The organism is Pelagibius sp. 7325, from assembly GCF_037652055.1.
GTDB lineage: Bacteria > Pseudomonadota > Alphaproteobacteria > Kiloniellales > Kiloniellaceae > Pelagibius.
Genome location: NZ_JBBKAH010000002.1, coordinates 790,237 through 1,239,489 on the forward strand (window position 1 = coordinate 790,237; position 449,253 = coordinate 1,239,489).

Here is a 449,253-nt window from a genome sequence, read left to right on the forward strand (position 1 = left end):
GCCGCCGCGTGCTGGTGACCGGCGCCGGCGGGTCCATCGGCGCCGAACTGACGCGCCAGATCGCAGCCTTCTCACCGTCGCAGCTCACCCTCTGCGACAACTCGGAATTCAACCTCTACAGCATCGACATGGAGCTGGCAGAGCACTTCCCCGAGATGGCACGCCAGGCGCTGATCGGCGACGTGCGCGACCGCGCCCGCGTCGAGCGACTGTTCGCCGAGGCGAGGCCCGACCTAGTGTTCCACGCCGCCGCGCTGAAGCATGTGCCGATGGTCGAGTTCAATCCCCTGGAAGGCCTGCACACCAACGTGCTGGGCACCCGCAACATCGCCGACGCCTGCCGACGCGCCGGTGTCGCCGCCATGGTGCTGGTGTCGACAGACAAGGCGGTCAACCCGCCCAACGTGATGGGCGCCTCCAAGCGCCTCGCCGAGAACTACTGCCAGGCGCTCGACCTACTGCGCCAATCGGACGGGGCCAGGGACGGCGGGGCCAAGGCCGGGGGCACCCGCTTCATCACCGTCCGCTTCGGCAACGTGCTGGGGTCGACCGGCTCGGTCGTGCCACTGTTCCAGCACCAGCTTGCCGCCGGCGGCCCGCTGACCGTCACCCACCCGGAGATGACGCGCTATTTCATGACCATCCGCGAGGCGGTGGAGCTGGTCCTGCAGGCCTCAGCACTGGGCACCGAGAGCCCGCCGCTGGAGGCTGGGTGCATCTACGTGCTGGAAATGGGTGACCCGGTGAAGATCGTCGACCTGGCGCGCCAGATGATCCGCCTGGCGGGCCTGCGGCCGGACCATGACGTGGCGATCCGCTTCACCGGCCTGCGCCCCGGCGAGAAGCTGCACGAGGAGCTGTTCCACGGCGGCGAGGCGCTGATGCCCACCAGCCATCCGGGATTGCGCCTTGCCGCGCCGCGCACCGCCGATGCCGAGTTGCTGGGCCGCAGCCTGGACGAACTGGCCGCCCTCGTGCAGCAGGGTGAACGCGACAAGGCGCTGAACCTGCTGCGGCGCCTGGTCCCGGAATTCCGCAGCGATCGCGCGGCCGACCGGCGCAGCGCCGCAGCGGGCTCTTGATCCTCCGACGCTTGACGGGCCCGGTCTCGCCTCTTACTAACCGCGCATCCACTGAATCCTTCCGCCAACCGCCTGCCTGAGTGGAGCTGCCCGCATGCCCGTCGATACCCCCATGCCGATCAAGCGCGCCCTGATCTCGGTCTCCGACAAGACGGGCCTGGCCGAGTTCGGCCGGTTCCTCGCCGGCCAGGGGGTCGAGATCCTCTCCACCGGCGGCTCGGCCAAGGCGCTGGCCGCCGCCGGCGTGCCGGTGATCGAGGTGGCCGCGCACACCGGCTTTCCGGAGATCATGGGGGGACGGGTGAAAACCCTGCACCCGAAGATCCACGGCGGCATCCTGGCGCGGCGTGACGACCCGGATCACGTCTCGGCGATGCAGACCCACGGTATCGGCGGCATCGACATGGTGGTGTCCAATCTCTACCCCTTCGAGGCGACACTGGCCTCCGGCGCCGACTACGACACCTGCGTCGAGAACATCGATATCGGCGGTCCGGCGATGGTGCGCGCCTCGGCAAAGAACCACGACTTCGTCACCATCGTCACCGATCCCGCCGACTACGTCGCGGTGGAGGCTGAGATGACCGCCAACAAAGGTGCGGTCGGCGGCGCCCTGCGCCGACGTCTGGCGATGACCGCGTTCAGCCACACCGCCGCCTACGACGCCATGATCGCCGGCTGGCTGGCAAAGCAGCAGGGCGAGAGCTTCCCGCGGCAGCTGACCGTCGCCGGCAGGCTGAAGCAGACGCTGCGCTATGGGGAAAATCCACACCAGCAGGCCGCGGCCTACAGCTCCGGCACGCCGCGCCCCGGCGTGATCACCGCCGAGCAGCTGCAGGGCAAGGAGCTGAGCTACAACAATCTCAACGACACCAACGCGGCCTTCGAGCTGGTCGCCGAATTCGATGCGCCGACCGTCGCCATAATCAAGCACGCCAACCCCTGTGGCGTGGCGAGCCGGGAGAGCCTCGCCGCCGCTTACGCCGAAGCGCTGGCCTGTGACCCGGTCAGCGCTTTCGGCGGCATCATCGCGGTGAACCGCAGCCTCGACGCCGCCACCGCCGAGGAAGTCGCCAAGCTGTTCGCCGAGGTTGTCATCGCGCCGGCCGTCGACGACGACGCCAAGGCGCTGCTGGCATCGAAGAAGAACCTGCGCGTGCTGGTGACCGGCGGGCTGCCCGATCCGGCGGCGCCGGGCATCGTGACGACGCCGCTGGCCGGCGGCTTCCTGGCGCAGAGCCGCGACAACGGGCGCCTCGATCCCAGGGCGCTGAAGGTGGTGACCCGCCGCGCGCCAAGCGACCGGGAACTTGCCGACATGATCTTTGCCTTCCGTGTCGCCAAGCACGTGAAGTCGAACGCCATCGTCTATGCGCGCGACGGGGCCACGGTCGGCGTCGGCGCCGGCCAGATGAGCCGCGTCGACTCGTCGCGTATCGCGGCCTGGAAAGCACGCGAGGCGGCAGGCGAGGGCCAGATACCGAAGACCGAGGGCTCCGTCGTCGCCTCCGATGCCTTCTTCCCCTTCGCCGACGGCCTGATCACTGCCGTCGAGGCGGGTGCCACCGCGGTGATTCAGCCCGGCGGCTCGATGCGCGATGAGGAAGTCATCGCCGCAGCGGACGACGCCGGCCTGGCGATGGTGTTCACCGGGATGCGCCACTTCCGCCACTGAGGCAGCAGCGCCGCATCGTGGCGGCGCGGATTTCATACCAATCTCGTCTAATGACGGCGATCATGGCGACAGCGCAGCGTCATAGGCGGATGCGTCAGTTTGCTCGGCACAAACAGCTATAAATTGTAGCCAATTTTTCATACATTCGAACTAACTTCGCCTGACGATGGCGAAAGATCGCAGCCGTTCAAAGCGCCGCGATCCAAAACCAAAACACTCCTCGCTATACTCCCGGAAGCTTGATGCTGAAGTTGAAGTGGGACAACATTGCGCTCCTGGTGGTCGACGACAACGCCTTCATGCGCAATCTCATCGTCTCCACCGTGCGCGCCCTCGGCATGACCAACGTGGTCGCCAAGTCGAGCGCAACGGAAGCGATCGAGGCGCTGAAGGAAAGCCGGCGCAACCCAGTCGGCGCCGGTTTCGGCACCATCGACATCATCCTCTCGGATTTCGTGATGGAAGAGGTCGACGGCGCGCTGTTCCTGCGCTGGATCCGCACCAGCAAGCAAGCGCCCGACCGCTTCGTTCCCTTCCTCATGGTCTCCGGTGCCGCCGACCAGCAGATCGTCGAGGCGGCACGCGACGCCGGCGTCTCAGAGTTCCTCGCCAAGCCGTTCTCCGCCAAGAGCATGGGTGACCGCATTCTGGAACTCATCAAGAACCCGCGGCAGTACGTGCTGGCGCCGGGCTACTTCGGGCCCGATCGCCGCCGACTGGAGCGCCCGGCCTCGTGGCGCCTGGGCGAGGACTATTCCTCGCCGGAGCGCAACCGCCGTGTCACCGGGGCCGAGCAGATCCAGGTGATCCACGCGCGCTCCAACATCCGCACCCTGCGCGAGGACGTGCGGGCGATCTATTTCCGCCCGGCCAACCGGCTGCGCGACAAGCTGGGCCCCAACGCGCTGCGCGGGCAGATCGACTTCGATCCGCTGGTGATCCAGGCCGCCGAAGAGCGCATCCACGACATGGTCGGCGACTACGCGGTGTGGGTGAAGAACTACCTCGACACCATGGGGCGCTCTTACAAGGCGCTGGAGCGCCGCGACGAGGATCCCAAGCCGCACATCCTGACCATCAACCAGATCTCCCACGAACTGCGCGGTCAGGGCGGCATTTTCGACTATCCGCTGCTGACCTCGTTCGGCAAGTCGCTGTACCAGGCCACGCTGGAGACGCGCGGCGAGATCACCGACAACCGTCTGAAGCTGATCGAGGCGCACATCGACGCGCTGCGCGTCGTCTTCAACAAGCGCGTGCGCGGTGACGGTGGCAAGGTCGGCGCCGAACTGCTGAAAGACATCGAGCGTGCGGTGGCGAAGTACAGCGAACCGCCGTCTGCCGGCGCCGCGTCCTGATCCGGCGGCACCGGCCTTCGCCTATTCGGCGAACTGCTCGACCAGAAAATCGACGAAGCTGCGCACCCGCGCAGAGAGATAGCGCCCCGGCGGATAGACAGCCTGGATCGCGCTGTCCGGCCAGTGGTAGTCCGGCAGCACGCACTGCAGGCGTCCGGCCTTGATGTCAGGACCGATAAGCCACAACGGCGACAGCACGATGCCGAGGCCGTCCAGCGCCGCCCCGTGGAGCATCATCGGATTGTTGGTCTCCAGGTTGCCGCCCACGGTAATGGTGTGCTCCTGCCCCTCTTCATCCACTAGGTGCCAGTCGTAGCGCTGAGCGCGGTAGGTGTAGACGAGGCAGTTGTGGTGCTTGAGATCCTCCGGCCGTTTCGGTTCGGGGTGGGCGGCGAGATAAGCCGGCGCCGCCGCCATGACCCGCCGATTGGCCGCCAGCCGCCGGCCGATGAGGCTGGAGTCCTCCAGGTCGCCGACGCGCAGCGCGAGGTCGAAGCCCTCTTCGATCATGTTCACGAAGCGGTCGTTCAGATCGATCTCCACGGTCAGTTCGGGATGGCGGGCGAGAAACTGCGGCAACACCGGCAGCAGGTGGAGAATGCCGAAGGCGGTCGGCAGGGTGACGCGCAGGCGCCCGCGCACGACGCTGCGGTGGCTGGAAACCGCCGCCGCGGCGTCTTCGAGATCGGCGAGGATGCGGCTGGCGCGCTCGAAGAAGGCGGCGCCCTCCTCGGTCAGACTGAGGCGCCGGGTGGTGCGGTTGAAGAGGCGCACCGAGAGCTGGTCTTCCAGCCGGCCGATCTGCTTGCTGACCGCCGAGGGGGTCAGCCCCAATGCCCGTGCCGCGCCCGAAAAGCTGCCCTCGCGCGCTGCCCGCACAAAGACCGGGAGACCCTCCAGACCGTCCATGTCGCGCCCCGTTTTGCCGTTTCGGAACAGATCATATGCCAAATAGGCGGATTATCAATCCTGCGGCACGGCGTAGATTGGGACCATCACCCCCGCGATATGAACCTGAAGAGGGCAGTCTCATGAGCAGCTTGAGCCGTAGAGGCAGCGAGAACCCCGGAACCGTTCTGCACTTTCCCTTACCCCTGCGCCAAGGGCCGGTCACCCGGGCCGAGGTCGAGCAAGCCGTCGCGCGTGGCCGCGGCCTGCAAGGCCAGGCCCTGCGCAACGGCATCCGGCGCGCCTTCAGCCTGCTGGCCGGCGCTTTCCTGGCCGGCGGCTGCCTGCGCGGACTGCGCCTGACCGCCGGCACCGCCGGCCGGCGTCAGCCCTGCTGCTGAGCGGGTGAGCCGCGGCGCTGCGGATCCTTCAGCGGCGCCATGAGAACGAGGCCGGCGAGGAAGAACAGCAGGATGGTGGCCATGCCGACACGCTGGCTGTCGGCCCACAGCGTCACCCAGCCCACCAGCGCCGGACCGAGAAAGGCGGTGACCTTGCCGGAAAGCGCGTAGAGGCCGAAGAACTCGGTGGAAAGTTCCGGCGGCACGATGCGCGCGAGGAAAGACCGGCTGGCGGTCTGCGCCGGTCCGATGAAAATCCCGATGCCGCAGCCCAGAACGTAGAACCAAGTCTGGCTCTCGACCAGAAGGATAGCGGTGCCGAGCACCACCAGGGCGGCGACCGAAGCCATAATGGTGAACTTGGCGCCGACCAGGTCGTCGACCCAGGCAAAGGCGAAGGCGCCGAGACCCGCGGTGACGTTCAGCAGGATGCCGAAGATCAGGATCTCCTGGAAGGACATGCCGAAGCTGCCGGCGGCGTAGATGCCCCCGAAGGCGAAAAGCGTGTTGAGGCCGTCGGTATAGAGCATGCGCGCCAGCAGGAAGCGTCCGACCTGGCCGTGGCCCGGCAGCCGCTTCAGCGTCTGCCACAGGGTGGCAAGGCCGTCGCGCACGGCACGGCGCGGCCGGAACGGCTGTGGCGATTCATGCACCAGGAAGAACAGCGGCAGGGCAAAGACCGCGAACCACAGCCCGACGAAGGGGCCGGTGGCGCGGACATCTTCCGCCCGCCCCCTGTCGAGGCCGAAGAACGGCACTTCCGGCATGACGAAAAGAGCGAGGCAGAGCGCCAGGCAGACGAGGCCGCCGGCGTAGCCGAGGCCGCCGGCCCAGCCGGAGAGGCGTCCCAGGTGGCTGGGCGGCGCGACCTGCGGCAGCATGGCGTTGACGAAGACCTGGCCGAATTCGAAGGCGGTGTTGCCGACGGCGACCAGCAGCAGCGCCATCAGGACGTAGTCCGACTGCGGCCGCACCCACCACAGGCTCAGCGCGCAGGCAACGGCGACCACCGTGAAGATGCCGACCCAGGGCTTGCGTCCGCCGCCCTGGTCGGCGATGGCGCCGAGAATCGGCGCCAGTCCGGCGAGCACCAGCCCGGAGAGGCTGAGCATCAGGCCCCACTGGGCGGTGCCGGCCTCCGGTGTCTCCGCCACGCCGCGGGTGAAGTAGGCCGCGAAGACGAATGTGACGATGACCGTGGGATAGGAGGAGTTGGCCCAGTCGAATAGGCACCAGGCGAAGGCGGCGCCGCGGCGGCCCTTCCACTGGTCCCTAGGCATGCTCGGATCGGAAATGATGGGGGAGCCCTCCTTGGCGCGGCGGATCGCCCGTTCCGCTAGCAGCTTTCAGGCAACCGCTCAAGCGGTGTAGGCTGCGAGCCCCTTAGGGCACTGCGAGAGAACCCCATGCTGATCGTCACCACTGATGGCATCGAAGGCCGCCGGATCGTCGAGTACCTGGGCATCGTCTCCGGCGACGCCATCGTCGGCGCCAACGTGTTCCGCGACGCCTTCGCCCGCGTGCGCGACGTGGTGGGCGGGCGCGCCGGCGGTTACGAGAAGGCGCTGCGCGGCGCCAAGCAGCACGCCCTCGAGGACCTGGCGGAAGAGGCCCGGGCGCTGGGCGCCGATGCGGTGGTCGCCGTCGACCTGGACTACGAGGTGATCGGCGATTCCATGCTCATGGTCTCGGCCAACGGGACGGCGGTGAAGCTGGGCTGATCCCTAGCCGGACACCATCGACTTCAGCTGTCGGTTGGCGACCGCCAGCATGGCGAAGTCCGGCGTACCGGAGGCCTTCAGTTCCTCGATCAATTGCTCGGTGCGCGCGACCAGCGGCTCGCGCCCGGCCGACCAGTTGTCGATCACCCTGTCACTGCTCTGCGGGCCGCTGCCGCCGGCCGGCGCCTTTCCCTGCGGCCCGCCACCGTTCAGCACTCGCGTGGTCAGATCGCTCTGGTGGCCATAGAAGTCGTCGATGATGGCCGAGACCGCCAGCTTGTCCCAGGCGGTGTCGGTCGGCAGCGAGCCCGCCGAGCGGCGCAGCCAGTTGAAGCCGAAGCGCTCGCCGATCTTGAAGTAGGCCTCGGCGACCTTCTCCACCGGCAGCTTCAGCGTGGCGGCGATGCGCGCGATGTCGCAGACCGGCGCCAGCAGAGGCAGGCTGGCGAGGCGCCGGGCCAGCGCGGCGGGCGCGCCCTCCGCCGTCAGCTCTGCCGCACGCTGATCGAACAGCTGGCGTTCGCCCGGCGACAACAGCGATTCGATCCGCGCGGTCAGCGTGGCGACGCCGGCACCGAAGCGGCCGATCTCGCCGGCAATGTCGAGCGGCATGCCGACCTCGCGCAGGAACCACACGGTCTCCCGCTCTATGAGGCGGCCGCATTCCACCAGCATGCGCGCCTGCAGGCTGGCCGGCACCTTGTTGTCGAGCGCCTCGATCTCCGCCCAGGTATCGCGCATGGCGAAGATCTCGCGGGTGATGATGTAGGCCTTCACCACCTCCTCAGGCGGCAGGCCGGTCTTCTCGCGCACCTCGTGGACGAAGTTGATGCCGACGCGGTTGATCAGGTCGTTGCTCACCACGGTGACGACGATCTCGCGCTTCAGGCGATGGCGGGCGATCTCGGCGGCGTAGGCCTCGCGCAGCGGCCTGGGGAAGTAGGCGCCGAGGTCGGCGGCGAAGTAAGTGTCGTCAGGCAGATTGGACACCAGCAGCTGGTCGTAAAGCACCAGCTTGGAATAGGACAGCAGCACCGCAATCTCCGGGCGCGTCAGGCCCTCGCGGCGTTTCATGCGCTCCAGCACCTCCTCGTCGTCGGGCAGGTACTCGATGCGGCGGTTGAGCTGGCCTTCCTTCTCCAGCGCGCGCATGAACCGCGCGAAGCGATCCAGCAGGTGGCCGCCCAGCATGTGGGTGACGGTGATCGCCTGGCCCTGCAGGTAATTGTCACGCAGGCATTGGCGGGCAACGTCGTCGGTCATCTTCTCCAGCAGCTTGTCGCGTTCCTTGCGGGTCAGCTTGCCGGTCTGCTCGGCATCGCCCAGCAGGATCTTGATGTTGACCTCGTGGTCCGAGCAGTCGACGCCGGCGGAGTTGTCGATGAAGTCTGTGTTGCCGCGCCCGCCGGCCATGCCGTACTCGATGCGCCCCCGCTGGGTCATGCCCAGGTTGGCGCCTTCGCCGACCACCTTGGCCTTCAGGTCCTCGCCGTTCACGCGCAGGGCATCGTTGGCGCGGTCGCCGACGTCGAGATGACTCTCGTCGGCGGCCTTCACATAGGTGCCGATGCCGCCGAACCACAGGAGTTCGACCTCGGTCAGCAGCATGGCCTGAATCAGTTCGTTGGGTGTCACGCTGTCCTTGGAGATGCCGAATGCCCGCTTCATCTCTGGGCTCACCTTGATGGACTTGGCGCTGCGCTCGAAGATGCCGCCGCCCTTGGAGATCAGCTTGGCGTCGTAGTCGGTCCAGGCCGAGCGCGGCAGGTCGAAGAGCCGCTTGCGCTCGGACCAGGACTTCGCCGGATCGGGGTTGGGATCGACGAAGATGTGCATGTGGTTGAAGGCACCGACCAGCAGGATGTGCTGCGACAGGAGCATGCCATTGCCGAAGACGTCGCCCGACATGTCGCCGCAGCCGATGCAGGTGAAGTCCTGGCTCTGGATGTCCTTGCCCAGTTCGCGGAAGTGGCGCTTCACGCACTCCCAGGCGCCCCGCGCGGTGATGCCCATCTTCTTGTGGTCGTAGCCCGCCGAGCCGCCGGAGGCGAAGGCGTCGTCGAGCCAGAAACCGTATTCGGCGGAAACGCCATTGGCGATGTCCGAGAAAGTCGCCGTGCCCTTGTCGGCGGCGACCACCAGGTAGGGGTCGTCGGCGTCGTAGCGCAGCACGCTGCCGGGCGGCACGATCTTGCCGCGCTTCAGGTTGTCGGTGATGTCGAGCAGCCCGCGCACGAAGGTCTTGTAGCATTCGATGCCGGCGGCAAGGAAAGCGTCGCGGCCGGCCTCCGGCGGCGGCGGCTGCTTCATGACGAAACCGCCTTTGGAGCCGACCGGCACAATCACGGTGTTCTTCACCTGCTGCGCCTTGACGAGGCCCAGCACCTCGGTGCGGAAGTCTTCCGGTCGGTCCGACCACCGGAGGCCGCCGCGCGCCACCATGCCGAAACGCAGATGAACGCCCTCGAACGCGGGGCTGTAGACGAAGATCTCGCGCAACGGCTGCGGCTGCGGCAGTTCCTCGATCGCGCGTGAATCGAACTTGAAGGAGCAGTAGGTCTTTTCGCCACCCCTTTCGGCCGGCTGGAAGAAGTTGGTGCGCAGGGTCGCGAGGATGAGGTTCAGATAGCGGCGGATGATGCGATCTTCATCCAGGTTGGCGACCTGGTCGAGTTGCTCCTGAATCGCCGCCACCAGCTTCTTGCAGGCCTTTTCCGACTCCTTTTGGCGCTTGGGATCGAAGCGGGCGAGGAAGAGATCCACGAGATTGCGGGTGATCGCCGGATTCTTTGCCAGCGTCGCTTCCATGTACGCCTGGCTGAAGGGAATGCGCGCCTGGCGCAGGTACTTGCAGTAGGCCCGCAGCATGATGACCTCGCGCGCGGTCAGGCCGGCGTGCAGCACCAACTTGTTGAAGCCGTCATCCTCCATGCTTCCGTGCCAGACGCGGGCGAAGGCCTCGTGGAAGGCATCACGCACGCGCACCAGATCGATCGCCGCCGCACCCTCGGCGACGATGTCAAAGTCATGAATCCACACCGGCGCCTCGCGGTCCGGCATCTCGATGTCGTAGGGCACCTCGCCGATCACCTTGAGGCCCATGTGCTCCAGCATCGGCAGGATGTCGGACAGCGGCACCGGCTTGTCGAGCACGTAGATCTTGAAGTTCAGATCATGCGGCGCCGCGCCGGGCCGGCGGTAAAGATTCATCGAAAGGTCGTTCTCGGCAATCGCCTCCTCGATGTTGTGGATGTCTTCCACCGCGATCTGCGCGTCAAAATGGCGCTGGAAGCTGGGCGGGAAGGCGCGCTCGAAGCGCCGGAGCGCGCGGATGCCGTCCTGCTCGCCGACGGCGGCGATCAGCGCGTCCTCCAGCAGATCGGCCCACGACCGCGCGGCCTCGGCGAGACGCGCCTCCAGCTTCTGCACGTCGACCTTCGGGATCTTGCCTTGCTTTGTCGTGATGGTGACGTGCAGGCGCGCCAGCACCTCATCGCTCATTTGGGTCGAGAAGCTGGAACAGGTGCCTTGGTAGGCCTCCGCCAGGATGTTCTGCAAACGGAGGCGTAATGTGGTGTCATAGCGGTCACGCGGCACGAACACCATGCAGGAGACAAAGCGCTCGAATGGATCGCGGCGCACGAAGAGGGCAGTGCGCTGGCGTTCTTGCAGGTGCAGCACGCCGATGGCAATGTCGCGGAGCTCTTCGACCGGAATCTGGAAGAGTTCGTCGCGCGGATAGTTCTCCAGGATATGCAACAGCGCCTTGCCATCGTGGCTGCGCGGCGAGAAGCCGGAGAGCTTAACCACGGCATCGACTTTCTGCCGCAGCAACGGAATCTCGCTGGGCGAGCGTGAATAGGCCATCGAGGTGAAGAGGCCGACGAACAGCCGCTCGCCGGTCACCTTGCCCTTGGCGTCGAAGTTCTTCACCGCGATGGTATCGAGGCTCACGGCGCGGTGCACCGTTGCGCGGCGGTTGCCCTTGGTGATGCGCAGTAGTTGAGGTTGGTGCATGAAGTCGCGTACGTCAGGCGGCAGCTTGCCCAGGTTGCGCAAGCCATCGAAGACGCGCACCTCCGCGTCGCGCAGAATGCCGAGGCCGCGCGACTTGGACACCTTGGAGACCGCGTTGGGGCCACTGCCCTGGAAGGCGATCTCGCGGTAGCCGAGGTAGGTGAAGTGGTCGTCATCGAGCCACTTGAGAAACTCCAGGCCTTCGGCGATCTCCGCCACCGGCAGCATCGGCGGGCGTGTTTCCAGTTCCGCGATGACCTCGCGGCAGCGCTCGCGCATCGTCGGCCAGTCCTCCACCGAGGCGCGGACGTCGTTCAGCACGGCCGCAATGCCGGCGGCAATCTCCGCCAGGCGTTTGGGCGGCTGCTCGCTGATCTGGATCTGCATCACCGACTCGCCGGCGAAGCCGGCGGACGCCGCCCGCGAGCGCGCCGCGGCACCTTGTTTCGGGGCCGGTTTCACCTCAGCCAGTTCCAGCAGCTTGCCCTTGGGATCGCGGCGCAGGCTGACGATGGGGTGGATGACCAGATGCACCTCGGCGTCGTTGCGGTTGATCTCAGCGGTCACCGAGTCGACCAGGAACGGCATGTCGTCGTTGATGATCTCGATGACGCTGTGCGGCGACTCCCAGCCGTCCCTGGTGCCATCGGGGTTGTAGGCGCGCACGCTGGCCTTGCCGGGGGCGCGCTGCTGCAGGTTCTCCCACAGCGCCAGCACACCGCCGGCCAGGTTTTCCACCGTTTCACCGCGCAGATCGCTGGGCGGCACGTTGGCGAAAAACTGGCGCACGAAAGCCTCGGCTCGCTTGGCCTTGGTCGCGCTGAGGCGCTTGTGCACCGCCTGGATGATCTGGCCGATGAGGCGGGACCGCGCTTGCGCGCTTTTTTCTGCCATGGCGAATTCCCCTTGCCGCAGATTCTTGGACTGCCTGCTGTGCCGTGACGATCCGGGCCGACTCCGCGGCTCTGATCACGCTGACTACACGCTAAACCATTCCGGGGCATAAGGTTAAGGACGGAAAAATGACGAAGCGGGGGAAACCATTCCCTGATTCGGCTCGGCCCCAACTGACTTCCGCCCTCGCGCCGCCGATGGAGCGCAGGCCTGATGCAGGCTTGCCAGCGGACGGGCCTCGGAGGATGATTTGTGTTAGCGCTAGCAATTTGGCTTTTCACAGCGGAAGATGGTGCAATGCGCGCCGTCCCGGCCCACAAAGGGGCCGGGGAGCGCCAAGAGGGAACGCATGACGAGACGCAAGAAGGGCCGGACAACCATCGCCGACGTGGCAGCACGGGCGGAGGTGAGCCCGATCACCGTATCGCGGGCGCTGCGCGAGCCGGCCCGGGTGTCGGAGCCGCTGCGCCAGCGCATCGACGACGCCGTGCGGGCGCTCAACTACGTGCCGGACCTGCACGCCCGTGCGCTGGCCTCCGCGCGGACCAGCGTGGTGGGCGTCCTGATCCCCTCGATCACCAACGTGGTCTTCACCGACGTGCTGCGCGGTATCCACGACCGTGCCGAGCAGACCGATCTGCAGGTGCAGTTCTCCAACACGCGCTACTCCCCGGTCGAGGAAGAACGGCTGATCGAGCTCTACCTCAGCCAGTCGCCGGCGGCGATGATCGTCGTCGGCATCGACCAGACCCCTGCGGCGGCGCAGATGCTGCGCGCGGCCGACTTGCCAATCGTGCAGATCATGGAGCTGGGCCCGGATCCCTTTGACATGATGGTGGGCCTATCCCAGGTCGACGCCGGGCGTGCCATGGGCGAGCACCTGATCAGCGCCGGCTATCGCCGCATCGCATACCTCGCCGCCCGTCTCGACCCGCGCAGCAATCGCCGCATGGCCGGCTTCCGCGCAGTCCTGGCCGAAGCGGGTCTCGACGACGACAGCCTGATCGTGCAGACCAAGGAGCCCTCCTCCGTCGCCATGGGCTGCGAGCTGCTGCGCCAACTGATGCGTCAGCGTCCCGACGTCGACGCGGTATTCTGCAATAACGACGACATCGCGCTCGGCGCCCTCTTCGAGTGCCAGCGCATGGGCATCAGGGTACCCGAGCAACTGGGTCTCGCCGGCTTCAACGACTTCGAGATGATGGCGGCCGCCGAGCCGCCGATCACCAGCGTCGCCACCGAGCGCTATGAGATGGGCGTCACCGCCATGGACATGGTCGCACGGACCATCGCCGGCGACCCGCCGGCGGAAAAGATCGTCGACCTGGGCTTCCACCTCTGTCCGCGCGCCAGCACCCGCCCGGTCGACCCGGAGGGCAAGAAGGCGCCGGTAATTTCCCGGAAGGCACGCGGCAAGAGCCCAAGCAAGACCGGTGCTGCGGCGAAATAGCAGTCGCCAGATTCGCTCCCCTAATTCGCGCTAGAAGTTCTCGACCCAGGGGCGCAGCGCGACCTCCCAGGTCCAGGCCGAGCGGTGCTGGCGGGCGACCTGGAAGTAGGTCTCGGCGATGGCGTCGGGATCGAGCAAGGCATCGGAGCCGTCGTCGGGGCGGCTTTCCGAGCGGATGCCGCCGTCGATGACAAAGTGGGCGACATGGATGCCCTCCGGCTGCAGCTCGCGCGCCAGCGACTGGGCCAGGCCGCGCAGGCCGAACTTGCCCATGGCGAAGGAAGCCGAGCGGGCATAGCCCTTCACGCTGGCCGAGGCGCCGGTCAGCAGGATGGTGCCGCTGCCGCGTTCCAGCATCTGCGGCACCACGGCATTGCAGAGCAGGTAGCCGCCGTAGCAGGACACCAGCAGCGCCTGCTTCACCGCCTCCGGGTCCAGTTCCGTGAAAGCCCCGCGCACGCGCCCGGACGCATTGAACATCACCACGTCCGGTGTGCCGAGATCGGCCGTCACCTGCGCCAGCAGGAAGTCGACCGAGCTGCGATCGGCGACATCGCAGCCATAGCTCCTGGCGCCCAGCTCGGCGGCAAGGTCCTGCAGCTTCTCGGGATGGCGCGCGGCCAGCGCGACCTGCGCGCCTTCTTTGGCAAAGCGCCGCGCGACCGAGGCGCTGAGGCCCGGTCCCGCGCCGACGATGAGTACGGTTTCCGCCATGTCCTTGTCCTTTTCGCTCAATCGTTCCGGCATTCTGCATGTAGGACCGGCGGCGCGAAAAAAAAGCGGCGGTCCGATCAGACCGGCGGCGGATTCAGCCGGGCAAAGCCCTCCTGCCGGCGGTAGGGGAAGTAGGGATAGGGCGCCTCCACCGCACTGACGGCATCCAGGCGGGCGACCTGTTCGGCGCTGAGGTTCCACCCGACAGCGCCGAGGTTGTCACGCAGCTGCTGCTCGTTGCGCGCTCCGATAATGACGGAAGACACCGTCGGCCGCTGCAGCAGCCAGTTGAGCGCGATCTGAGGTAGCGTTCTGCCGGTTTCGGCGGCGATGTCGTCCAGCACGTCGACGATCGCGAAGAGGCGTTCCTCGTCGACCGGCGGGCCGAACGCGGCAGTGTCGTGCAGGCGGCTACGGTCCGGCAGCGGCGTGCCGCGGCGCAGCTTCCCGGTGAGGCGGCCCCAGCCGAGCGGGCTCCACACCAGCGCGCCGACACCCTGGTCGAGCCCCAGTGGCATCAGCTCCCACTCGTAGTCGCGGCCGACCAGTGAGTAGTAGACCTGATGGGCGACGTAGCGCGGATAGCCGTAGCGCTCCGCCACGGCCAGCGATTTCATCACCTGCCAGCCGGCGAAGTTGGAGACGCCGACGTAGCGCAGCTTTCCCGCGCGCACGAGATCGTCGAGGGTCGAGAGCACCTCTTCCACCGGCGTCGCCGCGTCGAAGGCATGCAGTTGCAGAAGGTCGATATAGTCCGTGCCCAGCCGCCGCAGCGCGGTATCGCAGGCGCGGATGAGCCGCGCGCGCGAGGTGCCGGCTTCGGTCGGCCCCTCGCCCATCGGCAGCGCAGTCTTGGTGGAGATCAGGACATCGCCGCGCCGGCCCTTCACCGCCGCGCCCAGGATCTCTTCCGAAGCACCAGAGGAGTAAACGTCGGCGGTATCGAAGAGTGTCACGCCGGCCTCGAGGCAGATGTCGACGAGGCGTCGGGCCTCCGCCACGTCGGTGTTGCCCCAGGCGCTGAAGAAGGGGCCTTCGCCGCCGAAGGTCGCGGCGCCGAAACTCAAGGCGGGGACTTTCAGGCCCGAGCGGCCCAGCTGTCTGTATTCCATGGTCAGTCTCCTGCAGTTGCACAGCCTGCCGCCGCGGCCTGGGCTGGGGGTGAGGAAGGCGCGTCGCGCCGGTCGAGGGAGAGACTCCACAGCGCGACAGCCAGGCCGCCGGCGGTCACCGCGGCGGCGATCAGGGGAAGGCTGCCGAGGCCGAGTCCCGCGGAAATGGCCATACCCCCCAGCCAGGCGCCGAAGGCGTTGCCCAGGTTGAAGGCGGCGATGTTAAGGCTGGATGCGAGGTTCTGACCGCTCTCCCCCGCCTTCTCCAGCACCCGGAGCTGCAGCGGCGGCACCGTCGCGAAGGCGGCAACGCCGAACAGGCCGACGAAGGCGACGGCGGCGAGCCGACCCTGCAAGGCAAAGGTCATCGCCACCAGAACAGCGGCCAGCAGGCCGAGGGTGACGATGACCGAGCGGCCGAGACCGCGGTCGGCCAAACGTCCCCCCAGCAGGTTCCCGGCGGCGAGGCCGGCGCCAAAGAGCAGCAGGATGGGGGACACGGCCGCGTCTTCGAAGCCCGCAACACGGGTCAGGATCGGCTGGATGTAGGTGAAGACCGCGAAGACGCCGCCAAATCCCAGCACGGTCATCATGAGACCGAGCAGTACCTGCGGCATGCGCAGCACGGCGAGTTCCTGGCGCAGGGGCGCGATCTCCTCCGGCGCGCGCTGTGCAGGCACCAGCAGCGCCAGCACCGCCAGCGCCACCGCCCCGATGGCGGTGACCGCCCAGAATGTGGTGCGCCAGCCGTGGCTGTGGCCGAGCCAGGCGCCGAAGGGCACCCCTAGCAGGGTGGCCACGGTGAGACCGGTGAACATCACGGCGATCGCGGAAGCGCGACGCTCCACCGGCACCAGGCGGGTCGCGACCACCGAGCCGACACCGAAGAAGGTGCCGTGCGCCAGCGACGTGATCACCCTTGCCGCCATGAGAGACGCATAGTCCGGCGCCAGGGCACAGGCAGCGTTGCCGAGGGTGAAGATGGCCATGAGGGCGATCAGCACCGACTTGCGCGGCAGCCGGCGGGTGCCGAGGGTCAGCAGCGGCGCGCCGACGACCACGCCCAGGGCATAGGCGGAAATCAGCAGCCCCGCCGCCGGCACGGACACACCCAGGTCGCCCGCGACCTGCAGCAGCAGCCCCATGATGACGAATTCGGTGGTGCCGATGCCGAAGGCACCGGCGGTCAAGGCGTAGACGGCGACAGGCATGGTTGTCCTCCGGAAGCGGAACGCCATTGCGGAAGGACGGATGTGGGTCCGGTTTTCTTGTGAATTAGACAGCGTCTAGGATAGTTAACTGTGATATGAATTCACCAATGAGCCGCAGCGACATCAACCGATCCGGCGAAATGGCCGTCTTTGTCCAGGTTGTCGAGCTGGGAGGGTTCTCGCCTGCCGCCAAGGCCCAGGGCCTGACCCCCTCGGCGGTCAGCAAGCTGGTGAGCCGGCTCGAAGCCCGGCTCGGCACGCGGCTGATCCACCGCTCCACGCGCCGGCTGCAGCTGACGCCGGAAGGCGAGGTCTTCCATGGGCGCTGCATCGCCATCCTTGCCGACATCGAAGAGGCGGAACGCGAGGTGGCGGCCGGCGCTGCGCCACGCGGCCGCGTGAGGGTGAACACCAACATCCCCATCGGCAGGCACCACCTGCTGCCGCTGGTCCCCGAATTCCTGGATGCCTTTCCCGACGTCACCCTGGACATCTCGCTCAGCGACCAGGTCGTCGACCTGATGCAGGAACGCGCCGACGTTGCCATCCGGACCGGGCCGATGCGCGCCTCCAGCCTAACGGCGCGCAAGCTGGGCGCGAGTCGGGTCGTGGTGGTCGGCGCCCCCGCCTACCTGGAGCGCCGGGGCAGGCCGGCAACGCCGGCTGACCTCGTCCGGCACAACCGGATCGGCTTCAACTTCGCACGCGCCGAAAAGGGCTGGCCGTTTCTCGACCCGGAGGGCGACGGGGAACTGCTGATTCCCGCCACGGGAAACCTGCAGCTCAGCGACGGCGAATCGGTGCGGGAACTGGCGCTGGCCGGCATCGGCCTTGCGCGCCTGGCGCTGTTTCACGTCCGTCCGGACATCGAGGCGGGCCGGCTGGTGCCGCTGCTGGAAGATTTCAACACCGGGACCCTGCAGGAGACCCACGCCGTCTTCCTGGGCCAGGGCGGCCCGCTGCCGCCAAGGGTGCGGGCCTTCATCGACTTCATTGCCGCGCGGCTGGACCTGTCCTGACGTCACCCCGGCTTGGAGCGGCCCGGAACCCGGCGCGCCCTCGTTCGAGCGACGCCGGGCTCCGGCGGGCGGTCAGTTCAGCTTCAGACGGACGTCGAGTCCGTTGCGGGTGGCGTGGGAGTACGGGCAGACGATGTGCGCCTGGTCGACAATGGCCTGGGCGACATCGCGCTCGAGGCCCGGCAGGGTGATCGCCAGCTCGACGTCGAGGCCGAAGCCCTGGCCATCGTCGCGCGGGCCGATGCCCACCGTCGCGGTCACTGTACTGTCGTCGGCGACCTTCACCTTCTTCTGGCCGGCGACGAACTTAATGGCGCCGAGGAAGCAGGCCGAGTAGCCGGCGGCAAAGAGTTGTTCGGGATTGTTGCCCTCGCCACCCGGGCCGCCGAGTTCCTTCGGCGTGGTCAAGGTGACGGCAAAGGCGCCGTCGGCGGTCTTGGCGGAGCCGGTGCGGCCCCCGGTGGCAGTCGCCTGCGTGGTATAGAGCGTCTTCATGGTAGCGGTTCCTTTAGCTGCCGTTTTGGCGGGACCAATCCGCCTTGGATGAAAGATATATGTCGTGCGCGATCTAATCGTGCAAGAGGCAAATTATAATTTTCTGCAATCCCTTGAAAAACAAGGTAGCTTTTTCGCGCGATTCACTTGCGCGCGATATAATCGCGCATATATCTTACGGACATTCGAGGATGGAGTGAGATCATGTCCGCAAGGGACTCCGACTATCTGGGGCTGGACGACCAGTTCTGCTTCGCCGTCTACTCAACGGCCCACGCCCTGAACCGCGCCTACAAGCCGCTGCTCGACCGGCTGGGCGTCACCTATCCGCAGTACCTGGTGCTGCTGGCGCTGTGGGGCGCGGACGGCCGCAGCGTCGGCAGCCTGGGTGAGCAGCTGATGCTCGAATCCAGCACGCTCACGCCGCTGTTGAAGCGCATGGAGGCGGCGGGGCTGCTGAAACGCGAACGTAACCCGCAGGACGAGCGCCAAGTCACCGTGCGCCTGACGGCCAAAGGCCGCAAGCTGCGAGACAAGGCCAAGGCGGTACCGAAGTCGATCCTGGGCGCCACCGGCTGCGACGCCCGCACGCTGGGCGAACTGCGTGACCACGTGACGGCGGTGCGCGATGCCATTCTGGAATCCGTCGAGACGGCTTAAGCCGGCGATACGTCAGGTCTTGAGGCGGATCCGCTGCAGCAGATCCCACACGGGTATGGCGCTCAGTCCGCCGATGAGGCCGGCGATATAAGGCGGCAGCGCGAAGCCGAGAACGGCCAGCCAGATGAGACCGGCAACGTAGCTGGCCGCCAGCATCACCAGCACTGTCAGCAGGAGTCGCTGCCATAGCGGCAGGTGGCGGGGCGGTGGTGCTTCGGTCATGGCAGGCTTCCCTCGATTACGCGGCGCCGGCATGGGATTGGTCGCACCGACAGCATAGCCTGAGACTAACCGTTGCGCAGCAGGAAGGGTTCCACGAGGTCGAGCAGCGCCTCCGGCACCTCGAAAGGCGCGCAGTGACCGCTTTCCAGTTCGGTGTACACGGCGCCGGGAATGGCGGCAGCCAGGGCGCGCGCATGGATGTCCGGCGGCACGATCTGGTCGTGGCGGCAGCCGAGCACCAGGGCCGGCACCGCGACGCGCGCGGCCTCCGACGTCACATCGAGGCTGAGGTCGAGTTCGACCTGGCGCGCCAGCCCCTCCCAGTTGGTGCCGATGAGATCCTCCGCCACCATCCGCTCGAGCGCTGCTGTGTCGAATCGCGCGAGGTAGTCCGGACTGAAGCAGGTCAGCAGGCCGTGGCGCACCATGGCCTCGCGGTCTTTGGCGATGAGGTGGCTCCACAGCCGCAACAGCAGTTGCACGCGCGGCTCGGCAGTGCTCAGCATGCCGCCCAGCGGCACGACGCTCAGCACCTTGTCGGGATGGTCGGCCGCGATCTTCACCGCGACCACGGCGCCGAGCGAAAAGCCGAGAACGTGAAAAGATGCCAGCCCCGCGTGCTGTGCCGCGGCAACCACCTGGGCGGCCAGGGCATCGAGGCGGAGGGGGCCGCCGCCGTCGACGGTACCGCCGGAGCCGGCATAGTCCGGCCGCACCACCGTCCAGCGCGCGGCCAGGCGGTTGATCATCCCGGTCCAGCTGGTCGCGGCACTGCCGCCGGTGCCGTGAACCAGCACCAGGCCGGGCCCGTTACCGTCGATGCGATAGGCGACGCGGGCGCCGGCAATCTCGACATGGGGCATGGGGAAATCCTCGTAACACCGTGGCGGCGCCGAAGACTTAGGGCGTGCCTGCGGTTTCGGTCAAGGACACCGGTCACCAAGAGCACCGATCAGGAAGCTGCGGCCGAACATTCCCCGCCCAACAGACTTTACTCATAGTCTGCTGCCAGGACGGCGACAGGAGCCCACGTTGATCGTCGCTGCGAAGCCGGTATGCTGCCCTCCGCAAGTCACCCCGCCCTTATGGCTCCACCTGAATGTCACAGCGCCCTTCCCTTCATGGCGACAACGTTGCGCGCGCCGTTGGCACCATCGTGCTCACGGTCATGGCGCTGTCGCTGGGCGACGCCCTCATCAAGCTGTTCAGCGCGGACTTCGTCCTGTGGCAGGTTTTCGTGCTGCGTTCGCTGGTCGCCCTGCCGGTGCTGGCGCTGATCATCGGCGTCAGACAGCGCGCCGGACGCCCCGGCCTCAGCCGCTTCCTGCCGCGCCATCCCGGGTGGGTCGCCCTGCGCAGCCTGATGCTGACTTTCATGTGGGTCGCCTACTATGCGGCCCTGCCTCACCTCGCCCTGTCCGCTGCGGCAGCCGCCTACTACACCCTGCCGATCTTCATCACGCTTTTCGCCGCGCTTTTCCTCGGCGACCGGATCGGCCCCCTCGGCTGGATGGCGATCCTGCTCGGTTTTCTCGGCGTCCTACTGGTCCTCCGCCCGGACGCCGGGGCCTTCAACCTCCACGCCCTCCTGCCGCTGGCGGCCGCCGTCCTCTATGCTCTGGCGATGATTTTGACCCGGAGCCGGTGCCGGCAGGAAGACCCCCTGGTTCTGTCGCTGTCGCTGAACGTCAGCTTCATTGCCGTCGGCGCGCTCGCGACGCTTGCCGGTCTGGCCGGCCTCACCTCGGACGGCGGCTTTCTCGGCGGCACCTGGGCCCCGATTGGCGTGTCGGAGGCCGGCGCCCTGGCCGTGTTGGCGGCGGCCATCATCATCGGCAGCGTCGGCGCGGCGATCGCCTACCAGATCGGGCCGCCGGCCACGGTCGCGAGCTTCGACTTCGCCTATGTCGCCTTCGCCGGCCTCTGGGGCCTGCTGTTCTTCAGCGAGTTCCCGGACGCCATCAGCGTTCTCGGGATGGCGATGATCGTCGCCGGCGGCCTCCTGGCGGTGCGGCGCTAGCAGATCCTGCCAGACCGAAGACCGGACGGATGACGTTGCGCGGGCGGCACCCTATATGAAAGGCACACCCCCTTTGCCGACGCCGCGAGAATTCCCATGCCGCCTGACCCCGAGACCGCGCGCCTGCCCAGCTTCTTCCTGCCGCACGGCGCCGGCCCGTGCTTCTTCATGGACTGGGATCCGCCGGAGGCCTGGGACCGGATGGCCGCCTATCTGAAAGGGCTGACCGCCACGCTGCCCGCACCGCCGAAGGCGATCATCGCGGTCTCCGCCCATTGGATCGAGCCGGCCTTCACCGTCGCAGCCGCGGCGCGGCCGGAGCTGATCTTCGACTACTACGGTTTTCCGCCCCACACCTATCAATTGACCTATCCGGCGCCGGGCGACCCGGCGCTTGCGGCGCGGGTTGTCGAGCTGCTGCAGGCGGCCGGCCTGCCCGCCAAGGAAGATCCCGACCGCGGCTTCGACCACGGCGTCTTCATTCCGCTGAAGCTGGTCTTCCCGGAGGCCGAGATCCCCGTGGTGCCGCTTTCGCTCGCCGCCGGCCTCGACCCCGCGCGCCACCTCGCCGCCGGGCGGGCGCTGGGCCCGTTGCGCGAGGAGGGCGTGCTGATCCTCGGCACCGGCATGAGCTTCCACAACATGCGGGGTTACGGCGACCCGCGCTACGCCGCCCCCTCCGACGCCTTCGATGCCTGGCTGGCCGAGGCTGTCGCCGATCCCGCCGGCCGCGACGCGAGACTGGCCGCCTGGACCGAGGCGCCCGGCGGCCTGCAGTCCCACCCCCGAGGCCAGGAAGAGCACCTGATCCCCCTGATGGTGGCGGCCGGCGCCGGCGGCCCCGGCCGCTGCGACTTTACCGATCGGGTGCTGGAGGTGAGCCTCTCCGCCTTCCGTTTCGATTGAGCCCCGAAATCCCGCTGGCTGCATAGCCGCCCTGCGCCAAGCAAACGGTGCAAAGGAGGCCACAGTCGTGCTATCGAACCGCCGCCATCACGAAAGCGGCGGCCCCGGCAGGGTATCCCGCGGGCCGCGTTCAGGGAGTTCCACCGTGACCGACACCGTCTGCCTTTCCCCCGTCGACAACAGCGAATACGCCCGCCGCCCCGTCGCCGGCGACGCCCAGATCGAGGCCGCCTTTGCCGGCGCCCGCCGAGCCCAGCGCGACTGGGCCCGCCTGCCGATTTCCGAGCGCGCGCGCTACTGCACGGCGCTGACCGACGCCATGCTGGCCATGGGCGAGGCGATCATCCCGGAGCTGGCCTGGCAGATGGGCCGCCCGGTGAAGTTCGGCGCCGGCGAGCTGCGCGGCTTCGAGGAACGCGCGCGGGCAATGATCGCCCTGGCCGAGACGGCCCTGGCGCCGGTGGTACCGGCGGCCAAGGACGGCTTCAAGCGCTACATCCGCCGCGATCCCCTGGGCGTGGTGCTGACCATCGCACCGTGGAACTACCCCTACCTGACGGCGGTGAACTCCATCGTGCCGGCGCTGATGGCCGGCAACGCGGTGGTGCTGAAGCACGCCGCGCAGACCCTGCTGGTCGGTGAACGCTTCCAGCAGGCTTGCGACAAGGCCGGCCTGCCCAAGGGGCTTTTCACCAACCTCTGCATGAGCCACGGCCAGGTCGGCAAGGTCATCTCCTCCAGGCTGGCCGACCAGGTGAACTTCACCGGCTCGGTCGAGGCCGGCAAGGTGATCGAACAGGCCGCCGCCGGCCAGTTCATCGGCGTCGGGCTGGAACTGGGCGGCAAGGACCCGGCCTACGTGCGCGCCGACGCGAACCTGGACTACGCGGTGGAGAACACCGTCGACGGCGCCTTCTTCAATTCCGGCCAGTCGTGCTGCGGCATCGAGCGCATCTACGTGCACGAGAGCCTCTATGCGCCCTTCGTCGAGAAGTTCGTCGAGCTCACCCGCGGCTACGTGCTGGGCGATCCGCTGGACGCCGGCACCACGCTGGGGCCGATGGTGAAGACCGCGGCCGCCGATTTCGTGCGCGGCCAGATCGCCGCCGCCCTGCAGGCCGGCGCCACCGCGCACATCGATCCCAAGGACTTCGCCGCCGACAAGCCGGGCACGCCCTACATGGCCCCGCAGGTGCTGACCGACGTCACCCACGACATGTCGGTGATGACCGAGGAAAGCTTCGGCCCGGTGGTCGGTATCATGAAGGTCGCCAGCGACGAAGAGGCGGTGCGCCTGATGAACGATTCCGCCTATGGCCTGACCGCCTCGATCTGGACGGCGGACCTCGCCGCGGCCGAGGCGATCGGCGGCGAGATCGAGACGGGCACGGTGTTCATGAACCGCGCCGACTACCTGGACCCCATGCTGGCCTGGACCGGCGTGAAGGACACCGGGCGCGGCGCCACCCTGTCCGAGGTCGGCTACGAGATGCTGACCCGGCCCAAGTCCTTCCACCTGCGTCATACCATCTAAGACGCGCGAGATCCGGAACCGAAAAAGGCGGCCTCAGGCATACAAGCGGGGCCGCCTTCATCGGGTGTCAGCCGTTCGCGGGGTTCTTGGCCGCTTATTCGGCGGCCTTTTCTACGTTGAAGCCGTCGAAGTTGTCGAAGACACCCATAAAACCAGGCACGGTCGCTTCGCGCGCCCAGTCGCGCTGGAGTTCGCAGTACATCTGGACGCGGCTGATGAGCTTCGCGCCGGCCTGCTCGATGCGGCGCAGCGCCGCCTCGTGCGCTGCCAGCGACGTGCCGCCGACCGCATCGACCGGAACATAGACTTCATAGCCTTCCTGGATCGCATCCAGTGCCGGGAAGGTCAGGCACGCTTCCGTCCAAAGCGCGGTCATGATCAGCTTCTTGCGCCCGATCGACTTGACCGCCTCCTTGAACTCCGTGTCCTCCCAGCTGTTGATCGAGGTGCGGTCGTAGGTCGGCAGATGGCCGAGCACGTCCTGCAATTCCTGGATCGGCGGCTTGTTGCGGCCGGTCGCGACGTTGACCGTCGAGTGGACGATCGGGAGCCCGTAGTTCACAGCCGCCTTGGCGACGCTGGTGATGTTGAACACAAGCTCGTCACGAGGCATCGAGCGGATCGAGGAGACCTGGATCGGCTGATAGTCGATGACGATGAGGGCCGAGTTCTCCGGCGACAGAAGATGGTCGGTCTGGGGGTTACGGATCTTCTCGCTTGCCATTGGCAGGTCCTTTTCGATGGGAAATTTTGCGCAGCAGGCGGGCCGAAGCCCTCGGTCAAGCGGACGGGCGCGCACGGACCCGCCCACAGGAAAGAGCGGCCGGCTCCGCGTATTCGGATCCGGCCTCTCGTTCATGCTGTGGCGGTGACGAAACGCCCGTTGTTGAAATCCTCGGCGGCCTGGTGGATTTCCGCCTCGCTGTTCATCACGAACGGCCCGTAGCCTACGATCGGTTCGTCAATCGGCTCGCCCGTCAGGATCAGCAGCTTGGCTTCCCCATCGGTATGGACCTTGACGTCGCTTCCCTCGCGATCAAGCAACACCATTTCAGCCTCTCCGGCCTCGAGACTGCCTTCGATCGTCACGTGTCCGGTCAACACCACGATCATGGCGGTATGACCCGCCGGCAGGTCGAGAGTCAGGTCCCTATCGGCCTTCAGGCTGAGATCCCACACGTTGATCGGTGTGAAGGTCTTCGCCGGTCCTTTCGCGCCGCGATGCTCACCGGCAATGACGCGCGCCTTGCCCGCACCGCCGGGCAGCGAGACGACGGGGATGTCGGCCTTGGAGATGGCCTGATAACCGCCGGGCGCCATCTTGTCCTTCGCCGGCAGATTCACCCAGAGCTGCACCATGCGGAAGGGTCCGCCCGTCTTGGCAAAACCGGGCGAGTGGTATTCCTCATGAATGATGCCGCCCGCGGCCGTCATCCACTGGACGTCGCCGGGACCGATCACTCCGCCGTTGCCGGCGGAATCCCGATGCTCGACCTCGCCGTCATAGACGATGGTGACGGTCTCGAATCCACGGTGCGGATGCTCGCCGACGCCGCGCCGCCGCTTCGTGGGTTCGAAGCTGTACGGCCCTGCATAGTCGAGCAGCAGGAAGGGGCTGATGTGTGCACCCAGCGTGTTGTACGAGAAGAGCGAGCGGACCGGGAAGCCGTCGCCCACCCAATGCTGCCGGTCGTTGCCGTACCGGCCGTAGATTCTCTTCGTCATGTGTTTTCTCCAGTGCCTATAAGCCCCCGCCAAGCGGGCTGCTTGCCTGGACTAGAGGTAACGCGGCAACGATGATCCAGAAAGATTGCTTAAAGTGACGCTTCGTCCTATTTTTAGGACAATGCAGAATCTCAACGACCTCTATTATTTCGCGGCCGTCGTCGATCATGGCGGCTTCTCATCGGCGGGACGTGCGATCGGTGTGCAGAAATCGAAGCTGAGCCGCCGCGTCCTTCTGCTTGAGGAGCGGTTGGGCGTCCGCCTCCTCAACCGCTCTTCGCGTCGCTTCGCGGTGACCGAAATCGGCCGCGAGTTCTACGAGCGTTGCGCGGCGATGCTCATCGAAGCAGAGGCAGCAGAACAGGTTATCGCCGAGGTGCGGGCAGAGCCGCGCGGCGTGGTGCGCATGAGTTGCCCCACGGCACTCCTCTCCTTCCAGTTCGGTGAACTGGTTGCGCGCTTCATGATGCAGTACCCGGGCGTTGAAGTGCATCTGGAGAGCACCAACCGCCGTGTCGACGTGATCGCAGAAGGATTGGACCTGGCTATCCGCGTGCGATTTCCGCCGCTGGAGCCTAGCGATCTGGTCATGAGACAACTCGACGAGAGCACCCAGTGCCTTGTTGCTGCACCTGCGCTGGTTGATGGCGTTATGAAATCGCCCGGAGATCTGCACGACCTGCCCAGCCTGGATCAGGGGCCTCCGCATCGGGATCACGCCTGGCAACTGCATCACCCCGACGGCCAGGTCGCCACCGTTCCGCATTCACCCCGCTTGGTTACAGACGACATGGCGGTCCTGCGCGAGGCAGCCCTTGCGGGTGCGGGTGCCGTGCAGTTGCCGACCATTTACATATGGGACGACGTCCGGGCTGGCCGACTCGTGCACGTTCTTCCCGACTGGAGACCAAAGGCGGCTATCGTTCACGCCGTCTTTCCCTCGCGCCGCGGGCTCCTTCCTTCAGTTCGGGCGCTGGTCGATTTCCTCGCCCACGAGTGCGCTGTCCAGCGCGCCCGGGCCAACCAGGTATTGCCGCCGGCCGATGATCCGAGGGGAAGCTGAGCGATCCGGACGGCGGATCTGGCCGCGGCCGACCCCATGCCGGCCGGAACCGGCGTCAAGGACAGCGGGCGCGGCGCCCCCTGTGGGAGGTTGTCACAGCAGGCCGCCCTTCACGCCAAGGGCGGGCGGCCCAATATCTGGACAAGCACACCGGATCGGACAACGCGAGCGAGGATCGGATGGAAGACCTGAATACACAGGGCATCGCCCTGCCGCGCCTGGGCCTCGGCACCTACCGCATGGATGACCGCAGCGCACCTGCTGCTGTGGAGAATGCCCTGAGGCTGGGATACCGTCACGTCGACACGGCGGCGATGTACGGCAACGAAACCGGCGTCGGCGCCGGCATCGCCGCGGCCGGCCTGCCGCGCGACAGCCTCCATGTCACTACGAAGGTCTGGTACGACAGCCTGACGCCCGCCCGGATCCGCAAGTCCCTCGACGAAAGCCTGAAGAAGCTGAAGCTGGATTTCGTCGACCTCTATCTCGTCCACTGGCCGGCGCCGCGCATGGATCTGCCGGCAATCTTCGAGACCCTGGTGCACCTGCGCGAGGAAGGCCTGACCCGCGCCATCGGCGTATGCAACTTCACGGTCCCGCTGCTGCGCCGGGCTGTCGATGAGATCGGCGCCCCCGTCGCCTGCAATCAGGTCGAATACCACGTGATGCTCGACCAAACACCGCTGCGCCGCTACATGGTCGCGCGGTCGATGCCGCTGATCGCCTACTGCCCGCTGGCGCAGGGCAACCTCGCTGACAGCGAGGAACTGACGGCCATCGGCAGAAAGCACGGCGCCAGCGCGGCGCAGGTCGCCTTGAAGTGGCTGCTGGAACAGGAGGGCGTCGCCGCCATCCCCAAGGCCCAGCGCCCGGCGAGCCAGCAGGCGAATCTCGATGCCTTGAAGATCGTCCTGGATGCGGATGACCGCCGCCTCATCGCCGGCCTGCCCAAGGACAGGCGCTGCGTCGATCCCTCCTTCGCACCCGAGTGGGACAAGCCCGAAGCGGCCTGATGCGCCGGCGTGATCCGCAAGCCCCCTCCGCGTCAGGCGCCGGCGAGCGCCTGCCTCACCCGCTCCATGCCGACCAGAATGACCTGTTCCATCGCCTGGCGTGCAGCCTCGGCGTCGTGGCGGGCGATGGCCTGGACAATGGCGAGATGGGAGCCGGCGACCTCGGCGATCTTCTCCGGGTCCGCCGCCGGCGAGGAGAGCTTGAAGATACCGACCAGCGCCGCCTCGATGAGGCTGCTGACCGAGCGCATGAAGGGGTTCTTTGAAACCTCCGCCAACGCCAGGTGAAAGCGCAGATCGGCCAGCGCCAGACTCTCGGCCGAGTGGGTCGGACGGCCGATGTCCTCGGCCAGGCGCCGCAGCAGTTGGACGTCCTGCGGGGTCGCGCGCCGGGCCGCCAGCGCGGCAGCAAAGGGTTCGAAGGCCTGGCGGATCTCACAGACGTGGACCAGGAACTCCTCGCTGATGCCGGCATCGAAATGCCAGGTCAGCACGTCCGAGTCGAAGAGGTTCCAGCCGGCCCGCTCCGTCACCCGGGTGCCGATGCGGGCGCGGGCCACAATGAGGCCTTTGGCCGAGAGCGTTTTCATCGCCTCGCGCAATACGGTGCGGGAGACCTGGAAGCGCGCCTCCAGCTCGGCGTCGCTGGGCAGCAGGTCGCCCTCGGCGAATTCGCCGCCGACAATGGCGCGGCCGAGCTGGTCGACCACGTGGGCGTGGCTGGTGCGCGGCGTGCGCCCGCTTATGGTGTTCTCGAGCAGGCCCATCAGGGAACGGCTTTTCCGGTGGCGAAACGGCGCAGGATGCCCGGCCGTTCGGCGGCAGAGGCCCACACCAGGACTTTCTGTAGCAGGATGAAGGCAAACAGCAAGAGGCCGATGACGATCTTGGTCCACCAGCTGGACAGCGTGCCGTCGAAGATAATGTAGGTCTGAATGAGACCCATGATGAAGATGCCGATGAGGGTGCCGGCAACAAAGCCGGCGCCGCCGGTCAGCAGCGTTCCGCCGATCACCACCGCGGCGATGGCGTCGAGCTCCACACCGACCGCCGCCAGGGAGTAGCCGGCAGAGGTATAGAGCGAGAAGACGATGCCCGAAAGGCCCGCAAGGAAGCCGGAGAGCGCGTAGATCGCGATGGTGGTGCGCGCGACCGGCACACCCATGAGGCGCGCGGTCTGCACGCCGCCGCCCAGGGCATAGACGTTCGTACCGAAGCGGGTGCGGTGTGCCAGCACCATGCCGACCAGGAAGACCAGCACCATGAGGCCGCCGATCAGCGTCAGCCGCCCGCCGCCCGGCATGCGGTAATAGAGGCCCTGCAGCAGATCGTAGAATTCGTGCGTGACCGGCACGGATTCCACCGACAGCACATAGGCCATGCCGCGCGCCAGGAACATGCCGGCCAGCGTCACGATGAAGGCCGGCATCTGCAGGTAATGGATGATCGCCCCCATTGCCGCCCCGAAGGTCGTCGTGATCGCCAGCGCCAACACAAAGGCGACAAGCGGATGCAGCGCCGTCGACTCCAACACGACCGCGAGGAACACGCCCGTGAAGGCGATCACCGAGCCGATGGAGAGATCGATGCCGCCGGAGAGAATGACAAAGGTCATGCCGACCGCGGCGATGCCGAGGAAGGCGTTGTCGGTCAGCAGGTTTCCCACCACCCGCGTCGACAGCATGTTCGGGTACTGCAACACGCAGGCCGCATAGGCGATGAGGAAGATGAGAAGCGTCGCCGCGAGCGGCAGGAAGCGCGCCTTCATGATGCATCCCTCACGGCATTGCCCGCCGCCGACTCTTCGCGCGGCAGCGGAGGGGTCTCCGCCTCCGGCAGCGGCCGCAGGTAGCTCCACAGCGACTGCAGCGCCGGCGACTGCAGCACCAGGATGACGACGATGATCGCCGCCTTAATGATGAGGTTGAATTCCGGCGGGAAGCCCGACAGCAGAATGCCGGTATTCACCGACTGGATGATCATCGCGCCGATCAGCGAGGCGACGATCGAAAAGCGCCCGCCGAGCAGAGAAGTGCCGCCGATGACCACCGCGAGGATGGCATCGAGTTCCAGCCACAGGCCGGCGTTGTTGGCGTCCGCACCTTTGATGTCGGCGGCAATGATGACCCCGGCAATGGCGGCACAGAGGCCGGAGACCGCATAGACCGCGAGCAGCAGCACCCGGCTGTTGATGCCGGAGAGCGTGGCCGCGCGGCGGTTGATGCCGGTCGCCTCGATCAGCAGACCGAGGGCCGAGCGGCGCACGGCGACAGTGACCGCAGCACCCAGCGCCAGCCATATGAGAACCGGCATGGGCAAGCCGGCGAAGGCGCCGCTGCCGATGAAGATGAGGCCCGGATGATTGAAGGTGAGGATGGCACCCTCGGTGACGAGTTGGGCGATCCCGCGTCCGGCGACCATGAGAATCAGCGTTGCCACGATCGGCTGGATGCCCAGCACGGCGACGAGAAAGCCGTTCCACAGGCCGCAGGCGACTCCGGCCGCGAGCGCGAAGAACACCGTGACGATCAGGCCCTCGCCGCTGGTGATGGACGCGGCGGCGACCGCGCCGGCGATCGCCATGACCGCACCGACCGAAAGGTCGATGCCCTTGGTGGCGATCACTAGGGTCATGCCGACGGCGAGCAGCGCCACCGGCGCGCCACGGTTCAACACGTCTATGAGGCTGCCGTAGAGCCGGCCGTTCTGAAAGTCGAGGTCGAAGAAGCCCGGAAACACCAGCGCGTTGAGCGCCAGCACCGCCGTCAGCACGACGACCTGCGGCGCCAGCCGCCGCAGCGCGCTGCGCAGGAGCGCACTCATGACGCGCCGGCTCCCTCTGCATCGGCAGCGATGGCGTGGACGATGCTGTCGGGCGTGAGACCGGCGCCGGTCAGTTCGGCGACATGGACGCGGTCGCGCAGCACCAGCACGCGGCTGCTGTAGGCGACCAGCTCTTCCAGCTCGGAAGAGATTACCAGCAGGGACATGCCCTCAGCGCAGAGTGTCTCTATAAGGCGGATGATCTCGGCGTGGGCGCCGACGTCGATGCCGCGCGTCGGTTCGTCGAGGATGAGGAAGCGTGGGTTGAGCGCCAGCCAGCGTGCGAGGATCACCTTCTGCTGGTTGCCGCCGGACAGCAGGCCGACGGGTTTCTCGCGGTCGGAGGTGCGAATGTCCAGCATGCCGATATAGCGGTCGGCCAGCGCGACCTGCTCACGTCGAGCCAGCGGACGCGCCCAGCCGCGGCGCGCCTGCAGCGCCAGCGCTATGTTCTCCCGCACCGAGAGATCCGCGACGATGCCCGCGGTCTTGCGATCCTCCGGACAGAATCCAAAGCCTTGGGCGACCGCGGCACGCGGCGAGCCCAGCGCCACCGGCTTGCCGTCGATGACGGCACTGCCGCTGTCGGGGCGCTCGACGCCGAACAGCAGTTCCGCCGTCTCCGTGCGCCCGGAACCGAGCAGGCCGGCGACACCGATGACCTCGCCCGGGTGGACGGCCAGGTCGAAGGGAGCGACGTGGCCGGCCTTACCGTAGCCCTTGAAGGTGATCGGCGCGTCGGCGGTGGTCGCGTGCTGCGGCGCCGGATGGCGCGTCTCCGCCTCCAGCGCGCGGCCCAGCATCATCGTGACCAGGTCTACCCGGCTGGTGTCCGCCGCCGGTTTGCTGCCGACCAGGCGGCCGTTGCGCAACACGGTGATGCGGTCGGCGATGGCGAAGACCTGGTCGAGGAAATGGGTGATGAAGACGATGCCGAGGCCGCGGCCACGCAGGTCGCGCACCACCGAGAACAGCATCTCCACCTCGTGGGCGTCGAGGCTGGCAGTCGGCTCGTCGAGGATCAGCACCTTGCCGGAGAGATCGACCGCGCGGGCGATGGCGACGATCTGCTGCACGGCGACGGAGTAGCTGCCGAGATCGGCCGCGACGTCGATGTCCAGGCCGTAGGCGGCAAGAATCTCTCGCGCCGCATGGCGCATGGCCTTGGTCTGCACCATGCCGAAGCGGCGCGGCTGGCGGCCGAGGAAGAGGTTGTCTGCCACGCTGAGGTTCGGCAGCAGATTGATCTCCTGATAGACCGTGCCAATGCCCAGCGCCTGCGCCTCTGCGGTGCTGTGCGGATCAATGCCGATGCCGTCGAGCGACAGCGTGCCGCCGTCGCGCCGGTAGGCGCCGGTCAGGCACTTGATGAGGGTCGACTTGCCGGCGCCATTCTCGCCCAACAGGGCATGTACCTCGCCACGCTGCAGCGTGAAGTCGACGCTGTCGAGCACCAGCGCGCCCGGGAAACGCTTGCTGATGCCTTCGGCACGGTAGAGCACGTCGGTGGTCGGAGCATCCAAGGCTGGCTCTGCCTCCCTGAGGTGAAAGGAGGTGCCGGCCCTCCTCTGTCAAAGAACAGGAGGAAGAGCCGGCGTGAGGTGAGCGATAGGGAGAACGCTCAGTAGCCGAGGTTCTTCTTTTCCTCGTAGATCTTCAGCGGATCGTCGTCCTGGGTGTAGAGCTTCGATTCCGTCTGAATCCACTTCGGCGGCACCGTGCCGTTCTTGAAGTAGGCATCCAGCGCGTCGAAGGCCGGACCGGCCATGTTCGGCGTCAGCTCGACGGTCGCGTTGGCCTCGCCGGCGGCCATGGCCTGGAAGATGTCGGGCACCGCGTCGATGGAGACGACCAGGATGTCCTTGCCGGGCTCGAGGCCGGCCTCCTTGATCGCCTGAATGGCGCCAACCGCCATGTCGTCGTTGTGGGCGTAGAGGGCGCAGATGTTCCCGCCGCCGCCCTCGGCCTTGATGAAGCTCTCCATCACTTCCTTGCCCTTGGCGCGGGTGAAGTCGCCGGTCTGACTGCGGATGATCTTCAGGTTGCCGTGGTCGGCAATGGCCTGTTCGAAGCCGTTCTTGCGGTCGATCGCCGGCGAGGAGCCGGTGGTGCCCTGCAGTTCGACCACGTTGCAGTCCTTGCCGTCGACGGCATCGACCAGCCATTGCCCGGCGACGCGGCCCTCATGGACGAGGTCGGAGGTCACCGCCGTCATGTAGAGATCCTTCGGCGCGTCGACGGTACGGTCCAGCAGCACGACGGGAATGCCCGCATCCTTGGCTTCCTCGAGCACCGAGTCCCAGCCGGTGGCGACGACGGGGGCCAGCAGGATGGCATCGACGCCCTGCGCGATGAAGGATCGCACGGCCTTGATCTGGTTTTCCTGTTTCTGCTGGGCGTCGGCGAACTTCAGGTCGATGCCGCGTTCCTCGGCCTGCAGCTTGGTCAGCGTCGTCTCGGCGGCGCGCCAGCCGGATTCGGATCCGATCTGCGAAAAGCCGATAGTCAGATCCTGAGCAAGAGCCGGGGCGGCCGTCAGGGGCGCCACGGCTGCAGCAAGCAGGCCGGCGGCAAGGTAAAGCTTTCTCACTTCCATGGTCATTCCTCCCAAATCCGCTGTCTTAAACGCAGCTCGACATAAAAAATCATATAGTATGACTTTTGTAAACGATAGAACGAGTGGAGAGGAAGGGGCGCACCCAGGACGGGTGAATGGCCAGGGGATTCGTCAGTCGCCGGTGATGCTGTGGCGATTGAAGGGCAGATCGCCCAGTTCGCGCTGCGACATCGTCCGCAAGGCCGGGTGCGCCAGGGGATCGCGCCGCCAGACGGCGTCGGCACCCAGGCGACCTGCCCGACTCGGGGTTCGGAAGGCCTCGCGGAAAGCGCGCCAGCGCAGCGAGAAAATCTGCAGGGGCCATGTCATGGCTATAAGAATGAAATAGAGAACGCCATAATTCACTGCTGTTTGTCGCAAGCATCCTTTAGAATTTCTATATGAGTGAGCTGTCCCGCCTGCACCTTAATGCCTTGCGGGCGGTGGAGGCCGCCGGTCGTCTGGGCAGCTTGACCGCCGCCGCCGAGGAAATGGGCGTGTCCCTGGGCGCGGTGAGCCAGCAGGTGCTGAAAGCCGAGGCCGAGCTGGGCCATCCCGTCTTCGTCCGCAGCCCCAAGGGCCTGCAGCCGACGCCTTTCGGCCGCCTGGTGCTGGCCCATCTGCATGAGGGCTTCCGTCATCTTGCGGCGGCGGCGGCGCTCGGCCGGCGCGAGTCCGCCGGCACGCTGACGGTATCGGTGCCGCCTATCCTGGCCGCGAAGTGGCTTGTGCCACGCCTCAGCCGCTTCAGTGCCGCCGCCCCGGAACTGAAGCTGCGCATCGACGCCTCCACCGAACTGGTCGATCTCGATCATTCCGATATCGACCTGGCTGTGCGCATCGGCCGGGGCGACTGGCCCGCGGTTACTGCCGCGCACCTGCTGGACCAAGTGGTCTTCCCGGTTTGCAGCCCAGGGCTCGCCGCGACGCTGAAGGCGCCTGCGGACCTCGCCCGGCTGCCCGTGCTGCGCGATCGCGGCGCCATGTTCACCTGGGAAGCCTGGCTGGGCCCCGAGGGCCTGAGCGGCCTGCCGCTGACCGACGGCTCGGTCTATTCCGATGCCGCGCTCTGCCTGCAGGCGGCTATCGCCGGGCAGGGCGTGTTCCTGGCCTGGCCGACTCTGGCCGCTTATGCCATCGCCGATGGCCAGCTGGTGGCGCCCTTTCCCGGCCGGCACAGGACCGGCGATGCCTACTGGCTGGTGACCTCCGCGCAACGCCCGAAATCCGCTAAGGTGCGCAAGTTCGAAGCCTGGCTGCGCGAAGAGTTCGCGGCCTTCGCCGAGGGCGGCGAAGCGACCTCAGGTGCCTAGTGCGAACGCGTCGGCGATCCGGCTTCCCCCATCGCGTCGGCGATGTGGGTGAGCTTGTCCGGGTTGCGGGTGACATAGATGGCGGCGATGCGCCCCTCCACGATCTCCAGAGCCGTGGTCTGCAGCACGTCGCCCCGCGCGCGGCTGAGGAAGCCGGGCAGGCCGTCGATCCACAGCGGCCGCACAAAGGTGGTCGGCAGCTGCGCGTGCTTGCGGTAGAGCCCGGCGAAGAGCCTCAGGACCCTTTGCATCCCCAGGATTGGGTTGCGGAAGGCGATTACCTTGCCCCCACCGTCAGAGATCAGCACCACGTCTTCCGCCAGCAGGCCGCTGAGGGCGGCGGTGTCACCGCTGGTGGAAGCGGCGAAGAAGGCGCGGGCGATGCGCTCGCCCTCTTCGCGGGCGACCGGATAGCGCGGGCGCGCCGCCCGGACATGCTTGCGGGCCCGCGCGGCGAGTTGTCGTACCGCGGCGGCGTCGCGCTCCAGTGTCTCGGCGACCTCGCCCGAGGGCAGCCCGAAGACGTCGTGCAGCAGAAAGGCGGCGCGCTCCAAAGGCGACAGGCGTTCCAGCGCCAGCATCAGGGTATAGGTGAGTTCATCGAGGCGCATCGTCTCGTCCTCCGGCACGGCGGCAGCATCGGCAAGAGGATCGGGCAGCCAGGCACCGACATAGGTCTCGCGCCGGGCGCGCGCGGACTTCATGGCGTCGAGGCAGAGCCGCGTCACCGTGCGGCTGAGATAGGCCGCCGGCGCCGCGACCGCGCCGCGATCGGCCCGCTGCCAGCGCAGCCAGGACTCCTGCACGATGTCCTCCGCCTCGGCCAGCGAGCCGAGCATGCGATAGGCGAGGCGCAGCAGCCGCGGCCGCTGCGCCTGAAAGACGTCCGTGGCGGCGTCAGGCCGCGTCACGGGCATCGACCGGATGCGCCGCGCGGAAGCCGACCTGCAGCCGGTTCCACACGTTGATGGCGCCAATCAGCAGGGTGAGGTTCACCTGCTCCGCCTCGCTGAACTGGGCCTTCACCAGCGCATAGTCGGCATCGGGCGCGCCGGTTTCGGCAAGGCGGGTCAGCGACTCGGTCCAGGCCAGGGCGGCCCGCTCGCGCTCGCTGTAGAGGGAGGACTCGCGCCAGGCGTTCAGCATGTAGAGGCGCATCTCGCTCTCGCCGGCCTCGCGCAGGTGCGTCGAATGCATGTGGATGCAGAAAGCGCAGCCGTTGATCTGGGAGGCACGCAGCTTCACCAGGTCGATGAGGCTGTGCTCCAGTCCACTCTTCTGCAGGGCCGCCTCCAGCGCCATCATCGCCTTGATGGCTTCGGGGGCGGCTTTGTGCGGGGTCTCAAGGCGCGGGATCATGGTCGTCTCCATTGTCTTCAAGAGGGTGGATACTCTCAAGACGAGACGGCGGGACAGCATGTGACATGCCCGGGCGAATTTTTCCCGACGAGAGGTCCCGAAAACGCAAAAGGCGGCCGAAAGGCCGCCTTTTCGCATTTTACCCCTCCCAGAGGAGGGAATTGGAGCGGGCGATGAGATTCGAACTCACGACCCCAACCTTGGCAAGGTTGTGCTCTACCCCTGAGCTACGCCCGCACCGGAGAGCGGGTGGATACCCGCTTTCGCTGGACATTGCAAGTCCCTCTTTGCCCCGCAAAGCGGCGTTACCGGGGCGGCTGTCCAGGTACCAGCCCAGGCACCGGCGCCGAGGTTAACCGGCTTTTGCTACGCAAGCCTTAAAGGGCCGTGCCTCATTGCAAATTTCGCCCCACGGCCCGCCCGCAGGGTGACAAAGGGCCGCCAGTCTGCTACGGCCCCTTGCTGTACACGACGGTGCCAGAAACGAGGCCAGTTGCGATGTCCGAGACCTCCTCCAAAGAAGCCCCAGCCGGCCAAGCTCTGGCCGACGAAGCTGACGCAGCCGGACTGCCGACCAGCCCCGAGGCGCTGCACGCCCGGCTGGACGCCCTGGGCATCGCCTACAAGGCGGTCAGCCACCCGGCGGTCTTTACGGTGGAGGAGGCCAAGGCGCTGCGCGGCGAGCTGCCCGGCAGCCACATCAAGAACCTTTTCCTGCGCAACAAGAAGGGCCGCATGTGGCTGGTCACTTGTCTGGAGGACCGCCAGGTGGATCTGAAGGCGCTGGGCGACAAGCTGGATGCCGGGCGCCTGTCCTTCGGCAGCGCCGAGCGCCTGATGACCTATCTGGGCGTGCGGCCCGGCGCCGTCACTCCCTTCGCCGTCATCAACGACAAGGGCGGCGACGTGACCATGGTACTGGACAGCGGCGTCCTGGAGCAGGACCCGGTGAACTGCCACCCGCTGGTCAACACCATGACCACCGCGCTGGGGCCAGGCGACCTGGTCCGCTTCCTGGAAGCCGAGGGCCACACCCCCCAGATGCTGGACATGGACTAGGCCGCAAGGCACGGCGCGGTAATCAAGGAGGTGGACTTGCCCTCCGGGCCGAAAGCCGCCATTTATGGTGTAGATTAAGCGCCAGAGGCCGCCCGTCGGCGGCTCCTGGCGGTCACCCTGAACCGGTCACAGCGAACCAGTTACACCGTCAATCAGCAGACGAACGGAACGATTTCTATGGAACCCATCATCGGCGGCCCTGGCGGCATGAGCGGCGGCCCGCAGCAGGCCGGCGCAGACGTCATCAAGGAGAGCAGCCAGCAGACTTTCATGCAGGATGTCATCGAGGCTTCGATGACGGTGCCGGTGATCGTCGATTTCTGGGCGCCCTGGTGCGGCCCCTGCAAGCAGCTGGGGCCCCAGCTGGAAAGCGCCGTCAAGGCCGCCGGCGGCGCCGTACGCATGGTCAAGATCAATGTCGACGAGAACCAGCAGCTGGCCGGCCAGCTGCGCATCCAGTCGATCCCGACGGTTTACGCCTTCTTCCAGGGTCAGCCGGTCGACGGCTTTCAGGGCGCGCAGCCGGAAAGCGAACTGAAGGCCTTCGTCGAGCGCCTGCGCAAGGCCGGCGCCGCCGGCGCTGGACCGAGCCCCGTCGAGCAGGCCATCGAACAGGCGAAAGCGGCGCTGGAGGCCGGCGATGCCGAGACTGCCTCTGCCCTCTTCGCGCAGGTGCTGCAGCACGAGGAAGAGAATGCCGAGGCGCTGGCCGGCCTGATCGCCTGCAACCTGGCGGTCGGCGACGTCGCCGCCGCGCGGGAGATGTACGACGCCCTGGACGACAAGATGCGCGCCAATCCCGCCTTTGCCTCGGTCGCCGCGCAGATCGCCCTGCAGGAGCAGGCGGCCGATGCCGGCGAGATCCCACAGCTGATGGAGAAGGTCGCCGCCGACCACAACGACTTCCAGGCGCGCTTCGACCTCGCCATGGCGCTGCACGGTGCGGGCAAACGTCAGGCCGCCGCCGACGAGTTGCTGGAGATCATCCGGCGCAATCGCCAATGGAACGAGGAAGGCGCGCGCAGGCAGCTGGTCACCTTTTTCGAGGCCTGGGGTCCGACCGACCCGCTGACCATCGAGACGCGGCGCCGCCTGTCCTCGCTGCTGTTCGCTTGATCCGTTGGCGCCCATGAGCCGCACCGCGTTCGATCCGGCCTTCAAGGACCTGCCGCGGGTCCTGCCGATCTTCCCGCTGGAAGGCGTGCTGCTGCTGCCGGGCGGGCGCCTGCCGCTCAACATCTTCGAGCCGCGCTACCTCGCCATGTTCGACGATGCGCTGGGCAGCCATCGCCTGATTGGCATGATCCAGCCCTGCGAGGACGGCCGCGGCGAGGCGGCGCCCAAGGTCTACGAGACCGGCTGCGTCGGACGCATCACCTCGTTCACCGAGACCGATGACGGGCGCTACCTCGTTACGCTGTCCGGCCTCATCCGTTTCGACGTTGCGCGCGAACTGCCATCCGGCAGCTACCGCCAGGTCGAGCCGGACTACGCACGCTTCGAAAAGGACATGGAAGAGGACTGCAGCGCCATCGACCGCGACCACCTGATGAAAGTGCTGGGTGCCTATTTCGAAGCCAACGCCATCGAGGGCGACTGGGAAGCCATCGAGCAGACCGGCGACGAGCGCCTGGTCACCTCGCTGGCGATGATCTGTCCGCTGGGCGCGCCGGAAAAGCAGGCGCTGCTGGAATCGATGACCCTGACCGAGCGCGCCAAGGCGCTGACCGCCATCATGGAAATGGCGACTCACGACAGCGGCGGGCGCGACGGCGAAGGTGACGCCAAGCGCCATTGACCGCAGCGGAGAAAGCAACGAGATGAGCCACAACCCTGTCGATCCGAAGCTGCTGGAGATCCTGGTCTGCCCGTTGACCAAGGGGCCGTTGGACTATGACGCGAAGGCACAGGAACTGATCAGCCGCCAGGCGCGGCTGGCCTATCCGATCCGCGACGGCATCCCGATCATGCTGGTCGACGAGGCCCGCCAAATCGATGACTGAATCCAAGAGCCTCCGCGAAGACTCCGCGCAGGCCTTCGAGACCGAGCACTGGCCGACGGAGATCCGCTACCTCTCCGCCGAGAAGCGGCTGGTGGTGAGCTTCGACAGCGGCGAGACCTTCACCTACCCGGCTGAGCTGCTGCGCGTCGAGAGCCCCTCGGCCGAAGTCCAGGGCCACGGCCCCGGCCAGAAGCAGATCGTCGCCCGGCGCCGCCATGTCGGCATCATGGAAGTGGAGCCGGTCGGCAACTACGCGGTGCGCATCAAGTTCGACGACCTGCACGACAGCGGCATCTTCTCCTGGCAGTACCTCTACCGCCTGGGCCGCGACAAGGACGCCCTGTGGCAGGCCTATCTCGACGCCTTGGCGGCAAAGGGCCTGAGCCGCGACCCTTGAGCTTCTGAACCCCTGAACGCTGATCCAAATCCGCCACGGCCGAAGTCGCCGGGCGGCAAGACATGCCGTCCCTCTGTGCCAAGCTGAAGTCCCCACGACGAGAGGGAGACCGGCCCATGGCGCCCGACAGCGCGCTTCGCGCCCGCAGCGAAAAGAGCGTTGATCTCGAAGCCTTGCGCGCCTGGCGCCTGCGGCGTCTGCGTGACGAGTTGAAGACGCGCGACTACGCCGGCGTGCTGCTCTACGACCCGATCAACATCCGCTACGCCTGCGACGCCAGGAACATGCAGGTGTGGTGCCTGCACAACGCGGTGCGCTACGTCTTCGTGCCGACCGACGGGCCGGTGGTGCTGTTCGACTTCCACAACTGCGCGCATCTGTCGGCCGGCAACCGGGTCATCGCCGAAGTGCGCCCGGCGACCGGCTGGTTCTATTTCGCCGCCGGAGACCGCTGCGCCGAGTTCGCCCAGCGCTGGGCGGCGGAGATCGCCGAGCTGGTCGCGCTGCACGGCGGCGGCAACCGGCGCCTCGCCATCGACAAGTGCGAGCCGCTGGGCGTCGCGGCGCTGAATGCGCTGGGCATCGAACTGCACGACGGCCAGGAGGTGATGGAATTGGCGCGCCGCCTCAAGGGACCGGAGGAGATCGCCTGCCTGAAGGCCTCCGTCGCGGTCTGCGGCGAAGCCATGGCGGCGATGCGCGCGGCACTGGTCCCCGGCATGACGGAGAACCAGTTGTGGTCGATCCTCAACCAGGTGAACGCGGCTGAGGGCGGCGAGTGGATCGAGACGCGCCTGCTGGCCGCCGGTGCGCGCAGCAATCCCTGGTTCCACGAATGCGGCGACGGAGTCATCGAAGCAGGCGACCTGATAAGTTTCGATACCGACATGATCGGCCCCTACGGCTACTGCGCCGATGTCTCGCGCTGCTTCCTCGCCGGCGACGGCAAGCCCAGCGACGAGCAACGCCGGCTCTATCGCCTCGCCACCGAGCAGATCCAGTACAACATGGACCTGCTGAAGCCCGGCCTCAGCTTTCGCGAGCTGGCGGAGCGCGCCTGGCAACTGCCGCCGCGCTGCGCGGCCAACCGCTACTCCGTGGTCGTGCACGGCGTCGGGCTCTGCGATGAATATCCCGGCATCGTTTATCTGCAGGACTTCCAGGCCGCCGGCTACGACGGTGTCTTCGAGGCGGGGATGGCGGTCTGCGTCGAGAGCTACATCGGGGAGGAAGGCGGCCGCGAGGGCGTGAAACTGGAACAGCAGGTGCTGCTGACCGAGACCGGCGTCGAGCTGCTCTCGGACTTCCCCTACGAAGAAGCGCTGCTGGGCCGCGAGGTCTAAAGGGCCTCGCCCTTTACGAGGCGCGGCAGGTCGCCGACCAGCCCCATGGCGTGGCGCATGAAAAAGCGCTTCAGTGGCGGCATGCGGTTCACCGCGGCGAGGCCGAGGTCGCGCAGCAGGCGCACCGGCGGCAGGTCGTTGGAAAACAGGCGGTTCAAGGAATCGGTAGCGGCAATCAGCGCCATGGTGTCGAGCCGCCGCCAGCGCTGATAGCGTTCCAACACCGTCGCGCTGCCGATGTCGAGGCCGAGGCGCCGCGCATCGACGATGCACTCGGCGAGCGCGGCGACATCGCGCAGGCCGAGGTTGAGGCCTTGGCCGGCGATGGGATGGATGCCGTGCGCCGCGTCGCCGATCAAGGCGAGGCGCGTGTCGATGTAGCGTTCGGCGTGCAGCAGGGTCAGCGGATAGCTCCAGCGCCGTCCGCCCCACAGCGAAAGCTGCCCCAAGGAGTTGCCGAAGCGGCGCTGAAGTTCCAGCGCGAAGGCGTCCTCGTCCAGCGCCATCATCGCGGCGATCAGGCCGCGCTTTTCCGTCCACACCAGCGAGGAGCGGTGCACCACCTTGCCCGCGTCGTCCTTGGCGTCTGTCATCGGCAGCAGGGCGAAGGGTCCCGACGGCAGGAAGTGTTCGTGCGCCACGCCGTCGTGCGGCAGCTCGTGCGCCACGGTGGCGACGATGGCGGTCTGGCCGTAGTCGATTTCCATGATCCTGATGCCGGCGGCTTCGCGTGTCGCCGAGCGGCGCCCATCGGCGGCGACGACCAGGCGGGCGCGGATGGTGCTGCCGTCGGACAGCCGCGCGGTGACGCCGCCGGGCCGCCGCTGCAATTCGGCGATGTCGGCCGGCGCGCGCAAATCGAGCTTGGCGGGATCGATGGCCGTCACCGCGCGGGCGCGGTCGAGGCTGGCGCGCTTGATCGCCGTGTTCTCCACGATGTAGCCCAAAGGCCGATGGTGCGGCCGCGCGTCGTCTTCCTCCGCCACCTCCGCGGACGCGAAGTGCAGGTGCAGCGCCGAACTGCCGCCCGGGCGACGGGGCCGCAAACCGCTTGGATAGGGCAGCCCGTCGGAGATGCGAATGTCGATGATCGGCGCGGCCGCCGGCGCCATGCCGTCCCACAGACCGAGTACGGCCAGCGCCTGCTGAGAGCCGCGGGCGATCGCGGAGGAGCGGCCGTCGTTGGCTTCGTCGCGCTGCTGCGCCGGATCGAGGCGGTCGACCACCACCACCTCGACGCCGGCCTCGGCCAGGGCAATGGCGAAGGCGAGGCCTACCATGCCGCCGCCGGCGACCAGCACCTCTGCGTCCCGGTCCCGCCCAGCATCTCTTGCGGCCATGCCGTCCTCCTAAAGCCCTGAGAAGTCTCGCGTAGCGCCAGGATTAACACCGCCGGCCCGCTTGTCCAGCCGCGGCTTGTCGCAGACGCCATGCCGCCGCCACCCGTTCGACCAGACCGCGTGCCGCACTGCACAAATTTTGACCTTCTGTTAAGCTTTGCCCAAAAAATAGGCGCGTGCGAACGATCAGGTTTCGGGCAGGTGAAGCGGCGCGTCTACCCCCAAATGGCGGATTCCGGTCATTTTCATGCAAGCGATGCGGATTGGCACGCTTCTTGACTCTAGGAGGCCAGGAGCCGGCGTCCGCTGGGGCGGCGGCCGAGGTTCGGACTTCAGGTCCGGCAGGTGGTTCAACTGCACCGGGGGGCCGCTTCGCCAAGCGATACCGGTGCGATGAGGAAGAGGGGAAACCGGCGCATGAAGATGGTTATGGCCATCATCAAGCCGTTCAAGCTGGATGATGTGAGAGAAGCACTCACGGGTATTGGGATCGAGGGCCTGACGGTCAGCGAAGTGAAAGGGTATGGCCGGCAGAAGGGCCAGACCGAGATCTACCGCGGGGCGGAATACTCGGTGAACTTTCTTCCCAAGGTGAAAATCGAAGTCGCGGTGACCGACGATGCCGTCGGCCAGGTGGTCGAGACCATCCAGAATTCGGCCAACACCGGCCGGATCGGCGACGGGAAAATCTTTGTGCTCGATGTCGGTCACGCCGTGCGCATCCGCACCGGCGAGACCAACGCCGAGGCTCTGTGAGAGGGGATCTAGGGAAAATGAGAGTTATGGGCACTTCAATCGGTCACAAGCTGGGGCTGGGCAGCCTCGCGCTCGTGACCGTGGCTCTGGCCAGCGCGCCGGCCCGCGCGGAGGTTTCCGCCGAGACGGCCTTCGTCTTCAACACCTTTTCGTTCCTGGTGAGCGGCTTCCTCGTCATGTGGATGGCCGCCGGTTTCGCCATGCTGGAAGCCGGCCTGGTGCGCACCAAGAACACCGCGACGATCTGCCTGAAGAACATCGCGCTCTACGCCATCGCCGGCATCCTTTACTACATCATCGGCTACAACCTGATGTACGTCGACGTCGGCAGCTACTACGGCTCGTTCAGCTTCCTCTACAACACCAGCGACGCCGAACTCGCGCTGATCAACGCTGACGAGGCAACACCGGAGCTGATCGCCGCCGTGGTCGACAACGGCTACTCGGTGATGTCCGACTGGTTCTTCCAGATGGTCTTCGTGGCGACCGCCGCCTCGATCGTCTCGGGCACCCTGGCCGAGCGCATCAAGTTCTGGCCGTTCATGATCTTCGTGGTCATCCTCACCGGCTTCCTCTACCCGATCCAGGGTTCCTGGACCTGGGGCGGCGGCTGGCTGAGCGAGGCCGGCTTCTCCGACTTCGCCGGCTCGACCATCGTCCACTCCGTGGGCGGCTGGGCAGCGCTGACGGGTGCCATCATCCTGGGCCCGCGCAAAGGCAAGTTCGGCCCGGGCGGCGCGGTGCACCCGATGCCGGGCGCCAACCTGCCGCTGGCCACACTGGGCACGCTGATCCTGTGGCTCGGCTGGTTCGGCTTCAACGGCGGCTCGCAGCTGGCGTTGGGTTCGGCCCTCGACGCCGCGGCCATCGCCATCGTCTACGTGAACACCAACCTGGCGGCCTGCGCCGGCGTGGTGGTCGCCATGATCCTCACGCAGATCCTCTACAAGAAGATCGATCTGACCATGGCGCTGAACGGGGCGATCGCCGGCCTGGTGTCGATCACCGCCGGCCCGGACCTGCAGAACCACTTCCTGGCGCTGATCGTCGGCGGTATCGGCGGCGCGCTGGTCGTCTTCGCGGTGCCACTGATCGACAAGCTGAAGGTCGACGATGTCGTCGGTGCCATCTCCGCCCACCTGGTGGCCGGCATCTGGGGCACCCTGGCGGTCGGCATCTTCGGCGGCGGCAGCTTGGTCGCACAGATCACGGGCATCATAGCGATCGGCGTGTTCATGATCGTGACCAGCGCCATCGTCTGGCTGGTCATGAAGTACACCATCGGTCTTCGGGTTGATGAGGAAGCCGAGGAGATGGGTCTCGACAAGGCGGAACTGGGGATGGAAGCCTATCCCGAGTTCGGCCACGGCTCGCAGTCTCTCTGAGGAGCCTCTCTGATCGGGTTTCTCTGAAACCCGCCTGATAATCGAGCCCTTCCAGGACGCGATTATCCTCTGCCAAACTGGGCCTGGGAGCCTTCGCTCCCAGGCCCCTTTTTTTGCCTTAATTCAGGCCTAGGGTCGCTGACGCCTGAGCCTTATACAGACCTGGGGACGACCCTGGGCAAGGCTTGTCGCGCCCGGGGAGGGCGGGCTAGAATCCCCTGGATTCGTTTGCGCTTCGTACCGCCCCCTGCGACAACAGGCGCCCCCCGCCGATGCGGGGATGACCACGGACCACCAACGGAACCGACGCGCTTTGCCCAACCGCCGCAGCTTTCAGAGCTTCCATCCCTTTGCCCGGCTGGGCCGGCTGCTGGATGCCCATCCCCCCGGCGCCGAGCCGATCCTGCTGTCGATCGGCGAACCAAAGAACCAGCCGCCCGCCTTTGTCGCCGAGGAGATCGCCAAGGCCGCCGCGACCTGGTCGAGCTATCCGCCGCCGCGCGGAACCGAAGCCTACCGCGGCGCCTGCGCCGACTGGCTGACCGGGCGCTACGCGTTGCCGGCCGGGATGATCGATCAGGCCAAGCACATCCTCCCGCTGCCCGGTAGCCGCGAGGGCCTGTTCTTCGCCGTGGTCGCGGCGGTGCAAGACTACCAGCTGAAGCACGGCAACGCCGCGGAACCCCCAGTGGTATTGCTGCCCAACCCGTTCTATCACGTCTACGCCGGGTCGGCCCTGGCCGTCGGAGCCGAGCCGGTCTTCGTGCCGGCGACCGCGGCAAGCGGCTTCATGCCCGACTACGCCGCGCTCGATGCGGCGCTGCTGAAGCGCGCCGCCTTCTGCTTCCTCAATTCGCCGGCCAATCCGCAGGGCGCCGCTGCCGGGCGCGATTATCTGGCACGCCTCATTGATCTCGCCCGCCGTCATGACTTCGTCGTCGGCTTTGACGAGTGCTATTCGGAGATCTATGCCGAGACGCCGCCAGCGGGCGCCCTCGAGGCGGCCATCGACCTCGGCGGATCGCTCGATCACCTGCTGGTGTTCCACTCGCTGTCCAAGCGTTCCTCGGCGCCGGGTCTGCGCTGCGGCTTTGCCGCCGGCGACGCGGCGTTGATCGACAGCCTGGATGTCGCCCTGCGCGTCGGTGGCGCCGGCGTGTCGCATCCGATTCTCGCGGCCGGCGCGCGGCTGTGGCGCGACGAGGCGCACGTCGAGGCCAACCGTGACTACTACCGCCAGAACTTCGCGCTGGCCCAACGCATCCTTGGAAACCGCTTCGGCTTTCGCCAGCCCGCCGGCGGCTTTTTCCTGTGGCTCGATGTCGGCGACGGCGAGGCCGCGGCGCTGAAGCTGTGGCGCGAAGCCGGCGTGCGCGTGCTGCCCGGCGGCTACATGGCCGAGCCTGGCCCCGACGGCGTCAATCCCGGCGCGCGCTACATCCGCGTCGCGTTGGTCTACGATGCCGCCTCCACGGAAGAAGGCCTCAACCGCATCGTCCAGACGCTCGGCGACTGGGTCGGCGCGCGCGATGCCGAGCAGCCGCTCGCCGCGGCGGAAGGCTGAGCGATGGCGGTACGCGGCAACAGCTCGGCGAGCGACGGACGCACCACCCTGCTGCCCAGCGGCACGCACGAGTTCTTCAAGAAGCGGGGCATCGAACTGGCCGGCTTCGTGCTCGCCGTCGCCGCCTTCGCGCTGCTGATCGCCTGCCTCACCTATCATCCGCAGGATCCGTCGTGGAACGATTCCACCGGCGGGCCGGTGGGCAATCCGCTGGGACGCTTCGGCTCTTACAGCGCCGATGTGATGATGCAATCGCTCGGCATGGCCGCGCTTCTGGCGCCGCTGGTGATCTTCGCCTGGGGCTGGCGCCTGTTGCGCGAGCGCGAGATGCCGACCCGCTGGTGGTGGCGCCTCGCCGCGTTCCCCGCCGGCCTCATCCTGCTGGCCATGGCGCTGGAATCGCTGCCGCGCCCGTCGACCTGGCCGCTCGACAACAAGCTGGGCGGCTTCGTCGGCGACCTGGTGCTGTATAACCTGGGCGATTTCCTAGGCCTGCCGGCTTGGCTGCTGGCGCTGATCGCCTTTCCGCTGGGTCTTGCCGCGCTGTTCTTCGCGCTTGGTCTGACTGCCGACGAATGGCGCGTGCTGCGCGGCGGCGCCGCCTGGATGTTCGGCGGTGCGCGCCGTGGCATCGCCAGCGCCCTCGAGCGGCGCAACGCGGTGGAGCCCGGCGAGGCCCGCGCCGCCGCGCGCCGCGAGCGCCAGCGATTGGAGCCGGTGCTCGACATCGATGACGAAGACGAAGACGACCTGCCTGTTGCGGTGGGACCGCGCGCCGCCCGCGCGCCGGCCGATGACGAAGACGACGTCGACCTGGTGGCGACGCCGCGGCGGCCCAGCAAGCCGGGCAAGCGCGCCCGCGCCGCCCAGCAAGGGCGCTTCGACCTCGGCTCGACCGGTGCCTACGAGACGCCGGCGCTCACCCTGCTGAACCTGCCGAAGGACGCCGGGCGCAACGACGGCCTGAACCGCGATGCCCTGGAGAAGAACGCGCGCATCCTGGAGAGCGTGCTGGAAGACTTCGGCGTGCGGGGCGAGATCGTCAAGGTGCGCCCCGGTCCGGTGGTGACGCGCTATGATCTGGAGCCGGCGCCGGGCACCAAGACCAGCCGCGTCGTCGGCCTGGCCGACGACATCGCCCGCTCGATGAGCGCCGTTTCGGTGCGCGTCGCGGTGGTGCCAGGCGACAGTGTCATCGGCATCGAACTGCCCAACGCCAAGCGTGAGACGGTTTACCTGCGCGAGCTGCTGGCCTCGGAAGACTATGAGAAGAACGGCGGCAAGCTGCCGCTGGTGCTGGGCAAGGACATCGGCGGCAATCCGTCGCTGGTCGACCTGTCACGCATGCCGCACCTGCTGGTCGCTGGTACCACCGGTTCGGGCAAATCGGTGGCGATCAATGCGATGATCCTGTCGCTGCTGTTCCGCCTTGGCCCCGACCAGTGCAAGTTCATCATGGTCGACCCGAAGATGCTGGAGCTGTCCGTCTACGACGGCATTCCGCATCTGTTGGCGCCGGTGGTCACCGAGTCGAAAAAGGCGGTGGTCGCCCTGAAGTGGACGGTGCGCGAGATGGAGGAGCGCTATCGCGCCATGTCGCGTCTGGGCGTACGCAATCTGGAAGGCTACAACGCGCGCGTCGAAGAGGCGCGGCGCAAAGGCGAGGTGTTGACCCGCAAGGTGCAGACCGGCTTCGATCCGGAGACCGGTCAACCGATTCACGAGGAAGAGCCCTTCGACCTCGACCCGCTGCCGCTGATCGTCGTCGTGGTTGACGAACTGGCCGACCTGATGCTGGTCGCCGGCAAGGACGTCGAAGCGGCGATCCAGCGCCTGGCGCAGATGGCACGCGCCGCCGGAATTCACCTGATCGTCGCCACCCAGCGCCCCTCGGTCGACGTCATCACCGGTACCATCAAGGCGAACTTCCCGACGCGTATTTCGTTTCACGTCACCTCGAAGATCGACAGCCGAACCATCCTGGGCGAGCAGGGCGCCGAGCAGTTGCTGGGTCAGGGCGACATGCTCTACATGGCCCAGGGCGGGCGCATCCAGCGCGTGCACGGCCCGCTGGTCACCGACCAGGAAGTGGAAGACATCGTTGCCTTCTTGAAAAAGCAGGGTGACCCTTCCTACATCGATGCCATCACCGACGACGGCGAAATGGATTTTGACGGGGCCGGCGGCGGTGGCATGGGCGGCGAAGGCAGCGGCGACGAGCTCTACGACCGTGCGGTGGCTGTGGTTCTGCAGCACCGCAAGGCCTCCACCAGCTTCGTCCAGCGCCACCTGCAGATCGGCTATAACCGCGCCGCCAGGATCATCGAGCGCATGGAGGAAGAAGGATTGATCACGGCCGCGAACCACGTGGGCAAGCGCGAAGTGCTGCCGCCGGGCGGCGGCGACATATGAAGCGGCCGTACGATCAACTGCGGCGGCGCCTGCTGGGCACGCTGACCGGTATGTTCTGCATGATGGCGGCGCCGGCGCTGAGCGCGGAGCCGGTTCAGCTTGCCGCCCTGTCGCCCGACGAGGTGGCGACAGTCACGCGCGTCGAGCGCTACCTGAACGATATCAAGACCATGCAGGCGCGCTTCGTCCAGGTGTCGTCGAATGGTGCTTATGCGGAAGGCGAGCTGTACCTCGACCGGCCGGGACATCTGCGCTTCGACTACGACCCGCCGAGCCCGGTGCTGATCATCGCCAACGGACTGTCGCTGCTGTACTACGACGAGGAGTTGAAGGAAGCGACCTTCCTGCCGCTGTGGGAGACGCCGCTGTGGTTCCTGATCCGCGAGGAAGTGCGCCTGGACGACAATGTCGACATCGTCGGCATCGAAGAGGCGCTGGGCACCCTGCGCGTCACCCTGCGCGATCCTGAATCCCCGGACGGCGGCGAGGTGACGCTGATCTTCAGTGACGAGCCGCTGACCTTGAAAAAGTGGGAGCTGACCGATCCTCAGGGCATTGAGACCCAAGTGTCGCTGGTGAATCCGGTTTATGGCGTAGAGGTGGACGAGGACCTCTTCAAGTACGGTGACCTGGAGGTCTGGCGCGGCGGCAGCAACAACCCCGACCGCTGACCCGGCGCGGCGGCGCGGCTGCGGGACGGCGCAACCCAGCCCCGCTTCGCGGGCGCTTGTCAGCTTCGCGCGGCGGCGTTACCTAGAAGATCATGACGAAAAGCACACCCCTGCCGCTGGTCGGCGTCCCTGCCTGCGTACGCGATGTCGACGGCCAGCCGTTCCACACGGTCGGCGATAAGTATGTGCGGGCCCTGGCGATCTCCGCCGGCGTGGCGCCGCTGATGATCCCTTCGTTGGGCGAGGACCTGGTCGACCTGCGCCGCCTGGTGCGTGGCCTGGATGGCCTGATGATGACCGGCAGCCCCTCCAACGTGCACCCCAGCCACTATGGCCAGGTTGAAAGCGCAGAGGCCGAGCCTTTCGACCCCGCGCGCGACGCCACCAGCCTGGCATTGATCCGCCTGGCGCTGGAAGAAGGGGTGCCGCTGCTGGCAATCTGCCGCGGCTACCAGGAACTGAACGTCGCCCTGGGGGGCAGCCTTCACATCCGCGTCCACGAGTTGCCCGGGCGCATGGACCACCGACGCCCGCAGCATCCCGAGTTGGACGTCCAGTACGGACCGGCCCACCCGGTAAAGCTGCGTTCCGGCGGCCCCTTGGCCAGGCTGGCGGCGGCCGCGAAGATCGAGGGCGACCTCATGGTCAACTCGTTGCATTGGCAGGGCCTGGACCGTATCGCCAAGGGCCTGACCGTCGAAGCCGAAGCCGAGGACGGAACGCCGGAGGCGGTCAGTGTCACCGGCGCCAGAGCCTTTGCCCTCGGCGTCCAGTGGCACCCGGAGTACAAGGCTTGGGAAAGCCCCTTCTCACGCCAACTGTTCGAGGCCTTCGGCCAGGCCGCCCGCGCGCGTGCGGCCGGCCGCCCTGCCGATGACGTATTTCCTCTCGCGGCGCTGGGTCAGGCCTGATCGGGCCGGCGAATCCGGCGAAAAGCCACCACGAAGCCGGCGCTTTCCCGCGAAATCCCGCCCTACCGTTGGCGTTTGCCGGAATCCTCAAAATCGTCTCAAGCGGCCCTGTTCAACGATTGTAAAGCCGCCAAGAGATCCTAAATTAGGCATTAACAGCCGGCGCCGCAAAGACGCCGGCCCTAGCGGAAGGATGCATTCCCCTGCCTTCCTTTCGCTTCTCCGCGGAGAAAAGGAGCGCCCGGATCCCCCCCGACCGGGCGTTCCCCTTTTCTGGCCTCCGCTTGCCGCCGCCCCCTTCAAAGATCCCGCCGAAGCCGTTAATTTGCGGCCGGTCGGTTGTATCATTCCACAGCTGGAATGAATTAATCGGCTTTGTTCCGTTTGCGGAACATCTCGGATTTCGCCATTCGGAGCCTCCATGCCCCTCAAGATTGCCACGTGGAACGTGAACTCGGTGCGCCAGCGCCTGGATCACCTGGCCCGCTTCTGCGCCCGCTACGAGCCCGACGTCCTCTGCCTGCAGGAAATCAAGGTGCCGAGCGACGATTTTCCGGTCGCGGCGGTGGAGGCCATGGGCTACCCCCACGTCTTGGTGCATGGCCAGAAGGGCTACAACGGCGTCGCCATTCTGTCGCGCCGGCGCCTGACGGAGCCTCAAAAGCAGATTTGGTGCGAGCGTGACGACTGCCGCCATGTCGCGGCCCAGGTGGGCGGGGTGGAGGTGCACAATTTCTATGTGCCGGCGGGCGGTGATGTCCCGGATCCCGAGCAGAACCAAAAATTCGCCCACAAGCTGCAGTTTCTCTCGGAAATGGCGGCCTGGGCGACGACCGACAAACTGGCGACGCGCAAAGCCATCGTCGTCGGTGACTTGAACGTGGCGCCGCTGGAGCACGACGTGTGGAACCACAAGCGCCTTCAGCGCAGCGTCGGCCATACGCCGGTCGAAGCCGCGCACATGGCGCGGCTGTGGGCTGCCGGCGAGCTGATCGACGTGCCGCGTCACTTCGTTCCGGAGCCGGAAGAACTATACACCTGGTGGGGTTATCGCTTCCCGCAGTCCTTCGCCAAAAACTACGGCTGGCGCCTGGATCACGTTCTGGTCACGCCGCCTCTGCGCAAGCGACTGAAATCCTTGGAGATCGTACGGGAGACGCGGACCTGGGAGCGGCCCTCGGACCACGTCCCGGTCGTTCTGCACCTGAAATGATTTTGCCGAACGCCACCGTACGCCTTAGCCGAGACGGCGATAAAGGAAGTAGCGGCCGGGCTGTACGCCCGCTGGCGGAGGCAGCGCCTCGGCAGCAGGAAAAGATAGTTCCTGATCCGAAACGATTATGCCGCCGGGCGCCATCAGCGGCGGCAAGCCCGCGGAAATCGTAGCCGCGGTGCGGGCATCCACATCCGGACGGCCGCTGCCGAGGTCCGCGTGGGCCAGGGCGACGCGACCCGCAAAGCGGGCGCGCGCCGCCGCCAGGGTCTTGTCCACCGGCCCCTCGAACAAATGTTCCGCATCCGGAACGCAATCGGGATGGGCGCAGACCTTGCGCTCGAACACGAAGACCTCCCGATCAGGGCAGTTTTCACGCAGGTGATCGTACGTACGACCGTTGCCGAGGCCGAGTTCGAAAACCGGCCCCGGTAGACTGCCGATCAGCGCGACGGCGTGGTCGAGGCAATCGCGCTGTGCCTGCAAGCGGCGCAGGAAACTGTCGAGGCGGCTCAATGGGCGGCCTGCACCTGTCGCAGCTGGGCGGTGGTTTGCTCCAGTCGATGGGCCAGGACGCGCATGATCTCGACCCCCATCTCGGGGAAGTCCATGAGCATGCGGAAGAACAGATCGGCGGTGATTTTCAGGGTGGTCAGCTCGGTCTCCGCCTGCACCGTGGCGGTGCGCGGGATGTCGCAGAGGATGGCGATCTCGCCGATGATCTCGTTCTCCGACAGCGAGGCCACGCGTAGCGGCCCGTCGCTGCCGTCGATCAGCACGTCCGCCGTTCCCTTCAGCACGATGAAGGCGGCGTCGCCTCGCTCGCCCTGGCGGAACAGCATCTGGCCGGGCTTGTACGTTACCCGTTCGCTGGCGAAGGCCATGAGCTTCAGCTTGGCCGGCTCGATCTTGGCGAAGATCGGGATCCGCCGCAGGATTTCCACCTCCTGGTCAATGCTCATTGCCTTTTCCATGCGCCTTCCTTGTTTAACCCACGCCTGCTGCGGCTTTTGGGTTCGTTGTCCCCGGCCGCCTATTCCGCCGCCACAAGCCCCTTGAAGGCGGAATCCCGACCGGTCAGCTCGTCGTAGCTGCCCTGCTCGACCAGACGACCGTCGCGCATCACGAGAATGGTGTCAAAGAGCACCGCCATCTCGGGGCGCTGCAAGGTCCAGATCACCCCCTTGCCGCGGCGGAGGTCGAGAATGCGCTCGACCAGCCGGTTCTGGCCGCTGCCGTCCAGCACCGAAACCGCCTCGTTGACCACGAGGATGTCCGACCGTTTCAAGAGGGCACGGGCGAGCGCCAGCTTCTGCCGCTGCACGGAGTTGAGGCGGCCGCCACCGATGCCGACATTGTAATCCAGCCCGACCTCGATCACCGCCTCGCGCAAGCCGAGGTCGTCCAGCACCTCGGCCAAGGTATCGCCGATGATCTGCTCGGCGCCGGCCTGCCCGAAGGCAAGCCGTCCGAAGAGAATATTATCCTGCAGTGAGGCCGCGGCGTTGTAGGCGTCGTCGCGGTAGAACTCCACCGCCTCCGGCCAGTCCCGCTCCAGCCGCTCTGCCAGGTGGTGTCGGGCCTCAACCAGGCGCGCGGCCATCTCATCGTCGATCAGGCCGAGGCGGTGGCGCGCCTCGACGTAGTTGAACGGCAGGCCGAGCAGCAGCTCGCGGGCGGCCTTGTCCAGCGCCCCGGCCCCGGCGCTGTCGACGCGATTCACGATGGTGCGGAACTCCGGCAGATCGTCGTCGCTGATGAAGCTGAACTGCTCGAAGAAGGGATGCCCCGGCGGCAGGTCGGCGAAGATTTCCACCATCGTCTTGGCGATCGCCGCGCCCATGCCGATAAAGGCCTCGGTCAGCCCGTCCTCGCGCAGCACCTCAGCAACGGTCGGGTTCTTGGCCAGGGCAGCGGAAGCGAAAGCGGGCACGCGCGGGGTGCCGAACAACAGGTTCTCCGCCACGCTGGCGTTACGGTTGTAGCTGTCGGCGGCGAAGCGCACGACGAGGTCGTCATGGCCACTCTCCCTGAGGCGGGCGATCAGCGCTTCGCGCGCACGCAGCACACCCTCGGCGACATCGGGTCGCCTGGCGGGGTCGACCGTGCCGGTCAGTCCGAAGCGATAGACATCGCCTTTCAGCTCGACCAGCACCAGCATCTCGATAAGGCGATGGGTGATGTCGTCGGCACCGGTCGCGCCGGCCGCCTCGTAGTCGATCCAGTCGGCGTTGATGTCGAGATCGGGATTTCCGGCGCGGCGCGCCTCGGCCAGCTCGTGGTGGCCGGCGGCGTCGCCGTCCGCCGCCGCGCGCAACGGGCGGTGCTTCAGGCCGTACAGCAGGTTATCGCGCAACGAGCCGGCGAAGTGATAGGCATTGGCGCCGACATAGGCGATGCGCCGGCCGGTCACGGCTGTCGGCAGACGATCGATGTCGCGTCCGCCGATGCGCAGGGTTCCGGCACTCGGCGCCACCAGGCCGGCCAGCATGTAGGTGAGCATCTCCATGCCGCTGCCGCTCGGCCCGACGATGGCGACGTGGTCGCCGACGCCCACTGTGAAGTTGACCGAGCGCACCAGCGGCTGCTCGCCGTCGTCCAGCAGGGTGAGCGCCGAAGCGGTGATCTCGCCCTCCAGCGGAGGACCGGGATCGTTGTCCGGCGCCTGCAGCGCCGGGTCGATCAGCTGCGGCGGCTGGAACTGGTCTATTACCTGCTCGTACTTGATCTGCACGTCCAGGCGCTGCTGATCCCAGTCGATCAGCTCCTTGATCGGCGAGGGCAGGTCCTTATAGGCGGCGATGACCGCGACCAGGGCGCCGATGTCGAGGTGGCCGGAGATCGCCAGCAGGCCGCCGCCCGCGTAGAACACAAAGGGCGTCAACTGGGCCAGCAGGTTGTTGAGGAACTTCACGAAGAACTTGCGCTGATAGATCTCGTAGCGGATGTGGAAGATCCGCCCGAGGCGCGAAACCAGGTCGGCGCGTTCGTAGTTGGTCGCGTCGTTGGCCTGCACCTCTACCGCGCCGTCGATGATCTCGCCAATGCGCCCGGCGAGCTGACGCGCGGTGAGCTGGCGCTCGCGGCCCAGCACCAGGATTCGCCGGCGCAGCCGCGGGATGAGGTAAGACTGGAAGAGCACCACCCCCGCCGCCACCAGGCCGAGCCAGAACGACTGCACCATGATGAACAGCATTGCCGTCGCCGCTTGGCCGCCGAGGAACAGGGGCGTCGCGAAGGCATCGCCGATAAAGCCGCCGAGGGGCTCCACCTCGTCCTTTATCATGGTCGCCATTTCCGACGGCTTCACCCGCCTGAGATGCGGCAGCGGAAAGCGCAGGATGCGGTCAGCCAGCTCGAAGCGCAGGCGGCGCAGCAGGCGCTCACCCACGCGGCCCTTACGGGTGTTGATCACCAGCTTGAACATGCCGTTGACCAGGACCAGCGCGAGGAAGGTGAAGCTGAGCGCCAAAAGCATTTCCGGCTGCACCAAGTGCAAGCCGTCGAACAGCGTGACCGGGTGGCCGAAGAGATCCTCGGCGAAGGGCAAGTCGACCTTGAAGAAGGTCTGGGTCGAGCCCGGCTGTTCGAATCCCTGGCCCTGGATGCCCTGGTTGACGATCTGTTTTGGCAGATTCAGGGAGAGGTAATAGAACGGCAGCGAGGCCAGCACGAGCACCAGGATGATGATCTGCTCGGCCCGGCTGTGGCGCCAGACATACTTGAAAATGTTTGGTTCCATGGATCCTCTTCGCCCGGGGCCGGTCCCCGGGCCGCGGCGCAGGCACCCCCCGCCCCAACAAGCAGGCGGGTGTACCGTAACCGGTGCTTCGGTGGCAACTTAGAGCAAGAACTGCCTGAAATGAAACACTCTGAAGCGGAAGCCGGCGGCCGACACGACGCGCGGCGGGCCGGGCAAACGGGCCTTTCCGCGCCGCCCCGGCCTGTGCCATAGTCTGGCCGCAGTCCGCGGAGAGGGAGAAGGCGGTATGCGGGACAGCCGAAAAGGCAAGCGCGTCCTCATCTACAGCCATGACAGCTTCGGCCTGGGCCACCTGCGGCGTTGCCGCGAGATTGCCCATACCCTTGCCGACGCCCATAAATCGCTGTCGGTATTGATTCTCTCGGGATCTCCGATCATCGGTTCCTTCGATTTCCGGGCCCGCGTGGATTTCGTCCGCGTGCCCGGCGTTATCAAGCTGCGCAACGGCGACTACACCTCGCTGGCGCTGCACATCGATGTCGACCAGACCATGGCGATGCGCGCCTCCATCATGGAGCACACCGCCGAGGTCTTCGACCCCGACCTGTTCATCGTCGACAAGGAGCCGCTGGGCCTGCGCGGCGAGGCGGAAGGCACCTTGAAGCTGCTGCGCGAGCGCGGCACGCCCTGCGTGCTGGGCCTGCGCGACGTCATGGACGAACCCGGTCTGCTAGCCCCCGAATGGGAGCGCAAACAGGTGGTGCCGGCGCTGCAGCGCTACTTCGACGACATCTGGGTCTACGGCCTGCCGCAGATCTGCGATCCGCTGGAAGGCATCGATCTGCCGGATTCCGTACGCAAGCGCATGACCTACACCGGCTATCTGAAGCGCAGCCTGCCGAAGGTGAAGCCCCATGTCGCGCTGGAGAAGATCGCCGATCCCTTCCTGCTGGTGACCGTGGGCGGCGGCGGCGACGGCGAGGCCATCATCGACTGGGTGCTGCGCGCCTACGAGGCCGATCCCAAGCTGCCGTACCCGGCGCTGCTGGTGCTCGGCCCTTTCATGAACAGCGAGGCCCAGGGCGATTTCCAGGCGCGCGCCGCGCAGCTGGAGAACGTCGAGGCGGTGACCTTCGAGACCCACCTGGAAAGCCTGATGGACCGTGCCGTGGGCGTGGTCTGCATGGGCGGCTACAACACCTTTTGCGAGGTGCTGTCGTTCGACAAGCGGGCCCTGGTGATCCCGCGCACCGAGCCGCGCATGGAACAACACATCCGCGCCTCACGCGCGCAGGACCTGGGCCTGGTGCGCATGCTGCGCGACGACGGCCACCGCGACGCCCAGCTGATGGCAACCGCCCTGCGCAACCTGCCCCAGCAGCGCCGGCCCTCCGAGGTGGTGGTGCCGGGCCTGCTGGACGGACCAGAGAATGTCGTGCGCCTGTCCCACTATTGGCTGAAGCACGGCTCCAGCCGCCTGACCGTCGCCGACACCCTCAACAAGGGACGGCTGTGAGGCCGGCCTCTAGCCCCGCCGTGGCCGATACCCAAACTCCTTCCGCCGCCGGCACCGTCGCGGTGGTCCTCAAGGGCTATCCCCGGCTTTCGGAGACCTTCATCGCCCAGGAAATACTCGCGCTGGAGCGGCGTGGGTTCCGCCTCACCCTCATCTCGCTGCGCCACCCGACCGACAGGAAGCGGCATCCGGTGCATGACGAGATCAGCGCGCCGGTCGCTTACCTGCCGGAATATCTCTACCAGGAGCCCCTGCGGGTTCTGCGCGGCTGGGCGCAGGCGCGCCGCCTGCCCGGCTACGCCGCCGCCCGCCGCGCCTTCCTGCGCGATCTGCGGCGGGACCCGACACCCAACCGCGTTCGCCGCTTCGGCCAGGCCTGCGTGCTGGCCGCCGAACTGCCGGCCGGCGTCACCCGTTTCTATGCCCATTTCCTGCATACCCCCGCCTCGGTCACCCGCTACGCGTCACTGATGACCGGCCTGCCGTGGAGCGTCTCGGCGCACGCCAAGGACATCTGGACCATCCCCGAGTGGGAGAAACGCGAGAAGCTGGCCGAAGCCGACTGGCTCGTCACCTGCACCGCCGTCGGTGCCGAGCACCTGCGCGGGCTCACCGCCGACCCGGCGCGCGTGCGCCTGCTCTACCACGGTCTCGACCTGAACCGCTTCGCGGGTGCCCGGCACGGAGACTCCGCGCGAGACGGCAGCGACCCCGCCCAGCCGGTGCGCCTGCTGTCGGTCGGTCGCGCGGTGGAGAAAAAGGGCTACGACGTGCTACTGCAGGCCCTCTCCGCCCTGCCCGAGAGCCTCGCCTGGCGCCTCACCCACATCGGCGGCGGCCCGCTGCGCAGCGACCTGGAAAGCCAGGCCGCGACCCTTGGCATCGCCGGGCGCATCGACTGGCAAGGCGCCCAGGCCCAGGCCGAGGTGCTGGCGCAGTACCGGGCCGCCGACCTCTTCGTGCTGGCCAGCCGCGTCGCCGGCGACGGCGACCGCGACGGCCTGCCCAACGTACTGATGGAGGCGCAGAGCCAGGGCCTCGCCTGCCTGTCGACACGGGTGGCAGCGATTCCGGAGCTGATCGAGGACGGGACAACCGGCTTGCTGGTGCCGCCCGGTGACCCGGCGGCGCTGGCCGCGGCCCTGGCACGCCTGATTGCCAACCCGGGAGAGCGCCGGCACTACGGCGCGGCAGGGCAGCAGCGCGTCCGGGCGGATTTTGATATGAATGGCGGCATCGATATCCTGGCACGGCTGCTGAAGGGGGAGCCGGGCCCGCCGGGCTCGCTGTCCCGCGACGCGGCCGCCTGACCGATAGCCCGATCCACAGCCGACCTGAATCCCCAGCAGTTCAAACACGATGCGCATCGCGTTCTATGCCCCGCTGAAACCGCCGACCCATCCCAATCCCTCCGGGGATCGGCAGATGGCGCGGCTGCTCATGCAGGCGCTGGAACTGGCCGGCCACGAGGTGACGCTCGCCAGCCCCTTCCGCAGCCGCGAGGCCGCCGGCAACGCCACGCGCTTGGACCGCCTACAACGGCTGGGCGGCAAGCTGGCCGCGCGTCTTGTCCGCCGTTACCAGGCGCTGCCCGCCGGCGAGCGCCCCCAGCTGTGGTTCACCTATCACCTCTATTACAAGGCGCCGGACTGGATCGGACCCAAGGTCGCAGAGGCTCTGGGTATTCCCTACGTGGTGGCCGAAGCCTCGGTCGCGTACAAACGGGCGAACGGCCCCTGGGCGGCCAGCCACCAGGCGGTGCTGGAGGCGCTGGACCAGGCTGCCGCGGTGATCACCTTGAACCCCTTGGACGCGAAGCTGGTGCCGGACCAGTCCAGGGTGCGGCCGCTGAAGCCCTTCATCGACACCGCGCCCTACGACGCGGTGCGGCCGCTGCGCGACGACTACCGCGCCGTGCTGGCCAGCGAGCAGCAGCTGGACCCCGACCTTCCCTGGCTGCTGGCCGTCGCGATGATGCGCCCGGGCGACAAGCTGAAGTCCTATCAGATCCTGGCCCAGGCCTTGCGCGCCATTCCCGACATTCCCTGGCAGCTGGTGGTCGCCGGCGACGGCCAGGCCCACGACGCGGTGACCCAGGCCTTCACCTGGGCGATGCCCGGCCGGGTGCGCTTTCTGGGCCTGGTGCAGCCGGAGGTCATGCCGGCGCTCTACGCCGCCTGCGACCTGCTGGTCTGGCCGGCAGTGAACGAAGCCTTCGGCATGGCGCTGCTGGAGGCCCAGGCTGCCGGCCTGGCGGTGGTCGCCGGGCGCAGCCCGGGCGTTGAAAACGTCGTTGCAGAAGGCGTGACCGGCTACCTGAGCGATCCCGGCCTCGCCACCTTTGCCGCCAGCGTGCGCGAGATGCTGTCCCAAAAAGCGAGCCGCCTGGCGATGGGTGAGGCCGCGCCCCAGGTGATCGCCGAACACCACAGCCTGACCGCCGCCGCCCAGCGCCTCAGCACCATCCTGGAAGCGGCCCTTAAGACGGGCGGCAAGAAGGCGGGCCGGCCGTGAGCCGCCTGCTGCTGATCCGCCACGGCGCCACCGCGTGGAACGAGGCCGGGCGCCTGCAGGGCCGCAGCGATCCGCCGCTGTCGCCGGCCGGACGCGCCGCCGTCGAGGCCTGGGTCCTGCCGCCCGAGGCGCAGCGCGCGCGCTGGCTGAGCAGCCCGCTCCTCCGCGCGCGGCAGACGGCCGAGATTCTGGCCGCCAGGTTACCGCCGGGTGCGCCGGTGGCCGAGGAAGCGCGGCTGATCGAGACCGACTGGGGCGCCTGGGAAGGCAAAACGCTGGCCACGCTGCGCGCCGAGCTGGGCGAGGCGATGGCGGACAACGAAGCGCGCGGGCTGGATTTCCGCCCGGCCGGCGGCGAGAGCCCGCGCGAGGTGCAGCAGCGCCTGCACCCGCTGCTGGCGGACCTGGCCGCAGCGGGCGGGACCACCCTCGCGGTGACCCACAAGGGCGTCATCCGGGCCGTCTACGCCCTGGCCAGCGGCTGGGACATGCGCGCCAAGCCGCCGGTGAAGCTGCGCAATGGCTGCCTGCACGCCTTCACTCTGGGGACCGGCGGGCAACCGCACGTCGAGGCCCTGAATGTCACGCTACATGCGGCGGCGAAGGCTGCCGGCGTGGAGCCCGCGCCATGAACGCGCGCCATGCCGACCGCCGGGTCGACGTCCTGCTGTACGTGCAGCACCTGCTGGGCATCGGCCATATCCGCCGCGCCGCGGTGCTGGCGCGCGCCTTTCACCGGGCCGGGCTGAAAGTGGTCTTCGTCACAGGCGGCCTGCCGATAAAGGGGCTGGGCCTGGACGGTATCGACGCCGTGCAGCTGCCGCCGGCGCGCACCCAGGACGAAAGCTTCGCCGTCATCCTGGATGAACACGACAAGCCGATCGACGCGGCCTGGAAGGCACGCCGCCGCGAGATGCTGCTGGATCTCTACCGCCGTTGCCGCCCGCGCGTGGTCATGATCGAGCTCTATCCCTTTGGGCGCCGCAAGATGCGCTTCGAGCTCGACCCGCTGATCGAGACCGCCCGCGCCGACCACCCGCCGGCGCTGATCGCCTGCTCGCTGCGCGACATCATCAATCGGCCGGAGCATGCCGAGAAGACTGCCTGGATGGTCGACCACTTCACCCGCCAGTTCGACCTCCTGTACATGCACGGCGACGCGCGCTTCTTCCGCCTGGAGGATAGCTTCCCGGAAAGCGAGGCCGTAGCCGAGCGCCTGCATTACACCGGCTACGTTACCGAGGCGGGCGAAGCCGTGGCCGCCGCGCGGCAGAGCGGCGACACGACGGGCAAAGGCGAGGTCATCGTTTCCGCCGGCGGCGGCGCGGTGGGCACCGCATTGCTGCGCACGGCCCTGGCGGCGCGCCCGCTGTCGCCCCTCGCGACGGCGCCCTGGCGCCTGCTGGTCGGCCCCAACCTGCCGGAGGCGGACTTCCGTGAGATCGCCGGCAGCGCCCCGGCGGGCATCACCGTCGAGCGCGCGCGGCCCGACTTCGTCGCCCTGCTGAGCCGGGCGCGGCTGTCGATCAGCCAGGGGGGCTACAACACCCTGATGGAGGTGCTGGCCACCGGCGTGCCCGGCGTCGTCGTGCCCTTCGCCGGCGGCAGCGAGACCGAGCAGACCCAGCGGGCGCGGGTGCTGGCCGCGTGCGACCTGATCACCTTGGTCGATGAGGAAACTCTCAGCCCCGAAAGCCTCGCCGCCGGCATCGCCAAGGCGCTGGCCCAAGGCGGTGCGGCCGACCGGCGGGCGAAGAAGACCCCGTTCCGCCTGGATGGCGCCGCGGAGACGGCCCGCCACCTGATTGCCCAGCTGAAAGAGGCCGCGGCATGACCGGGGGCTGGGACGCCCTGGCCGCGGAACTCGACGCCTGGTCTGCGGCCGGGCAGACGGCGGAGGTCTGGTGGCGCGACGACGATGCCGGCATCCCCTGTCCGGCGCTCGACCGCCTGCTGGCTCTGGCGGCGGAAACCGCCACGCCGCTGAGCCTCGCGGTGATCCCGGCCAAGGCGGAGGCCGCGCTGGCGGCGACGCTGGACCGCCACCCCGCCGAAACGGCGGTGCTGCAGCACGGTGCCGCCCACCATAACTGCGCGCCCCCCGGGGCCAAGAAGTGCGAACTGGTCGACCCCGTCCTGCTGCCCGCTCTGCCGGAGGAACTGCACCGCTGCCGCGTGGGCCTGGAACAGCTGTTCGGGAAACGCTTTCGGCCGGTGATGGTGCCGCCGTGGAACCGCATCGCGGCAGGGCTGCGCGCCACCCTGCCAAGCCTCGGCTTTGAGGGACTCTCGACCTATAAGGCGCGCGAGGCCGTCGAGCCGCTGCCCGGCCTCAGGCAGACCAACTGCCATGTCGACATCCTGCAGTGGCGCCCGCAGCGGCGGTTTCTGGGCACAGACGCGGCCCTCGCCCTGCTGACCGGGCACCTCGCCGCCAAGCGCGCGGGCGTCGCCGATGCCGCGGAACCCAGCGGCATTCTCAGCCATCACCAGGTGCACGACGAAGCCGCCTGGGATTTCCTCACCGCGCTGTTCCGCCGCCTCGCCCGCCATCCCGCCGTGCGCCTGCTGCCGGCGGAAAGAGTCTTCGCCATGTCGGCGGCGGTGGCCGGAAGGGCGGTGCCATGAAGCCGTTCCGCTATCCGCCCCGGGCGCTGCTGGGTGATTACCTGCGCAGCGCGGCCGGGCTCTTCGTCGGTCTCGGGGTGCTGATCGTGGCCCCGACGGCGCCTGCGGTGATCGTCATCTTCGGCCCGATCGCCGTCCTCTTCGGTGTCTTCGGCCTGCGGACAGCGCACCGCCACGTCCTGCGCGTCGCGGTCAGCGACGAGGCCATCGCCTGCCGCGGGGCTACCACCAAGATTATTCCTTGGCGCGAGATTTCCGCCGTCAAGTTGCGTTATTTCGGCTCGCGCAAGAGCAAGTGGCGTCCGCTCGGCAGCGGCTTCATGCAACTGACCCTGAAGGGAAAAGGGACCGCCATGACCTTCGAATCGTCGATCGAGGGCTTCGAGTGGCTGGCCGCGCGGGCTGCCGCCGCCCTCACCGCCAACGGCCACAGCCTGGACCCGGCGAGTGCCAGCAACTTGATCGAACTGGGCATCGATCCGACCGTCCCATCGGACGGGTGCGATTCCCCGACAAACGTCCTATAAACGCTGCGCGACGGAAGAACAAAGACACTGGGAAGACCACGGGGGTTAGAGAAGGCAGGGTGCGGGATCTGTTGCGGATAAGGGATTTGCGGATCAGCTTCGATCTGCCGGAAGGCCGGCTCGAAGCGGTCCGCGGCGTGAGCTTTCGGGTTCCCGCCGGCAAGACCGTCGCGCTGGTGGGCGAGTCGGGCTCCGGCAAGTCCGTCGTCAGCCAGGCGATCATGGGTATCCTGCCACGCAGCGCCCGCATCGATTCCGGGCGCATCCTGTTCCACGACCCGGTGCTGGCTGCCGACCGTGCCGAGGAAATGGTCGACATCGCGAGCCTCCCCCCCGACAGCCCGCAGCTGCGCGCCATCCGCGGCGCCCGCATCTCGATCATCTTCCAGGAACCGATGACCTCGTTGTCGCCGGTGCACACCGTCGGCAACCAGATCTCCGAAGCGCTGCGGCTGCACCGCCAGGTGAGCAGCGCGGAGGGCGAGGCCCTGGTGCAGGAGATGCTCCACCTCGTCGGCTTCCCCGACCCAGCCAAGGCGATGAAGACCTATCCCTTCGAGCTGTCCGGCGGGCTGCGCCAGCGGGCGATGATCGCCATGGCACTGGTATGCCGCCCGGCGCTGCTGATCGCCGACGAGCCGACCACAGCGCTGGACGTCACCATCCAGGCGCAGATCCTGAAACTGATTCAGGATCTGCAGGCGGAGTTGGGCATGGCCGTGCTGATGATCACGCACGACCTGGGCGTCGTCGCCAACGTGGCCGACGAGGTGGTGGTGATGTACCACGGCGAGGTGATGGAAAGCGGCACCGTCGAGGACATCTTCCGCGCACCACAACACCCCTATCTCTCCGCCCTGCTGCGAGCCGTGCCGCGCTTCCACATGAAGCCCGGCGAGCGCCTGGTGCCGATCCGCGAGATCCAGCAGCAGAAGGGCGGCACCTTCCTGGGCCAGGCGGCGCCGACGTCCGATGAGGCCGCGCCGGAGCCTGCCGACGAAACCGACCGCCCCCTCCTGAAGGTCGAGCACGTCAGCAAGTCTTTCACCATCCGCAAGGCGGGCCTGTTCGGCGGCGATGACGGAGGCAGCCTGCTGGCGGTGGACGACGTCAGCTTCACCGTCCGGCGCGGCGAGTGCCTGGGGTTGGTGGGCGAGAGCGGCTGCGGCAAGACCACGCTGTCCAAGATGATCCTGCGCGCGCTGCAACCCGACAGCGGCAGCATTACCTTCTATGAAAGCGGCGGCGAGACCGACGTGCTGGCCCTGTCCGGCGACGCGCTGATGGTGTTCCGCAAGAAGATCCAGTTCGTCTTCCAGGACCCCTTCTCTTCGCTGAATCCGCGCATGACCGTGGGCGACATCCTGGCCGAGCCGCTGGTCATCCACGGCATCGGCAACAAGGAACAGCGGCGTCAGATCGTCGAGGAACTGATGGGAGTCGTCGGACTCAACCGCCAGCACATCCGCCGCTACCCGCACAGCTTTTCCGGTGGCCAGCGCCAGCGCATCGGCATCGCCCGGGCACTGGCGCTGAAACCCCAGCTGCTGATCTGTGACGAGCCAGTCTCCGCTCTTGACGTGTCGATCCAGGCCCAGGTTCTGAACCTGCTGAAGGACCTGCAGCGCCGCCTCGGCCTCACCTACATCTTCATCAGCCACAACCTGGCCGTGGTCGACTACATCGCCGACCGTATCGCCGTCATGTGCCGCGGCCGCCTGGTCGAGGTGGCGCCGCGCGAGTTGCTGTTCCGCGCGCCCCTGCATCCCTACACCCAGGCGCTGCTCGCGGCCGTGCCGGAACCCAGCTTGGACCAGCGCCTCGACCTCACCGCGCTGATGGAGGGCCGTGCCTCCGACCCCACTGCCTGGGAGGAACCGTTCCGCGTCGGCGCCGGCAAGCTGGCCATGATCGAGGTGGGCAGTGGCCACTACGTGCGCGCGGCGGAGACTGCCGCCGACGAACTCAAGCGCTGCTACGCGCCGCTGGCGGCAATGGAAGGGGCGCGAGGCTGATCCGATGCTGAGCTACTTTGCCCGCCGCCTGATGGTGATGATTCCGACCTTGCTGGTCATCAGCCTGGCTGTCTTCGTCATCATCCAGCTGCCGCCCGGTGACTACCTGGAGACCCACATCGCCGAGCTGGCAGCCCAGGGCGAGACGGTCGATTCCGCGCGCATCGCCTTTCTACGCGAGCAGTACGGCCTGGACAGGCCGATTATCGAACAGTACTGGCTGTGGCTCTTCGACATGCTGCGCGGCGATCTCGGCTATTCCTTCGAGTTCGAGCTGCCGGTGAGCGACGTCATCGGCGAGCGCTTCTGGTTCACCGCCGTGCTCGCCTTTGCGACGACGCTGTTCACCTACGTCGTCTCCTTCCCCATCGGCATTTACTCCGCCGTGCGGCAGTACTCCGTCGGCGACTACGCCGCGACATTCTTCGGCTACTTCGGCCTCGCCATGCCGAACTTCCTCTTCGCGCTCTTGCTGCTGTACTACGCCAACGTCTGGTTCGGCCTGTCGATCGGCGGGCTGATGGACCCGCAATACATCGACGCGCCCTGGAGTCTGGGTAAGACGCTGTCGATCATCAACCACCTGTGGATCCCGATGATCGTCATCGGTACGGCGGGAACCGCTGCGATGATCCGCCGCCTGCGCGCCAACATGTTGGACGAGCTGCAGAAGCAATACGTGGTGACAGCGCGCGCCAAGGGCCTGTCGCCGGTCAAGGCCATTCTGAAGTATCCGCTGCGCATGTCGCTGAATCACGCCATCGCCGATATCGGCATGATTCTGCCGGCGATGATCTCCGGCTCGGCGTTGGTTGCCGTGGTCATGGACCTGCCGACGAACGGGCCGCTGCTGCTGCGCTCCCTGCAGAGTCAGGATATGTACCTGGCCGGCGCCTTCCTGATGTTCGAGGCGACGCTGGTGGTCATCGGTGTCTTCATTTCCGATGTGCTGCTGGCGATGCTCGACCCGCGCATCCGACTCGGCGGAGGGGCGACGAAGTGAGCGACCGCGAACTGATGCCCGGCGAGCGCCTGCAGCACTACGTCAATGAGGCGCCCTTCGACCCCAATACGGTCGACACGCTGACGCCGCAACAGGAACGCTACTACCGCGCCTCGCAGTGGCGCATCATGTGGTGGCGCTTCCGCCGCCACCGCGTCGCGGTCTGGTCCGGCGCCTTCCTGCTGGCCATGTACGCGATGATCGTGATCTGCGAGTTCGTCGCGCCGTACAATCTGCACACCCGCGACACTCGGCACATCTATGCCCCGCCGCAGGCCCTTCATCTGTTCCATGAGGGCGAGTTCATCGGCCCCTTCGTCTACGGCTACGACTACAAGCTGAACATGGAGAACCTGTCGCGAGAGTATGTACCCAACATGAAGAAGGTGCAGCCGCTGCGCTTTTTCTGCCGCGGCGATGATTACGAGCTCTGGGGCCAGATCGCCGGCGACCTGCATCTCTTCTGCCCGGCCGAGCGCGGCACCGCCTTCCTGTTCGGCACCGACCGCCTGGGCCGCGACATGCTGAGCCGCGTGATCTACGGCGCCCGTATCTCGCTGACCATCGCGCTGATCGCGGTCGGCATTTCCTTCGTACTGGGGATCGTCATCGGCGGCGTCGCCGGCTACTTCGGCGGCTTCATCGATGCGCTGACCCTGCGCGCCATCGAGATCATCCGTTCCTTCCCGGAGATCCCGCTGTTCATGACGCTGTCGGCGCTGCTGCCGGTGACCTGGAGCCCGATCGGCGTCTTCGCCGGCATCTGCGTCATCATCGGCTTCCTGGAGTGGCCGGGCCTCGCCCGCGCGGTGCGCGCCAAGTTCCTGTCCCTGCGGGAGGAGGACTTCACCACCGCGGCACAACTGATGGGCGCCTCGCCGGCGCGCATCATAGGACGCCACCTGCTGCCCAGCTTCACCAGCCACCTGATCGCCTCGCTGACGGTGTCGATTCCGACGGCGATCCTGGGCGAGACGGCGCTGTCGTTCCTGGGCATTGGCCTGCGCCCGCCGATCACCTCTTGGGGCGTGGTGCTGAACGAAGCACAGAACATCAACGTGGTCGCGGTCTATCCGTGGCTGATGCTGCCGGTGCTGCCGCTGTTCCTGGTGGTGCTGGCCTTCAACTTTCTGGGCGACGGCATGCGTGACGCCGCCGACCCCTACAGCTGACCCCTACCGCTGAGCCACCGCCCGATCGCTACTCGGCAATGACGACCAGGTCGAGCGGCGCATCGAGGCCGGCGACCCTTGCCTCGCGCACGACGCGCTTGTCGCCCTGTGGGACGTAGCCCTGGGCCATCGCCAGGTCGAAGCTGGCACGGTCGGCGAGTGCGCGCACGCCGAGTTCCTTGTTGTGCTTTTCCAGCTTGGCCGCGAGGTTCACCGCCTCGCCGATGACGGTGTATTCCAAGCGCGTCTCGTCGCCGACCGCGCCGAACAGGATCGGCCCCGTCGCCACCGCCGCGTTGACGGGCGCCGAGGCGCGCCCCTGGCGCGCACAGTCGGTCTGCCAGGCGGCGGCTTCCGTCATAACCGCCTCCAGCGCACGCAGGGCATCGGCGGCCGCGACGTCGGACGCGCGCGCCGCGCCGAAGGTTGCCATGATGCCATCGCCGAGAAACTTGTCGATGCTGCCGCCGTGGCGCTGGATCACCGGAACCATGCGATGCTGGTATTCGCCGAGCAGCCGCATCACCTCGTCCGGGCTCGCCGTGCCGGCCAGACGCGTGAAGCCGCGCATATCCAGGTTGAGGATCGCCGCCTCGCGCATTTCGCCGCTGCCGGGGCGGATACCATCGTCAGCGCCCTTGATGCGCGCGGCGATTTCCGGCGCGAAGAAGCGCGACAGCTCGCGCGCCGCAGTCTGTTCGGAGACGGCACGCACCAGCAGCCCCTTGGCGCGGTACAGCGCGACGGCGATCAAGGCGGTGACGACGAGGATTGAGATGATCTTGTCGAACTCGGCACCCAGCAGGACCGAATTCGAGGTGAGATAGGCGACGTAGTCGCGCGTGATCATCGCGTCGCTTGGATTGGCGTAGACGACATAGGTGATCAGCGCACCCCAGCCGAGCGCGGCGAGCAGGCCGGCGAGCACGACGAAGCGCGCGTCGAAACGCAACGCCCTGAGCGCGATGAAGATGAAGACGTAGAGCAGCGTCGGCGCCTTCAGATAGAACGACGGCGGCTGCATGTACTGGATGTGGAAGCTCCAGATCAGCACCATCAGCAGGGTCACGTCGACGAAGACGGAAACGGCGAGCGCCCAGTCCGGCAGCCGACCGAGATGCGACCAGGCAAGTCGCGCGAGGGTGAGCGCGAGGTAGATGCCGAGTGCCCATGGTACCGGCGCGAAGTCGACCGCCTGCGGCTTGGGTGACAGAAAGTAGAGCGTCCCGAAGGTCAGCACGATGCCGAGCTGCGCCCACGAAATCACCCGCTCGGTGGCGTCCTCCTGCGCGCGCACGGCCTGGCGCACGCGTTCGGGCAGACCTGCTTCGGGATCCCTGCGCCACCACTTCAGCATGGCTGATTTCCGCTGTTTGGCCGGTCGATCTTCAGGGGGCCAGCGGCGCTTTGCCGCAAATCGCCCGTCGGAGGGATATGGCTGCGCCGGGCGCTCACCTGCTCGTCACTTCTGCGCGAGAGGCAGCGCGTCCACGGCGGATCTACATAAGATCGATGACAAGGCCTTCGCGCGCCACCACGGTGCCCGGCCGTGCGGCCTCGGCCTCCTTGGCAACCTCCTCCATGAAGGTGTCGTCGTGGCTGGGATCGTGGTGGAAGATCACCAGCTGCTCGGCGCCCGCCTTGTCGCAGAGACGCACGCCCTCCTGCCAGGTCGAGTGGCCCCAATTGCGGTACTTGGGGAACTCCTCGTCGGTGTAGGTGCTGTCGTAAATCACGACGTCGGCACCGTCGATGAGCTCCAGGATGTGACGGTCCAGTCGGCCTTCGATGTGTTCGGTATCGGTCACGTAGCACAGCGAATGGCCGGCATAGTCGATGCGGTAGCCGGTGGCGCCGTTGGGATGGTTAAGCGGCGCGGTAATGAGGCGCACGCCGGGTTTGGGCTCCAGCACGTCGCCCGCGGTGAAATCGTGGAAGGAGACGTTGGCCGCGAAGATCTTCGGGGGCACCGGAAACAGCGGCGCGTTCATGAACTGCACCAGCACGTCGTGCAGCGTCAGCTCCGGCACCAGGTGGCCGGCCCACAGGCGGATGCGGTTGCGCTTGTCGAACAGCGGCGCGAAGAACGGCAGGCCGACGATATGGTCGTGATGGGTGTGGGTCAGAAATATATCGGCTTCCAGCGCGCCGTTCTGGCAGAGCTGCTTGCCGAGCGGCCTGAGGCCGGTGCCGGCGTCGAAGATCAGCAGCTTGTCGCCGCAGTGGACCTCCAGACAGGATGTGTTGCCACCGTATCGCGAATAGCTGTCGCCAGGGCAGGATATCGAGCCACGGGTTCCCCAAAACCGGACGAAAAAATCAGAACCTTTGTGCAAGTTGCCAGTATCCCTTCCGTCCGACACTCTTTATGTAGGCCCCTTGTCGCCTGGGCCTATCGAGGTCCGCCGGCCTGTCAAATGCATTGCGATAAAGCGGTACTCTAACCTCTTGACCGAAAACGCCCCAATGAAATTTAGCCGAGTCTCGGGCGGCTGCCAGGGTGCCGAGCGGCACATCGCATGAGCGAGGGTCCGCACGCGCCCCAGCGCACGCGGGGCGCCCTGGTGGCGCTGGGCCTTGCCCTGGTCATCTATGCCGCCTTCAGCCAGTTCAAGCTGCCGGTGGTGCTGCCGGTGCTGATGGAAAACTACAGCTACGGGCGCGTTCTGGGCGGCGGCTTCATGTCGATCTTCGCGGTCTTCGGCATTCTGCTGTCAGTGCCGATCGGCCGCTTGGTGGCCCGCCGCGGCGCACTGGCTCTGGTCTTGGCCGCGCTGGCGATCATGGCGCTGGGCACCGCCCTTGGTCTGGCAGCGCCGCAATCCGGCATCGTCATGCTGTCCGGCCGCGGCCTGGAGGGAGCCGCCTTCGCCATTCTGGCGGTCGCCGGGCCGGCGCTGGCCACCGCAAATGCCGCACCGCAGCACCGCACCCTGGTTATCGGCCTGATGTCGACCTGGATTCCGGGCGGCCAGTTGCTTGCGGCGCTGGTCGGCAGCCTCGCCACGCAGAACGACGGCAGCTGGCGTGTGCTTTGGCTCGTCGGGCTGGCGCTCGCCCTCGCACTGGCCGGCGTCACCTTCGCCATGATGCGGCCCTCTCCTCACCTGGGGCCTCACGGCACCGCGGGCAGAACCCAGATGAGCGCAGCCGCCGCCGCGCCGTGGAGCCGGCCGCAGTGGATCGCCCTGCTTCTGACCGGCGCCATTTTCATGACCTGGAGCGCGCAGTACATCGCCTATATGACTTGGCTGCCACTCTACCTGGTCGAAGTGCAGGGCCTCTCCGTCGATGGCGCCATCGGCGGCTATCTGATCCCCGTGGTGCTGGTCGGCCTGTTCAACCTGATCACCGGCGTCCTGCTGCACCGCGGCCTGAAGCCACAGCGGATGCTGTTCGGCGCGCTGTTGGTGCAGGCGTCGGTGTGGTGGCTGCTGCCGGTGACCGGCGGCGGCCTCGGCGGGCTGGCCTCGCTGGCCGCCTACGGCATCACCGCCGGGATCGCGCCGACCTGCCTCTTTGCGCTCACCGCCCATCTCGTGACCACGCCGGGCGAGACCGCGCGCGCCTTCGGCGTTTCCATGACAGGACGCAACCTCGGCGTCCTCGGCGGTCCGCTGCTGCTGGCGCTTGCGATTGAACACGGTGCGGCGGACGCGATCGGCGGCTGGCTGGCCGGCAGCCTGCTGATCGGTGCGGTCACCACGCTGGGCGTGGGGGCTTGCGGTCTGCTGCTGGCAGTCGTGCCGCGCGTGGAAGCGCGGCAGCGCGGCAGCGCGGGTGCCGCTGGATAACGTCGCGCGAAGTGCGCTTTCAGGGAACCAGCCGGTAGCCGCCGGGTTCGGTGACAAGGATCTCAGCCGCCGAGGGGTCTTCCTCGATCTTCTGTCGCAGACGGTAGACGTGAGTCTCCAGCGTATGGGTCGTCACCCCGGCATTGTAGCCCCAGACCTCGCCCAACAGCTTATCGCGCCCCACGACGGCGTCGCCGCTGCGGTAGAGGTACTTGAGGATCGAGGTTTCCTTCTCCGTCAGCCGCACCTTCTTCTTGGACTCGCCATGGGTCAGCAGCTTGGCGCTGGGGCGGAAGGTGTAGGGGCCGATCGTGAAGACGGCATCCTCGCTCTGCTCATGCTGGCGCAACTGCGCACGCATGCGTGCCAGCAGCACGCCGAGGCGAAAGGGCTTGGTCACGTAGTCGTTGGCGCCGGCATCGAGCGCCAGGATGGTGTCGGCGTCGGATTCCGCCGCCGTCAGCATGATGATCGGCGACTTCACGCCGCCGCGGCGCATGAGGCGGCAGACCTCGCGCCCGTCCATGTCGGGCAGACCGACGTCGAGCAGGATGAGGTCGTAATACTCCGCCTTGGCCTTGTCGATGCCGTCGGCTCCGGTCGCAGCCTCGGCGGTGTCGAACTCCTCGTGCAGCCGCAGCTGCTCGCTCAGCGAGTGACGAAGCGCATCGTCGTCGTCGATGAGAAGGATCTTTTTGCCGCTCGCGCCGCTCATCCTGAGAGATCCAATTGTAAACCCGCCCCGAAAACTGTGGAAACCTCAGATAGCACCGCTGTCACAGCGGTTCAAGCGAACCCCAAAGCGGTTAACCGGCCTTGAGGAGTTGCTGCACCGCGGCATGGAGGGCGTGGTCCGGATCAGCCAGGGCATCGACGGCGGAGAAATGATTGAGGCCGGTCATGCCGACTTCGCGCACTGCCAGGCCGCGGCCTTGCCAGGCGCTGGCGTATTCCGCCTGCTGGCGCAGGAATTCGTCGGTCTCCTCGCTGCCGACCGCCACCACCAGCCGCGGCACTTCTTCCGACGGACCGCTCGGCAGGCTGTGCAGGGGGCTCCAGGGCGCCACCTCGCCCGCTGCGATGGCGAGCACTTTGTTGTGATAGCTGAGGCGGATCGGCTCCAGGTCGTAGACGCCGGAGATCGCAACGGCACCGGCCAACAGGTCCGGAGACAGGTCCGGCGCGACCGCCATCCAGTCGGTGGAGGCCGCCATGGCCGCGAGGTGGCCGCCGGCGGAGTGGCCGGCGACGACGATGCGCGCCGGATCGACGCCCAGCTCGCCGGCGTGACGGTAGAGCCAGGCGAGCGCGCGGCGCACCTGGTCGATCATGATGCCGATCTTGGTGGCCGGTGCGAGGCCGTAGTTGAGGCTGGCGAAGGCGATGCCGCGCTCGACGAAAGCAGGCGCCATGTAGCTGTAGTCGCCCTTGTCGAGGGCCTGCCAATAGCCGCCGTGAATGAAGACCAGCAGCGGCGCCGCCGGGACGCCTTCGGCCGGGAAGAGGTCGAGGGTCTCCATCGGCGTCGTGCCGTAAGCGAGATCGAGCCGGCCGCCGAGTCCGGCGCGTACCGCCGCGCTGTCCTCGGCCCAGCGCTGGAAGTATTGCGGATGCTCCGGCCAGCGGGCCCTGAGGTTCAGCTGGCGGTCGAGGTCCGCCTGATCGTAATCCCGGAATACCGTCTCTGCCGCTGCCGCCATACCGGGCACCGTCCCCCTCAAGCCGTCATCTCGAGCGCCGGGACCGTTCCGTTCCGCCTGCGAAACGCTGGCGTTTTCGGTCGGCGACGCCTATCTGTTGCGTAACCCGGCGCGGCCTCCGACAGGGACCCCGGGAGGCGCCACCGTGACACGGTGGCGGCCAGCCCGTAAAGTGCCGAAAAGAGAGCCGGATACACCCCTGAAGCACCAGATGCAGCAGCCCGCCAAACGCCAGAAATCCCCCGATGCCGCCGTTCTGCAGGCGGTGGAGCGGGCGTTCGCCGAATTACGGCGTGGCGCCAGCGTGGTGCTGCATGACTGGTCGGGCCAGGGCGCCCTGGTCCAGGCCGCCGAGCAGGCGACGCCTGAGGGCCTGGCGGCGCTGGCCGCGCTGACCGGGACCGAGCCTCTGCTGCTGCTGACGGCGCGGCGCGCCCAGGCGCTGGGACTGCCGGGCGCCGAGCCGCTGATCGCCAGCGGCGGCGTCATGGCGCTGGCCCTCAACCTGACGGGGGACAGGAACGACCGGCAGGCCGAGAGCATTCGTGCCTTGGCCGACCCCACCGCGCCGCAGAACGCGCCGCTGCGGGCGCGCCAGGTGGCTACCGCGCCGGCCGGCCTGGACATTGCCGCGGTTGAACTGACCAAGCTGGCCCGCCTGCTGCCCGCCGCCCTGCTGGCGCCGCTGCCTGGCCAGCCGGTGCAGAGCCCGGTCGCCTGGGCCGATGCCCACGACCTGATGGCCGTTTCCGCCGCCAATGTCGCCGAGTACCGCTTCGCCGCGGCCCGCGGCCTGACCAAGGTCGCCGAAGCGGCGGTGCCGCTGGCCGGCGCCGAGCAGGCACGCATCATCGCCTTCCGCCCCGATGACGGCGGCATGGAGCACCTGGCCATCGTGGTCGGCGAGCCGCAGCCGGACCAGCCGCTGCTGCTGCGCCTGCATTCGGAGTGCTTCACCGGTGACCTCCTGGGTTCACTGCGCTGCGACTGCGGCGACCAGCTGCGCGGCGCCATCCAGGCGATGGCGGAAGCCGGCGCCGGCATCGTGCTGTACCTGATGCAGGAAGGCCGCGGCATCGGCCTGGTCAACAAGCTGCGCGCCTATACCCTGCAGGACCGCGGCTCCGACACCCTGGACGCCAACGAGCAACTGGGCTTCGACGCCGACGAGCGGGTCTACTTGCCGGCTGCCCAGATGCTGCACCAGTTGGGCTTTCGCAAAGTGAGGCTGCTGACGAACAACCCGCAGAAGGTCGCCGCGCTCAGCCGCTTCGGCATCGCAGTCGAAGAGCGGGTCGGCCACAGCTTTCCCTCCAACGGCCACAACGAGTTCTACCTCGCCACCAAGGCGACCCGCTTCGGGCACCTGTTCTAGGTCCCCAGAAGCAGCGTTGCCTGCCGGACACCCGGCAAGATCGGCACCCGCCGGTCCTGCGCCGCGGGCAGAAGCTGCAGCACAGGCCGGCAGCGCCGCCGAGGTGCCTACCCTAAATCATTGATTTTCCGGTTATTGAGGCCCTGGCCCACTTCTTGCTGATTAGCGGTCGGAGGACTCTATGTACGACTTGGAAGTGACCGGCATTCACACTGGCCTGCCGCCTGGCGCGCAGGAGGGCGCGCGCTATGAGGGGCAGCCCCAGCTGGACTTCAGCTTCGGCGACTTCCTGGACATCATTAATCCGCTGCAGCACATCCCCCTGGTCGGCAACCTCTACCGCGAGGTCACCGGCGACGAGATCAGCCCCCACGCCCGGATCCTGGGTAACACCTTATTCGGCGGCCCCTCCGGCTTCCTCGCCTCCATCGCCAACGTTTTCTACGAGGCCGTCGCCGGCGAGGATGTCGGCGAGACGGTGATCGCCATGCTCAGCGGCGACGGCGGCGATGCCGAGCCGCAGTTAGCCCGAGACGAAGCCGGCAACGAGGTCGGAACCAGCGACGCCGTGATCCCTGCCGCGGCCGCCAGCGAGAGCGCGCTGCCGGCACCGTTGGAGACATCCGCCAGCGCCGTCGGCCACGCCGATGCCGTGCTGCCGCAAACTGACCCCAGCATGCTGACAGGCCAGGACGCGCTGAACGCCTTGTTCATGGACCTGAGGGGCGCCAGCCAGGCTCAGCCATCGATGCCGGTGGCTGCCGGCGAGCGGCAGGCGATGCCGTTGCCTGGACGCCAGGACACGGCGCCTGCGAAGTCCTATCCGCTGCCGCCGCGCCACATCCGCATCGCCCCACAGACAGCGCCGGCGGCGGTCTCGCCAAGGGACACAGCCGCGCCACCACCAGCCACGGCTGCAGCGGAAGAAGCCGTACATCCCCTGCTGTTCGCCCAGGAAGCCGGAGAGGGTGGCGTTGCCGACCGCATGATGCAGGCACTCGACAAGTATCAGGCGATGGCCCAGCAGCGCCACAAGCAGCCAGAAGACGAGGACAAGCCGGCCTGGGAAAGTGATCCCGTGCCGGCGCCGGCCGGCGGCTTGTGACCTCCGATCTGCTCTAGGGACCGCTCAATTCCCCTGGCCCGGCGCCGTCGGCGGGCGCTAGGCTGCCGGCCATGAGCAACTCCCCGCAAGATCTTCAGATATCCCTTGAGAACGGCAAGGCCACCGCCCGCTGGGGCGCGGCCGGCTGGCGCTGCGCGGTCGGCCGCGGCGGACTGGGCGAGAAGGGCGGCGAGGGCGACGGCATTACGCCGGTCGGGCGCTGGTCAATGCGCCGGGTGCTTTACCGCGCCGACCGGGTGAGCAAGCCGGCGACGGCGCTGCCCTGCCAAGCCATCGCTCCGGACGACGGCTGGTGCGACGATCCCGCCGATCCAGCCTACAACAAACCGGTGCGCCTGCCCTATCCCGCCAGCCATGAGACGATGACCCGCGGCGACCATCTCTACGATGTTGTGGTGGTCCTGGCGCACAACGACGATCCGGTGGTGCCCGGCGCCGGCAGCGCCATATTCCTGCACGTCGCCCGCGATGACTACGGCCCGACAGAAGGCTGTGTCGCCCTGGCCCTGCCCGACCTGCTGGAGGTGCTGAAGTCCGCCACGACGCAGAGCGCGGTCGCGGTCGTGGCACCCTGAGGTCAAGCGGCCGGGGAGGTCAGGCGGCCGGGGAGGTCAGGCAGCGGGTCGCAGCCGGAAATTTGCCCGGGCATGGCACCGCGGGCGGCCTCACTGCGTATGTATGGCTGTTGGGGGAGTTGATAAGGGGCGTTACCCATCAGGAGATACGCAAACATGAAACCTGCAGAAATTGACGCAAAGGGTGCCGGCAGAGAGAGCCCCGTTGGGGTTTGCGCCGTGGCGGCGGGCATCGCGACGACAATCCTGCTGAGCCTGGCCGCCTGCGCGGGCGGCGGATCTGGCGTCGTCTACAGCAGCGACTTCACCGCCGGCTACGATCCGCGCAGCCTGGGCGCGGCGATGTCGCGCGCGCCGCTGCTGGTCGAGACGTATGGCAACCCGGCGCCCGGCCAGGCCACCGAGAATGTCGCCCGCGCCTCGGCGCAGGCCTTGCGCCAGCATGGCCCGTCTTGGCTGCCGCGCAATTACACCGACAGCGCAGTGGACGCCGCCAACGGCCCCTACCGCCTGCGCATCGCCTACGGCCTGCCCAAGGCCTTCAACCGGCAAGAGATGTGCGGCGCGGAGATGGGCCCGGCGGCGATCGAGGCCGCGCGCCGCGACGGCGATGCGCCGACCGGCCGCACGCTGGCCAGCCTCTGCCGGGGCCAGACCATGATCGGCATCGCCGAGGGCGCACCGAACGTTACCGGAACCGACAGCACCGCCTTCGCCGAATTCGTCGGCCGCCTGGGCCGCTCGGCCATGCCGCGGCGCAATCCCGTGATGGATGACGATTGCATGTTCCGCCGCTGCGACGACTAGCGGTTAGGCCTCAGGGCTGCGGCGGCTGCGGGCGGGCGCCGAAAATGCCGGTGCCGACCCGCACCAGAGTAGCGCCGAAGCGCACCGCGATTTCGTAGTCGCCGCTCATGCCCATGGAAAGGCCGGCGAGTTCGTTGCGCCGGGCGATCTCGCGCAGCAGGGCGAAGTGCAGCGACGGCTCCTCGTCGAGCGGCGGGATGCACATGAGGCCCAGGATATCGAGGCCAAGGGCGCGGCAGTCGGCAATGAAGCCGTCGGCCTCCTTCGGCCCGACGCCGGCTTTCTGCGGTTCCTCGCCGGTGTTGACCTGAATGTAGCAGCCCGGCGCTACGCCCAGCTTGGCCGCCTCCTTGGCGATCGCCTGCGCCAACTTGGGACGGTCGACCGTCTCGATGACGTCGAACAGCTGCAGGGCGTCCTTCACCTTGTTGGTCTGCAGCGGCCCGATGAGGTGCAGGCGCAGCTGCGGGTGGGCCTGCTTGAGGGCCGGAAACTTGCCTTGTGCCTCCTGCACCCGGTTCTCGCCGAAAACCGTCTGGCCGGCGGCCAGCGCCGCCTCGACCGCCGCGGCGGGATGCGTCTTGCTGACCGCCACCAGGCCGACGGACGAGACATCGCGCCCCGCCTCCTTGGCAGCGGCGGCGATCTTCGCGCGCACCCCGTCCAGGTTGGCGCCGATCTCGGCTGCGGTCGTTTCAAACATGGGTCACCATCCTGCCTCCGGACATCATTACACGTAGCCGAAGCGTTTCATCTGGACCGCGTGGTCGCTTTCGATGCGCGCCACCTGGTCCGGCGTCAGCTTTTCGCGCCAGCCGCCGGAGCGCCCGGAGCGGAAAAACCGCTCGCTGTGCAACGAGCGTTCTACGAAACCCTGTTCGGCCTCCATCTTCTGCAACCGCTTGAAGGAGGAAAAGTCGATCGCCTTTTTCACCCGCGCCTTGTCGGTGGAGATGCCGAAGTGGCGGGCGACGCGGCCGAACTGGTCGAGGGGATCGGCCAGCAGATCCTCGTAGCGCACCGTGAAGATCCCGGGATGGTTCCACTTGGTCCAGGATTCCACGTGGTTGGACCAACTGCTCTGCAGCTCGTGGACGATGACGCCGGGCATCGCCGCACAGGTGGCCAGGGGATCGATCATTTTCTCCACCATCTCGTCGATCGAGATGCCGAAGTGGTCGGCGGCGGAGATCACCACATCGCGTGGGTCGCGGATGATGTAAACCGCGCCGAAGGTGGCCTTCATCGAAAAGATCGGTTGGCCACAGTCCTCCCCGAGATAGCTGTGGGTCTTCATCGGGATAACGTTCTTGTTGAGGCTGACCGCGCGCTCCTGCGCCCTGACGCGCAGCGCCGCGATCTCCTTCGGGGCGAGGTCGGAAACTTCGCCCTGCACGAACGGGCGGAACCATATCTCTGTCGGCTCGCTGGGACAGATCTCGCTGATTCGCTTCAGCGGCAGGGGGTCAGCCTCATCGAGGATGAGATTGGCGAGAAAGCTGCGCATCCAGGTGTTGCCCGACTTGGGGTAGGACGCGATCCAGAGGATGCCGGGCACGATTCAGAGGGCCTTTTCCTGGCGCGGCTGGGGGCCATTGCCGGCACCGGCCGCGGGCAGGTAGCCGAAGCGGCGCATCTGGACGGCATGGTCGCACTCGATCGCGGCGGCCTGCCCCGGCGTCAGCTTTTCGCGCCAACCGCCGGCGCGCCCTGAACGAAAGAATCGCTGACTGTGCTCCGACTTCTCGATGAAGCCGGTCTGCGCCTCTTGCGCCTGCAACTGCTTGAAGGACGAAAACGCCACCGCCTTCTCGATGCGCGCCGCATCCTGGGTGATGCCGACCTTGCGGGCGACCATGCCGAGCTGGCCGAGGGGATCGGCCAGCATGTCTTCGTAGCGCAGCACCATGAGCGGCGTGTGTTTCCAGCGCGTCCAGGATTTCACATGGTCGGACCAGCTGCCCATTAGCTCGTGCACCGTGTTGCCCGGCATGCCGCGCCCGCGCGTCTTGGGATCAGCCATCATTTCGACCGCCTGGTCGATGGTAAGGCCGTAATGGTCCGCCGCCGAGATCACCACGTCGCGCGGGTCACGGACGATATAGATGACACCGATGCTGGCCTTGGCGGAAATCGTCGGATAGCCGAAGTCCTTGCCGTTGAGGCTGTGGGTCTTCATCGGGATGATGTTCTGGTTGACGCTGACCGCGCGCTCCTGCGCCCGGGTCCTGAGGGCGGCGACCTGTTTTTTGCTGAGCGCGCTGACCGGCTTGTCGGTCAGGGGGGCGAACCACACCTCGTTGGGCTCGCTGGAACAGACCTCGTTGATCCGCTTCAGCACCAGCGGCTCCGGCGGATCGAGGATCAAGTTGGCGAGGAAGACCCGCATCCAGGTGTTGCCGGATTTCGGATAGGACGCGAGCCAGAGGATGCCGGGCATGGATGATCAGGACTCGTTGAATGGGACAGGGCTGCAGCGCGCAAGTCGATGGTGGAGGCTGTAGGCAAATGCGCCCGAAGATGCAAGGGCATGCAGAATGAAGGTTAATGAGACCTTTATGCCGGCGTACCTTTACAAGAAAGAATACCCAGATATTCGCCTTATGAGGGTTTCTTGCTCTTCTTTCGACACAGGAGACAGTTCCAGGAAGTCCTTGGCTTCGCGCCTAAAACCTGAACTGTTGCTCGGAAAGCACAGTGTGTCGGAAAAACAACTTAACACCCCTTCCAACCCTTGCGGTCGGGCGAAGAGCCTAGTACGAACATGACATCCCGTGGCTTGGGGTACCCACAATAGACACCGTATTTGGAGCTTTTCGGATGAAAAACGTATTGATGGCTAGCAGCGCCATTGTCGGGGCCGCGGTCCTGGTGGCCAGCCCGGCCGCTGCTCAGGAGCTTAAGCTCTCCGCTTTCCAGCAGTTCATGGTTTCCGGTGGTGATTCCGACGGCGATGATTCGGATCGTGGTTTCGGCTTCGCGACCAACACCGAAATTCACGTCAACGGCTCGATCATGGCCGACAACGGCATCACCTTCGGCTTCCGCGTGGAGCTCGAGGCTGACGCTGGTGCGACCAACAACGTCGACGAAAACAGCGTCTGGGCGTCGGGCGGCTTCGGTAAGCTCGAGTTCGGTAACAATGACGGTGTCGAAGACACCTTCATGGTGAACGGCTCGAACTCCGGCGTTGACTACGGCGGCGTCGGCAACCCGACCTCGAACTTCCTCGACGATGGCAACGCTTTCGTCGGTGCGGCCCGCACCTCGGTCGATCTGCGCGGCGGCGTTGAGTCTTCTGACGCCACGAAGATCAGCTACACCACGCCGAACTTCAGCGGCTTCAGCATGGGCCTCAGCTACACGCCGAATACCGCGCATGATGGCGAAGGCAACTCGTTCACCGGTTCCGATGACGGCGGCTTCCATGACCAGATCGGCGTCGGCCTGGGCTACGAAGGCGAGTTCAACGGGTTCGGCCTCGAGCTGGCCCTGGTTGGCGCCTACGCTTCCGCCGATGAAGAGCCGGAAGATGATGCCTACGGCATCGGCGGCGGTATCGCTGTCAGCTTCTCGGGCTTCACCATCGCAACCGGCGCGGTCTACGACGACTTCGACGACAATGGTGGCAAAGGCTGGGCGTGGGACGCCGGTATCGGCTACGCCGCTGGCCCGTGGAGCTTCTCGGTCAACGGCATCTACTCCGAGGACGACGACAGCGACGACGAGCTGCTCGCCGGTTCGGCCAACGTCGGGTACAACCTGGCGCCGGGCGTGAGCGTCTTCCTGACCGGCTATGTCGGCAACGAGGACCTCGGCGCGGGCGGCGACAACGACATCGTGGCGGTCACCAGCGGCCTGAAGCTCGCCTTCTAAGCCAGACCCTACGACTTCGGTCGTTTGAAGGGGCGGCACCTTTGGGTGCCGCCCCTTTCGTTTTGGCGCTGCCCCTCCGCATCCCTCCGCCTGACGCTAAAGTCTGAAAATTTGCGGTTTGCCGCGTGGTTTTGCGCCTCCGCTCGAGAGCCTCGCGGCACCCCATTTCTTTTTGCCCGCCTTTGGGCCCTGTGATATCTACACGGGCGATAGGATCTTGGCGGTGTCGACTGAACTCAGACGGCAGCCGCGCCGCATGCGGGGACGTGAAGACGATGACGAGAACGGCCTTTGGCAACAACAATGGCGCATGGCGCTGGCTGGCGCTGGCTTTGGCGCTGACCGTTGCCGCGTGCGGCGGCGAGGCCACGTACCGCGACGACACGGCTGAGAAGTACGAGGAAACCGGCGGATCGATTCTCGGCGGCAGTGGCGGCATCGGCATCGGCGGCGAAGAGCGCCCGGACGCCGGCGACGGCAGTGGCGGCGCCGGCATCGGCGTGAATTCCTATCTGTGGCGCGCGTCCCTCGATACTGTCTCCTTCATGCCCCTGGCTTCTGCAGATCCGTTCGGCGGCGTGATCATTACCGACTGGTATTCGCCGCCCCAGGCAACCAACGAGCGCTTCAAGCTCAACGTTTACATCCTGGGCCGTGACCTGCGCGCGGACGGCGTACGGGCTTCGGTGTTCCGCCAGATCCTCGATCCGCGCAGCGGAAACTGGGTTGACGCAGCGGTCGAGCCGCAGACCCAGACCGACGTCGAGAACGCCATCCTGACCAAGGCGCGCCAGCTGCGCATCGCCTCGCTTCAGTAAAATCTGCCCGCCCGAGGCGTGCGCCGGCGAGAGCGCCCGCGCCCCGCCGGCGGACACAGCTTCGGGCCGGGCCGGCCACAGTGTCCGCCTCGCCCCCTGCCCCAGGTTACCTCCGAGCTTACGACCGCCAAGATGAGCCGCTACAACGCCAAGGAAACCGAGGAGAAGTGGCAGAAGCGCTGGGCGGAAGCCGGCTGCTTCGCCGTGAAGGAAGATCCTTCGCGGGAAAAGTACTACGTCCTCGAGATGTTCCCCTATCCGTCGGGGAAGATCCACATGGGCCACGTGCGGAACTACACCATCGGCGACGTGGTCGCGCGCTATAAGCGCGCCAAGGGCTTCAATGTGCTGCATCCGATGGGTTGGGACGCCTTCGGCCTGCCGGCGGAGAATGCGGCGATGGAGCGCGGCGTTCACCCGGCAAGCTGGACCTACGACAACATCGCGACCATGCGCGGCCAGTTGAAGCTGATGGGCCTGTCGCTGGATTGGGACCGCGAGATCGCCACTTGCCATCCCGGCTACTACGCGCATCAACAGCGCCTGTTCGTCGAGATGATGGAAAAGGGCCTGGTGTACCGTAAGGAATCCTCGGTGAACTGGGACCCGGTGGACCACACCGTGCTGGCCAACGAACAGGTCATCGACGGCAAGGGCTGGCGCTCGGGCGCGCCGATCGAGCGGCGTAAGCTGTCTCAGTGGTTCTTCAGGATCACCGCCTTCTCCGACGAATTGCTGGGCGCGCTGGACGACCTCGACCGCTGGCCGGAGAAAGTGCGCCTGATGCAGCGCAACTGGATCGGCCGCTCCGAGGGCGCCACCATTCATTTCAAGTTGGTTGGCCGTGACGACCGCCTGACCGTGTTCACCACCCGGCCGGACACGCTCTATGGCGCATCGTTCTGCGCCATCGCCGCCAACCATCCCCTGGCCGCCGAGGTTGCCCAGAACAATGCGAAGGCGGCCGCCTTCATTGCCGAGTGCAACCGCCTGGGGACCAGCGAGGAAGCCATTGAAACCGCGGAGAAGCAGGGTTTCGACACCGGCCTGACGGTGCAGCATCCTTTTGTCGCCGAGCGCAGACTGCCGGTCTACATCGCCAACTTCGTGCTGATGGAGTACGGCACCGGCGCCATCTTCGGCTGCCCGGCGCACGATCAGCGCGACCTCGACTTCGCCCGCAAGTACGATCTGCCGGTGCTCCCGGTGGTGCTGCCGCCCGATGCGGATGCGGCGAGCTTCGCCGTCGGCGACGAGGCCTATACCGGCGACGGCACGGCGTTCAACTCCGGCTTCCTCGACGGGCTGGGTGTCGCCGAGGCAAAGCGCGCGGCGATCGACAGTCTGGCGGCACAAGGCGACGGCGAAGGCACCATTCAGTACCGGCTGCGCGATTGGGGCATCTCGCGCCAGCGCTATTGGGGCTGCCCCATCCCGGTGATCCACTGCGGAAAATGCGGGCCGCAGCCGGTCCCCGTTGCCGATCTGCCCGTGCGCTTGCCCGACGACGTCACCTTCGACCGCCCGGGCAACCCGCTGGTGCACCATGCGAGCTGGAAGCACACGACCTGCCCCAAGTGCGGCGGGACCGCCGAGCGCGACACCGACACCATGGACACCTTCGTCGATTCCTCCTGGTACTTCGCGCGCTTCTGCAGTCCGCGTGCGCAAAGCCCGATGGACCGCGCGGCGGTGGATTACTGGCTGCCGGTAGACCAGTACATCGGTGGCATCGAGCACGCCATTCTCCACCTGCTCTACGCCCGTTTCTTCACCCGGGCCTTGAAAGAGATCGGCTATGTCGGGCTTGGCGAACCCTTCGCCGGGCTGTTCACCCAGGGCATGGTGTGCCACGAGACCTATCGTGACGCCGACGGCAAGTGGCTGTTTCCCGAGCAGGTCGAGAAGTCCGCGGAAGGCACGGCGCGCCTGCTGGACGGAGGGGCACCGGTCACTGTCGGCCGCGCCGAGAAGATGAGCAAGTCGCGGCGCAACGTCGTCGATCCGGAAGCCATCATCAGCACCTACGGCGCCGACACGGCACGCTGGTTCATGCTGTCCGACTCTCCGCCGGAGCGCGACATGGAGTGGACCGATGCCGGCGTTGAGGGCGCCTGGCGCTTCAGTCAGCGGTTGTGGCGCTTGGTCGGCGAGAACCTGGCCTCGTTGCCGGCGAAGGACACGCCGCCGCCGGCAGATCTGTCGGACGTGACGGTCGAACTGCGCCGCGTCGTGCACAAGACGGTGGCTGCTTGCGGCGACGACCTGGACCAGTTCCGCTTCAACCGCGCGGTGGCACGCATCTACGAACTGGCCAACGCCCTGGGCGGCTTTACGGCCGAGGACGCCGGCGGCCGCTGGGCGCTGCGCGAGGGCCTCGAGCTGCTGGTGCGTCTGATCGGACCGATGATGCCGCATCTGGCCGAAGAGTTGTGGCGGCAGCTTGGCCATGACGACTATCTGGTCGACGAGCCCTGGCCGAGTGCCGACGATTCTCTTCTGAGCGACGAGAGGGCGACATTGGCGGTTCAGGTGAACGGCAAGAAACGTGCTACCATCTCTCTGCCCGTCGACGCCGGCGACGAGGAGGCCCGCGCGGTCGCTCTGGGCGAACCGGCCGTGCAGCGGGCGATGGACGGCAAGCCGGCGCGCAAGGTCATCGTGGTGAAGAACCGGATCGTCAATGTCGTGGTCTAGAAGAGAACTGACGCGCCTGATTGTTGGGGCGGCAAGCGCCATCGCCCTGGCCGGGTGCGGTTTCCAGCCGCTTTACGGGCCGGGCATCAACAACACCGAGGTGTCCACGAGCCTGGCTTCCGTGCGGGTCGAGCCGCTGACCGACCGGGCCGGTCAGCAGATGCACAACTTCCTGCGCGATCGGCTTAATCCGCGCGGTCAGCCGGCGGACGCCAGCTATAGCCTGCGGATTCAGCTCACCGAGCGCCTGCAGGAACTCGGCGTGCGCCGCGACGAGACGGCAACGCGCGCCAACCTGCGCATGGAAGCGGACTTCATCTTGCTGAGCGTGGACGGGCAGACGCAGCTGATGTCGGGCGAGTCAGCGTCGACCACGAGTTACGACATCCTGACCAATCCCTTTGCGACCACGGTGTCCGAGGAAACGGCGCGCGAGCGCGCGCTGCGCGAGGTCGCCGACGACATCCATACACGACTGGCGCTGTACTTCGCCAAGCAGTGACGGCGGGCGGAGGCAACCGTGAAACTCGCGGGTAAGCAGGCCGAGGCTTTTATCAAGACGCCGGACACCGCCGTACGGGCCGTACTGCTGTACGGCCCGGATGCTGGATTGCGCCGCGAACGCAGTGCTGCCTTGCTGGCGACCGTCGTTGCCGATCCCAATGATCCTTTCTGCATCAGCGAGGTTACTGCATCTCAGCTGAAAGACGATCCCGCACGGCTGGCCGATGAAGCGGCGGCGTTAACCTTTGGTGGCGGGCGGCGCTTTGTACGCGTACGTGATGCGAGCGACAAGCTGACCCCGGTCTTGAAGGATTTCCTGGCCGACTCGCCCGGCGAGGCCTTCGTTGTGGTGGAGGCGGATGATCTGCCGGCGCGCTCGACGTTGCGCAAGCTCTTCGAGGCCGAGAAGCGCGCGGCAGCCCTGGCGTGCTACCACGACGACGCGCGTGGGCTGGAAACGGTGGTAAAGGGCTTCTTCGCGGAGGCCGGCATCGGCATCAGCCGCGAGGCCGTCAGCTTCCTCTCCAGCCAGCTCGGCGGCGATCGCGCGTTGACAAAGCGGGAACTGGAAAAGGTTTTGCTGTTCAAGGGTAGCAACGGCGAGATCACGCTGGACGATGCCGAGGCTTGTGTGGGCGACTCCGCACTGCTCAGCCTCGACGACGTAGCGCTGGCGACAGCCAGCGGGAACCTCCCCGGGCTCGAGCGTGCCTTAGGCCGCAGTTTCAAGGAAGGCAACGCCCCCGTTACGGTACTGCGGGCGGTCGCGCGGCACTTTCAGCGGGTGCACGCCGTGGCGGGCGCACCCGGTTCGGTGGAGGACAGCATGCGGCGGCTGCGGCCACCGGTGTTCTGGAAGACACAGGCCGCCTTCAAGGCGCAGGCCGAAGCCTGGCGGCCTGCCGGTCTGGCGCGGGCGATGGAGCGCCTGCTGGACACCGAAGCCGCCTGCAAGCGCAGCGGTGCGCCGGCGGAACTCTTGGTGTCTCGGGTTCTGCTTGAGATCGCCGCCAACGCGCCTGGCCGGCGGCGGCGCGCCGGCTGACGGTCGCGGCGGATCGCTTCGGGATTCAGTGTCCCGGCGGCGGCATCTGGTTCAGCCGGTGCAGCACGTCGTCCAATTGTTCCAGGGTCTTATAGTGGATGGTCAGCGATCCGCCCGTGCCCTGAAACTTGATGCTGACCTTGAGACCGAGCAACGCCGTGAGATCGCGCTCCAGCGCGAGGGTATCGGTATCCTTGGGGTGATCGTCGTCGGCTGGGGCCGCCGACTTACGCGGTGCTGAGGCGCCGGCGGCCTTGGCGTTCTGCACCAGTTTTTCCGCCTGGCGCACGTTGAGGCCGCGGCTGATCATCTGGCTTGCCAGACCCTCGGCGTTGTCGCAGCCGATCAGGGTGCGGGCGTGGCCGGCCGTCAGCTTGCCTTCGTCCATCAACAGCTTCACCCCCTCCGGCAGGGATAGCAGCCTCAGGGTGTTGGCGATGTGGCTGCGACTCTTGCCCAGGGTCTTGGCGAGATCCTCCTGGGTGTGCTGGAAATCGTCGATGAGGCGGCGGTAGCCTTCCGCTTCTTCAAGTGGGGTCAGGTCTTGCCGCTGGACGTTCTCCACGATGGCCAGTTCCAGCGACTGGGCGTCGGTGAGGTCGCGGATGACCACCGGGACTTCGTACAGCTTGGCGATCTGCGCCGCCCGCCAGCGCCGTTCGCCGGCGACGATCTCGAACTCGTTGGGGCGGTCGGGGTCGCGGCGCACCAGGATCGGCTGCAGGATGCCCTGCGCCTTGATCGATTCGGCGAGGGCGTTCACCGCCGCTTCGTCAAAGTGGTGGCGCGGCTGGAACCGGCCCGGCCTCAGGTGCTCGATCGGCACCGTTTTGGTGGAGCGCACCTTATCGAGGGATGCGTAGTCCTCGTTCTCTTCGCCGAAGAGGGCCGCAAGGCCTCGGCCCAGGTTGGTCCGCTTGGTCGGATCCGATGATGGTCCGTCGGTCATTGCAGGCCCCGGCCAGCTCGGGGATCTTGGCAGATCTTGGTCATCGCACGTCGTTCCCTTGCCCGGCGTCGTTCACGTCCTTTGAGGAAATCGACCCGGGATACTGCAGCTCTCGGCACTGCGCCCAACCTGCGTGGCCGGCGGCGCCATCCCCCCTCTTCATTCCGTTACCGGAATGATAAAGATTTCCGGCCAAGCCTGCACATCAGGAGGCCAAGGCCGCCTGGCCGGGCAGGCTCTGCTCGCGCTGCAGGATCTCGCGCGCCAGGCGGATATAGGCCTGGGCGCCCGCACAGCGCACATCATAGAGCAGAACCGGCTTGCCGTGCGAGGGCGCTTCCGAGACCCGCACATTGCGCGGGATCATGGTCTTGTAGACCCTGTCGCCCAGGTACTCGCGCACGTCGGCCGCCACCATCTCACAGAGATTGTTGCGCCGGTCGAACATCGTCAGCACGACGCCCTGCAGCGACAGCCCCTCGTTGAGGCCGCGGCGCACCCTGTCGATGGTTCGCATCAGGTGGCTGAGGCCTTCCAAGGCGTAGAACTCCGCCTGCAACGGCACCAGCACAGCGTTGGCCGCCACCAGGGCATTGAGGGTCAGGAGGCCCAGCGCCGGCGGGCAGTCGATCAGCACGAAATCGTAGGTGCCGCGGATCGCCTCCATGGCATCGCGCAGGCGGTATTCGCGGCGGGCCACGTCGATCAGTTCCAGCTCGGCACCGGAAAGATCCACGCCGGAGGGAATAATGTCCATGCCCGGCACCAGCGTGCGGCTGACCGCCTCCTTCAGCGGCATGCCATCCAGCAGCACCTGGTAAATGCTATGGTCACGCGCCTTCGCGGCGACACCCAGTCCGGTGCTGGCATTGCCCTGCGGATCCATGTCGACGATGAGCACCTGCTTGCCGCAGGCGGCCAAAGCCGTCGCCAGATTCACCGTGGTGGTGGTCTTGCCGACGCCGCCCTTCTGATTGGCGACAGCGAGGACTCGGGTCACGATCGGAGCCGGCGGGATCGTCCCGCGCTCCGGCGCCACTTCAATATGTTGTAGATTCAAGACGCTCCATCCCCAAGAGATAGAAGTCTGAGACGCAAGATCGAGGCATGGGGGTCCGTCTCGCTCTCAAAGCGATCTAGCCGCAGTCTCCACTTTTTCCCCGCCTCGGTCAATTCTTCATCGACGCTGCGGCCCTTCAGAAACAGCCCAACGCTCTCTTTTTTCGTGTTTTGAGGCCGGAGGAAGCGTTCGGTGAGGTCGAGAATCTTGGTGAGGGAGGCAAAGGCCCGGCAGGTGACCACATCCGGCTGCGGCGGATCGAGACTTTCGAGGCGCTGAGCGTGCACGATGGCGGAGGCACCGGTGACCCGCACCGCCTCACGCAGGAACTCCGCCTTGCGCTGGTCGGACTCGACCAGATGCACCTGACCACAGCCCAACAATGCCAGCACCAGGCCGGGGAAGCCGGCCCCGGAGCCGATGTCGAGGATTACCCGCTCCGACGGATCCGACGTTTCAGGGAGATAGCCACGCAATTGCGCCGAGTCGAGAAAGTGACGGCGCCAAAGATCTTCCAGCGAGCTCGGGCTCACCAGGTTAATCGCCCGGTTCCACTTCGTCAGAAGCGCCGCATAAGTGCGAAACTTATCCAGTGTTTCACGTGAAACAGCCAGCCGAGCCTGAAAGCCTTCCGGCGACAGCGATGCCGGCGCCCCCGCCCCCGCTCCTCCTTTGGAAGACATGCCGGGCTCAGGCCGCGGAGCCGTGCGTGCCGGCCGCCTGGGGAGCCCTGTCCCGTTTGCGGACGTGGCGCAGAAGGGCCATGACCGCCGCGGGGGTTACCCCGGGAATGCGCGACGCGGCGCCGAGGGTGGCGGGGCGGCTTATGGTTAACAGCTCCCTGATCTCCGTAGAGAGCCCGCCGACCGCGGCGTAGTTCAGGTCCGTCGGCAGCGCAAGGGCCTCGTCCTTGCGGAAGGCGCGGATATCGGCCTCCTGCCGCTCCATGTAGCCCTGGTAGCGGCCCTCGATCTCCAGCTGCCGAGAGACCGCCGGATCTAGGCTTTTCAGTTGCGGCCAGATCGCCCCGAGCCGATCCAAAGTCAGCTCCGGATAGCGCAGCAGGGCAAAGGCGCTGCGCCTCACTCCATCCTGATTGATTGCCGCGCCCGCCCCCGCCAGTTCGTTTGGCGTCGCCGTCAACGAGTCCAACAAACGACGGCCGGCGTCCAGAGCCGCCATTTTCGTCTCGAACGTCCGGCGCCGGACGGCTCCGACGCAGCCCAGAGCGAGCCCGCGGCCCGTCAGGCGCTGGTCCGCGTTATCGGCCCGGAGGCGTAGCCGGTACTCCGCCCGGCTGGTGAACATGCGGTAGGGTTCGCTGACGCCCCGAGTCACCAGGTCGTCGATGAGCACACCGATATAGGCTTCGGAACGGTCTAGGGTGAAAGGGTCGGCGCCGCCGCCTGCCCTCAGGGCGGCATTCAGCCCGGCGATAAGGCCTTGGGCGGCCGCTTCTTCGTAGCCGGTCGTTCCGTTGATCTGTCCGGCGAGGAACAGGCCCGGCATGCGGCGCGTTTCCAGGCCCACAGTGAGCTCGCGCGGATCGACGTAATCGTACTCGATGGCGTAGCCCGGCTGCAGCATCCGCGCCTGTTCCAGGCCAGGAATGGTCTTCAGCAAGGCAGCCTGTACATCCTCTGGCAGCGAGGTGGAGATGCCGTTCGGATAGACGGTCGGATCGTCTAGGCCTTCGGGCTCCAGAAAAATCTGGTGCTGCCCGCGCTCGGCGAAGCGCACCACCTTGTCCTCGATCGAGGGGCAGTAACGCGGCCCCGTCGATTCGATCTGGCCGGAATAAAGCGGCGCCCGATGGAGGTTCTCTCGGATCAGCGCGTGGCCCGCCGCCGTCGTATGGGTGATGTGGCAGGCAATCTGCGGCTGGGTGATCGCCGTCAGGCTGGAGAAGGGCTCCGGCGGCATATCGCCGGGTTGCGCCTGCAATCCGCCATACTCGATGGTGCGGCCGTCCAGGCGCGGCGGCGTTCCGGTCTTCAGGCGCCCAAGCGCGAAGCCGGCGCGCTCCAAGGTCGCCGAGAGCCCGGTCGCGGGCGCCTCGCCGACCCGGCCGGCGGGAATGCGCTTTTCGCCGATATGAATGAGGCCGCGCAGAAAAGTACCGGTGGTGAGCACGACAGCACCGGCACGCAGCGCCGCCCCGTCGGCGGCGAGCACACCGCAGCAGCGACCCGCCGCGTCGATGATGAGATCTTCGACGGCCGCCTCAATGATGGTGAGGTTGTTCTGTTCAGCCAGCAGCGCCTGCACGGCCTGCCGGTAGAGCTTGCGATCCGCCTGGGCGCGGGGACCACGCACCGCCGGCCCCTTGCTGGCGTTCAGCACCCTGAACTGGATGCCGCCAGCATCGGCAGCCCGGCCCATCAGGCCATCGAGGGCATCGATCTCCCGCACCAAGTGACCTTTGCCGAGGCCGCCGATCGCAGGGTTGCACGACATGACGCCGATGCTGTCGCGGCGATGCGTGACCAATGCCGTGCGCGCGCCGAGGCGCGCTGCCGCCGCGGCGGCTTCGCAGCCGGCGTGACCGCCCCCTACAACAATGACATCGAAGCTGTTGGTCTCAGCCATTTTGGCACCTTTTGCGCCCAAGGCCGTGCAAACTGCGGCGGGTTATAGCAAGCCTTCTGCAGCAATCAAGACCGCAACGCGGGCCGCCGTCTCTGGATCGTTAAGCCCGGTTCACCATGTTTCACGTGAAACACGCCTCGATACCCATCATTTGCCAATACAGAACTCAGCGAACACAATATCTAGTAGATGCTCGACATCCACCTTTCCGGTGATCCGGCCCAGCGCCCTCACCGCCAGACGCAACTCCTCCGCGGCAAGCTCCGGCAACGGCGCGACCCGCGCCCGCTCCAACGCCTCGCGGCACGCCTCAAGGGCGCGGCGGTGGCGCAGCCTGGTGATCCCGGCGCCCTCCTCGGCGCCGCCGAAGCTGTGCTCCGCCCGCTCTACCAACCGCGCCAGCACCCGGTCCAGCCCCGTTCCTTCCCTGGCCGAAATAACCAGCGGGGCACAGTCCTGCAGTTCTTCGCAGAGGCGCGTCACCGCCGCACTGTCGCAACCATCGGCCTTGTTGAGGATCAAGAGGGAGCGATGATCGAACAGGGCCCGCACGGCGTCGAGCTGCGAGTCGTCCCTCAGCACCACCGTGAGGTCGGCCATCAGCACCTGCACGTCGGCACGCGCGGCGCGCTCTCGCGCCCTGGCGATACCCTCGCGCTCCACCGCCGCCTGCCCTTTCTCATCGTCGGCGATCTCCCGCAGGCCTGCGGTGTCCGCCAGGATGACCGGATAGCCGCCGAGATCGAGATGCACCTCGACCACATCGCGGGTGGTGCCGGCTGCCTCCGACACGATGGCCGCTTCGCGCCGCGCCAGAGCATTCAGCAGCGACGATTTGCCGACGTTGGGTGCCCCAAGGATGACCACCGACAGACCCTCGCGCAGCCGCTCGCCCCGATGGCCGTCCTGCAAGGCTCTGCCGATCTCCGCCGATATCTCAATCACCTCGGCAAGGGCCACGTCTTGCAGATCAGCAGGCAACTCCTCCTCGACGAAGTCAATGGCCGCCTCCGCGTGCGCCAGCACCCGGGTGAGACGCGCCGCCCAGCTGCCGGTGAGGCGCGCCAGCCCGCCTTCCATCTGACGCAGGGCCTGGCGCCGCTGCGCCTCGGTTTCGGCGTCGATGAGATCGGCCAGGCCCTCGACAGCGCTCAAGTCCAGCTTGCCATTGTCGAAGGCGCGCCGGGTGAACTCGCCGGCCTCAGCGGGGCGCAGGCCCGGCACCCTGGCAAGCGCGTCCAGCACCGCCCCGACCACAGCCCGTCCGCCATGCAGATGCAGCTCGCCAACATCCTCTCCGGTGAAGCTGGCCGGAGCGGGAAACCACAGCAAAAGGCCGCGGTCGATGGCACGCCCGTCAGCCGGATCGGCAATGACGCGCAGCGTCGCAACCCGCGCTGGGGGTATCCTGTTACCGCCAATCGCGGCGAGGGCGGCACCAGCGTCCGGCCCGGAAATGCGCACCACGGCAACGCCCGCGCGGCCGGGAGCCGTCGAGGGCGCAAAGATGGTGTCCTGGGTCATCGTCTCGGGTGCTGGGTCTCGGCTGCCGTCCGTCACCGCCCGCAGCGGCTCATTCGCCGGGCGGCGAGGTGTCGTCGGGATGCAGCATCAGGCGCTCGACCCGCTTTCCCTTCACCAGGTGGGTCTGCAGGATCTCCTCGGCATCCTCGATGCTGCGGTAATGGTACCAGATGCCTTCCGGGTAGATCACCATCACCGGCCCCAGCTCGCAGCGGTCGAGGCAGCCGGACTGGTTGATGCGCAGGCCCTCAAGGCCCAGTTCCTTGGCACGCGCCTTCAAATAGTTGCGCAGGCGAATGGCGCCCTTTTCCTTGCAGCAGCCGCGCTCGTGGCCCGGCGGCCGCTCGTTCATGCAACAGAAGACGTGGCAGCGGAAATAAGGCGCCAGATCACCACCGGTATCGGTCTCGCCCGCGCCGGCAGGCGCTTCCCGTTCCAGGCTCTCCGTCATAACGTGCTGTTATCCTTCCTTCTTTTCGCCCGATCCACTCCCCATCTGGGTCCAGAAAGCCTTCTGCAGCTGCTCCCAACCCTGCAAGCCCGCCGGCAGCCAGGTCTTGAACAGCTGCTCGGGCTCCATCGCCTGCAAGTTCGCCATCATGCGTTTCTGCAGTTCAGCCATCAGCGCTTCCTGCATGGGGCCGACGTCGGGCAAACCCAGGAAGGCGCGCGCCTCCTCAGGCGTGCACTCTATATCTACGTGGATCTTCATAGCCGCTACCTTCCTGAGGGGCGCCGCCAACACCGGCACACCGCCGCTGTAAACCCATTCGGCATTTATGGTTGAGCCGACAAACGCCTACGGCCCATATAGGAATTCTGAGACTACATGTCAGCAAGCGGGCGCCGCAATCCCATGGGCACCAAGCCTCGCGCGAGTCGACCGAAGGAACCACCGTTCATGTCCGGAGCCACGCCGTGCAGACCAACCGCAGCCGACGATACCGCGACAGCGGCCGGCAACCGTCTGGGCGCTGAGACCAGCCCCTATCTGCTGCAGCACCGTGACAATCCGGTGCACTGGCAGGCCTGGAGCGAAGCTGCCTTCGCCGCGGCGCGCGCCGCCGACAAGCCGATCCTGCTGTCGGTCGGTTACGCCGCCTGCCATTGGTGCCACGTGATGGCGCACGAGTGCTTCGAGAACCCCGAAATCGCCGGGCTGATGAACGCCCTCTTCATCAACATCAAGGTGGACCGCGAGGAGCGCCCGGACGTCGACAGCATTTATCAGGCCGCCCTCGCCCTGCTTGGCGAGCACGGGGGTTGGCCGCTGACCATGTTCCTCACACCGGACGCAGAGCCGTTCTGGGGCGGCACCTACTTCCCGCCGGCACCGCGCTACGGCCGCCCCGGCTTTCCCCAGGTGCTGCACGCGGTGGCGGAAATCTACGCCAAAGACAAGGGCCGCATCGAGAAGAACACCACGGCACTGAAAGATGCCCTCGGCCGCCTGTCGGAAAATCTCAGCGGCGGCGACATCCCCGTCAGCGCTCTCGACGAGGTCGCCCGACGCCTCGTCAGCGAGATCGACCCCGTCGACGGCGGCATCGGCAGCGCGCCGAAGTTTCCCCAGCCGGCGATCTTGAAGCTGTTCTGGCGCGCCTGGAAACGTCATGGCGATCCCGACCTGCGCCATGCCGTCGAGTTGACCATGACCAGGATGGCCCAGGGTGGCATCTACGACCACCTCGGCGGTGGCTTTGCCCGCTATGCCACCGACTCGCGCTGGCTGGTGCCCCACTTCGAGAAGATGCTCTACGACAACGCCCAGCTGCTGGAGCTGCTGACCTGGCTGTGGCAGGACACCGGCAACCCGCTCTATCAGCAGCGCGCCCGAGAGACCGTGGCCTGGGTCCAGCGCGAAATGATCGCCGACGCCGACGGCAGCGGAACCAGCCCCTCCGGCGCTTTCGCCGCCACCCTCGATGCCGACAGCGAGGGCGAGGAAGGCAAGTTCTACGTCTGGTCCGAAGGCGAAATCGACGAACTGCTCAGCGAAGAAGCCGCCCTCTTCAAGGCGCACTACGACGTCACGCCGCACGGTAACTGGGAAGGCAAGACGATCCTCAATCGCTCGGCCGAGCCGCAACTGGCCGACGCCGAGACCGAGGCCCGGCTCGCTGCTTGCCGAGAAATCCTGCTGTCGGCGCGGGCAAGGCGGATCCGCCCCGGCTGGGACGACAAGGTCCTGGCGGACTGGAACGGCCTGATGATCGCCGCCCTCGCCGAGGCGGCGCCGGTGTTCGGCGAAAGCGACTGGCTGACGGCCGCCGAGACCGCCTTCGCTTTCGTCCGTGACACCATGCAGCGTGACGGCCGGCTCCACCACAGTTGGCGCCACGGCACCCTGAAGCACCCGGCGACACTCGACGACTATGCCAACATGGCCGCGGCTGCGCTCGCCCTCCACGAAGCAACCGGCGAAGCAGACTATCTGACGCAGGCCGAAGCCTGGGTGGAAGTGTTGGACCGGCACTACTGGGACGCCGAGAACGGCGGTTACTTCCTCACCGCCGACGATACACCCGACCTCATCCTGCGCACAAAGACGGCCTATGACAGCGCAGTTCCCGCCGGCAACGGCACGGTCCTCGGCGTTCTGGCGCGCCTATTCTACCTGACCGGCAAGCCCGCCTATCGCGAGCGCGCCGACGCGCTGACCAACGCCTTTTCCGGCGAACTCACCCGCAACGTCTTTCCGCTGGCGAGCTTCCTCAACAGCGCCGAACTGCTGGCGAGCGCGACCCAGGTGGTCATCGTCGGCCGGCGCGGCGATGCGGCAACCGACGCCCTGCTCGCCGCGGTGACCAAGACCTGCCTGCCCAACCGGGTGCTCCAAGTCATCGCCCCGGGCGAAGCGCTGCCCGCCGGCCATCCAGCCGCCGGCAAGGGCCAGGCTGTCGGTCCTGACAATGCAGCCCGGGCCACGGCCTACGTCTGCCACGGACCCGCCTGCTCCTTGCCGATCACCGGTCCGGACGCTCTCGCCGAGGCTCTGGCCGCCGGCAAGGCAACCGCATGACACGCCAGCGCCTCACCGTCGACACGCCGACCGGGCCGGTCACCATCGCGGCCGAGGAAGGCGCGATCGTCGCGGTGCGCTGGGCCAGCGGCGGGTCTGACGGCGGCGGCTCCGACGACAGTCCTTTGCTGCAAAATGCTGCGCAGCAATTGTGCGACTATTTCGCCGGAACGCGCCGCCAGTTCGACCTCCCGCTGTCGCCTCACGGAACGGAATTCCATCGTGCCGTGTGGCGCGAAATGCTGGCGATCCCCTATGGCCAGACCAAGTCCTACGGCGACCTCGCCAAGGCAACGGGCGGCATCGCGCGCGCCGTCGGCACCGCCTGCGGCGCGAACCCGATCCCGATTTTCATTCCCTGCCACAGGGTGCTGGCCGCCGACCGCCAGCTCGGCGGCTTTTCCGGCGGCCGCGGAGCGGAGACCAAGGCCGCCCTGCTGACTCTGGAGGGCGCCTGGCCGGTGCAGCATGCGCTGCCGCTGTTCTAGAATCTCCAAGCCGGCTGCGCGGCGGCGGTGTTTCGGATAAGGTTGCGCCAACAATCGTCTCGACGGCCCCTGGCCGCCCACATTCGTGCAATTAAATAGGGGAAGGCTCATGGGTGAAGTCATCACCATCGACGGCAAGGACGGCAGTTTTTCGGTCTACGCGGCATTGCCCGAAGTCACCCCGGCACCCGGCATCGTCGTCGCCCAGGAAATCTTCGGTGTGAACCAGGTCATGCGCGAGACCTGCGACTGGCTGGCGGCCAAAGGCTTCGTCGCCGTCTGCCCCGATCTCTTCTGGCGCATCGAGCCGGGCATCCAGATCACCGATAAGACCGACGCTGAGTGGAAGCGCGCCTTCGAACTCTTCGGCCTGTTCGACATCGACAAGGGCATCGAGGACATGAAGACCACGCTGGCGGAGCTGCGGGCGCACGAACTGTGCAACGGCAAGGCCGGTGCCGTCGGCTACTGCCTGGGCGGCAAGCTCGCCTTCCTGATGGCGACGCGCTCGGACTCCGATGCCAACGTCGGCTATTACGGCGTCGGCCTCGGCGATCTGATGGGCGAAGCGAAGGCCATCACCAAGCCTCTCATGCTGCACATCGCCGAGAAGGACAAGTTCTCCTCGGCCGAGGAGATCGCCACGGTGACGAAGGCCCTCGCCGCCAACGGGAACGTGAAGATCCACCTCTATGAAGGCAGAGATCATGCCTTCGCGCGGCAGGGCGGCGAACACTACGACGCGGCGGCGGCCAAGCTGGCCAACGACCGCACGGTTTCATTCTTCAAGGAGCACCTCGCCTGATGGTCAAGGCAATCCGCATTCATGAACCCGGCGGCCCGGAAGTTCTGAAGTACGAAGACATCGAGGTGCCGGCACCCGGCTCCGGCGAAGTCCTGCTGCAGCAGAAGGCCTGCGGCCTCAACTACATCGACGTCTACCACCGCATGGGCGTCTACCCGCTGCACTATCCGGCAACCATCGGTATGGAAGGCATGGGCGTCGTCGAAGCGGTTGGCGAAGGCGTCTCCGCCTTCAAGCCAGGCGACCGCGTTGCCTACGCCGACATGCCTCCCGGCGCCTATGCCGAGGCGCGGGTCATGCCGTGGCACCGCCTGGTGAAGCTGCCGGATGCGATCGACGACCAGACCGCCGCGGCGATGATGCTGCAGGGCATGACGGTCGAATACCTCGTCCGTCGGACATTCAAAGTGCAGCAGGGCGACACCGTGCTGTTCCACGCCGCCGCCGGGGGCGTCGGCCTGATCGCCTGCCAGTGGCTGAACGCCATCGGCGCCACGGTGATCGGCACCGTGGGCTCGGAAGAAAAAGCCGAGATGGCAAAGGCGCACGGCTGCCACCACACCATCAACTACCGCAAAGAAAACTTCGTCGAGCGGGTGAAGGAGCTCACCGACGGCAAGGGCGTGCCGGTCGTCTATGACTCCGTCGGCAAGGACACCTTCGACGGCTCGCTCGATTGCCTTCAACCGCGCGGCATGATGGTGCTGTTCGGCGCCGCCTCCGGACCCGCGCCGTCGATCGATCCGAACGTCTTGAACAAGAAGGGCTGCCTCTATCTCACGCGCCCCAGCCTCATGGTCTACAACAAGGAGCGTGAGGAACTGGAAACCTGCGCCGCCGCGCTCTTCGCCATGGTGACCTCCGGAAAGGTAAAGATCGAGGTGAACCAGACCTATCCACTGAGCGAGACGGCACAGGCGCATCGCGACCTCGAGGCGCGCAAGACCACTGGCTCAACGGTGTTGTTGCCGTAGCGCGGAAAGGAATCATTATGGCCAAGGGCTATTGGGTCGCCCGCGTCGACGTAAGCGATGCCGAGGCGTACAAGAAATACGTTGCCGCAAATGCCGAGCCCTTCGCTCAGTTCGGCGCCCGCTTCCTGGTCCGCGCGGGGCAGTTCGAAAACCCGGAGGGTACGTCGCGCAGCCGCAACGTGGTGATCGAGTTCCCCAGCTACGAGGCGGCACTCGCCTGCTACAACGCGCCGGGCTACCAGGCCGCGATCGAGTTGCGGCGCGCCGCCGCGGAGTCAGACCTGGTGATCGTCGAGGGCTATGACGGCCCGCAGCCCGGCGAGAGCTGACCGCACAGCATCAGGATGAACCCGGCTTCCCGCCACATCCACGCGCTCGCGCACAGCCTCTTGGCGCACCTCACCGGCGCGTTTCTGGTGATGGGAAGCTGGGCGTTCTTCGCCAACCGCGGTCATGCCTTCGACGCAGCTGTCACCGCCGCAGCACTGCAGGGCACGATTTCAGCCTGTGTGACCCTGTCGCTGAAGACCTTCATTGAAAGGATCGCGCCGCGCTTTGCCGGCCGCGCGGCCCTCGCCGTGCCGCCGCTCGCCGCCTTTACTCTCGTGGGCGCCGTGCTCACCCTGCTGCACAGCCTCAACGGCACGCCGGAGCTGCTCGCCACCATCGCGCTGCCGCTGGTGGCGGCGACCGGATACGCCGCGGTCTACAATTTCGCGATTTGGAAAAAGCGGCGCACGGCCGGTACGTGATTCCCGGGGCTCGACCCCGGGATGACAACGAACCTGCGACAGAAAGCTCACGCTCGATAAACGAAAAACCCCGGAGCGACATCCGCTCCGGGGTCTTGTTGTTCGGATGAACCTGCCGTTACTGGTTCATCGAGTCGAAGAAGTCCTGGTTGGTCTTCTGATGCTTCAGCTTGTCGACCAGGAACTCGATCGAGTCGGTGACACCCATCGGCATGAGAATGCGGCGCAGTACCCACATCTTCGACAGCGTGCCCTTGTCGACCAGCAGCTCTTCCTTACGCGTGCCGGACTTGCCGATGTCGATCGCCGGGAAGGTGCGCTTGTCGGCCAGCTTGCGGTCGAGCACGATTTCCGAGTTACCGGTACCCTTGAACTCTTCGAAGATGACTTCGTCCATGCGGCTGCCGGTATCGATCAGGGCCGTCGCGATGATAGTCAGCGAGCCGCCTTCCTCGATGTTGCGCGCGGCGCCGAAAAAGCGCTTCGGGCGCTGCAGCGCGTTGGCGTCGACACCGCCGGTCAGCACCTTGCCCGACGAGGGCACCACGGTGTTGTAGGCGCGCGCGAGGCGGGTGATTGAGTCCAGCAGGATCACCACGTCCTTCTTGTGCTCGACCAGGCGCTTAGCCTTTTCGATCACCATCTCGGCGACCTGCACGTGGCGCTGGGCCGGCTCGTCGAAGGTGGAGCTGACCACCTCGCCCTTCACCGAGCGGTCCATGTCGGTGACCTCTTCCGGGCGCTCGTCGATGAGCAGCACGATGAGGAAGATCTCCGGATGGTTCTTGGCGATCGACTGCGCGATGTTCTGCAGGATCATGGTCTTGCCGGTCCGCGGCGGCGCGACGATCAGCGCGCGCTGCCCCTTGCCGATCGGCGCCGTCAGGTCGATGACGCGGGGCGTCAGGTCCTTGATGGTCGGGTCTTCGACTTCCAGCTTCATGCGCTCGTCGGGATAGAGCGGCGTCAGGTTGTCGAAGTTGATGCGGTGGCGCGAGTTCTCCGGCGGATCGAAATTGATCTGGCTGACCTTCAGCAGCGCGAAATAGCGCTCGCCCTCCTTTGGTGAGCGGATCTGCCCTTCCACGGTGTCGCCGGTCCTGAGGCCGAAGCGGCGCACCTGGCTGGGGCTGACGTAGATGTCGTCGGGACCGGCCAGATAGTTAGACTCCGGCGAGCGCAGGAAACCGAAGCCGTCCTGCAGGATCTCCAGCACACCCCCGCCGTAGATCGGCTGGTCGTTCTCCGCCAGATGCTTGAGGATCGCGAACATCATGTCCTGCTTGCGCAGGGTGCTCGCGTTTTCGATTTCCAATTCCTCGGCGAAGGCCAGCAAATCCGCCGGACTCTTGGCTTTCAGTTCTTGAAGGTTCATGAGCGCTTAGGCCTGTGCTCGTTTTGCGTCGGGAAGGGGAGAATTTTCGGGACGGACCCTGCTCAGCGGCGACTGCAGCAGAAGAAGGGGGTGCCGGGGTGCGGCGTTGAACCGCGAAGCGGGAGAGGTTTTTATCGCTGCAGCCTACGCTTGGCTGGTTACCGATTCGTTAACCATATATGGAACGCGACTTGCCGGACGGCAAGGTGATGAGATTTCTGACCGTTAATGCAACCGGCGCCAGAAGTCAAGCGGCTGCCGCTGGTCGCAATTGCCGATCAGAACGGCTTCACCACCGCAAAAATGACGATCCCGACCATCAGCACCGCCGGAACCTCGTTCATGATCCGGTAGAATCGCTCGGAATGCCTGTTGGCGTCGGACTCGAAGTCCTTGCGCCAGCGCGCCGCCATCATATGCACCGCGGTGAGGACCAGCAGAAAGGTCATTTTGGCGTGGAACCAGCCGAACGACCACGCCTCGATGTTCATCATCAGGGCCAATCCGGCCGCCCAGGCGACGATCATCGAGGGATTCATGATGCCGCGCAGCAGCCGGCGCTCCATGACCTTGAACGTCTCCGACTGCTTCGATCCCGGCTCGGCCTGGCAGTGGTAGACAAAGAGGCGCGGCAGATAGAGGAAGGCCGCCATCCAGGCGATGACCGCCAGAATGTGCAGCGCTTTCACCCAGAGGTAGGCCTCGCCCAGAAATCCCGCCATAATTCTCCCGCCTTCCAGCTATTCGGCAGCAACCTGGGGGCAGCCGCGCCATTCGGCCGGACAGAATCGACCGCCGGCATGCGAGCAGATCTTGCGATCGCTCGCCAGGGCACCCGCGACCAGCCCGGCCAGACCTGCAATGAACGAAGCGTCGATACCGACGGTCGGCACCCGGACATAGGCGGGCGCCCCGGCCTTCTCGGCCAGTTCGCGATACTCGATGTCGAGTTCGACCAGGGTTTCCGAGTGCTCGGAGATGAAGGCGATCGGCACCACGACGATGGGGCGGCCGTCACGGCCGGCCTTTTCGATCTCGCTGTCGGTCGCCGGACCGATCCACTCCAGCGGCCCGACCCGGCTCTGGTAGCAGATCTGCCAATCCAGGTTTACCTCTCCCAGGCGGCGCACCACCGCGGCCACGCTCTGCTCCACCTGCCACTGGTAGGGATCGCCCTGGTCGACGATCTTTTTCGGCAGGCCGTGGGCAGAGAACAGGACCCGCGCCGGCTTGTCGTGGTCGACTTGGCGCAGCGCCTCGCGCAGCCCCGAGGCCACCGCATCGATGAAGCCGCCCTCTTCCGGATAGCAGCAGAGGCTGCGGCTCGGCGCCGTCACACCCGCCGCTCTTGCCTCGCGATGCCACTCTTTCAGCGAGGAGGCCGACGTGGTGGTGGAAAACTGCGGATAGAGCGGCAGCAGGATCACTTGGTCGGGCCTATAGGCGGCCACTTCCTTCGCCGTCTGCCGCGCCCGCGGATGCCAATAGCGCATCGCGACGAACACCTTGGCATCGCTGATGCCCCTGTCAGCGAGCGCCGCAGTCAGCGCCGCCGCCTGGGCCTCGGTGTTCGGCAGCAGCGGCGACCCGCCACCCATCTCGCGGTAGATCTCCTGGGCGACCGGCGCCCGGCGGGTCGAAATCACTTTAGCCAACAGCCAGCGCAGCGGCAGCGGCAGACGGATGATCGCAGGATCGAAAAACAGGTTGAAGAGAAAGGGCTGCACCGCCTCCGGCCGGTCCGGCCCGCCGAGATTGAACAGCACCACCGCTGTTTTCGCCATACGCTCGTATCTCGCTCCGCCTCGCCCGGTGCGGCCTTAACCGCGCCACGCCCTGATCTGCGCCAGCATCTCCGCCACGTGTTCCGGCGGGGTCTGCGGCACGATGCCGTGGCCCAGGTTGAAAACGAAGGGACCGCCAGCCAGGAATCGCAGAATTTCTTCTACGCCCTCGCGCAAACTAGTACCCCCTGCCACCAGCAACAAGGGGTCGAGGTTGCCCTGCAAGCAGACCTTGGGCTGCAGTGCCTGGCGCGCCCAGCCCAGCGGTACAGTGGTGTCGAGCCCCAGCGCATCGGCGCCACACTCATCAGCGTAGACTTCATAGAGCAAGCCGGCTCCGCGCGGAAAGACGATGACCGGTACGCCCGGACGCTCAGCCTTCACGCGCGCAACCAGCGCCTTTGCCGGCGCCAGGCACCAACGCCGCAAGTGCGCTTCCGGCCACACACCGGCCCAGGAATCGAAGATCTGCACCGCCTCTGCACCGGCATCAATCTGGGCGACCAGGTAATCCCCGGTCGCGTCGACCAGCAAGTCGATCAACCGCTGCATGGCGGCGGGGTCACCATAGGCCCAGCGTTTGCCGGCGGCGAAATCCTTGCTGGAACCGCCTTCCAGCATGTAGCTCGCCACCGTCCAGGGCGCCCCGGCAAAACCGATCAGTGTGGTCTCGGGCGGCAGCTCCCGGCTGAGCCGCCTGAGCGTCTCGTAAACCGGCGCCAGGGTATCGTGCAGGCCGGCGCGCGACAGCCGGGCCAGGTCGCCAGGCTCCTGCAGGGCATCCAGCCGCGGGCCGGCGCCTTCCTCAAACCAGACTTTCTGACCCAGTGCGTGGGGCACCACCAGGATGTCGGAGAACAGAATCGCGGCGTCGAAGCCAAAGCGGCGGATCGGCTGCAGTGTGACCTCGACGGCATAGTCCGGCGTGTAGCAAAGGTCGAGAAAGCCGGCCGCCTTCCTCCTCAACTCACGGTATTCCGGCAGGTAGCGCCCGGCTTGGCGCATCAGCCACACCGGCGGACTTTCCAGCGTCTCGCCGTTAAGGGCGCGCAGCATCTTCTTGGCCGCTTGCTGGCTAGATTTTTTCGACGCCTGAGTCATCGGTCTTCCGGTATTCCTTGCCATCCCTTGGTCCCCGCTTCGCAGCATTTCTGCAGGGATCGAGGACCGACAAGATGGCTTGTTCGTCCTGCCGAGCAAAGCCTTCTTCTTCAATTAATAAATTTAAATAAGCTTTTGGTGATTGTAGTTGATGCCTGTGAGTCCTGGGGATTTCGACTGTATCCGTGCCTATCCCGTGAATCATCCGCAGCATCGCAGAGCTTCGGCAACCTGTGGGTAGCCGGAAGGAAATTAGCCGGATTGCCGCCGCTTGCGCCGCGGTTGCCGTCAGGGGATAACGGGGATAACGCGATCGGATCAAGGTCATTCCCAGGTTGGAGACGGCTGTGGGCGATATCTGTCCGCGGTTTCGGAACTTTCGGGAGCAATGCGAGGCTGAGGTGTACGCTTTTTTTTCGACCGACCCCTGGGGCCGAGTTGTCCCCGGCTTTCCACCGCCCGTGACCGGTCATGCACAGGTCTCGCGACGCGCAAGAGCCGTGCCCGCCGACGCCAAGGCGCATCGGTGATGAGCAGTCCGCATCTGCATCTCGTCTCCGATGCGACCGGCGAGACGATCAACTCGGTGGCGCGCGCCTGCCTTGTGCAGTTTGGGGGCATAGAGCCCATCGAACACGTGTGGAGCCTGGTGCGCACGCGCGGCATGATGACCAAGGTGGTGCAGGGCATCGAGGCTAATCCTGGACCCGTGCTCTACACCATGGTCAATCGTGATCTGCGCGATCAGCTGACCGGTTGCTGCGCCTCACTAAGTCTCCCCTGCATCCCGATCCTGGATCCGGTGATCCATACCCTCGCCAACTACTTCGGCGTCGAGATCACCGGCACGCCCGGCCTGCAGCATGCGCTCGACGCGGAGTACTTCAGCCGCATGGACGCGATGACCTTCGCCCTCGCCCATGATGATGGGCAGCACACCAGCGATATCGACAAGGCGGACATCATCCTGGTCGGGGTGTCACGCACATCGAAGACGCCGACCTGCATGTACCTGGCCAACCGCGGCATCAAAGCCGCCAATGTTCCGGTGGTGCCGGGCTGCCCGATGCCGGAAGAGCTGCTGTATGCCCGGGGCCCGCTGATCGTCGGCCTGACCAAGGACCCGGCCAGCCTGGTCCAGGTGCGCCAGAACCGTCTGCGCATGCTGACCGATGACAAGCAGGAAACCGATTATGTGAACCTGGAAGCGGTGCGCCAGGAGATCGCGCAGGCGCGGCGATTCTGCGTCGAGCATGGCTGGCCCCTGATCGACGTGACGCGCCGCTCCATCGAGGAGACCGCGGCTACCATCATGAACTACTACGCCAAGCACGTCGGCGCGGAGACCTGATGACTCTTGCTTCGGAAACTGCGGCGACCCTGATCGCGTCCGATGCGCCGCCGGTGGTGCTGGCATCCGCAAGCGCGGTGCGCGCCCGCCTGCTGCGGGAGGCCGGGCTGGCGGTCCACTGCCAGGCCGCTGCCGTTGATGAAGACGCGATGAAGGCGGCATTGAGGGGGGAAGGCGCAACGCCGGCACAGGTCGCCGAGACGCTCGCCGAGTTGAAGGCTCAGCGCGTATCAGCAAAGTTCACCGGCGCCTTGGTCATTGGCGCCGACCAGATGCTGTCGTGCAACGACGTTTGGTTCGACAAGCCCGCCGACCGCGACCACGCCGCCGCCCAGCTGAAAGCGCTCAGCGGCAAGACCCATACGCTGTGGACGTCCGTCTGCGTGGTGCGCAACGGCAGCCGCATGTGGCACGACAACGCCTCTGCGCGCCTCACCATGCGGGCCTTGAGCGACGCCTTCATCGACGACTATCTCGCCGCAGCCGGACCGGCGGTCACCACCTCAGTCGGTGCCTATCAGCTGGAAGGCCTCGGCGCGCAACTCTTCGCCAGGGTCGAAGGAGATTTTTTCACCATCCTCGGCCTGCCGCTGCTGCCGCTGCTCGATTTTCTGCGCGCCAACAAGGTTCTGCGTTCATGACCTCCTATCCGCCTGGTTCTCCGCCCGGTGCCGGGCCGCTCAGCGGAAAGGCACGCGTCGCCGGCGTCGTCGGCTGGCCGGTGGCACACTCGCGCTCGCCGCGCTTGCATGGCTACTGGCTGGCCGAACATGGTATCGACGGCGCCTATGTACCGCTGCCGGTGGCGCCCGAAAACCTGGAGGCGGCGGTGCGTGGCCTCGCCGCCGCCGGCTTCGCCGGGGTGAACGTCACCATCCCGCACAAAGAGACGATCCTCGCGCTTTGCGACCATGTTGATGATACCGCACGGCGTATTGGCGCGGCGAACCTGCTGGTGTTCAAGGAAGGCGGCATCGAGGGCCGCAACACCGATGCCTTCGGCTTCATGGCGAACCTCGAAGAGTCCGCACCGGGCTGGAATGCCGCCGCGCCGGTGCTGTTGCTGGGGGCGGGGGGTGCGGCGCGCGCGGTCGCCGTGGGGTTGCTCGACACCGGCGTGACCGAGCTGCGTGTCTGCAACCGCAACCGCGCGCGCGCCGAAACGCTGGCGGCGGAAATCGCCGGGCCGATCACCGTGCTCGACTGGGAAGATCGCGCGGCCGCGCTGGACGGTGCCGGCCTGCTCGTGAATTCCACCAGCCTCGGCATGACCGGTCAGCCGCCGCTCGAGTTGCCGCTGGACGCCCTTGCTAACGACTCGGTGGTTGCTGAACTCGTCTACAGCCCGCTGGAGACCGCCCTTCTGGCGGCCGCGCGGGCTAAAGGCTGCGCCGGCGTTGACGGCCTCGGCATGCTGCTGCACCAGGGGCGCCCCAGCTTTGCCGCCTGGTTCGGCGTCGACCCGCAGGTCAGCGAAGGCTTGCGCCGCTTCGTCCTCGGCGACGGTTAGGCCTGCGCCATGCTGGTCATCGGTCTTACCGGCTCCATCGGCATGGGCAAGTCGACCGCGGCGGCCACGCTGCAGCGCCTCGGCCTGCCCGTCCACGACGCCGATGCCGCGGTGCACCGCCTGATGGAGCGCGGCGGCGCGGCGGTGGCGGCCGTCTCGGCAGCTTTTCCGGGTGTCGAGCGGGACGGGGCGATCGACCGCGGCCTCCTGGGTGCCAAGGTGCTGGACGACGATGCCGCCATGAAGCGGCTGGAGGGGATACTGCACCCCCTGGTGCGTGCCGAGGCACGGCGCTTCCTCGCTCAGCAGGCCCGGCTGCGCCGCCCGCTGGCGGTGCTCGACATCCCACTGCTGTTCGAGACTGGCGGGGACAAACTGTGCGACGCCGTAATCGTGGTCTCGGCGCCGCCCTTCATCCAGCGCGCCCGGGTGATGCGGCGGCACGGCATGACGGAGGCGAAATTCCAGGCGATCCTCGCCCGCCAGATGCCCGATGAAGAGAAACGTCGGCGCGCTGACTTCGTGGTGCAAACCGGCCTCAACAAGGCCCATAGCTTGCGCCAGCTGGTCGGTATCGTCAGACTGCTGAAGCAGCAAAACGCGGCGAAAAGGAAGCATTGATGCGCGAGATCGTTCTCGACACGGAAACCACCGGCCTGGATCCCGCCGCCGGTCACCGCATCGTCGAGGTCGCCGGGCTGGAATTGCTGCACCACATGCCGACCGGGCGCACCTTCCGAGAATACATCAATCCCGAGCGCGACATGCCGCCGGAGGCCGAGCGCATCCACGGCCTCAGCGAGACATTCCTGAAGGACAAGCCGCTGTTCCGCCAGATCGCGCCGGCTTTTCTCGACTTCATCGGCGACGCCAAGCTGGTGATCCACAATGCCGCCTTCGATATGAAGTTTCTCAACGCCGAACTTCGCCAGGCGGGGCACGACATCCTGGCGTTGGACCGCGCGATCGACACCGTGATGCTGGCACGCGAGCGCTTCCCCGGCGCCCAGGTGAGCCTGGATGCGCTCTGCCGGCGCTTCGAGATCGACAACTCCTCACGCACCTTTCACGGCGCGCTGCTGGACTGCGAGCTGCTGGCGGAGGTCTATCTGGAACTGCGCGGCGGGCGCCAGCCTGGCCTGGTGCTGGAAAGCCAGCGCAACAGGGCGCGGGCAGCGGTCCTCGCCCCGGCGGCGAACCGGGCTGTAAAGCCGCCGCGCCCGCATGCGCCCACTCCGGCGGAAGAGGCGGCTCACGCGGCGATGCTGGATAAGCTGTCGGACCCTCTTTGGCTGGCGTGATGCCAGCCGGCTAAGTCACGCCTGGCCCGCGGTATCCTCGACCCGGGCCTTGCGGCTGAGGTAGAGCTGGGCGAAGTCGATCGGGCTCATCATCAGGGGCGGGAAACCGCCGTCGCGGGTGTCGTCGGCCAGGATCGCGCGGGCGAAGGGAAAGAGGTGGCGCGGTACCTCGACCATGACCAGGCGCTCGCGCATTTCCTCGCTCACGCCCGGCGCCAGGCTCACCACCGCAGCGTAGTCCAGCTCGGACATGAAGGCGGTGGTCTCGCCGATCTTGGCGGAAGCCTTCAAGCCCAGCACCACCTCGTAGACCCCGTCCTGCAGCTGGGTCGGCGTGACCTCGACGCTCACGTTAAGGTCCGGCTTCTCCGTCCGCATGGTGCCGTAGATGCTCGGCGCGTTGGGGTTCTCGAAGGAGTGGTCCTTCACGTACTGCGTGTTGATGGTCAGCGGCGGCTGTGCGGCTTCTTCGGCCATATCCGGTTCCTTCGTGTCACGGGCCCTCTCACGGGGCCGGCTTGGCTATCATGGATCGCCCAGGGTGACAACGGGCGAGAGGACGGGACGGGCCCCAGGACTGCCCCCAGGACTGCCCCCAGGACTGCCCGATCAATAGGCCGGTACCGCCGCTTCCTTCAGCGGGTCGAAGCGCAGGGCGACGCCATTGCCGACCGCCTGGCCCGTCAGGCCGCGGATGAAGCCCCAGTGGCTGACCACCAACAGACCGTCCCAGCCCTCGGCCGCCAGCTGGGCCGCGCGGAAACTGCGGCAGCGTTCGGCCAGGGCCTCTTCGCTCTCTTCCGTTTCCGGCCACCAGCGTTCCGGCAATTCGCCGAAGCCGAAGGCCGGCCAGCGCTTGCTCAGATCGCTGCGGTGGCTGCCGATGTCGCAGACGTAAGAGTAGCGTTCGCGCACCAAGGGATCGATCGTCACCGGCAGGCCCAGGGCCTCGGCGATGATCTCGGCCGTGTGCAACGTGCGCCAATAGGGGCTGGCGATGATGCGCCGCACGCCGCAGTCGGCGAGGCGCTCACCGGCCTCGCGCGCCTGGCGCTCGCCCTCCTCGGTCAGCTGCGGATCGCGGATCCCCGGGTCGATGCGGGTCTTGGCGAAGTGGACGTTGAAGTGGGACTGCCCGTGGCGCACCAGGATCATGGGCCGATCCGCCGCCGCGGCGTCCCGTCCTGGTCGTCCCCATCCTGGCTGTCGTTCTTGCCGTTGCCGTCGATTTCCTCGAAATCGCCCTCGATCACCGTGCCGCGCCTGTTTCCGGGCCGCCGATCGGGACTGCGCGGGTCGATCTCGACCCCGTCGACGAAGACGCGCGCCTGGCCCTTGGCGGCCTTGGTCGCCACGTGGCGGGCGATCATCAGGCGCAGCAGCTCGCGAAAGGGCGGCAGAAACAGCAGCAGCCCAAGGGCGTCGGTGACGAAGCCGGGCACCAGCAGCAGGGCGCCGGCCAGTACCAGGCAGACCCCCTCGAACATCTCACGCGCCGGTAGCTGGCCCTGGTCCATCTGGATCCGCGCCCGGTTCAGCGCCGCGAGGCCCTGGGCGCGCAGCAGCAGGGAGCCTGCCAGCGCCGTGGCGACGGTCAGGGCGATGGTCGGCCACACGCCGATGGCGCCGCCGACCTCGATGAATACGGCGATCTCCAGCAGCGGCAGGCCGATGAAGACCAGCGCCAGCAGAATCAGGGCCATGCTTGCTCTTTCCTTACCAATTACCTACATAATGCCTATCACCCGGCGGCAAGGCCAGCCGGGCACCCATTGTCCTGGCCGGCGGGCCGCAAATCCGCCGAAGTGCGCCTCAACGATTGTGAACGGATGAGCGACGCCTCCTTCATAGAAATAGTCATTCTGGCTGCGGTCGCAGCTTTTTTTATCTTCAAGCTCCGTTCGGTGCTGGGGAAGCGGACCGGTCATGAGGACCGCTCGGACTTCGATCCCTTCAAGCAGGCCGAGGAGAACGGCAAGGACGCGGCGCGGCGCGGCGACGACAAGGTGATCCGCCTTCCCGACCGCGGCCAAGGGCGCGAAGAGGCGCACGAGGGCGAAGATGCCCGCCTGGAGGAAAGCGAGATCCTCGCGGAAACCCCCGAAGGCACCGAGGAGGCCGCCGACACCCCGCTGGCCGCCGCGCTTACCCAGATCAAGCTCGCCGACCGCGGCTTCGATAAGGATCAATTCCTCGGCGGCGCCCGTGCCGCCTTCGAAATGATCATCGGCGCCTTCGCCGCCGGCGACGCCAAGGCCCTGCGACCGTTGCTCGCCAACGACGTCTACGACGACTTCTCCGGTGCCATCAAGGAGCGCGAGGACAAGAAGGAGGCCCTGGAGACCACGCTGATCGGCATCACTTCGGCGGAGATCATCGAGGCCGAGATGCGCCAGAAGACAGCCTTCGTCACCATTAAATTCGTCTCCGAGCAGGTGAACGTCACCCGTGACGCCGAGGGCCGCATCGTTGACGGCGATCCCAATCACGTCGCCAAGGTCACCGACATCTGGACCTTCGCCCGCAACACCCGCAGCCGCGACCCCAACTGGGCGCTGGTTGCCACCCGCAGCCCCAATTGAGCCCTGCCCGATGGGCCGCATCGGGATCGTGACCCGCTCTTGGGGGATGAGGGTTACCGGGTTGTGGCTGGCCGGCTTCCTGGCCGCCTGCGGTGGCGAAGCGCCGAAGGAAACGCCGCCGGAACCGAAAGCCGAAGCCCCGCTCGAAAAACCGGCTGAGAAGCCGGCCCTGCTGCTGGAAGCGGTCGCCTTCGCCGATCTGCCGGGCTGGAGCGACGACGACGTCAGCGCCGCGCTGCCGGCGCTCAGGCGCTCCTGCGGGCGCTTGAGCGGCCAGCCGGACGACCGTCCCCTCGGCCCGGACGCCCTGGCCGGCACGGTGGCCGACTGGCGCCAGCCTTGCGCCGACCTGGCCGCGGTACCCGAGGGCGATGATGCGGCGCTGCGCACCCTGCTGGACCAGGACTTCCAGCCCTTTGCCGTCTCCGATGCGGGCGAGACCGAGGGTCTTTTCACCGGTTATTACGAAGCCGAACTGAAAGCGGCGGCGCCGACCGCGCCGGGGGCGACACCGCTCTATCGCGTGCCCGATGACCTGGTCACCGTCGATCTCGCTCTCTTCCGCGCCGACCTGCGCGGCGAAAAGCTGATCGGCCGCGTCGCGGGCAACCAGTTGGTGCCTTACCTGACGCGCAAGGAGATCGACGCCGGCGCCCTGCAGGACCGCGGGCTCGAACTTGCCTGGGCCGCCGATCCGGTCGACGCCTTCTTCCTCCACGTGCAAGGCTCCGGGCGCGTCATCTTCCCCGACGGCCGGGTGCAGCGGGTCGGGTTCGCCGGCTCAAACGGGCATCCCTTCTATGCCATCGGCCGCGCCCTCATCGACGAGGGCATCATTGACCGCAAGAGCGCCTCGATGCAGCAGATCCGCGACTGGCTGCGCGCCAATCCGGAACGGGCCGCGGAAATCATGCAACGCAACGCCCGCTACATCTTCTTCCGGCCCATTGACGGGGAAGGTCCTATCGGCGCCCAGGGCGTGGCGCTGACGCCCGGCCGCAGCCTTGCGGTGGACTCCTCGCTCTTGCCGCTCGGCGTGCCGCTGTGGCTCGACACCACTTGGCCGGCAACGGACAAGCCGCTGCGCCGCCTCATGGTGGCCCAGGACGTCGGCAGCGCGATCAAAGGCGCCGTGCGCGGCGACTTCTTCTGGGGCTCCGGGGAGCCGGCGTTGGAACAGGCCGGCCGCATGAAGCAGAGCGGCCGCTATTACCTCTTCTTGCCCAAGGCCGTCGCCGAGCGCCGCGGGACGGCGAACTGAGGCGATCGGCCATCTCGTCGTTCGCGGCCTGCCCCGGCTTGCATTTCGAAATTGGTAATACCATTATCGCCCCAATGAAAATCGGGAGGATCATCCATGGCTGACGCACCCTCGGCTGCAGGGCGTCCGCGCGTCGGGCTTTTCGTGACCTGTCTGGTCGACATGATGCGACCTACGGTGGGCTTTGCCGCGGTGAAGCTGCTGGAGGATGCCGGCTGCACGGTCGAGGTGCCCACGGCACAGACTTGCTGCGGCCAGCCGGCCTACAACTCCGGCGATCGGGCGGACAGCCGCAGCCTGGCTGCGCAGACCATCCAGGCCTTCGAAGGCTTCGACTACGTGGTGGCGCCCTCGGGTTCCTGTGCGGCTATGATAAAAAAGCATTATCCGACGCTCTTCGATACCGATCCGGCAATGAAGGCACAGGCAGAAGACCTCGCGGCGCGCACTTACGAACTCGTTTCCTTCCTCACCGACGTCCGCGGCATGACCGCGGTCGAGTCCCGCTTCGCGGGTAAGGTCACCTATCATGATTCCTGCTCCGGCCTGCGTGAACTCGGCGTCGAGGCGCAGCCGCGCCGGTTGCTCGCCACGGTGCCGGGCGTCGCGCTGACGGAAATGACGGAGCACGACGTCTGCTGCGGCTTCGGCGGCACCTTCTGCGTGAAGTACGCCGACATCTCCAACAAGATCGTGACGGCCAAGACCGACCATATCCTCGCCACCGGCGCCGACACGCTGCTGGCCGGCGATCTCGGCTGTCTCATGAACATGGTCGGCAAGCTGCAGCGCCGCGGTTCGCACATGCAGGTGCGCCACGTCGCCGAGGTGCTGGCCGACATGACCGACCAGCCGGCCATCGGCGAATCACCCGACGAAGCGAAGCGGCGCTATAACGCCCAGGGCCGGGGGGCCTGAGCCGATGCAGAGCACCTCGCACGCCTTCAAGGACAACGCCCGCGCCGCCCTGGCGAACCAGACGCTGCAGAAGGCGATGAAGCACGTGAAGACCGGCTTCATCGACAAGCGCGCCAAGGCGCGTTCGAAGTTGCCGGAATTCGACGATCTGCGCGATGCCTCACGCGACATCAAGAACCACACCCTGGCGAACCTCGACTACTACCTGGAGCGCTACGAGGAGAAGGTGATCGCCAGCGGCGGCCAGGTGCACTGGGCGCCGACCGCCGAGGACGCGGTGAAGGCCGTCCTCGAGATCTGCAAGCGTGTCGACGCCCGCGTGGTGACCAAGGGCAAGTCGATGATCTCCGAAGAGATCGCGCTGAACCAGGCGATGGAAGAGGCCGGCCTCGACGTGGTGGAAACCGACCTTGGCGAATACATCATCCAGCTGAGGAAGGAGCCGCCGAGCCACATCATCGCGCCGGCGGTTCACCTGACCAAGGAGCAGGTCGAGGCCGACTTTCGCCACCATCACCGCGAACTGCCGTCCGAGCGCAGTCTCAGCGAGCCGGTGCAGCTGGTCGCCGAGGCGCGCCAGATGCTGCGCCGCCGCTTCCTCGAGGCCGACGTCGGCATCACCGGCGCGAACTTCCTGATCGCGGAGACCGGCACCTCGATCATCGTCACCAACGAGGGCAACGGCGACCTGACTCAGACTCTGCCGCGGGTGCACATCGTGGTCGCCAGCCTGGAGAAAGTGGTCCCGAACCTGGAAGATGTCTCCACCATCCTGCGCGTGCTGGCGCGCTCGGCAACGGGGCAGGAGTTTTCTTCCTACACCACCTTCTCGACCGGGCCGCGCCGCGCCGAGGACCTCGACGGGCCGGAGGAGTACCACGTCATCCTCCTCGACAACGGACGCTCCAACATGCTGGGCGGCGAGTTTCAGGACATGTTGCGCTGCATCCGCTGCGGCGCCTGCATGAACCACTGCCCGGTCTATCACGCGGTCGGTGGCCACGCCTACGGCTGGGTTTACCCAGGCCCCATGGGCGCCGTGCTGACGCCCAACCTGATCGGTGTCGACGAGGCCGGGCACCTGCCCAACGCATCGACCTTCTGCGGGCGCTGTGAGTCGGTCTGCCCGATGCGCATTCCCCTGCCGAAGATGATGCGCCACTGGCGCGAGCGTGAGTTCGAGCGTCATCTGTCGCCGCCGGCGGTGCGCTACGGCCTAGCCCTCTGGGCCTTCTTCGCCAAGCGGCCGAAGCTCTATCACCTCTTCACCGGCCTGCAAGCCAGGCTGCTGGGCCATTTCGGCCGGGCCCAGGGCCGCTTCGATGCTCTGCCGCTGGCGCGCGGCTGGACAAAGCACCGCGACTTTCCGGCACCGGAGGGCAAGACCTTCCAGCAGCTCTGGGCCGAAAAGCAGAAGGGGGCTGTGCGCCGATGAGCTCCGCGAAACAGCAGATCCTCGGCTCGCTGCGCCGCTCCCTGCGCCGTCCGGAACCCAGCGCCGAGGAAAAGGCCGTGCTGGAGGCCCGCCTGCACAGCCCGCAGCGCAACCTCGTCCCGCAGCGCGCGCAGCTTCCGCATGCCGAGCAACTCGATCTCATGGAGACGATGCTGAAGGAACTTTCGGCCACGGTGGTGCGCCTCGACGGCGAGGCGGCGGTGCCCGCCGCTGTGGCGGACTACCTGAAGGGCGAGAACCTGCCGCCCAAGGTCCGCATGGCGCCGCGCGACGACCTGCGCCGCCTGCCGTGGGAGGCCCAGCCTCTGCTGGAGGTGGAAGAAGGCATTGCTGAGGCCGAGGACGCCACCTCGGTCACCGGCGCCTTCGCGGGTATCGCCGAGACCGGCACCGTGATGATGGCGTCGGGGCCCGAGGCGCCGGTCACCCTTAACTTCCTGCCGGAAAATCACGTGGTGGTGCTGCGCGCCTCCCAGGTCGTCGGCAGCTACGAGGATGCCTTCCAGCGCCTGCGCGCCGTGGTCGGACAGGGCCGGATGCCGCGCGCGGTGAACATGATCACCGGCCCCTCGCGCACCGGCGACATCGAGCAGACCATCCTGCTGGGCGCCCACGGTCCGCGCCGCCTGCACGTACTGCTGGTCGACGATACGGCTGGCGACACGGCCGCCGACACCGCGGCGGGCTGAAGTTCGGGGATCGGCGCGGCGTGACCGGCAGACGCAAAACTCCGCGCCCCAATCGACAAGGGGGTCTGTCGGCAGAAGACCGCCGCCTCTGGCAGCATGTCGCCCAGCAGGCCAAGCCGCTGACCGGGCGCGACCGCCTGCATTCCAAAATGGTCGAACTGCTGCAGCAGGAGATGGCGGCGGACGCCCAGGCGCAGAAGACCGGGAGTCCGGCACCGAAACGCCGCGCTGCCAAGGCGGCGCTGCCGCGTCCAACGCCGGTCGGTCCGCCGGCACCGCAGCCTGCTCCCCTCAGCCATGGCAGCCGCGACGGCCTCGACCGCCGCAACGCCGAACGCCTCAGCCGCGGCAAGCTGCCGATCGAAGCGACATTGGACCTGCACGGCCTGCGACAGGCCGAGGCGCACCGCCGCCTCGAGGCCTTCCTCGCCGACTGCCAGGGGGCCGGCAAACGCTGCGTCCTGGTGGTCACCGGCAAGGGCTTGCACAAGGAAGAAGGCGGCGTGCTGCGCTCTGCCGTGCCGCGCTGGCTGAACGAAATGCCGAACCGGCCGCGGGTCCTCTCTTTCGACTACGCCCAGCAGAAGCACGGCGGCACCGGCGCGCTTTACGTCCTGCTGCGCCGCCGGCGCTGAAGACGAGCGCCGCGCGTCCCAAGACTCAAACATAAACGGGGAATCGCCTTCCGTTCCGGAAGGCGCTAAACTTTGATCCGGTTATGTGCCTGAAGACCCCGGCCCGTCTGGGTGAAAGCGAGGATCCGCCTTGCCGCAGCTCAAAGGCTCCTGTCACTGCGGTGCCGTTCGCTTCTCCGTGTTCTCACGCGCAGCGGCGCCTTACATGCGTTGCTACTGCTCGATCTGCCGCAAGACGGCAGGCGGCGGCGGCTATGCCATCAACCTCTCCGGTGATGCCGCGACCCTGAAGGTCGAGGGCGCCGAGCACGTCAGCGTCTACCACGCGCGCGGCCCGGCAGAGGATCCCAAGGGCGTCAGCCCCGGCAAGCGGCACTTCTGCAGGCACTGCGGCTCGGCGCTCTACGTATCCGATCCGCGCTGGCCTGAGCTGGTGCATCCCTTTGCCTCGGCGATCGACACGACCCTGAGCCCGCCGCCGGAGTCGGTTTTCATCATGCTGGACTCCAAGGCGTCTTGGGTGAAGCTGCCGGCCGACGCCAAGCGCACCAACTGCTACGCCGAATATCCTGAGGACTCCCTCGCCGACTGGCATCGCGCGCACGGCCTCTACGACGACTCGGAGCCCGCATGACCCCTTTCGGCGAGAAGCTGCGGGCGATCCGCGCGGCGCGCGGCCTGGCACTGAAGGACATGGCGGCGGGCCTGCAGGTGTCGCCGGCCTACCTCTCGGCCATGGAGCACGGCCGCCGCGGCAAGCCCAGCCGCCGCTTCGTCCACCGGGTGTGCCAGTTCCTCGGCATCATCTGGGATGAGGCGGAGGAACTGCAGCGTCTCGCCGATCTCTCCCATCCGCGCGTGGTGGTGGACACCGCCGGCCTCAGCGTGAAGGCGACGCTCTTTGCCAACCTGCTGGCCGACCGCATCGCCGGCCTGGAGGAGGCGCAGCTCGACCGCCTGCTGCGCGAGCTCGACGGCGCGCCCCAGGCGGGTGCCGCCGACGGCCCGGCCGGCAAATGAGCTTCGGGAATGAGAGTCGGGCGATGAGGTTCCGGTCATGAACCGGCAGGGAGACATCGGCGAGATCGCCGAGCCACAACTGCGCGACCTTTACCTGTACTGGGACGGCAAGCGCGATGGCCGCCCCTATCCGGCGCGCAGCGACATCGACCCGGCTGAGATCAAGAAGCTGCTGCCCTTTGTCATGCTGGTCGACGTGCTCGCAGAGGGGCGGCATTTTCGCTTCCGCCTGATCGGCACCGACGTCGCTCTCGGCGTCAATCCCACCGGCAAGCTGCAGCACGAGGCACTGCCGGAAGGCATCTACCGCGACCACATCTCGGCGCTGTTTCGGCGCGGCGCGGCAGGGCCGGGTGCGCTGTACAGCCGCAGCAGCTACGGCTACACGCAGATCGAAGGACCGCGCAGCGTCAGCCGCCTGTTCATGCCGCTTTCCCTCGACGGCAAGTCTGTCGACATGATGCTGATCGGCCAGACGGCCGACCGCCAGGGGCCGGGCGGCCCCTCCACCTGGCTGGCCAACCCGCCGACGGTCACCGAAGAGCTGGAAATCCGCCTGCCGTAGAGCGGACTCCGAGCTTCTCTACAGAATGAATCTGGAGAGGTCGGCGTCCTTGGCCAGGGTGCCGACGCGCTGGCGCACCATCTCGGCGTCGATGGTGATCGTCTCGCCGCCGCGGTCGGTGGCGGTGAAGGAGATTTCCTCCAGCAGCTTTTCCAGCACGGTGTGAAGGCGTCGCGCGCCGATGTTCTCGACCGAGGCGTTGATCTCGGCGGAAAGGTCGGCCAGGGCGTCGATCGCGGCGGGATCGAACTCCAGCGTCACCTCTTCGGTCTCCATCAGCGCCTTGTACTGGCGGATCAGGCTGTTCTCCGGCTCGGTGAGGATGCGCCTGAAGTCGTCACGGGTCAGCGCGTCCAGTTCGACGCGGATCGGCAGGCGGCCCTGCAGCTCGGCCAGCATGTCCGAGGGCTTGGCCATGTGGAAGGCGCCCGAGGCGATGAACAGCACGTGGTCGGTACGCACCGGCCCGTGCTTGGTCGCCACCGTGGTACCCTCGATGAGCGGCAGCAGGTCGCGCTGCACGCCCTCGCGCGAGACGTCGGCGCCGCCGCGCTCGGAGCGCGCGGTGATCTTGTCGATCTCGTCCAGGAAGACGATGCCGCTCTGCTCGACCGCGGTGATCGCCGCGGCAACCACGGCCTCTTCGTCCAACAGCTTGTCGCTCTCCTCGGCGATCAGCACCTCATAGGAGTCGGAGACGGTCATGCGGCGCTTCTTGGTGCGCCCGCCCATCGCTTTGCCGAAGATGTCGCCCAGGTTCAGCATGCCCATGGAAGCGCCCGGCATGCCGGGAATTTCCATGGTCGGCAGCTGCATGCCGCCGCTGTCCTGCACCTCGACCTCGATTTCCTTGTCGTCCAGCTCGCCCTGCCGGAGGCGGACGCGGAATTTCTGACGCGTGTCGGCGCTGGCGGCGGCTCCCACCAGGGCGTCCAGCACGCGTTCCTCGGCGTGCAGTTCGGCCTGCGCCTTCACCTGCTGGCGCAAGCGCTCGCGGGTCATGTGGATCGCTACCTCGGTGAGGTCGCGGACGATCTGCTCCACATCGCGGCCGACGTAGCCGACCTCGGTGAACTTGGTGGCCTCGACTTTGATGAAGGGCGCCTGTGCCAGCTTAGCCAGGCGGCGGGCGATCTCGGTCTTGCCGACACCGGTCGGCCCGATCATCAGGATGTTCTTCGGCAGCACCTCCTCGCGCAGCTCCTCGGGCAGCTGCTGGCGGCGCCAGCGGTTGCGCAGGGCGATGGCGACGGCGCGCTTGGCGTCGTTCTGGCCGATGATGAATCGATCCAGCTCCGAAACGATCTCGCGCGGACTGAAGAATGACGCCGTGCTCTCGGCAGCAGCGGCGGCCCTGGGCTTGGTGGTCTGGTCCATGGTGATCCCCCTGCCTCAGTCCGCGCCGGACGCCGCGGCGCCCGGGGCTTTGCTGGACGGCAGGCTTTCGACGATGACGTTCTGGTTGGTGTAGATGCAGATGTCGCCGGCGATCCTCATCGCCTTGCGGGCGATCGCCTCGGCATCGAGACCGTCGATGTCGATGAGCGCGCGCGCGGCCGACAAGGCGAAAGAGCCGCCGGAACCGATGCCGATGAGGCCGTCCTCCGGCTCCAGCACGTCGCCGGTACCGGTCAGCACCAGCGAGGTGGTGCCGTCGGCCACCGCCATCATGGCTTCCAGGCGCCGGAGGTAGCGGTCGGTGCGCCAGTCCTTGGCCAGTTCGACGCAGGCCCGGGTCAGCTGCTGAGGATAGGTCTCGAGCTTGGCTTCCAGGCGCTCGAAGAGGGTGAAGGCATCGGCCGTCGCCCCGGCGAAGCCGGCGATGACATTGCCCTTGCCCAAGGGGCGCACCTTGCGCGCGTTGGACTTCATTACCGTGTTGCCGAAGCTGACCTGGCCGTCTCCGGCAACCACCACCCGGTCGCCCTTGCGGACCGAGAGGATCGTGGTGCCGTGCCACTGCTGGGGGGAACCCTGGGGGGAATTGTCTGACATGGACTGTCAGATGGGCGAAAGCGGCGGCCGGGTCAAGGCGGATTTCCGGCCGGAGGCTCCCGCAAAGACCCTGAAACGCCGGGAATCCGGCGGGTGTCATCGGCGCTGGCGTCTGTTCCCCCTTCCTGATAAAAGGGCGCCTTCTTTGAGACCTGTAAGCTGAAGGGCCCGCTTCCAAGGGGCGGGCAGACGATATGCGCCGGGCAACCATTGAGCGAAACACGCAGGAGACCAGGATCGCCGCCACTGTCGATCTGGATGGCGCCGGCAGTTACCAAGTGTCGACCGGGATCGGTTTCCTCGACCATATGCTCGAACAGCTCTCCCGTCACAGCCTGATCGACATCACGCTGAAGGCCGAGGGCGACCTGCATATCGACTACCACCACACCACCGAGGACAGCGGCATCGTGCTGGGCCAGGCGGTTTCCCAGGCGCTGGGCGACCGCAAGGGCATCTGGCGCTACGGCGAGGCCACGATCCCGATGGACGAGACCCTGACCCGGGTGACGCTCGACGCCTCCAACCGGCCATACCTGATCTGGAAGGTGGATTTCGACCGCGACAAGCTCGGCACCATGGATACCGAGCTGTTCAAGGAGTGGTTCCAGGCCTTCGCCCAGCACGCGGGCCTGACGCTGCACGTGGAGAACCTCTACGGCACGAACAACCACCATATCGTCGAGTCCTGCTTCAAGGCTCTGGCCCGCGCCCTGCGCGCGGCCATCCAGATCGACCCCCGCAAGGCCGACGCCGTGCCCTCCACCAAGGGCTCTCTCTGACCCCTCCGGCCCCGGCGCCCCCCTAGAAGGCGCGCCGTCCGGTTCGCAAGAAGGATCGAAAGGGTCTGACATGACCGTTGCGATCATCGACTATGGCTCGGGCAACCTGCGCTCGGCCGCCAAGTCCCTGGAACGCGCCGCCAAGGAGGCGGGTGGCGGCCCGGTGGTGGTGACCGCCGATCCCGAGGCCGTGCGCCGCGCCGACCGCGTGGTGCTGCCCGGCGTGGGTGCCTTTGCCGACTGCCGCCGCGGCGTCCTCGCCATCGACGGCATGATGCAGGCGCTGGAGGAAACGGTGATCGGCGCCGGCCGCCCTTTCCTCGGCATCTGCGTCGGCATGCAGCTGATGGCCGCCCGCGGACTGGAACACGGCACGACCGAGGGTTTCGGATGGATCCCCGGTGACGTTGTGGCGTTGAACCCTGAGCGCCCTGCGACGGGAGAGGCGCTGAAAGTGCCGCATATGGGCTGGAATGCGCTTGCCCTGCGTGACAGCAATCATCCTCTGGTAGCAGGCTTCGGAGAGACCCCCTATGTCTACTTCGTGCACAGCTATCACCTCCGCCCGGCTGACCCGGCGCAGCTACTGGCCACCGTCGACTACGGCGGGCCGGTGACGGCGATGGTCGGCCGCGACAACCTGGCCGGAACCCAGTTCCATCCGGAAAAGAGCCAATCCGTCGGGCTCCGGCTGCTCGCGAACTTCCTGAGGTGGCGTCCATGACCGAGAGCGATACCAGCGCAACCATCTCGATGGACCGACTGACCGGGTTCCGTGGCCCGGACCTGCACGACCTCTGTGACGCGGCGGAGGCGGCGATCCTGCACGGCGGCGGTTTCGGCTGGCTGAACCCGCCGCCGCGCCAGACCATGGAGGCTTATTGGCAGGGCGTGCTGCTGGTGCCGGAGCGCGAACTCTTCGTCGGCCGGCTGGACGGCACCATCGCCGGCTCGGCCCAGCTCGTCCGTCCGCCGCGCAACAATGAGGCGCAGAGCCTGACCGGCACCCTGACGACCTTCTTCGTGGCGCCTTGGGCGCGCGGCCACGGCCTGGCGCCGGCCCTGGTCGCCCGGGTCGAGGAGGCGGCGCGGGACAACGGCCTGCGGGTCCTGAACCTCGACGTCCGCGAGACCCAGGCCCGTGCCATCGAGGTGGTGGAAGAGGCCGGCTTCGTGCGCTGGGGCACCCACCCGCACTATGCCTGGGTCGACGACGCCTGGGTCACCGGCTATTTCTACTACAAGGACCTGCACGGCAACGGCGCCCTGCCGCAGGACACCGGACCTCAGGGGGCGGGCCCGAAATGATCCTGTTTCCCGCCATCGACCTGAAGGACGGCCAGGCCGTTCGCCTGCTGCGTGGCGAGATGGACAGCGCCACGGTGTTCAACGACGACCCGGCGGCCCAGGCTGTGAGCTTTGCCGAGGCCGGCTTCCGCTGGCTGCACCTGGTCGACCTCAATGGTGCCTTCGAGGGGCGCCCGGTGAACGCACCCGCCGTTGAGGCGATCCTGGCGGCCGTCGACATCCCGGCGCAGTTGGGCGGCGGCATCCGCGACATGGAGACCATCGAGCGCTGGCTGGACCTCGGCCTCAGGCGCGTCATCCTCGGCACCGTTGCGGTGAAGAACCCGGCCTTGGTGCGCGAGGCCTGCCGCGCCTTCCCCGGCCGCGTGGTGCTGGGCATCGACGCGCGCGGCGGCAAGGTCGCGACCGAAGGCTGGGCGGAGGTCAGCGAGATCGACGCCCTCGACCTGGCGCGCCGCTTCGAGGACGCCGGCGCCGCCGCCATCGTCTACACCGATATCGACCGCGACGGCGCCCTGCAGGGCGCCAACGTGGCAGCGACCCGCGCGCTGGCCGAGGCGATCGAGACGCCGGTCATCGCCTCGGGCGGCGTCGCCTCATTGGACGATCTCGCGGCCTTCAAGGCCATCGCCGAGGTCGGCATCGAGGGCGTCATCTCCGGCCGCGCGCTCTACGACGGGCGTATAGACCCCACGGCGGCGCTGGCGCTGCTGGCCGGCGAGACGGAAGGGGCCGCCTAGATGCTCACCGTGCGCGTCATCCCCTGCCTGGACGTGAAGGACGGCCGCGTGGTGAAGGGCGTGAACTTCGTCGACCTGGTCGACGCCGGCGACCCGGTGGAGCAGGCCCAGGTCTACGACGCCGCCGGCGCCGACGAGCTCTGCTTCCTCGACATCACCGCCAGCCACGAGAACCGCGGCATCCTGCTGGACGTCGTCACGCGCACGGCCGAGCACTGCTTCATGCCGCTGACCGTCGGCGGCGGCGTGCGGACCATCGACGACATCCGCCAGCTGTTGTTGGCCGGGGCCGACAAGGTCTCCATCAACACCGCCGCCGTCCATAACCCGGACTTCGTGCGCGAGGCGGCGGAGAAGTTCGGCAGCCAGTGCATCGTCGTGGCGGTCGATGCGAAATCGGTGGGCCCCGAGAAGTTCGAGATATTCACCCACGGCGGGCGTAAAGCCACCGGCATCGACGCGGTGGAATGGTCACGGCGCATGTGCGATCTCGGCGCCGGCGAGATCCTGCTGACCTCCATGGACCGCGACGGTACCAAGGAAGGCTACAACCTCCCGCTCACCCGCGCGGTTTCCGACGCGGTGCCGGTGCCGGTCATCGCCTCGGGCGGCGTCGGCACCCTTGAGCACCTGGCCGAGGGCGTCACCGAGGGCCATGCCTCCGCCGTCCTGGCCGCCTCGATCTTTCACTTCGGTACCTATTCCATCGCCGAGGCCAAGGCTTGCCTCGCTGCCCACGGTCTGCCGGTGCGGCCGGTGAACTAGCACGCCTCGCAAGGAAAGCAGAAGACCGCCATGTCCAAGGACACCCTCAACGGTTCGCTTCTCGATACCCTCTACGCAGTGATCGAAAGCCGCCGCGGCGCCGATCCGGAAAGCTCGCACACCGCGCGCCTGTTCAGCCGCGGGATCGACAAGATCTGCCAGAAGGTCGGCGAGGAAGCGGTCGAGACGGTGATCGAGGGCGCACAGGGGCGCAAGGAGGGCGTGGTCGGCGAGTCCGCCGACCTGCTCTACCACCTGCTGGTGCTATGGGCCGCCAGCGGCGTGAAGCCGGCTGAGGTCTGGGCCGCGCTGGAAGGCCGTAAGGGCATTTCCGGCATTGCCGAAAAGGCCTCGCGCAAGCAAGACTAGCGGCCAAACCAGCAAGGGGAGCAACGCCATGGCCTACGACGACAGCAACGTCTTCGCGAAGATCCTGCGCGGCGAGATTCCCTGCAGCAAGGTCTACGAGGACGACCACGTCCTCGCTTTCTACGACATACAGCCGCAGACCAAGGTCCACGTGCTGGTTATCCCGAAGGGCGCCTACGTCTCCTTCGCCGATTTCTCGGAGCAGGCGAGCGAAGCGGAGATCACCGGCTTCTTCCGCGCCGCCGGTAGGATCGCCAAGGACCTGGGCCTCAACGGCGACGGCTACCGCATCCTCGCCAACACCGGCAGCCACGCCCACCAGGAAGTGCCGCACTTCCACCTCCATCTCTTCGGCGGCCAGCCTCTGGGACGCATGATCAAGCCGCAGGGGTAATCTCTGCCGTCGTCCGGCGGCTTGACGCGGGGACCCAATGCCCTCGCCGTATCGTCGGCCTTGGTGTTCTTTCATCAATCGATCATCACGCGGTGACGCCAATGGATGCCGGCAACAAGTGCCGGGATGACAGCGGTGAAGTGGCAGGGTGCGGAACGATAGTTTCGCCAAACTTCGCTCGCCATCGAAATATGTCCGTAGCAACTTGCCGCCGCAGCCACGCTGCGCCTATGATCGAAATATGAACGTAGACCCTTCCTTCGCCCTTGTGGGCTCGTTGATCGGTGTGCCCGCGCGGGCCAACATGATGGCGGCGCTGATGGACGGCCGCGCGCAGACGGCGAGCGAGCTGGCCTTCGTCGCCGGCGTGACGCCGCAGACCGCCAGCAGCCATCTCGCCAAGCTGACCGACGCCGGCCTCATCGCCGTGGAGAAGCAGGGTCGCCACCGCTACTACCGCCTTTCCGGGCCAGCGGTGGCCGAGGCGTTGGAGCCGCTCAGCCACCTGGCACCGAACACGCGGGTGCCGGAGCGTCGCTCGGCGCAGCTGCGCCGCGTCGGTGACCTGCGCAGCGCGCGCTTCTGCTACGACCACCTCGCGGGGCGGCTCGGCGTCGCGCTCACCGACTCCCTGCTGAAGCGGCGCCTTATGCGCCGGTCCGAGGGCGACTTCCTGGTCGGCCCCAAGGGGCGCGCCTTCCTGGAGGGGCTCGGCATCGACGTGACGGCGGCCGAGGGCGAGCGGCGCCACTTCGCGCGCTGCTGTCTCGATTGGAGCGAACGGCGCCCGCATCTGGGTGGCGCCTTGGGGGCTGCGCTCGCTCAGCACCTGCTAAAGGAAAAGTGGCTGCGTCGCGAGCGGGCCTCGCGCAAGGCGGCGCTCACGGCGCTGGGCGAGCGCGCACTGCCGCACCACTTTCCAGGGCTGCTGCAGGCGCTTACAGTCGGGGAGTGATCGCCGACCCCGCCTGAAAGGACCTCCCCCATGCAGCAGGACTTCACCGTGACCAGCGGCCAGGCACGGCTGGCCGGGAGCGAGGCCGGCGCCGACGATCCGCTGCGCCCGCCGGTCATCTTCCTGCACGCCGGCGTCGCCGACCGCCGCATGTGGCAGGCCCAACTCGCCGCTGTGGCACCGCGTCACCGCGCCCTGGCCTACGATCGCCGCGGCTTCGGCGGGACCAACGGGCAGGCCGAGACCTTCTCCCACATCGACGACCTGGCCGCGGTGATGGACCAGCGCGGCATCGACGCCGCCGTGCTGGTCGGCTGCTCTCAGGGCGGGCGCATCGCCATCGACTTCGCGCTCACCTATCCGCAGCGGGTGAAGGCGCTGTTCCTCGCCGCCCCGGCGGTGACCGGCGCACCCTCGCCGGAAGATTTTCCGCCGGCGGTCGAGGCTCTCTTGGAGCTGATGGAGGAGGCCGAGGAGGACGAGGATCTCGAGCGCCTCAATCTCCTGGAAGCCTGGATGTGGCTCGACGGCCCGGCCAGCGAGGAAGGCCGCGTCGGCGGCGCCGTGCGCGAGCTCTTCCTGGCGATGAACGGCACCGCGCTCTATGCCGAAGATCCGGGGCGCGAGACCAACCCCGCCGCCTTCCCGGCCGCCTATGCGCGGCTCGCCGACCTCAAGATGCCGGCCCAGGTGGTCTGGGGCGATGCCGACTTCCCGCACATCCAGCAGCGCTGCGTCCATTTGGTGCAGGCGATGCCCCAGGCCATGGGCAGCGTCATCCCCGGCACCGCCCACCTGCCGAACCTGGAACAGCCGGAAGCCTTCAACCGCCACCTGAAGGCCTTTCTCGACGGGCTTTGAGGGGGCTAAGCCGCGTCGACCCGCCGCCAGAACACGTAGTGCGGCCCGGTGCCCGGCGTCTCGTAGAGATCGCCGATGGGCGTAAAGCCGTGGCGTTCATAGAAACTCTGGGCCACCGTGCGGCCGCTGCACCACAGGGCGGCCGAGGCCTGTCTCTTTGCCGCCAGCCGCCGCGCCAACTCGGCGACGCCGAAGGCCAGTACCTGTCCGCCCAGGCCCTTGCCCTGCAGCGAAGGGTCGCTCGCCATGCCGCGCAGATGCCACTGCACCGACCCGAAGGCGTCGCCGTAGTCCGGGTGCGGCTCGATGACGAAGCCGGCGGTGCTCACAATCTGGCCGCCCTTCAGCGCGCCGACATGGAAATGCTCCTCGAAGCCTTCCCAACTCGCCCGCGCCTCCTCTGGCGTTAGCCACGGCCGCAGCACCGCCTTGCGCAGCGCGAAGGTATCGTCGAGGGGAACCAGCTGGATGGTGATCTCGGCGGGATCGGAGAGCGTGGTCATGTAGCTGGCTTTAGCGCGGAACCTGGGCGGCGGCAACAAGCCTCACCGCGCCGGCAGCGTCCGACGATAAGTGAGCGCCTCGGCGACGTGCTGGCGGCGAACGGCCTCGGCACCGTCCAGGTCGGCCAGGGTGCGGGCGACGCGGAGGACGCGGTGGTAGCCGCGGGCGGAGAGCTTCAGGGCGTCGGTCGCCTGGGTCAGCAGTTGGCGGCCTTGCGCGTCGGGCGCGGCGATCTCCTCCAGCAGCTGGCCGTCGGCCTCGGCGTTGGTGCGCGGGCGCGCGTCTTGCGGCAGCCTGGCAAAGCGCGCGGTCTGGCGGGCGCGCGCCGCGGCGACACGCGCGGCGACCTGGGCGGAATCCTCCGCCGGCGGAGGCAGCGAGAGGTCGGCGGCGCTCACCGCCGGGACGTCCACATGCAGGTCGATGCGGTCGAAGAGCGGGCCGGAGATCTTCGCCTGGTAGTCGGCGGCGCAGCGCGGCGCGCGGTTGCAGGCACGGCCGGGGTCGTCCAGGTAGCCGCAGCGGCAGGGGTTCATGGCGGCGATGAGCTGCACGCGTGCCGGATAGGTGACGTGGGCGTTGGCGCGGGCGACCGAAACGCGCCCGGTTTCCATCGGCTGGCGCAGGGCCTCCAGGGCGCCGCGCTGGAACTCCGGCAGTTCATCGAGGAAGAGGACGCCCAGGTGCGCGAGGGAGATCTCGCCGGGCTTGGCGCGCAGGCCGCCGCCCGCCAGCGCGGGCAGCGAGGCCGAGTGATGCGGATCGCGAAAGGGCCGCCGGCGCAAGAGCCGGCCTCCGGTCAGCGATCCGGCCACGGAATGAATCATCGAGACTTCCAGTGCCTCCGGCATTAGGTAGCAAACGCACCTAGCCGTATCTGCCTCTCGGAGTCCGCTTTCGCTACTCTCCCGGCATGACTGATTATGTGAAGCTTGGCCTGACCAAGCGCCGCGCATGGCTGGCTGGCGAGATAGAGAACACCTACGCCCGCCTGCGCCAACTGGTGGCCGATCTGGAAGCCCTGGACGCCACCCTTCTGCAATTCGATCCCTCGCTAGAGCTTGAGACGATCAAGCCCAAGGCGTTCCGCCCGCCCTCGGATTGGGCGCACAGGGGCGAGATGAGCCGCCTTGTCCTGAGCATCCTGCGGCAGGCAGCGGAGCCCATGACCACGCGGGATATCGCCGTGGAGATGCTGGTAACCCGCGCCCTGGATCGCAACGATCAGAAGCTGCTGCGCCTTATGACCAAGCGGGTAGGCGTCGCCCTTAGGGGTCAGCAGGGCAATGGGTTGGTGGAGGCCGAAAGCGGGCCGGGGCAGTACAAGCTGTGGCGGCTGACGCGGTAGCCCTAAAAACAAAGGGCCACGCCAAAGAATGGCGCAGCCCTTTTTGGTGTTACTCACCGCCACCCGGCTTTCGCCGGGAGAGGGGAAGCCCCTCTATCCTCATGAGGCACGGCGTTAAGGCCGGTAGCATTGCCTCTCCGGACCTCAAAAATATGGCGTATACGCGTTAGGAAATCAATAAGAAGCTGCGGGGCCAAGGTAGCATACCCCGCAGCGGAAACACGTTTGGTGGCGGTGAGTGAGGGATTCGAACCCCCGCGACATGCTACTGTCGTACGGTTTTGGAGACCGCTGCTATCAGCCACTCAGCCAACTCACCGTAGGGCCAAGCTAAGACTCTCCGCCGTTAGAGTCAATAGCCCTCTGCCATGTTATCCCGTGAACGCAGCGGGAATCTCACGCATGGCAGGGGTTGAAATTAATGGCACGGCATGGCATCATCCGGGCATGTCAGAACTGCACCAGATCAAGGTCCGCCGCAACCAGATTGCGCGAGAAATCGCCGACGCCACGGCTCGGATTGAGTCTCTGAAAGAGGAAGATGGCGAACTTGCCATCGCTGAGCGCGTTCTTCTTCGCCTCGCGGATTCTCCTATTTCGATGCCGAAGGCTGAAAAACCACAATCAGTTGGTTCTTCTGCCAAGGGCGCCGCTATCCCGTACAAGTCGAAGCCGCCCGGGACGCCAACTATTCCCGAGATGATTCTACAAGCTATTGATACTGCTGATATGTTGGGGGAAGAGGGCCAAACCCCAAGCGAGATGGTGTCGTTCATCTCTCGAAAGTGGTGGCCAGAAGTCGAGCTTGCCAACGTCGGCCCCATCGCTTGGCGGATGTGGAAGAAGGGGCAGCTTGAGAAGGATGATTCGACCTACAGGCGGCCTAAGCCCAAGAAATCAAATGAAACGCCCGACTCTGAAGAGCCGGGCGAATCTGAACACCAAGGCGGTGAAGGTGGCTCTTCGTCGTCTGTCGAGAGCAAGGGAGAGCGCAATTCTCCCGAGCTGAGTATCCGGTAGCCAGCCGGCGGAGCGGGGCCGTTGTCCCCGCACACCCCCCTTCCACAAGGGGGCAGAGCAACGGCGTGTTCCGGGTCCATTCCGGGACGCGCCGTTGTGCTATCCAGGCTGGAAACTACAGAGATTCATCAAAAGAGTCAAGAGTCATAGGCGGTTAGTTGGCTCGCTGCCAATACCCTTTCCACTGGCGGCTGACCGGATGGGCCAAGGAAGCCGCCACGATCAGCAGGAACTGGCTGCCGTTGCTCTCCCGGCGGCTGTCCTCGCGCCACGCCATTTCGTTGGCGTAGGCGCTGAGGTACTGACCGGAAATGTGGTGGTGGGTGCCGATTTCGGCGCGGCGCAGGCGGGAGAAGAAGCTTTCGGCCTGATTGGTGCAGGCGCCATCGTCCATGAAGGCGACGCTGTGGTTGACGCGGTGGGCCTCGTAACGGGCGTGCAGGCCATCCCAGGCACTCGCCTCGTCAGCATAGATGGTGCTGCCCGGCTCGACCCGCTCACGGATGGTCGGCAGGCTATCTGCCTCGGCCTGGAACACGAAAGGCAGGGTCTTACCGCCGCGCTCGCGCATCACCACGACACAGCGGCGCTTGCCTGACCGGTTGGCCTTCAAGCGCAGGTCCTTGCGATCTTCCTTGCGGTTCTCAGGCTTCACGTAGCCGCCGAAGTAGGCGCCATCAATCTCGACTTCACCGCGGACCGTGCGGGTGCGGTTCTCGGCACCCAGGGCCTCGCGCAGCTTGTGAGCCAGGACGAAAGCCGTCTTGTACTGGCAATCCAGATCGCGGCTCAGCTGCAAGGCGCTGTAGCCCTTGGCGCCGTTCGCGAAGATCGCGATAGCGGCCAGAATGTCGCGGATCGCCATCTTCCGGCTGGCGAAAATGGTGTCGGTCGTAACCGAGAACTGAGCGCCGCAGCCCTGGCACTTGAAGATACGGCGGGCCTTGTAGGTGTAGACGGCAAAGCAGCCACAGCGCGGGCAGACCGGCTCGCCCTCGGTATCGGACCAGCGGATTTCCTTGAAGATCTCGAAAGCCTGGTCGTCGCTGAGGCGGAACACCTTCGCCAGCGAGAGGGTCCGGGCCTTTGCAGAAAGAAGGAAATGCTGGGTCAACGTACTATCTCCGATGCCTATGCATCGTATATGGTACGTTGACGTATCCCGTTCAAGGGCATATGTATCGTCTAAGATACTTTTTTTATCAAAGGCGATACTATGACAGAGCGCACAGACTGGGAGGCCCGCGCGGCTAACCTATTGAAAGCAGAGCTAAAACGGAAAGGGGTTACCTACAGCCAGCTTGTGGACCGGCTGGCGGAAATCGGAGTTTCCGAGAAAGAGGTTAATATCCGAAACAAGCTGTCGCGGGGGAAGTTCTCGGCAGCTTTCATGCTGGCCTGCTTGTCATCCATCGGATGCGACACTTTGCACCTCGATAGACTCTAACAACCGCAGAGCCAGCTTCCTTTCCTCCTTAGTAATTGTAGCCCAGTTCTCCCTGTGTTGCGAAAGTATTCCACGCAACACCTCTAAACGCACAACTATCTGCCTTAGCTTATCGTTATGTTGTTCATTGATACTAAATATAAAGTTGTTAGTTGCCATGTACACTGCGTGTTTGAATACTGTGGCGTCTTGATGGGAGAAGAAGTGAGCTAAAACTCTTACCGTCCGAATTTCCCACATGCGCACATTTTTTTGCCACGCATCGTACTGATCTTCGGTGATCCTTTGAGCCAGATACTCATTGCCGCGCTCCAGCAAGAGGCTGAGCAACAATGCGCTGGTGCGGCGATCCCTCTTAGCCTCCAACTCTCCCTGAACCTTATTGAGTTGATCTACCAAAGCCCCACCCTGGCGCTGCGAAAGATCATCCAGTTCAGCGGGCGCCCTTAGAAACTGCCAGATATAGACAAACGGAAAGGCTAGAAGTGTCAGCGCCCATAATGCGCCCCTTTCAAGGGCGGCATCCCCCGCTGCGTCCTGAGAGCCCCAAAAAAGGAGAACGGCGACAACCGCCAGAAATGTGAGGAAGGCAGTCACCACCCGGCCCTTGGACTCGAATCCAAGGCAAGCGAGCGACTTGGTCCATGCCGTCTTCGCAACTCTTCGCCAGTATTCCCGCTGCATACACCAATCATGGCGCGAACTTCCGCGCCGCGTCTAGCCTTGGTGCGTTTGCTACATAATGCCGAGTGCCTCGGCCGGGCTGAGCGGCGGCAGGATGCCGGGCAGGCGCTGGGCCAGCATCGACTTGCCGGCGCCGGGCGGGCCGGCCATCAGCAGGTTGTGGCCGCCGGCCGCCGCAACTTCCAGGGCGCGCTTGGCGCTCTCCTGTCCCTTGATGTCCTTCAGATCCAGGCCGCCTTCGGCCACATCTTCCAGCGCCGGCTTCGGCGGGGTCAGCACCTGGCTGCCCTTGAAGTGGTTCACCAGCGCCAGCAGGTTGGAGGGCGCCAGCACCTCCAGTCCCTCGGCCCAGGCCGCCTCGCCGCCTTGCGCCGCCGGGCAGATGAGACCGCGCTCGCGGGTCAGCGCATGGATCGCCGCCGGCAGCACCCCGGCCACCGAAGAGATACGCGCATCGAGCGACAGCTCGCCGAGCGCCGTGTAGCCGGCCAGCTCGTCGCCCGGCAGCACGCCCATGGCGATCAAGAGCCCGAGCGCAATGGGCAGGTCGAAGTGGCTGCCTTCCTTCTGCAGGTCGGCGGGGGCGAGGTTCACGGTAATGCGCTTGGGCGGCAGCGCGAGACCCAGGGCGGTCAGCGCCGCACGGACGCGCTCGCGACTCTCGGCCACCGCCTTGTCGGGCAGGCCGACCACGGTGAAGGCGGGCAGGCCGTTGCCCATCTGCACCTGCACGTCGATGTCGAGCACCTCGACCCCGGCAAAGGCGACTGTGGCGATACGGGCGGTCATGGATAGGGCGTGGGCCTCTTGGTTTCGTCGGAGTTTGCGGCTGGCACGATCAATCTTAGTTAGATGGCGGCGGCAGGCCAAAGGGATTCGATCCTGCCGCTTCGCGGCGGCAAGCGGGCCCCAGAAAAAAGCGCCTACCTGTCCGCCAACTGTCATGGATCAATTATGGTTAACAGCCTCTTTGCTATGTTAGCCTCTGCTGGAAACCAGCCGCCGGGGAGCCCGGAAATCCACCCAGCCCCGTAGGGGTTGCAAGGTCGGTCCGGGCGGCGGCAGACGGTTCAGGGATCAGCCTTGAAGATCGTGTATCGGGGGATTTGAGGACCGGCGCCAAGGCGCCGGCCGGTCGGAATCCTTTGCGCCGCAACCCTATGGACGTGGGAGACTCGAAAGTCATGGCAACCGCCCGTACCGAAACCGCATCCGAGAAGAAAGCCACCGCCGCAAAAACGGCCACCAAGACGAAGACAGAGGCCGCCTCTGCGCCCGAAGCGTCTGCGGGCAGCCTCATCGCCGAGCGCTACCGCGACACCGCCTACGAGACGCTGGTCGGCAAGAACGGTGAGAACGTCACCGCGGTCATGAGCGCGGGCGAGGCGATGTTCGCCGGCATGGCCGAGGTGAGCCAGGAGATGATGACCTTCGCCGGTGAACGCCTGCGCCAGGACATCGAAACCGCCGAGGATTTCGCCAAGGCAACCTCGCCGGAGGAGCTGTTCGAAAAGCAGTGCAGCTTCGCCCAGCGCGCCGCCCAGCAGTACGCCGAGGAGACCTCGAAGCTCATCCGCATGATGGCGCGCATCCAGCAGTCCTGCTGGAAGCCGGTGGAGGCCTGCACCAAGGCGGCGCTTCACGGCATGAACGGCGAAGGCAACGACAGCGGCAAGAAGTAGCGCGGCAAGAAGTAGGGCGGCCGGAACAGCCCCACCCGCGACGCCGATTGGGCCCGGCTGTTACACGCTGGGTGCGGTGTGGCGGGCGCCGTAGCGTTCCTCGATGGCGTCCCAGATCTCCGCTTCGAGACAGGTGTCGTCGAAGCGGTTGATCTCCTGCAGGCCGGTCGGCGAGGTGACGTTGATCTCCGTCATGTAGTCGCCGATGACGTCGATGCCGACGAAGATCAGGCCGCGTTCCTTCAGCGCCGGGCCGATGGCCTCGCAGATCTCCTGCTCGCGCGGCGTCAGCTGCGACTTCACTGCCTTGCCGCCGGCGTGCATGTTGGAGCGTGCCTCGCCCTTGGCCGGTACGCGGTTGATGGCGCCGGCGGGCCGCCCGTCGATCAGGATGATGCGTTTGTCGCCCTGGCGCACTTCGGGCAGATAGCGCTGCACGATGATCGGCTCGCGGTAGAGGCCGGTGAAGAGTTCCAGGAGAGCGTTCAGGTTCTCGTCGTCGGGGCCCAGGTGGAACACACCGGCGCCGCCGTTGCCGAACAGCGGCTTCACGATGATGTCGCGGTGTTCGGCCCGGAAGGCCTCGACCTCACGCTTGTCGCTGGTGATGAGGGTCGGCGGCATCAGCTCGGCGAAATGGGTAACGAACAATTTTTCCGGGGCGTTGCGCACGTGCACCGGGTCGTTCACCACTAGGGTTTCCGGATGCACGTGCTCCAGGAGGTGCGTGGCGGTGATATAGGACATGTCGAAGGGCGGGTCCTGGCGCATCAGCACCACGTCTGCGGTGGCGAGGTCGACCGACTGCGGCGTGCCCAGCGTGAAGTGGTTGCCCTTCTCCCTGCGCACTTCCAGCGGGCGCATCTGCGCGTAGACGCGGCCATCCTTCAGGCTTAGATGCTGCGGCAGGTAGTGGAACAGGCCGTGGCCGCGGCGCTGCGCCTCCAGGGCCAGGACGAAGGTGCTGTCCCCTTGGATGTCGATGGCCTCGATCGGGTCCATCTGGATGGCGACGGCCAGGCTCATGGGTGTCTTCCTGCTTTAGTCGTTGGGTGTCTAGTTGAGCTGCGTGCGCAGTTGCTGCAGCAGCGCGGCGATGTCGCGCCGGCCGGGCTCGCCGGCGGGGCTGAGCTCCAGGTAGTGCTCGAAGGCGATGATCGCCGCACGCATGTTGTCGAGGTGTGAATGCAGGATGCCGGCCTCGCGCCAAAGTCCGGCCCGCTCTGGCGCAATCATCAGCATGGACTCCACCACTTCCAGTGCCGCGCCGGAGTGCTCCGCGCGGACGTGGCGCAGCTTGATGTTGTTCTGCAGGCGCAACAGCACGTCGCGGCAGCCGACCGTATCGGTATGTTCGGGCCGCAGCTCCGCCGCGTCCCCTGCCATGGTCTTCAAGAGTCCGCGCAGGGCCGCGGCGTCGCGCAACGCACCACCATTGAAGGGATCGATGATGGCGCGCCGGCTGCCGAGATCGAGGCGCAGCAGGAAGTGTCCCGGGAAGTTAAGGCCGCAGATCTGCCAGCCCTGGGCGCGCGCGCCATGCAGATAGAGGATGCCGAGTGCCACGGGCAGGCCACGGCGGCGGTCGATGACCCGCATCAGGTTGGCGTTGGCCAGGTCGTCATAGCTTTCGCGGTCCCCCTGATAGCCGTAGCGCTCCACCAGGACGGCGTTGAGCACCCTGACGCGCGCTTCCAGCGAGTCAGCGGCTCCGTTCTTTTCCCCCATGTCGGCGATGTCGCGGCTCAACAGCGAGAGATGATGCTGATAGCGCTCCAGGCTCAGCTGCGGGCGGTCCAGCGCGGCCAGCAGCAGCGCCGCCTCGGCGATGTCGATCTCCGCGTCGTCCTGCGCGCCGATACGCCTGAGGCGGCCTTCCACCGCCGGACGGTTGCTGGCGCTCGACCAGCTCATCCGATGCCTCCTGCCTGATTTCCCGCGCTCATGATGCCCGCGTTCACCCCTACGACGTCCGCCGGGGGTCGTCTTTCAACAGCACGTAATTGACCACGCGGCGCACGTAGGAAATGTCCTTGGCGTGACCGATCACCCGGTCCAGTTCCGCCTGCGAGCGCGCCACGCCCATAAGGTAGATCACCTGGTTGACCGTTTCGATGGAGTAGTCGATCGAAGAAACATCCTGGTCGAACAGCAGGTCGGTCTTCAGCTGGGTGCTGATCCAGGTGTCACGCGCCAGGTCGGTCAGGCCCGAGGTATCGTTCACCTCGATCTCGTTGATCACCTCGCGCACGCCGGGGGCCTGCCAAGCCAGTCGGACCGCTTCGACGCGCTGCTCGGGTAGGCGCACGTTGCCGGTCAGCAGCACGCGGCCCTCCTGCACCTGCAGGTTCACCTTGCGGAACATCTCCTCGTCGGCCTTGAACCACAGGTCGTTGATGGCGATGCGGATTTCTGTGTCGGCTACGCTGCGGCGGAAGCCCTTTTCGCTCTGTGCCGCCGTCGCGCCGACGGCGCCCACGCCGGCCGCGGCGCCGATCGGGCTGCAGCCAGCGGCCAGGATGGCAAAGCCGGCAGCGAGGATGAGAGCGGGAACGAACGCGGGAAGTAAGGCAGGTCGGAACGGCATTTAACTCGGGATCCTCAAAGGCATTGGTCCAAAATTCGACGGCTCAAAAGTCGAGAGCAGGGACGCGGCGGTTTCTCGAGTCGGGCATCCTGTTCTCCTATTAAGGCATGACCGTGTCGGCGTTCCAGGCGTCTTTCAGGTGGTGCGGCAGGTGGCGCGGCACCAGCAGCAGGGCGTCGAAGCGCGGCTGCAGGCCAGCCAGCTCCGGATGGCGCTGGATGTAAAGTTCAGCGGCGCGGCGGATGCGGCGCTGCTGGCGCGGGGTCACCGCCTCGCCGGCGCTGTCCAGGCGGCTGCGGTGCTTCACCTCGACAATGGCCAGGATGCCGCCTCGCCGGGCGACCAGGTCGATCTCGCCGACAGGGCTGCGGAAGTCCTGGGCCAGAATGCGGTAGCCGGTGAGGCGCAGCCACCAGGCGGCCAGGCGCTCGGCGCGGCGCCCGCGCGTATAGGCCCGGCGGCGCGTCGCGGTGGTCATTCTTCCGCCCCGCAGTCTTTCGCCGGCTCCCCTTCTTTGGCGAGCTCAAGGGCGCGGGCATAGACCCGGCGGCGCGGCAGGCCGCTGGCCGTCGCGACCGTCGCGGCAGCATCGCGCAGGCTGGCGTGCTGCAGCGCCTGGGTGAGCGCCGCATCGAGGTCGAAACCCTCGCCCGCTTGCTGCACTGCCGGCGGGCCGACAACGATGACAATCTCGCCCCGCGGTGGGCCGGCGGCTTCGTAGTGAGCGGCGAGATCCGCCAGGCTGCCACGGCGCAGCTCCTCGTGCAGCTTGGTCAGCTCGCGCGCCACCGCCGCCTCGCGCGGACCCAGCACCGCGGCCATGTCGGACAGGCTGGCAGCGACCCGCGAGGCGCCCTCGAAGAAGATCAGGCTGGCGTCCAGCCCGGCAAGACCCTGCAAGGCCTGGCGCCGTGCGGCGCTTTTGGGCGGGAGAAAACCGCCGAAAAAGAAGCGGTCGCTGGGTAGGCCGGACAGCAGCAGGGCGACCAGCGGCGCCGAGGGGCCTGGCAAGGCGGTCACCGGCAGATCCGCCTCGATGGCCTCGCGCACCAGCTTGAACCCGGGGTCGGAGACCAGCGGGGTGCCGGCGTCGGAGACCACGGCGATGGCCGCGCCCGCTGCCACCGCGTCGATCAGGCGGCCGCGTTCGCGCGGGCCCGAATGGTCGTGGTAGGCGGTGGTCGGCGTGGCGATGCCTTCGGCGCTCAGCAGCTTGCGGGTGACGCGGGTATCCTCGCAGGCGATGCGGTCGGCCCGGCGCAGCACATCCAGCGCCCGCCGGCTGATGTCGCCCAGGTTGCCGATCGGCGTCGCCACCAGGTAAAAACCGGCGGCAAGCCGAGATTCCGCGCCGCTTTTCCGCCCCGCTTCCGCGGAACCCCGCCCCACCCGGGACAGTTTACTTCGCACCGCTGCCTCGCTAGGCTCAGCGCTCTCCGTGACGGATGGATGATTCTTTGATTTTGCTGACATCAGGGCCGCGCCGAGGCTTCGACTCAATAGCTGTGTTCATGGGGTGGCGGTCTTTGCTTGTGGCAGGGCTGGCCCTCACGCTGGCCGCTTGCGCCGCGCCCAGCGTACCCACGCCGGAGCCGCAGGCGCAACCGCCTGTTGCCGAGCCGGCGCCGGAGGAGACCTACGACATCCTGACCGAGCCGCTGCAGCAGTTCGCGGAACCGCTGTCCGGACCGCCGACGGTGAAGGTCGGCCTGCTGCTGCCTCTGAGCGGTGCGCGCGCCGACGTCGGCCAGGCGCTGCTGCACGCGGCGGAGCTCGCGCTCTTCGATCTCGGGGGCGAGCGCTTCACCCTGCTGGTGCGCGACACCCTTGGCACACCGGAAGGCGCGGCGGCAGCGGCCGAGGCGGTGCTCGCCGAAGACGCCACTCTCATTCTGGGCCCGCTGTTCGCCACCTCAGCCGAAGCGGTGAAGCCCATCGTCGACGCCGCCGAGGTGCCGATGATCACTTTTTCGAACAATAACGCCATGGCGGGGCCGCTCACCTTCGTCATGGGCGTGACGCCGCGCACCCAGGTCGATCGGGTGATCGACTACGCCGTTTCGCAGGGTCACCGGCGCTTTGCCGTGCTGGCCCCGGAGAACGCTTACGGCACCGTGGTCGTCCAGGCCATGCAGGACGCCATTTTGCGCAATGCCGCCGAACTCAGCCGCGTGGTGATGTTCGATCCGCAGGCGACCGACGTCTCCGCCGAGGTTCAGGTGCTGGCCGACTTCAACCGCCGCCGCAGCGAAGCGGAAGCGCAGCGCCGCGACCTCGAGGGCCGTACGGACGAAGCGGCGCAGCGCGCCCTGGCCCGCCTGCAAGGCGTCGAGACCATGGGCGACCTGCCGTTCGATGCCATCCTGCTGCCGTCCAGCGGCCAGCAGCTGCTGTCGGTGGCGCCGCTACTCGCCTACTACGACGTCGATCCGGCGGAGGTTCGCTTTCTCGGCACCGCCCTGTGGGAGGATCCCAACCTCTTGAGCGAACCAACCCTGCAGGGCGGCTGGTTCCCGGCGCCGCCGCCGGCGCTGTGGAAAACCTTCCGCGAGCGCTACGAGCAGAGCTTCGGCGACACGCCGCCGCGGGTCGCCTCGCTGGCCTACGACGCTGTGGCGCTGGCCGCGGTGCTGGAGCGCCGCGTGGAATCCGAAGGCGCCTTCATCCCCTATACGCCGGACGCGATCACCCAGTCCCTGGGCTTCGCCGGCATCGACGGGATCTTCCGTTTCCTGCCGTCGGGCCAAGTGCAGCGCGGCCTCGCGGTCCTGGAATTGCGCCGCAGCGGCTTCGTCGAGCGCGATCCGGCGCCGGCGTCTTTTCCCACCGCAATCAACTAGGCCAGCAGGTAGCCGAGCACGGCGTCGAGGCGCTGGCGCCCTTCGGGCGTCGCGCTGAGGCCGGCTTCGTCCAGCACCAGGTAGCCTTCCGCCGCCAGCCGTTGCAGGCGTTCCGACGGCAGCAGGGCCTCCGGCGCCGCGCCCAGTTCGGCCTCGAAGGCCGCGCGCGAAATGCCGTCGGACAGCCTGAGGCCCATCATCACCATCTCGGCGAGGCGCTGTTCCGGCGCGATCACGTCGTCCTGGCGCCAGCCGTGACCCTGCCGCTCGACGAGATCGAGCCAGGCTTCCGGTGCGCGGTGCTGGCGCGTCGCGTGCTTTTCGCCGCCGAAGGTCAGGCGGCCGTGGGCGCCGGGTCCGATGCCGGCGTAGTCGCCGTAGCGCCAGTAGGTGAGATTGTGGCGGCATTCACCGCCGGGGCGTGCGTGGTTGGAGATCTCGTAAGCCGGCAGTCCGGCGGCTGCCAGCTGTGCCGCGGTCGTCTCGTAGAGCACGGCCGCCGCATCCTCCTCCGGCAGCACCAGTTCGCTGCGCCGCCAGGCGCCGTAGAACACCGTGCCCTCCTCGATGGTGAGCTGGTAGAGCGCAATGTGCTCCGGGCCGAGGGCGAGCGCTTCGGCCAGTTCGGTCCGCCACGCCGTGGCGCTCTGGCCGGGTCGCGCGTAGATGAGGTCGAAGGAGAGCCGCGGGAAAGCCGCGCGGGCGAGATCCAGCGCCCGCAACGCCTCCGCCGCCGAGTGCTGGCGACCGAGGAACTTCAACGCTGCATCGTCGAGGGCCTGTACCCCGATGGAAAGGCGGTTTACCCCGGCGCGGGCGAAACCGCCGAAGCGTTCGGCCTCCGCCGAGGTCGGGTTGGCCTCCAGCGTCACCTCGGTGCCGGGGGCGAGACCCCAGAGGGCGTCGATGGTCTCGATCGCCGCGGCGACTGTTTCGGGCGGCATGAGCGAAGGCGTGCCGCCACCGAAGAAGACCGAGGTGACCGCGCGCGGACCGCTCTTTTCGCGCGCGTGCTCCAGGTCGCTTAGTAGGGCGCGGCGCCAGCGCTCCTGGTCGACGCTCTCGCGCACGTGGCTGTTGAAGTCGCAGTAGGGGCACTTCGACTTGCAGAACGGCCAATGCAGGTAGACGCCGAACCCTGCTTCGGTGCGGGCATTCATGGCGCGGCGTCCATGCTCTCAGGGCTTCCGCAGAAGGGCCCCGGCCAGCTGGGCGAAGGCGACGGCGCGGTGGCTCATGGCCTCCTTCTTCTCCGGCTCCATCTCGCCGAAGGTGACCCCGTAGCCCCTGGGCTGGAACATTGGGTCGAAGCCGAAGCCGCGCTCACCGCGGATCGGCCAGACCAAAGTGCCTTCGACGCGCCCCTCGAAGGAGACGGTGCGGCCGTCCGGCCAGGCGACCGAGAGGTTGCAGCAAAAGAAGCCGCGACGGTCCGGATTGTCGCCCAGTTCGTCGTGGACCCGCTTCATGGCCACGAAGAAGTTGCGGTCGGTACCGGCCCAGCGCGCGGTGTAAATGCCGGGCTGGCCATTCAGCGCCGGCACTGCGAGACCGGAATCGTCGGCGATGGCCGGCAGACCGGTTGCTTCGCACGCAGCACGCGCCTTCAGGACGGCATTCTCCTCGAAGGTCGCGCCGGTCTCTTCCGGCTCCGGCAGGCCGAGATCGCCGGCGGAGAGAACCTCCAGGCTGTAGGGCGCCAAGAGGGCCGCATTTTCGCGGTACTTGCCCTTGTTGTGGGTGGCCAGCACCAGCTTATCGCCGGGCCGGAAACCTTCGATGCGGGTATCGCTCACGGGGAAAACCCTTCTCGATCAGGCCAGGCCCAGGGCTTTTGCCTGGTGCCGGCAGAGTTCCTTCACGCCCTTCTCGGCCAGGTTCAGCAGCTCCTCGAACTGCTGGCGGCTGAACGGCACGTCCTCGGCGGTGCCCTGCACCTCGACGACGCCGCCGCCGGCGGTCAGCACGAAGTTGGCATCCGCCTGGGCCGTGGAATCCTCAGCGTAATCCAGGTCCAGCACCTCCTGGCCGCCGAAGATGCCGCAGGAGACGGCGGCAACCTGGTCGGTGAAGGGCAGCTTTTCAAGCACGCCGATCTGCTTCAGGTGCTGGAAAGCGAGGTGCAGCGCCACGTAGCCGCCGGTGATGGCGGCGGTGCGGGTGCCGCCGTCCGCCTGGATGACGTCGCAGTCGACTCGGATCTGGCGCTCGCCGAAGCCTTTCAGGTCGGTGACCGCGCGCAGCGAGCGGCCGATCAGGCGCTGGATCTCCTGGGTGCGCCCGCTCTGCTTGCCGCGGGCCGCCTCGCGGTCGGTGCGCGTTCCGGTCGAACGCGGCAGCATGCCGTATTCGGCGGTGATCCAGCCGCGGCCGGAATTGCGCAGCCAGCCGGGAATGGATTCCTCTATGGACGCAGTGCACAGCACGTGGGTGTCGCCGAAGCGCGCCAGGCAGGACCCTTCGGCGTACTTGTTCACGTTGGTTTCCAGCACGATATCGCGCAGCTGGTCGATGGCACGGCCGGAAGGACGCATGAAGTTTCCTTTGTTTTGGGCTCTTTACTGGGGCACGGGGAGGGAAATGGCTCGAAAGGATGCTCCCAACAAGCGTCAAGGGGCCCTCCGGCGGCGCGCAAGCTAGACCATGGCGCCGCTTCCGTCCAGTTCGCGCGATTCCGGGCGCGTTTCGCCTCCTTTGACCTTACGTTGACCCTAGGAGGGGGGCTCACTACATTCGCGGAACACAGGAAATATCGCACACGAGATGACCAGACCGCTCGACATAGCTGCCAAAGCCTCCGCGATCCGCGGCCTTAACGACCGCTCGCGGGACGTCCTGAAGCATATCGTGGACGCCTACGTGGAAACCGGCGCCCCGGTCGGCTCGCGCACGCTGTCGCGCTCCCTTGGGCTTGGCCTCTCGCCGGCGACCATCCGCAACGTGATGGCGGATCTGGAGGATCTCGGCCTGCTGTTCGCGCCGCACACCTCGGCCGGGCGCCTGCCGACCGATCTCGGCCTGCGGCTGTTCGTCGACGGCCTGCTGGAGATCGGCAACCTGACCCAGGAGGAGCGCACCCGGATCGAAAGCCAGATGGCCGCCGACGGGCGCTCGCTCTCTGAGGTCCTGGAAGAAGCCTCGGAGACACTCTCCGGGCTCTCGCGCTGCGCCGGCCTGGTGGTTGCGCCGAAGCTGGGCGACCCCTTGAAGCACATCGAGTTCGTCTCGCTCGGCCCGGGCCGCGCGCTGGTGGTGCTGATCACCGTCTCCGGCGTGGTCGAGAATCGCATCATCGACGTGCCGGCGGGCTTGCCCGCCTCCTCCCTGGTGGAGGCCAGCAATTACCTCTCCGCGCGCCTGACCGGGCGCACCCTGGAGGAAGCCCACGCCGACATCCTGACGGAGCTGGACCAGCAGCGCGCCGAGCTCGACGCCCTCACCTCGCGGGTCATCGAGCGTGGCCTCGCCAGCTGGGGCGGCAGCCATGGCGGCAAGGGCGGCGCGCTCATTCTGCGCGGCCAGTCGCAGCTGCTGGAAGACGTGAACGCGCTGGAGGACCTGGAGCGGATCCGCCAGCTGTTCACCTTGCTGGAGACCAAGGACGCGCTCATCCGCCTGCTCGACCTCACCGGCGCGGCGGAGGGCGTGCAGATCTTCATCGGCGCCGAGAACGAGCTCTTCGGGCTCGCCGGCTGTTCGATGATCATTGCGCCCTACAGCAATTCCCAGCAAAAGGTCGTCGGCGCCATCGGCGTCATCGGGCCGACACGCATCGACTACGCGCGCATCATTCCGATGGTGGACTACACCGCGAAGCTGATCGGCCGCCTTGTCGGGTAACTGGGTCGGGTAACTGGGTCGGGCGACGGTTCACGCAGCAAAATGTTTGAAGTTAAGCAAGGTTTGAAAGGAGTAGCCGTTTCGCAATGGCTGAAGAAAAGAAGCAGGACCCGGCGATGAACGAGAACGAGGCCACCGACTCCCCGGTCGACCTCGGCGACGAGCCGCTGGTCGATCTCTCCGACATGAAGCATGCTGGCGCGATCTCGCCGGACGAGGATCCGGTCGCGTTGCTGGAAGGCGAGGTCGCCTCGCTGAAGGACCAGTTGCTGCGCGCCATGGCGGAGACGGAGAACGTGCGCCGCCGCGCCCAGCGTGAGCGCGAGGACAGTGTGAAGTATGCCGCTGCGGCGGTGGTGAAGGACCTCTTGGCCGTCGCCGACAACCTGCAGCGTGCGCTGGAAAGCGTGCCGGCGGATCTGGCGGCGGAGAACGAGCAGTTCGGCAACCTGCGCCTCGGTGTCGAGATGACCCAGAAGGAACTGTTGTCGGTCTTCGAACGCCACAACATCCGCTCGATCAATCCGCTGGGCGAGAAGCTCGATCCGCACCTGCACGAGGCGATGTTCGAGATGGAAGATCCGGAAAAGCCCGTGGGCACCGTGGTCCAGGTGATTCAGCCCGGCTACCGCCTGCACGACCGGCTGCTGCGCCCGGCCCGCGTCGGCATCTCCAAAGGCGGCCCCAAGGCGGGCAGCGAGCCCAAGCCGGGTGGCACGGTAGATACCCAGGCTTAAGAGGTTTCCTCGGGCGGGCGGGTCACCCGCCGCAGGGTGACGTTGATGCGCCCGCCACCGCCCCATTCGTGTGGCGGCAGCAAGCGGCTGGAGCCGCCGAGGATCCGGTCGATGCCGTGGTAGGCGAGGCGCGCCGTGCCGGCTAGCACTACGACATCGCCGGAGTGCAGCTTCAGCGACGTGGTCGGCCCGCGCCTTGTGGGCCCGCCGATGCGGAAGACGGCGGAATCCCCCAGGGACAGCGAGACCACCGGCGCGGCAAAGGTGTCCTCGTCCTCGTCGCGGTGCAGGCCCATGCGGGCCTCCGGCGCGTAGACGTTCACCAGGCAACATTCGGGATCGGCCGGGTAGCCGGAAACCTCCCGCCACAGGGCCAGCAGCGCCGGCGGGATCGCCGGCCAGGGCTGCCCGGTCCCGGGATGCCGCCCGATATAGCCGTAGCCCGTCTCCTTGTCCGAGTACCAGCCGTGGCTGCCGGCATTGGTCATGCGCACCGAGAACGGCCGCCCGCTCTTGGGCATGGCCGGGCGGTAGAGCGGCGCCTCGCCGGCGATGCAGCGCAGCGCGGCGACCAGCGCCGCCTGGGCGTCCGGGCCCAGCAGTCCGGGCAGATAACGAAAACCTTCGGGCGGCGCGGCCACGTGCCTACCGCTCCTCTTCCCGTCTGGCGGCGTGGCGGGCGCGCAGCCGCAGCAGCCAATAGAGCGCGCCGCAGACGACCGCCATGCCGAGGCCGACGGTGGCGAGTGCGCGGCTGCCGAACAGAGCCTCGCCGGTCAGGGTCAGCCCCGCGCCGGCCAGCACGCTGGCCACCAGAACCCAGAGGATGGCACGGTAGAGGGGGTCGTTCCGGGGATCGCGTTCTTGCTGTGGCTCCGGCATCTGTTCCGCTTTCGTTTCGCTTGCCGCTTCCGGCATGGCTCCGGCGCGCCAGGAACGGCATTTTTCGGCCTGTTATCGCCCGCCGGTCGGCCTGCTTTGCGACTTGCAGCGGGCGGGACGCTGCTTATATAAGCCCAGAACCCATGGTCATGAACTCTCATTGGCGGGGATCCGCCGGGTGGCGCCGTCAGACCGGGCCGCCCAAGGGGTCTGCTGATCGAAGTGAGGAGCTAAAATGAGTAAGGTTATTGGTATCGATCTCGGCACGACGAATTCCTGTGTCGCGGTCATGGACGGCAAAGACGCCAAGGTTATCGAGAATGCCGAGGGCGCGCGCACCACGCCTTCGATGGTCGCCTTTACGGATTCCGACGAGCGCCTCGTCGGCCAGCCGGCCAAGCGCCAGGCGGTGACCAATCCGGAAAACACCCTTTTCGCCATCAAGCGCCTGATCGGGCGGCGCTTCGACGATCCCCTGACCAAGAAGGACATGGGGCTGGTTTCCTATAAGATCGTCAACCACGACAGCGACGCTTGGGTCGAGGCCCAGGGCAAGGATTACAGCCCGAGCCAGATTTCCGCTTTCATCCTGCAGAAGATGAAGGAGACGGCCGAGAGTTTCCTGGGCGAGAAGGTGACCGAGGCGGTGATCACCGTCCCGGCCTACTTTAACGATTCCCAGCGTCAGGCAACCAAGGACGCCGGCAAGATCGCCGGCCTCGATGTGCTGCGCATCATCAACGAGCCGACGGCGGCCGCGCTTGCCTACGGTCTCGACAAGAAGCAAACCGGCACCATCGTGGTCTACGACCTGGGCGGCGGCACCTTCGACGTGTCGGTGCTGGAGATCGGCGACGGCGTCTTTGAGGTGAAGGCCACCAACGGCGACACCTTCCTGGGTGGCGAGGACTTCGACGCGCGTATCATCGATTACCTGGCCGACCAGTTCAAAAACGAGCAGGGCATCGACCTGCGCCAGGACAAGCTGGCCCTCCAGCGCCTGAAGGAAGAGGCCGAGAAGGCGAAGATCGCCCTGTCGTCTTCGACCCAGACCGAGATCAACCTGCCGTTCATCACGGCGGACGCCTCGGGTCCGAAGCACCTCAATATCAAGCTGACCCGCGCCAAGCTGGAAGCCCTGGTGGATGACCTCATCCAGCGCACCATGGGCCCGGTCAAGGCAGCGTTGAAGGACGCCGGCGTCTCGCCGGGCGAGATCCACGACATCATCATGGTCGGCGGCATGACCCGCATGCCGAAGGTCTATGAGACCGTGAAGTCCTTCTTCGGCAAGGACCCGCACCGCGGTGTGAACCCGGACGAAGTGGTCGCCATCGGCGCCGCCATCCAGGGCGGCGTGCTGAAAGGCGACGTCAAGGACGTGCTGCTGCTGGACGTGACGCCGCTGTCACTCGGCATTGAGACGCTGGGCGGTGTGATGACCAAGCTGATCGAGCGCAACACCACCATCCCGACCAAGAAGAGCCAGGTGTTCTCCACCGCCGAGGACAATCAGCAGGCGGTGACCATCCGGGTCTTCCAGGGTGAGCGCGAGATGGCGGCCGACAACAAGCTGCTGGGTCAGTTCGACCTGGTCGGTATCCCCTCCGCCCCGCGTGGCGTGCCGCAGATCGAGGTCACCTTCGACATCGACGCCAACGGCATCGTCAACGTTGGCGCCAAGGACAAGGCGACCGGCAAGGAGCAGACGATCCGTATCCAGGCCTCCAGTGGCCTCAGCGATGCCGAGATCGAGCAGATGGTGAAGGACGCCGAGCTCAACGCCGAGAAGGACAAGGCGCGCCGCGCCCTGGTCGAGGCGAAGAACCACGCGGAATCGCTGATCCACACCACGCAGAAGACTCTGGCCGAGGCCGGCGACAAGGTACCTGCCGCCGACAAGTCCGCGGCCGAGGCGGCCATCGCCGATCTGAAGACGGCGGCCGAGGGCGAGGACGTCGAGGCGATCAACGCCAAGATGCAGGCCCTGCAGGAAGTTGCCATGAAGATCGGGCAGGTGCTCTACCAGCAGGACGGCGCCGGTGACGGCGCGGCCGCTGGGGGCGATGGCGGCGGCGAGGCCGGTGCCGGAGGCGCCGCCAAGGGCGGTGACGAGGGCGTGGTCGACGCCGACTTCGAGGAAGTCGACGACGACAAGAAGGGTCACCAGGCCTAAAGAGCGCGGAGCGATGACAGGAAAGGCCGGACGCTGGCAGCCGCTGCGAAGAGCCGCAGACGCCCGCTCCGGCCTTATCCTTTTCTCCGCCTGCGCAATTTCACTGACTGATACATGGCAGACTGGGCCGTGGGGGCAACGGGCGAAGCCGTGAAGGACTACTACGAAACACTGGGCGTCAAACGGGACGCCGACGCGGCGGCGCTGAAGGCCGCATACCGCAAGCTCGCCATGCAGTATCACCCGGACCGCAATCCGGGCGATGCCGAGGCCGAGGCGCGCTTCAAGGAAATCAACGAAGCCTACGAGGTGCTGAAGGACGGCGACAAGCGGGCGGCCTACGACCGCTTCGGACACGACGCCTTCACCAACGGTGCCGGCCCCGGTCCCGGCGGCTTCGGTGGCGGTTTTGGAGGCTTCTCCGCCGGCGGCTTCGCCGACATCTTTGACGAGATGTTCGGCGACCTCATGGGCGGACGGCGCGGCCAGGGCGGCGCCCGCGGCTCAGACCTGCGCTACAACATGGAAATCACCCTGGAAGAGGCCTTCCACGGAAAGACGGCGCAAATCCGCGTGCCTAGTACCGTGAGCTGCGGCGAGTGCAACGGCAGCGGCGCCGAAGGCGGGGCCCAACCGGTCAGCTGCCAGACCTGCCACGGCCGCGGCCGTGTGCGCGCGCAGCAAGGCTTCTTCACCATCGAGCGCACCTGCCCCGCCTGCCACGGCGCCGGCCAGGTGATCGACAAGCCTTGCCGCGCCTGCGAGGGCGCCGGCCGGGTGCACAAGGAAAAGTCGCTGCAGGTGAACATCCCTGAGGGTGTCGAGGACGGCACGCGCATCCGTCTCGCCGGCGAGGGCGAAGCTGGGCTACGCGGCGCGCCCGCGGGCGACCTCTACATCTTCCTCTCGGTGGCGCCGCACCGCCTGTTCCAGCGCGATGGCGCCAACATCTACTGCCGCGTGCCGCTGCCGATGACCACGGCGACGCTGGGCGGTGCGGTCGAGGTGCCGACGATTTCCGGCGGCCGCGCCAAGATCACCGTGCCGGCCGGCACTCAGTCGAACCAACAGTTCCGCCTGAAGGGCAAGGGCATGCCGGTGCTGCGCTCCAAGGCGGTCGGCGACATGTACGTCGAGGTCTCCATCGAGACGCCGGTGAACCTCACCAAGCGCCAGAAGGAACTGCTGAAGGAATTCGAGGCCGCCGGCGAAGGCCGCGACACCTCGCCCGAATCCTCCGGTTTCTTCGCCCGCGTGAAGGAATTCTGGGAAGACCTGACGGACTGAGCCGTGCGGCTCAGGCCCTAGCCGCTTTCATCGAGGCGACGATGCTGCGCATCAGCGCGTGCAGGTCGTCGCGATGTCCGGTGCGGGCCGACGGCTGGTCTTCGCTCGAGGTCATGACCACGGTCAACTCCAGGGTCGGCACCACGTAGATCATCTGCCCGCCATAGCCCCAGGCATAGGCCACGCGTTCGCCCGACATCTGCGTCAGAAACCAGCCGTAGCCGTAGAGGTCGTCGTGGAAGACCGACTGCGTACGCGGCTGCCACGAGGATTTGATCCATTCCGGCGACAGGACCTGTTGGCCGCCGGCGCGGCCACCGTTGCGGTATAGCTCACCGAAGGCCAGCATCGCGCGCGGCGTCATCGCCATCTGGTTGCCGCCGAAGTAGATGCCCTGGGGGTCGCGCATCCAGTCGGCGATGGCGAAATCCTCCAAGGGCGATAGCCAGTCGCGCGCCAGCGCCAGCGTCGAGCGCCCGCTTGCCCGTGTGAGGATCGCCGACAGCAGGTGGCTGTTGCCGGTCGAGTACAGCATCCCGCCGCCGGGATCGTCGGCGAAGGGCTGCGCCAGGGCAGCCCGTACCCAGTCGCGGCTCGCCACCCAACGGCCGTAGTTGGCGCCGGAGGTGCGCGCGAGCCCGGCCTGCATCGACAGCAGGTTTCCGATGGTGATGTCTTGCATGCGCGGATCGGGGTCGGGCGGCAGCTTGTCTTGCAGCAGCGGCGCGATCTTCGCCTCCGACCCTTTCAGAACGCCCTTCTCGATGGCGATGCCGACCAGTGCCGAGATGATGGTCTTCGAAACCGATTTGATGTTGGTCGGCCGTGTCGTCGCATGGCCGCGAAAGCCCTGCTCGACCACGACCTCGCCATCCTGCGAAACGATCAGCGTTTCCAGCGGCGCGAGGGCGCGCGCCTCCTCGAAGACCGCGGCCAGCGCAGCCTCCGGCGGTTCGGCCTGGGCAGCCGCAGGTACCGGGATTTGAAGCATGAAGGCCAGCAAGGCCAGGCACATGATGACGGGCGAGACGCGCTTCATGACCACAGCCTAGCAGATTTGGGCGGCGATGGCGCGCCCTCAGGAGCGCGCTGCCTTGCGGCTGCGCTGCGCCAGCACGATGGCGATGCCGCCCAGCATGGCGGCCGACGCGACCAGCAGCCTGATGGTCAAGGGCTCGGCCAGCAGGATAACGCCGCCTGCCGCCGCGATGGCGGGCACCGAGAGCTGCACCGTCGCCGCGCGGGCCGCCGGCAGGTGGCGCAGCGCCATGTACCAGATGACATAGCCGAGGCCCGAGGTGACGGCGCCGGATGCGACCGCCAGTGCGACGCCGCCTGTAGTGCCGTGAAAATCGCCCAAAGTCACGGCGCTGACCAGCAGTGCCGGCGGTACGCAGCCGATGAAGTTGGCGGCATTGGCTTCGGTCGGCTGCTCGCTGCCGCGTGCGAAGAGGGAGAAGAGCCCCCAGGCGACGCCGGAGACTGCCATCATGACGGCGCCCACCGGATCGGGCGCGGAAATGCCCGGCAGCACCAGGTAGACCAACCCGGCGACAGCGAGCGTGAGCCCGAGCCATGACAATGCCGGAAAATGCTCGCCCTCGCGCAATGCGACGGCGAACATGGTGAGTTGCACGGCGCCGAAGAGGATCAACGCGCCGGTGCCCGCGCCGAGCTTCACGTAGGCGAAGGAGAAGAACACGAGGTAGGCGAAGAGCGCGGCGATGGAGCGCGGCTTCGCGGCGGAAAGGCGTGGCAGGCTGCGGCGTCTCAGCCATACCACGAAGACCAGCATGGCTGCCGCCGACAGCGCGCGCAGGCTGGTGAAGCTGGCCGGGTCGATGAGATCGGGTGCTAAGGCAAGCCGGCAGAGCACCGAATTGGCCGCAAAGCACAGCATGGCGGCGCAGGTTAGTAGGATGGTTTGCGCCGTCACCGAGGCCGCTCATTTGCCAGGGCCTCCAGAGCGCTGCCCTTCAGCGTCATGACGAAGACGTCGTCATAGCGTGTGGCACCGAGCGTTTTGTAGAAGGCCTCGGCGGTGTGGTTCTTGACCCAGACGTCCCACACCAGCCACAGGGCGTCGCGTTCGAGGCCGTGGCGGGCGGCGGCGGCCATCAGGGCGCGGCCCAGGCCGCTGCCGCGCAGGGACGCGTCGACATAGAGGTCGGCCAAGTGCAGGCCGCGCCCGCCGTGGTCAGTGCTGAAACCGAAATAGGTGATGGCATAGCCGGCCGGCCTGCCGTCGTGCTCCGCGAGGAAGCACTGGAACCAGGCGTCGGGGCCGAAGCCGTCGCGTCGGATGTCATCTGCCGTGAGGCGCGTCGGCGGATCCTGGACGAAGGCCGACAGGGCGTCGATGAGCGCGATGATGGCTTCCGCATCGCTGGGCTCGGCGCGGCGGATGATGGCTGTCATGGGAGCAGACGCCTCACGGTTGCCTCGGCAGGTAGTCGTCCGACCACTTCAGCGTCGCATTGAAGGAGATGCTGATGCGCTTCTCGTCGGAGAGGTTCGGGTGCACGAAGTGCATGAGAAAGGCCGGCCACAGGAGGACGTCGCCCGGTACGGGCCGGTGGGTGAACTCGGCCTCGATCTGCGGATCGCCGCGGATTGCCGTCATGTTGGCGAGGCTCCGCGGGTCGTAGAAGGAGATTGCCCCGGGGCGCAGGTCAGGGCGGTTCTCCGCCGGCGCCTTCTCGGCCTTGGGCACCGCGACGTAGTAGGTGCCGCTCAGGTAGGCATGCGGATGGTTGTGCGGGTCGTGGTAGTCGCCGCGCCGGTTCACGTTGGCCCAGCCCTGCAGTCCCCAGTTCACCGGGTAGGTCAGGCCGGCGTGCTTCAGGTAGTCGATGACCGTCCTGTTGATGCAGTCGCGCAGCCAGGCGATCGCCGGGTTGTCGACGATCAGCAGGTTGCCGGAGCGGTAGTCGGTGGTGAAGTCCTGCCGGCCCTGCCCCGTCTTTCCCGCTTCCATCTCCAGCACCAGGCGCTGCAGCTCGGCGTTGGCGACGTCGTGGCCCGGCAGCAGGCGGCGCAGGATCGTCGTCGGCCAGAGCCGGACGAAGCCGTCCTTATCGAACTGCGGCGGGGCCATGGCGCTCTCTTCGGTGGTTCCTCGAAAGCCGAGCAAGCCAGAGGGGGACTCCCCCGTCAAGACTCCCCTCCCCTTTGTGCGGCGTCTCCGCCGTGCTAAACCGGCCTCCTGAAGACGAGGCCAGCAGTTCGGAGACCCTAGAGATGACCCCCCCGTATCGTATCGCCGTGGTCGGCTGTGCCGGCCGCATGGGCCGCATGAACCTGGCCGCCATCCATGCCGCCGAGGGCTGTGTCATCGCCGGCGGCACCGACCAGCCGGGCAGCGCGGCGGTGGGCAGCGACATCGGCCTGCTGATCGGTGGGAAGACGCTGGGCGTCACGGTCGGCGACGATCCCGTCGCGCTCTTTGCCGAGGCCGACGCGGTGATCGACTTCACCACGCCGGCGGCGAGCCGCCGCCATGCCGAGTTGGCCGCGCAGGCCGAGGTGGTCTACGTGGTCGGCACTACCGGCCTGTCGGATCAGGATCAGGTCTTCATCGACAAGGCGGCGATCCAGACTGTGGTGGTGCAGGCCGCCAACATGAGTCTGGGCGTCAACCTGCTGCAGGTGGTCACCGAGCAGGTCGCCCGCGCGCTCGACGCCGATTACGACATCGAGATCGTCGAGATGCACCACCGTCATAAGGTGGACGCCCCCTCCGGCACCGCCCTCATGCTGGGCGAGGCCGCGGCCAAGGGGCGCGGCGTGAAGCTCGCCGACGTTGCCCGCAAGTCGCGCGAGGGCCAGGTCGGCGCCCGCCCGCGCGGCGAGATCGGCTTCGCCACCCTGCGCGGTGGCGACGTGCCCGGCGAGCACTCGGTGATCTTCGCCACCGAGGGCGAGCGGGTGGTGCTGAGCCACAAGGCGGGTACCCGGGAAATTTTCGCCAAGGGTGCGGTGAAGGCGGCGGTCTGGGGCCGCGGCAAGCCCGCCGGGCTGTACTCCATGCGCGACGTGCTGGGGCTGACGGACTAGGTCTTGGTTCAGGCCGGGCGGCAGGGCCGCTGGGCGCGGACCAGGGCCTGGCGCAGGGCGGCGGCAACCTCGCTGCGCTCCTGCTGGGTCAGGAAGCTGCCGATCGCCAGGTTGCGGCCGTGTGAGCGTAGGATCAGCGGATTGTCGGCTACGGCATTCACGGTGCCCTGGTTGCGCTCCGGCGTATCGCAGATCACCTGCAGCCAGGTGGGCTGGAATTCCCAGGAGGCGCTGCGCCCGCCGGGCCAGACGCGGCTGACCGTCAGCTTGTCGTGGGTGAGGTGCAGGCGTTCGACCAGTCGGCCGCGGCGGTAGTTGATCTTGAAGGCGAGATAGATCAACAGCACGTCGGCACCCAGGAAACCGATCACGGGCCAGGCTCCGGACAGCCAAAAGGCGAGGCCGCCGGCGAAGCTGATGGCGCAGACGCTGGTCATGAGGATGAGAAAGCCGCGCGGCGACAGGCTGCGATGCGGCGTCAGTTCTGCGTCGAACAGCGCCTGGTCGGGGTTGGCCGCCTCCGAAACGGGGGCCGGCTTGCAGATCGCGCTCATCGCTGACGCTCGCCAATCTCCTGGAATGGACAATCTATTCAATATAAGCGGACGGGGCGCTGCCTTCAAATGGGGCAAGTTGGGCCGTGCCCGGGTGGCTTCCCTTCGGAGCCGATCCGGCTAAACTCGCCCGCTCAGGAGAGAAGCGGGGAAAAATGAAAAAAGCCGACATCGTCACCTTCTTCGACCGTCTCGCCGCCGCCATGCCGGAGCCCAAGGGCGAGCTGGAATACGTCAATCCCTACACACTTTTAGTGGCGGTGGTGCTGTCCGCCCAGGCGACCGACGTCGGTGTGAACAAGGCGACGCGCGCGCTCTTCAAGCAGGTCACGACGCCGCAGCAGATGCTGGAACTCGGCGAGGCGGGCCTCAAGAGCCACATCAAGACCATCGGCCTCTTCAACGCCAAGGCCAAGAACGTGATCGCCCTGTCGCGCCTGCTGATCGAACGCCACGGCGGGGGCGTGCCGGACGACCGCGACGCGCTGGAACAGCTGCCGGGCGTCGGGCGCAAGACCGCCAACGTGGTGATGAATATAGCCTTCGGCGCGCCGACCATCGCGGTCGACACCCACATCTTCCGGGTTTCCAACCGTACCGGCCTCGCCCCCGGCAAGACGGTCCTGGCGGTAGAGGAGAAACTGGAAAAAGTGGTGCCGGCGGACCGCAGGCTGCACGCTCACCATTGGCTGATCCTGCACGGGCGCTACGTCTGCAAGGCGCGCAAGCCGGACTGCTTTGCCTGCATCGTGAACGACCTCTGTGCCTTCAAGGGCAAGACGACGTTGGAGCTGCCGCCCAAGAAGGCCGCGAAAAAGCCAGCCAAGAAAGCTGTGAAGAAACGCGCGAAGAAGCCGGTGAAGGCGCTGAAGGCCGCGGTGCGGAAGTCTTAGCTGACCGGCGCGGCCTGGCGGGCGCGCAGCAGCTGGTTCAGACAGGGGCGCGGTTCCTGCACGGCGGCCGCGGCGTCGCGCGCCTCCAGGTAGGACACGGCATAGTCCGCGCCCTTCTGGTAGAGCACCACGTCGAAGACGCAGCCCTCAGCGAGGTATTGCCAGATCTCTGCCGGGGCCTCGCGGCGGACGAGGGCCGGCGCCCCCAGCATGGCCGCCAAGCCATCGCGGTTCAGGCCCATCAGTTGGTTCGGATCGTCGTCGACCGGCGGCAGGGCGGCCACCTGGGACTCGGGAACCGGTGCCGGTGCTGCCGCGGCCGCTGGCGGGACGGCCTTGGCTTCGGCCGGTCCCATGACGGGCTGGCCCGGCCGGCCGGTCTGGCAGGCGCTCAGCGCCAGTCCCACACAGAGCAGGATGGCGGCGGAACGGACGCGTCCCATGGCGATGCCCCCAATCATCGGCGGTCCCCTCCCTCGTGTCTCAGCCGATGCGGCTCTTGCCGCCCGGGCCGGCCGTGGCGCTGTCGTGCGCCAGCTTCGGGCCGTCGCCGCGCAGGCGGCGCAGGGTCGCCTCGTCCAGGGCGTCAATGTCGCCGGACAGGCGGGCGCCGCGGGCGATCTCCATGTCGGCATAGCGGATCTTGCCGCTGACCCGGCCGGTCGGGGTGATGACCAGCAGGCCGGTCACGATCAGTTCGCCTTCGAAGGTGCCGCTAATCTCACAGTCCTCGACCGTCGCATGGCCCTTGAACCGGCCGGGCTCGCTGATTTCCAGGCTGTGGCTGTCGCGCAGGTCGGCCTCGACCTGGCCTTCGACCACCAGCTTCTCGCAGGTCTTGATCTCGCCCGACAGGCAGATCTCGCGGCCGACCACCAGCTTGCGGCCTTCGACCGCGGGGGCCAGACGGCCCTCGCCGCGGCGCGGTTTGGCAGAGCCGCCACTCTGGGGGCCCGAGCCTTGAGCAACCGGGGCCGGATTGGCGCTGGCTGCCGGTTTGGCGGGCGTGCCCGTCCCCGCCGTTGCGGCGCCGGTCGCGCCGCCAAATGCGGCTTCGGGCAGCTGCGGCGCACTGGGCTCGCTGGGGGAGGTGGGACCTTTGCGCTTGCCAAACATGGGAACCTCGTCCTTTCCGGTTTACTGACCGCCGGTATCGTTGTCGTCGCGCCCCGGCAGGTGCTCCGGGGCCGGCCGGCAGTCTAGCAAGCAACCCTTACGATAAGGTTGGCTCCCCAGAGAATTAGGCGGCGCGCCGACGCAGATCCTCGAAGACGTGCAGCATGAACGCGGTCGCGATGATCGGGGTGACCAGATTGACCAGTGGGATGGTCAGGAGGAAGGTGATGACGGCCCCCGCCAGGATCACGCGCCCGCGGAAATCACGCCGCAAACGCTTGGTCGCCGCCGGATCCAAGCGCCGGACGGCCACCATCTCGAAGTACTCCCGCCCCAGCAGGTAGCCGTTCAGCAGATAGAACAGCAACAGGTTGAGCGGGGGTATCCAGATCAGCACCAAGTAAAGCGGCAGCACGAGTAAATTAAGAATTAACGTTACTGCGACGAAGATGAGGTTGCCGAAGATGGCTTCTGCCAGAGGCTGCGGGCGCGCCGGCGGCAGATCCGGGTAATAGCGCCGCTCGACCGCCTGGGCGATGTCGTCCAGCAGCATTGCCATGATCGAGACCATGACCGCGGGAAACAGGAAAAAGGAGGCGATGGCGATGGCGCCGAGGGCGGCGATGTCGACCAGCCACTCCATCACGCCAAGCCAGAAGCCCTGGCCCACCCAGTCACGGACCCAGGCCACCAGCCATTCCCCGGCCCAGTCGAGGGCGAACCAGGAGGCCAGCCAGACGACGATGAAGGTGACCAGGGAGAACAGCAGGGATCGGTTGAAGACCCGGCGGAAGGCGGGATCGAAGGACTGGCTGAAGGCGCGTGATAGGGATTTTAACATGATGGGGCTATTTAACCCTACTGGCGGCCCGCTACAAGATGGGCCGGCCGAAGTGCGTCAGGCTTGCCGCGGCGCCGCTTCACAGCTAAAAGAGGCCGCGTCGCCAGGGTGTTCGCACAGATTAATGGGATCGCGAACGACTGCCAGGATGGACGGAGCGGGCCGAATGGAGAGGGCCCCCGCCGCCGGCAGGCGATCCCATACCGCGACGGCTTTCCGCTTCCCGACGCTGTTGAGACGGAAACCCTAGTGACGCCAAGCCTTTATGACGCCAACCTTTTAACGCACGGCCTTTCATGACTGCTCATACCCTCGATGTCGTCTGCATCGGCAATGCCCTGGTGGATGTTCTCGCCAAGGCGGAAGACTCTTTTTTGCAAGCGCACGGCATTCCCAAGGGCAGCATGACGCTGATCGACGAGGCGCGCGCCCTGCACCTCTATGACGCCATGGGGCCGGCGACGGAGATTTCCGGCGGCTCGGCCGGCAACACCGCGACCGGCGTTGCCTCGCTGGGCGGCAAGGCCGCCTTTCTGGGCAAGGTGCGCAACGACCAGCTGGGTGCCATCTTCACCCACGACATCCGCGCCGCCGGCGTCGCCTTCGACGTGGCCCACGCCGCCTCCGGACCGGCCACCGGCCGCTCGATGATCCTGGTGACGCCCGATGCCCACCGCTCGATGAATACCTTCCTCGGCGCCGCGGTCGACTTCGGCCCCGACGACGTCATCGAGGACCAGGTGAAGGCCGCCGCTGTCACTTATATGGAGGGCTACCTCTGGGACTCGCCGCCGGCCAAGGCCGCCTTCCACATGGCGGCGCGCATCGCCCACGCCGCCGGACGCAAGATCTCGCTGACGCTCTCCGACCCTTTCCTCGTGAACCGCTACAAGGACGAGCTGAAGGATTTCGTGGAAAAGCACGTCGACATCGTCTTTGCCAACGAGGAAGAGGTTTGCAGCCTCTATGACGCCGCCGACTTCGACGCCGCCCTGCAGGCGGTGCGCGCGCACTGCGATGTCGCCGCGCTCACCCGCAGCGAAAAAGGCGCGGTCATCGTCGCCGGCGAGGAAGTCCACGTGGTCGACGCCGTGCCGGTCAAGCAGGTGGTCGACACAACCGGTGCCGGCGACCTCTTCGCCGCCGGCTTCCTCTACGGTTTTACCAACGGTTACAGCCTCTACGACAGCGGGCGCATCGGCGCCATCGCCGCCGGCGAGGTGATCTCTCATGTGGGCGCGCGCCCGGAACAGGGCCTGGCGGCCCTGACCGCCGCGCAGCTCGACACGGCCAAGGCCCAGCGGGCCTGACAACACCGGCTTTAAACGCCGCCTCCTCTATTCGAAAGCCACAAGACACCATGACGGTTCAGGCCAACAAGATCCGCAATATCGCGATCATCGCCCACGTCGACCACGGCAAGACGACCCTCGTCGACGAACTGCTGAAGCAGTCCGGTACCTACCGCGCAAACCAGCAGGTGACCGAGCGCGCGATGGACTCCAACGACCTGGAGCGCGAGCGCGGCATCACCATCCTCGCCAAGTGCACCGCGGTGACCTGGGGCGACACCAAGATCAACATCGTCGACACGCCGGGCCACGCCGATTTCGGCGGCGAGGTGGAGCGTATCCTCTCCATGGTCGACGGCGTGCTGCTGCTGGTCGATGCCGCCGAAGGCCCGATGCCGCAGACCAAGTTCGTCACCGCCAAGGCGCTGGCCCGCGGCCTCAGGCCCATCGTCGTGGTCAATAAGGCCGACAAGCCCGATGCCCGCGCGCACTGGGTGCATGACCAGGTCTTCGACCTCTTCGTCGCGCTGGACGCCAACGACAAGCAGCTCGATTTTCCGACGCTCTTCGCTTCGGCCAAGCAGGGCTGGGCGGTTGCCGATCTGGACGAGGAGCGCAAGGATCTGCACCAGCTCTTCAACCTCATCGTGAAGCACGTGCCGGCGCCGGAAGCCGATCCTGCCGCACCCTTTGCCATGCTGGCGACGACCCTGGAGGCCGACAATTTCCTCGGCCGCATCCTTACCGGCCGCATCGTCAGCGGCACGGCGAAGCTCAACATGCCGGTGAAGGTGCTGCGCCGCGACGGCAAGCAGATCGCCGGCGGCCGCCTGACCAAGATGATGACCTTCCACGGCCTGAAGCGCGAGCCGGTCGAGGAGGCCGCCGCCGGCGACATCATCGCCATCGCCGGCCTCGCCGAGGCCACCGTCGCCGACACCATCTGCGCGACCGAGTTTCCGGCGCCGCTGGAATCGCAGCCGGTCGATCCGCCGACCCTCGCCATGACGTTCTCGGTCAACGACTCGCCGCTGGCCGGCCAGGAGGGCGACAAGGTCACCTCCCGCATGATCCGTGACCGCCTGATGCGTGAGGCCGAGGGCAACGTCGCCTTCCGCATCACCGAGACGGCCGACAAGGACGCCTTCGAAGTCGCGGGGCGCGGCGAGCTGCAGCTCGGCGTGCTCATCGAGACCATGCGCCGCGAGGGCTTCGAGCTTTCCATTTCGCGGCCGCGCGTGCTCTACCGCACCGATCCGGAGACGGGCCAGCGCCTGGAGCCGATCGAAGAGGTCCAGGTCGACGTCGACGAGGAATACTCCGGCGTGGTGGTGGAGAAGATGGGCCTGCGCAAGGCCGAGCTGATCGACATGCGGCCGTCGGGCGGCGGCAAGACCCGCGTCACCTTCCTGGCGCCGGCACGCGGCCTCATCGGCTATCACGGCGAGTTCCTCACCGACACCCGTGGCACCGGCATCATGCACCGGCTGTTCCACAGCTATGGCCCCCACAAGGGCCCGATCCAGGGCCGGCGCAACGGCGTGCTGATTTCCAACGGCACCGGCAAGGCGGTGCCCTATGCGCTGTGGAACCTGGAGGAGCGCGGCGAGATCTTCATCGATCCCGGCAAGCCGGTCTACGAGGGCATGGTGATCGGCGAGCACAGCCGCGGCAACGACCTCGAGGTCAACCCGATGAAGGCCAAGCAGCTGACCAACATGCGCGCCTCCGGCAAGGACGAGGCCGTGCGCCTCACCCCGCCGCGCGTCATGTCGCTGGAGCAGGCGCTGGCCTACATCGCCGACGACGAGCTGGTCGAGGTGACGCCGAAGTCGATCCGCCTGCGCAAGCGCCTGCTGGATCCGCACGCGCGCAAGAAGGAAAGCCGCCTGAAGGATGCCGTCTGAGGCAACGCGTCAAGGTGTGAAGGCCGCCCGGCGATCCTGGGCGGAAGCTTTCGCAATCTACCGGCACCCTCGTATCGTGGGGATGCTGTTCCTCGGCTTTTCCGCCGGCCTGCCTTTCCTGCTGCTGTTCTCAACCCTGTCGCTCTGGCTGCGCGACGCCGGCGTGAGCCGAACCACGGTGGGCTTCTTCGCCTGGGTGGGGATCACGTTTTCTATCAAGGTGCTTTGGGCCCCGGTGATCGACCACCTGCCCATTCCAGTGCTGACGCGGTTGCTCGGCAAGCGACGCAGTTGGATGCTGGCCGGGCAGCTGGGCATCATGATCGGGCTGATCGTCCTAACGCTTATAAACCTGCAGGCGATCGGTGTCGTGATGCCGGACACCGGTTTCATAAACGTCGTTTCGCCGGACCGCGTGTGGGTTGTTGCGGCTGCTCTGGCGGCGCTTTGGGTTGCCTTCTCTTCGGCGACACAGGACGTGGCGCTCGACGCTTACCGAATCGAAGCGGCGCCCGACGATCTCCAGGGCGGAATGGCCGCGACCTATCAGCTCGGCTATCGCATCGGCTTGCTCGCTGCCGGTGCTGGCGCGCTCTATCTCGCGGGACTCTGGTCCTGGCAGGTTTCTTACGTCGTCATGGCGGGGCTGATGCTGGTCGGCATCGCGACGGTTCTTGTCTTGCAAGAACCCGAATCGAGCCGAACCGCGGGATCAATTCTGCAAAAAGAGCATGTGATGGCATTCATGGCGGGCCGGCAGCACCTTTCCGAGCGCCAGCGCCGCCTCTTGGGCTGGTTCTATGGGGCCGTGGTTTGCCCGTTTCAGGACTTCTTCGAGCGTAACGGCAAGTTCGCCCTGATCATCCTCGCATTCATTTCCGTCTATCGGCTGAGTGACATCACCATGGGTGTGATGGCGAATGTCTTTTATGACGATTTAGGATTCACGTACTTCGACATCGCCAACGTCAGCAAGACCTTTGGCTTTTTCGTCAGCATCGGTGGCATTCTGATCGGCGGTGTTCTTGTGGCCCGCTACGGCATTATGAGAATTCTCCTGCTCGGCGCGATCCTGGTGGCGAGTACGAACCTTCTCTTTGCCTATATGGCGGTTCATGGAAAAGACATCTGGCTGCTTACTTGGACCATATCGGCGGATAACCTTTCGGCGGGCATCGCAGGCACGGCCTTCATCGCCTATCTTTCCAGCCTGACGAACCGAAACTTCACCGCGACGCAGTACGCTCTTTTCTCCTCTCTCTTCACGTTGTTCGGCAAGCTCGTCGCCGGCTTCTCCGGCGCCATTGTCGATGCCGAAGGCTACGTCTTCTTCTTCATCTACGCATCGGTCCTAGGCATTCCGGCGATTTTGCTGGTGCTCTACCTCATGTACCATCAACGCCAGAAGGAAGGATCACTCCCCCGGTCTGGCGAGGCGGTGCATGAGCGGCAACCCTGATTCCCGTATCGAAATTTTCCCCGGCGATATTACCAAGCTGGATGTCGACGCCATCGTCAACGCGGCCAACGCGCAGCTGAGGCCCGGTGGTGGAGTCTGCGGTGCCATCCACCGCGCCGCGGGAAAGAACCTGCGCGAGGCCTGCGCGAAGATCGGCGGCTGCGATACCGGCCAATCGGTGCATACCGACGGCTATGATCTGAAGGCGAAGTACGTGATTCATACCGTCGGGCCCGTGTGGCACGGCGGCGACCGCAACGAGGAGGCGCTGCTCGCCTCCTGCTACCGGACGGCGCTGAAGATCGCGAAGCAGATCGGCGCGCGATCGCTGGCCTTCCCGGCGATCTCCACCGGCATCTACGGCTTTCCCCTGGACCGCGCGACCGGGATCGCGGTCGCGACGGTGCGCGACTTCCTGCAGCAGGACGACGGCATCGAGCGGGTCGTTTTCTCGGTCTTCGGGCCGGAGGCCGAGGCCGCCTACCGCAGCGAACTGCGGCGCTAAACCAAGGCGCGAAATGCCGGAGGCTGATCCAGATCATCGTCCCGTCATCCGAAGGTGATACAGTAAGGCCATTCCAATGCTTTGTTTCCAAACAAGTTTCTGGGTAACCCGCCGGTGACGATCCGCAACCTCGATGCCCTCTTCAAGCCGCGCTCCATCGCTTTGGTCGGTGGCAGCCGCCGCGACGGCTCGCTGGGCGCCGTGCTCGCGCGCAACCTCTTCAAGGGCGGCTTCGAGGGCCCGATCCTGCCGGTGCATCCGCGCCATGAGAGCCTGGAGGGCGTGCTCGCCTATCCTTCGGTCGCGGCGCTGCCGATTGCGCCGGACCTCGCCGTCATCGCCACGCCGCCCGAGAGCGTGCCGCAGCTGATCGCCGAATTCGGCGCCCGCGGCACCCGCGCGGCGGTCGTCATCACCGCTGGCTTCGGCGAGGGCGGCGCCCGGAAAGATGGTGACGACGGCGGCGCCGGCCTGAAGCAGCAACTGCTGGACGCCGCCAAGCCGCACCTGCTGCGCATCGTCGGGCCAAATTGCCTGGGCATGATGGTGCCGAAGCTCGGCATCAACGCCAGCTTCGCCCACGTCGCGCCGCCGCCGGGCGACCTCGCCTTCGTGACGCAATCGGGCGCCATGGTGACGGCGATGCTGGACTGGGCGGCACCGCGCAACATCGGCTTTTCGAAGATCGTCTCCCTGGGCGACAAGGCCGACGTCGATTTCGGCGACTTACTCGACTACCTGGCGATGGACGCGGAAACGCGCGCCATCCTGCTCTACGTCGAGTCCGTCGCCCATGCCCGCAAGTTCATGTCGGCGGCCCGCATCGCCGCGCGCAACAAACCGGTCATCGTCATCAAGGGCGGCCGCCATGCCGAGGGCGCCAAGGCCGCGGCCTCCCACACCGGTGCGCTGGCGGGCGCCGATGCGGTCTACGACGCGGTCTTCGCGCGCGCCGGCATGCTGCGCGTCTATTCGCTGGAGGAGCTGTTCGATGCGGCGGAGACGCTTTCCAACTACGCCACGGCCAACAGTACCGCGGCCGGCGGTGGCGACGAAGCCGGCGGCGCGCGCCTCGCCATCCTCACCAATGGCGGCGGGCTCGGCGTGCTGGCGACCGATGCGCTGATCGACGAGGGCGGCAAGCTGGCCGACCTGGCACCGCAGACCCTCGCTGCGCTGGACGCCAACCTGCCGAAGACCTGGAGCCGCGGCAACCCGGTCGACATCATCGGCGACGCACCGGGTTCGCGTTACAAGGCGGCGATGGAGGCGCTGTTGGGCGATCCCAACACGGATGCCGTGCTCGCCATGCACTGCCCCGTCGCCGTCGCCGATCCCGCGGAGGCGGCGCAGGCAGTGATCGGCGCCTTCCAGGAGAATGAAAAGAAGAGCCGCCATCGCCCGGTCTTCGCCGCCTGGGTCGGCGACTATGCGGTTGCCGGTGCGCGCCGGCTGATCGATCGCGCCGGCCTGCCGCAGTATCCGACGCCGGAGCAGGCGGTGCGCGCCTTCATGCACCTTGCCCGCTACCGCCATAACCAGTCGCTGCTGATGCGGGTGCCGCCCTCCGTGCCGGAAACGGCAGCGCCCGATACGGCGGCGGTGCGCAAGATCATCGCCGGTGCCCTGGCGGAAGACCGTGAGTGGCTCAACGAGGCGGAGGCCAAGCAGGCGCTTGCCGCCTACGGTATCCCCACCCTCTTGGCCGAGGTGGTGGCAGACCCCAGTGAGGCGGGTGCGGCGGCGGCACGCATCGGTGGGCCGGTGGCCCTCAAGATCCTGTCGCGCGACATCACTCACAAGAGCGACATCGGCGGCGTCATGCTGGACCTGGAAGGCGCCGAGGCGGTCGTCCGCGCGGCCGAAGCGATGCTGAAGCGCGTCAGCGAGGCGGCACCCGATGCGCGCCTACAGGGCTTCACCGTGCAGGCCATGTGCCGCCGTCCGCAGGCGGAAGAGCTGATTATCGGCGTCGTCAGCGATCCGCAATTCGGCCCGGTGATGCTGTTCGGCCAGGGCGGCACGGCGGTTGAGGTCATCAACGATAAGGCGCTCGCCCTGCCGCCGCTCGATCCGGTGCTGGCCGAAGCGATGATGCAGCAGACGCGGGTCTACAAGTTGCTGCAGGGTTACCGCGACCGGCCGCCTGCGGCGCTCAACGAAATCGCCAATGCGCTCATCCGCCTCTCGCAACTGGTCATCGACATTGCCGAGGTGAGCGAGGTCGACATCAATCCCCTGCTGGCGGACAGCGCGGGGGTCATCGCGCTGGATGCACGCATCCGGCTCGACGCCGTGCAGGCCGGCAAGTCCAGCGGCAGCGAACGCCTGGCGATCCGGCCCTATCCCAAGTCGCTGGAGCAGACCTTCACGCTGCCCGACGGCCAGAAAATCTTCGTGCGCCCGCTCCGGCCCGACGACGCGCCGGGGCTGCGCTCAGGGTTCAAGCGTCTTGATCCGGAAGACGTGCGCATGCGGTTCTTTTCCCACATGCGCGAGATGAGCCCGACCATGGCGGCGCGCCTTACCCAGCTGGACTACAACCGCGAAATGGCCCTGGCCGCCTTTCCTGCCGAGGGGACGGACCGCCGCGGCCTTGGCATCGTGCGCCTGGTTGCCGATCCGGATAACCAGCGCGCCGAATTCGCCATCACCATCCGTTCGGAGGACAAGGGCCGTGGCCTCGGCCGCGCCCTCATGGAGCGCATCATGGACTATGCCGTGCGGCGCGGCGTTGGCGAGATTTGGGGCGACGTACTGGCCGACAATCGGCGCATGCTGACCCTCTGCGACGAGCTGGGATTCGAGCGTGCCGGCGTCGAGGACGGCATCGTCCATGTCCGCCGGCCGCTGCGCGCAGCCGACGGCAGCGGCGCTTAATGGTGCTGCGTCAGGCCGCCGGGCGGTCCAGCGAGTAGCCCGCCGAGCGCACGGTGCGGATCAGGTCATCCTCGCCACCCTGGTTCAGCGCCTTGCGCAGGCGGCGGATATGCACGTCGACGGTGCGCGGCTCTACGTAGACGTCGCGGCCCCACACGGAATCCAGCAACTGCTCGCGGGTGAATACGCGCCCCGGATGCTGCATCAGGTGGCGCAGCAGGCGAAATTCCGTCGGCCCCAGGTGGATATCCTGGCCGCTACGGCGCACGCGGTGGGCCGCCAGGTCCATCGCCAGGTCTTCGAAAGTCAGCATCTCGCTGCTGAGCTCCGGCTTGCTCCGGCGCAACACCGCATTGATGCGTGCGATGAGCTCGGCAGGCGAGAACGGCTTCGTAATGTAATCGTCGCAGCCGCTGTCCAGCCCGCGCAGCTTGTCGGTCTCCTCGCCGCGTGCGGTCAGCATGATGATCGGCACGCGTTTGGTCTCGGCCTTGCTGCGCAGCTGGCGGCAGACCTCGATACCCGACATCAGCGGCAGCATCCAGTCGAGCAGAATGAGGTCCGGCACTTCCTCCGCCGCCGCCACCAGGGCTTCCTCGCCGTCGCCGGCGGTGTTGGCGCGAAAGCCGGCGCCTTCCAGATTGTAGCGCAACATCGTGACCAGGGCTTCCTGGTCCTCGACGATCAGAACTAGAGGTTTCACGCCCCTTTCCTCTCCCTATGCCTTACCACTCTAACTTAGCCCCTATTTCTTGCCGTTAACTTCCGGGTTGAGCACCTGGAAGCTCGACAGATCGCCCTTGGGCCGGCCGCCATGGATGCGCTTGCCGGTCGAAAGGTAGTGCGTCGTCTCTGCAATGTTGGTCGCATGGTCGCCGATGCGCTCGATGTTCTTGGCGATGAACAGCAGGTGCGTGCAAGGCGTAATGTGTCGCGGGTCCTCCATCATGTAGGTCAGGAGTTCGCGGAACAGCGCCGTGTACATCTCGTCGACTTCCTCGTCGCGGTGCCACACGTCTATGGCGCGGTTCGGGTCGTGATTGGCATAAGCGTCCAGCACGTCCTTGATGATTGCCTGCACCAGCTTGGCCATGCGCGGGATGGAGCGCGCGGCTTCGTGCGGTGTCAGCTGGTTCAGGGCGATGGTGCGCTTGGCGACGTTCTTGGCATAGTCGCCGATGCGCTCCAGATCGCTGGAGATCTTCAGTGCGGAGATGACTTCGCGCAGGTCGTTGGCCATGGGCTGGCGCAGCGCCAGGGTGCGGACCGCGTTTTCATCCAGCTCCAGATCCATCTGGTCGATGGCCTCGTCGCCGGCGACGATCTTTTGGGCCAGATCGGTATCGCGGCGCACCAGCGCCTCGATGGCTCCTGCCAGTTGCGCTTCGGCGACACCGCCCATGCGCAGAACCACGGCGTTCAGCCGTTGCAGTTCCTCGTCGAAGGATTTGACGATATGTTCGCTGTTCATGCCTGTTCGTCCTTAGGGCGTTCCTGGTACCTGTCTTGCCGCGCGGGTTCCGTACTCAGCCGAAGCGGCCGGTGATGTATCCCTGGGTGCGCTCGTCGGTCGGGGTGGTGAAGATCTGCTCCGTCTCGCCCCACTCGACCAGATGACCGAGGTGGAAGAAGGCCGTCCGCTGAGATACGCGGGCGGCCTGCTGCATCGAGTGGGTGACGATGACGATGGTGAAGTTCTGCCGCAGCTCGTCGATCAGCTCTTCGATCCTGGCGGTCGCGATGGGATCGAGGGCGGAACAGGGCTCATCCATCAGGATCACTTCGGGATTGACGGCGATGGCACGGGCGATGCAGAGGCGCTGCTGCTGGCCGCCGGAAAGTCCCGTTCCCGGTTCCTTGAGGCGGTCCTTCACTTCTTTCCACAAACCGGCGCGCTTCAGCGAACTCTCGACGATCTCGTCAAGGACGTCCTTGCCTCCGCCAAGACCGTGAATTCGCGGGCCATAGGCGATGTTGTCGTAGATCGATTTGGGAAAGGGATTTGGCTTCTGGAAGACCATGCCGACGCGGGCACGCAACTGCACGACGTCGATGTCGCGTGCGTAGATGTCCTGCTTGTCCAGCATGATCTCGCCGACGACGCGGCAGCCCTCGATGACATCGTTCATGCGATTGATGCAACGCAAAAAGGTCGACTTGCCGCAGCCCGAGGGGCCGATGAAGGCGACCACCTCGTTGTTGTAGATGTCGATATCGACGCCCTTGAGGGCATGAGTGTCGCCATAGTAGACGTTCACGTCTCGCGCCATGACGCGCGCAAGTGCGGCGCTTGGAGCCTTGGCCCCGGGTCCCTGCTGTGCGGCATAGGCCAGGTCCGGGCGGGGGCTCTCCAGGGCTTCGATTTCCGACATGTCTTGCGTTCCTTTCCGCACTCAGCGCGTTGCGGCAGCCGGTCCGGCCGGCTGGCTGGGTGTATCGCCTCGATGAATCTTTATTTGCGCTACCATTTCCGCTCCAGCTTCTGGCGCAGGAAGATGGCGATGGCGTTCATGAAAATCAGGAATCCGATCAGCACCAGGATCGCCGCCGAGGTGCGCGCCACGAAGCCGCGTTCGGGGCTGTCGGCCCAGATGAAGATCTGCGTCGGCAGGGCCGTTGCCGGATCGGTGAGGCCGCCGGGCTCCGAGGTGATGAAGGCATTCATGCCGATCAGCAGCAGCGGCGCGGTCTCGCCCAGCGCCTGGGCCAGGCCGATGATGGTGCCGGTCAGGATGCCGGGCATGGCCAGCGGCAGCACGTGGTGCATAACCACCTGGTGGCGGGACGCGCCGATACCGAAGGCCGCCTCGCGGATCGACGGCGGCACGGCCTTCAGGGCGGCACGGGTCGCGATGATGATGGTCGGCAGGGTCATCAGCGACAGCACCATGCCGCCGACCAGCGGCGCCGAGCGCGGCAGGCCGAAGAAGCCGAGGAAGACGGCCAGGCCGAGCAATCCGAAGACGACGGAGGGCACCGCGGCCAGGTTGTTTATGTTGACCTCGACCAAGTCGGACCAGCGGTTCTTGCGCGCGAACTCCTCAAGATAGATAGCCGCGGCGATGCCGACCGGGAAGCTGATCAGGAAGCAGACCAACAAGGCGTAGAACGATCCGACCAGGGCGCCGGAGAGGCCCGCCAGCTCGGGAAAGCGGCTGTCGGCAGAAGTGAAAAGGGCCCAGTTGAAGGGCGCGGAAATGAAACCCTGGGCAACCAGCTGATCGTAGTAGCCGATCTGCAGATCACTCACGCGGCGCTGATCCTCGGGCACGTCGCGCGGGGTGATGCCTTTATGAAACTGATCGATGGGGTCGGCGACGGGCACCGAGATCGAAATCGTCTGCCCGATCAGCGACGGATCGTCCATCACGCGGTCGCGCAGCAGATAGGGCGCGCCGGCGCTGAGCATGTCGAAATAGGCGCGCTGTTCGGTCCGGTTCATCTCGCCGGGCAGAAGCTGGGCGAAGGCATCGCGCGCCAGCTTGCGATAGTTGCCGCCACCGACGTTGTCGGCGGGCACCTGGGCCGGGTCGACGTAAACCTGCAGCGGCACTTTGGTCTGCACGAAGGCGGAGTAGCCCGACAGGATAAGGGAGCCCAGCAGGATCCCAAGCAGGCCGATTGCCAGGGCGATGGCTCCCAGGCCGTAGATCTGCATGCGGCGGTCGGCCGCGTGACGGCGCCGCACGCGACCGCGCGCGTCCTCGGAAAGCCAGTCGTGCGTCTCGGACATGCTGGTACTGACCATCAGTCGTACTTCTCCCGATATTTCTGCACGATCCGCAGGGCGACGACGTTGAGGCACAAGGTCACGAGGAACAGCACCAGACCCAATGCGAAGGCCGCAAGAGTCTTGGGATTGTCGAACTCGGTATCGCCGATCAGCAGGGTGACGATCTGCACCGTCACGGTGGTTACGGAATCGAGGGGGTTCACCGTCATCTTGGCGATCAGGCCGGCGGCCATGACGACGATCATGGTCTCGCCGATGGCGCGGCTCAGGGCCAGCAGCACGCCGCCCATAATGCCGGGCAGCGCGGCCGGCAGCAGCACTTCCTTGATCGTCTCCGCCTTCGTCGCGCCCATGGCATAAGAGCCGTCGCGCAGGCTGCGCGGCACGGCGTTCAGCGCGTCATCGGAGAGCGAGGAAATGAAAGGAATGATCATGATTCCCATCACGCCGCCGGCCGCCAGGGCACTGTTCGGGGCGACGTCCAGGCCGATGGCGCTGCCGAATGCACGCATCGCCGGTGCGACCGTGAGCACCGCGAAGAAGCCATAAACCACCGTCGGGATGCCAGCGAGAATCTCGAGCACGGGCTTGACGGCCTGACGAAAGCGCGGACCGGAATATTCCGCGAGATAGATGGCCGAGAACAGGCCGACGGGAATGGCGACGGTCATGGCGATCAAGGCGACCACCAGGGTGCCGAGGAAAACCGGGACAGCGCCGAACGCGCCGTGCCCCGCGACCTGGTCCGCGCGGATGGCAATCTGCGGTTCCCAGTTCAGGCCGAAGAGGAATTCCGTAAGGGGAATGCGATCGAAGAAGCGGTAGGCCTCGAAAAGCAGGGAGACGACGATGCCGAGGGTGGTCACGATCGCGACCACCGCGCAGGCGATCATCAGGCCGTCGAGCACGTGCTCGACCCCGTGGCGCGCGCGGAAGTCGGGGTTGATGCGGCGGCGGGTCAGCGCAAGCCCGAGCAGGCCGAGGGCGGCGCAACTGGCGACCATGGCCCAGCCGGCCAGGGCAGCCCAGGACCGCAGGCGCTCGGCGGCTTCAACGATCGCGGGATCGGGCTCACCGAAGATCTGGCCGCCGGCGATGCTGCGGATCTCGCTGATCAGCAGCGATCGGTTTGCCGCGTCGGCACCTTCGGTCAGGCGCTCCGGCAGGCTTGCCAGAACCAGGTTGTTGATCACCGAGTCCTGCAGCAGCAGCCAGATCAGCGCGAGGAAGAAAGCGGGCAGACCCACCCAGAGGGCGACGAAAGTTCCGTGGTAGCCCGGCAGGGAGTGGCTGTGCGCGCCGCTTGCAGCGGCCATCGCGACGACGCGGCTGCGGGCCATGAGGTAGCCGAGGGTGCCAAGAACAAGAAGCACCAGCATCACAAGTTGGAACATGGGCCGACCGGGGAAAATACGATTTCAGAGAACGCGCCCGCGGGCACGCAGAGGGTGGCGGAGACCGCCGCCGGTGGCTTGGCGGCGGTCTCTTGCCAGGGCTTGGGGTCACTGACCCATGAAGCGGCCCATGTGCTTGCCGCTCAGGACGGCGTCCTGGACCTCAGCACGCTTCTCGTCCGAGAGCGAGACCAGGCCGCGCTCTGCGAGATAGCCGTCCGGACCCAACGCCGCCTCGCTCATGTACTCGGCGACGAACTCGTTGAGGCCGGGGATGACGCCGCGATGGGCGTTCTTGACGTAGACGAACAGCGGGCGCGAGACACCGTAGTCGCCGCTGGCGATGGTCTCTTCGTTCGGCGCCACGCCGTTCACCTTCACGGCCTGCAGCGTGTCCTGGTTCTCGTACAGGAACGAGTAGCCGAAGATGCCGAAAGCGCTTGGGTCGGCATTCAGGCGCTGCACGATGAGGTTGTCGTTCTCGCCGGCCTCGATGAAGGGGCCGTCCTGGCGCATGCGGCTGCAGACTTCCTTATGGCGGTCGCCGTCCAGCGACTTGATGGCCTCGAACTCACCGCAGCCCTCTTCCATCACCAGCTCGACGAAGGCATCGCGCGTGCCGCTGGTCGGCGGCGGGCCGAACACCTGGATCGGCTCGTTTGGCAGCGAAGAATCGATCTCGCTCCAGTTCTTGTAGGGGTTGGCGACGACCTTGCCGTCGACCGGAACCTCGGCGGCCAGAGCCAGATACAGCTGCCCCTTGCTGATGTCCATCACCTCGCCCTTGCGAGAAACAGCGATGGAGAGGCCGTCATAGCCCAGCAGCGCCTCGGAGATGTTGTCCACGCCGTTGGCCTGGCACAGCTCGTACTCGGACTTCTTCATGGCGCGCGAAGCACCGGTCATGTCCGGGTGGTCGGAGCCGACGCCCTGGCAGAAAATCTTCATGCCGCCGCCGGTGCCGGTCGACTCGACGACCGGCGCCGAGAAGCTGGTCTTGTTGGCGTACTCTTCCGACACCGCCTGGGTGTAGGGGAACACCGTCGAAGAACCGACGATGCGAATCTGGTCACGCGCCTCGGCCATCGTCGGCGCAGCCATGACCAGGCCGGTAAAGGCCGCCACGGCGAGCTTGTTCTTGATCACGGGGAATACCTCCGCTGAATGCCCATTGGTGAAACTTGGTGCATTGCCCACCCTGCCGCACCTTTCACGGTGGCCCGGCCCGGTGGGTCCGGACCTTCGGGGAACGCTGCAATGCAAATGCCGGCCTCCTTGCCGGCGGGGCCAAACTAGGGCGTCTCGGCGATGCTATTACTACAGTTGTGTTACACTTAAATGACACTCGCCGCTCGGCGGGGAGAACTTCATCGAATCTTAGGATTTCCGCCGATTTCCTCTTGGGAGGAACCGGTCCGGGAAGGATTTCTCGCCGCCTTGGCCGCAATTTGGGCGGCCACAGGGGCCTCCTTATGACGCCTTGGGGGTGGCCAGGGCGGTCGCCTTTTCCACTGCCGAAGGCAGGTAGACCGAGAAGGTGGCACCCTCGTTGGGGCGGCTTTCGATCTCCAGCACGCCGCGGTGGCGATTGATGATGTGCTTCACGATGGCAAGGCCCAGGCCGGTGCCGCCGAGGCGGCGCGAGCGCCGGCTGTCGACCCGGTAGAAGCGCTCGGTCAGCCGCGGGATGTGCTCGCGCTCGATGCCCTCGCCCTCGTTGAAGACCGAGACTTTGATGCCGGCGCGGCCGAGGCGCCGCTCGCCCGCCCCGCCCTTGGCCAGGGGACGGGCGGCGACGCGGATAACGGTGTTGTCCTCGCCGTACTTGACGGCATTGTCGAGGAGGTTCTGGAACACCTGGGTCAGCTCGTCGCGGTCGCCGATAACCGGAGGCAGCGGTTCAGTGGCGATCTCGATGCGCATGCCGCGGCGCGCCGCCTCCAGCTCCAGGGTCGAGGCGACCGAGGCGAGGATCTGGCCGAGATCGCTGCGGCTGCTGGGGGCTGTGTGCTCCTGCAGCTCGATGCGCGAAAGCGACAGCAGGTCGTCGACCAGCCGCGACATCCGGTGCGACTGCTCCTCCATGATTTTAAGGAAGCGCTCCTGCGCCTCCTTGTCCTCGCGCGCCGGGCCGCGCAGGGTCTCGATAAAGCCGATCAGGCTGGTCAGCGGCGTGCGCAGTTCGTGGGAGACGTTGGCGACGAAGTCAGCGCGCATGCGCTCGCTCTGCTTGACGCCGGTCAGATCGTAGAGCGCGATCATGACGCTGGCGCTCTCGTGCTTGGTGGCCGGCAGGCGCAGCACCCGGGCGGCCAGGTTGCGCTCGACCTTGCCGGGGATGGCGAACTCAACGGTTTCCTGCTCGCCGCCCTTAAGTACCGCGTCCACGGCGGCCAAGAGGGCCGGGTTGCGGATACCCAGTGCCAGCTCGCGCCCCGTCAGGTCGTGACCCAAGAGCGCCTCCGCGGCCGGATTGACGCGCAGCACCCGGCGGTTCTGGCCGACCAGGATCAGCGGGTCAGGCAGGCCGGCCAGCACGGCGGCGTTCATCGCCATGGTGTCTTCCAGCTCGTGGCGTCTGGCGCGTTGCTCGCGCGCGGTCTCGGCAATCGCATCGCTGAGACCCGGCGACAGCAGGTCGCCGGCAGAAGGCGCCGCCGGCAGCGGGCGGTCATCGCCCGCCGCGCGGAGCCGGCCCAGATAGCGAGTCAGCGCCCGCACCCGGCGGAAATGCTGGTTCAGCATGAGGGCCAGCAGGCCCAGCACCACGACGGCGGCGATCCCGGCGACGCCAGGCGAGATCAGTCCATCCGCCAGCAGCACCAGCAGCACGGCCAGCGTAGGCAGCCAGAGCGCGGCAGCGGCGAGCAGCAGCCGGCCGAAATCCGGCGCAGCGCCGCCGGCCTCGCCGCCCGCTGGCGGCCGCGTCGTCTCATCGCGGTGCTGCGGCCCCTGCTCGGTCATGCGGTGTCCAGCTGTTTGCGGATCAGGACTATAAGCTTAGCACGCGCAGGGCGCGCCGCGCGTGAAGGTTTTGCAACGTAAGGCCTCTCCCGCCCCAGCGGTCTCACCTCAAGCCGACGACATGCCGGCGGATGTAGCGGTGGAGCAGCCAATAGACGAGCACCATGGTCACGGTGAATATGACGAAGTGGGGGCCTGCCACAAGGGGCTGCATCCCGATAATCGTCCAAAAATCTATGAAGAACAGGAAGGCGGCCATCAGAAGCAGCAGCACCACGCCCCAGCTGCTGAAAGTCGTCAGGCTCCAGGATCGCATGCGCCACAGGCCAATGGTCGTCGCTCCGGCCGTCACCGCGTAGGCGACGGTCAATACGGTGATGACGACAGGCCAACCTTCAATCTGTGAGGGAAACACGACAGAGTTTAAAGCGGCAGCCAGCGTCAGCCACCCCATCAACAGGCTGAGGAGGGTAACGCCAAACGGCCTCTTGCGCCCGGCGCTGCCGGTGGGAGCGTGCGCGGACATCTCAGCCCTGCTTTTCGCTCGCTTGCGCGTCGTAGGCAGACAGGGCGGCGGCAGTCACCAGGTCGTTTACCGTGGCTCCCAGCTGCACCACCTGCGCCGAGTGGGCGAGGCCGATGAGGATCGGCCCGATGACGGTGCCGCCGCCGGCCTGCTGCATCAGCTTGGCCGTGATGTTGGCGCTGTGCAGGCCGGGCATCACCAGTACGTTGGCTGGGCCGGTGAGCCGCGAGACCGGGTAGTGCGCCTTCATCAGCGGAAAGTTCAGCGCTACGTTGGCCTGCATCTCGCCGTCGTATTCGAAATCCGGCTCGCGCAGGTCCAGCAGCTGCACTGCGTCGCGGATACGCTGCGCCGCCGGATGCCAGGGGTTGCCGAAGTTGGAATAGGACAGCAGGGCGACGCGAGGCTCGTGGCCCAGGGTGCGCGCCGCCGCGGCCGCCTGCACGGCAATGTCGGCCAGCTGCTCGGCGTTGGGCAGCTCATGCACCGAGGTGTCGGCGATGAAGATGGATCGGCCGCGCACCACCAGGATGGAAAGCCCGAAGACGCGCTGCTTGGCCGTGGGGTCGATGGCGCGGCGGATGTCGTCGTAGGCGACGCCGAAGCTGCGGGTCAGCCCGGTCACCATGGCATCGGCCTCGCCGCAGGCGACCATGCAGGCGGCAAAGACGTTGCGGTTCTGGTTCACCATGCGCTGGCAGTCGCGCTTCAGCGAGCCGAGTCGGCCCAAGCGCTGATAGAGAAAATCGACGTAGCGCGCGTTGTTCTTGGACAGGCGGGCGTTGTGGATTTCCAGGCCGTTGTGGGCGACCCCCATGGTCTTCATGGTCTCCAGCACGCGCTGCTCGCGGCCGACCAGGACCGGAGTACCGTAGCCGGCCTGCTGGAAGGCCAGCGCGGCGCGGATGGTGCGCTCCTCCTCGCCCTCGGCAAAGACCACCCGCTTGGGATTCTCGCGCACCTTGTCGAAGATGCGCTGCAGGCTAGCCGCCGTCGGATCGAGGCGGGCGGAGAGCTGCTGCTCGTAGGCGTGCAGATCGGCGATGGGTTTGCGCGCGACGCCGCTCTCCATCGCCGCCTTGGCGACGGCTTTGGGCACGGCGACGATGAGGCGCGGGTCGAAGGGCGCCGGAATGATGTAGTTGCGTCCATAGCGAAGCGTGCTGATCTCGTAGGCCCGGGCGACCTCGTCGGGCACATCCTCGCGCGCCAGCTTTGCCAGGGCTTCCGCGGCGGCGATCTTCATTGCCATGTTGATGGTCGAGGCGCGCACGTCCAGCGCCCCGCGGAAGATGTAGGGAAAGCCCAGCACGTTGTTGATCTGGTTCGGGTAGTCGGAGCGCCCCGTGGCCACGATGGCGTCGCTGCGGATCTCTGCGATCTCCTCGGGGGTGATCTCGGGGTCCGGGTTGGCCATCGCGAAGATGATCGGCTGGTCGGCCATGGAGCGGATCATCTCAGGCGTGAAGGCTCCTTTCACCGACAGGCCGATGCAAACGTCGGCGCCGGCCATCGCCTGGTCCAGGGTGCGCAAGCTGCTGTCGACGGCGTGGGCCGACTTCCACTGGTTCATGCCCTTCTCCCGGCCCTGATAGATGACGCCGCTGGTATCGCACAGCATCACCTGGTCGTGCGGCACGCCCATCGCCTTGAGCAGTTCGGCACAGGCGATACCCGCCGCACCGGCGCCATTGATCACCACTTTTACCTCGGCGATGTCGCGGCTGGTGAGTGCCAGCGCGTTGATAAAGCCGGCAGCCGTGATGATGGCGGTTCCATGCTGGTCGTCGTGGAACACTGGAATGTCCATCAGTTCCTTCAGGCGGTCCTCGATGACGAAGCACTCCGGCGCCTTGATGTCCTCCAGGTTCACCCCGCCCCAGGATTTTCCGAGGAAGCGGACGCAGTTCACGAACTCGTCGACGTCCTGGGTGTCGACCTCCAGGTCGATGCCGTCGACATCGGCGAAGCGCTTGAAAAGCACGGCCTTGCCTTCCATCACCGGCTTGGCCGCCTGGGCGCCGAGGTTGCCCAGGCCCAGCACCGCGGTACCGTTGGACACGATGGCGACGATGTTGCCCTTGGCCGTATAGTCGTAGGCCTTTGATTCGTCGTCGGCGATCCTCAGGCAGGGTGCGGCGACGCCAGGCGAATAGGCGAGCGAGAGATCGCGCTGGGTGGTCAGCGGCTTGGTCGCCTGGATTTCGAACTTGCCGGGCCGCCCGCAGGCGTGCAGCTCCAGGGCCTCTTCGTCCGTGACGCGATTCTTGTCCATACCTTTTTCCTCCCGCGGCGGCCCGCTATCCCCGGGCCGACACCGGGCGGTTGCTTTCAGGGCCTTGTTTTTCGGCAAAGATTAGAGGTGCCCGCTGGGGCCGTCAAAGGCTCGCGGCGGGCCGCCGCCAGGACCGGCTGCCTCGGTATCCGGCGTTATCTTATGTGTCGGTGAACGTCGCTGCCGCCGTGGCGGGCCAGCAGCGCCTCGGCCTCGTGGGCGCGGGCTTCGCTGTCGACGCGTACCCACAGCAAGATGGCGCCGGCTTCCAGCGCGCGGGCAAAGGCCTCCGTGTGGGGTGTTGCGCGCACGTCGTCCAGCAGGTCGACCAGGGCCGCACCAGTCAGACCGGCGGCCATGGCGCCGGCGATCGCGGCGCCTATGGGGCCGGATGCCAGCGCGATGAGCCCCGCAGCGGTCAGCGGTCCGACGTAGTTGATCTCGCCGACCAGGCCGGCGAGGGACTCCTGCCAGGCCTCGCTCGGCTTGCCCGCCGCGCTCAAGGATTCATGGGTATCCAGCACGGAGAGGTCGTCATGCTGGAAGCCGGCGTCTTGCAGCGCCTTCACTGCCGCGGTGAAGCTCTCCCGCGTGGCGAAGTTGCCCGCCACCTCGACGGTGACGTCTTCGCCGAAATCCTGCTTACCATCCATCACGTCGACGCATCTCCCCAGAAAATGAACCAGCCCGGCCACCACACTCTCCGTTGCCGGGATGATGGGCATTGATCCCCATCAGTTTGCCCGGCCTTATCCCCGTAACTTGGGCCCCCATGACTTGCATGGGCGCCGGGGGCCTGTGATAACCTCGGCCAAAGTAAAGCTATTGATCGATGACCGCACAAGCAGCGACTTCCCCAGCACCGTCGACCCAACAGCCGGCCGCCGCGTCTGCGGCCGGCGTGACGCCGCCGGGGGCGACCCCGATGATGGTCCAATACCTGGAGATCAAGCAGGCGCATCCCGGCTGTCTGCTGTTCTACCGCATGGGCGACTTCTACGAGCTGTTCTTCGAGGATGCCGAGCAGGCCTCGGCGGCCCTCGACATCGCTTTGACCAAGCGTGGCCAGCACCTGGGCCAGGATATCCCGATGTGCGGGGTGCCGGTGCATTCGGCCGACGGCTACCTCTCCCGTCTCATCCGCAAGGGCTTCAAGGTCGCCATCTGCGAGCAGATGGAGGACCCGGCCGAGGCCAGAAAGCGCGGCAGCAAGTCGGTGGTGCGCCGCGACGTGGTGCGGGTGGTGACGCCCGGCACCATCACCGAGGACGAACTGCTCGATGCCCGCGCCCACAACTACCTGGCGGCGCTCGCTGAGGCCGGCGGCGAACTGGGCCTTGCCTGGCTCGACATCTCGACCGGTGATTTCCTTGCCCAGCCGGTGGGGCCGCAGGGCCTTGCCGCCACCTTGGCGCGGCTTTCGCCCGGCGAGCTGATCCTCGCCGACCGCCTGCTGGAGAAGCCGGCGCACGATGAGGCCTTCGGCGCGCTGAAGGACAGGCTGACACCGCTGCCCGCCGCCCGCTTCGACAGCGCCAACGGCACCAGGCGCCTGGAAGAGGTGTTCGAGGTAAAGGCGCTGGACGCTTTCGGGCCCTTCGGACGCGCCGAGCTCGCCGCGGCTGGCGCCCTGCTCGACTACGTGACCCTGACGCAGAAAGGCCGCCTGCCCCGCCTGCTGCCGCCGCGCCGGCTGGCGGCGGGCGCGGTGATGGAGATCGATGCGGCCACGCGGCGCAACCTGGAACTGACCGAGGCGCTGACCGGCGGGCGTGCGGGCTCCCTGCTCGCCACCATCGACCGCACGGTGACCGGCGCCGGCGCGCGCCTCTTGGCCACCCGCCTCTCGGCGCCGCTGACCGACCCGTCGGCGATTGCTCGGCGGCACGACCTCATCGACCATTTCATCGACCACGACGGCCTGCGTCCAAACCTCAGGGGGGACTTGCGGGCGCGTCTGCGCCGTTGTCCGGACATCGAGCGCGCGCTCTCGCGGCTCAGCCTCGGGCGCGGCGGTCCGCGCGATCTGGCGGCGGTGCGCGATGCCCTGAAGGTGGCCGGCGAGCTGCGCGGTCTGCTGCAGCAGACCGCCGAACCGCCCGCCATGCTGGCGGAGGCCGTGCGTGATCTCGGACTTCACGACACGCTCATCGAACGCCTCGCGCGCGCGCTGGCACCGGAGCCGCCCCTGCAGGCGCGCGACGGGGGCGCCATCGCGCCCGGTTATGACGCCAACCTCGACGAGCTGCGCGGCTTGCGCGACGACAGCCGCAAGCTGATCGCCGGCCTGCAGCAGAACTATGCGCGCGAAAGCGGTGTCGCCTCGCTGAAGATCAAGCATAACAACGTGTTGGGTTATTTCATCGAGGTGACGCCGACCCACGCCGACAAGATATCGACGGGCGGAGACAGCCCCTTCATCCACCGCCAGACCCTGGCTTCGGCGAAGCGCTTTTCGACGGTCGAGCTGTCTGAGCTGGAACAGAAGATCGCCTCGGCGGCCGAGCGCGCGCTGGCGCTGGAAATGCAGCTGGTGCAGGACCTGGTGGGTGAGGTGCTGCAGCGCGGCGCGGAGATCGCCACGGCCGCCGGCGCGCTGGCGGCCCTCGATGTCGCCGCGGGCCTCGCCGAGCTGGCGGTGGCGCAGCGCTGGTGCCGGCCGAAGATCGATGGCTCGACAGCCTTTCATATCACTGCCGGGCGCCATCCGGTGGTGGAAGCCGCCCTAGCGGCGGCGCAGGAAAGCGGCTTCGTCGCCAACGACTGCCGCCTGGAAGACGGATCCGATGAGTCCGGGGGCCGCATCTGGCTGGTGACCGGCCCCAACATGGCCGGCAAGTCGACCTTCCTGCGCCAGAATGCCCTTATCGCCGTGCTGGCCCAGATGGGCAGCTACGTGCCGGCGGAGGCGGCCCACATCGGCGTTGTCGACCGCCTGTTCTCGCGCGTCGGCGCCGCCGACGACCTGGCGCGCGGGCGTTCCACCTTCATGGTGGAGATGGTGGAAACCGCCGCTATCCTGAACCAGGCGGGGCCGCGCGCGCTCGTCATTCTGGACGAAATCGGCCGCGGCACGGCGACCTTCGACGGCCTTTCCATCGCCTGGGCCTGCCTGGAACACCTGCATGAGGTGAACCGCTGCCGCACGCTTTTCGCCACCCACTACCACGAACTCACCAGCCTCGCCGCCAAGCTCGACTCCCTGGTATGTCACACCATGCGGGTGAAGGAATGGCAGGGCGACGTGGTCTTTCTGCACGAGGTGACGGCGGGCGCCGCTGATCGTTCCTACGGCATCCATGTGGCCAAGCTCGCCGGGCTGCCCAAGGTAGCCATCGCCCGCGCCGAGGCGGTGCTCACCAGTCTGGAGCAGGGCGAGCAGGCCGGCGCGCTCACGCGCCTTGCCGACGACCTGCCGCTGTTCGCTGCGACGCTCGCCAGGACCGTCGCACCGGAGAAGAAGGCGAGTGCGGTGGAGACGGTGCTGGAAGACGTGAACCCGGATGCCTTGAGCCCGCGCGAGGCGCTCGATCTGCTCTACCGCCTGAAGGACCTCTCGAAGGACTAACCGGCGGCCGCTGCCGGGGCTTCCGACAGCCCGTCCAGCCAGGCCGCCGCGACGGCCTCTGCCTTCCGCCGCAGCTCATCCCGGCAGGCCAGCGCCTCGCGGCGCAGGCGCGGAACGTCGATCCCGGCGGAGGCGAGTTCCAGGGCGTGACCGACCAGCCACTGCTCGATGCGCGCCGGGTCGGCTTCCGGGTGGAACTGAAAGGCGATGACATTGCGCCCCAGGGCGAAGGCCTGGTTTTCGCAGATTTCCGTGGAGGCCAGCAAAGTGGCGCCGCTCGGCAGGTCGAAGGTATCGCCGTGCCAGTGCAGCGTGTCCGGTTCGGCGGCGAAGGGCCGCAGGCAGGAGGCCCGCCCGGCCTCTGTCAGCGTGACCGGGCCGATGCCGATCTCCTTCGTACCGCTGGGATAGACCGGCGCGCCGGCTGCCCGCGCGATGAGCTGGGCCCCCAGACAGATACCCATCAGCGGACGGCCGAACGCCAGGCGCCGTTCGATAAATGCGATCTCGTCGTTGAGGAAGGGATAGCTTGCTTCCTCGTAGACACTGATGGGGCCGCCCAGCACGACGACCAGGTCCGCCGCATCCGACCGCAGGCCGGCCAGGTCCGCCTCGCCGATGTCGAGGTACCGGATGGCATAGCCGGCGGCTTCCAGGGCGGGGGTGAAGGCCCCGAGGTCTTCGAACTTCACGTGGCGAATGGCAATGGCCGATTTCATGCTGTCTCGGTCTCCCCGGGGCGCTCAGCCGACGATTGCCTCGTTATCGCATCCGTCGCGCCGGAATCCTATTGCCCAGGCGGGGGTGCGGGGATGCGGACTTCCTGGAGCTGGCCCAACTGGTCGCGGTAGCGCACAAGCACGCGCCAGTCGCGGTAGCCGGCGGCGTAGGCTGTCGGGTCGCTCAAGGGGATCTCGGCGGTCAGGCGCTGGCTGCGGCGGACGTCATCGTCGCCGCTGAAGAGATAGCCAAGCGAGATGTGGGGGCGGATGCCGCTGGAGGAGCCGCCGCTGGCACCGATGCCGACGCCCGGCCCGGCGTTGCCGCCGCGGCCTTCCTCGCGGGTGATCACCTCCCGCTCCCGCGCCGGGATCTCGATGCCGGCCGGGTCGACCAGCGCCACCGTGGTGATCTGGCGCCCCGCCGGGATCTCGCTGACGTCCAGCCTCACCACCGCGTCGGCCACCCGGGCGGCCACGTGCATGGGGCGCGGCGTGTCGTCGGCGGCGCAGCCGGCCAGCACGACAACGGCCAGGACCGCCGGAAAACGGCGGCAAACCATGCGAGAAACCATGCGCAGGCGAACGGTGCTTAAGACGGCGAAGAGGATTCGTGCCATAGTGTCGGTCATTTAGTGCAAACACTCGCATTTCCCAGCAAGAGCGCGCATAAGATCGCCTTTTCGGGGGAATTCCAGGGAATCCGGCCAGGAAAACAGGCTGGCAGCCCCTGGAAAAGCACCCGCTTCGGGCCGATGTGAAGGATACCATGCCCAGCAGTCTCGATCTCGTTGAAGCCAAGACGGCGGCCTCTGCGGTCCCCGACGACGCCGATCTGCCCGCCGACGAGCGGGCGCTGGACGCTGTCGCCGGCGCGGAAATCGAGAACCCGCGGGCCATCGTCAACCGGCGCCGCCTCACCCAGCGGCTGGAAGAGATCTTCAAGCAGGTTACCGCGGGGCCGAAGCAGCGCCAGGCGGTGCTGAGCCTGCTGAAAGAGGCGCTGGCGGCCGGCCGTGCCGAGGTGCGCCGCCGCTTCGAGGATGATGGCGCCAGTGGCACGGCGACGGTGCGCGCCGAGGCCTACCTGGTCGACCAGTTGATCCGCGTGGTCTACGATCACGTCAGCCAGCGGCTCTATCCGCTGGCCAATCCCTCCACCGGCGAGCGCCTGTCGATGATCGCTGTGGGCGGCTATGGGCGCGGCGAACTGGCGCCGCAGTCGGATATCGACCTGCTGTTCCTGCTGCCCTACAAGATCACCCCGCGTAGCGAGCAGGTGGTCGAGGAGATCCTCTATCTGCTGTGGGACCTCGGCTTCAAGGTTGGCCACGCGACGCGCTCGATCAACGAATGCATCCGGCTTGCCAAGGGCGACGTCACCATCTGCACCGCGCTGCTCGAGGCCCGCTGGTTGTGGGGCGACCAGGTGCTTTTCCGCGATCTGCGGCAACGCTTCCACAAGGACGTGCAGGCCGGCGGCGCCACCAAGTTCATTGAAGCCAAGCTCTCCGAACGCAAGGTGCGGCACGACCGCTTCGGCGGCTCGCGCTATCAGCTGGAGCCGAACATCAAGGAGGGCAAGGGCGGCCTGCGCGATCTGCACACATTGTTCTGGATCGCCAAGTTCCTCTACAACGTCGACGACATCGCAACGCTTGTGCAGCGAAAGGTGTTCACCGCCGCCGAGGTGAGGACCTTCGAGAAGGCGCAGAATTTTCTCTGGACCCTGCGCTGCCATATGCACTACCTCTCCGGCCGCGCCGACGAGCGCCTCACCTTCGACATGCAGAAGTTGATCGCGCCGCGCATGGGCTTCACCCCGCACGGCGGCCTGATGGATGTTGAGCGCTTCATGAAGCGCTACTTCCTGGTCGCCAAAGAGGTCGGCGACCTGACGCGTATCTTCTGCGCCGTCATCGAGGCAGAGCACGACAGGCGATCGCGCTTCCGCCTGCCGACCCTGAAGCGCCGCCGCAAGGTTGAGGGCTTCGGGCTGGAAGGCGATCGTCTCACCGTGCCCGCGCCTGAGGTCTTCACCGAAGATCCGGTGGAACTGCTGCGCATCTTCCAGGTCGCGCAGAAGCACGAGCTCGATATCCATCCGGAGACGCTGCGCGCGATCACGCGCAAGCTGAAGCTGGTCGACAAGACGCTGCGCCAGGACCCCAGGGCCAATGCTCTCTTCCTCGACATGCTGACTTCGGAAAAGGATCCGGAAACGACCCTGCGGCGGCTCAACGAGGCCGGCGTCTTCGGGCGCTTCCTGCCGGACTTCGGGCGCGTTGTCGCGCAGATGCAGTACAACATGTACCACCACTACACGGTGGACGAGCACACCATCTTCGCCATCGGCATCCTGCATGCCATCGAGCAGGGTCGGCTGGCCGAGGCGGCGCCGATCGCCAGCGAAGTGGTGCACAAGATCCTGTCACGCCGCGTGCTCTACATGGCGGTGCTGCTGCACGACATCGCCAAGGGGCGCAACGGCGACCACTCCGAACTGGGCGCCAAGGTGGCGGAGAAGGTCTGCCCGCGCGTCGGCCTCGACGCGGCGGAAACCGAGACGGTGGCTTGGCTGGTGCTGCATCACCTCGCGATGAGCGACACCGCCTTCAAGCGCGACATCGACGATCCCAAGACCATCCAGGACTTTGCCGACCTGGTGCAATCGCCCGAACGCCTGCGCCTGCTGCTGGTGCTGACCGTCGCCGACATTCGCGCCGTCGGCCCCAACGTGTGGAACGCCTGGAAGGCGTCGCTGCTGCGCGACCTCTACTGGCGCACGGAATCACTGCTTTCCGGCGGACTCGCCGCCGAAGGGCGCGACGCGCGCGTCAAGCACGCCAAGGAAGAACTGAAGGAAAAGCTGAAGGAGACCGGCTGGGCCCAGAAGGACATCAGCGCCCACCTGCGCCGCGGCTATCCCTCCTACTGGAGCGGCCTCGACCTCGATACCCACCTGCGCCATGCCCGCTTGGTGCGCGAGGCCGAGGCGAGCGGCGCGCCCTTGACCATCGACACCCGCATCGACCGCTACCGCCAAGCGACGGAAGTCACGGTCTACACCGCCGACCACCCGGGCCTGTTCAGCCGCATCGCCGGCGCCATGGCGGTGGCGGGTGCTTCGATCACCGCGGCGCGTATCTTCACGCTGTCGAACGGCATGGCGCTCGATTCCTTTTATGTCGAGGACGCCACCGGCGGTGCCTTCGACCAGCCGGGCAAGCTGGCCAGGCTTTCCTCGGCGATAGAGCAGTCGCTGGCCGGGCGTCTCAAGCCGCTGCAGGAACTCAAGGCGCAGCAGTCGCCTATTCCCAGCCGCTTCAAGGTCTTCACGGTCCGGCCGCGTGTCCTCATCGATAACAAGGCGAGCCGCAGCCACACAGTGATAGAGGTGAACGGCCGCGACCGTCCGGGCCTTCTCTACCTCGTCACCACGACGCTGACGCGCCTCAACCTGATGATCAAATCGGCCCGCATCGCCACCTACGGCGAACGCGCGGTCGATGCCTTCTACGTGACCGACCCGCTCGGCATGAAGATCGAGAGCAAGCAAAAACTGCGGGCCATAGAAAAGAAGTTGCTGAGCGTGCTGGATGAGGGCGAGTGTGCCCCGGCGCCTAAGACGGCGAAAAAGCCCGCCGCAAGGAAGATTCCCCTGGCCAAAGAGGCCACGAAGAAAACCGTGCCCAAGAAGGCTGCGGCACCGAAGAACGTCGCCAAGAAAGCCGCCACCGCCCGCTCCGGCGCCCGTAAGGCCCCGGCGCGCAAGTCGCGCTAGATTGCCGTCCTTGAAGCCCGGGCGGCGGATACTGCTTTCGTTGATTGCAGTTTCGCCGCATTTCTCTAATACAGTGCGGGCATGAGCCTCGTTCGTTCCGTTGCCACCGTGGGCGGCTACACCGGTGTCAGCCGCATCCTCGGCTTCGTGCGCGACATCCTGATCGCCAATGTGGTCGGCGCCAGCCCGGTGGCCGATGCCTTCTTCGCCGCTTTCCGGCTGCCCAACCTGTTCCGCCGCCTCTTCGCCGAGGGCGCCTTCAATGCCGCCTTCGTGCCGCTCTTTGCGCGCCGGCTGGAGCAGGAGGGTGAGGCCGCGGCGCGGCGCTTCGCCGAGGAGGCTTTGTCGATCCTGGTCACCGCTCTGCTGGTGATCTCGGCGGCCTGTATGGCGGGCATGCCATGGTTCATCTACCTCATCGGCTCGGGCTTCTCGCAGGACCCGGAAAAGCTGGCGCTGGCCATAGATCTGACGCGCATTACCTTCCCCTATCTCCTCTTCATGGCGGTGGTGGCGCTGATCTCCGGCGTGCTGAACTCGCTCTACAGGTTCGCGGCGGCGGCGGCGGCGCCGATTTTGCTGAACGTCATCTTCATCGCAGCCCTGGTCGCCGTGCTGCCGTTCTTCACCGAGGTGCCGGGCCACGTCATGGCCTGGGCGGTCTGCGTTTCCGGTGCCGCGCAACTGATCTTCCTGGTGGTCGCAGCAAGGCGCGCCGGCATGGTGCTGCGCTTCCCGCGCCCGCGCCTCACCCCCGGCGTACGCCGCCTCATGGTGCTGATGGTGCCAGGCATGCTTTCGGCTGGCGCGCTGCAGATCAACATCTTCGTCGGTTCTTCCATCGCTTCCTGGCAGGAGGGTGCCTTCTCCTTCCTTTACTACGCCGACCGCGTGTACCAGCTGCCCCTGGGGCTTATCGGCATCGCCATCGGCGTTGTCCTGCTGCCCGACCTGGCGAGGAAGCTGCGCGCCGGCAACGAGAACCAGGCCCTGCACAGCCTCAATCGTGGCCTGGAGTTCGCGCTGCTGCTGACGTTGCCGGCTACCGTGGCGCTCGTCGTTCTCGCCGGGCCGGTGATCGGCGGCCTGTTCCAGCATGGCCGCTTCGGCGCCCAGGACGCGGAGGCCACGGCCTCTGCACTGGCCGCTTTCGCCTGGGGCCTGCCCGCTTTCGTGCTGGTGAAGATCCTGCAGCCGGCGTTCTATGCCCGCGAGGACACGGTAACGCCCTTCCGGTACTCCGTCGTTTCGGTACTCGCCAACATTGCGCTCAGCCTCTTCCTGTTCTGGCAGCTACGCCATGTCGGCATCGCGCTGGCCACCACGTTGGCCGCCTGGCTCAATGCGGTGCTGCTGGCGCTGTCGCTCAGGCGCTTCGGCTTCTGCCATCTCGACGAACGCTTTCGCCGCCGCCTGCCGCGCATCCTCGCCGCGTCGGCAGGCATGGGTCTCGCGCTCTGGGGCCTGCGCCAAGTCACCGATCCCTGGCTCAGCGACACCTTCGTCGAGCGGGCGAGCGCGCTGGGGATCCTGGTGGCGGTGGGGATGGCGGTCTACGGCGGCCTCGCCTTCGGCATCGGCGCCGTCTCGCGCAGCGACTTGGCGGGATCGCTGCGCCGCGGCGGCAGGAAAAGCGCTGACGTCGCCGACTGACGCCCACTCCGCGGGGGACGGGCGGCGAGACGCAGGGCGCCCGTGCATACGGGTCTTGCATGGTCAGACCTTGACCGCTCCCGGCTGTCCAGCGATAACCCCGACAACCCTGGCTTCCCCATCCCTTTCCTTTCGTACTGGTCGTACTGGCACATGAATCGGATCTTTTCGGGCGTCCAGCCCTCCGGCAACCTGCACCTTGGCAACTACCTCGGGGCCATCCGCAATTTTGTGGCCCTGCAGAAGGACTTCGACTGCATTTACTGTGTGGTCGACCAGCACGCCATCACCCTGTGGCAGGACCCGGAAGTGCTGCGCCAGCGCACGCGAGAGGTGACGGCCGGCTACCTCGCCGCCGGCATCGACCCCAAGACCTCGGTCATTTTCAACCAGTCGCAGGTGGCCGCGCATTCCCAACTCGCCTGGGTGTTCAACTGCGTGACGCGGATCGGCTGGCTGAACCGCATGACCCAGTTCAAGGACAAGGCCGGCAAGAATCGCGAGAAGGCGTCTTCGGGGCTCTACGTTTATCCGAACCTCATGGCCGCCGACATCCTCGTCTACAAGGCGACCCACGTGCCGGTCGGCGAGGACCAGAAGCAGCACCTGGAACTGACCCGCGACATCGCGCAGAAGTTCAACAACGATTACGGCGTCGAATATTTCCCGATCGTCGAGCCGCTGATCCAGGGCACCGCCACCCGCGTCATGTCGCTGCGCGACGGCTCCAAGAAGATGAGCAGCTCCGATCCTTCGGATGCCGCGCGCATCAACATGACCGACGATGCCGACACCGTGGCGAAGAAGATCCGCCGCGCGACCAGCGATTCAGACCTGCTGCCCGATTCCTCGGCGATCGGCGCCGACGGCCAGTTCACCGCGGCCTTCCGTGAGGCGCGCCCGGAGGCGGCGAACCTGCTGACCATCTACGCGGCGCTGACCGACCGCGGCCTGACCGACGTGGTCGATGGCTTTGCCGGCAAGGGCTTTGCCGATTTCAAGAAGGAGCTGACTGACGTCGCGGTCGCCAGCCTCGGCCAGATGGGCGAGGAGATGAAGCGCATGGTCGAAGACAGCCAGTACGTCGACTCGATCCTGCGCGAAGGCGCCGAGCGGGCCCGGGCCATTGCTCAGCCGATCATCGATGAAGTATATGACATCGTTGGGTTTTTGCGTCCGTAATCGCACGCAGCCGGGGGAGCGGGTGCTCTGCGTTCCGGGCATGGCGGGCCGGCGGCGGTAACGGGACGATTGCGCAGCCGCGTCCGCTAGTGGCAGGATTCGCCGGCACGGACGCCTCCCCGCAAGACAAGAACCAACAAAGGAACCGCTTCATGGCAGACGTCCCTCCCGCTTCGGACAGCCGGTCGAGCCGCGTCTTTCTGGTGGTCGTGGACGAAACCGAGGAGATGCGCGTCGCTCTGCGTTTTGCCGCGCTGCGCGCGCGCAGCACCGGCGGCAAGGTCGCCATGCTCTACGTGGTCGAACCCTCGGAGTTCCAGCACTGGATGTCGGTTGGCGATCTGATGCGCGAGGAAGCCCGCACCGAGGCCGAGCAGGTGCTGCAGCGCCTCGCCGCCGAGGTCAGCGACCTTGCCGGCTCCCTGCCGGTGCTCCACGTCCGCGAGGGTGACCGGCGCGACGAGTTGCTGGCCCTGTTGGACGAGGAGCCCAACATCTCGATCCTGGTGCTGGGCGCCTCCACCGGCAAGCGCGGCCCGGGACCGCTGGTCTCGGCCTTGACCAGCAAGTTCCTCGGCCGGCTGCACATTCCGGTCACCATCGTGCCGGATTCCATGACCGTCGAGGAAATCGACGCGGTCACGTGACCCCCCGAAATCAGCGGTTTTGGCCGCTACCTTGACTAAAGCCTACTAATTTACTCTGATTTGCGGGAAGGAGCTTGAAGCGGGCCGCCCCCTGGCCCAAATTCAGGGCTGCAGATCCCCAGGAGACACCCTGCCATGTTCATCCAGACCGAACAGACCCCGAACCCGGCGACCTTGAAGTTCCTGCCCGGCCGCGACGTACTGGCCGAGGGTACCGCCAATTTCCCGGATGCCGCCTCCGCCGCCCGCTCGCCGCTGGCCGAGCGGCTTTTCGCAGTCGAGGGGGTGGTCGGCGTGTTTTTCGGCACGGATTTCGTGTCTGTCACCAAGGAAGACGCGCGGGAGTGGTACCTGCTGAAGCCGGCCATACTGGGCGTCATCATGGAGCACTTCACGGCCGGTCGTCCGGTGCTGCTGGACGATGCCGTCGGCGGCGATGAAGGACACAGTGATGATGGCGAAGACAGCGAGGTGATCAGCCAGATCAAGGAGCTGCTCGATACCCGCGTGCGTCCGGCCGTCGCCCAGGACGGCGGCGACATCGTGTTCCGCGGCTTCGACAAGGGCGTCGTCTACCTGCACATGCAGGGCGCCTGCTCCGGCTGTCCCAGTTCAACCGCCACCTTGAAGATGGGGATCGAGAATATGCTGCGGCATTACATTCCCGAGGTGGTCGAGGTGCGCCCGGTTCTCTGAACCGTCTGCCGTCGTTCCGGCGGATCCTTTACAGCAAGGCGAAGGGGCATTTCCGAAGTCACGGAAATGCCCCAAAACTTTTCTGCTGCGGCCCTGATCTGCCCGGATTTCGGCGGTCTTCGCCTCTACGTTGCACGCCAATCGGGCCCTCTCTTCTGATCCGCCGATAACGAAATCTTCGCGAAGCCGACCTATCGTTGCCGCCTGTCGGGAATGCACCGCGCAGACTCAAGACCAACAGCAAGGCGATGAGGCGATGGGGGCACAGGTGGCGGCAATTGTCGCTGAATGGCAGCCGGTCCTTGGGCGTTTTGCCCGGGCCGTCAATCGCGATCTTGCCGGACGCGCCGCGGCGCTGACGGCAGTCTTCGGTATTCTTCTCCTGCTCGCACAGATGTTCGGCGCCGACCCGCTGCCACGCTCGGCCTGGCAGGAACTCGGCATCGCGGCGGAGCGCCCCGCGCTGCGTCGCGTGTATGTGCGCGAGTCGGCGAAGCTTGAAGATCTGTTTGCCGTGCAGAGCTATCATCTCGATGACTTGATCAATGACGATGGGCTCGGCGTGCCACGCCTCGCCGTCACTGCGCTGCCGCGCGACATGGCCCGCATCGACGATGCCGAGGCGCGCAAGGCGCTGTTCCTGCGCACGCTGCTGCCGCTGATCCTGCAGGCCAACCGCGAACTGCGCCGTGCGCGCGGCAAGGTGATTGCCGCCCTGGATGCGCAGGCGGCCGGACGCCTCGGCGCGACCGATGCCCTATGGCTGCAGGCGGTCGCCGAGTGGTACGGCGCGGCGCCGGGCAATGCCGCAGATCTGCTGAGCCGCATCGATGCGGTGCCCCCCAGCCTGGCGCTGGCGCAGGCTGCGCAGGAGAGCGGCTGGGGCACCTCTCGCTTCGCGTTGCGCGCCAATGCCCTCTTCGGGCAGCGCAGTTGGGGCGACGCCGCCCCTGGCCTCGCGCCGAAAGAGGCCGAGCGTGACGACTTCAAAGTGCGCGCCTTTCCGGACCTGATGAGCGCTGTGCGCTCTTATCTGCACAACCTCAACAGCCATGCGGCCTATCAAGACCTGCGCGACCGCCGCGCCAAGGCGCGCGCCCTGGGCGTGCCGCTGCACGCCCAGGAACTGGTGCGCGGTCTTAAGAACTATTCGGAAGAAGGGTCCGACTACGTTGCCGCGCTCAGCGAACTGATCCGCAGCAATCGGCTGCAGGCGCTCGACGACCTGCACTTGCGGCCGCGCCGCTGACTTGCGCCGCTGACCCGATTTAGGGCGCCGCCCGCTTCGACACCACGAACTGAGTTCCGAACCAACGCCAGCGGCCGCCCTCGGCGGGCAGTGTGCAGTTGATGCGCGCGCGCCCGGCCGGAAAGTCCGTCGCGAAGCGCAGCTCGATCCGCTCGCCCAGGCGCATCATCTCCGGCGCGCCGGCCGAGGCGAAGCACTGCAACGCATCCAGGTTGCCGAGAGACGCCGTGACGGTGAAGCCGAAGTTCGGCGGGTTCTGGGCCGGCTCGGCGATCGCCGTGTCGGCCGGCGTGATGCCGTCGACCGGCAGTGGCAGGGTGTTGGCAACGAGGCGAAAGCGTTCCATGTCGCCGTAGGCTTCGTTGAGCGGAAAGCGCGGCAGGAAGAAGCGGTCGCTTGTCGCCCCCGCGGCACCGGAATGCTGACCGAAGGCGGCGGCGAAGTTACTCCCAATGACATTTTGGCGCAGGGCGAGACTCATCTCGCCATAGGGATAGGCGAAGAGCGTCGGCGCGCTGCCGAGTTCGGTCTGCAGGCGGGCGGCGGCTTGTTCCAGCTCACTGTGCTGGGCGGCGGCGTCCTGCCAGGCCATGTGGGCGTGGCTATGCCCATGATTGCCGACGGTGACCAGCGGATCGGCCGCCATCTCGCGCAACTGCTCCCAGCTCATGTAGCCGCCGAGGCTGAGATCGAGCGGCTCGGTCGACACGAAGAGGGTGAAAGGCAGGCCGGCAGCCTTCAGGCGCGGCCAAGCCTCGCTGTAGACCGACAACGCGGCGTCGTCGATGGTGATGGCCACGGCACGATCGGGCAGGGCTTCGCCGCTGTGCAGCCGGGCGACGATCTCCGGCAGCGGCAGCACGCGATAGCGGCCGGAGCCGAGCTCGGCGAGGTGCGCCTCGAACTGCTCCAGGCGCACCGAGGTGGTGGGCAGGCTGTCCTCACCAAAGCGGTGGTACATTAAGATAGCCGCCCCATTGTCGGGATCGGCGGCCGCGTGCAGTGACGGCTGTTCGGCGGTCGCCGGTGCCGCACCGAGGCTCAGCGTCGTCGCCAGAACGAAGAGCAGGCGCCGTCCGCTTGTTTGCAGATCGTGAACCTTTTGCATGCCAGCATCCTCAATCCGTCCGGCGGCGGGTGCGGGGCGGGCGACGGGACCCGACCTCTGTCACAGCGAAATGCCGGGTCACCGAAGTCCAGGGCGAGGGCCCAGTTTTCGGGAGGCTATCGGACTTGCCGACCCCGCCGCCAGGGGCCAAGGTATGCCCGTTTCCTCGCGCGCCGGGCAAGAGCGTGGCGACTGGAGCTTAAGAAAGGGATAAGCCGTGAACGAAATCTTGAGCGATGCCGCGCTGGACCAGATATTCCGGCAGGCGCGCACCTATCGTGCCTGGCGCGACGAAGAGGTGAGCGACGTCTTGCTGGAGGCAATCTACGACCTCGCCAAGATGGGGCCTACCAGCGCCAACTGCTGCCCGATGCGCGTCGCTTTCCTGCGCAGCAAGGCGGCCAAGGAGAAGCTCCGCCCGGCGCTCGACGCGGGAAACGTTGACAAGACCATGGCCGCGCCGGTTACCGCGATCATCGCCTATGACTTGGCATTCTATGAGAAGTTTTCGACTCTGGCGCCGCAGCGCGACGGCCAGAAGATGTATGCCGGCAAGGAGGCGCTGGTGCAGGAAACGGTCATGCGCAACGGGAGCCTGCAGGGCGCCTACTTTATCATCGCCGCCCGCGCCCTGGGTCTCGACTGCGGGCCGATGTCGGGTTTCGACCGCGACCGGGTCGACAAGATTTTCTTTGCCGGCACCAGCTGGCGCGCCAATTTCCTCTGCAACCTCGGCCACGGTGATCCCGCCGCGCTGAGGCCTCGGGCGGCGCGCCTGGAGTTCGACGAAGCCTGCCAGCTGTTGTAAGGATCCGCTTGAAAGTCCTCAGCCGGCCATCAGTTGAAGCGGCGCGGCGGCGTCGGCCAGCAGAGGATAGCGCCGGGGCTCGAAGAGTTGATAATGCCACCATTCCGAATGAATCCAGTCCCAGCCGGCGGCGGTCATCAGGCCCAGCAGCAGAAGGCGGTTGCGCTGCACCGCTACAGGCAGGTCGCAGCGGCCGTGATGCGACTGGGCGGTGAAGTCGTCGAAGGGCGTGCCCATGTCCAGCGCTTCACCGCTGGCGGCATCGATAAGCGTAAGGTCGACCGCGACACCGCGCGAATGGCAGGAGCCGAGGCGCGGGTCGGCGACGAACTCGGGATCCGGAAAGCACTCCCACAGGCGCCACTGCGCCTCCACCGGCCGGAAGGCGTCGAAGATGCGGAACCGGAGGCCGAGCGGCGCGGCGAGCGTGCAGGCGCGCCGCAGAGCCGCGGCTGCATCCGGATGCAGCTGTGCCTCGGCGCGGTCGTAGATCGGCTTGCCGGTGATATTGTCCGGCGTCGCGTAGGCGAGGGCGATGTCGAGGTCGAACTCGGGCGTGGCAAGGGCGACGAGGGGCATGGCGGCGGAGGCTTTCGGCTGCAGCGGCATGGAAGAGGTGTCTCTGGTAGCACGGCGGCGGACCGTCAGCATAGAGGGCGGGAGCGGGCCTGATGACGGCTGCCTCCCGCAATGACGGCGCGCCGGTCCTGCTCGCCATGGATGCCGCCGGCAGCGCCTGCTCGGTGGCGCTATGGGCCGGCGGGCGAGTCGTCGGCATGCGTTTCGCCCCGATGGCGCGCGGCCAGTCGGAGCAGTTGGTGCCGATGATCGCCGCGGTGATGGCCGAATGGGGGGGCGGCTTCGCCGATCTCACTGCCCTGGCGGTCACCACCGGGCCGGGGGCCTTCACGGGCGTGCGCATCGGGCTTGCCACCGCGCGCGGTCTTGCGCTGGCGCGGGGGCTGCCGCTCATCGGCATATCCTCAATGGAGGTCGCTGCCGCGGCGGCGACAGGGGACGAACGTGCCGGGCGGCTGGTGTTGGCCGTCATCGATTCCAAGCGCGGCGCCCTGTTCCACCAGGTTTTCGATGGCGACCTCGGCGAACTCGGCCCGCCGGCTGAGATCGTGCCGCAGGATCTTGCCTCCGCCCTGCCGCCGGGCCCTCTGGTGATCTGCGGTGACGGCGCCGAATCGGCCCTGGCCGCCCTGGAGGCTGCCGGGCGCGGCCACGCGGTCGTTGCGGCGGCGGCGGGACCGGCCGACGCGGCGATCCTGGCCGCACGGGCGTCACTGCGAGATCCCGCCGACCAGGTCCCGGTGCAGCCGGTCTATCTGCGGCCGCCCGACGTAACCCCCTCCAAAGCGGCGGCGGCGACGGCGAAACCGGTGCCGCGGGGATGAGTCCGGCGGCGGATTCGATGCCTGGGGATGGCGGTGCGATCCGCCCGGCGGGCGCCTGTGACGTTGCCCTATTGGCGGAGCTCTACGGCCGCTGCTTTGCCGACGGCGAAGGCTTCAGCGGCACTCCCTGGAGCGCCCGTTCCCTGGCCGAGGTACTGGCGCTGCCCGGCGTCTTCGCCCTGCTGGCGGTGCAGGCCGGCCCAGCGGAGGAGCAGCCGGCTGGCTTCCTGCTGGCGCAGGTGCTGTTCGAGGAGGCCGAACTGCTGACTGTGGGGGTCCTGCCGAGCTGCCGCCGCCGCGGACATGCCCGCCGCCTGCTGCAGGCCGCGGTGACGGAGTCGGCGCAACGCGGTGCTCACCGAATGCAACTGGAGGTAGTAGAGAGCAACGCGAGGGCGCAAGCCCTCTATCGTGCCGCCGGCTTTGCGCCCTTCGGCCGGCGTAGGAATTATTACCGACAGGCGGACGGAACCGCCCTGGATGCCGTCCTCTACGTCCGCCCGCTGGCGCCCGCCGCCCTGTAAAGCAGGCGGCCCTCGGATTCAGGCGCCCAGGCTCGATTCCGGGCATTCGCCCGCTGGGCGCCGGCGCTGACCTCGGAGCCGAGACGCCGTTTCCAAGGGGTTTTTAATTAATTGAACAGGAGAGGAAAGGTCACGAATACAATACTCGATGACTTTTCCACTGTTTTTCTCTATTTTTTTTCTGTTCAATAATGTTGATTCTCGCTTTGAGAGTTTTTATATAGGCCTCAGCGATTTCAGGGAGTTTAATAGGTCAATGTCCGATCAGGCGAAGCAAAGCGAGTTGCTTTCTTTGACGACAAACATTGTCGCCGCTCATGTCTCCAATAATTCCGTTGCGGCTACAGATTTGCCGATGATTATCCGCGACGTTTACGACACGCTGTCGAATGTCGGCAGTCCGCGTGTGAGTGAGCCGGAGCGGCCGTCCCCCGCGGTACCGATCAAGAAGTCGGTGACGCCCGAATTCATCATCTGTCTCGAGGACGGCAAGAAGCTGAAAATGCTGAAGCGCCACCTTAAGACAGCCTACGACATGTCGCCGGAAGACTACCGGGAGCGGTGGGGCCTGCCCGCTGATTATCCGATGGTGGCGCCGAACTACGCCCGCCAGCGCTCCAAGCTGGCCAAGCAGATCGGCCTGGGGACGCGAGCACGGCGCAAGGCCTAAGCGGCGCTGCCGCGCCGCGATATTTCCGTGGAGCGTCCGGGAAAACGGCGTCGCCGCCATTAGGCGGGCGGCGCTTTTTCCGTTATAATGTGGTTAACGTACTATAAGGGACCACGAATAGGCTTGGTTTCCGGCGCCTCTAGGCGCGAAGCTAGGGAAGCAACAGGATTAGGTTAGGCATGTCGGATCGCCTGGAGAAACTGTGCATCGAGAAGGGGCTGAAGATGACCGAGCAGCGGCGTGTCATCGCGCGCGTGCTGTCGGAATCGTCCGATCATCCGGACGTCGAACTGGTCTATCAGCGCGCGGTCGAGCGTGATCCCCGCATCTCCATTGCTACCGTTTATCGCACGGTCAAGCTGTTCGAGGAGGCAAGCATCCTTGAGCGGCACGATTTCGGCGACGGGCGCGCCCGCTATGAGGAGCGGCCCGAGGAGCACCACGACCATCTGATCGACGTGAAGACCGGCGAGGTGATTGAGTTCTCCAACGAGGAGATCGAGCGTCTGCAGGCCGAGGTCGCCAAGGCACTAGGCTACCGCCTGGTAGGCCATCGCCTGGAACTCTTTGGCGTGCGCGCGGATTCCAAGCGCAAAGCGGCCGATGAATCCGAGGGAACAGCCTGAGGTCCCGGCCCGACCAGCGGCGCCGGCATCCCGGGAAGGGAGCACGATGAGCCTCGCAGAAGCCAAGTCCGACCGCCCGGTCGACGTCAGCGGCGGCAACCTGCACATTCGTCTGGCCGAGGATGTTGCCGAAGTGCGCGCCGCCCAGGCTCTTCGCTACCGTGTGTTCTACGAGTCCATGGACGCCACTCCGACGCCGGAGATGGCCGCGGCGGGGCGCGATTTCGACTCCTTCGACGATTTCTGCGATCACTTGCTGGTGTTCGACGCGGAGCGCGGCAGCGGCCCCGACGCGGTGGTCGGCACCTACCGGGTGATGCGGCGCGAGGGTGCGACCCGGCGCGGCCAGTTTTACACCAGCGACGAATACCAGATCGACTGCCTGACCGCTTACCCCGGCGAGATCCTGGAGCTCGGACGCTCCTGTGTCGATTCGACCTACCGCAGCGGCGCTACCATGCAGCTCCTGTGGCGCGGCATTGCCGAGTACGTCTTCCACTACAACATCTCCATCATGTTCGGCTGCGCCAGCCTGCCGGGGACGGACCCGGCGGAACTGCGCATGCCGCTGGCCTATCTCTACCACCACCACCTAGCCCCGCCGGCGTTGCGCCCGCGCGCGGTGGCCGATCGCTACGTCTCGATGGATCTGCTGCCGCCCGACCAAGTTAAGATCTCCGAGGCGCGCCAAGCGCTGCCGCCCCTGATCAAGGGGTACCTGCGGCTTGGCGGCTTCGTCGGCGACGGCGCCGTGGTCGACCGGGAATTCGGCACCACCGACGTCTGCGTGGTAGTGAAGACCGAGATGGTGACCGAGCGCTACCTGCGCCACTACAAGCGCGAGGAGCAGAATAGTTCGGAGATGAACGCCCCGGCGCAGAATGGCGGCAAGGGTACCGAACGGACTGGCCATGGATCCGGTGGAGGGGCATGACGGCACCCAACTTCGGCTCGCCGACCACCGCCCTCTGCCGCCTTCTGGCCTATGCCGGCCTTACCCTCGTCCTCATGCCGATTCAGCTGTTGGCCGTCACACTTGGTTGGCCGCTGCGCAAGCGGCTGCCGCAGTGGTACCACCGGCGCACCTGCCGCATTCTTGGTATCCAGGTCGAACGGCAGGGCCGGCCGTCGCGCCGCCACCCCACGCTCTATGTCGCCAACCATGTCTCCTACCTGGATATCGAGGTGCTGGGCGCCATCCTGAAAGCCTCTTTCGTCGCCAAGTCGGAAGTGGCGACCTGGCCATTCTTCTCCTGGCTGGCCAAGCTGCAGGAGACCGTCTTCGTCGAGCGCCGGGTCCACCGTGCCGCCGAGCACCGCGACGAGATGGCCCGCCGCCTGGAGGCGGGTGACGACCTGATCCTGTTCGCGGAGGGCACTTCGGGCGATGGCAACGAGGTCCTGCCCTTCAAGAGCGCCCTGTTTTCGGTCGCCGAGCGGCGTCCGCACGACAAGCCCCTGAACGTGCAGCCGGTTTCCATCGCCTACACAAGACTCGACGGGCTGCCGCTGGGCCGCTATCTAAGGCCGTTTTTCGCCTGGTACGGTGACATGGAACTGGGCAACCACCTGTGGCACGCCATCAGCCTGGGCCGCGTCACCGTGGTGGTGGAGTTCCACGAGCCGGTGAGCCTGGCGCAGTTCGCCTCGCGCAAGGCTCTCAGCGATTACTGCTACGAGGTGGTGTCGCGCGGAGTGGCTGCCGCGCTGTCGGGTCGGCCGCAGCCGCCGTTACCGCAGCCGGCGCCCGCAGCCGGCGCCCAGGGGGCGGCGCCGACGGCCTCGCCGGCGGTCTAGGGTGGACAATGCCCGAGTGCTCCGGGCAAGACAGAAGATGGATCGGCATGGCCGGTCAGGATTGGACGAGGTGAGCGAGAAGACCAAGAAGCGGCTGTTCATCAAGACCTACGGGTGCCAGATGAACGTTTACGATTCCGCCCGCATGGCCGACGTGCTGGCGCCGCTCGGCTATGAGCCGGTCGACAGCCCGCGTGGCGCCGACATGGTGATCCTCAATACCTGTCACATCCGGGAGAAGGCCTCGGAGAAGGTGTTCTCGGAACTCGGCCGCCTGCGCGCTTTCAAGCAGGAGCGCGCGGAGGCCGGTGGCGACATGCTGGTGGCGGTGGCCGGCTGCGTCGCCCAGGCCGAGGGCGAGGAAATCCTGCGCCGCGCGCCGCAGGTCGACATGGTGTTCGGCCCGCAGACCTATCACCGCCTGCCGGAGCTGGTCGCGCGCGCGGTGCGCGGCGCCGCCCAGCGTGACGGGGGTGGACGCGAGGGCGGTGGGCGCGGTGTGCTCGACATCGACTTTCCGGTGGAATCCAAGTTTGACCACCTGCCCGAGGAGGCCGAGGCGCCTGGCGCCGCCGCCTTCTTGTCGGTGCAGGAGGGTTGCGACAAGTTCTGCGCCTTCTGCGTGGTACCCTACACGCGCGGTGCCGAGTATTCGCGCCCTGCAGAGGCGGTGCTGGCCGAGGCCCGGCGCCTCGCCGCGGCCGGGGTGCGTGAGATCACGCTGCTGGGACAAAACGTCAACGCCTACCATGGGGAGGCAAGCGATGGCGGAACCTGGGGCCTCGGCCGCCTGATCCGCGCTCTGGCCGAGATCGACGGCATCGAGCGGCTGCGCTACACCACCTCGCATCCCTCCGATATGGACGACGACCTGATCGCCGTGCACGGGGAGGTCGCCAAGCTGATGCCCTACCTGCACCTGCCGGTCCAGTCGGGGTCCGACCGCATCCTGGCTGCGATGAACCGGCGTCACACGGCGGCGGACTACCTGAGACTCATCGAGCGGCTGCGCCAGGCACGCCCGGACCTCGCCCTTTCTTCCGACTTCATCGTCGGCTTTCCCGGGGAGAGCGATGCCGACTTCGCCGCCACCCTGGCGCTAGTGAACGAGGTTGGCTTCGCCCAGGCCTATACCTTCAAATACAGCCCGCGCCCCGGCACCCCGGCGGCGGTCGAGGAAAGCCAGATCTCGGAGAACGTGAAGAGCGAGCGCCTGGCCGGCCTGCAGCAACTGATCGGTGCCCAGTCCCAGGCCTTCAACCAGACGTGCGTCGGCCGCGTGCTGCCGGTGCTGCTGGAGCGCCCGGGGCGCAAGCCGGGCCAACTGGTCGGCCGCAGCCCCTATATGCAGTCAGTGCACGTCGCGGTGCCGGAGGTCGCGCTGGCGCGGCTGACCGGACAGATCATGGATGTCGCGGTGGAGGCCGCGCACCCCAACAGCCTGACCGGACGCCTTGTCATCGCCCCGCAAGCGGCCGCCCCCCAATCGGTCGTCCGGACGCCGTCCGGATCGCACCACTCGGCAAGGATCACAGCTTGAACTCGGACAGTCTTCCTGGCGTCTCTGCAGGCCAAGCCGGCGAACCGACCTTTATCCAGTTCGACGACAATTCGTTGCTGCCGCTGCTCTACGGCGAGCACGACCAGCATTTGCTGCGCATCGAACAGCAGCTGGGCGTCAGCCTCGCCTCGCGCGGCAACCGCTTGGCGATCTCCGGTCCCGCGGCTTCGGTGGAGGCGGCTAACGCGGCCTTGACCGCGCTGTACCAGCGGCTGAAAAAAGGTCTCGACGTCGGCGACGGCGAGGTCGATGCCGTGGTGCGCATGGCAACCCAGGCCTCGGATTTCGAGAGTGGCCACGAAGCGGTGCGCGCGGTGCATGCCGACGACCTGGCGATCATGACGCGCAAGCGCCGCCTCACGCCGCGCTCGCCCGGCCAGAAAACCTACGTCCAGGCACTGCGCAATTACGAACTGGTCTTCGGCATCGGCCCGGCCGGCACCGGCAAGACCTACCTTGCCGCTGCCATGGCCGTCTCCATGCTGGTTGAAGGCGCGGTTGAGCGCATCATCCTGTCGCGCCCGGCGGTGGAGGCCGGCGAGCGCCTCGGCTTTTTGCCCGGCGACCTGCACGAGAAGGTCGACCCCTACCTGCGCCCACTCTATGACGCGCTCTACGACATGCTGCCGGCGACCCAGGTGGCGAGCCGGCTCAGCAACGGCGAGATCGAGGTGGCGCCGCTTGCGTTCATGCGTGGGCGCACGCTCTCCAACTCCTTCATCATCCTCGACGAGGCGCAGAACACGACGCCGGTGCAGATGAAGATGGCGCTGACCCGTCTGGGCGAGAACAGCCGCATGGTCATTACCGGCGACCTGTCGCAGATCGACCTGCCCAAGGGCGCGCCCTCGGGTCTGCGCGAGGCTGCCGACATCCTCGCCGACATGGAAGGCGTCGCCTTCGTGCAGTTCACCGCCGCCGACGTGGTGCGCCACTCGCTGGTCACGCGCATCGTGCGCGCCTATGCCGCCCACGACGCCAGCAGGAACGGAGAAGGAGATCTTTTCGGCCGGAACCGCTAGCGGTTCCCCGATGGCCGTAACGACGATGAGCGACGAACCTGGAAGTAGTAACTTGGAGATCGCCGTGTCCCTGCACGACGCGGCGTGGCTGGATGCCCTCGCGGATCTGGAGGAGCGGGCGCGTGCAGCGGTGTCTGCAGCGCTGACGCAGGCTGCCGCGCAGTCTGCGGGACTGGGCGTGCCCATCGCCGGCGGTCCGCTGGAAGTCTCCCTGGTTTTCACCGACGATGCAGAGCAGCGTGTGCTGAACCGAGATTATCGGCACAAGGACAGCACAACCAATGTGCTGTCGTTTCCCAACATGGACGACGACCTTGTGCCGGCGGGCGAGCCGCGCCTGCTGGGCGACGTGGTGCTGGCACGCGAGACGGTGGCGCGCGAGGCCGCCGAGCAGGGCAAAAGCCTGGCCGATCACACCACCCACCTGCTGGTGCATGGCGTGCTGCATCTTCTTGGGCACGACCACCAGGACACCGAAGAGGCGGCTGTGATGGAAGCGCTGGAGCGGCACATTCTGGCCGGTCTCGGCATTGCGGATCCCTATGAAACAGCGACGGCGGCGATGAGCGAACCTGAGATGGGCCATGGCTGATTCCTCGGGCACCGGGCGCCTCACGCGCAACGGCCAATCCGGCAACGGGTCCGGCGGCGGCCTGTGGCAGTGGTTGCGCGGGCTGGTGAAGTCGCGCCAGGGCGAGGCGCATCTGCGCGAGACGCTGGAAGAGATCATCGACGAGATCAAGGATGTTGAGCGCGAAGAAGACAGCGGCGCGCCGATCTCCAGCGACGAGCGCGTGATGCTCTCGAACATCCTGCGCCTGCGCCACCTCACCGCCTATGACGTCATGGTGCCACGTGCCGACATCGTCGCCGTCGATCTCGAGACTCCGATCGACGAATTGACCGAGGTGATGAGCAGCGCCGGCCACTCGCGTCTGCCGGTCTACCGGGACACGCTGGACGAGGTGGTCGGCATCGTCCACATCAAGGACGTGCTGCACTACATGAGAGAGCGCCGCGACGAGGGCGCCTTCGACCTGGTCGACCTGGTGCGCCGTATCCTCGTGGTGGCGCCCTCCATGCGGGTACTCGATCTGCTGCTGGAGATGCGGCTGTCGCGCGTCCACATGGCGCTGGTGGTCGATGAGTTCGGTGGTATCGATGGCCTGGTCACCATCGAAGACCTGGTCGAGGAGATCGTCGGCGAGATCGAAGATGAGCACGACGTGGCGGTTGGTCCCAAACTGATTGAGCGGCCGGACGGCAGCGTCATCGCTGACGCGCGCACCACCATCGAGGAGTTCGAGGAGAAGGTCGGCCCGGTGCTTTCCGAAGAGGAGCGTGAGGAGGACATCGACACCCTCGGCGGTCTGCTGTTCACTCTGGCCGGGCGCGTGCCGGACCGCGGCGAACTGATCGAGCATCCGCCCAGCGGCATCACCTTCGAGGTGCTGGAAGCCGACCCGCGCCGGGTCAAGCGGCTGCGCGTGCGCAACGTCGCGCTGCGCCCGGCCGCGGCTTCCGCCGACGACCGCACCCGATGACCACGCCCGCGGCGACGACGGCGGCGGGCTTGCGCCTCGCCGAGCGCATGGCCGCGGTCATCGCCGGGCTGACCGGTTGGCGTCGCCTGGCGGTTGCCGCGTTCTGCGGCCTTCTCGCCGCCGCGGCGCTGCCGCCGTTCTACCTCTTGCCGCTGCTCATCCCGGCGTTTACCGGCGTGCTGTGGCTGCTGGCCGGCGCCGGGCCGCACGGCGGCCGCCAGGCGGCATTGACCGGCTGGGCTTTCGGCACCGGTCATTTCGCCGCCGGGCTTTATTGGGTCGGCATCGCTTTTCTGGTCGATGCCGAGCGTTTCGGCTGGGCGATGCCCTTCGCCGTCGCCGGCCTCGCCGCCGGCCTCGCGCTGTTCCCGGCTCTTTCCTTCTGGCTCGCCTTTCAGGCGTCCCGGCGCCTGCGCCTGGCCGGAGTTGCGCGTCTTTTCGCCTTTGCCGGTGCCTGGCTGATCGGCGAGGGCTTGCGCGCCTGGATCCTCACCGGCTTTCCCTGGAACCTGATGGGCAGTGTCTGGGCCTTTGCACCGGAAACCCTGCAGCCCGCCGCCCTCGGTGGGGTCTGGCTGCTCAGCCTGATAACCGTGCTGGCAGCGGGCGCGCCCGCGCTATTCGCCGAACCGTCTCAAGGTAACGCGCCGTCGCGCCGCCGCTCGGGGTTTGCCGTCGCGGTCGTGCTGCTGTTGCTGCCGCTGGTGGCCTGGGGCTTCGGCGCCTGGCGGCTGGCCGCGGCACCGCCGCTGGGCAGCGCCGTCGTGGAGGATGTCCGCCTGCGCTTGGTCCAGCCGTCCATCCCGCAGGCCATGAAGTGGCGCGCCGACCAGCGTGCAGCCAACCTGCGCCTGCAGGCGGAACTTTCCCTGCGGCCGGGACATGACGACCGGACCGTTATCATTTGGCCGGAGACCGCGGTGCCCTACCTGCTGGCCACGGAACCGCTATTGCGCCGCGAACTCGCTACGCTCGTGCCGCGCGGCGGCTACCTCATCACCGGCGCCCCGCGGGTCGCCGCGGACGATCCCGGCGGCAAGATCTGGAATGCGCTGCTGGCGCTGGACAGCGGGGGGGAGATCGTCGCCTCCTACGACAAGGCGCACCTCGTCCCCTTCGGCGAATACACGCCCCTGCGCTCCCTGCTCGGCCTTGCCAAGCTGACTGCCGGTTCGCGCGATTTCTCACCCGGTCCTGGCCTTGTCACCCTGGACCTCCCGGGCGTACCGCCATTCTCGCCGCTGATCTGCTATGAGGTGATCTTTCCCGGCGCCGTAAAGGTGCAGGCCGCGGCAGCCGCCGCCGCACCGCGCTGGTTGCTGAATCTCACCAATGACGCCTGGTTCGGCGATTCCTCCGGCCCCTACCAACATTTTGCTTCCGCGCGAATTCGCGCAGTAGAAGAGGGTATTCCGTTAATTCGCGCCGCCAATAATGGTATATCTGCTGTGATTGATTCTTATGGTCGAGTTGTTGCGCAGATTAATCTCAATGATCGCGGCATTATAGACGCACAACTACCCGAAGCTGCCGAACATAGGACCCTTTATTCTTATGCGGGAAATGCGTTGTATTTGATCCATCTACTTCTTATTGCTTGTGTTATAATTGTGGCCCGCCGTTTTATTTAGTAGTATGGATCGAGGGGGACTTGACGGATCAACCCCGTGTTGGCATACATCGGTATGTCTTTAGTCCTAGAGTTCTGACGTTTTCCTTCACCAAGAGGTATGATGCGGATGGCGCGACGCGGCGTGCCCCCGGGCGATCGCGAAGGCGGTCCGAACCCGGTCGATGTTCATGTCGGCAGCAGGGTCCGTCTGCGGCGGACCCTTCTCGGCATGAGCCAGGAGAAATTGGGTGAGGCCATCGGCCTTACCTTCCAGCAGGTCCAGAAGTACGAACGCGGCGCCAACAGGGTCGGTGCCAGCCGCTTGTTCGACCTTTCCCGTGTGCTCGACGTGCCGGTCGGCTTTTTCTTCGACGAGATGCCGGAGGACGTGGCCGCGAGTTCGCCGGCGCAGCGTCCCGGCTACAACCGTCCGCCGCCGGAGCAGGAGCTTGATCCTATGGTCAAGCGCGAGACGCTGGAACTGGTGCGCGCCTACTACAAGATCGACGAGCCCAGCGTGCGCAAGCGCCTGTTCGAGATGACCAAGGCGTTGGCGGTCGCGAGCACTGGTGGGTCTCTCAAGTCCGAAGAATAGGCCGCGCGCCCTGCTGCCTTTTCCGGCGGAACCGGCCCGCGGGCCGGTTCCGGAGGGCGGGCTCCCAGCGGTTCCGGTCGGCGCCCTGCAGCGCTTCGTGCAAGTCTGCTTGCATTTGCGCTTGAGCGTCGCTATTCCCACCGGGCAATTCTTCAATTTTTGGCCCGAACGGCGGGAGCGACGCAGTGCGTAACGGTAGCTATCTCTTCACCAGTGAGTCGGTCTCCGAGGGTCATCCGGACAAGGTCTGCGACCGCATCTCCGATGCCATCGTCGACACTTTCCTGACTCACGATCCGAGTGCGCGCGTCGCCGTCGAGACGATGGCGACCACCAACCGGGTCGTGCTAGCCGGTGAAGTCCGCGGTCCGGCCGAAGTGACGCGGGATCTGCTGGAGCAGGTGGCGCGCGCGGCGGTGAAGGAGATCGGCTACGAGCAGGACGGTTTCCACTGGGGCAAGATGGCGGTGGACAACTACATCCATGCACAGTCCTCCGATATCGCCCAAGGCGTCGACGCCCTAGGCAACAAGGACGAAGGGGCGGGCGACCAGGGCATCATGTTCGGCTTCGCCTGCCGCGAGACCGATGACCTCATGCCGGCGCCGATCCACTTCTCGCATTCGATCCTGCGCTCCCTGGCTGAGGCGCGCCATTCCGGTTCCGAGCCGGGCCTGGGGCCGGACTCAAAGAGCCAGGTGACCCTGGAATACGTTGGCGGCAAGCCGGTGCGCGCCACCTCGGTGGTCGTTTCGACCCAGCACGCCGGCGATCTGGACCAGGACTCGGTGCGCGAGATCGTGCGGCCTCATGTGGTCAACGTGCTGCCGGAAGGCTGGATGTGCCCGGAAGAGGATTTCTACGTGAACCCGACCGGCCGTTTCGTCATAGGCGGTCCGGACGGCGATTGCGGCCTCACCGGGCGCAAGATCATCGTCGACACCTACGGCGGCGCGGCCCCGCACGGCGGCGGCGCCTTCTCCGGCAAGGACCCGACGAAGGTCGACCGCTCCGCCGCCTACGCGGCCCGCTACCTGGCAAAGAACGTCGTCGCCGCAGGCCTCGCGGACCGCTGCACCATCCAGGTCTCCTATGCCATCGGCGTGTCCAAGCCGCTGTCGGTCTACGTCGACACCCAGGGCACCAATGAGGTCGACGAGGCTAAGCTGGCCAAGACCCTGCAGGAACTGATGGATCTCTCCCCGCGCGGCATCCGCGAGCACCTGCAGCTGTCTCGGCCGATCTACGCGCGCTCCGCCGCCTACGGACATTTCGGGCGGGCGCCGGATCCGGACGGAGGCTTCTCGTGGGAGCGCACCGACCTGGTCGCCGACCTGAAGAACGCCTTCGGGGCCTAAAGCCGGCTCCCCTCCCCTCGCACAGCGGTAGGCGGTGATGGCGGCGCGGCGCAACACTTACGGCCGCCGGCAGGGCCGGCCGCTGCGCGCTGCCCGCAAGGCCCTGCTCGACACCGCCCTGCCGGGGCTGGAACTCGCACTGCCGGAAGAAGGCGGGCTCCGGATCGATCCGGCCGCTCTGTTCGATCGCGTACCGGAAAAATTGTTTCTGGAAATCGGCTTCGGCGGCGGCGAGCACCTCGCTTGGCAGGTCGCGCACCATCCCGAGGCCGGCTTCCTTGCCGCCGAGTATTTCATCACCGGTGTCGCTAGCCTGCTCGGCCAGTTGCCCGACGGCGGTGCCGACGCGTCGCTGCGCCTCTATACAGGTGACGCGCGCGACCTGTTGGAGGCCTTGCCGGACGGTTGCCTAGATAGGATTTTCATCCTTTTCCCCGACCCCTGGCCCAAGCGCCGCCACCGCAAGCGCCGCCTGATCCAGCACGCGACGCTCGACCTGCTGGCCCGTGTGCTGAAGGATGGCGGCGAACTGCGCTTTGCCACCGATGACCGGGGCTATCTCTCCTGGGCGCTGGAGCGTCTGACCGTCCACCCGGCGTTCGTCTGGCAGGTCGCCGGGCCGGACGACTGGCGCCGCCGCACCGGCGACTGGCCGCCAACCCGCTACGAGGAAAAGGCCCTGGCGGCGGGGCGCCGGCCGGCCTACCTGCGGTTCCGGCGGCGGCCTCGGCAGGGCTGAATCGACTGGGGCCGGTCATGGCCAAAGGTCCTTTTCCCCTCCCCGCGGATTGGGATAAAAGCCTTGCAGGCTGCGGGTTTCGAGCGTACAGTCCGGCTCACCTGTGATGGCGGTATCGGCCAAAAATGATACCGCTGGGCTACCGAACGGTGGGCCTCTGGCCCGCCTTTTTTATTATCGTAATCTCAATGCGGAGGTTGGGGCAGTGTCCCAGGCCTTGGAAAAGGCTTCCTCAGGGCTGGCTAAAACCAGTGACGGCAAGGCGGCTGAAGTCGAGCGTCTGATCGCCCCGGCAATCGAGGCGATGGGCTACGACATCGTGCGCGTGCAGCTTTCCGGCGGCGATCGCCTGTGCCTGCAGATCATGGCGGAGCGGCGCAGCGACGGCAGCATGAACGTCGACGACTGCGCGGCCGTCAGCCGCGCGGTGGCGGCGATCCTGGACGTCGAGGATCCGATCGACAGCGCCTATACGCTGGAGGTGTCCTCGCCGGGCATCGACCGGCCGCTGACCCGGCTCAGCGACTTCGAGCGCTTCGCCGGGTTCGAGGCGCGCGTCGAGATGGCCCTGCCGGTCGATGGGCGTAAGAAGTTCCGCGGTCGCCTGCTGGGCGCCCGCGGCGAGGAGATCGTGATGGTCTGCGAGGAGGCGGAGGTCGCTTTGCCTTTCGAGTCTGTCCACAAGGCCAAACTGGTGCTGACTGACGAACTGATCGCCGCCAGCCAGCAGGCCGAAGATCGGCAGGACGGCGAAGGCCGGAGTGCAGAAGACTGAAGCGGAGATGGCGCGGCGGACTAGGGCATCCCGCTAGGGAGCCGGTTGTAACCGCCCGCTGAATTAACGACGAGATTTCTTGGGAACGAGACGAGCTATGGATACCAGCGCTCTTGCACGAACCGAACTTCTTCAGGTCGCCGATGCGGTGGCCCGCGAGAAGTCGATCGAGCGTGACGAGGTTCTTGAGGCGATGGAGCAGGCCATTTCCAAGGCCGGCCGCGCCAAGTATGGCCACGAGCACGACATCCGCGCGGAGATCGACCGCAAGTCCGGCGAGGTCCGCCTGCGCCGCTACCGCGAAGTAGCCGACGAGGTCGAGAACGAGTTCACGCAGATCCTGACCAAGGATGCGCAGTCTCGCCAGACCGGAATCCAGCCCGGCGAGTTCATCGTCGAGGAGCTGCCGCCGATCGACCTCGGCCGCATCGCCGCCCAGACCGCCAAGCAGGTCATCGTGCAAAAGGTGCGCGAGGCCGAGCGCAAGCGCCAGTTCGACGAGTACAAGGATCGCGTCGGCGAGGTGGTGAACGGGATCGTCAAGCGCAACGAGTTCGGCAACGTGACCGTCGACCTGGGCCGTGCCGAGGCGCTGATGCGTCGCGACGAGAGCCTGCCGCGCGAATCCTTCCGCACCGGCGACCGCGTGCGGGCCTATATCTACGACGTCCGCGAGGAGCAGCGCGGCCCGCAGATCTTCCTGTCGCGCACCCATCCGCAGTTCATGGCCAAGCTGTTCGCCCAGGAAGTGCCGGAGATCTACGACGGCATCATCGAGCTGAAGGCGGTGGCCCGCGATCCGGGCAGCCGCGCCAAGATCGCCGTGGTGTCGTACGACAGCTCGATCGACCCGGTCGGCGCCTGCGTGGGCATGCGCGGCAGCCGGGTGCAGGCGGTGGTCAGCGAACTGCAGGGCGAGAAGATCGACATCATCCCCTGGTCGGAAGATACCGCGACCTTCGTGGTCAACGCGCTGGCCCCGGCAGAGGTCTCCAAGGTGGTGCTGGACGAGGATGCCCACCGCATCGAGGTGGTGGTCCCCGACGACCAGCTGTCGCTGGCCATTGGCCGGCGCGGCCAGAACGTGCGCCTGGCCTCGATCCTGACCGGCTGGGACATCGACATCATGACCGAGGAAACGGAATCCCGCCGCCGGCAGGACGAATTCCGGGCCCGCTCGCAGATGTTCATTGATGCCCTTGATGTCGACGACGTTATTGCCCATCTCCTGGTGACGGAAGGCTTTACCGCGCTGGAGCAGGTTGCCTTCGTCCCCGTCGAAGAACTGGCGCAGATCGAAGGCTTCGACGAGGAAGTCGCCGAAGAGCTTCGCGCCCGCGCCCGTTCCCACCTCGAAGAGATGGACCGTCACAACGAGGAGCGCCGGCGCGAGCTGGGTGTTGCCGACGCGCTGACCGAGGTTGAGGGGCTGACCCCGGCCATGCTGGTGATGCTGGGCGAGCAAGGGGTGAAGACCCTCGACGACCTCGCCGATCTCGCCGCCGACGAACTGCGCTTTGCCATCAGCGGCCAGCGCGGCGAGCACAGCCTGGAAGACATGGGCCGTGTGCCCAACGCCGAGGTCGAGCGCATCCTGCAGGCCAGCCCGATGGGCCAGGACGAGGCCAACGCCATCATCATGGCGGCGCGTGCCCACTGGTTCGATGACGAGCCGGCCGCCGAAGGCGGGGAAGCTGAGGAAGCTGACGCCGGCGCAGAAGCGTAATCAGACGCTTGGATTTGAGCGGAAGGGAAATAGACGGACGGGAATGACGGCAACGACAGCGCCACAGGATACGGCCGAAAAGGCTGCCGCCACGTCCGCCGGCAAGCATCGGCGGGGCAGCCGGCCTGCGCCGGCGGCGCCCGAACGCCGTTGCCTGGCCAGTGGAGAGGTGCTGCCGAAGGCGCAGTTGCTGCGCTTTGTCGTCGCCCCCGACGGAACCCTGGTGCCGGACCTTGCCGAGCGCCTGCCCGGGCGGGGTTTGTGGTTGCAGGCGCGGCAGGATATGATGGCTAAGGCCTGCGCCCGGAACCTCTTTGCAAAGGCGGCAAAGAGGCATGTGCGCGTGCCCGACGATCTGCCGCGGCAGGTCGAGGCCCTGGCGCTCAGGCGCTGCCTCGATCTGCTCGGTCTGGCGCGCCGCGCCGGAGCGGTTGTCGCTGGGTTCGAGAAGGTGAAAGCCGCCTTGCGTAGCGGTGAGGTCGGCGTGCTGGTGCAGGCCGACGACGCTGCCGACGATGGTCGGCAGAAGATCCAGGCCCTTGCCCGAGCGGTAGGGGCCAGTGCGGTAGGTCCCCGGGTGCGGATGCTGCAGTTCTGCGGCGCAGCGGACCTGGGCGCGGCGGTCGGCCGCGAGGCAGCGGTGCATGTCGGCATCGCGCCGGGCCGCTTCGCCGAAGGATTGATACAAGAGGTTCAGCGTCTCGCAGGACTGCGGGGCGTGGCGGAACAAGGAAACGGGGTTGGGCGCCCAACCGAAGGTGAGCGCTAGAGGACATGACGACAAGCAAAGAACCAGAAGCCAAGCGGCCGTTGAAGCTGAACCAGCCGGGAAAGCTGCAACTTAAGAAGACGGTCGAGACCGGCCAGGTGCGCCAGAGCTTCAGCCATGGCCGCTCCAAGGCGGTGACGGTCGAGGTGAAGCGCAGCCGTACTTTCGAGCGCGGCACCTCCGGACGCATGAAGGAGGTCACCGAGGCGGCGGCCGAAGCCGAAGCGGTGCTCAATGAGGCGCCAGCGCCGGCCGTTCCGCAGCCGGAGGTCGAAGAGAAGCCGACGACCGCGAAGCGACTCTCCGCCGAGGAGCGCGCGAGCCGCGTCCGGGCCCTTGAGGTCGCCCGCGAGGAGGAGGCCGCGCGCAAGGAGCGCGAGGCCGAGGAATCCAAGCGCCGCGCCGAGCAGGCCAAACGCGCCGCCGAGGAGCGCGCCCTCCGCGAAGCCGAAGAGGCCGAGGAGCGCCAGCGCGCTGCGGAAACCGCCGAGCAACAGCCTTCGGCCGCCGCAGAGGACGTCGCAGCCGGGACGCCGGCCGCCACTCCGACGGCGGAGCCGGCAAAGGATCGCCCGCGCCCGTCCGCCAAGACGGCCGAGCCGGCCGCCGAGGAAGAAGATGACGGCCCGGCACGTGCCAAGGCACGCAAGGGTCCCGCCGTGCCGGCTAAACCGGCTCCCAGCCGCAGCCGTGGCGAACCGCGCCGGCGTGCCGGCAAGCTGACCATCAACCAGGCCCTCGACGGCCAGGAAGGGCGCCAGCGTTCGCTGGCGGCCATGAAGCGCCAGCGTGAGAAGCAGATGCGCCTGGCCGGTGGCCAGCAGCCGCACCAGCCGCCGCAGAAGGTCGTGCGCGAGGTGGTAATCCCCGAGGTGATGACCGTGCAGGAGTTGGCCAATCGTATGGCCGCGCGCGGCGCCGAGGTTGTGAAAACCCTTATGAAACTAGGTGTTATGGCGACGATCAACCAGACTATCGACGCCGACACCGCCGAGCTGGTGGTCGGAGAATTCGGCCACAAGTCCAAGCGCGTCTCCGCTTCCGACGTCGAAATTGGCATGCGCGGCGCCGACGACCGCCCTGACGAATTGCAGTCGCGGCCGCCCGTGGTCACCATCATGGGTCACGTCGACCACGGCAAGACGTCGCTGCTCGACGCCCTGCGCGAGACCGACGTGGTCTCCGGCGAGGCCGGCGGCATTACCCAGCATATCGGCGCCTATCAGGTGCGCCTCGCTTCCGGCGACCGCATCACCTTCATCGATACGCCGGGACACGCGGCCTTTACCGAAATGCGCCTGCGCGGTGCGACGGTGACGGACATCGTGGTGCTGGTGGTGGCCGCCGACGATGGCATCAAGGAGCAGACGGTCGAGGCGATCAACCACGCCAAGGCTGCCCGGGTGCCGATCATCGTCGCCATCAACAAGATCGACAAGCCGGGCGCCGATACGGCCCGCGTGAAGCAGGAGTTGCTGCAGCACGAGCTGATCACCGAGGACCTGGGCGGCGACATCCTCGCCATCGAGGTTTCGGCGCTGAAGAAGACCAACCTCGACAAGCTCGAGGAAGCGATCCTGCTGCAGTCGGAAATCCTGGAGCTGAGGGCCAATCCTCTGCGGCCCGCCGAGGGCGTTATCATCGAGGCCAAGCTGGAGCGTGGCCGCGGTTCGGTCGCCACCGTGCTGGTCCAGCGCGGTACCCTGAAGGTCGGCGACATCTTCGTCGCCGGCGGCGAATGGGGCCGCGTGCGCGCCCTGATCAACGAGCGCAACGAGCAGATCGATGAAGCCGGGCCGGCGACGCCGGTCGAGGTGCTGGGCCTTAACGGCACCCCCTTTGCCGGTGACGACTTCACGGTGATGGAGAACGAAGGCCGCGCCCGCGAGATCGCCGAGTACCGCCAACGCAGCCGCCGCGAAAAGGAAATCGCGGCCACCGGCCGCGGCACGCTGGAACAGATGATGAGCCGCATCAAGGAAGGCGAAGCCTCCGAGTTGCCGATCGTCGTCAAGTCCGACGTGCACGGGTCGATGGAAGCGATCATCACCTCGCTCGAGAAGCTCGGCACCGACGAGGTCAAGGTGCGCGTGCTGCACAGCGGTGTCGGCGGCATCAACGAGTCCGACGTGAGTCTCGCCAATTCCACCGGCGCCATGATCATCGCCTTCAACGTGCGTGCCAATCCACAGGCCCGTCAGATGGCGCGGCGCGACGGTGTCGACATTCGCTATTACTCGATCATCTACAACGTGGTCGATGACGTGAAGGCGGCGATGAGCGGCTTGCTCGCGCCGAAGCAGCAGGAGAACTTCCTGGGCTACGCGGAAATCCGCGAGGTGTTCACCAACTCCAAGGTCGGCAAGGTCGCCGGTTGCATGATCACCGAAGGCCTGGTGAAGCGTGGCGCGAAGGTGCGCCTGCTGCGCGACAACGTGGTCATCCACGACGGCACCCTGAAGACGCTCAGGCGCTTCAAGGATGAGGTGAAGGAAGTGAAGGAAGGCTACGAGTGCGGCATGGCCTTCGAGAACTACACCGACATCCAGGTTGGCGACCAGATCGAGTGCTACGAGATCGAAGAGGTCGCCCGCGAACTCTAGGCGCCGCAGCGGGCCGGCGGGCTGTCCCGCCGGCCGGCAGGCCACGCCCCCTCGTCGGGGCCGGTGGCCGGGGCCCAGTGGTCTAGGGTAAGTCGGGGCCGGGTATCCAAGTTATGGCTCATTCGCGAGGCGCCAAGGGGCGCGCCAAGGACTCCCGCCAGGGCCGCAGCCAGCGTCAGCTGCGTGTCGGCGAAGAGCTGCGCCATGCGCTTGCCGCCGTTCTGGCGCGCGGTGAGCTGCGCGACCCTCATCTGGCCGAGGTCAGCCTGACGGTGACCGAGGTGCGCGTCAGCCCGGACCTGAAAAGCGCCACCGCCTTCGTGGTGCCGCTGGGCGGTGCCGACCTCGACCCCATCATTGCCGCGCTGAATCACGCCGCCAGTTTCCTGCGCGGCCAGCTCGGCCAGGAGGTGCAGCTGCGCCACACCCCGCGCCTTTCGTTCCAGGCCGACCACTCCTTCGACGAAGCTGCCCGGATCAACGCCATCCTGCACCATCCGCGGGTCGCGCAAGATGTCGAGGCGGACGAGGAAGAAAGCGGCGACGCGGACCAGGATGAGGACGGCCATGGCGAGTAAGGCGGAGACGCCCGCCGTGAATGGCTGGATCATCATCGACAAGCCTCTCGGGCTCACTTCGACCCAGGTGGTCGGCCGGGTGCGACGCATTCTACGGCCACGCAAGGTCGGACACGGCGGCACCCTCGACCCGTTGGCCAGCGGCCTCTTGCCGATCGCGCTCGGCGAGGCGACCAAGACCGTCTCCTACGTTATGGACGGGCGGAAGAGCTACCGTTTCACCCTGCGCTGGGGGCAGGCGACGGCAACCGACGATGCCGAGGGCAAGGTGATCGAGGAGGATGCGCACCGCCCGGACGAGGCCACGATCCGCGCCGTCCTGCCGGGCTTCACCGGTGAGATCGAGCAGATCCCCCCGCTCTATTCAGCAATCAAGGTGGGCGGCCAGCGCGCTTACGACCTGGCCCGCGCCCAGGCCGACTTCGAGCTGAAGTCGCGCAAGGTGACGGTCCACGCCATCACCCTGCAGGCCATGCCCGACCGCGACCACGCGGTTTTCGAGGTCCATTGCGGCAAGGGGACCTATATGCGCTCCCTGGCGCGCGATCTCGGGCGGGCGACAGGGACGGTCGCACACATCGTAGAGTTGCGAAGATTAACCGTCGGCCCGTTCACCGAGGCCAACGCGATTTCGCTGGATTCCCTGGAATCTATGGGGCATAGTCCCGCCGCCTTGGAGCAGGTGCTCCCGGTTGAGACTGCGCTGGACGACATCCCGGCGCTGGCTCTTTCCGAGACCGAGGCGAACCGCCTGCGTTGCGGTCAGGCCGTGTCCATGGTGGCACGTGCCAACCGCGATCGCATCAGCGAGCTCAGCAACGGATCCATTGTCTTTACCACAACCGGCGGTAAGCCGGTGGCATTGGCCCGTTACGAGGCAGGCGACATTCATCCGGTCCGGGTTCTGAACCTTTAGTTTATTGGAGACATGACGATGTCGATCACCAACGAGCGCAAGACTGCGCTGGTCGAAGAGTATGGCACCCATCAGGGTGACACCGGGTCGCCGGAAGTTCAGGTCGCAATCCTCTCGGAACGCATCTCGAATCTCACCGAGCACCTCAAGACCCACAAAAAGGATTTCCACTCGCGCCGCGGCCTCCTGGTTATGGTCGGCCAGCGCCGGCGCCTGCTGGATTACGTTAAGGGCAAGGACAAGGCGCGTTACGACGGCTTGATCCAGCGCTTGGGCCTGCGCCGCTGAGGCGCGGACCCACGGAAGATTCCCGGTGTCGCGGTGCCGGCGCCTTGGCCCTCAGGCCATTGCGATGGTGCCGCCCACCCGGGGACGATCGGAAGGCATGAACGTAAGCGACATCGTGACTGTGCCGGCGCGATGCATTTTTGAGGGCCGGGCCGACGTAAGGAGCGTCCGGGGAAAGCTTCCCCAGGACGGGCGCTCCTTGCGCGGGTCCGGCGCTTTGCTTTCCGGCACAAACTGACGACTGCCATCCGGGCGCGTCAGTTCCGCAAGTGTCAGGTTGGAAGGACCTAACAAGCATGTTTGATATTCATAAGCAGGAAATCGAGTGGGGCGGCCGCAAGCTGACCCTGGAAACCGGCCGCATCGCGCGCCAGGCCAACGGCGCCGTGCTGGCGACTTACGGCGACACCGTGGTGCTGTGCACCGCGGTTGGCGAGTCGGCGCCGCGCCCGGGCATGGACTTCTTCCCGCTCACCGTGAACTACCAGGAAAAGACCTTCGCCGCCGGCAAGATCCCGGGCGGCTTCTTCAAGCGTGAAGGCCGCCCGTCGGAGAAGGAGACCCTGGTCTCCCGCCTCATCGACCGGCCGATCCGCCCGCTCTTCGCCAAGGGCTATAAGAACGAGACCCAGGTGATCTGTACCGTGCTGAGCCACGACCTGGAGAACGATCCCGACATCGTCGCCATGGTCGGCGCCTCGGCGGCGCTCACCATCTCCGGCCTGCCGTTCCTCGGGCCGATTGGCGCCGCGCGCGTCGGTTACAAGGACGGCCAGTACATCCTCAACCCGCTGATGGATGAGATGGGCGATTCCCAGCTCGATCTCGTCCTCGCCGGCACCCGTGACGGCGTGCTGATGGTCGAGTCGGAAGCCCAGGAGCTTTCCGAGGAAATCATGCTGGGTGCCGTCGCCTTCGGCCACGAGCAGATGAACCCGGTCATCGACTGCATCATCGCGTTGGCCGAGCGCTGCGCGAAGGAGCCGCGCGACGTGCCGCCGCCGTCCGCCGAGGTTGAAGCGGTCAAGGCCAAGCTGATCTCCGGCGGCATTCTCGACAAGCTGACCGAGGCCTATACCGAGGTCGACAAGCTGTCGCGCCAGGCCAAGGTCGCCGCGGTGCGCGAAGCCTCCGTCGCCGATTTCAGCGACGAGGAAAAGGAACGTGCATCCGGCCTGTTCAAGTCGTTGGAAGCCGACGTCGTGCGCGGCAACATCCTGAAGACCGGCAAGCGCATCGACGGCCGCACCACCGTGGACATCCGGCCGATCAAGGCCGAGGTCGGCGTTCTGCCGCTGACCCACGGTTCGGCCCTGTTCACCCGCGGCGAGACCCAGGCGCTGGTCACCACCACCCTGGGTACCGGCCAGGACGAGCAGCTGGTCGACTCGCTGGAAGGCAGCTACCGCGAACACTTCATGCTGCACTACAACTTCCCGCCCTACTCGGTGGGTGAGTGCAGCTTCCGCCTGGCTCCGGGCCGTCGCGAAATCGGCCACGGCAAGCTGGCGTGGCGTGCCGCGCGCCCGCTGCTGCCGGCCAAGGAGGATTTCCCCTACACCATCCGCGTGGTTTCCGAGATCACCGAGTCCAACGGCTCGTCGTCGATGGCGACGGTCTGCGGCGCTTCCCTGTCGATGATGGACGCCGGCGTGCCGCTGAAGCGGCCGGTGGCGGGCATCGCCATGGGCCTGATCAAGGAAGGTGATGACTACGCCGTGCTGTCCGACATCCTGGGCGACGAGGATCATCTCGGCGACATGGACTTCAAGGTCGCCGGCACTGATACCGGCGTCACCTCGCTGCAGATGGACATCAAGATCACCTCGATCACCAAGGAGATCATGGAGGTCGCGCTGAATCAGGCGCGTGACGGCCGCATGCACATCCTGGGCGAGATGAACAAGGCCCTGACCTCGGCCCGCGAGGACGTGTCGGGCAATGCCCCGCGCATCACCGTGATCAACATCCCGAAGGACAAGATCCGCGAAGTGATCGGCACCGGCGGCAAGGTCATCCGCGAAATCTGCGAGGAGACCGGCGCCAAGATCGACATCGAGGACGACGGAACGGTGAAGGTGGCCGCCGTCGACCAGGATCAGGCCCAGGCGGCCCTCGACTGGATTCGGTCCATCGTGGCGGAGCCGGAGATCGGCGAGATCTACAGCGGCAAGGTCGTGAAGGTGGTCGACTTCGGCGCTTTCGTGAACTTCCTCGGCCCGCGCGACGGCCTGGTCCACATTAGCGAGTTGGCGCCCGAGCGCGTCAACACCGTCACTGACGTGGTGAAAGAGGGCGACGCGGTGAAGGTGAAGTGCATTGGCATGGACCGCGGCAAGGTGAAGCTGTCCATGAAGCGCGTGAACCAGGAGACCGGCGAGGACTTGGAAGCCAAGGCCAGCTAAGGTTTCTTCCGGATCGAATGAGACGAGAGCCGGCGCGGGGTCGACCATCATGGCCTCTGCGCCGGCTTTTTCTTTGCCGCTTCCCGCCGACTATCTGCCCCGGGTGATGGGGCACCGCGGCGCCAAGGCGCTGGCGCCGGAGAATACACTCTCGTCCATGAAGGCAGCGGCCGAGGCCGGCGCCACCTGGGTTGAGTTCGACGTCATGCTGACCGGCGATCGCAGGCCGGTGCTGTTCCACGACGACACCCTGCTCCGCACCACCGGCCGCAAGGGCGCCATGGCGAAGACGCCTTTTGCCGAGGTGACGGCGCTGGACGCTTCTCTTGGGTTCGCGCGCCGCTACGGCCGGCGCCGGGCGGAGGATTTCCACGGACGCGACGACTGCCGCGTGCCTTCGCTGGAGGAAACGGTTGCCAGCCTGCTGGACCTCGGCCTGACACCCAACGTAGAGATCAAGCCGACCAAGGGCCTCGCCGCCGAGACGGCGGAGGTGGCGCTGGCGAAGCTGCTGGAACTGTGGCCGACCGACCGCTTGCCGCCGCTGATCAGCAGCTTTGAGCGCAAGTCCTTAGCGGCGGCCAAACGCGTGGCGCCGCACTGGCCGCGCGGGCTCCTAGCCGAGGAGTTACCGCGCGACTGGCGCCGGGCGATGGCCGAACTTGAGTGCTACTCGCTGCACCTGGACTGGCAGCGGACCCGCCGCATCGACGTGGCGGCGGTGAAAGCGGCGGGTTATGCCGTCGCGGTCTATACGGTCAACGGCGTGCGCGCCGGCCGGCGGCTGCTCGACAAAGGCGTCGATTGCCTGATCACCGATCGCCCGGACCTGCTGATCCCGGCGCTCGACACCTGATCTTTGAAAACGGTTTCGGCTTACTCGCTCGGCCGGCTCATGCGGCCCGGCGAGGGTATGCCGATGATGTTGTAGCCGCCGTCGACGAAGTGGACCTCGCCGGTGACGCCCTGCGACAGGTCGGAGGCGAGATAGAGCCCGGCGGAGCCGACCTCTTCCAGCAGCACGTTCCGCTTCAGCGGCGCGTGGTCGCGGTTCCAGCCGAACACGAAGCGCGCGTCGCCGATCGCCGAGCCGGCGAGGGTGCGCATCGGCCCGGCCGAGATGGCATTCACGCGAATACCATCCGCGCCCAGGTCGACGGCCAAGTAGCGTACGCTGGCTTCCAGCGCCGCCTTGGCGACGCCCATGACGTTGTAGTTCGGCGTGACGCGCTCGGCGCCCAGGTAGGACAGGGTAATCAGGCTGCCGCCGTTCGGCATCAACGGCGCAGCCTCGCGCGCCACCGCGGTGAAGGAATAGCAGGAGATCGCCAGCGTGCGCCGGAAATTGGCCCGGCTGGTGTTGAGGTAGCGCCCCTTCAACTCCTCCTTGTCGGAATAGGCAATGGCGTGGACCACAAAGTCCAGCGCGCCCCAGGTCTCGCCCAGCTTGGCGAAGACGCCCGTTACATCGCTTTCTTGCTCGACGTCACAGGGCAGCACCAGCGAGGAGCCGACGGATTCGGCAAGCGGTCGCACCCGGCGTTCGAAAGCCGATCCCTGAAAGGTGAAGGCCAGTTCGGCCCCTTGCTTGCGAAGGGCTGTCGCAATGCCCCAAGCGATGGAATGGTCGTTAGCCACTCCCATGATTAGGCCGCGTTTGCCGGCCATCAACCCAGCCATTTACTTGAGCCTGCCCTGGTTATCCTTCGAAGCGTTTAAAGGCGAGGCTGGCGTTGGTGCCGCCGAAGCCGAAGCTGTTGGACATCACGCAATTCAGCGGCACGTTCTCTTCCAACGTGCGAACGATCGGCATGCCCTCGGCCTCTGGGTCGAGATTGTCGATGTTCGCTGAGGCGGCGACGAAATTGTTGTCCATCATCAGCAGCGAATAGATCGCCTCGTGTACGCCGGTCGCCCCCTGGGAATGACCGGTCAGCGATTTGGTGGAGGACACCCGGGGCATGTCGGCGCCGAAGGCCTCGCGGATCGCTTTCAGTTCGGTGATGTCGCCGACGGGCGTCGAGGTGCCGTGAGCGTTGATGTAGTCTACCGGAGTGTTGCCCAGGCTCTGCATGGCCAGGCGCATGCAGCGTACCGCCCCTTCGCCCGACGGGGCCACCATATCGGCGCCGTCGGAGGTTGCCGCGTAGGCCGCGACTTCCCCGTAGATCTTCGCGCCGCGTGCCTTGGCGTGCTCCAGTTCCTCCAGCACGATGACGCCGCCGCCACCCGAGATGACGAAGCCGTCGCGATCGCGGTCATAAGCGCGGCTGGCCCGGCCCGGCGCGTCGTTGTAGCCGCTGGACAGTGCGCCCATGGCGTCGAACAGCACGGTCAGGGTCCAGTGCAGCTCCTCGCCGCCGCCGGCGAACATAACGTCCTGTTTGCCCATCTGAATCAGTTCGGCGGCGTTGCCTACGCAGTGTGCAGAGGTCGAGCAGGCGGAGGAGATCGAATAGCTCAGGCCCTTGATCTTGAAGGCCGTAGCGATGTTCGCCGAGTTGGTCGACGACATGCAGCGCGGCACCATATAGGGTCCGACCCGCTTGGGACCCTTGGTGCGCGCCAGGTCGGCGGCTTCTACCTGGTTCGAGGTCGAGGGGCCGCCCGAGCCCATGACGATGCCGATGCGCTCGTTCGACGCTTCGGCATCGGTCATGCCGGCATCGGCGATGGCTTCCTTCATGGCGACGTAATTGTAGGCCGCGCCATCGCCCATGAAGCGCCTGACTTTGCGGTCGACATGGTCGTCCAAATTGATCTTCAGTGATCCGTGGACGTGGCTGCGAAAGCCCATTTCCGCGTAGGTATCGCAAAACTCGATACCCGAACGGCCGGCTTTCAGGGCATCGATCACTTCGGCCTTGTTGTTGCCGATGCTGGAGACGATGCCCATTCCGGTGACGACGACTCGGCGCATAGAAATCCCGTTGGTCCTGCGGCTGTGGTCTCTTGTTACTCGACGAGTCCGAAGGTTCCTGCCCTGGCCCCATCGCTATCGCTGTTGGTTCGGGCCCGCCCTTCGCGTGTCAGCCCGCATCCTCGCGTGTCAGACGGACTGCGGCTCGCGCTGGAACAGGCCCACCTTCAGATCCCTGGCTTCGTAGATCGGCTTGCCGTCGGCCTTCATGATGCCGTCGGCGACGCCAAGCACCAGCTTGCCCATGCGCACGCGCTTGAGATCGAGATGGTAGCTGACCATCTTGACCGCCGGCGTCACCATATCGGTGAATTTGACCTCACCAACGCCCAACGCGCGGCCGCGGCCCGGGGCGCCGAGCCAGCCGAGGAAGAAGCCGACCAGCTGCCACAGAGAGTCGAGGCCGAGGCAGCCGGGCATCACCGGGTCGCCCTCGAAATGGCAGCCGAAGAACCAGAGATCCGGCTTGATATCGAATTCCGCGACGATGTGACCCTTGCCATGCTCGCCGCCGTCTTCGGTGATCTCGGTAATGCGGTCGAACATCAGCATCGGCGGCAGCGGCAGCTGTGCATTGCCAGGACCGAAAAGCTTGCCGTGCGCACACTTGAGCAGATCTTCGTAGCGAAAACTGTTCTTTCTCTCGGTCAATAGATCCACCTGGTCGGCACCCGTCTGTTATCGCGTGGCGCCATCGCGGGGCGCCATGTCATCTCCAAATCGCACGTCATGGCCCTCTGCGTCCGGCACATTTGTGTCCCGTTTCAACTCCCTACATAGGTAGGGCAGCGCATTAACGCCACGACAAAAAGCGTTGCCGCACAAGGCCTCCCGGTATTCGGGGAGGCGTCCGGCCAACGCCTCGCGGACTATAGCATAGGAAAACTGCTGTCAAACAGCTTCAACAGCCTCACGAGGTGCGGCGGCTGCCGCGAGGCCTCAGCGAAGCGCCCGGAGCGCAAGCCTTTGGAGAGGCTGGCCTCGCATGGTTAACGGGCGGTTAACAGCCCGTTGGGGTCGGCCTGTGGGGGCTCTCCTTTGTGCTGATGCGTTTTATAGACGTTCCAAAGAAATTGACATGAGTATGTTTTTGCCCCTTTAATCGAAGAAGCTGGGAACCATATACCGGGATACCATGACCAAGGATCGTCCATACAGCGCGCTCGTTCAGCGCCTCAAGACGGCCGGCCTGCGACCGACCCGCCAGCGTCTGGCGCTTGCCAAGCTGCTGTTCGAGGCTCCGGGCGGCTGCGATCGCCACATCACGGCCGAGCAGCTGCATGCCGAGGCCGTGGGCGATAATGTGCGCGTCTCGCTGGCGACCATTTACAACAGTCTGCACCAGTTCACCGATGCAGGGCTCCTGCGCGAGGTCGTGGTCGAATCCGGTCGCTCCTACTTCGACACCAACGTGTCGGATCACCATCATTTCTATTTCGAGGACAGCGGCCGCCTGCAGGATATTCCCGGCGAGATGGTCCAGCTCGATAGCCTGCCGCCGCCGCCGGACGGCGCCAAGGTTGCGCGCGTCGACGTGATCATCCGGCTGCAGGACGGCGAGTAGACGGCCCCGCCGCTTCGCCCGCGTGGGGTGGTTTCGCCGCCTCTTAAAACTCCCCTTAGAATCATTCTAAACTGTTGACAGGCTGTTGCCCTGAGGCTATTTAGTGCCCATCAGGGGGCGGTCCTCGTGGCGTTTCAGGCGCCGCGGCGGACGGCAAACAAGCCCCTCTCTAAAAAGACCTCGGGCGCCCTCTAACCGCCCAATCAAGTCTCACCTACAGGAGAGAGAGCCATGTCGCTGAAGAACTCGAAGACCGAAAATAATCTGAAGGACGCCTTCGCCGGCGAGAGCCAGGCCAACCGCCGCTATCTCTATTTCGCACAGAAGGCCGACATTGAGGGTTACAACGACGTTGCCGCGGTCTTCCGTTCCACCGCCGAGGGTGAAACCGGCCATGCGCACGGCCACCTGCAGTACCTCGAGGAGGTTGGCGACCCGGCCACCGGCGAGCCGATCGGCGACACCGTGCTGAACCTCAAGTCCGCCATTGCCGGCGAGACCCACGAATACACCGACATGTATCCCGGCATGGCGCGCACGGCCCGCGAAGAGGGCTTCGACGAGATCGCTGACTGGTTCGAGACGCTGGCGAAGGCTGAGAAGAGCCACGCCGGCCGCTTCCAGAAGGCTCTCGACACGATGGCTTGATTTCTGGCTCCGGGATCCCGGACTCGGCACCGCTCCGCGAAGCGGCGCCGGCCGGGTTCCCTTGCCAGGAACTCTCATGTGAGTGCAGGTCCGAAGCGTCCGGCTGCCCCGGCCCGCGAAGCGGCGGCCGCCGCCGCTTCGGATCCCTGCTGCTCACATGAGGCGCCCCGTCGGGCGTCGTCGTGACCTTCTCAGCAGGCTATCCCGGATCGGCCCCGAAAGCAGGCCGGGCTCCAGATGACCGGACTTGCCGTCCGCGTTGCCGCTTTCCGGTCCTGCATGCGACGATAGCGCCGTCAGCTGCCCGCCAGTGACCCGGGGCGCCACCGGAATGGTTGTGCGCGACAATTGCGAGGGGAAGACATGAGCGAAGGCGGCTTGAACGCGCCGGTGCGTCATCCGATTGATTGGAACGACCCGGATTTCTACGACTGGGACAAACTGAACGCGGAAGTCGAGCGCGTGTTCGACATCTGCCATGGCTGCCGGCGCTGCTTCAATCTCTGCGACTCCTTTCCACGACTCTTCGATCTGATCGACGAGTCCGAGACCGGCGAACTCGACAGCGTCGACAAGGCAGACTACAAGCCCGTCGTCGATGCCTGCACGCTCTGCGACATGTGCTTCATGGTGAGCTGCCCTTATGTGCCGCCCCACGAGTTCAACATCGATTTTCCGCACCTGATGCTGCGCTATCGCGCCGCCGAACGGAAGCGCGGCCACGGCGATTTCCGCGTCGAGCAACTGACCAGGACCGACCGCAACGGCAAGCTGGCCGGCATGGCGCCGGGCTTGGTGAACTGGGCCGGCGACACCTCGAACAAGTTGACGCGGCCGATCATGGAAAGCGTTGCCGGCGTCGCGCGCGAGGCGGACCTGCCGAAGTTCCACGGCAAGACCTTCGCCCTGCGCGCCAAGCAGCAGCCGGCCGAAATCAATGCCGCCGCGCCGGCCAAGGGACGCAAGGTCGCGCTCTATGCCACCTGCTTCGTGAACTACAACAACCCCAAGATCGGCGAGGCCGCCCGTGCCGTGCTGGCGAAGAACGGTGTCGAGACCGAGGTCGTCTATCCGTCATGCTGCGGCATGCCGCAGCTCGAGAACGGCGACATCGAGAAGGTCGCGGAGTCAGCCAGGCGGGTTTCCGCAGAACTCTGCACATGGATCGACAAAGGCTATGACATCGTCGCGCTGACACCGTCCTGCGCCTTGATGCTGAAGTTCGAATGGCCGCTGATTCTGCCTGACAACGAGACGGTCGCGAAGCTGGCGGAGCACACCTCGGACATCACGGAGTACGTCGTCGACATAGCCAAGAAAGAAGGCCTGGCCGACGGCCTGAAGCCGCTGCAAGGCGGCGTCGCCCTGCATATGGCCTGCCATGCCCGCGCCCAGAACATTGGCGCCAAGGCAGCGGAAATGCTGCGCATGGTGCCCGAGGCCGACGTGAAGGTGGTCGAGCGCTGCTCGGGCCACGGCGGCTCCTGGGGCGTCATGAAGGAAAACTTCGACGTCGCCATCAAGGTCGGCCGCCCGGCGGCACGCCAGGCCGCGCAGGCGGGCAAAGCCTACATCGCCTCGGAATGCCCCCTGGCCGGCCAACACATCCTTCAGGGCATCGATCGCCTGCAGATGGAAAACAAACCCAAGGTCGCCGAGAGCTATCACCCCATCGAGCTCTTCGCCAAGGCTTACGGCCTGGTCGAGTAGCGCGACCTCTCACACGATGAGGAGTGCAACGACATGAGCACTGGACTTGCCATGAAACGACAGATCACCCGCGAAGACATCCTGCCGATGGCCAGCTACGAAGCAGAGCGCCGCGAGCTGCGCCGTGACCTGGTGGCCAAGAAGAAATTCCGCCGCCAGGACGTCGGCCCGGTCTGCACGTTCTATTTCGAGAACTACGACACCATGTGGGCGCAGGTGCATGAGATGCTCTATATCGAGCGCGGCGGCGAGGAGCAGATCGCCGACGAGCTCAGCGCCTACAATCCACTGATCCCGCAGGGCCGCGAACTGGTCGCGACGGTAATGTTCGAGATCGACGACGCCCAGCGCCGCAAGACCTTCCTGTCCAAGCTGGGCGGCATCGAGGAAATGGCGTTCTTCGAGATCGACGGCGAGCGCGTCGTCGGCAAGCCGGAGGAGGATGTCGACCGCACTACCGCGGACGGCAAGGCCTCCTCGGTGCAGTTCATCCACTTCCCCTTCAGCGAGTCGCAGATCGCTAAGTTCAAGTCACCGGGAACCCGGGTCATCCTGGGTTTCTCGCATCCGGAATACGGCCACATGACGATCCTGCCGGAAGAGGTGCGCGCGGCCCTCTCGAAAGACTTCGACTGAGCACGCGCCTGCCTCGCCTTTCGAGCAAGGTCTCCGTCTACTCCAGTATCTCGCCGGGATAGAGGCCGTAAAAGGCGTCGCGCTCCAGCCAGCCGGAGAAGCCGTTCGCGCTCACCTCGCACCAGTCCTGCTGGCAGCGATTCAGCACCCCGACCACGCCGGCGTCGACCAGGGCGACTCCGGGAGAGTCGGGCTCCGGGCGGCGGCGCAGGATGTGGCGCTTGCCGGTCACCAGGATTCCGCGCTGGCCCTGAACCATTGACTGGTGGACCCAGCCCTCGGTGCCTTGCCAGTCACGGATGCGCCGCCAGGTGTCAAACTCGTCGACGATCTCCACGGGCATGCCGCGGCGCTGGTAGACCCAGTCGATGGGATAGCGGGTGCCCGGACCGGTTCGCAGGTTGACCTCTGCCGCACGCAGCGAGACGAAGCGCGGCAACGGCAGACCGGTGCGCCCGGCCGGTGCCACATGCTCGGTGTCCCCCACCCTGCCGGCGTCCGTCTCGGTGGCCGGGTCGTCTGTCTGGGCAGCTGCGGGGTGGCCAGCGGCGACGGCTGCGCCCAGCACCACGCCCAGGAGCAAACCTGGAAACAGGAGCGGCAGGCGGTTGGGCAGGGGGCGAAGCCTCGACATCCCGTTTTCCTAGCCGCCGCTTCGGCGCCGGGTCAAGAAGCTGGCCGGTGCCGGGGCGGCGGTTTGTCCAGGGTCCTGGCCGAAAGTGGCCTGTCCCCTGGACAAGCCAGCGCCCCGCCTGCTATGGCAAAGCCGCGAATTCGGTCCCTTCGCGCCCGCTTGACCATGGCCCGAGGCCCCCGCGGCCCGCAGCTCGAGTTAGGAAGCAATGCCCCAGAAAAAGGTCCGTGTCATCGTCACCCGCCGCCTGCCCGATGCCATCGAGACGCGGATGATGGAGCTGTTCGACTGCCGCCTGAACATCGAGGACAAGCCGATGAGCCAGGCCCAGTTGATCGAGGCTGCGAAGGAGGCCGAGGTCCTGGTGCCGACCGTGACCGATCGCATTGACTCCGCTGTCCTGTCCCAGGCCGGGCCGCAGTTGAAATTGATCGCCTCCTTCGGCACTGGCGTCGACCATATCGACCTGAAAACGGCGCGCCAGCGCGGCGTCACCGTGACCAATACGCCCGGCGTGCTGACCGAGGATACCGCGGACATGACCATGGCGCTGATCCTGGCGGTGCCGCGGCGCCTTGCCGAGGGCGAGCGTCTGGTGCGCGCCGGCGAGTGGCAGGGCTGGGCGCCGACCGGCATGCTGGGCCACCGGGTGAACGGCAAACGCTTGGGCATCATCGGCATGGGCCGCATCGGCAGCGCCGTTGCGCGCCGCGCCAAGGGCTTCGGCATGTCGATCCATTACCACAACCGGCGCCGTGTGCATCCCGCCGTGGAAGAAGAGCTGGAGGCGACCTACTGGGAAAGCCTCGACCAGATGCTCTCGCGCATGGACATCATCTCGGTCAACTGCCCGCACACCCCGGCGACCTTCCACCTGCTTTCCGCGCGCCGGCTCAAGCTGCTGCGCGAGGAGGCCTATATCGTGAACACCTCGCGTGGCGAGGTGGTCGACGAGAATGCCCTGACCCGCGCGCTGGAGGCCGGCGAGATCGCCGGCGCCGGTCTCGACGTCTTCGAGCACGAGCCGGCGGTCAATCCCAAGCTGCTGCGTCTCGACAATGTGGTGCTGCTGCCGCACATGGGCTCTGCCACCATCGAGGGCCGCATCGCCATGGGTGAGAAGGTCATCATCTCCATCAAGACTTTCGTCGATGGCCACACCCCGCCGGACCGCGTCCTCGAGACGATGTTCTGATCGGCGGGCAGGCCGCCGGTTTCCTTCAGCGGCTTTCTCACTTCACCGGACAGGGCCCGTCGGTCGAGGCGTCGTGCACGCGGATGGCGCCGGTGACGATGGCGTCCTCGGCGGCGTCGGCGGCGGCTTCCATCTGCGGCGTGATGAGGTCGCCGTTGTCGTCGTCCAGCACCCAGTCGAGGCCGCCCTCGGCAAGGCCCAACACCTTCACGCCGGGCTGCCATTCGCCGTCGCGCGCCGCCGTGAAGTTGTCGTAGACGGCGACGTCGATGCGTTTCCTCATGGAGGTCAGCACCCGCCCGGGGTGCAGGCCGTTCTGGTTGGAGTCGGTGCCGATTCCCAGCACCTTGGCGTCGGCCGCCGCCTGCAGCACGCCGATTCCCGTGCCGCCGGCCGCCTGAATGATGACGTCCGCGCCGCGTTCGATCTGCGAGCGCGCGAGTTCGGCCCCGCGTGACGGGTCGGTCCAGGCCGCCGGGGTCGCGCCGGTCATGTTCACCAGAACTTTTACCCTGCGGTCGACGCTGCGCGCGCCCAGGACGTAGCCGCAGGCGAACTTGCGGATGATCGGGATGTCCATGCCGCCGACGAAGCCGATGACCTTGGACTTGGAGGCCATGGCCGCCAGCACGCCGACGACGTAGGAGCCTTCCTGCTCGCGGAACAGGATCGACTGCACGTTTGGGGCATCCACCGCCGCATCGACGATGGCAAACTTGGTGTTGGGAAACTGCGGTGCCACCTCGGCCAGGGCGCTGGCGTGGTTGAAGCCGATGGCGACAATGGGCGAGAAGCCCTTCTGCGCGAAGGTCCGCAGCGCCTGCAGCGACTGTGCGGGCGAAGCGATCTCAAACTCGCCGTAGTCCTCGCCGGTCTCCTCGCGATAGCGCTCGGCGCCGGCGAAGGCGGCCTCGTTGAAGGAGCCGTCGAACTTGCCGCCGACGGAATAGATCACCGCCGGCCTGGCGAAAGCCTCGCCGGCGGCGGCCAGCAGCAAGACAATGATAAGGTAGGGACGGGCAGACTTCGTGGTCACGGGGCGGCGACTCCGCAACAAGGGGGAACAAGCCGTTGGACTCTAGGCGATTTTGCGGATTTCCGAAAGACGGTGCCCTACACTGCGCAGAGCGCTTCGCCGGTGCGGTAGTCGACGGTCTTGAGATCGCGAATGGTGGCCTGCGGGCCGCAGAGGGCGCAGTCGGGGTCGCGCGGCACCTTCACCTTGCGGAAAATGGTCTCGAGAGAGTCGAAGAGGACGAGGCTGCCGGCGAGCGAGGTGCCGATGCCGAGGATCTCCTTCACCACTTCATTCGCCTGCAGCGCCCCCAGGGTGCCGGCCAGCGCACCCAGTACGCCGACGTCGGCGCAGCTTTCCTTGGGATCGCCTGGCTGCGGACCGAACAGGCAGCGGTAGCAGGGTGTCTTGCCGTCGTGAGCTCTGAAGGTAGAGAGCTGGCCGTCGAAGCGCATGATGGCAGCGGACACCAACGTCTTCTTTGCCAGGTAGCAGGCATCGTTGGCCAGGTAGCGGGTCGGGAAGTTGTCGGAGCCGTCGGCCACCAGGTCATAGCGCGCAATAAGGTCGAGGGCGTTGTTGGGCGAAAGCCGCGTGTTGTGCACCTCGACCGTCACCTCGGGGTTGATCTCGGCGAGGCGCCGGCGCGCGGATTCGACCTTGGACATGCCCACGTTGGCGGTGTCATGCAGCACCTGGCGCTGCAGGTTTGAGAGATCGACCACATCGTCGTCGACGATGCCGAGGGTGCCGACGCCTGCCGCGGCAAGGTAGAGCAGCAGCGGCGAGCCGAGGCCGCCGGCACCGATCACCAGCACCCGGGCATTCAGCAACTGCGCCTGGCCGTGCTCGCCGATCTCCGGCAGCACCAGGTGGCGCGCGTAGCGGTCGATCTGATCGTCGCTGAAATCCATGGCTTCAGTCTAGCGCCTTGAGGCCGTTGGACAAAGGGGTGCTACAGCCCTTCAAAGAGGGCAGTGGAGAGATAGCGTTCGGCGAAGGATGGCAGAATGGCGACAATGGTTTTGCCGGCCATTTCCGGGCGGGCGCCGATCTCCATGGCCGCACAGAGTGCCGCGCCCGAGGAGATGCCGACCGGCAGGCCCTCGACCCGGGCTGCCTCCCGCGCCATGCGGAATGAGGTGTCGTTGCCGATGCGCAGGATCTCGTCGATGAGGGCGGTATCCAGGTTGCCCGGCACGAAGCCCGGGCCGATGCCCTGGATCTTGTGGGGGCCCGGCTGTCCGCCGGACAGCACCGGGCTGTCCTCCGGCTCGACCGCGATCATCTTCACGTCAGGCTTGCGTTGCTTCAGCACACTGCCCACGCCGGTCAGCGTGCCGCCGGTGCCGACGCCAGACACCACCACGTCGACCTCGCCGCCGGTGTCCTTCCAGATCTCCTCCGCCGTGGTGCGGCGGTGGACCTCCGGGTTGGCCGGGTTGTTGAACTGCTGCGGCATCACCGCGCCGGGATTCTTGGCCAGAATCTCCTCGGCCTTGGCGACGGCGCCGGTCATGCCCTTGGCGCCTTCGGTCAGCACCAGTTCGGCGCCCAGCAGGCGCAGCATCTTGCGGCGCTCGTCAGACATGGTCTCCGGCATGGTGAGGATCAGGCGGTAGCCCTTGGCGGCGCAGACGAAGGCCAGCGCGATACCGGTGTTACCGCTGGTCGGCTCGACGATCATGCCGCCTTCCTTCAGCTTGCCGTCGCGCTCCAGCGCCTCGATCATGGCTAGGCCGATGCGGTCCTTCACCGACGCCAAGGGGTTGAAGAACTCGCACTTGCCGAGGATGCGGGCCTTGCCGGCTCCATGTGCCTCGGCCAGGCGCTTCACCCGTACCAGCGGCGTGGCGCCGATGGTGTCGACGATCGAGTCATAGATCTTGCTGCGGAATTCGCCGCCCGAATTATCGCCCATTGCGCGCTTTCCGTTCTCTGAGGATTTTTATCGGATCAGATCGTGAAGTCCCGGATCTGGCGGGCTTCGCTGGTGATGCCCTTCTCGCGCGCCCTGTCACAGAGTTCCTCGATGGTCATGGCGTCGAAGCGTTCCATCATCTGCTGTTGCATCTCGTTCCAGATCGGGCGCAGCACCTTTACACCCAGCTCGGAGCCGTCGGGCTCGTTCGCCGGATCGGCGGTGCCTTCGAGCTGGCGCACGATGCGGATGATCTCGCCGACGGAGATGCGGCGCCGCTCGCGCGCCAGGCGGTAGCCGCCCTTGGGGCCGCGCTGGCCGGCGAGGATGTTGTGGTGGACGAGCTGCTGCAGCACCTGTTCCAGATAGCGCCGCGGAATGCCCTGGCGTCGCGAGATGTCGGTGGAGCGCACCGGGCCGGCGCCAGCGTGGTAGGCGATGTCGACCACGGCCTCGATGGCGAAGAGCAGCTTTTTCGACAGTCTCAGCATGGCGGTTCAGCTACCCGCAACCGCGGTCTTTTCTGAGGCGAATCCGGTCGAACCGAAGCCGCCTTCGCCGCGCGCGCTGGCCTCCAGGTCGGCGCTTATCGTCCAGGCGACGCGGGCGTAGGGAGCCACCACCATCTGGGCGATGCGGCTGCCGCGCTCGATGACGAAGGGCTGGTTGCCGTGGTTGATCAGTACCACGCCCACCTCGCCGCGGTAGTCCGCGTCGATGGTGCCGGGTGCGTTCAGCACGGTGATGCCGTGCTTGAGCGCGAGGCCGGAGCGCGGCCGGACCTGCGCCTCGGTGCCGCCGGGCAGCGCGATGGCGATACCGGTGGGGATCAGCCGCCGCTCGCCCGGCTGCAGCGTGACCGGCGCCGTCACGGCGGCCAGCAGGTCCATGCCGGCGGAATCGCTGGTGGCATACTCGGGCAGGGAAAGGTCGGCGGCGTGGTCGAGGCGTTTGATGGCGACGCTGAGGGCTGTCATGTCGGTCTTCGCGGTCCCTGTACTGGTCTGGTTGTCTCTACGTTGTCGTTCGCTCAGTGGCCGAGTGTGGTGGCGATCTGCCGGCACAGGCGTTCGGCCACCTCCACCTTGGTCATCTGCGGCCAGTCGTCGACGCCCTCGGCGGTGATCAGATGGATACGGTTGTCGTCGCCGCCGAAGGTCGCCGACCCCGGCGCCACGTCGTTGGCCAGAATCCAGTCGCAGCCCTTGCGTGCCAGTTTGGCCCGGCCCTGCTCCACTACCTTCTCGGTTTCGGCGGCAAAGCCGATCACCAGGCTCGGGCGCTGGGCGCCCGCAGCGGACAACTCGGCCAGGATGTCCGGGTTCTGGGTCAGCTGCAGCGCCGCCAAGCTTCCGTTGTCCTTCTTCAATTTTTGTTGCGCGGCGTTGGCGGCGCGCCAGTCGGCCACCGCGGCGGCGCAGACCGCCACCTCAACCGGCAGGGCGGCGCGGCATGCGGCCAGCATCTCCTGCGCGGTTTCCACGTGTACGGTCTTAAGACCCGGCGGGTCGGGCAGCTGGCTGGGGCCGGAGACCAGCGTGGTCTCGGCGCCATGACGGGCCAGTGCCGCTGCGATGGCATGGCCCTGCTTGCCGGAGGAGCGGTTGGCGATATAGCGCACCGGGTCGATCGGCTCGTGGGTCGGTCCTGAGGTGACCAGCGCGCGCAGGCCGCTCAAGGCACCCAAAAGGCCTTTGCGCGCATTCAATGCTGCCTCGATGGCGGCGAGAATCTCGGCGGGCTCGGCCATGCGTCCGAAGCCGTATTCGCCGCAGGCCATGTCGCCCTCGTTCGGGCCGACGGTGGCAACGCCGCGCGCTTTCAAGGTTGCGAGGTTCGCCTGGGTCGCCGCGTGCTCCCACATGCGCACGTTCATCGCCGGGGCGACCAGCACCGGCTTGTCGGTAGCGAGCAGCGCGGTGGACGCCAGGTCGTCGGCGCGCCCTTGTGTCATCTTGGCCAGGATATCGGCGCTGGCCGGCGCCACCACCAGCAGGTCGGCGTCGCGCGACAGCTGGATGTGGCCCATCTCCGCTTCGTCGGTCAGGTCGAAGAGTTCGCCGTAGACCTTCTCTCCGCTCAAGGCCGAGAGCGACAGGGGCGTCACGAACTGGGCGCCGGCCTTGGTGAGAATGCAGCGCACCGCCGCGCCCTTTTCCTTGAGGCGGCGGATAAGCTCCAGCGATTTATAGGCTGCGATCCCGCCTGAGACGATCAGGAGAACCCGTTTTCCGGTCAACACGGTGGTTACGCCCAGATTTCACGGTGAACAGTCGTGAATAACCTAGGGGCTCGCCTGTTGGAAGGCAAGCGGTGCGCGGCGCGCGCCGGTTCAATATTTAAAGTCAGTTGGTTATAGGAGAGCGGCCAGGGCGACGGCCAGCGCGGCGAGCGCTACCGGCAGGGCCCAACGGGCCAAGCCCCCGCCATTGCGCGCGGTCAGTTGAGCGATGGTTTCCGGGTGCAGGCGGATGCGTCCGTCGGCCAACTCCTCGGTCGCGCGTTCCAGGTTGTCGGCCAGCGCCGGCAGCTGGCGCAGGCTGTGCAGCACGTCCTCGACACTTTCACGCAGGCGTGCCTGGGGCCCGCGGTTCTCGCGCATCCACGCGTCGATCAGCGGCTGTGCCAGGGTCCAGATATTGAGCGAGGGATCGAGCCGCCGGCTGACGCCCTCGGCCATCAGCATGTTCTTCTGTAGCAGCAGCAGTTGCGGCTGCACCGGCAGCTCGAAGGATTCGGTGAGGCGCAGGAGCTGCGCCAGCAGCCGCGCGAAGGAGATCTCGTTGAGCGGGCGCCCCGCGATCGGCTCGCAGACCGAGCGCAGCGCCTGCGCGAACACATCGAGGGCGTGGCCCGAGGAATCGCTCTTCGGCAGGTAACCGGCTTCCATGTAAACCGCGGCAAGGCGATGGTAATCACCGTCCAGCGTGGCGATAAGCATGTCGGCTAGGTGGCGCCGGGTACGCCAATCCATTCGCCCCATGATGCCGAAATCGACGGCGACGATGTTGCCGTCCTCGGCGACCCACATGTTGCCGGGGTGCTGATCGCCATGGAAAAAGCCGTCTCGGAACACCTGGTTGAAGAAAATTCCGGCGGCCTTGGTCAGCACCTCGGCCAAGTCGTGGCCGGCGGCGAGCAGCGCGTCGCGGTCGTCCATCGGGATGCCGTCGACGCGCGACATGGTGAGCACCCGCCGCGACGAGCGGCGCCAGTCGATCTCCGGCACATTGTAGGTCTCGTCGCCGGCAAAATTCTCTGCCAGTTCGGAGGCTGCGGCGCCTTCCATGCGCAGATCCATCTCCAGGCGCACGGTCTCTTCGAAGACGCGCACCGCCTCAACCGGGCGGAAGCGCCGCAGCTTGGGCTGCGCGCGTTCGACCCACTCGGCGACCCAGTAGAAGAACTCCAGGTCGCGCTCGAAGGCTTTCTCGATGCCGGGGCGCAGGATTTTGACCGCGACCTTCCTGGGCTCGGAATGGGCTTCATCCTCCGACGCGACGGTCGCCTCATGGACCTGAGCGATGGAGGCGGCGGAGACCGGCTGCGGGTCGAAGGTGAGGAACAGGTCCTCGACCGGGCCGCCCAACTCCTCCGCGATGATGCTGCGCGCGAGCGCACTGTCGAAGGGCGGCAGGTGGTCCTGCAGCTCCGCGAGGTCCAGTGCCACCTGCTCACCCAGCAAATCGGCGCGAGTCGACAGCGCCTGGCCCAGCTTGATGAAGCTGGGCCCCATCTCGGTCAGAGCACGCGCCATCTTCTGGCCCGGACGGCCTTCGGCCTGGCGGCGCGAGACGCGGCGCACGAACCACACCAACCCGGGCGCGACGCCGACTTCTTCCAGCGGCGCCAGGGCGTCGTGACGCGCCAGGGTGCGGGCGATGCGCAGGAAGCGCAGCAGGGACCGGAAGGTGCGCAGCATTGCGGTGTCTGTCTCGGTTCTTCGGTCTCGGGCTTAGATGCGCCAGCCGGAGTGCAGCGCGGCGATGCCCCCGGAAAGGTTGCGGTAGCGCACCTGCGACAGGCCGGCGGCAGACATCATCGCCGCCAGTTGCTCCTGCGGCGGGAAGCGGCGGATCGATTCGGCGAGGTAGAGATAGGATTCCCGGTCGCCGGCGACGGCCGCGCCCATGGCCGGCAGCACATTAAAAGAGTACCGGTCGTAGAGATCGGCGAAGACCGGCATCACGACGCGGCTGAATTCCAGGCAGAGGAACCGCCCGCCCGGCTTGAGCACGCGGCGCGCCTCGGCCAGCGCGCGGTCGATGTGGGTGACGTTCCTCAGGCCGAAGGCGATGGTGTAGGCGGTGACCGAGCGGTCGGGCAGCGGCAGACGCTCGGCGTCGCCGCAGACCCAGGAGATACCCTTCAGCAGGCCGCGGTCGATGGCGCGGTCGCGCCCGACCGACAGCATGTCGGGAGTCAGGTCGCAGACGATCACCTGGCCCCCAGGATCAGAAGGCGCTCCGCCGTGACCCTGGCCTTCCAGGCGGTCGAGCACGCGGAAGGCGATGTCGCCGGTCCCGCCCGCGGTATCCAGCAGCCTGAGGCCCGGGCGGGGGTTCAGCCAGTCGACCATGGCGCTCTTCCACAGCCGGTGGACGCCGCCGGACATCAGGTCGTTCATCAGGTCGTAGCGGCTGGCGACGGACTGGAAGACTCCCTGGACCAGCGACGGTTTTTCCGCCTCGTCGACCTCGCGGTAGCCGAAATGGGTGGTGGAGGGGTCTTCCCCTCCCGTGTCGGAAGCTTGGCGTGAGTTCATCGCGCGGACCATAGCGCGCGCGGCGGCGGCGCGCTACTCTGCGCGGCACTTCTTCCTAGGACCATTTTTTCGCAACCCTACCGGACCTTATACCAGCCGATGCCAGAGCTGCCTGAAGTCGAGACCGTGGTGCGCGGCCTGCGCCCCAAGCTGGAAGGCCATGTGCTCCAGCGGGTCGAGCAGCGCCGGCCGGACCTGCGCTTTCCGTTTCCGGTCGACTTCGCCCAGCGACTGACCGGGCGCCGGGTGGAGGCCATCCGCCGCCGCGCCAAGTACATGCTGCTGCAGCTCGACGATGGTCAGGTCCTGTTGTGTCATCTGGGCATGTCCGGGCGGATGATGATCATCGAGCGCGGCCGGGACGGCAGCCGGGTACCGCTTGATCGCCATGACCATGTGGTCTTCACCACCGAGGCCGGGACCGAGGTCCGATTCAACGATGCGCGCCGCTTTGGGATCATGGACCTCATCGACGGTGCGGCACTGGACGTGCATCCGCTGCTGCGCAGCCTGGGACCGGAGCCTCTGGGCAACGATTTCAACGGCCCCGCCCTCGCCGCGGCGTTGAAAGGCAAGCGCACGCCGATCAAGGCGGCGCTGCTCGACCAGCAGGTGGTCGCCGGCCTCGGCAACATCTATGTCTGCGAGGCGCTGTTCTCCGCCGGAATCTCGCCGCGCCGTGCCGCCTACACGGTACAGGGCAACCGCGCCGAGAAACTGGCCGCCGCTGTGCGTCAGGTGCTGACCCGCGCCATCGAGGCCGGCGGCTCATCGCTGCGCGACTATGTCCAGGCGAACGGGGAACTTGGCTACTTCCAGCACGAATGGGCCGTCTACGGCCGCGAAGGCGAAGCGTGCCGCCGCTGCGGCACGGCCATCAAACGCCTGGTGCAAAGCGGCCGGTCCACCTTCTATTGCTCGCGCTGTCAGAAATGAGAAGCTCATCAATGACACCGGAGGATTCTGTTTCCATGTCCGCGGCTCTGGGTTAGGAAACCGCCATGCTTCGCGCGCCGCAGCGTCTCCTCATCGCCATGGCCCTGGTCCTGCTGGCCTTAGTCGTCCAGCCGGGACCCGTCGCCGCACAGGCGCAGAACGACGCGGAGCGTTATGTCGCGGGCATTCCCGACCTGCCGCTGATGCCGGGCCTTGAGGCCCTGCCCGACAGCGGCGTGGTCTTCGACAAGCCGGGCGGCCGCATCGTCGAGGCTTTCGCCCAAGGCAATGTGTCGCCGCCGTCGGTCACCGCATTCTATGACGAGACGCTGCCGCAGCTCGGCTGGCAGCGCGAAGCGCTCGGCGTTTACCTGCGCGAAGGCGAGCGCCTGCAGCTCGCGTTCAGTCAGGACGCCGGCAAAATTACCTTGCATTTCAGGCTGTTGCCGCAATAGAGACCCGCAAGGAGAGAATTGCCGCCGAGTCGTTGCAGCGGTCGCGCGATCACAGCACTCTGCGGCGGTACATGAAGCCGGAAGGAAGAGGTTTATGAGCTACGAGAACATCATCGTCGAGAAGGAAGACGGCGTCGGGGTGATCACCCTCAACCGGCCCAAGGCGCTGAACGCGCTGTGTAAGGCGCTGATCGTCGAACTGGAAACGGCGCTGGATGACCTGGAAGCCGACCATTCCATCGGCTGCATTCTCCTGACCGGCTCCGAGAAGGCCTTTGCCGCCGGTGCCGACATCAAGGAGATGAAGGACAAGACCTATCAGGAAGCCTATGCCGAGGATTTCATTACAGAAGGCTGGGAGCGTCTCTCGCACACCCGCAAGCCGGTGATTGCCGCGGTGGCCGGTTACGCCCTGGGCGGTGGCTGCGAGATTGCCATGATGTGCGACTTCATTCTTGCCGCCGATACCGCGAAGTTCGGCCAGCCGGAAATCACCATCGGCACCATTCCCGGCTCCGGCGGAACCCAGCGCCTGACGCGTTTCGTGGGCAAGGCGAAGGCGATGGAGCTCTGTCTCACCGGCCGCATGATGGACGCCGAGGAGGCCGAGCGCGCGGGGTTGGTGGCGCGCATCGTTCCGGCGGCGGATCTTTTGGACGAAGCGAAAAAGACGGCGCGCAAGATCGCCGGCCTTTCGCGCCCGGTGGTGATGATGGCCAAGGAGGCGGTGAACCGGGCCTACGAGACGACCCTGGCGGAGGGGATCAAGTTTGAACGACGAGTCTTCCACGCCACCTTTGCCCTGGACGACCAGAAGGAGGGTATGGCCGCCTTTGCCGAAAAGCGCTCGCCGAATTGGAAGAATCGCTGACCGGCGCACCCGGAGGGACTGCCGGAGGGGCGGCGGTTAACCCTGATTTTCTTTGCATATCAGGGCCTTTCCGGGGGCTTCCCTGGGCCTTAATGGTGGCTTGACGCAGCGGAGGGTGGCGGCTATAACCCCGCCTTCCTCACTACTGAGAACGAAGTTTTAGGCATATGGCAAACCATCAATCGGCCAAGAAGCGGATACGCACCAACGCCCGCCGGGCGGAAGTCAACGGCGCCCGCGTGGGTCGCATCCGGACCTTCGTGAAGGCCGTCGAGCTGGCGATCGCCAACGGTGACAAGACTGCGGCACAGGCCGCGCTGAAAGCGGTCGAGCCGGAGCTGGCGCGCGGCGTGCGCAGCGGCGTGATGCCGAAGAACACGGTGGCGCGCAAGATGTCGCGCCTGTCGGCCCGCGTTAAAGGGATCGCCTAGGACCGCTACGCCGGCCGGGAATCGCGCAAGCGCCGCTTCGCAGATAGTTCGACATTCCAGGCTGTCATGATACCGCGCCTTCATTGAAGGCGCGGTTTTTCGTGTGCGCAGACCGAGAGCATGATGCGTCGGCTATTCGTTTCCGTATCAGCCGTTTTCGCATGCTGGTTTAAAGACTTTTCGGCGCATGATGCGCGTCGGATTCTGCGCTGTTGCATGTGTGCCGCCGGACCAAAAAAAATCCCGTTCCCTATTCGATCCGCTTGTCACCTGAAGTCTATCTGGCTACATTAACTCTGTCGCGCTTGGGGGTCCTGAGAAAGAAATTCTAGGAAAAAACAAAATAAAAAGTCGCATCAATCAAGTAATTCGCGAAATGAATTATTTAGATTGTAGCCGCCGCGGCGAGGGGTGGATGCACCTCTAGGATGTCGTTGTTTTTTTCCGACCCGCCTGGCTCTTTGGGCCTCTCCCAAGCCGATTGCTCGAACAACTAAAGACCCACGAGGTTGCTGACCACGTCATGGACGATGCTTGTGCTTTCGCGAAGAATTACCTCTGGCAGCAGTGGCGCACGGTAAGGGTCGGAACGCACGCGGCGCTTGAGGGGGTAGTCTGAGATGGTTGGTGGTGACGGTGAAGCGACGATCATCGAGCAATGGGCCCGCGTCCGGGGCCGTCTGCGTGCAGAAGTCGGTGAAGCGGCTTATCGCAGTTGGTTGAAGCCCCTCATCCTTGCGGGTTCGCGAAACGGCAGGCTGCGTCTTGCTGTGCCGACGCGCTTCATGCGCGATTGGGTGGCGAGCAACTACGCCGAACGTCTCTCCACGTTGTGGGGCGAAGAAGATCCGACGATCGGCGGCATCGAGATCGTCGTGCAGCCGCCGGCGCGTCCGACACCAAAGCCCGGTGGCGCGTTGATCGGTGGCGCTGTGGATTCGCAGGCTGCGGAGCTGCGGCCGCGTGAAACCCCTGTGCAGGAGACACGCGCCGGCGCGCAGCTGAACGGCATGAACGCGGCGCGTGGCTACGACAGTGACGTCAGGACTGCCAGCGCGGCGCCGGTGATCGCGACACAGTCGGGCTACGGCACGGAATCGCAGTCGCCAAGCGGGATGCGCGACGGGATTTCCGCGCCGCTCGACCCGCGTTTCACTTTCGACAACTTCGTCGTCGGCAAACCGAACGAGCTTGCCTATGCTGCGGCGCGGCGTGTTGCAGAGGCTCCGACCCCGCCGTTCAACCCACTGTTCCTCTACGGTGGTGTTGGTCTCGGCAAGACACACCTGATGCACTCCATCGGCCTGCAGATCAAAAAGCAGTCACCCGAGCGCCGCATCATCTATCTCTCGGCCGAGAAGTTCATGTACCAGTTCGTGCGCGCCCTGCGCACGAAGGACACCATGGCGTTCAAGGAGCAGTTCCGGTCCGTCGACGTGTTGATGATCGACGACGTGCAGTTCATCGGCGGCCGCGAGGCGACACAGGAAGAGTTCTTCCATACCTTCAATGCGCTGGTCGACCAGAACCGCCAGGTCATTATCTCGGCGGACAAGAGTCCCAGCGACCTGGAGGGCGTCGAGGAACGCATGCGCTCGCGTCTGGGCTGGGGCCTGGTCGCCGACATCCACCCGACGACCTACGAGTTGCGCCTCGGCATTCTGCAGGCCAAGGCGGAGCAGTCGAGCACCGAGGTGCCGGTGAAGGTCCTGGAGTTCCTCGCCCACAAGATCACCTCCAACGTGCGTGAGCTGGAAGGCGCTCTCAACCGCATCCTCGCCCATGCCACCCTGGTCGGCCGGCCGATTACTTTGGAGACCACCCAGGAAGTACTTCACGACCTGCTGCGGGCCAACGACCGCCGGGTGACCATCGAGGAGATCCAGAAGCGGGTCTCGGCCCACTTCAACGTCCGCATCGCCGACATGCATTCGGCCCGCCGGGCCCGCGCCGTGGCCCGGCCCCGCCAGGTGGCCATGTACCTCTCCAAGCAGCTGACTTCCCGCTCGCTGCCCGAAATCGGACGCAAGTTCGGCGGCCGCGACCACACCACGGTGATGCACGCCGTGCGCAAGGTGGAGGAGCTGAAGGCCACCGACGCCAGCTTCGCCGAAGACGTCGAGCTGCTGCGCCGCATGCTGGAAGCCTGATATCAGCCCCCGGGCTGGCTTTTTCAGCCCCCTGCCCTCTATTGCGGGGCGGGAAAAGCCAGCCAAAAGAGTCGCTTAGCAGCTGCACTCGCGGCGCCCGGCCCACGGGCCGGCCGAGGCGCCCCAAGTGCGCTTAAAGCTTACGTTTTCCCCCTTCCATGCTATACTCCGCGACCGCGCTGCGGAGCCGCATTTCCGGGCTTGGCGCGTGGTGCCGATGGCCCCCCAGGGCGGCGCCGGCGCGGCCCGGGAAATCCGGCGCGCCCCAGCCGTCCAACGGGCCGCGCGGGCCCTCTCTCAGGACCCCATCCAAGACAGCTACGCAAGGGCTGAAAAGCACCGCAAGGCACGCAAGAGAACGTTTAACTTTTTGCCCGAAGGCCAAGCATCCGATCATGAAGCTGACCATTGAACGCGCCGCGCTCCTGAAGTCCCTCACGCACGTGCAGAGCGTTGTGGAGCGGCGCAACACCATTCCCATCCTGTCCAACGTGCTGATCGAGGCCGACGGCAACACCCTGTCGCTCACCGCCACGGACATGGACCTGACGGTAATCGACCGCCTCGCGGCGACGGTCGGCCAGTCGGGCGCCACCACTGCCCCGGCGCACACCCTCTACGACATCGTGCGCAAGCTGCCGGAAGGCGCTCAGGTGGAGATAGAGGCCGGCGGCGAGGACAGCCGCTTGAAGCTGAAGGCCGGGCGTTCCACCTTCACGCTGGCGACCCTGCCGCGCGAGGACTTCCCGCTGACCTCCGGTGACGACCTGCCGCAGAGCTTCACCCTGCAGGCGAGCGAGCTGCGCACCCTGGTCGACCGCACGCGCTTCGCCATCTCCACCGAGGAGACGCGGTACTACCTCAACGGCATCTTCCTGCATGCCGCACAGAGCAATTCTCAGCCGGTGCTACGCGCCGTGGCTACCGACGGCCACCGCCTGGCGCGGGTCGAAATGCCGCTGCCCGATGCCGCCAAGGACATGCCGGGCGTCATTGTGCCGCGCAAGACGGTGGGCGAACTGCGCCGCTTGGTCGACGGCATTGACGACCCGGTCGAAATTGCGCTGTCGGAAACCAAGATCCGATTCGCCTTCGGCTCTACCGTGCTGACTTCCAAGCTGATTGACGGCACCTTCCCGGACTACGAGCGGGTGATTCCTGCCGGCAACGACAAGGTTCTCGAAGTGAACTGCAAGATCTTCGCCGAGGCGGTCGACCGCGTCTCCACCATCTCCTCGGAAAAGAGCCGGGCGGTGAAGCTGGCGGTGCACGATGGCGCCCTGGTGCTGTCCGCCAACAGCCCGGAAAACGGCACTGCCGTGGAAGAACTGGAGATCGACTACGACGGTGCCGGCATAGAGATCGGCTTCAATTCACGCTACCTGCTGGACATCACCCAGCAGATCGAGGGCGACGCGGCGCAGTTTACCATGGCCGATCCGGCCTCGCCGACCATCGTGCGCGAGGTCGCCGACAGCAGCGCCCTCTACGTGCTGATGCCGATGCGCGTGTAAGGCAACTTCGCGAGATCATGACGCAGCCCTACAACAACACAGTCCGGTCCTCTTGCTGATCTCCGCCGCCTGGGGCGATGCGGAGCCCGGCGCCGTGTCGCACGTCAGGACCGAGGCCGGCCTGTGGCTGAACCGCCTGCTGGTGACGCAGTTCCGCTGCTACGCCCAGGCGGAACTGAGGCTCGCTGCCGCTCCGGTGGTGCTGACCGGGCCGAACGGCGCCGGCAAGACCAACCTGTTGGAGGCGATCTCCTTTCTGTCGCCGGGGCGCGGTCTGCGTGGCGCGCGGCTTAGCGAGATCGACCGCCGCACCCCTGGCGCCGAGGCGGGCTCTCCCTGGGCGGTTGCCGCGACGGTGATGACGCCCGAGGGCCCGCGCGATCTCGGCAGTGGGCGCGATCCCGGTCAGGCCTCCGGGGGCCACAGCAGCGAGGCTGCCAATGCTTCGGGCCGCGAACGCCGGCTGGTGCGTGTCGACGGTGCCGCTGCCCGCGGTCAGCAGGCCTTGGCCGAGGTGCTCTCAGTGGTTTGGCTGACGCCGCAGATGGACGGGCTGTTCCGCGAGGGTGCCTCCGGCCGACGGCGCTTCCTTGACCGCCTGGTCTATGGCTTCGATCCGGAACACTCCGCACGCTGCAACGCCTACGAGCATGCCCTGCGCGAGCGGGCGCGCCTGCTGAAGTCCGGCCACGGCGACGCCGCCTGGATCGCTTCGCTGGAAGATTCGATGGCGACGCGCGGGGTCGCCATCGCCGCCGCGCGCCTCGCCACGGTGGAGCGTCTGCAGCGCGCCTGCGACGAGGCCGAGGGCCCCTTCCCCAAGGCGGATCTGGGGCTCGAGGGCGCGGTGGAGGATTGGCTGCGCGGCGGCCCGGCGCTGGCTGCCGAAGACCGGCTGCGCGAGGGCCTCGCCGCACGTCGGCGCCAGGATGCCGAAAGCGGCGGCGCGGGCTTCGGTCCGCACCGCAGCGACCTGACGGCGACCCACCGGTCAAAGGGCATCGCCGCCGAGCTGTGCTCCACCGGCGAACAGAAGGCGCTGCTGATCGCCATCCTGCTGGCCCATGCACGCCTCTTGACTCTGGAACGCGGCGCGGCGCCGCTGCTGCTGCTCGACGAAGTGGCGGCGCACCTGGACGCGGCGCGCCGCGCGGCGCTCTACCAGGAAATCATCGGCCTCGGCGCCCAAGCCTGGCTGACCGGTACGGACGCCGCCGATTTCGACGGCCTGCAAGGCCGGGCCCAATTCTTCGCGGTGAACGATGGGGCCGTCGGCCCTGCCGCAGCCGCTTTCTGACACGTAATGAGCGACATCGGGTACCCCCTATGAGCAATGAAGACGATCAGCCGAAACCCTCGGGCCGCAAGCGCGCCGACGCCGCCGACTACGGCGCGGAGTCCATCAAGGTGCTGCGCGGCCTCGACGCGGTGCGCAAGCGCCCCGGCATGTACATCGGCGACACCGACGATGGGTCGGGCCTGCATCACATGGTCTACGAGGTGGTCGACAATGCCATCGACGAGGCACTGGCCGGCTACTGCGACACCATTTCGGTGACCCTGAACGGCGACGGGTCGGTTACGGTCGCCGACAACGGCCGCGGCATTCCGGTCGACATCCACGCCGAAGAAGGCGTTTCGGCGGCCGAGGTCATCATGACCCAGCTGCACGCCGGCGGTAAGTTCGACCAGAATTCCTATAAGGTTTCCGGCGGCCTGCACGGCGTCGGCGTCTCGGTGGTGAACGCGCTCAGCGAGTGGCTGGAGCTGACGATCTGGCGCGGCGGCAGGGAGCACTGGATGCGCTTTCGGGGCGGCGACGCGGAAGCGTCGTTGGCCGAACGCGGCGACGTGGGCGACAGATCCGGTACGCAGATCACCTTCATGCCGTCGTCGAAAATCTTCACCAAGTTGGATTTCGACTTCGCAACGCTGGAGCATCGCCTGCGGGAGCTGGCTTTCCTCAATTCCGGCGTGCGCCTGACCCTGACCGACGCGCGCAGCGCCGAGACGAAGGAAATCAACCTGCACTACGAGGGCGGCCTGATCGCCTTCGTGAACTACCTCGATCGGACCAAGACGGCGCTGATCGAGCCGGCGGTGACCATGTCGGCGGAGCGTGACGGCATCACCGTCGAGGTCGCGATGCAGTGGACCGACAGCTACCACGAGACGGTGCTGTGCTTCACGAACAACATCCCGCAGCGTGACGGCGGTACCCACCTTGCCGGATTCCGCGGTGCCTTGACGCGGCAGATCAACAACTACGCCACGGCATCCGGCCTGCTGAAGAAAGAGAAGGTGGCGCTGACCGGCGACGACGCGCGCGAAGGTCTCACCTGCGTGCTCTCGGTGAAGGTGCCGGACCCGAAATTCTCAAGCCAGACCAAAGACAAGCTGGTGTCGTCCGAAGTTCGCCCGGTGGTCGAGTCGGTGGTCAACGAGCGCCTTGACCAGTATTTCGAGGAGCACCCGCAGGAGGCCCGCCGCATCGTCGGTAAGGTGGTCGAGGCCGCCGCGGCCCGCGAGGCGGCGCGCAAGGCACGCGAGTTGACGCGCCGCAAGGGCGTGCTGGACATCGCCTCGCTGCCCGGAAAGCTGGCGGACTGCCAGGAACGTGATCCGGCGAAGGCAGAGCTCTTCATCGTCGAGGGCGACTCGGCCGGTGGCTCGGCCAAGCAGGGCCGCGACCGCAAGAACCAGGCGATCCTGCCGCTGCGCGGCAAGATCCTGAACGTGGAGCGCGCACGCTTCGACAAGATGCTCTCGTCGCAGGAGATCGGCACGCTGATCACCGCGCTGGGCACCGGCATCGGACGCGACGAGTTCAACATCGAAAAGCTGCGCTACCACAAGATCATCATCATGACGGACGCCGACGTCGACGGCAGTCATATCCGCACCTTGTTGCTGACCTTCTTCTTCCGGCAGATGCCGGAGCTGTTGGAGCGCGGCCATCTCTATATCGCGCAGCCGCCGCTTTACCGCGCCAAGCGTGGCGAGTCCCTGCGCTACCTGAAGGGCGACCGCGAGATGGAGGCCTACCTGATCGACAGTGGCCTGCGCGACACCGTGCTGACATTGCCGGGTGAAGGCCAGATCGCCGGCGAGGACCTGCGTCAGCGGGTCGAGCGCGCGGTGCGCGCCAGGCATTTCATGGAGCCGCTGATCCGCAAGCTCGGCAATGCCGACGTGGTCGAGCAGGCGGCTATCGCCGGCGTGCTGAGCCCGGACATTCTGAGCGACGACCAGCGTGCGCGCGAAGCGGCGGCTTACATCGCCACGCGCCTCGACGAGATCGCCAAGGAGCATGAGAAGGGATGGAAGGGCACCTCGCTGGCCGACGGCGGGATGGAGTTCATCCGCACTCTGCGCGGCGTCACCGAGCAGCGTGTCATCGACGGCCCGCTGGTGCGCTCCAGCGAGGCGCGCCGTCTCGACGAGATGGCTGCGGAACTGCGGGCCGCCTACGAGCAGCGCGGCGACTTGACCGCCAAAGACAAGAGCTACCGCATCACCGGGCCACTCAGCCTGGTGGCGGCAGTCTTTGAACTGGGGCGCAAGGGCGTTAGCGTGGCCCGCTACAAGGGTCTTGGCGAGATGAACCCGGAGCAGCTGTGGGAAACCACGCTGGACCCCAACATCCGCGCGCTGCTGCAGGTGAAGGTTGCGCACGCCGATGAGGCGGAGGACGTATTCTCCACCCTGATGGGCGATGTGGTGGAGCCGCGTCGCGAGTTCATACAACAGCATGCGCTGGAAGTTGCCAACCTGGACGTCTAGGACCCTGACGGCCCGACCGGACACTCTGGGCGCCTTAAGAATGCCACCGGCGGAGTGGACCAGGATTGTGGTGAAGCGCCCCGGATTTCTCTATCTATAGGCGCCATGGCGGAACGCAGCCGCAAGAAGTCTGTTTCGAGCCAGCCGTCCAAGCGCCGCGGCAGCGGCCGCAATGGCGGTGGCAGGGGCGCCGGCAAAAGCAGGAAGTCGGCGCGCGCAGTCCAGGCCAAGCGTGCCGCCGGGCTGCTGCGCCGCATCGTCACCTGGTCGTTGGTCGCCACCATCTGGTGCGGCGTGATGATCGCCGGCTTGCTTGCTTGGTATGCCTACGACCTGCCGGAAATCGGCGAGATCGAGAAGATGACGCGGCGGCCCAACGTCACGCTGGTCGCGGCCGACGGCACCCGCCTGGCGTCATTCGGCGACCGCTTCGGCGCCACCTACGGCCTGCAGGAGCTTCCTCCGCACCTGCCTCATGCGGTCATCGCGGTGGAGGACCGGCGCTATTACGATCACGGTGGAATCGACTATCGCGGCCTTGCGCGTGCCTTTTACGTAAACATCCGCGATGGGCGCATCTCGCAGGGCGGCTCGACTCTGACTCAGCAGCTCGCCAAGAATCTCTTCCTCACTTCCGAGCGAACGCTGAAGCGCAAGATCCAGGAGGTCATGCTCGCCTTCTGGCTTGAGCACCGATTCACCAAGGACCAGATCCTCACCATCTATCTGAACCGGGTCTATCTGGGCGCCGGCACCTACGGCGTCGACGCGGCGGCGCGCCACTATTTCGGCAAACCGGCGACGCGCGTTACGCTTTACGAGGCGGCGCTGCTGGCAGGCCTCCTGAAGGCGCCTTCGAAGCTCAACCCGACGCGCGACCCCGAAGGTGCCGACCAGCGCGCCGCGCTGGTGCTGCAGACCATGGTCGATACCGGTTTCATCACCGCTGACGAGGCAGAGGCGGCGCTGCAGCAGAAGACCCCGACCCATGTGGCTCGCGACGACGTCGCGCCCTACTTCGCCGACTGGGTCCTGGCGCAGGTGCGCGACTATCTGGGTGGCATCGACACCGACATCCGCGTGGTCACCACCATCGACCCCAGCCTGCAGAGCATTGCCAACGAGGAACTGATCGCCGCGCTGAACGGCGACGGTGCCAAAAGCAAGGCGGGGCAGGCGGCACTGGTCAGCATGGCACCCGACGGTGCCATCCGCGCGCTGGTCGGTGGTCGCGACTACGCTGAAAGCCAGTTCAACCGCGTCACCCAGGCGCTGCGGCAGCCGGGTTCTGCCTTCAAGACTTTCGTCTATCTGGCCGGGTTGGAGGCGGGCCTCACTCCGGACAGCATCGTGAAGGACGCACCGGTGCGCGTCTCCAACTGGACGCCGGACAATTACAACGGCCACTACTACGGCGACGTCACACTGCGGGAATCCTTTGCCCGCTCGATGAACTCGGTCGCCGTGCGGGTGACGCAGAAGGTTGGCCCCAAGACGGTGGTGGCGACGGCCGAGCGCCTCGGCATCTCCAGCGAGCTGCGGCCGACCGGCGGCATCGCGCTGGGCGCCTCGGAGGTGACGCTGCTCGATCTCACCGGGGCCTACGCGGTCTTCGCCAACCAGGGCCGCCGGGTCCTGCCCTACGGCATCACCGAGATCCGTGACGCCCGCGGCCAGTTGCTGTTCCAGCGCGACCGCACCACGGGCGACAGCGTCGTCTCGGCGCAGCATCTGGCGCAGATGTCCAACATGATGTCGGCCGTGGTGGTTTGGGGCACCGGCAAGGCGGCGCAGCCGGGCCGCGCCGCCGCCGGCAAGACGGGCACCAGCCAGGACTTCCGCGATGCCTGGTTCGTCGGCTACACGGCCGAACTGGTGACCGGCGTATGGTTCGGCAACGACGACTCCACGCCGATGGACAAGGTCAGCGGCGGTTCGCTGCCGGCGCGCCTCTGGGGCCGCGTCATGCAGCGCGGTCTCGACGGACTGCCGCAACGCCCGCTGCCGGGCGGCGGCGCGCTGATCGCCCAGACCGACAGTCAGGACGACAGCATCGGCGGCTTTATCGGCCGTATTCTGAAAGGCCTGGGCGCCGAACAGTCGACCGGCACCCAGCGCGCGCCGGCGCAGAAAAGTCCGTCGCAGCAGCGCGAAGCAGATAAGCCGTTTTGGTTGCGCGAAGAGCAGCGCGACTGACGCGCATCTTTGCCACGCGTCAGGCGTTTTCGGCGAGCTGCGGTGCGGGGTGAACGATCAGCCAGTAGGCCAGCATACTGCCTAGCGCCACCAGGGCGATGGCCGCCATCATCGACAACGCCGACTCGCCGCTGCCGTGGCCGACGACGATGCCGACAAACGCGGCCAATCCCATTTGGCAGAATCCCAGGAGAGCCGAGGCCGCTCCGGCCATACGCGGAAAGGGGCCGATGGCGCCCGCCTGGGCGTTGGGCATGGCAAGGCCGGTGCCGATCATGAAAACCGCGACCGGCGCGACGATGCTGGCCACGCTGGGGGGCATGACGGCATGAAGCGCCAAGCCGGCCACGCCGCCGAGCAGCTGGATGGCGGTGCCCAGCTGCACCATGCGCTCGACGCCGAAGCGCACCGTGTAGCGCCCGGACCCGAATGCGCCGAGCATGTAGCCGACGACGATGGCGGCGAAGCAGAAGCCGTAGACCTCCGGGTCGAGCCCCAGGATGCCGATCAGCACGAAGGAGGATCCGGAAATGAAGGAGAAGATGCCGGAATAGGTACAGGCGACGACAAGCACATAGCCGACATAGCGGCGGTGGCGCAGCAGGCTGCGGTAGTTGCCGATCAGATGGCCGAGGCGCGTGGCGTCCGGGCTCTTCCAGCGGTTGGTCTCCGGCAACGTGATCGCCGTGGCGGCGAGGACCGTGAGTCCGACCGCCGAGACCAACACGAAATTGGCGCGCCAGCCGAACCACGCCTCGATGAAGCCACCGATGATAGGCCCGAAGGCGGGGGCGAGCGCCATCACCATGCCCATGTAGGACAGCATGCGCGCGGCGCGCTCGCGCCCGTAGATATCTCGCACTGCCGCACGGCCCAGCACCGGGCCGACGCAGGCGCCGACCGCCTGGCAGAAGCGGGCGAAGATCAGCACCTCGATCGAGGGTGCGGCGGCGCAGGCCAGGCTGGCGACGAGGTAGAGCGCGAGGCCGCCCAGGATCACCGGGCGGCGGCCGAAGCGGTCAGACAGCGGCCCGCAGGCGAGCTGGCTGAAGGCGAAGCCGACCAGAAAGACCGAGAGGGTCAGCTGCACCGTGCCCTGGTCGGTGGCGAAGGCGGAGCCGATCGCCGGCAACGAGGGCAGGTAGAGGTCGGTGGAGACCGGGCCCAGCGCGACCATGGCGGTCAGCAGGATGGAGACGGTCAGGCTCTCGGCTCGCGCCATGGATGCTCCGGCAGGAAGGACAAGTCGCGCCGCGTCGGAACCGCGGACTGGTCCCCGAAAGAGGCGGGAAAGTGGATGTTTACGGGCGGACCCCGCCACCGCTTATAGTCGCCTCCGGGAAGCTACGGCAAGAACCGCGCGAGGACAGGGGCATCATGGCCGACAACGAGACCAAAGGTGGGGCTTTTATGCCGGCGGACGCCTTCGGCCGCTCGCTCACCGGCTTCGGGGTGAACATTCTGGTCAGCGACGTCGCCGCCAGCCTTTCCTTTCTGCACGAGGTCCTGTTGGTCGAGGCTGTCCACGCCGAAGCCGACTTTGCGGTCTGCCGCTACCAGGATCACCTCTGGATGCTGCACTCGGATGCCAGCTACCACAGCAATCCCCTGCTCGCCTTGACCGGCGACGGCGCGATCCGCGGCGCCGGACTGGAACTCAGACTCTACGGTGTCGATCCCGACGCTGCCGCGGCGCGCGCAGAGGCGGCCGGTTTCACCGTTCTGCAGGCACCGGCCGACAAGCCACACGGCCTGCGCGAAGCCTACATCGCCGGCCCCGACGGCTTTGTCTGGGTGCCCTCGGTACACAAGCAGGCGAAAGCTCAGCCGTAGCGCCAGAGTTGGGCGCCGTGACGCTGCAGCCAGGCCTTGGCGCCCGCCATGTCGTGGGTCAGGCTGCCGGCCAGCTTCCAGAAGCGCTGCGAGTGGTTCAGGTGAACCATGTGCGCCACCTCGTGGGCGACGACGTAGTCGAGCACCGGCTCGGGCGCGAGGATCAGTCGCCAGGAGAAATTGAGGTCGCCGTCGGAATTGCAAGATCCCCAGCGGCTGCGGGTGTCGCGCAGGCTGAGGCGGCCGACGCGGCGGTCGATGCGGGCGGCCTTGTCGCGTGCACGGGTGCCGATCTCCTGGCGCGCCTCGCGCTTCAGGAAGTCGCCGACCCGTCGCGCCAGATGCTCCGGCTGGCCGGAAACGCGGATCAAGCCCTCGGTTCTGATGACGCCGCAGCGGGCATCCGGGTTGTGGGCGATCACATGCTCAACACCCAGCACCGGCACGACGGCACCCTCGCTGAAGGGGATGCGCGGCGGCACTTTCTCCAGGTGTTTCAGGATCCACCCGCTGTTGCCCTCGGCGAAGGCGATGGCCTCGTGGATCGGCGTGCGCCGCGGCAAGACGAGTTGTACGCCGTCGCCGGCGGCGTTGAGGCGCAAGGTGATGCGCCGGGCGCGCGGGTGCCGGCTGAGTTCCAGCGGCACATCGCGGTCCGGAAGCCTGAGGCTGCGGGGTGCTTCCAGGGGCAGAGGCATGGAATCTCTATATCGCGGCGACTCCAAAACGGGCAAGGGCTACCCGTGCCGTCGCTTTGCTGCGCCGCAGCGGCATGCTAGCGTTCGGCTTTGCGGGTCGATTCTATCCGCTGTGTCAGAGTGTTAGTTCGGGACGTTATCCGCTTGGACACCATCATGCCGGGAGGCTCGGCCGGGCCCGCGGTCGCGGGGATCGGTCACAACGAAGGGCCGCCGCTGGTGGAGTCCCAGGGGCATCTCGCCGCCTGGCGCCGCGCCCACAAGAAAGCCTGGAAGACGCCGCCGCTGGAAATTGTGCGCCGTCGCCTGAAGCGTGCGCAGGCCGCCGGCATGAGCTACCGCGAATACACTCTGGAGATCCTGGAACGCGGTCGCTACCTGTGACCGCTGCGGTCGGCGGAACCTATTCCGGGTGTTCCGCCTCGCCCTCCAGCAGCGCGGCCTTGCGCTCCACACCCCAGCGATAGCCGCCCAGTTGGCCGTCCTCGCGCAGGGCGCGGTGGCAGGGGATGACCAGGGAGACCGGGTTGGTGGCGCAGGCCCGCCCGACCGCGCGCTGGCCGCGCGGCACGCCCATGCGCTCGGCGATCTCCGAGTAGCTGAGGGTTTCGCCGCAGGGAATGGCGATCAGCTCGTTCCACACCCGCCGCTGAAAAGCGGTGGCGCGTACGTCTAGAGGCAGCTCCGCATGCGGGATCTTGCCTTCCAGAAAGTCGATCACCACCGAGACAGAGTGGGCGATGGAGTGCTGGTCGCGGGCGATGCTCTCGGCCTGGGGGAACTCGTGCTCCAGTTCCTCGACCAGCGCAGAGTCGTTGTCGCCGATGCTGAGAAAGCACAGCCCCTTGGCGGTCGCGGCGACCAGCAGGAGGCCCAGCGGCGATTCCACGATGTCATAGGCAATGACCGCCCCCTTGCCGCCCTTGGCGTAGGAGGCCGGGGTCATGCCCAGCATGCGTTCGGCGCGCTCGTAGATGCGGCTGGAAGAGCCGTAGCCGGCGCCATAGGTCGCCTGGGCGATCGACTCGCCGTTCTTCAACTGGGCGCGAAAGGCGGCATTGCGGCGGGCATCGGCGTAGTCGCGCGGGCTGACGCCCATGACCCGTTTGAACAGGCGCTGCAGGTGCCAGGGGCTGACGTCCAGGGTCTCGGCGATCTCGGCCAGGGTCATGCGTTCGCAGTCCTGGGCATCGATCAGATCGCAGGCCCGGCGCACCAGCGCCAACTGGCTGGGTGTCGCCTGGGCCTGGCTGTCCGCTGCGCACTTGGCTCGCTGCATGTCCATCGCTTCCTCTCCTGATCCGAATTTAGCGCGTCACGCCGACCTTGTAGCGGGCTTTCGATTTCGGGAGATATCCGAAGCTTGCTCAGGACGCCTGTCCGAATTTTTCCACAGGATGTTCGGAATGTTACATTTCGGGCGTAATATATTTGTAATAGAACATTCAAAAGACCATCGCGACCGGTGAATAGCTTCGCCGCGAGGTCAGATAGATCGAGTCGCAGAGATAGGGAGAAATTCTTATGCGTCTAAACCGCAAACTCATCGCGCTGGCGGCTGCCGCGGCTTTCGCCGGCACCCTCCCGCAGGCGGCGCTCGCTGCCACCGAGATCGACTGGTGGCATGCCATGGGCGGCGAACTGGGCGAAAAGGTCAACGAGATCGCCGACGGCTTCAATGCGTCGCAGAGCGACTACATCCTGAAGCCTGTCTACAAGGGCAACTATACAGAGACGATGACCGCGGCCATCGCCGCCTTCCGTGCGAAGCAGCAGCCGGCGATCGTGCAGGTCTTCGAGGTCGGCACCGCCTCCATGATGGCCGCCAAGGGCGCCGTCAAGCCGGTCTATCAGCTGATGCAGGACGCGGGCGAGCCCTTCGATCCAAAGGACTACCTCTCCGCCGTTACCGGCTATTACACCGACAGCAACGGCAACATGCTGTCGATGCCGTTCAACAGTTCGACGCCGGTGCTCTACTACAACAAGACGGCCTTCGAGAAGGCGGGCCTCGACGCCTCCAAGGCGCCGGCCACCTGGCCGGAGCTCGAGGCTGCAGCGAAGAAGCTGCAGGCTGCCGGCTATGCCTGCGGTTTCACCACCGGCTGGCAGTCCTGGGTGCAGCTGGAGAATTTGAGCGCCTGGCACAACGTGCCCTTCGCCACCCAGTCCAACGGCTTCGACGGCATCGACACCGAGTTGGCCTTCAACAGCCCGCTGCACGTGAAGCACATTGCCGCAATGGCGGAGTGGCAGAAGAGCAAGATCTTCGACTACGGCGGCCGCCGCTCCGACTCGGCGCCGAAGTTCTATAACCAAGAATGCGCCATGTACATGAACTCCTCGGCCGCCTATGCGGGCGTGAAGTCCAATGCCAAGGATTTCGACTTCGGCGTCGGCATGTTGCCCTACTGGCCGGACGTCGCCGGCGCGCCGCAGAACTCCATCATCGGCGGCGCCACCCTCTGGGTGCTGAACGGCCACAGCGACGAAGAGTACAAGGGCGTCGCAAGGTTCTTCAGCTACCTATCCTCGGCGGAGGTGCAGGCTGACTGGCATCAGTTCACCGGCTATCTGCCGATCACCCACGCTGCGGCCGAGCTGACCAGGGAGCAGGGCTTCTACGCCGAGAACCCGGGTACAGACGTGGCCATCAAGCAGATGACGCTGGAGGAGCCGACCCAGAACTCCAAGGGTCTGCGCCTCGGCAACTTCGTGCAGATCCGCGACGTGATCAACGAGGAACTGGAGGCCATCTGGAACGGCAGCAAATCCGCCCAGCAGGGTCTCGACGACGCGGTCAGCCGTGGCAACGCGCTGCTGCGAAAGTTCGAAAAGACTGCTGGCTGAGCGGTTGAAAGGGCTTCAGGCGGCCGGACGGTCACTCCGACCGGCCGCCTTCCCCTTGGGCCCGAAGGTGCCTCATGCAGCATAAGCGGGTGATCTTCCAGGGGCGCGTCCTCCCCTACTTCCTGATCCTGCCCCAGCTCGTCGTCACGCTGGTCTTCTTCATTTGGCCGGCTTCCCAGGCGCTGTACCAATCGGTGCTGCTGGAGGATCCCTTCGGCCTCGACTCGACGTTTGTCTGGTTCGAAAACTTCGAAGAGCTCTTCGCCGATCCCGCCTACCTGAATTCCTTCAAGACCACCGTTGTCTTCAGCCTGGGCGTCACGGCAACGTCGATGATCATCGCCTTGCTGCTGGCCGCCATGGCCGATCGCGTGGTGCGCGGCGCGACCGTCTACAAGACGCTCCTGATCTGGCCCTATGCCGTGGCGCCGGCCGTCGCCGGCGTTCTGTGGTGGTTCATCTTCAATCCGACCATCGGCGTGCTGGCCTATGCCTTGAAGTCGCTTGGCTATGACTGGAACCACTACCTGAGCGGCGGCGACGCCATGATCCTGGTCATCGTCGCCGCGTCGTGGAAGCAGGTCAGCTACAATTTCCTGTTTTTCCTGGCCGGCATGCAGGCGATCCCGAAGTCGCTAATCGAGGCAGCGGCGATCGACGGCGCCGGGCCGGTGAAGCGCTTCTGGACCATCATCTTCCCGCTGCTGTCGCCGACCACTTTCTTCCTCCTTGTGGTGAACGTCGTCTACGCCTTCTTCGAGACCTTCGGCATCATCCACGCCACCACATACGGCGGGCCGGCGCAGGCCACCAACATCCTGGTCTTCAAGGTTTACAACGACGGTTTCGTCGGCCTCGACCTTGGCGGTTCTGCGGCGCAGTCGGTGATCCTCATGGCCATCGTCATCGCGCTGACGGTCATCCAGTTCCGCTACATCGAGCGTCGGGTGCAGTACTGATGATCGAGAATCGCCCCATCATCACGCTGCTGACGCACATCTTCCTCATGCTGGGAGTCGCTGTCGTCGCCTTTCCGATCTGGCTCGCCTTCGTCGCCTCGACCTACCCGGTCGAGGGATTGGTTTCCGGTGTGCTGCCGCTGTGGCCCGGCGACCGCTTCCTTGAGAACTACGGCTCCGCGCTGACCGGCGGCGTCGCGGCAGCGGGCAGCCCGCCGGTGCTGCTGATGATGGTGAACAGCCTGATCATGGCGCTGGCCATTGCCGTCGGCAAGATCGCCATCTCGATCATCTCGGCCTACGCCATCGTTTATTTCAGCTTTCCCTTCCGCGCCACGGCCTTCTGGATCATCTTCATGACGCTGATGCTGCCGGTCGAGGTGCGTATCCTGCCGACCTACGAGGTGGTGGCAAATCTTGGCATGCTGGACAGCTATGCGGGACTGGCGATCCCTCTCATTGCGTCGGCGACCGCAACCTTCCTGTTCCGCCAGTTCTTCCTCACCATTCCGGACGAGCTGCTGGAGGCGGCCCGCGTCGACGGTGCCGGCGCACTGCGTTTCTTCTGGGACGTCGTGCTGCCGCTGTCGCGCACCAATATCGCCGCCCTCTTCGTCATCCTGTTCATCTACGGCTGGAACCAGTACCTCTGGCCACTGCTGGTCACCACCGACGGCGACTACTACACTATCGTCATGGGTATTCAACGCATGGTCGCGGTACCCGATTCCGAACCGCTTTGGCATCTCATCATGGCCACGGCGATCCTGGCGATGATCCCGCCGGTCGTCGTCGTCGTCGCCATGCAACGTCTTTTCGTCAAGGGCCTGGTGGAAACCGAGAAGTGAACGGAAGCGCGCTTAATGGCTGAAATATCCCTGCGCAACGTGAAGAAGAGCTACGGCGACACCGCCGTGATCCACGGGGTCACTGTCGATATTCAAGACGGCGAGTTCGTCGTCATCGTCGGACCGTCGGGCTGCGGCAAATCGACCCTCTTGCGCATGATCGCGGGGCTGGAGGCGATCACCGAAGGCGAAATCGCCATCGGCGGGCGCGTGGTGAACCGGCTGGAGCCCAAGGACCGCGACATCGCCATGGTCTTCCAGAACTACGCGCTCTATCCGCACATGACGGTCTACGACAACATGGCCTATGGCCTGAAAATAGCCGGCAAGCCGAAGGCGGAGATCGAGCGACGCGTGAACGAGGCTGCCGGCATTCTGGAGCTGCAAAGCCTGCTGCAGCGCAAGCCGCGCCAGCTTTCCGGCGGCCAGCGCCAGCGTGTCGCCATGGGCCGCGCCATCGTACGCCAGCCCGCGGCCTTTCTGTTCGACGAGCCCCTGTCGAACCTGGATGCCAAGCTTCGCGTACAGATGCGCCTGGAAATCAAACGCCTGCAGCGACGCCTCGGCACCACCTCGGTTTATGTCACCCACGACCAGGTGGAGGCGATGACCATGGCCGATCGCCTCATCGTCATGAACGCCGGCATCGCCGAGCAGATCGATGCGCCGATGGCGGTCTACGCGCGCCCAGCCAGCCTTTTCGTCGCCGGTTTCATCGGCTCGCCGGCGATGAACTTCCTGCCGGCAATCATCGCCGACGACGGCGCCACGGCAACACTTGCCGGCGGCAGCCATATCCGGCTTCCCGCCGGCGGCCTTTCCACCCTCGCGGGACGCCCCGTCACCCTGGGCGTGCGCCCGGAGCACCTGCATCCGACCGGCTCGGAGATCGGGGGAGACGAAGCGACCTTCGCCATGCAGGTGCAGCTGGTAGAGACGCTTGGCGCGGACACCCTCGCGCATGGCGCGCTGGGTCAGGACGCCCTGGGTAAGGACGGCGCCCTGCTCACCCTGCGCCTGCCGGGCGGCGCGAAGGTGCGCGAAGGCCAGAGCCTAGGCCTTGCCGCCGATCCCGGCGAACTGCACTTCTTCGATGCGGAAAGCGGCCGGCGTATCGCCGACCTCTAGGGTTCAGCTCCCGGCCGCCAGAGCGGGATCGACCTGCTTGGCCAGGCCCTCGGCGATGTCGTCGGCGGTGCTGGCGTGGGTGAAGTGGCTCAGGTAGTTCCCCTCCGGCCCCATCAGGTAGATGATCGAGGAGTGGTCCATCAGGTAGTCGCTGGCGTCCGGCTCCTGCACCTTCTGGTAATAGATGCGGTAAGCCTTGGCGGCCACGGCGACCTCTTCCGGTGTGCCGGTCAGCGCCATGAGGCGCGGGTGGAAGTGCTCCGCATAGCCGGCCAGCGCTTCGGTGGTGTCGCGCTCCGGATCGATGGTGATGAAGATCGGCATCACCGCCGCCGCCTTGGCGGGATCGGTCTCGGCCAGCAGATCGAGGCCCTGGGTAATGGCGGACAGCGAAGTCGGGCAGACGTCCGGGCAGTAGGTGTACCCGAAGTAGATGAGGCTGTAGTGGCCCTTGAGATCCGCCTCGCTGCGCTGCGTGCCGGTCTGGTCGGTCAGCGTGAAGGGGCCGCCGATCAGCGCCTCGCCGCTCGTGCCGCCCTGCCGGCTGACGATGTTTTCCGGCAGCACGGAGCGCCACAGGGCAAAACCGCCGCCAGCCAACACGAGGCCCAGGAGAACAATCAGGAGGATGCGAATCTTGGTCGACATGAGGGGCAGCCTAACGATTGAAAGCGGCGAAAGAAATGCGAATTGCCGTCCTCAGATAGGCGCGGGCGGCGGGCGGCGCAATGCGGCCGCCCGTCGCAGCCTCCCCCGTGGCCGCAGGGTGAGGTTTATGGCAGCAGGGCGCGCAGGTCGTCCGCCTGCAGGTTGGTGAACCTGCGGTCAATGACGATGGCCCTGGGCGTCGCCCCGGCGCCGTAGTAGCTCTCGTTCAGCGACTGCCGGGTGAAGATCTTGGCGCCTTCCAGGGCCCCGCCGCCGAACAGGCCGACGGACTTGGAGAAGGCATAGATGTCGGAGGTGAAGTCGGTGGTCCGCGAGGCCTCGACGCCACGGCCCATGGGACCGACGGTGATCGAGGCGTCGGCGCCCAGCTTGAACTCACTGGACAGCATAGCATCGACCGCCTTGTCGCTCATCAGCACGAAGACGACCTCCTTCACTTCGCCGCCGATCTGCAGGCCGATGGAGCCGGCGCCCAATGTGTAGAACGCCGGCGGCGACCAGCTGCCGTCGGTGCCGCGCGCCAGAAATACGCCGGTGCCGCCCTCGGCACCAATGATGAAGCCGCCCTTGACCAGCTGCGGAATGATGTAGATGCCCTTGGCCGCCTTGATGAACTTGGGCAGTTCGAAGAAATCCTGGTCGGCCATCAGGCGGTCGACAGTGAGACGCGCTTCGGTGACGAGGCCCTCCGCCTCGGTCTCCGCGCGGGCGGTGCCGGGCAGGATGGCGCCGAGGCCGGCAAGAGCGGTCAAGGCAAGCGTGGTGGCCGTGAAGCGGCGGCGGGTGGTTTCGATCATGGCTGCGGCTTCCTTTTATGGTTCTGCTGGCACTTACGCGCGGCGGCGCGACCCTAACATGGCGACTCCGCGCGCCCAGTGAGGCATTGGAGAGTCTAAGAATCCAACTGTGTCGGAAGTAGGGCTATCTCGGAGGTTGAGCGCTGAGGTTCACTCCTGCAATACGCCAGGAGCCGCCCAATCGTTCCTCCGGATCACGGTTTTCGTCGGCGAAATGCTCGAGGCGCGTCAGCGAGCAGGTGTCGACGGCAAAGCTCAAGGCCTGTGCTGGGCCGATGGTCAGGGCAAGGGCCAAGGCGGCGCGGATCGGCCCGCCGTGGCTGATGCAGACGATGTCGTGTCCGACATGGCGGCGGGTCAGGCTTTCGATGGCTTCGGCGACGCGCCGGCTCAGGGCAGCGAAGCTCTCGCCGCCCGGCGGCACCGCCTCGGCCGGGGCCTGCCAGAAGCGGCGCCAGGCCTCGCCGCGCCCGGCTTCTCCTGCGCCTGCATCCAGTTCCGCGTAGGTGAGGCCCTGCCAGTCGCCGAAATGCTGCTCGACCAGCCGGGGCTCCACGTGGAACTCCTCAGGCGCCGCCGCATGGTGGCGGGCGATGGCCTCGGCGGTGGCCCGGGTGCGCTTCAGCGGCGTCACGACCCAGACGGCGTCGCGCGGCAGCGTCGCGGCCAGGGCACGGAACAGCGCTTCGTCGCCGCAGTCGCAGTCGACGTCGAGGCTGCCGTAGATGCGCCCCTCGTGGCCGACCACCGGCGCGTGGCGGATCCACCACCACCGTGTGGGGGTCAAGGCGCCGCTCCCGCGCAGATGGCCAGAAGCACCGCCGCTTCGCCGAGCTGCTGTGCGGCGCCCAGCACGTCGCCGGTCATGCCGCCGATCTGGCGTTGTGCCTGCAGGCCGAGGCCCAGCTGCACCACCGCGCAGGCGAGGATCGCCACCACGGCCACGCCGAAATCCAGCAGCAGGAAGGCGGCCAGCCCTCCGACCGCGAAAGCGATGACGGCATCAGCACCGCCGGGCCGTCCGGTGGCGGCGGCGAGACCGTCGCTGCGTGCTAGGGGCTGGGCGGCCATGAGGGCAGCGAGTCCGCCGCGCGAAAGCGTGTGGGCGGCGATCAGCGCCGCGGCCGCGGCACCGGTGTCGGCGAGGCTGGCCAGGCTGCCGCCGCGCGCGGTCAGGACCAGCGCCAGAGCCAGTACGCCGTAGCTGCCGATGCGGCTGTCGCGCATGATGGCGAGCTTGCGTTCTCGGCCGTGCCCGCCGCCAAAGCCGTCAGCAACGTCGGCCAGGCCGTCCTCGTGCAGGGCGCCGGTGACCAGGATCGAAACCGCAAGCGCGGCCAGAGCGCAGGCAAATGGCGGCAGCGCCAGCCAGGCCCCCACGGCAAAGGCCAACGCGGCCAGAGCGCCGATGCCGGCACCGACCAGCGGATAGCAGCGCGCGGGATGGCTGGCCACTGGCTCGCTGGGGCGCGCCGATACCGCGCCCAGCGGCAGGCGGGTCAAGAGCCGCGCCGCGCTCAGCAGGTCGCCGAGCCAGCCGTGGGGCGCCCAAAAGCGCGGGGAAAGGAGGATTTTCATGGTGGTCGCTTATCCGCCGTTGGGGGTCGTGTCTTAAAAAACGCCCCCGCGTCCGATTTGCCTTCCTGTATCAGCCGGTTATAAGTCAAGTCGCCGCTCCGGCCCAATCCCGGCGAGCGGCTTTGGGGAGGTTTTTTGAGATGACGGCCGCCGAGGACATTACCAGTCTGGACGAGATCCGTGACCTGCTGAAGGTCCTGCCGCAAGCCGACGAGGAGGCTGCCGAGGTGGCGCTCGCCCGGCAGGCGCAGCTCACCAAGCCGGCCGGCTCGCTCGGCCGGCTGGAGGAATTGGCAGTCTGGCTGGCGACGTGGCAGGGCCGTAACCCGCCCTCCGTGGAGCGACCCTACACGGCCGTCTTCGCCGGCAACCACGGCATCGCGGCCAAGGGTGTTTCCGCCTATCCGGCCGAGGTGACCGCCCAGATGGTGCAGAACTTCATCGAAGGCGGCGCGGCGGTGAACCAGCTGTGCAGTCTCGCCAACGCGGACCTCAGGGTCTACGAGATGGCGCTGGAGGAGCCGACGGGCGACATCTCCGAGGGGCCCGCGATGAGCGAGATCGACTGCTGCCACGCCATGGCCTACGGCATGATGGCGGTCGAGACCGGCATCGACGTGCTGGCGCTGGGCGAGATGGGCATTGGCAACACCACCGCCGCGGCCGCGCTCTGCCACGGCCTGTTCGGTGGCGAAGCGGCGGACTGGGTTGGGCCAGGCACCGGCGTCGACGACGCCCGCTTGGCGGCCAAGGTGGCGCTGGTCGAAAAGGCTGTGGAACTGCATCGCGACGCCCTTGGCGATCCGCTGCAGGTGCTCTGCCGCCTGGGGGGGCGCGAGCTGGCGGCGATCGCCGGCGCTGTGCTCGCGGCACGCATGGCGCGTACGCCGGTGGTGCTGGATGGCTATGCCGCCACCGCGGCGGCGGCGGTGCTGTACGCGATCGACCCCGCCTCGCTCGACCACTGCCTGGTTTCGCATGTGTCAGCCGAGCCGGGTCACAAGCGCCTGCTGGCGCGTCTTGGCAAACGCGCGGTGGTCGACCTCGGCATGCGCCTGGGCGAGGCTTCTGGCGCGATGATCGCCGTGCTGCTGCTGAAGGCGGCAGTCGCCTGCCACAACGGCATGGCAACCTTCGCCGAGGCCGGCGTTTCGGGGCCGGGAGATAGCGCCTAAAAATCAGAGAGTTAGATCTGGTCGGCCTGGGGTCTTGCCTTTCCGGGCCGGGAGACGAAACTCTAGTCCATGGTCAAGCCGCCCTCTCTCGCCCCGGCGGCCGCGCCGCTCCCTCTCGCGTCGGTTGCTGCGCCGCCCCAGGAGGGTCGGCTGCGGCTCAGAACCCTGGTGCTCATCCGTTGGATCGCCCTGCTAGGACAGGCGATATCCCTGGCGGTGGTCTACTTCGGCCTCGGATTCGAGATCCCCTTCGTGCCCGCGATGGCAGTGATCGCGGCCTCCGGCGCACTCAACGTGGTGATCTCCATCGCCCGCCCGACGGCGACCTGGGTCAGCGACCGTGAGGCTTTCTGGAATCTTTGCTTCGACCTGGTGCTGCTGGCTGCGCTTTTGTGCCTCACCGGCGGCCTGCAGAATCCCTTCTCCATCCTCATCCTCGCGCCGGTAGTGATCTCCGGCTGGGCACTGTCACGCCGCAGCACCATGGTGCTCTCGGCCATGGCCGTCGTCCTTGCCTCCTTCCTCGCGGTCTGGCACCTGCCGCTGCCCTGGCCGCAGGCCGGCATCCTGCTGTCGCCGACCTACATCGCCGGCGTCTGGGTGGCGCTGGTCATCGCGGTGATCTTCATCGCTTCTTACGTCTCCTCGGTGGCGCAGGAGACCCAGCGCATGTCGCAGGCTCTTTCGGCCACGCAGCTGGCACTGGCGCGCGAGCAGCAGCTATCGGCGCTTGGCGGCCTGGCTGCCGCGGCGGCGCACGAGCTGGGCACGCCCCTCGGCACCATCGCGGTGGTGGCGCGCGAGCTGCAGCGCGAGTTGCCGGAGGGTTCGCCGCTGCGTGACGATGTCAACCTGCTGCATGCCGAATCGCTGCGCTGCCGCTCGATCCTCGCGAGCCTGGCCGAACGGCCCGAGAGCGACGACGGCTCGCCGTATCATCAGCTGCCGATGGTCGCCCTTGTCGAGGCCGCGGCCGCGCCGCACCGGCGCGACGGTGTCGAACTGGAGATCAATGCCACGCCAGCGATCGACAGCACCGCGCCGCAGCCGACGGTGACGCGCAATGCCGAGGTGCTGCATGGGGTCGGCACCATCATCCAGAACGCGGTGCAGTTCGCCCGCAAGCGGGTGCAGGTGGAGCTGACCTGGGACGAGGAGTCGGTGATGCTGCGGATCGCCGACGACGGCCCGGGCTTCGACCTGACGGTTCTCAGTCGGCTCGGCGAACCCTATTATTCGACCGGCGCCCGAGCGCGCCGGCGCGGCGAGGACCAGCACATGGGGCTCGGCATCTTCATCGCCCAGACGCTGCTGGCCCACCACGGGGCCACCCTGGATTTCTCCAACGACGTCGTCGGTAGCGAGGGGGTCGGCAACGAGGCGGTCGGCGGCGCCGTGGTGGAGATCCGCTGGCCGCGCAGCAGCCTGGAGGTCCCGGCGAGGGCTGAGCACGGCGGTGCAGCGGCGACGGCCGGCGTGCCGGGCTTTGGCAAAACGGAACAGGCATAAGTCGAGTGAGGAAAGCGGTATGACAGGCCAGTCGGAACCCGAAGGCCCTGAGAACGAAGAGACGCTGCTGCCGGAGGCGTTGCGCAACCTGCTGATCGTCGACGACGATCAGCGCTTCTGCGATCGTCTGGCCCGCGCCATGGAGCGTCGCGGCTTTGCCGTGCAGACCGCCTACAACGTGGCCGACGGGCTTGCCTTGGCACGACGCCTGGCTCCCCGTTACGCGGTCGTCGACCTGCGGCTCGACGACGGCTCCGGCCTTGAGGTGGTGCAGGCGTTGCGCGAGGCGCGCGACGACGCCCGCGTCATTGTGCTGACCGGCTACGGCAACATCGCCACGGCTGTCGCGGCGGTGAAGGCCGGCGCGACAGACTACCTGCCGAAGCCGGCCGATGCCGACCAGGTGGAGGCCGCACTGCTGGAGCGCGGCGAAGCACTGCCGCCGCCGCCGTGCAATCCGATGAGCGCGGACCGCGTGCGCTGGGAACACATCCAGCGCGTTTACGAGCAGTGTGATCGCAATGTATCGGAAACCGCGCGGCGCCTGCGCATGCACCGACGCACGCTACAGCGTATTCTCGCCAAGTATGCGCCGCGCAACTGACACGCCGCTGCTCAGCGATGCGGGGCCTGTCGGTTAGGAGGCTGCTTGCGCCGGACTGGCGACGCGGCGATGGCGCGCCAGGGCGGCGCTCAGGCGTTCGGCCGCCTCTTCGCGGGTGATTTTCTCGGACAGCAGGTGGTCCAGGAAGTAGCCCTGGAACAGCGAGATGCCCAATTTGTGGCCAAGGCCGATGGCATCGTCGGATTCACAGCGCATCATGATGATGCGGCGCGGGTTGGTGGCTTCGATGGCCGCGCGCAGCGTGTCACCGTCCTTGCCTTCGGCCTGCTGGCGCAGCTGCGGGGTCCAATGCAGCTTCACAAGCTCGAAACCCAGCTTGTGGCGGTCGATGAATGGCAGTGACAGCGCGGTCAGACCGTCGAGGCAGATGCGGTAGCCGCGGTCCAGCAGGAACTCGCGCGCGAAGATGAAGCGCGCGATATCGGCGAAGACGTCGGTCTTTTGAAGCTCAATGACGATGGTATTGCGGCGGGTCTTGTCGAGCAGACCGTCAAACTCAAGGAAGCGCGGCGACAGCACGCTGGCGATGTTGATGTTCAGGCTGAAGGAATGCTTCAGCGTCGCATCGTCGTTCTTGGTCAGCCAGGCCAGCATGCGCTGGTCCAGCTTGGTGGTGAGATACTGGAACAGCCAACGGTCGGAGATAAGATCCTGGTCCGGCAGCAGCGTCTGGCGCAGCGCGCCGATCGATGTGAACAGTTCGTAGAACAACGGCACCGGTCGGCCGTCGTCGTTGACTTCGCAGATCGCCTGCCGGCTGGTCATGCCTGAGAGGTCGGCCTGGGCGATGGCTTTCTCCAGTGCGGCCAGGTTGCCCAGATCGAGCGGCTTTCCGGCCCCCTGGCTCTTCTTGGCCGTGCGTGCGAGGCGCTCCTGTTCGGCGCGTGACTGGATCAGGGATTCAACGCGCTCGGTCAACTCGGTGAATTGGCTGTCGAGATCGAAATAGCTGCAGAAATCTTGAGTCGCGCTATCGCCATCGGCGAAGAACGGGTCGATCCCCAGCACATGACATATCCGCGCCAGCGCTTCATCGATGTGGGTCAGCGCCTCGCGGGAATAAACCACGAAGAGATCGTTTGTGGATGTCGCAAAGAGACTGGCGTCGCACTTCTTGGCATCGCGGGCCAGCATGGTGCGCACTACTTCGAAGCACTCGGGCAGGCGCTGGAAGGTGAGCAGCTTGGAAAGATGAACCTGGACGGCATAGTGGTCGCTGCCGGCGCGTTCCAGCCGCTTCACGTGGTTGAGCAGTGCCTGCTCCTGCATGCGTGGTTGCTGACTGGCTGACGTGTTCATCGGGGTAAGCGGCTCCCTGGTCGAATGCGGCCTGTCGACCTGCTCAAGAAGGATAGGAATCTAGCGCTTTCGATTTGGTTAAAATCCCGTTTGTATCTCTATCACGAGGGCGGAATTCCGACGTTTGGGAACGGCTTGCCTGCCTGCGCAGGATCCAGTAGGGCAGGTTGGGAAGAAAAGGAAATAGTGATCGTGGCGGCGTTCGAACGTTAAAAGTGTTAGTAAGAAATACTATTCAACCATTTGGCTCGATGAGCCGATTGCGTGATCGAAAGGGACCGGCCCGGCGCCGGCAGGCAAGCATGACCCGAGACAGCAAGGCCGGTACGCCGGATCGAAGTGATGGAGCCGGGCCCGACCTGGCTGGTGACGACGTGTCCGCCGCTATCGAGCGGCTGGTTGGTGTGCCGGTGCTGGTGCTGGGTGACATCATGCTGGACCGTTTCGTCTATGGCGCGGTCGAGCGCATCTCCCCTGAGGCGCCGATCCCGGTGCTGCGCATTGAGCGGGAAACCGCGATGCTCGGCGGCGCCGGCAACGTGCTGCGCAACCTGGCGGCACTCGGCGCCTGCCCGCGCGGCATCGCCGTCGTCGGCGAGGACACTGCCGGGGCGGAGGTCGAGGCTCTGGCCCGCGGCTGCCTGCAACCGGTCGGCGGCACCGTGGAACTGATCCGCGCCCAGGGCCGGCCCACGACCATCAAAGACCGCTTCATTTCCTCCGGGCAGCAGCTGCTGCGCGTCGACCGCGATCCGGAAGGCGTCCTCGGCGAAGGCGTCGAAGCCCGCGTGACGGCGGCGGCGCTGGCGGCGCTGGACGGCGCGGCGGCGGTGATTCTCTCCGACTACGGCAAAGGCCTGTTGAGCGACGGCGTGATCGCGGCGGTAATCGCGGCGGCGTCGGTGCGCGACTGCCCGGTGATCGTCGACCCCAAGGGGCGCGACTTCGCGCGCTACCGCGGCGCCGCTTGGATCACGCCCAATCGCCGAGAACTGCAGGAAGCCAGCGGCCTGCCGACCGGCGACGATGCCGCGGTGGCCTCGGCGGCGCTGAAGGTGATCGGCGAGGCCGGCATCGGCGCCGTGCTGGCGACGCGCAGCGAGCAAGGCATGACCGTCGCCACCGGTGTCGGCGCAACGCAGGTGCATCACTTGAAGGCGGAGGCGCGCGAGGTCTACGACGTCTCCGGCGCCGGCGATACCGTGGTGGCGGCTTTCGCGGCGGCGATCGGCGCCGGCCTGCCGGCGATCACTGCAGCGCAACTGGCCAACGTGGCCGCCGCCATCGTGGTCGGCAAGCTGGGCACGGCGGTGGCCCGGCCGGGTGAAATCCTGCACGCCCTGCATGCCTCCGAGCTGCTGGCGGCGGAGGCGAAGGTCAGCGATCTCGAAGGCCTCGCCGACCAGGTCGCCCGCTGGCGCCAAGCAGGGCTCACGGTCGGCTTTACCAACGGTTGTTTCGATCTGCTGCATCCGGGCCACGTCTCGCTGTTGGAACAGGCGCGCAAGGCCTGCGACCGCCTGATCGTCGGCCTCAACAGCGATGCCTCGGTGCGGCGTCTCAAAGGCACGTTGCGCCCGGTGCAGGGCGAAGCGGCGCGCGCCGCCGTGCTCGCCTCGCTGGCCAGCGTCAATCGGGTGGTGATTTTCGGCGAGGACACGCCGCTGAAGCTGATCGAGGCGCTGAAGCCCGACGTGCTGGTGAAAGGGGCCGACTATAGCCTGGCGCAGGTGGTCGGCGCCGATATCGTGCAGCGTTATGGCGGTCGCGTGGTGCTGGCCGAACTGGCGCCCGGCCACTCGACCACGGCCACCATCGAAAAGCTCGCAGGGGGCTGAGACGCGGATCCACGCTCAGAAACTGTCGAGTTGTCCGGGCAGGCTGTCCGGGTCGGTGAGCACCTGCAGGCGCCGGGCGGCAAGCCGGGCGAACTGCAGCAGCAGGGTGCGGCGGCGTGCAGCGTTCAGCGTGAGGCCGGCCGACTCGCGGATCACTGTCGCGCTATAGCCATCCGCGACCATGAGACCCTGGTCCGCCGGGATCAGCGACTGGGGAAAGCTTTCCGGCACCGCAAAATAGAAGGCGTCGCAGAATTCCAGGTAGCCGGGCCACTTCTGGTCGGTCCGGAAGTCCTCGATGCTCGATTTGATCTCTACGATGGTGATGCGGCTCTTGGCGTCGAAGCAGATGAGGTCGGCCCGGCGGCCCGAGGCAAGGGTAAACTCCGGCAGGCTGACCAGACCGTGGGCAGCAAAGAAACGGCTAAGGCCACGCGACAGCAGGGCCGCGGCGTGCGAGCGCTCTAATACTGTTGCCTCGTCGGGCAGCGATCTAAGATGGCTGTTGGGCGGGATCGGCATGGCCGCCAGGATAACCCGGCGACCGCTGCCATGCAGCAGATGTTAAGTCAGGAACTTTACAGCAGAGCCTGCAAAAGCAGCGCAGCACCCACGGCCGGCAGCATCCACAGGGCGGCGGTGATCGCGTAGCCCAGAATGTTGAAGGAGGCGGAGATGGCGCCTTCGCTGTAGAGCCGACCGAAGGTGCGGCGCTCGCGCCCGAGCAGCAGCACCAGGTAGTAGCGCCCGCGCCCGATCGGCAGCGAGCGGCGGATCTCCACCGAGTGCTTGGCGATGCCGCGTGCCCCGAACATGGTCTTGATCGCCTCGCATTGCTCCGGCGAGAAGGACGCGGCGACGCGCGGGTCGATGCGTTTGAAATAGTGATCCAGGAAAGGATCGCCGGTGTTCTTGGGGGCGATCTGCGGCGAATCGATCGAGCGGGGCTCGCTGGCGGCGGGAACGGAAACGGCGGATGCGTCTTCCGATGTCGCGGACTGCTGGAACATTGAGCCGGCTCCCTGCCTTGCCTATCGCTGATTGACCAGAGAATGTCACAAGGCCGCTTAAGAAGCTGTTAAGGGATCGATTCAATTTAGGCTAAGTGGTCCGGGCCGGGACCGGTCTCCGCCGGCCGTACGGGATGCATTCGGGGCTTGGCACCTCTATATTCCCATTGGCCGGCGTGACCGGCTTCACAACCTGGAGGTTCTTTTCGATGGCATCAACCGGGTCTACCCCGGGCCAAGGCGGCCCCAGCTGGCTAAGACCGCTGGTGGACTACGGCCCCTTGGCGGCATTCTTCCTTGTCTACTGGCTAAGGGATCTGACCGCCGCCACGGTGGCGATCATGGCGGCGACCGCGGTCGCGCTGGTGCTGGCGCTGCTCGTCGAGCGCCGGGTCCCCATGATGCCGCTGGTCACCGCCGCCGTGGTCGGCATTTTCGGCGGGCTGACGCTGTGGCTGCAGGACGAGACCTTCATCAAGATGAAGCCGACCATCGTACAGCTGATCTTTGCGGTCGTGCTGTTCGGGGGGCTGCTGCTGAAGCGCCCCTTGCTGAAGCCGCTGCTCGGCTCGGCCTGGCCGCTCGACGACGACGGCTGGCACAAGCTGTCGTTCCGTTTCGCCGTTTTCTTCCTCGCCATGGCCGCGGTGAATGAGGCGGTCTGGCGCACCCAGTCGACCGATTTCTGGGTCACCTTCAAGGTATTCGGCATCATGGCGCTCACCTTCGTATTCGTCGCTTCCCAGGTCTATTTCATGCGCGCGCACATGCTGGGTTTGGACGACGACGCCGACAAGGAAGGGGCCGGCAAGCACGGCGAATGAGCGTGTTCCTGGCGCAAGAAAAGGGCCGGCACCGCTGGCGCGATACCGGCCGGAGTGAGGTCGGAAAGTGCAGCCTGCCTCAGGCCGGGCTGTGAGGACCACGCCGGGAGTGAGACCGGCGGGATAAGGCCGCGGCTGCGGCAGGTTGCTCCGGAACGACGGGGCAGCTGCATCGGGGAAGAGTCATGCTTCCCGGCGCGCGCTCACCATCATAACCCTTGGCATAGCGTTTTGTTGGAGCCTGTCCGCCTGCCGGCTTCATTTTCAGACCACCCTGTTGATCGGTCTGAAAAGGAAACCTATTGAAACTCAAGGAGATTAGACCGCAAAGACCGGGGCAATGGAATTGCACGAATTCTCATTGTGATATAACAATTCCTGATGGCTCTCCTGCGACACCGGCTGCCGCCGGCGAACTCCCTGGTGACCTTCGAGGCCGCCGCGCGGCACCTCAATTTCACCCGCGCGGCGGCCGAGCTGAGCGTGACCCAGGCGGCGGTCAGCCGACAGGTCCAGCTGCTGGAGGACAACCTCGGCCAGCGCCTCTTCGAGCGCCAGCCGCGCGGTCTGGCGCTGACCGCGGCGGGGACGCGGCTGTTCGCCGCCGTCACCATGGGCCTCGGGCACATCGCCACGACGGCCGCCGACCTGCGGCGGGTACGGCGCGAAGGGGAACTGACGGTCTCGACCAGCGTCACCTTCGCCAACTACTGGCTGATGTCGCGGGTCGCCAAGTTCCGTGCCGCGCACCCGGAGATCCAGTTGCGCCTGGTCGCCTCGGCGCCGGTGCGCGACCTCACCGCCTCGGGCATCGACCTCGCGGTGCGTTACGGACGCGGCCGCTGGACCGGGGCTGAGGCGCTGCACCTGCTCGACAATCACGTCTTTCCGGTCTGCGCGCCCGCCTACATGGCGCGGCGCCGCCCGCTGCAGTCGGTCACCGACCTCTTGGAGGAGACGCTGCTGCACCTGGTGGAGTTCGACCGCAACTGGGTGAGCTGGGAGGCCTGGCTCGCCGCCATGGGCGTCACTGCCCGCCCACGCGGGCCGAGCCTGGAGTTCGACAACTATCTGGTTCTGACCCAGGCGGTACTGGACGGCCAGGGCATCGCGTTGGGCGGTGGCCGCCTGGCCGAGGACTTTCTCGCGCGCGGCGTCCTTATCCGCCCCATCGAGGCGACGCTGCGCTCGGAGCAGTCATTCTACCTGCTGGTCCCCACCGACCCGCCGCTGACGCCGCAGGCGGCGGCCTTTCGCGACTGGATCCTGGTCGAGGCGAAGGAAAGGACGGCATGAGGAAGCCGGCGGTTCAGTTCAGCTGGCGGGCGAGCTGGTCTAGGGTGTAGCGCTGAGCATCCGACAGTGCGCCCTCCTCGACGGAGGCGACGCGCTCGATCATGCCCATAAGCTGGTCCTTCTCGACGTCGCTCAGCTTGCCCTCCAGGTTCCGCGCGAGGCGGCGCACTGCTTCGTCCATGTTGGTCGACTGCTGCACCAGCCAGCGTCCGTAGGCCCCGATCTGCTCGGCCTCGCCGGCGTCGGTCTGAAAGCCGCGGCGGCATTCCTCCGCGATGCTGGCGATTTCTGCGCGGCCGATGCCGCCGTCCATGCTGGCGAAGGCCGCGAGGATGCCGGCAGCGGCGAGGCGCGGATCGTCGATGCCGTCCAGCGGGTTGGTGTTGGACTTGCGCCGATAGCCGAAGCGGCGCACCGCGGCGCGGACGTCGTCGGCGGTGTCGATGACGGCCTTGGCGGCCAGGCGCGCGCGCCAGAGCCAAAAGCCAACGCCGATGGCGACGCCGAGGATCGCGAGCAGTATGTGCATGGGCAGTCTTCCGCTCCATAACCCGTGATGGAGCAAGATCCTAGGCGGGCAACCGCAGATTTTGAAGCGGGATTCGGCGGTGCGGAGTGGAACTGAGGGGAGAAAGCGCCGATCGGCACCCGCAGACCTTTCCAGCAGCCGGATCAATTCTGTCGAAGGTGCATCTTGATTCATGGTGCGGAAAGCAGAAGAACGAGACTATCGTCCGACGAAATCCGCCTTATTCTGCCAGCCGCACCGCTCGTGCGGGTGACTGGTTTTCCCCAAGATACACGCCTCGCACCGTGGCCCTCACTCGCGTCAGAGGCCGCTCAACGATGAACTGCATCGCGGCGGCAATAACCACGGAGAGAAAGACGCCACCGATAAACCAAGCTATCCCTGGCTTCGGGGTTGCCGCGCTAAGGCAAACTAGAACCGCATAGTGATTAAGATAGAGGGAATACGAAAGATCACCTAACCGGCGGTCCATGCGGGTGGAGATAAGAAAGGCCTCGGTCCGGCTTAGTACGACAAGTGCCGCTAGGAAGAGAACAAAGACGATGCCGCCGCCCGTGGTTCCCACATGTTCAAAGCCCAAATACAAGCTAGCGAGCGCTGCAACTAGTAAGACGAGATAAACGCCCGGCGACCGCGTTCGTCGGGCAAAGAAGATCGTGATGCCAAGCAAAAAGAACGGTGCGAAGCGAGCATAGAAAACGACGCTATCGAGCGTCAGCAGATTGGCACCCGCTAGTATTACGCAGCCGAGCGTTGCAATGGCCATTGCTATAGCTCGTATGGCCCACGACCGCGGCACCAAAGCAACGGTAATCGTGAGTAATACATAAAACATCACTTCTACGTTGATCGCCCATACGTACCGGACGAAAAGATAGATACGGCCGAAGTAATACCACGCTTCATCCGGCCTCAAAAAAGGGACGATCGCTAATGTATTGTAGCCAACGTTTGCGGTGGTCCAAATCTCGGCCGATACAGGGTTGATTCCCTCGAAAGCGACCGCACGATCTAGCAGGCCGAGCCGCGTGACTGAAAAATGAACAATCAGCGAAAGGATTAAAGCACCGAGGAACCCAGGTACAATTTTCAGGATGCGGTTTATCGCAAGCGCCTGCCAGCGACCTGCGTAAAACGTCGAGGCTGCCTCAGCCAAAATGAACCCTGAGAGGACAAAAAAACATAGAACCGCCGCACTGCCCATCCTGCTTGCGGCAATAAGATCACCCAGTGTCCCGCCAGCCAGCCATCCGCCGTGACCGAAGACGACGGCGAGCGCGAGGATGAAACGGAAGGCTCCAAACGGCCGATAGGGAGCCTGGGAGACTTTCGAGTTTTCGCGTGAAGCGTCTATCATGGCTTAAGCGTAAGACAGGGTCTTAAAAGGCAGCCTATCCACAACAGCTGGTGCCCAGATCCCTTCCACGCGCATTAGCCACTACCGATTGGTAAGATCGAAATTCAGGGTTGGCGGACCCGACAGGATTCGAACCTGTGACCTCTGCCTTCGGAGGGCAGCGCTCTATCCAGCTGAGCTACGGGTCCCCATGGGCGTCTACCCTGGAATGGCGCGACAATACTGCAAGTATCCCAGGGGCGCAAAGGGCTTTGCCGCCCCGGTTTCCAGTCCTCCCTCGCCCGTTCAGCGGGCGGCGGCGGTCGCTTCCTCGGGGTCGGTGCCGTGCAGCGCGGCGGCGGCGTAGGCCTCTGCGCCCGACGGCAGCGGGCCCTTGGGGTCGCGGGTCCAGGCGGCGATGTCCTGTATCACCACCTGGGCCTGCAGGTCGCGCAGCAGCATATGCCAGCCCTCGGGGTAAAGGGCGAAGCGCTGGCGCCGGTCAGTCCTGCCTTCGTCCGCGGCCGGCAGGTTGCGCCAGAAGCGGAAAGTCGGCTTGGCCGGCACCACCTGATCGCGCGCGCCATAGAGCAGCAGGGTCTCGGCCTCCACCGTGGGAGCCGCCGCCAAGGCGGCGTCCATCAGGTTCACCAGGCCGTAGACGGCATCGGTGCGGGTTTCCTTGATGAACAGCGGGTCGCGGCCGAGGGCGCGCAGCATCTCGATGTTGTCGGAGGCCTGGATGCCGAGGCCGCGGCCGGAAAAGCGCGCCCAGGGGATCAGACGGGCACCGAGCCACAACGCGGCGCGCTGGTGGAACGGCATGGTGGAACGCGCCCAGACCGCCGGGGCCGCCAGGATGACACCGTCGGCCTCAAGAGCATTCACGGAAGTGTCGGAATCGGCCAGGGCGGCAAGGATCACCGCACCGCCCATGGACTCGCCCAGCAGGTAGAGCGGCAGGTCGGGATGGCGGCGGCGCAGCAGGCGGGCGGCATCGGCGAGGTCGCCGGTCAGCGTGTCGATGCCGGGCCACAGGCCGCGGTTGGGCGCCGCGCCGAAGCCGCGCTGGTCGTAGGCGTAGACGATGAGGCCCTCGGCGGCCAGTGCCGCGCCGGAGTTCGCAAAGGCGTGGCTGTAGTCGTTGAAGCCGTGCAGGGCCAGGATCATGCCGTGCGGCGCCTTTCCCTCGGCCGGCGTCCAGCGGCGCAGCGGCAAGCTCGTTCCGTCGGCGGTGATGAAGCGGTCGTCGGCTATGGCCGGCGCCGCGAGGCCCAGGGTCTCCAGACCGGGCCCCGGCGGCGCGAGGCGCGGGGCGCAGGCGGCCAGAATCAGGAACAACAATGCCGGCAGCAGCCGCGCCCGCATCCGCCAGTCGTGCCGCCCGCTAGGCCGCCGCATCGTCACCTTTGGCGTCGGGGGCGTCTCCGCTGCCGTCATGGGCGCCGCGGGTCAGCTGCAGGAAGATGTCCTCCAGATCGGTCTCCTCGGTCGACATGTCGACGACGGAAAGGCCGGCGCCCGTGACGGCGGCGAGAATCTGCGGAACCGGGCTTTCGCTGGCGCGGTAGTGGAAGCGCAGGCGGCGCGGGCCCACCTGGTCGGGCGTGAAGCCGGCCAGGCTGTCGGGCACGCCGGCGAGATCCTGGCCGAAGACCAAAGTCAGCGTCTTGTTGTCGAGCCGCGCCAACAGGCTGCCGGTGTCGTCGCAGGCGATCACCCGTCCGTGGTTGATGATGGCGATGCGGTCGCAGAGCTCCTCGGCCTCTTCCAGGTAGTGCGTGGTCAACAGCACCGTGGTGCCGGCACGGTTCAGCTCGCGCACGTTGGCCCAGAGCTGCTGGCGCAGCTCGATGTCGACGCCCGCCGTCGGCTCGTCGAGCACCAGCACCGGCGGCTGGTGCACCATGGCCTTGGCCACCATGAGGCGCCGACGCATGCCGCCGGACAGGGTGCGTGCATAGGCCTCGGCCTTGTCCGCAAGGCCCATGGCGGCGAGGATGCGGTCGCTCATGCGCTCGGCCGGCGGCACGCCGTAGAGACCGGCCTGCAGCTCCAGCAGCTCGCGCGGCGTGAAGAAGGGATCGATGTTCAGTTCCTGCGGCACCACGCCGATGGCTGCGCGTGACTGGCGCGGGTTCGCATCGATGTCGTAGCCCCAGATGCTGGCGCTGCCGGCGGTCTTGTTCACCAGGCCCGCCAGGATGTTGATCAGCGTCGACTTGCCGGCGCCGTTGGGGCCCAGCAGGCCGAACAGGCTGCCGCGCGGGATGTCCAGGTCGACCGCCTTCAGGGCGGTCTTGGCCGGCGACTTGCCGCTGGCTTTGTAGGTCTTGGTCAATCCGCGCACTGAAACGGCCAACTCAGGCAGGGCCGGGTTCGCGGTGACGTCGCCGGCCTGGGTTCGGCTGGAAGTGTCTTGGGTCATTACGGCCTATTCTAGCAGGGCTACCCCAAACAGCGGTACTCGGGGTCGGCGGCATTCGGATCGCCGGCACCCGGTCCGGGGGGAGCGTCGGAGGCAGAGGTCTGCCACAGTACGGGCGGCGGCCATGGGTAGCACCGCCCCGCTGGCGGGGTCAACACGGGCGGCGAGGCGCTGAGCGCAAGCGCGTTTGCACCCTGTTCAATTGCTGATTTCTTTTCCTATACCGGAATTAGGTCGCGCGCGCCCGTGGAAGCTCGGATACAAGCCTTTTGCCTTCGGCAGGCTGCCAGTGCTATCGGGAACCCATGACGCGCCCGACTTCCCGTTATCAGCCGCTGCTGAGCGGCCATCCCACGATCGCCTGGCCGGCGCTGCCGGCGCCCGAGGCGGCCCGGCTGGCGGCCCTGCTGCTGCAGCTGGACGCCAGCCAATGGTGGACGCCGGAGGACCTGCGCGCCCAGCAGCTGCACCAGGCCGCCAACCTGCTGCATCATGCCTATCGCCAGATCCCCTACTATCGTGACCGCCTAGCCGAGGCGGGCTATCTGCCGGGTAAGCCGGTGACGGAGGAGGTGTGGTCGCGCATTCCGATCCTCACACGCAGCGCCCTGCAAGAGGCCGGCACCAGCCTCTATTGCCCGGAGGTGCCGAAGGACCACGGCGGCATCTACGAGATTTCTTCGAGCGGTTCCACTGGCCAAGTCGTTACCGTTCGAGGCACCCGCCTCGCTCAAGCCATGTGGGATGCCATTACGCTCCGTGATCATCTTTGGCACGGTCGCGATTTCTCAGCGGTCATGGCGGCAATCAGGCCTTTCGCTGCGGGCGTGGCAGATCTCCCGAAGGGAGGAAGATCTGCGTCCTGGGGACGCTCCACGCACAGCTTCGTTGAGACCGGCCCCAGCGCCGTGCTGAACGTCTCAACCTCGGCGGAACAACAGGCCGAATGGTTGTTGCGGGTTCAGCCGGAATATCTTCTGACATATCCATCAGCACTGCGCGATCTGCTGATCTACTGCGGTAGGAAAAGTATCAAGATACCTAGCCTTCGAGGCGTGCGGACTCTATCTGAACTTCTTGCGCCCGAGATCAGGGAGTTGTGTCGTGAGATTTGGCAGCTTGAAATAGTTGACCTATACAGCACACAGGAAAACGGATATTTGGCTCTCCAGTGTCCGGAGAGTGATTCCTACCACGTCCAAGCCGAGTCGGTTATCCTTGAGGTTCTGGACGAAAACGGCACGCCGTGCCGCCCCGGGGAGGTCGGCCAGGTCGTTGTCACGTCACTTCTCAATTTCGCGATGCCGCTGATTCGCTATGCCATCGGCGATATGGCGGAGCCAGGCGATCTCTGTTCTTGCGGCCGCGGTCTGCCGGTGCTCAGCCGCATCCTCGGTCGGGTCCGTAACACATTGCGCTATCCGGACGGAAGGCGTGGCTGGCCGATGCTGGGCGACATCTACCACGCCGGCGTCGAGGGCATATACCAGTATCAGATTGTACAGCGCAGCCTTGAAGATATCGAACTTAGGCTTGCGACGGCCGCACCCTTGAGGCCAGTGGACGAGGACAAACTACGAGAATGGCTGCGCTTCCGCAGTGGCTACCCGTTTCGCGTCACCTTCAGTTATCCTCCTGAGATTCCCCGCGGGCCGGGCGGCAAGTTCGAAACCTTCCGAAGTGAACTGCCTGCCACCCTGCCCGAAAAACAAGAAGATTGAACCTTGGTCGTCTGACGCTATCATCGCCGCCACGACGCCCCCTTTCGGCCCGACCGACGATCTGGAGAGACGCTATGCAGCCGCCCGAAACCATCCTCGTGGACAAGCCTAAGGTGGCCTGCGACGGCGGCAAGGCTTCGCTCGGCCACCCCCGCGTCTTCCTCAACATGGAAGGCAAGGGCCAGATCGACTGCCCCTACTGCGGGCGCCGCTTCGTGCTGAAGCAGGACACCGCGGCGGAGTAGTCAGCAGTCTGGCAGTTTGCCGGCGTTCCCCCGCTCAAGGGGCCGCTGAACGCTCGACTTAGCCGGGGGGCTCCGGCATTCTCCCCGGCATGACGACAGCCCCCTATAAGCACCTCTACCTGGTCGACGGCTCCGGCTACATTTTCCGGGCCTACTTCGCCATTCCGCCGCGTAATACCTCCGACGGCAGGCCGGTCAACGCCACCTTCGGCTTCACCAACATGCTGGTGAAGCTGCTGCGCGACAGCGACGCCGACGCCATCGCCGTCATCTTCGACGCTTCCGCCAAGACGTTCCGAAACCAGATCTATCCCGAATACAAGGCGCACCGCCCGGAACCGCCGGAGGATCTCGTTCCCCAGTTCGCGGCGATCCGCGAGGCGACGAGGGCCTTCAATCTGCCCTGCATCGAGCTGGAAGGCTACGAGGCCGACGACCTCATCGCGACCTATGCGCGCCAGGCCAAGGCCGCGGGCGCCGAGGTCACCATCGTGTCCTCGGACAAGGACCTCATGCAGCTGGTCGATGGCGGCATCACCATGCTGGACCCGATCAAGGAGCGTAAAATCGGCCGCAACGAGGTGGTCGAGAAGTTCGGCGTGCAGCCGGAGAAGGTTGTCGACGTGCAGGCCCTGGCCGGCGATTCCACCGACAACGTGCCGGGGGTGCCGGGCATCGGCATCAAGACCGCGGCGCAACTGATCGAGGAATACGGCGACCTGGAAACGCTCCTCGCAAGGGCAGGCGAGATCAAGCAGCCCAAGCGCCGCGAGAAGCTGCAGGAAAACGCCGAACTCGCGCGCATCTCGAAGAAGCTCGTGACCCTGGCGCAGGACGTGCCGGTCACGGCCGATCTCAAGGAGTTCGGTCTGAAGCTGCCGGAACCGGAGGCACTGCGCGGCTTCCTGGAGCGCTACGAATTCCGCTCCCTGCTGCGCCGCCTTTCCGAGCAGCTGGGCGGGACCGAGGACGCGGCGACACCTGCCGCGGCGCCGCCGGAATCACCTAAAGAGGCAGCCTACGAACTGGTACAGGACGTCCTGGAGCTTGAGCGCTGGGTGGCGGCGGCACAGCGCCGCGGCGTGGTTGCGGTAGACACCGAGACCACGTCGCTGGATCCGCTGACGGCCAATCTCGTCGGCGTGTCGCTGTCGACCGCCGCCGGCAAGGCCTGCTACATCCCGCTCGGCCACACCGGCAGCGGTAGCGCTGACGGAAAACCGGATCAGGGTGGACTCGACCTGGACGGCGCCGTCGAAGCGCCGAAGCAGATCCCCTTGGACAAGGCCATCGCCGTGCTGAAGCCGATGCTGGAGGATCCCGGCATCCTGAAGGTCGGCCAGAACATCAAATACGACATGCTGATCCTCGCGCGCCACGGTATCTCGGTGGCGCCGATCGACGACACCATGCTGCTGTCCTACGTGGTGGAAGGTGGCATGCACGGCCATGGCATGGACGAACTGGCGCAACTGCATCTCGACTACCAGACCATCAAGTTCAAGGACGTCGCCGGCAGCGGCAAGAATCAGATCACCTTCGACAAGGTGCCATTGGACAAGGCGCTTGATTACGCTGCCGAGGATGCCGACATCACCCTGCGCCTCTTCGAGATGCTGAAGCCGCGCCTGGTGACGGACCGCCTTGCCACGGTTTACGAGACCATCGAACGGCCGCTGGTGCCGGTGCTGGCGGAGATGGAACTGACCGGTATCAAGGTCGACCGCGATACCCTGCGGCGCATGTCGAACGACTTCGCCACGCGCATGGGCGAGCTGGAAAAGCAGATCTACAAGCTGGCCGGCCGCGAGTTCACCATCGGCTCGCCCAAGCAGCTGGGTGAAATTCTCTTTGATGAGATGTCGCTGGACGGCGGCAAGAAAGGCAAGTCCGGTGCCTATGCGACCGGCGCCGACATCCTGGAGGCGCTGGCCGCCCAGGGGCACGATCTGCCGGCGCGCGTGCTCGACTGGCGCCAGGTGTCGAAGCTGAAGAGCACCTACACCGACGCGCTGCAGACCCAGATCAATCCCAACACCGGCCGGGTCCACACGTCCTACTCGCAGGCGGTCGCTTCCACCGGCCGACTGTCGTCCAACGACCCAAACCTGCAGAACATCCCCGTGCGCACCGAGGAAGGCCGCAAGATCCGCACCGCCTTCGTCGCCGAAAAGGGTCACGTGCTGCTCAGCGTCGACTACAGCCAGATCGAGCTGCGCCTCACCGCCCACATCGCCGAAGTGGAGTCCCTGAAGCAGGCCTTCCACGAAGGCCAGGACATTCACGCCATCACCGCTTCGCAGGTCTTCGGCATTCCCGTCGAGGGCATGGACCCGATGGTCAGGCGCAAGGCCAAGGCGATCAACTTCGGCATCATCTACGGCATCTCCGCCTTCGGCCTGGCGCAGAATCTCGGTATTCCCCAGGGCGAGGCCAGAGCCTATATCGATGCCTATTTCGAGCGCTATCCGGGCATCCGCGCCTACATGGACAAGATGAAGACGGCGGCGCGCGAGCAGGGCTTCGTTACCACGCTGTTCGGGCGCAAGGTTCACATTCCGGGCATCAAGGACAAGAACCCAGCGATGCGCAGCTTCTCCGAGCGCGCGGCGATCAACGCGCCGATCCAGGGCACCGCCGCGGACATCATCAAGCGCGCGATGATCCGCGTGCCGCCGGCGCTGGAGCACGCCAAGCTCGGCGCGCGCATGCTGCTGCAGGTGCACGACGAACTGCTGTTCGAAGTCCCCAAGGACGAGGTCGAGGCAACTTCGGCCCTGGTGCGCGAGGTGATGGAAAACGCCTGTGCCCCGGCGGTCGAGCTGTCGGTGCCGCTGGTTGCCGACGCCGGCACCGGCGCCAACTGGGCCGAAGCGCACTAGGCAGAGATGGCCGGACAACCGCTGCGCCCCCTGCCCGCTCCCAAGTCCGACTTCATCGGCCTGGAGGGCAAGGTGCATCTGGCGACGGGCGGCGAGCCGCCGCTGCTGGTGAAACACCGGGAGGCCTTTGAGGCCTTTGCCATCGACAAGGCCCGTGGCTTCGACGGTTATTGGACCCACTGGAAGGTCGACGACGAGGTTCGCGTGACCGTGGCGCGAATGATGTGTCTAGAGCCCGGCGACATTGCCCTGCTCGGCAATGCTTCCGACGGGATCATGAGCGTGGTCTCCGGTATCGACTGGCGGCCCGGCGACAACGTCGTCGCGCCGGAATTGGACTACGCCTCCGGCCGTTATGCGCTGGCCAGCCTGAAGGCGCGGGGTGTCGAGTTGCGCCTGGTGCCGGCGCGCGGCTGGGCTCTGAACGAGGACGATCTGCTCGCGGCCTGCGACTCGCGCACGCGCCTGGTCTACGTCAGTCAGGTGAACGCCCTCACCGGCCAGCATGTAAACCTGGAGAAGCTCTCGGCAGGACTGAACGATGGCCCGATGCTGCTGGTCGACGCCAGTCATGCCTTCGGCGTGGTGCCGCTGCGCGGCGACCTCTCGGACTTCCTGGTTACCGCCTGCTACAAATTCGCGCTCGGCATTCATGAGGGGATTCTCGGCTGGAACCGCAGGCGGCAGCCGGACTTCGCGCCCGGTGGCGCCGGCTGGTCTTCCGCCACGGCGGGGCCGACCGCCGCCGACTACGTGATGAAGCCCGACGCGCGGCGCTTCGAATACGGCAACGCCGGGCACCTCGGCGCCTACCTGCTGCGCGAGTCCCTCACCTATCTTGAAAGCTTCGGCATCGACGCCATCACGGCACACGTCCGTAGCCTGGCCGAGCGCCTCATCGCCGGCGTCGGCGCGCTCGGACTGGAGGTGATGACGCCGGCCGGGCCCGAGAATCACGCCGGCAACGTCTGCTTTCGCTGCGCCGATCCGGAGGCGGTGATGCGCCGCGCCGCGGAAGAGGCTATCCTTGTCTGGAGCGACAACGGCCGGGTGCGGATTTCGGTGCACCTCTTCACGACGCAAGGGGACGTCGAGATCTTCCTGGAACGCCTGCCTCGCTTTTTGCGTTGAGGCGCACGGCAAAGGAGACCGCATGGCCGAAGCGCGGCTGAAGAAGATTCTGAGAGATCTCTACACCGGCAGGAGCCAACGGGCGACGAACTTCCGCTACGGACTCCTCGCCTTCGACCTGGCGACCATTGCCTTCTTTGTGGTGACGGCGCCAGAGTTTCCGACGCCCTTCATCCTGACCGTCGATTTCATTCTCGGCTTGATCATCCTCGCCGACTTCCTGGCGCGGCTGTGGATCGCGCCGGCGCGGCTGCGCATGCTGCGCCAGCTCTACACGGTGGCGGACGTCCTGGTGATCCTGACCTTGCTGCTGGCACCTTTCTTCTCGACCAGCTTCGCTTTCCTGCGCGTGCTGCGCGCGATGCGGCTGCTGCACTCCTACCACGTACTGCGCGACCTGCGCGAGGAGACGGACTTTTTTCGCCGGAACGAGGAGGTCATCGTCGCCTGTGTGAATCTCTTCGTCTTCATATTCCTGGCAACGGCGCTGGTCTTCACCCTGCAATACCGCCGCAATCCCGACATCGAGAGCTATGTCGACGCGCTCTACTTCACGGTGACGACGCTGACCACCACAGGATTCGGCGACATCACCATGACCGGCAGCGGCGGGCGTCTGCTGGCCGTCGGCATCATGGTGATCGGTGTGGCGCTGTTCTTCCGCCTCGCGCAGGCCGTCGTGCGGCCGACGAAGGTCCGTCACGCTTGTCCGACCTGTGGGCTCGACCGCCACGAGCCTGACGCTGTGCACTGCAAGCACTGCGGAGAAACCATCAGGATCCCGACGCATGGCGTCGAATAGAAGCGGCCCGCCCTGACGGGCGGACCGCTGCTGCGACGATGCGACCTTGGCTCAGGCCGCGGCGTGAATGCCGGCGGCCTTCACGCCGTCGTCGACGTAAGTCTCGAACTGCTTGAAGTTGGTTTCGAAGCGTTTGGTCAGGTCGCGCACCGTCAGGTCGTAGGCCTGCTTGTCCCGCCAGGTATTGCGCGGATTGAGCACCTCCGCCGGCACGTCCGGGCAGCTCTCGGGCATCAGCAGCCCGAATTGCGGATGCCTGGCGACGGCGATCTCCCCCAGCTTGCCCGACAGGGCCGCGCGCACCATGGCGCGGGTGTAGGCGATCTTCATGCGGTTGCCCGTGCCGTAAGCCCCGCCGGTCCAGCCGGTGTTGACCAGCCAGCAGTTGGCGCCGGTTTTCGCCATCTTCTCCCCCAGCATTTTCGCGTAGACCGAGGGGTGCCGCGGCATAAAGGGTGCGCCGAAGCAGGTGGAGAAGGTCGCAGACGGCTCGTTGCCCATGCCCTTTTCCGTGCCGGCGACGCGCGCGGTGTAGCCGGAGAGGAAGTGGTACATCGCCTGTTCGGGTGTCAGCCTGGAAATCGGCGGCAGTACGCCGAAGGCATCGGCGGTCAGCATGACGATGTTCTCCGGCTGGCCGCCGCGGCCCCCCGGTGCCACATTGGGGATGAAGTCCAACGGATAGCTCGCCCGCGTGTTCTCGGTGTAGCGGTTGTCGTCGAGGTCGAGCAGGCGTGTCGCCGGGTCGAGGACGACATTCTCCAGCACCGTTCCGAAGCGCCCGGTGGTGGCATAGATCTCCGGCTCGGCTTCGGGATCCAGGCGGATCACCTTGGCATAGCAGCCGCCCTCGAAGTTGAACACGCCATTGCTGGACCAGCCGTGCTCGTCGTCGCCAATCAACTGACGGCTGGAATCGGCCGACAGCGTCGTCTTGCCGGTGCCGGAAAGTCCGAAGAAGATCGCCGTGTCACCGGCCTGGCCAATGTTGGCCGAGCAGTGCATCGGCAGCACGTCTTTCTCCGGCAGCAGGTAGTTGAGGATCGAGAAGATCGACTTCTTGATCTCGCCCGCATAGACCGTGCCGCCGATGATCACCATGCGGCGCGCGAAGCTGACCACGATGAAGCTTTCGCTGTTGGTGCCGTCGGTCTCCGGATCGGCGTGCAGGAAGGGCGCGTGCAGCACGGTGAACGAAGGCTGGAAGCCGCCGAGGTCGGCCTCGGGCGGCTGGATGAACATGTTGCGGGTGAAGAGAGAGTGCCAGGCGCTCTCGCTGACCACGCGCACCGCCAGACGATGGTCTAGGTCGGCGCCGGCGTAGACGTCCTGCACGAAGACGTCGCGGCCGCGCAGGTAGTCGACCAGTTTGCCATAGAGGCGCTCGAAGCCGGCCTCGCCGATGGCGACGTTCACGTCGCCCCACCAGATGTCGCCCTCGGTCGCCGCCTCGCGGACGATGAACTTGTCCTTGGGGGAGCGTCCGGTGTGCTTGCCGGTCAGGACGACCAGGGCACCGCCTTCGGCCAATTGGCCTTCGCCGCGTTTCAGGGTTTCTTCGTAGAGCGCCGCGACGTCCGAGTTCCAGTAGGCGGTTCGGATGTCCTTCAGGCCGTGTTGGCCGAGCCCGTTGCGGCTGATGACCTTACCAATCTGTTCCAACGCACTTTCCTCCCATCAAGAGCTAATGGAGGGACCCCGCGACCGCTGGATTTGCGGCGGCCGTGTGTAGGGGACGCTCCTCCACCCGATATCGTTCCCGGGGCCTTCTGGCGGACCCCTGGCGGCAAACGCCGCCCATCCTTGGGACGGCGGCGCCACGCTGACAGATAGTCGATAGCGCGCGGCTTTTCCACAAGGCCAATGTGTCTTTATGTGGTTCCGGGGCACCGCGGGTTTTCCCGGAACATCGCTCACGGCGCGTGGCACCGGGCGGATGAAATTAACCCTTCGCGCGGATTAAGCGCTTGTTCATGAATACAAATTAGAAATTATCCACAGCGCCGCGGCGATTGCCGCATGCCGTCTGGCCAGCAAGAGCCAGTCTCGAGTGGGAAATGCCCCAGACATCGTCTGGAGGCTGCATGGTTACCGAGAACATCGCCGTTAGAAAGTCTGCCGCCCGTGGACCGCGGGGGGCCGGCCTGCCGCTGCGCCGCGTCCGTCGCACGGCGACGCCGCCGCGCCCGCTCAGCCTGGCGCTGCAGGGTGGTGGCGCTCACGGCGCCTTTACCTGGGGCGTGCTGGACCGCCTGCTGGAAGAACCCTGGATCGCCATCGACGGTCTCAGCGGTGCCAGTGCCGGCGCCTTGAACGCTGCCGCGCTGGCGAGCGGCTGGCAGGCCGGAGGCCGGCACCCGCGGGCCGCTGCACGCGAGACGCTCGAGCGCCTGTGGCGGCGGATCGGCACCCTGGCAGACTTCGGCCCACCGCTGATGGCGGCACCGGCCTTCCAGATGATGACCCGCCTCTTCTCCCCCTATCAGCTGAACCCGCTGAACGTGAACCCGCTGCGCGGCGTGCTGGAAGAGGTCATCGATTTCGAGGCCTTGCAGCATGCCCGCGCGCCGCGCCTCTTCGTTTCGGCCACCGACCTGAAGCAGGGCCGCGCCGTGGTCTTCGAGAACGAAGAGATGAGTGTCGACGCCCTGCTCGCCTCGGCCTGCCTGCCGCATCTCTATAAGGCTGTGACGATCGGCGATGCGCACTACTGGGACGGCGGCTTCATGGCCAACCCGACGATCTTCCCGCTGGTGTTCAACTGCGATGCCCGCGATGTGCTGATCGTGCAGATCGACTCGCCGACGACCGAAGACCTTCCGCGCAGCCCCAGCCAGATCGACACCCGGCGCAGCCAGATCGTGTTCAACGCCCCCCTGATGCGTGAGCTGGAGGCGTTGGGCTATATGGGCCGCATGGCCGGACGGCGCGGCTGCGGCCTCAGCGACCGGGTGAAGGGCCTTAACCTGCACATGCTGCACGGCGGCGCCGCCATGCAGGGCCTCGACGTCGCCTCCAAGCAACGTGCCGACTGGGGCTTCCTCAGCACGCTGAAGGAAACCGGCCGCGCCGCGGCGCAAGCCTGGCTCGCCGCCCACCGCGACGACCTGGGCGAGCGCTCCACCCTCACCCTGTCCTAGATTGGATCACGGTGAGATGGAGCCACTGAGCGGCGGTGGATCCCCTTCGGCGAGGCCATCCGACCCTGAACTGATCTAGTCTGCGCCGCTCTCCGCCGCTGCGGTCAGCAGGCCGTGCTTGCGCAGGCGGCCCCGCAGCTGGTCATAGGTGAGGCCCAGTTGCTTGGCCGCGGCGCGTTGATTGTAACGCTGCGCCGCCAGGGCCTGGCTCAAGAGGTCGTGTTCCACGCGCTTTAACGCTGCATCGAGATCGAAGGCCCGCGTCGGGTCAGAGAGAATGCTCCCCGGCGTAGTGTTGCCCGTGGCGGCCTCGGGCCCTTTGGTGGGTTCAGTCCCGGCCTTGGTCCCGATCCTTGCCGCAGACAGCGGCGCCAGGGTCCAGGGGCTGGCGAAGGGATCGATCACCACGGTCGCGATCTCTTCATCGGGCTTCCCGCGTGCCACCGATCGCTCGACCACGTTGCGCAGCTCGCGCACGTTGCCGGGCCAGTCGTGCGCCAGCAGCCGCTCCATCGCTGCATCGGTGAAGCCGGGAAACTGCGGCCAGTCCAACTCCTTGGCCATCTCGCGGGCGAAGTGACTCGTCAGCAGGGGAATGTCTTCGGGCCGCGCGCGCAGCGGCGGCAGCGTCAGCACCTCGAAAGCGAGGCGGTCCAGCAGGTCGGCGCGGAAGCGACCCTCGGCAGCCGCGGCCGGCAGGTGCTCGTTGGTGGCGCCGATTACGCGCACGTCGACCTGCAAAGTGGCGTTGCCGCCGACCCGTTCGAAGGCGCCGTACTCGATGACGCGCAGCAGCTTTTCCTGCACCGCCGGGCTGGACGCCGCAATCTCGTCGAGGAACAGGCTGCCGCTGTCGGCGATCTCGAAGCGGCCGGCCCGCCGCTTCGCCGCGCCGGTGAAGGCGCCGGCCTCGTGACCGAACAGCTCGGTCTCCAGCAGGCTCTCGGCCAGCGCCGCGCAGTTCAGCTTAACGAAAGGGCCGCCCCAGCGGCGTGACAGGAAATGCAGGCGGGCGGCCACCAACTCCTTGCCGGTGCCGCGCTCGCCGATCACCAGCACCGGACGGTCGAGCGGCGCCACCCGGGAGATCTGCTCGGCGAGCGTCATGAAGGCGGGCGACTGACCCAGCAGCGGCGGCAAATCGGGACTGATCATCGCGTCAGAATAGCCAATAAATGGGGAAAATCACCATAAAACGGTCTATGAACCAGGCCCCCAATCCCGACCCCGCCTCCCTTCCAGGCTATTTATCGTTGCAAAACAATAACTTATAGTCTCTGAGCGGACTTGGCACGCGGATTGCCAATAGTTATGGCGGATGGCCGAAAAGCCCCAAGCCAAGAACACCACCAAGCCAGACAGAGAGCGCACGACGATGAATCGCTGGAACGACACTTCCGACTTTCGCACCTCCGGCCCCACTTCTTCTGGGCGTGCCGGCCCGGGGCGAGAGTTTTTTGGCCGAGCCTGCGGCGGACGGGAAGGCTTCGACCGCTGGGTCGAGCGCACCCGGCTCTATCTGAGGAGCCGCACCGCCGATCACTGGCTGATGTTCATCGCCGGATTGCTGCTCGGCGCCCTCTTAGTCTAAGTCGCAAGACCTGACCCCAAATGATCAACACGGTGCCCTTGCACCAGTCACCACCGAGATAACCGAGACAGACGATAAGGACCGACAACAATGGGTATCTTCTCCCGCCTCGCCGACATCATAAATTCCAATCTCAATTCCATCCTTGATCGGGCCGAGGAGCCCGAGAAGATCATCCGCCTGGTCATTCAGGAGATGGAGGACACCCTTGTCGAGGTGCGTTCCACGGCGGCCAAGACCATCGCAGAGAAGAAGGAGGCCAACCGCCGTCTGGCCCGCCTCGCCGAGGCACAGCAGGGCTGGCAGGAGAAGGCGGAGCTTGCCCTCTCCAAGGGCCGCGAGGATCTCGCCAAGGGCGCCCTGGTCGAGAAGTCGAAGCTGGCCGAGGCGGCCGCGATGCTGCGGGAGGAACTGGAAGAACTGGACGCCATGCTGCAGCAGGACGAGGCGGACATCGGCAAGCTGGAGAGCAAGCTGCGTGAGGCCAAGGCAAAGCAGCAGTCGCTGGCTGCGCGCCACGAGACCGCCAGCTCTCGCCTCAAAGTGCGCCGCAACCTTTACGATGGCCGCGTCGACGATGCCTTCGCCCGTTTCGAGCAGGTCGAAAAGAAGCTCGATGCCAAGGAAGGCGAGGTCGAAGCTTTCGATCTCGGCCGCGGCAAGTCGCTGGCCGAGGAGATCTCCGAACTGGCCGCCGAATCGGCCATCGAGGATGAACTGACGGCCCTGAAGGCGAAGCTTGCCCAGTCAAAGGGCGGCGCCAAGCCGGCCGGTGGCGAATAAGGCGCGGCCGGGCCGGGGAGCTTAGACATCCATGGACTATACCGTACTGGGCATCCTGTTCCTCGCCGTGGTGGCGCCGATCTGGATCATCGCCCACTACACCACGCGCTGGAAGGCGACCAAGGCCCTCTCTAGCGACGAGGAGCAATTGCTCGAAGAACTGTGGAAGAACTCCGAGCGCATGGAGCAGCGCATCAATGCGCTGGAACGCATCCTCGACGCCGAGGTGACGGACTGGAGGAAACAGCTGTGATCAGCCCGCAAAACCACCAGAACCGGCCTTCCGGGAATAGCGGTCACGGGCATCCGTCTGCCGGCCCGAAGCCGAGCCGGCTCTACCGCAATAGGGAGCGTGGGCGCATTTTTGGCGTCTGCGCGGGCCTTGCCGACTACTTCGGCATCAGCCCCTTCCTGGTGCGCATCGCGGCGGTCATCGCGGTCTTCATGTTCCCTCCGCCGACCATCATCTGCTACCTGCTGGCGACTCTGCTGATCGACCGCGCCCCGGCCTATCAGTACGAGTCGGACGCGGAGAAGGAGTTTTGGCGCCAGCTCCGCCTGAAGCCGAGCGAGAGCCTGTCACGGCTGCGCCACCGCTACCGCGAACAGGAGCAGAGGATCCGCAACATGGAGGCCTTCGTCACCTCCTCCGAGGCCAAGCTCCACCGCGCCTTCCGCGATCTGGAAAGCTGAGCTTCCATCTAACCCTTTGAATTAACGCAATTGCTGCGCAGCATGGAATTTCATGCTGCGCAGCAATTCTTCGCTCAGACGCAGCAGGCGGTCTCGCGGCCGGCGGCCGGCGGCGTGCCGCAGGACTGGTCGCTGCAGCAAGCGACAGCCGGCAGGTCTTCGCCGTAGACGACCGCTTCGCCGTGACTGTGGAAAGTCTCCCAGGCGATTCCCTGGGGATCATTCACCCAGGCCTTGTGGGAGCGGGCGTAGCAGCAGGTCGTGTCCTTCTGCTCTACCAGGCGCGCACCGGAGGCGGCGAGCCGCCCGGCGACCTCGCGCAGTTCGGCCTCGTCTTCGACCTGGATGCCCAGGTGATCGAGGCCTGCTTGGCGGGCGCGCTGGGACATGGCGAAGTTCACCCGCGGGTCGTCCAGCATCCACTTGGCGTAGTCGTGCTTCAGGACAGCGGGGGCGCCGCCGAACAGGTTGGTATAGAAGTCAACCGAGGTGGCGAGATCGTCGACGCTGAGATGGACGTGAAGGCGCTTCATCGGGCGGACTCCTTAGGGCTTGAAGGGGGTGTGCTGAGGGCTGCGGTCCGTGGTGCCGTGCAGCGCCCGCCGCAGCAGTTCTCGGTGAGATAGGCGACCAGGCTGCCCATCGCCGCAAAGTCGGCAGCATAGATGAGAGAGCGGCCCTCGCGCCGGCAGGTGATCAGGCCCGCCTGGCGCAGTTCTTTCAGGTGGAACGAGAGGGTGGCCCCCGGCAGGGCGAGCCTCGTGCCGATGTCGCCGGCTGCCAGCCCCTCCGGCCCGCCTTCGACCAGCAGGCGGAAAATGTCCAGTCGGCTTTCCTGCGCCAAGGCAGCCAAGCCCGCGAGGGCGTGAATCTTTTCCATAATTCCAGAATATTAGAAATGAAAAGAGAGATCAAGAACACTCTTCTTGTCAGAACGGAGATCCGCCTTCAGCCGTCCTGACTGCTGCGCGCCAGGGAATAGACGAGGATCTGAGTGACGGTCTGGCCGTCCGCGGAGAACGGCAAAAGAATGCCGTATTCGGACCGCCAGCGACCCTCGGGCGAGACGAACTCGGATACCTGGTAAAGATGCGTGCGCCCGGTGCGAATGCGCTCGTAAACCGCCAGCGCTTCTTCCGGGCTGGACCAGAAGACGCCGTCCTGCACCAGCTTGCCGGTTGGGTCGTGGCCGCGCAGGCGCACTTCGTCGGTGCCCACCACGCGGTAGCGGTAGATGCCCATGCCCTCGTCATCCACGCCCTCGACGTCGACCAGCAGGATGCTGGAGAGATGGCGCGGCACCGCCTCGGGCTGGAAGTCGGCGCGCTTCGGCATCGGGCGGCCCTGCCGCAGACTGTCCCAGTAGGAGAAGATCTCGGCGATCCGCAGCGGGCAGTCGGCGAGGAAGTCGCGGCCGGTGCTTTGGGCAGAGACGGCAGGGCGCGGCCTGGGCGTGTCGTCTTTCAGCGCCATGAACGATTCCCCCTGGCCCTCCGCTTACATCCTGTCAGAGGGCCCTCCAGCGGCCACCGATGGCTGCGATCCGAGGCCGGATAAGCAAAAGGCTTAATTCACAGTTAACCAATACATTGTTAGTTGATAGGCGAAAGCAAGACCAGTTTCTCTTGTCCTCTGTTCGAATGCCGCAGGAGCGTCAACCTGGAAATCACCGTCCCCTCCGTCATCCCCGGTGCCATGATCGGCGCCTCGGTGCTGCTGGCGGCGCTCGCCTACCTGCGCGCCATGCCCGGCGCGCCTGCGGGGGCCGGTTATTGGACCGCCGGCTATGCCCTATGGGTGTTGCGCCTCGGCCTCTACCTGGTCGGCGAGCCGCTGCATCCCCAGTTCGCTGTGTTCCTCGCGGAGGCCATGCAGGGCGTCTCGGCGCTCATGCTGCTGTGCGGCACCCTGTCCTTCCTGGGTCATAGCACCCCGCGGCTGCTTCTCACGCAGGTGGTGGTCGCGGTTTTCCTGTGGTCCGGATTCAGTACCTTCATCGTCGACGACTTCCTGCTGCGCGCGGTCCCGCTCTATGCGGTGTCCGGCGGCGCCTTGATCGCGGCCGGCGTCTGCATGCTGCGCGCCCGGCCCGAAGCTGCAGTCGCCGCCGGCCGCTTTGTCGGACTCATTCTGATCCTCTGGGGACTGCACAAGATCGAGTATCCCTGGCTGCGCCCGGTCGAGTGGTTTGCCCCCGTCGGCTTCCTGATCTCGCAGTTCCTCGCCATGGCGGCGGCGGTCGGTTTGCTGCTGACGATCGCCGGCCGGCTGCATAGCCGCGCGGCGGTGCTTGAGCGCCAGCACGAGCAAAGCCGCGAGCACCTGCAGACCCTCAACCAGTTGCTGGAGATCTCGCTCGGCAGCAAGCCGCTTGAAAAGCAGCTCGAGGACGCCCTCGACGCGATCCTGGCCGCGCCCTGGCTGGCCGTAGAGCCGGAAGGCGGCGTGTTCCTGGTGGATGACGGGGCACTGCGTCTGGCAGTGCAGAAAAACCTGCCGCGGCCCCTCCACACGATCTGCCAAAGGGTCGCCTTCGGCCAGTGTCTCTGCGGCCGGGCCGCCGCCCAGCAGCACATCATCCATGCCTCCCATGTCGACGAGCGCCACGAGAACGGCTTCGAGGGCATGGGGCCCCATGGCCACTATGCCGTTCCGCTGGTCTTCGGTGGGGAGACCCTCGGCGTCCTCATCCTCTCTCTGCCGGACGGGCGCGAGCGCGACGAGGCGGAGATGGCTCACCTGCGCGCCGTTGCCGACGCTTTGGCCGGCATCATCATCCGTCAGCGCGCCGAGTCGGCTGCCGAGGAAAGCCGCCGCCGTCTGATCGAGGCTCAGCGCATCGCGCAGGTCGGCAGCTGGGAGACCGATCAAGAGGCAAAATCCTCCATCTGGTCCGACGAGGTGTACCGCATTCTCGGTTACCGCCCTGGCGAAATCGAAGCCTCACAGGAAGCCTTTCTCGCCCGCGTCCACCCGGATGATCGCGCCGCCGTCGTCGACGCGCTGACGCAGGTCGACCAGAAGGACAGCTTGATCATCGATCACCGGGTTGTGCACCCGGATGGCACGGTGCTTTACGTTAGCGAGATGGGCGAGGTGGTGCGCGACGAGGCCGGGCGTGCCCTGCGCATCGTCGGCACCACCCAGGACATCACAGAGGACAAGGCCGCCGAACAGGCTCTGGTCAAAGCCAAGCAGGCGGCCGAGGCCGCCAACCGCGCGAAATCCAGCTTTCTGGCAACCATGAGCCACGAACTGCGTACGCCGCTGAACGCGGTCATCGGCTTTTCCCAGTTGCTTGAGCACCTGGAGTCAGAAACAGCCGGTGCCCACGGCGGTCTCGCCAAGGATGTCGGCAAGTATCGTGAATACGTCGGGCACATCCGCGAAAGCGGTGAACATCTGCTCTCGGTGATCAATGACATTCTGGATCTGTCGCGGGTCGAGGCCGGCCAGTCGGCATTGAGCGAAAGCCTGATCGACGTCGCTGACCTCGTGCGCCGGACGGTCGGCCTGATGGAGGCCAAGGCACGTGACGGTCAGTTGCAACTGGCCGTCAGCTTGCCCGAGCGACCGCTGCATCTGCAGGGCGACGAACGGGCCATCAAGCAGATTCTGCTGAACCTCGTTGCCAACGCGCTGAAGTTCACCAGGCCCGGCGGGCGTGTGGTGGTGGAATTGAAAGTCGCCGGCGGAGCGCTGGAAATGGCCGTACAGGACACCGGCATCGGCATTGCCCCCGAGGATCAGCAGCAGGTCTTCGAGCCGTTCTTCCAGGTCGAGAGCGAACTCAATCGGCGCTTCGAGGGTACCGGCCTCGGGCTGCCGCTCGTGCGTTCGCTGGTCGAACTCCACGGCGGCCAGATCGCTCTCCACAGCGTGCCCGAGCAGGGCACCCGGATCAGCGTGGTCTTCCCGCACCACCGGCTCCTCGTCGCTTCAGAGGCCATGGCCGGGGAGTGACAGCCAAGCAGCGCCTTCTGGGGCTCTTACGGATTTCCTCCCTATCTATCCCGAAATCGCCGCAAAAAGGCCACAGTCCCTTTCCAGGTTGGCCGGCACCGCCTTGCGGCGCTGCATCGCCGCGGGTCGGCAGGTGAAATCGGCGGCTTGCTCCCGGGTTGAGCGTCTGCTTTGGTAGCCCAGTGGGTTCCTTATCCCGGCCGCCTTGTTATCGAGGCGTTCGGGGGGCAGGCTGACATGGGGAAGGGGCCCGGCAGCGCCACCGGCGCAAGCCACGGGTATCGTAGAGAGGGATATTAAAAGTCGACGGCCATGCAGGATACCATCGCCCTGGTCGATGACGACCGCAACATTCTGACCTCCGTTTCCATCGCCTTGGAGGCCGAGGGTTTCAAGGTGCGCACCTACAACGACGGGGCCGAAGCGCTGCGCGGCATTGCCGCCAATCCGGTCGATCTGGCGGTGCTCGACATCAAGATGCCGCGCATGGACGGCATGGAGTTGCTCGGTCACCTGCGCAAGTCTTCCAACCTGCCCATCATCTTCCTGACCTCCAAGGACGACGAGATCGACGAGGTACTGGGCCTGCGTATGGGCGCGGATGACTACATCACAAAGCCGTTTTCCCAGCGTCTGCTGATCGAGCGCATCCGCGCCCTGTTGCGGCGGGAGAAGGGCGGCGAGGATGCCGAGGGCGGCAGCGAGACAGCGGAGGCGCCCGTCGTGCGCGGCGAACTGACGCTCGATCCGGCGCGCCACCTCTGCAGCTGGAAGGGGGGACGCATCAATTTGACGGTGACCGAGTTCCTCATCCTGAAAGCTCTGGCGCAGCGCCCCGGTCATGTGAAAAACCGCGACCAGCTGATGGACGCGGCCTATGGCGAATCGGTTTACGTCGATGACCGCACCATCGACAGCCACATCAAGCGGCTGCGCAAGAAGTTCCGCGACGTCGACGACAGCTTCCAGCAGATTGAAACGCTCTATGGCGTCGGTTACCGCTACCGGGAAGCCTGAGCTGCACGGCAGGGCGCGGCGGCGCGCCGATAGCCTGGAGGGGCAGGGCACCAACATGTTGCGGCGGCAGAACGGCGAAGGCGGCAGGGCGGCGGGCAAGCGCGCACGCCAGACCGAGTCCCGCGCCGACGAGACGTCGACGACCCGGCCGCCGCGGCGCCACTCACGCGGCTGGCGCTCGCCGTTGGTCCGCCGCATCCTCACGATCAACGTCCTGGTGTTGGCGATTCCGGTGCTCGGCCTGATGCATCTAGACCAGTACCGCAACAGCCTGATCGCCGCGGAGATCGATTCGCTGCGCATCCAGGCCCGCGCCTTTTCGCTGTCGCTCGGCTCGACGGCGGTCGTCGCAACCCAAGTGGGCGATGAGCGCCTGCTACCCGAAGTGACGCGCAACCTCATGCGCGTGCTGCTGGTCGACACCGGCGTGCGTGCGCGCATCTTCGCGCGCTCCGGTGAAATCCTGGCGGACAGTTTCGTTCTGGGCGGACCAGGTGGGCAGGTGCAGATCCAGACCCTGCCGCCGGACCGGGACGGCGGCTTTGGCTTGCTGCGTCGCCTCTTAAATCTCGCCATGCAGTGGTTGCCCGGCAAGGACAGCTTCCCGCTCTACCGGGAAGCGCGCGAGCAGAAGGCGGCCGATTACGATGAGGTGATCGGCGCGCTAGCCGGCCAGAGCCCCGGCATGGTGCGCCTCGACCGCCAGGGCCGCCTGGTGCTCTCCGTCGCGGTCCCGGTGCAGCGGTACCGCCAAGTGCTGGGCGCCCTTATGCTGTCGAAGGACGGCGCCGTGGTCGACGCTGCCGTCGACGACCGCCGGCGCGACATCCTCATCGTCTGCGGCGTTGCCCTGGGCGTCACCGTGCTGCTGTCGTTCTACCTCGCCGGCACCATCGCGCGGCCGATCCGCCGCCTGGCGCTGGCTGCCGACCAGGTGCGCTCCGGCAAGGGCCGGCAGTTCGAACTGCCGGACTTTACCCGCCGCGGCGACGAAATCGGCGATCTTTCCGATTCGCTGCGCGCGATGACCGAGGCACTATGGCATCGCCTCGACGCCATTGAGGCTTTTGCCGCCGATGTGGCGCATGAGATCAAGAACCCACTGACGTCGCTGCGCAGCGCAGTGGAAACCGTCGCTCGTGTGGAAGACCCGGAGCAGCAGAAGAAGCTGATGTCGATTATCCTCGACGATGTGCAGCGCCTCGACCGCCTGATCAGCGATATTTCCGACGCCTCGCGGTTGGATGCCGAGCTGTCGCGCGCGGAAACCGATATCGTCGACATTGGCGGGCTGTTACGCGCGCTGGTCGCCGTGCAAGAGGCCGGCGAGCGTGCCGAAGCGCCGCGCTTCCAGCTCGACGTGCTCGACCACCAGGACCTCTCGGTGCCGGGCATCGAAGGCCGCCTCGGGCAGGTGTTCCGTAACCTCATTTCCAATGCAGTGACCTTCTCGCCGCCCGGTGGCACCATCCGCCTCGCCGCGCAACGCCAGGCCGGCGACGTGGTGGTGTCGATCTCCGACGAGGGCCCCGGCATTCCGGAAGGCAAGCTGGAGGCTGTGTTCCAGCGTTTCTATACCGAGCGGCCCGCGGGCGAAAAGTTCGGCACCCACTCCGGCCTTGGCCTTTCGATCTCCAAGCAAATCGTCGAGGCGCACGGCGGCACCATCCGCGCGGAGAATCGCGGCGATCCGGAAGGCCGGGTCTGCGGTGCCTGCTTTACCGTGCGCCTGCCGGCCGACTAGCCGGTCATGGCAGAGGCACCGACTGAAGACTTGGTCCATGCCACGGCGGTCATGCTGGCGGAGCCCGATCTCGGCGAATGGGCGGTACTGCTGCGCGGGCCGTCCGGGGCCGGCAAGTCGGACATCGCCCTGCGCCTCATCGACCGCGGTGGCATGCTCGTCAGCGACGACCAGACCCGGCTGCAGGCGAACGGCGGACGCCTCTGCGCCTTTCCGCCAGAGACAATCGCCGGCAAGCTGGAGGTGCGCGGCCTCGGCATAGCGCAGTTGCCCTACCGCGCCGGCGTGTCAGTGGCCTTGGTCGTCGATCTCAAGCCGGCCGCGGCGATTGAGCGCCTGCCGGAACCGCGGCTGGAAACGCTGTGCGGTGTTGCCGTAAGCCGCATCGACCTCGATCCGGCGCAGATTTCGGCGCCGGAGAAGCTGCGCCTTGCCTTACGCGCGGCGGCCTCGCGTATAATGCGCGCCGATTCGGCGGGCCCCTTTGCTGGCCCGGATGCTGGTCTGGATACTGGCCTGGATACTGGTACGCCTATGAGCGACGACACTCCGAGCGATGCGGAGCCGGCAGGCGGAGCGGCTCCGGCACATGCGTCCCGGCAGAACGAGCGCACGCGCCTGGTTCTGGTGACCGGCCTGTCCGGCGCCGGCCGCTCCAGCGCGTTGCGGGTGCTGGAGGACGAGGGCTACGAGGCCATCGACAACCTTCCGCTCAGCCTGCTGCCGGCGGTTGTGCATGAGGTCGGTCTGCGGCGGCCGATCGCCATCGGTGTCGATATCCGCACCCGCGATTTCGCGGTCGGCCCGGTGCTGGAACAGCTCGACCGCCTCGCCGCCAGTCCTGGCTTCGCCATTACGCTGATTTTCTTTGACTGCGACGACGAGGTGCTTGGGCGCCGCTTCACCGAGACACGGCGGCGCCATCCGCTGGCCCAGGGTCGCCCGGTGGCCGACGGCATCGCGGTCGAGCGCCGCCTGGTGGCGCCCTTGCGCGAGCGCGCCGACATGGTGATCGACTCCTCTCACCTGACCCCCGCCGAACTGCGCCAGCAGCTGCTCGGCCGCCTTGGTCTGGGCGGCAGTGCCGGCATGTCGGTTTTCGTCACCTCGTTCTCCTTCCGCCAGGGTCTGCCGCGCGAGGCGGATCTGGTGTTCGATGTACGCTTCCTCGCCAATCCGCATTACGAGCCCGACCTGAAGCCGCTGAGTGGCCAGGACGACGAGGTCGCCGCCTACGTGGCCCGCGATGCCGGTTTCCCCCCGTTCTTCGACCAGTTGACGGCCATGCTGGACGGCCTGCTGCCGCGGTACGAGCGCGAGGGGAAGAGCTATCTGACCATCGCCGTCGGCTGCACCGGCGGGCGCCATCGGTCGGTTTTCGTGGCCGAGCGCTTAGCTTCCTGGCTGCGGGAGCACGGCCGTCCGGTCCATCTCACCCACCGCGACATCTCCCGCGATCCGGCCCGTGCGGCGGCGCCGGACTGAGCGCCCGGTTGACCGGAAGCGGCGATTGGGCCCTTATCATGGCGTCAAAAGCGGTGAGGCCAGGTCGCCCGCGGCCGAAAATCGGGTGCGGCGTTGGCGAGCAGGGAGCTAAGGATGATTGGTCTGGTCTTGGTAACCCACGGACGTCTGGCGGTGGAATTCGTCCAGGCGCTGGAACACGTCGTCGGCCCACAGGAGAACGTCACGGCAATCTGTATCGGTCCGGAAGACGACATGGAACAGCGCCGGCGGGACATTATCGACGCAGTCGCGGCGGCCGACGAAGGGGATGGCGTGGTGCTGCTGACCGACATGTTCGGAGGCACGCCGTCGAACCTGGCGATCTCCGTGCTCGATAAGGGCCAGGTGGAGGTGATTGCCGGTATTAACCTGCCGATGCTGATCAAGCTTACCGGCCTGCGCAGCACCGCCACCCTGTCGGAGGCTGTGACCCAGGCCCAGCTCGCCGGGCGCAAGTACATCAATGTCGCCTCGCAACTGCTCGACGCGGACAAAGACTGATGAGCGGGGAATGACGGGCGCGACAGAAAGCAAGGGCAGTGCCCCGGCCGCCGTGCGGCGGCAGGTGACGATCTGCAACCAGAAGGGGTTGCACGCGCGTGCCGCGGCGAAATTCGTTAAGCTGGCGGGAAGGTTCGACGCGCAGGTGACGGTCGAGAAGAACGAGACCCGGGTACCCGGCGGTTCGATCATGGGATTGATGATGCTGGCGGCCGGGCCCGGCTGCGATATCGAGATTGAGGCAAGCGGGCCTGAAGCGGAGGCGGCGGTGGATGCACTGGCGCAACTGGTGGCCGGCAAGTTCGATGAAGACGGATAAGAAGAAGAAACCAAGGGAGGAACGCGTTCTCGATGGACTCGGCGTCGCGCCGGGCGTGGCCATCGGGCCTGCCTACGTGCGCGAGGCCGGCGACCTGCAGGTCGTCGAGTACCAGATCCCCGCCGGGAAGGTGAAGGCCGAGAAGGCGCGCCTTGCCGAGGCCGCGGCCAAAGCGGGCCGCCAAGTCGGCAAATTGAAAGCGAAGGCGGTCGGCATCCACGGCCTCGCCGCCGAGGAACTTGGCTACCTGCTGGAAGCACACCTGCAGATGCTGAACTCGACACGCCTGATCGGCGGCATCGAGCGCCGAATCGAAGGCGACCGGCGCAACGCCGAGGCCGCCGTGATGGCCGAGATCTCCGCCCTCGCCCAGGAATTCGAGGCGATGGAGGACAGCTACCTCTCGGCCCGCGCGGAGGACGTGCGTGAGGTCGGTCACCGCCTGCTGCGCTGCCTCACGGACGTCGAGTTCCACGGCTTCAGCGGGCTGGAAAGAGGCAGCATCGTCATCGCCGAGGAGATATCGCCGGCCGACACCGCGTTGATGGACCCGCGCGAGATCGGCGGCTTCTCCTGTGTTCTGGGCGGCGCCGAGGGGCACACCGCGATTATGGCCCGCTCGCTGGGCCTGCCCGCGGTGGTCGGCGTGCCGGGCCTGCTGCCGACGGTGCGCTCCGGCGACCTGCTGATCGTCGACGGCAGTAATGGCCTGGTCATCGTCAACCCGACGCCGGCCCGGCTGGCCGGTTACGAGCGGCGCCTCAAGGACATGGCCCGCGAGGTCCGCTCGCTCGCGCGGCTGCGCGACGTGCCGGCCAAGACCCGCGATGGTCAGCACGTCGGCCTGCAGGTAAACCTGGAACTGCCGCGCGAGCTGAACCAGGTGAGCGAGAGCGGCGCCGAGGGCGTCGGTCTGCTGCGCACCGAGTTCATGTACATGAACCGCAATGACCTGCCCGGCGAGGAGGAGCAGTACCAGGCCCTGGCGGAGATCGTGAAGGCCATGAAGGGCCGGCCGGTCACGGTCCGCACCCTCGATATCGGCGGCGAGAAGCTGGCCACTTCGCTGGGCGAGCAGCTCGGCGAGTCGGCCAACCCGGCACTGGGCCTGCGCGCCATCCGGCTGTCGCTGAAGGAGCCGCAGCTGCTGCGTCCGCAGCTGGCCGCCATGCTGCGCGCGGGGGTGCACGGGCCCCTGCGCATTCTGCTGCCGATGATCACCACGCCCGGCGAAGTGCGTGCCGTTCGCAAGGAGTTGGACAAGACCGCCCGGCGCCTGGCCCGCCGCGGCATTGCCATCGCCGACCCGCTGCCCCCGGTGGGCGTGATGATCGAGGTGCCGGGCGCCGCCCTGGCCGCCGACTCGCTGTCACAGGTCGCCGACTTCTTCGCCATCGGCACCAATGACCTCACCATGTACACCCTCGCCATCGACCGCGGCGAAGAGCGCGTCGCCCACCTCTACAACCCGCTGCACCCGGCGGTCCTGCGGCTTATCCAGTTCACCGTCGAAGCGGCCTTGAGGGCCCGCATCCCGGTCTCGGTCTGCGGCGAAATCGCCGGCGACCCGCGCTTCACCGCCCTGCTGGTGGGGCTAGGCGTGCGCGAGCTGTCAATGACCGCCAAGGCGGTCCCGCGGGTGAAGAGCCGCATCCTTTCCATCGATATGCACACCGCCGGACGACGCGCCATGATGATCATGGAGCAGGTCGACAGCGGGCGGATCGCCGCCCTGCTCGACGACTTCAACGAGACCGCGAACTAACGGGCCGATCTTCCCGCCTGCACAGCCTTGCGGCGCGGCGTCGGGGCTGATACATGACCCGGTCTATTCCCGATCCGGCGCATTCGCGCCGACCCGGCCCCGCCAGGCATCGCGCGGGGGCGGTAGCTGAAGGTAGGAAGGAAAGCATGGCCGAATTCACCGATTATGTGGTGGCGGATCTCTCCCTGGCTGCTTGGGGCCGCAAGGAACTGGAAATCGCCGAGACGGAAATGCCGGGCCTGATGGCCTTGCGCGAGGAGTTCGGCCCGTCCCAGCCGCTCAAGGGCGCCCGCATCGCCGGCTCGCTGCACATGACGATCCAGACCGCCTGCCTGATCGAAACCCTGCAGTCCCTGGGCGCCGAGGTGCGCTGGGCCTCCTGCAATGTCTTCTCGACCCAGGATCATGCCGCCGCGGCCATCGCCGCGACCGGCACCCCCGTCTTTGCCTTCAAGGGCGAGAGCCTGGAGGAGTACTGGGACTTCACCCACCGCATCTTCGAGTGGCATGACGGCGGTACGCCGAACATGATCCTCGATGACGGTGGTGATGCCACGCTGCTGATTCACCTCGGCATGAAGGCGGAAAAGGACCTCTCGGTGGTCGCCAATCCGACCAACGAAGAGGAAGAGGCGCTCTTTGCCGCCATTAAGAAGCGCGTCGCCGAGAAGCCCGGCTGGTATTCCGCGCTGGGCAAGGCGATCCGCGGCGTGACCGAGGAGACCACCACCGGCGTCCACCGTCTCTACGAGATGCAGAAGGCCGGTACCCTGCTGTTCCCGGCCATCAACGTGAACGATTCGGTGACCAAGTCAAAGTTCGACAACAAGTACGGCTGCCGCGAGAGCCTGGTCGACGCTATCCGCCGCGGCACCGACGTGATGATGGCCGGCAAGGTCGCCACCGTCGCCGGCTTCGGCGACGTCGGCAAGGGCTCGGCGGAATCCCTGCGCAGCGCCGGCTGCCGTGTGATGGTGACCGAGGCCGACCCGATCTGCGCCCTGCAGGCGGCAATGGAAGGCTATGAGGTGGTGACCATGGACGAGGCGGCCTCGCAGGCCGACATCTTCGTCACCGCCACCGGCAATGTCGACGTCATCACCGTCGACCACATGCGCCAGATGAAGGATCGCGCCATCGTCTGCAACATCGGCCACTTCGACTCCGAGATCCAGGTCGGTGCGCTGCGCAACTTCAAGTGGGACAACATCAAGCCACAGGTCGACCAGATCGAGTTCCCGGACGGCAAGAAGATCATCCTGCTGGCTGAGGGCCGCCTGGTGAACCTGGGCGTCGCCACCGGCCACCCCAGCTTCGTCATGAGCGCCTCCTTCACCAACCAGGTGCTGGCACAGATGGAGCTCTGGGCCAACGCGGAGAGTTACGGCAAGACCGTAGCCGTGCTGCCCAAGCATCTGGACGAGAAGGTCGCCGCCCTGCATCTGCAAAAAGTGGGCGCCAAACTGACCCAGCTGTCCAAGAAGCAGGCCGACTACATCGGCGTTGCCGTCGACGGCCCCTTCAAGCCAGAGCACTACCGCTACTAGGGGAAACGAGAGGCTGGCTGCCGGGCAGCGCCGCCGGCTGCGGGCGCCTTGCCGCCCGCACGGCTTGCGCTTAGACTCGCATCCTGTGAGAGGGGCCTCGACAGAGCGCCGGCCGCGCCGGCGGGATAGAACAGCGCAGGTTTTCGCTGAAGCGATGACGCGCGCGGCTCATCGGGCCCATCCCGCGGCGGCCCGCGCCGGAGGACCGGATGGCTGAATCCGCCGGGCAGATGGCAGCGGGAGGCTGGGGGTTACTTTGGCTCCTGCTGCTCTCCCTCGTTGCCCTAGGCCTTTGTCTCTGGCTCATCGTGCAGTCGCGCAGGAAACTGGCGGACAGCAAGGCCGAAACCACGGCAGCGCGGCGCCGTGCCGCGGTACTCGATGGTGTCCTTGCCGCCTCGCCCTGGCCGCAGATCACGCTTTCTCAGGGCGGTACGGCCTCTCAGGGCAGTGCGGCGCCGGCCGCTGCCGCGATGCTCGGCCTCCCGGCAGATGCGCCGGTGACCGAGGCGCTGCTGCTCGCCTCACTGGATGCCAATGCGCGGACCCGGGTCGAACCGGCGCTGGAGGCGCTCGGCCGCGACGCTACGCCCTTCGACCTGGAAGCGCGACTGGCCGATGGCAGCCGCCTGTTGGTTCTGCACGGGCGCCCTGCAGCCGGAGAGCCCGGTGCGGCGGGCGCCGCCACGATCTGGTTCGAAGACCGCTCGGACTCCGCGCGCCGCGAGGCGGCCCTGAAGAACGAGGCCAGGCATCTGCGCGCTGTGCTCGATGGCTTACCCATGCCGCTGTGGCTGCGCGACGGCGACGGACGCCTGACGGACTGCAACCGGTACTACGCCGAAGCGGTCGACAGCGATGTCGAAACGGTGCGCCGCGAGGGGACCGAGCTGCTGGGCCGCGCCAAGGGACCGTCCGCAGTGGCGCTGGCCGAGCAGGCGCGCGCCGGCGGCACGGCCGCCAGCGAAACCCATCACGTCGTCATGGGCGGCGGACGCCACCTGCTGGAGATCTTCGAGCTGCCCTTCGGCAAGGGCGCGAGCCTTGGCTTCGCTGTCGACCGCACTCAGCTGGAAGAAGTCCAGGCCGAACTCGGCCGTCACATCCGGGTGCAGTCGGAGATGCTGGAGAACCTCTCCACCGCCATCGCGATCTATGGACGCGACCTCCACCTGATGTTCTTCAATACCGCCTATGCACGGCTGTGGGAGCTCGATGAGGATTTCCTGCAGACCCACCCGCATCTCGGCGATGTGCTGGAGGCCCTGCGCGAGCGGCGGCGTTTCCCGGAGTACCCCAACTTCCCCGCCTACAAGCGCGAGGTGCTGCAGAAGTACGCGACCCTCATCGCCCAGGAGGAGGAGCTGGTCCACCTGCCCGACGGATCGACACTGCGCATGGTGGTCACGCCGCATCCCTTCGGCGGCATCCTGTTGTCTTACGAAGACGTCACTGACCGCCTGGCGCTGGAGCGCAGCTACAACACCCTGACCGAAGTGCAGCGCGAAACCATCGACAACCTCTACGAAGGCATCGCCGTCTACGGCGCCGACGGGCGCGTCAAGCTGTTCAACCCGGGACTCTGCCACCTCTGGCACCTCGACCCGGAATTCCTGCGCGGCGAACCGCACGTGCGTGACGTGCTGCCGCGGACCCGCGATCTCTTCCCGGTGTCCGACGAAGACTGGCCGGAGGTCTTCGAGCTTCTTGTCGGCCGCACCACCGATCCCGACACGCGCAGCGGGCGGCTGGAGCGGACCGACGGCAGCGCCATCGACTGGGCGCAGGTGCCGCTGCCGGACGGTGGTGTGCTTTTCAGCTACGTCGACGTGACCGACACCCTGCGCGTCGAGCGCGCCCTCATCGAGCGCAACGAGGCGCTGGAAACTGCCGACCGCCTGAAATCGGAATTCATCGCCAACATCTCCTACGAGCTGCGCACGCCGCTGAACGCCATCATCGGCTTCGCCGAAGTGCTGGAGAACCAGTTCTTCGGGGAGCTGAACGAGCGCCAGCTGGAATACAGCCACGCTATCGTGCAGTCCTCGCAGCAACTTATCGCTCTGATCAATGACATCCTCGACCTCGCTTCCATCGAGGCCGGCTACCTCCAGCTCGACCTGCAGCCGACCAACGTGCAGACGCTGCTGGAATCGATCTTCACCCTGGGCCGCGAGCGCGCGCACAGTCGCAGCATCGACCTGCGCCTCGACTGCGACCCCGAAGCCGGCGAACTGATGGCCGACGGCCGCCGCCTCCGCCAGGCGCTGTTCAACCTCTTGTCCAACGCGCTGAAGTTCACCAAAGAGGGCGGCGTCGTCACCATCGCCGCGAAGCGGCTTGCGGGCGAAATGCTGTTGGAGGTTGCCGATACCGGTATCGGCATTCCCGACGAGGACCGCGAGCGGGTGTTCGGCAAGTTCGAACGCGGTTCGCGCGAGACGCGCCACTCCGGTGCCGGCCTCGGACTGTCGCTGGTGAAAAGCCTTATCGAGCTGCACGGCGGCCGCGTCGAACTCGATTCGCGGGTCGGCGGCGGCACCTGCGTCACCTGTCATGTCCCGCTCGGGCCGCTGCCGCTCGGCCGCAGCCAGGCCGCCGGCGATGGGCCTGCCGCCAAGCAGGACGTGGCGGAGTAGATCCGCCGCTCAGTGCGTCGAGGCTTCCTCGGGCACGCCCTTGGTGGTCGAATATTCCCAATGCAGCGCCTCGCCGGGGAAGACCAGCGGTCGGATGGCGTGGGCGGCCAGCGCCGCCTCGGAAAACCCGGTGAGAATCAGCTTCAGCTTGCCCGGGTAGTGGGCGATGTCGCCGATGGCGAAGATGCCCGCCGCGCTGGTCTCGGCGGTCGCCGGGTTCACCGTGATGTGGTGGTGGTCCAGTGCGAGCCCCCAGTCGGCGATCGGACCGAGATTCATGGAGAGGCCGAAGAAGGGCAGCAAGCTGTCGGCCGGCAATGTCTTCTTGTGGCCTTCCAGGTCTGCAACGATCACGCCGCTCAGCTGCCGCCCGTCGCCTTCCAGGCCGGCCAGCTGGTAGGGGATCACCAGCTCAACCTTGCCGTCGGCGACCAGCCGTTCCAGCTGGCTGACGCTCTCAGGCGCCGCGCGAAACTTGGCGCGGCGGTGCACCACGGAGATCTTCTCTGCCAGCTCGGCCAGCGAATTGGCCCAGTCGACGGCGGAATCGCCGCCGCCCGCAATGACGATGCGCTGGCCGCGGAAGCTCTCGCGCCGCTGTACCAGATAATGCACGGAGCTGCCCTCGTAGCCCTCGATGCCTTCCAGCGGCGGCCGGTTGGGCCCGAAAGCGCCGCAGCCGGCGGCGATGATCACTGCGGTGGCCTCGATCACGGTGCCCTTGGAGGTGGTGAGGCGCCAATGCTTCCCGTGCTCCTGCCCTTCCGCCTGGTGCTGCAGGCTGGTGACCTGCTGGCCCAGGTGATAGATCGGGTCGAAGGGGGCCGCCTGCTCTGCCAGGCGGTCCACCAGATCCTGCGCCATGACCCGTGGATAGCCGGGAATGTCGTAGATCGGCTTTTCCGGATAGAGCGCCGCGCACTGGCCGCCGATCATCTCCAGGGTGTCGATCACGTGGCAGCGCATCTTCAGCATGCCGCATTCGAACACCGCAAAGAGGCCGACCGGGCCGCCGCCGATGATGGCGACATCGGTGGAATAGAGGGGCGAAAGAGGGGTCGCGTCCGCCAAAAAAGGTCTCCTCGTAACGGCTGGAAAGGGGGAACAGAGGTCGTGGCCCGCGCGCCGGCGCCTAAGATGGCGGCGCCCGGCCCTCCTGACAAGCCGCCGGGCGCCCCCGGATCGTCTGGCAGCGCCCCCCTAGGGAGACTTGGCGGGACTGCGGAGGACCGGGCAAAGCGCGGGACGCGGGACAGTTGCCGCGGCGAAGGGCGCCCGGTAAAAAGGCCGCTCATGATGACCGCGATCCAGATGTCCGCCCCTTCCGCCCCGCTGCCGCCCGCTACGCCGCTCCTGGACCTGCCGCTGCCGGACCTGGCGGCGACCGAGGCCCTGGGCCGGGCGCTTGCGCGCCTGCTGCGGCCCGGCGACGTGGTCGCCCTCTACGGTGACCTCGGCGCCGGTAAGACGGCGCTGGCCCGCGCCCTGATCCGTGCGCTGCCGGGCCTGCCGGGGGCTCCCGGGGACGCCGCCGAGGAAGAGGTGCCGAGCCCGACCTTCACCCTGGTGCAGACCTACGAGCGCGATCCGGCGCCGGTCTGGCATTTCGACCTCTACCGCATCGAAGACAGCTCGGAGGTTGAGGAACTGGGGCTTTCCGAGGCGTTGGCCGGGGATATCAGCCTCATCGAGTGGCCGGAACGTCTCGGCGCCGGGCTGCCCGCGGCGGCGCTGAGGATCTGCCTGGACTTCTGTGAGGACGGGCAGGGTCGGCGCGCTCGCCTTTCCGGTGGCGGGAACTGGGCCCTGCGCCTGGCGGAGCTGCAATCTTGACCGACAACCGCGAAGAGCTGTGCCGGCGTTTCCTGGAACAGGCCGGCTGGGGCGCCGCCGAGCGGGGGGTGCTGGCCGCCGATGCGTCCTTCCGCCGCTATGACCGTCTGCGGCGCGGCGGCGAGACGGCGGTGCTGATGGACGCGCCGCCGCCGCAGGAAAACGCGGAGATCTTTCATTTCCTCACGGAGTGCCTGCTGGACATCGAGCTCAGCACGCCGCGGCCCCTAGCGCTGGATGCCCAGGCTGGCTTTCTGCTGTTGGAGGATTTCGGCGATCGCACCTTTACCCGCGCTCTTGCCGAGGGCGCCGACGAGGCCGAACTCTACCGCCTCGCCACCGACACCTTGGTGGCGCTGCACCAGCGTTGGTGGGTGGAATCACCCAAGATTCCGGCCTATGACGAGGCGAAGCTGCTGGCCGAGGCGGCGTTGCTGGTCGACTGGTTCCTACCGGCGATGACCGGCAGGGAAACCCCGGCGGCGTTGCGCGAATCGTACATCGCGGCCTGGCGCGAGGTGGTGCCGGTGATGCTGCCCGACCCGAAGCGCGTGCCGCACAAGCTGGTGCTGCGCGACTACCATGTCGACAACCTGATGGTCATCGAAGGACGCCAGGGCGTCGCCCGCTGCGGCCTGTTGGATTTCCAGGACGCGCTGATGGGGCCGGTCAGCTACGATCTTGTGTCCCTGCTGGAGGATGCGCGCCGCGACGTCTCGCCCGCGGTGGTGACGGAGATGCTGGAGCGCTACCACGCCGGCATGCACAACCTCGTCGACCGCTGGGCCTTCGCGGCTTCCTACGCGGCCTTGGGCGCACAGCGCAACGCCAAGATCATCGGCATCTTCACGCGGCTGTCGCGACGCGACAACAAGCACGGCTATCTGCGGCACATTCCCCGCGTCTGGCGTCTGTTGGAAGGCGATCTGGCGACGCCGGCGCTGGCGCCGGTGAAGGACTGGTTCGACCGCGAGGTCCCGCCCGCGCTGCGCGGCACGCCGACCCAACCCGAGCCACAGAAGCCCGAGAAGAAACAGAAGGACGTGCAGGGATGACTGCGGGACCCACCACCGCCATGGTACTCGCGGCGGGCCTCGGCCAGCGCATGCGCCCGATCACCGACAAGATGCCCAAACCCCTGGTGCCACTGCGCGGCGAGGCGATGCTCGACACCATCCTCGACCGCCTGGAGGTGCACGGTATCGAAAAGGTGGTGGTGAATCTGCACTACCTGGGGGGGATGATCGTCGACCACCTTGAGGGACGCAAGCAGCCGGCCATCGTGTTCTCGCAGGAGGACGCTCTACTGGAGACCGGCGGCGGTGTAAGGAAGGCGTTGCCTCTTTTGGGTGACGAGGCCTTCTTCGTTCTGAACGGCGATGTCTGCTGGCTCGACAGCCTGACACCGGCACTGGAACGCCTGGCCGACGCCTGGGACGCGGCGGAGATGGACGCCCTGCTGCTGCTGCACCCGACCTGCAGCGCGTTCGGTTACGAGGGCATCGGCGATTACTTCATGGACCCGGTCGGCCGCCTGCGCCGCCGCCAGGAACGCCAGATCGCGCCCTTCATTCACGCCGGCATCCAGATCCTCCATCCGCGCCTCTTCGACGGCACGCCGGAGGGCTCCTTCTCGCTGAACAGGCTCTACGACAAGGCACAGGAGGCCGAGCGCCTGTGGGGTGTGCGCCACGACGGCGAGTGGTATCACGTCGGCACTCCGGCCGAGTTGCGCGCGGTCGAGGACGCGCTGCACCATCTCGCGCAATCCTCCGGGCAGAAATAGCGCGATGACCGGCGCGCCGGCCGTCTTCACGATCCCCGCCGGTCAGTCCTTCGTCGATGCCCTGGCCTGGGGTCTGCTGCGGCGCTACGCGGGCAGCCCCGAAAGCCTTGCCGCCGCCACGGTGCTGCTGCCGACGCGGCGTGCCTGCCGTTCACTGCAGCAGGCCTTCCTGCGTGCGTCTGACGGGGCGCCCCTGCTGCTGCCCCGGCTGCTGCCGCTCGGTGACCTTGATCCCGACGAACTGCTGTTCGAGCAGCCTTCCTTTCCCGGGGCGGGCGAGGCAAGCCTGCCGCCGGCGATCTCCGCCGTGCAGCGCCAGCTGCTGATGGCTTCCTGTATCCTCGCCCACAGCCGCGCGCTGGCGGACGAGACCGGCGGCGCGATCTTGAGCGAGGACCAGGCGATCCGCCTCGCCGGCGAACTCGCCCACCTGCTCGACCAAGTGGAGACCGAGGGGCTCGACTTCGCAGCGCTGAAAGACCTGGTGCCGGAAGACTACGCCGCCCACTGGCAGATCACGCTGGAGTTCCTGCGCATCGTTACCGAGGAGTGGCCGAAGATCCTCGATGGGCTCGGCTGCATCGGTCCCGCGGAGCGGCGCCGCCGCCTTGCGGAACTGCAGAGCGCGGCGTGGCAACGCCAGCCGCCTGCCGATCCGATCATCGCCGCCGGTTCGACCGGCTCGATCCCGGCGACTGCCGAACTGTTGCGCACCATCGCCGCCCTGCCGCAAGGCGCCGTGGTCCTGCCGGGTCTCGACCTCGACAGTGACGACGATATCTGGCGCGAGATTCGCCGCGACCCCAGCCATCCGCAGTACGGCATGGCGCAGCTGCTCGACCGGCTGGGGATTGCACGTGACACCGTCGGACTCTGGTCTGAAGGGGTGGCGGCTGAGGTCGATGCGGGCCGCGCGCGCTTCGCCAACCTGGCGCTGCGCCCGCCGGAGGGCACCGCGCGCTGGCGCGAGGCCAGGGTTGAGGCCTTCGATGCCGCGCTGGACGGCGTGCAGCGTGTCGACTGCGCGGATTCCGGCGAAGAAGCCTTGGTCATCGCGCTGCTGCTGCGCCGTCAGATCGAGCAGCCCGGCACCACTGCTGCGCTGGTGACGCCGGACCGCAATCTTGCACGCCGCGTCGCTACAAACCTGCAGCGCTGGCGCATCGAGGTGGACGATTCCGCCGGGCGCAGTCTCGCCAACACACCGCCCGGCGTTTTTCTGCGTCTGACCGCCGACATGGCCGCCGATCGATTCGCGCCGGTCGCGCTGCTGGCTGCGCTGAAACATCCTTTGGCGGCGGGGGGACAGGCGCCCGCGACCTTCCGCCGCCGCGTGCGCGAACTTGAACTGGCCGTGCTGCGCGGCGCGCGCCCGGCCGCCGGCCTGGACGGCCTGCGTCGTGCATTGGTCGGATCAGCGGCATCGCAAGTCCTGCTGTCATGGTTCGACCGCCTGGCGGAAGACCTGGCGCCCCTCGCCGAGGCGCTCGCCGCCGAAGGGGACGGCGATCCCAAGCGGCTCAGCGATCTCGTCGCCGCTCACCTGGCCGCCGCCGAGGCCTTGGCCGCCAGCGATGCAGAAAGCGGCGCCGACCGCCTGTGGGCCGGGGAGGCCGGGGAGGCGGCGGCGGCCTTCGCCAGCGAACTCGCCGAGGCGGGCATCGCGACACCGGTCACCCGCAGCCTGCACTACCCGGCGGCCCTTGAAGCCTTGATGGCCGGGCGTGCGGTCCGGCCGCGCTACGGCCTGCACCCGCGCGTCGCCATCCTGGGGCCGCTGGAGGCGCGCCTGCAGCACGCCGACGTTCTCATTCTCGGCGGGCTCAACGAGGGCACCTGGCCGGCGGAGGTCGATCCCGGCCCCTGGCTCAGCCGTCCCATGCAGTCGGCCTTTGGTTTGCCATTGCCGGAACGCCGCATCGGCCTTGCCGCGCACGACTTTTTCCAGGCCTTCTGTGCGCCGCGGGTCTATCTGACGCGCGCGCAGCGGGTCGAGGGAGCGCCCACGGTGCCGGCGCGCTGGCTCAGGCGCATCGACGCCCTGCGCGACGGGCTCGGGCTCAATGTGAACCTGCATGCCGAGCAGGCGACGCTGAAGGCCTGGGCGGCGGCGCTGGATGCGCCACGCGAGAGCATCCGCATCAGCGAGCCCCTGCCGCGGCCGCCGGTTTCGGCGCGGCCGCGCAAGTTGTCGGTGACGCGCATCGAAACCTGGATGGGCGACCCCTACGCGCTCTATGCGCGCGAAATCCTGCGGCTGCGCCCGCTCGACCCGCTGGATGCCGACCCCGGCGCGGCGGAGCGCGGCACCCTGGTGCACGCGGCGCTCGAAGCCTTCCTCAAGGACCATTCCAATGCACTGCCGGTTAACGCCCTCGATCGCCTGATCGAGATTGGCGCCGAGGTGTTCCATCCGATCAGCGCCAAGCCCGGTGCCTTCGCCTTCTGGTGGCCACGCTTCCTGCGCGTCGCCCACTGGTTCGTTGCCGAAGAGCAGGCGCGCCGCGCCGGGATTGCCGAGAGCTTCGTGGAAACCACGGGCGAACTGAGGATCGACGCACCCTTTGCACCCTTCACGCTGACTGCCAAAGCCGACCGCATCGACCGCCGCAACGACGGCACGCTGGAGATCATCGACTACAAGACGGGCGCGCCGCCGGAGAAGAGGAAGGTGGACCGTGGTTTCGCACCCCAATTGCCGCTGGAGGCAGCGATCGCCGCCGCCGGCGGCTTTCACGGAGTGCCACCGGCGCCGGTCGGCGCGCTGACATTCTGGCGGCTTTCCGGTGGTACGCCGCCGGGTGAGATCCTGGCGGCAAGCCAGAACGATCCCGCAACGCTGGCCGCAGAGGCGCTGGAAGGCTTGCAGCGCCTCGTCGCTTCCTTCGACGATCCGGCGACGCCCTATGCCTGCAAGCCGCGGCCGGAACTGGCGCCGCGCTTCGGCGACTACGATCACCTCTCGCGCATCGCCGAATGGTCGGCGGGGGCGGAAGACTGATGGGCACGGCAGCCGATCACATCGTCGCGCAAGCCACGGAGGCGCAGCGCCAGGCCACGGATCCCGAGGCTACGGTCTGGGTCTCGGCTTCGGCGGGCAGCGGCAAGACCAAGGTGCTGGTCGACCGCGTGCTGAGCCTGCTGCTGCGCGGCAGCGCGCCGGGCAGGATCCTCTGCCTGACTTTCACCAAGGCCGCGGCGGCGGAGATGGCCAACCGCCTCTCCGGCCGTCTCGCCGGCTGGGTCACCGCCGAGGAGGCGGTTTTGCGCGCCAGCCTGGAGGAACTGACCGGCGGGCCGGTCGACGACGACCTGCTGCCGCGCGCCCGGGCTCTCTTTGCCCGTGTCCTCGACACGCCGGGCGGCATCAAGATCCAGACCATCCATGCATTCTGCCAAGCGCTTCTGGGACGCTTCCCGCTGGAGGCCGGCGTCGCGCCCAACGCGCGGGTGCTGGACGAGCACGAGTCGGCGGACCTGCTGGAAACGGCGCGGGTCGAGGTGCTGTCCCAGGCACTGAACGACCAGGGCCGACTGTCGGACGCCATCGCCATCTTGACCGCGCACCTGCAGGAGGATCGCTTCACCGAGGTGCTGCAGCAGCTCATTCACGAGCGCGGCCGCCTCGCCGACCTGAAGGCCGTGCGCGGCAACGTTGACCGTGTGGCAGAAGACGTCTTCACGCTGCTGGGCGTCGATCCGGCGGAGACGCCGGAGGACGCCATCGCCAAGGCCTGCGCCGAGGGCGCCTTCGAGCGTACCGCCTTGATGGGTGTCATGGAGGCCTGGGCCACCGGTACGGCGAACGAACAGAAGAAGTCTGAGCAACTGGCGAACTGGCTCGCCGCCGATGGTGCCGCACGCGCTGAAACGTTCGAGTCTCACTGCGGTCTCTTCCTCACCAAGGAGGGTGAGGCGCGCAAGACCCCGCTGACCAAAAAGGTGCTCGCCGACTTCCCCGCCGCGCTCGCTGCCGTGCAGGACGAAGCCGAGCGCCTGATCCTCGTCAGCCAACGGTGCAACGCCATCACCGTGGCACGCGGCACCCGCGCTCTGCTGGTGCTTGGCGACGCCATCGTCGCCGCCTATCAGCGCCACAAGGAAGCGCGCGTCCTGCTCGATTACGACGATCTCATCCACTTCTCTGCGCGCCTTCTGGCGCGCCAGGGCGGTGTTTCCTGGGTGCTGTTCAAACTGGACGGCGGCCTCGACCACCTGCTGGTCGACGAGGCGCAGGACACCAGCCCCGAGCAGTGGCGCATCGTCGAGATGCTGACCTCGGAGTTCTTCGCCGGCGCCGGCGCGCACGAGGACCGCGCCGAGACGGTGCGCACGGTCTTTGCTGTCGGGGATCCCAAGCAGTCGATCTATTCCTTCCAGCGGGCCGACCCGGCGGAGTTCCAGCGCATGCGCGATCTCTTTCGCGGGCGGGCGCAGCGCGCGCAGCACCGCTGGCGCCCGGTCTCGCTGGCCGTCTCCTTCCGCTCGACCGAAGCGGTATTGAGCACCGTCGACGCCGTCTTCGCCGCTGAGGCGGCGCAGGACGGCGTGCTGTTCGGGGAGGCGGCGATCCGCCACCAGGCGAAACGCGTGGGTGATGCGGGCCTCATCGAAGTCTGGCCGCCGGCGCCGCCCGCCGAGAGCGAGAGTCTGGACTCCTGGGCACTGCCGCTGCCTAGCCGCAGCGACAGCCCGGCGCCCCTGCGGCTCGCGCGCCTCGTGGCACGGCGCATCTGGTACTGGACCGTCAGTGCCGAGGGGGCAGACGATTCGGCCTGCCAGCTGGCAGCGCGCGGCCGGCGCATGCGCCCTGGCGACGTCATGGTGCTGGTGCGCCGGCGCAACGCCTTCCTCGCTGAGCTGGTGCGCGAACTGAAAACACTGGGCGTCCCGGTTGCCGGCGTCGACCGGATGAACCTTACCGAGCAACTGGCGGTGATGGATCTGATGGCGCTGGGCCGCGTGCTGTTGCTGCCGGAAGACGACCTGAGCCTCGCCTGCGTGCTGAAAGGGCCGCTCATCGGCTTCGACGAGGACCAGATCTTCGCGCTGGCGCACGGCCGCGGGCGCAGGAGCCTGTGGCAGCGTCTGGGGGAACTGGCGAAGGATGATCCCGCCTTCGCTGGCGCGCGCAGTTACTTGGAAGATCTCGCCGCGCGCGCTGACTACGTGGCGCCCTTCGAGCTCTACTCGGCTTTGCTGGGCGCCGGGCGCGGACGGGAGAAACTGCTGGCGCGTCTCGGTCCGGATGCCGCCGATCCGCTCGACGAGTTTCTCTCTCTCGCGCTCTCCTACGAGCGTGAGAATGCGCCTTCGCTGGAGGGCTTCCTGCACTGGCTCGCCGCCGGCGAGCTGGAGATCAAGCGCGACCTGGAGCAGGAGCACGGCGCGGTCCGCCTGATGACGGTGCACGGATCCAAAGGACTCGAGGCGCCGGTTGTGATCCTGCCGGATACCCTGCAACTGCCCTCGGCTTCCGACGGCCTCTTGTGGGTCCACGACGGCAAGGCAGCGCCGCCGCTGGCCGTCTGGCCGGTGAAACGCGACTACGACCTGCCGATCCTCGGCCTCGCGCGCGCGGCGCGCCAGCAGGCTCAGGAACAGGAGTACCGCCGTCTGCTCTACGTGGCGCTGACCCGGGCCGAAGACCGCCTCTACGTCTGCGGCTGGGAGACCAAACGCTCGGCGCCGGCCGGCAACTGGTACGCCCTGGTACAGGATGCCTTCACGTCCCTGGCCGACCGAGGCGATGTTGAGGCTGTCGACTTCGACTTCACGGCCGATGTGGGTACCGAGGGCTGGGCCGGACCGGGCTGGCGGCTGACGCGGGCGCAGGTTGCGCCGGTCGTCGCCGAAAAGGAGGCGCAGCGGCCCGAGGGCGCACAGCCCGTCCCGCTGCCCGCCTGGGCGGCCACACCAGCGCCGCCGGAGCCGGCGCCGCCGCAGCCTCTGGCGCCCTCGCGTCCCACGGAAAGCGAGCCGCCCTCGCGCTCGCCGCTGGGTGCCGACGCCGGTCGCCGCTTCCGCCGCGGCCTTCTCATTCACCGCCTGCTGCAGTCGCTGCCCGACCTAGCGCCCGGCGATCGCGCCGCGGCGGGCCGCGCCTTCCTTGCCAGCCCGCTGCACGACCTCTCATCGGAACAGCAGGATGAAATCCTTGCGGAAGTTCTGCGCGTGCTCGACCTGCCGGACCTGGCGCCGCTGTTCGGCCCCGGCAGCCGGGCGGAGGTGCCGCTGGCAGGCCTGATCGACACGCGGGCGGGCCCACAGGTGATCGTCGGCCAAGTGGATCGCCTCTTGGTTGAGAACGAGAGCATTTGCCTCATCGACTACAAGAGCCAGCGTCCGGCGCCGCAGCGGGTCGAGGAGGTGCCTCCGCTTTACCTGAAGCAAATGGCGGCCTATCGGGCGCTGCTGGCGCGGATCTATCCAGGCCGGGCGATTCGCAGCTATCTTCTTTGGACGGATCAACCCCGGCTCATGCAACTCAGCGATGCGCTGCTGGAGGGTCACGCGCCTTGACGCTGGCTACTGGCGCTCCCTACATTGAGGGCAGATTGTTACACACCTTTCTCGGATCCTGGAGGCCGCTGCGGCCGTCCGGGCGCCATCGTTACAGGGGTAAGTTTTCATGAGCACAAGAGCTACCAGCGACGGTACGTTCGAGCAGGATGTCTTGAAGGCGCCTGGCCCCGTCCTTGTTGATTTCTGGGCCGAATGGTGCGGCCCCTGCAAGATGATCGCTCCTGCCCTGGAAGAGATCGCCGTGGAGATGGGTGGCCGCGTCACGGTCGCCAAGATCAACATCGACGACAACCCGCACACCCCGCAGAAGTATGGCGTGCGCGGCATTCCCACCCTCATGCTGTTCAAGGATGGCCAGGTCGCGGCCACCAAGGTCGGCGCGGTCGGCAAGGGCCAGCTGATGGAGTGGGTTGAATCGGTCGTCTGAGGCCCTAAATGGATAGGGGTAACGAGGAAAAGTAAGGTTCCAAATACGGTTTCCCCGAAAAGTACCCCTAGAAGCGTACATATCCCCCCAAAAGATGTTCCAGACCCCGCCGGATCGCTCCGGCGGGGTTTTTTCTTTCACCACAGGGCCTTAATCTGGTCTCTGCAGGACAGTCGCCTTGACAGAAAGGCGGCTGTTGTCGAAGGTCCGCCCTCGCGCAGAATCGATTGGTACGGACAATCGACAAGAACAACGATCAGGTCAGAGAAGGTCAGCCGTGGGAAAAGTGAAGTACGACTGCCTCAAGTGTCCGGGCTACTGCTGCTCCTATCCGAATATCCATTTGAAGGATTCGGATATCGAGCGCCTCTCCAAGCACCTCGGCATGTCTGAGAAGGACTTCCGCAAGAAGCACACTAAGAAGGGCTTCAAGGAAGAAGGCGCCGCCAAGCGGCCGACAGTGCTCATCCACCAGGAAGACGAGCACTTCGGCAGCATCTGCTGGTTCTTCGACACCGACAAGCGCCAGTGCACGGTCTACGAGGGCCGGCCCGAGATCTGCCGCGAGTATCCGGGGCGCAAGCGCTGCGGATACTACGAGTTCCTGAAGTTCGAACGCGATGCCCAGGAAGATCCCGACTACGTCGCCATCACGAACAACTACTGATGCGGCTTAGCCGTTCTCGCTCAGGACGTAGCCGGCGAGGTAGAGCGAGCCGCAGATGAGGATGCGGCCGGGCCGTTCTGCTTTCGCGACGATGGCCTTCACGCCGTCCACGACGGACTCGACCGGCAGGGCGTCGATGCCGGCGGCGCTCGCATGGCCGGCGGCCGCCTCGGCGGAGAGGCTGGCCTGCTCACCGGGAATGCGCACGGCCTTCAGGCTGTGCGCGAAGGGCGCCAGCGCCTGCAGGTAGCCGGCGGCGACCTTGGTATCCAGCATGCCGTAGACGAGGTCGAGCGGACGGTCGCCCCAGTCCATCCGTGACCTGTCTTTCAAGGTCGCGGCCAGCGCCTCGCCGGCGGCGGGATTGTGCCCGCCATCGAGCCACAGCTCCCAGCCCTCGGGCAGGGCGTCCACGAGGGGCCCCTGGGTCAGGCGCTGCAGGCGGGCTGGCCAGCTTGCCGTGGCGATACCCTCTGCGATGGCGCGGTCGTCCACGCCGAACTCTCCCAGCAGCGTCGCGCAGGCGACGGCAAGGGCGGCGTTGGCGAACTGGTGCGCGCCGAGCAGAGACGGCCTGGGCAGCACGCGCGGGCCGGCCGCATCCTCGTAGCGGAAACCTTCGGACGTCGGCTCGAAGGTCCAGTCGCGGCCGTGGCAGAACAGCGGGGTGTCGATGCTCTGCGCGTGCCGCTCCAGCACGGTGAGTGTTGCGGGCTCCTGCGGGCCGACCACACAGGTCACCCCCGGTTTCATGATGCCGGCTTTCTCGCCGGCAATGGCGGACAGCGTCGAGCCGAGAAACTGCTGATGGTCGAGGGCGATGGGCGTGATCGCGGTGAGCCGCGGCCTGTCGATGACGTTGGTGGCGTCGAGCCGCCCGCCGAGGCCGACCTCCAGCAGAAGGATGTCGGCGGGCTCTTGTGCGAAGGCGAGGAAGGCGGCAGCGGTGGTCACTTCGAAGAAAGTGATCGGCTCCGGGCCGTTCTCCGCCTCGCAGCGTTCCAGGAGAACGATGAGCGCCGCTTCGTCGATCAGGCCCGTGGTCAGGCGGATGCGCTCGTGGAAGCGCACCAAATGCGGCGAGGTGTAGACCTGAACGCGACGGCCCGCGGCCTCCAGCATGGCGCGCAAAAAAGCCAGCAGCGAACCTTTGCCGTTGGTGCCGGCGACGTGGACCACCGGTGCGAGGCGCGCTTCCGGATGGTCGAGGCGCTCCAGCAGGCGCTCGACGCGGCCGAGCGACAGGTCGATGACCTTGGGATGCAGGCGAGTCAGGCGGTCGAGCACCGCGTCACTGGTCTTGGCGCCAGTGGGTGGGGAGGCATCACGCACGGGAGGGCATCACTTGCGCGGCGCGTCGCTCCCGCCCGGACGGTCGTTGCCGCCTTCGCCGAGGATTTCGGCGGCGGCGTTCTTCTGCTTCGTTTTCGGCGCCAGCGGGATCTCGACTTCCGCGTTTGCTTTGCGTGCGCCCTTGGCCCCACCCTTGATCGGCACGACCTCGGCGTTCGGTGTCTTGTCGCGCAGCAGCGCGAGAATCCTGACCAAGGTGTCGCGCAATTCGCCGCGCCGCACCACCATGTCGACCATGCCGTGATCGAGCAGGTACTCGGCGCTCTGGAAGCCCTCGGGCAGCGACTCGCGGATGGTCTCTTCGATCACCCGCTTGCCGGCGAAGCCGATGGTGGCCCCGGGCTCCGACAGGGCGATGTCGCCAAGCATGGCAAAGGAAGCCGAGACGCCGCCGGTGGTCGGGTCGGTCAGCAGCACGATGTAGGGCAGGCCCGCGTCCTTCACCATCTCCACCGCCACGACCGAGCGCGGCATCTGCATGAGGGACAGAATGCCTTCCTGCATGCGCGCACCGCCGGAGGCGGGAATGACGATCAGCGGCGCTTCCTGCAGCACAGCCAAGCGGGCCGCAGCCAACAGCCCTTCGCCGACGGCGATGCCCATGGAACCGCCCATGAAGGCGAAGTTGAACACCGCGATGACGGTCGGCTTGCCGCCCATGTCGCCGTGCGCCACGACGATGGCCTCGTCGGGTCCGTTCTTCGCCTGCGCTTCGCGCAGGCGGTCGGAGTAGCGCTTGCGGTCGCGGAACTTCAGCGGATCGAGCGGCACCTCCGGCAGTTCGATCGCCTTGAACTTGCCGCCGTCGAACAGCAACTCCAGGCGACGCCGGGCGGGGATGCGCATGTGATGGCCGCAGTGCGGGCAGACCCGCAGGTTGTTTTCCAGCTCGCGGTGGAAGATCATCTGGCTGCAGGAAGCGCACTTCTCCCACAGGTTGTCGGGAACCTCCGGCTTCTGCACCAGCGCGCGGATTTTCGGCCTGACGTAATTGGTGATCCAGTTCATCGCTCGAAAGGTCTCCGCCGGTTATGCAGGCAGGGTTACGCCGCGAGCGTGCCGCGCACGCCGTTCGCCAGGGATTCTACCAGGGCCAGCACCTTGCCCGCCAGACCCGGCTTGGCCCTGCCGTTCTCGTCCAGCTCCGCCTTCACCGCATCGACGATGGCCGAACCGACCACAGCGCCGTCGGCGACGCCGGAGATCGCAGCGGCCTGCTCCGGCGTGCGGATGCCGAAGCCGACGGCGATCGGCAGTTCCGTGTGGCGGCGCAGGCGGGTGATCGCCTCACGCACGTGCTCGGTCGGCACCGAAGCGGTCCCGGTGATGCCCATGATGGAGACGTAGTAGACGAAGCCGCTGGTGTTGTTCAGCACCGTCGGCAGGCGTTTGTCGTCGGTGGTCGGGGTCGCCAGGCGGATCCAGTGGATACCGGCTTTAAGGGCCGGCAGACAGAGCTCGCTGTCTTCCTCAGGCGGCAGGTCGACGACGATCAGCCCGTCGACTCCGGCGACCTTGGCATCGGTGACGAAGCGCTCGACGCCGTAGCTGTAGATTGGATTGTAGTAGCCCATGAGGATGATAGGCGTGTCGCCGTCGTCCTTGCGGAACGCGCGCACCATGGCCAGAGTCTTCGCCAGCGTCATGCCGCCTTTCAGCGCCCGCAGGCTGGAGGCCTGGACCGGCGGCCCCTCGGCCATGGGATCGGAGAACGGCATGCCGAGCTCGATGAGGTCGGCGCCTGCGCCCGGCAGGCCCTTCACGATTTCCAGCGAGGTGTCGTAGTCCGGGTCGCCGGCGGTGACGAAGGTGACCAGCGCGCCGCGGCCCTCGGCCTTCAGCTTGGCAAAGCGCTTTTCGATCCGGCTCGCCGTTGCGGCCTTGGCGTTCACAGTTCGACTCCCAGGGCCTTGGCGACGGTGAAAACGTCCTTGTCGCCGCGTCCGCACATGTTCATGACGATGATCTGGTCACGGCCCAACTGCGGCGCCAGCTTGCGCACGTAGGCCAGCGCGTGGGCCGGCTCCAGGGCCGGGATGATGCCCTCAATGCGCGAGCACAGCTGGAACGCCTCCAGCGCCTCCTTGTCGGTCGCCGAGACGTATTCGGCGCGGCCGATGTCGTGCAGCCAGGAATGCTCCGGCCCGATGCCGGGGTAATCCAGTCCGGCGGAGATCGAGTGGGCATCGGTGATCTGGCCGTCTTCGTTCTGCAGCAGGTAGGTGCGGTTGCCGTGCAGCACGCCGGGGCGCCCGCCGGTCAGGGAGGCCGCGTGCTCGCCCGACGGGATTCCGTGGCCCGCCGCCTCGACGCCGAAGATGCGCACCTCTTTGTCGTCCAGGAAGGGGTGGAACAGGCCGATGGCGTTGGAGCCGCCGCCGATGCAGGCGACCAGCGCGTCGGGCAGGCGGCCCTCGGCCTCCATGATCTGCTCGCGGGTCTCGCGGCCGATGATCGACTGAAAGTCGCGCACCATGGCCGGATAGGGGTGCGGGCCCGCCGCCGTGCCGATGATGTAGAAAGTGTTCTCGACGTTGGCGACCCAGTCGCGCAGGGCGTCGTTCATGGCGTCCTTCAGCGTTCCGGTGCCGCTGGTCACCGGCTTCACCTCGGCGCCCAGCAGCTTCATGCGGAACACATTGGGGGCCTGCCGCTCGATATCGGTGGCGCCCATGTAGACCACGCAGGGCAGGTTGAAGAGAGCGCAGAAGGTGGCGGTGGCGACGCCGTGCTGGCCGGCGCCGGTCTCCGCGATGATGCGGGTCTTGCCCATGCGCCGGGCCAGCAGGATCTGACCCAGAACGTTGTTGGCCTTGTGAGAGCCGGTGTGGTTCAGCTCATCGCGCTTGAAGTAGACCTTGGCACCCTTCGCCGGGTCGGCGCCCTTGCGCATCTCCGCGGTCCAGCGCTCGGCGTAGTAGAGCGGACTCGGCCGACCGACATAGTGCTTGGCGTAGTAGTCGTAGTCGGCCTGAAAGCTCGGATCCCGGCGCGCGGCCTTGTAGGCCTGCTCGACGTCCAGGATCAGCGGCATCAGCGTCTCGGCCACGAAGCGGCCGCCGAAAATGCCGAAATGCCCGGCCTCATCGGGCCCGGCGCGGTAGGTGTTCAGCGTCTCCATGAGGGACGATCGTCCTTGTTCGCGTCACTTTTGGTTATGTGGGCGGAGATTGCCCGATTAGGGCCGCCGCTGCAATGCCCGCAAGCCGCGGAAATCCGCCTTTCAGCGGCCGCTAAAGTGCCCGGCAGGCGTCCAGGAAGGCTCTGATTTTGGCGGGATTCTTCTCCCCTGGCGCATCCTCGACCCCGGACGAGACATCGACCGCCGCAGCCCCCGAAATGTCGACCGCGCGGGCCACGTTCTCGGGGGTCAGGCCGCCGGCCAGCATCCAGGGCAGCGGCCAGGTGGTCCCGGCCAGGATCGACCAGTCGAAGGCCACCGCGTTGCCGCCCGGCAGGGCGTTCTTCATGTCGGCGGGCGGCTTGGCGTCGAACAGCAGGCGGTCGGCAACCGACAGGAAAGGTTGGACGGTCTCCCGGTCGCCGGGCTGGCGCAGCTTCACCACCTTCATGACCGGCACCCCGAAGCGCGCCTTCACCTCGCCTACCCGCTCGGGGCTCTCGGAGCCGTGCAGTTGAAGCAGATCCAGGGATACCGACTTCAGGATGGCCGCGATGGTGTCGTCGTCGGCGTCGACCAGCAGGCCCGTCTTCACCACCCCTGCCGGCACCAGGGCAGCCAGCGGCGCCGCCTCGGCGGGCGTCACCGCGCGGGGCGAGGGAGGATAGAACACCAGCCCGACGAAGGCGGCTCCGCCCTCCACGGCGGCGGTCATCGCCTCGGGCGTCGAGATCCCGCAGATTTTCACCTGGACAGTCATGCCGGCGGGATTAGCACCGCTCGGGCAGCGGGAGTCAACCGGGTCAGTCGAAGCGCTGGAGAAGGTCGTGGGCCGGCGCCGGCACCCAGCCGGTGCAGGTGCGAAATGCGACAACACAGAAGGCGAGGTAGAGCGCCTCCACCAGCCACATGTTGGCATGCCATAGGAGTAGGGCGGCGAAGGTTCCGGAATCGGAGTCGCTCAAAAGGCCGAGCAGCCAATCGATGCCTTCTGCGGGAAGGACGACGGTCAGTCCGATCGCGGCGAAGAGCGTGAAGGAGATGCCGCGCGTGTGCCGCCAGGCATGGGCGAAGCTGTAGGGCTCGTCGACCGCCGTTGCGACATATACGAAAGCAAAGCGAAGGCTGAGGTAGAACAGCGGCATGAACAGCACCCAGTAGGCGAGGGTGGCCACGGCGTTGTCGAGCCCTAGTGCTCCCGACAGGTGGTGGAAGAACGTCAGCGGCAGGTTGATGAGCGAGAGCAGCAGCGCGTAGATGAGGAAGCGTCCATGCCGTGTCCCCAGCCGTGGAAATACCACGACGTCACCAGAGGTCGGCCCCAGCAGGAGGAATCGCAACCAGGCGACCGCCATGAGAGTCCAAGGCAACTCGGCGCCGAACTCCCACACCAGGCGGACTTCAAAAGTGTCGAGCAGGGAGGCCAGCACGGTGATCAGAAATAGCAGGACGAACGGCAGCACCGTAACCTTCGCCAACGTCCCCAAGTTGCCGAACACGAGACGATAGGCTTCCGAAACAGTCGGCAGCAGCGGCAGCGGCGCCACGGCGCCGGATGGCGGTTCCGCTTGGATCACTCGAAGCGCTCCAGCAGTTCGCGGCGGTCGCGCCGCCAGCCCGTGAGTGTGCAGAAAGCGTGGGCCAGTACCGCACAGCTTAGCGCGTAGTAGAGATAGAACAGGGCGTTGCCGCCGATCACGACAAACCAGAATGCGCCACCATCGGAGACACCGTTCTCCATCTGCGCCGCCAAATCTGGGGAAACGGCTGCGATGATGACGCCGAAGACGGCCAGCAACAGCACCAAAGGCAGGGCCGTGAGGCAGTAGGCGATCAGGATGCGCAGTCCATTCCTCTGGGTGCGATGCCAGGACCCGCTAAGCCGCTGAGGTGCATCCAGGGCGATCCAAGGGGCGACGAAGCTGAAGCGGGCGATCAGGTAACTGGCGGTGACGTAGAGGATGAAAATGAAGATGCCGAAGGTCACCGGCGAAGCTTGCGCTGTCTCCACCAGCACGACTTGGAAGAAGATCGCGGGGACGTACAACACGGTGAGCAGCAAGCTGTAGCCGACAAAGACACGGAAGCGCCGACCGATGGGGGGCACCAATCCCGGCCGCGCGGTAGATTCCTCCAACAGCAGCCGGCGGAGCCAGGCGATCTCGAAGAGCGCAACGACGGCGGTGGTCAGGAAAAGTCGGATGACCGCGAGGGCGGCACCGGCGGCGTCTTCTGGCAGCGCGATATCGACCAGTACGGAAAGGCCGAATGGCACCGCGGCAGCTGTGGCAACAACGCCCAGGTTGCCGAAGGTGTCGCGATAGGCAGCCTTGGTCGTTTGCCAGATCGGCAATTTGGGGACGACGGCTTCTGCGTTCTCGAGGACGGCCATTCGCTCTCCCAAACCTTCCTGCGCCGGCGGCAACCGGCCGATAAAATCCAACCGGAACGATAGCAGCGGGGCCTGAGTTCGACCACGTGAAAGACGGGAAAGGGCTCAGCCCTGGCGGTCGCCGCCGTCCTCCGGGCCGTTGTTGCCCCGCCTCACGGGCAGGTCGCCGCCGGCCGGTACCCAGCCGGTGCAGGTGCGGAAGGCCAGCGCGACGATGGTGTAGAGCACGGCCATCACCGCCATGGTCAGCGCTTCGGTGACCATTTTCAGCGACAGCGCGGCCATGGGCGAGATCTCCGGCGGCGTACCGCCTTCGGCGAGCCCCCCATCCCCTCGCTGCAGCGCCGCCAGGTCGAACAGCGAGATGCCGATGACCGCGGCAAAGAGCATGCTGGCGAGGTAGGCGACGGCGAGGAACAGCGGCAGGCCGGCGATCAGCAGCAGCAGTGTCAGGCGCATGCCCCCCTGGCCCTGGGTGTGGCGCCAGGCGAAGGCGAGAGTGTAGGACTCCTCCACTGCAGCTGCCGGAAACATGAAGCTGAGGCGGGCGGCGAGGTAGAGCAGGCCGAGCGCGACCAGCGCCGCCGACAGCGGCACGATCATGGTGATCACGGCGCCGAGCATAAGCAGCGCCGCGCCGATCAGCAGGCCGAGCGCCAGGAAGCGCCAATGGCGCCGGTCCCAGCGCAGCGCCGGCCGGACCATTCCCTGGGGTCCCAGCAGCACAATACGGTACCAGTTGACGCCGAAGTGGGTGTAGGCGGCACAGGGCGCCAGCAGCATCAGCAGCAGGGTGAAAGCGTTCGCCGGAACGATCAGCGCGACCATCGTCGTTGCCGCCAGCAGCAGCAGGCCGCCCAGGGCGGCGCGGAACAGCAGCGGCGGGTTGCCGTAGGCGATGACGAAAGCGTCGATCAGCGTGTTGAGGATCGGCAGCGTCGCCACCGCCTGCTGCGGCGGTTGGTTCTGTTGAGTCATGCGCTTACGCGGTCACCCCGGCTGCATCCAGGTCGGCGGCGATGCGCCGAGCGGCGGCCAGGGGGTCCTCCGCCGCGGTGATCGGGCGGCCGATGACGAGGTGGTCGGCGCCGGCGGCAACGGCATCCTCCGGCGTCATGATGCGCTTCTGGTCGCCCGCCACGGACCAGGCCGGGCGGATACCGGGCACCACCAGCAGGAAGTCCGGCCCGCAGGCCTTGCGCAGCAGGGCGATTTCCTTGGCCGAGCAGACCACCCCGTCGAGGCCGCTGTCCTGGGCCAGCAGCGCCAGGCGTTTTACCTGGTCCTTAGCCGGGCCCTTCTGGCCGACCTCTTCCAGATCCTTCTCGTCCAGGCTGGTCAGCACGGTGACGCCGATCACCTTGGGGCGTTCGACGCCGAGATCCTCGGAGGCCTCGCGCGCCGCCTCGGCGGCGGCGGTCATCATGGCGCGCCCGCCGGAGGCGTGCACGTTGAGGATCTTGGGCCTGAGGTGCACGGCGGCGCGCACGGCGCCAGCCACGGTGTTGGGAATGTCGTGGAATTTCAGGTCGAGGAACAGCGGCGCGCCGCCGGCGGCCATGCGCACCCCGTCGGGGCCCTGGGCGGTGAACAGCTCCTTGCCGATCTTCACGCCGCCGACGGCACCGATCAGCGCCTTGGCGAGACGCGAGGCCTTGTCGATGTCCGGTGTGTCGAGGCCGACGAAGATGCGTTCGTGTGGTTTCAGGGCGGGGCTGCTGGCCATGGTCGCGTTCTCTTTCTTGCTATCTATTCAGGCGTTAGGGTCTGGTGGCGGCCCTCGGCCCAGAGGCGGAAGCTCTTGAAGTTGGTCGCGCCGGTCGCCGTCCTGGCCAGCTGCTCGCCCATCACCGCACCGAACTTGAACATGTGGCCGCTGCAGCCGCCGATCATCAGGATCGGCCCGTTATTTTCAGTCACAAAGCGTTCGTCGGGCGACACCGCGTAGGGGCAGACCTGGCCGCGCAGCACCTTGTAGTCGTCGAAATCGCGCAGCAGCGGCGCGAAGGCGGAGGCAACCTCGGCCGCCTCGTTTGGCCGCAGCGGATCCAGCCGGTCCGGATCGCCGGGGCGGCGGTGCTGGCCGCAGCCGAACTTCAGCTCGGTCCCGCCGGCTGGCGGTGCTGCATAAATGTCGACCTCGTTCAGCAGATGTACCATGACTGGCGCCTTGGCCCAGCTCGCTGCGTGCCGCTCTGGCGGCTCCATGTAGGCGACCACCTGGCGGTGCGGCACCGCGCGGCGCGCGAGTTCGGGAAACAGCTTGGCGGTCCAGGCGCCGGCACAGACGACGATGGCCTCCGCCGTCTCGCGCCGGCCGTTCGCCAGGGTGACGGCGCCAGCGGCGGGATCGACGCCGACCACACGGCTTTCGTCGCGCAGGGTGACGCCGCGTCGCCGCAGGTCACGGATCAGCGAGTCGACGATGCGCGAGGCGAACAGCACCCCGCCGGTCGTGTTGTAGAGGCCCCAGGCCTGCGCCGGCGCCTTCATGAAGGGGCAGAGCGCCTCGATCTGCTTGTGGTCCAGAGTCTCATAATCGAGGCCCAGGTGGTCGAGGGTCTGGCGTGACTGGTCGGCCCAGTCGCCCTCCTCGGTGGACAGCGCCAGGCTGCCGACCTCGGCGTAGTGGGATTCCCCCAGGTCGTCCCACATCCGCTGCCACGCCTTCAGGGCGTCGACCGTCATGGCGCAGTAGCCTGGCTGATCCGAATAGGGCAACCGGATCAGGCGGTGCTGGTCGTAGGAGGCGCCACCCTCGTGCGGCAGCGGTCCCTGCTCGAACAGCAGCGCCTCGTGGCCGCTGCGCGCCAGGGCCCAGGCCGTCGACAAGCCGACGATGCCGCCCCCGATAATGATGACTTTCATGGACGTGGGACCTTCTTGCCCTTGGCTCGCCCTTGGCTTGCCCTGCGCCGGGGCCCTTCGGTCGGATCAATCCGCCGCTCGGGCCGACGCCAAACAACTCACTCGGCCGGCGCCGCGTCTTGCATAGCGCTCGGGCGCCCCGAAATCCAGTCCCGGAAGCTGTCGGCGCTCTGGCGCCCGGCAATCACCTCGCTCAGAGCCTCGCCGATCAGTGGAGCGAACTTGAAGCCATGGCCGGAAAAGCCGGTCAGAATCCAGGCGGCGCCCTGCGGGGCGGCGATGAAACGCTCGTCCGCCGTCACCGTGTAGAAGCAGGTCCCGATGCTTTCGACCTGGAAGCGCTCGAAATCGACCAGGTGTTCGGCCGCCATGGCCAGAGCCTCGGCAACGTCGCCCGGCTGGCCGTCGCGCTCGCGGTCGGGGTGGCCGCTGAGCGAGAAGCCATGGTCGCCGACCTTCATGCCGGTGCCGGCCGCGGGAGGCACCAGGTAGAAGCCGGAGCCCGAGCCTGCACCAATGTCCAGCAGCATGGGATGGCGTGCCCAGGCGTCCTGCAATTCCGGCGGCGGCTGCAGATAGGCGTAGGCCTGGCGTGAGGGGGTTATGCGGCCGGCCAGATCGGGCAGCAGGTCCGCCAACAGATCGGGAAGCCAGGGTCCGGCGGTGACAACCACCAGATCGCCACTGACGGTGCCGCCGCCGGCGAGGGTAACGGTGGCGGCCTCGGTATCGATTGCGGTGACCCGGCGGCGGGTGTTGAGGCTGCCGCCCTGGGCGGCGACGCGGGCGGCGAGGCTCTGCAGAATCGGCTTGGCCCGCAAAATGCCGCCGCTTTCCAGATAGAGGCCGCGGTCGCCCGGCTGGTGGTTCAGCAGCGGAAAGCGCCGGGCCAGTGCCTCGGCATCCAGCCATTCGTGGACCACGCCGAGGCGCGCCAGTCCCGCGGCGGAGCGGTCGATCCAGGTCTCGTTGTCCCCACCGGGGGTTTCGCGGCTGATCGCGAGGGTGCCGGTCGGCACGTAGTGGCTGCGCCCAAGCCGCTGCCACAGGCGCGCCCAGGCGGCATAAGCGGGCGCCACCATGGCCGCGTAGCCGTCCTGGTCCCCATAGGGATAACGGATCAGGCGGTGTTGATCGGTGGAGGAGGCGAGATCGTTGGGTATCCCGCCCTGCTCGAAGACGACGACCTGGTGGCCGGCAGTGGCGAGGGCCTCGGCCGCCGCCAGGCCCATGACGCCGGCACCGACGATGAGGACTCGCAAGGTCAGTACCTTTCGCAGACGAGCTGGGCGGCAGCGAGGTCTTCGATCGCCGTGCCGACAGACTTGAACAGGGTGATCTGGTCGTAGAAGCGCCGCCCGCTGCGCTCGCCGCGGGTCAGTTCCAGAAGGTCGCCGGCGATATCGTCCAGCGACAGGGCGCCCGAGTCCACGGCCTGCACGATGTCGCCGCCCTCCTTCGTCGCCCCGGCGCGGGTGTCGACGAAGACGCGGGCGCGCCGCATGACGGCGTCGTCGGTTTCGCGCATGTCCGGCCGGAACGCGCCGACCAGGTCGACGTGCTGGCCGGGCTGCAGCCAATCGCCGCGGATCAGCGGCTCTTTCGACAGTGTGGCGCAGGAAATGACATGGGCGCCGCGCGCGGCCTCCTCCAGGTTGTCGGTCCAGTCGACGCGGAAGTCGCGTCGGTTCATCTGCTTGGCCAGCCGCTTGGCCTTCTCCGGGTTGCGGCCCCAGATGAGGACATTGCAGATCGGCCGCACGGCAGCGTGGGCGACGATGAGCTGCGGCGCCAGCGCGCCGGTGCCGACCATCAGCAGGCGCTCGGCATCCGGCCGCGCGAGATAGCTGGAGGCCAGTGCCGAGGCGGCGGCGGTCCGCTTCACCGTCAGGGTCGGCCCGTCGATAAGCGCCAGTGGCGAGCCGTTCTTGCCATCGACCAGGACGTAGATGCCCATCACCGCCGGCAGACTCTTTTCCGCGTTGTCGGGAAACACCGTCACCATCTTCACGCCGATGTGGCGGTCGACCTGCCAGGCCGGCATCAGGAGCAGCGTTGCCGTGCTGCCGCCGGTTACCTCGACATCGTGGTGGTGGCGGACCGGCACGGCAATGTCGCGACGGAACGCCTGGCGCAGGCGCTCGACGAGCGAGGGATAGTCGAGGGCGGCCTCGACCTCCGCGGCGGAAATGATGCGCATCAGACCGCCACCTCCGGTCAGTGGCCGCCGGAAATGGCTTTGAGCCCGCTCGTGGAAGGGGGCGACGGCGGGGGCGTGCCGGGGCTGCGCTGGCTGGCGGCGCTGCGCCTCAGTTCGACCACCTCGCGCTCCAGGATTGTGGCGCGCTGCTCGGCACGGCGGGCACGCGCACGTGCAGCGCCGACGCGCAGCCACATGAGGAAGGCGCCAACCACGAAACCGCTCAACAGGCTGCCCAGCAGGACCAGGGCGACTGGCAGGCTCAGCTGGTATTCGAAGGGCCAGAAGTCGATGGCCACGTCATGCCGGTTGGCCGCCGTGAAAGTCACGAAGACGATGAGGAACAGGAAGGTGACGATCCAGTAGACGAAGTGCACGGGCGACGCCAGTTGCTTGCTTGCGGACGATGGTCCCCAGGGACTTGGGGACGCTGGGATGCGCCGAGTCTAGCCCAATCGCCGCCGTCCCGCGAGGCCTGTCGTCACGATTCCTAGGCGGCGGGCCTGACCTGCCAACCCCGTGGTCCGCCGGCGACGAGACGATTCAGCGGCTGTTCAGGCGCTCGCGCAGCTGCTTGCCGGTTTTGAAGAAGGGTACATGCTTCTCCGACACGCTGACTGCGGCACCTGTACGCGGGTTGCGGCCGACCCGCGCCTCGCGGCGCTTCACGGAAAAAGCGCCGAAACCGCGCAGTTCGACCCGGTCTCCCCTGGCCAGCGCCTCGCTGATTTCGTCGAAGATCGTCGTGACGATGCGCTCCACGTCACGGTGGTACAGATGCGGATTGAGATCCGCGATGTGTTGGATCAGTTCCGATTTGGTCATAGCGACGTCATCCCCTCCCGACCCGCGAAGCGGCCGGAGTCCCCATCCCGTTTACCTCCCGCAGATCACGGGCGCCGCCGGTTATTCGCTTTGCATTACGGAGAACCCCGTAAGGCACTCCCCCCGCTCCGGTGTACGCACCGCCCTGCTTATTCATGCGGCCGGGAGTTAACCCTGTCGCAAGTAGGGGAAACGTTGCCAGAGGAATCTGCGGGCGTCAAGGATAAGCCTTTCAGAACAAACGTTTTTTCGATGAATGTCCCGATGAAGGCCCGGGCGCAGAAAAATGGCGGAGAGGCGTGGATTCTTTGCGTTTTCACGGGCTTCAGCGGGCCCCTTCAGCGCTGCAAAGGGCTATGGCGCAAAAGAAAACGGCCCGCCGAGGGTTCGGCGGGCCGTTCGTAACGGATCTCGACGGAGCGGATCAGTCCTCTTCGCCGTCGCCCCTATCGCGCTTGCGCGCGGCTTCGGAGATGGCGGCTCCCAGGATGTCACCCAGGCTGGCACCGGACTCCGTGGAGCCGTACTCGGCCACGGCTTCCTTCTCCTCGGCGATCTCGCGCTGCTTGATCGACAGCGAGATCTTGCGGGTCTTGGGGTCGATGGCGGTGATGCGCGCATCGACCTTCTCGCCCACCGCAAAGCGGGTCGGGTTCTGCTCGCTGCGGTCGCGCGACAGTTCGGCCTTGCGGATGAAACCGATGGCGCCGTCGCCCACCTGCACCTCGATGCCGTTTTCGGTCACCTGATGCACGGTGCAGGTCACCACGTCGCCCTTGCGCAGCTTCTCGGTCGAGCCGGCGAAGGGATCCTCGCCCAGCTGCTTGATGCCGAGGCTGACGCGCTCCTTGTCGACGTCGACGTCCAGCACCTTGACCTTGACCATGTCACCCTTGTTGTACTGCTTGGCCGCTTCCTCGCCGGACAGGTTCCAGTCCAGGTCGGACAGGTGAACCATGCCGTCGATCTCGCCGGGCATGCCGACGAACAGCCCGAACTCGGTGATGTTCTTGATCTCGCCTTCCAGCTCGCTGCCGACCGGATAGTTGGCCAGGAAGGCCTCCCACGGGTTGTTGCCGCACTGCTTCAGGCCCAGGCTGATACGCCGCTTCTGCTCGTCGACGTCCAGGATCATGACCTCGACCTCCTGGGAGGTGGAGACGATCTTACCCGGATGGACGTTCTTCTTGGTCCAGCTCATCTCGGAGACGTGGACGAGACCTTCGATGCCGGCTTCCAGCTCCACGAAGGCGCCGTAGTCGGTGATGTTGGTGACGCGGCCGGTGAACTTCGTGCCGACCGGGTACTTGGCGGCCACACCCTCCCAGGGGTCGGCTTCCAGCTGCTTCATGCCCAGGCTGATGCGCTGGGTCTCCGGATTGAAGCGGATCACCTGGACCTGGACCTGCTGGCCGATGGACAGCACCTCGGTCGGGTGGTTGATGCGCTTCCAGGAAATATCGGTGACGTGCAGCAGGCCGTCGACGCCGCCCAGGTCCACGAAGGCACCGTAGTCGGTGATGTTCTTCACCACGCCGGTCAGAACCTGGCCTTCCTTCAGGTTGGCCACCAGCTCCGAACGCTGCTCGGCGCGGGTCTCTTCCAGGACGGCGCGGCGCGAGACCACGATGTTGCCGCGCGAGCGGTCCATCTTGAGGATCTGGAAGGGCTGCGGGGTACCCATCAGAGGGCTGACATCGCGCACCGGGCGGATGTCGACCTGGCTGCCCGGCAGGAAGGCCACGGCGCCGGAGAGATCGACGGTGAAGCCGCCTTTCACGCGGCCGAAAATGACGCCGGTGACGCGCTCGTTGCTGTTGAAGGCCTTGGCCAGCTGCGTCCAGGCTTCCTCGCGCTTGGCCTTTTCACGGCTCAGCATCGCCTCGCCGTTCTTGTTCTCCATGCGCTCGAGGTAGACTTCGACTTCGTCGCCCGCCTTCAGCTCAGGCATCTGACCGGCCTCGGCGAATTCCTTCAGGGCCACGCGCCCTTCCGACTTCAAGCCGACATCGACAACGGCGGTGTCGCCGTCGATGGCGATGATGATGCCGCGGAGGACCTTGCCTTCGAGTCCGTCTTCAGTGCCGAGGGATTCATCGAGGAGAGCGGCAAAGCTCTCTTTCACAGGGGCGGTGCTGGTGGCTGCTTCAGCCATAGTCGGTAGTCCTTTCGTTCGTGCACTATCCAGGCCGGGCGGTTTGCCGCCGGTCTTCCCGGGACCATCCCGGGCGGTTCGTCTTGCCGGACCTACGCAATCAGGAAATGCGGCGTCCTGGGGCTCGCGGCCCGTGGCATCGCCAAAATTCCTGAAAAACCGGTCCCTTAGTCGCGGCGCCGGGCGATTTCCGCCATGGCGACTGCGAAGGCCTGATCGGCATCCATGCTGCTCGTATCAAGCCGGACCGCGTCCTCTGCGGCCCTCAAGGGGGCGGTCGCCCGCCCGCTGTCGCGCGCATCCCTCTCGCGCAGATCCTGCAAAACGCGGGCGTATATACTCTCCTCGCCCCGTTCGATCAACTCTTTATGGCGCCTGGCGGCCCGCGCCTCCACCGAAGCGGTCAGGAAAAATTTCACATTTGCCTCGGGGCAGACCACGGTGCCGATGTCCCGGCCGTCCAGCACCGCCCCGTTTCTCCGCCCCGGCGGGCGGTCCGCGAAGTCCCGCTGGAAGTCGAGCAGGGCGGCCCTGACGGAAGGAATCGCCGCCACCTTGGAGGCTGCCTGGCTGACCGTTTCCAGGCGCAGGTCATCGCGCTCCAGGTCGATGGGCTCCAGGGCCCGGGCCGCCGCCGTGGCGGTCTCCGGGTTCTCCGCATCGCCGCCGGCGGCCAGGATCTTGGCGGCCACGGCGCGGTAGATGGACCCGGTGTCCAGATAGGCGTAGTCCAGCGCGGCGGCCAGGCGGCGGGCCAGAGTGCCCTTGCCGGCGGCCACCGGTCCGTCGACAGCGATAATCATGGGGCGATAATCACGGCTCGGCGATCTCCGCGCCCAGGCCCCGCATCAGCCCGGCGAAGTCGGGAAACGAGGTCGCCACCGGTGTCATGTCGTCGATCAGGACCGGCCGCTCGGCCGCAAGGCCAAGGACCAGGAAGCTCATGGCAATGCGGTGGTCCAGTTCGGTCGCGATGGCCTGGTTGTTACCGCCCGGCGGGCGGCCGCCGCAGCCGGTGACGGTCAGGGTCTCCGGCTGCTCCGTCACCTCGACGCCGCACAGCGCGAGGCCGCGGGCGACGGCGGCGAGGCGGTCGCTCTCCTTCACGCGCAACTCGCCCAGGCCGTGCATGACCGTGCGTCCCTCGGCGGCGGCGGCGGCCATGGCGAGAATTGGGTACTCGTCGATCATCGAGGGTGCCCGCCCGGCCGGCACTGCGACGCCTTTCAGACGGCTGCCGCGTACCACCAGGTCGGCAATCGGCTCGCCACCTTCCTCGCGGGCGTTCTCGATGGTGATGTCGCCGCCCATCTCCTGCAGGGTCGTGATCAGGCCGCTGCGCTGCGGGTTCATGCCGACCGCTTTCAGGCGCACCTCGGAGCCGGGCAACAGCAGGGCCGCGACCAGCGGGAAAGCGGCCGAGGAAGGATCGGCCGGCACCTGCACATGACGGCCGGTCAGTTCCGGCTGGCCGGTCAGCAGGATTTCCTGTGCCCGATGGCCTTCGTCATCGATCTCACGGATCACGATGTCGGCGCCAAAGTGGCGCAGCATGCGCTCGCTGTGGTCGCGCGTCGCCTCGCGCTCGACCACGCGGGTCTCGCCGGGGGCATTGAGACCGGCCAGCAGCACCGCCGATTTCACCTGAGCCGACGGTACCGGCAGGCGGTAGTCGAGCGGCAGCGGGTCGCGCGCACCGATCACCGTCAGCGGCAAACGCCCGCCCTCGCGGGCGATGAAGACGGCGCCGGAGGTCGACAGCGGTTCTGTGACGCGCGCCATGGGACGGCGGCGCAGCGAGGCATCGCCGGTCAGGACGGCGGTCAGCGGATGGCTCGCCAGGATGCCCAGCAGCAAGCGCGCGCCGGTGCCGGAGTTGCCCATATCCAGCACATCGTCCGGCTCCGCCAGCGCGCCGATTCCACGTCCCCAGACACGCCAGCATCCCTTTGCATCTCGCTCTATCTCGGCTCCCAACGCCCGCATGGCAGCGGCGGTGCGCAGCACGTCCTCGCCCTCCAGCAGGCCGTCGATGGTCGTTTCGCCGACCGCCAGGGCGCCGAACATCAACGCCCGGTGCGAAATGGACTTGTCGCCGGGCAGGCGCACGGAGCCCGAAAGCGCCCCGCTGGGCCGGCCGGTCATGGGGTGTCCGGCCATGGGCGTACCTGACGAGGAGTTCACGGTGGGTCGGCTTTCCTGGTTGGCGGCTATGGGCAGCCGGAATTAGCGTTTCTTGGCCCGGTTCTACCGGGCCGGTGGGGGCGTCTGCAATGCCCTCTGTGCCGGCGGTGCCATCGCGTGCCTGTCCCCGGGCTTTCCGGGCGGCTGCAGAGCCGCAATTACCTTTTGACAGCGATGCACGATCATGGCAATTGCGACGCCCAGTCCCTGAGTTCCTTCCCTAAAACCGCAAGACCTTTGGAGGTACGCGCTGGTGGCAAATCCGAAGTGGGGAACCAAGCGCATCTGTCAGAGCTGTAGCGCCAAGTTCTACGACCTGCAGAAGTCACCGATCATCTGCCCCTCCTGTGGCGCCGAATTCGACCCGGAGGCACTGCTGAAGTCGCGCCGCCCGCGTAGCGCCCCGAAGCCGGAGCCCGCGCCGAAGCCGAAGAAGCCCAAGGCTGCGCCGGCGAATGACGAGGATGGCGAGGATGTCGACGACGATTTCGAGATCGAGGATGACGAGGCCGATGCCGCTGTCGGCGATTCCGATGACGACGACTTCATCGAGGACACCGAGGACCTGGGCGACGACGACGTGGCCGTCGTGGTCGAGGGAGAGGACGAAACCTGAGGCTGCGGGGATCCAAAGCCTTTTCTGCGCTGCCGCGTTAGGCTTGGGGTAATCCTTCTCGCGGATACTCCGCCCGTCCTGCCGTCAAGGTTGGGCGGGGAGGGCGTTCCGGCAGGCGAAGGTTCCGGGGGCTTGAAGGGACATCGAATCCCCGCGAATTTTTCCTTGCCTTGATCCGGCGGGATACCTAATTTCCCGCATCACGCCGCCGGGCGACGTTTTTTGAGGCGCCGGCGGTTCCCATGGGGCCGTAGCTCAGTTGGGAGAGCGCTACAATGGCATTGTAGAGGTCGTCGGTTCGATTCCGTCCGGCTCCACCAGTTTCCAAAACCCCCGGCCCAGCGGCCGGGGGTTTTTTGCTTTCTGGGTCCCACGATCTTGCCCAAAGACGGGCTTTGCCCTATTCGAGGCATCCAACGCCAAGGCAAGCAACGACACAGCAGGGAGGTTTCGCGTGGCCCAGAAAAAGTACCGCATCGCCGTCATCCCCGGCGACGGCATCGGTAAGGAAGTGATCCCCGAGGGCCAGCGCGCCGCCGAGGCGGTGGCCGGCCGGCACGGCTTTGCGATCGAATGGGAAGAGTTCGACTGGTCGTGCGAGCGCTATGCCGAGACCGGACGCATGATGCCGGAGGACGGCATCGCCCAGGTGAAGGAATTCGACGCGATCTACCTGGGCGCCGTCGGCTTTCCCGGCGTGGCCGACCATGTCTCCCTCTGGGGCCTGCTCATTCCGCTGCGCCGCGAGCTCGATCTCTACGCCAACGTGCGGCCGGTGCGCCTGCTGAAGGGCATGACCTCGCCCCTGGCTGGACGAGGTCCCGAGGACATCGACTTCATCGTGGTACGCGAGAACGTGGAGGGCGAGTACTCCGACATCGGCGGGCGCTCCTATGGCGGCACCGATCAGGAGATGGCCTCCCAGCTTTCGGTGTTCACGCGCCGCGGCACCGACCGCATTCTGAAGTACGCCTTCGACCTGGCGGAAAAGAGGAAGCGCAAGCACGTGACCTCCGCCACCAAGTCCAACGGCATCGTCCACACCATGCCCTACTGGGACGAGCGGTTCGCGGCCATGGCGAAGAACTACCCCGCTGTGAAGACCGCGCAGTTCCACATCGACATCTTGACCGCGCACTTCGTGCAGCATCCGGACTGGTTCGATGTGGTCGTCGCCTCCAATCTCTTCGGCGACATCCTTTCCGACCTCGGCCCGGCGATTGCCGGTTCGATCGGCATCGCGCCGGCGGCCAATCTCAATCCGCCGCGCGAGTTCCCCTCCCTCTTCGAGCCCGTGCATGGCTCGGCGCCGGACATTGCCGGCAAGGGCATCGCCAACCCGGTGGCCGCGGTGTGGACCGCCGCGATGATGCTCGACCACCTGGGCGAGGAAGCCGCTGCCAGGGAACTGGAGACCGCCATCGAAAGCGTGCTGGTCGACCCCAAGGCGCGCACCCGCGACCTCGGCGGCACGGCCGACACCCGCGGCTGCGGCCAGGCGATTCTGGAGGCCTTGGCCTAATTAAGTCCTGGCGTAATGCGCGCGACTTGACTTTGCCCCTACTGGAAGGGGGAGTCTGCCCGGCCCGGATGAAGCGGCGGATAGGAAGATGGCGAAGAAACCGAGCTGGCTCATCGTCGGATTGGCGCTGCTGATCGCCGGCGGCGCCGGGGCGTATTATATGTTCACCGGCAGCGGCGCCGCCGCGGGCATCGATCCGCACAACCGCACGAAGGTGGCGCTGGGAGAACGGCTGTACGCTGACAACTGCGCCGCCTGCCATGGGTCGCAACTCGAGGGTCAGGCCGACTGGCGCCAGCGCCTGCCGAACGGCCGGCTGCCGGCGCCGCCGCACGACGCGAGCGGCCACACCTGGCACCATCCCGACGCTCAGCTCTTCGCGCTCACCAAGTATGGCCCGGCGGCCATCGTCGGTGGCGGCTATCAAAGCGATATGCCGGCCTACGAGGGCACGCTGAGCGACGCCGAGATCTGGGCCGTGCTGTCTTATATAAAGAGCCGATGGCCCGCGGAAATACAGGCTCGACACGACCAGATCTCCCGGCAATAGGTCCGCGCGACGCGTCCTGCCGGAGGGTGTGGGAAAACTCACGGACGCGGTGATCCCGTCATGCTCTGATGCTTCCTGCCTGGGGACGGCAAGGCTTCGCGGTATCGCGGAACCGAGTTCCCCGAGGAGCGTTATCCTTTGTGCTGAGGGGCGTAGCGCCCGGATGCTGATGGTGAAAGCGAGGTAGGCGAGCCGTGAACATCTACGAATGCATGAAGGCTGATCGTCGCGGGCAGCACGAGTTGGCGACGCGCATCCTGGAGACTGCGGACGGCAGTTGCGAGATGCAAAGCCTGTTCGATGAGCTCTGTGATGCGGTGGAGTCAAGTGCCGCTGCCGAAGAGCAGACTTTCTATGCCGATCTCCTCGCATTCCCCGATGGCCGCACACTGGTGCAGCGCAGTGTCGTAGCACATGATGAGACTGTCATGCTGCTCGACGCCCTCGCGGACAGGGAGTTCTGCACGGCGTCCTGGCTGACTGACTTTGCCCGTCTGGCGTCTGTCCTGGAGCGCCGTTGCAGCAGCGAAGAGACCGAGACCTTCGCCCTGGCCGATTCACTGATCGAGCCGGGGCGGGCGGCGAGGCTAGGCGAGCGTTATGCCGAAGCGAAACGCCAGTGGCTCGCAACCTATGGACGCCAGATGCCCACAACGATTCCGTCAAGGCAGCCCGCATCGCAATCCGCGTTGGTGCACGCCGGCTCTGTCGGCGTCACGGCGAGCCGCCGGCAGTCTGCTAGGTTCTGCCTGCGCGGTCGCCCGTCGATCTGGCTCAATCGGATCGGCAGGCCGCTGCGGGCGGCAAGAAGGTCGCGTTGGCCGATGGCCACCCATGTCTATGAGGCGTCCTCGACAATCCCCGACGGTGCGTCGGGGTGGCGGCCAAAACGTCCGCGCAACGGCTGACACGGGGGCTTGGCCCCTGACCCTGACCTCCGGGGCTGTCACAAATCCTTATCTCAAGCGTCACGCGCCGGACATCGCCGGCACCTAGCCTCGCGAAGACGCACGGAGTCCTTCCGCGCCGCTTCTTCTCGCGTATTTTGGATAGGGGATTTCACGATGAACCGACGCGCGCTTGTGCTGGCCGGGCTGATCGCCTTCGGCCCGGCGGCTTCCGCCTTCGCCATGGATATGAAACTGCTGGTTACCAACGATCCGCTTGCCACCTGGCGCACGGTGACCTACCCGGGCGGAAAGACGTCAGCCTTCACCATCGGCCTAGGCTCTGCCGCCTTCCGTCATCCGGGTGACCCGGCCAACGTCATCTATGTCGCCTCCGACCGCGGCCCGAACTTCACCTGCGGGGACGCCAAGACGATCATGGGTGAAGCAAGCCAGGCGCTGTGCACGGACGTGAAGGGCGCCCGCTTCTACCCGACACCGGACTATACGCCGTCGATCTACCGTTTGGAGCTCGACCCGGCCAGCGGCACTTTCGCGGTGAAGGACGTGATCTCCCTGAAGACCGCCTCGGGCCGCGCCATTACGGGCCTGCTGAACCCGCAGAGCGTCGCCAAGACGGACCAGGGCCTCGACGCGCAGGGCAACAAGCTTGCCTACGATCCCAATACCGTCGACGCCGAGGGCCTGGTGAAACTCTCCGACGGCAGCTTCTGGATGGGTGAGGAGATGGGCCCCTCGGTGCTGCACGTGGCACCCGACGGGCGCATCGTGAAGCGCATCGTGCCGGCCGATGCCGTCGCCGACTACAAGGACGCAGACACTGAGATTGTCGGCGGCCTGCCTGCCATCCTCTCGAAGCGCCAGGCCAATCGCGGCATCGAATCCATGGCCGTCTCGCCGGACGAGAAGTTCCTCTACTTCATCCTGCAGAACCCGCTCGCCAATCCCGATGCCAAGGCCTACGCGCAGGCGAAGAACACACGCCTGTTCAAGATGGAGCGTGACAGCGCCCGGCTGGTCGGCGAGTACGTCTACCAGTTGGACGATCCGCAGAGCTTCGCGCTGGATCCTTCCGACAAGCAGAACGCGCCGCGCATCTCCGAGATGGCGGCGATCGGCCCCGACCGCCTGCTGGTGCTGGAGCGCACTGACGCCACCACCAAGCTGCACGAAGTCTCGCTGGCCGGTGCCACCAATATCCTTTCCAGCAAGTGGGACGATGCGGCGACCAGTCCCAGCCTGGAGCTCAGCAACGACCTTGCCGGCACCGGCGTCACGCCGCTCGCCAAGACGCTGCGTTTCGACACGGCGCGCGATTTTCCGGAGGCGCCGGTAAAGTTGGAAGGCATAGCTTTTCTGGGTGACGGCACCATGGCCCTCATCAATGACAACGACTTCGGCATCACCGGTGATGCGACCAAGGTGCTATTGGTCGGCGGCGCGGTGAAGGCCGATACTGCCGTTTATACGGACTAGGTCCGTTTCGTTCCCCGCGGCCTGCGGGGGACAGGCGTTCTCCGAAAGCCTCCCTATGGGCCCGGCCCTTTCGCTTGGGGCCTGTAACCTGGGGCCTGTAACTTGCCGGCCGGCACCGCTACCCGCGGTGCCGGCCTTTCTCTTGCAGGCCTCCCTTTGACGCCCATTTCGTTTCGGCGAGCCGCTCGGTTAGACTGAGGGCCATTCTTCGCCGGAGAGAGCATGTCGCGCATCGTCGCTGAAACCACGCACTGGCAGCCAGCGCCGCGTCCGCTGGACGCCGGGCGCGCGGTCTTTGCCATCGGCGACGTGCATGCCCATGCTGACCATCTCTGGGCCCTGCATGAACGCATTGCTGGCATCATTGCCCTCGAACTGGCCGAGTCGCAGGCGGCGGGGCAGGTATCCGTGGTGTGGCTGGGCGACTACGTCGATCGTGGTTGGCAGCCACTGCAGGCCCTCGACCTCGTGGCCGCCGGGCTCGGCCTGCCCGATGTCGAGGAGATCCGCCTGATCGGCAACCACGAGGTCTATCTGATCGAGGCGGCGACCGGCGAGGACCTCAGCCTACCGCGCCTGCTCAACTGGTGGCGCTTCGGCGGCGAGGAGACGCTGAAAACCCTGGCCCCAGACGCGCGCATCGAGGAGCCGGCCGAGCTGGCAGCGGCGCTTGCGGACAGCCTGGGAGGGGAACGGCTCGCCTTCCTGCAGGGGCTCGCCCTGCAGCATCGCATCGGCGACTACCTCTTCGTTCATGCCGGGATCAGCCCGGAACGGCCGCTTGGGGCGCAAACCGAACAGGATCTGCTGTGGATCCGCGAACCCTTTCTCAGCGGCCGCGACTGGCCGCACCCGGTCACCGTGGTGCACGGTCACACACCGGAAGGGCCGACGGCGCTTCCCCACCGCATCGGCGTCGACAGCGGGGTGTTCGCCAGTGGTCGGCTCAGCGCGGTGGAGTTGCGCGGTGACCGCCTGCGTTTCATCTCGACCCAGGAAGAGGCTTGATTCGTCAAGCCGCTGCGAGGTTTGTTGGTTAAAGAATGCTTTCCCTAAGGGCGCCTCTTAAGCAAGCCCTAAGGGTATTCGGCTAGAGTTTTCGACGATTCCGCCCGCTTTCCTCGATCACCGTTTGTTCGGTCACCTAGGGGGCTCTGCGGTAGGTCACGGAAAGGCAGGGGATGGTCCAGGCCAAGGAAAACCGCGAAGTCGATGTGGTTCTGAGCGAGGCCGAGCAGTTGCGCGAGCAGCGCGACCGCTTCCTTGCCTTTGCCTTCGCCGCCTCGGACCTGCTGCTCGAGATCGGCGACGACAGCCTGATCCGCTATGCCGTGGGCGCCACCAACCAGCTGCTTGGCGGCCCGCCCAAGGCGGTGATCGGCCAGGGCTGGCTGGAGATCTTTGCCGAGGAGGACCGCTCGCTGCTGGTCGCCAAGATCGGCGCCCTCACGCCGGGCAAGCGCTGCGGCCCGATCCTGGTGTCGATCCACCCGCCGGGCTTGTCCGCCACTCAGCGCAAGCCACTGCGGGTGGTGTTCAACGCTTGCCGTATTCCCGACCACGAGGACGTCATCTACTGCACCTTGACGGTCGCCAGCATCGGGCTTGCCAAGGCGGCGCGTGCCGATGCGTCACGCACCGACAACGGATTGCTGCGCCGCAAGGCCTTCGAGGAGGCTGCGGTAGAGACCCTGGAGGCGGCACGCGCGTCCGGCCAGGACGTCGAGATCACCTTTATCGAGTTCGTCGGCGCCGCCGGCTTCCGCGAGCGCCTGGGTAGCGACCGTTGGCAGGCCTTCTACGCCGATGCCGGGACCGTCATGCGCAGCGGTGCCATCGACGCCGACGCCGCCGGCGCCATCGCCGAAGACCGCTTCAGCATCGTCCACGAGGCCGGCGCCGACGTCGGTGTCGAGGTGCGCCGCCAACTCGCCGAACTGGCCCGCGCCTTCGACCCCCAGGGTGCCGGGCTGGAGGTTGAGCAGGCCACGGTCACCGCTTCCAGCGAGGAACTCACCAGCGAGGAAGCGGCCCAGGCCCTTGTCTATACCATCAACAAGATGGCCTCGAAGGGCACCGGCAGCCTCGGCGTGGCCAGCCTGGCGGTTTCCTTCCACGAGCAGGTGATGGAAACCCAGGACCGCATTACCGCCTTCAAGGCGGTGGTTGCCGCCAACAAGTTCGATTTCGCTTTCCAGCCCATCGTCGACCTGGAATCCCGGGAGATCTCGCATTTCGAGGCGCTGACCCGCTTCGCCCACGGCGAATCGCCGTACCAGACCATCGTCTTTGCCGAGAACGTCGGCCTCATCCAGGACTTCGACCTCGCCTGCTGCCGGCGCGCCATCGCCTTCATGGCCGAGCGGGCCGCGAGCACGCCGGTGAATCTGGCGGTCAATCTTTCGGGGCTGTCGCTGCAGAACGACGTCTTCGTCGACACCCTTATGGGCCTCTTGCGCCAGCACAGTGGCTTGGCCGGCCGCCTGCTTTTCGAGGCCACCGAATCCTCGCGCATGCACGACCTGGAACGTGTCGCCCGTGTATTCAACGCCATGAAGAGTCAGGGCTTTTCCATGTGCCTGGATGATTTCGGTGCCGGTGCCGCGTCTTTCCAGTACCTGCGCGCGCTCGAGGTCGACTACGTGAAGATCGATGGCACCTACACCCGCCGGCTGCTGACCTCCGACCGTGACGGTCTGATGCTGCGCAACCTTTGCGATCTCTGCGCCGACCTCAAGATCAAGACCATCGCCGAGATGGTTGAACTCGACGACCAAGTGGCAAAACTGCGCAGCCTCGGCGTCCACATGGGCCAGGGCTACCTCTTGGGCCGTCCGGCGCCGCAACCGGTCTTTGCCGGCACCGCGGCGAGCCGCGTCCGACGCTAGCGTGCATTTCGGCGTTATGCGGCCGGAACGCTTCAACGTGCGGTTCCGGCCCCCCGCTTGATTGGGCGGCGGGGAGCCCCCATTTTAACTAGTGGCGGCGCCGCTTTTTGGGCCGCTGGCGGACGGAGGGCCCAGGCGGGTATCCGGATCCGTGTAACAAGCAGCCTTGCTCAAGAAGGAGGAGGCATCCGTTCGATGACGCGCTTGTCCCTTTTCAACAGCCCGCTCCTGCTCGGTTTCGAGCAGTTCGAGCAGGCCATCGACCGCATCTCCAAGACGGCCGAAGGCTACCCCCCTTACAATGTTGAGCAGCTCGGGGAAAACCGGCTGCGCATCACGTTGGCTGTGGCCGGATTCACCGACGACGACCTCTCCGTGCAGATCGAGGATCGCCAGTTGGTCATCCGCGGCAAGCAGGCTGACGAACACGACCGAGTCTACCTGCACCGTGGTATCGCGGCGCGGCAATTCCAGCGCAGCTTCGTACTGGCCGAAGGCATCGAGATCACCGGCGCCCGGCTGGAAAGCGGATTGCTGCATATCGAGCTCGAACGCCCGGTCGTCCAGCCTGAGGTGCGCACCATCAAGATCGTGACGCAGGATGGCACAGACGGCAAGGGATCGGTCATCGAAGGTTTTGGATCGGAGGACTAATATGAACCAGCAGGTCACCTACAGCGAGTTGTCGCCGCAGGATTTCCTGATGCTCGGCATCGACGACGTCGCCTACGTGAAGAAGGAGCGCCAAGACGGCAAGGAGGTCTTCGTGATCCACTCGGCCGACGGCTCCACCATTACCGCACTCACCGACTACGAGGTCGCCTTCGTGGCGGTGCGCCAGAACGGCATGGAGCCGCTCAGCGTGCACTGACCCCGCCGGAGACCCAGCAAGGGCAAGGGCCGCTTCCCGCACAGGGAAGGCGGCCCTTCCGATTCGGCGGTCCTGCCGCCCCACAGCGGATCGCGATCCGCTCTAGGCGGCGTGGCTGGCCTGGCTCTGGGTCAAGAGGGCGTAAATCGCCTCGGCGCTCTCGGTGCCGCGCAGCTTCTCGCAGACCGCGCGGTCGCGGAACAGGCGCGACACCCGGGCCAGCGCCTTCAGATGGTCCGCTCCGGCGGTTTCCGGTGCCAGCAGCACGAAGATCAGGTCGACCGGTTGCTCGTCGATCGCGTCGAAGTCGATTGGTGACTCCAGGCGGGCGAAGAGGCCGTACAGGCGGTCCAGCTCCGGCAGCTTGCCGTGCGGGATGCCGATGCCGTGGCCGACACCGGTGGTTCCCAGGCGCTCGCGTTCCATGAGCACTTCGAACAACGCCCGTTCGGGCTGTCCGGTGAGCTCGGCTGCCTTCTTGGCCAGTTCCTGGAGAGCTTGCTTCTTGCTGGTGACGCGAAGATTCGCGACCACGCTCTCCGGTAAGATCAGATCAGAAATATCCATCAGCAACCTTAGGTCCCCAGCCGGTATCACTCACCGCGGTTTCCGCGCGGGTCGATCCAGCCGATGTTTCCGTCGCTCCGCTGGTAGATCATGTTCAGGCCGCCATGGGCGCTGTTGCGAAACATCATGGCTGGCAGGTTTGCCAGGTCCATGCGCATGACCGCCTCGCTAACCGTGAGCGTCGGAATTTCCGTTGTCATCTCCGCAACGACGGCCGGCTGCCCGTCCGCGTTGCTCTCGTCTTCACTCTCCTCAGGGCCTTCGCCAGCCAGGATGTACTGCTGGGCGGGCAGAGGGGCCGCCTCGGCGGTCTTGCTGTTGTGGTCCCGCAGACGGCGCTTGTAGCGGCGCAGGCGCTTCGACATGCGGTCGGCTGCCGCGTCGAAGGCGGGATAGGGCTCGTTAGCCTCGCCCTGGGCCTCCATCTGTATGCCGCGGCCCACGTGCGCAGAGATCACGGCGCGATACAGGTGCGCCTCGCGCGAAAGCGTTACGGCAACCTCCAAGGCATCCCCGAAATACTTGTCGAGAATACGCGAAAGGCTTTCATCAACGTGCGTTCGCAGCGCGTCACCGACGTCCAGCTGCTTTCCCTTAACGGAGAGCTGCATAATCGCTTTTGTGGATTGAAACGAGGTGGCTTACCACCCTCTCAGCATGCCCTATAGGCACGGCGGGCGCAACATAGAGACGGCCCCAAGTGAAGTCAATAGGCTGTCTCCCATGGTTAATGTACGTGAGAGCGGCCGATATATTTACTGGAAAATCAGATGGTTAAGTCTGGTTAACCAATCCGGCCTTTTCGCGCCGGCGCTGCACGGAGGAGGGAATTCTCATGGCTTCGCGGTACTTGGCCACCGTGCGCCGGGCGATATCTACCCCATCCTTGCGCAGCAGTTCGACGATGGTGTCGTCGGACAGGATATCCTTGCTGCTCTCGGCATCTATCAGCAGCCTGATGCGATGGCGTACCGCCTCGGCCGAGTGGGCGGTGCCGTTGGCCCCGGCGATGGAAGCGGTGAAGAAGTACTTCAATTCAAAGGTGCCGCGCGGGGTGGCGATGTACTTGTTGGACGTGACTCGGCTCACCGTCGATTCATGCATCTCGATCTCGGTGGCGATGTCCCGCAGGGTCAGCGGCTTCATGTGCTCGACGCCCTTGCGGAAGAAGGCGTCCTGCTGGCGCACCAGCTCGGTGGCGACCTTCAGGATTGTCGTCGCCCGCTGGTGCAGGGCCTTGACCAGCCAGTTGGCCGACTGCAGGCGCTCGTTCAGGTATTCGCGCTCCTTCTTGGAGCGCACGGCGCTGGTGATCTGGGCATAGTAGTCGGAGTTCACCAGGACCCGCGGCACGGTCTCGGCGTTCAGTTCGACGATCCAGCCACCCTGCCGGTCCGGGCGCATCAGCACGTCGGGGATCACCGGCTGCGCCACCTCGCCTTCGAAGCTGAGTGCCGGGCGCGGGTCCAGCGCCTTGATCTCAGCAATCATCTCGGCCAGGTCCTCCTGGTCGATGCCGCAAAGCTTGCGCAGCCTGGCATGGTCGCCCTTGGCCAGCAGCTCCAGGTTCTCGACCAGCGCCTGCATGGCCGGGTCGTAGCGGTCGCGCTCTTTCAGCTGCAGGGCCAGGCATTCGGCCAGTGAGCGGGCGAAGATGCCGGTCGGCTCGAATCCTTGGAGCAGGTGCAGGACGGCTTCCAGGCGCTCGAAGGGACAGCCCAGCTGCCCGGCCAGCTCGACGAGGTCGCCGGTCACGTAGCCGTTGTCGTCCAGCTGGTCGATCAGGCAGGCGCCGATCGCGCGGTCGGTCGGATCGGCAATCTCGATCTGTAGCTGCTCGGAGAGGTGCTGGCGCAGGGTGAGGGTGCCGGAAAGGCGCTGTTCCAGCGAGAACTCGTCGTCGCCGCTGGGCGCCGCGCCGCGCGTCGAAAAGGCCGGCTCGCTGCCGGGGCCTTCGAATGCAGCGCCGCCGGTGTAGACATTCTCGTAGTCGGTATCCAGAGGCTCGTCGGCGGACGACGGCAGGTTCTCGGCGGTCGAGCGCTGTACGGTATCGGGATCTGCGACTTCGCGTTCCGAGGTAGGGTCAACGGCTTCGGCCTGCTGGTCCATCGAAGGACTGTCCAGCAGGGTATCGTTGGCGCCTTCGTCGCGATCGAGCAGCGGATTTTGCTCGAGCTCTCGGTCAACTTCCGCCGCAAGTTCCAGGTTGGAAAGCTGCAACAGTTTGATCGCCTGCTGCAACTGCGGCGTCATGACCAGAGATTGGCGCTGGCGCAGTTCCAATCTTTGTGTCGCCGCCATAGCCTTAACCTTTTAGAGGCTAAACCTTTCACCCAAGTAAACGCGGCGTACGTCCTCATGGGCGACGATCTCGTCGGGCGCCCCCTCCATCAACACCACGCCGTCGTGGATGATATAGGCGCGGTCGACGATTTCCAGGGTTTCGCGCACGTTGTGGTCGGTGATCAGCACGCCGATGCCGCGGTCCTTCAGGTGGGAAACCAGGTCGCGGATGTCGCCGACGGCGATCGGATCGATGCCGGCCAGCGGCTCGTCCAAAAGGATGAAGCTGGGCTGCGAGGCCAGGGCGCGGGCGATTTCGACACGGCGCCGCTCGCCGCCCGAAAGAGCCACTGCCGGTGTGCGCCTCAAGTGAGTGATGGAAAACTCCGCCAGCAGGTTTTCCAGGGTGACCTCGCGCTTCTCGCGCACCGGCTCGATAACCTCCAGAACGCCGCGGATGTTCTGCTCCACGGTCAGGCCGCGGAAGATCGAGGCCTCCTGCGGCAGGTAGCCGATGCCCAGGCGAGCACGGCGGTACATCGGCATGTCGGTGATGTCGTGGCCATCCAGGGTGACCCAGCCGTAGTCGGGCGAGATGAGGCCGGTGACGATGTAGAAGCAGGTCGTCTTGCCGGCGCCGTTGGGGCCGAGCAGGCCGACAGCCTCGCCGCGGTCCAGCGACAGGGTGACCCCGCGCAGCACCGGGCGCTTCTTGAAGCTTTTGCCGATGTTGACCGCCATCAGGCCGGCATTATCCGTCACCAGGCGCGGACCTTCGCCGGTTACGGCCGCCGGTTGCGCCGGCCGGGCCTTCTGCGGCGCGACCGCCGACTTGCGCGTCTCACTGACCAAACCGCCCCCACTGCCTCCATCTTCTCATGCGTCGCCTCATTCCCCTGTCGTCTCCAGGGTGGATCAGGATCCGCCGTTGCCGTCCGCCGGTGCCGGCGCCTGCTCAGCGGGCGCCTTATCCTTGCTCGCGCGCGGCAGCACCAGCGCCTTCACCTGCTTGGGCTTCTCAACGCTGCCCGGCGGCGCGCCGAGCAGGCGGCTGACGCCCGTCGCCATGTTGACCTCGGCGTAGTCGCCGTCCAACTGGTTTTCGCCCTGGGTGATTTTCACGTCGCCGGCCAAGGTCGCCAACTCGCGATCGACGAAGTAGGTCCCCTCGCGTCCACGCGCGTATTCCTTGAGGGTCTGGATCTCGACATTGCCGGCCGCGTCGATGCGGCGCACCTCGAGGTCGCCCTCGGCATTTTCCTCGAAGTTGGCCGTCAGCACGTCGGCCTTGATCTGCTTGTCTTCGTGGGTCGCGTGGGCCTTGCCGCGCGCGACGGCTTTGCGCTCGCCTTCCCAGTACTCAAGGCTGTCGCGCGCCGTCACGACGTCTTCCTTGCTGACCAGGCGCAGATCGTCCCCCGTCATCACGAAGATCTGTTCGTCCAGCTTGTACTGCCCCTTGTCGCCGTAGACAGTGCCTTCCGGCGCGTTGATGCGCACGTTGCCGGTCGCCTCCAGCAGGAAGATCTCGCTTTCGCCTTCTTCCCCTTCAGCCGGTTCGCGGTAATAGGCGGTCAGCGTGTCGGCAAGAACCTCGACCTCGCCGCTCGCCGCGCGCGCATTGCCGCGGGCGATGTAGGTCTTGTCGTTGCGATTCCACTCGATGCCTTCTTCGGCGTTGATCTCCAGCGGCTGATCGCTTTCGCGCAGCTGCGCGGCAGTCTGCGCCGAGGCCGACACCGGTGCCAGGGCGGCTAGTCCGAACAGAGCGGCGGCCAGCGCCGGACGCAAGGCTGCTGTCATGCTCATTGCGTCGCCTCCGTCCCAGGCGCAGCGGTGCTGTCCGGCTCCGCGCCCGCCCCCGGCAGGCCGTCCTCTGCTTCCGGATAGATGACCAGGCGGCTCTTGCCGGTGAACACGATCACCTGGCCGCGGTCTCTGAGCCGGAACCCTTCCGACTGCAGTTCGCCGGACGGGCCCTGGCCGCTGACCGGCATGTCGCCCGCCGCCGAACCGTCGTTCAAGTTGATGGTCGCCGTTTCGGTGAGGATGTCGAAACCCTTGTCGTGGGTCAGGTGCACCGTGCCCGTGAGATCGAGGATCTCCTCTTCGCGGCGGTAGTGGCCCACGCGCGCGGTCAGCGCCACCAGGTCGCCCTCCGTGGTCTTGATGTCGGCCTTGGGGTGCTGCAGCTCCACCACGTTCTCGTCGTCCGGTGCCTGGGTCGCCAGGTCGGCGGCGACGTTGAAGGGCTGGTTGTTCTCGTCGACGCCGCTGTAGCGTGCGTTCAGCATGTTCAGCGTCTTGGCCTGGTCGCGCGCAATCTTGGCGAAATCGAGCCCGGAGCGACTGACGTCCGGCATCAGCTGCGGCCAGGCGATGACCAGCAGCACCAAGCCCGCCGCCAGGGCCGGCAGCAGTACTTTCATCGAGCTGACGAAGAGGCTGTAGCTGTTGCGCCCGCTGAGGCGCGGCGGCGGCGGCTTCTGGCGGTCGTTTGCGCCGTCGCGGACCGGACCCGGCGTCTGGATCGTCGAATGGGCTGCGGTTTCTGCCATTAGCGTTCGTGCATCCTTCAAACCACGCCGGCCCGCAGGCAGTCGTGCATGTGCAGGATGCCGACCGGCCGGTCGGCTGGACCGGCCTCCTCGACCACGAAGACGCAGAGGAAGGGCGGCGTCGAGGTGTTCATGAAGGCCACCGCCTCGGCCGCCAGGGCATTGGCGCGGATGGTGCGCGGCTTCGGCGTCATGATGTCGGCGGCCTTCAGGGCCAGGATGTTCTGGTTCATGTGACGGCGCAGGTCGCCATCGGTGATGATGCCGATCAGGCGGCGGTTGCCGTCGATGATGCCGACGCAGCCGAAATGCCCGGCAGTCATGATGAGGATCGCCTCGGAGACCGGGGTGTCGGGTCCGCACAGGGGCAGCGCGTCGGGGCCGTGCATCAGATCGGCGACCCGCAGCAGACGCTTGCCCAGCGCGCCGCCCGGATGGAACACCTCAAAATCGCTGGGCGAGAAATTCTTGCGCTCCAGCAGGGCCACCGCCAGGGCATCGCCGAGGGCCAGCATCAGCGTGGTGGACGTTGTCGGCGCCTGGGTGATCGCGCAGGCCTCCGGCGCGCCTTGAGCGGCCGAGGGCAGAATCAGGGCGATATCGGCGGCCTTGGCCAGCGCGCTGTCCAAGCGCGCGGTCATCGCCACCAGCGGAATGGCAAATCGCTTGGCGTAGGTGACGATGTCGCTCAGTTCCAGCGTGTTGCCGGAATTGGACAGGGCGATGACCGCGTCCTTGGGGGTGATCATGCCGAGGTCGCCGTGGCTCGCCTCGCCCGGGTGGACGAACTGGGCCGGCGTGCCGGTCGACGCCAGGGTGGCGGCGATCTTGCGGGCGATATGGCCGCTCTTGCCCATCCCGGTCACGATGACACGGCCTTCGACGGCGGCTAGGCGCTCCACAGCCTCGACGAAGGCGCCGTCCAGCAGGTTTGCCAGGGTGCTGATCGCCTTGGCTTCCATGTCGAGGACACGGCGCGCGACCTCAAGATCCTTGCCGGGCAGATCTGCTCCTGGCGCTGCCCTTTCGGAGTCCAACTGTGCTTTCATGCTCTCGATCTGTCTCTACAAGCCCCAATCGATTGGCGTTGCCTGCCGCTCGTCGCCGCACCAGCCGCTGGAATCGACCAGGTACGCGCTGCAAGGCACCCCAACAGCCGATCAAACCCCAAACGGCCGAACCTTAAACGGTCATACGGTGCCACCTCTGCGCGTCATCCCCCGAAGCCGCGTGGCTCGCGAATCCAGCCGTACCTTAGCACAGGCGGCCCCACGCTCTGAAAGCCCGATGAGACCCCCAAAAGGCTAGGTCCCGCAAGGCGAATGGCCGCCGGCCGAAGGCGAATGCCTGCCCGGAAGGCCGCGGCGGCGCAGCCGCGGCTCAGTGGGCGAAGATGTCCTGTTCCTGCCAGCCGGCGATGTCGAGCGCGGCGCGCGTGGGCAGGAAGTCGAAACAGGCCTTGGCGAGGCCGTCACGGCCTTCGCGCTCCAGCATGACATCCAATTTGGCGCGCAGGTCGTGCAGATACAAGACGTCGGAGGCCGCGTAGGCAAGCTGTTCCTGGCTGAGTTCCGCCGCCCCCCAGTCCGACGACTGCTGCTGCTTGGAGAGTTCGACACCCAGCAATTCGCGGCAGATGTCCTTGAGGCCGTGCCGGTCGGTGTAGGTGCGCACCAGCTTGGAGGCGATCTTGGTGCAATAGACCGGGGCGCAGTCCACGCCCAGGTAGCGGCGGATGGCGGCCACGTCGAAGCGCGCGAAGTGGAAGATCTTGGTGATCCCGGGGTCGGCCAGCAACGCCTTCAGGTTCGGCGCGTCGTAAGCGTTTCCGGGTCCGCCCCGGGCGAACTGCACCAGATGGCAGACGCCGTCGCCGGCGGAAAGCTGAAGCAGGCAGAGGCGGTCGCGGGCCAGGTCCAGGCCCATGGTCTCGCTGTCAATGGCGACGGCCTTGCCGAGGTCTAGGCCGGCCGGCAGGTCGCCTTTGTGCAGGTGGATTTCAGGTGCGGCCACGCGCGTATTCCGGTCGTCAGGTTCGGGACAGGGGAGCTCGAGGGTGGGTAAATCCAAGAGTTTCGGCCACCCTTGGGCGACCGGCAGTCCAACATAGGCGGTCAATTGAGGCTGTCAACTTGTACCCAGGCTTTGTATATATCGGCCGAGGGTTCGGGCCGGTTTCGATCGGCCGATTGAGCCAGGTGGGTCAAGGCGGGCGGCCCTGGCGGGCCGCCGGTGCCAATGGCAGAGGGGAAAGCGGATGATCGGTGGCGTGGTTACGGTTTTCGGGGGCTCCGGCTTTCTCGGCCGCTATGTCGTGCAGCGCCTGGCGCGAGACGGCTGGCGCGTCCGCGTCGCAGTGCGCCATCCCGCCCGTGCCGCCTTTCTGAAGCCACTGGGCGACATCGGCCAGATCGTGCCGCTGTGTGTGCCGGTGCAGGACCGCGAGGCCGTCGCCGCGGCGGTCGCCGGTGCCGACGCCGTGGTCAACCTGGTCGGCATCCTCTTCGAGGGCGGCCGCCAGCGCTTCCAGGATGTGCAGGCCGAAGGCGCCAAGATTATCGCCGAGGAGGCCTCGGCCGCTGGAGTCCTGTCGCTGGTACATGTTTCCGCGATTGGCGCTTCACCGGAATCACAGTCCGCCTATGCGCGCTCCAAGGGCGCTGGCGAGGCGGCGGTGCGCGCTGCCTTTCCGGGCGCTACCGTCCTGCGGCCCAGCGTGGTGTTCGGCCCCGAGGACGGCTTTTTCAACCGCTTCGCCGAAATGGCCCGCTTCTCCCCTGCGCTGCCGCTGATCGGGGGCGGCAAGACCCGCTTTCAGCCGGTCTACGTCGCCGATGTCGCCCGCGCGGTGATGAAGGCGCTGAACGACCCCGCCTGCCGCGGCAAGGTCTATGAACTGGGCGGCCCCAAGATTTACAGTTTCAAGGAGTTGATGGGGCTGCTGCTCCGGACCATCGGCAAGAAGCGCTGCCTGGTGAGCCTGCCCTTCGGCCTCGCCCGTCTGCAGGCGACGTTCCTGGAATTGCTGCCGGTGCCGCCGTTGACCCGCGACCAGGTGACGCTGTTGCGCCATGACAACGTGGTGTCGCCAGGCGCCCTGACGCTGAAGGATCTGGGGATCGAGCCGACGGCGGCCGAGGGGGTGATCCCCAGTTATCTGGACCGCTACCGCGACGGCGGGCGTTTCGGCAGCCGTGCCAAAGCCTGATGGGACTCAGGCGGCGCTGCCGCCGTAGATCCACAAGAGCAGGCCCGCACCCAGCAGGATGCGGTAGACCACGAAGGGCGTGAACGACGCCCGCTTCAGCCAGCCGATCATCAGCACGATCGAAATCAACGCCACCACGAAGGCCAGCACTGCGCCGACCACGGCTTCGGTGCCGAGCACCATGTTGCCGCTCTTGTAGAGATCGTAGCCGGCCAGGCTGCCGGCGCCGAGGATCGCCGGGATCGCCAGCAGCAGCGAGAAGCGGGCCGCCTCCACCCGCTCGAAACCGAGGAAACGCGCAGCGGTCATGGTGATGCCGGAGCGGCTGGTGCCGGGCAGCAGGGCCAGCACCTGCGCCAGCCCGATCAGCAGGCCCGCGCCAAAGGTCATGTGCTCGATGCGCCGGAAGGTCAGGGTGCTGCGGTCGGCGATGTAGAGCAGGATGCCGAACCCGATGGTCGCCCAGGCGACGATGGTGGTATCGCGCAGGTGGGCGGTCACATCGTCTTTGAAAAGGCCGCCGACGATGACCAGCGGCAGAGTGCCGACCACCAGCAGAGCGGCGAGGCGCGCACCCGGCGTCCAGCGGCCTACCGCCAGGCGGGCCACGCCGCCGGCCATCTGGCCGACCTCCCGCCAGGCATAGAGACAGACTGCGGCCAGGGTGCCGACATGGACGCCAATGTCGAGGGTCAGTCGGTCGGCCTCGGCTTGCTCGATGCCGGTCATGTTCAGGGCGTCGAAGACCTCCCAGGTGAGCACCAGATGGCCTGAGGAAGAAATCGGCAGGAACTCGGTAATTCCCTGGACGATGGCCAGGACAACGACATGCAAGAGCGACAAGGGGGCTTCTCGAGTGCGGCGGTTCCAGGGGCGGCGACGCGGCTTATAGCACCAGTTGATTAACGATCCCATGCAGCAAATTAGTTCCGCTTCGGGACTAATTTTCCGAAACCCTCTCGCAGAGCCCCCCAATATCTGCTATGGTAAGGAACCTGCATGGTTGATAGGTCACTATTGCTGACCTATATTGTTTTTTCCCCTCGCAAACTGCGGGTTCTTGGTCTATAGACGACCGCCCGCGACGGTGCCCCAAAGCCTGGATGTAACCAGAGCATTAGGGTTGCGGCGGGGCGACAACCGCCGATCGTCGGCAGCCCGCCGGGGCGGTCCGACCCAACGGCGGAACGGGTCTGTGAGAGATTTGGGGTTGAAGCCTATGGCCAGTAAAATGCTGCAGTTCGTCAAGCGCGCGCGCGCCATGCCGGAAAAGCGCGCCGCTGAGTTGCGCCGCCGGGATTTCGGTGAGATCTACGACGAGTACGATCCTGAGGCGGCCGCCAACCAGGCTGGACGCTGCTCCCAGTGCGGCGTGCCGTTCTGCCAGGTGCACTGCCCGCTGCACAACAACATCCCCGACTGGCTGATGCTGACCGCCGAGGGGCGGTTGCAGGAGGCTTACGAAACCGCCCAGGCCACCAACAATTTTCCGGAAATCTGCGGACGCATCTGTCCGCAGGACCGTCTTTGCGAAGGCAACTGCGTCATCGAGCAGGCCGGTCACGGCACCGTAACCATCGGCTCAGTCGAGAAGTACATCACCGACACCGCGTGGGAAGAGGGCTGGGTGCAGCCGGTCAAGCCGGCGCGCGAGCGGCGGCAGTCGGTCGGTATCATCGGCGCCGGACCCGGCGGTCTGGCCGCCGCTGAGCAGCTGCGCCGCAAGGGCTACCAGGTCCACGTCTACGACCGTTACGACCGCGTCGGCGGCCTGATGATCTACGGGATTCCCAACTTTAAGCTGGAGAAGGAAGTGGTCACGCGCCGCGCCGATCTGCTGGAGCGTGGCGGCGTGCAGTATCACCTGAACTGCGATGTTGGCAGCGCCGAGAGCTTCGCCGCTCTGCGCGAGCGACACGATGCGGTGCTGATCGCCACCGGTGTCTACAAGGCGCGCGACATCAAGGCCCCGGGCAGTGGCCTCAAGAACATCTTCCCGGCCATGGATTTCCTCACCGCCTCCAACCGCAAAGGCCTGGGCGACAGTGTGCCCGCCTTCGAGGACGGCACGCTGGATGCCAACGGCAAGTCGGTGGTGGTTATCGGCGGCGGCGACACGGCGATGGACTGCGTGCGCACCGCCGTGCGCCAGGGCGCCAAGGCGGTGCGCTGCCTCTATCGCCGTGACCGCAAGAACATGCCCGGCTCGCAGCGCGAGGTGGCCAACGCCGAGGAAGAAGGCGTCGAGTTCGTCTGGCTGTCGGCGCCCGAGGCCTTCCTCGGCGACGACGTGGTGAAGGCGGTGCGCGCTCAGCGCGTTCACCTCGGTATGCCCGACGCTACCGGCCGCCAGATCCCGCAACTCATCGACGGCTCGCATTTCACGCTCGAGGCCGACATGGTGATCAAGGCGCTGGGCTTCGACCCGGAAGACCTGCCCAAGCTGTTCGACACCGAAGGGCTGGAGGTTACCCGCTGGGGCACCGTGCTGACCGACTTCAAATCCAAGATGACCGCGCTGGACGGCGTCTTCGCCGCCGGCGACATCGTGCGCGGCGCTTCTCTGGTGGTCTGGGCGGTGCGCGACGGCCGCGACGCCGCCGAGCAGATTCATCACTACATCCAGGCCAAGGCGGAAGCTTCCGCCGTGGCGGCGGAATAAGGCGGGAGACCAGGATCATGACGGAACAACACCCTCTCCTTCCCGCCGCCGCTTCAGGGCGCACCGCTCCTGGCGAGGAATTCGCCGCCACCTGGAAGCGCAACGCGGAAAAGCTTTCCAGCCAGGGTCTCTACGATCCGCGCGACGAGCATGACGCCTGCGGTGTCGGCCTGGTCGCCTCGATTGACGGCACGCCGCGGCGTGACGTGGTCGTCGCCGGCATCGAGGCGCTGAAGGCGGTGTGGCACCGCGGCGCGGTCGATGCCGACGGTAAGACCGGCGACGGAGCCGGCATCCACCTGCAGATCCCGCAGGACTTCTTCCGCGAGCATGTCTCGCGTACTGGTCACGAACCGGGCAACGAGACCCTGGCGGTCGGCATGGTGTTCCTGCCGCGCACCGACTTCGGCGCGCAGGAACGCTGCCGCGTGCTGGTCGAGCGCGAGATCCTGAACTTCGGCTACCGTATCTATGGCTGGCGTCAGGTGCCGGTGAACACGGACATCGTCGGCGAGAAGGCCAATGCGACGCGGCCGGAAATCGAGCAGGTGATGATCGCCAACGCGCGCGGCATCCCCAACTCACAGTTCGAGATCGATCTTTACATCATCCGCCGCCGCATCGAGAAGGCGGCCGAGTTGGAATCGATCCAGGATTTCTACATCTGCTCGCTGTCCTGCCGCTCAATCATCTACAAAGGCATGTTCCTGGCCGAACAGCTGTCGACTTTCTATCCCGACCTGCTGGACGACCGCTTCTCCTCCAATTTCGTGATCTTCCACCAGCGCTATTCGACCAACACCTTTCCGACCTGGCGCCTGGCGCAGCCCTTCCGCATCATCGCCCACAACGGCGAGATCAATACCCTGAAGGGCAACGTGAACTGGATGCAGGCGCACGAGTGCCGCATGGCATCGGAGACCTTCGCCGACCACGTCGAGGACCTGAAGCCGGTGATCTCCGCCGGGCTCTCGGACTCCGCCGCCCTCGACGCGGTGGCCGAACTGATGGTACGCGCCGGGCGCGACCTGCCGATGGTCAAGACCATGCTGATCCCTGAGGCCTGGGGCCAGGATCCCTCCATGCCACAAACGCACCGCGACCTTTACAGCTACTGCAACGCGGTGATGGAACCCTGGGACGGCCCGGCCGCGGTCTGCGGCTTCGGCGGCCGCTGGGCAGTGGCCGGCATGGACCGCAACGGCCTCCGGCCGCTGCGCTACACCATCACCAAGGATGGCCTGCTGTTCGCCGGTTCGGAAACCGGCATGGTGCGCATCGACGAGCAGAACATCGTCGAGAAGGGCCGCCTCGGCCCGGGCCAGATGCTCGCCATCGACCTGCGTGAAGGGAAGCTCTACCACGACGGCGAGATAAAGGATTACCTGGCGGCCCAGAAGCCTTTCGGCGAGTGGATCGTCAACGTCACCTCCATCGATGACCTGCTGCGCCCCGACCACGGCGAGCCGACACGCTGGGAGGGCGACGCCCTGCGCCGGCGTCAGCTCAACTACGGCCTCACCATGGAAGACCTGGAGCTGATCCTCCATCCCATGGTGGAGGACGCCAAGGAAGCGGTCGGCTCGATGGGCGACGACACGCCGCTCGCGGTGTTGTCGGACCGCTATCGCGGCATGCATCATTTCTTCCGCCAGAACTTCAGCCAGGTGACCAATCCACCGATCGACTCGCTGCGCGAGCGCCGGGTGATGACCCTGAAGACGCGCCTCGGCAACCTCGGTAACATCCTCGACGAGGACGAGGCGCAGTTGCGTCTGCTGCAGCTCGAATCGCCGGTACTCTCCAATGCCGAGTTCGAGGCGATGGTCGAGCACATGGGCGACGCCGCCGCCAGGATCGACTGTACCTTCGCGCCCGATGGCGGCGAGACGGCACTGGCCGACGCTTTGGACCGCATTCGCCAGGAGGCGGAGAACGCGGTGCGTGAAGGCTGCGAGCATGTGGTTCTGACAGACGAGGCGGTCGCATCCGACCGCGTCGCCATCCCGATGATCCTCGCCACCGGTGCCGTGCACACTCACCTCGTGCGCCAGAAGCTGCGCACCTTCGTCTCGCTGAACGTGCGCGCCGGCGAATGCCTCGATACCCATTACTTCGCGGTGCTGATCGGCGTCGGCGCGACCACCGTGAACGCCTATCTGGCGCAGGAGTCGATTGCCGAGCGCCACCGCCGCGGCCTGTTCGGCGACCGCCCGCTGGAAGACTGCGTGCAGGGCTACATCAAGGCGGTCGACGAAGGCCTCCTGAAGATCATGTCGAAGATGGGCATCGCGGTGATTTCCTCCTACCGCGGCGGCTGCAATTTCGAGGCGGTCGGTCTGTCGCGTACCCTGGTCGACGAGTTCTTCATGCCGATGCCGAGCCGCCTTTCGGGTATCGGCCTCATGGGCATTCAGGAGAAGGTGCTGGCGCTGCACGAACGTGCCTGGAACGAGGACTTCGTGGCGCTGCCGGTCGGCGGCTTCTACCGTTATCGTCGCGGCGGTGAGAGTCATGCCTGGGAGGCCGGCCTCATCCACACCCTGCAGCACGCGGTGGCGACGGACTCCTTCACCACCTACAAGAAGTTCTCGGAGGGTGTGCACAATCAGCCGCCGAGCACCCTGCGCGACCTCTTGGACTTCAAGGTCGACGGCGTGGCGCCGGTGGCGATCGAGGAAGTCGAGTCGATCACCGCGATCCGCAAGCGCTTCGTGACGCCGGGCATGTCGCTGGGCGCGCTGTCGCCGGAGGCGCACGGTACCCTCAACATCGCGATGAACCGCATCGGCGCCAAGTCGGACTCCGGCGAGGGCGGCGAGGATCCGGCGCGCTTCACCCCGCACGAGAACGGCGACAACGAGAACTCGGCGATCAAGCAGGTGGCTTCCGGCCGCTTCGGCGTGACCGCCGAGTACCTGAACCAGTGCCGCGAGATCGAGATCAAGGTCGCCCAGGGCGCAAAGCCCGGCGAGGGCGGCCAGCTGCCCGGCTTCAAGGTGACCGAGATGATCGCCAAGCTGCGTCACTCGACGCCGGGCGTCATGCTGATCTCGCCGCCGCCGCATCACGACATCTACTCCATCGAAGACCTGGCGCAGCTGATTTACGATCTGAAGCAGATCAACCCGGACGCCAAGGTCTGTGTAAAGCTGGTGGCGCGCTCGGGCATCGGCACAATTGCCGCGGGTGTTGCGAAGGCCAAGGCGGACGTCATTCTGATCTCCGGCAATGTCGGCGGCACCGGCGCCTCGCCTCAGACCTCGATCAAGTTCGCCGGCGTGCCGTGGGAGATGGGGCTCTCCGAGGTACATCAGGTGCTGACCCTCAACCGCCTGCGCCACAATGTCACCCTGCGCACCGACGGCGGCCTGAAAACCGGCCGCGACATCGTTATCGCCGCAATCCTCGGTGCCGAAGAGTTCGGCGTCGGCACTGCCTCGCTGGTCGCCATGGGCTGCATTATGGTGCGCCAGTGCCACTCCAACACCTGCCCGGTTGGCGTCTGTGTGCAGGACGAGGCACTGCGCAAGAAGTTCACCGGCACGCCGGAGAAGGTGGTCAACCTGTTCAGCTTCATGGCCGAAGAAGTGCGCGAGATTCTGGCGCAGCTCGGCGCGCGCAGCCTGAACGAGATCATCGGCCGCACCGACCTCTTGAAGCAGGTCAGCCGCGGCGCCGCGCATCTCGACGACCTCGACCTTAATCCGCTGCTCGTGCAGGCCGAGGCCGGCGAGTTGCCGACCTACTGCACCCTGCTGGGCCGCAACGAAGTGCCGGAGACTCTCGATGCCCAGATCATCGCCGACGCCAAGCCGCTGTTCGAGGTCGGCGAGAAGATGCAGCTGCAATACTCGATCCGCAACACGCACCGCGCGATCGGCACCAAGCTGTCGTCCAAGATCACCCGCCGCTTCGGCATGACGGGGCTGAACCCCGGCCACATCACGGTGCGTCTGCGCGGCTCCGCTGGCCAGTCTCTCGGGGCCTTTGCGGTGCAGGGCCTGAAGCTGGAAGTCTTCGGCGATGCCAACGACTATGTCGGCAAAGGCCTCTCGGGCGGCACGATCGTGGTGCGGCCGCTGACCTCCAGCCCGCTGGCCAGCAACGAGAACACCATCATCGGCAACACGGTGCTGTACGGCGCTACCGCCGGTAAGCTGTTCGCCGCCGGCCAGGCAGGCGAGCGCTTCTGCGTGCGCAACTCCGCCGCCGTCGCCGTGGTGGAGGGCTGCGGCTCCAACGGCTGCGAGTATATGACCGGCGGTACCGTCGTGATCCTCGGTCCGGTGGGGCCGAACTTCGCGGCCGGCATGTCCGGCGGCATGGCCTTCATCTACGACGTGGACGACGTTCTGCCGGAGCGCATCAACCCCGACGGCGTGATCCATCAGCGTGTCGAGACCGAGTACTGGGAGGCTCAACTGCGTGAGCTGATCAGCGAGCATTGGCGCGAGACCCAGTCGGGCTTCGCCCAGCAGATCCTCATCAATTGGGGCGCGGAGAGACGCCGCTTCTGGCAGGTGGTGCCGCGCGAGATGCTGAACCGCCTGGCCCACCCGGTGACCCGCGAGGCCGAGGAGGCCGCCCGGGCCTGACCTAGTCGACCAGCGTATCGGCTCGACCAACGTATCGGGCCGGTGTTGCCCGGCAATAATTGCCTTAAGGTAGAGCGCCGCCTGTAGCCGGGCTGGCGCTCTACCCATTCTAGCGCGGATTTCCGCGCGTTCCCGGCCCTGCTGCCCAGGCACAATCTTTGCAAGTTTCCCGCCGGAACTAATCTACCGGGAGGGAAGCGGCATGACCGATGCCATTGGACCCAGCATCTCCGACGTGGCGCGTGCGCTCATGGAGGCGCGCCAGACGACCAGCCGCGCGGCGGCAACCGCACCGCAGCCGGCTGCAACGGGAACTGGGCGGACCGCCAATGAGGGCGACAGCGTCACCCTCTCCGCCGAAGCGCAGAAGTCCATTAAGCTGGATGGATCGGTGACACCGATCGACATGAGCAAGGTCCGCCTGATCACTCCGCAGGGCCTGCGCAGCGACGCGGAGACCGGGCTGCAGGCGGTCATGGACGAACTCGGCATCGAGGGTGATCTCCACTTCGCCATCACGGTGAACGGCGACGGCTCCATCGCGGTGGCGGGCGACGACCCGCAGGCCGAGGCGCTGGAGCAGGCGATCAACGCGGATCCGGCCCTGCAGAAAACCCTGCGTGATATGGAGGTTCTTTCCGGACACAGCCTCACGATGCCGGCGATGAAAGAGGCGCTCGACTGGATGCGCGAGCACGAGGACCAGCCGGCGCCCCGCAGCCTGTTCGATGGCGTTGATGCACTGAGGCAGCGGATCGAGGGCGCCAGCTATACCTTCACGATGACCGGCGGCACGCTGACCACGGCCTTCGTGGATGCGGCGGGAGAGAGCTTCGGTGGCATCGGTACCGAAACCGGCCTGGACGGGCGCTGGACCTGATCGCTGCGCCCTGGAGATTCGGGCGTTCGGGGCAGCGAAGCTGACTCTATTCAGGCGCGGGCGGCGGGCTTATAGTCCGCCGCCATGCGTCAACTCTACCATATTGCCATCGATCCCGGCTGCCGGGTGATCCGCGTCATGCTCGCCGAGAAGGGGCTGGACTGCGAACTGCGCACCGAGAAAGTGTGGGAGCGGCGCGAGGTCTTCCTGCGCCTCAGCCCCGCCGGTCAGGTACCGGTCTTCATCGATGAGGACGGCACCTCGATGCCCGGTACCTCGGTGATCGCCGAGTATCTGGAGGAGGTCTATCCGGAGCCCTCGCTGCTGGGCAAGGCCCCCGCCGACCGTGCCGAGGTGCGGCGTCTGGCCGCCTGGTTCGGCGAAAAGTTCCACCGTGAGGTGACGGCGAACCTGGTCGACGAAAAAATCATGAAGCGCTTCCTGAAGCTCGGCACGCCGAACTCCGGGGCGATCCGCGCTGGCCTGGCCAACGTCCATTATCACCTGGAATACATCGGCTGGCTCATCGACCGCCGGCGCTGGCTGGCCGGCGACGCCTTCTCGCGCGCCGATATCGTCGCGGCGGCGGAACTCTCCGCCGTCGACTACCTGGGCGATGTGCCGTGGCACGAGCACAGCGGCGCCAAGGACTGGTATGCGCGGGTCAAGTCGCGCCCCAGCTTCCGCGCCATCCTGGCCGACCATATTTCAGGCGTGCAGCCCCCCAAGCACTACGCAGACCTGGATTTCTGACCCAGCACTACTCCACCTTCACGTCCAGCTTGGCGAGGTTGTCCTGCGCCTCGGCCGCCGCCGGGCTCTCGGGGGCAACGCGCGTCACTTCCAGCCAATCCTCGCGTGCGCCGGCATCGTCGCCGGCCAGGCGTTTCAGGTTGCCGCGCTCCAGCAGGCCCTCCGGGTTCTGCGGGTCGAGGCGCAGCGCCATGTCGACGTCGGCCATGGCGGCCTCCTGCTGCCCGAGGTAGCGGTGGGCGCTGGCGCGATAGATCAGGATGTCGGCCCGATTGGGCGCGTGGGACAGGGCGCGGTCGAGGTCGGTGATCGCGGCCTGATAGTTGCCGACGCTGGCGGCGGTGAAGGCGCGGTCCACCAGCAACTCGATGTTGTTGGGCTCGCGCGCCAGCGCGGTGCTCTGCACCGCATAGGCGCGGTCGACATTGCCGGCAGCCAGCCAGGCCTGCGCCGCCTGGATCAGGATGGGGATCTGCAGGGTGGCGTAGCTGGCCTCCAGGCTGCCGGCCAGGCTCTCCAGTTCCTCTCCGGCGGCCTCGTAGTGGCCGAGCCGCATGAGGGCGACGGCGGCGCAGTGGCGCGCGGGGTCGCTGCCCCCCAGATCGCCCCAGGTCTCGGCCGCCTCCAATGCCTCCTCGGGGGCCGTTTCGGCCAAGTCCATGCAGGCCTGGTACTGGGCGGCCTGCTCGATGTCTGCGCTCTGCGCGACGGCGGCCCCCGACCCGGCCCCGGCCCAGGCAGCTGTGGCCATCGCCAGGAATAGAGCTGTGAGCGTTGCTGAAATCCGCATGTTTCTGCCGGCCCTCGCCTGCCGTGCTGCCGATGTTATTGCTCGGCTGTTGCTGCCGGGGCGGAATCTATAGAAGAGACGGCACGATAAAAAGATGGGAGAGGAGGCCGACACCGCCATGCCGCAGACCGTACCGATCGCCCAGCCGGGCCGCCTGTTCTGCTTCGGCCTCGGCTTCAGTGCCGGCGCCCTGGCGCGCCGTCTGCTTGCCGCCGGCTGGACGGTCGCCGGCACCACGCGCTCGGCCGAGAAGGCAGCCGCGCTGCGGGCGGAGGGCATCGAGACCTTCGTCTTCGATCGCGATCACCCCCTGCCGGCGGCCGCCTTGGCGGGGACCACCCATCTGCTGGTCAGCGTCGCCCCCGACGACACGGGCGACCCGGTGCTCGACCGTCACGGCGCCGATATTGCCGCCCTCTCCAGCCTCCAGTGGATCGGCTACCTCTCGACCACCGGTGTCTACGGCGATTGGCAGGGCGCGGAGGTCGACGAGCGTTCGGAGTTGCGGGGCGCCAAGGGCCGCAATCGCCGCCGCATCGAGGCGGAGGCCGCCTGGCTGGGATTGCACGAGGGAAAGAACCGCCCGGTGCACGTCTTCCGCCTCGCCGGCATCTACGGCCCCGGGCGCAGCGCCCTCGACCAGGTGCGCGCCGGGCGCGCCAGGCGCATCGACAAGCCGGGGCATCTCTTCAGCCGCATCCATGTCGAAGACATTGCTGCCGTCCTGCAGGCCTCCATCGCGCGCCCGTACCCGGGCCGCATCTATAACGTCTGCGACGACGAGCCGGCGGCGGCCGCGGAGGTGACGGCCTATGCCTGCCGCCTGTTGGGCGTCGAGCCGCCACCGCTCATTCCCCTGGTGGAAGCAGGGATGTCGCCCATGGCCTTGAGTTTCTGGGAGGACAACCGCCTGGTCTCCAACCGCCGCCTGCACGAGGAACTGGACGTCACTTTCGCCTATCCGGACTACCGCGCCGGCCTGGACGCCATTTTCGAGGAGGAGCGCAGGGCGGCGGAGCGCCGCTAGGCAATACTCCCTCTGCGTCTTCCGCCTATCACTTAATGCCAAGCAGGCAGCGCCGGGTTTCCTCTTAGAGTAGCGGGCTGACGCCTCGCAGCACGATCGGCCGCAGGACGCGCCGACCGGTCGCCCCGATCCTTATGGAGCGGATTTGGACCATGGTCCTGCTCGATTCCCTGATTGCCTTTGCCCTGACGCTCGCTGCCCTGGCGACCCTGGTGACCATCCTCATGGAGATCATCACCCGAGTGGCCGGCATGAAGGCCCGTCGTCAGGTCCAGCTGTTCGGCAAGCTGTTCGATGAGGTCCTGGTCACGCACCTGCCGGCGGAAGCTAAGAAATGGGAGGTTGTGAAGACCATCCTGCAAAGCCGTCTCTCCGACAAGAAGATGGCCGACAGCGAGGACAAGCAGTCCTACTTCGGCACGGCGGCCGGGGCCATCTACGACGACGTCTCGCTGGAACATGTGCTGCGCCGCCTGCTGGAGACCAGCGGCGCGGAGACCCTGATCGAGGAGGCCGAGGAAAAACTTAGGGCCCGGCTCGGACTGATCGCGCGCAAATACGAGGAGTACTGCTCGGCGCTTGGCGCGGACTTCAAGCGCAATGCGCTGAGACGATCAATCTGGATCGGTATCATCCTGGCGTTCCTCATGAATGCGGACGGCGTGCGCCTGCTCACCGGCTATCTGCAGGATCCGGATCTGCGCGAGCGGGTTATCGAGAAGCTGGAAGTGCCGGCGCAGCCGGCAGAGGCGGTGTCCGAAGGTACGGAAGAGGGCGAGGCCGTGCTGCGGCGGACGCAAGATGCCGGGGATCAGCTGGCGCTGATCGACGATCTCGCGCTGCCGATCGGCGCCGGCTACTTCCCCTACTGTCACATCGGCTGGCTGCGCGACAAGGTCGACTACGCGGCGGACCCGCTGTGCCGGGCCGGTGCCGATACGGTGCCGACCGGTTCCTGGCTGCTGTGGCTGCTCAAGGTGCTGGGCACCGGGATTCTGATCGGCCTGGGGGCGCCGTTCTGGTACGACGTCGCCAAGCGGCTGTCCGAAGTGCGCGAGGCCTTCAAGGGCAAGGGCACGGCGGAAGCCGCGCACCGCGGGGCGGATGCTGGGGGCCAAGCCGGTGCGCGCGAGGCCCTGGTCGAGCAGATCGTCGACGATGTGAAGGAGGCGGTGAAGGCCGGCGTCTGGACGCGCAGCTAGCCGCGCGTCGCCGGGGCCGACAGCGCCTCGATCATGCGTTCCAGGCGCGCGAGATCCTGCGGCTCCGACAGGCGGTGGGCGGCGTTCTTCACCAGGGTCACCTCGACATCGTCGCTTTCCAGGGCCTCCGCGAGACGCAGGCTGGTCTGCCAAGGCACGTCGGCGTCCTCAAGGCCATGGATCAGGCGCACGGGACAGGTGAGCGGAATAGACTTGCCGAGCAGCAGGTGGTCGCGGCCCTCCTGGATGAGATGTCGGGTGATGCGGTAGGGCGTCGCGCTGTATTCCGAGGGCCGGTCAACGTAGCCGGCGGTCTCCAGCGCCCCACGCTGTTCCGTGGTGGCGCGACCCCAAATGAGGTCCTCGGTGAAGTCCGGCGCCGCGGCGATGCCGACCAGGCCGGCAATGCGTTCCGGCCGGGCCAGCGCCACGAGCAGCATGATCCAGCCACCCATGGAGGAGCCGATCAGGACCTGCGGCCCCTCGGTCAGCGCATCGAGCACGGCCAGGGCATCGCCCGCCCAGGCGCCGATGGTTCCGTCCTCGAACCGGCCGGAGGAGGCACCATGGCCGCGGTAGTCGAAGCGCAGGAAAGCGCGGCCGCGGCGGCGGGCGTAGGCTTCCAGGGCCAGGGCCTTGCCGCCGCCCATGTCCGACATAAAGCCGCCGAGAAACATCAGCCCCGGCTCGGCGCCTGCCGCGGTGGCCCGTTCCGGGCTGGCTTTTCGCGCCGCCGTCTTGTAATAGGCCAGGACAGTGCCGTCCTCGCGGGCTAATTTTTGCGGCTGCGGGTCGACCGGCGAATCGGAATGCGGCATGCTAACCCTCGGTAAACGGATTCTGTGGCAACGGTTGCCGGCGCGGGACGACCTCCCGCAGCGGGAAAAGCGGGCATGAGCGTTCCTGAGCTTAACATCGGCGTGACTCGCGTCCAGAAGGCTGCGGCCGGCGAAGGCCCGGTGGTGCTGCAGATCGTCCCCAGCCTGGTCACCGGCGGGGCCGAGCGCGGCACCATCGAAATCGCCGCGGCTCTGGTCGCCGAGGGCGGCACCGCCATCGTTGCCTCCGAGGGCGGGCCGATGGAAAATGACCTGCGCCGTGCCGGGGCGCTGCACCTGAAGCTGCCGGCGGCGTCGAAGAATCCCATCGTGATGTACCGCAATGTCGCGCGCATCGCCCAGATCATCGAGAGCTACAGCGTCGGCATCGTGCATGTGCGCTCGCGTGCGCCCGCATGGTCGGCCAAGGCCGCCTGTGAACGCACGGGCGCGCATTTCATCACCACCTTCCACGCGCCCTACAATTTCTCCAATGCGTTGAAGAAGCGGTACAACCAGATCATGGCCGAGGGCGAGCGGGTCATCGCGATCTCGGAGTTCATCGCCCAGCACGTGCGCGAGAACTACAACGTCGATCCTGCCCGTCTGCGCGTCATCCGCCGCGGCATCGACATCGCACGCTTCGACCCGGACCGTGTCTCGGCCGAGCGCATGATCCAGCTGTCGACCCGCTGGCGCCTGCCTGACGGTGTGCCGCTGATCCTCATGCCCGGCCGGCTGACCCGCTGGAAAGGCCAGACGGTGCTGCTCGATGCGCTGGCCCAGCTGAAGGACCTCGATTACCGCTGCGTCATGGTGGGCTCCGATCAGGGCCGCACCGCCTACCGGCGCGAGCTGGAGGCCCTGGTCGCCAGTCACGGCCTGGAAACCCGCGTCTCGATCATGGACGAGTGCAACGACATGCCGGCCGCCTATATGCTGTCCGACGTGGTGGTTTCCCCCTCCACGGACCCGGAGGGCTTCGGGCGCACCGTCGGCGAGGCTCAGGCCATGGGCCGCCCGGTGGTGGCCAGCGACCACGGCGGTGCGCGCGAACAGATCATCGACCGGCGCACCGGCTTCCTGTTCCCCAACCGCGACGCAGCGGCCCTGGCCGCCGGGCTGCGCAGGGCTCTTGCGCTCGCCCCCGACGCCCGCGCCCGCCTGCACGACGATGCCGTCCACAGGGTTCGCGCGGAATTCTCCAAGGACCAGATGTGCGCCCGCACCCTGGGCGTCTACCGCGAGGTGCTGCGCGCCGGCGCGCGCAGCCAGTTCAGCCGAACTTGATGCGCCTCGGGCCCGGCAAGTCTGCCGGGGCCCCGGGGCGGCACGGCGAGGTTGCCGCAGGGCGAAGGCCCGGCGCGTGGCCCGACGCCTGCGGGGGCTTGCCTTGACAGGCCTTGTAATCCTTCTAAAGTTCCCGCCGCTTCAAAAAAGGACCCGGATTTCCGGGATTTGTCATGGCAGTCACGACGGAAAGTAACCTCTCGATCACGCTCCCCGACGGCTCGGTCCGTGCCTTCGACGGGCCGGTGACCGGCGCCGAGCTTGCCGCCTCCATCGGCCCCGGCCTCGCCAAGGCGGCGCTGGCCGTCAAGGTAGATGGCGCTCTGCGCGACCTGAAGCGCCCCATCGAACAGGATGCCACCGTCGAGATCGTGACCGCCGGCCACGCGGACTCCCTGGAATTGCTGCGCCACGACTGCGCCCACGTCATGGCCGAGGCGGTGCAGGAGCTCTATCCCGGCACCCAGGTGACCTTCGGCCCGGCCATCGAGAACGGGTTCTACTACGACTTCGCCCGCTCGGAGCCTTTCACGCCGGACGACCTGGCGGTTATCGAAGAGCGCATGCACGAGATTGTCGACCGCAATGAGGAGATCGAGCGCGAGGTTTGGGAGCGCGACGCGGCGATCCGGCATTTCCAGTCGATCGGCGAGAAGTACAAGGCCGAGCACATCGAAACCCTGCCGGCGGATGCCGACATCTCGATCTACCGCCAGGGCAACTGGCTCGACCTCTGCATCGGCCCGCATCTGCCCTCGACGGGAAAGATGGGCCATGCCTTCAAGCTGATGAAGATCTCCGGCGCCTACTGGCGCGGCGACGCGCGCAACGAGCAACTGCAGCGTATCTACGGCACCTGCTGGGAGACGGAAAAGCAGCTGAAGGCCTATCTCACCATGCTGGAAGAGGCGGAAAAGCGCGACCACCGCCGCCTCGGCCGCGAAATGGACCTCTTCCATATGCAGGAGGAGGCCGCGGGCTCGGTGTTCTGGCACCCCAAGGGCTGGACGCTCTACCGTGCGGTGGAGGCCTACATGCGCCGCCGCCTGGAAGCCGCCGGCTACGTCGAGGTGAAGACGCCGCAGCTCATCGACCGCTCGCTTTGGGAAGCCTCGGGCCACTGGGAGAAGTTTCACGAGCACATGTTCATCGCTGAATCCGAGGAGCGCATCCTCGCGGTGAAGCCGATGAACTGCCCCGGCCACGTACAGATCTTCAAGCAGGGCATCACCAGCTACCGCGACCTGCCGCTGCGCATGGCCGAGTTTGGCTCCTGCCACCGCAACGAGCCGTCGGGGGCGCTGCACGGCATGATGCGCGTGCGCGCCTTCACCCAGGACGACGCCCACATCTTCTGCACGCCGGACCAGATCAACAGCGAGACGGTGATCTTCTGCGACCTGCTGCGCCAGATCTACCGCGATTTCGGCTTCGAGGAACTGGTGGTGAAGTTCTCCGACCGTCCGGCCGTGCGCGCCGGCGACGACGCCACCTGGGACAAGGCCGAGGGGGCGCTGAAGGATGCGGTGGAGCAGGCCGGGCTCGATTATACCCTGAACCCCGGCGAGGGCGCCTTCTACGGGCCGAAGCTGGAGTTCGTGCTGCGTGACGCCATCGGCCGCGACTGGCAGTGCGGCACCTTCCAGGTCGACTTTGTGCTGCCCGAACGCCTCGGCGCCAATTATATCGGCGAGGACGGCGAAAAGCATCGCCCGGTGATGCTGCACCGGGCGATCCTTGGCTCCTTCGAGCGCTTCCTGGCGATCCTCATCGAGCAGTATGCCGGCAAGTTCCCGCTCTGGTTGGCGCCGCTGCAGGTGGTGGTGGCGACCATCACCTCCGACGCCAATGCCTATGCGGAGGAGGTTGCCGTGGCGCTGCGGGCTGCCGGGCTGCGCGTCGAAACGGATCTGCGCAATGAAAAAATCAACTACAAGGTGCGTGAGCACTCCCTCGCCAAGGTGCCGGTCCTGGCTGTTGTCGGCCGCCGCGAGGCCGAGGAAGGCAAGCTCGCCCTGCGCCGGCTGGGCAGCAAGGATCAAGAGGTCCTTGCGCTGGGCGACGCAGTAGATAGGATCAGGGCGGAAGCGGCGGCCCCGGGCGCAGCATAGCGCAGGGCTTCCCGCCAACTGGTCCCCGGTGCTCTGTCCCCGCGGGACCGTCGTCATGGATGCAATGAGTTTTAGGGGGCAGGGAACCGAGGGCGTCAGACCCGCGGGATCTGCCGAGAGAAGGGGAGGTCGCCGCCAGCAGTGGCGCGACCAAGCAAAAAGACCTGAAAAGGGAACCCTTGAACGGGAATAAGGAGCTTAAGCGATAGCACGCCCACCGTCTGATGCCACGCCGTCCCGCGACGGACCGCGTGTCAACGAAATGATCACGTCGCCCCAGGTACGCCTCGTTGACGAGAATGGAGAGCAGGTCGGAGTCGTGTCGACGGCCGATGCCCTGCGCCGGGCCACGGATGCCGGCCTTGACCTGATGGAGGTGTCACCCAACGCTGACCCGCCCGTCTGCAAGATCCTCGACTATGGCCGCTTCCGCTACGAGGCCCAGAAGAAGAAGAACGAGGCCCGCAAAAAGCAGAAGGTCATCGAGGTCAAGGAAATCAAGATGCGGCCCAACATCGACACCCACGACTACGAGGTGAAGATGCGGGCCATCCACCGCTTCATCGAGGAAGGCGACAAGGTCAAGGTGACCATGCGCTTCCGCGGCCGCGAGATGGTGCACCAGGAACTCGGCAAGCAGGTGCTGGACCGTGTGCGCGATGAGATGGAGGAAAAGGCCAAGGTCGAGCAGTTCCCGAAGCTGGAAGGCCGGCAGATGACCATGGTCATGGCGCCCCGTTAACGGGTCTCGGCCTTCCGGCCCCTCTCACGGCAAGGGCCGCCTGCGAGATGCAGGCGGCCTTCGGTCTTTCCGTGGGCAGGGGCGCGCGGGATGGCGCCTCAGGCGCCGAAACCTCCATCGATGGTGTGCTGAGCGCCGGTGACGAATCCGGCTTCCGGCCCGGTCAGATAGGCGACCAGCCCGGCAATCTCCGCCGGTTTCGCATGGCGCTTGATCGCCATGACGGGGTGCACCAGGTCCCTCAGCGGTCCGTCCGCCGGGTTCATGTCGGTGTCGACGGGGCCCGGCTGAACGTTGTTCACGGTGATGCCGCGGTGTCCCAGGTCGCGGGCGAGGCCGCGCACCAGCCCCTGGATCGCCGACTTGCTGAGCGAATAGGCGGTCATTCCGGCAAAGGGAACCCGGTCGCCGTTCACCGAGCCGATGACGATAATGCGCCCGCCGTCCGGCATCTTGCGGGCCGCCTCGACGGCGGCATGATAGGGGCCGCGCACGTTGATATCGATCAGGCGGTCAACGTCGGCCGGGGCGATTTCCAAGGGGTCGCCCATCACTGCCACGCCGGCGTTGATCACCAGGATGTCGAGCGGTCCCTGCCCGGCGATGACCTGGGCCACGGCTTCACGGTCTGCGCTGTCGGCCTGGACTGCGGCGGCGCCGCTGCGGGCCGCCAGAGCCTCGGCGGCATCTTTCGATCCGCTGTAGGTGAAGGCGGTGGTGGCGCCGTCGGCGGCCAGGCGCTCGACGACAGCCGCACCGATCCCGCGGCTGCCGCCCAGAACCAGGGCCTTTTTTCCCTTCAGAAATGCGCTAGTAGTGGTCACCAGAGTTCTCCTTGAGAAAATTTTTAGTGGTCACTACATATGTCTTGCCACCGCTCCACCAAGTGAAAAATATAGTGACCGCTAAAAAAACATCTCCGACTCTTGCGCAGGACCGAAAATCGGGCCGTGGCCGGCCGCGCGCCTTCGATGCCGATGCCGCCGTCGACACCGCCATGACGCTGTTCCACCGGCGCGGCTATGATGCTGTCGGTGTGGCCGAATTGGCCGAGGCGATCGGCGTAAATCCGCCCAGCCTCTACGCGGCCTTCGGCAGCAAGAAGGGTCTCTTCGAGCGCGCCCTGGAGCGCTACCAGGAGAGCGGCGGCGGCTTTGTGGCGCGGACCCTGGCCGAAGAAGGCAATCTTGCCGAGCTGATCGGACGGGTGTTCCTGCGCGCTGCCGAAACCTACAGCGCCGCGGACAGTCTGCCCGGCTGCCTGGTGCTGGACAGTACCCGCAACTGCAGCGATCCGGAGATCCGCGCGGTGACCGACGCCCTGCGGGCCGAGGGCCGCGAGCACATCCGCCGGCGCATCGCCCGAGAGTTCCCGCGCGCCGCCGAGGTGCTGACCGACTATGTATTGGTCACTCTCTCCGGCCTCTCCGCCGCCGCGCGCGACGGCATGGATCCGGCCGCCCTGCGGCGCTCGGCGCAGATCGCTGCCGACGGCTTTGCCGCCCAACTGGGCGGAAAGGGTTAACGCGGCAGTTCGGTCGGGTCGGATTTCGGCGGATTTCCGCGCCTTTCTTGGCCGATCCGGCCGCTGCGGGCACGCTTGCAATCGCCCTGCGGGGCGGCTATAACCCCGCGTTCCTACCCGAGCGGTCCGGCTAAAAGGGCATGCCCAGCCGCTCTTACTGTCTCGTTTCGTTCAGAAAGGATGCAAAATGCCCAAGCTGAAGAACAAGTCCGGGGCGAAAAAGCGCTTCCGGCTCACCGGCTCCGGCAAGGTGAAATACAAGCCGGCCGGCAAGCGCCACATGATGCGCCGCCGTCCGCAGAAGATGATCCGCAGCACGCGCGCCATGGGCATCCTCAGCGATGCCGATGCGAAGATCGTCAAGCGCAACTTCCTGATCTACGCGAAGTGAGGGAGGCAGCGACATGGCAAGAGTAAAGCGCGGCATCACCACCCACGCCCGTCACAAGAAAATCCTGAAGCGTGCCAAGGGCTACCGCGACCGCGGGAAGAACGTCTTCACGGTCGCCGTCGAGCGCGTCGAAAAGGGCCTGCAGTACGCCTACCGCGACCGCCGCACCAAGAAGCGCAACTTCCGCGCCCTGTGGATCCAGCGCATCAACGCCGGCGCCCGCGAGCACGGCCTCACCTACTCGCAGTTTATGAACGGCATCAAGCGGGCTGGTATCGAGCTCGACCGCAAGGTGCTGTCTGACCTGGCGGTGCGTGAGCCCGATGCCTTCAAGTCCCTGGTGGAGCAGGCCAAGGCCGCCCAGGCGTAAGCTGTTTGGGCCCTGAGGCTTTTCCGGTTAAGGCCGGGGCCGTGACCCCGGCTGACCAGTGACCGATCCCGTCAGCGAAAGGCGCGTTTCCCTCCCTGGGGGGAGCGCGCCGGACGGGAGGGCAAGGCGGACATTTCGGCGATGGAGAACCTCGAAGAACTGCAGGAAAGCCTGCTGAATCGCGTGGCGACAGCGGGCGATCTGGAGGCTCTGGAGAGTCTGCGCGTGCAGGCGCTCGGCAAGAAGGGTGAAGTCACCCAGCGGCTGAAGACCCTCGGCAGCCTCACCCCCGACGAGCGCAAGGAAGCCGGCCAGCGGCTGAACCGCGTGAAGGAGGTGTTGACCGAGGCCCTGGACGCGCGCCGCGCCGACCTTGAGGAGCGTGCCCTGGAGTCCCGCCTCGTCAACGAGGCAGTGGACGTCACCCTGCCGGCGCGCCCGGCGGAGGTCGGCCGCATCCACCCGATCAGCCAGACCTTCGAGGAATTGGTGGCGATCTTCGGTGAGATGGGCTTCTCGGTCGCCGAGGGCCCGCACATCGAAGAGGACTACTACAACTTCACCGCCCTCAACATCCACGAGGCGCACCCGGCGCGCCAGGAAATGGATACCTTCTACATGCGGCCCGCCGCCGACGGCAGCCGCAAGGTCCTGCGCACGCATACCTCGCCGGTGCAGATCCGCACCATGCTATCGGAAAAGCCGCCGATCCGCATCATCGTGCCGGGGCGCACCTTCCGCGCCGACCACGACGCCACCCACTCGCCGATGTTCCATCAGGTCGAGGGGCTGGTGATCGACAAGAAGTCCCACATGGGTCACCTGAAGGGCACGCTGACGGCCTTCTGCCGCGCTTTCTTCGGCGTCGACGACCTGCCGCTGCGCTTCCGGCCCAGCTACTTCCCCTTCACCGAGCCCAGCGCCGAGGTTGACATCGGCTGTTCGCGGGAGGGCGGTGAACTGAAGATCGGCCCGGGCAAGGACTGGCTGGAGATCCTCGGCAGCGGCATGGTGCATCCCAAGGTGCTGGCCAACTGCGGCATCGATCCCAACGAGTACCAGGGCTTCGCCTTCGGCATGGGGATCGAGCGCATCGCCATGCTGAAATACGGCTTTCCGGACCTGCGCATCTTCTACGAGACGGACCTGCGTTGGATGAAGCACTACGGCTTCGTGCCGCTGGAGATTCCCTCCATGGTCCGGGGCATGTAGAGGGGGATGTAGCGCCATGAAGTTCACGCTGAACTGGCTGAAGGACCACCTCGACACCACCGCCTCCCTTAAGGAGATCACCGACAAGCTGTCGATGATCGGCCTGGAGGTCGAGGGCGTGGAGGATCGCGCCGAGAGCCTGAAGCCCTTCACCGTCGCCTACGTGAAGGAGGCGCGCCAGCACCCGAACGCGGACCGTCTCAGGGTCTGCATCGTCGATACCGGCAAGGGCGAGGTGCAGGTGGTCTGCGGCGCGCCCAACGCGCGCACCGGCATGAAGGGTGTCTTCGCGCCGGTGGGCAGCTACGTCCCCGGTACGGATTTGACCCTCAAGGCCGGCAAGATCCGCGGCGAGGACTCCAACGGCATGCTGGTCTCGGAGCGTGAGCTCGGTCTCTCCGACGACCACGAGGGCATCATCGACCTGCCGGCCGACGCGCCGCTGGGCGCCGCCTTCGCCGAGGTCGCAGGCTTGAACGACCCGGTCATCGAGATCGCCATCACGCCGAACCGCGGCGACTGCCTGGGCGTGCGCGGCGTTGCGCGCGATCTCGCGGCGGCCGGCCTCGGCACCCTGAAGCCGCTGAAGGCGGCGGAGCCGGTGAACGGCACCTTCGACAGCCCGATCCGATGGCGCCGCGACCTGCCGGCCGATCGCCAGCATGCTTGTCCCTATGTGGCCGGGCGTTATTTCCGCGGCGTGAAAAACGGCCCCAGTCCCAAGTGGCTGCAGGACCGCCTGCGCGCCATCGGTCTGCGTCCCATCTCAGCGCTGGTCGACGTCACCAACTACGTCACCTTCGACCTTGGTCGCCCGCTGCACGTCTTCGACGCCGACAAGGTGAAGGGCGACGTGGTCATGCGCCTCGCCCGGCCGGGCGACGAGATCCTCGCCCTCGACGGCGACACCTACGCCCTGGACGGCGAAATGGTGGCGATCTATGACGACAACGGGCCGGAAGGCATCGGTGGCGTCATGGGCGGTGAGCTCTCCGGTTGCCATGAGGACACCACAAACGTCTTCCTGGAGGTCGCCCTCTTTGACCCCGACATGGTGGCGCGCACGGGGCGCACCCTGGGCATCCTCTCCGACGCGCGCTACCGCTTCGAGCGCGGCCTCGATCCGCAGTCGGCGGTGTGGGGCGTGGAGGTGGCCGCACGCCTCATCCTTGAGCTCTGCGGCGGCGAGGTAAGCGATGTGGTCAGCGCCGGCGACGTTCCGCCGGAAACCCGCAAGCTGGCCCTGCGCCCGTCGCGCGTTGCCGAACTGGGCGGCATGACTGTGGACGCGGCCCGCCAGGCAGAGATCCTCGAGCGCCTCGGCTGCTCGGTCGATGCCGGAAACGACGAGATCGCCGTGGTGCCACCGAGCTGGCGCCCGGACATCGAGGGCGAGGCCTGCCTGGTCGAGGAGGTCATGCGCATCCACGGCTATGACGACATTCCTGAGGTCGAACTGCCGCGCGACAGTTATCTGCCGCGCGCGGTGCTGACTCCGGCGCAGCGGCGTGTCTCGGTGGCGCGTACGGCGCTGGCCTGGCGCGGCCTCTATGAGGGCGTCACCTTCTCCTTCGTCGCGCGCCGCGAAGCCGAGCTGTTCGGTGGTGGTGCCGAGGCCGTCACGCTCGCCAACCCGATCTCCGCCGATCTCGACGTCATGCGGCCGACACCGCTGGTGAACCTCGCCACCGCGGCGGTGCGCAACGCCGACCGCGGCTATGGCGACCTCGCTCTCTTCGAGGTCGGTCCGCAGTACCTCGACGACACGCCCAAGGGCCAGCTGACGGTGGTCGCTGGCCTGCGCCGCGGCGACTTCCAGCCGCGCCATTGGGCGGGCGGAGCCCGTCCGGTCGATGCCTTCGATGCCAAGGGCGACGCCGAGGCCGTGCTGGTCGCCTGCGAGGCACCGGCCGACAAGCTGCAGGTCACCACCGACGCGCCGGCCTGGTACCACCCGGGCCGTTCCGGGGTGCTGCGCCTCGGCCCCAACGTGCTGGCGCAGTTCGGCGAACTGCATCCGCGCGTACTGAAGGCCCTGGACCTGAAAGCGCCGGCTGTGGCCTTTGAGGTGTTCCTGGACCGCATTCCGCTGCCGCGTGCCGGCCGGCAGAAGCGCAGCCTTCTGGAGCTGTCACCGTTCCAGCCGGTGTCGCGCGATTTCGCGTTTCTGGTGGATGAAGACGTGCCGGCGGAGAAGCTGCTGCGCGCGGCGCGCGGGGCGGACAAGGCGCTGATCACCGAGGTGGCGTTGTTCGACGTCTATCAGGGCAAGGGGGTGGAGCCGGGCAAGAAATCGCTCGCCATTGCCGTCACCCTGCAGCCGCGCCAAGGCACGCTGACCGATCAGGAGATCGAGGCCGTGGCCGCCAAGGTGGTGGCCCAGGTCGCCGGTGCGACCGGCGGCATACTCCGCGGCTAAATCCGGGGGCGGCTAAGCCTGCCCCTCCGCAGCGCCGCTGGCCTGACGCCGCCCGATCTTCCGATCAGTTCCGGAAAGTCAGGAGTATTCCGCCCTGGGGGTGCTGTAGCGCGCCCAAAGCTCGTCGGCCTTGCGCGCGCGCTCGACCAGTTCTTTTGCCAGTTTGATGTTGCCAGCCGCCTCCGCGCGCGCGGCGAGCGCCCAGGTCATCGCCGCATATTCGCGTGCTTCTGCTTCGCTGATTCTCCGGTCCATTTCTACAAATCCCTGCCCAGATGGGAATTGGCGACTGGATTGAGCCTCAACCGTGGATGGTTAATGAAACGTTAAAGAACCGCTAAGTCTGTGATATTTCTGCACCCGGAGTTGCAAGCCTACAACAGATGCCGCGCTCTGGCGGGTGGCAAGGCGGTGGCGTTGCTGTGCGAAGGAAAGGGCCGTGCGGCGGGTGCACAGGACAGCAAAAAGGCCCGGTCCATACTGGACCGGGCCCTTGAGAAATCCCGTGGCCTTTTGGGCGACTACCGTTTCGGTGCTGCCCCTAAGCCGTATCGTCAGGCCTTTTGATCAGGTGCTGTACCACTGCATGCAAATGCGCGGTCCCTGGTGGGCCTTGTTGTGAGCGGCGGTCTGCCGGATCGTCTTGCTGATGAAGTTCTCCAGCTCCCGGATGTGATGCTCCGGCACGCCGGCCCGGATCAGGGTGCTGCGGGACTGACGCGCGTTCTTATCGTAGGTCGCGAAGTCGTCCTTACCCAGAGCCTCGTAGGCCTTCACCATGCAATAGTTCTGTTGATACCAGCGCGCTTCATTGCGCGCCGCAGCTGCGGGGGACGTGGTCGCCGCAAAGACTGCACCTGCGATCGCAACGCAGGCCGCCAAGCGGATTCCGCCACCCACGGACATGAAGATTCTTCCCATGAAACCTCTCCGCATCGTTTCGCCATCAGTGTCCTGAGGCGGCCAATTCTTCACGTGCGGCCTTTAGAATCTGTGAAGAATCGGGATAATGCTCCCCAAATCCAGATCAGATTAACAAGAATACCCAAATTCTCAAAGCTGAAGAAATCTGGGTCTACCGGAGCGTGGGGTGAGGATGCGGGTGGTGGAACTGGCGGGCGGCTGCCAGTGCAGTTCGATGCCGCGTTCGGCAAGGAATTCCTCCGCGGCCTGACGCGCCTCGGCGTGGGTGCGCGCGGTGCCCTGGCCGAAGCGCACCCCTTCCGTTTTCTGGTAGGTCACGGTCCAGCGGAACAGCCGTTCGCCGCGCTGTTGCGTAAAGTTCGATGTCTCGCGCCAGGGCTCTATCAGGATATTGTGACTCTTCAACGGCTTGCCTCCCTCTGCCTTTAGGATCGAGGGCTAACACGGCCGTTTCGCGCCGGCCTGTGACGACTTCGGGACAAATGCGCGGCTTCTGTGGAGTTTTCGGGTCGGCGGCGGCTCGCCCCGGCCGGCCGGTATCGGCGGGGGCCGGCGCCCCGCGGAACGTCGTCGGGCGTTGCTTCGTGGGGCGCCGCGCCCTATCTTCCTGCGCGCCCCCGCCTCTGTCGATTTGGGGGGTTTTTACCGAGGCATACCGCAAAGTCAGCATGACCGACCTTTCCCACATCCGTAACTTCGCGATCATCGCCCACATCGATCACGGCAAGTCCACCCTGGCCGATCGCCTGATCCAGCTCTGCGGCGGCCTCACCGCACGCGAGATGAAGGAGCAGGTCCTCGACTCGATGGATCTGGAGCGCGAGCGCGGCATCACCATCAAGGCGCAGACCGTGCGGCTCAGCTACACCGCCGAGGACGGCGAGACCTACGAGCTGAACCTCATCGACACGCCCGGCCACGTCGACTTCTCCTACGAGGTCAGCCGCTCGCTGGCGGCCTGCGAGGGCTCACTGCTGCTGGTCGACGCCTCCCAAGGTGTCGAAGCGCAGACTCTCGCCAACGTCTACCTGGCGATCGACAACAACCACGAGATCATCCCGGTCCTGAACAAGGCCGACCTGCCGGCGGCCGAGCCGGAGCGGGTGAAGGAGCAGATCGAGGAAGTCATCGGCATCGATGCCACCGACGCCCTGCTGATCTCGGCCAAGACCGGCCTCGGCGTGCCCGCGGTGCTGGAAGCGCTGGTGAAGCGGCTGCCGCCGCCCAAGGGCGACGCCGCGGCACCCCTTAAAGCCATGCTGGTGGACAGCTGGTACGATACCTACCTGGGCGTCATCGCCCTGGTGCGCGTGGTCGACGGCAAGCTCATCCCGGGCATGAAGATCCGCATGATGGGCACCGGCGCCACCCACTTCGTCGACAAGGTCGGCGCCTTCACGCCCAAGATGGTGAACCTGCCGGAACTCGGCCCTGGGGAGTTGGGCTTCATCAACGCTTCCATCAAGTCGGTTGCCGACTGCAACGTCGGCGACACCATCACCGACGAGCGCCGCCCGGCCGAAAAGCCGCTGCCCGGTTTCAAACCGTCGGTGCCGGTGGTGTTCTGCGGCCTGTTTCCGGTCGACGCCGCGGACTACGAGGACTTGCGCGATTCCCTGTCCAAGCTGGCGCTGAACGACTCCTCCTTTCAGTATGAGGCAGAGAGCAGCGCGGCGCTGGGCTTCGGCTTCCGCTGCGGCTTCCTCGGCCTCTTGCACCTGGAGATCGTGCAGGAGCGTCTGGAGCGCGAGTTCGACCTCGACCTCGTCACCACGGCCCCCTCGGTGGTCTACAAGATCCACATGACCAACGGGAAGCTGATCGAGCTGCACAACCCCGCCGACATGCCCGACGTGGTGAAGATCGATCACATCGAGGAGCCCTGGATCCGCGCCACCATCCTGGTGCCGGACGAGTACCTCGGCCCGATCCTCAAGCTCTGCGAGGAGCGCCGCGGCGAGCAGGTGGACCTCACCTACGCCGGCTCGCGCGCCATGCTGATCTATCGTCTGCCGCTGAACGAGGTGGTTTTCGACTTCTACGACCGTCTGAAGTCGGTGTCGCGCGGCTATGCCAGCTTCGACTACCAGATCGAGAGTTACCGCGAGAGCGACCTGGTGAAGGTCTCCATCCTGGTGAATACCGAACCGGTCGACTCGCTGGCCATCATCGTGCACCGCGGCCAGGCCGAGGCCCGCGGCCGCATGCTCTGCGAGCGTCTGAAAGGCCTCATCCCGCGCCAGCTCTTCAAAATCGCCATCCAGGCGGCCATCGGCGGCAAGGTGATCGCACGCGAGACCATCTCGGCCCTGCGCAAGGACGTTACCGCTAAGTGCTACGGCGGCGACATCACGCGTAAGAGAAAGCTGCTGGAAAAGCAGAAGGCCGGCAAGAAGCGGATGCGCCAGATCGGCAACGTGGAGATCCCGCAGTCGGCCTTCCTGGCCGCGCTCAAGATGAGCGACAACTAGCTTCGCGCACCCCTCTTAACGCTTGCTGGTGAAGCGGCGCGGCGCGCGGGGGCCGCGCCAGCGGCGGCACAGCAGCACCAGCACGGCACCGGGTACGAAGAAGACGGCCACCGCCGGCCACAGCAGCACCGGCGCGACCACGTTGTCCCACAGGTCGACCGAGATGTTGCGCTCGATGCCGGCCTGCAGAATGTTGAGGCTGGCGCCGCCAAAAGCCTGGTCGATCTCGTACCAGCGCTGACCCAGGACGGCGAAGCCCCAGGTCCCGCTGCTGAGCGACGAGACGGCGTCCCAGCCCAGCAGGACCAGGGCGCAGAACAGCAGAAACCAGCCGATCACGCGGCCAACGATCATTCAGCCCCCCAATTTGCCATTGGCAGCCCGCCGCCGGCTGTACCTTGCCGGGCCGCTCGCTCCCCTGCCGGACCGGCCCGGCCGCCGCGGCGGCCATTGCGGGCGCGATAGTAGCAGCCGCGGGGGCCAGCGGCCAACCTCCGGGCGAAGAGGGGGCCGAAACGGCAGGCGGAGCACGCCCCTCAGGCGATTTGGCCGGCTGGTCCGTAAGCGTTGCATCGCGGCGCCGCCTCGGCTAGTTTCGCGCCGCGCGCCCGGTATAGGGCCGGTCCCCCTGTGGGAAACCCAGGTTCGCCCCGGGCCCACCCGGACGGGCGCCGCGTGAGGAGAGATGGCCGAGTGGCTGAAGGCGCACGCTTGGAAAGCGTGTAGGCGGGAAACCGTCTCGAGGGTTCGAATCCCTCTCTCTCCGCCAGCCTTCGCTCTTCGAGCTTCGGCTGGCTTACGCCAGTGAGCCAGCGGGCGCGAGATTAGAGCGAGGCTGCCCTCCGAAGCCTTGGCGAAGGAGGGCTGAGAAGAGTGCTCGTATATGCACTACGTGTACCTCATTCAGAGTGAGACATGCCCGGATCAGCGGTATGTCGGCTTCACTACAGACCTGAAGAAGCGGCTGGCGACCCACAATGCGGGCGGGTCGGTCCATACTGCCAAATACAAGCCTTGGAAGCTGGTATGCTACCACGCGTTCTCGGATAAACGGAAAGCGCAGGAATTTGAGTACTACTTGAAATCCGGCTCGGGCAGGGCCTTCGCAAACCGCCGGTTCTGGTAGCCCCTCACCCCTCCACGACGAATTCCACCCCCACCGGCGTGCAGGCTTCGCCATTGATCGGGATGATGTCCTGGGGGCAGGCGGACATGGCGACGATGCAGTCCATCTCGGCACGCAGCAGCACGTGGTCGCCGGGCTGGCTGACCGGCGGCTTCCAGTCGATGCCCCAGTCGTCGGCGACCGGGATGTTCATCCAGAGGTTCAGCGGCTGCGGCACGTCGGGTACGGTGAGGCCGATCGCCATCATCGCCAGGCGCAGGTTGTCGGAACAGTTGTCGTGATAGTCCTCGACGCCCAGGGTGGTGTAGCGGAAGAGGTCGCAGGCGGCGATCAGCGTGTCGTGCACGCCGGGCGAGGAATCCTCCAGCAGGGTGAGGATCGGCCGGCGCCGGTTGGTCACCATGGGGTCGCCGGGCCTGGGCAGCACGCGGTTGATCCACGCGCGGGCGTGCGGCCAGGAGAGGAACTCCGAGCGGTTCGCCGCGCTGAAGGCCCAGGTGTCGCAGACCTGGGTGCCGTGGGTGTTGACGATGCGGATCTTCTGCCCCTTGGCCAGCCTCACCGCGCGGCCCTGGCGTGCCGGCACCTCGTAGCGCTTGCCGGCCTCGGGCGTGCCGTCCGGCGAGACGGCGTTGGCCAAGCTGCCGTTCACGCCGCAGGGCGTGGCGTTGTCGTTCGGGTTATCGAGGATATCCGTCTTCGGCATGCGCCTGTCTCTCCGCTTCGATGAGCTTGCGAAGAGCCATCATAGCGCTCCGGCGGCCGGACGGAATCGCCTTTGCCATCGGCGGCGTTTGACGCGCAGCCTCCGACGCGCCGACTTCAAGCGTGCTTGATGCCCTCGGCGGCGATCTTGGCGAGCTTCTCGGCGCCTTTGGCCAGGGCATCGGCGACCTTGGCCGCAATCTTTGCGTACTTCTCGAGTTTCTTCAGTCCGTCCAGGTCATCTTGCAGCCCGGCGTTGATATCCTCCATCCGGTGGATCAGGTGCTCGACTTCGGCGGTGTCGTCGAGCCGCTGTGCCGTCACGAAGGCAAGCACCGTGAAGCTTTCACGGGCCTCGGCCTGGGCCGCGCGCAGGCTTTTGCGGAGCTCCATTTCCGCCTCGGTCCGCTCCCGTCTCTCTCTGAACGCGCTAAAATCGATCTCGTCGATGCCTTCCTGTAATTCACGGTCCAGCTTGGCGAGTTCTTCACGGGCGGCGTTGGCCTGGGCGACCACCTGGGCCACGGTCGGCCTGCGCTTGCTCATCTCTTGTCCCTCCCCATAGTTGGCCTCTGCCCGTTCGCCGCTAGCCGTTGTCTGGCACGATCGCGCGGATATCCTTCAGGATCTTCGCCAGCGTTTCGGCCTCGGCGGCAAAGGCCTCGATCTTGCCGATCGCGGTGGCAATGGAGACCTCGCCGCCTTGCAGGGCATCGGCCAGGGCGTCGTGGGCATCGCCAAGACGCTTGAACAGATCCGGCGGCGTCGAGGTCAGCAGCGTGTCGAACTTCGCCGCCGACAGCTTCAGTTTCGCCAGGTTGGCGGCATCGCCGTTGTCGCGGAACGCGTCGAGCGACTTGGAAACGTCGTTGGCGAGGTCTTTCCGCGGCACGTCGGAGACAAAGGCGGAAACCGTCGCGAAGAGATCGGCGGCTTCGCGGACGACCGGTTTGGCCGCTGCTGTCGCTCGTTGCAGGCCTTTGTACTTCACCCCTTCGACGTACTGGCCGACGATCCAGTTCACGCCAGCGCCGACGGAGGTGGCAAAGGGCGGGATGTCAACCGGTGCGACGCCCGCCTCGGCGCGCGCCTCGGCCACGGTCTCCGCCAGGTTCTGCACGCTTCCCAGCGCTGCGTTCACCTGGGTCTCGACCTGGCTGGCGGTGTCGGCCTCAAGCAGAGCCTTCAGGTTGCCGGCATAGCGGTTGATCTGCGTCATTAGCCGCGTCATCTGGATCAGCGGCGGCTCGGGAGGATAAAACTCCCGGGCGCCGCTATCGGGATCGACGACGGCCAGGCGGCAGCGCGGCGAGGCGACCAGGCATTCGTCCTGGGAAAACTGCAGGAAGGAGCGCCGCGACAGGATGCCGCCTTCCAGCACCCCCCGGTAAGCTTCCGTGACCTGATCGCTCAGCTCCGCCAGCGCCTGCTCGGCGTTGTCGGTCGCGGCGGCGAAGTCATTGACAGGCTTGCCGTAATCGGTGGTGGAACAGGCCGCCACCGCCAGCAGAAGCGCTGCCCCGCTTGCCCATCGCGCGAGCCGTTTGAGGCCTGATCCCACAACGACCACCCCTCGATCTCCCCTAACCGTGGAATGTTTACCATTTTGCCTCTTTCCGTCAGCTCTGGGGAAACGAAAGAGGCGTCCCGCCCTACCCCTTTTGGCTGAGCGGCGCTGCGTCGCGCTTGCCGGTTTAGCGGTCCCGGCCTAACGTCCTCCTGCCGCAACCTGAGAAACTCGGATCCGACAGATGACCCTGCGCAACGGCCATGAATTCCTGGCGATTCCCGGCCCCACCAACGTCCCCGACGCGGTGCTGAACGCCATGCACCGCCCGGCCGTCGAGATCTATACCGGCCCCCTCGTGGAGACGACATTGACTTGCCTGGAGGACCTGAAGCGCCTCTTCGGCACTTCCACCGGGCGCAGCTACATTTATGCAGCCAACGGCCACGGCGCCTGGGAGGCCGCCCTTACCAACGTCCTGTCGCGCGGTGACAAGGTGTTGGTCCTGGGCACTGGCCGCTTCCCCACTCTATGGGGTGAGATGGGCACCTTTATCGGTGTCGAGGTGGAGGAGCTGACGTTCGGCTTTCGCCAGGCGGTCGACCCGGCGGCGGTCGAGGCGCGCTTAAAGGCGGACGCCGCCGGGCAGATCAAGGCGGTCCTGATGGTTCAGGTGGATACCGCCTCCGGCGTCGTGAACGACGTGGCCGCGGTTGGTCGCGCTATCGCTGCGGCGGGGCACGGCACTCTGTTCATGGTCGATGCCATCGCCTCGCTGGCAACCATGCCTTTCGAGATGGACGCCTGGGGTATCGACGTCGCTGTTACCGGCTCCCAGAAGGGCCTGATGACCCCACCGGGGCTCGGCTTCGTGGCAGCCGGCCCGCGCGCGCTGGCGGCGCACCGCAGTGCCGGTCTGCGCACCGCCTACTGGGACTGGACCAAGCGCGACGGCCCGGTGCACTACCAGAAATACTGCGGCACTCCGCCGGAGCATCTGTTGTTTGGCCTGCGCCAGGCGATCGACATGCTGTTTGAAGAGGGGCTCGATGCGGTGTTCGAGCGTCACCGCCTGCTGGCCGAGGCGACACGCCGGGCGGTCGGCGTCTGGGCGGAGGGCGGCGCGCTGTCATTCAACGTGCTGGACCCTGCCGCGCGTGCCAACTCGATCACCGCCGTGCGTGTGGAAGGCGCCGACCCGCAGGCCCTGCGCAGCTATTGCACCGAAGTCTGCGGCGTCACGCTGGGTGAAGGGATCGGCGAGTTGCTGGGTCACGGTGTGCGCATCGCCCACATGGGCCATGTGAACGCGGCGATGATGCTCGGCACCCTGGCGGTGGTGGAAACTGCCCTCGGTGCACTTGGTATTGCCCACGGCAAAGGCGGCGTGCAGGCCGCCATCGATTTTCTGGCTGCGGCGGTACCGCCGGCGGACGTGCGCCCCGCCGAAGAATCCCCGTTGCGCCGGGTGCAGGGCAGCTGAGCAGCCTTTGCGGCGTCGGCGCTACCAGCTGCCTCCTCCTCCTCCGCCGCCACCCCCGCCCGACGACCCGCCGCCGGACGATCCGCTGGAACTGCTGCTGCTCGGTTTCGTCGAGGCGGTGCCGAGGGTCCTGCTGAGGCCGCTGGCAAGGCCGGTGGTCATGCCGGCGATGCCCTGCGTGCCCCAACGCGAGCGGTGCCAGCGCTGTTGGCGCACCGCCGCTTCCTGCTGGGCCGCCGCGCTGGCGCTGGCGGTGAAGCGGCGGGTCCATTCCTTCTCGACGCCCAGGGCCATGGCGTACGGCAGGTGGTACTCGAAGAGTTCCACGGTCATCTGCGGCTCGGCGGTCAGCATGTTCAGCCGGTCCTTCTCGGCAACCGTCAGGTACAGCAGATAACCCTCGATGGCGTCACGCATCTCCTGGCCCAGGCGGGTCGGCGCCTTCAGCAGGATCCAGAACAGCGTGAGGTTGGCGACCTGGGCGACGAGCAGCAGCGCCAGCGGCAGGCCAAAGATGTCGTAGGTGAAGTAGAGGGCGCCGGCGCCGGGGATCATGAAGGGGATCATGAACAGCGTCATGATAAGATCGCCCCAGCCCAGCGTCGAACCGCCGCGCAGTTGGTCCAGCAGGTGGCTCACGATCTGCCGGCCGATGAGGATGACCGGAACCGTGAAGGCGATCCCGAACAGGCCGCCAAAGCCGATGAAGGGCAGCGGCTCGAGGGTCCCGGCCTGGATCAGCAGGCCGCCGACCATGGTGGCCCCGGCGAGCAGCAGGCCAAGGAACCACAGCCCCTTGTTGTGGCGGAAGTAGACCTTGTCGTACTCGCGCGCCAGGGCGGTATCCACCGCCTCGATCGCCTGGCGGATTGCCGGCGTGTAGTCCGGCTTGATGACGGTGCTGTCCTGGCCGTCGGGAAACAACGCTTCCATCGCGGCCGCTTCACCGGCGGGCAGCTTTTCCGGAGATTTCTTTGCGACCTGTTTAGTCAGAATGTACTCGCGGCCGTCCTCTTCGATCGTGACGCGCCCTTTGATGCCAAGGCTGGTGAGGGCCACGGTGAAGGCCCGCGCGCTGCGCATGTCGGCGCCGCGGGCGCGTGCCCAGACGAAGCCGGTGGCTGCCGGCGACAAGCCGTCGGGCGCCTTGAATAGCGGGATGATCACGCCGGCCTCCGGGTCGCGGCCGACCCGCAGCCACTGCGCGAAGAAGAACCCGATGGTGACGATGAGGCCGATGAAGGCGACCAGGGTGCCGAGATTGTCGAACAAGAGGTGCTGCAGCCGCTCGCCGAGGCTGGGCTCCGGCACGATCCCCTTGGGGAAGGAGACCGCGACGGTCAGGCCTTCACCGGGATCCAGCGTCCGGGTGGTGGCGAACCTGACGCTGCCGTCCGAGCCGCGGCTCTGGGTGAAGTCACTGCCCTGTTCACCGCTGTAGCCGGTGTAGCCGGCGATATCGATGGCGACCGCGCCGGGCGGCAGGTGGATGGTCGCCTCCGCGCGGCCGATCGGGTGCGCCCAGTCGTTGCCGGTGACGTTCCAGTAAATCTCGTCGACGTCCGCGCGGAACACCAGCTGGCGGTCGGTGCGGTAGACCAGGCGATAGCGATGGACACCTTCACGCAGCAGGACGTTGGGATGGCCGATGCGCACGCGCTCGCCGGCAGGCCCGTCGATCACGACGTAGGGCTCGTCCTCGCCGTCGCGGGTGACCTCAAGAATCTTGAAAGCGACCTTTTCGTTGAGCCGAAGGACGCCGCGGTAGCGGGTTGGGAAGTCGCGGTAGATGCCGTGCTTGTCGCTGCCCGGTGTGACCTGAAAGTCGATCTCCTCGGTGACCGTGAAGGCGCCGTCTTCCTCGATCACGATGTCGGCGGCAAAGCGCGGGATGCGGTCGGGGTCCTCCTGCGCGGCAGCCGGCGCAGCCCCGAAAACCAAGAGAGCGAAGAGCGCCGCGAAGAGGGGCGGCAACAGTCTTTCTGTCATGCGCCGTCGTCGCCGAGACGCAGCTGCGGCAGGGCGCGGTCGGCGGCCTGGTCGACCTCGTAATAGTCGGCCTTCATGAAGCCGAAGCGCTGGGCGATCAGAGTGCTGGGGAAAGAGTCGATGAGGGTATTGAGGTTGCGCACCGTGCCGTTGTAGTAGCGCCGCGCCATCTGGATGTGGTCCTCGATATCGCTCAGTTCCTCCTGCAGTGCGAGGTAGCTGTCGCTGGCCTTCAGGTCGGGATAGTTCTCGGCGACGGCGAAGAGGTGTCCCAGCGCGCTGCCGAGGCGTTCCTCCACGGCGGCGCGGGTGCCGGCCGGGGCGTTCTCGGCGGCCAGTGCGCGGCGGCGCATCTCGGTCAGGCTCTCAAGGGTGCGGCGTTCGTGCGCTGTATAGGCCTTTACAGTTTCCACCAGGTTGGGAATCAGGTTGGCGCGCCGCTTCAACTGCACATCGATGCCGCTCCAGCCTTCCTGGGTCTGCTGCTTGCGTGCCACCAGACGGTTGTAGATCAGCACCGCCCAGACGAGCAGCAGGACGGCCAGCGCGATCAGCGCGCCGATAAGACTTCCTAACGTCATTGGTCGTATCCACCCCTGTTTTCCATAGGCTGCCCGCACCGAAGGTTCTCCCGAACGTCTTCGGGCGGGCTTCCTTCCCCCGATCATGCTGCTCGCAGCATAGCGACTCTAGCCGGAAAACGGTGCTGCAATGATGTCTGGCCGGTGCCGTCAGGCGCCACCGGATCGTGAGGGCCGCGCGGCCGCCGCGGTCACGGCGAGGCTGGCGGCAAGCAGGCAGTAGACGGCGCAGGCGAGCGCGATGGCTTCCATGGCGACGCCGCGGTCGATGAAGAAGCCCATCACGGCCGGGGCGAGGCCGGTGGAGAACACCATGGCCGAGGTGGCGAAGGCGCGGATGGCGCCCAGGTGGGTGACACCGTAGAGCTCCGCCCAGAGCGCCCCGAACAGCACCGCGCTGGTACCGGTGGTGGCGCCCAGCAGGCCCATGAAGAGGGTGGCGACCGGCGGCGCGTCACTGAGACCCAGAGCAAGGCAGCCGAGGGTCACCGGCGCCAGCGCGAAGGCCAGCAGCCGGCGCGCGCCGAAGCGGTCGACCAGCGGGCCGGCGAAGAGCAGCGCGGCCAGAGAGCAGGCGGCGAAGACGGTGAAGGAGCCGGCCATGAGGCTCAGCGGCCAGCCCTTGGTCTCGGCCAGGTGGACCTGATGGAAGATCAGGCCGGTGCCGATGAAGGGCATGGCCAGGAGCGCCGGCAGGCGCAGCCACAAGGCAGGGTCGCGCAGCACCGCGCCAAGCGTCTTGTCGTCCTCGCCGCCGCCCTCCCGGCGGCGCTGGCGGAAGGCCGCGTCGCGCTCGCGCTGGCCTTTCAGGAGCACAAAGATCAGCGGTACCAGGGCGATCAGCACCAGGCCTGAGCCGCTCCAGACCTGGCGCCAGCCGGCCAGGGCGAGCGCCGCGACCGCCAGGGTCGGCAGGCTGGCCTCTCCCAGGGTGTGGCCCAGGGTGGCGACGCTGACCGCGCGTCCGCGCTGGGCCTCGAAGTAGCGGCCCATGGCGACCACGGCGCTGTGGCTGGCGAGGCCCTGGCCGAAGAGGCGTAGGCCGAAGAGCGCGGCCACCAGGAAAGCGGCATTCGCGGCCGCGCCCATCAGCAGACAGGTAGCCCCCAGCAGGGCCAGAACGCCGCCGGCGAAGACGGGCAGCGGCAGCCGGTCGATGAGGCGTCCGGCCCACAGCAGCACCGCGGCCGAGCCCAGGGTGGCGACGGCGTAGAGGCTGCCGAAGTCGCCATCGCTGAGGGCGAAGGCCGTGCGGATTTCGCCCGAGAACAGCGAGATGAAGAAGGTCTGCCCCAGGCTGGAGCAAAAGGTCATGAGCACGCCAAAGGCGAGTAGGCGCGCGTTGGCGCGCAGGAAGGAAAGCGACAGCATAGGGCCCCTTCTACGCCGCCGGCGGGACGGCGCAAAGGGGCGAAGGGCGGGGCATGGCGCTGTCATACGCTTTACCCAGCCGGTCTGGCGGGCTCCGGGCCCATGCAGGCTTTGTGCGACTCGCCGGGTGACTTACCAACCGGAAGCCCTAGGTACTATAGTTGGAGACGATGCAAGCAAGGGGGCGGTGATGACGGGGCGGGTTACATCCATCTTCGCGGCGGGCATGGCCGTGTGGCTCCTGGCGGCGGCGGTCGCACCCGACAACGCCGCAGCGCAAGGCAACCTGCCCTCGCAGAACCGCAGCGGCACGCCGGTCGACCTGGAACTGGTGCTGCTGGCCGATGCCACGGGCTCCATCGACGACAAGGAGATCTTCTTCCAGCGTCAGGGCTACGCCGACGCCATCACCGACCCGGATATCCTCTCGGCCATCGCGCTGGGCGCCGATCGCAGGATCGCCGTCACCTACGTGGAGTGGGGCGACCAGCATTCGCAGGAGATTGTGGTGCCCTGGACCATCATCGACGGCCCCGAGGCGGCAGCCGGCTTCGCCGCGGCACTGATGACCCCGCCGCGCAAGGCTTTCGGGCGCAACGCCATCGGCTCGGCCATCACCTACGCGCACCTGTTGATCGAGGGAAACGGCATCAATGGCTTCCGCCGGGTCATCGACCTCTCCGGCGACTCCGCCAATTCCTGGAACGGCATACCCCTGGAGGTCGCGCGGCAGAACGCCATTGCCGCCGACATCGTCATCAACGGCCTCGCCATCCTCTGCCGAGACTGCAGCGGCCGACCCGTCTACTACGACCTGGAAGAGGCCTACCGCCGCGACATCATCGGCGGGCCCGCCGCTTTCGTGGTCACCGCCGACGACATGGAGTCCTTTGCCACGGCGGTGCGCAAGAAACTGTTGCTGGAAATTGCCGGTGTGCCCGACGAGGAAACCTTCCGGCAGCGCCTCGCGCAGTTGCAAGGCAACCCGCAGCCCGCGGTGGACTGAGGGATTGACCATCCTCGAGACGCAGGCCGGCGGCGCCGCCTCGAGGCGGGGGCAGCGGCTCAAGGGGTCAGCGGCACCCGCTCTCCGTGGACGGCAATCATGCGGTCGATTTCGGCGAGGGCGAAGGCGGCGAGGTCACGCTGAGCGGCCTGGGCCAGCGGATCTTCGTCCTCAATATCGCCGATCACCAGGATGTTCTCGTCGTTCAGCCGGTTGGCCGGTCCGGTGTAGTTGAAGCTGCCGCAGATGATGACGGCGCCGTCGATTACCATCAGCTTGTGATGCAGCTTGCCCAGGCCGTTCTTGCGCGAGGCGAGGTAGGCCTCACCGCCGTTGTCGGCCACCATGCGGGTCGCCGCCCAGTCGCGGTTGCCCTGGCCCGCGTCGAAGATGCCGCGTAGTTTCACGCCGCCTTTGGCCATGGCGACCATGGCGTCGTCGATACCCGAAGAGCGCGCGAAGGTGAAGATGGCGAAGTCGATGCGCTCGCGCGCTTTCAGCATCTGCTTCATGATCTCCATCTCCGGTGCGTGGTCCGGCGCGAAGAGAGCGCGCACGCAGACGCTCCCAACGCGGTTGTTGCGCGGCGACGGATCATGGCGGTTGCGAACCTTGCCGAAGGTGCCCTGCCAGATCTCGGCGAACTCGTCATCGTACTCGTTGCAGACCCACTGGTCGTGCACGATGACGATGTGGTTCAGGTTCTTGCGGCTGCCGTGGCTGCCGGTGCCGGTGGGCGTGAAATTGGTCGACCCGGTCAGCAGCGCCCGGCGCGGGCCGCCGCTGTCGCGGACGATGAACTTCTGGTGGAAGATGTCTGGATTATAGTCTGCCCGCGCGTCGACGTTGGCGCGCAGCAGCACGGCGAAGAGGTTGCGGTTCTCCTCGTCCTCGCCGCCGACGGTGAAGGGGTCCGCCCAGGGCTTGTCGGCGCGCAGGTAGTCCTGCTCCAGCACCACGCGGATGCGCACGCCGCGCTGGCGTGCGCGCACCAGCGCCTCGGTGATCGGCCGCGATTCGATCTCCTGCACCGCGACGTCCAGGCTGGTCTTGGCTTCGTCGATGAAGTCGACGATCACCTTCTCCAGGTCATCGGGGGCGCCCAGGCCGGTTGGCCCCATGTAGAATTCCAGGCGATCGTTGAGGATGAAGGACATGGCGCTCCCTCGGCTAGGGCCGGCTGCTTGGCGATAGCAGCATCATGTTACAGCTTTGCCGTCGGTCTGAGGCGCGCAAAGGGGGTGCAAGCGACCCCTTGCGGGCGCTAGCATGTGGCCTGACCGGCAAGCAAGGTGGTGGATACGCATGGGTACAGGCGGACTTTTCGATCTGACAGGGAAGGTCGCGGTGGTCACAGGCGGCAACGGGGGGATCGGCCTCGGCATCGCCCGCGGGCTGGCCCGCGCTGGGGCGGACATTGCCGTGGTCGGCCGCCGGGCGGAAAAGCTGGAGGCTGCGGTGGTGGAACTGGAGGGCCTCGGCGTGCGGGCCGCGGGCATCGCCTGCGATGTCACCGACGAAGCGGCGGTGGCCGCGATGGCTGCCGAGGTGAGCGAACGCTTCGGCCGCCTCGACATCCTGGTGAACAACGCCGGCACTTCCGTGCGCAAGGCGCCGCAGGACCTCACCGCCGAGGACTGGCACCAGGTGATCGACACCAACATGACCTCGGCCTTCCTCTGCGCCAAGGCTTGCTATCCCCTGTTGAAGGCGGCCGGCGGCGGCAAGGTCATCAACAACGGCTCCATGCTGTCGATCTTCGGGGCGCCGTGGAATGCCGCCTACGGCGCCAGCAAGGGCGGCGTGATGCAGTTCAGCCGCTCGCTGGCGACGGCTTGGGCGCCCGACAACATCCAGGTGAACTGCATCCTGCCCGGCTGGATCGATACCGACCTGACGAAGAAGGCGCGTCAGCAGGTGGAAGGCCTGCACGAGCGCATCCTGGCACGCACGCCCGCCGGGCGCTGGGGCGATCCCGACGACTTCGCCGGCGTCGCCGTGTTCCTCGCCTCGGCCGCCTCCGACTTCATCACCGGCGTCGCCCTGCCGGTGGACGGCGGCTATTCCATCGCCATTTGAAGAGAGACTGTTTTGCCCGTGAGCGCCGATCCGAACGATTTCATCGCCGGCCTGCCCAAGGCCGAACTGCACCTTCACATCGAAGGCTCGCTGGAGCCGGAGATGATGGTGGCGCTGGCAGAGCGCAACGGCGTCAGGCTGCCCTATGCCGACGTCGATGCCGTGCGCGCCGCGTACAATTTCACCAGCCTTCAGGACTTCCTCGACCTCTACTACCAGGGGATGGCGGTGCTGCAGACGGAGCAGGACTTCTACGACCTGACGCTGGCCTATCTGCGGCGCGTCGCGCAGGACAACGTGCGCCACGTGGAGATTTTTTTCGATCCCCAGGGCCACACCGGGCGCGGCATTGCTTTCGCCACGGCCTTCGACGGTATCGAGAAGGCACTGCGCGACGGGGCGGACGAACTGGACATCACCGCGGGGATCATTCTTTGCTTTCTGCGCCATCTCTCCGCCGCGGACGCCATGGCGACGCTGGAAGAGGCGCTGCCCTACCGCGACCGCATCGTCGGTGTCGGCCTCGATTCCTCCGAGCAGGGCCATCCGCCGGCGAAGTTTCAGGCGGTCTTCGATCGCGTGCGGGCGGAGGGCTTCCACGCCGTGGCCCATGCCGGCGAGGAAGGGCCGCCGGCCTACATCTGGTCGGCGCTGGATGACCTGAAGGTAGAGCGCATCGACCACGGCGTGCGCGCCCTGGAGGACCCGGACCTGATGCTGGAGTTGGCGCGCCGCCGCACGCCGCTCACCGTCTGCCCGCTTTCCAACATCCGGCTCTGCGTCTTCGACGACATGACCGCGCATCCCCTGAAGATGATGCTGGATCGCGGCCTCATGGTGACGGTGAACTCCGACGATCCGGCCTACTTCGGCGGCTACATGAACGACAATTACGCCGCCGTGCGTCAGGCCCTCGGACTCACCAACGAAGAACTCGCCCTCATCGCCCGCAATTCCTTCGAGGCGTCGTTTCTCGACAACGCCACCAAGGCCGACTACATCGCCGAGGTGGAAGCCTATGTCAGGGCGGTGCAAGCCTGAGGTCCGGCACCGCCGCCAGGCGCGCTCAGAGGGTCGTCACGAGCTCGGCCTTTGGCGCCCACACCCCAGTCGCCGCCACCTTGCGCGCGTAGTCGGCGAAGTCGCGCGGCTTGCGGCCGAGGGCGCGCTCGACACCGTCGGTGAGGCTGGCGTTGCGGCCGTCCAGCACCGTGGCGATGAGCTCGTTGACGAAGGCCGCGAAGTCCGCCGGCAGGCCCTCTGCCATCATGGCTTCGGAGAAGGCTTCCGCCGTGATCTGCTGGTAGCGGATGTCGCGCCTGCTGGCCTCGGCAATCTCCGCCGTTGCCTCGGCGAAGGTCAGCAGGCGCGGGCCGGTCAGTTCGTAGAGCTGGCCTTCGTGACCCTCCTCCGTCAGCGCCGCCACGGCGATGTCGGCAATGTCCTCGGCATCGATGAAGGGCTCGGCGACCGCGCCGACGGGCAGGGCCAGGGTGCCGCTGCGCAGTCCCTCGAGGAAGAAGCTCTCGCTGAAATTCTGGTTGAACCAGCTGCAGCGCAGGATGGTCCACGCGGCACCGGAGGCCTGCACGGCCTCTTCGCCGCGCTCGGCTCCTTCCTCGCCACGGCCGGATAGCAGCACGAGCCGACGGACGCCGCGCTGGATTGCCAGCTCGGCGAAGGCGCCGACAGTCTCCGCTGCGCCGGGCACCGTGAGGTCCGGGTGGTAGGTGACGTAGGCGGCGCCGATGCCCTCCAGGGCCGGCGACCAGGTGTCCGGGTTCTCCCAGTCGAAGGGGATGGTGGCACTGCGCGTGCCGATGCGCAGCGGCAGGCCGCGCCGGTTCAGGCGTTCCGCCACCCGGCTCCCGGTCTTGCCGGTACCGCCGATCACCAGGATCGTCTTCGGGGAAGTCATGGCTCTCGTCCTTTCCGTTCTCGGGGTCGATCCACAAACATGAGTAATACTCACATTTGCTAAATGTGATAAACCCTCATATTATGCAAGTCAAGAGAGCAGATTTTTCGTGAAGGAGAGAAGCTGCCGTGGCCAAGGCCGCCGACCGCAAGCCGGAAGGTCGCACCGCGCAGTCGCTGCGCCGCCGCCCGGCGCAACAGCGCAGCCGGGAGCGCGTCGAGCGCATTCTGGCGGTGGCGTCTCAGAAGATCGCCGAGTCCGGCAGCGATGCCCTGCGCATGAGCGAGGTGGCCGCGGAGGCCGGCATCTCCATCGGCTCGCTCTATCAGTACTTTCCGGACAAGGCGGCGATCATCCACACACTGGCGGCGCGCTACAATGCGCTCTGCCGCGCGGCGATCGAGGAAGGTCTGGCACCGGTCAAGGACCTGAAGTCGCTCTGTGCCGCCTTCGACGCCCTGGCCGCGGCCTACTACGACCTCTTCCTGGCTGAACCGGTGATCCGCGACATCTGGTCCGGCGCTCTGGCCGACGGCCGGCTCCGCGACCTGGAGTTGGAGCACAGCCGGGTGATCGGCAAGATGATGACGGAGACCCTGATGCGCCTTTTCCCCAAGGCGGACAGGGACGAGGTCGCCGCGCGCTCCTTGCTTGTCATGCATCTCGGCGAGGCCACCATGCGCCTTGCCGTCTCCGTGAAGCGCAAGGAAGGTGACGCCCTGGTCGAGGCCTACAAGAGCATGGCCGGGCGGGAATTCACGGCCATCGCGGCGCGGGCGAAAAAGGGCTGAGTGAGAAATTCGGCCGGAAACCACCGGGCGCCGTTGCGCAGGAAGCTGAAGGCGATACCCGACGGCTCCGGCCGAGGTGTGCCGGCCCTCCCGGGGGGCATGAGGGGTTCGCAGGGTCCGGGAGGACCGGCAGGGATAAACTTCTCCTGAACTTACTCAGCGGCGGCGGCCTCGAACGCCACGCCCAAGGCCTTGGCGACGCCTGCGCCGTAGGCCGGATCGGCGCGGGTGAAGTGCACCAGCTGGCGCTGGACGATTTCCTCCGGCACGCCCTGCATGGCGGCGGCGATGTTGGCGAAGAGGCGCTGCTGGGCGTCGGCGGGCATCAGGCGGAAGAGATTGCCCGGCTGGGTGTAGTCGTCGTTGCCCTCCCGGTGGTTGTAGCGGTCCGCGTCGCCGGAGATCTTCAGCAGCGGCTCGGCATAGCTTTCGTCCTGCTTCGGCCCGCCCATGGAATTCGGCTCGTAGTAAGCGTCCGGATTCTGCGTGAAGTTCTCGAAGAAGCGCATCGGCCCATCCTTGTGGTAGTGGTGGACCGGGCACTTCGCCGCGTTCACCGGCAAGGCCTCGTAGTGGGTCCCCAGGCGATACCGGTGCGCATCGGCATAGGAGAAGATGCGCGCCTGCAGCATCTTGTCCGGCGAGAAGCCGATGCCCGGCACGATGTTCGAGGGCGAGAAGGCGGCCTGTTCGATCTCCGCGAAGTAGTTGTCCGGGTTGCGGTTCAGCTCCATGACGCCGACCTCGATCAGCGGGTAGTCGCCGTGCGGCCACACCTTGGTCAGATCGAAGGGGTTGTAAGGCGTCTTCTCCGCATCGGTCTCCGGCATCACCTGCACGTAGAGCGTCCACTTCGGGAAATCGCCGTTCTCGATGGAGCCGTAGAGGTCTTCCTGGGTCGACTCGCGGGTCCTGCCGACGACCTGCTCGGCCTCCGCATTGGTCCAGAACTGATGGCCCTGCTGAGTCTTGAAATGGAACTTCACCCAGAAACGCTCGCCGTCCTTGTTGATGAAAGAATAGGTATGCGAGCCGTAACCGTTCATGTGGCGCACGGTCTGCGGCAGGCCGCGGTCCGACATCAGGATGGTCACCTGATGCAGGCTCTCCGGCGACAGCGACCAGAAGTCCCACATGGCCGTGGGCGAGCGCAGGTTGCTGCGCGGATGGCGCTTCTGGGTGTGGATGAAGTCCGGAAACTTGTAGGGATCGCGGATGAAGAACACGGGCGTGTTGTTGCCGACCAGATCCCAGTTGCCTTCCTCGGTGTAGAACTTCAGGGCAAAGCCGCGCACGTCGCGCTCGGCGTCCGCCGCGCCCTGCTCGCCAGCGACGGTGGAGAAGCGGGCGATCATCTTCGTGGATTTGCCGATCTGCGAGAAGAGTCTGGCGCGGGTGTACCGGGTGATGTCCTGGGTCACCGTGAAGGTCCCGAAGGCGCCCCACCCTTTGGCGTGAACGGTGCGCTCGGGGATGCGCTCACGGTTCTGGTGCGCCAGCTTCTCGATCAGCTGGTAGTCCTGCATCAGCACCGGCCCGCGCGCCCCGGCGGTCAGCGAATTCTGGTTGTCGGAGATCGGCGCGCCGGCCGAGGTCGTCAGGATCGGGGTCTTCTGGTCAGCCATTGTTTCCTCGGCGTCTATCTGGATGGAAAAGTTCTGGAACGGTTCTAAAGGTACTCAGAGCTGATTGATCTTCAAAATCGATTGTTTCGATCATATCAATCGTTGTAGACTATTAGTCTTCTTTGCCTCTTGGGAATGCCCAATCGATGAACCTGCGCGATCTCGGCTACGTGGTGGCGGTGGCCGAAGAGCAGCATTTCGGCCGTGCCGCCGAGCGCTGCCACGTCAGCCAGCCGACCTTGAGCGGCCAGCTGCGCAAGCTGGAGGAAAGCCTGGGCGTCACCCTCTTCGAGCGCACCAGCCGCTCGGTGGTGACCACGCCGCTGGGGGAGGAAATCGTGCGCCACGCGCGCCTGGCCCTGGAGCAGGCCACGCAGATCCAGGACATCGCCCGCGCCCACCGCAACCCCATGGCCGGGCCGTTGCGCCTGGGCGTCATTCCGACCGTCAGCCCCTACCTGATGCCGTTGGTCCTGGGCGCGCTGAAGCGCCGCTACCCGGACCTCACCCCGGCGCTCTTCGAGGAGGTGACGGACTCTCTGCTCGCACGTCTTACCGCGCACCAAATCGACGCGGCTGTGCTGGCGACGACGCCGGATGCGCCGGAGCTGACGTCGATCCCTCTTTTCGACGAGCCTTTCTGGGTCGCTTGCCCAAAGGACCACCCCTTGAGCCGGCAGGACGAGATCAGCGAGGCGCAGCTTGCCGACGTCGACCTGCTGCTGCTGACCGACGGCCACTGCTTGCGCGATCAGGTACTGAAGGTCTGTGCGCGGTCGCGCGGCCCCGCCAAGCAGCATCCGGGGGGGCACCGCATTGCCGACCTGCGCGCCTCCAGCCTGGAGACCCTGCTGAACATGGTGGCGGCCGGCTTCGGCTGCACCCTGGTGCCAGCGCTGGCCGTGCGCAGCCCGCATCTGAGCGGCGCCGATATCGTGGCGCGGCCGCTGCGGCTCGCCAGTGCCCAGCGCCCGGTCGCGCTGTGGTACCGCAAGTCCTTTCCGCAGCCGCGCCTGCTGGAAGCGCTGGCCGGGGTCATCCTGGACCAACTGCCCGACAGTGTGACGCCGCGGCCTGACGTCAGGCAGGCCGCAGCCATCTAAGCAAATCGAATGCTATTCCGGGCTGATTCTGAAAGCCATTCTGACACGACCGTCAATCGCCATCCCAGGAGGGGGCTGGAACGCATTGGACGAACCGCAGCAGCTTGCCCTCCAGCGCCTCCTGCACGCGCAGATGAACAACGCCACCTAGGACGTTGGCGCGCCCCGGTGCGCCCCGTCAACCGCATGGGGCCAAGCAGCGATCGCCCCCGGAAGGCGTTGCCTCCGGGGGCGATCTCAGCACCGTGAATGGACTTAAGTTTCTGCTCAGGCGGCGTGTTTCTTGGCCTCTTCCTGCAGCGTCTCGATCAGCAGCTTGCCGAGCTTCTCCGCAGAGGCCGGGTTCTGGCCGGTGACCAGGCGCCCGTCGCGCACCGCGTGAGCGCCGAAGGGCTTCGGGTTGCCCTCGAACTCGGCGCCCAGGCTGCGCAGCCGGCTTTCCAGCAGGTAGGGAACGACTTCGTCGAGACCGACCTCGCGCTCCTCGGCGTCGGTGAAGCTGTTCACCCGCTTGCCGCGCACCAGCGGCTGGCCGCTGGAGAGGTCGGCGCCGACCAGGCCGGCCGGCCCGTGGCAGATGGCGCCGATGACTGCGCCCTTCTCATAGGCCTGGGCGATCAGGCCGCCGACCGCCTTGTTCTGCGCCAAGTCCCACATGGTGCCGTGGCCGCCGGGCAGGTAGACCGCCGCGTAGTCGTCGGCGTTTACCTCGACCACCGGGCGTGAGGCCTCAAGCGCCTTCATCGCCTCCTCATCGTCCATGAAGCGCTGCACGGAGGCGGGACGTCCCTCCTTCGCGCCGGTTTTGGGGTCGGCCGGCGGCGGGCCGCCGGCGGGTGAGGCGAAGTCGACGTCGTAGCCCGCGTCACGCAGCTGCCAATAGGGGGTGGTCAATTCTTCCCAGTGGAACCCGGTCGCCTTGCCGGTGTCGCCGAGTTCGTCGTGCGAGGTGAGAAGGATGAGAATACGTTTCGTCATCGCGTTTGGCTCCCTGGTTGCTGTTGGGGTCAGGTAAGGAAACGCGGCGTCCGGCGGGATCGTTCCGAATTTCCCGTGGCGCGAAAGGAAGAAGGGCGTCCCCGCCGGGACGCCCCCTTGCCGTGCCACCGGGTTTGCCGAGGCGGCGAAGATCAGGCAGCCGCGCTCGACTCCAGGGTCACCGAATAGAGATCGTTGTTGTCGATGTCTTTCAGGGTGACGGTCATCGCCTCGGTCTCGCCATCGATGCGGACCTGACCGAAGAACTGAAGCTTCTCGGCGGGTGACAGGTTGGCCCTGCCGCCCGGGTTCTTGGTGTACATCACCTGCGGGCCAAAGGTGTTGTCCATCTCGCCGGGGCCGAAGGAGCCGGCGTGCACGGGGCCGGAGACGAACTCCCAGAACGGCTCGAAATCCTGGAACTGCGCCTTGTTGGGATCGTAGTAGTGCGCGGCCGTATAGTGCACGTCGGCGGTCAGCCATACGGTCTGTTTGATGCCGCTGTGCTTGATGAAGCGCAGCAGGTCGGCGAAGTCGTGCTCGCGCCCCTTCACCGGGCCATCGCCGTTGGCGCCATTCTCGAAAGCCGGCAGGTCGCCTACCTTGTCCTTTACCTGAATGCCGATCGGCATGTCGGCCGCGATCACCTTCCAGGTCGCCTTGGAAGCAAGCAGTTCCTGCTTCAGCCACTTCAACTGCTCGGCGCCGAGGAAATCGGTCTCGGGGCCGCGCTCGAGCTGGTCGTTGGCGCTGTTCGCGCCGCGGTAGCTGCGCATGTCGACGAAGAAGATGTCGAGCAGCGGGCCGTAGGAGACCTTGCGGTAGATGCGCTCGGGATCGCCCAGCGTCGGGCGGATCGGCATGTACTCCAGGAAGGCGCGCTGCGCTCGGCTGGCCAGCAGGGAGGCGCTCTTCACCGTGTAACGGTCGTCGGCGATCAGCATCTCGCCGGGGTACCAGTTGTTGGTGACCTCATGGTCGTCCCACTGCGAGAAGATCGGCACCTCGGCATTGAAGCGCCGCACGTTGTCGTCCATCAGGTTGTACTTGTAGTTGCCGCGGAACTCGGCCAGCGTCTCAGCGACCTTCGACTTCTCTTCGATCGTCACGTTCTTCCAGATGCTGCCGTCGGGCAGGGCAACCTCGGCCTGGATCGGGCCGTCGGCGTAGATGTTGTCGCCGGAGTGGATGAAGAAGTCCGGGCGGTTGTTCAGCATGGTCTGGTAGCAGCGCATGCCGCCCCAATCCAGGTTGATGCCCCAGCCCTGGCCGGCGGTGTCGCCGGTCCACACGAAGCTGACGTCGCGCTTGTTGCCCGGCGCCGTGCGGAAGCGGCCCACCGTGGGCTCGCTCAGCAGATTCACGTCGGCGAGATCTTGCCACTGCAGGCGATAGAAGATGTCCTGGCCGGCGGGCAGGTCGGTCAGGTCCAGGCTGGCGGTGAAGTCGCTGGTCTCGATCGCCGCCGGCCCGCGCAGCTTGCGCGCGTTCTTGAAGGAGTCCGTAGTTGCGACTTCAACCATCAGGCGCGCCGGCCGGTCGGCGCGCGCCCAGATCATGCCGCTGTTGGTGGTGACGTCGCCGCTCTGGACGCCGTGGGTGAAGACCGGCCGGTTCACTTGGGCGATGGCCGGGGCGGCAAAGCCCAGCAAGCCGGCGCCGGCTAGCCCGGCGCCGGCGGCGGCGCCGCTGCGCAGCAGACTCCTGCGGGTAATCGGGAGGGCGGTCCGGCGGAAAGACAGATGCGACATGATCTTCTCCTTGAGATCGGCGGGTACACGGGGGTCCGGCTCCGGGCGGAAGCGGGGATAGTTTCGGCCTCTGCGGGCCTTGGCTTGTGTGGTCGGCTCCGACTCTTGCCCGGCATGACTATCGCGCCGTCGATAACCTGCTGCTATTGCCGGGCAATGTCGCTCGCGCGTCAGTTTCGTGACGGTGGCAGAGGGGTCTGTGAGCAACCGGGAAAATGCTGCCAAAATGTTAATCTTCAACGTCTTTTAACCGTTCTCTGCTCGAATCATCCTGCATTACCCTGCCAGTTCGTGGAGAGATTCGGCCGTTGCCGACGAAAATGGAGTTGGCTGCGGAGCTTGCCCGGCTCCAGCGGCGCGTGGAGGAGGTCGAGCGGCTGGAGGCCGAACGGGCTCAGGCCGAGGCGGCCTTGCGCGAAAGCGAGGCGCGCCTGCGTGATTTCGCCGCCGCCGCTTCCGACTGGTTCTGGGAGATGGACGCAGACTTGCGCTTCTCCTTCATGTCGGAGCGTCTGCGCGACGTCACCGGGGTGGATCCGCGCCGCACCATCGGTAAGACCCGACAGGAAATGGGCTCGGGCGACACTGACGGCGACAAGTGGCAGACGCATCTTGACGACCTCAGGGCGCACCGCCCGTTCCGTGACTTCCGATACATCTACGTTGCCGATAACGGCGACCGGCAATACTGGTCGATCAGCGGCGTGCCGCTGTTCGACGAGGCGGGCTGCTTCCTCGGTTACCGCGGCACAGGGCGCAATCTGACCGAGGAATACCGCGCCCGTCGCATGGCCTTCGAGGCGCAGGATCTGCTGCTGCAGGCCGTCGAACATTTCTCTTCGGCGGTCGCCCTGTTCGACAGCGAAGATCGCCTGCTGCTGTTCAACGACGCTTACGTCGAGGTCTTCGCGTCCTGCGCCGATGCCATCGGTCCTGGCATGAAATTTGAGGACCTGGTCAGCCTGCAGGTGGACCATGGCCTTATCCGGGAAGCGGTCGGGCGCGAGGAAGAATGGGTGGCAGAGCGCATGGCGCGCCACCGCAACCCGGTCGAGGAGTTCGAGACCCAGCGTTCCGATGGCCGCTGGACCCGCATCCGCGAAGAGCGCACGGCCAATGGCGGCCTCTTCCTGACTCTGACCGACATCACCGAGACCAAGACGATGGAGCGCGCCGAGCGGGAGATCCGTGATCGCTTGCGCGCGGTTATCGATCACCTGCCCGCTGGTCTGGTGCTGAAGGATGACGGTGGCGCCTACATGCTCGCCAACCAGCAATTCCTGGAGCTCTACGGCCTGCAGGCGCACGAGGTGGTCGGCGGCACCGCTTTCGAGTACTTCCCGCAGCAGCAGGCCGAGGTAATCTCCGCACAGGACCGCACCGTGCTGCGCACCGGTATCCCGATGGAAGCAGAGATGGAGGTGACGCGGCTGGACGGAGAGAAGGTGTTCTGCATGATCACCCGCTTCCCGGTGCTCGATTCCGCCGGGCGCGCCATCGGTATCGGCGGCATCCATATGAACATCAGCGAGATGAAGGAGAAGGAGCGCCAGTTGCGCATCGCGCGCGACGAGGCCGAACGGGCCAACCACGCGAAGTCCGCCTTTCTCGCCAACATGAGCCACGAACTGCGCACGCCGCTGAACGCCATCATCGGCTTCTCGGAGATCATGGAGCAGGGCCTCTTCGGGCCGCTTGGCAATCCGCAGTACCGGGAGTACGCAGAAGACATCCGCCGCAGCGCCAGCCATCTGCTGTCGATCATCAGCGACATTCTCGACCTTTCCAAGATCGAGGCCGGTCGCATGGAGCTGCACGAGGAGATGATCGACATCGCCTACGTGGTGAGCTCCTGCCGCACCATCGTGAAGGAGGCCGCCGCCAATGCAGGCCTCGCGCTGCGCAGCCTGCTGCCGGACGATCTGCCGCCGCTCTATGCCGACAAGCGCTCGGTGCGCCAGATCCTGCTCAACCTCTTGTCCAACGCGATCAAGTTCACGCCCGAAGGGGGCGGCGTCATGGTCGAGGCGATGCTGGAGCCCTCGGGCGACCTCGCGCTCGTCGTGCGCGATACCGGCGTTGGCATGACGGCCGAGGGCATTGAAATCGTGCTGCAGCCCTTTGGACAGATCGAGAGCGCACACACCCGCACCCACAACGGCACCGGCCTCGGGCTGCCAATCTCGAAATCGCTGGCAGAATTGCACGGTGGATCGATGAAGGTGGAGAGCGAAGTGGGCAAGGGGACCTCGGTCACCGTCCGCTTCCCGGCCCGGCGGGTCGGTAGCCGTGCCGTCTTCGATGCCGGGAACGGGCGTCGCTCCGCCTGAGAGCCGCCCGCTACAACGGGAAGACCAGCAGAATCATCGGTATCGAGACCGCGACCACCAGGATCTCCAGCGGCAGGCCCATGCGCCAGTAGTCGCCGAAGCGGTAGCCGCCCGGCCCCAGGATGAGGGCATTGTTCTGATGCCCGATGGGCGTCAGGAAGGCGCAGGAAGCGGCGATGGCGACGGCCATCAGGAAGGGGTCGGCATCGACGTCCAGGCGCTCCGCCACCGTCGCGCCGATCGGGGCCATGACCACCGCGGTGGCAGCATTGTTCAGAATGTCCGAGAGCGTCATTGTGACGACCATCACGATTACCAGCACCGCAACCGCCGGCAGCCCCGCTGTCAAATCGACCAGCCCGTTGGCGATCAGCGTAGTAGCGCCGGTGCTTTGCAGCGCGCCGCCGACCGGGATCAGCGAGCCGAGCAGGACGATCACCGACCAGTCGATGCCGTCGTAGAGTTCGCGCACGTTCATCAGGTCGAGTGCCACCAGCACCACGATGGCGATGCCGAAAGCGATGTGAATCGGCACGATGCCGAAGCTGGCGGCGAGGATCGCCGCGGCGAAGACGGCGATCACCGCCGGGCCCTTGCTGCGTTTGCCGAAGTGCATCTCGCGTTCGGCCAGCGGCAGGATGCCGTAGGGTGTCACCAGGTCGGCGAGCTGCTCCTTCTCGCCGTGCAGCAGCAGAACGTCTCCGGGACGGATGCGGAAGGAGCGCAGGCGGCCGTGATAGTGCTGGCCTTGGCGCGAGACCCCGAGCAGGGTGATGCCGCGCAGCGCGAAGAGATGCAGTGAACCGACCAGGCGGCCGTCGAGGCGCGAGCCCGGCGCCACCACGCCCTCCATCAGCGTCGCGTCCTCCGACATTTTGCGCGCGCCGACGCCGGACGCCTCGGCGCCGATCTCCAGTTCCAGCGTGCTGACGAACTTGTCGATCTCCTCCGGCGCGGCCTCGATCTTCAGAATGTCGCCGGCTCGCAGCTCCTTGCGCGTCGAGGCCGGAAAGGCCCGCTCGTCGCGGATCTGGTCCATGATGACCACGTCGATGTCCTTGACCAGCTCATCGATCTCTCGCAGGGTCTTGCCGACGTGCGGGTTGCCCTCCGGAACGCGGGCTTCGGTCACGTATGCCTCGATGTCGAACAGCTCGCCCTTGGGGCGCGCGCCGCCGCGCTGCGGCACCAGGCGCCAGCCGATCAGGGCAACAAAGGCCACGCCGGCCGCAGCGACGGCGAGGCCCACGGGTGTGAAGTCGAACATGCTAAAGTTGCTGCCGGTCAGCTGGCCGCGGTAACTGGCGACGATGATGTTAGGTGGCGTGCCGATCAGGGTGATGAGGCCGCCCAGCATCGAGCCGAAGGACAGTGGCATCAGGATAATGCTGGGCGAACGCGCCGCCTTGCGCGCCGACTGGATCGCCATGGGCATCAGGATGCCCAGCGCGCCGACATTGTTCATCACCGCCGACATGGCCGCGCCGATGCCGGCCACGGCGCCGACGTGCGTGGTCGTGCGCCCGGATGCCGGCCGTACCAGTTGGGTGAGGCGGTCCACGGCGCCGGTGCTGGCCAGTACCCGGCTCAGCACCAGTACGGCGGCGACGGTTATGGTGGCCGGGTGGCCGAAGCCGTCGAAGGCGCCCTCCGGCGCCACGAGGCCCGTGGCGACAGCCGCCATCAAGGCGGCGAAGGCGACCACGTCGTAGCGCCAGCGGCCCCATACCAGAAGGGCGAAGAGCGCCAGCAGGATGGCGAAGATCACGGCTTGATCGATGGTCACGGCGATTCTGCGGGCTCCCGGGAATGCGAGGACGTGGCGGCGGATATGACCTTGGGCGCGGGCGATTGTGTCACTGCCGCCGGGCCGGTGCAAAACCTTAGGATTGCAGCCGGATTCCAGTCCACGCTGTTCGGGAAACGGCGCTTTCACGGCCTCTCACAACGCCGTGAAAAGCCTTTGGTTGCATCCGAGGCTGCTTATCTGAACCCTACCGGCCTCGGATTCTCCGTCCTTTATCTTTGTTTGATAGAGTGGCGACGAGGGCCGGCAAGGGGGCAGAGGAATCGCAGTATGGCTAACATCATCGAGGCCGATCTCTGTGTCATCGGTGCGGGCTCCGGCGGGCTGTCGGTGGCCGCCGGCGCCGTTCAGATGGGCGCGCGCGTGGTGCTGATCGAGAAGGGCAAGATGGGCGGCGACTGTCTCAACAGCGGCTGCGTACCCTCAAAGGCGCTGATCGCCGCCGCCGCGGCAGGGGACGCGATGCGCCATGCCGGCCGCTTCGGCGTCAGCGGCCAGGAACCCGGGGTCGACTTCGCCGCTGTGCGTGACCATGTCCGTGGCGTCATCGCCGGCATCGCGCCGCACGATTCGGTGGAGCGCTTCGAGGGGCTGGGCGTCACCGTGATCCAGGCTGCCGCGCAATTCACCGGCCGGCGCGAGGTCGTGGCCGGCAACACTACAGTGCGGGCCAGGCGCTTCGTGGTCGCCACCGGCTCGACGCCCGCCGTGCCGCCGATCCCCGGGCTGGAGGCGGTACCCTACCTGACCAACGAGACGGTATTCGACCTCGCCGAACGGCCCGAGCACCTCATCGTCATCGGCGGCGGGCCGATCGGCGCTGAATTGGCGCAAGCACACCGACGCCTGGGTGTCCGTGTCTCGCTCTTGGAAATGTTCAAGGTGCTCGGCAAGGACGACCCTGAGGTGACCGCCGTCGCGCGCCGCCGCCTCGCCTCGGATGGCGTCGAGATCCACGAAGGCATTCAGATCAAGGCGGTCTCCAGGCAGGGCGACGCGATCGGCGTCACCATCGAAAAGAACGGAGTCGAGACGACGCTCAGCGGTTCCCACGTGTTGGTTGCCGCCGGACGCAAGGCCACCGTCGAAGGGCTGGGCCTGGATGTCGCCGGCGTTTCCTACTCCGCCAAGGGCGTCGCGGTCGACCGCCGCCTGCGCAGCAGCAACAAACGTATCTTCGCCGTTGGCGATGTTGCCCTGGTGGAAGGCCTCGGCGCCTACCAGTTCACCCACGTGGCCGGCTATCATGCCGGGATCGTCATCCGCAACGCGCTCTTCAAGCTGCCGGCCAAGGTAGATTACGGGGCGCTGCCCTGGGTGACCTTTACCGATCCGGAGATCGCCCACGTCGGCCTGACCGAGGCGCAGGCGCGCGAGAAGCACGGAGACAAGGTGGCGGTGCTGACCGCGCTCTTCGCGGAGAATGACCGTGCCCGCACCGAGCGCGCGACCGAGGGTCTGGTGAAGGTGGTGGTCGGATCGCGCGGGCGCATCCTCGGCGCCTCTATCGCCGGGCGTCATGCCGGCGAGCTCCTGCAGCCCTGGGTGCTCGCTATCGGCCAGCGCCTCAAGATCGGCGCCATGGCGAACATGATCGCGCCCTATCCCACCCTCGGGGAAGCGAGCAAGCGCGCCGCAGGCAACTATTACACGCCGACCCTGTTCAGCGATCGCACGCAAAAGATCGTGCGCTTCCTGCAGTGGTTCGGCTGAGAGAGTCCTTTCTATGAGCGAGTTGAGCGAAGAGATCGACGTCAAGCCGGCGGGCCGGCCATTGCTGCGCCGGCTGCTGCCGCTGCTGGTTCTGGCTGCAGCCGTTGCTCTGGCTTTTGCCCTGGGTCTGCAGGACTATGTCAGCCTGGAGAACCTACGTACGCATCGCGCCGAACTGAATGCCTTCGTAGCAGAGCAAGGCGTCATCGCCGCTCTCGTATTCATCGCCGTCTATGCCGTGACCACGTTGCTTATTCTGCCGGTCGGGGCCGTGCTCACCATCATCGGCGGCTTTCTCTTCGGCGCAACGCTTGCAACGATCTACGTCATGCTGGGCGCCACCTTGGGTGCGACGATCCTCTTCACCATAGCCCGCAGTGCCCTCGGCGATCTCTTTCGCGCCAAGGCCGGCCCTGCGCTGGAGCGGATGGAGGCGGGGTTCCGCGAGAACGAGTTCAGCTACATGCTGCTGCTCCGCCTCGTCCCGCTGTTTCCCTTCTTCATCGTGAATGTCGCGCCGGCATTCCTCGGCGTTTCGCTACGCACCTATGTCGTTTGCACCTTTGTCGGCATCGTCCCCGGCACCCTGGTCTTTGCGCTGGCCGGGGGAGGCCTCGGATCGGTGTTCGATGGTGGCGGCGCCTTTACGGTGGAAAGCGTGCTGACGCCGCAGATCATTGCCGGCCTCGTCGGCCTCTCGTTGCTTTCCCTGCTGCCGGTCGCCTATAAGCACCTCAAGGCACGCCGCCAGGCCCGCTGAAACGCGGGCGCCGCCCGCTGGCCCCAGGCGCCGATTGGATCTGGCCCTCTATGAAGCGGCCTTGAGGCTTGATATACCTGGGGGATCGCAAGGGGTGGCGCCGTTTTCGGCCCTGCCCGCAACGCGGATTCCAGCCAAGCGGAGAAGTGCCATGCCGCAATCCGAGGCCCCAGCGCCTGCAGCCCGCCGATTCCGGATCCGCGGTCTCTCCGCCGGACTTCTGCTGTTGCCGATCCTGGCCCTGGCGGGAGCGACGCTTGCCGGTGCCCAGGACATTCGCTTTTTCCGCATCGGCACCGGCTCGACCGCCGGGACCTATTTCCCGATCGGCGGCATCATCGCCAGCGCCATTTCCAGCCCGCCGGGCAGCCGCGACTGCACGGGCGGCGGCAGCTGCGGCGTTACCGGTCTGGTCGCCGTCGCACAGTCGACTCGCGGATCGGTCGACAATGTGCGCCAGATCGAGGAAGGCTCGATGGAGTCCGGCTTCAGCCAGTCGGATGTCGCCTACTGGGCCTACCGCGGCGAGGAACTGTTTCTCGAGGGCGGCCCGCTGAAGTCACTGCGCGCCATCGCCAACCTCTACCCCGAGACCATCCACCTGGTGGTGCGCTCCGATTCCGGCATCAAGTCGGTCGCCGATCTGCGCGGCAGGAAGATCTCGGTCGACCGCCCCGGCTCCGGCACGCGGGTCGATGCTCTCCTGGTGCTCAGCGCCTTCGGCATTGTGCCAGCGGATTTCGAGGATTACGCGCTGGCATCCGGTGCCGCTGGTGACGCCCTGCGCGAGGGCGAGATCGACGGATTCTTCTTCGTCGCCGGCACCCCGGCGACCGCGGTGCTGGAACTTGCCGAGGAGGCACTGGTCGACCTTGTGCCGATTGCCGGACCTGAGGTCGACAAGCTCTTGGCCGACAGCCCCTTCTTTGCCCGCCAGGCGCTGCCGGCCGGCACCTATCCGGGGCTCCAGGCAGTGGACACCCTTTCGGTCGGCGCCCAGTGGGTGGTGTCGGAGAAGGTGCCCGAGGAGACGGTCTACGCCATCACCCAGGCGCTGTGGCATCCGACCACGCGGCAGCTGCTCGACAAAGGCCATCCCAAGGGTGCCCAGATCGTGCTGGAAAAGGCGCTGGACGGCCTCGGTATTCCGCTGCACCCGGGCGCGGCCAAGTACTACCGCGAAGTCGGCATGATGAAATAGCGGCCTGGCGGCTCAATCAAACTCGATGATCCAGCTCTCTTCGGCGGCGGCCGCCGTCCATTCCTTCATCCAGGGGTGGTCGGTCACCGCCGTGCAGTAGGCCTCGCTGATGGAGTCCAGCGTCACGTCGTAGGTGCGGAAGCGGGTCACTACAGGCGCGTAGAAGGCATCGGCCACGCTGAAAGCGCCGAAGAGAAAATCCCCTGCCCTGCCGAAGCGGCCGCGGCAATCGCGCCAGATCGCCTGAATGCGGTCGACGTCGGCCTGAACTTCCGGTGCGATCTGGTGACCGGGGTGGTGCTTGCTGAGATCCATCGGCAGGGCGCCGCGCAGGGCCTGGAAGCCGGCATGCATTTCGGCGGTGACGCAGCGGGCGAGACGCCGGGCCGCCGGGTCGCTCGGCCACAATCCCTGAGAGGGATAGGTCTCGGCCAGGTATTCGGCGATGGCCAGGCTGTCCCACACCGCTTCCCCGCCGGCAATCAAGGTCGGCACCTTGCCGGCCGGGCTGTGGTGCAGGATTTGCGCGCGCGTGTCGGGCTGGCGCAGCGGGATCACCACCTCGTCGAAGCGGATGCCGGCCTGCTTGGCCAGCAGCCAGCCCCGGAGCGACCAGGAGGAATAGGTCTTATTGCCCAGAATCAACGTATAATCGGTCATCGTCATGCTCTTGTTTGCGCGCCGCGGAACGGCCGAGACTCTGCGAGTCGACAGCGCGGCGATTTAGCGCAAATATGCCGCCGCCGCGCAAGTCCGTGGTGTCACTCCATATTCCCCCGCTAGGAAACCAGCTTCGGAGCTTACCCCTTGGCCAGTCCCGCCGCCCTTGTTGCCACTCTCCTCGACGATGAGTCCAAAGCCACCCCGATCACCGCGCTGACCCGCGACGTCTATGACGACTGGCTGAAGGCGCAGCCCGCGCCGCGCCGTGCCTGGGTCGCGGCCAGCGGCTTCCGTGCGCAGCCGGGCAGCTTCTGTCTGCTGCCGGGCGAGGGCGGCGCGCTGGAGGAGGTACTGCTGGTGATCGACGGCGACGAGCCGATCTGGTCCTTCGCCGGGCTGCCCACCGGGCTGCCGGCCGGGGTCTATCGCCTCGATCAGGGCATGCGCCCGGGTGCCGCCTCGCGTGCCGCCCTGGGCTGGGCCCTCGGCAGCTACGCTTTTACCCGCTACAAATCCAACGGGCGCGAGCTGGCGCGTCTGGTGTGGCCCAAGGCGGCGGACCGCGACCAGGTGACCCACACTGCCGAGGCCATCGCCCTGGTGCGCGACCTGGTCAATACCCCGGCCAACGACATGGGTCCGGCACAGCTCGCCGAGGCCGCCCGCGCCCTGGCCAAGCAGCACCGTGGCAAGTGCAGCGTCATCGTCGGGGACACCCTCTTGAAGCGGAACTACCCGGCGATCCATGCGGTCGGCCGCGCCGCCGCTGAGGAGCCGCGGCTCATCGACATGCGCTGGGGGACCAAGGGTCCCAAGGTGACGCTGGTTGGCAAGGGCGTCTGCTTCGATTCCGGCGGCCTGGACCTGAAGCCCGCTGCCGGAATGAAGCTGATGAAGAAGGACATGGGCGGCGCCGCCCATGTGCTGGGCCTTGCCTCGCTCATTATGGCGGAAAAGCTGCCGCTACGCCTGCGCGTGCTGATCCCGGCGGTCGAGAACGCCGTTTCCGGCAATGCTTTCCGGCCGCTCGACGTGCTGCAGACCAGGAAGGGCCTCACCGTCGAGGTCGGCAACACCGACGCCGAGGGCCGCCTCATCCTTTGCGATGCCCTGGCCGAGGCGGACAGCGAGAAGCCCGACCTGCTGATCGATTTCGCGACCCTGACCGGCGCGGCGCGGGTCGCCCTCGGGCCCGACTTGCCGGCGATGTTCTGCAACGACGACAAACTGGCCGGCGTCATCCTGCGCCAGGGTGCGGCGGAGGGCGACCCGGTGTGGCGCCTGCCGCTGTTCAAGGGTTACCGCCAGGGTCTCGACAGCAAGGTCGCCGACCTCAACAACATCTCCAACAGCCCCTACGGCGGCGCCATCACCGCGGCGCTGTTTCTCGAGCAGTTCGTCAACCCGGGCACCCGCTGGGTGCACTTCGACGTCATGGCGTGGAACGTCGCCACACGGGCGGGACGGCCCGAGGGCGGCGAGGCCATGGGCCTGCGTGCGGTCTACGCCGCCATCGTCGAACTGACGCGCCGTGGTCCTGCCAGGAAAGCCTGACGGCCCGGAAAGGCTTCTGGGCGGTCGATGTCACAGGCGGCGGGCTTGCGCCCGCCGCGCCGCTTCGGCAGACTTCGTTTCGCTTCTGCAATGAGAACGAGCCGCCGCCATGGCTGCCCCACCGACGTCGACCCCTGCAGGCGGGCCTGCGATGCAGCCGAGCCAGGCGCTGGCGCTGTGGCACCGGGTGCTGGTGGTTGGCCTGAACCGGACGCTGCCGGACCTCACCACGCGGCAGTTCGCTCTTTTCCTTCAGGTATATCTGGCACCGCCGCCGCACACCGTGCGCGGCCTCGCCAAGACTCTCAACATGTCGAAGCCGGCGGTGACCCGCGCCGTCGACCGCCTGGAGAAACTGGAGTTCGTCCGCCGCAAGACCGACGAGCAGGACAAGCGCTCGATCCTTGTCCAGCGCAGCGTGAAGGGCTCGGTCTTCCTACGCGAGTTCGCCGACATGGCCGCGGCGGCCTCGCGCGAGCTGCAAGTTCCCTGACAGCGGCCGCTCAGTAGCCGCGCTTCAGGTCAACCACGTGCTGCAGGGCCTCGCCGGCCTCCAGGCGCTGAATGTTGGCCACCACCGCGCGCACGGCGCTGGAGGGGATCGTCATGCTGGCGATGTGCGGCGTCATGAAGACGCGCGGATGTTCCCAGAAAGGATGGTCCTCGGGCAGCGGCTCCTGGCGGAAGACGTCCAGGGTGGCGCCGCTCAGTTGCCCGCTGTCGAGGGCTTCGATGAGATCCTCCTCGACCAGCTGACCGCCGCGCCCCACGTTGATGACGGCGGCGCCGGCCGGCAGCTTGGCGAAGAGATCGCGGTTCAGGAGGTCGGCGGTTTCCGCTGTCAGCGGCAGCAGACAGACCAGAATGTCGGTTCCCGCGAGGAACTCGTCCAGGCCGGCTGGCCCATGGAAGCAGGTGACGCCGGTGATGCTCTTGGGGCTGCGGCTCCAGCCGGCCAGCTTGAAGTCGAAGGCCCTCAGCTTCTCCAGGGCATCGCGGCCCAGAACGCCGAGCCCCAGCATACCGACCTGGCGCGCCTCGGCGGCGATCTGCGGGATTTCTTCCCATACCTTGGCGCGGCGCTGGGCGGCGTAGTCCAGCATGAAGCGGTGGTGGTTCAGTACCGACAGCACGACGTACTGGGTCATGCCGGCGGTCAGGCCCGGCTCCACCATGCGCACCACCGGCACGTTCGGCGGCAGCTCCGGGTCACTCGCCAGGTGATCGATGCCGGCGCCCACGGAGAAGATGGCCCTCAGGTTGGGGTAGCGCTTCAGTTCGCCCTTGGGGGGCTGCCATACCAGGGCGTAGTCGATCTTTGCCGGGTCGCCGTCGTAGGGCCAGGTGTAGGTTTTCAATTCGGGATAGTGGGCGTTCAGCGCCTCGGTCCAGGCGTTGCCCCGGTCGATGTCGGTTTTGATGAGAAGTGCCACGGAAATCCAACTACGAGAAAACAGGGAGGGGTCAGGTGGAGACGACGCCTTCGACGGCTTCCAGGTCAAAGGCTGCTTTCATGAGTGCTTGAGTGTAGGCGTTCTGCGGTGCATCGAAGATCTGCTCGGCGCGGCCCTGTTCTACCACCTTGCCATCGCGCATGACGATCACTTCGTCGGCGAGGGCGCGGACCACCTTCAGGTCGTGGCTGATGAAGAGGTAAGCCAGGGCATGGCGCTGCTGCAGTTCGCGCAGCAGGTCGACGATCTGTGCTTGCACCGACATGTCGAGTGCCGAGGTCGGCTCGTCCAGCACCACGAAGCGCGGCTTCAGCACCATGGCCCGCGCGATGGCGATACGCTGTCGCTGGCCGCCGGAGAACTCGTGCGGGTAGCGATGGCGGCTTTCGGGGTCGAGGCCGACCTCCTCCAGCGCGGAGACGATCATCGCCTCGCGCTCCGCCTCGTTGCCGCCCAGGCTGTGGATCTTCAGGCCCTCGGCGACGATCTGGCCGATGGAGAGGCGCGGGCTCAGGGAGCCGTAGGGGTCCTGGAAGACGATCTGCATGGAGCGGCGCAGGGGGCGCAGGTCTTGGCTGCCGAGGCCCTGTATGACCTTGCCGTCGAAACGGATGGCGCCCTCGGATGACAGCAGGCGCAGGAGGGCGAGGCCCAGGGTGGTCTTGCCGGAGCCGCTCTCGCCGACGACGCCAACGGTGTGGCCCTGACGCACGGTGACGGAAATGCCGTCGACAGCGCGGACGTAGTCGACAGTGCGCTTCAGGATGCCTTTCTTGATTGGGAACCAGACCTTCAGGTCGTCGCCTTCCATCACCACCGGTGCATCGGCGGCGCCGCCAAGCGGCCGGCCTTTGGGCTCCGCCGCCAGCAGGCGCTGCGTGTAGGGGTGCTGCGGGCGCTCGAAGATCTCCTCCTCGTTGCCCTGCTCGACGATCTCGCCCTGGGTCATGACGCAGACCTTGTCCGCCATCTTGCGCACGATGCCGAGGTCGTGGGTGATCAGCAGCAGGGCCATGCCGAGTTGCTGCTGCAATTCCTTCAGCAGTTTCAGGATCTGAGCTTGGATGGTGACGTCCAGGGCCGTGGTCGGCTCATCGGCGATCAGCAGGTCCGGCTCGTTGGCCAGTGCCATGGCGATCATCACGCGCTGGCGTTGTCCGCCGGACAGCTCGTGCGGATAGGCATTGAGGCGTTTCACCGCGTCGGGAATGCCGACCAACTTTAGGAGTTCAAGGGTGCGCTGGCGTGCCTGATCCTTGTTCATGCCCTTATGCAGGAACAGGGTTTCGTTGATCTGCTTTTCCACCGTGTGCAGCGGATTCAGCGAGGTCATCGGCTCCTGGAAGATCATCGAAACCTGATCGCCGCGCACCTTGCGCAAGCGCTTGGTGTCGGCGCCGACCATCTCTTCGCCGTCGAACAGAATGGAGCTGCCTTCCGGGTGGCGGGCCAGCGGGTAGGGCAACAGCTGCAGGACCGACAGCGCCGTTACCGACTTGCCTGAACCGGATTCGCCGACCAGAGCGACGGTCTCGCCTCTGGCGATTTCGAAGCTGACGTTTTTCACGGCATCGACCGCGCCGCCGGGCATCTGGAATCGCACACCCAGGTTGCGCACCTGCAGCAGGGGGCCTCCTTTGTTGTTTCCCGGCATCAGTCGTCGCCTCCAGCAGCAGGGGCCGGTTTGGCGGCCCGGTCGCTGGCTGCAGATTCGGCCTGCACCGGCCCGGTGAACAGCTTGCGCGGGTCAAAGGCATCACGCACCGCCTCGCCGATGAAGACCAGGAGGCTAAGCATGATGGCGATGGAGAAGAAGCCGGTAAGGCCGAGCCAGGGCGCGGCGAGGTTCTCCTTGCCCTGTTTCAAAAGCTCACCCAGGGAAGCAGAACCGGCGGGCAGGCCGAAGCCGAGGAAATCCAACGAGGTCAGCGCGGTAATGGAACTGGACAGAACGAAGGGCAAGAATGTGATGGTGGCGACCATGGCGTTGGGCAGAACGTGGCGAAACATGATGACCGGGTCGGTCGCACCCAGCGCGCGGGCGGCGCGCACGTAGTCGAAATTGCGGGCGCGCAGAAACTCGGCGCGCACGACGCCGACGAAACCCATCCAGGAGAACAGCAGCAGAATACCCAAAAGCCACCAGAAGTTCGGCACTACCACGCTGGCCAGGATGATCAACAAGTAAAGCTGAGGCATGCCGCCCCAGATTTCCATGAAGCGCTGAAACAGCAGGTCGGTCCAGCCGCCGAAGTAGCCCTGCACGGCACCGGCGGACACCCCGATAACCGCTGACAAGGCGGCGAGCACCAGCCCGAAGACGACTGAGATACGAAAACCATAGATGAGGCGCGCCACCACGTCGCGGGCCTGGTCGTCGGTGCCCAGCCAGTGCTCGGCGCTGGGCGGCGTGGGCGCCGGATCAGGCAGGTCCCAGGCGACGGAGCGATGGTTGAAGCGGATGACCGGCCAGATCATCCAGCCCTTCTCCGTGATCAGTTCTTGAACTGCTGGATCTTTGTACTCCGCAGCCGTTGGAAAAGAACCGCCGAACTCCGATTCCGGATAATCCTTTACGACCGGAAAGTAGAGGCTACCGTCGTAGTAGACAAGGAAGGGGCGGTCGTTGGCGACGATCTCTGCGGCAAGGCTGATCACGAAAAGCGCTATGAAGATCCACAGCGACCAGTAGCCCCGACGGTTGGCGCGGAAGTTGTGCAGGCGGCGTCGATTCAGCGGACTGATCCTGAGCCCGATAAACTGCGGCTGCTGCGCGGGCATCGTCATGTCACACCGCCCGACGCTCGAAGTCGATGCGCGGATCGACGATGGTGTACATGATGTCTCCGACGATGTTCATCAGCAGGCCGAGCAGCGAGAAGAAGTAGAGCGTGCCGAACATGACGGGGTAGTCGCGGTTCAGCGCCGCTTCGAATCCTAGCAAGCCTAGCCCGTCCAGCGAGAAAATCACCTCGATCAAGAGCGAGCTGCCAAAGAGGATTGCGACGAAAGCGCCTGGAAAGCCTGCAATGACGATCAGCATGGCGTTGCGGAAGACATGGCCGTACAGCACGCGGTTCTCGGTCAGGCCCTTGGCGCGGGCGGTGATGACGTACTGCTGGCCGAGTTGGTCGAGGAAGGAGTTCTTGGTCAGCATCGTCAGCGTCGCAAAGCCGCCAACTACCATGGCGAAGACCGGCAGGGCGATGTGCCAGAAATAGTCGGCGACCTGCTGGTACCAGGGCCACTCCGATGACCCGACGGAGGTCAGGCCTCGGAGCGGAAAGACCTCCCAGTAGGTGCCGCTGGCGAAGAGAATGATCAGCAGCACGGCGAAGAGGAATGAGGGAATCGCATAGCCGACGATTATGGCGCCGCTGGTCCAGAGGTCGAAGCGGCTGCCGTCGCGGGTCGCCTTGGCGACACCCAGCGGAATGCAGACCAGATAGGTGATGAGCGTGGTCCACAGGCCGAGGGAGATGGAGACGTCCATCTTCTCGATCACTAGATCGACCACGGGCCGCCCCCGGAAGAAGCTCTCACCGAAATCGAAGACGGCGTAGTTTCTCAACATCAGCAGGAAGCGCTCGTGCGCCGGCTTGTCGAGCCCGAACTGGCGCTCCAGTTCCGCGATGAATTCCGGGCTGAGGCCTTGAGCGCCGCGGTAGGCGCCGGTGGTGCTACTGTCCGAGGCGACGGAACGAGTCTCGCCGCCGCCACCGGCAATGTCGCCGGTTTGCTGCGAGACGCGGCTGGTCGCGGCGACGCCCTGGCCCGTGAGCTCCGCGATCACCTGCTCGACCGGCCCGCCGGGCAGCACCTGCACGACGGCAAAGTTGATCAGCATGATGCCGAAAAGAGTCGGGATGATCAGCAGCAGGCGGCGGACGAGGTAGGAGAGCATGACCGGTCAGCTTCCTTCCTGTGCCGCGCCGGCGCTTCGACGGCGCGCTGTCAACGTTGCCGCCTTTTCCGGGTCGATCCACCAGCGCAGTACGTCCGGGCCCTGGAGGGGGACGCGCTCCGGCCGGCCGAACTTGTCCCAATAAAGGATGCGGTCGAAAGGTGCCATGAGCTGAGGAATGACGTAGTGGCCCCATAGCAGCACACGGTCGAGCGCGCGGGTGCGCTGGATGAGGCTTTCACGCGTGGGTGCGGAAATCACCAGTTCGATCAGTTCGTCGATTACCGGATTCTTGATCCCCGCATAGTTGCGGCTGGATGGCTGGTCAGCCGCCGCGCTGCCCCAGTACTCGCGCTGCTCGTTGCCAGGAGAGAGTGACTGCGCGGTTGGAATGATCATCATGTCAAAGTCGCGCGCCCGCACCCGATTAATGTACTGCGAGGTATCGGCCAGGCGCGGCCGGACCTCGATCCCGAGGCGGCGCAGGTTGAAGAAGAACGGCAGCAGCACGCGTTCCTGTGCCTGGTCCTGGTAGAGGAACTCAAAGCTGAAGCGCTGCCCGGTTTCCGCGTTCACCAGTTTCATGTCGCGCACCACCCACCCGGCCTGCTCCAGTATGTCGAGAGCCTTCAGCAGGTTGTCGCGCGGCCAGCCGGAGCCATCGGTGGCCGGCGGCTGATACGGGGTGGTGAAGACTTCGTCGGGGATGCGTCCGCGATAGCGCTCCAGAATTTCCAGCTCTTCGCCTTGAGGCAGGCCTGTCGACGCGAGCTCGGTCGGTGCGAAGAAGCTCGCCGGCTGTTCGTACTGGCCGTAGTAGACGGTCTTGTTGGTCCACTGGAAATCGAAGGCGTAGGCCAGCGCCCGGCGCACCTGGGGATCTTTGAAGAGATCGCGGCGGAGATTCATGTAGAAGGCCTGCATGCCGCCGGAACTCTTGTCCAGGATACGCTGCTTGTGCAGGACCCCCGCGTCGACCGCCGGGATGTTGTACTGCGTTGCCCATTCCTTGGCGGAATTTTCCTGGAAGTAGTCGATCTGCCCGGCCTTCAGCGCCTGGCGGATGATAGTGCGGTCCAGAAAATACTCGTAGCGGATGGTGTCATAGTTGTCGGTGCCGACGCGCACCGGGATGTTCTCGCCCCAGTAGTCCTTCACGCGCTCGACCTCGACGAAACGTCCCGGCTCGAAGGATTTGATGCGATAGGGACCGCTGCCCAGCGGCGGTTCCAGCGTGGTGGCCGTAAAGTCGCGGTTTTCCCAGTAATGTTTCGGCAGCACCGGCAACTCACCCATGATCAATGGCAACTCGCGGTTCTCGCCAGTCTGGAAGGTGAACTTTACGCTCCGCTCGTCCAACTTTTCGACGCCGGTCACGCTCTGATAATAGAAGCGGTACTGAGGGTGCCCCTTTTCCACCAGAATGTTGAACGAGAAGATCACGTCCTCGGCGGTGACCGGCTCGCCGTCGTGCCAGCGCGCCTTGGGATTGAGGTGGAAGATGATCCATGAGCGGTCTTCCGGCCATTCCATCGTTTCCGCCAGAAGGCCGTACTTGGTGAAGGCCTCATCGTCACCGTGAGTCAGCAGCGTCTCGACCGAGATGCCGGCACCGGCGCCGGCCGTCCCCTTGGCATTGAAGGGATTGAAGGTGTCGAAAGTGCCGTCGGCGGAGAGCGTCAGCGTGCCGCCTTTGGGTGCATTGGGATTGACGTAGTCGAAGTAGGGCACGTCCGGTCCGTACTTCGGCTCGCCGTGCATGGCGATGGCGTGCCCTTTGTGGACGACTTGGTCTTGCGCGGCGGTGGCAGCGGGCAGGGCAAGCGCCGCGGTCACGGCGAAAGCGGCGAGGTATCGGTGCAGTGGCTGCAGCTTACCCAAAGACAAGACCCTGTTCGTGACGGGATTTCGGGTGCGTTCCTTTGCGGAATCTGGGCCCGAATCCTCTTCCAACCAGCCCCCTTGCCTGAATGTTATGGCCAATCAGGCGCTTTGCAGCAAGGAAATCGCTAATTCGTGACAGCGCGGGTCGCCGGCGCAGACCACGCGGCCGTCGGTGTCGAGGTCCGTCGGCCGGCCCTGCCAGTCGGTCATCACGCCCCCGGCGCCGACAATGATGGGGGCGTGGGCCAGGTGGTCGTAGGGCGCCAGGTTGGCCTCGATGACGATGTCGGCAAAGCCGCTGGCCAGAAGCCCGTAGTTGAAGCAGTCGCCGCCGTAGAGCGTCAGCTTGGCGGCCCGGCGCAGGCGGTCGAAGGCCAGGGCGTCGGCATCTCTGAACATGTCCGGCGACGTCGCCAGAACAGTGGCGTCGGCGAGGCCATCGCAGGGCCGCACCCGCGCCTCGCGCGTGCCGTTGGCATCGGTGAAGGTGGTGGCCTGCCCGGCGGCACCGGCCCAGCGCTCCTCCAGGATCGGCATGTCGATGACGCCCAGGATCGGCCGGCCGCCCTGCAGCAGCGCGACCAGGCAGCCGAACAGGGGGTTGCCGGTGATGAAGCGCTTGGTGCCGTCGATGGGGTCCAGCACCCAGACGAACTCGGCCCCCGGGTTCTCGACGCCGAACTCCTCGCCGTGGATGCCGTGGTCGGGATGGGCGGCGGCGATGAGCTCGCGCATCGCCATCTCCGCCTCGCGGTCGGCCCGGGTCACCGGGCTCTCGTCGGCCTTGGCCTCGACGGCCAGGCCCTGACGGAAGTGGTTCCGGGCGACCCTGCGTCCGGCATCCGCTAGGCGGCCCGCCAGCTTCAGAAACTCGTCAGGGCAGCCGGCGGCGACGCTCACGGGATCTGTCGCGGAACGCGGGGGTGCCGGGACGCGCGCCTTATTGAGCCGGCGGCTCTGTACCCGCCGCGGGCTCTTCCGCCGGGGCCGCTTCAGCCGGAGCCTCTTCCGCCGGGGCCTCGGTCACCTCGGGCAGCGCGGCGGGGCTGCCGCTCAGCGTGCGCAGGTAGGCGACCACGTCGGCGCGGTCGCCGGCTTTGTTGAAGCCGCGGAACGACATCTTGGTACCCGAGGCGAAGTCCTTCGGCTTGTGCAGGAAGACGTTCAGGTGCTCGTAGGACCAGGTATCGCCGCTGTGCTCGGCGAGGCTGCTGGAGTAGGAGAAGCCTTCGTGGGACGCGATCGCGCGCCCGACCACGTCGTAAAGGTTCGGGCCCACCTTGTTGGCGCCGCCTTCCTCGAAGGTGTGGCAGGAGGCGCACTGCTTGCCGGCCAGGCTCTCGCCTGCCGCGACATCGGCCGAGGCCAGCAGCGGGGCGATATCCTCCAGCGCGGGCTCCTCGGCGCCCGCGGCGGCCGGTGCGGTCCCCTCGCCGACGGCGATCACGTAGGAATTCTCCTCCAGCGTGACGTGCGGGTGATACAGCAACTCGGCGATGAAGCCGGAGAGCATGGCGATGACACCGGCGGTGAGCACGGCGGCGGCGATCTTATTCGATTCCAACGAAGAAGCCATTGATAAGCCCTTGCTTCCCTTCTGATCCGCGCGGGACAATAGCCGCGCAAGGCTGAGCATTCAATAGTCCGTCGGGCGCAAGGCTGCAAGGCTCCAGAAGCCCGTGGGGATTGCGGGAGATTGGACAGCCCTGGCGCATCGCCCCCCGGAAAAACCCCGATTTCCCGCCCCGGAAGCGCGCAGGCGGTTTGTTTTCTCCCGCGCGCCGCCCTAATCTGCGCCGGCCTTCCGGCATCCCCGGTATGACCGGCGGTCCACTTGATACCTCCCGCGCGACAATGCGCCTCAGCTTCCAGAACCCGACGATGTCCTCCAGTCCCGTCCCGAGCCGTTCAGCCCCCAAGAACCCCATCGTGATGATCCCGGCCCGGATGGCCTCGACGCGGCTGCCCAACAAGCCGCTGGCCGACATCCACGGCGACCCGATGATCGTGCATGTCTGGCGCCGCGCCATGGAGGCCGCGGCGGGCCCCGTCGTGGTGGCCTGCGCCGAGGAGGCCATCGCCGAGGCGGTGACCGCCGCCGGCGGCACGGCGGTGCTGACCGACCCGGCGCACGCCAGCGGCTCCGACCGCATCTTCGAGGCGCTGAGCGCTGTCGACCCAGAGGGGCGCCACGACGCTGTGGTGAACCTGCAGGGCGACCTGCCAACCCTCGACCCGGCGCTGGTGCAGGCCGTGTTGCGCCCGCTGGCCGCGGGGCCGGCGGACATCGCCACCCTGGTGGTCCAGATCAGCGAGGCGGAGGAACGCCGCAATCCCAACGTCGTGAAGGCGGCGGTGGGGTTTTCGCAAGGCGCTTCGATCGCTCGCGCGCTCTATTTCAGCCGCTGCCCGGTGCCCTGGGACCCACGGGACCAAGGGGGCGATGGCCCTTCCCAGCCGCTGTATCATCACATCGGCATCTATGCCTACCGCCGGGCGGCGCTGGAGCGTTTCGTCGCTCTACCGCCCTCGCCGCTGGAACTGCGCGAAAAGCTGGAGCAGCTGCGCGCGCTGGAGGCGGGCATGCGCATCGACGTGGCCCGCGTTGACACCCTTCCCCTGGGTGTCGATACTCCCGCCGATCTTGAGCGGGCCAGGGCCCTGCTGACCCCGGCAAGAGGTTGACTTTCCCCAGTTTCCGGGCAGCTTCCGCCGCTCCGGATTTCGCGACAGAGAAGGCAGAGAGCTATGTCAGAGGCCCCCGAGACGGCGCCCACGCCGATGGCGTCAAAGCGATGACCGTCAAAGACGTCATCGCTTTCCAGGGCGTCCCCGGCGCCTATTCCGACATGGCCTGCCGGGCCGCCCGCCCGGACATGACCACGCTGCCTTGTGCCTCCTTCGAGGACACCTTCGCTGCCGTCCACGACGGGCTGGCGCGCTTTGCGATGATCCCGATCGAGAATTCCAGCGCCGGCCGCGTTGCCGACATCCACCACCTGCTGCCGGATTCCGGGCTGCACATCATCGGCGAGCACTTCCAGAAGGTGGAGCACCAGCTGCTGGCGCCCCCCGGCGCCACCATGGACAGCATCCAGACGGTGCACAGCCACGTGCAGGCACTGTCCCAGTGCCGCCTCTACACGCGGCGCCAGGGCATCCGCCCGGTAGTCCATGCCGACACGGCGGGCGCCGCCAAGGAGGTCGCCGAGCTGGGGGATCCGACGCGCGCGGCCATCGCCTCGGAGCTGGCCGCGGAGACCTATGGTCTGCAGATCCTGGACGCCAACGTCCAGGACATCCCGCATAACACTACGCGCTTCATCATCATGGCTGAGGAACCGATCGACCCGCCGATGGACGACGGGCCGGTGGTCACCACCTTTGTGTTCCGTGTGCGCTCGGTGCCGGCGGCGCTCTACAAGGCGCTCGGCGGCTTTGCCACCAACGGGGTGAACATCACTAAGCTGGAAAGCTACATCATCGACGGCAGCTTCACCGTGGCGCAGTTCTACGCGGATGTCGAAGGCCACCCGGAGAACCGCATGGTGCGCCTGGCGCTCGAGGAACTCAGCTTCTTCTCCCGCGAAGTGAAGATCCTCGGCGTCTATCCGGCCAATCCCTTCCGCGGCACCGACAACGGCGACGACTAGCGTTCTTCCAGCCAATCCTCGATGAGGCGGCGGGCGATGGAATCGCGGCGCGGCAGCTTGAATGTTTCGTTCTCCGGCGAATTCTTCAGCTCCTCGCGGCTATACCACGCGGCGCTTTCCAGTTCGTCGGGGCCGAGCTGGGGCGGGGCGTAGCCGGCGCGCGCATGGAAGCCCAGCATGATCGAAGAAGGAAACGGCCAGGGCTGCGAGGAGTGATAGTGGACGTCCTCGACGGCAAGCCTCAGGCCGACCTCTTCCCAGATCTCGCGGACGACGGCTTCCTCCAGGCTTTCCCCCGGCTCGACGAAGCCGGCCAGGGTCGAGTGCATCCCGGGCGGCCAGAACGGTTGGCGGCCCAGGAGGCAGCGGTCGGCACCGTCGTGGACCAGCATGATCACGGCGGGGTCAGTGCGCGGGAAATGGACGGCGTTGCAGGCCGTATTGGAGCAGCGGCGCTGGTGGCCACCCTTCTCGCTCACCGTCGGCGCACCGCAGACGCCGCAGAAGCCGTGGCGCGCGTGCCAGTGGGCAAGACCGCGCGCGTAGGCGAGCAGGGCGCTGTCCCGGCGGTCCATGATGGGGCCGACGGCGCGCAGGTCCTGGAAACTGCCGCGCCCGGCGGTCAGGGCGTCGATCGCCGGCGCCTCCAGCGGTGAGAAATCTACGGCCAGGTAAGCGGTCTCCTCGCGCAGGCCGAGGAAGATGGCCTCACCCGCGACGTCCAGCAGGCCGCCCAGTTCCGACCGCGCCAGGATCACGGCTTGGGCTTCGGCGGCGATCAGGTGTTGGCTGCGCCACAGCGGTACCACGCGGCTTTTGGGATCGCGCAGCAGGGCGGCCAAGCGCTCGGCGTCGCCCCGCAAACGGTCGGCGCGGTCCAGCGGCACTTCTGCGTAGAAGTTGGGTTTTCTGGGCTTGGAGTCTGAGTACTTGGAATTCGGCATGGGCGGCCAAGGTGGCACGACCGCCGCGTGGCGGCAATCGCCCCGTTGCACCCTCGAGCAGGGTCCGCTGCGTAGGTGATCGAGAGGCCGCAACAGCGCAGTCTCGCAGGCTAAGGAACCAATGATGCAGCGCAGGCAGATGCTGAAACTCCTGGGGGGCGGTATGTTAGGCGGTGGTCTTACTGGCCTCTGCGGTCCCGGCGCAGCCGCGACCGCCTGCGGGGGCTATCCCGCCGGCGATCGCTGGGCTTTCGACGTATTGCGCCACGACGCGGTCATCGGCGACCACGTCTTCACCTTCTCGCGGGGCACGGCCTCGCGGGACACCGCCCCAAGGGACGCGGGCGATTTCGTGGTTGAGGTGGCCATCGACATCACCGTCGGCTTCCTGGGCGTCACCCTCTTTCGCTTCACGCACCGTGCCGAGGAGATCTGGCGCGGTGGCCTGCTGCAGGCGCTCACCAGCGAGACCGACGACGACGGCACGCTCTGGCAGGTGCGCTACGAACGACAGGGTGACAACCTGCGCGGCAGCGTGAACGGCGCGCCCGCGGAGGGCCCGGGGGATATCCTGCCGGCCAGTCTGTGGCACCCCGATACCCCTAGGGCGACCCGCCTGCTGGATACCGTCGACGGCGGCATAAAGCCGGTTGCCGCGGTGGTGCTGGCGCCACCGCCGGCCGGTCACTTCCGTCTCACCGGCGGCATTGAGCGGGAGGTCTGGACGGATGCCGCCTGCGGCCTCACCCGCGTGGTCTTCCCGGCCCGCGACGGCTCGCTTATCACCTTGGCCCGGCGATAGGCCCGGGAATCCGGGGAATCCCTCCGTACTGGCGTTATCTTTCGGAAAAGTCCCCAGAATCTGCGGCAAATGAAGGCGCCGGGGGTCTTGCTCCGGCGGGTCCGATGGCCGATATTGAGGGTGGGAGGTTGGCGGCGGACGGATCACTCGCCAACCCGGTCAGGTCCGGAAGGAAGCAGCCGTAACGAGATTCCGGTCCGGGTCGCTGTTCCAACCTCCCACCCGCTTTCCGCTGTCCCGCGCGGGGTTTCCGCGCCGGGTCAGGCCGCAGCCCCCCGGAACGATCCACGGCCTCCGACTGACTGCCTGATGAGCGACGCCCCCAGCGACATCGAAACCGCAACCGCCGCCCCCGAAAGTCCGTCGGGGAACGTTGTGGCCAATGAAGCGGGTGGTAGGGAGAGCCTCTACCGGGTGCTGGCGCGCAAGTACCGCCCTTCCACCTTCGCAGACCTGGTGGGCCAGGAAGCCCTGGTCCGGACCCTCACAAACGCCATCGAGACCGGCCGCCTGGCGCATGCCTTCATCCTCACCGGGGTGCGCGGCGTCGGCAAGACGACCACCGCGCGGATCATAGCCCGCGCCCTGAACTGCGTCGGGCCTGACGGCGCGGGCGGACCGACGCCGGCGCCCTGCGGCGTCTGCGACCAGTGCATCGCCATCGCCCAGGACCGTCATGTCGACGTCATCGAGATGGACGCGGCCAGTCGGACGGGGGTGGCCGACATCCGTGAGCTGATCGAGGGCGTGCGCTACCGCCCGGTGCAGGCGCGTTACAAGATATACATCATCGACGAAGTGCACATGCTCTCCAACAGCGCCTTCAACGCGCTCTTGAAGACCTTGGAAGAGCCGCCGGAGCACGTCGTCTTCATCTTCGCGACCACCGAGATCCGCAAGGTACCGGTGACCGTGCTGTCGCGCTGCCAGCGCTTCGATCTGCGCCGTCTCACCACCGAGGACCTGCAGGGCCTCTTCTCGCGCATCGTTGCCAAGGAAGGCGTGACCGTGGAGCCGGAGGCGCTGGCGATGATCGCGCGGGCCGCCGACGGGTCCGCGCGTGACGGCCTCTCGCTGCTCGACCAGGCGATCGCGCTAGGCGGCGGCACCACGGTGAAGGGCGCCCAGGTGCAGGCCATGCTGGGCCTTGCCGACCGCGCACGCATCTTCGACCTCTTCGATGCGCTGGTCGCCGGCAAGCTGCCCGAAAGCCTCGACATTGTCGCCGATCTCTACGCCGCCGGCGCCGACCCGGCGGTGGTGATCCAGGATCTTCTGGAACTGGCCCACTTCCTGACCCGCGCGAAGCTGGTGCCGCAGGCACTGGACGCGCCGGGCCTGCCTGAGACCGAACGCCTGCGCGGCAGGGAATTGTCGCAAAAGCTGACCATGGCCGCGCTGGCGCGCATCTGGCAGATGCTGCTGAAGGGCCTCGGCGAGGTGCAGAGTGCGCCGGTGCCGCTGCAAGCCGCGGAGATGGCCCTCATCCGCCTCGCCTACGTCAGCGATCTGCCGACGCCGGGGGAGTTGGTCGAGCGGCTGAGTGGGGCCTCCTCGTCGGCGCCGGCGTCGGGTGGCGGCGGCCGTGCCGCCGCGTCTTCGGGTGCCGGGTCCTCGGGTAGCCCCAACGGCGGCGCGCCGGTCGAGGCACGCGGTGCGTCTTATGAAATGAGCGCCCCGGGCGGCGACAGCGGCTCACGGGCCTCTTTGGCGCGCGCCGTGGCGCCGCGGCCGGAGCCCGACGAACTGGTGGTTCCGCGCTACGATCCGCTCGACACGCCCTTCGATGAGCCCCGGGCAGCCATGGCCCCGAAGCAGACTCCGGCGCCGAAGAGCTTTGCCGAGGCCGTCGCCGTGGTGCGCGACCAGGGTGAGAGTATCCTCGCCAACCACTTGATGGACGACGTGCAACTGGTGCGCTTCGAGTCCGGCCGCATCGAGCTGCATGTCGGCGAGGCGGCGCCGCCCAATCTCGCGTCGCGCTTCGGCGCGGTGCTGGAGAAGGCCTGCGGCAACCGCTGGGTCATCACGATTTCGCAGCAGCCCGGCGAGGCGACGCTGCGCGATCAGCAGAAGGCCGAAGAGGCCGCCAAGCGCGACGCCGTCATGCAGCATCCGTTGGTGCAGGCGATCGTCGAGACCTTTCCGCAGGCCAAGCTGGTGGCGCGCCGCGACCGCAAGCTGCCCGAGCCGGCCTTTGTGCCGGACGCCCCGCCCAATGATATGGATGCCCTGTCCGAAGAAGGAGCCGACGAGCGATGAAGAACCTGGGCCAGATGATGAAGCAGGCACAGGCGATGCAGGCCAAGATGGCCGAGATGCAGGAAAAGCTGGGCCAGATGGAGGTCACCGGGCAATCCGGCGGCGGTATGGTGAAGGCGGTCCTCAACGGCAAGTCGGAACTGCGCAGCCTGAAGGTCGATCCCTCGTTGGTCGATCCGGGCGACGTCGAGGTCATGGAAGATCTCATCGTCGCGGCGGTGAACGACGCCAAGGCCAAGGTGGAAGCGGCGGTGGCCGAGCAGATGAAGCAGGTGACCGGCGGCCTCGACCTGCCGGCCGGCTTCAAGCTGCCTTTCTGAACCCCTGCCCGACTGACGTTTCATGATCGCCGGCGACCTTGACCGCCTGATTCAGTTGCTCGCCCGCCTGCCGGGTCTCGGCCCGCGCTCGGCGCGTCGCGCTGTCCTGCACCTGATGAAAAAGCGCGAGGCGCTGATGCTGCCCCTGGCCGAGGCCATGGCCAGGGCGGCGGAGTCGGTGACCCATTGTTCGCTCTGCGGCAACCTCGACACCCGCGACCCCTGCGGCATCTGCCGGGATACGACCCGCGATCCCAAGCTGCTCTGCGTGGTGGAGGAGGTCGCTGATCTCTGGGCGCTGGAGCGCTCCGGCGCGTTCAAGGGCCGCTACCACGTGCTGGGCGGCACGCTCTCGGCGATCGACGGGCGCGGGCCCGATCAACTCAGCATCGGCAAGCTGCTGCAACGCACCGCAGCGCCGGATCAGCCGGTGGAAGAAGTCATCCTGGCACTCTCGGCCACGGTCGACGGCCAGACCACGGCGCACTACATCTCAGAGCGTCTGGCCGCCAGCGGCATCAAGGTCTCCCGCCTCGCCCACGGTGTGCCGGTCGGTGGCGAACTCGACTACCTCGACGACGGCACCCTGACGGCGGCCTTGAAGGCGCGGCGGCCAGCCTGAAGTTCTACGCCAACGGAAAGGCCTTTCCGGAACAAAGTCTTGCCGCAATTTCCTGGCAGACTGATGCTGTAAACCTCTCCTCCAAGCACCTTCAAGTCGCCGTTCCCCCCCACGCTTCTTCAAGGACCACCGGCTCCATGACCCTCCTGCGTCCTGTCACCTCCCGCCGTTCCGCCGCCTTGGCGGCGGCTCTGCTGCTCTCAACGGCCATCCTCGTTCCCACGTTGGCGCCCAGGCCGGCCTTCGGCCAGGAACTGGCGCTGACGGCGGAGAACCGCCGCAGCCTGACGCTCACCGTCTACAACCAGAATCTCGGCCTGGTGAGCGAGACCCGGCGCGTCGACCTGCCTGCCGGCGAAACCCTGCTCGCCATCGCCGACGTCTCCGGCCAGATGCAGCCGGAAACCGTGCTGATCTCGGCGATCGGGCTGCGCGTGATCGAGCAGAGCCTGGATGCCGACCTGTTGACGCCGGGGCGCCTGCTGGAGGCTGCCCTCGGCCAGACCGTGCAGATCATCCGGCGTCACCCGCAGACCGGCGCGGACATCGTCGAGGAGGGGCGCGTGCTGTCGCTGAGCGGGGGCCTGGTGGTGCAGATCGGGGACCGCGTCGAGATCGACCCGCCCGGCCGGATCGCCTTCACCCGGATGCCGGCGGGCCTGCGCAACGAGCCGACGCTGCTGGCGCGCGTGTTCCCGGGCCAGGCCGGCCCGAACGATCTCCGGCTCGACTACCTGACCGGCGGACTCTCCTGGCGCGCCGACTACGTGGCGCGGCTGAATGCGGCCTCCGATCGGCTTGATCTCGCCGCGCTGGTGACCCTGGCGAACTCTACGGACAGCGATTTCACCGATGCCACCCTGCGCCTGGTGGCGGGCGAGGTGAACCAGGCGGCGCCCGTGTTCAAGGGGCAGGCCTATGCCGCCCGCGGCGAGATGGCGTCCATGGCGCCGATGCAGGCCGACGGCATGTCGGCGCCGGTGGCGGCCGCCGACCGCTACGTTTACAGCGTGGAGCGGCCGGTGACGCTCCGGCGCGGGGAGACCAAGCAGATCCCGCTGATGAGCGCCGAGGGCGTCAGGGTGGCACGCGAGTACCGCTTCGAGGGGGTGGTGAACGGCCATCCGGGCGTCGAGGAAATTGGCCCGGTGAACGCCGTCCTCCTGCTGGAACTGGAGAACGACCCCGACCTCGGCCTCGGGGCGCCGCTGCCGGCCGGCACGGTGCGGGTCTACGGCCCCGCCCAGGCGGCATCGGGGGCGGGGGCCACGCTCTTCCTCGGCGCCGATCAGATCGAACACACGCCCGAGGGCGAGAAGGCGCGCCTCAACCTGGGTGAGGCCTTCGATGTGACCGCCCGGGCCGAGCGCACGGTTTATGAGCGGCTTTCCGACAGCAGCTACGATACCGGCCAGCGCATCACTGTGAAGAACGCCAAGGACGAGGCGGTCGAGGTGGTGCTGGCGGGCCTGATGCCCCAGGGCTGGACTCTGCGCGAGGAAAGCGCTCCGCACGAGACCGAGAGTGCCAACCGGATCACCTGGAAGCTGACGGTTCCGGCCGGCGGCGAGGCGACGTTGACTTACCGCATCCGAGTGTCGAACTAAAATTAGGCAATAATCAGTTAATTATCGTTTTGAAGATGGATAGGTCGACAATTGGCGGTCTGCGCGTATAATTAACTAGATTTAGCCTAATATGCGGAGTGTCAGGTCGGCATGAGGGTGGCGCTGCCCGAACCGCGGCTCCTTCAGTGCGTTGTGGGTGCGCCCAGCGGCGGAGGCGGCGGCGCGACCTGCTGAGCCTCGCGCTCGGCATCTTCCAACTCCAGTTCGCCGATCTTCTCGCCGCGGCTGACGATCTTGTTGGCCGAGGTGCGGATGTCCTGGATATCGCGCGAGGCCTGGTCGAAGTGGCTCTCCAGCTTGCCGACCCTTTTGTCCAGGCGGACGACATCCTCCATCATCTTGCCGACCTCGGTCTGGATGATGGCGGCCTGCTCGCGCATCCGTACGTCCTTCAATACCGCCCGCACCGTGTTCAAGGTCGCCATCAGCGTGGTGGGAGAGACGATCCAGACGCGCGCCTTGTAGGAGGCCTCGACGACTTCGCGGTAATTGGCATGCAGCTCGGCGTAAACCGCCTCGCTGGGCAGGAACATGAGCGCCGATTCCGCCGTCTCGCCGGGGATGATGTAGCGCTGGGCGATGTCCTGAACGTGGCGGCGCACGTCGGCGGCGAAGGCGCGCCGCGCCGGCACCAGCAGGGCCTCGTCGCTGCCGGCCTTGCGCAGCGCCTCGTAGCTTTCCAGCGGGAATTTTGAATCGATGGCGATGGCGCCCGGCGGGTTCGGCAACTGCAGCAGGCAGTCGGCCCGCCGCCCGTTGCCCAGGGTCGCCTGGAAGGCGTAGGCCGAGGGTGGCAGGCTCGCCTCGACGAGGTCGCGCAGCTGGATCTCGCCGAAGGCACCGCGCGCCTGCTTGTTGGCCAGAATGTCCTGGAGCCCGACCACCTGGGTCGAGAGCTCGGTCAGGTTCTGCTGCGCCTTGTCGATGACAGCCAGACGCTCGTGCAGGTTGGCCAGCGCGGTCTGGCTTTTCGTCGAGGAGTCGTTCAAGCGCTCGCCGACCTGTTTGGAGAAGCCCTGCAGGCGCTCGTCCACCGTCTTGATGACCACCCGCTCCTGGGCCTGCAGGCGCTCGATGATGACGTTTTGCACGGCGGTCTGGCTCTCGGCCATCTGGGCGAGCCGGCCGGTGAGGGCGGCGAGTTCCGGGTTCTCCTGGGGGCCCTGGGGGGCGGGCCGGCGGCGCAGCAGCAGGCCGAGGACGGCCCCCACCGCGAGGGCGGCAGCGACGGCGACGATCAGGGTGACGAGGTCCATAGGGCCCGACTCCAAAAGAAGAACAGAACGCGAATCCGAGGCTAGCACAGGAACCGGGCGCGGCCCAGCCGTGCCGGCAACGCGCCCGCTGAATCGCTTGACCCCGGCGGGATGAGGCCATACCTAAGTTGGCCGTTGGGGTGTTGCTTGCCGGCACGGAACCGATCGTGCCGGAAAGCTGCCCTTGTCACCGATCTCCTTGCCGACTTGGTGGGCCATGGCTCTGCTACCGATCATCACCGCTCCCGATCCGCGCCTGAAGAAGGTTTGCGCGCCTGTCGATGCCGTCGACGACGAGATCCGGCAGCTTATGGATGACATGCTGGAGACAATGTACAACGCGCCGGGCATCGGCCTTGCCGCGCCCCAGGTGGGCGTGCTGAACCGGGTCATCGTGGTCGACGTCGCCGGCGATGACGAGGACAAGCAGCCGCTCTACATGGCCAACCCGGAACTGGTCGCGGTTTCCGACGACGATGCCGCCTACGAGGAGGGCTGCCTCTCCCTGCCGGAGCACTACGGCGAGGTGGTTCGTCCGGCCAAGATCCGCGTGCGCTTTCTCGATCGCGAAAACGAAATCCGCGAAATGGAGGCCGACGGCCTCCTGGCCACCTGCATCCAGCACGAGATGGACCATCTCGACGGCATCCTCTTCGTTGACCACCTGACGGCGCTGAAGCGCAATATGATCCTGCGCAAGCTCTTGAAGGCGAAGAAGTCCAACACGCCGCTGGCCAGCTACGCCACCGTCTGACGCGGGGGCCCCATGACCTTGCGCCTCGCTTTCATGGGCACGCCCGACTTCGCGGTGCCCACCCTGAAGGCGCTGGCCGAGGCCGGCCACGAGATCGCCGCCGTCTATTCGCAGCCGCCACGACCCGCGGGGCGCGGTCAGAAGGCCCGCCCTTCGCCGGTCCAGGACTATGCCGAGCGCCAAGGCTGGCCGCTGCGCACGCCCGAGACCCTGAAGACCCCGGAGGCCCAGGCTGCGTTTGCGGCGCTGAAGCTGGACGTCGCCGTGGTCGTCGCCTACGGCCTGCTGCTGCCGCAGGCGATCCTCGCTGCGCCGCGCCTGGGTTGTGTGAACGTGCACGCCTCGCTGCTGCCGCGCTGGCGGGGTGCGGCGCCGATCCAGCGCGCGATCCTGGCCGGCGACGCAGAGACCGGCGTCACCATCATGCAGATGGAGGCGGGACTCGACACCGGCCCGATGCTGCTGAAGGAGGCGGTGCCGATCGACCCGGCGACGACCGCGCAGGACCTCCACGACCGCCTCGCCGCGCTGGGTGCTTCGATGATCAACAAGGCTCTGGCCGGCCTCGTCGACGGCAGCCTTGAGGCCGTGCCGCAGCCCGACGAAGGAATCACCTACGCGGCCAAGATCGACAAGGCCGACGGGCGCCTGGACTGGCGCGACAGTGCCGTGGCACTCGACCGCCGGGTGCGCGCTCTTACTCCCTGGCCCGGGGCTTATTTCGAGCTCGAGAACGAAAAGGGCCGCGAGCGGGTGAAGGTTCTGGCCGCCGAGGCGCAACCGGACCGCGGCGCGCCGGGCAGTGTGCTCGATGACCGGGCGACCATCGCCTGTGGCGAAGGGGCGTTGCGGCTCTTAAGAGTTCAGCGGGCGGGTAAGGCGCCGATGGAGATCGACGCCTTTCTGCGCGGCTTCGATCTGCCGGTGGGCAGCGTGCTGCCGTGACCCGCTACAAGATCACCGTGGAATACGACGGCGGCGGCTTCGTCGGCTGGCAGCGCCAGGACAATGGCCCCTCGGTGCAGGCAGCGCTGGAGGAGGCGGTATTCCGCTTCTGCGGCGAGCGGGTGTTGGTGGAAGGGGCAGGCCGTACCGATGCCGGCGTGCATGCCTTGGGGCAGGCAGCGCATTTCGATCTCGGAAAGGACACCACCGCCGACACAGTGATGAAGGCGGTAAACTTCCACCTGAAGCCGGCGCCGGTCGCAGTGCTCTCCGCCGAAGAGGTTGCCGCTGATTTTCACGCGCGCTTTTCGGCGATCCGCCGGTCCTATCTCTACCGCATCGTGAACCGCCGCGCGCCGCTGGCGCTGGAGCGTGGGCGCGCCTGGTTCGTGCCGCACCCGCTCGATGCCGGGGCGATGCACGAGGCGGCGCAGTTGCTGGTCGGGCACCACGACTTCACTTCGTTCCGCGCCAGCGAGTGCCAGGCGAAGTCGCCGGTGAAAACTCTCGATGTTCTCTCCGTACAGCGCGGCGGCGCGCTCATCGAAGTACGTGCTGAGGCACGTTCTTTCCTGCATCACCAGGTGCGCAACTTCGTCGGCTCGTTGAAGCTGGTCGGCGAAGGCAAATGGTCAGCGGCCGATTTGAAGACCGCGTTGGAGGCACGCGACCGTGCCGCCGCGGGGCCGACAGCGCCGCCTGCCGGGCTCTATCTCACCGAGGTCGGCTATCCGTCCGCATCATGACCCGATTCAGTAGATGATGCCGGCGGCGATGTTCACGATGAAGAAGTCGATGAAGGTGTCCAGCGCGACCAGGCCAATGGCGCCGGGGACGCTCACCTTGAGGCATTGCCAGGCGACGAACCATTGCAGGCAGGCCACGTAGGCGAAGAGCACGAGGTTCACAAGCGGCAACAGCGCCTCGGGTAGAACTCCGCTGCTGCCGAGCACGGCGGCAACCAGCGCCAGGTGGGTCGTCACCACGCCCGCCCAGTTCTTGGCCGAGAGATAGCGGAAGAAGGCGCTTTCCTTGTCGATGACCTGGCAGATGCGGTGGGCGATGACCGGAAAGACCGTCCAACTGAGGCAATAGCAGAGCGTAATCGTCAGTGCGACGATGACGGAATCGGCGGCCGGGGTCTCGTGCTCTCCCAGCAACAGCGCGATGAGGAATGCCGGTGCGACGAGGACGGCGGCGAAGAAGGAGCGCAGCGTGGCGGCCGGCGACTCATCGAAGTACGCCGTCCCCTGCGCCTGGAAGCGGGCCAGGTAGAGGGCACCGAACACCCGGTAAATAATCTCCTGGGTTGTCGGGATCATCGCGCGAAGTAGCGCTGCAGCACGGCGCGGTAGATGGCGGTCAGCTTCTCTAGGTCGTCGACCGGCACGTGTTCGTCCACCTTGTGGGCGGTGGCGTTCAGGAGACCCAACTCGGCCACCGTGCAGTGGTCCTTGATGAAGCGGGCGTCGGAGGTGCCGCCGGTGGTTCCCAGCTCAGGCGCCTTGCCGGTGACGGAAGCGACGGCGTCGGAGACGAGATCGCTCCATGGCCCCGGTGCGCAGAGGAAGGATTCGCCGGACACCCGCATGGTCATCTCGTAGCGCGCGCCGCGGCTGCGGTCGATCGCCCTGTCGAAGCGTGCGCGCAGCCAGGCCTCCACCGAAGCGCTGGTATGGATGTTGTTGAAGCGCACGTTGAACAGCGCCGTCGCCTTGCCGGGGATCACGTTGGTCACCGGGTTGCCGACATCGATGGAGGTGACCTGCAAGCTGGAGGGGGGGAAGTGTTCGTTGCCGTGGTCCAGCGGCTCGCTCACCACCACTTCCAGCATGCGCGCCAGATGGTGCAGCGGATTGTCGGCGATATGCGGATAAGCGGTATGCCCTTGGGTACCGAATACCGTGAGCACGGCGTTGAGGCTGCCGCGCCGGCCGATCTTCACCATGTCGGCCAGGGTCTCGTTGCTGGTCGGCTCGCCGACCAGGCAGGCATCCAGGGTTTCGCCGCGCTCCGTCAGCCAGCGCAGGACCTTGCGGGTGCCGTTCACCGCGTCGCCCTCCTCGTCACCGGTGATCAGCAGCGAGATGGAGCCTTTCGGCGGTCCGTCCTTCAAAAAATCGCCGAGCGCGGCGAGGAAGGCAGCGATGGAGCCTTTCATATCGACGGCGCCGCGCCCGTAGAGCGTGCCGCCGCGCAGCTCGGCGGCGAAGGGATCGGCGCTCCAGGCGGCGGCATCGCCGGCCGGCACCACGTCGGTGTGCCCGGCATAGCAGAGGTTGGGGCCTTCCGTGCCGAGGCGGGCGTAAAGGTTATCGGTTTCCGGCGCGCCGTCCTCGGCAAACGGCAGGCGGTGGCACGTGAAGCCGAGTTCCGTCAGCATCGACTGCAGCAGGTCCAGCGCACCACCCTCAATGGGTGTAACGCTGGGGCAGCGGATCAGCGCCTGTGCCAGTTCTAGGGTATCGAGCTTGCCCGCCGCCATCAGCCGCGCCTTTCTTGCCGGGGGCTCAGGTCCGCAGCAGATCGTTGATCGAGGTCTTGGAACGCGTCTTCTCGTCGACCCGCTTGATGATCACCGCGCAGTAGAGGCTCGGCCCCGGGCTGCCGTCGGGCAGCGGCCTGCCGGGCAGGCTGCCCGGCACCACCACGGAATAGGCCGGCACGCGGCCCATGTGAACCTCGCCGGTCTCACGGTCGACGATCTTGGTGGAGGCGCCAATGAAGACACCCATGGAGAGCACCGAGCCCTCCTCGACCACCACGCCCTCGACCACCTCGGAGCGCGCGCCGATGAAGCAGTTGTCCTCGATGATGACCGGACCGGCCTGCAGCGGCTCCAACACGCCGCCAATGCCGGCACCGCCGGAGAGGTGCACGTTCTTGCCGATCTGCGCGCAGGAACCGACGGTTGCCCAGGTGTCGACCATGGTGCCGCTGTCGACGCGGGCGCCCAGGTTCACGAAGGACGGCATGAGCACGACGCCCGGAGCGATATAGGCCGAGTGGCGGACGATGCAGTTGGGCACCGCGCGAAAGCCGGCGTCGCGAAAGCGGTTCTCGCCCCAGCCCTCGAACTTGGAGGGCACCTTGTCCCACCAGTTGGTGTTCTCGCCCGGGCCGCCCGGCACCGGCACCATGTCGTTGAGGCGGAACGACAGCAACACCGCCTTTTTCAGCCACTGGTGGACTTCCCAGCCCTTGGGGCCCTTCTCGGCGACCCGGAAAGTGCCGTCGTCCAGGCCGGCCAGTGCGGCGGTGACCGCCTCGCGGATGTCGCCCTGAGTGCCGGTATTGATTGTGTCGCGCGCTTCCCAGGCACCTTCGATGATGCCCTTCAACTGTTGTGTCTGCATGGGATCCTGTGGGGCTGCTTCAGGCGTCTGTCGGGGCCCCGAATATTGCCGGGGATGCAGCGGAAGATGCGGGAGGGTCGCCGCCCTGTCAATCTTCCCCGGGGTTCCCCCAGCCTGCCGACCCATCCCGGGAGGACCGTATTCCCGGCGATTTCGGGCCAATCACGGTTAAGCGGCGGTAAAGGCCCAATCCGGGCCGCTTCGGCTGCCTGCGGCAGCGTCAGCTTGCCGCAGTTTGCGGTCGCAAAATGACACGCCCACTTAAGCGCATCTTAACTGCGAAAGGCGCAGATTCCGAGGCCCGAGGCTAGCCTCACGCGCGCGACAAAAGAGGTATCCGAATGGCACGTTCGCCGGCGGTGAGCGGCCCATCCAGCGACAGCGACCTGACGGAAAGCTACCGGCGCCTGGTGGAAGAAAACGCGTCGGGTGCGCTGCTTTCCGCCGGTGGCGCTTTTGCGCAGTTCCCGGGTGCGGTCCTGCTCGCCGGGCACAATGGTATTGTGCTGAGCGCCAACGACCTCGCCGAGCCGATCCGCCAGGTTCTGCAGGCCGGCCGTCACGAGGAACTGAGGACTGCCGTGCAGGCGGCGCTCGGCGGCACCGCCGCCCAGATCAATCCCCTGGTCCTGCGTGTTTCTGAAGCCGCGGCGAACACGGAGCGTGCTTTCGACGTGGTGGTGCTGCCCTGGGCCGACGGCACCGTCGCTCTGCTGCTTGGCCGCGATGTTACTTTGGAACGCTCATTGCGCGCGGCGCTGGTGGAATCGCGCCAGCGCTATAAAGATCTGGTCGAGATCTCCAACGATTTCGCTTGGGAGACCGACGCCGAGGGCTGCTTCGTCTTTGTCTCGCCGCGCGGCGCCCTGGGCTATGCGGCGACCGAGCTCGTCGGCCGGCCCGCCCACGCGCTGCTGCTCGACAACGACCCCCTGGCCGACGGCGCGGCGACCTCGCCCTTCACCGCCAGGGCGATGGTGGAGGAGGCCGAAATCTGGGTACGCAACGCCGCGGGCGAGCAACTCTGCCTGCTGTCGACAGCCCTGCCTCTGACGGCTGAAGGCGGCAACTGGATCGGCGCGCGGGGCGTCTGCCGTGACATCACGGCTCTGCGCTGCCACGAAGCGGAACTCGCGGAGGCGCGCAACCGCGAGCGGCTGTTCTCCTACATCGTCAACATGGTGCGCCGCGAGCTCGACCCCGCGCGCATGCTGGGCGCGACCGCCGAAGCCCTGATGCCGGCGATGGCGCTGACCGGCCTGTCGGTCCATGCCCTGGTGGAGGGTGACGGCGGTGGCAAACTGGGCGAGGCGCTGGCCGAGGCCGGCAAGCCGGCTCACGCCGACCTGCTGGCTTCCCTGTTGCCGCAGCTTGCCGACCGCCAGGCGGTGGAGCTGCACGATGCATCCGGCGATCTGCTGCTGCGCGCGACCCGCTACCGCGACACCACCAACGGCCTGCTCTGCGCCTGGCGCGCCAGCGGCACCCAGGGTTGGACCGCCGAGGACCGCAGCCTGCTCGACAACATCGCCGGCCAGGTCGGCCTCGCCATCGAACAGCTTGCCCGCCAGACCGAGATGGAAGAGCTCTCCATGACGGACCCGCTGACCGGTCTCAATAACCGGCGCGGTTTCGTCGAGAGGCTGGAGCAGCAGGTCGCTGCCGGCGGCGTGAAGGGCGCGCTGTTCTACATCGACCTCGATAACTTCAAGCGGGTCAATGACACCCACGGCCACCAGACGGGTGACGAGGCATTGCTCGACGTCGCTGCCCTCCTGAAGGATCAGATCCGCAACGGCGATCTTGCGGCGCGTCTCGGCGGCGACGAGTTCGCCCTGTTCCTGACCGGCATGGACCGCAGCGCAGCCGAGCGCAAGGGCGAGCAGCTGCTGAAGGTGGCGGAGCGTCTGCGCGGTTTCTCCGGCGACAAGGACCATCCGCTCGGCATCTCGCTGGGCGCTGCGGTCTACGATCCGCGCACTGGGGAGAGCTTGGAAGCGCTATTTCACCGCGCCGACGAGGCGATGTACGCCGCCAAGCGGGCCGGTAAACACAAGCTGGCGCTCGCCTCCGACTACGACCGGCGGGGGGGCCACGGTTGATGGTGCTCGGAATCGGACGCAAGAAGCTGCCGGAAAAGCTCTCCTACGAGGAGAGCAGAGAGTTGGCGGAGAACGGTTCGGACAAGGCCCGTGCCGATCTCGCCGCGCGCCCCGACCTCAGGCCAGAGGTGCTCTACTTCCTGGCCGAGGATCCCTCGACCGAGGTGCGTCGGCGCATCGCCGCCAACGCCCAGACGCCGCGCCAGGCCGACCTGATCCTGGCGCGCGACACCGACGAGGCGGTGCGTGCCGAACTGGCCTCCAAGGTCGCCCGCCTGACCGCCATGGATGGTCACGGCGCCCAGGAAAAGGCGCAGCGTGTGGTCGAGGAGACCCTGGAACTTCTGGCCCGCGACCAGGCGACTCGGGTGCGCCAGATTCTTGCCGAGACGCTGAAGTCGCTCGCCGGGGCGCCGCCGCAGGTGATCCAGCGCCTTGCGCGCGATGCCGAGGACGTGGTCGCCTGCCCGGTGCTGGAATTCTCGCCGCTGCTGAGCGACGAGGACCTGCTGGAAATCATTGCCGCCTCCGGCGTTTCCAGCCGACTTTGCGCGATTTCCCGCCGCAGCAGCCTCGGCGAGGCGATCTCCGACGCCATCGTGCAGCGCGACGACCGCAAGGCGGTGGCCGAACTGCTGGCCAACAAGTCGGCGCAGATCCGCGAGGAAACCCTGGACCGGCTGATCGATGGCTCGGTGCAGGAAACCGCCTGGCAGCCTTCCCTGGTCGAGCGCCCGGCTCTACCCAACGGCGCGGTGAAGAAACTTGCCGGCTTTGTTGCCGAGACCTTGCTGAAGAAACTGCAGAGTCGCAGCGACCTTGACGATGAGACCGCCCAGGTGGTGGCGGAGGCGGTCCGCAAGCGCATCGACGAGGGCAGCGACGCCAGGGAGGGCAAGGCCAAGGTCGCACCTGCAGCAGCCGACCCCGCTGCGGAGGTCGCCAGGCTGAAGAAGAAGGGCAAGTTGAACAGCGAGGCCGTGGGTGACGCCGTACTGGCCGGCCAGCGGGATTTCGTGCGTCACGCGCTCGCGGCCCTGGCCGGTGTCGGCGTGGACTATGTCGACCGGGTGCTGCAGGGCCACTCCGCCAAGGGCATCACTGCGCTGGCCTGGAAGGCCGGCTGCACCATGCGTGTTGCGCTGCAGCTGCAGACCAACATGGGCGGCATCCCGCCCAACAAGGCGCTGCACGCGCGCGACGGCAGCGACTTCCCGTTGTCCGCCGAAGAGATGGAATGGCAGCTCGACTTCTTCGCCAGCCTCGGCCAGCAGTAAGTCCGCCTTCAGGCAGCTCAGCGCGAGACCAGCGTGCCGATGCCGCCGCCGGTAAAGATCTCCAGCAACATGGAATGCGGCACGCGGCCGTCCAGGATGACCGCCGCCTCGACGCCGTTGTTCACTGCCTTCACGCAGGTCTCCAGCTTGGGAATCATGCCGCCGGAGATGGTGCCGTCCTCGCTCAGCCTGGCGATCTGCTCGGTGCTCAGCTCCGGAATCAACTCGCCCTCCTTGTCCAGCACGCCAACCACGTCGGTCAGCATCAGCAGGCGTGAGGCGCCGGCCGCGGCGGCGATGGCGCCGGCGGCGGTGTCGGCGTTGATGTTGTAGGTCTCGCCCGCCGGGCCGACGCCGATCGGCGCGATGACGGGGATGATGTCAGAGTTCTGCAGCGAGAAGAGGATCTTCGGATCGATCATTGTGGGCTCGCCGACGAAACCGAGATCAAGCACCTTCTCGATGTTGGAATCCGGATCGCGCTTGGTGCGACGCAGCTTCTGCGCCTGGATCAGGTTGCCGTCCTTGCCGGACAGACCGACTGCACGCCCGCCGGCGGCATTGATGGCGCTGACGATCGACTTGTTGATGGTGCCGGACAGCACCATCTCAACCACCTCGACGGTGGCCTCGTCGGTGATGCGCAGGCCGTCGATGAACTCGCTCTTCACCTGCAGCCGCTCCAGCATGCGGCCGATCTGCGGACCGCCACCGTGCACCACGATCGGGTTGATGCCGACCTGCTTCAGCAGGGCGATGTCGCTGGCGAAGAGGTGGGCCAGTTCGGCGTCGACCATGGCATGGCCGCCGTACTTGATGACGAAGGTCTTGCCCGCATAGCGGCGCATGAAGGGCAGCGCCTCGGTGATGGTCCGGGCGGTGCGCAGCCAATGCTTGGTATCGCTGATGTTTTTCTGCGTCATCATGAGGGTCCCAAATCACTTCCCCGGAGGGCGTCTTCGCGGCATGCCGTGCGCCGCACGGTGCCGGCACTCTAACGTCAGGCGGCCGGTTCTGCCAGCGCTGCCAGCGCGGCGCGCAGTTCCGCGATGCCGGCGCCGGTCTCCGAAGAGGTAGCGAGGCAGAGCGGATGGGCGGCCGGATGGCGCGATACCGCTGCCTCGGTTTCCTCGGTGATCCGCTTCAACGGCCCCGGCTTTATCTTGTCGGCCTTGGTGAGCACGATCTGGTAGGAGACGGCGACGGTATCCAGCGCCTTCATCACCTCTTCGTCGCTGGCTTTCAGACCGTGGCGTGCGTCGATCAGCAGGCAGACGCGGCGCAGCTGCGGGCGGCCCTTCAGATAGCCGCGGGTCAGCTCGTTCCAGCGTTCGATGTCGGTCTTGGGGGCGCGGGCATAGCCGTAGCCCGGCAGATCAACCAGGATGAGGCGCCCGCCGAGACTGAAGAAGTTCAGCAGCCGCGTGCGTCCCGGCGTGTTGGAGGCACGTGCCAGATTCTTGCGGCCGGTCAGCGCGTTCAAGAGGCTCGATTTGCCGACATTGGAACGCCCGGCGAAGGCGACCTCGCTGCCCCCGCTGAGGGGCGGCAGGTCGTTCTCGTCGGCCGCCGAGACCAGAAAGTCGCAGGGGCCGGCGAAGAGAAGCCGCCCTGTTTCCAGGGCGGCTTCGGTTTCCTCGCGCGTGGGCGTATCGCTCATGGCGGTCGTGCCCCGGCTCAGGTGGTGGGCTTCGGCTTGCCGCTGCCCAGCGGGACGCCCTGGCGCTTCATGATCAGCGCCTGCTGGGCCATGGACAGCACGTTATTCCAAGTCCAGTAGATCACCAGGCCGGCCGGGAAGGTCGACAGCAGGAAGGTGAACATGATCGGCATCAGCATGAACACCTTGGCCTGCACCGGATCGGGCGGCTGCGGGTTCAGCTTCTGCTGCAGGAACATGGAAATGCCCATCAGCAGCGGCCAGACGCCGAGGTTCAGCACGTTCAGGATGCCGAGGTCGGGCGCGCCCCAGGGGAATAGCCCGAAACCGTTGATGATCGTGGTCGGGTCCGGCGCCGAGAGGTCATGGATCCAGCCGTAGAAGGGCGCGTGGCGCATTTCGATGGTGACGAACATTACCTTGTAGAGCGCGAAGAAGACCGGGATCTGGATGATGATCGGCAGGCAGCCGCTGAGCGGGTTGGCGCCTTCCTTCTTGTAGAGCGCCATCATCTCCTGATTCAGGCGCTGCTTGTCGTCGCCAAAGCGTTCGCGCAACTCCATCATCTTGGGCTGCAGCTTGCGCATTTTGGCCATCGATTTGTACGACTTGTTCGCCAGCGGAAAGAACACCAGCTTGATCGCCACAGTGAGGCCCAGGATGGCGAGCCCAAAGTTGCCGAGCAGATCGTGCAGCCAGTGCAGCCCCCAGAAGATCGGCTTGGTCAGGAAATAGAACCAGCCGAAGTCGACCGCGCGGTCGAAATTCGCGATGCCGTAGGTTTCCTGATACTCCTCCAGCAAGGGCACGCGCTTGGCGCCGGCGAAAAGGCGGCTGGTGGTTTCGATGCTGGCACCCGGTGCCACCGCGGCCGTCGGATAAATCAGATCCGACTGGTAGTGGTCGCGCCCGCCGGGCTGGTTATAGACGAAGCGGGTCTTCACCGGCGTCTGCTGGTCGGGGACCAGCGCGGCCAGCCAGTACTTGTCGGTGATGCCTAGCCAGCCGCCGGTGGTGTCGTTGACGATCGACACTTCCTGGCCCTGGTACTCGTCCTTCAGGTCGTCGCCGTACTTGTACTCCTTCAGGGAGTCGTTCAGCCAGCCGATCGGCCCCTCATGCAGGATGTAGAATCCCAGGGTGTTCGGCGTGCCGGTGCGCGACACCAGACCGAAAGGCGCCAGATCGGCTGCCGTCTCGCCGTTGTTGATGACCCGCTGGGTCACGGTGAAGAGGTAATTGTCATCGAGGGCAATGACCTGCTGAAAGGTCAGCCCCTGGCCGTTGTCCCAGCTGAGGGTGACCGGCGAGGTCTGGGTCAGCGGTCCGCCTTCGGCGGTCCACAGCGTGTTGGCGTCGGGTAGGGTCACGTTGCTGCCGGGCTTACTGGCCCAGCCGAAGCGCGAGAAGTAGGCCTGCTGCGATCCTTCCGGCGACAGTAGGGTGACCGCCGGGCTGTCGGCCGCCAGGGTCTCGCGATAGTCGGTCAGAATCAGGTCGTCAATGCGCGCGCCGCGCAGGGCGATGGAGCCCCGCAGACGCGGCGTCTCGATGGAAACGCGCGGGCTGATGCCCATGACTTCTTCGCGCGACGGTGCGGTGGGCACCCCGCCCAACGTCGGCGCCACACCCACGCCCGGCACGCTGGCACCCGGCGCCGACGGTGTGCTGCCGTCGGTCTGGGCGGTCTGCTGGTCCTGTGGCTGCTGCGGTGGCTGGGCCGGCGGGAAGATAAACTGGAAGCCGATGAGGATGGTCAGCGACAAGGCGATCGCGAGAAGAAGGTTGCGCTGTTCCATGAGACGAGACGGGCTCCAGGGAGGCAGGCCTTAACGGCCCGATAGGTGATCCAGATGGTGACAGCCGCAGGCGCGGCCAAGGGAAATGCCGGCGCGAGTCGACTTTTCCAGCATGGGGTCCGGCATGGGGTCCGGGACGGGGTCATAGCCGAGGCCGCCCCAAGGATGGCAGCGCAGGATGCGCCTGAGGGCGAGCCAAACGCCCTTGAGGGGGCCATGCCGCGACACGGCCTGGCGGGCGTAGTCCGAGCAGGTGGGAAAATAACGGCAGCTTGGCGGAAACAGTGGCGAGATGAGCAGCTGGTAGCCGCGAATCAGCGCCAGCAGGATCACGCTAACGAGGTCGGCGGCCTTCACTGGGACGCCTCCCGCGGGTCCGCGTGCTTGCCCCCATCTCGGCCCCTATCTTGGCCAGGGCGCCGCTTGCCGGTGTTGTCGATCTGTGCGACGGCCTGCTCCAGGTCGCCCCGTAACGCGTCGAAGGGACGCGTCAGCGTGGCGGCACGGCCAATCACCACATAGTCGGTGCCGGCGCGGCCGACGCGCGGAAACACCTCCGCCGCTGCGGCGCGCAGGCGCCGCTTCACGCGGTTGCGCTCAACCGCGTTGCCGACCTTCCGGGTGACGGTGAATCCGACCCGCACCTCTGCATCCTCCTCTTCGGCCGCCGTCTTGACGGCGGCCTCGTCCCCGGACGTTCCTCCCGGGGGGCTCCCGGTTTCCGTGCGTACGGCAGGCGCCGCGCGGTCTTCACCGTGCTGGCGCCTGGCGGCTTGCAGGACGAGGCCGGGCGTCACCCACTTGCGTCGGGCGGCTGCGACCTTGAGGAATTGAGGCCGTGTCTTGAGCCGCCCGACGGTCGGCATCATGACACTTAGGCGGAAAGGCGCTTGCGGCCCTTGGCACGCCGACGGGCAAGAACGCGACGCCCGCCAACGGTTCCCTTGCGTGCGCGGAACCCGTGGCGGCGCTTGCGAACCAGCACACTGGGCTGATAAGTGCGCTTCACGGCTGTACTCCAATATCAGGCTGAATCTCGAATTGACGGGGCTGTATAAGGGTGGCCCGGGGCTCTGTCAACGACCGGCAGGGGCCGCGCGCACGGAATCTCGAATCATTCCGCGCCGGCCCTCACATCTTGGTGACTGGCGGCGGCGTCCTGAACCGGCTAAAACCGCAGAATTGCTAGGATTTCTGAGGGTCTCCCGCGAGTCTGCCAAACCGGGCGGCCGGTCGGACTTAACCGCCCGTTCACCATCTTTTTTCGGCGTCTGCGCGCCGCCGATAAGGAGTGCCATGCCCGAGCCCGGTCCCGCCCCTTCCGGTCCCAGTCCTCAGGGAAACGATCGCCCGGGCAGGGTTGCCCTGCGGCGGCTGCTGCCGGCGGCTGTCCTGCTGGCCGGGCTCATCGCCTTCTTCGCCTTCGGTGGCCAGCACTACGTCGGCCTGGAAACCCTGGAGCGGCACCGGGAAGGTCTTGCCGCCCTGGTTGCAGCGCACGGCGTGGCCGCGGTGCTGGTGTTCACCGCCGCCTACGCGGTCATCGTGGCTTTTTCCATCCCCGGCGGCCTGGTGATGACGGTCACCGGTGGTTTCCTCTTCGGCACCCTTGGCGGGGCCGCCTGCTCCGTGGTGGGAGCGACCCTGGGCGCCGTCGCCGTGTTCCTGGCCGCGCGGACTGCTCTCGGCACTTTCCTGCGCGACCGCGCTGGTCCGGCGCTGACCCGCATGCAGGCCGGCTTTCAGGAGGACGCGCTCAGCTATCTGCTGGTCCTCAGGCTGATCCCCCTGTTTCCCTTCTGGCTGGTCAACCTGGTGCCGGCTCTGCTCGGCGTCTCTTTGAAGATCTTTGCCGTCGGCACGGTGATCGGCATCATTCCCGCCTCGCTGGTCTATGCCTCCGTCGGCAACGGTTTGGCGATGATTTTCGACAGCGGCGAGACGGCGTCGATCAAGGACGCCATCCTGGAACCGGCGGTTCTGCTGCCTATCCTCGGCCTCATCGCGCTCGCGCTGCTGCCGGTGGTCTACAAGAAAGTGAAGGGGCGTAAAGACGGCGGCTCCAAGACTTCTTGACGTGTCGCGTGCCGCCCAGGGGTGCTTGTATTCACTCGTTTTTCACGGGAAGTTGAAGCCAATCGCGGGACCGTGATTCGAGGTTGATCATCGTCCTGCTCATTGTTGGGCATCGGCGTCAGGCCGCTTCTGGCGGCGCCGCGTCGAGGAGAAGCTTCTCTTTCCGGGGGAGCCCCAACAGTCCGAACATGATTGGAGGCAAAGTCCATGCTGAAGAAAACTCTGGTGGCCCTGAGCGTCGCGACCGTTTCCGCCGGCGCCGTCGCGCTGCCGATTGCCGCGAGCCACGCCGCCGGCACGTCTGTGCAAATCGCGGCCTGCAACCCCTGCAGCCCCTGTGCGGCCAAGAATCCCTGCGCGGCCAATCCCTGTGCAGCCGCGGTCAAGAAGCCGTGCAGCCCCTGCGCGGCCAATCCCTGCGCGGCGGCCAATCCCTGCCAGGCGGCCAATCCCTGCGCGGCCAAGAACCCCTGCAATCCCTGCGCCGCAAAGAGCAACTAAGTCTCTCTCCCAGCGCAATAGGAGGAGCGCCTGCCGATCTCGGCCGTGCCCCCGCAGTCGCGGCAGGCGCTCCTCCTGCTCTTCCCGAAACCTGCCGGCTTCCGCCTGGAGCGGCTCGAACGCCGCTTCTCCAGGTCAATTCCCGTGAACGAGTCCCGCGTGGTATAAGCCGTGGTTATGTTAGGCCAGAGATCACCGGGAAGCAGCCTGCGCCTGCCGCCGCTTACCAAGAGCCTGTCGGCCAAGCTGCTGCTCTTGACCATCGCCTTCGTCATGCTGGCGGAGGTGCTGATCTATGCGCCGTCGATCGGGCGCATGCGTCTTGTCTACCTGGAGGAGCGCCTCGCCGCGGCGCATCTCTCCATCCTGGCGCTGGAGGCGACGCCGGACAACATGGTCAGCAAAGAGATGGAGGCCGAACTGCTGCAGCACGTCGGCGCCTATATGGTGGCCCTGACCAAGCCCGGTGCCGGCAAGCTGATGCTGATGGTGGCGACACCGGAGCAGATCGACGCCACCTACGACCTCCGGTCGGCCAGCTTCTTCGGCCTCATCCGAGATGCGACCGTGACGATGTTGATGGCGCCCGAGAATCGGCTGCTGCGAATCATCGGCCCGTCCCCAAAGGATCCGGATGTCTTGGTCGAAGTGGTGATGGACGAGGCACCGCTGTGCCGCGCAATGTTCGACTACTCGTGGCGCATTCTCGCGCTGTCGCTCGTCATTTCCGTGTTCACCGCGGCACTGGTCTATCTCAGCCTGCACCTGCTGATGGTGCGCCCGATGCGGCGGATCACCGAAAGCATGGCCGCCTTTCGCGCCAATCCGGAAAACGCCGCCGCCTCGCTGCCGCCATCCGAACGCAGCGACGAGATCGGTATCGCCCAACGCGAACTGGTGAACATGCAGCAGGGTCTGCGCGCCGCGCTGCTCCAGAAGACGCGGCTCGCCGCGCTCGGCACGGCGGTTACCAAGGTGAACCACGACCTGCGCAACATCCTCGCCACCGCCAGCCTGATCTCCGATCGCCTCGGCAAGAGCGGCGATCCCGCTGTACGTTCCATGGCGCCCGCCCTGGTCGGGGCCATCGACCGGGCGCTGCACCTCTGCGCGCAGACATTGCAGTTTACCCGCGAGGGGCCGGTGCAGCTCGATCTGCAGCGCTTTGATCTGCGCGATCTCCTGACCGAGGTGCGCGAGGCGGTGGCGGAAGTCGGCGCCGGGAAAGCCGGCTGGGTCAATGACGTCGAGCGCGGTTTCCAGATCGAGGCCGACCGCGAGCAGCTCTATCGGGTGTTCTTCAATCTCGCCCGCAACGCGCTGGAGGCCGGTGCTGGCGAACTGCGCCTGGCCGCGCGCCCGGTGCGTGACTTCCTGGTGATTGACGTGGAAGACGACGGGCCAGGCATGCCGGAAGAGGCTCAGCGGAACATCTTCAAGCCTTTCGCCGGCTCGGCGCGCGAGGGCGGCACCGGTCTCGGTCTCTCCATCGCTCATGACATCATGCGTGCCCACGGTGGCGACATCCGCCTGGAACGCTCAGGCGCCGAGGGCACCCTGTTCCGGCTGGTGCTGCCGGTGCGTCAGTCGCGGTCGCAGCTTACCGCGAAGGCGAGCTAGCCGACGTCATTCAATCCAGCGCCAGGATCTGCGCTTTAAGATAAGCGCTTTCCGGCAGGGCCGGGTGCACCGGGTGGTCCGGCGCGGCGCCGGAGGTGCGCAGGATGCGGCCTTCGCGTCCGGCATCCATAAGGCCGCGCTTCACCTGTTCGGCGAAGCTTTCGACGTCGGCGTGGTGCGAGCAGGAGGCTGCCAGCAGATAACCGCCTTCCGCTACCAGGGGCGCGGCGAGGCGCACCATCTTACGGTATCCCTTGAGGCCCTGTGCCAGGTCCTTCTTGGATTTCACGAAGGCGGGCGGGTCGACGATGACCAGTCCGTATTGTTCGCCGGCCTCGGCCTGGCGCTGCAGTTCCTGAAACACCTCGGCCTTGACGAAATGGCAGCGGTCGGCCACGCCGTTGGTCTCGGCGGCCTGCTGGGCGAGATCGAGGGCGCCTTGCGAGCGGTCGATGGAGACCACCTCGGTGGCACCGGCCAGCGCCGCCTGCACGGTGAAGCCGCCGGCAAAGGCATAGCAGTCGAGCACGCGCAGCGCGCCGGAAAGCATTGCCGCCCAGGCGCGGTTGTCTCGCTGGTCATAGAACCAGCCGGTCTTCTGGCCGCCTTCCAAGTCGGCGAAGAAGCGCACCCCGTTCTCCTCCAGCGGCACCGGGCCATCGAGGTGTCCCTGCACCACCTCGACCTTTTCTTCAAGCTGCTCCAGCTTGCGCACGATGTTGTCGTTGCGCAGCACGATGGTCTTGGGTGCGACCACCTGGTTCAGCGCGTCGAGCAGCTGCTGCGTCAGCATCTCCATTCCAGCGGTGTTCACCTGCAGCGTCAGGGCGTCGCCGAAGCGGTCGATGATGACCCCGGGCAGGCCGTCCGCCTCGGCGTGAACCAGGCGGTAGTAGGGCACGCCGATCAGCTTCTCGCGGATTGCCAGCGCGCGGGCGAGGCGCCGGGCCAGGAAGTCCGTGTCGATGGCGACCGTCTCGTCGCGGCTCAGCACTCGTGCGGCGATCAGCGGGTGGCGGTTGAAGAAAGCCGTCGCCTGATAGCGACCCTGTGGGTTGCAGAGGCGCACCAGGCCGCCCGGCGGCACCGCCTTGGCGGCGTCGTCCATCTCCACCTCGTTGGAATAGACCCAGGGGTGGCCGTGGCCGAGGCGCTTCACGCCATGCGGCTTCAGGGTGATGGTTGGCAGGTCGAAGACCGCCGCAGGGGCTCTCTGCTTCATTGCCGCGCAGTCTAGCCCGCTGCTTCCCGACTGCAAGGACTAGACGGCGCGGCGGTGACGGCGGCTATTCGCCGAGTGCAACGCCTTCGCGCCCTATTCTCCCAAGGCGACGCCTTCGCGTCGGGGATCGGCGCCGCCTTCGAGGCCGGCTCCCCCATTCCCGCTCAAGCGGCGGATGCCGTGCAAGCCGCTGGTCATGCCGATCACATTCACCTCATGGCCCAGGGCCTCCAGCGCCGCCTTGGCGTCGACGACGGAAGTGCCTTCCTCCAGGTCGGTGGCGCCGTTGCGGTTCACGAAGTTTGGCAGCGCCACGGCCTGCTGCATGGAGAGGTTCCAGTCGAGCGCGGCGATCACCGCCTTGGCGGTGTAGCCGATGATGCGGCTGCCGCCCGGCGAACCGATCGCCATGACGAAGCGCCCGTCGCGATCCAGCACCAAGGTCGGCGACATGGAACTGCGTGGCCGCTTGCCCGGCTGCACGCGGTTGGCGACCGCCAGGCCGTCGGCCGCAGGGCGGAAGGAGAAATCGGTCAGTTCGTTGTTGAGGATGAAGCCGCGCGCCATGAGCCGCGCGCCGAAAGCGCTCTCGACGGAGGCGGTCATGGAGACCGCGTTGCCCTCCGCATCGACCACCGAGAGGTGCGAGGTGGAGGGTGGGTTCAGCTGGAACGGCGCCATCGCGTGCTGGCTCAGCAGGCCCGGGCTCGCCTCGCCCATGCTGGCCGCTGGGTCGATGAGGGCAGAGCGGCTGGCGAGGTATGCGGGGTCGAGCAGGGCGCCGACCGGTACATCGACGAAGTCGCTGTCGGCGAGAAAGCGGTTGCGGTCGGCAAAGGCGAGACGGCTGGCTTCGGCCACCAGGTGGATCGCCTGAGGGGAGGCCGGTTGCAAGGCCGCGAGGTCGAAGGGTTCCAGCAGCTTCAGGATCTGCAGCACGGCAACACCCCCGGAGGTCGGCGGCGGCATGCCGCAGACGACCCATATCCGGTATGGCAGGCAGACGGGCGTGCGCCGCTTCGCCTGATAGCCGCGCAGGTCGGTGTAGCTTAGGAGTCCGGGGTTATCCGTGGCGCTGCGCACTGCTTCGACGATGTCGACGGCCACCGGTCCCCTATAAAAGGCATCGGCACCGCCGGCGGCAACGGCCTTCAAGGTGTCGGCATAAGCCTGGTTCTTCAGCAGCGTGCCGACCGGCAGCGGGTTGCCGGCGGCATCGTGGAAGTACGCGGCGGTTGCCGGATAGCGCTTCAGATACTGGTCGCCGGCGATCAATTCGTGGAGCCGCGGCGACACGGCGAAGCCCTGCTCCGCCAGGCGGATCGCCGGCTGAAAGAGGGCCGGCCAGGGCAGCTTGCCGTGGTCGCGGTGCGCCAGCTCCAGCATGCGCAGCAGACCGGGCGCGCCGACCGAGCGGCCGCCCACCACGGCGTCCCAGAATGCCATGGGCTCGCCATCGGCCTTTAGGAACAGGCCCTCGTCGGCGCTGCCGGGCGCGGTCTCGCGGCCGTCGTAGGCCACAACGTCGCGGTCATCGGCATCGTAGTGCAGCAGGAAGGCGCCGCCGCCGATGCCGGAGGACTGCGGCTCGACGAGGCCCAGCACCAATGCGGTGGCGATGGCCGCGTCGACGGCCGAGCCACCCTGGCGCAGCATCGCCATGCCGGCCTCGGCGGCCAGCGGATTGGCGGCCGCGACCATCTGGCGCGGCGGACTGTCGCCCGGCTCGACCGGCGCACAGCCGGCCACCAGCGGCAGCGCGAGGACGGCGACGGCGGCGAGATGTCCTTGAAGTGAGGCGATGAAGCTGCAAAGCCGACGTGTCATGCGTTCTTTCTCCCGCGTCGTGAGTCGCCAAGATGCCGAACGCTATGATCAACCCTGGGCTGCGGCTTGACCAGGGCTAGAATTGTGCAGTGTTAGGCAGCAAGGCGCACGCGGGGTCAGCGGGGCGCGATTAGGCGCAACTGGGGATCAGCTTGCAGAGATGCAGACCTTCGATGCGGTGGCCACGTTCGTGCATGATGGCGCACAACCAGCCATCTTCGCGCGGACTGCCGGAGGAGGCGATGGTGGTGTGGACCGCCGTGCAGTTGTGGCGGCGGGCGATCTTTTCGATGCCGCCCTCCAGCGTGCGGGCGACATTGTCCTGGTCGACGAAGTCGAGCGCGCAAAAGTGGTCCGCGTAGAGAATCGGTCCATGCAGCAGGTCATAGGACAGCTGAAAGGTGGCGATGCCCACGATGCACGCCTGCTCGTTGCGGACGATTAGGATTCCAGTCCCAGACGTTGAGCCGAGGGCGAGGCGCTGTGCGGCAAAGCGCCGCCATGCTTCCAGATCGACGGCGGGGCATACTGTCCGAATCAGCGGAAAAGCGTGATCCACCTCCTGCGGCGACAATAGACTGACATTGAGTTTTCGCACCAGAAGAGTAACCTCGTGACGGCGTGTGCAGCGCACAAGTTGCATTTTTCCGATTGCAACAGTGGCGTCGGCGGGGCGCCCATGTCGTTGATCCACGTCAAAACAGCCGGGCTCGGACCGGCGAGGCCCAGATGGGCAGGCAGGTCAAGTCAGCGGCGGAATTTCGGGGCGTTGGGAAGCAGGATCACTTCGATGAAGCGATGGGATAGGGCAGTGGTCCCCTGGAGTTCTCGGCAATGAGAGTGTTCGATTTCGACCGCGTGAGCAAACTATCGCCGGCGGTGCCGCGTGAGCGGACCGAGGCGTCGCCCTGCGCCGCCTGCACCGTGCGGGGCATGACCATCTGCGCGCCGCTCGACAACCAGGAGCTTGCCCAGGTCTCGGCGATCATGACTTCGGTGGAGCTGACCTCCGGCGAGCCGCTGTTCGACGAAGGCGAGGAAGCCGGCAACGTCTACAACGTCACCTCAGGCACCGTGAAGGTCTATAAACTGCTGCCTGATGGCAGGCGCCAGGTGACGGGTTTCCTGTTCCCCGGCGACTTCGTCGGCCTCGCCAGGCAGGAGACCTATGCCTTCAGCGCCGAGGCGGTGACGCCCTGCCTGCTGTGTCGCTTCCCGCGCAGCAAGCTGGAGAACCTGATGCAACGCATGCCCAAGATCGAGCAGCGCCTGTTGAATATCGCCAGCAACGAGCTGGTCGCCGCGCAGGAGCAGATGCTGCTGCTGGGGCGCAAGACGGCGCGGGAAAAGATCGCGTCCTTCCTGCTCATGCTGTCCAAGCGTGCGCGTCAGCGCGGCCAGGCGGACGATCCGGTGATGGTGCCGATGAGCCGAACCGATATCGGCGACTACCTGGGCCTGACGACGGAAACGGTCAGCCGTAGCTTTACCCAGCTGAAGCAGGACGGTGTCATCCAGTTGCTGCCCAATCATCAGGTTAAGCTGGCGCAGCGCGAAGCGCTCGAGGACATCGCCGGCGGCTTCTGAAGGTCGCCGGCGCTCCGCTCACTCCACCTATCCATGTCGGTAAGTGGCGCTCTCAGGGGCGCGGCGTCTGGATGATCGGCGGCACCGATTGGAGCGCCGTATCCCAAGGAAATAGGATCCAGGTGTCCTGGCTGACCTCGGTGACGAAGGAATCGACCAGCGGCCGGCCGGCCGGCTTGGCGTAGACCGTGGCGAAGTGGGCCTTGGGCATCAGTTCGCGGACTTTGCGCGCTGTCTTGCCGGTATCGACCAGGTCGTCGATCAGCAGCCAGCCCTCGCTGTCATGGGATATCGGTTTCAACACTTCCATCTCGCCCTGGGAATGGTCGTCGCGGTAGCTGACGATGCAGATCGTGTCGATCAGGCGGACGTCCAGCTCGCGGGCGATGACCGCGGCGGGGACCAGGCCGCCGCGGGTGATCGCGGCGATCCCCTTGAAGGGTCCCATCTCCACCAGGCGCCAAGCCAGCGCGCGGGAATCGCGATGCAGTTGGTCCCAGGAGACCGGAAAGGTTTTCTGTTCGACGGTAAGCATGGCGGCCGCTCTTGGTCCTTTATTGTCGATCGCCGCGCCGCCGCGGCTTTCTCGGTCGCCGCGCCGCCACGGCAAGGGGCGAAGCGGCGATTAAAGCGGAACTGATCGATCCAGTCTAAGAGGTTTTTGGGGAAATCAGCTGGACAGCTCGTCACTGGGGACCAGGTGCACCGCGGCGATCCGCCAGCTGCCGTCTGGTTGCTGCTCCATGGTGTAGAGTGCGATTACGGCGCGGCCGTCCGGTCCGACGAAGCGCACCGCCTGGCCGATACGGCCCTCGATGATGCGGGCGTCGAGGAACTCAACTGAACGGGGGCGGTAGACTGGCTGATAGCCGCCGCGGACCATGGCCATGAAGTTCTCTGGCGTGCCGAACAGCTGTCGCAGCGCCGGCGTAGCGTAGGAGAAGGCAGCTGCGCCGTCGTTGCGCTGGAAGGCGTCCAGCTGGGCTTTGATGGTGCCGAGAATGGCCTGCCGCGCCGCCGGAGAGGGGGCCTCGATGTTCTGGGCCTGGGCGCCCCCTGCCGCCGGTGCCGCGGCAAGCAGCGTGAGAACGAAACAGAGGCGGGCGAAGCGGGTCATGCGGGGCTCCAGGGCGCTTTCCATTGAGGGCCCGGACCTGTTGTGGGCCCTGGAGAGGGAACTAGGGCGATCCGCCGCCGTGGCCAGTCCCGAAAAGCATCGGGCCGGCTTCCATCAGGAAGCCGGCCCGTTGAACCTTCACTCGGAGGCCTGTGGCGTCAGCGCACGTAGATGTGGACTTCGTTGACCTGTACCGACGGGCTGGAGGTCGCCGACAGCGTCATGCGATCGGCCGGCAGGCCCATGTTCGTCAGGGTCCGCAGCACGTTTTCGGCATTGCGGCGCGAGCGGTTGGTGTCCAGGGCGACGCGGGCCGAGTCGCTGCCGGCCGGGGCCACCGCGACGATGTCGAACGCGGCGTTGGGGCGGCGCTCCAGAGCGGCGCCGACCACGGTGAACAGCGCCTGCTCATACTGCACGTTGTCGCGGTGGAAACGGATCACTGCCAGGGGCTGGCGGGAACCCACCTGGCTGACGGCACCGCCGGCCGGGGCGGGAGCGGGCACGCCATAGGCACGGTTGGCAAGGCTGCCGCCGATGTATTCGCCGTTGTCGATGGCGACCTGCATGGCGGTCAGATTCAGGCGCTCGTTGGCGAAGTAGTTCTGGGTGCGGGCGATGTCGTCGGTCAGCTCGTTGAGCAGGCGGTCGATCACCACCACGGTCTTGTTGACTTCGTCCTCCAGCACGGCGAGCTGGCGGTGATCCTCTTCGACGGCGCCGCGCAGTTCAAAGGTCGTGCTGGTCGATTCGAGCAGGAAGGCCGACAGCGAGGCGGTGCCCGAGACCTGGCTGGCCAAGGTGTTCAGCGCGGCAATCGAGGCTCCGACCTGCTGCAACTCCGACTGTGCCTGGTTCCACTGGGCGACCAGCTCCGGGTTGCCGGGGGTGGTGCCGACCTGCAGGCGGGCGTTCATCGCGGCCTTCAGGGAGTGATAGTTGCCGGCGAACTGGCGCGCGGAGATGCGCAGGCTCTGCAGCTGGTTGTTTTCGTCGGCGAGTTGCTGCTGCAGGCGCAGCAGATCGTCGCGCAGCGATTCGATCTTCTGCCCGACGACGGTGCCGGTCGGCCGCATGGAGCTGACCGTCGGCGGCTCGAAGACGGTTGTTCCGAGGATCTCCGGCGGGCTGATAGCCGGGGCTGCCGCGGCCGGGGTGGCTTCCGCGGCGGCCGTTCGAGTGGCCGCGGAATTCTCAACCTGAGGCGCGGGCTGATTGCCGGCGGCGGGCGCTTGGTCCTGCTGCGGCGTCGTACAGCCGGCAGCAAACAACAGCGCGCCGATGACGACAGCGGTCCGGCGAAAAGGCAACAAGTGTCTGCTCGACATAGAGATTTCCGTACAGATTTCCGGGTCAGCAATACTGGATTCGGCCTACAGATTAACCATGTAAGTCTTTACAGAGTCTTGCTGTCCCGTCCCCCCTCGAACGATTGCGAGATAGTAGAGGATGGATTCTAGCCAAACAAGTGCCATTTCCCCGGCCTCCGGCGCGCCCAGAGCCCCGGATTCCGCCCGGAATCCGGCGTTTTTTGGCGTTTCGCGAAGCGCTTGCAAGCCGCGAAGGCTTCGAGTAATGTCCGGCCTCTTCGCGGCGGCCCGAGGCCGCTGCAGCGTAACTACACGCTTTGCTGTGCGCCCGTAGCTCAACTGGATAGAGCATCTGACTACGGATCAGAAGGTTAGGAGTTCGAATCTTCTCGGGCGCACCATAACTCCCTGAAAATTAAAATAAAATTAGCCCAGGAAGATAAGTGGTTTCCACTTTTTCCTGCAGTGATTTTCTTATTTCCCCGATTCGTTCCGACTCTAGATCCCAGCTCCGTGCAGATGGCGGAGCGGGTCTTCGCTCGACGACCTGGGCTGCGCAGGCGCGGGGCGGTCGTGGCGCGAACTTACGGTCGTAGGGCGCGCACTTCACTGGCCGATGGGTATCAAAGGAAGCCGCGCCGACGCGTGAGACCCTATCAAGGGTGTCAGCGCTCTGCGGTGAACGTCCGGTCGGGACATCCGCTTGCCTGCCCGAAGCGGCTGCTATGCCGCGCCGTGTCGAACCGCCGCTTTTGACCCGGTGCTGTCATTTTCGGTAGCGCCCTTCTTGCAGGAAGGTCATCAACCAGCCGGTTTGGGTTGTGGGAACAACGAGCTTGGCAGCTCCTGCATTATCGCGGACCGCCACTGCTCGCTCTCTTCCTCATCCTGCAACCGGTTGTGGTGCAGCATGGCCCCAGCGGGCGTGCGCACCAGGTGCAGGGTCCGCGTGTGAAAGGCTTCCAGTCCGGGACGATGGCCGATGCTCAGCACCGTCGCGCCCTCCAACTCGTCGTCGAAGATCGACATCACCCGGCGCTGACTGACTTCGTCCAGTGCCGAGGTGGCCTCGTCCAGAAATACCCACTTCGGCTTGTGCAGCAGCAGGCGCGCGAATCCGATCAGCTGCTGCTGTCCAAGCGACAGGCTCTTGTCCAGCCGTGCCTGGACATCGAGGGCCTGGATGAACTCCGACAGGCCGATCCGCTTGACGACGGCTTCCACCTCCTCGGTGCTGAAGCTATCGGGAGAGTCCGGGTAGGTGATCGCAGCGCGCATCGTGCCGAGCGGCAGATATGGCCGCTGCGGCATGAACATCATGGCTTCAGGATCGGGCAGTCGGATCGTGCCGCCGCCCCAGCGCCAGAGGCCGGCGACCGCACGGAACAGCGTGCTCTTGCCCGCGCCGGATTCGCCGACGATGAGGACACGCTCGCCGTGGCCGATCTCCACGGTCGCTTCGGCGATGACCACCCTGCCGTCGGACAGCAGCACGCTGACGTTCTCAAATCCGAGCTTTCCGTCGGGGTCCTGCACCAGTTGGATGCTGTCGATATTGCCGTCGATCTGCTCCAGCTTCGCGACGGCGGCCTTAAAGGCGCTTACGCGCTGCAGCGTCGCGCGCCAGTCGGCGATCTCCGGAAAGCGTTCGACGAACCAGCGCAGCGACGTCTGCACCTGGTTGAAGGCGCCGACCACCATCATCATGCCGCCCAGCGACAGCCCGCCGCTGAAATAGCCAGGCGAAGCGACCACGATCGGCACCACGATGGCGATCCAGCCATAGCCCGAGGTGATCCAGGTAAGCCGCGCCAGTTTTCCGGACAGCTGCTGCATCGACAGGATGACTCGATCCAGATTGCCTTCCAGCTGGCGCCGCTCGTCCCGCTCGCCGCCGAACAAAGCGATGCTTTCGGCGCTCTCGCTGACCCTGACCAGGGCAAACCGGAGATCGGCTTCCCGAGCGTAGCGCTGGGCGTTCAGAGAGATCAGCGGAACCCCGACCCGCCAGGTCAGGTAAGAACCGATCAGGGCGTATAGGATGGCGCACCAGACCATGTATCCCGGAATGGAAAAGCTGCCGGCGTCGACCACGAAGACGACATCCTCGGAAAGCACCCAGAGGATACTGACGAAGGTAACGAGCAGCATGCCGGCCTGCAGCAGGCCGACCCCGAGGATGGTGGAAAGCTCGGTGAGTTTGCGTGTATCTTCCTCGATGCGCTGGTCGGGGTTGACGCCGATCTGTCCGGCGAGCCCCAGGCGATAGGCGCGCCCGCCCACAAGCCATTCGTCGAGGAGGTGATGGGTCATCCACTGCCGCAGGCGGACCTTCAGCATCTCCTGCATCCAAGTCTGTCCGACGACCAGGGCCAGCAGTCCCGCGACGATGGCCAGGAAAATCAGCAGCTGAGCCCCAAAGGCACCCAGGTTCTGCTGCTCCAGCGCGTCGAAGAATGCCCCATGCCATTCGTTGAGCTTGATCTGGCCGAACATGTTGCCGACCAGTACCGCGACAATCCCCGCCGTCAGCAGAGCGATTTTAACGCGGTAGCGCGAACCCCACATCGTGCGCAGCAGCGCCCAACTCTCGGCAACGGCACTCTTTCCCTCATAGTCGATCGCAGGGGGCTGATATTCGCCCGGCAGGCTCGCGGCGGCGCCTTGGGATAAGCTTGCGTCGTTTTCGTCGTTCGCGGCGGCCGGCGCGCCGTCGGACGAGAGCTTTCTCTTAGCTGCAGCGGGCGACGGCTCGACCGATGGCAGGGGATGCAGGTCGACGTCGTCGCTGTCCAGGACGCGGTTTGTACGCCAGCTTTTCAAGACGCTCTTGCCTAGGGCCACTAAGTAATCCTGCCGTTGTGCTAGAGTTGAATCCATTTGGATCGACGCTGTAGGAGCATCCGAGCCCTCTGACTCCGGAGGGAATTGCCTGATCCTCGACATGCATTCTCCACCACCACCGGTTACCGATTCGTTAATGTGTGTTAAAACTGTGTCCAAAATTTGACCTGCGTGAGTCAACGCCTGCTGTTGGCGCCGCGCTGTGGTGAGAGTCACAAAGAATTCGGAGTTTTCAGGGGAAAAAGCGACGAAATGGGTGCAGGCTCGGCGCAGCGCAATGCGGGCCGAAGGCTTCTTTAGGCAGCACATCTATCGGCTCCTGCTACCCGTGATTGTTAACCATTTTCATTCATCTCGACGCCATCAATTTCAACTATGACGTACATTGCCGACCTCGACTCCTGGGTCGCCCACCAGGGTCGCCTCAGTATCGCGGCCACGGAGCGGGCGATCTCGGCCACGCAGCTGGTGCGGCACCGCGAGGCCTTCGGGCAGGTCGTGGTGCCGGCGCCTGGATCGGTGCTGGCCTCGCCGGTGATCGCCGACTGGGATCCGGAGCCCGACTATTTTTTCCACTGGGTGCGCGACTCGGCGATCGTCATGCGCAGCGTGGCGGAATTGATGCAGGACTCGTCAGGCGCCGAACGCGATCGCTGGCGGCGGCACTTTGAGAACTTCGTGCGTTTCAGCCTGAGCCTGTGCACCCTGGATGGCGCGGCCTTTGTCGGGTCAAGTCGCCATCGTGAGGCGACCAGAAGGGACTACCGCAAGTTCCTGCGTCCGGACGTCGAGCTGAGCAAGCTCGCCGGTGAGAAGTTGCTGGGCGAGCCCCGCTTTAATGCCGACGCCACCATCGACTTCCTGCGCTGGTCGCGGCCGCAGTACGACGGCCCGGCACTGCGCGCGCTTGCCTGCTTGCGCTATCTCGCGGCCGGCGGAGACGCGAGCGACGATTTGCAGCGCCTGCTCCGCCTGGACCTGGATTTCACGCTGCGCCATGCGGACCGGCGCTGCATCGGACCGTGGGAGGAGGCCGGGCAGAACGCCCATCACTACTACGTGGCGCTGGTGCAGCTTGGCGCAGTTGTGCACGGCCGCGCCTGGGCCGGCGATACGGTGGGCGATACGGGGGGGGATAAGTGGGGCGTGGCGGAGGAGCGGCTGCGCGCCGGGCTGGAGCGGCACTGGTCGCAGCGGTACGGAGTCTACCTGGCCATCCGTGACATGCCGGGAGAGTCGGCCGATGACTTGATCGACGCGGCGCAGCTGCTGGCCGTGCTCGATGCGGACCTGCCGGAGGGCCCGCACAGCGTTCTGGACCCGAGAGTCCAGGCCACGCAGGCGGCGATCGAGCGTCTCTTCGCGCGCGAGTTCGCGATCAACCGCGATCTACCCCGGGAGCGGGGCCCGGCGCTGGGACGCTCACGTCAGGATCGATACTTCGGCGGCGGCGCCTGGTATCCGACGACGCTTGCGGCGGCCGCGCTCTGCTATCGACAGGCGGCCTGTCCGGGGCAGGATCGCCAAGCGCTGTTGAAGCGCGGCGACGGCTTCATGGCGACGGTGCGTGCGCTCACACCTGCGGACGGTGCGCTCTCGGAACAGGTCGACCGCGTAACCGGCGAGCAGACCTCGGCGCGCCACCTGACGTGGAGCTATGCGGCTTTCGTCAGCGCCGCCCGCCTGCGCGCCGCGGTCTCGGCGGGCTAAGCCTCCGCAGCCGCCAGGCGCGGGCTTTCGAAGCCGAGACGCCTGAGGCCGCTCTGCACCTCGGGGCAGCTCATGAAGAGATCCCACAGCAGCCCGGAACGGTGATTCTCGATCATCACCACGATGGGGCCCTGGTCGATCGCGAGATTGCTGTCGGCGACCCAGCGCCGCGATGGATTGAAGGCGTCGCGAAAGCCATGTGGGCCCCAGATTTCGGCGCCAAGCTCCTCGTAGAAATAGCGCAATGCCGCCATCGATTCCTGCGGCGTGTAGGGCATGGCCGAGAGGGCTGCCGTGGGGGCGATCACGCCGCGATCCTCCTCGGGATTGAAAGCACCGTAGCCGGCGTCGCCGTCACAGGCGGTGAGCCCCCAGCAATCCGGCCCATAGCCTTCATGGCCGTTCGGGTTGGCGATGCAATGCGCGCGGTTGATGCGCGTGTGGGCGACGTTCTGGGCCCAGTAGTCGGCGTAGCGGTCGCGCAATCCCTTCGGGTCCAACCCCAGGAATGAATAATGCGAGAAAAACAGCGGCCCGCCGTACGGGGGCCCGAGCGGCAACTCGATGTCATAGTAGGTCCGGCCGTTTCGGAAGACCGGGCTGTTGGTCCAGCCGTTGTGGTAGGCCGCCGGCGCGATCGGATGCGTCGGCGAGGCGGCGCCCAGCACATAGGTGATGAGGCATTCGTTCCAGCCGGTTATGGCGTGATTCATCGCCCAGCCGTGGCGCGGGCTCCAGTGCCAGTACAGCACTTCGCGGCCGCCTTGGGTGTGCCAGTTCCATTCCACCGCGTGCCATAGCCGGTCAATTGCCTCACGCAGGCTTTTTTCCTGGGGCGAGGGTTCGGCAAAGTACTGCCGCGCAGAGAGCAGCCCCGCCATCAGGAACGCCGTCTCGACGATATCGCCGCCGTCGTCCTTCTCGGTGAAGGGCATCGTGGCACCGGTCCCACCATGCAGAAAGTGGGGGAAGACGCCGTGGTGCGTCTCGGCCTTGCCAAGGAAGGCAACGATCTTTTCAAGGCGGTCCAGAACCTCCGCGCGCGGCAGGAACCCGCGCTCGATTCCCACCAGCAGCACCATGATGCCGAAGCCGCTGCCGCCGCTGGTGACCGTTTCGCGATAGTCATACCAGTAAGGCTGGTTGCTGCGCTCGCGCGCCAGCCCGCTCACGGGGTGCGCGAAATCCCAGAAGTACGTCAGCGTCTGTCGCTGCACGAGGTCGAGCAGGTCGTTGTCGGAGAGTTGGCCGCTGGTGCCTCGGCGAGAGGACTCTCTCATGCGTCCGCCTCCCAATCGATGGTGGCGGTGGCAAGGTCATCCGAGTTCGGGCCGATCTCGATGATGAAACCCCCCGGCTCCCAGACCCGTTCCGGCGCGGCCAGACGATCGGCGCGGTAAAATTTCAGCTCGTCAACGCAGACCGTGAAGCTCACTCGCTGCTCCTCGCCCGGCTGCAGCGCGACCTTCCGGAAGCCCTTCAGTTCGCGCAGCGGGCGCGAGCGGCTGGCGACCGGATCGCCGATGTAGAGCTGGACGATCTCTTCGCCAGCGACGGCACCCGTGTTGCGCAGCGTAATGCTGGCTTCGAGCGTGTCGTCCTCGCCGCGCAGAGCGGTCTTGTCGAGTTCCAGCGCGCCGTACACGAAGGCGCTGTAGCCGAGTCCGTGCCCGAAGGGATAGAGCGGTGTGTGCGGCCCCTCGAGCCGGCAGGCGGTGGTGAACTTGCGGAACACGTGACGGCCTTTCTCGTCGACCTCGTGATCGCCGCGAACGTCGATGCCGATCTTCTCGATCGGCCGGCCGGTCGGCGCTTCGGCATAGCTGATCGGACACTGCCCGGTGTTGCGGGGAAAGCTCATGGCGAGCTTGCCGGAGGGATTGACGTCGCCGAAGAGCACGCTGGCCACCGCGTTGCCGGTTTCGCTGCCGCCGAACCAGGCATGCAGGATCGCGTTCGCGTGCCGATCTTCCCATTCCAGCGCCAGGGGACGCCCGCTCATGGTCACCAGCACCAGCGGCTTGCCGGTTTCCTTTAGGGCCCGCAACAGTTGGGCCTGGTTGCCGGGCAGCCCGATCTCGGAGCGTGTCGACGATTCTCCGGCATGCTCCTTCGCTTCGCCGACACAGGCCACGACCACGTCGGCCTGGCGGGCGAGCGCGACAGCCTCCGCGATGAGCTCGGCGGGCGGGCGGGCATCGATGGTGAAGGTTTCGTTGAAGACGTTGAGGCGTGCGGCAAGGTCCGGGTCGTCGACGATGTTGGCGCCGGCGGCGTGAAGGATGCGGCAGCCTTCGCCGGCGACAGCCTGAACGCCCTCCAGCAGGGTGATGCTGTCTTCCGGCCGGGCCGCCGGTGCCCAGGTCCCTTGCATGTTTGCCCGGCTGTCGGCCAGCGGGCCGACCAGGGCGAGGGTCGTGCCGTTGCGCGCCAGCGGCAGGGTGCCGTCATTTTTCAGCAGGACGCAGGACTGGGCGGCCGCCTCCCGTGCAAGGTCACGGTGTTCGGCAGAAAGGCCGGCCGGTGAACGCGCCGCTTCCCCAATGCCGCGATAAGGTACCTCGAAGAGACCGAGCTGTTGTTTTGCCCGCAGCACGCGGCGGCAGGCCACGTCGATCTCGGCCTCGGCGATGCGCCCTTCGGCGACCAGTTCGGGCAGATGGCGCAGATAAAGACCGCTCACCAGGTCGATGTCGACCCCCGCCGAAAAGGCCAGGTAGGCGGCTTCTCTGGTGTCGGCGGCGACGCCGTGGTGCACCAGTTCCAGGATCGCGGTGTAGTCGGAGACGATGAGGCCATCGAAGCCCCATTGGCCGCGCAGCAGGTCGCGCAGCAACTCGCGATGCGCCGTGCAGGGGATGCCGGCCAGATCGTGGAAGCCGACCATGACGGCACCGACTCCGGCGTCGACCGCCGCCTTGAACGGCGGCAGCACGACGTTGTGCAGACGGTAGGGGCTGGCGTCGACGGCGTTGTAGTCGCGGCCCGCCTCCGACAGGCCATAGCCGGCAAAGTGCTTGGCGGTCGCCAGGACCGTATCCGGCCGAGTCAGATCCTTGCCTTGATACCCCTCGATCATCGCCAGGCCGAAGACGGACGCGAGCAGCGGGTCTTCGCCCGGGCTCTCGGCGCAGCGCCCCCAACGGGCATCGCGCGCGACGTCCAGCATCGGTGCCCAGGCGACCGCAATACCTTCGGCGGCGGCCTCCGCGGCGGCGATCCGTGCGGTCCGGCGGACCAACTCCGGATCCCAGGCACAGGCAAGGCCCAGCGGCAGTGGAAAGATCGTGCGGTGACCGTGGACCACGTCGAAGGTGAACAGCAGCGGAATCCCTCGCGGCGACTCCTCGACGGCGATGCGCTGCAATTCGGCGAGCCGCGGCAGTTCCGCGCCGCCCGCGAGACTGCCCACCTCGCCGCGGCGAATCCGCGTTTCGATGTCGACCACGGCCTCGCCGGCGCCGGTGGTCACGTCGGTGTGGGCATTGGGGTGATTCAACTGGCCGATCTTTTCGGTCAGGCTCATGCTTTGGAGCAGCGTTTCGATCGAATCGCTCATTTGGGTACCGGCTATCGCGGCATCGGTGGCCGCCGGTGCAAGGCAATCAACTGCGACGACCACGCAGGAAGGTCTTGATCAGTCGTTACCATCTCCGCAACCATCCTATGGCCAAGGCGTTGAATTGCCACACTAGAGCAGGCGGGTAGGGGCAGCAACGCCCCGCGCGGCGATGCCGAAAAATGCCTCTCCGGCTGCGGGCCAGGGTGGGTACAGTGCCGGCACGGCACAACAGGCGGGCCGAGAAACGGCCGCCGCGCGATCCTCGCAGGCGCCGAGAGCCGACAGCGAACAGGAGAGCAGGCGTTGAACCGACGACCCAACATCCTCTTCATCATGGCCGATGACCATGCCGCCAAGGCGATCAGCGCGTACAATCCGCGCCTGCTTCAGACGCCGAACATCGATCGCATCGCCGAGGGTGGCAAGCGTCTCGATCACTGCTACGTCACAAACTCGATCTGTACGCCGAGCCGGGCCAGCATCCTGACCGGCACCTACAATCACGTGAACGGGGTCACGACGCTGGTGACCCTGCTCGACAACCGCTGGCCTAATGTCGCCAAGAGCCTCCAGGCCGGCGGCTACGCCACCGCCATGTTCGGCAAGTGGCATCTCGGCGAGGGCCCGCGGCACTGCCCGACCGGCTTTGATGCCTGGCGCGTGCTGCCCGATCAGGGTGCCTATTTCGACCCGGAGATGATCGGGCCGGAGGGACTGAATTACTACCGCGGCTACGCGACCGACCTGATCACCGACCATTGCCTCGAATGGCTCGGCGCCCGCGATCGCGACCGCCCGTTCTTCCTTATGTGCCATCACAAAGCACCGCATCGCCCCTTCTCTCCGGCGCCGCGGCATGCCCGCCTCTTCGAGGACAAGAGCATTCCCGTGCCCGAGAGCTTCGATGACGATTATAAGAACCGTGCTCGCGCGGCCGCAGCGGCTAAGATGCGCGTGCGCGTCGACATGAACTACGACGACCTCGGACTTGCCTGGCCGGAAGGGCTGGCGCAGGCCTGGAGCGAGGAAATGGGATGGCCGGAGCGTGCAAAGGTACCGGAAGACCCGACGGACCTGGTGCTGTTCGACCGCAATTCCGGCGAGCGCTTCACCTTCGGCTCAAAGCACGAACTCGATCACTTCAAGTACCAGCGCTATATCAAGCGCTATCTGCGCACGGTCATCGGGATCGACGAGAACGTCGGCCGCCTGCTCGACTGGCTCGAAGAAGACGGCATCGCGGAAGATACCATCGTCATCTATACCTCGGACCAGGGTTTCTTTCTTGGCGAGCACGGCTGGTTCGACAAGCGGTTCATCTACGAGGAATCCCTCCAGATGCCATTCCTGATCCGCTATCCGGCGGGTTTCGGCCCGGGCGTCGTGGACGCCATTGCAACGAACGTCGACTTCGCACCGACCTTTCTGGATTATGCCGGGCTCGCGGTGCCGTCCTACATGCAAGGGCGCAGCCTGCGCCCAGTGCTCGAGGGGCGGGTTCCCAGGGACTGGCCGCAGGTCGCCTACCACCGTTACTGGATGCACAAGGACGCGATCCACAACGCTTTCGCGCATTATGGCATCCGCGACCAGGGCCATAAGCTGATCTACTGGTACAACGAAGCCCTGGACCAGCCGGGGGCGCGGCAGGGCGACGAGCCGCCGGAGTGGGAACTGTTCGACTGCGTGGCCGACCCGCTGGAACTCGTCAACGTGTTCCGCGACCCCGCGAAGGCTAATGTTCTGCGCGACATGCTTGCGAAGCTCGATGCCAAGATCGCCGAGATCGGCGATACTCCGGCGCACGATACCGCCGCCGTTCTCGCCGAACTCGATCAGGCGGGTTAGGCGAGGCTTGCAGACGCTCAGTCACTGCCGCCTGCGCTGCCGGGCTTGTCGAAGAAGTACTTGTTGTACTTGTCGGCCTCGTCGCGGTGTTCCTCGGCGTCGGCCGGCGGCTCGCCCTTGCGGGTAATGTTCGGCCACTTGTTGTCGGAGTAGTCGCGGTTCAACTCCAGCCAGGTCTCGGCCTGCGGGTCGGTATCCGGCACGATGGCCTCCGGCGGGCACTCCGGTTCGCACACGCCGCAGTCGATGCACTCGTCGGGATGGATCACCAGCATGTTGTCGTCCTCGTAGAAGCAGTCCACCGGGCAGACTTCAACGCAGTCCATGTACTGGCAATTGATGCACGCTTCGGTGACGACATAGCAAGGCCCGCCCCGCAATCGGCGTCAAGTATACTCCTGAGCGGCAGCGGCGAGCCTGCGCATGGCGCCGAGCGCGGGGTCGAGAATCGTGGGATCCAGGTCGGCCGGATACACGGCATAGGCTGGCAGCGAGAAGGACGGCGCTGCTTTCAGGTGGGTGAGCCGGCCGGAATCCAAGTGTTCGCGGACCAGCCGGGCGGGGAAGTAGCCGGAGCCGCCTTGCGCCGTGACATGCTGCAGGCCGAGCCAGCCGATGTTGGCCGTCAGCCCGGGTCCGATGAAGTTGGGAAAGCTGGCACTGTGCCGGGCATAGAACTCCGGCCCCCAGTCGATCAGGACGTATCCTGGCCCCGGCTCCGGTACGGCGGCGGGGTCCGTCGAAACCAGGATCAGCCGTTCCTCCAGCAGCATTTCAACCTTGAGGCCCGGGCGGCTCTGCGGCGTGTACATCACGCCGATGTCGATGCGCCCCTCGACCAGGCCGAGCATCAGGTCCGGCTCAAAGCCAATCTCGGCGCGGACAGACACGTCGGGGGCCGCTTCCCGCATGACCGGCAGCCAGTGCAGCAGCAACTGCTCCCACAGCCCGAAGCGGCCGCCGACCGTCAGCGACGCGCGAAAGCCGCGCGGCACGCCGACGTCGTGGCGGGCCTGCTGCACCGTGCGCACCAGGGTCGAGGCGTGCCTTTCGAATTGGCGCCCGGCGGGGGTCAGGGTGGTGCCGCCCTTGTTGCGGACGAAGAGGGTGCAGCCGAGGTGGTCTTCCAGGGCGCGGATCCGCGCACTCACGGTCGACTGGGTGACGTGCAGCCGGTCCGCCGCGCCGATGAAGTTGCCCGCCGCCACGACCGTGAGAAATGTCCGCGCCAGTTCCGTGTCCACGAAACGCTCCCGTTCGAGAGATCAAAATAATATCGATAATATCGATACTAACGGCCATGAACACTCGTTTGTCAAAATTGAATCGGCTGAATAGCCTGACTTGCCTCGGCCCGGGCGGCGAGCGCTCACGGCTGCGAGCACGGGGATTTTCGGAAAGGGAGGAGACCGGGTGACTGACCCCAGCGTGCTTTCGACGCCCCTGTGCGGTCTCCTCGGCTGCCGCTACCCGGTTCTGCAGGCCGGCATGGGTGGCGTCGCCCGCGCCGAACTGGCGGCGGCTGTATGCGGGGCCGGCGGCTACGGATTCCTCGGCATGGTGCGCGAGCCGCCACAGCTCATCGCCCGCGAGATCGATGCGGTGCGGGCACGCACGGACAAGCCGTTCGGGGTGAACCTCATCCCTGCCGCGACCGATCCGGACCTTTTCGCCGAACAGCTTGCCGTCTGTTTCGATAAGGGTGTGCACGCGTTGTGTTTCTTCTGGGACGTCGACGCCGGGGCGGTGGCGCGGGCCAAGGCGGCCGGCTGCCGGGTGCTGTACCAGGTCGGCTCGGTCGAAGACGCGCGCGCGGCTGAAGCGGCCGGGGCCGACGCGATCATCGCGCAGGGCTTCGAAGCCGGGGGCCACGTGCGCGGCGGCGTTACCTCGCTGGTCCTGCTGCCGCAGGTGGTGGCGGCGGTTTCGCTGCCGGTGGTCGCCTCCGGTGGCTTTTCCTCCGGAGAGAGCCTGGTCGCGGCGCTGGCGTTGGGCGCGCAGGGAATCCACTGCGGCACGGCGTTCCTGGCGACCGAGGAATCTTTCGCCCACGACTACCATAAGCAGCGCGTGGTCGCGGCAGGGTCCGGCGAGACGGTGCACACCGACGCCTTTGCGATCAACTGGCCGCCGGCCTCGCCCGTGCGGGTGATCGCCAACAGCGTCACCGCTTCCCTCGGCCCTCGCCTTCATGGTTACAAACCAGAGGACTTTCGACGCGAGGAGGTGGCGCGCGACGATGGCCGGCCGCTCTATCGTTTCAGCACCGACTCGCCCCTGCGGACCACGACGGGCGAACTCGAAGCGCTGGCGCTCTATGCGGGCCAAGTGGCAGGTGCCGTCGATCGCGTAGTGCCCGCCGCCGGGCGGGTGGCCCAGATCGTCACGGCGGCCCACGCCACCCTGGAGCGGCTGGCGAGCCGGAACGGAGGCAAGGGATGACGCCGGCGATAAACGGGCAGGACTGGAACGAGGTACGCGACTGGCGCCGGTCGACCCGGGGCGAACTGCTGGCGCAGCGACTGGCCATTCCCCGCTCCGAGAAGCTGTTCCTGCGGCCGGTGATCGGCGGTCAGGTGCCGCTGCACTTTCCGGAACTGCGCCACGCTTGCATCGGGTTCTACTGGCCCTTCAAGGGTGAAGTCGACCCGCGCCACCTCTTGCGCGACCTCATCGGCATGGGGGCCGAGGCGGCCTTGCCGGTGGTGGTGGAGAAGGCAAAGCCGCTGGAATTCTGGTCCTGGCAGCCGCGCAGCAAGCTGGAGCGCGGCATCTGGAACATTCCCGTTCCCGCCGAGCGCAAACCCGTGCGGCCGACCGCCTTGCTGGTGCCGCTGGTCGGCTTCGATGGATCCGGCTACCGCCTCGGCTACGGCGGTGGATACTACGACCGCACCCTGGCCGGGCTCGATCCGCGTCCCCTGACCATCGGTATCGGCTACGCCTGCGGTCGGCTGTCGACGATCTTTCCTCAGCCGCACGACATTCCACTCGATGCCATCGTTACCGAGGCCGGGGTGACCCGCTACCGCTATCGCGGGCAACCGCTCCGCGCCGCCAGCCATTCCGATGCCGTGCTGTCGACAGGCCCGTCCCCCGGCCCATCAGCGGCGGCGGCCGCAGGGCCCGCACTTGCCGAAGGTGGTTATGCCTCCCCGCCTTGCGCCCTGCACGAGCTCGATCCGACCTATCTCGGCTACATGAGCACCGAAGAGGTGATCACCTTGCTGAACAAGCTGGTGGAAGCGGAGCGGGCGGGTGCCCGCGCGGTGGCCGAGATGGGCCGGCAGTGCGCGGAGGCGCCGGAACGGTCGATCCTGCGCGATGTGGCGATGGACGAGGCGCGCTTCTGCGCCATGCTGTCCCGCCATGTCGTCCGTCTCGGAGGTGCGCCCAGCGCCGAGACCGGTGCGTTCTACGGCAAGGTGCTTGCCCTGGAGTCGTCCGCCGAGCGGATTGCCTTGCTGAATCGGGGTCAAGGCTGGGTGGTGCGCAAACTGCGCGAGGCGGTCGGGCGGATCGCTGACGGGGCGCTGCTCGAAGACCTTCGCGACATGCTGAAGGTTCACGAGGACAACATCGCCCGCTGCGAAGCGATGGAATAGCCTGCTTCGGTTCGCCCGTCCCGCCCTTCAAGATTGCTCTTGCCCGCCGTCTGCCCAATCGGTTATTCGTATTTCGACGAATAACGAAAAGAGGCTCTTATGGCTGGAAGAGCGGCGCTCAATCCCTTGACGGCATCCACGACGATCGCCGCGGGGGCTGACCCCGAACGGATCGCGACACTGGCCAAGGCCCTGGCGCATCCCGCCCGGGTGAAGGTGGTGCAGACCTTGCTGCGCCGTCGCAGCTGCATCGGCTGCGATATTGTCGAGGAGATCGGCCTCGCCGCCTCAACCACCTCGGAGCACCTGCGCATCCTGAAGGAAGCGGGCCTGATCGTCGGCGAGATCGCCCGGCCTCGGGTCTGCTACTCCCTAAATCCTGAGGCCGTCGCGCCGCTGCGCGTCTTTCTCCAGCTTATCGAAACCGCGCCGGCGCCGGCCCTTCCGGAGTAGTCCCATGTCCGCCTTTGAACGTTATCTCTCCTTGTGGGTGGCGCTCTGCATCGTCGCCGGCATCGTCCTGGGTAATCTCTTCCCCGGCATTTTCCAGGTCATCTCCAGCTGGGAGTATGCCTCGGTCAACCTCGTCGTCGCGGTGCTGATCTGGGCCATGGTCTACCCGATGATGGTGGCAGTCGATTTCGCCAGCCTGAAGAACGTCCACCGGCGCCCCAAGGGCCTGGTCATCACGGTGGTGGTGAACTGGCTCATCAAGCCCTTCACCATGGCGGCGCTCGGCGTGCTGTTCTTCGAGCATGTCTTTGCGGACCTGATCGACCCGGCCGATGCCGGCCAGTACATCGCCGGCCTGATTCTCCTCGGCGCGGCGCCCTGCACGGCGATGGTCTTCGTGTGGTCGCAGTTGACGCGCGGCGATGCCAACTACACCCTGGTGCAGGTGTCCTTGAACGACATCATCATGGTCTTCGCCTTCGCGCCGATCGTGGCCCTGCTGCTCGGCGTTACCGACCTGCAGGTGCCGTGGCAAACGCTGCTGCTCTCCGTCGTCCTCTACGTGGTCATTCCGCTGGCGGCGGGGGCGCTGACCCGGACCGCGCTGGTCCGGCATGCCAACGGTGCCGGCGGGGAGGCGGCGGTCAGCCGCTTCACGGCCGGGGTGAAGCCTTTCTCGATCCTGGGCCTGCTGGCCACCGTGGTGCTGCTGTTCGGCTTCCAGGGCCAGATCATCCTGGAGCGGCCGCTGCTGATCGCGCTGATCGCCGTCCCTCTGCTGATCCAGTCCTATGGGATCTTCGCTATTGCCTACGCCGCGG

At 66.6% G+C, this 449,253-nt stretch carries 424 protein-coding genes, 6 tRNA genes, 1 other RNA gene and 2 pseudogenes (2 of these 433 cut by a window edge); 239 read left to right on the forward strand and 194 right to left on the reverse strand.

Annotated features, from left to right (window positions below; translation table 11 throughout):
• From WDC82_RS05660 to WDC82_RS05670, 3 genes are all read left to right on the forward strand, one after another.
• Window positions 1–1,082, forward strand: the 3' portion of a protein-coding gene (locus tag WDC82_RS05660; RefSeq protein WP_340116282.1) for a nucleoside-diphosphate sugar epimerase/dehydratase. It extends 874 nt beyond the left edge of the window; the window shows 1,082 of its 1,956 coding nt (coding positions 875–1,956); the start codon falls outside the window, past its left edge; it ends in the stop codon at window positions 1,080–1,082.
• Between the two features lie 94 nt (window positions 1,083–1,176).
• Window positions 1,177–2,757: a bifunctional phosphoribosylaminoimidazolecarboxamide formyltransferase/IMP cyclohydrolase gene (gene purH / locus WDC82_RS05665; RefSeq protein ID WP_340116283.1), complete on the forward strand. Its 1,581-nt coding sequence runs from the start codon at window positions 1,177–1,179 to the stop codon at window positions 2,755–2,757.
• 242 nt (window positions 2,758–2,999) lie between these two features.
• Window positions 3,000–4,115, forward strand: coding sequence for a response regulator (locus WDC82_RS05670; protein ID WP_340116284.1), 1,116 nt, complete (start codon window positions 3,000–3,002; stop codon window positions 4,113–4,115).
• Between the two features lie 21 nt (window positions 4,116–4,136).
• On the opposite strand, the gene WDC82_RS05675 is transcribed toward WDC82_RS05670, so the two are convergent.
• Window positions 4,137–5,024, reverse strand: a complete 888-nt coding sequence (locus tag WDC82_RS05675; RefSeq protein ID WP_340116285.1) for a LysR family transcriptional regulator — start codon at window positions 5,022–5,024, stop codon at window positions 4,137–4,139.
• Between the two features lie 122 nt (window positions 5,025–5,146).
• Here WDC82_RS05675 and WDC82_RS05680 point away from each other — a divergent pair, with 122 nt between their 5' ends.
• Entirely contained in the window at window positions 5,147–5,404 is a 258-nt protein-coding gene (locus tag WDC82_RS05680) for a hypothetical protein (protein WP_340116286.1), read from the forward strand.
• Here WDC82_RS05680 and WDC82_RS05685 read toward each other — a convergent pair.
• Window positions 5,389–6,684 carry an MFS transporter gene (locus WDC82_RS05685; protein WP_340116287.1) on the reverse strand — a complete coding sequence of 432 codons (1,296 nt, stop codon included), beginning with the start codon at window positions 6,682–6,684 and terminating at the stop codon, window positions 5,389–5,391. The two genes, WDC82_RS05680 and WDC82_RS05685, sit on opposite strands and share 16 nt — an antisense overlap.
• Before the next feature lie 126 nt (window positions 6,685–6,810).
• Between WDC82_RS05685 and WDC82_RS05690 the strand changes: the two genes are divergently transcribed.
• A complete protein-coding gene (locus WDC82_RS05690) occupies window positions 6,811–7,125 on the forward strand; it encodes a YbjQ family protein (RefSeq protein ID WP_340116288.1) in 315 nt (104 codons plus the stop codon).
• Between the two features lie 3 nt (window positions 7,126–7,128).
• On the opposite strand, the gene WDC82_RS05695 is transcribed toward WDC82_RS05690, so the two are convergent.
• Window positions 7,129–12,036: an NAD-glutamate dehydrogenase gene (locus WDC82_RS05695; protein ID WP_340116289.1), complete on the reverse strand. Its 4,908-nt coding sequence runs from the start codon at window positions 12,034–12,036 to the stop codon at window positions 7,129–7,131.
• A 349-nt stretch (window positions 12,037–12,385) separates the two neighbouring features.
• Here WDC82_RS05695 and WDC82_RS05700 point away from each other — a divergent pair, with 349 nt between their 5' ends.
• On the forward strand, window positions 12,386–13,486 hold the full coding sequence (locus tag WDC82_RS05700) for a LacI family DNA-binding transcriptional regulator (protein WP_340116290.1): 1,101 nt from the start codon (window positions 12,386–12,388) through the stop codon (window positions 13,484–13,486).
• Window positions 13,487–13,516: 30 nt separating this feature from the next.
• On the opposite strand, the gene WDC82_RS05705 is transcribed toward WDC82_RS05700, so the two are convergent.
• The 3 genes from WDC82_RS05705 to WDC82_RS05715 form a co-directional block, all read right to left on the reverse strand.
• Window positions 13,517–14,200 carry an SDR family NAD(P)-dependent oxidoreductase gene (locus tag WDC82_RS05705; protein WP_340116291.1) on the reverse strand — a complete coding sequence of 228 codons (684 nt, stop codon included), beginning with the start codon at window positions 14,198–14,200 and terminating at the stop codon, window positions 13,517–13,519.
• Between the two features lie 77 nt (window positions 14,201–14,277).
• Window positions 14,278–15,312: an aldo/keto reductase gene (locus WDC82_RS05710; protein WP_340116292.1), complete on the reverse strand. Its 1,035-nt coding sequence runs from the start codon at window positions 15,310–15,312 to the stop codon at window positions 14,278–14,280.
• Between the two features lie 2 nt (window positions 15,313–15,314).
• Window positions 15,315–16,523: an MFS transporter gene (locus WDC82_RS05715; RefSeq protein WP_340116293.1), complete on the reverse strand. Its 1,209-nt coding sequence runs from the start codon at window positions 16,521–16,523 to the stop codon at window positions 15,315–15,317.
• A gap of 107 nt (window positions 16,524–16,630) precedes the next feature.
• Here WDC82_RS05715 and WDC82_RS05720 point away from each other — a divergent pair, with 107 nt between their 5' ends.
• Complete coding sequence (locus tag WDC82_RS05720; RefSeq protein WP_340116294.1) at window positions 16,631–17,542, forward strand: LysR family transcriptional regulator; 912 nt, start codon at window positions 16,631–16,633, stop codon at window positions 17,540–17,542.
• Between the two features lie 72 nt (window positions 17,543–17,614).
• On the opposite strand, the gene WDC82_RS05725 is transcribed toward WDC82_RS05720, so the two are convergent.
• Window positions 17,615–18,037, reverse strand: coding sequence for an organic hydroperoxide resistance protein (locus tag WDC82_RS05725; RefSeq protein ID WP_340116295.1), 423 nt, complete (start codon window positions 18,035–18,037; stop codon window positions 17,615–17,617).
• Between the two features lie 204 nt (window positions 18,038–18,241).
• On the opposite strand from WDC82_RS05725, the gene WDC82_RS05730 reads away from it, so the two are divergent.
• Entirely contained in the window at window positions 18,242–18,697 is a 456-nt protein-coding gene (locus tag WDC82_RS05730; protein ID WP_340116296.1) for a MarR family transcriptional regulator, read from the forward strand.
• A gap of 12 nt (window positions 18,698–18,709) precedes the next feature.
• Here the strand turns inward: WDC82_RS05730 and WDC82_RS05735 are convergent, their stop codons facing one another.
• Window positions 18,710–18,919 (reverse strand): hypothetical protein, encoded by a 210-nt coding sequence (locus tag WDC82_RS05735; RefSeq protein WP_340116297.1) that lies wholly within the window; start codon window positions 18,917–18,919, stop codon window positions 18,710–18,712.
• 65 nt (window positions 18,920–18,984) lie between these two features.
• Window positions 18,985–19,782: an alpha/beta hydrolase gene (locus WDC82_RS05740; protein ID WP_340116298.1), complete on the reverse strand. Its 798-nt coding sequence runs from the start codon at window positions 19,780–19,782 to the stop codon at window positions 18,985–18,987.
• 236 nt (window positions 19,783–20,018) lie between these two features.
• Here WDC82_RS05740 and WDC82_RS05745 point away from each other — a divergent pair, with 236 nt between their 5' ends.
• The 3 genes from WDC82_RS05745 (at window position 20,019) to WDC82_RS05755 (ending at window position 23,379) form a co-directional block, all read left to right on the forward strand.
• On the forward strand, window positions 20,019–20,939 hold the full coding sequence (locus WDC82_RS05745) for a DMT family transporter (protein ID WP_340116299.1): 921 nt from the start codon (window positions 20,019–20,021) through the stop codon (window positions 20,937–20,939).
• A 96-nt stretch (window positions 20,940–21,035) separates the two neighbouring features.
• Window positions 21,036–21,845, forward strand: a complete 810-nt coding sequence (locus WDC82_RS05750; RefSeq protein WP_367576122.1) for a class III extradiol ring-cleavage dioxygenase — start codon at window positions 21,036–21,038, stop codon at window positions 21,843–21,845.
• Between the two features lie 145 nt (window positions 21,846–21,990).
• Complete coding sequence (locus WDC82_RS05755) at window positions 21,991–23,379, forward strand: aldehyde dehydrogenase family protein (protein ID WP_340116300.1); 1,389 nt, start codon at window positions 21,991–21,993, stop codon at window positions 23,377–23,379.
• Window positions 23,380–23,473: 94 nt separating this feature from the next.
• Here WDC82_RS05755 and WDC82_RS05760 read toward each other — a convergent pair whose 3' ends face one another.
• Window positions 23,474–24,103 (reverse strand): hydrolase, encoded by a 630-nt coding sequence (locus WDC82_RS05760; RefSeq protein ID WP_340116301.1) that lies wholly within the window; start codon window positions 24,101–24,103, stop codon window positions 23,474–23,476.
• Window positions 24,104–24,234: 131 nt separating this feature from the next.
• Window positions 24,235–25,104 (reverse strand): pirin family protein, encoded by an 870-nt coding sequence (locus WDC82_RS05765; RefSeq protein WP_340116302.1) that lies wholly within the window; start codon window positions 25,102–25,104, stop codon window positions 24,235–24,237.
• A gap of 121 nt (window positions 25,105–25,225) precedes the next feature.
• Between WDC82_RS05765 and WDC82_RS05770 the strand changes: the two genes are divergently transcribed.
• Window positions 25,226–26,167 (forward strand): LysR substrate-binding domain-containing protein, encoded by a 942-nt coding sequence (locus WDC82_RS05770; RefSeq protein ID WP_340116303.1) that lies wholly within the window; start codon window positions 25,226–25,228, stop codon window positions 26,165–26,167.
• A gap of 179 nt (window positions 26,168–26,346) precedes the next feature.
• Window positions 26,347–27,180, forward strand: a complete 834-nt coding sequence (locus tag WDC82_RS05775; RefSeq protein ID WP_340116304.1) for an aldo/keto reductase — start codon at window positions 26,347–26,349, stop codon at window positions 27,178–27,180.
• Between the two features lie 32 nt (window positions 27,181–27,212).
• On the opposite strand, the gene WDC82_RS05780 is transcribed toward WDC82_RS05775, so the two are convergent.
• From WDC82_RS05780 to WDC82_RS05805, 6 genes are all read right to left on the reverse strand, one after another.
• Window positions 27,213–27,947: a FadR/GntR family transcriptional regulator gene (locus tag WDC82_RS05780; protein WP_340116305.1), complete on the reverse strand. Its 735-nt coding sequence runs from the start codon at window positions 27,945–27,947 to the stop codon at window positions 27,213–27,215.
• Window positions 27,947–28,948 (reverse strand): galactofuranose ABC transporter, permease protein YjfF, encoded by a 1,002-nt coding sequence (yjfF, locus tag WDC82_RS05785; protein ID WP_340116306.1) that lies wholly within the window; start codon window positions 28,946–28,948, stop codon window positions 27,947–27,949. Before yjfF ends, WDC82_RS05780 begins: the two co-directional genes overlap by 1 nt.
• Window positions 28,945–30,003, reverse strand: a complete 1,059-nt coding sequence (locus tag WDC82_RS05790) for an ABC transporter permease (RefSeq protein WP_340116307.1) — start codon at window positions 30,001–30,003, stop codon at window positions 28,945–28,947. Before WDC82_RS05790 ends, yjfF begins: the two co-directional genes overlap by 4 nt.
• Window positions 30,000–31,526 carry a galactofuranose ABC transporter, ATP-binding protein YtfR gene (ytfR, locus tag WDC82_RS05795; RefSeq protein ID WP_340116308.1) on the reverse strand — a complete coding sequence of 509 codons (1,527 nt, stop codon included), beginning with the start codon at window positions 31,524–31,526 and terminating at the stop codon, window positions 30,000–30,002. Before ytfR ends, WDC82_RS05790 begins: the two co-directional genes overlap by 4 nt.
• 98 nt (window positions 31,527–31,624) lie before the next feature.
• Window positions 31,625–32,599: a galactofuranose ABC transporter, galactofuranose-binding protein YtfQ gene (gene ytfQ / locus WDC82_RS05800; protein WP_340116309.1), complete on the reverse strand. Its 975-nt coding sequence runs from the start codon at window positions 32,597–32,599 to the stop codon at window positions 31,625–31,627.
• Between the two features lie 132 nt (window positions 32,600–32,731).
• Window positions 32,732–32,929, reverse strand: coding sequence for a hypothetical protein (locus WDC82_RS05805; RefSeq protein WP_340116310.1), 198 nt, complete (start codon window positions 32,927–32,929; stop codon window positions 32,732–32,734).
• A gap of 71 nt (window positions 32,930–33,000) precedes the next feature.
• Here WDC82_RS05805 and WDC82_RS05810 point away from each other — a divergent pair, with 71 nt between their 5' ends.
• A complete protein-coding gene (locus WDC82_RS05810) occupies window positions 33,001–33,912 on the forward strand; it encodes a LysR substrate-binding domain-containing protein (protein WP_340116311.1) in 912 nt (303 codons plus the stop codon).
• Here WDC82_RS05810 and WDC82_RS05815 read toward each other — a convergent pair.
• The 3 genes from WDC82_RS05815 to WDC82_RS05825 all read right to left on the reverse strand — a co-directional run bounded on the left by WDC82_RS05815 (window position 33,909) and on the right by WDC82_RS05825 (window position 35,508).
• Window positions 33,909–34,823: a sigma-70 family RNA polymerase sigma factor gene (locus WDC82_RS05815; RefSeq protein ID WP_340116312.1), complete on the reverse strand. Its 915-nt coding sequence runs from the start codon at window positions 34,821–34,823 to the stop codon at window positions 33,909–33,911. The genes WDC82_RS05810 and WDC82_RS05815 overlap by 4 nt on opposite strands.
• On the reverse strand, window positions 34,810–35,271 hold the full coding sequence (locus WDC82_RS05820) for a carboxymuconolactone decarboxylase family protein (protein WP_340116313.1): 462 nt from the start codon (window positions 35,269–35,271) through the stop codon (window positions 34,810–34,812). Before WDC82_RS05820 ends, WDC82_RS05815 begins: the two co-directional genes overlap by 14 nt.
• A 162-nt stretch (window positions 35,272–35,433) precedes the next feature.
• Window positions 35,434–35,508, reverse strand: a tRNA-Gly gene (locus WDC82_RS05825).
• A gap of 261 nt (window positions 35,509–35,769) precedes the next feature.
• Between WDC82_RS05825 and WDC82_RS05830 the strand changes: the two genes are divergently transcribed.
• From WDC82_RS05830 to WDC82_RS05855, 6 genes are all read left to right on the forward strand, one after another.
• Window positions 35,770–36,330 (forward strand): prolyl-tRNA synthetase associated domain-containing protein, encoded by a 561-nt coding sequence (locus tag WDC82_RS05830; protein ID WP_340116314.1) that lies wholly within the window; start codon window positions 35,770–35,772, stop codon window positions 36,328–36,330.
• Window positions 36,331–36,507: 177 nt separating this feature from the next.
• Window positions 36,508–37,446, forward strand: coding sequence for a co-chaperone YbbN (locus tag WDC82_RS05835; protein ID WP_340116315.1), 939 nt, complete (start codon window positions 36,508–36,510; stop codon window positions 37,444–37,446).
• A gap of 13 nt (window positions 37,447–37,459) precedes the next feature.
• Window positions 37,460–38,128, forward strand: a complete 669-nt coding sequence (locus WDC82_RS05840; RefSeq protein WP_340116316.1) for an LON peptidase substrate-binding domain-containing protein — start codon at window positions 37,460–37,462, stop codon at window positions 38,126–38,128.
• A gap of 22 nt (window positions 38,129–38,150) precedes the next feature.
• Entirely contained in the window at window positions 38,151–38,333 is a 183-nt protein-coding gene (locus WDC82_RS05845) for a Trm112 family protein (RefSeq protein ID WP_340116317.1), read from the forward strand.
• Entirely contained in the window at window positions 38,326–38,730 is a 405-nt protein-coding gene (locus WDC82_RS05850) for a DUF971 domain-containing protein (RefSeq protein ID WP_340116318.1), read from the forward strand. Before WDC82_RS05845 ends, WDC82_RS05850 begins: the two co-directional genes overlap by 8 nt.
• 116 nt (window positions 38,731–38,846) lie before the next feature.
• Entirely contained in the window at window positions 38,847–40,073 is a 1,227-nt protein-coding gene (locus WDC82_RS05855; protein ID WP_340116319.1) for a Xaa-Pro peptidase family protein, read from the forward strand.
• Here the strand turns inward: WDC82_RS05855 and WDC82_RS05860 are convergent.
• Window positions 40,070–41,413, reverse strand: a complete 1,344-nt coding sequence (locus tag WDC82_RS05860; RefSeq protein ID WP_340116320.1) for an FAD-dependent monooxygenase — start codon at window positions 41,411–41,413, stop codon at window positions 40,070–40,072. The genes WDC82_RS05855 and WDC82_RS05860 overlap by 4 nt on opposite strands.
• A gap of 417 nt (window positions 41,414–41,830) precedes the next feature.
• Between WDC82_RS05860 and WDC82_RS05865 the strand changes: the two genes are divergently transcribed.
• The 7 genes from WDC82_RS05865 (at window position 41,831) to WDC82_RS05895 (ending at window position 50,325) form a co-directional block, all read left to right on the forward strand.
• Complete coding sequence (locus tag WDC82_RS05865) at window positions 41,831–42,169, forward strand: P-II family nitrogen regulator (RefSeq protein ID WP_340116321.1); 339 nt, start codon at window positions 41,831–41,833, stop codon at window positions 42,167–42,169.
• A 26-nt stretch (window positions 42,170–42,195) separates the two neighbouring features.
• Entirely contained in the window at window positions 42,196–43,554 is a 1,359-nt protein-coding gene (gene amt, locus WDC82_RS05870; RefSeq protein ID WP_340116322.1) for an ammonium transporter, read from the forward strand.
• A 313-nt stretch (window positions 43,555–43,867) separates the two neighbouring features.
• Window positions 43,868–45,118, forward strand: a complete 1,251-nt coding sequence (locus WDC82_RS05875; protein WP_340116323.1) for an aminotransferase class I/II-fold pyridoxal phosphate-dependent enzyme — start codon at window positions 43,868–43,870, stop codon at window positions 45,116–45,118.
• 3 nt (window positions 45,119–45,121) lie between these two features.
• Window positions 45,122–47,530: a DNA translocase FtsK 4TM domain-containing protein gene (locus tag WDC82_RS05880; RefSeq protein WP_340116324.1), complete on the forward strand. Its 2,409-nt coding sequence runs from the start codon at window positions 45,122–45,124 to the stop codon at window positions 47,528–47,530.
• A complete protein-coding gene (locus tag WDC82_RS05885; protein ID WP_340116325.1) occupies window positions 47,527–48,201 on the forward strand; it encodes an outer membrane lipoprotein carrier protein LolA in 675 nt (224 codons plus the stop codon). Before WDC82_RS05880 ends, WDC82_RS05885 begins: the two co-directional genes overlap by 4 nt.
• Window positions 48,202–48,293: 92 nt before the next feature.
• Window positions 48,294–49,112, forward strand: a complete 819-nt coding sequence (locus tag WDC82_RS05890) for a gamma-glutamyl-gamma-aminobutyrate hydrolase family protein (RefSeq protein WP_340116326.1) — start codon at window positions 48,294–48,296, stop codon at window positions 49,110–49,112.
• A 421-nt stretch (window positions 49,113–49,533) separates the two neighbouring features.
• Complete coding sequence (locus tag WDC82_RS05895) at window positions 49,534–50,325, forward strand: exodeoxyribonuclease III (RefSeq protein WP_340116327.1); 792 nt, start codon at window positions 49,534–49,536, stop codon at window positions 50,323–50,325.
• A 24-nt stretch (window positions 50,326–50,349) separates the two neighbouring features.
• Here the strand turns inward: WDC82_RS05895 and WDC82_RS05900 are convergent, their stop codons facing one another.
• The 3 genes from WDC82_RS05900 to WDC82_RS05910 form a co-directional block, all read right to left on the reverse strand.
• Window positions 50,350–50,841 (reverse strand): class I SAM-dependent methyltransferase, encoded by a 492-nt coding sequence (locus tag WDC82_RS05900; protein WP_340116328.1) that lies wholly within the window; start codon window positions 50,839–50,841, stop codon window positions 50,350–50,352.
• Window positions 50,838–51,287, reverse strand: coding sequence for a cyclic nucleotide-binding domain-containing protein (locus WDC82_RS05905; protein WP_340116329.1), 450 nt, complete (start codon window positions 51,285–51,287; stop codon window positions 50,838–50,840). Before WDC82_RS05905 ends, WDC82_RS05900 begins: the two co-directional genes overlap by 4 nt.
• A 71-nt stretch (window positions 51,288–51,358) precedes the next feature.
• Entirely contained in the window at window positions 51,359–54,067 is a 2,709-nt protein-coding gene (locus tag WDC82_RS05910; RefSeq protein ID WP_340116330.1) for an ATP-binding cassette domain-containing protein, read from the reverse strand.
• A gap of 247 nt (window positions 54,068–54,314) precedes the next feature.
• Between WDC82_RS05910 and WDC82_RS05915 the strand changes: the two genes are divergently transcribed.
• Genes WDC82_RS05915 through WDC82_RS05960 form a run of 10 tightly spaced genes read left to right on the forward strand, consistent with a single transcriptional unit; the run spans window position 54,315 to window position 65,403 of the window.
• Window positions 54,315–55,544, forward strand: a complete 1,230-nt coding sequence (locus WDC82_RS05915) for a glycosyltransferase (protein ID WP_340116331.1) — start codon at window positions 54,315–54,317, stop codon at window positions 55,542–55,544.
• Window positions 55,545–55,564: 20 nt separating this feature from the next.
• A complete protein-coding gene (locus WDC82_RS05920) occupies window positions 55,565–56,854 on the forward strand; it encodes a glycosyltransferase (RefSeq protein ID WP_340116332.1) in 1,290 nt (429 codons plus the stop codon).
• A 49-nt stretch (window positions 56,855–56,903) separates the two neighbouring features.
• Window positions 56,904–58,058 (forward strand): glycosyltransferase family 4 protein, encoded by a 1,155-nt coding sequence (locus WDC82_RS05925; RefSeq protein ID WP_340116333.1) that lies wholly within the window; start codon window positions 56,904–56,906, stop codon window positions 58,056–58,058.
• Window positions 58,055–58,690, forward strand: a complete 636-nt coding sequence (locus WDC82_RS05930; protein WP_340116334.1) for a histidine phosphatase family protein — start codon at window positions 58,055–58,057, stop codon at window positions 58,688–58,690. Before WDC82_RS05925 ends, WDC82_RS05930 begins: the two co-directional genes overlap by 4 nt.
• Window positions 58,687–59,892: a glycosyltransferase gene (locus tag WDC82_RS05935; protein ID WP_340116335.1), complete on the forward strand. Its 1,206-nt coding sequence runs from the start codon at window positions 58,687–58,689 to the stop codon at window positions 59,890–59,892. Before WDC82_RS05930 ends, WDC82_RS05935 begins: the two co-directional genes overlap by 4 nt.
• Window positions 59,889–60,686, forward strand: a complete 798-nt coding sequence (locus tag WDC82_RS05940; RefSeq protein WP_340116336.1) for a hypothetical protein — start codon at window positions 59,889–59,891, stop codon at window positions 60,684–60,686. Before WDC82_RS05935 ends, WDC82_RS05940 begins: the two co-directional genes overlap by 4 nt.
• A complete protein-coding gene (locus tag WDC82_RS05945) occupies window positions 60,683–61,213 on the forward strand; it encodes a hypothetical protein (protein WP_340116337.1) in 531 nt (176 codons plus the stop codon). The genes WDC82_RS05940 and WDC82_RS05945 overlap by 4 nt, the downstream gene beginning before the upstream one ends.
• A 59-nt stretch (window positions 61,214–61,272) precedes the next feature.
• Window positions 61,273–63,228 carry an ABC transporter ATP-binding protein gene (locus tag WDC82_RS05950; protein WP_340116338.1) on the forward strand — a complete coding sequence of 652 codons (1,956 nt, stop codon included), beginning with the start codon at window positions 61,273–61,275 and terminating at the stop codon, window positions 63,226–63,228.
• Window positions 63,229–63,232: 4 nt separating this feature from the next.
• Window positions 63,233–64,231, forward strand: coding sequence for an ABC transporter permease (locus tag WDC82_RS05955; RefSeq protein ID WP_340116339.1), 999 nt, complete (start codon window positions 63,233–63,235; stop codon window positions 64,229–64,231).
• Window positions 64,228–65,403 (forward strand): ABC transporter permease, encoded by a 1,176-nt coding sequence (locus tag WDC82_RS05960; protein WP_340116340.1) that lies wholly within the window; start codon window positions 64,228–64,230, stop codon window positions 65,401–65,403. Before WDC82_RS05955 ends, WDC82_RS05960 begins: the two co-directional genes overlap by 4 nt.
• A 28-nt stretch (window positions 65,404–65,431) precedes the next feature.
• Here WDC82_RS05960 and WDC82_RS05965 read toward each other — a convergent pair whose 3' ends face one another.
• The gene (locus tag WDC82_RS05965; RefSeq protein WP_340116341.1) at window positions 65,432–66,760 is read right to left on the reverse strand and encodes an adenylate/guanylate cyclase domain-containing protein; all 1,329 of its coding nucleotides are present in this window, start codon (window positions 66,758–66,760) and stop codon (window positions 65,432–65,434) included.
• 142 nt (window positions 66,761–66,902) lie between these two features.
• Window positions 66,903–67,739 carry an MBL fold metallo-hydrolase gene (locus WDC82_RS05970; protein WP_340116342.1) on the reverse strand — a complete coding sequence of 279 codons (837 nt, stop codon included), beginning with the start codon at window positions 67,737–67,739 and terminating at the stop codon, window positions 66,903–66,905.
• A gap of 183 nt (window positions 67,740–67,922) precedes the next feature.
• Here WDC82_RS05970 and WDC82_RS05975 point away from each other — a divergent pair, with 183 nt between their 5' ends.
• Window positions 67,923–69,197, forward strand: coding sequence for an MFS transporter (locus tag WDC82_RS05975; protein WP_340116343.1), 1,275 nt, complete (start codon window positions 67,923–67,925; stop codon window positions 69,195–69,197).
• A gap of 19 nt (window positions 69,198–69,216) precedes the next feature.
• On the opposite strand, the gene WDC82_RS05980 is transcribed toward WDC82_RS05975, so the two are convergent.
• Both WDC82_RS05980 and WDC82_RS05985 read right to left on the reverse strand, forming a co-directional pair.
• The gene (locus WDC82_RS05980; protein WP_340116344.1) at window positions 69,217–69,912 is read right to left on the reverse strand and encodes a response regulator transcription factor; all 696 of its coding nucleotides are present in this window, start codon (window positions 69,910–69,912) and stop codon (window positions 69,217–69,219) included.
• 91 nt (window positions 69,913–70,003) lie between these two features.
• Complete coding sequence (locus WDC82_RS05985; RefSeq protein WP_340116345.1) at window positions 70,004–70,897, reverse strand: alpha/beta hydrolase; 894 nt, start codon at window positions 70,895–70,897, stop codon at window positions 70,004–70,006.
• Window positions 70,898–71,108: 211 nt separating this feature from the next.
• On the opposite strand from WDC82_RS05985, the gene ribA reads away from it, so the two are divergent.
• The 4 genes from ribA to WDC82_RS06005 all read left to right on the forward strand — a co-directional run bounded on the left by ribA (window position 71,109) and on the right by WDC82_RS06005 (window position 74,780).
• On the forward strand, window positions 71,109–72,272 hold the full coding sequence (gene ribA / locus WDC82_RS05990; protein WP_340116346.1) for a GTP cyclohydrolase II: 1,164 nt from the start codon (window positions 71,109–71,111) through the stop codon (window positions 72,270–72,272).
• Window positions 72,273–72,453: 181 nt separating this feature from the next.
• A complete protein-coding gene (locus WDC82_RS05995) occupies window positions 72,454–73,377 on the forward strand; it encodes a hypothetical protein (protein WP_340116347.1) in 924 nt (307 codons plus the stop codon).
• Between the two features lie 71 nt (window positions 73,378–73,448).
• Complete coding sequence (locus tag WDC82_RS06000) at window positions 73,449–73,973, forward strand: L,D-transpeptidase family protein (protein ID WP_340116348.1); 525 nt, start codon at window positions 73,449–73,451, stop codon at window positions 73,971–73,973.
• A 156-nt stretch (window positions 73,974–74,129) separates the two neighbouring features.
• On the forward strand, window positions 74,130–74,780 hold the full coding sequence (locus tag WDC82_RS06005) for a hypothetical protein (RefSeq protein ID WP_340116349.1): 651 nt from the start codon (window positions 74,130–74,132) through the stop codon (window positions 74,778–74,780).
• Between the two features lie 10 nt (window positions 74,781–74,790).
• Here the strand turns inward: WDC82_RS06005 and WDC82_RS06010 are convergent, their stop codons facing one another.
• The 3 genes from WDC82_RS06010 to WDC82_RS06020 are packed head-to-tail and all read right to left on the reverse strand — an operon-like array spanning window position 74,791 to window position 77,220.
• A complete protein-coding gene (locus WDC82_RS06010; protein WP_340116350.1) occupies window positions 74,791–75,483 on the reverse strand; it encodes a YggS family pyridoxal phosphate-dependent enzyme in 693 nt (230 codons plus the stop codon).
• A gap of 27 nt (window positions 75,484–75,510) precedes the next feature.
• On the reverse strand, window positions 75,511–76,338 hold the full coding sequence (locus WDC82_RS06015; RefSeq protein ID WP_340116351.1) for a sulfotransferase domain-containing protein: 828 nt from the start codon (window positions 76,336–76,338) through the stop codon (window positions 75,511–75,513).
• A 3-nt stretch (window positions 76,339–76,341) separates the two neighbouring features.
• Window positions 76,342–77,220, reverse strand: a complete 879-nt coding sequence (locus WDC82_RS06020; RefSeq protein WP_340116352.1) for a sulfotransferase domain-containing protein — start codon at window positions 77,218–77,220, stop codon at window positions 76,342–76,344.
• Window positions 77,221–77,615: 395 nt separating this feature from the next.
• Here WDC82_RS06020 and WDC82_RS06025 point away from each other — a divergent pair, with 395 nt between their 5' ends.
• The 5 genes from WDC82_RS06025 to holA all read left to right on the forward strand — a co-directional run bounded on the left by WDC82_RS06025 (window position 77,616) and on the right by holA (window position 83,720).
• A complete protein-coding gene (locus WDC82_RS06025) occupies window positions 77,616–78,656 on the forward strand; it encodes a porin (RefSeq protein WP_340116353.1) in 1,041 nt (346 codons plus the stop codon).
• A gap of 275 nt (window positions 78,657–78,931) precedes the next feature.
• Window positions 78,932–79,474, forward strand: coding sequence for a DUF3576 domain-containing protein (locus tag WDC82_RS06030; RefSeq protein WP_340116961.1), 543 nt, complete (start codon window positions 78,932–78,934; stop codon window positions 79,472–79,474).
• Between the two features lie 132 nt (window positions 79,475–79,606).
• Complete coding sequence (gene leuS, locus WDC82_RS06035; RefSeq protein WP_340116354.1) at window positions 79,607–82,171, forward strand: leucine--tRNA ligase; 2,565 nt, start codon at window positions 79,607–79,609, stop codon at window positions 82,169–82,171.
• The gene (lptE, locus tag WDC82_RS06040; protein WP_340116355.1) at window positions 82,158–82,673 is read left to right on the forward strand and encodes an LPS assembly lipoprotein LptE; all 516 of its coding nucleotides are present in this window, start codon (window positions 82,158–82,160) and stop codon (window positions 82,671–82,673) included. The genes leuS and lptE overlap by 14 nt, the downstream gene beginning before the upstream one ends.
• Window positions 82,674–82,691: 18 nt before the next feature.
• Window positions 82,692–83,720 carry a DNA polymerase III subunit delta gene (gene holA, locus WDC82_RS06045; RefSeq protein WP_340116356.1) on the forward strand — a complete coding sequence of 343 codons (1,029 nt, stop codon included), beginning with the start codon at window positions 82,692–82,694 and terminating at the stop codon, window positions 83,718–83,720.
• 25 nt (window positions 83,721–83,745) lie between these two features.
• On the opposite strand, the gene WDC82_RS06050 is transcribed toward holA, so the two are convergent.
• The 7 genes from WDC82_RS06050 to WDC82_RS06080 form a co-directional block, all read right to left on the reverse strand.
• Complete coding sequence (locus tag WDC82_RS06050; protein ID WP_340116357.1) at window positions 83,746–84,669, reverse strand: ParB/RepB/Spo0J family partition protein; 924 nt, start codon at window positions 84,667–84,669, stop codon at window positions 83,746–83,748.
• 205 nt (window positions 84,670–84,874) lie between these two features.
• Complete coding sequence (locus WDC82_RS06055) at window positions 84,875–85,687, reverse strand: ParA family protein (RefSeq protein ID WP_340116962.1); 813 nt, start codon at window positions 85,685–85,687, stop codon at window positions 84,875–84,877.
• Between the two features lie 38 nt (window positions 85,688–85,725).
• A complete protein-coding gene (gene rsmG / locus WDC82_RS06060) occupies window positions 85,726–86,370 on the reverse strand; it encodes a 16S rRNA (guanine(527)-N(7))-methyltransferase RsmG (RefSeq protein ID WP_340116963.1) in 645 nt (214 codons plus the stop codon).
• Between the two features lie 49 nt (window positions 86,371–86,419).
• Complete coding sequence (gene mnmG / locus WDC82_RS06065; protein ID WP_340116358.1) at window positions 86,420–88,318, reverse strand: tRNA uridine-5-carboxymethylaminomethyl(34) synthesis enzyme MnmG; 1,899 nt, start codon at window positions 88,316–88,318, stop codon at window positions 86,420–86,422.
• A gap of 147 nt (window positions 88,319–88,465) precedes the next feature.
• Window positions 88,466–89,842 (reverse strand): tRNA uridine-5-carboxymethylaminomethyl(34) synthesis GTPase MnmE, encoded by a 1,377-nt coding sequence (mnmE, locus tag WDC82_RS06070; protein ID WP_340116359.1) that lies wholly within the window; start codon window positions 89,840–89,842, stop codon window positions 88,466–88,468.
• A 49-nt stretch (window positions 89,843–89,891) separates the two neighbouring features.
• A complete protein-coding gene (locus tag WDC82_RS06075) occupies window positions 89,892–90,293 on the reverse strand; it encodes a ferredoxin (protein WP_370661530.1) in 402 nt (133 codons plus the stop codon).
• 9 nt (window positions 90,294–90,302) lie between these two features.
• Window positions 90,303–90,554 carry a DUF6489 family protein gene (locus tag WDC82_RS06080; RefSeq protein WP_340116360.1) on the reverse strand — a complete coding sequence of 84 codons (252 nt, stop codon included), beginning with the start codon at window positions 90,552–90,554 and terminating at the stop codon, window positions 90,303–90,305.
• Between the two features lie 189 nt (window positions 90,555–90,743).
• Between WDC82_RS06080 and WDC82_RS06085 the strand changes: the two genes are divergently transcribed.
• The 6 genes from WDC82_RS06085 (at window position 90,744) to WDC82_RS06110 (ending at window position 95,883) form a co-directional block, all read left to right on the forward strand.
• On the forward strand, window positions 90,744–92,864 hold the full coding sequence (locus WDC82_RS06085; protein WP_340116361.1) for a thioredoxin domain-containing protein: 2,121 nt from the start codon (window positions 90,744–90,746) through the stop codon (window positions 92,862–92,864).
• Window positions 92,861–93,352, forward strand: coding sequence for a methylated-DNA--[protein]-cysteine S-methyltransferase (locus tag WDC82_RS06090; RefSeq protein ID WP_340116362.1), 492 nt, complete (start codon window positions 92,861–92,863; stop codon window positions 93,350–93,352). Before WDC82_RS06085 ends, WDC82_RS06090 begins: the two co-directional genes overlap by 4 nt.
• Before the next feature lie 109 nt (window positions 93,353–93,461).
• Complete coding sequence (locus WDC82_RS06095; RefSeq protein ID WP_340116363.1) at window positions 93,462–94,157, forward strand: dienelactone hydrolase family protein; 696 nt, start codon at window positions 93,462–93,464, stop codon at window positions 94,155–94,157.
• On the forward strand, window positions 94,157–95,131 hold the full coding sequence (locus WDC82_RS06100) for a quinone oxidoreductase (protein ID WP_340116364.1): 975 nt from the start codon (window positions 94,157–94,159) through the stop codon (window positions 95,129–95,131). Before WDC82_RS06095 ends, WDC82_RS06100 begins: the two co-directional genes overlap by 1 nt.
• A 17-nt stretch (window positions 95,132–95,148) precedes the next feature.
• Window positions 95,149–95,460: a DUF1330 domain-containing protein gene (locus tag WDC82_RS06105; protein ID WP_340116365.1), complete on the forward strand. Its 312-nt coding sequence runs from the start codon at window positions 95,149–95,151 to the stop codon at window positions 95,458–95,460.
• 15 nt (window positions 95,461–95,475) lie between these two features.
• On the forward strand, window positions 95,476–95,883 hold the full coding sequence (locus WDC82_RS06110; RefSeq protein WP_340116366.1) for a hypothetical protein: 408 nt from the start codon (window positions 95,476–95,478) through the stop codon (window positions 95,881–95,883).
• Between the two features lie 118 nt (window positions 95,884–96,001).
• Here the strand turns inward: WDC82_RS06110 and rho are convergent, their stop codons facing one another.
• From rho to WDC82_RS06135, 5 genes are all read right to left on the reverse strand, one after another.
• A complete protein-coding gene (gene rho / locus WDC82_RS06115) occupies window positions 96,002–97,258 on the reverse strand; it encodes a transcription termination factor Rho (protein WP_340116367.1) in 1,257 nt (418 codons plus the stop codon).
• A 278-nt stretch (window positions 97,259–97,536) separates the two neighbouring features.
• The gene (gene hemJ / locus WDC82_RS06120; RefSeq protein WP_340116368.1) at window positions 97,537–97,980 is read right to left on the reverse strand and encodes a protoporphyrinogen oxidase HemJ; all 444 of its coding nucleotides are present in this window, start codon (window positions 97,978–97,980) and stop codon (window positions 97,537–97,539) included.
• 18 nt (window positions 97,981–97,998) lie between these two features.
• Complete coding sequence (hemH, locus tag WDC82_RS06125; RefSeq protein WP_340116369.1) at window positions 97,999–99,042, reverse strand: ferrochelatase; 1,044 nt, start codon at window positions 99,040–99,042, stop codon at window positions 97,999–98,001.
• Between the two features lie 36 nt (window positions 99,043–99,078).
• A complete protein-coding gene (gene hemE / locus WDC82_RS06130) occupies window positions 99,079–100,143 on the reverse strand; it encodes a uroporphyrinogen decarboxylase (protein WP_370661531.1) in 1,065 nt (354 codons plus the stop codon).
• Window positions 100,118–100,357 carry a hypothetical protein gene (locus tag WDC82_RS06135; protein ID WP_340116371.1) on the reverse strand — a complete coding sequence of 80 codons (240 nt, stop codon included), beginning with the start codon at window positions 100,355–100,357 and terminating at the stop codon, window positions 100,118–100,120. Before WDC82_RS06135 ends, hemE begins: the two co-directional genes overlap by 26 nt.
• Window positions 100,358–100,672: 315 nt before the next feature.
• Here WDC82_RS06135 and WDC82_RS06140 point away from each other — a divergent pair, with 315 nt between their 5' ends.
• From WDC82_RS06140 to dnaQ, 5 genes are read left to right on the forward strand one after another with little or no spacing between them, the layout of a single operon-like run.
• Entirely contained in the window at window positions 100,673–101,494 is an 822-nt protein-coding gene (locus tag WDC82_RS06140) for a pyruvate, water dikinase regulatory protein (protein ID WP_340116372.1), read from the forward strand.
• Window positions 101,494–102,135, forward strand: coding sequence for a nucleoside triphosphate pyrophosphatase (locus WDC82_RS06145; RefSeq protein WP_340116373.1), 642 nt, complete (start codon window positions 101,494–101,496; stop codon window positions 102,133–102,135). Before WDC82_RS06140 ends, WDC82_RS06145 begins: the two co-directional genes overlap by 1 nt.
• Window positions 102,132–103,004 (forward strand): shikimate dehydrogenase, encoded by an 873-nt coding sequence (locus tag WDC82_RS06150; RefSeq protein ID WP_340116374.1) that lies wholly within the window; start codon window positions 102,132–102,134, stop codon window positions 103,002–103,004. Before WDC82_RS06145 ends, WDC82_RS06150 begins: the two co-directional genes overlap by 4 nt.
• Window positions 103,005–103,013: 9 nt before the next feature.
• A complete protein-coding gene (gene coaE / locus WDC82_RS06155) occupies window positions 103,014–103,625 on the forward strand; it encodes a dephospho-CoA kinase (RefSeq protein WP_340116375.1) in 612 nt (203 codons plus the stop codon).
• Entirely contained in the window at window positions 103,625–104,305 is a 681-nt protein-coding gene (gene dnaQ / locus WDC82_RS06160) for a DNA polymerase III subunit epsilon (RefSeq protein WP_340116376.1), read from the forward strand. Before coaE ends, dnaQ begins: the two co-directional genes overlap by 1 nt.
• 15 nt (window positions 104,306–104,320) lie before the next feature.
• On the opposite strand, the gene secB is transcribed toward dnaQ, so the two are convergent.
• From secB to WDC82_RS06175, 3 genes are all read right to left on the reverse strand, one after another.
• Window positions 104,321–104,782, reverse strand: a complete 462-nt coding sequence (gene secB / locus WDC82_RS06165; protein WP_340116377.1) for a protein-export chaperone SecB — start codon at window positions 104,780–104,782, stop codon at window positions 104,321–104,323.
• A 132-nt stretch (window positions 104,783–104,914) separates the two neighbouring features.
• Window positions 104,915–105,460, reverse strand: a complete 546-nt coding sequence (locus WDC82_RS06170) for a histidine phosphatase family protein (protein ID WP_340116378.1) — start codon at window positions 105,458–105,460, stop codon at window positions 104,915–104,917.
• Window positions 105,457–106,008, reverse strand: a complete 552-nt coding sequence (locus tag WDC82_RS06175; RefSeq protein WP_340116379.1) for an FxsA family protein — start codon at window positions 106,006–106,008, stop codon at window positions 105,457–105,459. Before WDC82_RS06175 ends, WDC82_RS06170 begins: the two co-directional genes overlap by 4 nt.
• A gap of 126 nt (window positions 106,009–106,134) precedes the next feature.
• Here WDC82_RS06175 and WDC82_RS06180 point away from each other — a divergent pair, with 126 nt between their 5' ends.
• From WDC82_RS06180 to WDC82_RS06220, 9 genes are all read left to right on the forward strand, one after another.
• Window positions 106,135–106,887 (forward strand): Tim44/TimA family putative adaptor protein, encoded by a 753-nt coding sequence (locus WDC82_RS06180; protein WP_340116380.1) that lies wholly within the window; start codon window positions 106,135–106,137, stop codon window positions 106,885–106,887.
• Between the two features lie 28 nt (window positions 106,888–106,915).
• Complete coding sequence (locus WDC82_RS06185; protein ID WP_340116381.1) at window positions 106,916–108,148, forward strand: MltA domain-containing protein; 1,233 nt, start codon at window positions 106,916–106,918, stop codon at window positions 108,146–108,148.
• Between the two features lie 96 nt (window positions 108,149–108,244).
• Window positions 108,245–109,066 carry a (Fe-S)-binding protein gene (locus tag WDC82_RS06190; protein WP_340116382.1) on the forward strand — a complete coding sequence of 274 codons (822 nt, stop codon included), beginning with the start codon at window positions 108,245–108,247 and terminating at the stop codon, window positions 109,064–109,066.
• A gap of 4 nt (window positions 109,067–109,070) precedes the next feature.
• Window positions 109,071–110,501, forward strand: a complete 1,431-nt coding sequence (locus WDC82_RS06195; RefSeq protein ID WP_340116383.1) for a LutB/LldF family L-lactate oxidation iron-sulfur protein — start codon at window positions 109,071–109,073, stop codon at window positions 110,499–110,501.
• On the forward strand, window positions 110,498–111,211 hold the full coding sequence (locus tag WDC82_RS06200; protein ID WP_340116384.1) for a lactate utilization protein: 714 nt from the start codon (window positions 110,498–110,500) through the stop codon (window positions 111,209–111,211). Before WDC82_RS06195 ends, WDC82_RS06200 begins: the two co-directional genes overlap by 4 nt.
• A gap of 20 nt (window positions 111,212–111,231) precedes the next feature.
• Entirely contained in the window at window positions 111,232–111,846 is a 615-nt protein-coding gene (locus WDC82_RS06205) for a Smr/MutS family protein (protein ID WP_340116385.1), read from the forward strand.
• 130 nt (window positions 111,847–111,976) lie between these two features.
• Window positions 111,977–112,480 (forward strand): GFA family protein, encoded by a 504-nt coding sequence (locus tag WDC82_RS06210; RefSeq protein WP_340116386.1) that lies wholly within the window; start codon window positions 111,977–111,979, stop codon window positions 112,478–112,480.
• Window positions 112,477–112,866, forward strand: a complete 390-nt coding sequence (locus WDC82_RS06215) for a helix-turn-helix domain-containing protein (protein WP_340116387.1) — start codon at window positions 112,477–112,479, stop codon at window positions 112,864–112,866. Before WDC82_RS06210 ends, WDC82_RS06215 begins: the two co-directional genes overlap by 4 nt.
• A gap of 37 nt (window positions 112,867–112,903) precedes the next feature.
• Entirely contained in the window at window positions 112,904–113,431 is a 528-nt protein-coding gene (locus tag WDC82_RS06220; RefSeq protein ID WP_340116388.1) for a PAS domain-containing protein, read from the forward strand.
• A gap of 18 nt (window positions 113,432–113,449) precedes the next feature.
• Here the strand turns inward: WDC82_RS06220 and hslU are convergent, their stop codons facing one another.
• Both hslU and hslV read right to left on the reverse strand, forming a co-directional pair.
• On the reverse strand, window positions 113,450–114,808 hold the full coding sequence (gene hslU, locus WDC82_RS06225) for an ATP-dependent protease ATPase subunit HslU (RefSeq protein ID WP_340116389.1): 1,359 nt from the start codon (window positions 114,806–114,808) through the stop codon (window positions 113,450–113,452).
• A gap of 15 nt (window positions 114,809–114,823) precedes the next feature.
• Complete coding sequence (hslV, locus tag WDC82_RS06230; RefSeq protein ID WP_340116390.1) at window positions 114,824–115,426, reverse strand: ATP-dependent protease subunit HslV; 603 nt, start codon at window positions 115,424–115,426, stop codon at window positions 114,824–114,826.
• A gap of 194 nt (window positions 115,427–115,620) precedes the next feature.
• Between hslV and hisB the strand changes: the two genes are divergently transcribed.
• The 9 genes from hisB (at window position 115,621) to WDC82_RS06275 (ending at window position 121,600) form a co-directional block, all read left to right on the forward strand.
• A complete protein-coding gene (gene hisB / locus WDC82_RS06235; protein WP_340116391.1) occupies window positions 115,621–116,208 on the forward strand; it encodes an imidazoleglycerol-phosphate dehydratase HisB in 588 nt (195 codons plus the stop codon).
• Between the two features lie 70 nt (window positions 116,209–116,278).
• On the forward strand, window positions 116,279–116,932 hold the full coding sequence (hisH, locus tag WDC82_RS06240; RefSeq protein WP_340116392.1) for an imidazole glycerol phosphate synthase subunit HisH: 654 nt from the start codon (window positions 116,279–116,281) through the stop codon (window positions 116,930–116,932).
• Window positions 116,929–117,516, forward strand: a complete 588-nt coding sequence (locus WDC82_RS06245) for a GNAT family N-acetyltransferase (protein ID WP_340116393.1) — start codon at window positions 116,929–116,931, stop codon at window positions 117,514–117,516. The genes hisH and WDC82_RS06245 overlap by 4 nt, the downstream gene beginning before the upstream one ends.
• Entirely contained in the window at window positions 117,513–118,256 is a 744-nt protein-coding gene (gene hisA, locus WDC82_RS06250; protein WP_340116394.1) for a 1-(5-phosphoribosyl)-5-[(5-phosphoribosylamino)methylideneamino]imidazole-4-carboxamide isomerase, read from the forward strand. Before WDC82_RS06245 ends, hisA begins: the two co-directional genes overlap by 4 nt.
• Complete coding sequence (gene hisF, locus WDC82_RS06255) at window positions 118,257–119,021, forward strand: imidazole glycerol phosphate synthase subunit HisF (protein ID WP_340116395.1); 765 nt, start codon at window positions 118,257–118,259, stop codon at window positions 119,019–119,021.
• Between the two features lie 30 nt (window positions 119,022–119,051).
• Entirely contained in the window at window positions 119,052–119,390 is a 339-nt protein-coding gene (locus tag WDC82_RS06260; protein ID WP_340116396.1) for a phosphoribosyl-ATP diphosphatase, read from the forward strand.
• Between the two features lie 28 nt (window positions 119,391–119,418).
• Window positions 119,419–119,784, forward strand: coding sequence for a histidine triad nucleotide-binding protein (locus WDC82_RS06265; RefSeq protein ID WP_340116397.1), 366 nt, complete (start codon window positions 119,419–119,421; stop codon window positions 119,782–119,784).
• Between the two features lie 241 nt (window positions 119,785–120,025).
• Window positions 120,026–120,739, forward strand: coding sequence for a winged helix-turn-helix domain-containing protein (locus tag WDC82_RS06270; protein WP_340116398.1), 714 nt, complete (start codon window positions 120,026–120,028; stop codon window positions 120,737–120,739).
• 30 nt (window positions 120,740–120,769) lie between these two features.
• Window positions 120,770–121,600 carry an alpha/beta hydrolase gene (locus tag WDC82_RS06275; protein WP_340116399.1) on the forward strand — a complete coding sequence of 277 codons (831 nt, stop codon included), beginning with the start codon at window positions 120,770–120,772 and terminating at the stop codon, window positions 121,598–121,600.
• A 5-nt stretch (window positions 121,601–121,605) separates the two neighbouring features.
• On the opposite strand, the gene WDC82_RS06280 is transcribed toward WDC82_RS06275, so the two are convergent.
• Both WDC82_RS06280 and WDC82_RS06285 read right to left on the reverse strand, forming a co-directional pair.
• Window positions 121,606–122,103, reverse strand: a complete 498-nt coding sequence (locus WDC82_RS06280; protein WP_340116400.1) for a GNAT family N-acetyltransferase — start codon at window positions 122,101–122,103, stop codon at window positions 121,606–121,608.
• A gap of 42 nt (window positions 122,104–122,145) precedes the next feature.
• Window positions 122,146–122,949, reverse strand: a pseudogene (locus tag WDC82_RS06285) (ATP-binding protein); the annotation flags it as partial.
• A gap of 68 nt (window positions 122,950–123,017) precedes the next feature.
• Here WDC82_RS06285 and WDC82_RS06290 point away from each other — a divergent pair.
• On the forward strand, window positions 123,018–123,452 hold the full coding sequence (locus tag WDC82_RS06290; RefSeq protein WP_340116401.1) for a hypothetical protein: 435 nt from the start codon (window positions 123,018–123,020) through the stop codon (window positions 123,450–123,452).
• 229 nt (window positions 123,453–123,681) lie between these two features.
• Here the strand turns inward: WDC82_RS06290 and WDC82_RS06295 are convergent.
• Window positions 123,682–123,771 (reverse strand) — tRNA-Trp (locus WDC82_RS06295).
• 83 nt (window positions 123,772–123,854) lie between these two features.
• On the opposite strand from WDC82_RS06295, the gene WDC82_RS06300 reads away from it, so the two are divergent.
• Window positions 123,855–124,472, forward strand: a complete 618-nt coding sequence (locus WDC82_RS06300) for a hypothetical protein (RefSeq protein ID WP_340116402.1) — start codon at window positions 123,855–123,857, stop codon at window positions 124,470–124,472.
• Between the two features lie 154 nt (window positions 124,473–124,626).
• Here the strand turns inward: WDC82_RS06300 and WDC82_RS06305 are convergent, their stop codons facing one another.
• A complete protein-coding gene (locus WDC82_RS06305; protein WP_340116403.1) occupies window positions 124,627–125,586 on the reverse strand; it encodes an IS1595 family transposase in 960 nt (319 codons plus the stop codon).
• A gap of 102 nt (window positions 125,587–125,688) precedes the next feature.
• Between WDC82_RS06305 and WDC82_RS25190 the strand changes: the two genes are divergently transcribed.
• A complete protein-coding gene (locus WDC82_RS25190; protein WP_367576123.1) occupies window positions 125,689–125,919 on the forward strand; it encodes a DUF6471 domain-containing protein in 231 nt (76 codons plus the stop codon).
• On the opposite strand, the gene WDC82_RS06310 is transcribed toward WDC82_RS25190, so the two are convergent.
• A complete protein-coding gene (locus WDC82_RS06310; RefSeq protein WP_340116404.1) occupies window positions 125,878–126,516 on the reverse strand; it encodes a hypothetical protein in 639 nt (212 codons plus the stop codon). The two genes, WDC82_RS25190 and WDC82_RS06310, sit on opposite strands and share 42 nt — an antisense overlap.
• Window positions 126,517–126,660: 144 nt before the next feature.
• A pseudogene (locus tag WDC82_RS06315) lies at window positions 126,661–127,392 on the reverse strand (magnesium chelatase domain-containing protein); the annotation flags it as partial.
• Between the two features lie 395 nt (window positions 127,393–127,787).
• On the opposite strand from WDC82_RS06315, the gene WDC82_RS06320 reads away from it, so the two are divergent.
• Entirely contained in the window at window positions 127,788–128,285 is a 498-nt protein-coding gene (locus WDC82_RS06320; protein ID WP_340116405.1) for a phasin family protein, read from the forward strand.
• A 60-nt stretch (window positions 128,286–128,345) separates the two neighbouring features.
• Here the strand turns inward: WDC82_RS06320 and gshB are convergent, their stop codons facing one another.
• From gshB to rsmI, 5 genes are all read right to left on the reverse strand, one after another.
• On the reverse strand, window positions 128,346–129,311 hold the full coding sequence (gshB, locus tag WDC82_RS06325; protein ID WP_340116406.1) for a glutathione synthase: 966 nt from the start codon (window positions 129,309–129,311) through the stop codon (window positions 128,346–128,348).
• Window positions 129,312–129,341: 30 nt separating this feature from the next.
• Window positions 129,342–130,199, reverse strand: coding sequence for a transglutaminase-like domain-containing protein (locus WDC82_RS06330; RefSeq protein ID WP_340116407.1), 858 nt, complete (start codon window positions 130,197–130,199; stop codon window positions 129,342–129,344).
• Between the two features lie 49 nt (window positions 130,200–130,248).
• Window positions 130,249–130,872, reverse strand: a complete 624-nt coding sequence (locus WDC82_RS06335) for a BON domain-containing protein (protein ID WP_340116408.1) — start codon at window positions 130,870–130,872, stop codon at window positions 130,249–130,251.
• 100 nt (window positions 130,873–130,972) lie between these two features.
• On the reverse strand, window positions 130,973–131,350 hold the full coding sequence (locus WDC82_RS06340) for a YraN family protein (protein WP_340116409.1): 378 nt from the start codon (window positions 131,348–131,350) through the stop codon (window positions 130,973–130,975).
• Entirely contained in the window at window positions 131,347–132,189 is an 843-nt protein-coding gene (rsmI, locus tag WDC82_RS06345; protein WP_340116410.1) for a 16S rRNA (cytidine(1402)-2'-O)-methyltransferase, read from the reverse strand. Before rsmI ends, WDC82_RS06340 begins: the two co-directional genes overlap by 4 nt.
• A gap of 215 nt (window positions 132,190–132,404) precedes the next feature.
• On the opposite strand from rsmI, the gene WDC82_RS06350 reads away from it, so the two are divergent.
• Window positions 132,405–133,712, forward strand: a complete 1,308-nt coding sequence (locus WDC82_RS06350; protein ID WP_340116411.1) for a penicillin-binding protein activator — start codon at window positions 132,405–132,407, stop codon at window positions 133,710–133,712.
• On the opposite strand, the gene hemW is transcribed toward WDC82_RS06350, so the two are convergent.
• From hemW to rph, 3 genes are read right to left on the reverse strand one after another with little or no spacing between them, the layout of a single operon-like run.
• Window positions 133,709–134,872 carry a radical SAM family heme chaperone HemW gene (gene hemW, locus WDC82_RS06355; protein ID WP_340116412.1) on the reverse strand — a complete coding sequence of 388 codons (1,164 nt, stop codon included), beginning with the start codon at window positions 134,870–134,872 and terminating at the stop codon, window positions 133,709–133,711. The genes WDC82_RS06350 and hemW overlap by 4 nt on opposite strands.
• 18 nt (window positions 134,873–134,890) lie before the next feature.
• A complete protein-coding gene (gene rdgB, locus WDC82_RS06360; protein WP_340116965.1) occupies window positions 134,891–135,493 on the reverse strand; it encodes an RdgB/HAM1 family non-canonical purine NTP pyrophosphatase in 603 nt (200 codons plus the stop codon).
• Window positions 135,494–135,526: 33 nt separating this feature from the next.
• The gene (rph, locus tag WDC82_RS06365) at window positions 135,527–136,246 is read right to left on the reverse strand and encodes a ribonuclease PH (RefSeq protein WP_340116413.1); all 720 of its coding nucleotides are present in this window, start codon (window positions 136,244–136,246) and stop codon (window positions 135,527–135,529) included.
• 229 nt (window positions 136,247–136,475) lie between these two features.
• Here rph and hrcA point away from each other — a divergent pair, with 229 nt between their 5' ends.
• Both hrcA and grpE read left to right on the forward strand, forming a co-directional pair.
• Window positions 136,476–137,552: a heat-inducible transcriptional repressor HrcA gene (gene hrcA, locus WDC82_RS06370; RefSeq protein ID WP_340116414.1), complete on the forward strand. Its 1,077-nt coding sequence runs from the start codon at window positions 136,476–136,478 to the stop codon at window positions 137,550–137,552.
• 86 nt (window positions 137,553–137,638) lie between these two features.
• Window positions 137,639–138,289: a nucleotide exchange factor GrpE gene (gene grpE, locus WDC82_RS06375; RefSeq protein ID WP_340116415.1), complete on the forward strand. Its 651-nt coding sequence runs from the start codon at window positions 137,639–137,641 to the stop codon at window positions 138,287–138,289.
• Here the strand turns inward: grpE and WDC82_RS06380 are convergent.
• Both WDC82_RS06380 and WDC82_RS06385 read right to left on the reverse strand, forming a co-directional pair.
• Window positions 138,286–138,930 carry an alpha-ketoglutarate-dependent dioxygenase AlkB gene (locus WDC82_RS06380; RefSeq protein ID WP_340116416.1) on the reverse strand — a complete coding sequence of 215 codons (645 nt, stop codon included), beginning with the start codon at window positions 138,928–138,930 and terminating at the stop codon, window positions 138,286–138,288. The two genes, grpE and WDC82_RS06380, sit on opposite strands and share 4 nt — an antisense overlap.
• Window positions 138,931–138,934: 4 nt before the next feature.
• Window positions 138,935–139,171: a hypothetical protein gene (locus tag WDC82_RS06385; protein ID WP_340116417.1), complete on the reverse strand. Its 237-nt coding sequence runs from the start codon at window positions 139,169–139,171 to the stop codon at window positions 138,935–138,937.
• 235 nt (window positions 139,172–139,406) lie between these two features.
• Here WDC82_RS06385 and dnaK point away from each other — a divergent pair, with 235 nt between their 5' ends.
• Both dnaK and dnaJ read left to right on the forward strand, forming a co-directional pair.
• On the forward strand, window positions 139,407–141,347 hold the full coding sequence (dnaK, locus tag WDC82_RS06390; RefSeq protein ID WP_340116418.1) for a molecular chaperone DnaK: 1,941 nt from the start codon (window positions 139,407–139,409) through the stop codon (window positions 141,345–141,347).
• Window positions 141,348–141,461: 114 nt separating this feature from the next.
• Complete coding sequence (dnaJ, locus tag WDC82_RS06395) at window positions 141,462–142,634, forward strand: molecular chaperone DnaJ (protein WP_340116419.1); 1,173 nt, start codon at window positions 141,462–141,464, stop codon at window positions 142,632–142,634.
• Between the two features lie 10 nt (window positions 142,635–142,644).
• Here the strand turns inward: dnaJ and WDC82_RS06400 are convergent, their stop codons facing one another.
• The 4 genes from WDC82_RS06400 to WDC82_RS06415 are packed head-to-tail and all read right to left on the reverse strand — an operon-like array spanning window position 142,645 to window position 145,731.
• Window positions 142,645–143,673 (reverse strand): serine hydrolase, encoded by a 1,029-nt coding sequence (locus tag WDC82_RS06400; protein ID WP_340116420.1) that lies wholly within the window; start codon window positions 143,671–143,673, stop codon window positions 142,645–142,647.
• 39 nt (window positions 143,674–143,712) lie between these two features.
• On the reverse strand, window positions 143,713–144,570 hold the full coding sequence (locus WDC82_RS06405) for a DMT family transporter (RefSeq protein WP_340116421.1): 858 nt from the start codon (window positions 144,568–144,570) through the stop codon (window positions 143,713–143,715).
• Window positions 144,567–145,052 carry a GNAT family N-acetyltransferase gene (locus WDC82_RS06410; RefSeq protein ID WP_340116422.1) on the reverse strand — a complete coding sequence of 162 codons (486 nt, stop codon included), beginning with the start codon at window positions 145,050–145,052 and terminating at the stop codon, window positions 144,567–144,569. The genes WDC82_RS06405 and WDC82_RS06410 overlap by 4 nt, the downstream gene beginning before the upstream one ends.
• 13 nt (window positions 145,053–145,065) lie before the next feature.
• The gene (locus WDC82_RS06415; RefSeq protein WP_340116423.1) at window positions 145,066–145,731 is read right to left on the reverse strand and encodes a TIGR02466 family protein; all 666 of its coding nucleotides are present in this window, start codon (window positions 145,729–145,731) and stop codon (window positions 145,066–145,068) included.
• 143 nt (window positions 145,732–145,874) lie between these two features.
• Between WDC82_RS06415 and dapB the strand changes: the two genes are divergently transcribed.
• Window positions 145,875–146,690, forward strand: a complete 816-nt coding sequence (gene dapB, locus WDC82_RS06420; RefSeq protein ID WP_340116424.1) for a 4-hydroxy-tetrahydrodipicolinate reductase — start codon at window positions 145,875–145,877, stop codon at window positions 146,688–146,690.
• 8 nt (window positions 146,691–146,698) lie between these two features.
• On the opposite strand, the gene WDC82_RS06425 is transcribed toward dapB, so the two are convergent.
• Window positions 146,699–147,244 (reverse strand): DUF2244 domain-containing protein, encoded by a 546-nt coding sequence (locus WDC82_RS06425; RefSeq protein ID WP_340116425.1) that lies wholly within the window; start codon window positions 147,242–147,244, stop codon window positions 146,699–146,701.
• 155 nt (window positions 147,245–147,399) lie between these two features.
• Here WDC82_RS06425 and nth point away from each other — a divergent pair, with 155 nt between their 5' ends.
• Window positions 147,400–148,137, forward strand: a complete 738-nt coding sequence (gene nth, locus WDC82_RS06430; protein WP_340116426.1) for an endonuclease III — start codon at window positions 147,400–147,402, stop codon at window positions 148,135–148,137.
• Here nth and WDC82_RS06435 read toward each other — a convergent pair.
• The 3 genes from WDC82_RS06435 to WDC82_RS06445 all read right to left on the reverse strand — a co-directional run bounded on the left by WDC82_RS06435 (window position 148,134) and on the right by WDC82_RS06445 (window position 150,094).
• Window positions 148,134–148,598, reverse strand: coding sequence for a hypothetical protein (locus WDC82_RS06435; RefSeq protein WP_340116427.1), 465 nt, complete (start codon window positions 148,596–148,598; stop codon window positions 148,134–148,136). The genes nth and WDC82_RS06435 overlap by 4 nt on opposite strands.
• Before the next feature lie 22 nt (window positions 148,599–148,620).
• Window positions 148,621–149,253, reverse strand: coding sequence for a polymer-forming cytoskeletal protein (locus WDC82_RS06440; RefSeq protein WP_340116428.1), 633 nt, complete (start codon window positions 149,251–149,253; stop codon window positions 148,621–148,623).
• A gap of 124 nt (window positions 149,254–149,377) precedes the next feature.
• The gene (locus WDC82_RS06445; RefSeq protein WP_340116429.1) at window positions 149,378–150,094 is read right to left on the reverse strand and encodes an EI24 domain-containing protein; all 717 of its coding nucleotides are present in this window, start codon (window positions 150,092–150,094) and stop codon (window positions 149,378–149,380) included.
• Between the two features lie 296 nt (window positions 150,095–150,390).
• Between WDC82_RS06445 and WDC82_RS06450 the strand changes: the two genes are divergently transcribed.
• From WDC82_RS06450 to WDC82_RS06470, 5 genes are all read left to right on the forward strand, one after another.
• Entirely contained in the window at window positions 150,391–151,404 is a 1,014-nt protein-coding gene (locus WDC82_RS06450; RefSeq protein WP_340116430.1) for an adenosine kinase, read from the forward strand.
• Between the two features lie 50 nt (window positions 151,405–151,454).
• Complete coding sequence (gene typA, locus WDC82_RS06455; RefSeq protein ID WP_340116431.1) at window positions 151,455–153,293, forward strand: translational GTPase TypA; 1,839 nt, start codon at window positions 151,455–151,457, stop codon at window positions 153,291–153,293.
• Window positions 153,283–154,752 (forward strand): MFS transporter, encoded by a 1,470-nt coding sequence (locus WDC82_RS06460; protein WP_340116432.1) that lies wholly within the window; start codon window positions 153,283–153,285, stop codon window positions 154,750–154,752. The genes typA and WDC82_RS06460 overlap by 11 nt, the downstream gene beginning before the upstream one ends.
• On the forward strand, window positions 154,736–155,257 hold the full coding sequence (locus tag WDC82_RS06465) for an O-acetyl-ADP-ribose deacetylase (protein ID WP_340116433.1): 522 nt from the start codon (window positions 154,736–154,738) through the stop codon (window positions 155,255–155,257). The genes WDC82_RS06460 and WDC82_RS06465 overlap by 17 nt, the downstream gene beginning before the upstream one ends.
• A 114-nt stretch (window positions 155,258–155,371) precedes the next feature.
• The gene (locus WDC82_RS06470) at window positions 155,372–158,137 is read left to right on the forward strand and encodes a bifunctional acetate--CoA ligase family protein/GNAT family N-acetyltransferase (RefSeq protein WP_340116434.1); all 2,766 of its coding nucleotides are present in this window, start codon (window positions 155,372–155,374) and stop codon (window positions 158,135–158,137) included.
• A 10-nt stretch (window positions 158,138–158,147) separates the two neighbouring features.
• Here WDC82_RS06470 and phoB read toward each other — a convergent pair whose 3' ends face one another.
• The 10 genes from phoB to WDC82_RS06520 all read right to left on the reverse strand — a co-directional run bounded on the left by phoB (window position 158,148) and on the right by WDC82_RS06520 (window position 169,754).
• Window positions 158,148–158,840 carry a phosphate regulon transcriptional regulator PhoB gene (gene phoB / locus WDC82_RS06475; RefSeq protein WP_340116435.1) on the reverse strand — a complete coding sequence of 231 codons (693 nt, stop codon included), beginning with the start codon at window positions 158,838–158,840 and terminating at the stop codon, window positions 158,148–158,150.
• Window positions 158,841–158,882: 42 nt separating this feature from the next.
• Window positions 158,883–159,608: a phosphate signaling complex protein PhoU gene (phoU, locus tag WDC82_RS06480; protein WP_340116436.1), complete on the reverse strand. Its 726-nt coding sequence runs from the start codon at window positions 159,606–159,608 to the stop codon at window positions 158,883–158,885.
• Between the two features lie 55 nt (window positions 159,609–159,663).
• Window positions 159,664–160,407: a phosphate ABC transporter ATP-binding protein PstB gene (gene pstB / locus WDC82_RS06485; RefSeq protein WP_340116966.1), complete on the reverse strand. Its 744-nt coding sequence runs from the start codon at window positions 160,405–160,407 to the stop codon at window positions 159,664–159,666.
• 191 nt (window positions 160,408–160,598) lie between these two features.
• Window positions 160,599–161,885, reverse strand: coding sequence for a phosphate ABC transporter permease PstA (gene pstA / locus WDC82_RS06490; protein WP_340116437.1), 1,287 nt, complete (start codon window positions 161,883–161,885; stop codon window positions 160,599–160,601).
• Window positions 161,885–163,264 carry a phosphate ABC transporter permease subunit PstC gene (gene pstC / locus WDC82_RS06495; RefSeq protein WP_340116438.1) on the reverse strand — a complete coding sequence of 460 codons (1,380 nt, stop codon included), beginning with the start codon at window positions 163,262–163,264 and terminating at the stop codon, window positions 161,885–161,887. The genes pstA and pstC overlap by 1 nt, the downstream gene beginning before the upstream one ends.
• A gap of 108 nt (window positions 163,265–163,372) precedes the next feature.
• On the reverse strand, window positions 163,373–164,410 hold the full coding sequence (locus WDC82_RS06500; protein ID WP_340116439.1) for a PstS family phosphate ABC transporter substrate-binding protein: 1,038 nt from the start codon (window positions 164,408–164,410) through the stop codon (window positions 163,373–163,375).
• A 324-nt stretch (window positions 164,411–164,734) separates the two neighbouring features.
• On the reverse strand, window positions 164,735–166,228 hold the full coding sequence (locus WDC82_RS06505; RefSeq protein WP_340116440.1) for an ATP-binding protein: 1,494 nt from the start codon (window positions 166,226–166,228) through the stop codon (window positions 164,735–164,737).
• A 103-nt stretch (window positions 166,229–166,331) separates the two neighbouring features.
• A complete protein-coding gene (locus tag WDC82_RS06510; protein ID WP_340116441.1) occupies window positions 166,332–166,754 on the reverse strand; it encodes a hypothetical protein in 423 nt (140 codons plus the stop codon).
• 1 nt (window position 166,755) lies between these two features.
• Window positions 166,756–169,029 (reverse strand): NADP-dependent malic enzyme, encoded by a 2,274-nt coding sequence (locus tag WDC82_RS06515; protein WP_340116442.1) that lies wholly within the window; start codon window positions 169,027–169,029, stop codon window positions 166,756–166,758.
• Between the two features lie 155 nt (window positions 169,030–169,184).
• Window positions 169,185–169,754: a hypothetical protein gene (locus WDC82_RS06520; protein WP_340116443.1), complete on the reverse strand. Its 570-nt coding sequence runs from the start codon at window positions 169,752–169,754 to the stop codon at window positions 169,185–169,187.
• 107 nt (window positions 169,755–169,861) lie between these two features.
• Here WDC82_RS06520 and mutS point away from each other — a divergent pair, with 107 nt between their 5' ends.
• Complete coding sequence (gene mutS, locus WDC82_RS06525) at window positions 169,862–172,597, forward strand: DNA mismatch repair protein MutS (protein ID WP_370661532.1); 2,736 nt, start codon at window positions 169,862–169,864, stop codon at window positions 172,595–172,597.
• Here the strand turns inward: mutS and WDC82_RS06530 are convergent.
• Together WDC82_RS06530 and WDC82_RS06535 are read right to left on the reverse strand one after the other, a co-directional pair.
• Window positions 172,594–173,316: a glutamine amidotransferase gene (locus WDC82_RS06530; RefSeq protein WP_340116444.1), complete on the reverse strand. Its 723-nt coding sequence runs from the start codon at window positions 173,314–173,316 to the stop codon at window positions 172,594–172,596. The two genes, mutS and WDC82_RS06530, sit on opposite strands and share 4 nt — an antisense overlap.
• Window positions 173,317–173,384: 68 nt before the next feature.
• A complete protein-coding gene (locus WDC82_RS06535; protein ID WP_340116445.1) occupies window positions 173,385–173,948 on the reverse strand; it encodes a hypothetical protein in 564 nt (187 codons plus the stop codon).
• Window positions 173,949–174,085: 137 nt separating this feature from the next.
• Between WDC82_RS06535 and WDC82_RS06540 the strand changes: the two genes are divergently transcribed.
• From WDC82_RS06540 to WDC82_RS06565, 6 genes are all read left to right on the forward strand, one after another.
• A complete protein-coding gene (locus WDC82_RS06540; protein WP_340116446.1) occupies window positions 174,086–177,100 on the forward strand; it encodes a [protein-PII] uridylyltransferase in 3,015 nt (1,004 codons plus the stop codon).
• Between the two features lie 81 nt (window positions 177,101–177,181).
• On the forward strand, window positions 177,182–178,753 hold the full coding sequence (gene murJ / locus WDC82_RS06545) for a murein biosynthesis integral membrane protein MurJ (RefSeq protein WP_340116447.1): 1,572 nt from the start codon (window positions 177,182–177,184) through the stop codon (window positions 178,751–178,753).
• A gap of 153 nt (window positions 178,754–178,906) precedes the next feature.
• A complete protein-coding gene (trpS, locus tag WDC82_RS06550) occupies window positions 178,907–179,935 on the forward strand; it encodes a tryptophan--tRNA ligase (RefSeq protein WP_340116448.1) in 1,029 nt (342 codons plus the stop codon).
• 152 nt (window positions 179,936–180,087) lie between these two features.
• Complete coding sequence (locus tag WDC82_RS06555; RefSeq protein WP_340116449.1) at window positions 180,088–180,582, forward strand: universal stress protein; 495 nt, start codon at window positions 180,088–180,090, stop codon at window positions 180,580–180,582.
• Window positions 180,583–180,717: 135 nt separating this feature from the next.
• On the forward strand, window positions 180,718–181,278 hold the full coding sequence (locus tag WDC82_RS06560; protein ID WP_340116450.1) for a NifU family protein: 561 nt from the start codon (window positions 180,718–180,720) through the stop codon (window positions 181,276–181,278).
• 130 nt (window positions 181,279–181,408) lie between these two features.
• Window positions 181,409–182,527 (forward strand): glucosaminidase domain-containing protein, encoded by a 1,119-nt coding sequence (locus WDC82_RS06565; protein WP_340116451.1) that lies wholly within the window; start codon window positions 181,409–181,411, stop codon window positions 182,525–182,527.
• A gap of 19 nt (window positions 182,528–182,546) precedes the next feature.
• Here the strand turns inward: WDC82_RS06565 and WDC82_RS06570 are convergent, their stop codons facing one another.
• The gene (locus WDC82_RS06570) at window positions 182,547–183,635 is read right to left on the reverse strand and encodes a polysaccharide deacetylase family protein (protein WP_340116452.1); all 1,089 of its coding nucleotides are present in this window, start codon (window positions 183,633–183,635) and stop codon (window positions 182,547–182,549) included.
• A 217-nt stretch (window positions 183,636–183,852) separates the two neighbouring features.
• Here WDC82_RS06570 and WDC82_RS06575 point away from each other — a divergent pair, with 217 nt between their 5' ends.
• Complete coding sequence (locus WDC82_RS06575) at window positions 183,853–184,443, forward strand: malonic semialdehyde reductase (RefSeq protein ID WP_340116453.1); 591 nt, start codon at window positions 183,853–183,855, stop codon at window positions 184,441–184,443.
• An 18-nt stretch (window positions 184,444–184,461) separates the two neighbouring features.
• On the opposite strand, the gene ddpX is transcribed toward WDC82_RS06575, so the two are convergent.
• Complete coding sequence (ddpX, locus tag WDC82_RS06580) at window positions 184,462–185,052, reverse strand: D-alanyl-D-alanine dipeptidase (protein WP_340116454.1); 591 nt, start codon at window positions 185,050–185,052, stop codon at window positions 184,462–184,464.
• Window positions 185,053–185,114: 62 nt separating this feature from the next.
• On the opposite strand from ddpX, the gene tsaB reads away from it, so the two are divergent.
• The 23 genes from tsaB to WDC82_RS06695 all read left to right on the forward strand — a co-directional run bounded on the left by tsaB (window position 185,115) and on the right by WDC82_RS06695 (window position 208,810).
• On the forward strand, window positions 185,115–185,846 hold the full coding sequence (gene tsaB, locus WDC82_RS06585) for a tRNA (adenosine(37)-N6)-threonylcarbamoyltransferase complex dimerization subunit type 1 TsaB (protein ID WP_340116455.1): 732 nt from the start codon (window positions 185,115–185,117) through the stop codon (window positions 185,844–185,846).
• A 17-nt stretch (window positions 185,847–185,863) separates the two neighbouring features.
• Window positions 185,864–186,370: a GNAT family N-acetyltransferase gene (locus WDC82_RS06590; RefSeq protein WP_340116456.1), complete on the forward strand. Its 507-nt coding sequence runs from the start codon at window positions 185,864–185,866 to the stop codon at window positions 186,368–186,370.
• 256 nt (window positions 186,371–186,626) lie between these two features.
• On the forward strand, window positions 186,627–187,040 hold the full coding sequence (locus WDC82_RS06595) for a MucR family transcriptional regulator (RefSeq protein ID WP_340116457.1): 414 nt from the start codon (window positions 186,627–186,629) through the stop codon (window positions 187,038–187,040).
• Between the two features lie 179 nt (window positions 187,041–187,219).
• Window positions 187,220–187,666, forward strand: coding sequence for a Fur family transcriptional regulator (locus WDC82_RS06600; protein ID WP_340116458.1), 447 nt, complete (start codon window positions 187,220–187,222; stop codon window positions 187,664–187,666).
• 46 nt (window positions 187,667–187,712) lie between these two features.
• Window positions 187,713–188,600: a GNAT family N-acyltransferase gene (locus WDC82_RS06605; protein WP_340116459.1), complete on the forward strand. Its 888-nt coding sequence runs from the start codon at window positions 187,713–187,715 to the stop codon at window positions 188,598–188,600.
• Window positions 188,597–189,463, forward strand: coding sequence for a lysophospholipid acyltransferase family protein (locus tag WDC82_RS06610; RefSeq protein ID WP_340116460.1), 867 nt, complete (start codon window positions 188,597–188,599; stop codon window positions 189,461–189,463). The genes WDC82_RS06605 and WDC82_RS06610 overlap by 4 nt, the downstream gene beginning before the upstream one ends.
• A 37-nt stretch (window positions 189,464–189,500) precedes the next feature.
• On the forward strand, window positions 189,501–191,003 hold the full coding sequence (gene miaB, locus WDC82_RS06615; RefSeq protein ID WP_370661533.1) for a tRNA (N6-isopentenyl adenosine(37)-C2)-methylthiotransferase MiaB: 1,503 nt from the start codon (window positions 189,501–189,503) through the stop codon (window positions 191,001–191,003).
• On the forward strand, window positions 191,000–192,046 hold the full coding sequence (locus WDC82_RS06620) for a PhoH family protein (protein ID WP_340116462.1): 1,047 nt from the start codon (window positions 191,000–191,002) through the stop codon (window positions 192,044–192,046). Before miaB ends, WDC82_RS06620 begins: the two co-directional genes overlap by 4 nt.
• A 25-nt stretch (window positions 192,047–192,071) precedes the next feature.
• On the forward strand, window positions 192,072–192,638 hold the full coding sequence (gene ybeY, locus WDC82_RS06625) for an rRNA maturation RNase YbeY (RefSeq protein WP_340116463.1): 567 nt from the start codon (window positions 192,072–192,074) through the stop codon (window positions 192,636–192,638).
• Window positions 192,631–193,590 (forward strand): hemolysin family protein, encoded by a 960-nt coding sequence (locus WDC82_RS06630; protein ID WP_340116464.1) that lies wholly within the window; start codon window positions 192,631–192,633, stop codon window positions 193,588–193,590. The genes ybeY and WDC82_RS06630 overlap by 8 nt, the downstream gene beginning before the upstream one ends.
• A complete protein-coding gene (gene lnt, locus WDC82_RS06635) occupies window positions 193,587–195,221 on the forward strand; it encodes an apolipoprotein N-acyltransferase (RefSeq protein ID WP_340116465.1) in 1,635 nt (544 codons plus the stop codon). Before WDC82_RS06630 ends, lnt begins: the two co-directional genes overlap by 4 nt.
• Window positions 195,222–195,329: 108 nt before the next feature.
• A complete protein-coding gene (locus WDC82_RS06640) occupies window positions 195,330–195,797 on the forward strand; it encodes a helix-turn-helix transcriptional regulator (RefSeq protein ID WP_340116466.1) in 468 nt (155 codons plus the stop codon).
• Window positions 195,798–195,982: 185 nt separating this feature from the next.
• A complete protein-coding gene (metK, locus tag WDC82_RS06645; RefSeq protein WP_340116467.1) occupies window positions 195,983–197,155 on the forward strand; it encodes a methionine adenosyltransferase in 1,173 nt (390 codons plus the stop codon).
• A gap of 37 nt (window positions 197,156–197,192) precedes the next feature.
• Window positions 197,193–197,894, forward strand: coding sequence for a tRNA (guanine(46)-N(7))-methyltransferase TrmB (locus tag WDC82_RS06650; protein WP_340116468.1), 702 nt, complete (start codon window positions 197,193–197,195; stop codon window positions 197,892–197,894).
• A gap of 304 nt (window positions 197,895–198,198) precedes the next feature.
• Window positions 198,199–198,669 (forward strand): ribosome maturation factor RimP, encoded by a 471-nt coding sequence (gene rimP, locus WDC82_RS06655; RefSeq protein WP_370661541.1) that lies wholly within the window; start codon window positions 198,199–198,201, stop codon window positions 198,667–198,669.
• Window positions 198,670–198,766: 97 nt separating this feature from the next.
• Window positions 198,767–200,395, forward strand: coding sequence for a transcription termination factor NusA (nusA, locus tag WDC82_RS06660; protein WP_340116470.1), 1,629 nt, complete (start codon window positions 198,767–198,769; stop codon window positions 200,393–200,395).
• Window positions 200,396–200,438: 43 nt separating this feature from the next.
• A complete protein-coding gene (locus WDC82_RS06665) occupies window positions 200,439–201,164 on the forward strand; it encodes an RNA-binding protein (RefSeq protein ID WP_340116471.1) in 726 nt (241 codons plus the stop codon).
• A 5-nt stretch (window positions 201,165–201,169) separates the two neighbouring features.
• Window positions 201,170–203,767, forward strand: a complete 2,598-nt coding sequence (gene infB / locus WDC82_RS06670) for a translation initiation factor IF-2 (protein ID WP_340116472.1) — start codon at window positions 201,170–201,172, stop codon at window positions 203,765–203,767.
• A 113-nt stretch (window positions 203,768–203,880) separates the two neighbouring features.
• On the forward strand, window positions 203,881–204,345 hold the full coding sequence (rbfA, locus tag WDC82_RS06675) for a 30S ribosome-binding factor RbfA (RefSeq protein WP_340116473.1): 465 nt from the start codon (window positions 203,881–203,883) through the stop codon (window positions 204,343–204,345).
• Window positions 204,335–205,261, forward strand: coding sequence for a tRNA pseudouridine(55) synthase TruB (truB, locus tag WDC82_RS06680; RefSeq protein WP_340116474.1), 927 nt, complete (start codon window positions 204,335–204,337; stop codon window positions 205,259–205,261). The genes rbfA and truB overlap by 11 nt, the downstream gene beginning before the upstream one ends.
• Before the next feature lie 18 nt (window positions 205,262–205,279).
• Window positions 205,280–205,549 carry a 30S ribosomal protein S15 gene (gene rpsO, locus WDC82_RS06685; RefSeq protein ID WP_340116475.1) on the forward strand — a complete coding sequence of 90 codons (270 nt, stop codon included), beginning with the start codon at window positions 205,280–205,282 and terminating at the stop codon, window positions 205,547–205,549.
• A gap of 296 nt (window positions 205,550–205,845) precedes the next feature.
• Window positions 205,846–207,954 carry a polyribonucleotide nucleotidyltransferase gene (gene pnp, locus WDC82_RS06690; RefSeq protein WP_340116476.1) on the forward strand — a complete coding sequence of 703 codons (2,109 nt, stop codon included), beginning with the start codon at window positions 205,846–205,848 and terminating at the stop codon, window positions 207,952–207,954.
• 49 nt (window positions 207,955–208,003) lie between these two features.
• On the forward strand, window positions 208,004–208,810 hold the full coding sequence (locus tag WDC82_RS06695) for a glycerophosphodiester phosphodiesterase family protein (protein WP_340116477.1): 807 nt from the start codon (window positions 208,004–208,006) through the stop codon (window positions 208,808–208,810).
• 20 nt (window positions 208,811–208,830) lie between these two features.
• On the opposite strand, the gene WDC82_RS06700 is transcribed toward WDC82_RS06695, so the two are convergent.
• The 3 genes from WDC82_RS06700 to fabA all read right to left on the reverse strand — a co-directional run bounded on the left by WDC82_RS06700 (window position 208,831) and on the right by fabA (window position 211,525).
• Window positions 208,831–209,634, reverse strand: a complete 804-nt coding sequence (locus tag WDC82_RS06700; RefSeq protein ID WP_340116478.1) for an SDR family oxidoreductase — start codon at window positions 209,632–209,634, stop codon at window positions 208,831–208,833.
• Window positions 209,635–209,653: 19 nt separating this feature from the next.
• Window positions 209,654–210,874 carry a beta-ketoacyl-ACP synthase I gene (gene fabB, locus WDC82_RS06705; RefSeq protein WP_340116479.1) on the reverse strand — a complete coding sequence of 407 codons (1,221 nt, stop codon included), beginning with the start codon at window positions 210,872–210,874 and terminating at the stop codon, window positions 209,654–209,656.
• Window positions 210,875–211,003: 129 nt separating this feature from the next.
• Entirely contained in the window at window positions 211,004–211,525 is a 522-nt protein-coding gene (gene fabA, locus WDC82_RS06710; protein ID WP_367576124.1) for a 3-hydroxyacyl-[acyl-carrier-protein] dehydratase FabA, read from the reverse strand.
• A gap of 484 nt (window positions 211,526–212,009) precedes the next feature.
• Here fabA and irrA point away from each other — a divergent pair, with 484 nt between their 5' ends.
• The 4 genes from irrA to WDC82_RS06730 all read left to right on the forward strand — a co-directional run bounded on the left by irrA (window position 212,010) and on the right by WDC82_RS06730 (window position 215,432).
• A complete protein-coding gene (gene irrA, locus WDC82_RS06715; RefSeq protein ID WP_340116481.1) occupies window positions 212,010–212,438 on the forward strand; it encodes an iron response transcriptional regulator IrrA in 429 nt (142 codons plus the stop codon).
• 231 nt (window positions 212,439–212,669) lie between these two features.
• The gene (locus WDC82_RS06720) at window positions 212,670–213,086 is read left to right on the forward strand and encodes a rubrerythrin family protein (protein WP_340116482.1); all 417 of its coding nucleotides are present in this window, start codon (window positions 212,670–212,672) and stop codon (window positions 213,084–213,086) included.
• A gap of 363 nt (window positions 213,087–213,449) precedes the next feature.
• Window positions 213,450–214,796: a heterodisulfide reductase-related iron-sulfur binding cluster gene (locus WDC82_RS06725; RefSeq protein WP_340116483.1), complete on the forward strand. Its 1,347-nt coding sequence runs from the start codon at window positions 213,450–213,452 to the stop codon at window positions 214,794–214,796.
• 33 nt (window positions 214,797–214,829) lie between these two features.
• The gene (locus tag WDC82_RS06730; protein ID WP_340116484.1) at window positions 214,830–215,432 is read left to right on the forward strand and encodes a DUF3501 family protein; all 603 of its coding nucleotides are present in this window, start codon (window positions 214,830–214,832) and stop codon (window positions 215,430–215,432) included.
• Window positions 215,433–215,469: 37 nt separating this feature from the next.
• Here the strand turns inward: WDC82_RS06730 and WDC82_RS06735 are convergent, their stop codons facing one another.
• A complete protein-coding gene (locus WDC82_RS06735; protein ID WP_340116485.1) occupies window positions 215,470–216,066 on the reverse strand; it encodes an SH3 domain-containing protein in 597 nt (198 codons plus the stop codon).
• Between the two features lie 208 nt (window positions 216,067–216,274).
• Between WDC82_RS06735 and WDC82_RS06740 the strand changes: the two genes are divergently transcribed.
• The gene (locus WDC82_RS06740) at window positions 216,275–217,261 is read left to right on the forward strand and encodes a D-glycerate dehydrogenase (protein WP_340116486.1); all 987 of its coding nucleotides are present in this window, start codon (window positions 216,275–216,277) and stop codon (window positions 217,259–217,261) included.
• 37 nt (window positions 217,262–217,298) lie between these two features.
• Here the strand turns inward: WDC82_RS06740 and WDC82_RS06745 are convergent, their stop codons facing one another.
• From WDC82_RS06745 to ubiE, 8 genes are all read right to left on the reverse strand, one after another.
• Window positions 217,299–218,297 (reverse strand): BMP family ABC transporter substrate-binding protein, encoded by a 999-nt coding sequence (locus tag WDC82_RS06745; RefSeq protein WP_340116487.1) that lies wholly within the window; start codon window positions 218,295–218,297, stop codon window positions 217,299–217,301.
• 77 nt (window positions 218,298–218,374) lie between these two features.
• Window positions 218,375–219,190 (reverse strand): molybdopterin-synthase adenylyltransferase MoeB, encoded by an 816-nt coding sequence (locus WDC82_RS06750; RefSeq protein WP_340116488.1) that lies wholly within the window; start codon window positions 219,188–219,190, stop codon window positions 218,375–218,377.
• A 41-nt stretch (window positions 219,191–219,231) separates the two neighbouring features.
• The gene (cysK, locus tag WDC82_RS06755) at window positions 219,232–220,197 is read right to left on the reverse strand and encodes a cysteine synthase A (protein ID WP_340116489.1); all 966 of its coding nucleotides are present in this window, start codon (window positions 220,195–220,197) and stop codon (window positions 219,232–219,234) included.
• A gap of 35 nt (window positions 220,198–220,232) precedes the next feature.
• On the reverse strand, window positions 220,233–220,688 hold the full coding sequence (locus WDC82_RS06760) for an Rrf2 family transcriptional regulator (RefSeq protein ID WP_340116490.1): 456 nt from the start codon (window positions 220,686–220,688) through the stop codon (window positions 220,233–220,235).
• Window positions 220,689–220,694: 6 nt separating this feature from the next.
• On the reverse strand, window positions 220,695–221,174 hold the full coding sequence (dut, locus tag WDC82_RS06765) for a dUTP diphosphatase (protein ID WP_340116491.1): 480 nt from the start codon (window positions 221,172–221,174) through the stop codon (window positions 220,695–220,697).
• 53 nt (window positions 221,175–221,227) lie between these two features.
• A complete protein-coding gene (coaBC, locus tag WDC82_RS06770; RefSeq protein WP_340116492.1) occupies window positions 221,228–222,439 on the reverse strand; it encodes a bifunctional phosphopantothenoylcysteine decarboxylase/phosphopantothenate--cysteine ligase CoaBC in 1,212 nt (403 codons plus the stop codon).
• A gap of 111 nt (window positions 222,440–222,550) precedes the next feature.
• Window positions 222,551–224,119 (reverse strand): 2-polyprenylphenol 6-hydroxylase, encoded by a 1,569-nt coding sequence (gene ubiB, locus WDC82_RS06775; RefSeq protein WP_340116493.1) that lies wholly within the window; start codon window positions 224,117–224,119, stop codon window positions 222,551–222,553.
• A 33-nt stretch (window positions 224,120–224,152) separates the two neighbouring features.
• Window positions 224,153–224,962 (reverse strand): bifunctional demethylmenaquinone methyltransferase/2-methoxy-6-polyprenyl-1,4-benzoquinol methylase UbiE, encoded by an 810-nt coding sequence (gene ubiE, locus WDC82_RS06780; protein ID WP_340116494.1) that lies wholly within the window; start codon window positions 224,960–224,962, stop codon window positions 224,153–224,155.
• A gap of 99 nt (window positions 224,963–225,061) precedes the next feature.
• Between ubiE and mutM the strand changes: the two genes are divergently transcribed.
• The 9 genes from mutM (at window position 225,062) to WDC82_RS06825 (ending at window position 237,298) form a co-directional block, all read left to right on the forward strand.
• Window positions 225,062–225,898: a bifunctional DNA-formamidopyrimidine glycosylase/DNA-(apurinic or apyrimidinic site) lyase gene (mutM, locus tag WDC82_RS06785; protein WP_340116495.1), complete on the forward strand. Its 837-nt coding sequence runs from the start codon at window positions 225,062–225,064 to the stop codon at window positions 225,896–225,898.
• A gap of 65 nt (window positions 225,899–225,963) precedes the next feature.
• On the forward strand, window positions 225,964–226,353 hold the full coding sequence (locus WDC82_RS06790; protein WP_340116496.1) for a hypothetical protein: 390 nt from the start codon (window positions 225,964–225,966) through the stop codon (window positions 226,351–226,353).
• Window positions 226,354–226,447: 94 nt separating this feature from the next.
• Window positions 226,448–227,224, forward strand: coding sequence for an enoyl-CoA hydratase (locus tag WDC82_RS06795; RefSeq protein ID WP_340116497.1), 777 nt, complete (start codon window positions 226,448–226,450; stop codon window positions 227,222–227,224).
• Between the two features lie 167 nt (window positions 227,225–227,391).
• Window positions 227,392–227,655: a 30S ribosomal protein S20 gene (gene rpsT, locus WDC82_RS06800; RefSeq protein ID WP_340116498.1), complete on the forward strand. Its 264-nt coding sequence runs from the start codon at window positions 227,392–227,394 to the stop codon at window positions 227,653–227,655.
• A 620-nt stretch (window positions 227,656–228,275) separates the two neighbouring features.
• Window positions 228,276–229,805 carry a chromosomal replication initiator protein DnaA gene (gene dnaA, locus WDC82_RS06805; protein ID WP_340116499.1) on the forward strand — a complete coding sequence of 510 codons (1,530 nt, stop codon included), beginning with the start codon at window positions 228,276–228,278 and terminating at the stop codon, window positions 229,803–229,805.
• A 395-nt stretch (window positions 229,806–230,200) separates the two neighbouring features.
• Window positions 230,201–231,319 (forward strand): DNA polymerase III subunit beta, encoded by a 1,119-nt coding sequence (dnaN, locus tag WDC82_RS06810; protein WP_340116500.1) that lies wholly within the window; start codon window positions 230,201–230,203, stop codon window positions 231,317–231,319.
• 52 nt (window positions 231,320–231,371) lie between these two features.
• Window positions 231,372–232,616, forward strand: a complete 1,245-nt coding sequence (recF, locus tag WDC82_RS06815; protein WP_340116501.1) for a DNA replication/repair protein RecF — start codon at window positions 231,372–231,374, stop codon at window positions 232,614–232,616.
• Between the two features lie 29 nt (window positions 232,617–232,645).
• Complete coding sequence (gene gyrB / locus WDC82_RS06820) at window positions 232,646–235,102, forward strand: DNA topoisomerase (ATP-hydrolyzing) subunit B (RefSeq protein WP_340116502.1); 2,457 nt, start codon at window positions 232,646–232,648, stop codon at window positions 235,100–235,102.
• Between the two features lie 105 nt (window positions 235,103–235,207).
• Window positions 235,208–237,298, forward strand: coding sequence for a PBP1A family penicillin-binding protein (locus tag WDC82_RS06825; RefSeq protein WP_340116503.1), 2,091 nt, complete (start codon window positions 235,208–235,210; stop codon window positions 237,296–237,298).
• A gap of 19 nt (window positions 237,299–237,317) precedes the next feature.
• Here the strand turns inward: WDC82_RS06825 and WDC82_RS06830 are convergent, their stop codons facing one another.
• Window positions 237,318–238,520 carry a multidrug effflux MFS transporter gene (locus WDC82_RS06830; protein WP_340116504.1) on the reverse strand — a complete coding sequence of 401 codons (1,203 nt, stop codon included), beginning with the start codon at window positions 238,518–238,520 and terminating at the stop codon, window positions 237,318–237,320.
• Between the two features lie 155 nt (window positions 238,521–238,675).
• Between WDC82_RS06830 and WDC82_RS06835 the strand changes: the two genes are divergently transcribed.
• Entirely contained in the window at window positions 238,676–239,131 is a 456-nt protein-coding gene (locus tag WDC82_RS06835) for a VOC family protein (protein ID WP_340116505.1), read from the forward strand.
• On the opposite strand, the gene WDC82_RS06840 is transcribed toward WDC82_RS06835, so the two are convergent.
• Window positions 239,122–239,829: a SprT family zinc-dependent metalloprotease gene (locus WDC82_RS06840; RefSeq protein WP_340116506.1), complete on the reverse strand. Its 708-nt coding sequence runs from the start codon at window positions 239,827–239,829 to the stop codon at window positions 239,122–239,124. The two genes, WDC82_RS06835 and WDC82_RS06840, sit on opposite strands and share 10 nt — an antisense overlap.
• A gap of 156 nt (window positions 239,830–239,985) precedes the next feature.
• Here WDC82_RS06840 and WDC82_RS06845 point away from each other — a divergent pair, with 156 nt between their 5' ends.
• The gene (locus WDC82_RS06845; RefSeq protein ID WP_340116507.1) at window positions 239,986–240,213 is read left to right on the forward strand and encodes a hypothetical protein; all 228 of its coding nucleotides are present in this window, start codon (window positions 239,986–239,988) and stop codon (window positions 240,211–240,213) included.
• 19 nt (window positions 240,214–240,232) lie between these two features.
• On the opposite strand, the gene WDC82_RS06850 is transcribed toward WDC82_RS06845, so the two are convergent.
• Window positions 240,233–241,114, reverse strand: a complete 882-nt coding sequence (locus tag WDC82_RS06850; RefSeq protein ID WP_340116508.1) for a methylated-DNA--[protein]-cysteine S-methyltransferase — start codon at window positions 241,112–241,114, stop codon at window positions 240,233–240,235.
• A gap of 239 nt (window positions 241,115–241,353) precedes the next feature.
• Here WDC82_RS06850 and ugpB point away from each other — a divergent pair, with 239 nt between their 5' ends.
• From ugpB to WDC82_RS06870, 4 genes are all read left to right on the forward strand, one after another.
• Window positions 241,354–242,679, forward strand: coding sequence for a sn-glycerol-3-phosphate ABC transporter substrate-binding protein UgpB (gene ugpB, locus WDC82_RS06855; protein ID WP_340116509.1), 1,326 nt, complete (start codon window positions 241,354–241,356; stop codon window positions 242,677–242,679).
• Between the two features lie 74 nt (window positions 242,680–242,753).
• On the forward strand, window positions 242,754–243,638 hold the full coding sequence (gene ugpA, locus WDC82_RS06860; RefSeq protein ID WP_340116510.1) for a sn-glycerol-3-phosphate ABC transporter permease UgpA: 885 nt from the start codon (window positions 242,754–242,756) through the stop codon (window positions 243,636–243,638).
• On the forward strand, window positions 243,638–244,486 hold the full coding sequence (gene ugpE, locus WDC82_RS06865; protein WP_340116511.1) for a sn-glycerol-3-phosphate ABC transporter permease UgpE: 849 nt from the start codon (window positions 243,638–243,640) through the stop codon (window positions 244,484–244,486). The genes ugpA and ugpE overlap by 1 nt, the downstream gene beginning before the upstream one ends.
• 15 nt (window positions 244,487–244,501) lie before the next feature.
• Entirely contained in the window at window positions 244,502–245,614 is a 1,113-nt protein-coding gene (locus WDC82_RS06870; protein ID WP_340116512.1) for a sn-glycerol-3-phosphate import ATP-binding protein UgpC, read from the forward strand.
• 3 nt (window positions 245,615–245,617) lie between these two features.
• Here the strand turns inward: WDC82_RS06870 and WDC82_RS06875 are convergent, their stop codons facing one another.
• From WDC82_RS06875 to cobS, 4 genes are all read right to left on the reverse strand, one after another.
• Window positions 245,618–246,262 (reverse strand): SCO family protein, encoded by a 645-nt coding sequence (locus WDC82_RS06875; RefSeq protein WP_340116513.1) that lies wholly within the window; start codon window positions 246,260–246,262, stop codon window positions 245,618–245,620.
• A gap of 125 nt (window positions 246,263–246,387) precedes the next feature.
• Window positions 246,388–247,080, reverse strand: a complete 693-nt coding sequence (locus tag WDC82_RS06880) for a lipid-binding SYLF domain-containing protein (RefSeq protein WP_340116514.1) — start codon at window positions 247,078–247,080, stop codon at window positions 246,388–246,390.
• Between the two features lie 124 nt (window positions 247,081–247,204).
• On the reverse strand, window positions 247,205–247,867 hold the full coding sequence (locus tag WDC82_RS06885; protein WP_340116515.1) for a histidine phosphatase family protein: 663 nt from the start codon (window positions 247,865–247,867) through the stop codon (window positions 247,205–247,207).
• On the reverse strand, window positions 247,864–248,658 hold the full coding sequence (gene cobS, locus WDC82_RS06890; protein ID WP_340116516.1) for an adenosylcobinamide-GDP ribazoletransferase: 795 nt from the start codon (window positions 248,656–248,658) through the stop codon (window positions 247,864–247,866). The genes WDC82_RS06885 and cobS overlap by 4 nt, the downstream gene beginning before the upstream one ends.
• Window positions 248,659–248,798: 140 nt before the next feature.
• Between cobS and cobT the strand changes: the two genes are divergently transcribed.
• The 3 genes from cobT to WDC82_RS06905 all read left to right on the forward strand — a co-directional run bounded on the left by cobT (window position 248,799) and on the right by WDC82_RS06905 (window position 251,946).
• A complete protein-coding gene (gene cobT, locus WDC82_RS06895) occupies window positions 248,799–249,833 on the forward strand; it encodes a nicotinate-nucleotide--dimethylbenzimidazole phosphoribosyltransferase (protein WP_340116517.1) in 1,035 nt (344 codons plus the stop codon).
• A gap of 69 nt (window positions 249,834–249,902) precedes the next feature.
• Window positions 249,903–251,342 (forward strand): ActS/PrrB/RegB family redox-sensitive histidine kinase, encoded by a 1,440-nt coding sequence (locus WDC82_RS06900; RefSeq protein WP_340116518.1) that lies wholly within the window; start codon window positions 249,903–249,905, stop codon window positions 251,340–251,342.
• Window positions 251,343–251,361: 19 nt separating this feature from the next.
• A complete protein-coding gene (locus WDC82_RS06905; RefSeq protein ID WP_340116519.1) occupies window positions 251,362–251,946 on the forward strand; it encodes an ActR/PrrA/RegA family redox response regulator transcription factor in 585 nt (194 codons plus the stop codon).
• Window positions 251,947–251,979: 33 nt separating this feature from the next.
• Here WDC82_RS06905 and WDC82_RS06910 read toward each other — a convergent pair whose 3' ends face one another.
• Window positions 251,980–253,266 carry a hypothetical protein gene (locus tag WDC82_RS06910; protein ID WP_340116520.1) on the reverse strand — a complete coding sequence of 429 codons (1,287 nt, stop codon included), beginning with the start codon at window positions 253,264–253,266 and terminating at the stop codon, window positions 251,980–251,982.
• Between the two features lie 302 nt (window positions 253,267–253,568).
• Between WDC82_RS06910 and rfaE2 the strand changes: the two genes are divergently transcribed.
• On the forward strand, window positions 253,569–255,104 hold the full coding sequence (rfaE2, locus tag WDC82_RS06915) for a D-glycero-beta-D-manno-heptose 1-phosphate adenylyltransferase (protein WP_340116521.1): 1,536 nt from the start codon (window positions 253,569–253,571) through the stop codon (window positions 255,102–255,104).
• Window positions 255,105–255,119: 15 nt separating this feature from the next.
• On the opposite strand, the gene WDC82_RS06920 is transcribed toward rfaE2, so the two are convergent.
• Window positions 255,120–255,626, reverse strand: a complete 507-nt coding sequence (locus WDC82_RS06920; RefSeq protein WP_340116522.1) for an MmcB family DNA repair protein — start codon at window positions 255,624–255,626, stop codon at window positions 255,120–255,122.
• Between the two features lie 56 nt (window positions 255,627–255,682).
• Complete coding sequence (locus tag WDC82_RS06925; RefSeq protein ID WP_340116523.1) at window positions 255,683–256,114, reverse strand: hypothetical protein; 432 nt, start codon at window positions 256,112–256,114, stop codon at window positions 255,683–255,685.
• Between the two features lie 209 nt (window positions 256,115–256,323).
• Between WDC82_RS06925 and WDC82_RS06930 the strand changes: the two genes are divergently transcribed.
• Together WDC82_RS06930 and WDC82_RS06935 are read left to right on the forward strand one after the other, a co-directional pair.
• Window positions 256,324–256,938, forward strand: coding sequence for a septation protein A (locus WDC82_RS06930; RefSeq protein ID WP_340116524.1), 615 nt, complete (start codon window positions 256,324–256,326; stop codon window positions 256,936–256,938).
• 381 nt (window positions 256,939–257,319) lie between these two features.
• On the forward strand, window positions 257,320–258,234 hold the full coding sequence (locus tag WDC82_RS06935) for a LysR substrate-binding domain-containing protein (RefSeq protein ID WP_340116525.1): 915 nt from the start codon (window positions 257,320–257,322) through the stop codon (window positions 258,232–258,234).
• A 13-nt stretch (window positions 258,235–258,247) separates the two neighbouring features.
• Here WDC82_RS06935 and WDC82_RS06940 read toward each other — a convergent pair whose 3' ends face one another.
• The 5 genes from WDC82_RS06940 to WDC82_RS06960 all read right to left on the reverse strand — a co-directional run bounded on the left by WDC82_RS06940 (window position 258,248) and on the right by WDC82_RS06960 (window position 262,527).
• Complete coding sequence (locus tag WDC82_RS06940; RefSeq protein ID WP_340116526.1) at window positions 258,248–258,763, reverse strand: TerB family tellurite resistance protein; 516 nt, start codon at window positions 258,761–258,763, stop codon at window positions 258,248–258,250.
• Window positions 258,764–258,983: 220 nt separating this feature from the next.
• The gene (locus WDC82_RS06945) at window positions 258,984–260,120 is read right to left on the reverse strand and encodes an acyltransferase (protein ID WP_340116527.1); all 1,137 of its coding nucleotides are present in this window, start codon (window positions 260,118–260,120) and stop codon (window positions 258,984–258,986) included.
• A gap of 111 nt (window positions 260,121–260,231) precedes the next feature.
• Window positions 260,232–260,308, reverse strand: a tRNA-Arg gene (locus WDC82_RS06950).
• 97 nt (window positions 260,309–260,405) lie between these two features.
• Complete coding sequence (locus WDC82_RS06955; protein WP_340116528.1) at window positions 260,406–261,500, reverse strand: lysophospholipase; 1,095 nt, start codon at window positions 261,498–261,500, stop codon at window positions 260,406–260,408.
• Window positions 261,487–262,527, reverse strand: coding sequence for an ABC transporter ATP-binding protein (locus WDC82_RS06960; protein WP_340116529.1), 1,041 nt, complete (start codon window positions 262,525–262,527; stop codon window positions 261,487–261,489). The genes WDC82_RS06955 and WDC82_RS06960 overlap by 14 nt, the downstream gene beginning before the upstream one ends.
• Window positions 262,528–262,832: 305 nt before the next feature.
• On the opposite strand from WDC82_RS06960, the gene WDC82_RS06965 reads away from it, so the two are divergent.
• From WDC82_RS06965 to WDC82_RS06985, 5 genes are all read left to right on the forward strand, one after another.
• Window positions 262,833–264,248, forward strand: coding sequence for a hypothetical protein (locus WDC82_RS06965; protein WP_340116530.1), 1,416 nt, complete (start codon window positions 262,833–262,835; stop codon window positions 264,246–264,248).
• Window positions 264,249–264,322: 74 nt separating this feature from the next.
• A complete protein-coding gene (locus WDC82_RS06970) occupies window positions 264,323–264,493 on the forward strand; it encodes a zinc-finger domain-containing protein (protein WP_340116531.1) in 171 nt (56 codons plus the stop codon).
• A gap of 89 nt (window positions 264,494–264,582) precedes the next feature.
• Window positions 264,583–267,375 (forward strand): DNA polymerase I, encoded by a 2,793-nt coding sequence (gene polA / locus WDC82_RS06975; RefSeq protein ID WP_340116532.1) that lies wholly within the window; start codon window positions 264,583–264,585, stop codon window positions 267,373–267,375.
• Between the two features lie 6 nt (window positions 267,376–267,381).
• Window positions 267,382–268,506 carry an aminotransferase class V-fold PLP-dependent enzyme gene (locus tag WDC82_RS06980; protein ID WP_340116533.1) on the forward strand — a complete coding sequence of 375 codons (1,125 nt, stop codon included), beginning with the start codon at window positions 267,382–267,384 and terminating at the stop codon, window positions 268,504–268,506.
• A 22-nt stretch (window positions 268,507–268,528) separates the two neighbouring features.
• Window positions 268,529–269,308: an ion channel gene (locus WDC82_RS06985; protein ID WP_340116534.1), complete on the forward strand. Its 780-nt coding sequence runs from the start codon at window positions 268,529–268,531 to the stop codon at window positions 269,306–269,308.
• Between the two features lie 51 nt (window positions 269,309–269,359).
• Here WDC82_RS06985 and WDC82_RS06990 read toward each other — a convergent pair whose 3' ends face one another.
• Entirely contained in the window at window positions 269,360–270,970 is a 1,611-nt protein-coding gene (locus WDC82_RS06990; protein ID WP_340116535.1) for a phosphoenolpyruvate carboxykinase, read from the reverse strand.
• 422 nt (window positions 270,971–271,392) lie between these two features.
• Between WDC82_RS06990 and WDC82_RS06995 the strand changes: the two genes are divergently transcribed.
• Window positions 271,393–272,448: a patatin-like phospholipase family protein gene (locus WDC82_RS06995; protein WP_340116536.1), complete on the forward strand. Its 1,056-nt coding sequence runs from the start codon at window positions 271,393–271,395 to the stop codon at window positions 272,446–272,448.
• Between the two features lie 75 nt (window positions 272,449–272,523).
• On the opposite strand, the gene pspF is transcribed toward WDC82_RS06995, so the two are convergent.
• The gene (pspF, locus tag WDC82_RS07000; RefSeq protein ID WP_340116537.1) at window positions 272,524–273,603 is read right to left on the reverse strand and encodes a phage shock protein operon transcriptional activator; all 1,080 of its coding nucleotides are present in this window, start codon (window positions 273,601–273,603) and stop codon (window positions 272,524–272,526) included.
• Between the two features lie 163 nt (window positions 273,604–273,766).
• On the opposite strand from pspF, the gene WDC82_RS07005 reads away from it, so the two are divergent.
• The 4 genes from WDC82_RS07005 (at window position 273,767) to pspC (ending at window position 275,515) form a co-directional block, all read left to right on the forward strand.
• Window positions 273,767–274,039, forward strand: a complete 273-nt coding sequence (locus WDC82_RS07005; protein WP_340116538.1) for a hypothetical protein — start codon at window positions 273,767–273,769, stop codon at window positions 274,037–274,039.
• Window positions 274,040–274,129: 90 nt separating this feature from the next.
• A complete protein-coding gene (pspA, locus tag WDC82_RS07010; RefSeq protein WP_340116539.1) occupies window positions 274,130–274,822 on the forward strand; it encodes a phage shock protein PspA in 693 nt (230 codons plus the stop codon).
• 31 nt (window positions 274,823–274,853) lie between these two features.
• Window positions 274,854–275,075 (forward strand): envelope stress response membrane protein PspB, encoded by a 222-nt coding sequence (gene pspB, locus WDC82_RS07015; RefSeq protein WP_340116540.1) that lies wholly within the window; start codon window positions 274,854–274,856, stop codon window positions 275,073–275,075.
• Complete coding sequence (gene pspC / locus WDC82_RS07020; RefSeq protein WP_340116541.1) at window positions 275,072–275,515, forward strand: envelope stress response membrane protein PspC; 444 nt, start codon at window positions 275,072–275,074, stop codon at window positions 275,513–275,515. Before pspB ends, pspC begins: the two co-directional genes overlap by 4 nt.
• 74 nt (window positions 275,516–275,589) lie before the next feature.
• On the opposite strand, the gene WDC82_RS07025 is transcribed toward pspC, so the two are convergent.
• The 3 genes from WDC82_RS07025 to WDC82_RS07035 form a co-directional block, all read right to left on the reverse strand.
• Window positions 275,590–276,048 carry an ArsI/CadI family heavy metal resistance metalloenzyme gene (locus WDC82_RS07025; RefSeq protein WP_340116542.1) on the reverse strand — a complete coding sequence of 153 codons (459 nt, stop codon included), beginning with the start codon at window positions 276,046–276,048 and terminating at the stop codon, window positions 275,590–275,592.
• On the reverse strand, window positions 276,045–276,395 hold the full coding sequence (locus WDC82_RS07030) for a metalloregulator ArsR/SmtB family transcription factor (protein WP_340116543.1): 351 nt from the start codon (window positions 276,393–276,395) through the stop codon (window positions 276,045–276,047). Before WDC82_RS07030 ends, WDC82_RS07025 begins: the two co-directional genes overlap by 4 nt.
• 68 nt (window positions 276,396–276,463) lie before the next feature.
• A complete protein-coding gene (locus WDC82_RS07035) occupies window positions 276,464–276,988 on the reverse strand; it encodes a PAS domain-containing protein (RefSeq protein WP_340116544.1) in 525 nt (174 codons plus the stop codon).
• 123 nt (window positions 276,989–277,111) lie between these two features.
• Between WDC82_RS07035 and WDC82_RS07040 the strand changes: the two genes are divergently transcribed.
• From WDC82_RS07040 to WDC82_RS07080, 9 genes are all read left to right on the forward strand, one after another.
• Window positions 277,112–279,478 (forward strand): ATP-binding protein, encoded by a 2,367-nt coding sequence (locus WDC82_RS07040; RefSeq protein ID WP_340116545.1) that lies wholly within the window; start codon window positions 277,112–277,114, stop codon window positions 279,476–279,478.
• Window positions 279,479–279,790: 312 nt separating this feature from the next.
• Window positions 279,791–280,495 (forward strand): response regulator transcription factor, encoded by a 705-nt coding sequence (locus WDC82_RS07045; RefSeq protein WP_340116546.1) that lies wholly within the window; start codon window positions 279,791–279,793, stop codon window positions 280,493–280,495.
• Window positions 280,464–282,239 carry a stimulus-sensing domain-containing protein gene (locus tag WDC82_RS07050; protein ID WP_340116547.1) on the forward strand — a complete coding sequence of 592 codons (1,776 nt, stop codon included), beginning with the start codon at window positions 280,464–280,466 and terminating at the stop codon, window positions 282,237–282,239. Before WDC82_RS07045 ends, WDC82_RS07050 begins: the two co-directional genes overlap by 32 nt.
• Window positions 282,240–282,245: 6 nt before the next feature.
• Window positions 282,246–283,724, forward strand: a complete 1,479-nt coding sequence (gene rapZ, locus WDC82_RS07055; protein ID WP_340116548.1) for an RNase adapter RapZ — start codon at window positions 282,246–282,248, stop codon at window positions 283,722–283,724.
• 114 nt (window positions 283,725–283,838) lie between these two features.
• On the forward strand, window positions 283,839–284,246 hold the full coding sequence (locus WDC82_RS07060) for a PTS sugar transporter subunit IIA (RefSeq protein WP_340116549.1): 408 nt from the start codon (window positions 283,839–283,841) through the stop codon (window positions 284,244–284,246).
• Between the two features lie 10 nt (window positions 284,247–284,256).
• Window positions 284,257–284,565: an HPr family phosphocarrier protein gene (locus WDC82_RS07065; RefSeq protein ID WP_340116550.1), complete on the forward strand. Its 309-nt coding sequence runs from the start codon at window positions 284,257–284,259 to the stop codon at window positions 284,563–284,565.
• Window positions 284,552–286,330 carry a phosphoenolpyruvate--protein phosphotransferase gene (gene ptsP, locus WDC82_RS07070; RefSeq protein WP_340116551.1) on the forward strand — a complete coding sequence of 593 codons (1,779 nt, stop codon included), beginning with the start codon at window positions 284,552–284,554 and terminating at the stop codon, window positions 286,328–286,330. Before WDC82_RS07065 ends, ptsP begins: the two co-directional genes overlap by 14 nt.
• Window positions 286,331–286,476: 146 nt before the next feature.
• Entirely contained in the window at window positions 286,477–287,877 is a 1,401-nt protein-coding gene (gene ahcY / locus WDC82_RS07075) for an adenosylhomocysteinase (RefSeq protein ID WP_340116552.1), read from the forward strand.
• Window positions 287,878–288,086: 209 nt separating this feature from the next.
• Window positions 288,087–290,516, forward strand: coding sequence for an ATP-binding protein (locus tag WDC82_RS07080; protein ID WP_340116553.1), 2,430 nt, complete (start codon window positions 288,087–288,089; stop codon window positions 290,514–290,516).
• A 9-nt stretch (window positions 290,517–290,525) separates the two neighbouring features.
• Here the strand turns inward: WDC82_RS07080 and WDC82_RS07085 are convergent, their stop codons facing one another.
• Window positions 290,526–291,587: an NAD(P)/FAD-dependent oxidoreductase gene (locus tag WDC82_RS07085; RefSeq protein WP_340116554.1), complete on the reverse strand. Its 1,062-nt coding sequence runs from the start codon at window positions 291,585–291,587 to the stop codon at window positions 290,526–290,528.
• Between the two features lie 222 nt (window positions 291,588–291,809).
• Between WDC82_RS07085 and tsaE the strand changes: the two genes are divergently transcribed.
• The 7 genes from tsaE to WDC82_RS07120 all read left to right on the forward strand — a co-directional run bounded on the left by tsaE (window position 291,810) and on the right by WDC82_RS07120 (window position 301,754).
• Complete coding sequence (gene tsaE / locus WDC82_RS07090; RefSeq protein WP_340116555.1) at window positions 291,810–292,349, forward strand: tRNA (adenosine(37)-N6)-threonylcarbamoyltransferase complex ATPase subunit type 1 TsaE; 540 nt, start codon at window positions 291,810–291,812, stop codon at window positions 292,347–292,349.
• Window positions 292,346–293,404 (forward strand): phosphotransferase, encoded by a 1,059-nt coding sequence (locus WDC82_RS07095; RefSeq protein WP_340116556.1) that lies wholly within the window; start codon window positions 292,346–292,348, stop codon window positions 293,402–293,404. The genes tsaE and WDC82_RS07095 overlap by 4 nt, the downstream gene beginning before the upstream one ends.
• A complete protein-coding gene (locus tag WDC82_RS07100; RefSeq protein WP_340116557.1) occupies window positions 293,401–294,135 on the forward strand; it encodes a nucleotidyltransferase family protein in 735 nt (244 codons plus the stop codon). Before WDC82_RS07095 ends, WDC82_RS07100 begins: the two co-directional genes overlap by 4 nt.
• 4 nt (window positions 294,136–294,139) lie before the next feature.
• Window positions 294,140–297,136, forward strand: coding sequence for a double-strand break repair protein AddB (addB, locus tag WDC82_RS07105; protein ID WP_340116558.1), 2,997 nt, complete (start codon window positions 294,140–294,142; stop codon window positions 297,134–297,136).
• Complete coding sequence (gene addA / locus WDC82_RS07110) at window positions 297,136–300,657, forward strand: double-strand break repair helicase AddA (protein WP_340116559.1); 3,522 nt, start codon at window positions 297,136–297,138, stop codon at window positions 300,655–300,657. The genes addB and addA overlap by 1 nt, the downstream gene beginning before the upstream one ends.
• A gap of 109 nt (window positions 300,658–300,766) precedes the next feature.
• Window positions 300,767–301,087 (forward strand): thioredoxin TrxA, encoded by a 321-nt coding sequence (trxA, locus tag WDC82_RS07115; RefSeq protein WP_340116560.1) that lies wholly within the window; start codon window positions 300,767–300,769, stop codon window positions 301,085–301,087.
• Window positions 301,088–301,364: 277 nt separating this feature from the next.
• Window positions 301,365–301,754: a YkgJ family cysteine cluster protein gene (locus tag WDC82_RS07120; protein ID WP_340116561.1), complete on the forward strand. Its 390-nt coding sequence runs from the start codon at window positions 301,365–301,367 to the stop codon at window positions 301,752–301,754.
• Window positions 301,755–301,760: 6 nt separating this feature from the next.
• Here the strand turns inward: WDC82_RS07120 and WDC82_RS07125 are convergent, their stop codons facing one another.
• The 17 genes from WDC82_RS07125 to aroA all read right to left on the reverse strand — a co-directional run bounded on the left by WDC82_RS07125 (window position 301,761) and on the right by aroA (window position 318,828).
• On the reverse strand, window positions 301,761–303,086 hold the full coding sequence (locus tag WDC82_RS07125) for a folylpolyglutamate synthase/dihydrofolate synthase family protein (RefSeq protein ID WP_340116562.1): 1,326 nt from the start codon (window positions 303,084–303,086) through the stop codon (window positions 301,761–301,763).
• A 9-nt stretch (window positions 303,087–303,095) separates the two neighbouring features.
• Complete coding sequence (accD, locus tag WDC82_RS07130) at window positions 303,096–304,115, reverse strand: acetyl-CoA carboxylase, carboxyltransferase subunit beta (RefSeq protein WP_340116563.1); 1,020 nt, start codon at window positions 304,113–304,115, stop codon at window positions 303,096–303,098.
• A gap of 35 nt (window positions 304,116–304,150) precedes the next feature.
• On the reverse strand, window positions 304,151–304,999 hold the full coding sequence (gene trpA / locus WDC82_RS07135) for a tryptophan synthase subunit alpha (protein WP_340116564.1): 849 nt from the start codon (window positions 304,997–304,999) through the stop codon (window positions 304,151–304,153).
• Window positions 304,996–306,228, reverse strand: a complete 1,233-nt coding sequence (trpB, locus tag WDC82_RS07140; RefSeq protein ID WP_340116565.1) for a tryptophan synthase subunit beta — start codon at window positions 306,226–306,228, stop codon at window positions 304,996–304,998. The genes trpA and trpB overlap by 4 nt, the downstream gene beginning before the upstream one ends.
• Before the next feature lie 112 nt (window positions 306,229–306,340).
• Window positions 306,341–306,988 (reverse strand): phosphoribosylanthranilate isomerase, encoded by a 648-nt coding sequence (locus WDC82_RS07145; RefSeq protein WP_340116566.1) that lies wholly within the window; start codon window positions 306,986–306,988, stop codon window positions 306,341–306,343.
• A gap of 43 nt (window positions 306,989–307,031) precedes the next feature.
• Window positions 307,032–307,805 carry a hypothetical protein gene (locus WDC82_RS07150; RefSeq protein WP_340116567.1) on the reverse strand — a complete coding sequence of 258 codons (774 nt, stop codon included), beginning with the start codon at window positions 307,803–307,805 and terminating at the stop codon, window positions 307,032–307,034.
• The gene (locus WDC82_RS07155) at window positions 307,802–308,620 is read right to left on the reverse strand and encodes a hypothetical protein (RefSeq protein ID WP_340116568.1); all 819 of its coding nucleotides are present in this window, start codon (window positions 308,618–308,620) and stop codon (window positions 307,802–307,804) included. Before WDC82_RS07155 ends, WDC82_RS07150 begins: the two co-directional genes overlap by 4 nt.
• Before the next feature lie 105 nt (window positions 308,621–308,725).
• Complete coding sequence (locus WDC82_RS07160) at window positions 308,726–309,598, reverse strand: hypothetical protein (protein WP_340116569.1); 873 nt, start codon at window positions 309,596–309,598, stop codon at window positions 308,726–308,728.
• 4 nt (window positions 309,599–309,602) lie between these two features.
• On the reverse strand, window positions 309,603–310,346 hold the full coding sequence (gene pyrF / locus WDC82_RS07165; RefSeq protein ID WP_340116570.1) for an orotidine-5'-phosphate decarboxylase: 744 nt from the start codon (window positions 310,344–310,346) through the stop codon (window positions 309,603–309,605).
• 23 nt (window positions 310,347–310,369) lie between these two features.
• Window positions 310,370–311,488, reverse strand: a complete 1,119-nt coding sequence (locus WDC82_RS07170) for an FAD-dependent oxidoreductase (RefSeq protein ID WP_340116571.1) — start codon at window positions 311,486–311,488, stop codon at window positions 310,370–310,372.
• A 98-nt stretch (window positions 311,489–311,586) separates the two neighbouring features.
• A complete protein-coding gene (locus WDC82_RS07175; protein ID WP_340116572.1) occupies window positions 311,587–312,750 on the reverse strand; it encodes an FAD-dependent oxidoreductase in 1,164 nt (387 codons plus the stop codon).
• Between the two features lie 2 nt (window positions 312,751–312,752).
• On the reverse strand, window positions 312,753–313,688 hold the full coding sequence (locus WDC82_RS07180) for an ornithine cyclodeaminase family protein (protein ID WP_340116573.1): 936 nt from the start codon (window positions 313,686–313,688) through the stop codon (window positions 312,753–312,755).
• A 17-nt stretch (window positions 313,689–313,705) separates the two neighbouring features.
• Window positions 313,706–314,065, reverse strand: a complete 360-nt coding sequence (locus tag WDC82_RS07185) for a lipopolysaccharide assembly protein LapA domain-containing protein (protein WP_340116574.1) — start codon at window positions 314,063–314,065, stop codon at window positions 313,706–313,708.
• A 166-nt stretch (window positions 314,066–314,231) separates the two neighbouring features.
• A complete protein-coding gene (gene ihfB, locus WDC82_RS07190) occupies window positions 314,232–314,513 on the reverse strand; it encodes an integration host factor subunit beta (protein ID WP_340116575.1) in 282 nt (93 codons plus the stop codon).
• 424 nt (window positions 314,514–314,937) lie between these two features.
• Window positions 314,938–316,668: a 30S ribosomal protein S1 gene (gene rpsA / locus WDC82_RS07195; protein ID WP_340116576.1), complete on the reverse strand. Its 1,731-nt coding sequence runs from the start codon at window positions 316,666–316,668 to the stop codon at window positions 314,938–314,940.
• A 167-nt stretch (window positions 316,669–316,835) separates the two neighbouring features.
• Window positions 316,836–317,471 (reverse strand): (d)CMP kinase, encoded by a 636-nt coding sequence (gene cmk / locus WDC82_RS07200; RefSeq protein ID WP_340116577.1) that lies wholly within the window; start codon window positions 317,469–317,471, stop codon window positions 316,836–316,838.
• Window positions 317,472–317,481: 10 nt separating this feature from the next.
• Entirely contained in the window at window positions 317,482–318,828 is a 1,347-nt protein-coding gene (gene aroA / locus WDC82_RS07205; protein ID WP_340116968.1) for a 3-phosphoshikimate 1-carboxyvinyltransferase, read from the reverse strand.
• 277 nt (window positions 318,829–319,105) lie between these two features.
• Between aroA and WDC82_RS07210 the strand changes: the two genes are divergently transcribed.
• From WDC82_RS07210 to WDC82_RS07255, 10 genes are all read left to right on the forward strand, one after another.
• On the forward strand, window positions 319,106–319,468 hold the full coding sequence (locus WDC82_RS07210) for a TIGR02300 family protein (protein WP_340116578.1): 363 nt from the start codon (window positions 319,106–319,108) through the stop codon (window positions 319,466–319,468).
• Between the two features lie 244 nt (window positions 319,469–319,712).
• A tRNA-Ala gene (locus tag WDC82_RS07215) sits at window positions 319,713–319,788 on the forward strand.
• 134 nt (window positions 319,789–319,922) lie between these two features.
• Window positions 319,923–320,990, forward strand: a complete 1,068-nt coding sequence (locus tag WDC82_RS07220; protein ID WP_340116579.1) for a tartrate dehydrogenase — start codon at window positions 319,923–319,925, stop codon at window positions 320,988–320,990.
• Window positions 320,991–321,078: 88 nt separating this feature from the next.
• Complete coding sequence (locus tag WDC82_RS07225; protein ID WP_340116580.1) at window positions 321,079–321,540, forward strand: c-type cytochrome; 462 nt, start codon at window positions 321,079–321,081, stop codon at window positions 321,538–321,540.
• A 194-nt stretch (window positions 321,541–321,734) separates the two neighbouring features.
• On the forward strand, window positions 321,735–322,448 hold the full coding sequence (locus WDC82_RS07230) for a hemerythrin domain-containing protein (protein ID WP_340116581.1): 714 nt from the start codon (window positions 321,735–321,737) through the stop codon (window positions 322,446–322,448).
• A gap of 156 nt (window positions 322,449–322,604) precedes the next feature.
• Entirely contained in the window at window positions 322,605–323,924 is a 1,320-nt protein-coding gene (locus WDC82_RS07235; RefSeq protein WP_340116582.1) for an esterase-like activity of phytase family protein, read from the forward strand.
• Window positions 323,925–324,146: 222 nt separating this feature from the next.
• Window positions 324,147–324,932 carry a metallophosphoesterase gene (locus tag WDC82_RS07240; protein ID WP_340116583.1) on the forward strand — a complete coding sequence of 262 codons (786 nt, stop codon included), beginning with the start codon at window positions 324,147–324,149 and terminating at the stop codon, window positions 324,930–324,932.
• Between the two features lie 173 nt (window positions 324,933–325,105).
• Window positions 325,106–326,812 (forward strand): EAL domain-containing protein, encoded by a 1,707-nt coding sequence (locus WDC82_RS07245; RefSeq protein ID WP_340116584.1) that lies wholly within the window; start codon window positions 325,106–325,108, stop codon window positions 326,810–326,812.
• A gap of 195 nt (window positions 326,813–327,007) precedes the next feature.
• Window positions 327,008–327,466, forward strand: coding sequence for an Hsp20 family protein (locus WDC82_RS07250; protein WP_340116585.1), 459 nt, complete (start codon window positions 327,008–327,010; stop codon window positions 327,464–327,466).
• Between the two features lies 1 nt (window position 327,467).
• Entirely contained in the window at window positions 327,468–327,683 is a 216-nt protein-coding gene (locus WDC82_RS07255; RefSeq protein WP_340116586.1) for a DUF1150 family protein, read from the forward strand.
• Between the two features lie 102 nt (window positions 327,684–327,785).
• Here the strand turns inward: WDC82_RS07255 and ptsN are convergent, their stop codons facing one another.
• From ptsN to WDC82_RS07295, 8 genes are all read right to left on the reverse strand, one after another.
• A complete protein-coding gene (gene ptsN, locus WDC82_RS07260) occupies window positions 327,786–328,250 on the reverse strand; it encodes a PTS IIA-like nitrogen regulatory protein PtsN (protein ID WP_340116587.1) in 465 nt (154 codons plus the stop codon).
• Between the two features lie 26 nt (window positions 328,251–328,276).
• Entirely contained in the window at window positions 328,277–328,861 is a 585-nt protein-coding gene (gene hpf, locus WDC82_RS07265; RefSeq protein ID WP_340116588.1) for a ribosome hibernation-promoting factor, HPF/YfiA family, read from the reverse strand.
• A 163-nt stretch (window positions 328,862–329,024) separates the two neighbouring features.
• Window positions 329,025–330,554 (reverse strand): RNA polymerase factor sigma-54, encoded by a 1,530-nt coding sequence (gene rpoN / locus WDC82_RS07270; protein WP_340116589.1) that lies wholly within the window; start codon window positions 330,552–330,554, stop codon window positions 329,025–329,027.
• A gap of 12 nt (window positions 330,555–330,566) precedes the next feature.
• Window positions 330,567–331,301: an LPS export ABC transporter ATP-binding protein gene (gene lptB / locus WDC82_RS07275; RefSeq protein ID WP_340116969.1), complete on the reverse strand. Its 735-nt coding sequence runs from the start codon at window positions 331,299–331,301 to the stop codon at window positions 330,567–330,569.
• A 150-nt stretch (window positions 331,302–331,451) separates the two neighbouring features.
• Window positions 331,452–332,345 carry an LptA/OstA family protein gene (locus WDC82_RS07280; protein ID WP_340116590.1) on the reverse strand — a complete coding sequence of 298 codons (894 nt, stop codon included), beginning with the start codon at window positions 332,343–332,345 and terminating at the stop codon, window positions 331,452–331,454.
• A complete protein-coding gene (gene lptC, locus WDC82_RS07285; RefSeq protein WP_340116591.1) occupies window positions 332,342–333,094 on the reverse strand; it encodes an LPS export ABC transporter periplasmic protein LptC in 753 nt (250 codons plus the stop codon). The genes WDC82_RS07280 and lptC overlap by 4 nt, the downstream gene beginning before the upstream one ends.
• A gap of 17 nt (window positions 333,095–333,111) precedes the next feature.
• Window positions 333,112–334,143 (reverse strand): KpsF/GutQ family sugar-phosphate isomerase, encoded by a 1,032-nt coding sequence (locus tag WDC82_RS07290; protein ID WP_340116592.1) that lies wholly within the window; start codon window positions 334,141–334,143, stop codon window positions 333,112–333,114.
• 331 nt (window positions 334,144–334,474) lie between these two features.
• Window positions 334,475–335,107: a ribonuclease D gene (locus WDC82_RS07295; RefSeq protein WP_340116593.1), complete on the reverse strand. Its 633-nt coding sequence runs from the start codon at window positions 335,105–335,107 to the stop codon at window positions 334,475–334,477.
• A gap of 244 nt (window positions 335,108–335,351) precedes the next feature.
• Between WDC82_RS07295 and WDC82_RS07300 the strand changes: the two genes are divergently transcribed.
• Window positions 335,352–336,302 (forward strand): complex I NDUFA9 subunit family protein, encoded by a 951-nt coding sequence (locus tag WDC82_RS07300; RefSeq protein ID WP_340116594.1) that lies wholly within the window; start codon window positions 335,352–335,354, stop codon window positions 336,300–336,302.
• Between the two features lie 6 nt (window positions 336,303–336,308).
• On the opposite strand, the gene WDC82_RS07305 is transcribed toward WDC82_RS07300, so the two are convergent.
• Window positions 336,309–337,145 carry an undecaprenyl-diphosphate phosphatase gene (locus tag WDC82_RS07305; RefSeq protein WP_340116595.1) on the reverse strand — a complete coding sequence of 279 codons (837 nt, stop codon included), beginning with the start codon at window positions 337,143–337,145 and terminating at the stop codon, window positions 336,309–336,311.
• Window positions 337,146–337,521: 376 nt separating this feature from the next.
• Between WDC82_RS07305 and WDC82_RS07310 the strand changes: the two genes are divergently transcribed.
• The 4 genes from WDC82_RS07310 (at window position 337,522) to WDC82_RS07325 (ending at window position 345,195) form a co-directional block, all read left to right on the forward strand.
• Entirely contained in the window at window positions 337,522–338,964 is a 1,443-nt protein-coding gene (locus WDC82_RS07310; RefSeq protein WP_340116596.1) for an NAD(P)-dependent oxidoreductase, read from the forward strand.
• A gap of 17 nt (window positions 338,965–338,981) precedes the next feature.
• Complete coding sequence (gene gltB, locus WDC82_RS07315; RefSeq protein ID WP_340116597.1) at window positions 338,982–343,562, forward strand: glutamate synthase large subunit; 4,581 nt, start codon at window positions 338,982–338,984, stop codon at window positions 343,560–343,562.
• Between the two features lie 202 nt (window positions 343,563–343,764).
• Window positions 343,765–344,442 carry a hypothetical protein gene (locus tag WDC82_RS07320; RefSeq protein WP_340116598.1) on the forward strand — a complete coding sequence of 226 codons (678 nt, stop codon included), beginning with the start codon at window positions 343,765–343,767 and terminating at the stop codon, window positions 344,440–344,442.
• An 84-nt stretch (window positions 344,443–344,526) separates the two neighbouring features.
• Window positions 344,527–345,195 carry a glutathione S-transferase family protein gene (locus WDC82_RS07325; protein WP_340116599.1) on the forward strand — a complete coding sequence of 223 codons (669 nt, stop codon included), beginning with the start codon at window positions 344,527–344,529 and terminating at the stop codon, window positions 345,193–345,195.
• Window positions 345,196–345,202: 7 nt separating this feature from the next.
• Here the strand turns inward: WDC82_RS07325 and WDC82_RS07330 are convergent, their stop codons facing one another.
• Entirely contained in the window at window positions 345,203–345,985 is a 783-nt protein-coding gene (locus WDC82_RS07330) for a tetratricopeptide repeat protein (RefSeq protein WP_340116600.1), read from the reverse strand.
• Between the two features lie 118 nt (window positions 345,986–346,103).
• Between WDC82_RS07330 and WDC82_RS07335 the strand changes: the two genes are divergently transcribed.
• A complete protein-coding gene (locus WDC82_RS07335; protein WP_340116601.1) occupies window positions 346,104–347,012 on the forward strand; it encodes an SDR family oxidoreductase in 909 nt (302 codons plus the stop codon).
• 152 nt (window positions 347,013–347,164) lie between these two features.
• Window positions 347,165–348,214, forward strand: a complete 1,050-nt coding sequence (locus WDC82_RS07340; protein ID WP_340116602.1) for a hypothetical protein — start codon at window positions 347,165–347,167, stop codon at window positions 348,212–348,214.
• Here WDC82_RS07340 and WDC82_RS07345 read toward each other — a convergent pair.
• Window positions 348,211–349,032: an alpha/beta hydrolase gene (locus WDC82_RS07345; protein WP_340116603.1), complete on the reverse strand. Its 822-nt coding sequence runs from the start codon at window positions 349,030–349,032 to the stop codon at window positions 348,211–348,213. The two genes, WDC82_RS07340 and WDC82_RS07345, sit on opposite strands and share 4 nt — an antisense overlap.
• A gap of 75 nt (window positions 349,033–349,107) precedes the next feature.
• On the opposite strand from WDC82_RS07345, the gene WDC82_RS07350 reads away from it, so the two are divergent.
• The 3 genes from WDC82_RS07350 (at window position 349,108) to infC (ending at window position 353,175) form a co-directional block, all read left to right on the forward strand.
• Window positions 349,108–350,322 (forward strand): glycosyltransferase family 4 protein, encoded by a 1,215-nt coding sequence (locus tag WDC82_RS07350; RefSeq protein ID WP_340116604.1) that lies wholly within the window; start codon window positions 349,108–349,110, stop codon window positions 350,320–350,322.
• Between the two features lie 173 nt (window positions 350,323–350,495).
• On the forward strand, window positions 350,496–352,433 hold the full coding sequence (gene thrS / locus WDC82_RS07355; RefSeq protein ID WP_340116605.1) for a threonine--tRNA ligase: 1,938 nt from the start codon (window positions 350,496–350,498) through the stop codon (window positions 352,431–352,433).
• A gap of 205 nt (window positions 352,434–352,638) precedes the next feature.
• Window positions 352,639–353,175, forward strand: coding sequence for a translation initiation factor IF-3 (gene infC / locus WDC82_RS07360; RefSeq protein ID WP_340116970.1), 537 nt, complete (start codon window positions 352,639–352,641; stop codon window positions 353,173–353,175).
• Between the two features lie 98 nt (window positions 353,176–353,273).
• On the opposite strand, the gene bdcA is transcribed toward infC, so the two are convergent.
• Complete coding sequence (gene bdcA / locus WDC82_RS07365; protein ID WP_340116606.1) at window positions 353,274–353,999, reverse strand: SDR family oxidoreductase; 726 nt, start codon at window positions 353,997–353,999, stop codon at window positions 353,274–353,276.
• A gap of 74 nt (window positions 354,000–354,073) precedes the next feature.
• Between bdcA and WDC82_RS07370 the strand changes: the two genes are divergently transcribed.
• From WDC82_RS07370 to pheT, 5 genes are all read left to right on the forward strand, one after another.
• Window positions 354,074–354,700, forward strand: coding sequence for a TetR/AcrR family transcriptional regulator (locus tag WDC82_RS07370; protein WP_340116607.1), 627 nt, complete (start codon window positions 354,074–354,076; stop codon window positions 354,698–354,700).
• Window positions 354,701–354,887: 187 nt separating this feature from the next.
• Window positions 354,888–355,091 (forward strand): 50S ribosomal protein L35, encoded by a 204-nt coding sequence (gene rpmI, locus WDC82_RS07375; protein ID WP_340116608.1) that lies wholly within the window; start codon window positions 354,888–354,890, stop codon window positions 355,089–355,091.
• A gap of 13 nt (window positions 355,092–355,104) precedes the next feature.
• Window positions 355,105–355,461 carry a 50S ribosomal protein L20 gene (gene rplT / locus WDC82_RS07380; protein WP_340116609.1) on the forward strand — a complete coding sequence of 119 codons (357 nt, stop codon included), beginning with the start codon at window positions 355,105–355,107 and terminating at the stop codon, window positions 355,459–355,461.
• 141 nt (window positions 355,462–355,602) lie between these two features.
• Window positions 355,603–356,673, forward strand: a complete 1,071-nt coding sequence (gene pheS, locus WDC82_RS07385) for a phenylalanine--tRNA ligase subunit alpha (protein ID WP_340116610.1) — start codon at window positions 355,603–355,605, stop codon at window positions 356,671–356,673.
• A 16-nt stretch (window positions 356,674–356,689) separates the two neighbouring features.
• The gene (gene pheT / locus WDC82_RS07390) at window positions 356,690–359,092 is read left to right on the forward strand and encodes a phenylalanine--tRNA ligase subunit beta (RefSeq protein ID WP_340116611.1); all 2,403 of its coding nucleotides are present in this window, start codon (window positions 356,690–356,692) and stop codon (window positions 359,090–359,092) included.
• 78 nt (window positions 359,093–359,170) lie between these two features.
• Here pheT and WDC82_RS07395 read toward each other — a convergent pair whose 3' ends face one another.
• From WDC82_RS07395 to WDC82_RS07405, 3 genes are all read right to left on the reverse strand, one after another.
• A complete protein-coding gene (locus tag WDC82_RS07395; protein ID WP_340116612.1) occupies window positions 359,171–359,347 on the reverse strand; it encodes a hypothetical protein in 177 nt (58 codons plus the stop codon).
• A 312-nt stretch (window positions 359,348–359,659) separates the two neighbouring features.
• Complete coding sequence (locus tag WDC82_RS07400) at window positions 359,660–360,013, reverse strand: hypothetical protein (RefSeq protein ID WP_340116613.1); 354 nt, start codon at window positions 360,011–360,013, stop codon at window positions 359,660–359,662.
• A 132-nt stretch (window positions 360,014–360,145) separates the two neighbouring features.
• Window positions 360,146–360,421, reverse strand: coding sequence for a hypothetical protein (locus tag WDC82_RS07405; protein ID WP_340116614.1), 276 nt, complete (start codon window positions 360,419–360,421; stop codon window positions 360,146–360,148).
• A 263-nt stretch (window positions 360,422–360,684) separates the two neighbouring features.
• Between WDC82_RS07405 and lepA the strand changes: the two genes are divergently transcribed.
• Window positions 360,685–362,487: a translation elongation factor 4 gene (lepA, locus tag WDC82_RS07410; protein ID WP_340116615.1), complete on the forward strand. Its 1,803-nt coding sequence runs from the start codon at window positions 360,685–360,687 to the stop codon at window positions 362,485–362,487.
• 15 nt (window positions 362,488–362,502) lie between these two features.
• Here the strand turns inward: lepA and WDC82_RS07415 are convergent, their stop codons facing one another.
• Complete coding sequence (locus tag WDC82_RS07415) at window positions 362,503–362,841, reverse strand: hypothetical protein (protein ID WP_340116616.1); 339 nt, start codon at window positions 362,839–362,841, stop codon at window positions 362,503–362,505.
• A 325-nt stretch (window positions 362,842–363,166) separates the two neighbouring features.
• Between WDC82_RS07415 and WDC82_RS07420 the strand changes: the two genes are divergently transcribed.
• Together WDC82_RS07420 and WDC82_RS07425 are read left to right on the forward strand one after the other, a co-directional pair.
• A tRNA-Ser gene (locus WDC82_RS07420) sits at window positions 363,167–363,256 on the forward strand.
• Between the two features lie 114 nt (window positions 363,257–363,370).
• Entirely contained in the window at window positions 363,371–363,613 is a 243-nt protein-coding gene (locus WDC82_RS07425; protein WP_340116617.1) for a GIY-YIG nuclease family protein, read from the forward strand.
• A 4-nt stretch (window positions 363,614–363,617) separates the two neighbouring features.
• Here WDC82_RS07425 and WDC82_RS07430 read toward each other — a convergent pair whose 3' ends face one another.
• The 3 genes from WDC82_RS07430 to WDC82_RS07440 all read right to left on the reverse strand — a co-directional run bounded on the left by WDC82_RS07430 (window position 363,618) and on the right by WDC82_RS07440 (window position 365,888).
• Window positions 363,618–364,319, reverse strand: coding sequence for an urea carboxylase-associated family protein (locus tag WDC82_RS07430; RefSeq protein WP_340116618.1), 702 nt, complete (start codon window positions 364,317–364,319; stop codon window positions 363,618–363,620).
• A 116-nt stretch (window positions 364,320–364,435) separates the two neighbouring features.
• The gene (locus WDC82_RS07435) at window positions 364,436–364,864 is read right to left on the reverse strand and encodes a hypothetical protein (protein WP_340116619.1); all 429 of its coding nucleotides are present in this window, start codon (window positions 364,862–364,864) and stop codon (window positions 364,436–364,438) included.
• 40 nt (window positions 364,865–364,904) lie between these two features.
• Window positions 364,905–365,888 carry a hypothetical protein gene (locus WDC82_RS07440; RefSeq protein WP_340116620.1) on the reverse strand — a complete coding sequence of 328 codons (984 nt, stop codon included), beginning with the start codon at window positions 365,886–365,888 and terminating at the stop codon, window positions 364,905–364,907.
• Window positions 365,889–366,069: 181 nt separating this feature from the next.
• Between WDC82_RS07440 and WDC82_RS07445 the strand changes: the two genes are divergently transcribed.
• Window positions 366,070–367,308, forward strand: coding sequence for an aminotransferase class V-fold PLP-dependent enzyme (locus tag WDC82_RS07445; RefSeq protein WP_340116621.1), 1,239 nt, complete (start codon window positions 366,070–366,072; stop codon window positions 367,306–367,308).
• A gap of 21 nt (window positions 367,309–367,329) precedes the next feature.
• On the opposite strand, the gene WDC82_RS07450 is transcribed toward WDC82_RS07445, so the two are convergent.
• The 3 genes from WDC82_RS07450 to WDC82_RS07460 form a co-directional block, all read right to left on the reverse strand.
• Window positions 367,330–369,297 carry a DUF2207 domain-containing protein gene (locus tag WDC82_RS07450; protein WP_340116622.1) on the reverse strand — a complete coding sequence of 656 codons (1,968 nt, stop codon included), beginning with the start codon at window positions 369,295–369,297 and terminating at the stop codon, window positions 367,330–367,332.
• Window positions 369,294–369,878, reverse strand: a complete 585-nt coding sequence (locus tag WDC82_RS07455; RefSeq protein WP_340116623.1) for a LemA family protein — start codon at window positions 369,876–369,878, stop codon at window positions 369,294–369,296. The genes WDC82_RS07450 and WDC82_RS07455 overlap by 4 nt, the downstream gene beginning before the upstream one ends.
• 150 nt (window positions 369,879–370,028) lie before the next feature.
• Window positions 370,029–371,249 carry an MFS transporter gene (locus WDC82_RS07460; RefSeq protein WP_340116624.1) on the reverse strand — a complete coding sequence of 407 codons (1,221 nt, stop codon included), beginning with the start codon at window positions 371,247–371,249 and terminating at the stop codon, window positions 370,029–370,031.
• Window positions 371,250–371,439: 190 nt separating this feature from the next.
• Here WDC82_RS07460 and WDC82_RS07465 point away from each other — a divergent pair, with 190 nt between their 5' ends.
• Window positions 371,440–372,255 (forward strand): DUF1194 domain-containing protein, encoded by an 816-nt coding sequence (locus tag WDC82_RS07465; RefSeq protein ID WP_340116625.1) that lies wholly within the window; start codon window positions 371,440–371,442, stop codon window positions 372,253–372,255.
• Between the two features lie 59 nt (window positions 372,256–372,314).
• Here WDC82_RS07465 and WDC82_RS07470 read toward each other — a convergent pair whose 3' ends face one another.
• Entirely contained in the window at window positions 372,315–373,412 is a 1,098-nt protein-coding gene (locus WDC82_RS07470; RefSeq protein WP_340116626.1) for a phospholipase D-like domain-containing protein, read from the reverse strand.
• A 148-nt stretch (window positions 373,413–373,560) separates the two neighbouring features.
• Between WDC82_RS07470 and WDC82_RS07475 the strand changes: the two genes are divergently transcribed.
• Both WDC82_RS07475 and WDC82_RS07480 read left to right on the forward strand, forming a co-directional pair.
• Window positions 373,561–374,334 (forward strand): glucose 1-dehydrogenase, encoded by a 774-nt coding sequence (locus tag WDC82_RS07475; protein WP_340116627.1) that lies wholly within the window; start codon window positions 373,561–373,563, stop codon window positions 374,332–374,334.
• A gap of 18 nt (window positions 374,335–374,352) precedes the next feature.
• The gene (locus WDC82_RS07480; protein WP_340116628.1) at window positions 374,353–375,375 is read left to right on the forward strand and encodes an adenosine deaminase; all 1,023 of its coding nucleotides are present in this window, start codon (window positions 374,353–374,355) and stop codon (window positions 375,373–375,375) included.
• A 25-nt stretch (window positions 375,376–375,400) separates the two neighbouring features.
• On the opposite strand, the gene WDC82_RS07485 is transcribed toward WDC82_RS07480, so the two are convergent.
• Window positions 375,401–376,252: an NAD(P)H-binding protein gene (locus WDC82_RS07485; protein ID WP_340116629.1), complete on the reverse strand. Its 852-nt coding sequence runs from the start codon at window positions 376,250–376,252 to the stop codon at window positions 375,401–375,403.
• 128 nt (window positions 376,253–376,380) lie between these two features.
• On the opposite strand from WDC82_RS07485, the gene WDC82_RS07490 reads away from it, so the two are divergent.
• Window positions 376,381–377,043 (forward strand): TetR family transcriptional regulator, encoded by a 663-nt coding sequence (locus tag WDC82_RS07490; RefSeq protein ID WP_340116630.1) that lies wholly within the window; start codon window positions 376,381–376,383, stop codon window positions 377,041–377,043.
• Window positions 377,044–377,195: 152 nt separating this feature from the next.
• Here WDC82_RS07490 and WDC82_RS07495 read toward each other — a convergent pair whose 3' ends face one another.
• The gene (locus tag WDC82_RS07495; protein ID WP_340116631.1) at window positions 377,196–378,668 is read right to left on the reverse strand and encodes a catalase; all 1,473 of its coding nucleotides are present in this window, start codon (window positions 378,666–378,668) and stop codon (window positions 377,196–377,198) included.
• A 146-nt stretch (window positions 378,669–378,814) separates the two neighbouring features.
• Between WDC82_RS07495 and WDC82_RS07500 the strand changes: the two genes are divergently transcribed.
• The gene (locus WDC82_RS07500; RefSeq protein WP_340116632.1) at window positions 378,815–379,771 is read left to right on the forward strand and encodes a LysR substrate-binding domain-containing protein; all 957 of its coding nucleotides are present in this window, start codon (window positions 378,815–378,817) and stop codon (window positions 379,769–379,771) included.
• Window positions 379,772–380,038: 267 nt separating this feature from the next.
• Here WDC82_RS07500 and WDC82_RS07505 read toward each other — a convergent pair whose 3' ends face one another.
• Complete coding sequence (locus WDC82_RS07505) at window positions 380,039–380,749, reverse strand: type 1 glutamine amidotransferase domain-containing protein (RefSeq protein ID WP_340116633.1); 711 nt, start codon at window positions 380,747–380,749, stop codon at window positions 380,039–380,041.
• A gap of 152 nt (window positions 380,750–380,901) precedes the next feature.
• On the reverse strand, window positions 380,902–382,500 hold the full coding sequence (locus WDC82_RS07510; protein WP_340116634.1) for an alkaline phosphatase D family protein: 1,599 nt from the start codon (window positions 382,498–382,500) through the stop codon (window positions 380,902–380,904).
• Window positions 382,501–382,808: 308 nt separating this feature from the next.
• Here WDC82_RS07510 and WDC82_RS07515 point away from each other — a divergent pair, with 308 nt between their 5' ends.
• Complete coding sequence (locus WDC82_RS07515; protein WP_340116635.1) at window positions 382,809–384,830, forward strand: PAS domain-containing protein; 2,022 nt, start codon at window positions 382,809–382,811, stop codon at window positions 384,828–384,830.
• A gap of 10 nt (window positions 384,831–384,840) precedes the next feature.
• Here the strand turns inward: WDC82_RS07515 and WDC82_RS07520 are convergent, their stop codons facing one another.
• On the reverse strand, window positions 384,841–386,616 hold the full coding sequence (locus tag WDC82_RS07520; RefSeq protein WP_340116636.1) for an SLC13 family permease: 1,776 nt from the start codon (window positions 386,614–386,616) through the stop codon (window positions 384,841–384,843).
• A gap of 291 nt (window positions 386,617–386,907) precedes the next feature.
• Between WDC82_RS07520 and WDC82_RS07525 the strand changes: the two genes are divergently transcribed.
• From WDC82_RS07525 to WDC82_RS07535, 3 genes are all read left to right on the forward strand, one after another.
• Complete coding sequence (locus tag WDC82_RS07525; protein WP_340116637.1) at window positions 386,908–388,350, forward strand: FAD-dependent oxidoreductase; 1,443 nt, start codon at window positions 386,908–386,910, stop codon at window positions 388,348–388,350.
• 13 nt (window positions 388,351–388,363) lie between these two features.
• Window positions 388,364–389,110 (forward strand): TVP38/TMEM64 family protein, encoded by a 747-nt coding sequence (locus tag WDC82_RS07530; protein WP_340116638.1) that lies wholly within the window; start codon window positions 388,364–388,366, stop codon window positions 389,108–389,110.
• A gap of 151 nt (window positions 389,111–389,261) precedes the next feature.
• Window positions 389,262–390,311: a TAXI family TRAP transporter solute-binding subunit gene (locus WDC82_RS07535; RefSeq protein ID WP_340116639.1), complete on the forward strand. Its 1,050-nt coding sequence runs from the start codon at window positions 389,262–389,264 to the stop codon at window positions 390,309–390,311.
• A 12-nt stretch (window positions 390,312–390,323) separates the two neighbouring features.
• On the opposite strand, the gene WDC82_RS07540 is transcribed toward WDC82_RS07535, so the two are convergent.
• Window positions 390,324–390,971, reverse strand: a complete 648-nt coding sequence (locus tag WDC82_RS07540) for a glutathione S-transferase family protein (protein WP_340116640.1) — start codon at window positions 390,969–390,971, stop codon at window positions 390,324–390,326.
• Between the two features lie 147 nt (window positions 390,972–391,118).
• On the opposite strand from WDC82_RS07540, the gene WDC82_RS07545 reads away from it, so the two are divergent.
• Window positions 391,119–392,528, forward strand: a complete 1,410-nt coding sequence (locus WDC82_RS07545; protein ID WP_370661534.1) for a M17 family metallopeptidase — start codon at window positions 391,119–391,121, stop codon at window positions 392,526–392,528.
• 151 nt (window positions 392,529–392,679) lie between these two features.
• On the forward strand, window positions 392,680–393,021 hold the full coding sequence (locus tag WDC82_RS07550; protein WP_340116641.1) for a MarR family transcriptional regulator: 342 nt from the start codon (window positions 392,680–392,682) through the stop codon (window positions 393,019–393,021).
• 10 nt (window positions 393,022–393,031) lie between these two features.
• On the opposite strand, the gene WDC82_RS07555 is transcribed toward WDC82_RS07550, so the two are convergent.
• The 7 genes from WDC82_RS07555 to WDC82_RS07585 all read right to left on the reverse strand — a co-directional run bounded on the left by WDC82_RS07555 (window position 393,032) and on the right by WDC82_RS07585 (window position 401,346).
• Entirely contained in the window at window positions 393,032–393,961 is a 930-nt protein-coding gene (locus tag WDC82_RS07555; RefSeq protein ID WP_340116642.1) for a glyoxylate/hydroxypyruvate reductase A, read from the reverse strand.
• Between the two features lie 31 nt (window positions 393,962–393,992).
• Window positions 393,993–395,636, reverse strand: coding sequence for an ABC transporter ATP-binding protein (locus tag WDC82_RS07560; RefSeq protein WP_340116643.1), 1,644 nt, complete (start codon window positions 395,634–395,636; stop codon window positions 393,993–393,995).
• Entirely contained in the window at window positions 395,636–396,763 is a 1,128-nt protein-coding gene (locus tag WDC82_RS07565; RefSeq protein ID WP_370661542.1) for an ABC transporter permease, read from the reverse strand. Before WDC82_RS07565 ends, WDC82_RS07560 begins: the two co-directional genes overlap by 1 nt.
• Before the next feature lie 7 nt (window positions 396,764–396,770).
• Entirely contained in the window at window positions 396,771–397,886 is a 1,116-nt protein-coding gene (locus tag WDC82_RS07570; protein ID WP_340116645.1) for a microcin C ABC transporter permease YejB, read from the reverse strand.
• A 6-nt stretch (window positions 397,887–397,892) separates the two neighbouring features.
• Entirely contained in the window at window positions 397,893–399,767 is a 1,875-nt protein-coding gene (locus WDC82_RS07575) for an extracellular solute-binding protein (RefSeq protein ID WP_340116646.1), read from the reverse strand.
• A gap of 102 nt (window positions 399,768–399,869) precedes the next feature.
• The gene (hisN, locus tag WDC82_RS07580) at window positions 399,870–400,670 is read right to left on the reverse strand and encodes a histidinol-phosphatase (RefSeq protein ID WP_340116647.1); all 801 of its coding nucleotides are present in this window, start codon (window positions 400,668–400,670) and stop codon (window positions 399,870–399,872) included.
• 40 nt (window positions 400,671–400,710) lie between these two features.
• Window positions 400,711–401,346 (reverse strand): cytochrome c family protein, encoded by a 636-nt coding sequence (locus WDC82_RS07585; RefSeq protein ID WP_340116648.1) that lies wholly within the window; start codon window positions 401,344–401,346, stop codon window positions 400,711–400,713.
• 305 nt (window positions 401,347–401,651) lie between these two features.
• On the opposite strand from WDC82_RS07585, the gene WDC82_RS07590 reads away from it, so the two are divergent.
• Window positions 401,652–402,455 carry a 3-deoxy-manno-octulosonate cytidylyltransferase gene (locus tag WDC82_RS07590; protein WP_340116649.1) on the forward strand — a complete coding sequence of 268 codons (804 nt, stop codon included), beginning with the start codon at window positions 401,652–401,654 and terminating at the stop codon, window positions 402,453–402,455.
• Window positions 402,456–402,565: 110 nt separating this feature from the next.
• On the forward strand, window positions 402,566–403,423 hold the full coding sequence (locus WDC82_RS07595; protein ID WP_340116650.1) for a prephenate dehydratase: 858 nt from the start codon (window positions 402,566–402,568) through the stop codon (window positions 403,421–403,423).
• Here the strand turns inward: WDC82_RS07595 and nudC are convergent.
• A complete protein-coding gene (gene nudC / locus WDC82_RS07600; RefSeq protein ID WP_340116651.1) occupies window positions 403,420–404,367 on the reverse strand; it encodes an NAD(+) diphosphatase in 948 nt (315 codons plus the stop codon). The genes WDC82_RS07595 and nudC overlap by 4 nt on opposite strands.
• Window positions 404,368–404,491: 124 nt before the next feature.
• On the opposite strand from nudC, the gene WDC82_RS07605 reads away from it, so the two are divergent.
• The 6 genes from WDC82_RS07605 (at window position 404,492) to WDC82_RS07630 (ending at window position 409,980) form a co-directional block, all read left to right on the forward strand.
• The gene (locus WDC82_RS07605) at window positions 404,492–405,169 is read left to right on the forward strand and encodes a DUF6134 family protein (protein ID WP_340116652.1); all 678 of its coding nucleotides are present in this window, start codon (window positions 404,492–404,494) and stop codon (window positions 405,167–405,169) included.
• A 123-nt stretch (window positions 405,170–405,292) separates the two neighbouring features.
• Window positions 405,293–405,391: signal recognition particle sRNA small type (gene ffs, locus WDC82_RS07610), an RNA gene on the forward strand.
• Between the two features lie 87 nt (window positions 405,392–405,478).
• Window positions 405,479–407,431, forward strand: a complete 1,953-nt coding sequence (locus WDC82_RS07615; protein ID WP_340116653.1) for a DNA polymerase III subunit gamma/tau — start codon at window positions 405,479–405,481, stop codon at window positions 407,429–407,431.
• Window positions 407,428–407,751 carry a YbaB/EbfC family nucleoid-associated protein gene (locus tag WDC82_RS07620; protein WP_340116654.1) on the forward strand — a complete coding sequence of 108 codons (324 nt, stop codon included), beginning with the start codon at window positions 407,428–407,430 and terminating at the stop codon, window positions 407,749–407,751. The genes WDC82_RS07615 and WDC82_RS07620 overlap by 4 nt, the downstream gene beginning before the upstream one ends.
• A 22-nt stretch (window positions 407,752–407,773) precedes the next feature.
• Window positions 407,774–408,373: a recombination mediator RecR gene (gene recR / locus WDC82_RS07625; protein WP_340116655.1), complete on the forward strand. Its 600-nt coding sequence runs from the start codon at window positions 407,774–407,776 to the stop codon at window positions 408,371–408,373.
• Window positions 408,374–408,510: 137 nt separating this feature from the next.
• Complete coding sequence (locus tag WDC82_RS07630) at window positions 408,511–409,980, forward strand: DUF4139 domain-containing protein (RefSeq protein ID WP_340116656.1); 1,470 nt, start codon at window positions 408,511–408,513, stop codon at window positions 409,978–409,980.
• Between the two features lie 143 nt (window positions 409,981–410,123).
• Here the strand turns inward: WDC82_RS07630 and WDC82_RS07635 are convergent, their stop codons facing one another.
• Window positions 410,124–411,257, reverse strand: coding sequence for a DNA recombination protein RmuC (locus WDC82_RS07635; protein WP_340116657.1), 1,134 nt, complete (start codon window positions 411,255–411,257; stop codon window positions 410,124–410,126).
• A 217-nt stretch (window positions 411,258–411,474) separates the two neighbouring features.
• On the opposite strand from WDC82_RS07635, the gene def reads away from it, so the two are divergent.
• Genes def through truA form a run of 3 tightly spaced genes read left to right on the forward strand, consistent with a single transcriptional unit; the run spans window position 411,475 to window position 413,702 of the window.
• A complete protein-coding gene (gene def / locus WDC82_RS07640; RefSeq protein ID WP_340116972.1) occupies window positions 411,475–412,011 on the forward strand; it encodes a peptide deformylase in 537 nt (178 codons plus the stop codon).
• 12 nt (window positions 412,012–412,023) lie between these two features.
• On the forward strand, window positions 412,024–412,956 hold the full coding sequence (fmt, locus tag WDC82_RS07645) for a methionyl-tRNA formyltransferase (protein ID WP_340116658.1): 933 nt from the start codon (window positions 412,024–412,026) through the stop codon (window positions 412,954–412,956).
• A complete protein-coding gene (truA, locus tag WDC82_RS07650; protein ID WP_340116659.1) occupies window positions 412,953–413,702 on the forward strand; it encodes a tRNA pseudouridine(38-40) synthase TruA in 750 nt (249 codons plus the stop codon). Before fmt ends, truA begins: the two co-directional genes overlap by 4 nt.
• Window positions 413,703–413,708: 6 nt before the next feature.
• Here truA and WDC82_RS07655 read toward each other — a convergent pair whose 3' ends face one another.
• The 3 genes from WDC82_RS07655 to dapD are packed head-to-tail and all read right to left on the reverse strand — an operon-like array spanning window position 413,709 to window position 416,312.
• Window positions 413,709–414,278, reverse strand: coding sequence for a hypothetical protein (locus tag WDC82_RS07655; protein WP_340116660.1), 570 nt, complete (start codon window positions 414,276–414,278; stop codon window positions 413,709–413,711).
• A complete protein-coding gene (gene dapE / locus WDC82_RS07660; protein ID WP_340116661.1) occupies window positions 414,275–415,441 on the reverse strand; it encodes a succinyl-diaminopimelate desuccinylase in 1,167 nt (388 codons plus the stop codon). The genes WDC82_RS07655 and dapE overlap by 4 nt, the downstream gene beginning before the upstream one ends.
• A 25-nt stretch (window positions 415,442–415,466) precedes the next feature.
• Window positions 415,467–416,312, reverse strand: coding sequence for a 2,3,4,5-tetrahydropyridine-2,6-dicarboxylate N-succinyltransferase (gene dapD, locus WDC82_RS07665; protein WP_340116662.1), 846 nt, complete (start codon window positions 416,310–416,312; stop codon window positions 415,467–415,469).
• A gap of 341 nt (window positions 416,313–416,653) precedes the next feature.
• Here dapD and WDC82_RS07670 point away from each other — a divergent pair, with 341 nt between their 5' ends.
• Window positions 416,654–418,414, forward strand: a complete 1,761-nt coding sequence (locus WDC82_RS07670) for a diguanylate cyclase domain-containing protein (RefSeq protein ID WP_340116663.1) — start codon at window positions 416,654–416,656, stop codon at window positions 418,412–418,414.
• Window positions 418,414–419,691, forward strand: coding sequence for a DUF2336 domain-containing protein (locus WDC82_RS07675; protein ID WP_340116664.1), 1,278 nt, complete (start codon window positions 418,414–418,416; stop codon window positions 419,689–419,691). The genes WDC82_RS07670 and WDC82_RS07675 overlap by 1 nt, the downstream gene beginning before the upstream one ends.
• Before the next feature lie 17 nt (window positions 419,692–419,708).
• Here the strand turns inward: WDC82_RS07675 and argB are convergent, their stop codons facing one another.
• The 6 genes from argB to rpmH form a co-directional block, all read right to left on the reverse strand.
• Entirely contained in the window at window positions 419,709–420,614 is a 906-nt protein-coding gene (argB, locus tag WDC82_RS07680) for an acetylglutamate kinase (protein WP_340116665.1), read from the reverse strand.
• Window positions 420,615–420,691: 77 nt separating this feature from the next.
• Window positions 420,692–421,351 (reverse strand): ribosome biogenesis GTP-binding protein YihA/YsxC, encoded by a 660-nt coding sequence (gene yihA / locus WDC82_RS07685; protein ID WP_340116666.1) that lies wholly within the window; start codon window positions 421,349–421,351, stop codon window positions 420,692–420,694.
• A gap of 17 nt (window positions 421,352–421,368) precedes the next feature.
• Complete coding sequence (gene yidC / locus WDC82_RS07690; RefSeq protein WP_340116667.1) at window positions 421,369–423,150, reverse strand: membrane protein insertase YidC; 1,782 nt, start codon at window positions 423,148–423,150, stop codon at window positions 421,369–421,371.
• Between the two features lie 30 nt (window positions 423,151–423,180).
• Window positions 423,181–423,507 (reverse strand): membrane protein insertion efficiency factor YidD, encoded by a 327-nt coding sequence (yidD, locus tag WDC82_RS07695; RefSeq protein ID WP_340116668.1) that lies wholly within the window; start codon window positions 423,505–423,507, stop codon window positions 423,181–423,183.
• On the reverse strand, window positions 423,504–424,019 hold the full coding sequence (gene rnpA / locus WDC82_RS07700; protein ID WP_340116669.1) for a ribonuclease P protein component: 516 nt from the start codon (window positions 424,017–424,019) through the stop codon (window positions 423,504–423,506). The genes yidD and rnpA overlap by 4 nt, the downstream gene beginning before the upstream one ends.
• 5 nt (window positions 424,020–424,024) lie before the next feature.
• Window positions 424,025–424,159, reverse strand: coding sequence for a 50S ribosomal protein L34 (gene rpmH / locus WDC82_RS07705; RefSeq protein WP_167228744.1), 135 nt, complete (start codon window positions 424,157–424,159; stop codon window positions 424,025–424,027).
• Window positions 424,160–424,446: 287 nt separating this feature from the next.
• Here rpmH and WDC82_RS07710 point away from each other — a divergent pair, with 287 nt between their 5' ends.
• From WDC82_RS07710 to WDC82_RS07720, 3 genes are all read left to right on the forward strand, one after another.
• Window positions 424,447–425,226 (forward strand): TVP38/TMEM64 family protein, encoded by a 780-nt coding sequence (locus tag WDC82_RS07710; protein ID WP_340116670.1) that lies wholly within the window; start codon window positions 424,447–424,449, stop codon window positions 425,224–425,226.
• 207 nt (window positions 425,227–425,433) lie between these two features.
• On the forward strand, window positions 425,434–425,727 hold the full coding sequence (locus tag WDC82_RS07715) for a hypothetical protein (protein WP_340116671.1): 294 nt from the start codon (window positions 425,434–425,436) through the stop codon (window positions 425,725–425,727).
• 177 nt (window positions 425,728–425,904) lie between these two features.
• A complete protein-coding gene (locus WDC82_RS07720) occupies window positions 425,905–427,347 on the forward strand; it encodes a HAMP domain-containing sensor histidine kinase (protein WP_340116672.1) in 1,443 nt (480 codons plus the stop codon).
• 10 nt (window positions 427,348–427,357) lie between these two features.
• Here the strand turns inward: WDC82_RS07720 and WDC82_RS07725 are convergent, their stop codons facing one another.
• The 3 genes from WDC82_RS07725 to WDC82_RS07735 all read right to left on the reverse strand — a co-directional run bounded on the left by WDC82_RS07725 (window position 427,358) and on the right by WDC82_RS07735 (window position 430,811).
• Window positions 427,358–428,569, reverse strand: a complete 1,212-nt coding sequence (locus WDC82_RS07725) for a class I SAM-dependent rRNA methyltransferase (protein WP_340116673.1) — start codon at window positions 428,567–428,569, stop codon at window positions 427,358–427,360.
• Between the two features lie 93 nt (window positions 428,570–428,662).
• Window positions 428,663–430,396: a gamma-glutamyltransferase gene (gene ggt / locus WDC82_RS07730; RefSeq protein WP_340116674.1), complete on the reverse strand. Its 1,734-nt coding sequence runs from the start codon at window positions 430,394–430,396 to the stop codon at window positions 428,663–428,665.
• A gap of 130 nt (window positions 430,397–430,526) precedes the next feature.
• Window positions 430,527–430,811, reverse strand: a complete 285-nt coding sequence (locus WDC82_RS07735) for a hypothetical protein (RefSeq protein ID WP_340116675.1) — start codon at window positions 430,809–430,811, stop codon at window positions 430,527–430,529.
• A 419-nt stretch (window positions 430,812–431,230) separates the two neighbouring features.
• Between WDC82_RS07735 and WDC82_RS07740 the strand changes: the two genes are divergently transcribed.
• Window positions 431,231–431,983: a cyclic nucleotide-binding domain-containing protein gene (locus WDC82_RS07740; RefSeq protein ID WP_340116676.1), complete on the forward strand. Its 753-nt coding sequence runs from the start codon at window positions 431,231–431,233 to the stop codon at window positions 431,981–431,983.
• Between the two features lie 52 nt (window positions 431,984–432,035).
• On the opposite strand, the gene gpt is transcribed toward WDC82_RS07740, so the two are convergent.
• The 3 genes from gpt to WDC82_RS07755 form a co-directional block, all read right to left on the reverse strand.
• Entirely contained in the window at window positions 432,036–432,518 is a 483-nt protein-coding gene (gene gpt / locus WDC82_RS07745; protein ID WP_340116677.1) for a xanthine phosphoribosyltransferase, read from the reverse strand.
• Between the two features lie 135 nt (window positions 432,519–432,653).
• On the reverse strand, window positions 432,654–433,100 hold the full coding sequence (locus WDC82_RS07750; protein WP_340116678.1) for a DUF4864 domain-containing protein: 447 nt from the start codon (window positions 433,098–433,100) through the stop codon (window positions 432,654–432,656).
• A gap of 158 nt (window positions 433,101–433,258) precedes the next feature.
• Window positions 433,259–434,428: a hypothetical protein gene (locus WDC82_RS07755; protein ID WP_340116679.1), complete on the reverse strand. Its 1,170-nt coding sequence runs from the start codon at window positions 434,426–434,428 to the stop codon at window positions 433,259–433,261.
• Between the two features lie 306 nt (window positions 434,429–434,734).
• On the opposite strand from WDC82_RS07755, the gene WDC82_RS07760 reads away from it, so the two are divergent.
• Window positions 434,735–434,811: transfer RNA gene (locus WDC82_RS07760), tRNA-Arg, on the forward strand.
• 400 nt (window positions 434,812–435,211) lie between these two features.
• On the opposite strand, the gene WDC82_RS07765 is transcribed toward WDC82_RS07760, so the two are convergent.
• A complete protein-coding gene (locus tag WDC82_RS07765; RefSeq protein WP_340116680.1) occupies window positions 435,212–437,233 on the reverse strand; it encodes an ABC transporter ATP-binding protein/permease in 2,022 nt (673 codons plus the stop codon).
• A 396-nt stretch (window positions 437,234–437,629) separates the two neighbouring features.
• Here WDC82_RS07765 and WDC82_RS07770 point away from each other — a divergent pair, with 396 nt between their 5' ends.
• The gene (locus tag WDC82_RS07770; RefSeq protein WP_340116681.1) at window positions 437,630–438,964 is read left to right on the forward strand and encodes a glycoside hydrolase family 15 protein; all 1,335 of its coding nucleotides are present in this window, start codon (window positions 437,630–437,632) and stop codon (window positions 438,962–438,964) included.
• Here WDC82_RS07770 and WDC82_RS07775 read toward each other — a convergent pair.
• Together WDC82_RS07775 and bglX are read right to left on the reverse strand one after the other, a co-directional pair.
• Window positions 438,961–440,244: a glucoamylase family protein gene (locus tag WDC82_RS07775; protein ID WP_340116682.1), complete on the reverse strand. Its 1,284-nt coding sequence runs from the start codon at window positions 440,242–440,244 to the stop codon at window positions 438,961–438,963. The genes WDC82_RS07770 and WDC82_RS07775 overlap by 4 nt on opposite strands.
• Window positions 440,241–442,586 carry a beta-glucosidase BglX gene (gene bglX / locus WDC82_RS07780; protein WP_340116683.1) on the reverse strand — a complete coding sequence of 782 codons (2,346 nt, stop codon included), beginning with the start codon at window positions 442,584–442,586 and terminating at the stop codon, window positions 440,241–440,243. The genes WDC82_RS07775 and bglX overlap by 4 nt, the downstream gene beginning before the upstream one ends.
• Before the next feature lie 243 nt (window positions 442,587–442,829).
• On the opposite strand from bglX, the gene WDC82_RS07785 reads away from it, so the two are divergent.
• On the forward strand, window positions 442,830–444,374 hold the full coding sequence (locus tag WDC82_RS07785) for a sulfatase (protein ID WP_340116684.1): 1,545 nt from the start codon (window positions 442,830–442,832) through the stop codon (window positions 444,372–444,374).
• 17 nt (window positions 444,375–444,391) lie between these two features.
• Here the strand turns inward: WDC82_RS07785 and fdxA are convergent, their stop codons facing one another.
• Window positions 444,392–444,754 (reverse strand): ferredoxin FdxA, encoded by a 363-nt coding sequence (gene fdxA / locus WDC82_RS07790; protein ID WP_340116685.1) that lies wholly within the window; start codon window positions 444,752–444,754, stop codon window positions 444,392–444,394.
• A 6-nt stretch (window positions 444,755–444,760) separates the two neighbouring features.
• Window positions 444,761–445,618, reverse strand: a complete 858-nt coding sequence (locus WDC82_RS07795) for a LysR family transcriptional regulator (protein WP_340116686.1) — start codon at window positions 445,616–445,618, stop codon at window positions 444,761–444,763.
• A 169-nt stretch (window positions 445,619–445,787) separates the two neighbouring features.
• Between WDC82_RS07795 and WDC82_RS07800 the strand changes: the two genes are divergently transcribed.
• The 4 genes from WDC82_RS07800 to arsB all read left to right on the forward strand — a co-directional run.
• Window positions 445,788–446,816: a nitronate monooxygenase gene (locus WDC82_RS07800; protein WP_340116687.1), complete on the forward strand. Its 1,029-nt coding sequence runs from the start codon at window positions 445,788–445,790 to the stop codon at window positions 446,814–446,816.
• Complete coding sequence (locus WDC82_RS07805; RefSeq protein WP_340116688.1) at window positions 446,813–447,979, forward strand: 5-formyltetrahydrofolate cyclo-ligase; 1,167 nt, start codon at window positions 446,813–446,815, stop codon at window positions 447,977–447,979. The genes WDC82_RS07800 and WDC82_RS07805 overlap by 4 nt, the downstream gene beginning before the upstream one ends.
• 99 nt (window positions 447,980–448,078) lie before the next feature.
• Entirely contained in the window at window positions 448,079–448,432 is a 354-nt protein-coding gene (locus tag WDC82_RS07810) for a metalloregulator ArsR/SmtB family transcription factor (protein WP_340116689.1), read from the forward strand.
• 4 nt (window positions 448,433–448,436) lie between these two features.
• Window positions 448,437–449,253: the 5' portion of an ACR3 family arsenite efflux transporter gene (gene arsB / locus WDC82_RS07815; protein WP_340116690.1), read on the forward strand. It continues 275 nt past the right edge of the window; only the first 817 of its 1,092 coding nucleotides appear in the window; the start codon lies at window positions 448,437–448,439; its stop codon lies off the right edge, out of view.

Coding starts and splice junctions, on each gene's coding strand:
- purH (WP_340116283.1), top strand. CDS start 1,177: ATGCCCGTCGATACCCCCATGCCGATCAAGCGCGCCCTGATCTCGGTC.
- WDC82_RS05670 (WP_340116284.1), top strand. CDS start 3,000: ATGCTGAAGTTGAAGTGGGACAACATTGCGCTCCTGGTGGTCGACGAC.
- WDC82_RS05675 (WP_340116285.1), bottom strand. CDS start 5,024: ATGGACGGTCTGGAGGGTCTCCCGGTCTTTGTGCGGGCAGCGCGCGAG.
- WDC82_RS05680 (WP_340116286.1), top strand. CDS start 5,147: ATGAGCAGCTTGAGCCGTAGAGGCAGCGAGAACCCCGGAACCGTTCTG.
- WDC82_RS05685 (WP_340116287.1), bottom strand. CDS start 6,684: ATGCCTAGGGACCAGTGGAAGGGCCGCCGCGGCGCCGCCTTCGCCTGG.
- WDC82_RS05690 (WP_340116288.1), top strand. CDS start 6,811: ATGCTGATCGTCACCACTGATGGCATCGAAGGCCGCCGGATCGTCGAG.
- WDC82_RS05695 (WP_340116289.1), bottom strand. CDS start 12,036: ATGGCAGAAAAAAGCGCGCAAGCGCGGTCCCGCCTCATCGGCCAGATC.
- WDC82_RS05700 (WP_340116290.1), top strand. CDS start 12,386: ATGACGAGACGCAAGAAGGGCCGGACAACCATCGCCGACGTGGCAGCA.
- WDC82_RS05705 (WP_340116291.1), bottom strand. CDS start 14,200: ATGGCGGAAACCGTACTCATCGTCGGCGCGGGACCGGGCCTCAGCGCC.
- WDC82_RS05710 (WP_340116292.1), bottom strand. CDS start 15,312: ATGGAATACAGACAGCTGGGCCGCTCGGGCCTGAAAGTCCCCGCCTTG.
- WDC82_RS05715 (WP_340116293.1), bottom strand. CDS start 16,523: ATGCCTGTCGCCGTCTACGCCTTGACCGCCGGTGCCTTCGGCATCGGC.
- WDC82_RS05720 (WP_340116294.1), top strand. CDS start 16,631: ATGAGCCGCAGCGACATCAACCGATCCGGCGAAATGGCCGTCTTTGTC.
- WDC82_RS05725 (WP_340116295.1), bottom strand. CDS start 18,037: ATGAAGACGCTCTATACCACGCAGGCGACTGCCACCGGGGGCCGCACC.
- WDC82_RS05730 (WP_340116296.1), top strand. CDS start 18,242: ATGTCCGCAAGGGACTCCGACTATCTGGGGCTGGACGACCAGTTCTGC.
- WDC82_RS05735 (WP_340116297.1), bottom strand. CDS start 18,919: ATGACCGAAGCACCACCGCCCCGCCACCTGCCGCTATGGCAGCGACTC.
- WDC82_RS05740 (WP_340116298.1), bottom strand. CDS start 19,782: ATGCCCCATGTCGAGATTGCCGGCGCCCGCGTCGCCTATCGCATCGAC.
- WDC82_RS05745 (WP_340116299.1), top strand. CDS start 20,019: ATGTCACAGCGCCCTTCCCTTCATGGCGACAACGTTGCGCGCGCCGTT.
- WDC82_RS05750 (WP_367576122.1), top strand. CDS start 21,036: ATGCCGCCTGACCCCGAGACCGCGCGCCTGCCCAGCTTCTTCCTGCCG.
- WDC82_RS05760 (WP_340116301.1), bottom strand. CDS start 24,103: ATGGCAAGCGAGAAGATCCGTAACCCCCAGACCGACCATCTTCTGTCG.
- WDC82_RS05765 (WP_340116302.1), bottom strand. CDS start 25,104: ATGACGAAGAGAATCTACGGCCGGTACGGCAACGACCGGCAGCATTGG.
- WDC82_RS05770 (WP_340116303.1), top strand. CDS start 25,226: ATGCAGAATCTCAACGACCTCTATTATTTCGCGGCCGTCGTCGATCAT.
- WDC82_RS05775 (WP_340116304.1), top strand. CDS start 26,347: ATGGAAGACCTGAATACACAGGGCATCGCCCTGCCGCGCCTGGGCCTC.
- WDC82_RS05780 (WP_340116305.1), bottom strand. CDS start 27,947: ATGGGCCTGCTCGAGAACACCATAAGCGGGCGCACGCCGCGCACCAGC.
- yjfF (WP_340116306.1), bottom strand. CDS start 28,948: ATGAAGGCGCGCTTCCTGCCGCTCGCGGCGACGCTTCTCATCTTCCTC.
- WDC82_RS05790 (WP_340116307.1), bottom strand. CDS start 30,003: ATGAGTGCGCTCCTGCGCAGCGCGCTGCGGCGGCTGGCGCCGCAGGTC.
- ytfQ (WP_340116309.1), bottom strand. CDS start 32,599: ATGGAAGTGAGAAAGCTTTACCTTGCCGCCGGCCTGCTTGCTGCAGCC.
- WDC82_RS05805 (WP_340116310.1), bottom strand. CDS start 32,929: ATGACATGGCCCCTGCAGATTTTCTCGCTGCGCTGGCGCGCTTTCCGC.
- WDC82_RS05810 (WP_340116311.1), top strand. CDS start 33,001: ATGAGTGAGCTGTCCCGCCTGCACCTTAATGCCTTGCGGGCGGTGGAG.
- WDC82_RS05820 (WP_340116313.1), bottom strand. CDS start 35,271: ATGATCCCGCGCCTTGAGACCCCGCACAAAGCCGCCCCCGAAGCCATC.
- WDC82_RS05830 (WP_340116314.1), top strand. CDS start 35,770: ATGTCCGAGACCTCCTCCAAAGAAGCCCCAGCCGGCCAAGCTCTGGCC.
- WDC82_RS05835 (WP_340116315.1), top strand. CDS start 36,508: ATGGAACCCATCATCGGCGGCCCTGGCGGCATGAGCGGCGGCCCGCAG.
- WDC82_RS05840 (WP_340116316.1), top strand. CDS start 37,460: ATGAGCCGCACCGCGTTCGATCCGGCCTTCAAGGACCTGCCGCGGGTC.
- WDC82_RS05845 (WP_340116317.1), top strand. CDS start 38,151: ATGAGCCACAACCCTGTCGATCCGAAGCTGCTGGAGATCCTGGTCTGC.
- WDC82_RS05850 (WP_340116318.1), top strand. CDS start 38,326: ATGACTGAATCCAAGAGCCTCCGCGAAGACTCCGCGCAGGCCTTCGAG.
- WDC82_RS05855 (WP_340116319.1), top strand. CDS start 38,847: ATGGCGCCCGACAGCGCGCTTCGCGCCCGCAGCGAAAAGAGCGTTGAT.
- WDC82_RS05860 (WP_340116320.1), bottom strand. CDS start 41,413: ATGGCCGCAAGAGATGCTGGGCGGGACCGGGACGCAGAGGTGCTGGTC.
- WDC82_RS05865 (WP_340116321.1), top strand. CDS start 41,831: ATGAAGATGGTTATGGCCATCATCAAGCCGTTCAAGCTGGATGATGTG.
- amt (WP_340116322.1), top strand. CDS start 42,196: ATGGGCACTTCAATCGGTCACAAGCTGGGGCTGGGCAGCCTCGCGCTC.
- WDC82_RS05880 (WP_340116324.1), top strand. CDS start 45,122: ATGGCGGTACGCGGCAACAGCTCGGCGAGCGACGGACGCACCACCCTG.
- WDC82_RS05885 (WP_340116325.1), top strand. CDS start 47,527: ATGAAGCGGCCGTACGATCAACTGCGGCGGCGCCTGCTGGGCACGCTG.
- WDC82_RS05890 (WP_340116326.1), top strand. CDS start 48,294: ATGACGAAAAGCACACCCCTGCCGCTGGTCGGCGTCCCTGCCTGCGTA.
- WDC82_RS05895 (WP_340116327.1), top strand. CDS start 49,534: ATGCCCCTCAAGATTGCCACGTGGAACGTGAACTCGGTGCGCCAGCGC.
- WDC82_RS05905 (WP_340116329.1), bottom strand. CDS start 51,287: ATGAGCATTGACCAGGAGGTGGAAATCCTGCGGCGGATCCCGATCTTC.
- WDC82_RS05910 (WP_340116330.1), bottom strand. CDS start 54,067: ATGGAACCAAACATTTTCAAGTATGTCTGGCGCCACAGCCGGGCCGAG.
- WDC82_RS05915 (WP_340116331.1), top strand. CDS start 54,315: ATGCGGGACAGCCGAAAAGGCAAGCGCGTCCTCATCTACAGCCATGAC.
- WDC82_RS05925 (WP_340116333.1), top strand. CDS start 56,904: ATGCGCATCGCGTTCTATGCCCCGCTGAAACCGCCGACCCATCCCAAT.
- WDC82_RS05935 (WP_340116335.1), top strand. CDS start 58,687: ATGAACGCGCGCCATGCCGACCGCCGGGTCGACGTCCTGCTGTACGTG.
- WDC82_RS05940 (WP_340116336.1), top strand. CDS start 59,889: ATGACCGGGGGCTGGGACGCCCTGGCCGCGGAACTCGACGCCTGGTCT.
- WDC82_RS05945 (WP_340116337.1), top strand. CDS start 60,683: ATGAAGCCGTTCCGCTATCCGCCCCGGGCGCTGCTGGGTGATTACCTG.
- WDC82_RS05955 (WP_340116339.1), top strand. CDS start 63,233: ATGCTGAGCTACTTTGCCCGCCGCCTGATGGTGATGATTCCGACCTTG.
- WDC82_RS05965 (WP_340116341.1), bottom strand. CDS start 66,760: ATGCTGAAGTGGTGGCGCAGGGATCCCGAAGCAGGTCTGCCCGAACGC.
- WDC82_RS05975 (WP_340116343.1), top strand. CDS start 67,923: ATGAGCGAGGGTCCGCACGCGCCCCAGCGCACGCGGGGCGCCCTGGTG.
- WDC82_RS05980 (WP_340116344.1), bottom strand. CDS start 69,912: ATGAGCGGCGCGAGCGGCAAAAAGATCCTTCTCATCGACGACGACGAT.
- WDC82_RS05985 (WP_340116345.1), bottom strand. CDS start 70,897: ATGGCGGCAGCGGCAGAGACGGTATTCCGGGATTACGATCAGGCGGAC.
- ribA (WP_340116346.1), top strand. CDS start 71,109: ATGCAGCAGCCCGCCAAACGCCAGAAATCCCCCGATGCCGCCGTTCTG.
- WDC82_RS05995 (WP_340116347.1), top strand. CDS start 72,454: ATGTACGACTTGGAAGTGACCGGCATTCACACTGGCCTGCCGCCTGGC.
- WDC82_RS06000 (WP_340116348.1), top strand. CDS start 73,449: ATGAGCAACTCCCCGCAAGATCTTCAGATATCCCTTGAGAACGGCAAG.
- WDC82_RS06005 (WP_340116349.1), top strand. CDS start 74,130: ATGAAACCTGCAGAAATTGACGCAAAGGGTGCCGGCAGAGAGAGCCCC.
- WDC82_RS06010 (WP_340116350.1), bottom strand. CDS start 75,483: ATGTTTGAAACGACCGCAGCCGAGATCGGCGCCAACCTGGACGGGGTG.
- WDC82_RS06020 (WP_340116352.1), bottom strand. CDS start 77,220: ATGCCCGGCATCCTCTGGCTCGCGTCCTATCCGAAATCCGGCAACACC.
- WDC82_RS06025 (WP_340116353.1), top strand. CDS start 77,616: ATGGCTAGCAGCGCCATTGTCGGGGCCGCGGTCCTGGTGGCCAGCCCG.
- WDC82_RS06030 (WP_340116961.1), top strand. CDS start 78,932: ATGACGAGAACGGCCTTTGGCAACAACAATGGCGCATGGCGCTGGCTG.
- leuS (WP_340116354.1), top strand. CDS start 79,607: ATGAGCCGCTACAACGCCAAGGAAACCGAGGAGAAGTGGCAGAAGCGC.
- lptE (WP_340116355.1), top strand. CDS start 82,158: ATGTCGTGGTCTAGAAGAGAACTGACGCGCCTGATTGTTGGGGCGGCA.
- WDC82_RS06050 (WP_340116357.1), bottom strand. CDS start 84,669: ATGACCGACGGACCATCATCGGATCCGACCAAGCGGACCAACCTGGGC.
- mnmG (WP_340116358.1), bottom strand. CDS start 88,318: ATGGCTGAGACCAACAGCTTCGATGTCATTGTTGTAGGGGGCGGTCAC.
- mnmE (WP_340116359.1), bottom strand. CDS start 89,842: ATGACCCAGGACACCATCTTTGCGCCCTCGACGGCTCCCGGCCGCGCG.
- WDC82_RS06075 (WP_370661530.1), bottom strand. CDS start 90,293: ATGACGGAGAGCCTGGAACGGGAAGCGCCTGCCGGCGCGGGCGAGACC.
- WDC82_RS06080 (WP_340116360.1), bottom strand. CDS start 90,554: ATGAAGATCCACGTAGATATAGAGTGCACGCCTGAGGAGGCGCGCGCC.
- WDC82_RS06085 (WP_340116361.1), top strand. CDS start 90,744: ATGTCCGGAGCCACGCCGTGCAGACCAACCGCAGCCGACGATACCGCG.
- WDC82_RS06090 (WP_340116362.1), top strand. CDS start 92,861: ATGACACGCCAGCGCCTCACCGTCGACACGCCGACCGGGCCGGTCACC.
- WDC82_RS06095 (WP_340116363.1), top strand. CDS start 93,462: ATGGGTGAAGTCATCACCATCGACGGCAAGGACGGCAGTTTTTCGGTC.
- WDC82_RS06100 (WP_340116364.1), top strand. CDS start 94,157: ATGGTCAAGGCAATCCGCATTCATGAACCCGGCGGCCCGGAAGTTCTG.
- WDC82_RS06105 (WP_340116365.1), top strand. CDS start 95,149: ATGGCCAAGGGCTATTGGGTCGCCCGCGTCGACGTAAGCGATGCCGAG.
- WDC82_RS06110 (WP_340116366.1), top strand. CDS start 95,476: ATGAACCCGGCTTCCCGCCACATCCACGCGCTCGCGCACAGCCTCTTG.
- rho (WP_340116367.1), bottom strand. CDS start 97,258: ATGAACCTTCAAGAACTGAAAGCCAAGAGTCCGGCGGATTTGCTGGCC.
- hemJ (WP_340116368.1), bottom strand. CDS start 97,980: ATGGCGGGATTTCTGGGCGAGGCCTACCTCTGGGTGAAAGCGCTGCAC.
- hemH (WP_340116369.1), bottom strand. CDS start 99,042: ATGGCGAAAACAGCGGTGGTGCTGTTCAATCTCGGCGGGCCGGACCGG.
- hemE (WP_370661531.1), bottom strand. CDS start 100,143: ATGACTCAGGCGTCGAAAAAATCTAGCCAGCAAGCGGCCAAGAAGATG.
- WDC82_RS06135 (WP_340116371.1), bottom strand. CDS start 100,357: ATGCTGCGGATGATTCACGGGATAGGCACGGATACAGTCGAAATCCCC.
- WDC82_RS06140 (WP_340116372.1), top strand. CDS start 100,673: ATGAGCAGTCCGCATCTGCATCTCGTCTCCGATGCGACCGGCGAGACG.
- WDC82_RS06145 (WP_340116373.1), top strand. CDS start 101,494: ATGACTCTTGCTTCGGAAACTGCGGCGACCCTGATCGCGTCCGATGCG.
- WDC82_RS06150 (WP_340116374.1), top strand. CDS start 102,132: ATGACCTCCTATCCGCCTGGTTCTCCGCCCGGTGCCGGGCCGCTCAGC.
- coaE (WP_340116375.1), top strand. CDS start 103,014: ATGCTGGTCATCGGTCTTACCGGCTCCATCGGCATGGGCAAGTCGACC.
- dnaQ (WP_340116376.1), top strand. CDS start 103,625: ATGCGCGAGATCGTTCTCGACACGGAAACCACCGGCCTGGATCCCGCC.
- secB (WP_340116377.1), bottom strand. CDS start 104,782: ATGGCCGAAGAAGCCGCACAGCCGCCGCTGACCATCAACACGCAGTAC.
- WDC82_RS06170 (WP_340116378.1), bottom strand. CDS start 105,460: ATGATCCTGGTGCGCCACGGGCAGTCCCACTTCAACGTCCACTTCGCC.
- WDC82_RS06175 (WP_340116379.1), bottom strand. CDS start 106,008: ATGGCCCTGATTCTGCTGGCGCTGGTCTTCATCGGCCTGCCGCTGCTG.
- WDC82_RS06180 (WP_340116380.1), top strand. CDS start 106,135: ATGAGCGACGCCTCCTTCATAGAAATAGTCATTCTGGCTGCGGTCGCA.
- WDC82_RS06190 (WP_340116382.1), top strand. CDS start 108,245: ATGGCTGACGCACCCTCGGCTGCAGGGCGTCCGCGCGTCGGGCTTTTC.
- WDC82_RS06195 (WP_340116383.1), top strand. CDS start 109,071: ATGCAGAGCACCTCGCACGCCTTCAAGGACAACGCCCGCGCCGCCCTG.
- WDC82_RS06200 (WP_340116384.1), top strand. CDS start 110,498: ATGAGCTCCGCGAAACAGCAGATCCTCGGCTCGCTGCGCCGCTCCCTG.
- WDC82_RS06215 (WP_340116387.1), top strand. CDS start 112,477: ATGACCCCTTTCGGCGAGAAGCTGCGGGCGATCCGCGCGGCGCGCGGC.
- WDC82_RS06220 (WP_340116388.1), top strand. CDS start 112,904: ATGAACCGGCAGGGAGACATCGGCGAGATCGCCGAGCCACAACTGCGC.
- hslU (WP_340116389.1), bottom strand. CDS start 114,808: ATGGACCAGACCACCAAGCCCAGGGCCGCCGCTGCTGCCGAGAGCACG.
- hslV (WP_340116390.1), bottom strand. CDS start 115,426: ATGTCAGACAATTCCCCCCAGGGTTCCCCCCAGCAGTGGCACGGCACC.
- hisB (WP_340116391.1), top strand. CDS start 115,621: ATGCGCCGGGCAACCATTGAGCGAAACACGCAGGAGACCAGGATCGCC.
- hisH (WP_340116392.1), top strand. CDS start 116,279: ATGACCGTTGCGATCATCGACTATGGCTCGGGCAACCTGCGCTCGGCC.
- WDC82_RS06245 (WP_340116393.1), top strand. CDS start 116,929: ATGACCGAGAGCGATACCAGCGCAACCATCTCGATGGACCGACTGACC.
- hisA (WP_340116394.1), top strand. CDS start 117,513: ATGATCCTGTTTCCCGCCATCGACCTGAAGGACGGCCAGGCCGTTCGC.
- hisF (WP_340116395.1), top strand. CDS start 118,257: ATGCTCACCGTGCGCGTCATCCCCTGCCTGGACGTGAAGGACGGCCGC.
- WDC82_RS06260 (WP_340116396.1), top strand. CDS start 119,052: ATGTCCAAGGACACCCTCAACGGTTCGCTTCTCGATACCCTCTACGCA.
- WDC82_RS06265 (WP_340116397.1), top strand. CDS start 119,419: ATGGCCTACGACGACAGCAACGTCTTCGCGAAGATCCTGCGCGGCGAG.
- WDC82_RS06270 (WP_340116398.1), top strand. CDS start 120,026: ATGAACGTAGACCCTTCCTTCGCCCTTGTGGGCTCGTTGATCGGTGTG.
- WDC82_RS06275 (WP_340116399.1), top strand. CDS start 120,770: ATGCAGCAGGACTTCACCGTGACCAGCGGCCAGGCACGGCTGGCCGGG.
- WDC82_RS06280 (WP_340116400.1), bottom strand. CDS start 122,103: ATGACCACGCTCTCCGATCCCGCCGAGATCACCATCCAGCTGGTTCCC.
- WDC82_RS06290 (WP_340116401.1), top strand. CDS start 123,018: ATGACTGATTATGTGAAGCTTGGCCTGACCAAGCGCCGCGCATGGCTG.
- WDC82_RS06300 (WP_340116402.1), top strand. CDS start 123,855: ATGGCAGGGGTTGAAATTAATGGCACGGCATGGCATCATCCGGGCATG.
- WDC82_RS25190 (WP_367576123.1), top strand. CDS start 125,689: ATGACAGAGCGCACAGACTGGGAGGCCCGCGCGGCTAACCTATTGAAA.
- WDC82_RS06320 (WP_340116405.1), top strand. CDS start 127,788: ATGGCAACCGCCCGTACCGAAACCGCATCCGAGAAGAAAGCCACCGCC.
- gshB (WP_340116406.1), bottom strand. CDS start 129,311: ATGAGCCTGGCCGTCGCCATCCAGATGGACCCGATCGAGGCCATCGAC.
- WDC82_RS06330 (WP_340116407.1), bottom strand. CDS start 130,199: ATGAGCTGGTCGAGCGCCAGCAACCGTCCGGCGGTGGAAGGCCGCCTC.
- WDC82_RS06335 (WP_340116408.1), bottom strand. CDS start 130,872: ATGCCGTTCCGACCTGCCTTACTTCCCGCGTTCGTTCCCGCTCTCATC.
- WDC82_RS06340 (WP_340116409.1), bottom strand. CDS start 131,350: ATGACCACCGCGACGCGCCGCCGGGCCTATACGCGCGGGCGCCGCGCC.
- hemW (WP_340116412.1), bottom strand. CDS start 134,872: ATGAATGCCCGCACCGAAGCAGGGTTCGGCGTCTACCTGCATTGGCCG.
- rph (WP_340116413.1), bottom strand. CDS start 136,246: ATGCGTCCTTCCGGCCGTGCCATCGACCAGCTGCGCGATATCGTGCTG.
- hrcA (WP_340116414.1), top strand. CDS start 136,476: ATGACCAGACCGCTCGACATAGCTGCCAAAGCCTCCGCGATCCGCGGC.
- grpE (WP_340116415.1), top strand. CDS start 137,639: ATGGCTGAAGAAAAGAAGCAGGACCCGGCGATGAACGAGAACGAGGCC.
- WDC82_RS06385 (WP_340116417.1), bottom strand. CDS start 139,171: ATGCCGGAGCCACAGCAAGAACGCGATCCCCGGAACGACCCCCTCTAC.
- dnaK (WP_340116418.1), top strand. CDS start 139,407: ATGAGTAAGGTTATTGGTATCGATCTCGGCACGACGAATTCCTGTGTC.
- dnaJ (WP_340116419.1), top strand. CDS start 141,462: ATGGCAGACTGGGCCGTGGGGGCAACGGGCGAAGCCGTGAAGGACTAC.
- WDC82_RS06400 (WP_340116420.1), bottom strand. CDS start 143,673: ATGAAGCGCGTCTCGCCCGTCATCATGTGCCTGGCCTTGCTGGCCTTC.
- WDC82_RS06410 (WP_340116422.1), bottom strand. CDS start 145,052: ATGACAGCCATCATCCGCCGCGCCGAGCCCAGCGATGCGGAAGCCATC.
- WDC82_RS06415 (WP_340116423.1), bottom strand. CDS start 145,731: ATGGCCCCGCCGCAGTTCGATAAGGACGGCTTCGTCCGGCTCTGGCCG.
- dapB (WP_340116424.1), top strand. CDS start 145,875: ATGACCCCCCCGTATCGTATCGCCGTGGTCGGCTGTGCCGGCCGCATG.
- WDC82_RS06425 (WP_340116425.1), bottom strand. CDS start 147,244: ATGAGCGCGATCTGCAAGCCGGCCCCCGTTTCGGAGGCGGCCAACCCC.
- nth (WP_340116426.1), top strand. CDS start 147,400: ATGAAAAAAGCCGACATCGTCACCTTCTTCGACCGTCTCGCCGCCGCC.
- WDC82_RS06435 (WP_340116427.1), bottom strand. CDS start 148,598: ATGATTGGGGGCATCGCCATGGGACGCGTCCGTTCCGCCGCCATCCTG.
- WDC82_RS06440 (WP_340116428.1), bottom strand. CDS start 149,253: ATGTTTGGCAAGCGCAAAGGTCCCACCTCCCCCAGCGAGCCCAGTGCG.
- WDC82_RS06445 (WP_340116429.1), bottom strand. CDS start 150,094: ATGTTAAAATCCCTATCACGCGCCTTCAGCCAGTCCTTCGATCCCGCC.
- WDC82_RS06450 (WP_340116430.1), top strand. CDS start 150,391: ATGACTGCTCATACCCTCGATGTCGTCTGCATCGGCAATGCCCTGGTG.
- typA (WP_340116431.1), top strand. CDS start 151,455: ATGACGGTTCAGGCCAACAAGATCCGCAATATCGCGATCATCGCCCAC.
- WDC82_RS06460 (WP_340116432.1), top strand. CDS start 153,283: ATGCCGTCTGAGGCAACGCGTCAAGGTGTGAAGGCCGCCCGGCGATCC.
- WDC82_RS06465 (WP_340116433.1), top strand. CDS start 154,736: ATGAGCGGCAACCCTGATTCCCGTATCGAAATTTTCCCCGGCGATATT.
- phoU (WP_340116436.1), bottom strand. CDS start 159,608: ATGAACAGCGAACATATCGTCAAATCCTTCGACGAGGAACTGCAACGG.
- pstB (WP_340116966.1), bottom strand. CDS start 160,407: ATGGCGCGAGACGTGAACGTCTACTATGGCGACACTCATGCCCTCAAG.
- pstA (WP_340116437.1), bottom strand. CDS start 161,885: ATGGTCAGTACCAGCATGTCCGAGACGCACGACTGGCTTTCCGAGGAC.
- pstC (WP_340116438.1), bottom strand. CDS start 163,264: ATGTTCCAACTTGTGATGCTGGTGCTTCTTGTTCTTGGCACCCTCGGC.
- WDC82_RS06505 (WP_340116440.1), bottom strand. CDS start 166,228: ATGACCGAGCAGGGGCCGCAGCACCGCGATGAGACGACGCGGCCGCCA.
- WDC82_RS06510 (WP_340116441.1), bottom strand. CDS start 166,754: ATGTCCGCGCACGCTCCCACCGGCAGCGCCGGGCGCAAGAGGCCGTTT.
- WDC82_RS06515 (WP_340116442.1), bottom strand. CDS start 169,029: ATGGACAAGAATCGCGTCACGGACGAAGAGGCCCTGGAGCTGCACGCC.
- WDC82_RS06520 (WP_340116443.1), bottom strand. CDS start 169,754: ATGCCCATCATCCCGGCAACGGAGAGTGTGGTGGCCGGGCTGGTTCAT.
- mutS (WP_370661532.1), top strand. CDS start 169,862: ATGACCGCACAAGCAGCGACTTCCCCAGCACCGTCGACCCAACAGCCG.
- WDC82_RS06530 (WP_340116444.1), bottom strand. CDS start 173,316: ATGAAATCGGCCATTGCCATTCGCCACGTGAAGTTCGAAGACCTCGGG.
- WDC82_RS06535 (WP_340116445.1), bottom strand. CDS start 173,948: ATGACCGACACTATGGCACGAATCCTCTTCGCCGTCTTAAGCACCGTT.
- WDC82_RS06540 (WP_340116446.1), top strand. CDS start 174,086: ATGCCCAGCAGTCTCGATCTCGTTGAAGCCAAGACGGCGGCCTCTGCG.
- murJ (WP_340116447.1), top strand. CDS start 177,182: ATGAGCCTCGTTCGTTCCGTTGCCACCGTGGGCGGCTACACCGGTGTC.
- trpS (WP_340116448.1), top strand. CDS start 178,907: ATGAATCGGATCTTTTCGGGCGTCCAGCCCTCCGGCAACCTGCACCTT.
- WDC82_RS06555 (WP_340116449.1), top strand. CDS start 180,088: ATGGCAGACGTCCCTCCCGCTTCGGACAGCCGGTCGAGCCGCGTCTTT.
- WDC82_RS06560 (WP_340116450.1), top strand. CDS start 180,718: ATGTTCATCCAGACCGAACAGACCCCGAACCCGGCGACCTTGAAGTTC.
- WDC82_RS06570 (WP_340116452.1), bottom strand. CDS start 183,635: ATGCAAAAGGTTCACGATCTGCAAACAAGCGGACGGCGCCTGCTCTTC.
- ddpX (WP_340116454.1), bottom strand. CDS start 185,052: ATGCCGCTGCAGCCGAAAGCCTCCGCCGCCATGCCCCTCGTCGCCCTT.
- tsaB (WP_340116455.1), top strand. CDS start 185,115: ATGACGGCTGCCTCCCGCAATGACGGCGCGCCGGTCCTGCTCGCCATG.
- WDC82_RS06590 (WP_340116456.1), top strand. CDS start 185,864: ATGCCTGGGGATGGCGGTGCGATCCGCCCGGCGGGCGCCTGTGACGTT.
- WDC82_RS06595 (WP_340116457.1), top strand. CDS start 186,627: ATGTCCGATCAGGCGAAGCAAAGCGAGTTGCTTTCTTTGACGACAAAC.
- WDC82_RS06600 (WP_340116458.1), top strand. CDS start 187,220: ATGTCGGATCGCCTGGAGAAACTGTGCATCGAGAAGGGGCTGAAGATG.
- WDC82_RS06605 (WP_340116459.1), top strand. CDS start 187,713: ATGAGCCTCGCAGAAGCCAAGTCCGACCGCCCGGTCGACGTCAGCGGC.
- WDC82_RS06610 (WP_340116460.1), top strand. CDS start 188,597: ATGACGGCACCCAACTTCGGCTCGCCGACCACCGCCCTCTGCCGCCTT.
- miaB (WP_370661533.1), top strand. CDS start 189,501: ATGGATCGGCATGGCCGGTCAGGATTGGACGAGGTGAGCGAGAAGACC.
- ybeY (WP_340116463.1), top strand. CDS start 192,072: ATGAGCGACGAACCTGGAAGTAGTAACTTGGAGATCGCCGTGTCCCTG.
- WDC82_RS06630 (WP_340116464.1), top strand. CDS start 192,631: ATGGCTGATTCCTCGGGCACCGGGCGCCTCACGCGCAACGGCCAATCC.
- lnt (WP_340116465.1), top strand. CDS start 193,587: ATGACCACGCCCGCGGCGACGACGGCGGCGGGCTTGCGCCTCGCCGAG.
- WDC82_RS06640 (WP_340116466.1), top strand. CDS start 195,330: ATGGCGCGACGCGGCGTGCCCCCGGGCGATCGCGAAGGCGGTCCGAAC.
- WDC82_RS06650 (WP_340116468.1), top strand. CDS start 197,193: ATGGCGGCGCGGCGCAACACTTACGGCCGCCGGCAGGGCCGGCCGCTG.
- rimP (WP_370661541.1), top strand. CDS start 198,199: ATGGGCTACGACATCGTGCGCGTGCAGCTTTCCGGCGGCGATCGCCTG.
- nusA (WP_340116470.1), top strand. CDS start 198,767: ATGGATACCAGCGCTCTTGCACGAACCGAACTTCTTCAGGTCGCCGAT.
- WDC82_RS06665 (WP_340116471.1), top strand. CDS start 200,439: ATGACGGCAACGACAGCGCCACAGGATACGGCCGAAAAGGCTGCCGCC.
- infB (WP_340116472.1), top strand. CDS start 201,170: ATGACGACAAGCAAAGAACCAGAAGCCAAGCGGCCGTTGAAGCTGAAC.
- rbfA (WP_340116473.1), top strand. CDS start 203,881: ATGGCTCATTCGCGAGGCGCCAAGGGGCGCGCCAAGGACTCCCGCCAG.
- truB (WP_340116474.1), top strand. CDS start 204,335: ATGGCGAGTAAGGCGGAGACGCCCGCCGTGAATGGCTGGATCATCATC.
- rpsO (WP_340116475.1), top strand. CDS start 205,280: ATGTCGATCACCAACGAGCGCAAGACTGCGCTGGTCGAAGAGTATGGC.
- pnp (WP_340116476.1), top strand. CDS start 205,846: ATGTTTGATATTCATAAGCAGGAAATCGAGTGGGGCGGCCGCAAGCTG.
- WDC82_RS06695 (WP_340116477.1), top strand. CDS start 208,004: ATGGCCTCTGCGCCGGCTTTTTCTTTGCCGCTTCCCGCCGACTATCTG.
- WDC82_RS06700 (WP_340116478.1), bottom strand. CDS start 209,634: ATGGCTGGGTTGATGGCCGGCAAACGCGGCCTAATCATGGGAGTGGCT.
- fabB (WP_340116479.1), bottom strand. CDS start 210,874: ATGCGCCGAGTCGTCGTCACCGGAATGGGCATCGTCTCCAGCATCGGC.
- irrA (WP_340116481.1), top strand. CDS start 212,010: ATGACCAAGGATCGTCCATACAGCGCGCTCGTTCAGCGCCTCAAGACG.
- WDC82_RS06720 (WP_340116482.1), top strand. CDS start 212,670: ATGTCGCTGAAGAACTCGAAGACCGAAAATAATCTGAAGGACGCCTTC.
- WDC82_RS06725 (WP_340116483.1), top strand. CDS start 213,450: ATGAGCGAAGGCGGCTTGAACGCGCCGGTGCGTCATCCGATTGATTGG.
- WDC82_RS06730 (WP_340116484.1), top strand. CDS start 214,830: ATGAGCACTGGACTTGCCATGAAACGACAGATCACCCGCGAAGACATC.
- WDC82_RS06735 (WP_340116485.1), bottom strand. CDS start 216,066: ATGTCGAGGCTTCGCCCCCTGCCCAACCGCCTGCCGCTCCTGTTTCCA.
- WDC82_RS06740 (WP_340116486.1), top strand. CDS start 216,275: ATGCCCCAGAAAAAGGTCCGTGTCATCGTCACCCGCCGCCTGCCCGAT.
- WDC82_RS06750 (WP_340116488.1), bottom strand. CDS start 219,190: ATGGATTTCAGCGACGATCAGATCGACCGCTACGCGCGCCACCTGGTG.
- cysK (WP_340116489.1), bottom strand. CDS start 220,197: ATGGGCGATAATTCGGGCGGCGAATTCCGCAGCAAGATCTATGACTCG.
- WDC82_RS06760 (WP_340116490.1), bottom strand. CDS start 220,688: ATGCTGAGACTGTCGAAAAAGCTGCTCTTCGCCATCGAGGCCGTGGTC.
- dut (WP_340116491.1), bottom strand. CDS start 221,174: ATGACAGCCCTCAGCGTCGCCATCAAACGCCTCGACCACGCCGCCGAC.
- ubiB (WP_340116493.1), bottom strand. CDS start 224,119: ATGCTGCGCACCTTCCGGTCCCTGCTGCGCTTCCTGCGCATCGCCCGC.
- ubiE (WP_340116494.1), bottom strand. CDS start 224,962: ATGAACTCACGCCAAGCTTCCGACACGGGAGGGGAAGACCCCTCCACC.
- mutM (WP_340116495.1), top strand. CDS start 225,062: ATGCCAGAGCTGCCTGAAGTCGAGACCGTGGTGCGCGGCCTGCGCCCC.
- WDC82_RS06790 (WP_340116496.1), top strand. CDS start 225,964: ATGCTTCGCGCGCCGCAGCGTCTCCTCATCGCCATGGCCCTGGTCCTG.
- WDC82_RS06795 (WP_340116497.1), top strand. CDS start 226,448: ATGAGCTACGAGAACATCATCGTCGAGAAGGAAGACGGCGTCGGGGTG.
- rpsT (WP_340116498.1), top strand. CDS start 227,392: ATGGCAAACCATCAATCGGCCAAGAAGCGGATACGCACCAACGCCCGC.
- dnaA (WP_340116499.1), top strand. CDS start 228,276: ATGGTTGGTGGTGACGGTGAAGCGACGATCATCGAGCAATGGGCCCGC.
- dnaN (WP_340116500.1), top strand. CDS start 230,201: ATGAAGCTGACCATTGAACGCGCCGCGCTCCTGAAGTCCCTCACGCAC.
- gyrB (WP_340116502.1), top strand. CDS start 232,646: ATGAGCAATGAAGACGATCAGCCGAAACCCTCGGGCCGCAAGCGCGCC.
- WDC82_RS06825 (WP_340116503.1), top strand. CDS start 235,208: ATGGCGGAACGCAGCCGCAAGAAGTCTGTTTCGAGCCAGCCGTCCAAG.
- WDC82_RS06830 (WP_340116504.1), bottom strand. CDS start 238,520: ATGGCGCGAGCCGAGAGCCTGACCGTCTCCATCCTGCTGACCGCCATG.
- WDC82_RS06835 (WP_340116505.1), top strand. CDS start 238,676: ATGGCCGACAACGAGACCAAAGGTGGGGCTTTTATGCCGGCGGACGCC.
- WDC82_RS06840 (WP_340116506.1), bottom strand. CDS start 239,829: ATGCCTCTGCCCCTGGAAGCACCCCGCAGCCTCAGGCTTCCGGACCGC.
- WDC82_RS06845 (WP_340116507.1), top strand. CDS start 239,986: ATGCCGGGAGGCTCGGCCGGGCCCGCGGTCGCGGGGATCGGTCACAAC.
- WDC82_RS06850 (WP_340116508.1), bottom strand. CDS start 241,114: ATGGACATGCAGCGAGCCAAGTGCGCAGCGGACAGCCAGGCCCAGGCG.
- ugpB (WP_340116509.1), top strand. CDS start 241,354: ATGCGTCTAAACCGCAAACTCATCGCGCTGGCGGCTGCCGCGGCTTTC.
- ugpA (WP_340116510.1), top strand. CDS start 242,754: ATGCAGCATAAGCGGGTGATCTTCCAGGGGCGCGTCCTCCCCTACTTC.
- ugpE (WP_340116511.1), top strand. CDS start 243,638: ATGATCGAGAATCGCCCCATCATCACGCTGCTGACGCACATCTTCCTC.
- WDC82_RS06870 (WP_340116512.1), top strand. CDS start 244,502: ATGGCTGAAATATCCCTGCGCAACGTGAAGAAGAGCTACGGCGACACC.
- WDC82_RS06875 (WP_340116513.1), bottom strand. CDS start 246,262: ATGTCGACCAAGATTCGCATCCTCCTGATTGTTCTCCTGGGCCTCGTG.
- WDC82_RS06880 (WP_340116514.1), bottom strand. CDS start 247,080: ATGATCGAAACCACCCGCCGCCGCTTCACGGCCACCACGCTTGCCTTG.
- cobS (WP_340116516.1), bottom strand. CDS start 248,658: ATGAAAATCCTCCTTTCCCCGCGCTTTTGGGCGCCCCACGGCTGGCTC.
- cobT (WP_340116517.1), top strand. CDS start 248,799: ATGACGGCCGCCGAGGACATTACCAGTCTGGACGAGATCCGTGACCTG.
- WDC82_RS06900 (WP_340116518.1), top strand. CDS start 249,903: ATGGTCAAGCCGCCCTCTCTCGCCCCGGCGGCCGCGCCGCTCCCTCTC.
- WDC82_RS06905 (WP_340116519.1), top strand. CDS start 251,362: ATGACAGGCCAGTCGGAACCCGAAGGCCCTGAGAACGAAGAGACGCTG.
- WDC82_RS06910 (WP_340116520.1), bottom strand. CDS start 253,266: ATGAACACGTCAGCCAGTCAGCAACCACGCATGCAGGAGCAGGCACTG.
- rfaE2 (WP_340116521.1), top strand. CDS start 253,569: ATGACCCGAGACAGCAAGGCCGGTACGCCGGATCGAAGTGATGGAGCC.
- WDC82_RS06920 (WP_340116522.1), bottom strand. CDS start 255,626: ATGCCGATCCCGCCCAACAGCCATCTTAGATCGCTGCCCGACGAGGCA.
- WDC82_RS06925 (WP_340116523.1), bottom strand. CDS start 256,114: ATGTTCCAGCAGTCCGCGACATCGGAAGACGCATCCGCCGTTTCCGTT.
- WDC82_RS06930 (WP_340116524.1), top strand. CDS start 256,324: ATGGCATCAACCGGGTCTACCCCGGGCCAAGGCGGCCCCAGCTGGCTA.
- WDC82_RS06935 (WP_340116525.1), top strand. CDS start 257,320: ATGGCTCTCCTGCGACACCGGCTGCCGCCGGCGAACTCCCTGGTGACC.
- WDC82_RS06940 (WP_340116526.1), bottom strand. CDS start 258,763: ATGCACATACTGCTCGCGATCCTCGGCGTCGCCATCGGCGTTGGCTTT.
- WDC82_RS06945 (WP_340116527.1), bottom strand. CDS start 260,120: ATGATAGACGCTTCACGCGAAAACTCGAAAGTCTCCCAGGCTCCCTAT.
- WDC82_RS06955 (WP_340116528.1), bottom strand. CDS start 261,500: ATGCGGCGGCCTAGCGGGCGGCACGACTGGCGGATGCGGGCGCGGCTG.
- WDC82_RS06960 (WP_340116529.1), bottom strand. CDS start 262,527: ATGACCCAAGACACTTCCAGCCGAACCCAGGCCGGCGACGTCACCGCG.
- WDC82_RS06965 (WP_340116530.1), top strand. CDS start 262,833: ATGACGCGCCCGACTTCCCGTTATCAGCCGCTGCTGAGCGGCCATCCC.
- WDC82_RS06970 (WP_340116531.1), top strand. CDS start 264,323: ATGCAGCCGCCCGAAACCATCCTCGTGGACAAGCCTAAGGTGGCCTGC.
- polA (WP_340116532.1), top strand. CDS start 264,583: ATGACGACAGCCCCCTATAAGCACCTCTACCTGGTCGACGGCTCCGGC.
- WDC82_RS06980 (WP_340116533.1), top strand. CDS start 267,382: ATGGCCGGACAACCGCTGCGCCCCCTGCCCGCTCCCAAGTCCGACTTC.
- WDC82_RS06985 (WP_340116534.1), top strand. CDS start 268,529: ATGGCCGAAGCGCGGCTGAAGAAGATTCTGAGAGATCTCTACACCGGC.
- WDC82_RS06995 (WP_340116536.1), top strand. CDS start 271,393: ATGGTTACCGAGAACATCGCCGTTAGAAAGTCTGCCGCCCGTGGACCG.
- pspF (WP_340116537.1), bottom strand. CDS start 273,603: ATGATCAGTCCCGATTTGCCGCCGCTGCTGGGTCAGTCGCCCGCCTTC.
- WDC82_RS07005 (WP_340116538.1), top strand. CDS start 273,767: ATGGCCGAAAAGCCCCAAGCCAAGAACACCACCAAGCCAGACAGAGAG.
- pspA (WP_340116539.1), top strand. CDS start 274,130: ATGGGTATCTTCTCCCGCCTCGCCGACATCATAAATTCCAATCTCAAT.
- pspB (WP_340116540.1), top strand. CDS start 274,854: ATGGACTATACCGTACTGGGCATCCTGTTCCTCGCCGTGGTGGCGCCG.
- WDC82_RS07025 (WP_340116542.1), bottom strand. CDS start 276,048: ATGAAGCGCCTTCACGTCCATCTCAGCGTCGACGATCTCGCCACCTCG.
- WDC82_RS07030 (WP_340116543.1), bottom strand. CDS start 276,395: ATGGAAAAGATTCACGCCCTCGCGGGCTTGGCTGCCTTGGCGCAGGAA.
- WDC82_RS07035 (WP_340116544.1), bottom strand. CDS start 276,988: ATGGCGCTGAAAGACGACACGCCCAGGCCGCGCCCTGCCGTCTCTGCC.
- WDC82_RS07045 (WP_340116546.1), top strand. CDS start 279,791: ATGCAGGATACCATCGCCCTGGTCGATGACGACCGCAACATTCTGACC.
- WDC82_RS07050 (WP_340116547.1), top strand. CDS start 280,464: ATGGCGTCGGTTACCGCTACCGGGAAGCCTGAGCTGCACGGCAGGGCG.
- rapZ (WP_340116548.1), top strand. CDS start 282,246: ATGGCAGAGGCACCGACTGAAGACTTGGTCCATGCCACGGCGGTCATG.
- WDC82_RS07060 (WP_340116549.1), top strand. CDS start 283,839: ATGATTGGTCTGGTCTTGGTAACCCACGGACGTCTGGCGGTGGAATTC.
- WDC82_RS07065 (WP_340116550.1), top strand. CDS start 284,257: ATGACGGGCGCGACAGAAAGCAAGGGCAGTGCCCCGGCCGCCGTGCGG.
- ptsP (WP_340116551.1), top strand. CDS start 284,552: ATGAAGACGGATAAGAAGAAGAAACCAAGGGAGGAACGCGTTCTCGAT.
- ahcY (WP_340116552.1), top strand. CDS start 286,477: ATGGCCGAATTCACCGATTATGTGGTGGCGGATCTCTCCCTGGCTGCT.
- WDC82_RS07080 (WP_340116553.1), top strand. CDS start 288,087: ATGGCTGAATCCGCCGGGCAGATGGCAGCGGGAGGCTGGGGGTTACTT.
- tsaE (WP_340116555.1), top strand. CDS start 291,810: ATGATGACCGCGATCCAGATGTCCGCCCCTTCCGCCCCGCTGCCGCCC.
- WDC82_RS07100 (WP_340116557.1), top strand. CDS start 293,401: ATGACTGCGGGACCCACCACCGCCATGGTACTCGCGGCGGGCCTCGGC.
- addB (WP_340116558.1), top strand. CDS start 294,140: ATGACCGGCGCGCCGGCCGTCTTCACGATCCCCGCCGGTCAGTCCTTC.
- addA (WP_340116559.1), top strand. CDS start 297,136: ATGGGCACGGCAGCCGATCACATCGTCGCGCAAGCCACGGAGGCGCAG.
- trxA (WP_340116560.1), top strand. CDS start 300,767: ATGAGCACAAGAGCTACCAGCGACGGTACGTTCGAGCAGGATGTCTTG.
- accD (WP_340116563.1), bottom strand. CDS start 304,115: ATGAACTGGATCACCAATTACGTCAGGCCGAAAATCCGCGCGCTGGTG.
- trpB (WP_340116565.1), bottom strand. CDS start 306,228: ATGGAGACGCTGAACACCTACCGCGCCGGGCCCGATGAGGCCGGGCAT.
- WDC82_RS07145 (WP_340116566.1), bottom strand. CDS start 306,988: ATGACTGTCCAGGTGAAAATCTGCGGGATCTCGACGCCCGAGGCGATG.
- WDC82_RS07155 (WP_340116568.1), bottom strand. CDS start 308,620: ATGGCCGTCCTCGAGAACGCAGAAGCCGTCGTCCCCAAATTGCCGATC.
- WDC82_RS07160 (WP_340116569.1), bottom strand. CDS start 309,598: ATGACTCAACAGAACCAACCGCCGCAGCAGGCGGTGGCGACGCTGCCG.
- pyrF (WP_340116570.1), bottom strand. CDS start 310,346: ATGGCCAGCAGCCCCGCCCTGAAACCACACGAACGCATCTTCGTCGGC.
- WDC82_RS07170 (WP_340116571.1), bottom strand. CDS start 311,488: ATGAAAGTCATCATTATCGGGGGCGGCATCGTCGGCTTGTCGACGGCC.
- WDC82_RS07180 (WP_340116573.1), bottom strand. CDS start 313,688: ATGCGCATCATTTCCGCCGCGGAGGTCGAGGCCGCCCTCGACTATCCC.
- ihfB (WP_340116575.1), bottom strand. CDS start 314,513: ATGACCAAATCGGAACTGATCCAACACATCGCGGATCTCAATCCGCAT.
- rpsA (WP_340116576.1), bottom strand. CDS start 316,668: ATGGCTGAAGCAGCCACCAGCACCGCCCCTGTGAAAGAGAGCTTTGCC.
- cmk (WP_340116577.1), bottom strand. CDS start 317,471: ATGATTATCGCTGTCGACGGACCGGTGGCCGCCGGCAAGGGCACTCTG.
- aroA (WP_340116968.1), bottom strand. CDS start 318,828: ATGGCCGGACACCCCATGACCGGCCGGCCCAGCGGGGCGCTTTCGGGC.
- WDC82_RS07225 (WP_340116580.1), top strand. CDS start 321,079: ATGGCGAAGAAACCGAGCTGGCTCATCGTCGGATTGGCGCTGCTGATC.
- WDC82_RS07235 (WP_340116582.1), top strand. CDS start 322,605: ATGAACCGACGCGCGCTTGTGCTGGCCGGGCTGATCGCCTTCGGCCCG.
- WDC82_RS07240 (WP_340116583.1), top strand. CDS start 324,147: ATGTCGCGCATCGTCGCTGAAACCACGCACTGGCAGCCAGCGCCGCGT.
- WDC82_RS07245 (WP_340116584.1), top strand. CDS start 325,106: ATGGTCCAGGCCAAGGAAAACCGCGAAGTCGATGTGGTTCTGAGCGAG.
- WDC82_RS07250 (WP_340116585.1), top strand. CDS start 327,008: ATGACGCGCTTGTCCCTTTTCAACAGCCCGCTCCTGCTCGGTTTCGAG.
- WDC82_RS07255 (WP_340116586.1), top strand. CDS start 327,468: ATGAACCAGCAGGTCACCTACAGCGAGTTGTCGCCGCAGGATTTCCTG.
- ptsN (WP_340116587.1), bottom strand. CDS start 328,250: ATGGATATTTCTGATCTGATCTTACCGGAGAGCGTGGTCGCGAATCTT.
- hpf (WP_340116588.1), bottom strand. CDS start 328,861: ATGCAGCTCTCCGTTAAGGGAAAGCAGCTGGACGTCGGTGACGCGCTG.
- rpoN (WP_340116589.1), bottom strand. CDS start 330,554: ATGGCGGCGACACAAAGATTGGAACTGCGCCAGCGCCAATCTCTGGTC.
- WDC82_RS07280 (WP_340116590.1), bottom strand. CDS start 332,345: ATGAGCATGACAGCAGCCTTGCGTCCGGCGCTGGCCGCCGCTCTGTTC.
- lptC (WP_340116591.1), bottom strand. CDS start 333,094: ATGGCAGAAACCGCAGCCCATTCGACGATCCAGACGCCGGGTCCGGTC.
- WDC82_RS07290 (WP_340116592.1), bottom strand. CDS start 334,143: ATGAAAGCACAGTTGGACTCCGAAAGGGCAGCGCCAGGAGCAGATCTG.
- WDC82_RS07300 (WP_340116594.1), top strand. CDS start 335,352: ATGATCGGTGGCGTGGTTACGGTTTTCGGGGGCTCCGGCTTTCTCGGC.
- WDC82_RS07310 (WP_340116596.1), top strand. CDS start 337,522: ATGGCCAGTAAAATGCTGCAGTTCGTCAAGCGCGCGCGCGCCATGCCG.
- gltB (WP_340116597.1), top strand. CDS start 338,982: ATGACGGAACAACACCCTCTCCTTCCCGCCGCCGCTTCAGGGCGCACC.
- WDC82_RS07320 (WP_340116598.1), top strand. CDS start 343,765: ATGACCGATGCCATTGGACCCAGCATCTCCGACGTGGCGCGTGCGCTC.
- WDC82_RS07325 (WP_340116599.1), top strand. CDS start 344,527: ATGCGTCAACTCTACCATATTGCCATCGATCCCGGCTGCCGGGTGATC.
- WDC82_RS07330 (WP_340116600.1), bottom strand. CDS start 345,985: ATGCGGATTTCAGCAACGCTCACAGCTCTATTCCTGGCGATGGCCACA.
- WDC82_RS07335 (WP_340116601.1), top strand. CDS start 346,104: ATGCCGCAGACCGTACCGATCGCCCAGCCGGGCCGCCTGTTCTGCTTC.
- WDC82_RS07340 (WP_340116602.1), top strand. CDS start 347,165: ATGGTCCTGCTCGATTCCCTGATTGCCTTTGCCCTGACGCTCGCTGCC.
- WDC82_RS07345 (WP_340116603.1), bottom strand. CDS start 349,032: ATGCCGCATTCCGATTCGCCGGTCGACCCGCAGCCGCAAAAATTAGCC.
- WDC82_RS07350 (WP_340116604.1), top strand. CDS start 349,108: ATGAGCGTTCCTGAGCTTAACATCGGCGTGACTCGCGTCCAGAAGGCT.
- thrS (WP_340116605.1), top strand. CDS start 350,496: ATGGCAGTCACGACGGAAAGTAACCTCTCGATCACGCTCCCCGACGGC.
- rpmI (WP_340116608.1), top strand. CDS start 354,888: ATGCCCAAGCTGAAGAACAAGTCCGGGGCGAAAAAGCGCTTCCGGCTC.
- rplT (WP_340116609.1), top strand. CDS start 355,105: ATGGCAAGAGTAAAGCGCGGCATCACCACCCACGCCCGTCACAAGAAA.
- pheS (WP_340116610.1), top strand. CDS start 355,603: ATGGAGAACCTCGAAGAACTGCAGGAAAGCCTGCTGAATCGCGTGGCG.
- pheT (WP_340116611.1), top strand. CDS start 356,690: ATGAAGTTCACGCTGAACTGGCTGAAGGACCACCTCGACACCACCGCC.
- WDC82_RS07395 (WP_340116612.1), bottom strand. CDS start 359,347: ATGGACCGGAGAATCAGCGAAGCAGAAGCACGCGAATATGCGGCGATG.
- WDC82_RS07400 (WP_340116613.1), bottom strand. CDS start 360,013: ATGGGAAGAATCTTCATGTCCGTGGGTGGCGGAATCCGCTTGGCGGCC.
- lepA (WP_340116615.1), top strand. CDS start 360,685: ATGACCGACCTTTCCCACATCCGTAACTTCGCGATCATCGCCCACATC.
- WDC82_RS07415 (WP_340116616.1), bottom strand. CDS start 362,841: ATGATCGTTGGCCGCGTGATCGGCTGGTTTCTGCTGTTCTGCGCCCTG.
- WDC82_RS07425 (WP_340116617.1), top strand. CDS start 363,371: ATGCACTACGTGTACCTCATTCAGAGTGAGACATGCCCGGATCAGCGG.
- WDC82_RS07430 (WP_340116618.1), bottom strand. CDS start 364,319: ATGCCGAAGACGGATATCCTCGATAACCCGAACGACAACGCCACGCCC.
- WDC82_RS07435 (WP_340116619.1), bottom strand. CDS start 364,864: ATGAGCAAGCGCAGGCCGACCGTGGCCCAGGTGGTCGCCCAGGCCAAC.
- WDC82_RS07445 (WP_340116621.1), top strand. CDS start 366,070: ATGACCCTGCGCAACGGCCATGAATTCCTGGCGATTCCCGGCCCCACC.
- WDC82_RS07450 (WP_340116622.1), bottom strand. CDS start 369,297: ATGACAGAAAGACTGTTGCCGCCCCTCTTCGCGGCGCTCTTCGCTCTC.
- WDC82_RS07455 (WP_340116623.1), bottom strand. CDS start 369,878: ATGACGTTAGGAAGTCTTATCGGCGCGCTGATCGCGCTGGCCGTCCTG.
- WDC82_RS07460 (WP_340116624.1), bottom strand. CDS start 371,249: ATGCTGTCGCTTTCCTTCCTGCGCGCCAACGCGCGCCTACTCGCCTTT.
- WDC82_RS07465 (WP_340116625.1), top strand. CDS start 371,440: ATGACGGGGCGGGTTACATCCATCTTCGCGGCGGGCATGGCCGTGTGG.
- WDC82_RS07470 (WP_340116626.1), bottom strand. CDS start 373,412: ATGTCCTTCATCCTCAACGATCGCCTGGAATTCTACATGGGGCCAACC.
- WDC82_RS07475 (WP_340116627.1), top strand. CDS start 373,561: ATGGGTACAGGCGGACTTTTCGATCTGACAGGGAAGGTCGCGGTGGTC.
- WDC82_RS07485 (WP_340116629.1), bottom strand. CDS start 376,252: ATGACTTCCCCGAAGACGATCCTGGTGATCGGCGGTACCGGCAAGACC.
- WDC82_RS07495 (WP_340116631.1), bottom strand. CDS start 378,668: ATGGCTGACCAGAAGACCCCGATCCTGACGACCTCGGCCGGCGCGCCG.
- WDC82_RS07500 (WP_340116632.1), top strand. CDS start 378,815: ATGAACCTGCGCGATCTCGGCTACGTGGTGGCGGTGGCCGAAGAGCAG.
- WDC82_RS07505 (WP_340116633.1), bottom strand. CDS start 380,749: ATGACGAAACGTATTCTCATCCTTCTCACCTCGCACGACGAACTCGGC.
- WDC82_RS07510 (WP_340116634.1), bottom strand. CDS start 382,500: ATGTCGCATCTGTCTTTCCGCCGGACCGCCCTCCCGATTACCCGCAGG.
- WDC82_RS07525 (WP_340116637.1), top strand. CDS start 386,908: ATGGCTAACATCATCGAGGCCGATCTCTGTGTCATCGGTGCGGGCTCC.
- WDC82_RS07530 (WP_340116638.1), top strand. CDS start 388,364: ATGAGCGAGTTGAGCGAAGAGATCGACGTCAAGCCGGCGGGCCGGCCA.
- WDC82_RS07535 (WP_340116639.1), top strand. CDS start 389,262: ATGCCGCAATCCGAGGCCCCAGCGCCTGCAGCCCGCCGATTCCGGATC.
- WDC82_RS07540 (WP_340116640.1), bottom strand. CDS start 390,971: ATGACCGATTATACGTTGATTCTGGGCAATAAGACCTATTCCTCCTGG.
- WDC82_RS07550 (WP_340116641.1), top strand. CDS start 392,680: ATGCAGCCGAGCCAGGCGCTGGCGCTGTGGCACCGGGTGCTGGTGGTT.
- WDC82_RS07560 (WP_340116643.1), bottom strand. CDS start 395,636: ATGCCGGGAAACAACAAAGGAGGCCCCCTGCTGCAGGTGCGCAACCTG.
- WDC82_RS07565 (WP_370661542.1), bottom strand. CDS start 396,763: ATGCCCGCGCAGCAGCCGCAGTTTATCGGGCTCAGGATCAGTCCGCTG.
- WDC82_RS07570 (WP_340116645.1), bottom strand. CDS start 397,886: ATGCTCTCCTACCTCGTCCGCCGCCTGCTGCTGATCATCCCGACTCTT.
- WDC82_RS07585 (WP_340116648.1), bottom strand. CDS start 401,346: ATGGCTTCTTCGTTGGAATCGAATAAGATCGCCGCCGCCGTGCTCACC.
- WDC82_RS07590 (WP_340116649.1), top strand. CDS start 401,652: ATGTCCTCCAGTCCCGTCCCGAGCCGTTCAGCCCCCAAGAACCCCATC.
- WDC82_RS07595 (WP_340116650.1), top strand. CDS start 402,566: ATGACCGTCAAAGACGTCATCGCTTTCCAGGGCGTCCCCGGCGCCTAT.
- nudC (WP_340116651.1), bottom strand. CDS start 404,367: ATGCCGAATTCCAAGTACTCAGACTCCAAGCCCAGAAAACCCAACTTC.
- WDC82_RS07605 (WP_340116652.1), top strand. CDS start 404,492: ATGCAGCGCAGGCAGATGCTGAAACTCCTGGGGGGCGGTATGTTAGGC.
- WDC82_RS07615 (WP_340116653.1), top strand. CDS start 405,479: ATGAGCGACGCCCCCAGCGACATCGAAACCGCAACCGCCGCCCCCGAA.
- WDC82_RS07620 (WP_340116654.1), top strand. CDS start 407,428: ATGAAGAACCTGGGCCAGATGATGAAGCAGGCACAGGCGATGCAGGCC.
- recR (WP_340116655.1), top strand. CDS start 407,774: ATGATCGCCGGCGACCTTGACCGCCTGATTCAGTTGCTCGCCCGCCTG.
- WDC82_RS07630 (WP_340116656.1), top strand. CDS start 408,511: ATGACCCTCCTGCGTCCTGTCACCTCCCGCCGTTCCGCCGCCTTGGCG.
- WDC82_RS07635 (WP_340116657.1), bottom strand. CDS start 411,257: ATGGACCTCGTCACCCTGATCGTCGCCGTCGCTGCCGCCCTCGCGGTG.
- def (WP_340116972.1), top strand. CDS start 411,475: ATGGCTCTGCTACCGATCATCACCGCTCCCGATCCGCGCCTGAAGAAG.
- fmt (WP_340116658.1), top strand. CDS start 412,024: ATGACCTTGCGCCTCGCTTTCATGGGCACGCCCGACTTCGCGGTGCCC.
- WDC82_RS07655 (WP_340116660.1), bottom strand. CDS start 414,278: ATGATCCCGACAACCCAGGAGATTATTTACCGGGTGTTCGGTGCCCTC.
- dapE (WP_340116661.1), bottom strand. CDS start 415,441: ATGGCGGCGGGCAAGCTCGATACCCTAGAACTGGCACAGGCGCTGATC.
- dapD (WP_340116662.1), bottom strand. CDS start 416,312: ATGCAGACACAACAGTTGAAGGGCATCATCGAAGGTGCCTGGGAAGCG.
- WDC82_RS07670 (WP_340116663.1), top strand. CDS start 416,654: ATGGCACGTTCGCCGGCGGTGAGCGGCCCATCCAGCGACAGCGACCTG.
- WDC82_RS07675 (WP_340116664.1), top strand. CDS start 418,414: ATGGTGCTCGGAATCGGACGCAAGAAGCTGCCGGAAAAGCTCTCCTAC.
- argB (WP_340116665.1), bottom strand. CDS start 420,614: ATGACGCAGAAAAACATCAGCGATACCAAGCATTGGCTGCGCACCGCC.
- yihA (WP_340116666.1), bottom strand. CDS start 421,351: ATGAGCGATACGCCCACGCGCGAGGAAACCGAAGCCGCCCTGGAAACA.
- yidC (WP_340116667.1), bottom strand. CDS start 423,150: ATGGAACAGCGCAACCTTCTTCTCGCGATCGCCTTGTCGCTGACCATC.
- rnpA (WP_340116669.1), bottom strand. CDS start 424,019: ATGATGCCGACCGTCGGGCGGCTCAAGACACGGCCTCAATTCCTCAAG.
- WDC82_RS07710 (WP_340116670.1), top strand. CDS start 424,447: ATGCCCGAGCCCGGTCCCGCCCCTTCCGGTCCCAGTCCTCAGGGAAAC.
- WDC82_RS07715 (WP_340116671.1), top strand. CDS start 425,434: ATGCTGAAGAAAACTCTGGTGGCCCTGAGCGTCGCGACCGTTTCCGCC.
- WDC82_RS07720 (WP_340116672.1), top strand. CDS start 425,905: ATGTTAGGCCAGAGATCACCGGGAAGCAGCCTGCGCCTGCCGCCGCTT.
- WDC82_RS07725 (WP_340116673.1), bottom strand. CDS start 428,569: ATGAAGCAGAGAGCCCCTGCGGCGGTCTTCGACCTGCCAACCATCACC.
- ggt (WP_340116674.1), bottom strand. CDS start 430,396: ATGACACGTCGGCTTTGCAGCTTCATCGCCTCACTTCAAGGACATCTC.
- WDC82_RS07740 (WP_340116676.1), top strand. CDS start 431,231: ATGAGAGTGTTCGATTTCGACCGCGTGAGCAAACTATCGCCGGCGGTG.
- gpt (WP_340116677.1), bottom strand. CDS start 432,518: ATGCTTACCGTCGAACAGAAAACCTTTCCGGTCTCCTGGGACCAACTG.
- WDC82_RS07750 (WP_340116678.1), bottom strand. CDS start 433,100: ATGACCCGCTTCGCCCGCCTCTGTTTCGTTCTCACGCTGCTTGCCGCG.
- WDC82_RS07755 (WP_340116679.1), bottom strand. CDS start 434,428: ATGTCGAGCAGACACTTGTTGCCTTTTCGCCGGACCGCTGTCGTCATC.
- WDC82_RS07770 (WP_340116681.1), top strand. CDS start 437,630: ATGACGTACATTGCCGACCTCGACTCCTGGGTCGCCCACCAGGGTCGC.
- WDC82_RS07775 (WP_340116682.1), bottom strand. CDS start 440,244: ATGAGAGAGTCCTCTCGCCGAGGCACCAGCGGCCAACTCTCCGACAAC.
- WDC82_RS07805 (WP_340116688.1), top strand. CDS start 446,813: ATGACGCCGGCGATAAACGGGCAGGACTGGAACGAGGTACGCGACTGG.
- WDC82_RS07810 (WP_340116689.1), top strand. CDS start 448,079: ATGGCTGGAAGAGCGGCGCTCAATCCCTTGACGGCATCCACGACGATC.